The sequence below is a fragment of the Ruegeria sp. B32 genome, assembly GCF_025141855.1.
Classification (GTDB): Bacteria; Pseudomonadota; Alphaproteobacteria; order Rhodobacterales; family Rhodobacteraceae; genus Ruegeria; species Ruegeria arenilitoris.
This window is the reverse complement of the sequence record NZ_CP081106.1, coordinates 1,634,650-2,085,214: the sequence shown is the minus strand read 5'-3', so window position 1 is coordinate 2,085,214 and position 450,565 is coordinate 1,634,650. Positions and strand designations below refer to the sequence as shown.

Sequence of the window (450,565 nt, the reverse complement as noted above, 5' to 3'; positions counted from 1 at the left end):
TCGCCGCGCGGTTCGGTCTGACCGCGACCCTGTACGCGGGGCTGACGATACAGGTGCTGGCATTGCTGGCGCTAGCGCAGTTGGATCCGGGCTGGACCATCGGTATGTCCGTCGCCTTCGTGATGGTCGTGCAGGGTGCCAGCGGCGTGGCCAAGGACCTGACCAAGATGTCGTCGAAATCGGCGGTCAAGCTGTTGGCCCCCACCGAAGGTGGCGGGTTGTTCCGCTGGGTCGCGGTGCTGACCGGGTCGAAGAACGCGGTCAAAGGGGTGGGCTTCCTGCTGGGAGCGGCCTTGTTGGCAGGGTTCGGCTTCACGGGTGCCGTGGTGGGCATGGCGGGGGTGTTGTTCCTGATCCTGGTGGCGGTGCTGCTGGCGATGCCGCCGGGGCTGCCCAAGGGCCGCAAGGGCGCTAAATTTTCCGAGGTCTTTTCGAAATCGGCCAATGTGAACTGGCTGTCCGCGGCGCGGGTCTTCCTGTTCGGGGCGCGCGACGTCTGGTTCGTCGTCGGCATCCCGATCTATTTCTACGCCGTGCTGTCGGATGGCAGCGAAGCCGGCAACCGCTCGGCCTTTTTTCTGATCGGCGAGTTCATGGCCTTGTGGATCATTCTGTACGGCATTGTTCAGGCTGCCGCCCCGCGTCTGCTGCGGGCAGGGGCGCGGGATGAGGCCGATCTGGTCGCAGCAGCGCGCAGCTGGGCCTGGGGGCTGGCCTGCGCGCCGGCCGTCCTGACGGTGGCTGCGCTGATGTCCTCTGGGCCCGCGCCGTGGCTGACGCTGACGCTGGTGGGTGGCCTGCTGGCCTTTGGCGCGGTCTTTGCGGTGAATTCCTCGCTGCATTCCTATCTGATCCTGGCCTTCACCCGGGCCGAGCGGGTGACGATGGATGTGGGTTTCTACTACATGGCCAATGCGGGCGGGCGGCTGTTGGGTACGCTGCTGTCCGGCCTGACTTATCAATGGGGCGGGTTGCCCTTGATGCTCGGGACGGCGGCCGCCATGGTCGCGCTTTCCGCCTTGGCTGCGGGGCGCTTGCAGCCCCACACAACTTCGGAGATCTCTGCATGAGCGTATTTGAACGGTATCTGTCCCTGTGGATCGCGCTGGCCATGGTCGCCGGGATCGCCATCGGCTCGTTCGCGCCGGGTTTGGTCCAGGCCATCGCCGCGGCCGAGGTGGCCAATGTCAACCTGGTGGTGGCGGTGCTGATCTGGGCCATGGTCTATCCGATGATGGTGGGGGTCGACCCAAGCAGCCTGCGCGACGTGGTGAAACAGCCCAAGGGGCTGGCGATCTCCCTGGTGGTCAACTGGCTGATCAAGCCCTTCACCATGGCCGCGCTGGGCGTGCTGTTCTTCGAATACGTCTTCGCCGACCTGATCGCGCCCGCCGATGCCCAGCAATATATCGCGGGGCTGATCCTGCTGGGTGCGGCGCCCTGCACGGCAATGGTGTTCGTCTGGTCGCATCTGACCAAGGGGGACGAGAACTATACCCTGCTGCAGGTGTCGGTGAATGACATCGTGATGGTCTTTGCTTTCGCCCCGATCGTGGCCTTCCTGCTGGGTGTGACCGACATTTCGGTTCCGTGGCAGACGCTGGTCCTGTCGGTTGTTCTGTTCGTGGCGCTGCCCCTGGCGGTAGGTGTCTGGACGCGCAACCGGCTGGGCTCGGCCGAGCGGATCGAGGCGTTCCGCGACCGGGTCAAACCATGGGGCGTTGTCGGCCTGATCGCGACCGTCGTCATCCTGTTCGGCCTGCAGGGGCAAGTGATCTTGGACCGCCCGATGGTTATCGCGCTGATCGCCGTGCCCATCCTGATCCAGTCCTACGGGATCTTTGCGGTGGCTTATGCGGCGGCTTTTGCCCTGCGCGTGCCGCACCGGATTGCGGCGCCCTGCGCACTGATCGGCACGTCCAACTTCTTTGAACTGGCGGTGGCCGTCGCCATCAGCCTGTTCGGCCTGAATTCGGGTGCGGCTCTGGCCACGGTGGTGGGTGTTTTGGTCGAGGTGCCGGTGATGCTGTCGCTGGTGGCTTTCGCCAACCGGACGCGCGGCAGTTTTGCCGAGCGCTCCGAACAATCTCCAACGGACGTCCGGGCCTAGCAATCCGACGGTGGAAATCTGGCGTCAAACAGTGGTAGACGCCTAGCGCGGACCCGGCTTGGCCGGGCGCCGCACTTTTGTCTGGGCCACAAAAAGGAACGTGCACTGATGGCTGGGTTTCAATCTCGGGCACATGCTGATCGCAGCGAAGTCAGTCGCGCTGCGCGCTTGTCGGTTGCGCCGATGATGGATTGGACCGATCGGCACTGTCGGTATCTGCACCGTTTGCTCAGTGCTGAAACGCTTTTGTACACGGAAATGGTGACGGCCCCTGCTCTGGTACGGGGTGGAGCGCTGCATCTTCTGGACCATAGCCCCGAGGAACATTCCGTCGCTCTGCAATTGGGCGGATCTGACCCGCAGGAGCTGGCTCAGGCGGCCGCATTGGGGGCTGAGGCCGGATATGACGAGATCAACCTGAACTGCGGCTGCCCGTCGGATCGGGTTCAATCAGGAACGTTTGGAGCCGTCTTGATGAAAGAGGCGGGCCGGGTCGCCGATTGCGTGGCCTCCATGCGGGAAGTTGTTGATGTCGATGTCACGGTCAAATGTCGGATCGGCGTGGATGACCAAAACCCCGAGGACGTATTGCCCGACTTTCTGGATCGGATTCGCGCTGCCGGCTGTCGGCGCGTGACGATCCACGCCCGCAAGGCTTGGCTTCAGGGGCTTAGCCCGAAAGAAAATAGGGACATACCGCCGCTGGACTACGATCTGGTTCACCGGATGAAAGCCGGTTTTCCGGATCTCCACATCTCGATCAACGGAGGCATCACGACACTGGCCGAAGCCCAGGTGCATCTGGACGCCGGACTGGACGGAGTGATGATCGGCCGGGCTGCTTATCATCAGCCGACCGATATTCTGGCCGATGCCGACCCGCTGATCTACGGGTCGGGGCAAAAGGCGGATCCGGTTGAAGTCGTGATGAAAATGCTGCCCTATATCGATCGGCATCTTGCCGGCGGGGGGCGGTTGCACCAGATCACCCGACATATGCTGGGATTGTTCGCAGGACGCCCGGGCGCTCGTGGTTGGAGGCGTGCTTTGTCCGAAGGCGCGGTCAAAGACCATGCCGGACCCGACGTGGTTCTGGGCGCGCTGTCCCGCGTGGCACCGGATGCCGAGGCGGCGCAAGTATTTTAAGACGGCCCACGGGCCGGGGACCAAGGGGGACGGATGCCCGATACGATGTTGCTGGCCCAGATGCTGGGCCTTTTGCTTGTGATCGGCGCGCTCGCCGGTGTTTTGGCTGGCCTTTTGGGAGTAGGTGGCGGGATCGTTCTGGTGCCGGCCTTCTTCTACGCGTTTCAAACGCTGGGATATGGTGGCCCGCAGCTGATGCAGCTGTGTCTTGCGACGTCACTTGCCACGATCATCGTGACTTCGGTTCGTTCGGTGCTGAGTCACAACAAGAAAGGCGCCGTCGATTGGGATATTCTGCGCGGTTGGGGTCCGGGTATCGCTGTCGGTGCGATTGTTGGCGTACTGGTCGCCTCGGCCCTGCGCACGGAAGCGTTGCAGGCGCTGTTCGGTATCCTTGGAATGGTGATTGGCGCCTATCTGGGACTTGGCAAGTCCGAATGGCGATTGGGTGATGCCATGCCCGGCGGGCTGAAGCGGTTGGTGATTTCGCCTTTGGTCGGGTTTCTGTCGGTGCTGATGGGAATTGGCGGCGGCAGCTTTGGGGTGCCCCTGATGAGCCTCTACAACACACCGATCCATCGGGCCGTTGCGACGGCCGCGGGCTTTGGCGTGATCATCGCCGTACCCTCGGTACTGGGCTTTCTGTTTCTGCCGATCGCAGCTGAACACCGTCCGCCGCTGACCATCGGCGCCGTCAATCTTGTGGCCTTTGGTGTGGTTGTTGCGATGACGATGATCACCGCGCCCTGGGGGGTGAAACTGGCCCATGCGATGGACCCCAAGCCGCTCAAACGGGTGTTTGCCGTTTTCCTCACGCTGGTGGCCCTGAATATGCTGCGCAAGGCAGTGGGGTGGTAAGGCCTTTTTGGTCACGGGGGTGGGAAGTATTCCCCTACGACCAGCCCATAGCAGACTGGGTGGCCCACGCCCTACCACTGGCGCAGCAGGCCGCCAGTGACCCAGCCCACCGGCAGTGGTTGGATTGCGAAGGCACCTGGTTCATCGGCGTCGATGCTCTGCCCAATGACGGGGCAGGGCGTGTCGGGGCCTCAGCCCCGTTGAGCGGGCAGGCTGTCGCGTTTCTGGTTGAACACTATGAATCGATCAAATTGCACAAGGGGCAGGTCTCGGTCGTCTATCCCGGCTATCCGCGCCCGCGCAGGGGCGAGAACGAGGCGGCGGCCCGATACCGGGCCAAGCGCGACGCGGCGCATGTGGATGGTCTGAAACCCGGCGGCCCGGACCGTCGGCGCAAGATCGACGAAACTCACGCATGGGTCCTGGGTATTCCTCTGACACAGGCGAGCGCAGATGCCGCGCCTCTGGTCGTTTGGGATGGCAGCCACAAGATCATGGGCGCGGCTTTCAAGGCTGCGTTGGCCGGTGTTCCGCGCACCCGGTGGGCGCAGACCGATATCACCGAGGCCTATCAGGCCGCTCGTCGCGAAGTGTTCGAAACCTGCCCGCGTATCGAAGTTTCGGCTTCGCCCGGCGAAACCTACGTGTTGCATCGCCATTGTCTGCATGGGGTCGCGCCTTGGGGGGCGGGGGCAACGGCGGGGCCGGACGGACGGATGATTGCCTATTTCCGGCCCGAGCTGCCGGGCGGTGTGGCCGAATGGATCGAATCCCCGTAACCTTCTGCCATTCTTTGGCTTTGGAGGCTTAAAATGATTACGGTCCACAAGAATTCCGACGGTGCATTGATCGAAATCGAATTGTCCGGCGAAGTAACAAGCGCCGATTACACAAACACTCTGGTTCCCGCAATCGAGGCTGCGCTGGCGGAACATGACGCCGTCCGCCTGCTGGTTATCGTCGGCCCCGAGTTCAAAGGCTACGATTTGGGCGCTGCTTGGGAAGATACCAAGCTGGGCCTAAGTCATTGGCGCGGGTTCGATCGCGCCGCGGTCGTCGCAGACAAGGGCTGGGTCCAGACCAGCGTGCGTCTGGCTGCGCCGCTGATGCCCTGTCCGGTGCAGGTGTTCGAGCTGGCCGAGCTGGAAGAAGCGCGCCGCTGGATCCGTGAATCTCTGGGCGCGATCCACATTGTGGATTTGGGCGGGCCATGCGTGCAGGTCAGCCTGATGGGTAAGCTGGACCCCGAGGAATACGAAAAGGCCGAAGCCGATTTGGATGCCAACCTCGGCGACCGGGATGCGTTCCGGTTGCTGATCGATCTGAGGGAATTCGATGGCTGGCAAGGGCTGACCGCTCTGGCCGCGCATTTCCGTCTGGCCCGCGGTCACGTGGGAATGCTGGATCGGGCAGCCATCGTCGGCGACAAGGCATGGCAGAACATCGCGCAGCGCGTGGGTGGTCACATTCTGGGTACACGGACCCAGTTTTTCCCGTCCGAAGAGATTGAAAACGCCAAGGCGTGGCTGGCTGCCGGATGACGATGGCGCGCGGCCCGAAGGAATGGGCCGCGCTGCGCGCCCAGGGCCAAATTCTGGATTGACACCTGACGCTGTCGCGGGCCGGTCCAACTTGTTACGTTACGTCCTTTTCGCCCAACCGCGGGGCGCGAAGGCATTGTAACTGTTGAGTCTCTCCGGATGATTTGTCTAATTGGTAAAAAAATTGAAGCGCGACGGCAGGTTTTCCCCCTTTCTCAAAAGCCTGACTCCGGTATGCGCAAATCGTCGCTGCGGGCCGCCACTCACTCACGCATAGTCATACGGCTCGATCCCCCTTTCCCGAGCTCTCGACCGGCCCGCAGCGACGCAGATTTATTCAGGAAGGCTCGTATGCGGCTGATCAAGTTTTTGAAAAGAAAATCCATGACCAGCGCGGCTGTCGAAGTTGATTTCCAGGAATCCACTCTTCGGCGCGCGCAGACCAGCAAGTCGGAAATCACACGTTTGTTCCGCAGTGAATTGAAGGCCGGGCAACGATCCGGTGTGAAGACATGCGCAGACACAGCGAAAGATGAAGAAGACGGTCGGAAGACCGACAAAGCCCTTTGATTGTCAGGATTTGTCCAGACGGGCCGCGCGACCACCCCGTCTCTTGGCCAAGCGAGGCTTGCGGGCAGGCAGGTCATTCATGATTTCGGCGCGTTCCGAGCTGTCCATTTTCGACCAGCGCGTGATTTCGTCGATGGTGCGATAGCAGCCGGTGCAGATACGCTCGGTCGGATGCACGACGCAGATCTGGACACAGGGGCTTTCGACCTCGTTCCTTTTCCAAATCATGTTCGTCATCGCCGGTCTCCGGGCTCGTTAAAGAAAGCGCAGCCTGTCCAGCGCTCCTTGCAGGATATAACCCGCCGCGACGTGGTCGATAACCTGTCCGCGACGTTTTCGTGTCGTATCCGCCTCTAAAAGTGCCTTTTCTGCCGCAACTGTGCTCAGACGCTCGTCCCAGAACCCGATCGGGATGTCGGTCAGTTGGGACAGGTTGCGGGCAAACGCGCGGGTTGATTGGCACCTTGGACCCTCGGATCCGTCCATATTCATGGGCAGGCCTAGAACGATCCCTCCGATCTCGCGGTCGGCAGCGATTTCCAGAAGGCGGGCAGAGTCCAGCTTGAATTTCTTGCGGCGCACGGTCTCAAGTGGGCTGGCCACACCGCGCATGCGGTCGGAAACAGCCACGCCGATCGTCTTTTCGCCCAGATCCAGTCCCATCAACGCCTGCATCGGGGGCAGTGCGGCTGCGAAATCCTCGAACACGTCCTGGATCATTGCGACAGGCCGGCCTGCTGCGCGGCCGAGTTGATCAGTTCAAGCGCGGCAGGGTCTTCGGCAAACTTGGTCGCGGCTTCATCGCGGATCGCAGCGGCCTGCTCGGTTTCTCCCAGCACCCCCAACGCCGAGATCAATCGGGCCCATTCCTGCGGAGAACCACCTTCGGTCGCCAGCCGGTCCGACAATCCGTCAACCATGCCGCGGATCATCTCTTGACGCTCCTCGGGCGTCATTTCCGCCGCGGCTTCCATATCCGACTGGCTGGGCCCCGGACCTGACGGAGCAGCTGCCATTTCGGGCGCGTTGAAGACGCCGGCGCGCCAGGCAAGTTCGTCGATCTGGGCGCGAATGGCGTTGGCCCAAGGCGCCCCCGGCGGCGAAGTGCGCAGCGTGTCCATCCAGACGCGATAGGCCTGGTCCGGCCGTCCGATCTGCAGCAGCATCTGTCCCCAGTAATAGCGCGCCGGTCCCGATTGCGGGTCGCGTTCCAGTGCCTGGCGCAAGGCCGCTTCGGCTTCGGGCGAGACATAGCCCCCTGCCGCCAGGATCAGCATTTCTGCAAAGTTCGAATAGGCGTCCGCCGGGGCCTCATCCCCCATCAACTCGATTGCACGGCGTTGGGCTGCATAACCGGCCTGAAAATTGCCCGCGTTGGTTTCGTGCTGCGCCAATAGAATGTGACCCTGAAGATCGTCCGGTCGGTCGGCCACGGTCGTGCGCAGCTGGTTCAGAAGGTTGGCATAGCTGTCTTCAAGCTGAGGCGCTTCGACGGGCGGGGCCATCTGCTCGGCCTCTTCCTGGCCGGGTCTGTTCTCACGCAGTTCGGCGGCCATCTCCATGCGCGCTGAAAGCGGCTGATCAGGGTATCCGGCAGCGCCCAGTTGGCGGTACAAAGCAAACGCTCCGCCGATCAGAACCAGGGCAACGAACCCGATGGCGGCCAACCGAACAGTGGTCGACGGCCCGGTCGTCGCGTCACCGGTACGGATTTGCGCGTCGGCGGCCAGGATACGGCGCGAAATCTCGGTTCGAACCCGCTCGGCGTCGGCTTTGGCGATCACTCCGCGGGCCAGATCGCGATCAACGCTGGCCAGCTGTTCCTTGTAGACCCGCAAATCGTAGGCCGCCGGATGTTCCTGTCGCCGGCGGGTTCGGGTCAGGCCAAAGGCCAGGAATGCGGTGATCGACAGCGCAAAGAGCAGAAGCAGAACCCAGAATGTCATGATCTCTCCGGAATTGTTGCCCTCACTTAGACCTGCGCGCGCCCGGAAAAAAGGGACAAATGGCCGCGAATGGCCTACATGTCGCAATAGTGCGATATTGCGGCGCTGTACGGCAGGGGTAATCTGTCGCCGCACGGCATATCTTCGGCCAATCACGAACCGGACGGATTCGCTCATGAAACACTATTCAGCCTTTGCCGTAGCGCGAGAGGCGCTGCGCTATCACACCGGATGGGAGCGCGCCTGGCGTTCGCCAGAACCCAAGAAACGGTATGACGTGATCATCGTCGGTGCCGGCGGGCACGGTTTGGCGACGGCGTATTATCTGGGCAAGAACTACGGTATCCAGAACGTCGCAGTGATCGAAAAGGGCTGGCTGGGCGGCGGCAATACCGGGCGGAACACGACCATCATCCGCTCGAACTATCTCCAGGACCCGTCGGCGGCGATCTACGAAAAATCGCGCAGCTTGTACGAGGATCTGAGCCAAGATCTGAACTACAACGTGATGTTCAGCCCGCGCGGCGTGATGATGCTGGCGCAAACCCAGCACGAGGTCCGCGGCTATCAGCGTACGGCGCATGCCAACGCGCTGCAGGGGGTCAAGACCGAATGGATCGAGCCCGAGCGCGTAAAGCAGCTGGTCCCGATCATCAACATCGACGGCCCGCGCTATCCGGTCCTTGGCGCGCTGTGGCAAGAGCGCGGCGGCACCGCACGCCACGATGCGGTTGCTTGGGGCTATGCGCGCGCCTGTTCGAATATGGGTATGGACATCATCCAGCAGTGTGAGGTTACGGGCGTCCGGTCTGAAAACGGTCGCGTCACAGGGGTCGAGACGACCAAGGGCGCCATCGAGTGCGACAAGCTGGGCATCGTGGTCGCGGGCCATTCGGGCCAACTGGCCGAGATGGCGGGCTTCCGCCTTCCGGTCGAGGCGCTGGCCCTGCAGGCGCTGGTGTCCGAGCCGATCAAACCCTGCATGGATGTGGTGGTGATGGCCAACACCGTGCATGGTTACATGTCGCAATCCGACAAGGGCGAGATGGTGATCGGCGGCGGCACCGACGGGTTCAACAACTACACCCAGCGCGGCAGTTTCCACCATATCGAGGAAACCGTCCGGGCCCTGGTCGAGACCTTTCCGATGATCTCGCGGCTCAAGATGCTGCGGCAGTGGGGCGGGATCGTCGACATGACCGGCGACCGGTCGCCCATCCTGTCCAAGACGCCGCTGGGCGGTTGCTTCATCAACTGCGGTTGGGGCACCGGCGGGTTCAAGGCCATCCCCGGTTCGGGCTGGGGCATGGCGCAGCTGATGGCCACCGGGCATTCCCCGCTGACCGAGGCGTTCTCGCTGGACCGGTTCAAAGAGGGCCGCTTCATCGACGAAAGCGTCGCCGCCGGGGTCGCGCATTGATGGACATCCAATCCCTTCCCACGGCGATACCCGACCGACCGCGCCGCAGCCGGCTTGCGCTGCTGGACTTTCTGCTGGCGTGTTTCGACGCGCAGTCCGACAGCGTTCAGGTGGTGCAGGTCGGGGCCAATGACGGCAAGCTGGATGATCCCATATTGCCGTACTGGTCGAAACCGCATTGGAAAGGTGTCCTGATCGAGCCGCATCCGCTGTATTTTTCGGCGCTTGCGTCGCTGCATGCGGCCAACCCGAACGTGACGCTGGTCAATGCCGCCGTCTCGCAGGTTGCGGGCAGCATGACGCTTTATCACCTCGACGACACCTATTCCGGCGCCTATCCGGGCTGGCTGCGCGGCTGCGCGTCGCTGGACCGTGGCCGGATGGTGGCCGCAATCGACCGCGCCAACCGCAAGACGGGGGCGAACGTACCCCATTCGGCCGTGGCCGAGACAACCGTCGCCGCGCGGCGGCTGGACGAGATTTTGACCGAAACGGGTGTTTCCGCCGCCGATATCCTGGTGATCGACGTCGAAGGGCACGAACGCTCTGTCCTCGACAGCTTTGATCCCGCACGCCTGGAGCTGTCGTTGGCCATCGTTGAATGCAACGCAGGCGACCCGGCCGAACAGGATGGGATCGTCTCGGACCTGAGCGCGGCCGGTCTGGTCCCCTATCGGCTGGCCAACGACATCGTCGCTCTGCGCCCGGGCCGCGTGACCATCCCGATCGAGGCGATGTTCCACTTCAACAACCTTGTTCCGCTGACCGTCCAAGAAACGGTCGAGCCGAATCCATGACCAAAGGTGTTTTGACCCGATGCTGATCCTGAGTTGCCCCTATTGCGGCGTCGACGCCGAAGAGACCGAACTGACTGCCGGCGGCGAAGCGCATATGAAACGCTTCGGTCCCGGCTCGTCGGACGAAGAGTTCCATGACTATCTGTTCATGCGCGAAAACCCCAAGGGCGTGCACTTCGAACGCTGGCGGCACAGCAACGGCTGCGGCAAGTGGTTTCATGCCGCGCGGTGCACCGCGACGCTTGAGGTGTTCGGCACCTATTCGGCCCAGGTCACCGAGCCGCCAAAGGAAATCCGCGATGCGATTTCGGCCAAACGGCCGGGTTGGACGTGGAGAGAGTTCTCCTGATGCTTCGTCTTTTTAAGAACACATCTGCCGGAGGCCCTGACGCCTCCACTTGCGAAAGGTCCGCAAAATGAGCACCCGTCTCGCAAATCAAGGTCGCCTGATCGACAGGTCGAAACCGGTCACGTTTTCATTCAACGGTACCTCTATGCAGGGCTATCAGGGCGACACGCTGGCCTCAGCCCTGCTGGCTAACGACCAGATGATGGTCGGCCGGTCCTTCAAATACCACCGTCCGCGCGGCGTCGTCGCCAGCGGTTCCGAGGAGCCCAACGCGCTGGTCGGTCTAGGGCAGGGCAACCGGTTCGAGCCGAACCAGCGCGCCACCACGACCGAGCTGTTCAACGGCCTGACCGCGATCTCGCAAAACCACTGGCCCAGCCTGGAGTATGACATCGGCGCGGTGAACACGGCGCTGGCACGGTTCCTGCCGGCGGGGTTCTACTACAAGACGTTCATCCACCCCAAACCGTTCTGGAAACATGTGTACGAGCCGTTCATCCGCCAGTCCGCCGGTCTGGGCAAGGCGCCCGATAAGGACAGCCGCGACGCGGATACCTATGAACACTTCTATGCCTTCACCGACATATTGGTGATCGGCGGCGGTGTTGCGGGCCTGCAGGCGGCCAAAGCCGCCGCGCAATCGGGCGCCAAGGTCATGCTGATCGAGCAGACCGCCTATTGGGGGGGGCGCGCGCCTGTCGACGGCGGCACCGTCAACGACGAGCCTGTGGATAAGTTCGTGGAACAATTGGTTTCCGAACTCGAAACAATGGACAACGTCACCATGCGGTCGCGCTGCATGGGGGCTGGGGTCTATGATCACGGTTACGTGCTGGGATACGAGCGTCTGAACGACCACAAACCGGGCACCCAGGGCCCGCGCCACCGCCTTTGGCGCATACGCGCCAAACAGGTCGTTACGGCGACCGGCGCGATCGAGCGCCCGCTGTCCTTTGCCGGCAATGACGTGCCGGGGGTGATGCTGGCCTCGGCCATGCGCGACTATGTCGTGAACTGGGGCGTGACCCCGGGCGAGCGCGTGATCGTCGCTACCAACAATGACGACGCCTATCGCACTGCGATCATCCTGAAGCAGGCGGGCGTGGATGTGTTGCGCGTCGTCGATGCCCGTCCCTCGGCCGGGCCGCTGGCGGACGAGGCGCGCAGCCTCGGCATCCGGGTCGATCCCGGCAAGGCCATCGCCAAGGTCAAGGGCGGCAAACGGGTCAAGAAGGTCGCGATCTGCAACCAGGAAGGCATCGGTGGCGCTCGGGAAGAGGTCGAATGCGATGCGGTTGCCATGTCGGGCGGCTGGTCTCCGGTGGTGCACCTGTGGTCCCATTGCGGTGGCAGGCTGATCTGGAACGAAGCCAACGCCCATTTCCGCCCCGATCCTGACCGTCCGCCGCTGGGCGCGAATGGCGCAGGCTTTGTTGTGGCCGCGGGCTCGGCAAGCGGGCCGCTGGCGCTGGGCGAGGTGCTGGCCGATGCCCACGCCGCGGGTAAGGCCGCGGCCAAGGCAGCCGGCTTCAAGCCGAAGAACACCAAGGCACCGCAGGGCGAGGCCGAGACCGAAGCGCCCATGCAGGCCGTTTGGCTGATGCCCGCCAAGGCCGAGGTGCAGCTGCGCATGAAGTCGTGGCTGGACTTCCAGAACGACGTGAAGGTCTCGGATGTGCAATTGGCCGCGCGCGAAGGCTATGAAAGCGTCGAGCACACCAAGCGTTATACCACGCTGGGCATGGCGACGGATCAAGGTAAGCTGAGCAATATCAACGGTCTGGCGATCCTTGCTGATGCGCTGGAGTCGGAGATTCCCAAGGTCGGCACCACCACTTTCCGCCCGCCTTATACGCCCATCTCGATGGGAGCCATTGCGGGCGAGGCGCGCGGCGAGGTGTTCCAGCCGATCCGCCGCACGCCCATGCATGACTGGCATGACCGGAATGGTGCCGATTGGGAGCCGGTGGGCCACTGGCGTCGCCCTTACGCCTATGTCCGAGCCGGGGAATCCGTGCATGACGCGGTGAACCGCGAGGTCAAGAATACCCGTGAAAACCTCGGGCTGTTGGATGCCTCGACGCTGGGCAAGCTGATCGTCAAGGGCCCGGACGCCGGCAAGTTTCTGGACATGATGTACACCAACATGATGTCCACGCTGAAGGTCGGCAAATGCCGCTATGGCCTGATGTGCTCGGAAAACGGCTTCCTGATCGACGACGGCGTCGTGGCCCGCATCGACGAGGACACCTGGCTGTGCCACACCACCACCGGCGGGGCTGAGCGCATCCATGCCCACATGGAGGAATGGCTGCAGACCGAGTGGTGGGACTGGAAGGTCTATGTCGCCAACGTGACCGAGCAATACGCCCAGGTCGCCGTGGTGGGCCCCAACGCCCGAAAGGTGCTGGAGAAGCTGGGCGGCATGGATGTCAGCCGCGAGGCGCTGCCGTTCATGGAGTGGCGCGACGGCCAGATCGGCGGCTTTGATTGCCGGGCCTACCGCATCTCGTTCTCGGGCGAGCTGTCCTATGAAATCGCGGTGCCCGCCAGCCAGGGTCAGGCTTTCTGGGATGCCCTGATGGAGGCCGGGGAAGAGTTCGGCGTGATGCCTTATGGCACGGAATGTCTGCACATTCTGCGGGCGGAAAAGGGTTTCATCATGATCGGGGACGAGACCGACGGCACCGTGATCCCGCAGGATCTGGGGCTGCACTGGGCGATCTCGAAGAAGAAAGAGGATTTCCTGGGCAAGCGGGCGCAGGAACGCTCTCACATGACCGACCCGGACCGCTGGAAACTGGTGGGTCTGGAAACTGTGGATGGATCGGTTCTGCCCGACGGCGCATATGCGGTGGGCGAGGGCGTGAATGCCAACGGCCAGCGCAACGTGATCGGGCGCGTGACCTCGACCTATTACTCGGCCAATTTGGGCCGGGGCATCGCCATGGGGCTGGTCAAGAACGGGCCGAACCGCATGGGAGAGGTGATCGAATTCCCGGGCACCGACGACAAAATCTACAAGGCCAAGATCGTGGACCCGGTGTTCTACGACAAGGACGGGGAGAAGCAGAATGTCTGAACCCATCAGCGCACTGAACCACGCAAGCTTTGACGGCATCGCCTGGATCGAGGAATGCGGCCTGCAGGGGATGATCACCCTGCGCGGCGATCTGTCCGACAAGCTGGTGATCAAGGCGGTCAAGGACGCCACCGGCCAGAAGATGCCCGGCCAGCGCGAGGCTTTCGTCGATGGCGAGACCGGCGTCTGCTGGATGTCGCCGGACGAGCTGCTGGTGCTGGTTCCTTACGCCGAGGTCGAGGCCAAACTGGCCGCCATGCAGGGCGCGCTGAGCGGCGTTCACGCGCTGGCGGTCAACGTCTCGGACGCGCGGGCGGTGTTCCGGGTCTCGGGATCGACCGCGCGTGAGGTGCTGGGCAAGGTTGCGCCCGTCGATTTCTCGTCCGATGCGTTCCAGCCCGGCCAGATCCGGCGCACGCGCCTGGCGCAGGTTGCGGGGGCGTTCTGGATGGACGACGCGGAATCCTTTCGCGTGGTGTGCTTCCGATCGGTAGCGGATTACGTGTTCAAGCTGTTGAAGGTTGCGGCGCAGCCCGGCAGCGAGGTCGGATTCTACTGAACCCGACCCCACCTTGGCAGAAAGAACAAGCCCCGGACATCACCGGGGCTTTTCATTTTTTGACGGCCTCGCATCTGCCGGTTCCGTAGGGTTTGTTCGATGCCCCTACATTCACGAAACTGCCGCTCACCTTCAGCCCACCGTCTGTTGCAAGATTCGCCTGATAGCGCATGCGAATGGCCTGACCTTCGGTGCTTTTGAGCGTCACGTTCCAGATCATCCGATAGCCCTTGGCCCCACGATCCCGAAGCTGCGCGTTGGTCCAGTCATGGTAGTTGCTGGCGGCTTGGGCCGTGCCGGCCTCGGGGTCGATTTGAAAGGCATATTCGGGTGCAACCCAGCCGTGGCTATCCTTTTTCGTGATCGTGCACTTGTAAGCCATGGGGGATGCGGCAGCCGCCTGTGCTGTCAGGACCGCAGCGAGAAACGGAATAAGTCGCAAGTCAATTTTCCTGTAATTTCAATGATCAATACAGGAAAATGAACACCGCGTCGTCGGGTGTTCAAGGGCAAACTCTCGTTTGGATAGAGTTTCCTTTACGGAACTCTATTCCGTGAACAGGACGCTGCGGTACTGGGTCAAAGCGCACGGGCTCAGCAAGCCCTCGGCCGAGATTGGGCGCCCGGCTTCATCGTACATGTTCGAGTAGAAAGACAACGTCGCAAGCAGGGCTTCGACCCGTTCGGCGCGGTTGTTTTCGTCCAGTAGGGGCGCGTGCAGCGACAGATACAGGGCTGGCTTCTGCTCCTGCAGCCAGTCGGCGAGCGTCGGCAGAACCGCAAACTCCGCCCCTTCGATGTCCATTTTGACCAGCGAAATGCCTGTCAGGTCCGTCGCTTTAGCGAACTGGTGCCACCCGATGGTCAGGGCATCGGTGCCATGCGCGCCGTCATGCAGCAGCGAACTGGTCGAGTCGCCGCGCTCGCCCCTGACTGAAGCCATGCGGGCCACGCCGAACCGGTCGGACAAAGCCACGCCAAAGGCCGAGACGTTGCAGATGTCGTTCAGGTCGAGGTTCCAAGCCAGATGGCGAAAGGCGGTGGGGTCGGGTTCGAAACACCAGACATGCCGGGCCTTGCGCGCGCCATAGAGAACCGTCGGCCCGATCCAGGCGCCGATGTCCAGATAGTCGCGGTCGGGCGACAGGTGCTGGTCCAGCACCGCGAAAGTCTCGGGCTCCCACGCGCCGCTTGAGGCCTTGCGCCAGAATTTCGAATGGTAGGGGTCCAGCCGGAACACCTCGCCATTCAGATTGCCTGCATAATGACCGCGGGCACGGTAGAACATCTTGCGCGCCTGCGTCAGCATCGCGGACCTCCGGGTTTTCTGCGCTCGGGCCTTGACCTGCGGCGGTTGCCAAAGCATTTAACCTTGGGAACGCAACACAAATTTACAGGGGGCCGAGATGGCTTTTGAACTTCCTGATCTTCCTTATGCACATGACGCGCTGGCAGCCAAGGGCATGTCGGCGGAAACGCTGGAATATCACCATGATCTGCACCACAAGGCCTATGTCGACAACGGCAACAAGCTGATCGCCGGGACCGAGTGGGACGGCAAGTCGCTGGAAGAGATCATCGTCGGCACCTACGACAAGTCGGCCGTCGCACAGAACGGGATCTTTAACAACATCAGCCAGCTTTGGAACCACAACCAGTTTTGGGAAATGATGGGTCCGGGCGAGTCGAAGATGCCGGGCGAGCTGGAAAAGGCGTTGGTTGAAAGTTTCGGTTCGGTCGAGGAATTCAAATCGCAGTTCAGCGCGGCGGGAGCCGGTCAGTTCGGTTCGGGCTGGGCGTGGCTGGTCAAGAATGCCGACGGCTCGCTGGCGGTTACCAAAACCGAAAACGGTGTGAACCCGCTGTGCTTCGGCCAGACGGCGCTTCTGGGTTGCGACGTGTGGGAGCACTCCTACTACATCGACTTCCGCAACAAGCGTCCGGCTTACCTCTCGAACTTCCTCGACAACCTGGTGAACTGGGAAAACGTTGCATCGCGGATGTAACTCTTGACCCGACGAGGGTTCATCAAGGGCCTGCTGGCGGTGACGCTGGCAGGCCTTGTTGTTTCGCTGTACGGGTTCTTTATCGAACCGGCTATGCGGCTGCGGGTTCGCAAATGGAAGCTCAAGCGCGCGGACTGGACGGCGCCTCCGCTGCGGATCGCGGTCATCGCCGACCTTCATGCCTGCGAGCCATTCGTTACCGTAAAGCGTATCAAGCAGGTCGTAAGGCGCACAAATGCGCTGGATGCCGATCTGGTCTTGCTGCTGGGGGATTTCACCGCCAGCCACAGGATGGTTTCGAAACCTGTCGCGATGGCGGACATCACCCCGGTTCTTTCCGGACTGACCGCGCGCCATGGGGTTTTCGCGGTGCTGGGAAACCATGACTGGTGGGATGATACGGCCGCTCAACGCCGGGGCGGTGGGCCCAACTTATATGCCGATGCGTTGGCCGCGAGTGGCATCCCGGTCCTATCCAATTCTGCGCAGAAACTGGATGGTCCGGGAATCTGGCTGGCGGGCCTCGAAGACCAACTGGCCATCGTGGAGGGCAATGGGCGATACCGCGGCCTGGACGATCTGTCCGGCACGTTGCGGCAGATTACCGATGACGCGCCCGTCATCCTGATGGCGCATGAACCGGACATATTTCCCCAAGTGCCAGATCGCGTTGCCTTGACACTGTCCGGTCACACGCATGGTGGTCAAATCAGACTGTTTGGGTGGTCGCCCGTGGTGCCCTCGCTGTTTGGCAATCGCTATGCCTACGGCCCGGTGCGCGAAGGTGGAAAGGATCTGGTAGTTTCCGGCGGCATTGGGTGCTCGATCCTTCCGGTCCGGTTTGGTGTTACACCCGAGATTACGCTTGTCGAAATTTCGGTCTGATCTGCGCTTCGGGTGGAAACTTGCCGATACGTCAACTTTTGCACGCATGCGCCGTTGCAAGACGCCAAAGAGTGATTAGCTGTTAGTTGCGGGAGGAGAGAACCGCCAAAACCAAAACAATGAGGGAATAGCTGCCAAATTGTGCCGTGGGTGCAAGATGTTGGCTGTTCTTGTTCGGGCGGGGGACGGCCACGAAAACCACAACGGGAGATCGCAATGGTCGCACTTGCACAGGGTACTTGGGTCATCATCGCCGACGGGGAAAAAGCACTGTTCACTGAAAACGTGACGGATGCCGAGAACCCCAATCTGGTGGTCGTATCGGTTGAGGAACATGATCATCTCGCCGCGCGGGGCAAGCCCTCGGATCGGGCGGGACGGCGAAATGATACCGGGCCGAACCAGAAATCTGCGGTGGAAGAAGACACCTGGCGCACTCACGCCAAATCCCTGTTCGTCCAGGATGTGGCCAACCTGCTCAACAAAAAAGGGCTGAAGGGCGCGTACAAGCGGCTTGTTCTGGTTGCCAGCCCACAGGTCCTGGGCCTGCTGCGCCGGCGCCTTCACAGCGAAGTTCTGGCCAAAGTCGTCGCCGAAGTCGACAAGACCCTGACCAATCATCCACTGCACAAGGTCGAAAAGGTGCTGCAACGCCAGCTGCGCACCTCGACCGCCTGATCTTGCTGGTTCGGGACTCGCGGGCGGGGAAACCGCCTGTGACGTCTATCATTTCAATAACTTGCGCAATTCGTTCATCGCGGACTCGGCGTCGTCGACCCATGTGATGAAACGGGCCAAGGAGGCATCCGCAAAACCTGCGTCGATCACCTGATCCAAAAGCGTGTGAAGCGCGTCCCAGTATCCGTCCACATTCATCACCAGAATGGGTTTGTCATGCAGGCCCAACTGGCGCCAGGTCAGCGCCTCGAACAACTCGTCTAATGACCCGGGGCCGCCGGGCAGCACGACCACGGCATCCGCATTCATGATCATGACTTTCTTGCGCTCGTGCATCGTTTCGGTGACCACGAAACGCGTCAGATCTGTTTTTCCCACTTCCCGCCGGAGCAGATGAACCGGTATCACGCCGAAGGTTTCGCCTCCGGCCGCTTGCGTGGCCCGGGCGACTTCGCCCATCAGGCCCACGTCACCCGCACCGTAGACCAGCCGCCAGCCTTCGGCGGCCAGCAGCCGTCCAAAGGTGCCTGCGGCCTTTGTGTAGGCCGAATTCGCGCCATTGCGTGACCCGCAATACACACAGATCGATTTCTGGGACATCAAACAGCGACTCCGGGGTTGTGTCAGAGGTTTTGACCCGTGATAGCGGGATTGGTAAATTGGCTCAACCGTTCGGCGGAAAGCTTTTGAGTCAAGGCATTTGCGCTGCGGAGTGAAGGAAAAAACATGGACGCCAAATCGGGAAGCGGTAGGTCGGGTGCATTCGTCTGGGGTATCCTTGCGGGTATCTTGGCTGTGATTGGCGCCGGGGGCTTGTATCTTTCGGGTGTCTTCGGTCCTGCGCCGCAGTCTGAACAGTCCACTACGGAAGAGGCCGTCGCCGAAAGCGCCAGCGAAGAGACGACTGAGCCAGCCGCTGCACCGGCACCAAGCCCGGATGCAGAGGACTCGCAGGTCGTTGCGGAACCTGACAACGCGGACGAGGTTCAGACCTCGACCGAGACCGAAGAAGCAACCGCGCCGGAAGCCGAAGAGAAAACTGCGACCGACGAGCAGACTGCGCAGGACGCGACGGTTGAAGAACAGCCGGCAGAGGCTGCTCCCACACCCGAGGCTAACGCGGCCGCAACTGCTCCGACGCTCGACCAGATATTCGTGGAGCCTGACGGCAATGCGCTGCTGTCCGGCAAAGGCGACCCGGGCAGTCAAATTCGTATCCTGCTGGATGGCGAGCCGATCCACAGCTTCACGGTCGATGGCAGCGGCCAGTTCGCCGAGTTCGTCACCATCCCCTTCAGCGAGGCCGCGCGAGGTCTGGTTCTTGAAGCCGGTGACGGTACCCGGTCTGCGCAATCGGATGACTATCTGATTGCCGCGTTGCCCAAGCCGCCTGCGCCACCCGCTAAGGACGAGCAAGTCGCCAGCACGGACACCGAAGCGCAGGATGAAACGGCGGAACAGCCGTCTGCGGCCGCAGTCGCAGAGGACACCGAGGTCGCGCAAGCGGACGAGACCGTTTCCGGGGCGCAGGACGAAGAAGCAACCTCACCCGAGGCCACGACCGAGACTCAATCCAGCGAAAGCCAGCAGGTGGCCGTTTTGCGGTCCGGTGAGGAAGGGGTTGAGCTTGTCCAGTCGCCGTCGTCCGAAGACGCGTCGCCCGAGCAGGTTGCGCTTGATACGATCGGCTATTCCGACGCTGGCGATGTCCAATTGTCCGGCCGTGTGTCCGAGGGTGCTGCGGTTCGGCTCTATCTGAACAACAAGCTGGTGGCCGATATCACGCCAGGGCAGGACGGTGATTGGCGCGGGGAGATCCAGGAAGTCGATCCCGGTGTCTATACCCTGCGTGTTGACGAAGTCGACACGGACGGAACGGTGCTGAGTCGTCTTGAAACGCCATTCAAGCGCGAGCCGGTTGAAGTTCTGCAGGCGGCCGAGGCGCAGGATGCGTTGCCGGGCGCCGACCAAAGCACGCCGATCCGGTCCGTTACCGTGCAGAAGGGCGACACCCTGTGGGCGATCTCGCGAGAGCGTTTTGGCGACGGTGTTCTGTATGTCCGCCTGTTCGATGCGAACCGCGACCTGATCCGCGACCCCGACCTGATTTATCCGGGCCAGGTCTTCACCATCCCGGAATAAAGGCTTAGGTCTTGCGAGGCCGGGTTTTCGCCCGGCCTCGAAGCTTTCCGGGTCAGACATGAGAAGACTTGCGCCTATGCATTCCGCAGACATGCCACAGATGGACGAACGCAAGTCGGGTTGGCTGACCATCCGAAAAGTGGCTCCGTACCTGTGGCCCGAAGATGAGCCGTGGGTCAAACGGCGGGTGGTCTTCGCGATGGCCATGCTGATTCTCGCGAAGTTGATCGCGGTCTATACGCCGATCCTGTACAAGGGCGCGGTCGATGCTTTGGCGGGCGAGGGCGTGCCGCCTTTGGCGCTGGGCGCCGTAGGTCTGACGGTGGCCTATGGCGTGGCGCGGATGATGACGGTGGGGTTCCAGCAGTTGCGCGATGCGCTGTTCGCGCCGGTGGGGCAACGCGCGCTGCGGGCGCTGGCGCTGGAAACCTTCCAGCACATCCACCAGCTGTCGATGCGCTATCATGTGACCCGCCGGACGGGCGGCCTCAGCCGGATCATCGAGCGTGGGGTCAAGGGCGTGGAGTTCCTGCTGCGCTTCCTTTTGTTTTCGATCGGACCGTTGATCCTTGAACTGCTGCTGGTGGCGGTGGTTCTGATGTGGCTGTTCGACGTCTGGTACCTGGTCGTGGTGGCCGTCACCATCGCGCTGTACATCTGGTTCACCTTCACGGTCACCGAATGGCGCGTGAAGCTGCGGCGCGAGATGAATGACCAGGATACCGAGGCCAACCAGCGCGCCATCGACAGCCTGCTGAATTTCGAAACCGTCAAGTATTTCAACGCCGAACGGCGCGAAGCTGAACGATATGACGTGTCGATGAAGGCCTATGCGCAGGCCGCGTTGAAAACGGCATACTCGCTGGCCTTCCTGAATTTTGGTCAGTCCTTCCTGATCACTTGTGGCCTGATCGGAGTGATGGTTCTGGCCGCGATCGGCGTTCAGAACGGGCAGTTGACGGTGGGCGATTTCGTGATGGTCAACGCCTACATGATCCAGATCACCGTGCCGCTGAACTTTCTGGGCACCGTCTATCGCGAGATCCGGCAGGCCTTGGTTGATATGGGCCAGATGTTCCAGCTGCTGGAGCAGCCGGCCGAGGTAGTGGACAAGCCAGACGCCAAACCGCTGCAGATTACCGAAGGCCGGGTCGAACTGGACGATGTGCATTTCGGCTATGACCCGGACCGCGAGATCCTGCGCGGCGTCTCTCTGGTGGTGCCGGGGGGGCAGACCGTTGCCATCGTGGGCGCGACCGGCTCGGGCAAATCCACCATCGGGCGGTTGCTGTTCCGGTTCTACGACGTGACCAAGGGCGCGTTGCGGATCGACGGGCAGGATGTGCGCGACGTGACGCAGGAAAGCCTGCACGCCGCCATCGGCGTGGTGCCGCAGGATACAGTGCTGTTCAACGATACGATCCGATACAACATCGCCTATGGCCGCGAGGGGGCCTCGCAGGCCGAGATCGAAGCCGCCGCAAAAGCCGCCCAAATCCACGACTTCATCATCTCTCTGCCCGAGGGGTACGAGACCAAGGTGGGAGAGCGTGGCCTGAAGCTCTCTGGCGGCGAGAAGCAGCGCGTGGGCATTGCGCGGACGCTGTTGAAGAACCCGCCGATCCTTCTGTTGGACGAGGCCACCAGCGCGCTGGATACCGACACCGAGCAGGACATCAAGGATGCCCTGGCCCGCGCCGGCGAGGGGCGTACGGTGATCACCATCGCCCACCGCCTGAGCACGATTGCCGAGTCCGATCAGATCGTCGTTCTGGAAAAGGGCGAAATCATCGAGCAGGGCACCCACGACGAATTGCTGCGCCGTGAAGGGCGTTATGCCCAGCTGTGGAACCGCCAGCAATCGGATACGCAGGCGGCCTGAATCCGCTTCAGCTAGGGTTTCAAATGAAAACGGGCCGGCTGTACCGGCCCGTTTTTTTGTTACTCCGCCGCTTTGAGCGGATGCCCCGGTGTGTCGCCCGGGCTTTCCTCGGCATCTGCAGCCTCATCCTCGGTCCAGACGATTTCCGTCGCCTGCATCCGGCGGGCCGAGTCTCCGATCGCCATATCCTGCGCGATCTGGCTGGAACGGCCGGCGGTCACGCGGGCCAACAGTTTGCCCAGCCATATGGCATAGGTGGTCACCCACACCCGCAACGCCAGGAACGAGGGCGTCACGATCAGCGTCAGAACCGTGGCGATCCCCAGGCCAAACACCACTGCCGTCGCCAGCTGCTTCCACCACAGAGCGGTGGGGCTGTCGATGGAATAGCCGCCATTGATGAAGTCCAGCGACAGGCCGAACATCATCGGTGTCAGGCCGGCCATCGTGGTCAGGGTGGTCAGCAGAACCGGACGGATCCGCGCCTCGGCCGTGCGCACGATGGCGTCGATCCGGGGCATGTAGCGGCTGTATTCCTGATAGGTGTCGATCAGAACGATGTTGTTGTTCACCACGATCCCCGCCAGCGCCACGATGCCGGTGCCGGTCATGATGATCGAGAAGGGCTGTTGCATCACCATCATCCCGATCAGCACCCCGGTGGTGGACAGAACCACCGCCAGCAGCACCAGCACCGAGTTGTAGAACGAGTTGAACTGCGCCAACAGGATCACGAACATCAGACCCAGCGCGGCCAGAAAGGCGCTGGAGAGGAAGGCCTGGCTTTCGGCCTGGTCTTCCTGGTCTCCGGTCCATTCCCAGGTGATCGTGTTGGCAAAGGGCTGAGTGTCCAGCCACTCGGTCAGTACCGCGATCCGCTCGTTCGGGTTGATCAGCGTCAGGCGGGCGTCGCCGTCATCAATAGCGGCCTGCACCTCCTGCAAGCTGTCCTCACCGGTCAGCTGAACCAGAGTATAGGCCGTACCATCGGCACCGTTGATCGTCGCACCTTCGGGTTCCGAGCCTTCGGTCACTTCGCGCACCACGGCCAGCCGCTGTTCTCCATCCGGGGTGTCGATCACCACTTTGCTCAGACCGGACTCCACGTCGGCCTTGACGTCGTAATAGCGCTCTTGATCCACGCGGTTGATTTCGGCCAGCTTTGCCACCGGTTTGCGGGTGATGAAGTTCGACAAGGGCACCAGCCCGTCCGGAGTACGCACCTTGAGCGTATCCAACGTGGACAGGACCCGATCCTGATCGGGCAGGCGGACGCGGATCTCGATCTCTTCATCCACGCTTTCGGGGCGCATTTCGCCCAGCAGGATGCCACGGGTCACCAACTGCACCATCGCGCCCACGGTTGCCACGTCGGCCCCGAACCGTCCTGCCTTGGCCACGTCGACGTCGATCTGCCAGTCGATACCAGGCAAGGGCAGGGTGTCCTCGATCTTGATCAGGCCCGGGGTGTTTTCAAACACCTCGCGCGCGGTCAGCGTGGCGCGGGTCAGGTCATCCCAGTTGTCGCCCTTGATCCGCAGGTGCACGGGCTTGGCCGAGGCCGGACCTTGTTCCAGCGGCAGGATCTCGACAACGAAACCCGGCAGCTTGGCAAGCTCGGCGTTCAACTGCTCGATCACGAAATCGCCGTCATACTCGGGCGCGACGGTTTGCTTATCGAACAATCCGCCTGCGACCGGTTCTGACAAGTTCGGGCGATCCTCCCACGGGATGATCTCGAACTGTACGCGGCCCACCGTATCGGCCGGAGCCTGCGCCCCGCCGTTGTTCTGGTTCAGGCCGCCTTCACCGGCAAACGAGAACACGTTGATCACCGCCGGATGCTGGCTGATCACCTGTTCTGCCTCAAAGACCAGCGCGTCTTTTTCGGCCAGCGACAGGTTGCCCCGTGCGCGGACATAGGCGGTGGCCTGTTCCGGCTCGCTTTCGACGAAGAATTCAACACCGCGGTTGTTCTGACCGTACATGGTCATCACCGTCATCACCGCAAAGCCTACTGCCACGATCGAGACGATCGGCATGATCGGATTGCCGACGAGGAACTTGATGACATACCCGAAGGGCGTATGTTCCTTGGCCGTGTGGACACGTTCGTCCGGCTTGCGTTCGATCCGGGCTGCGCTCAGCGTGACCGATCCGGCGAAGGCGCCGAAAAGGAACAGAACCGCGCCCAGCAAGAATCCACCGCCTGCGCCTTCCGGCAGCAGATACGTGGGGTTCAGCAGCTGCATTGCGCCTAGGAAAATCATGTAGACCGACGGCGGAACCAAGACGGCACGCACCCACCACGGCGTCCGCGCGCGCAACCAATCCGAGCTGCGGTCGAACATGCGGCTCAACCGACCCGAGACACCGCCCATCACCGGCAGGTAGATCAGCGCCACGATCAGCGAGGCCGACAGAACGAAGATCAGCGTGACCGGCAGCATCCCCATGAATTCACCCGGAATGCCCGGCCAGAACAGCATGGGCAGAAAGGCGCACAGCGTCGTGGCGGTTGACGAGACGATCGGCCAGAACATCCGCTGGGCTGCCTCGACATAGGCATGCATCGGGCCGACGCCTTCCTTGATGCGTTTGTCGGCATACTCCACGACCACGATCGCGCCATCGACCAGCATCCCCACCGCAAGGATCAGGCCGAACATGACGATGTTCGAGATACTGACGCCCATGATGGCCAGGAACGCGAAACACAACAGGAACGAGGTCGGAATCGCGAAGCCCACCAGCAGTGCCGCACGTGTACCCAGCGAAGCCAGTACCACGATCATCACAAGCGCGATGGCTGTCAGGACCGAACCTTCCAGCTGGCTGACCATCGAACCGACGATGCGGCTCTGGTCATTCGACGTACCGACATTCACGGCAGCCTGCAGCTCGGCCGGCCACTTGGTCTCGGCCTTGGCGACAGTCTCTTTCACCTGGGCCACGGTGTCGATCAGGTTGAAACCCTTGCGTTTGACGACCTGCAGCGCCACGGTCGGTTCGCCGTTGAAGCGGGCGGTCCCTTCGCGGTCTTCGAAGGTGTAGTTGATCTCGGCCAGTTCGCCCAAAGTCACGACCCGGTCGCCATTGACCTTGATCGGCAGTCCGTAGACATCCTGTGCGGTCTTGAAGGACGAAGGAATCTTGACCGAAAACGCACCCTGTTCGGTCTCGACCTCACCAGCGGCGATCAGCTGGTTGTTGTTCTGAACGACGCTGATCAGTTCGGCCGCGGTGACGTTGTACGCCTCAAGCCGCAGCGGATCGATGACCACTTCCAGCATTTCATCGCGATTGCCGGCGATCCCGGCCTCAAGGACCGAATCCAGCGCCTCGAGCTCATCCTGGAGGTCCTTGGCGACCCGCGCCATCGTGCGCTCAGGCACGGCACCCGACAGGTTCACGATGACGATCGGGAATTCCGAGAAGTTGATCTCGGTCAGCGTGTATTGCTCGGCGCCTTCGGGAAAGTCGGCCTGTGCACTGTTCATCGCGTCGCGCACGTCAGCGGTAATGGCTGTCTTGTCCCAGCCAAAGTCGAACTCAAGCGCGATCCCCGCATAGCCCTCGGCGGCGGTGGCGGTCATCTCCTTCAGGCCGTCCAGATCCGCAAGCTCGGTTTCCATCGGCTTGATCAGCAGGTTTTCACTGTCTTCGGCCGAAATGCCCGGAAACTGAACCGACACGAACAGGGCTGGAATCTCGATGTCCGGCTCGCCTTCTTTGGGCAGGCTGACATAGGCAAACCCACCGATGATCAGCGAGATGGCAATGAATGCCAGAACCATTCGGGCCCTGTCGGCGGCCCAGCTGACTATGCCAGTCATTGGGAAACGTCCTTGTAGGTGGGCGCTACGACCACACCGGCGGTCACGAACTCTTGTCCGACCACGATGATGTCTACGGTTTCCGCAAGACCGCCGACCCAAACACCGTCGGCCGTATCGCGCAACAGGCGGATGGGTACGAAATCGACGATATTACCGGCTCCGACCGTCCGAACGCCTAGCTGGCCTTCGTTGTTCAGCGTCAACGCCGATTGCGGCAGCAGGTGAGCCTTGGCGCCTTCGGCCGCGATGCGGATGCTTGCGGTCTGCCCGTCCCGGATCAGAAGCTCGGGGTTCGGGACGGTGACTTCCACCTCGAACGTGCGGGTGGTGTCGTCCGCCGAACGGCTGAGGAAGGTCACGCGGCCCTCGACCTGCAATCCGGTCACCAATTGTGCCTGCGCCGGAGCGCCGACGGTGACACGGTTCACTTCGGTTTCGGGAACAAAGCCGACCAGCTTGATCGGATCAAGCTGGATCACGGTTGCGCACAGCGATCCGGGCTGCATCAGGCTGCCCAATTCGGCGGCATCGCTTTCCAGAAGGCCCTGAAACGGGGCCTCGATGGTGATGCGATCCAATTCCAGTTCGGCAGCCGAAACCGCCGCTTCCGCAGCCTCGATGCCCGCCTCCGTAGCCTTCAACTCGGCCTCGGCCGCCTTGATACCGGCCTTTGCGGTACTCATCTCGGCCTCGGCCGCGATCCGCCGGGTTTCGGAGCCGAAGCCAGTTTCCGACAGTTTGCGGGCTGCAATCAGGTTTATTTCGGCCTCGGCAACGCGCGCATGCGCTTCCTCCAGTCGTGCTTCGGCTTCGGGCACACGGCTTTCCGCCTCCAGCTTGGCGGCCTTGGCCTGGGCCAGCTGTGCCGGGCGTGAGCCGGGATCCAATTCACACAGCAGATCGCCGGCCTCGACGAAGGTGCCTTTGCGCTTGGGTTCCGAAATGACGGTCGATGTGGTTTCGGCCAGAACTTCGACCTGACGGATTGCTTTGGTTTCACCGCGCAGCAAAACGGCGCTGTCGATTTCGCGCGCAGTGGACCGCAACGCAACAACCCCAACGGCCTGCACCGCCGAGGCATCGCTTGCCTCAGAGCCAGCGTCAGACTGGCTCGCAGCATCTTCGCGACCGGCAAATGCAAACAGGGCATCGCGCTCGAAAACCACGAAATACAATGCAACGATGACCAATACGGCGTTGACGAGGGATATCAATCGCATGCCGTCATTCTCCTTAAAATATTATGTCCCCACAAATGCCGGTGGGCACGCAATGACATGGGGGCGTGCGTGCGCGAAGTCCATACTGAACTGAATAGTTTGGTTTGATTTTTTTCGCAAGAGCGCCCTGACGCTGAGCAATTGTGCATTTCGGGTACTTGGCTTGCTGATGGCGCCGGGGTATGACATGGCGCCAGAAAGCTGAATGCAACGCCCGGGGGCAGGAATGAGCGACGTCGACAGTTTCATTGATGAGGTCACCGAAGAGGTGCGCCGCGACCGGCTCTACCTGCAGCTGCGTCGATGGGGTTGGGTCGGTGTTTTGGCCGTTGTTCTGATCGTGGGCGGTGCGGCTTTCAATGAATACCGCAAGGCGCGCGACGCCAGTCAGGCGCAGAAGCTGGGCGACGATATTCTGGCCGCGATGCAGCTGAACGACGCTTCCGCACGTGCGGATGCGTTGGCGCAGGTCACGGCCAATTCGGCCGGCGAGCAGGCTGTTTTGGGCTTTCTCCTCTCGGGCGCATTGTCCGAGTCGGGATCGGCCGAAGAGGCGGTTGAACAGCTGAATGCGATTGCAGTTCAGGGTGACCTGCCGGAAATCTACCGCTCGATCGCTGCCTTCAAGGCCCTGTTGTTGCAGTCCGAAACCATGCCCGCCGCCGAGCGCCGGCAACAGTTCGAGGCGCTGGCCGCTCCGGGCGCGCCGCTGCGTCTGCTGGCCGAAGAACAACTGGCCCTGATCGACCTCACCGATGGTGACACTCAGGCCGCGCTGGAACGTCTGCAGGCCATCCGTCAGGATGCAGAGGTCAGTGCCGACATCCAGCAGCGTGCAACCCAATTGATCGTCGCGCTGGGCGGAACGCCCGAACCGATCACCGCACAGCAGGGTTGATACGCGGCCCATTTCAGTGAACCAAGACAGGCGAGTTCGGAGTTTCATGGCAAAAAGACTATTTTCCCGATTTGGTTTGCCGGTCGCAGCCCTGGCGCTGACGGCGCTGAGCGCCTGCGAGGAACCCGAAGTGATCCTGCCGGGCGAGCGTGAAGACATTCGCCCGGCCCAGGATCTGGAAACCGTTCAGACAACCGGTGCCAAACCGATCAGCCTGCCGGCCGCAAAGCGCAACGCGGAATGGGCACAGAGCCCGGGAACCGCGGCTTTCCGTACCACCAACGCGGCGCTCAGCCCCGCGCCGCAGCGTATCTGGTCAACCTCGATCGGGGCCGGCGACGGGCGCAAACAAAGGATCACCGCTGATCCGGTCGTCGCAGGTGGCCTGATCTACACCCTGGACGCGGCGGCTACCGTTTCCGCGGTCTCTCCCCAGGGGCAACTGGTCTGGAGCACAAACCTGGTCCCCGCCACGGATGGCGAAGAGCAGGCGACCGGGGGTGGCATCGCCTATGCAGACAACACGTTGTACGTTTCGTCCGGTTTCGGCCGTCTGACCGCTCTGGATGCGCGCACCGGCGGTATTCGCTGGCAAAAGAAGCTGAACGCGACCGGTAGCGGAGCACCACTGGTTTCTGGCGGCCTGCTGTACCTTGTGGCCGGGGATCAGACTGGCTGGGCGGTTGATGCAAAGGACGGGCGCATTGCTTGGCAGATCGAGGGCACGCCCAGCGTCGGCAATGTCCTGGGAGCTCCGGCGCCGGTATTGGCGAACGAGTTCGCAGTCTTTGCGTTTGGGTCCGGTGATGTGGCGGCTGCTTTCCGCAAAGGCGGTATCCGTCGCTGGAACGCGTCGGTCGCCGGCGGCCGCAGGGGGCGGGCCGCAGCGCAGATCGTGGATGTGACAGGCGGCCCGATCGTATCCGGAAGCTCGATCTACATCGGCAACCACTCGGGACGCACGGTCGCCTTCGACGCCAGCTCGGGCGAACGGATCTGGACCGCTTTCGAAGGCGCGGTCGATACCGTCTGGCCGGTCGGCAACAGCGTATTCCTGATCAGCGACCGCAGCCAGTTGGTGCGGTTGGACGTGTCAGACGGGTCTGTGGTCTGGGCCATCGACCTGCCGGGCTTCGTCAAGGACAAGCCCAACCGTCGCGGACCGATCTTTGCGCATTACGGCCCCATCATGGCGGGTGGACGCATCGTCATCGGCTCGAACGACGGTTATCTGCGGTTCTATAACCCTGTCGACGGCACGCTGGTGCATCAGGTCGAGGTTCCGGGCGGGGCGACAACGGCACCGGTGGTTGCGAACCAGACCCTCTACGTGGTTTCGACCAAAGGGCAACTGCACGCTTTCCGTTGACGACAAGATGCGTTAAAGGGCGCGTCTGAGTCTTGAAAGTTGAGTATCATGTCTTTGACCCTCGCCATCGTGGGGCGCCCCAATGTGGGCAAATCCACCCTGTTCAATCGCCTTGTGGGCAAGCGCCTTGCGCTGGTGGACGACCAGCCCGGCGTTACCCGCGATCTGCGTGAGGGCGAAGGGCGGCTGGGTGACTTGCGCTTTACCGTGATCGACACGGCCGGGCTGGAGGATGCCACCGACGACAGCCTGCAGGGCCGGATGCGGCGCCTGACCGAGCGTGCCGTGGACATGGCCGATGTCTGCCTGTTCATGATCGACGCCCGTGTGGGCCTGACCCCGACCGACGAGATGTTTGCCGAGATTCTTCGCAAGCGGTCCAAGCATGTGATCCTGGCGGCCAACAAGGCCGAGGGGGCGGCGGCGGATGCCGGTGTGCTCGAGGCGTACAACCTGGGTCTGGGCGAGCCGATCCGCCTGTCGGGCGAGCATGGCGAAGGCATGACTGACCTTTATGCGGCGTTGATGCCTTTGGCTGACGCCATGGAAGAAAAGCAGCCAGAGGACGTTCCGCAAACGGATATCGATCTGGACGAGGATGGGGAAACCGAGGGCGAAACCCCTGCGATTACTGCGGAAAAGCCGTTGCAGGTGGCCGTTGTCGGGCGTCCGAATGCGGGCAAGTCCACACTGATCAACAAGATCCTGGGTGAAGATCGTCTTCTGACCGGTCCCGAGGCCGGCATTACCCGTGACGCCATCAGTCTGAAGTTGGACTGGGGTGGCACCCCCATGCGCATCTTTGACACCGCCGGTATGCGCAAGAAGGCCAAGGTACAGGAAAAGCTCGAGAAACTCTCGGTGTCGGACGGCCTGCGCGCCGTCAAGTTCGCCGAAGTCGTGGTTGTCCTGCTGGATGCGGCGATCCCGTTCGAGCAGCAGGACCTGCGCATTGCCGATCTGGCCGAGCGTGAGGGCCGTGCCGTAGTGATCGCGGTGAACAAGTGGGATGTCGAGGATAACAAGCAGGAGAAGTTGCGCGAGCTCAAAACCTCGTTCGAACGTCTGCTTCCCCAACTGCGCGGCGCACCTCTGGTGACCGTGTCGGCAAAGACGGGCAGGGGATTGGAGCGGCTGCGGGATGCGATCCTGCGCGCCCACGATGTCTGGAACCGTCGGGTTCCCACCGCGGCCCTGAACCGCTGGCTGACGGCCATGTTGGAGCAGCACCCACCGCCAGCCCCCCAGGGGCGCAGGATCAAGCTGCGCTATATGACCCAGGCAAAGACGCGCCCGCCGGGCTTTGTCGTCATGTGCTCGCACCCGGACAAGATGCCGGAAAGCTACTCGCGGTATCTGGTCAACGGTCTGCGCGAGGATTTCGACATGCCCGGAACACCGATCCGGCTGACGCTGCGCGGCCAGGGGGACAAGAACCCCTACAAGGGGCGCCGAAAGAAAAACGCGGGTGCGCTGGCCAAACATCTCAAGGGCAAGGCGTAACTGCGCCAATTTTCAGCATTTTCGGGCTTGGGGCGTGACAGCCCCCAAGCATCGCGCTAGCATTCGCATGCGTGCATTCATTTCGCGCGCGATTTGCGCGTACCTGTGACGTGCAAAATTTCGCAAGGACTATTGAACCGGACCATCGTGGGGAGCTGGCTGGATGGACCTGAGAGAATATACGAGACAGTACGCGGTGCAGGACAATCGGCTGGCCGCGCTCAGCTATTTCGGGACGTTCGTGATGTATTTCGCATCGCTGACGCTGGCGATCGTCTATGTGGATCAGTGGTTCATCATGATCCCGGCCGGGATCGTGTTCGCCTTTTCGGCAGTGCGTCTCTATGTTCTGCAGCATGATTGCGGTCATCATTCTCTGTTCGAAACCCGACGGCAGAATGAATGGGCTGGCCACGTGCTGTCGCCGTTCACCTTCGCTCCGTTCGAAGTGATGAAACAGAACCACAACCTGCATCACGCGGGCATTGGCAATCTCGAGCATCGGGAGACCGGGGAAATCAACACGATGACCTTGCGGGAATGGAATGAAGCGGATTGGAAAACCCGTCTGTTCTACAGGCTTTACCGCAATCCCTTCATCCTGGTGCCGGTCGGGGCCCTGTTCACGTACTTCATCCGCTATCGCTGGCCCAAAAACACGGTGCGGTTCGGCGTCCGTGGGGTCTTGCTGCACAACTTGTCCATCGTGGTTTTCCTCGGGCTGTTGTATTGGATTGCTGGCATGACAGGCATACTCGTCTGGCTGGCCTTCTCGTTTCTCGGCGGAATGCTGGGTGTGTTTCTGGTGTATCTTCAGCACAATTTCGAGGACACCTACTGGGATCGCCGCCCGGATCTGGACCCGCAACTGGCGGCGCTTCAGGGTTCGTCAGCGCTGGATTTCGGATGGTGGTTTGACAATGCGGTCGCCTGCATCACGCTGCATGACATCCACCATTTCAATGCGCGCATCCCGTCCTACCGGCTGCGCGCCTGTCACTACAACCTGCCACCCGAATACACACCCCGCCGGATCAAGTTTCCCGAGGCGGTGGCCGCGCTGAACCTGAAGCTGTGGGATGAAGATGCCAAGCGGCTGGTTCCCTTTCCGCGGCAGGGTGAAACCGGTGAGCTGGCCCGGGGCAGTTAAGGACGGTTTTCCAAAGGTTGTGCGGACCAAAGCCTTGTCTTGCGGCCTGTCGGACGTAGTTTTTAAGTTGGATCGTTTAGGAGTTTTGGAATGACAGCGGTGACCAAGGTTCGCGGCATCGGAGAAGCACTTGGCCGCGCTCTCAACGACAATGGCTTCAAGACGGCCGAGGACCTGGCCAAGGCCAAGCCGGCTGCGCTGGTCGCCGTTCCCGGTATCGGAGCGCGCCGGGGGCCCGGATTGATCGCCGCCGCCAAACAGGCCACCTCCGGCGCTGCACTCGTGGCCAAGACCCGCCCACCGAAGGCCCCAACGCGCAAGACGGCGCAATCTCGGACCTCAGCTGCTGCGCGCAAGGCCGAGGCAGAAGCCAAGGTGGCAGCCGAGAAAGCCGAAGCAGAGGCCAAGGCCCGGAAGAAGGCCAAGGCCAAAGCCAAGGCCGAAAAGGCAGCAAAGAAAAAGAAAGAGATGGAAGCGGCGATCTCGAAGGCGAAGGAAAAGATAAAATCCAAGGCCAAGTCGAAAAAAGACAAGAAGTCCAAGAAGGCAAAAGAGAAGGCCGACGGTAAGTCCAAGAAAGACAAAAAGGACAAGAAGGCCAAGAAAAAGGCAAAGAATTAGTCACTTCCTTGCCTTGATCTGAAGCAATGCGGTCGCGGCTGGGGTGACCGCCAAAGGTTACGCCAGCGTGCCGTCAGCCTGCAGGGTCAGCTTGCCGCCAAGATACGGCGAAAGAACCTCGGGCAAGGTCACGGTGCCATCGGCGTTCTGGCCGTTTTCCAGAACCGCAATCAAACAGCGACCCACAGCCAGGCCCGATCCGTTCAGCGTGTGCACGAATTCAGGTTTGCCCCCACCTTCAGGCCGGAAGCGCGCATTCATGCGACGGGCCTGGAAATCTCCGCAGGTCGAAACCGAGCTGATCTCGCGATAGGTGTTCTGGCCGGGCAGCCAGGCCTCGATGTCGAAAGTCCGGCGCGCGCCAAACCCCATGTCGCCGGTGCACAAGACGACGGTACGATAAGGAATGCCCAGCTTTTCCAGGATGCCTTCGGCACAGCGCAGCATGCGCTGCTGTTCGTCGTCCGATTTGTCGGGATGCGTGACCGAAACCATTTCGACCTTTTCGAACTGGTGCTGGCGCAGCATGCCGCGCGTGTCCTTGCCGGCCGAGCCCGCCTCGGAGCGGAAGCACAGCGAATGTGCCGTGTAGCGGCGCGGCAGATAGCTTTCCTCGATGACGCAATTGTTGACGATGTTGGTCAGCGACACCTCGGAGGTCGGGATCAGCCACCACCCCTCGCGGGTTTGGTAGCTGTCTTCGCCGAACTTCGGCAGCTGGCCGGTGCCCTGCATCATCTCGGAGAGCACCAGAACCGGGCCGTTCACTTCGGTCAGACCGTTCTCGTTGGTATGCGTATCCAGCATGAACTGCGCGAGCGCCCGGTGAATGCGCGCCACACCGCCCGACAGCAGCACGAAACGAGATCCTGCCAGTTTGGCCGCGGTTTCGAAATCCATGCCGTTCTGGACCGAGGCGATCTCGAAGTGTTCTTTCGGTTCAAAGTCATAGTCCCGCGGCGTGCCCCAGCGTTTGACTTCGACATTGTCATTCTCGTCTTTGCCGTCGGGTACGTCCTCGGCCGGCAAGTTGGGGATGCGAACCAACTGGTCAGTCAGAAGGGCGTCGATATCCTTGGCCTCGGTCTGCATACGGGCGATTTCGGCCTTTTTCTCGGCCACAAGTGCCCGAAGACGCTCGAACTCGGCTTCGTCGCCGCGCGCCTTGGCTGCGCCGACTTCCTTGCTGGCCTTGTTCTGTTCGGCCTGCGCCGTTTCGGCTGCCAGGATCTTGGCCCGACGGCTTTCATCCAGGCGCAGCAGGTCTGACGATACCGGAGCTTCACCCCGGCGCGCGAGCGCGGCGTCGAAAGCTGCTGGGTTTTCGCGAATTGCGCGGATGTCGTGCATAGGTCAGATCCTTGGCAAGTGAATCACTAGGGCCGCTTATGCACCATCTGACGGGCAGGGTGTAGCACTGGGTTGGAAAATCGGCCTAGTTGTCCGTGTCTTCAACCGCTTCATGTGCCAGTCGACCGTCCCATGGATGGGTTGGAATCTTCGGCTCGGGCGGGTCGGCAACGTAAGATGGCGTCATGATCTGAACGCCGTTCTCGTTGAACACTTCAACGATGTTGCGGTGCAGGTCGGACTTGATCCGCGGGATCGAGTTGCCACGGGTCGTGTAGGCGTTGATCTGGTAGTTGATCGCGTAATCGGCCAGCGCGGTCCACAGGACAAAGGGCTCGGGACGGGCGCGAAGGCCATCGGTGCGACGGGCTGCCTCGATCAGCATCGCTTCGACCTTTTCGGGGGGCACTTCATAGCCGATCCCAACGGTCGTGTGCAAAAGCAGGCCCTTGCCGTCGGTCTGCTTGGAAAAATTGACCACGTCCGAGTTCATCAATTGGGCGTTGGGGATCGAGATCAGCTCGTTCTTGATGGACTTCAGGTGGGTTTCCATAAGTTTGATCTGCACCACATCACCGATGTGTTCACCGATTTGGATGCGGTCACCGATCGAGGTCGACCGGCGATAGATTACGAACAGTCCAGCCAGCATGTTGCTGACAACCGAGTTCGCGCCAAGAGAGAGCATTGCGCCAACCAGGATGGTCAGACCCTGAAAGGCCGCCGAATCCGAGCCCGGAATGTAGGGAACCGCAAAGACAAGGGCGATCAGGATCACCACGACACGCGCGATATTGAACGTGGGATTGACCCAGTGTTTCTCGAAATCGCCCATGTCGAAAGTGCCGGCCTCGACCGCGTCGAAGAACACCCGCATGCCTTTGATGATGTACATCGTCACCCAGGCGATCAACGCCAGCATGATCATGTTCGGGATGTAGCTGAGGATACCCCGGAAGATCAGCAGAACCGGTTCGGTCAGGTAGGTCAGTAGCAGCTGCGCAAAGTACCGCGACTCGGCAAATGCCAGCAGAACGAACGACAGATAGTAATAGAAACCCAGAAAGAAGATGATCAGCAGGCCAAAATTCAGCCCGTATCGGATCAGTGCGGCAATCGCCTCGGCCTGTACACTTTTCGCGGTGGCTTCCTCCACGTCCCTAAGGTATCGCCGGACAAAGATCAGCGTGCGTCGCCGAATGCGCCTGTGCAGCCACAGGATCACCAGGACGAAGACGATGAACCCCAACGTCCACGCCGCCGCTTCGATCGCACCGGACACACGCGCCTCGTCCGTGCGGTTTGCCCGGTAAGCCATGATCGAGTCCCGGATGGCGTCGCCATGCAAGACCGTCAGGACGCTCAGTTCCATTTGCTCCAGCTCGGCATCGGCCTCGGTGACGATGGTGACCATCTGACCGTCCGCCAGAATGCGGGTGCCTATCTCGGTGTCCTGATAGGTGATGTCGACATCCGTGGCATCCGAGGATTCGGCGACCTTGATGATCGCGTCCTGAATGTTCTCGGCCCTTTCCGGCGCGGGCAGGGCGCTGGAGCCTCGAATGTGGAACAAGGTGTCGCCGTCAACGATGACCGGAGCCATGAAGGTCTCGGCGGCGGCGCTGTCGGCTTCGGGTCCGTCCTGCGGGGCATCCTGCGCCATGACAGGCACCGAAAAGGCCCAAGCCGCAAACAGCATGGACAGCAAAACACCCAATGGAAATGGGGCCTTGACGATACTCCGCATGGGTCCTCCCTGACTTTGACTATACCCAAAGCCCCGCACCATCCTAGTGGATATCTGCGGTGTAATTCATCATCTTCGGGGATCGTGACACTGTTGCACGGCATGCCAAGTCGGCCATCGCTTGCAAAGGTTGATTTCAAGGCATAGTTTCCCGGCAAATTCGCGGTGCTCACTCCGCGACCTCAAGAAAAAAGGAATGTCCCATGGAAGGTGGCGCAATCGCCCAGTTTCTCCCGCTCATCCTGATCTTCGCGATCATGTACTTCCTGCTGATCCGTCCGCAGCAGAAGAAGATGAAGGAACATCAGGCCATGGTCGAGGCAGTGCGCCGCGGCGATCAGGTCGTCACTCAGGGTGGCCTCATCGGCAAAGTGTCGAAGGTCAAGGAAGGCGAAAACGAGATCGAGGTCGAGATCGCGGACGGCGTCCGGGTTCGTGTGGTCAAGTCGACCATCGCTCAGGTGCTGAACAAGACCGAACCGGCGAAGTAAATTCGCGTCGCAACTTCCTGAAAAGGCAGGGTAATGCTGCAAATTGATACCTGGAAACGGGTCCTGATCTGGCTGGTCTGCGTGGTTGGCCTGCTGATGGCCCTGCCGAACGCGTTTTACACGCGGGTCGAACAATCGAACGACGCCAAGGCCGCCATCGAACTGGGCATCGACACGCCCGAGATGCAGGCGCAAGCGGGGCAATGGCCCGATTGGCTGCCGTCGTCATTGGTCAACCTGGGGCTTGATCTTCGCGGTGGGGCGCATCTGTTGGCCGAAGTTCAGGTTGGCGATGTCTACGAGACGCGGATGGAGGCCATGTGGCCCGAAGTTCGTGATGCCCTGCGGGACGAACGGGCGACGGTCGGAACGATCCGACGTCAACCCTCGGCCCCGGATGAGATTCGCGTTCGTATCAGCCAGCCGGACGGAATGCCAAGCGCTCTGGAAGCGGTGCGCGGGCTGGCCCGTCAGGTGCAGACGCTGACCGGGGTCGGCGCCACGGATATCGAAGTCAGCGCCGACGGCGACACCCTGATCGTAAAACTGTCCGAGGCGGAGAAACTGGCCTCGGATGATCGAACGGTGCGTCAGGCACTGGAAATCGTGCGCCGCCGGATCGACGAGGTTGGCACTCGTGAGCCGACCATCCAGCGTCAGGGCACCGACCGGATCCTGATTCAGGTGCCCGGGATCGGCAGCGCAAGCGAGTTGAAGGACATCATCGGCACCACGGCGCAACTGACCTTCAATCCGGTCGTGGCCCGCGGCACCGATCCGGACGTCGTGCCCGGCGTCGGTGAAGAGGTCGTGCCGTCGATCGACGAAAACGGCGTGTACTATACCATCGAATCCGCACCCGTCGTGACGGGCGAGGAATTGGTCGACGCGCAGCCTTCCTTCGATCAGAACGGACGCCCGGCGGTCAGCTTCCGGTTCAACACATCCGGCGCCCGTAAATTCGGCGATTACACCCGCGACAATATCGGTGCTCCGTTTGCGATCGTGCTGGATGACGAGGTGATCTCGGCCCCGGTGATCCAAAGCCATATCCCCGGCGGATCCGGCATCATCACCGGCAACTTCACCGTCGAAGAAAGCACGAACCTTGCTGTTCTGCTGCGTGCAGGTGCGCTGCCGGCGGGTCTTGAGTTCCTCGAAGAACGTACGATCGGCCCCGAGCTGGGCCAGGACAGCATCGACGCGGGTAAGGTCGCCACCACCGTCGCTTTTGCAGCAGTCTTGATCTTCATGGCGCTCAGCTATGGTCTTTTTGGCATCTTCGCCAACATCGCTTTGCTGATTAACGTCGGGCTGATCTTTGGGCTGTTGTCACTGATTGGCGCGACATTGACGTTGCCGGGCATTGCCGGGATCGTGTTGACGGTCGGTATGGCGGTGGATGCCAATGTGCTGATCTTCGAACGTATTCGAGAAGAGCTGAAATCGGCCAAAGGCCCCGCTCGGGCAATCGACCTGGGCTATGAAAAGGCCCTGTCGGCCATTCTGGATGCCAACATCACGACCTTCATCACCGCCGTTATCCTGTTCGCCATCGGCAGTGGCCCGGTTCGCGGCTTTGCCATCACGCTTGGCCTGGGCATTTTGACGTCGGTCTTCACCGCGATCTTCGTGACGCGACTGATGATCATCATGTGGTTCGAACGGCGCCGCCCGAAAACGATCGAGGTTTGACATGAGACTGAAACTCGTACCCGAAAACACCTCGTTCGATTTCTTCAGCCGCTGGAAGGTCTGGCTGGGCATTTCGGGCCTGATGATGGTCATCGCATTCGCTTCGTTCATGCTCCAAGGTTTGAACTTCGGGATCGACTTCCGGGGCGGTACCACGATCCGGACCCAGAGCACGCAGGAATTGGATGTCGGTGTTTACCGCGACGCCATTGCGCCGCTGGGCCTCGGGGATGTCACCATCACCGAAATCTTCGACCCGACATTCGGGCCTGATGAGAACGTGGCCATGATCCGCATTCAAGCGCAGGACGGTGCCGAATCTGTCACGGCCGAAACCATCGCGGCAGTCGAAGGCGCCTTGCAGGCGGTAGTCCCAGATATCCAGTTCGTTTCGGTGGAATCCGTGGGCCCGAAAGTATCGGGCGAGCTGATCCAAACAGCCGTGATTGCTGTGGTTCTGGCGATCGGAGCGGTGCTGGTCTACATCTGGCTGCGGTTCGAATGGCAGTTCGCGCTGGGGGCGGTCGCCGCGCTGGTGCATGACGTGTTGCTGACGATCGGTATTTTTTCCGAGCTGCAGATCCGCTTCGACCTCGCGATTATCGCCGCGCTTCTGACAATCGTCGGTTACTCGCTGAACGATACCGTGGTCGTATTCGACCGGGTGCGTGAGAACCTGCGTAAATACAAGAAGAAGGACCTGAAAGAGGTGCTGAACCTCTCGATCAATGAAACGCTCAGCCGAACCGTCATGACCTCGGTCACCACGTTGCTGGCGCTTGTCTCGCTGTATGTGCTCGGCGGTGACGTGATCCGCGGGTTCGTCTTCGCGATGATCTGGGGCGTGATCGTAGGGACCTATTCGTCGGTTTTCGTGGCCTCGACCATCCTGCTGTGGCTGGGGGTCAAACGCGATTGGTCCAAGCCATCGAACACGGCCGGCAACCAGTTTGCCAATATTGATGCCTGATGTGTTCGGCCAATCCCCAACGGGATTGGCCGTCATCATTTTTGCAGCCCTCGCGGGTGGAATCGTTCGAGGGTTTTCCGGGTTCGGCACCGCGCTGATCTTTCTGCCGCTGTCGACGCCTTACCTTGGTCCGTTCGGGGCTTTGATCGCGTTGACCTGCATGGATGTCTTCGGGCCACTTCCCAATCTGCGCCGCGCCTGGGTTGATGTCGACAAACGCGATCTCGTGCGACTTGTCGTCGGGTGTGCACTTTTGCTGCCGGTCGGACTGTCGATATTGACCCGAGTCCAGCCTGAGGTTTTTCGCTACGCCGTCAGCCTCGTGACCCTGTTCATGCTGGTCGTGCTGATTTCGGGGCTGCGGTACAACGGCGAAGTCCGGCGCAACATGGTAACTGCCATCGGCGCTGCGGCCGGCTTTTTGGGGGGCGTTGCAGGCATCCCGGGTCCGGCGGTAATCCTGTTCTACATGTCTCGCCCGTTGCCTGTGGCAGTTGTTCGGGCCACGATCCTGCTGTTCCTTCTGGCCTTTGATTTTCTGATCTTCGGATATCTCGCTGCGTTCGGGCAATTGACCTGGTCAACGGTTGGGTTGGGGCTGGCGCTTGCCGTTCCGAATCTGGCAGGAAATTGGCTGGGCGGCTGGATGTTTCAGCCTGCCAGGGAACGGGTCTACCGCGTGATCGCGTATGCAGTCATCGCTGCTGCGGCCTTGTCGGGCTTGCCGCTTTGGGGATAGAAGATCACATGCGTCTGAACGAGATCACATATACCAACGCAGTTCCGATTGATGGCTATGGGCCGGGATTTTTTCGGATAGGCGGCGAGGTTCACGAAGGCAGTGTTCTGACAGGCCCCGGAGGGACCGGACCTTGGGGCGGTTTTGCGGACAGCGAGAGCCTTCTAGGGCTGGCCAATCAGGTTGACGTTCTGTTCATCGGCACCGGCGCTGATCTTTCTCACATACCATCTGATTTGCGGTCGACCCTCGAAGAGGCCGGCATCGGGGTCGAGATCATGAACTCGCCCGCCGCCTGCCGTACCTACAACGTGCTCTTGTCCGAGGGGCGCCGCATCGCTCTGGCCCTGTTGCCGGTTTGACCGATTCATCTGGCCCCTCACATCCCGCCCCGCCAAAAGGCCCTGCGGCAAATCCGTCCTTTTTCCCCCGCAACCAATCGGATAAGCGGGTCTCATGACACTGACCGTGACCGATCTTGCCATTGCCCGAGGGGGCGTGCCCGTGCTCGAAGGCCTCAGTTTCGCGCTGCCCCCGGGCAAGGCGCTGATCCTGCGCGGCCCGAACGGGATCGGCAAGACCACCCTTCTGCGCACGCTGGCCGGGCTGCAACCGCCGCTCTCGGGCCGGATCGAGGGGGCCGAGGACCGGATCGCCTATGCCGCCCATTCCGACGGGCTGAAACCCACCCTGACCGTGACCGAGAACCTGACCTTCTGGGCCTCGGTCTTTGGCACGCGCGACATCCAGCCCGCGCTGGAGGCCTTTGCCCTGAACGAACTGGCCGATCGTCACGCAGGCAACCTATCGGCGGGTCAGAAACGCCGGCTGGGCCTTGCGCGGATGCTGGTGACCGGCCGCCCGATCTGGATGCTGGACGAACCCACCGTGTCACTGGACAAGACCGCTGTGGCAATGTTCGCCGATGCAGTGCGGGCGCATCTGGGACAGGGCGGCTCGGCCCTGATTGCCACCCATATCGATCTGGGTCTCGATGGTGAGGTCCTGGATGTCGGCCCCAACAAGGCGCGCCCCAAAGCGCTGGACGACTTCGACGGAGGCTTCCTGTGATCGCCCTGCTGTTGCGCGACCTGAAACTGTCCTTCCGCGCGGGGGGCGGGTTCGGCCTCGGGCTGGCTTTCTTCCTGATCGTCACCGTTCTGGTGCCGTTTTCGGTGGGTCCGCAATCCTCGCTGTTGGCGACCATCGCGCCGGGGGTGCTGTGGCTGGGCGCGTTGCTGGCCTGCCTGCTGTCTCTGGATCGCCTGCTGGCGCTGGATTGGGAGGACGGGTCGCTCGATCTGCTGGCCACCGCGCCGCTGCCGCTGGAATCGGTGGTCACGATCAAGGCGCTGGCGCATTGGATCACCACCGGCCTGCCGCTGGTGCTGGCCGCGCCGGTGCTGGGTGTGCTGCTGAACCTGCCCGGCCCCGGTTTTGGCTGGCTGGTCGTCTCGCTGCTGATCGGCACGCCCGCGCTCAGCGTGATCGGCACCTTTGGCGCAGCCCTGACCGTGGGGCTCAAGCGCGGCGGCCTGCTGCTGTCGCTGCTGGTGCTGCCGCTATATATGCCCACGCTGATCTTCGGGGCCGAGGTCGCGCGCCGTGGTGCCACCGGGATGGAGGTCCAGACCCCGCTGCTGATGCTGGCCGGGATCACCGCCGCCACGGTCGCCCTTCTGCCTTTTGCCAGCGCGGCGGTGCTGCGCATCAACCTCAGATGATTGGGGCACGTTGACCGATGTCAATTGAGAACGCCCCCGACTCGGACTAGATAAGGCCCATGTCGATAGCAGCCAAAGCCAACGCCCTGTGGGAATACGCCAACCCGCGCAAGTTCCTCGCCACCAGCGAGCGGGTCCTGCCGTTCTTCTGGATCAGCTCGGCCCTGTTTCTGGTCGTCGGGCTGGTGTGGGGGTTCTTCTTCACGCCGGATGACTACAAGCAGGGGTCTACCGTCAAGATCATCTACCTGCATGTGCCATCGGCGCTGATGGCCATCAATTGCTGGCTGATGATGCTGGTCACCTCGCTGGTCTGGCTGGTGCGCAGGCACCATGTCAGTGCCCTTGCCGCACGCGCCGCAGCGCCGATCGGCATCGTGATGACCCTGATCGCGCTGGCCACCGGCGCCATCTGGGGGCAGCCCATGTGGGGCACCTGGTGGGCCTGGGATCCGCGCCTGACCTCGTTCCTGATCCTGTTCCTGTTCTATCTGGGCTACATCGCCCTGTGGGAGGCGATCGAAGACCCCGACACGGCGGCGGACCTGACCTCGGTCCTGTGCATCGTGGGCTCGGTCTTTGCCATCCTCAGCCGCTATGCGGTGAATTTCTGGAACCAGGGCCTGCATCAGGGCGCATCGGTGATGCGCGCAGGGGCGATAACCGGCACGGACACCACCGAGAAGGTCAGCAACGTGTACTTCTACCCGCTGCTGACCTGCATCATCGGCTTCGCGCTGCTGTTCATCGCACTGGTCCTGTACCGGACCGGCACCGAAATCCGCGCGCGGCGCATCAAGGCGCTGCTGGCACGGGAAAGGGTAAACGGATGATGCCTGATCTGGGAAAATACGCGGAAACGGTTCTGTCTTCCTACGCGGCCTCGATCGTTTTGCTGGTGGCACTGGTGGTTTTCAGCATCCTGCGTGGTCGCAAGGTCCGGGCCGAGATGGAAAAGATCGAACAGAGGATGTCGCGCAATGGCTAAGATCTCGCCGTTGATGATTGCTCCGCCGCTGATCTTCGGTGCCTTCGCCGTGCTGGCGGCCATCGGCATGTTCCGCGAAGACCCCAACGCGCTGCCCTCGGCCCGCGAAGGCCAGCCCGCGCCGCCCGTTGTCCTGGCCGAGTTTCCAGGCAAACAGGGGTTCGACGACGCAACCCTGCGCGACGGCCAGGTCAAGCTGGTGAACTATTGGGCCAGCTGGTGTGCTCCCTGCCGCGCCGAGCATCCGAACCTCGAGAAACTGGCGCAGGAAGGTATTCCGGTCTACGGCATCAACTACAAAGACAAACTGGCCAACGCCGACGCTTTCCTTAGCGAACTGGGTGATCCTTATGCCGCCATCGGGCGCGATGAAAATGGCCGCATGGGATTGGATTGGGGTGTCTACGGCGTGCCCGAGACCTATGTGATCGATGGTGACGGCACGATCATCCTGCGGTTTGCCGGTCCGATCACCCAGCGCGTGATCGAGAGCACTATCCGACCCGCATTGGAAAAAGCCGCCGCGCAGTAACGCCGGGGTTAAAGGCGATACCCGCCAGAGACGGTCAGCACCTCTCCGGTGATGAAGGACGCGTCTTCGGATGCGAGAAAGCGAACTGCGCGCGCTATGTCCTCGGGTATCCCAACACGCCCCAGCGCCGTGTTCTGAACGAATAGGTCGGTCAGATCGTCGGGTCTTGGGGCTTCGGGGATGTTGATCGCTCCGGGTGCCACCGCGTTGACGCGAATGCCGTCTGGGCCAAGTTCTTTCGCCATGGCGCGGGTCCACAGGTTCAGCGCGGCCTTGCTGGCCCCATAGGTAGCGGCGTCGCGTGGCGGGAGTTCGGCGTTGACTGACGAGATACTGACGATCGACGCTCCCCGCTGCAGGTGAGGCAACGCGGCGGCCAGCAGCGCGGCCGGTACCAGCAGGTTGAGATCAAGAATAGCCCTGTGGTCCTTTTGGCTGAAGCTGTCCTTCGGCGTGGCCTGAACCAACCCGGCATTGTTGATGATCACATCCAGCCGGCCGAACCTGTCGATGACGCGGCGCACCACGTCTTCGGGCTGACCTTCTTGCGTGAGATCGCTTTGCAGGGTCAGGGCCGGTCGGTCATCGGGCAAGGGCTGCGGTTCGGTCTTGTGCCACGTCAGGGCGAGGCGATGATCCACGGCCAGATCAACCGCGATGGCCCGGCCAATTCCGCGAGCACCACCAGTTATCAAGGCAACTTTTTCCATGCCCCCAGCAGACCGCTTATCTGCACGTAACACAACGCGATAGTGGCCAGACCTGAAACGAAAAAGGGCGCCCGTTCGGGGCGCCCTTGCGTTCTTGGCTTTGTGCCGGCTTAGCTGGCCTTGGCCAGGTTCCGCAGCACATAGTGCAGCACGCCGCCGTTTTCGATGTATTCGATCTCGGGCGCGGTATCGATGCGGCACTTGAGCGTGATGGTCTTCTCGGTCCCGTCCGCATAGGTGATCGTGCAGGGCACCTCCTGCAGCGGTTGGATCGTGTCCAGACCGTGGATCGAGAAGGTCTCGTCGCCTTTCAAGCCCAGCGTCTTGCGGTTGTCGCCGGCGGTAAACTCGAACGGGATGACGCCCATGCCCACCAGGTTCGAGCGGTGGATACGCTCGAAGCTTTCTGCGATCACGGCTTTGACACCCAGCAGCGCAGTGCCCTTGGCCGCCCAGTCCCGCGAGGAACCGGCGCCATACTGCTCGCCACCGATCACGACCAGCGGAGTGCCTTCAGCCTGATAGGCCATCGATGCGTCATAGATCGAGGTCTGCTGACCATCGGGACCTTTGGTGTAACCACCCTCGACGCCGTCCAGCATCTCGTTCTTGATGCGGATGTTGGCGAAGGTGCCGCGCATCATGACCTCGTGGTTGCCACGGCGCGATCCGTACGAGTTGAACTCGCGCGGTTGCACCTGACGCTCCAGCAGGTATTTGCCCGCGGGGCTGGTGGTTGCAAACGAACCAGCCGGCGAGATGTGGTCGGTGGTGACCATGTCGCCCAGAATGGCCAGAACCTTGGCGCCTTCAATGTTCGAGATGGTGCCCGGCTGTGCCCCCATACCCTGGAAGTAGGGCGGGTTCTGGATGTAGGTCGACGTCGGCGGCCAGTCATAGGTCTCGGCATCGGTGGTTTCGACCGATTGCCATTTCTCGTCGCCCTTAAAGACATCGGCGTATTTCGACTGGAATGCCTCGCGGGTTACGGTTGCCTCGACCAGTTCGGCGATCTCTTTCTGGGTCGGCCAGATGTCTTTCATGTAGACGTCGTTGCCGTCCTTGTCCTGACCGATCGGTTCCGAGGTCAGGTCGATGTCCAGCGTGCCGGCCAGCGCATAGACAACCACCAGCGGCGGCGAAGCCAGGTAGTTGGCGCGCACGTCGGGCGAGATCCGGCCTTCGAAGTTGCGGTTGCCCGACAGGACCGAGGTCGCCACAAGGTCGCCCTCGGCGATGGCTTCCGAGATCTCTTTCTGGATCGGGCCCGAGTTGCCGATGCAGGTGGTGCAGCCATAACCAACGAGGTTGAAGCCGATCTTGTCCAGATCTTCCTGCAGGCCAGCGGCCTCAAGATATGCGGATACGACCTGCGATCCCGGGGCCAGAGAGGTTTTGACCCACGGTTGGCGGTTCAGGCCCAAAGCCGCCGCCTTGCGTGCGACAAGGCCCGCACCGATCATCACATAGGGGTTCGAAGTGTTGGTGCACGACGTGATCGAAGCGATCACGACCTTGCCCGATTCCATGGTGTAGTCTTCGCCTTTGACCGGCACTTCCTTGCCCATCGGGCGCTTGAAAGTGTTTTCCATTTCCTGGCGGAAGGCAGCCTTGGCGTTGGTCAGGGGCACATAGTCCTGCGGACGCTTGGGACCCGAGATCGCCGGAACGATGGTGCTCATGTCCAGCGTCAGGGTGTCGGTGTAGACCGGGGCATAGTTCTCGTCGCGCCAGAAACCGTTTTCCTTGGCGTAGGCTTCGACCAGCGCGATGCGGTCCTCGTCACGGCCAGTGTTGCGCAGGTAGCGCAGGGTTTCGTTGTCGATCGGGAAGAAGCCGCAGGTCGCGCCGTATTCGGGCGCCATGTTGGCGATGGTTGCACGGTCGGCCAGCGGCAGACGGTCCAGGCCTTCGCCGTAGAATTCAACGAACTTGCCCACCACGCCCTTGGCGCGCAGCATCTCCACGACCTTCAGAACCAGGTCGGTGCCGGTGGTGCCTTCGACCATCTCGCCGGTCAGTTCGAACCCGATCACTTCGGGGATCAGCATCGAGATCGGCTGACCCAGCATCGCGGCTTCGGCCTCGATCCCGCCGACGCCCCAGCCCAGAACGGCCATGCCGTTGACCATTGTGGTGTGGCTGTCGGTGCCGACCAGCGTGTCGGGATATGCGACTTCTTCACCGTTCTGGTCGGTGTCGGTCCAGACGGTCTGGGCCAGGTATTCCAGGTTCACCTGGTGGCAGATGCCGGTGCCCGGCGGCACGACGCGGAAGTTGTTGAACGCGCTCTGGCCCCATTTTAGAAACTGGTAGCGCTCCATGTTGCGCTCATATTCGCGGTCCACGTTCATCTGGAAGGCGCGCGGGTTGCCGAATTCATCGATCATGACCGAGTGGTCGATGACCAGATCGACGGGGTTCAGCGGGTTGATCTTCTGGGCGTCGCCACCCAGCGCCTTGATGCCGTCGCGCATCGCGGCCAGGTCGACAACGGCCGGAACGCCGGTGAAGTCCTGCATCAGCACGCGGGCTGGGCGGTAAGCGATCTCGCGCGGGTTCTTCCCGTTGTTGGCACCCCATTCGGCAAAGGCCTTGATGTCATCGACCGAGACCGAAAAACCGCCGTCCTCGAACCGCAGCATGTTTTCCAGCACCACTTTCAGCGCGGCGGGAAGCTTGGAGAAATCGCCCAGGCCGGCCTCTTGCGCGGCGGGGATCGAGTAATATGAGATGGACTTGCCATTCACGCTCAGGCTGCGGCGTGTCTTGGCGGTATCCTGTCCGACTTTGATGGGCATCTGTGGCCTCCCTCTCAAATGACGTGGAATTGGGATTCGCTGAGCGGTATCTGCATCACCATGGCCTGCGGTTCAAGGTCCAACAGGGCGGGTGCGGCAATTTTTGTATACCATTGCACACATTTTTGCGGATTGCCGCCGAAACCTGTCTCAAGAAACCTTGATTGGCGCTTGATCCGGTGGCGGAGTACACCGGTGCTTGCAGGCTCCTCAAACAGAGAGTGAAATGAAAAGATCAGCCCTGACCACAGTTCTTGCGACCGTATTCCTGTCGGCGTCTTCGGCCTGGGCGGACAGCCCGGTGGTGGTCGAATTGTTTACCTCGCAGGGGTGTTCGTCCTGCCCGCCGGCAGATGCGATCATGCACGATCTCGCCAAGCGCGACGACGTGATCGGCTTGGCGCTGCACGTGGACTATTGGGACTACATCGGTTGGAAGGACGAGTATGCCGATCCGGCGCATACGGACCGTCAACGAGCGTATGCGCGGCGCGGCGGACGTTCGATGATCTATACCCCTCAGATGGTGATCAATGGACAGCAGGATGTCGTCGGTGCCAAAACCCGCGATTTGAACCGATTGATCGACGCGCATTTGACCGCTGCGCCCACCGCGTCGGTTTCGGCGCAGAGGTCCGGGAACACGGTTACGGTCCGCGTTGCCCCGGTCGACCTCGTCGACGCGAAAAACTATGACGTCGTGGTCGTGCAATACACGCCCCTGCGCCACGCGTCGATTCGACGGGGCGAGCTGGCCGGACACGATCTGGACTACGCGAATGTCGTTGAGGAATGGCACGAAGCGGGCCGATGGAACGGGTCGGCTGAACAGGATTTTCAGATCGAACTGTCTTCGGACCTGCCCGCGGTGGTTCTGATTCAGGGCACCGGCAGTGGCCCGATCATCGCCTCAACAAGGGTGAAGTAGAGGGCGGCTCAGGGCATGTCCTGAGGCTGCACACCCAGCCCATTCCAGGCTTTCCACCGCCGGTGAATCCAGAACCATTGGCCCATGTGTTTCCGCACCATGCCTTCGAGGTCATCGTTGATGAATTGGGTCATGGTCTTGGGGTCCGTATGCGGCACCGGATCATGCAGAACGATCTCGAAATCGATACCGTTGGCTTGGCGCACCGCGTAACAAGGAATGAGAACGGCATCGTATTTCATCGCCAATTCCGCGTTCAAAACCGACGTGACTGCGGGTTTGCCAAAAAACGTCAATTCTTCACCGCCATGGGCGTGCAGGTCCGATACGATGGCGATGATGCCGCCCTTTTTGAGGGACCGAACCATTTCCACCATGCCGCGCCGACCTTGTTCGAACATCGGCTCGCCGGTTTTGTGGAAGGCGTCGACATACATCTCGTTGAAATACGGATTGGCCATGCGGCGGTACAGGCAACCAATCGGCTTGCCGCTGCGCGCCTGCAATGCGATCCGCGCAGCAAGGTAGTGGCCGAAATGTGCGGTGATCATCATCACCGGCCGCCCGTTGGCCACCGCTTGTTCAAAGGCGTCGATTCCTGAACCTGATACTTTTGCGTTCTTCTGCCGTTCGGTGAAATCCTCGGGCGAGAAGTGTTCCATGATCGCGCGGCCCGCGTTGTCGGGCACTGCACGGCAAATGCGTTTGACTTCGGTTTCAGGCAGGTCAGGGCAGGTCAGTTTCAGGTTGCTTCGCACACGTTTGGTGAACCCGACCGCCGGGGCCAACCCGCGCACGATCGCCCCCATCGTCGAAACGCGCCGTTCATAGGACAAAAGACGCATTGCGCCGATCATGCCTTTCAGGAACAGGTTGGCGACATAGTATTGACCAAGCTCAAAGCGGCTCAGTTCCGACTTTTCGACGGGCATCGGGGGATCTCACCGGGTGTTGTGAATTGCGGATTCAGACATACAGCCGGCGCGCAACAACCACAAGCATTGTCCCGATCCCTGGTTCTACGGCATCCGAGCCAGCGGCAGGCAGCCCTTAGTCGTCGTTGCCGTCGGCATCGGCTTCGACAAGGGCAATTGTGCCGGCGTCCACGAGTGTGCGGATCGCACCGACAATCTGGGTCATGGCCTCCTCTGCTTCGGCCTGCTTGACCTTGCCGCGTTCAGCAATTTCTTCGCGCAGGTTGTCGGCCATCCGTGCGGATATGTTGGACAGAAGATAGTCAACCGAGGCCCTGTCATCCTCGGTTCTTGCGCCAGCCAGAGCAGTTATCAAAACCGGCTGATCGACTTCGCGCAGGATGGCAGGCACATCCCGTGCAGCGATACGCGTGGCGATGTGCGCAAAGGTGAAAATGGACTTGCGAACAGCGCTGGCGAACTCAGAGTCCTCCTCATCGAGCGCGTCCAGCAGCCCGTCACGCGTGGATGGGGGGGATTGGTTCAAGATCGCCCCGACGCGCGTGTCGGGTGAATCGGTGAAGGCCGGAACCGGGCGTTGATCGAGTTGCGCGGCCAGGGACCAGCCGATCCGCTCCACCGCCTCGGGCGTCACGTTGGCGGTTTTTGACACGGCATAGGTTATCCGTCTGGCCACCGGCCCGGGCAATTGCGCCAACAACTGTGCTGCCTTCGCCGTATCAAGCTTGGATAGCATGACGGCTGCAACTTCGGTGCTTTCGGCCTGAGCCATACGCGCGAGGTCTTCTGCAGGGGTGTCACGCAGTCGCAGCCATGGATCGCCGACCTGGCGCACACCCGCGACTTTGCGCAGCCGGGCAGCGGTCGCCGGGGCAATCTTGCCATTTACCGCGTCCAGCGCCCCGGCCAAGCCGTGCGGAAAGGCAAGTCCGACGCTGTCCAGCGCATCTGTGAATTCTTGCGCAACCGCAGCGAGGGTTACACGGTCAACCAGCCCCATCCGGCCCAGATGGAGGGTCAGCCGTTCCTGCAGTTCGTCGGGCAACTCCTCCAACGGAAGATCGGCCCCCTCGTTCAACAGCAGGCGTACGATGATGGCGGCCTTCTGGCCGGGCGTGAGTTGGCGAGGTACGACGCGAGGGGCGTCATCCGTCTGTTTCTCGGCCGGAGCAGAATTGCCCGGCGCGGTCTGTACCAAAGCATGTGAATCTTGCATCTGCCTGCGGTGTCAATTTTTGTTCCGCAGGCAGATTAGCGAGAGTCGAGTAAAGAAAGACTGAACCTAGTAGCTGTAAGTCAGCCCCGTGCGGATCGCTTCGCGCAGAGACGCTTCGGCCCAGGTGCCTTCTCCTCCGCGTGACTTGATCTCGCGCCATTGCGCGATGGCCAGTTCGGTTTTCCCTTCGGTGACATATCCTTGGCCCATATAGCTGCGGGCCAGGATGTTGTCAGGATTGGATTCGATTGCGCGTTGGTAATAGGTTTCGGCCAGCTCGGCTTCGCCCATTTTGCGGTAGGTGAAACCCCAATACGTCAAAACGCGATCATCGTCTTGATCCATGACCCGCAACACGTTCTGCGCATTTTCGAACTGGCCGTCATAAGCAAGCTCGCGCACGGCCTGATACAATTGCTCTTCGCTGAAATTGGTCTTGTTCGGCTTGACGCAACGGCCGGCTGCTTCGTCATAGACGCGGCCGAACAGGCATTTCTTGGTGGTATTCGTCGGTTTTGGGGGGCTGCTGTCACCGCCGGCGGCACTGACCGCGGGGGCAAAGGCAAAGGTCTGAAGGGCTAGTGCCGTGGCCATCAAAAGGCGCATTGTCCTACTCCGTTCCAAGGGCTGCTCGCAAGAAGCATAGTGCGTTCTTCAAAAAAGCTAACAGCCAATGGCTCGCTTTTATTCACAAGTAGGACAAGAATTCAGCTGCTGGCGTTTTTCACGCAGCGTTCCGAGGCCGAATCCCAAGTCGTACCAGGCGCACAGGATTGCGATTGCTTGCTGTGGCCTTGGCAGGCGAATGCGGACGAGGCGGACAGGGCAAGGGCCAGTGCGCAGAGTGTCGTGCGGATCATGATGGGCTCTCCTTGAACGAAAATTGCCCATTCAGCATAGCCGATTTCGGACGTTTCCGCAAAAGACAGGGGCCCGGATCGCGCAGCGCGACCCGGGCCCCGGCAAAAGCCGTTCCTGCGTCGAGGGTTACTCGCCGAACACCCGCTCGAAGATCGTGTCGACATGTTTGGTGTGATAACCAAGGTCGAATTTTTCTTCGATCTCTTCCTTGCTCAGCGCTGCGGTCACATCCGGGTCGGCCAGCAGTTCGGTTTTGAAGTCCTTGCCTTCTTCCCAGACCTTCATCGCGTTGCGCTGCACCAGGCGATAGGCGTCCTCGCGGCTGACGCCGGCCTGAGTCAGGGCCAGCAGCACGCGTTGGCTCATGACCAGACCGCGGAACTTGTTCATGTTGGCCAGCATGTTGTCCGGATAAACCACCAGCTTGTCGATCACCCCGGTCAGGCGCGACAGGGCGAAATCCAGGGTCACGGTGGCGTCGGGGCCGATGTTGCGCTCGACCGAGCTGTGGCTGATGTCGCGCTCGTGCCACAGGGCCACGTTCTCCATCGCCGGGATCACGGTCATGCGCACCAACCGGGCCAGGCCGGTCAGGTTCTCGGTCAGCACCGGGTTGCGTTTGTGCGGCATCGCCGACGAGCCCTTTTGGCCTTTGGAAAAGAACTCCTCGGCCTCCAGAACCTCGGTGCGCTGCATGTGGCGGATTTCGATGGCGATGTTCTCGATGCTGCTGGCGATCACGCCCAGCGTGGCAAAGAAGGCTGCGTGGCGGTCGCGCGGGATGACCTGCGTGCTGATCGGCTCGGGCACCAGGCCCAGTTTTTCGCAGACATGCTCTTCGACGCGCGGGTCGATATTCGCGAAGGTGCCGACCGCGCCGCTGATGGCGCCGGTGGCGATCTCGGCGCGGGCGTCGCGCATCCGCGACAGGTTGCGGTCCATCTCGGCGTAGAAGCGCGCGAAGGTCAGGCCCATGGTGGTGGGTTCGGCATGAATGCCGTGACTGCGGCCGATGCGGACAGTGTCCTTGTGCTCGTAAGCGCGGCGCTTGAGCGCGGCCAGCAGGCCTTCGAGATCGGCGATCAGGATGTCGGCGGCGCGGGTCAGTTGCACGTTGAAGCAGGTATCCAGCACGTCCGAGCTGGTCATGCCCTGGTGGACGAAACGGGCCTCATCGCTGCCGACATGCTCGGCCAGATGGGTCAGGAAGGCGATGACGTCATGCTTGGTGACGGCCTCGATCTCGTCGATGCGGGCCACGTCGAATTCCACGTCCTTGGCTTTCCAAACGGCCTCGGCGTTTTCGCGCGGGATGACGCCCAGATCGGCCATCGCGTCGCAGGCATGGGCCTCGATCTCGTACCAGATGCGGAACTTGGTCTCGGGCGACCAGACGGCGACCATTTCGGGGCGGGAATAGCGAGGAATCATGGGCGGCGGCACCTTTTTCGGTTGGCAATGGGTGTTGGCGCGGGTGATAGACTCGCCAGACCGTTGGGACAAGGCAGGAGACGCGGGATGAGACGGTTTGCCCTGATTTTGTTGGTTTGGCCCGGAATTCTGGCGGCCGACACGTTCCGACCGCTGACGGGCGCGCAGATTCTTGACGCTCTGTCAGGCCGGACGCTGGCTTATGACAACGGGGCCACACAGGTCTTCGAGCCGTCTATGGCTACGCAGTATTTCTCGGGTCGACCTAGCTCGGGGCGCTGGGCCGTGCGGGATGACAGATATTGTTCGATCTGGCCACCGTCTGACTTTTGGACCTGTTACGATGTCCAGTCGGACGGTACGCGGATCCGATTTGTGGGAGAGGCCGGCGATGCGACAGTCGGCGTATATGCAGACTAGGCGGCAATACAGGTCAGGCGGGCCCCTGAGCAAAACTCTTTAAAAACTGGACAAGCGCGGGTTGCATCGCTCATCCTCGGGACGATGACACCAACAAATAGAGATATCAGCTTGTTTAAGAGAAACCTTTTTGCCATCGGCGCGGCTTTTTGGGTCGGGATGGCGGGTGCGGGGCTGAGCGACACGCCGGTCACCTACACCGAAGGGGGGCGTGCGCTGTTTCAGTTCGATGTCCCGGATTTCTGGATGCTGCGCACGGGCGGCCCACGCGATCTTGAGGATACACAACTGGGCGATACCCGGTCCGTAAGCCGGGTGATGGCTGCGCGCCCGGTCACAGATGACTCGGTCTGGATCGGATTCGTTTCGCCGTTCGGCGTTGCCAGCATCGAGGACGGGGTCCGTTACTTGCAGGATGTCGACAAGTTTCTGGTCAAAAACCCAGAGGTGACAAGTGATGCGAACATGCGCATCGGCGGTCTGCCGGCCCGGGTCATTCGCGGCACCGGCACCCGTGAAGGGCGCGGGATCAACTTCACCGCGACGGTGATCGACCTGCCGCGCAACCGTGTTGCGGTTGTGGTGACCATCCTGCGCGACGGTGCAGATCCTGGCTATGTCGAGGATCTGAATGCCATCTTCGCGTCATTCCGGTCAGTGCAGTGAGGGCGTGAAAATGGCAGGAACCTTTTTGAAGCGATCCGTCATCGTTCTGGGGCTTGGGGCCGGGGGATTCACCCTCTCGGGCTGTGAAGGCGTCACGGTCGGTGTAGGATACGGATATGACCCGTTCTATGACTCGATGCTGTGGAACGACTATTACCGCAACGTGAATGTCGACATTGACGTGGACCGCCCACCGCCGCCGGGTAAACCGCCGGGTGGAAAACCGCCGCCCAAACCCAAGCCGCCAATTGCGAAACCGCCTGCGCGGCCCAAACCTCCGATCGCCAAGCCGCCGGCGCGTCCTCGACCGCCCGTGGCCCGCCCACCAGCGGCACGGCCCCCGATCCACAGGCCTGCGCCTCGGCGATAGGCCATCCGGACCGGATATCGGTTCACGCCGGAGCCGCAACAGGTTCCGGCGGCAGCAGTTCGGTGGTGATATGCGCCGAATTTTCAAGCGTGCGGTGCACCGGGCATTTGTCGGCAATCTCAAGAAGCTTGGTCCGCTGGTCATTGTCCAGCGGTCCGTCCAGTCGGATCTTGCGGCGGAACTGGTCGACCTTTCCATCCCCCGCCAACCCCGCGTCCTGCGCGTGCACCTTGTTGTGACAGACATCCACGCTGATCCCGGTCAGGGGCCATTGCTTGCGTCGCGCATACATACGGATGGTCATCGAAGTGCACGCCCCAAGCCCGGCAGAAACGAAGCCATAAGGCGACATGCCGCGATCGGTCCCGCCGTAAGAGGCCGGCTCATCCGCCACGGCATGATGGCTTGGACCTGATTGAATGTCCTGAAGAAAACCGCCCGGGTCCACTTCGGTCACGCGCACCACGCCTTCGGGCGCGCCCGGCGGCGGGGCGGGCGGCGACAGCGGGACATAGCGCGATACCCAGGCCGCGATGACGTCGGCGGCGTATTCTGCATCCTTCGGACGGGTGATCAGGTGGTCTGCGTCGTCCAGCGTGACAAAGCTTTTGGGGTGCTTGGCGGTCAGAAAGATCGTGCTGGCATTGTCGATGCTGACTGTTTCGTCGCGCGGCGCATGCAGAATCAGCAGCGCGGCCTTCAACTCGGCAATCGAGGGCGTCAGTTCGGATTCAGAGATGTCGCGCACAAACTCTCGGCCGATACGGATGGGGCGCCCACCCAGCAGAACTTCGGCGCTGCCATCCTGTTCGATCTGGCCCCGTGCGTCTTCAAAGTGATGAGCCACATGGCCGGGATCGGCCGGGGCGCCGATCGTGACCACCGCCTTTACCGAGGGTATACCGGCCCGCGCCCGTAAGACCGCGGCCCCGCCCAAAGAATGCCCGACAAGCAGGTCAGGCGCCATGTTCCGACCCGCAAGAAACTGCGCAGCGGCGATCAGATCCTCAACGTTCGAAGTGAAAGTCGTGTTGGCGAACTCGCCTTCGGAATGGCCCAGCCCGGTGAAGTCGAACCGTAGAACGGCAAATCCCATCGCTGCAAGCCGCGCGCTGATGCGCCGGGCCGCGGGAATGTCCTTGGAGCAGGTAAAGCAATGCGCAAACAACGCAGTTGCCAGCACCGGCCCATCGGGGAGATCCAGCCGAGCAGCCAGCTTGCCACCATCGTGACCGGAAAATGTGACGCGTTCTGTGGGCATGTAGGGTCCTCAGGCTGTGATGCTAAGCGCAATACTGTGAATAAGGCAGTGCAGTCTCAACCCTTGTGACAGGACCGTCACGGGAAGGTGAGGGCGCAGGCGGTGATCGTGAGGCGCCCTTTGTCAGGGCGTTGATCACAATCTGTGAAGTCTAAGCGAACAACAATTCGTTTTAATAATGACTCAGAAGCTCCCATGTTCGGCCTAACCGAAACAAAGGATCAAGGAGCGCGGAGATGACACATTCGACAAACGTGGCGCATTTCGAAGTTGCACAGGTCGGTACGGCGGTTGCCGTCTTTCTGGCCACGGCCATCGGATTTGCCGCCGGACTGCACTGGCCCCAAGACACGTTTTCGCCGGGCGCATCGGCAGAGCCGGTGCTTGAGGACTGGCAAGGAAATGTACGTCGCTCTCACTGGAGGGATTGAGACCTAGTCGAGCCCCATAAGAGCGGAATCGAACGGGTAGCGGGTCAGGTTTTCATAGCCGTCTTCGGTGATCAGAACCTGATCTTCAAGCTTGATCGAGAAGTCGGCGCCCACTTCGCCCACGGCGGCCTCGACGCACAGCACCATACCGGGTTCCAGCGGATAATCATATGAGCCTGGCACTGCCTTGTCGGGATAGGCCACCAACGGCCATTCATCACACAGGCCCACGCCATGCATCAGGCAGCCGTACTTCTGTGTTTGGAACTTGTCGTCCAGCCTGTGGCAGTTGGCGGTCAGGTCGGGGATCATCACGCCGGGCTTCAGCATCTCCATGTTGGTCATGATGTGCTCGTGCGCGTGCTGCATGGCATAGATCATGTCGGGGCGGGGTTTTTCATCCCCGATCCACCAGGTGCGCGAGATGTCGACGCAAATGCCGTAGCTGCCGATCAGATCGGTATCAAAGGCGATGATCTCGTTCTTCTGAGTAATCCGCGGCCCGCATTCCTGAAACCACGGGTTGGTACGCTGGCCTGAGGCCAGCAGGCGGGTTTCGATCCACTCGCCGCCGCGCTTGATGTTCTCGGCGTGCAAAACGGCCCAGATGTCATCTTCGGAGGTCTTGCCGTCACCAACATTGGCCCGGGCGAACTTCTCCATCTCAGCCACGGCGGTTTCGCAGGCGTGGCTGGCGCAGCGCATGGCCAGGATCTCGTCAGGGCCCTTGATGGCGCGGGTCTTTTCGGTGACCTCTTCGCCTTCCATGATCTCGAAACCCTGCGCCTCGAGCGCGCGGAGGCCGTGCAGCATGATCTTGTCCACCGCCAAACGGGTGTGGCCGGGGGCGTGATCCTGCATCAGCACGCGCACCTCGTTGGCGAACACGTCCGCCTGCACGTCCACCTTGTCGCCCCGGTCGAAATAGAACAGGTCCGCGCCCGAGCGCTGCTCGCGTACCAGAGGGTTGAATTTGGACAGGAAGGGCGAGTTCTTGTAGTCCCAGATCACCATGTAGCCATCGGCGCACAGCAGCACCGCACGGAACGGGTTGTGGGTGTTCCAAAGCTGCATGTTTGTGCTGTCGGTCGCATAGCGGATGTTGAGCGGGTCGAACATCAGCAGCCCGCCATAGCCCCGGTCGACGATCGCCTGGGTCAGCCGCTTCCAGCGATAGTCGCGCATGCGGTTCAGGTTGGGCAGTTGCAACCCGGCGGCGGCCCATTCGCTGAATGCAAGTTGGGTGGGGCCGATCTCGATCCGGTCATTGTCGTTCGGCGTGCCGTCGCCCAGCGTCGCGCCGCGGCTTGGGTCGATCTTGCGGGTATCTCGATAGTGGTGGTTCACGGCGCGCCTCCCTGCATGCCGGTTCAGCCTGACGGGGCAGGGCGGCCCCGTCTGGGTGAATTGCGACGATTTGCCAGTCGCTTTTTGACCGACAAGGCCTGTTTCGAGTGCTAACCCAAAGCCATGACAGTCATTGTGCAACAGACTCTACCCTACGATCCGACCCAACAGCGACCGCCGCCGGGGATCGCGCCGACCACGATGGAGGACTGGCTGCATCGCGATGATGCCTTCGCCGCGCAGATGGGACACCGTCAACATCTGCTGGAAACCCGCCGGGACGACGTGCTGGCGCTGGACGCGCAGGCCCACCCGGCGGCTGTCGAACTGCTGGATCTGGTCTTGGCGCAGGCCTATCCCGAGGCGGCCGACACCGCGCAGCGCCCGGATGGGGCCGCCGTGCCGATTGACCGGGACAATCCTTTGGATACGCTTTGCCTGCTGGCGCAGGAGGATTTCTGCATCCTGCAGAAACAGGGCGACGAGCATGTGCTGACCGGGGCCATCCTGTGCTTTCCCGCCAGCTGGCGTCTGTCCGAGAAATTCATGCGACCACTGATCGACATTCACGAGCCGGTCGACAGCTACGATCTCAACATCGCGCGCCGGGTACAGCGCCTGTTCGACGGGATTCAGGTCGGCCGGCCTTTGTGGCGGTTCAACGCGCTGTGGTATGACGACCCCGAGTTGCACCAGCCCCGCAGCGCCAGCGCCCCGCGCGAGATCCGTGACCGTGGTACCACCCGGTATCTGCGCAGCGAGCGGCAAACGCTTTTGCGGTTGCCCGAGACACGGGCCGTGGTGTTCTCGATCCACACCTATGTCGTGCCGGTCGAGCACCTGCCAGAAATGGAAAACCCCGCCTGATGGCGGGGCCTCCAAGGAGGGTCTTCTGGTAATTCAGTTACAGTCCGATCGCATTGGCGACATCGGCAAAGGCACCACTTGAGTTCAGCGACACGATGGCGACCGTATAGGCCAGGACCTGAGTGTTCAGGCGAAAGTCTTCGCCCCGGATGAGGTTCACAGCGGCCATCGACAGAGCGATCGGCGCCGACAGGCTGGCCACGGCACCGGTCAGGGCCCAGCTGGTCAATCGCAACGCGTCACTGGGCCGGTCTTCATCGCCATCCGTCGCGGCCGTTGCATCGGAAGCGGGTGCGTCGGCCTCGTCGGAACGGAAGGCGATGCTGAGCAATTGCTCATCGGTCAGTTGAATCGGGCGCGGCGGCTTTGCCGGTGATTTGACGGCTTCATGGTCATCAGTTGCAGCGGGCTCAAGGCCCGCGAAGGGTCCGCTGACCGCCTCGAACGCTTCGCGGCGGTTCCGCTGCTTGCGTGGCATCAACGAGTCAAACGCGCCCATGAACTGTTCGATCGTCAAAACGGTTTTCGGCGACAGCCATTCCACACGTTGCGTCGAGCAGATGTCGACCATCCGATACAGCATGACGACAAGCATCAACTCGGAAATCTCGGTGTCATCCACCAGGCCGGAAACAGGCGAGACCGAAATCACCAATCGGTTGCGCGGTCGTGCCGCCGATGGGCGCACCATGGTCTTCAGACCAACCGTACGGTCCAGACGCCCATAGCGGTCGCTGGTCTCCCGGGGTTCGGACTCGAGGGTCAAACGGACCAGGTACTGGCTGGACACGATGGTTGCCTCGGTCTGGCTCAGCAGGGTCTTGCGTTCCACAAGATGCCCGTAGTCCTCAAGAGTTGCCACCACAATATGGCCGAACCGCTCCAACGCGCCGTTCGTGTCGCCGTTGAATTGCAGGCCACCGTGGTATCTGTGCTTCGTGGTCACAGTCTTGCCCTCTGCCGTACGAATACTGAACCAACACTCTAGTTGGTGATGAGGGTCAAATTTTGACCATATTGCAAAAAAATGAATTTTTGCGACGATTGATTACGCTTTGGAAACCAAGAAATTAGAGCTTTCCGCCCGACACTGTGGCAGCAATGTGGCGGAATTGAGTGCGGCGGTCAGGTTGCTGACAAAGCCTCAGTTGTCGATTCGAGCGGCCATGATCGCAATTGATTTTTGGTAAACCGATGCGGCGTTCCATTGCTGGATCACCGCAAAATTCGGTTCGCCGGGTTGATAGCCGCGGCCGGGTTTCCACCCTTTCTGCCGAAGAAAATTTGCGGTTGAGGCCAACGCATCCGTCATGTTGTAGAAGTCCACGCGCCCGTCACCCGTGGCGTCCACGCCATAGGTCAGAGCATTGCCGGGCAGAAACTGGGTGTGGCCCAACTCGCCATGTTTTGCCCCTTTTGTTGCCACCGTGATCGCCCCCTGATCGACCAGTTTCAGCGCTCCGATGGCATGGGGAACAAAGAAGTCGGACCGGCGACAATCGTAGGCCAGTGTTGTGATTGCGGAAACAACCTGGCTGTCGCCCATGAAGTTTCCGAACCCGGTTTCCATGCCGTGAATGGCAATCAGAACGCCGGCCGGTACACCGTACTGACGCTCCAGCGCCGCGTAGAATTCCGGGTTTCGGGCCTTTCGCTTGCGCCCCTGGGCCACGATCGTATCCGCCCCTCGGACCTTCATGAACTTGTCGAGGGAATATTTGAAGCTTTTCTGCCCCCGATCCGCGGCGATGGTTCGCGTGGCGTATTGGGTTTGCGCCAGAGCCTGAAGTCCTTTTTTCTTTACTCCGGCTTTGCGCGCCTGCTTGGCAAAATCGGCCTTCCAGGCTTCAAAACCAGCGCCTGTGTTCCCGCAGGGAGCGGACTGCGCCGCCATGGGTGCACTCAGTGCAATGAAAACGGACAGGACCGTAAGGCGCATGGGGACCTCCTGAAAATCAGGGCAGGGTGGGTGCGATAACGTACAGGGCTTTCAGGGCTTCGCTGGGTTCAATCCCGGGCAGTGCAGCGCGAAAGATCTCTTCCATCGTGCCTTGGGCATACATCTGCGACAGGATCTCGTCGACCATCAGGCGAAAGTCATCATCGCCGCGCGCAAGGGCCAGGCCTTGCTTTTCAATCGTCAGAATCTCTTGCGAGATTTTGAAGTCGTCCTTCAATCCGGCTGCCAGATAATTCACCAAAAGGATGGATTGGTCGGCGAAATAGGCGTCGATCTCTCCGTCCCTCAAAGCCTTGATCCCGTCGGGATGTGAGGCGAACCGAACGAGCTTTGCCTCGATCCCCGCTGATCCGAACGAGTTGAACACGGCTTCTTCGGTGGTCGTGCTGCTGCGCATGCCGACTTTCTTGCCGGAAAGCGATGCCATCGTGGTTTCCGCATCTATCGGCAGCAAAACGGATGTTCCGTCCACGAAGATCGGGATCGAAAAATCGACGGTTTCCCGCCGCGACAGTGTGATTGTCGCCGCGCCGCACAACAGGTCGATCTGGCCAGAGGCGACCATGTCAAAGCGTGTATCCGACTGCACCGGAATTAACTGTGCGGTGAGGTCATCCGCACCCAGTCGGCTGGCGATGGCTCGGGCAACCTGATCGCAGACCATCACGGACAACCCGTCGGGTCGCTCCTGGTCGTTGATGTAAGAAAGCGGGGCGGCATCTGTCCGAAACCCAAATCGGATTTCGCGGGTTTCTTTGATCCGGTCGATCGTCTGCGCCGCAGCGCCTGAAACAAGAAGTGCAGCAGAGAGGGTCAGGGCGAGAAGGCGCATGAATAATCCTGATAATTGAATTGATCTTCAGCCTAGCGGCAAAGGCGCCTGTCACAAAGGGAAATATGGGGACCCTGCAGCACTGAAAAGGGGCGCCCAACAGGACGCCCCCAAGGTCTTTTCATTGGACTTCCGACCGGGGTCAGCAGCTGTAGTACATGCCGTATTCGACCGGGTGCGGCGTGTGCTCGTAGGTTTCGACCTCTTCCATCTTCAGTGCGATGTAGCCGTCGATCTGGTCTTTGGTGAACACGTCGCCCTGCAGCAGGAAGTCGTGATCGGCCGCCAGGCATTCCAGCGCCTCGCGCAGGCTGCCGCAGACGGTCGGGATACCGGCCAGTTCTTCGGCGGGCAGATCGTACAGGTTCTTGTCCATGGCTTCGCCCGGATCGATCTTGTTCTTGATGCCGTCCAGGCCGGCCATCAGCAGTGCCGCAAACGCCAGGTAGGGGTTTGCCGACGGATCGGGGAAACGGGCCTCGACGCGCTTGGCTTTCGGCGATTCAGTCCACGGGATACGGACGCAACCCGAACGGTTACGAGCCGAGTAGGCGCGCAGAACGGGCGCTTCAAAGCCCGGGATCAGGCGCTTGTAGCTGTTGGTCGACGGGTTGGTGAAGGCGTTCAGGGTCTTGGCGTGCTTGAGGATGCCGCCGATGAACCACAGGGCTTCGTCTGAAAGGTCGGCATATTTGTCGCCTGCAAACAGCGGCTTGCCGTCCTTCCAGATCGACATGTTGACGTGCATGCCGGTGCCGTTGTCACCCGCGATCGGTTTCGGCATGAAAGTGGCCGATTTGCCGTAGGCGTGTGCGACGTTGTGGATGACGTACTTGTATTTCTGCAGCTCGTCCGCCTGCTTGGTCAGGCTGTCGAAGATCAGGCCCAGTTCGTGCTGGCACGAGGCCACTTCGTGGTGGTGCTTGTCGACCTTCATGCCCAGACGCTTCATGGTCGACAGCATTTCCGAACGCAGATCCTGGGCTTCGTCGATCGGGTTGACCGGGAAGTAGCCACCCTTGACGCCCGGACGATGGCCCATGTTGCCCATCTCGTATTCGGTGTCGGTGTTCCAGGATGCATCGGTTGCATCAACTTCGTAGGACACCTTGTTGATGCTGTTCGAGAAACGCACGTCGTCGAACAGGAAGAACTCGGCCTCGGGGCCCATGTAAGCCACGTCGCCAACGCCCGACGACTTCAGGTAGGCTTCGGCCTTCTGCGCGGTGCCGCGCGGGTCACGCTCATAGGCTTCGCCGGTATCGGGTTCCACGACCGAGCAGTGCAGGCAGATTGTCTTTTCCGCATAGAAGGGATCGACATACGCGCTTTGGGTATCGGGCATCAGTTTCATGTCCGATGCTTCGATCGACTTCCAGCCGGCGATGGACGAACCGTCGAACATGAAGCCTTCCTCAAGGAAGTCTTCGTCGACCTGGTCGGCCATGACGGTCACGTGCTGAAGCTTGCCACGCGGATCGGTGAAGCGGATGTCGACATATTCGGCACCCTCGTCTTTGATCAGCTGAAGAACTGCGTCCTTGCTCATTACTATGTTCCTCTAGATTGCAGAATTGGTTTTACAGCGCGTCCGAGCCGGTCTCACCGGTCCGGATGCGAATGGCTTGTTCAACGGAAGAGACAAAGATCTTGCCGTCCCCGATCTTGTCGGTCTTGGCGGCCGACACGATGGCTTCGATAGCCGCATCGACCTGATCGGCATCCAAAACGACCTCGACTTTGACCTTGGGCAGAAAGTCCACCACATATTCCGCGCCGCGGTACAGTTCGGTGTGTCCTTTCTGGCGTCCGAAGCCCTTGACTTCGATCACGCTGAGGCCTTGGACGCCAACGTCCTGCAGGGCCTCTTTCACTTCGTCCAATTTGAACGGCTTGATGATCGCTTCGATCTTTTTCATCCGGGCTCACCTCGCATGGTTGTCAGAATGGCAGTGATCACGTCTAAGATCGGGCGGCAATGCGATTGCCGAATTGACCGTCTGCTGGTGAAGGGATTCTGGGCGGTGGGCCAATTATTAGGCAAGTTGCACAAAAAGTAATCAGATTTGAATCGCGCGAGGGTTTCGGATGCCAAAACTGTTGAGTTCGTCCCAGATGAGGGCGGCTGAACGCGCCGCAATCGAATCCGGCCTTGTCACCGGCCTGGAACTGATGGAGCGCGCAGGTCGCGGTGTGGTCGAGGCCGTCTTTGAAACCTGGCCTGACCTCGCGGCCGGGTCCGGCCGGGCCGTTGTGTTCTGCGGGCCGGGCAACAATGGCGGCGACGGTTTTGTAGTTGCGCGCATTCTGAAAGAGTGGGGGTGGGTCGTGGACCTCTTCCTGTTGGGCGACCCCGAGAAGTTGCCTGCAGACCCGCGGGCGAATTATGAGCGCTGGTGCGCGATGGGTTCGTGCCATGGGCTGTCCGATGACGCGCTCGATGCCTACGCAGCGGCCTGTTCGGATACTGTTCTGGCGGTTGATGCCTTGTTCGGAACCGGGCTGACGAGACCGGTAGCCGGGCTGTCCCGGACCATGCGTAAATTGGGCCAGTGGAAAGCGTCACAGTCTGAAGGTGGTTGCCCACGTGTCGTCTGTGTGGACATTCCCAGCGGCCTATGTGCGGACAGTGGTCGGCGTCTGGTGTCAGAGGGATTTGCCCCCGAAGACTGCGCCGTTTCGGCCAACCTGACGGTGACGTTTCATACCGCAAAGCCGGGCCATTATCTGGCCGAGGGACCAGAGTGCTGTGGCAGGATGTCCGTTGTCGATATCGGTCTGCCGGCTCTGTCAGTTGAAGAAACGCCAGATCAACGGCCGAGCGTGTTGTTGGGCCCCGAAAATCTGCCTGATCTGCGGAAATCGGCTCTCGATCACAAATACGGCCACGGTCATGCGCTGATCCTGACAGGCGACACAGGTAGAACAGGTGCCCCGCGATTGGCTGCCCGCGGAGCGTTGCGCGTGGGCGCTGGTCTTGTCACGCTGGGTGTACCTCCCGCCGCATTGCAGGAAGTCGCCAGCCAAGTCACCGCGGTCATGATTGAGCAGATCGCAGGCGCGGATGGGTTGGCCATTGCATTGCGGGACCAACGCCTGAACGCGCTGTGCCTGGGGCCCGGATTGGGCCTGGACAAGGCACGATCGCTGGTCCCTGTGGCGCTGGAGTCCGGAAGACCAACAGCGCTGGATGCCGATGCTCTTTCGGCATTTGCCGAGGATCCGGCGTCACTGATGAAGATCCTGCATGAAAACTGCGTCCTGACACCGCACGGCGGCGAATTCGCCCGTCTGTTCCCCGATATCTCGGCCAAGCTTTCCTTGCACCCCAAGGATGGCCCAGCTTTCTCAAAGGTTGATGCCGTGCGCGAGGCGGCCGGCAGGGCAGGTTGCGTGGTACTTTTGAAGGGACCGGACACTGTGATTGCGGGTCCGGACGGTCGGTGCTCGATCCATTCAGCCCACTATGATCGGGCCGCGCCGTGGCTGGCGACCGCAGGAGCGGGCGACGTGTTGGCGGGTTTTTTGACCGGGCTGCTGGCACGTGGATTGCACCCGCTGAATGCCGCCGAAACCGCCGTCTGGCTTCACGTGGAGTGCGCGCGCGCTTTTGGCCCGGGATTGATCGCGGAAGACCTTCCCGAGCAACTGCCCGGTGTGCTCAAACGTCTTCAGATATGAAGTTCTTGCGTGTTCCCAAGGCGCAAGGCTAGAATATCGGCAGGATTTTGCTGTCAAGACTGCGCAAATGCATAGCGAGTGTTTGCCAAACGCATGGCCGGATGGCAGAATTCTCTTGCGGGCCGTCTGAAGCCTGCATGCGTTTGTTGTTAAAATATTGATAACACGGACATTTTGCTTTGCTGCCACTTTGTCTTTGTGGCGGATTTGCAATGATCGAGCTGAATGGCGTAGGGGCCTCTGGAACCGGACAGTTCCACTGAACATCTGGGCAGTACCTGAAACCCGAACCTTTCATGGTGAGTGCTATGACATTGAATATCAAACTCTCCTCAGTCGCCGCTGTTCTTGCGGCCACCACGGCCATCCCCGCCGCGGCAGAGCTGAAATACGAGAACAACAGCGGTGGCTATGTTCTGCTGTATGGGCAGTTCAACCCGGCAATCATCTCGGTTGACGACGGCCAAGAGACCGATACCCGGCTGCTGGACAACGACCTGTCCAACAGCCGCGTCGGCCTGAGCCTGATGCAGCCGTTTGGCCAGAACGAATTCACCTTCCGCTTTGAAACCGCGCTGGGTCTTCCGAACTCCAGTGAGTGGAACCAGTTGGGCACCGATTTCAGCGGCTGGACCCGGGAAGACATTCGTCACGTGGATTTTGCGCTGAAAGGTGGCTGGGGTAAATTCTGGGCCGGTCAGGGCAGCATGGCGTCTGACGGTGCAGCGGAAACTGACCTGTCTTATGTCGGCACCGCGCTGTATTCGTTCACCAACGATGAAAACTCGGGCTTCTTCTACCGCGGAACCGACGGAACCCTCAGCGACATCACCGTCGGCGACTCCAGCAGCAACTTTGACGGCGCGCGCCGTGGCCGCGTGCGATATGACACGCCGGATTTCAGCGGCTTTTCGGCCAGCTTCGCCTATGGTCAAAACATCCTGTCCAGCAGTGATGACGACGACTATTACGACGTTGCTCTGAACTACAACAACACCTTTGCCGGTGGTGTCGAGTTCGCGGCAAGCGTGGCCTATGCGGTGCGTGATTTCGACGACGGTTCGGGCGACCGTGAAGACACGATCGGCTCGGCATCGGTACTGCTGCCCAGCGGCTTCAGCTTCACCGCTGCTGCCGGTACCAGAAACAACGTGTCGGGCGAAAGCGATCCCAACTTCTGGTACACTAAGATCGCCTATGAAGATAATTGGGTGTCCTGGGGCAAGACCGGTATTGGCATCGACTACTATGATGGTTCCGATTTCAACACGGACGGCTCCAGCACCGAGTCCTGGGGTATCGCAGTGGTGCAGCGCATCGACAGCATCAACACCGACGCCTACCTGAAATATCGCAACCACGACTTCAACGACGGGACGTCGTTTGACAAGAACGAAGCTTGGGTCCTGGGGGCCCGCTGGAAGTTCTGATCCCGACGTTGTTTTGAATTCATGGCGCCCCGGCTTTGTCCGGGGCGTTTTTTGTGGGGCAGGGTGGCAAAACAAGGCCAATCTGGCACCTTGCCCCTTGCCCTTCGGCGGCTAGGCAAATAGAAGGCGTCAAATTTGCCCGGCGCGCCCGTTTTGCGCGCCCCGAATCCTATGGGGACTACCAGAATGCAGGTTACCGAGACGCTGAACGAGGGTCTGAAACGCGGCTACAACATCGTTGTCACCGCCGCCGAGCTGGACGAGAAGGTCAATGAGAAACTGATCGAAGCTCAGCCGGAAATCGAGATGAAAGGCTTCCGCAAGGGCAAGGTTCCCATGGCACTGCTGAAGAAGCAGTTTGGCCAGCGCCTGTTGGGCGAAGCAATGCAGGAAACCATCGACGGTGCTATGAACAAGCACTTCGAAGACAGTGGTGATCGTCCGGCGCTGCAGCCTCAGGTCAAGATGACCAACGAAGACTGGAAAGAAGGCGACGACGTTCACGTCGAAATGTCCTATGAAGCCCTGCCGGAAATCCCCGAAGTTGACCTGAAATCGGTCGAGCTGGAGAAGCTGGTCGTCAAGGCGGACGACGCGGCCGTGGAAGAAGCCCTGCAGAACCTGGCTGAAACCGCTCAGGATTTCAAAGCCCGCCGCAAGGGATCAAAGGCGAAGGAAGGCGATCAGGTCGTCATCGATTTCGTCGGCAAGGTTGACGGCGAAGCCTTCGAAGGCGGTTCGGCCGAGGATTACCCGTTGGTGCTGGGCTCGAACAGTTTCATCCCCGGTTTCGAGGACCAGCTGGCTGGCGTGAAGGCTGAGGAAGTCAAAGACGTCACCGTTACCTTCCCCGAGGAATACGGTGCCGAGCACCTGGCCGGCAAAGAGGCCGTGTTTACCTGCACCGTCAAAGAGGTGAAAGAACCTGTTGCCGCCGAGATCAACGACGAACTGGCACAGAAGTTTGGCGCTGAGGATCTGGCTGCGTTGAAGGCACAGATTGCCGAGCGTCTGGAAGCCGAATACGCGGGTGCGTCGCGCGCGGTGATGAAGCGCGCGCTGCTTGATGCGCTGGACGAGAAAGTGTCGTTCGACCTGCCGCCGACCCTAGTCGAAGCCGAAGCCAAGCAGATCGCGCATCAGCTGTGGCATGAAGAAAACCCCGAGGTGACCGATCACAACCACGATGAGATCGAGCCGACCGAAGAGCACAACAAACTGGCTGAGCGCCGCGTGCGTCTAGGCCTGTTGTTGGCCGAGCTGGGCCAGAAGGCTGAAGTCGAAGTCACCGACGCTGAGATGACTCAGGCGATCATGAATCAGGCTCGCCAGTACCCGGGTCAGGAGCGTCAGTTCTTCGAGTTCGTTCAGCAGAACGCTCAGATGCAGCAGCAACTGCGCGCGCCGATCTTTGAGGACAAGGTTGTGGACTACGTGGTCGAGCTGGCCAAAGTGACCGAAAAGGAAGTCAGCAAGGAAGAGCTGCAGAAGGCAATCGAAGCCCTCGAAGAGGAATAAGCCGCGTTTTCAGGTCGGTCCGGGTGCCGCCGCACCCGGCCGGTCAAACGGCGATTGTCCGGACAGAAAGAAATGAAATCAGGCCCTCTTCGGAGGGCCTTTTTTGTTGCTGCCGAGAACCGGAACGTATGCGTCAGCGGCGGATCGGTTGCAAAAATTAGAGCGGAGCCGCCTGGAATGAGACGGCTCCGCATGGGTGGCTTTTGGACTTATGAGGTGAGGGGGTCAGGCCTCATGAGCAAAAGCACGGGGGGTTTGCAACAGAGCGGTTTTCTGCTCTGGGGTAAATCGGTCCGACAGGCTCTCGATCAATTTGAGTACGGCCTGGACCTCTTCTTTCGTCGTCGCAGCATGCATCTGCTCGACGAAGTATTTCTCAAGATCGGTCAGTGGCTGGTGGTCAAGATTGGCGGCACCGGCCTGTGCCGTCTTGGCTTGATGACCCGAATTGAACAGTTCGAGCGCCTTATCGTCGGTCAGGAACACGTCGTAGTCGATACTCGAATACTCGCGGATCGATTGGATACGCTCGTCCGAGCAATCCATCAGAGCGGCCATTGCGACCACTTTGCCCATCGGCTTGGCCGTTCCGACATAGTCGTACGGAGCATTTCCGGACCGTTGCAGCACCCGGTTCATAACCGGATCAATGACCGCGACCGAGTCGAGCACTCCAGCTTCCTGGGCGTATTCGAATGACCCAATCATGACCTCGCTGGTCACGTAGGATACGGAATTTTTGCCACGTCCCCGGCCGAGCCGTTTCGTGTCGACGCAGAACCGCGTGGCCTCCCAGACCTGGGCGCTGCGGATTGGCGGCTCGCCATCAAGGATCGAGCTGAACACATCGGCCAGCATGTGCGGGCCGGTCGTCTGCAAGAGGCGCATGCACCCAACGACGTCCCCCTCGTCGTTGATGCTGACCACGTGTGCAGGATTGAGCGAGTCGAACTGATCGAATTCGCGCCCGTCCTGGATGTTCACTTCCCAGCCCAAGCGATCCCCGAACACGCGTGCGCGCAGCTTGAACATCTCATCCAAGACGTCTTTGAACTTATGCTGGTTGATGCCATCAATAACGATGATCATTCCATCCCCCTACAGTTTGGTTACCGTAAGGAGCAGATTAACCAAGTTTCGAAACAAGACTATTGGGGATATCCCGTATTTTTCTGCCTTAATTGTTAACCGGGGTAAATTAACCCCAGACCAATGGCACGGCCGATCGCCTGGGCGGTCGTAAGTGCGCCCAGTTTCTCTCGCCCGGAACGCATATGCACCTCGACCGTCCGGTGCGAAATGCACAGAATATCTCCGATATCCTGCTGGGATTTGCCCTCGGCGACCCATTGCAGGATTTCTTTTTCGCGCGAGGATAGGGTCGGAAGGTATAGAGCCTTGGCCAGAAGGCCAGATTGCATGACGGTGTCATGCGCGTGAACCGCGGCCATCTGCAGGTCACCCATCACGTGCTTTTTAAGCTTTTTCCATTCCTCGTCCGTGCAATCCTTGGTTACGCTGAGCAAGCCAGTTTCGCCATAAGGCCCCCGAACCGGAACTGTCAGGCCGCGGTCGGTGATCCCGAAATCATGAGCGTCGCGGAACACCGCGTTGAACTTGTCGTCGTGATTAAAACGGCCCCAGTCCACCGGCGCGATGCTGAGCGCCGACTGATACAGGGTGGGATCAAGGTGATGGTAGCCTTGCGTGGCGTAGTGGATCTTCCACTCATCCGGGTAGTTTGCGTAACCTTGGACGTCACCATTCACGGGATGGGTCGTCGCATAGGACGCATAGTCGAATCCAAGTTCGTTGCAGACAGAATTAATTATGTCGTAAGCCGACCGTTCATCATGATCAATTGTGGCCAAGTCAATAAGTTTCACTCGTCCAACCTTTGTCCCATCGGCATTTTCCCCGAAAAATGCCGTATCTGTCCGTATCACAGCCTACGTTGCGTCAATCTGAACAGATTGCGCAACCCATTTGTACATATCACATGGAGTTATTGGGTGCTAATGGCAACAGACAACCTCCGGATTACTTCATCCTGTGAGGTATTCGCGGTCAAATTGAACGCTGTATAGACCGATGTCGATTGCCCCATTTACGCTATTCGGACCGCAAGCCGGTTTCAACCAGCATTCCGCGAGCCTTGGCTTCGGGGTAGTACCCCTTTGCATAGAGGAAGATCGCGCGCTGCTGGTCGCCGTCGGCCAGCATCCAGGCCCCGCGAAGATACTTGCCCGCATATTCCAGATTGGTGTCCGCATCCAGAAGCCCCTTGGCGTCGCCCTTGTAGCCCATCGAACGAGCGGTGGCGGGAAGGATCTGCAGCAGGCCGTAATATGGCCGGTTCGTCGCCCAAGGGCGATGCGTGCTTTCGCGGATCGCCAGCTTATGGACCAGTTCCCGCGGCAGTTCATAGTGATCAGCCCATTTGTTGATCGACTCGCGCAATTCAGGCGTTTCGTTAGGGTAGAGCGGCGGCTCGAATGCCTGTTCCTTCGTCGCTTTGCCAGACGGGTCGCTGCAGGCGGCAATCGGGGCAGCCAGAAGCACTGAAAGCAATATTCGACGCAGGACCTTTGCCATGCAACTTCTCCGGGTTGTTACGCGGCTGGATGATACGAAAGTGGCCCCGGGTCGCAAGTCCGGCGCGCTGCGGCGGCCAAATATTGCCAGTAGAAAGAAAAAGGCCGCGCAATGCAGCGCGGCCTTTAAGATCAACAGACCTGATCGGATCAGGCTTTGGGTTCGTCTTCTTCGGTCGAAGCATCGGCGGCAACCAATTCTTCGTCTTCCGAAGCGGCCGAGCCGATGTCGTCGAACAGTTCCGCGATTTCAAAATCTGCGGCGGCCTCTTCTTCAGCGGCCAGTTCCTGGATCGACTTGCCCGATGCCTGAAGTTCGGCTTCTTCTTCCGAGCGGGCAACGTTCAGTTTGATTTCGACCTCGACCTCGGGGTGCAGTTTGACGGAAACCGTGTGCAGACCCAGCTCTTTGATAGGCGAGACCAGAACGATCTGCTTCTTGTCAACGGTGAAGCCGGCAGCGGTTGCGGCATCGGCTGCGTCACGCGGGGTGACCGAGCCGTACAGCGCGCCGGCGTCCGATGCCGAGCGAATCACGATGAACTGCTGACCGTCCAGCTTTTCAGCCAGAGCTTCAGCTTCTTTCTTGGTTTCCAGGTTGCGGGCTTCCAGCTGTGCTTTCTGGGCTTCGAACGAGGCGATGTTGGCCTCGGACGCGCTCAGCGCTTTGCCTTGCGGCAGCAGGAAGTTGCGGGCGTATCCGGGCTTGACGTCGACGACATCGCCCATCTGACCCAGTTTCGCAACGCGTTCCAGAAGGATAACTTGCATATCAGTCTCTCCTTACTTCACGGCGTAGGGCAGCAGGGCGAGGAAGCGGGCGCGCTTGATGGCGCGGGCCAGTTCACGCTGCTTCTTTGCCGAAACGGCGGTGATGCGCGAAGGCACGATCTTGCCGCGCTCGGAAATGTAGCGCTGCAGCAGACGGGTGTCTTTGTAGTCGATCTTCGGCGCGTTCTCGCCCGAGAACGGGCAGACCTTGCGGCGGCGGAAAAACGGTTTTGCGGCCATGGTTTGGTGTCCTTTCCTCAGGCGTTGATCAACGGCGCTCGCGGCGGCCATCGCGCTCATCGCGCTTCTGCATCTGGACCGAGGGGCCCTCGGGATGTTCGTCGACCTTGATGGTCAGAACGCGCATCACGTCTTCATGCAGGCGCATCAGGCGCTCCATTTCCTGAACGGCGCCCGACGGAGCGTCGGTCTTCAGGAAGGCATAGTGGCCCTTGCGGTTTTTGTTGATCTTGTAGGCCATCGTTTTGACGCCCCAGTACTCGCTGTCGACGATCTTGCCGCCGTTGTCAGCCAATACGGTGCCAAAGTGTTCGATCAGGCCCTCGGCCTGCGCGTTGGACAGATCCTGACGCGCGATCATTACATGCTCATACAGTGGCATGTTCACTCCTGTTTATATCAAGGCGCATTTCATAGGCGGGGCCAGCAACCCTTCGCGACCCTGCCACGAGAGGCTGCGCGGTTCATGCGTATTGCGAAGGATGGCCCCGTATACACGTTTCTGGATGGGGGGCAAGCCCTGCCATGAATGCCTTTCTCACGCCGCCCAATTACCTTTGGGCCGCCCAAATCCTGACGCTTTTCGGCTTGAGGTTGTTTGCAAGCCCGGCGTTACCCGGGGGGTCTCAAGAAACTTGGACAGGGCAAAAGCGATGGCCGTCATGAACACGAACACATTTCAACAGTCCGCAGCCGGCGCAGCATACGACAAATCCGTGCCCGTGCTTATTTCCTTTGCACCGAATTGGAAGGCCCGGTTGGTCCTGTTCCGTGTGCTGGGTGCATTTCTGATCGTATCGGCCTTTTCGATGTGGCTGATGCCGGGTTCGGTCATCGGGGCCGACGTCTGGACCATCAAGCTGGTCGCGTCGCTGATGTTCCTGATCCTCGGGGTGAGCCTGCTGACCATCGAGGTTCTGGATCCGCGTCCCGACGCATATTTCGACCCGATCCGCCGCGAAGTTCGGGTGCTGCAGAAGAACGAAAACGGGCGTCCGCAGACCGTGCTGCGCCGCAGCTACGATACGTTGGGCGGAGCGCGGTTCGTGGACGACCAGGTTGAACTCTTTGAAGTCGATGGCAGCCTTCTGATGAAGCTGCCACTGGAATCGGCGGATGTCAGCCGAGCGCTGAAAGGGCAACTCAGCGGAAGCGTAACAATTTTCGCCTGAATTTTATTCTGTTCATTGAGGAACAGAATTTGTGAGAGAATGAAGGTTGTGTGCCGCCCATGGGCGGCACATCTTTGTTTTGGAGCAACCCAACCGGTTTGCGCTTTGAAAACTTTCGGAGATTGTCATGAAATCCACCCTTATTGCAGCAGCACTTGCCACGGCGGCGACCTCGGCCATCGCGGCCCCGGAAAAGTACGTTCTGGACCCGAGCCACAGCCAGGTTGTTTTCAGCTACAACCATCTTGGCTTTTCGACCACCACCGGCATGTTCTCGGGTTTCGAGGGCGAAATCATGTTTGATCAGGAAGATCCTGCAGCGTCGAGCGTGACGGTTTCGATGCCCGTGGTCGAGATGATCACCGGCTGGAAGCCCCGTGAAGATCATTTCATGTCCGAAGATTTCTTCGCGGCGACCGCCGAGGAAATGGTGACATTTACCTCGACCTCGATCGAGGTGACGGGTGAGAACACCGCAAAGATCACCGGGGATCTGACCTTGAATGGAGTGACCAAGCCAGTGGTGCTGGACGCCAAGCTGAACCAGGTCGGCGAGCATCCGATGGCGGGCAAGCCTTGGGCCGGGTTCGATGCCACCACCACCCTGGTGCGCAGCGATTTCGAACTGGGCAAGTTCGCGCCTTTCGTCGGAGATGAAGTTGCCATCGCGATTTCGATCGAGGCGCAGAAGGCCGACTGATCCGGGCTTCAGAACTAAAGAAACCGCCGGTGGCCGATGCCCCGGCGGTTTTTTTGTTATCGGCTTACTGAGCGTTGCGTGTTGCCGTCAACTCGACCGAAACGGTGACGGCGAAGGCCAGCGAATCCTCTTTTGGCATTGACTGGCCAACCCCGAAGTCGAGGCGGTTGAGATCCATCGCGCCGGACATTTTGGCAGTCTCGCGTTGGATGTCCAAAGAGAAGGGCAATACAACGTCCAGTGTTTGATCGCGGATGGTCAGCGGACCCCTTGCTTCATACCCCGTCTCGGTTTTGTAGATCTCCGCATCGAATTGGGCCGTCGGGAATTGCGCCTTGTCGAAGAAATCAGCCCCCATGGCCTGATCCGTCACGGTACCCAGGCTCAAAGATCCGATGGAGACCGTTACCTCTACCGACCCGGCCGGACCGGGTTCGACGGGGTCGTCAAAGGTGATTGCGGCGGTCCAGTCTGAAAACTGACCGGTAACCGGGTTGCCCAGTTGTGTGATCGTGATGGCAAGCGTGCCTTCTTCCACCTGCCAATCCGATTGAACGGCCGCCAACTCGGCCGTTGCAACCTCGGCATCAGGCTTGTCTGAAAAACTGCCGGTCAGCAGGCCGGCTGACAGAACGCCAACCCAGACAAGCCCAGCAGCTGCGGCGGGAACCATCGAGTGCTTCTGTTCCGGCGGAACCGGCGCAGAGGACGCCCCGGGCAACATTCGCCGCAAAGTACTGTCCTTGTCGATGACGTGGTGTTTCAGTGCTCCGGCGATGTGCAGGGTCAAAGCTGCGACGAGAACCAGCATGAAAAGCCAGTGCAGCGTTGCCATCACCTCGGCCAGATGCTCGGACTTCGGCACCAGTGGCAGGTTCTGCCCAAATGGCCAAAGGATGGGCGCGAAGCCTTCGGTGGCAGCGTGGTCGATCCAACCAGACAGCGGAACCAGAACCAAGGACCCGTACAGCAGCCAATGGACCGTCTCGGCCGCAAAGGCCTCGGGCTTGTTGTCGGCGTTCAGCAGTCCGGGCTTGGTTTGGGTGAGCGACCAGAGAATGCGTGCCAGCGCAACGAAGAAGACGGTGATCCCAACGGTTTTGTGCAGGGAAAACAGCCGTGCGGCTTGGGCAAGATCGGCCTCGGTGGTGGGGATGGTCGGGTCATAGATTGCATGGGCCAGGTTGTTGGCGAACCACCCCAACGGCAAGGCGGTGAAGATCAACAATGCGGTCAGCCAGTGGAATGTCTTGGTCACGCTGCCATAGCTGACATTGGTGTTGGTTAGGGACATCGATCTTGCGCTCCGGGTTTTCTGCTGAGGCCAAGGTAACCGTGTGACGCACATAGACAATAGCGTGTGGCGCACAGACCCGGTGCCGTCACGCAGAGTGCAGGCAGTGCTTGTGCCGGACCCTCACTCGGTTTACACCCCGGCGCAACCTAACGTCATCCAAGAGGTTGCAATGACACTTGCGTTCGTTTTTCCGGGGCAGGGCGCCCAGACCATCGGCATGGGCAAGGCGCTGGCCGACGCTTATCCGGCCGCCAAGGCCGTGTTTGACGAGGTGGACGAAGCGCTGGGCGAAAGCCTTAGCAGCCTGATCTGGGATGGCGATATCGAGACCCTGACTCTGACGCAGAACGCGCAGCCGGCGTTAATGGCCACATCGATGGCGGCGATGCGCGCGCTTGAGGCCGATGGGGTCGATGTGACACGGGCTGCCTTCGTGGCCGGTCATTCGCTGGGCGAATACTCGGCTCTCGCCGCGGCCGGCGCGCTGAGTGTCGCGGACACTGCTCGCCTGCTGCGCACCCGCGGTCAAGCCATGCAGAGCGCCGTTCCAGTGGGCGAGGGCGCGATGGCCGCGATCCTGGGACTGGACCTCGACGCCGTTCGTGCCGTGGCCGAAGAGGCCGCACAGGGCGAGGTGTGCCAGGCTGCCAATGACAATGACCCCACGCAGGTCGTGGTTTCGGGTGCCAAAGCCGCCGTTGAACGCGCCGCTGAAATCGCCAAGGAAAAGGGCGCGAAGCGCGCTGTGATGCTGCCGGTCAGCGCTCCGTTCCATTGTGCCCTGATGCAGCCTGCCGCGGACGTGATGGCCGAAGCTTTGGCGGGTGTCGAAATCAAGGCGCCGGCGGTTCCTCTGGTTGCCAATGTCCGCGCCGAGGCGGTCACCGATCCCGACCTGATCCGGCAATTGCTGGTCGAACAGGTTACCGGTTCGGTTCGGTGGCGCGAATCCGTTCAGTACATGGTGGCGCAGGGTGTGACCGAAGCGTGGGAGATCGGTGCGGGCAAGGCTCTGTCGGGCATGATCCGCAAGATCGACCGGTCCGTGGCCTGCTCCGCCGTTGGCACGCCGGAAGACGTTAAAAAAGCGCTGCAGGCAGGCGATTAACTCTAAGCTGGTCCGACAGGACACTCGAAAAGGATACCGGTATGTTTGATTTGACTAGAAAATGCGCCCTAATCACCGGGGCTTCAGGCGGGATCGGGGGCGAGATTGCACGCACCTTGCACGCCGCAGGGGCTACTGTTGGTCTGTCCGGCACGCGCGTCGAACCGCTGCAGAAGCTGGCGGATGAACTGGGCGAGCGCGCTCATGTCCTGCCGTGCAATCTGGGTGATCCCGAGGCCGTGGCCGCGTTGCCGAAACAGGCCGCCGATGCCATGGGGTCCGTTGATATTCTGGTCAACAATGCAGGCATCACCCGCGACAACATCTTCATGCGCATGTCCGACGAGGAATGGCAGAGCGTGATCGACGTGAACCTGACCGCCACCGCCAAGCTGTGCAAGGGCGTTCTGCGGGGCATGATGAAGGCGCGCTGGGGCCGCATCATCAACATCTCGTCCGTTGTTGGTGCAACCGGCAACCCGGGTCAGGTGAACTATGCCGCGTCCAAGGCGGGCATGGTCGGCATGACCAAGTCGCTGGCCTACGAGGTCGCGAGCCGTGGCATCACCGCCAATGCCGTCGCGCCGGGTTTCATCACGACCGCGATGACCGACAAGCTGACCGATGAGCAGAAATCCGGCATCCTGACGCAAGTTCCCGCCGGTCGGATGGGCGAGCCATCTGAAATTGCGGCGGCCGTTCTGTACCTTGCAAGCCCCGAAGCGGGCTATGTTACCGGAACCACCTTGCATGTGAACGGCGGCATGGCCATGTTGTAGGCGCAGCCAGGGGCAGATGCGAAAGCGTTTGCCTCTTGCGTCGTCTGTGCTATAGGCGGCGCATGTAATCAGGGGCCGGTCGTTCAGGTCGGCCTTCTACTTTCCCGGAGACCCGGGACCCAAACCGCCCGGATCGGGCAAACCAAGGCCACCCCGAGCGGGCAAGGGCAGAACCGGGCAGACCGCCCTGAAATGGAATGAGGAATAGACATGAGCGACGTCGCAGATCGCGTTAAAAAGATCGTTGTTGAGCACCTGGGTGTTGAAGAGGACAAAGTCACCGAGAACGCGTCCTTCATCGACGATCTGGGCGCGGACAGCCTGGACACCGTTGAGCTGGTCATGGCTTTCGAAGAAGAGTTCGGCATCGAGATCCCCGATGATGCAGCCGAGACCATCCAAACCTTCGGCGACGCCGTGAAGTTCATCAGCGAAGCTTCCTGATCGCTTTGAATTTGACCGAAAACGGCGCTTCCGGGCAACGGAAGCGCCGTTTTTTTTTGCCCGCTCGAATTCCCGCTTGCCTCGTGGAAAATCGGTTTGCACTGTTTGCGATGAGGCAACAAAACACCGGGTAAGGGCATGAAAAGATCCGCCCCGATGATCAACACCGCGCGCCTGATGATGTGCGCAATGCGTCCCGAGGACTTTGAAAGGTTCGCGGAGATTTGGCGCGACCCCTGCGTGGTGCGCCATATCGGCGGCAAACCCCGTACCCGTGGCGAGGCGTGGGACGCGTTCCTGCGCAATGCGGGACACTGGCAGATGGCTGGGTTCGGGCAATGGGCCGTGTTCTTGCAGGCGAATCGCAAATTGATAGGTCAGGCCGGGTTCTTTTACGGCAACCGCTGTCTGGGAGAGGATTTCGACACCTTCCCCGAGGCCGGTTGGGTGTTGGCGCCCGAGGCGCATGGCCTGGGATACGGGCACGAGGCCGTTCAGGCCGCGCATGACTGGTTCGACCGGATCATGCCCGGGCCCTTGGTGTCGATGATTGACACGGATCATAAGGCCTCGCAAAAGCTGGCGGCCAAGCTTGGATATAAATTGCTGCGCGAGACAGAGTATCGGGACAGCCCGGTGAAACTGTTTCGACGCGACGGCCCTCCGGCCCGGAACTGAAACGCTTCTTTTTTTGCGGTGCCGCAAACGGATCGTCGTTTGCCGAAACTGAGAAACGCGAACCTGCGCGCGACCAGTATGCTATCATGGATATCCGGAACGATTGAGCGGAGGAGTGTGCTCATGAGGGTTTATCCTACAATGGAATTGCAGAGCGGCCGCTGTGTCACGCTGGACAAGGGCCGTCTGGACGAACCGATGATCTGGCATGTCGATCCGGTGGAAACGGCCCAAGGCTGGGCCGCCGCAGGTGCCGAGTGGATGCACCTGACCGATTTCGATGCGATCGAGGGGCGGGACACGAACTCTGCGCTGGTCGAACAGATCATCCGCAGCGCCGAGCTGCCTGTTCAACTGGCGGGCGGGTTCCGCTCGCGCGAGCAGGTCGAGCGTTGGATCGACAAAGGGGCAGGCCGCATCGTGATCGGCACCCTGGCGGCGCGTGATCCTCATCTGTTCAAAGAGTTGGCCAAGCTATACCCAGACCAGATCGTGTTGGCCGTGGACGTGTGGCAGGGCTACGTGATGACCGACGGCTGGCGGACCCAAAGCGCGTTCACCCCGGAGGCTTTCATCGAAGCGTTTGCCGATGCTCCGCTGGCTGCCATTCTGGTCACCGATATCGACAGCGACATGGTGGATGTCGAGGCGCAGCTGGGCCTGATTTCGGGGCTGGCCGCGCATTCGCGCACACCGGTGATCGCCAGCGGCGTCGTGCGCAGCAGCGACGACATCTCGCGTCTGGCCTACATTCCCAATATCTCGGGTGCGTTGGTCGGACGGGCGCTGTTCCGCAAGACGGTCGACCTGTCCGAGGCATTGGCGGTAGCCAAAACCGCCCATGAACCAGTGGCACAGTTCCAGTAACGCGGCCTAATCCGTCCGAGCCGCCCCCGACAGGTCGTCGGGGGCGGCTCGTGTGGTTCTGCTTTGGCCGCGCGCCGTGTGCAGCGCGGAGGCAGGCGGCAAGCTGCCGGTGCGGAATACGCTGTTGCTCTTGCCCCCGGACCCCGGGCCGGGGTATGAGCGTTTCTCAAACAGGAAGCAGGCAAGAGGCATTTCATGCGCAGAGTCGTTGTAACCGGTCTGGGATTGGTCACTCCACTGGCCAGTGGGGTCGAGGAAACCTGGTCGCGGCTGCTGGCCGGAGAGTCAGGTGCCGGCCCGATCACCTTGTTCGATGCCGAAGCCGCAGGGGTCACCACGACCTATGCCTGCGAGGTGCCCCGCGGTGACGGGACCAACGGGACCTTCAACCCCGATGACTGGATGCCGCCCAAGGAACAACGCAAGATCGAGGATTTCATTCTGTATTCGATCGCTGCGGCAGAGATGGCCTGCAAGGACGCCAACTGGCTGCCCGAGGACGAGGAAGAACGTCTGCGCACCGGCGTTCTGATCGGGTCGGGCATCGGTGGTCTGGGCTCGATCGCGGAAACCGCCAACCTGATCCGTGACAAGGGCCCGCGCCGCGTGTCGCCGTTCTTCATCCCGGGCGCGCTGATCAACCTGGCCTCGGGTCAGGTCTCGATCCGCTTTGGCTTCAAGGGTCCGAACCATTCGGTGGTGACCGCCTGTTCAACCGGTGCCCACGCGATCGGCGATGCCAGCCGCATTATCCGATCGGGCGATGCCGACGTGATGATCGCCGGCGGCGGAGAGGGCTGCATCTGCGAGATCGGGATTGCCGGTTTCAACGCCTGCAAGGCGCTGTCGACCAAATATGCCGACAACCCAAAGGCCGCCAGCCGCCCCTATGACGTCGACCGCGACGGTTTCGTGATGGGCGAGGGCGCCGGTATCGTGGTTCTGGAGGAATACGAGCACGCCGTGGCCCGCGGCGCCAAAATCTATGCCGAGGTTCTGGGCTATGGCATGTCGGGCGATGCCTATCACATCACGGCTCCGGCCGAGGATGGCGACGGGGCGGAACGTTCGATGAAGGCAGCGCTACGCAGCGCAGGGCTCGAACCGAAGGATCTGGACTATATCAACGCGCATGGCACCTCGACCATGGCCGACACGATCGAACTGGGGGCCGTTGAACGGCTGCTCGGCGAACATGCCAGCAAGGCGACGATGAGCTCGACCAAATCGGCCACCGGCCACCTGCTGGGGGCTGCAGGTGCGATCGAGGCGATCTTCTCGATCCTTGCGATCCGCGATCAGGTCGCCCCGCCGACGATCAACCTAGACAACCCAGCCGTGGAAACGCCGATCGACCTTGCTCCGAATGCCAAACGCGAGCGGGAAATCAACGTGGCGCTGTCGAATTCATTCGGCTTCGGTGGCACCAATGCCAGCGTGATTTTCGGGAAAGCATCGTAAATGTGGCGGGCTCTGGCATCCAATGCGCTGACCTTTCTTGTGGTCGCCATGTTTCTTCTTGGCGGTCTGATCCTTTGGGGGCAGTCGCAGTACAAGGCCGAGGGCCCGCTCGATACCGCCATTTGCCTTCGGGTGAAGGGTGGTTCGAACATGAACAAGGTCAGCCGTGACTTGGAGGATCAGGGCGCGATCAGCAGCGCAACGATCTTTCGTATGGCGGCAGACTACACCGACAAGTCACAGCAGCTGAAAGCGGGTAGTTTCCTGATCCCCGAAGGCGCTTCGATGGCGGAAATCATCGACGAAGTCACCCGCAGCGGCGCCAGCACATGCGGAACCGAGGTCGAGTACCGCATCGGTGTGACCCGCACTCAGACACGGGTTCGCGAGCTGGACCCTGCAACACTGAATTTCGTCGAGGTCGCATCTTTTGTCGTTGGTGAGGACGAAGCCCCTGAAGTCTATCAGGAAAAGCGGAACCAAGCCGATACGCGATACCGCGTGTCCTTGGCCGAAGGTGTCACCAGTTGGCAGGTCGTTGAGGGGCTGAAGGCGGTGGATGCCTTGACCGGAGAGGTCTCGGAAATTCCGCCTGAAGGCATGTTGGCCCCGGACAGCTACGAAATCTCACCCGGAGATGAGCGAACGGCTTTGCTGCAAAAGATGCAGGACCGGCAGCAAGAGCGGATTGCGCGGGTTTGGGAGACGCGTCAAGACGGGTTGCCCCTGTCCAGCCCCGAAGAAATGCTGATCCTCGCCTCGATCATCGAGAAGGAGACAGGCATTCCGGAAGAGCGCGGTCAGGTTGCCAGTGTCTTTGTGAACCGCCTGAAGCAAGGCATGAAGCTGCAGACAGATCCCACGGTGATCTACGGCGTGACCAAGGGTCAGGGTACGCTGGGCCGAGGCCTTCGCCGCAGCGAGCTTCGGCGGAACACGCCCTGGAACACCTATTTGATCGACGGTTTGCCGCCCACGCCGATTGCCAACCCGGGTCTGGCCAGCTTGCAAGCTGCCGTTGCTCCCGACGAGACCGACTTCGTGTTCTTCGTCGCAGATGGAACCGGCGGCCATGCCTTCGCCAAGACGCTGCAGGAACACAACCGAAACGTTGCCAAATGGCGTGAGATCGAAGCCGAGCGGAACAATTCGGGTAACTGATCCGCTCGTTGGTCGAGAGCAGAGCCAGCATGAATCAGGCGGACAACTCGCCTGAGAAATGAAAAGTCAAAATCCTGGAAAAAGACTGCGCGCATGGAGACATGCGCGCAGTTTTTTTATGCGGCCGATTTTCGGCGCGGACGGCGCCGACGGTTGGCGGGGCCATTTGTGCCCTGCGGTTTCGGGCCACGGCGTCGATTGCGCTGGCGATTGCCGGGCTTGGCGGCCTCTGCGGCTTCGGGTGCCGCTCCGCTGGCGACCGGGATCTCGATCTTCATCAATTTCTGAATTTGACGCAGCAGATCAAATTCATCCGGTGCGCAGAAGGCGATGGCCTCACCTTCGCGACCGGCCCGAGCGGTGCGGCCAATGCGGTGCACATAGTTGTCAGGAACGTCCGGCAGGTCATAGTTGATGACATAGGCCACCCCTGGAATGTCGATGCCACGGGCTGCCACGTCGGTGGCAACCAGAACTGTGATCTCGCCGGCGCGGAAGGCCTTGATGGCGCGATCCCGCTGGCCCTGGCTCTTGTTGCCATGGATCGATGCTGCGTTGTAGCCGTCGGCCACCAACCCTTTCATCAGCTTTTCCGCACCATGCTTGGTCCGGGAGAACACAAGCGTCAGGGCGTCGGTATCACGCGAAAGGATCTCGCGCAGCTTGGCGGGTTTTCCCGGCTTTTCAACGAAATGCACCGACTGGGTGATCTTGTCGGCCGCCTTGCCCGGAGGCGAGACCTGCACCCGTTGCGGGTTGGTCAGGTAGGCGCGGCTGAGTTCCTCCATCTGCTTCGGCATGGTGGCCGAGAACAGCATGGTCTGGCGCGGAGTGCCCAGTTGCGGCGCGATTTTGCGCAGAGCGTGGATGAAGCCGAGGTCCAGCATCTGGTCGGCCTCATCCAGAACTAGGTGCCGAACCGAGCCGAGATCGACCGCGCCACGTTCCATCAGGTCGATCAAACGACCGGGGGTCGCGACAAGAATATCGGTCCCACGCGAAAGAAACATGATCTGTTTGTTGATCGACTGTCCGCCGACAACTGTGGCCACACGCAGTTTCGTCTTTTTGGTAAGCGTGCGGAGGCTTTCAGCGATCTGGTTCACCAGTTCGCGGGTTGGGGCGAGGATCAGCGCCTTGGCGGTTTTGGGTGCCGGTTTGCCGGGCTGCGCCAGAAGGTGGTCGATCAGCGGCAGGCCAAAGGCCAGCGTCTTGCCGGTGCCGGTCTGTGCAAGGCCCAGAATGTCATGTCCTTCCAAGGCCAACGGGATGGCCTGGTTCTGGATCGGTGTGGGTTGAGTGAAATTTGCGCGCTCGAGCGCGTCGTTCAGTGCCGGCGCGAGGCCGAGCATGTCGAAATCGAACAAGTCGTCTTCCTTTGTAATCCGCGCCGGCATTGGCCGTGCGCGAACAAGAGTAGCTGGCCGTGCGGATTGCACGACCGGCAGGGAGTGTGCGCAGCCTCAGGATTTGCGGGCGAGTCCCGCAACATCCGGCTTTTGCGTCAAGAACCCTGCGTGAATGGGAACTGGGAAAATTGGGCGCTATCTCGGACCTCGGTTCAGTCCGCGTGCTCACGCGGCAGCGCTGTGGCGTAGATGAGCGCTGCTGAGGCGAATGTCAAGCCGACACCGGCAGGCAAAGCTGCCGGTGTCCTGTTCGTTGCAAATGGATGGTCAACGACGAGGCGTCGGTGCGGCGGCAGCCAGCGCCTTTTCGACTGCCTGTGTGGTGGAGGGGTGCCCGGCCTTGGACAGGCACGAAGCAATTATACCCGCGTCAGGGCGCTCGGGGCGCTTGCCGGGCTTGGGACGATCGCCCAGGCAGCTTTGGAGCGCAGATTGCGGAATGCCAATCTCGCTGGCGATCTTGCCAAGATCAGGTCCGCGGTGCCCTGTCTGAGCCTGCGCCACTGTGCCGAAGAGCATCAGGCCTCCCAGACAGATTACCGAGACATAGCTGAGGGGATGGTACATTTTTTGTCCTTCAGAAATTTTTCGTATGCTTGCGGTTCTTGGTGTTTATGCAGATTGCGTGTGCAATCCGTATTTGAAACGCACGACGGAAATTACTCCGTCGCGGAAATCTTGCCGATCACAGAATTGGTTGCGGTCACTGATCTGGATTAGGATTTTGTTAACACTGGCAGTGCGTTACTTGTTGCGCGTTGTTGCGTCGGAGCTTGACTGAGCGCCCGATTTCGCGTATAAGTTGTGTCATGCTAGAAGAAGTGGGCAACGGCCCCGGGGCGACCCGGCGGCCGTTTTTCATTTCTCTCGTGCGGAGATCACTCACGCATGAGGTCACAGGCAAATATGACTTTGATTACCCCGGAAGAGCGGATGTCCCGGACGGCCGAGCTGTTGCAGTCGTTGGAGGTGTCCATTCGCGGTTTGCGGCAAGCGGCGGAAGACCTGCGCAAGCGGATCGAGACCGGGGAGGATGCAGACCTGGCGAGTTCAGCCAGACAACTCGGGCAGCTAGAGGGGCTGATCCGAAGTTGCCAGAAAGTGGAGACAAGCTTTGTCGAACAATGTCACAGACAAGCGGGAATTGCCCAAGGGGGCTATGCGCTCGACCTGGAGCGGGCCCGATCTGAGATCGGGTGCCGATTGGCTCGCCTCCGCGCCTGCTGCGGTGCGGGACAGGTTTCTGAGTGAGATCGGGGAGGGAGGGCTATGTGCCCTCCCTTTCCTGTTCGAGTTCTGGGCGCTGCCGCATCAACTGCCGCCCGAGGGCGACTGGCGGTCTTGGGTTATCATGGGCGGGCGTGGCGCGGGCAAGACGCGGGCCGGGGCAGAGTGGGTGCGATCCGTGGTCGAGGGGGCCAAGCCGTTTGATGAGGGTGAGGCCCGGCGCGTGGCGCTGGTGGGTGAGACCTTTGACCAGGTGCGGGACGTGATGATCTTTGGCGACAGCGGAATCATGCAGTGCTCTCCGCCTGACCGGCGACCGCAGTGGAAGGCGTCGGAACGCAAGCTGGTCTGGCCCAACGGTGCCGAGGCACAGGCCTTTTCGGCTCATGACCCCGAGGGGCTGCGGGGGCCGCAGTTCGATGCGGCTTGGGTGGATGAGCTGGCCAAGTGGAAAAAGGCAGGCGAGACCTGGGACATGCTGCAATTCGCGCTGCGACTGGGCGAGCGGCCGCGGGTCTGCGTGACCACGACGCCGCGCAACGTGAAGGTGCTGAAGGACCTGTTGGCGGCACCGTCGACGGTGATGACCCATGCGCCGACCGAGGCGAACCGGGCCAACCTGGCGGAGTCCTTTTTGCAGGAGGTGCGCGCGCGTTATGCGGGCACCCGGCTGGGGCGGCAGGAGTTGGACGGGGTGCTGCTGGCCGATGCCGAGGGGGCGTTGTGGACTGGCTCGATGCTGGATGCGGCGCGGGTCAAGGCGGTGCCCGAGCTGGACCGCGTGGTGGTGGCGCTGGACCCGGCGGTGACGAGCGGATCGGGCGCGGATGCCTGCGGGATCGTGGTGGTCGGCGCGCAGGTGCAGGGGCCGCCCGAGGACTGGCGCGCCTATGTGCTGGCCGACCGGACGGTGCAGGGCGCTGGCCCGGCGGGCTGGGCGCGCGCGGCGATCGACGCGATGGACGAGTTCGGGGCCGAACGGTTGGTGGCCGAGGTCAACCAGGGCGGGCAGTTGGTGGAAGAGGTGGTGCGGCAGGTGGACCCTCTGGTTCCGTTCCGGGCCGTGCGGGCCTCGCGCGGGAAGGTGGCGCGGGCCGAGCCGGTGGCGGCGCTCTATGAGCAGGGGCGGGTGGTCCATGTGGCCGGGTTGGACGCGTTGGAGGAACAGATGTGCCAGATGACCGCGCGGGGGTTCGAGGGGCAGGGCTCGCCCGACCGGGTCGATGCGCTGGTCTGGGGACTGCATGAGCTGGTGGTGGGGCCGGCGGCGGTCTACCGGCGGCCGCGGGTGCGGGTTTTGTGATCAGCCCTTGGGTTTTTCGAACTTTGCGAAGGCCTCGGCGTAGTCGGGATGCCAGCGTGAAAGGGCGGGGCGGTTGTGGATGATGTCCTCGGCGGCCCATTGAACGCGACGGCGGTCGCGTTCGGCATCGACGTCGTTGTCAGGGCAGAGGATGTAGAAATCGCCTTGGGCCATGCGGTCGAGGAAATAGTCGACGGTCTGCTCGCTGGTCCAGGCGGCGGCCGGTTTTTCGGGCAGGAATGACGCGACCATGCCGGTATAGGTAAAGCCCGGAACGAAGAGATGCGCGGTGATCGGTGCGCCGGCCTCGCGCAGCTCGTGCGCGAGCTGTTCGGTCAGCGTTTTGACGGCGGCCTTGGACACGTTGTAGCCGGGGTTGCCCGGCGGGGAGGTGATCCCCTGCTTTGACCCGGTGTTGATGACCACGGCCGGGCGATCGGCCCCGATCATGCGGGGCAGGAAGGCGTGGATGCCGCGCAGGACCCCCAGAAAGTTCACGTCGAGAATTTTCTGCCAGTTGTCGAATGACTCCCATGTTTTCGTCGGCAGGCTGATCCCTGCATTGTTCATCAAGACGGCAACCTGCCCTGCGGCGAAAGCTGTGTCGGCCAGGTTTTCCATGTCGGCTGGCGAGGTGACATCCGTCGGCACCGCGCTGATGTTTACCGCGTCAAGGCCTGCCTTCAGGTCTTCCGTTGTTTCGTCGAGCGCCTGTCCCGGAAGGTCGGCGAGTATGACGTTCAGCCCGGCTTGGGCAAAACGCTGTGCCGCGACGCGCCCGACTCCGCTGGCGGCGCCGGTCACGACGGCGATCCCGCCGGTTTTCACTGCGCTTGCATACATGACTGGCCCCTCGTGATGCTCAAATGCATAAGGTAGCGCATTTCCGTCGGAAGCCGAGATTTATCCTTCGGTCACACGTTCCAAAGCCGTTGCACAACCGCCGTACGCCCCATTCCCGAGGCCTAAAGATCTTTCCGTCATAACTCCTTTCAACAAGCCGGGCAGAGCGGCGGCAGAAAGGAGCATCTGGACATGGTATTCGATTTCTTGCGTCGTGGATCGGCTGAGAAAGCCCCCGAGGCAAAAGCAAGCGCAGCCGGGCCGGTGGTGGCCTGGCAGACCGGTGGGCGCGTGGCCTGGAGCCCGCGGGACACAGCCTCGCTGACGCGCACGGGGTTTTCGGGCAACCCGGTGGGGTTCCGGTCGGTCAAGCTGATTGCCGAGGCCGCGGCGGCGCTGCCTTTGGTCCTGCAGGACGATGCGCAGCGGTACGAGACGCACCCGGTTCTGCGCCTGATGCGCCGTCCGAACGCGGCGCAGGGCAAGGCCGAGCTGCTGGAGGCGCTGTTCGGGCAGCTGCTGTTGTCGGGCAACGCCTACGTCGAGGCGGTGCAGGCCGAGGGCGGGTTGCCGGTCGAGCTGCATGTGCTGCGCTCGGACCGGATGAGCGTGGTGCCGGGGGCGGATGGCTGGCCCAGGGCCTATGACTACACCGCCGGGGGCAAGACGCACCGGTTCCCGGCCGAAGCCATCTGCCACATCAAGTCGTTCCACCCGCAGGATGACCATTACGGCTTTTCGCCCATGCAGGCGGCGGCGATGGCGATCGACGTGCACAACAGCGCCTCACGGTGGTCGAAATCGCTGTTGGACAATGCCGCGCGGCCCTCGGGGGCGCTGGTGTGGAAGGGCGGCGACGGGCAGGGCGTGATGGCCGAAGAGCAGTTCCGCCGCCTGAGCGACGAGATCGAGGCAAATTATCGAGGGGCGCGCAATGCAGGCCGCCCGATGGTTCTGGAAGGGGGGCTGGATTGGAAGCCGATGGGCTTTTCCCCCGCGGACATGGAGTTTCAGAAGACCAAGGAAGCCGCCGCCCGCGAGATCGCGCTGGCCTTCGGTGTCCCGCCGATGCTGCTGGGGATCCAGGGTGACGCGACCTATTCGAACTATCAGGAGGCCAACCGGGCGTTCTATCGCCTGACCGTTCTGCCCCTGGTGACGCGGGTGGCGGCGGCGTTGTCGGGCTGGCTGTCGGGCTTTACCGGCGAAGATCTGGTGCTGAAGCCCGATCTGGACCAGGTGCCGGCGCTGGCGGCGGAGCGCGATGCGCAATGGGCGCGGGTGGCCAATGCCGATTTCCTGACCGATGCCGAAAAGCGTGCTCTGCTGGGCCTGCCGGCGCTGGCGGAGACGGCGGATGGCTGACACGCCGGGATACCCGCCCTTTGACTGCGCGCCGGGCCTGCGTCTGGCCGCGCACGAGAGGGTGGCCGAGATCCAGCATGCGCATCTGTGCAGGCGGCTGGATCAGATTGAGGAAATGATGGAACGGCTGGAGCGGCGGTTGTGGCTGACGGTCTATGGCGTGGCGGCGGTGATCCTGGCGCAGGCGTTCCAGTCTTTCCTGACGGTGGCGCCATGAATTCAGTGGCTTACGAGGAGTTGTTCATGGATTTGGAACGCAAGTTCGCGCGGTTCGGCGATGGGCTGTCGGTGACCGAAGACGCGGTGATCGAGGGCTATGCCAGCCTGTTCGGCCAAGTCGATCAGGGCCGCGACGTGGTGCAGAAAGGTGCCTATGCCGCGTCGCTGGCCGGGCTTAAGGCGGCCGGTCAGCGGGTCAAGATGTTGTGGCAGCACGACCCGGCCCAGCCCATCGGCGTGTGGGACGAGGTGCGCGAGGATGAGCGCGGCCTGTGGGTCAAGGGGCGGTTGCTGGAGAGCACCCAGAAGGGGCGCGAAGCGGCCGAGCTGATCCGCGCGGGTGCACTGGACGGGCTGTCGATCGGCTATCGCACCAAGCGGGCCGTGAAGGATGACAAGGGCCGGCGGCTCTTGACGGAACTGGAGCTGTGGGAGGTGTCGCTGGTGACCTTCCCGATGCTGCCCAGTGCGCGGGTGGCGGCAAAGGGGACGGACCCCGATGCCGAGGACACCTGGCGCAGTATTGCCGAGGTGTTCGAGAACGCCCGGCAGGAGCTGGCGCGACCCTAGCGCGCCTCAACCCCCACCCAGAAAGGAAGTGCTGATGAGCAAGACCGAGACCGCGGCCTTGACCGGAGAGGGTGTGCCCCTGGTTCAGGAGGTGAAGCAGGCGATGGCTGGCTTCGTGAGCGAATTCAAGGGCCTGAAGGCTGAAGTTCAACACAAACTGCAACAAACAGAAGAGCGACTGACCATGCTGGATCGTAAATCAACCATCGCGGCGCGCCCGCATCTTGCGGCCTCGACCCTGGAGGAAGCGCCGCACCAGAAGGCCTTTGACGCCTATGTGCGCTCGGGCGACGATGATGCCCTGCGCGGGCTGGAGATCGAGGCCAAGTCGCTGTCGACGGCCGTCAACAGCGATGGCGGCTACCTGGTCGATCCGCAGACCGCCGAGATGATCAAGTCGGTGCTGAAATCCACCGCGTCGATCCGCTCGATCGCGTCGGTCGTGAATGTCGAGGCGAATTCGTTCGACGTGCTGATCGACCACACCGATGTGGGCGCGGGCTGGGCTGCCGAGAACGCCACCGCCGCCGAGACCGGCACCCCGTCGATCGACCGCATCTCGATCCCGCTGCACGAGCTGAGCGCACTGCCCAAGGCGTCGCAGCGGCTGCTGGATGACAGCGCATTCGACGTCGAGGGCTGGCTGGCGGGCCGCATCGCCGACAAGTTCGCCCGTGCCGAGGCGGCGGCTTTCATCAACGGCGACGGCATCGACAAGCCCAAGGGCATCCTGAGCCATCCGGCGGTGGACAACGACGTCTGGACCTGGGGCAACCTGGGCTATGTGCCCACCGGTGTCGCGGGCGGCATCGATGCGGATGCGATCGTGGACGTGGTCTATGCGCTGGGCGCGCAGTACCGCGTGAACGGTACCTTCGTGATGAACTCGAAAACCGCGGGCGTGATCCGCAAGCTGAAGGATGCCGACGGCCGCTTCCTGTGGTCGGATGGCCTGGCAGCAGGTGAGCCTGCGCGCCTGATGGGTTATCCGGTGCTGATCGCCGAGGATATGCCCGATCCGGGCACCGACAGCTTCTCGATCGCCTTCGGTGACTTCTCGGCCGGCTATACCATCGCCGAGCGCCCCGACCTGCGCGTGCTGCGCGATCCGTTCAGCGCCAAGCCGCATGTCCTGTTCTATGCCACCAAGCGCGTGGGCGGCGACATCAGCGACTTTGCCGCGATCAAGCTGGTGAAATTCGGCACCGCCTAAGCGGTGACGGATCCGGGGGCCGGCGGGCCGGTCCCTCGGGCGGCGGGCGCGGGCCGGGGTGAGATCCCCCGCGTTGTCTAGCTGCTCCCCTCCGTCCGAGCAACGTGGGGCGGCACGTGCCCGCCATTTTCCAAGGATGCGGCCCCCGGAGGGGTCCGAGATTGCGGAGTGAATGGATGATGTTGATCGAAGAAACCGCCATCGCGGATGCGGCGCTGCCGGTGGATCAGTTCAAGGCGCATCTGCGGCTGGGCACGGGATTTGCCGAGATCAGCCTGCAGGACGACGTGTTGAAGGGGTTCCTGAGGGCGGCGATGGCCGCGATCGAGGCGCGCACGGGCAAGGTGCTGATATCGCGCAGTTTCACCTGGACCCTGAGCCGGTGGCGCAACGACGCGGGCGAGGTTCTGCCGGTCGCGCCGGTGACGAGCATCGACGCGGTGACGCTGACCGACGCGCAGGGCGCCCAGCATGTGGTGGCGCCCGGGACCTACCGCCTGGAGCGCGACAGCCAGCGCCCTTGCCTGCGGCCGATGGGGGCCTGTCTGCCCTCAATTCCCACCGGTGGAGAGGTGACCATCGCGCTTACGGCCGGGATGGCGGCGGACTGGGGTGGGCTGCCGGCGGATCTGGGGCAGGCGGTGCTGCTGCTGGCGGCGCACTACTATGAGTATCGCGACGAGACCAGCCTGAGTGACGGCTGCATGCCTTTCGGCGTGACCAGCCTGATCCAGCGCTATCGCATGGTGCGTTTCGGCGCGGGGGTGATGCAATGAGCGCGCCCCGCCTGAACCGGCAGCTGGTGCTGGAGGCCCCGGTGCGGGTGGCCGACGGCGCGGGCGGCTACGTCGAGACATGGACGCCGCTGGGCACGCTGTGGGCCGAGGTGACCGCCCGGACCGGCACCGAGCGCGCGGTCGCGAATGTGCCGGTGTCGCGCATGAGTTACCGCATCGTGGTGCGTGGCGCGCCCGAGGGGTCGTCGATGCGCCCGGCACCCGATCAGAGGTTTCGCGAGGGCAATCGTCGCTTCGTGATCCGCGCCGTGGCCGAATACGACGCGGCCGGGCGCTATCTGACCTGTTTCGCGGATGAGGAGGTGGCGGCATGAGCTATGGCGTTTCGGCGGCGCTGCAGGCCGCTGTGTTTCAGCAACTTGTCAATGACAGGGGCATTTCTTCCCAGGTCGGCGACGCGGTCTTTGACGCGGTGCCTTCGGGGACATTGCCGCAGACCTACATCACCCTGGGTCCGGAAGAGGTGCGCGACGCCTCGGACAAGACGGGGCAGGGCACTTTGCATCGGTTCACCGTATCGGTGGTCTCGGAGGCCGCCGGTTTCGGCGCGGCCAAGACCCTGGCCGGGGCCGTGTGCGACGCGCTGGACGGCGCCGCGCTGACGCTGGATCGGGGGCGGCTGGTGGGGCTTTGGTTCGAGCGGGCCTCGGCCCGGCGCACCGGGACCGGCGGCGCGATCCGGCAGATCGACCTGAGATTCCGCGCCCGCGTGGAAGACAACTAAGCAATCAATGGAGAGAGCATATGGGTGCCCAGAACGGTAAGGACCTGCTGGTCAAGGTGGACATGAACGGCACGGGTCTGTTCGAAACAATCGCGGGGCTGCGGGCCACGCGGATCAGTTTCAACGCGGAAAGCGTGGATGTCACCTCGTTGGAGAGCCAAGGCGGCTGGCGCGAGCTGCTGTCGGGGGCGGGGGTCAAGTCGGCCTCGATTTCCGGATCGGGCGTGTTCAAGGACGCCGGCACGGATGAACGCGCGCGGCAGTTGTTCTTTGATGGTGAAACGCCCGCCTTTCAGGTGATCATCCCCGATTTCGGCATCGTCGAAGGACCGTTCCAGGTGACCGGGATCGAGTATGCGGGCTCGCACAATGGCGAGGCGACCTATGAGATGAACCTGGCCAGCGCCGGCGCTCTGACCTTCGTGGCGCTGTGATGGTCAATCGGTGGGCGGGAGAAGTGGCGCTGGTGGTCGATGGCCAGCGCCGGGTGCTCAAGCTGACGTTGGGCGCGTTGGCCGAGCTGGAGCAGGAGCTGGGCGCAGGGTCGCTGGTAGAGCTGGTGCAGCGGTTCGAGGGCGGCGCCTATTCCAGCGGCGACGTGCTGGCGCTGATCCTGGCGGGGCTGCGCGGTGGCGGGATGGATGTGACCTGTGCCGACATGTTGCGGGCCGAGATCGAGGGCGGCCCGATGGCCGCGGCGCGGGCGGCGGCCGAGCTGCTGGCGCGGACCTTCATGGTGCCGGGTGAGTCATGAGCGGCTTTGACTGGCCCGGCCTTATGCGGGCCGGGCTGCACGGGCTGCGGCTGACGCCGGATCAGTTCTGGCGTCTGACCCCGGCCGAACTGCGGCTGATGCTGGGGCAGGGCCGTGGGATGCCGGCGATGAACCGGGCGCGGCTGGACAAGCTGCTGGCCGCCTGGCCCGACAAGATACAAGGAGAGCGTGATGACGGATCGGGACGGGTTTGACGACCTGCAAGAGCGCGGCGAGGCGCTGGGCGATGCCTTGGGCGATGCCGCCACGATGGCGGCGGCTTTCGATGCCCAGATGAAACGGATCAGCGCCGCTTTTGAAGAGACCGGGAAGGATGTCGCCACCTTGGAACGCGGCATGTCGAGCGGCCTGCGCAAGGCCTTCGACGGCGTGGTTCTGGACGGTATGAACCTGTCGGACGCGCTGGACGTGCTGAAGAACTCGATGATCCGCACGGCCTATTCGGCGGCGATCAAGCCGGTGACGGATCACTTCGGCGGCATGCTGGCCAATACGGTCGGCGGCCTGGTGCAGGGGCTGCTGCCGTTTGCGGATGGCGGCAGTTTCGCTCAAGGACGCGTCATGCCTTTTGCCAATGGCGGAGTGGTCACCGGGCCGACCACCTTTCCGATGCGCGGTGCGACCGGGTTGATGGGCGAGGCCGGCCCCGAGGCGATCATGCCGCTGGCGCGCGGACCCGACGGCAAACTGGGGGTGCGCAACTCGGGCGGCGGACGGGCGGTGAACGTGGTGATGAACATCACCACACCCGACGTTCAGGGCTTTCGCCGCAGCCAGGGCCAGATCGCAGCCCAGATGAGCCGTGCCCTGGGGCGCGGAAATCGCAACCGGTAGTTTAGGGAGCAGGACATGAATTTCCACGAAGTCAGATTTCCCGCCAGCCTGAGTTTCGGCTCGGTCGGCGGCCCCGAGCGGCGCACGGATATCGTGACGCTGGCCAACGGGTTCGAAGAACGCAACACGCCCTGGGCGCATTCGCGGCGGCGTTATGACGCCGGTTTGGGGATGCGGTCGCTGGACGACATCCAGACGCTGATCGCCTTTTTCGAAGCGCGTCAGGGTCAGATGTCCGGGTTCCGCTGGAAGGACTGGTCGGACTACAAGTCCTGCGCCGCCACTGCCGAGTTCGACAAGGGCGACCAGGTGATCGGGCAAGGCGACGGGGTCACGACCGAGTTCCAGTTGGTCAAGATCTATGCCTCGGGCGGGGTCAGCTATGTCAGGCCCATCGTCAAGCCGGTACTGGGTACGGTCAAGATTGGGCTGGATCAGGATGAGGCCCGAGAAGGCGTCGATTTCGAGGTGGACCTGAATAGCGGTCTGATCCAATTCGTCGTCCCGCCATCCGAGGGGGTCGACGTGACCGCCGGGTTTGAATTCGATGTGCCGGTGCGGTTTGACACCGACAGGATCCAAGTCAGCGTGGCCAGCTTTCAGGCAGGCGACGTACCCAATGTTCCGGTGGTGGAGGTGCGGGTCTGATGAGCGGCGACAAGCAGGCATTGCTGACCCATCTTCAGTCCGGCATGACTACGGTCTGCCGCTGTTGGGCGATCACCCGAACCGATGGCATGTCCTTCGGGTTCACCGACCATGACCGCGAACTGGCCTTTGACGGGCTGGTTTTCAAGGCAAGCACCGGTCTCACAGCCTCGGCCATCGAACAGGCGACGGGCCTGTCGATCGACAATTCCGAGGCCATGGGGGCGCTGTCTGATGCGGCCGTGCGCGACGAGGATATCGAAGACGGCCGCTTTGACGGTGCCGATGTCCGAGCATGGCTGGTCAACTGGGCCGCGCCGGAACAGCGCATGTTGCAGTTCCGTGGCTCAATCGGCGAGCTGCGCCGCGCAGGGGGCGCGTTTCACGCCGAATTGCGCGGGCTGACCGATCTGCTGAACCGACCCTTGGGGCGGATCTACCAAAAACCCTGTACGGCCGTTTTGGGTGACAAAGCCTGCGGCTTCGACAGGTTGACGCCCGGCTACTGGGCCGAGGCCGAGATTGCCGAGATCGACGAGGGTCCGATCCTCAGACTGCAGGGGGCGGAGGCGTTTGAGGACGGCTGGTTCGAACGTGGCCGCGTCGATGTGCTGACCGGCCGCTCTCAGGGTCTTTGGGCTTCGGTGAAGACGGACCGAAGCATCAAGATCGGGCGGGAATTGCACCTTTGGACCGCTCTGGGCTCGGGTCTGGCCGCCGGTGACCGTGTGCGGGTGCTGGCGGGCTGCGACAAGCGGATGGAGACCTGTCGGTTGAAATTCAACAACATCATAAATTTCCAGGGTTTTCCGGATCTGCCGAGCGAAGTCTGGGTGATGGCCGTGCCGAAACAGGGCAACGCGAACAATGGAGGCAGCAGGCGGTGATGGTGACGGCGCAGGATATCGTGGACGAAGCGCGAGGCTGGCTGGGAACGCCCTATGTGCATCAGGCCTCGGTCAAGGGAGCGGGAACCGATTGCTTGGGATTGCTGCGCGGCGTCTGGCGATCCGTCATCGGCCACGAGCCTGAGGCGGTGCCTACGTACAGCATGGACTGGTCCGAACCGCAGGGCGAAGAGCGCATGTGGGCGGCTGCGCGGCGCAATCTGGTCGAACGTCCGCGTAACTTTCTGGCCCCTGGATGCGTGCTGCTGTTCCGGATGCGCGATGCCGGTGTGGCCAAACACCTTGGTATCGTGAGTGAAGCGGGCGCCGTGCCACGCTTCATCCATGCCTATTCCGGACATGGCGTTGTCGAAAACGCACTGAGCGACCCCTGGCGCCGCCGGGTGGTCGCCTGCTTTGAATTTCCTTTGGAGGGCAACTGATGGCGACGATAGTTTTATCTGCGGCGGGGGCTGCGCTGGGCGGGTCCATCGGTGGAACCGTTGCTGGGCTGTCAACGGCCATCGTGGGCCGGGCAGTCGGCGCGACGCTCGGGCGGGTTATCGACCAGCGATTGATGAGCCAGTCGGTCATGGGTGCCGGAAGCGAGGTGGTCGAGTCTGGCCGGCTGGACCGGTTCAGACTTACGGAAACAGGCGAGGGCGCGCCGTTGTCCACCGTGTTCGGCCGAATGCGGGTCGGTGGGCAGGTGATCTGGGCGTCGGATTTCCTTGAGACCCGCAAAACCACGACGTCTACGCAGTCTGCTGGCGGCAAAGGAACGCCAAAACCAGCCGAAGTCACCACGACCACCCATAGCTACAGCTACTCGATATCACTGGCGATTGCTGTCGGCGTCGGAGAGATCGCGGACATCGCGCGGATATGGGCCGATGGGGAAGAGCTTGAGCGCAACAGTCTTAACATGCGGGTTTATACCGGTAGCCAGGATCAGCTGCCGGATCCACTGATCGAAACGATCGAAGGTGCCGGAACGGTTCCGGCCTATCGCGGCACTGCGTATGTTGTGATTGAAGACCTGCCGCTGGCGCAATTTGGCAATCGCGTTCCCCAGTTCTCTTTCGAGGTTGTTCGGCCTGATCAGAAATCCGCACCAGACTACGAATCCGAATTGCAACAGATTGTCCGGGCCGTGGCCCTGATGCCTGGCACCGGGGAATACACGCTGGCCAGCACGCAGGTAAACTATTCCAAAGGGTCGGGCCAAAGCTGGGCCGCCAACGTCAATTCGCCCTCGGGCGAGCCCGATCTGGTGGCTTCGGTGCGTGCCCTGAACAAAGAACTTCCGGGCTGCAAGGCTGCGTCACTGGTGGTCTCTTGGTTCGGAGATGACTTGCGTTGCGGTGCTTGCAGCGTTCGACCCAAGGTGATCCGCGACGACGTGGACGGCGCCAACATGCCGTGGAAAGTCTCTGGGCTAAAGCGCAAATCGGCCCAGGTCGTGCAACATGTGGACGGGCGACCCGTCTATGGCGGTACCCCGGCCGATGCGTCGGTGGTTCAGGCCATTCAACACCTCAAGGGCTCCGGCAGCCGGGTAATGTTCTATCCTTTCATCCTGATGGATCAGATGCAGGGTAATGGTCTTCCAGACCCATGGTCGGATGCCGGCGATCAGCCGCATCTGCCGTGGCGCGGCCGGATCACGCTGGACGTGGCTCCGGGGCGCCCCGGGTCCTTGGACGGAACCGCAGGTGCGGACGCTCAGGTGGCAAGCTTTTTTGGTGCAGCCCAAGCCTCGGATTTCATCATCGGTAATGGCACTGTCACCTATACCGGACCGGAAGAATGGAGCATGCGCCGTTTCATTCTTCACTACGCGGCGTTGTGCAAGGCAGCAGGCGGGGTCGAGGCGTTCTGCATCGGCTCGGAAATGCGTGGCCTTACCCAGATACGCGGCGCGTCCGGGTTCGCGGCCGTTGCTCAGCTGAAGGCATTGGCGGCGGAAGCGCGGCAGATACTGGGGCCAGACACCAAGATAGGCTACGCCGCGGATTGGACGGAATATTTCGGGTACCAGCCTGCCGATGGCAGCGGTGACCGATACTTCCATCTGGACCCTCTGTGGGCAGACGAAAACATCGATTTCGTCGGGATCGACAACTACATGCCGGTCTCGGACTGGCGGGATGGCAACGAGCATCTGGATGCGCTGGATGGTGCTAGGTCAATCTACGACCTGGATTATTTGCGCGGCAACATCGAAGGCGGTGAAGGATACGACTGGTACTATCCAACACCCGAAGAACAGGACGCGCAGATAAGGTATCCGATCGAGGACGGCGAACATGCAGAGCCATGGGTGTGGCGATACAAAGACATCCGCAACTGGTGGTCGAACTTGCACCACGAACGGATCGGAGGAGTGCGCAAAGCTGACCCGACCGATTGGGTTCCGGGATCAAAGCCGATCTGGTTCACGGAATTGGGCTGTGCGGCCATAGACAAGGGAACGAACCAGCCCAACAAGTTTTTGGATCCGAAATCCTCGGAATCCGATCTGCCTAAATACTCGAACGGTCAACGCGACGATTTCATTCAGGTTCAGTATTTGAAGGCAGTTCTTGGATATTGGACCGATCCGCAGATCAACCCAGTTTCGGACATCTACGATGGTCCGATGGTGGACGTTTCGAACGCCTATGTATGGGCGTGGGACGCGAGACCTTTCCCGACATTCCCGAACCTGCGTTCACAGTGGAGCGACGGCGAAAACTACGCCCGTGGTCATTGGTTGAACGGACGTTCTGGTGCCAGGACACTGGCCTCGGTGGTGGCCGAGATTTGTCAGGCTGCCGGCGTCTCCGATTTTGATGTGTCTGCGCTGGACGGAGTTGTCCGTGGATACGTGATCGAAGATGTTTCGGACGCGCGGGCGGCCCTTCAGCCACTGATGCTGCGCTACGGATTTGATGCGATCGAGCGAGACGGTGTTCTGACATTCCGCATGAGGGCCGGGCGCCGGGCATTCGATCTGTCGCTGGATCAGGTCGCGGAAAGCCCCGAGGTCGATGGTAGGGTCCAGTACCAGCGCGAAGCCGAGGCCGAAATGGCCGGCCGCGTGCGTCTGCGTTTTGTTCAGTCGGATGCGGACCATGATGTGGTAGCGGAGGAGGCCGTGCTGCCCGATGATCGGACCCATTCTGTAGCCGTGAACGAAATGCCTCTGTCGATGACCCGCTCCGAAGGACGGCAGACGGTCGAACGCTGGCTGGCCGAGGCCCGCGTCGCGCGCAATACCGCTCGCTTTGCGCTGCCGCCGTCGCAGATGAATCTGGGCGCCGGCGACATTGTTCGGCTTCCATCCTGGAATGGGGGAGCCGGTGCGCTGTATCGCATAGACAGGTTGGAACAGGCTGACATCCAGCTGGCAGATGCCGTGCGGATCGAGCCCGGGGTCTATTCGCCGTCCGATATGGCGGATGATGGGTTTGTGTCACAACCCTTTGTGGCCCCAGTCCCGGTTCTTCCGATTTTTCTTGATCTGCCACTCATTACAGGCGCCGAAGAGCCGCACGCCCCTTATCTGGCCGTCACAGCCGATCCCTGGCAAGGCAGCGTCGCCGTCTATTCCTCGGACAGCGACGAGGGCTACGCGCTGCGCGATCTGGTGACTGGTCAGGCTGTGATCGGGTTTACCGAATCCGCCTTGCCGTCCGCGAGCGCAGGGGTTTGGGATGAAGGTGAGCCGCTGCGCGTGCGCCTTGTCGATGGCGTCTTGCAGTCGCGGTCGCGTGACTCACTTCTGACCGGCGCCAACTTGGCCGCGATCGGAGACGGCACGCCCGGAAATTGGGAAGTGTTTCAATTCGCGGATGCCGTCTTGCAGGAACCCGGGGTCTATGCCCTGTCTGGCCGCCTGCGTGGCCAATTGGGTACGGACGCAGTCATGCCCGAAATCTGGCCGGAGGGTTCCGTGTTCGTGTTGCTTGACGAGAGGGTTCTTCAGACCAGTCTGCTGCGGACCGAACGCCGAATTGCCCGGCACTACCGGATCGGGCCCGCAACCCGCGGATACGACGACGATTCCTATGTCCATAAGGTCGAGGCGTTTGATGGAAACGGTCTGCGCCCCTACGCGCCAGTTCATCTGAAGGTCAAAAGACACGGGGGCGATGACCTGTTCACCTGGGTACGCCGAACCCGGATCGACGGCGACGATTGGGACGTGCTGGACGTGCCGCTGGGCGAGGAGTCCGAGACCTATCTGATCCGGATTCGGTCAGGTGGCGCCCTTGTTCGGGAAGAGATCGCCACGACGCCAATTTGGACCTATTCCGCGGCGGCACAGTCTTCGGACGGCGTCGCGGGCCTCTACGAGGTCGAGGTGGCGCAGGTTTCGGCCAGCTACGGGCCGGGTGCGGTCGCGAGTCTGAGTGTGGGGTAGAGGGATCATGCGCCCTGTTTTGCACGGCGATGTCAGTTCCGCGGCGCGGGTTTTGCTGACCGTGCCGCAAGCCCAGCGTGAGCGGCTGTGCGCGCGCATGATCGCCGAGGCCGAGTTGGCTGACCGTCACGTGGCCGCGACGGGTCGTTTGCATCCTGTTTACGGGAACGGAGCATTGATGGCAGCTGCACGCAGCCGCCCGTTGGCAGATGAGCCAAGCTTCAGCGACACCGAGTATTGCCGGTGTTTCGAGACGGTACTGCGCCAACTTATCCGGTTTCAACTCAACCGGCCGCGCAGCTGACGCACTTGCTGGCGGCCGGGTCCAGGTCCAGGCGTCTGCGCGGAATGTCGTCACCGCAGTCCTCGCAATACCCGAATTCGCCCTCGGCCATTCGGTCGAGGGCGGCTCTCAGCCGTCGGGCTTCGAGATCTCGTCGCGTTTGTTGCGCCTTGGCCATGGCTTGATTCTGCAGCGCATCCATTCGGCTGAGCCGCCCGACCGCCTGCTGGTCAAGCTCGACCACGGATTGAGCATCCTGACCGGCCAGGGAATTGCGTTCCAATTCCTCTAGCCGGGACAGGATAAGTGTTTCAAATTCCCTGAGTTCGGACCGGTTCATTTTCTGTTGTGTTGCACATCAAGGGTTTGCGTTTGGCCTTTTTGGGCCTAGATGGCTATTCTAGGCGCAGCAGAGGATCAAAAGCCATGTTTGAAACGCGCACCCAAGTAACGTCAGTTGACCCCGTCTGGGACCGGATCACGGCCGAAGCACAGGCCGCCGTCGAAAAAGAGCCTTTGATGGGCGGACTGGTGCATGCCTGTATCCTGCACCACAAATCTCTGGAACGTGCGTTGTCCTATCGGATCTCGGCCAAGCTGTGCTCGAACGAGATGTCGATGATGGTTCTGCGTGAAATCGTCGAAGAGGCATATGCCGATGACAAGGCGCTGATGAATGCAGCCCGCGCGGATCTGATGGCCGTGTACGAGCGCGACCCGGCCTGCCATCGTCTGCTGCAGCCGATTCTGTATTTCAAAGGCTACCAAGCCATGCAGGCCTATCGCGTGGCACACTGGCTGTGGCAGAAGGGCCGGCACGATCTGGCCTATTTCTTCCAGATGCGCAGTTCGGAAATCTTCGGGATCGACATTCACCCCGCCGCGAAGATCGGCAAGGGGATCATGATCGACCACGCGCACTCCATCGTGATCGGTGAAACTGCGGTCGTGGGCGACAACGTCTCGATGCTGCATTCGGTGACTCTTGGCGGGACCGGCAAGGAAGAAGAGGATCGTCATCCCAAAATCGAGGATGGCGTTCTAATCGGGGCCGGGGCCAAGGTTCTGGGCAACATCCGCGTGGGTCATTGCAGCCGCATTGCCGCCGGTTCGGTGGTGCTGCAGGATGTGCCGCCCTGCAAGACCGTAGCGGGTATCCCCGCCAAGATCGTGGGTGAGGCGGGGTGCGACCAGCCCTCGATCTCGATGGATCACATGCTGGGCAAGGATCAGTAAGCCTGTTCTCAGGTACGAAAAAAGCCGCCTCGGGGTCCGAGGCGGCTTTTTTGATTTTTGTGACTTGGATCAGGCCAGCATGACCATGGGGTTTTCGAGGTTGTCCACGATGGCTTGCAGGAGCTGTGCCCCCAGCGCGCCGTCGATCACCCGGTGATCGACCGACATGGTAACCGACATCACGGTCGCCACGGTCAGCTCCCCATCCTCGCCCACGACTGGCTTCTTGGCGCCGGTGCCGACGGCCAGGATGCCCGCATGCGGCGGGTTCACGATGGCGTCGAAATTGTCGATGCCATACATGCCCAGGTTCGAAACCGCGAAGGTGCCGCCCTGATACTCATGCGGGGCCAGCTTGCGCTCGCGCGCGCGCGCGGCCAGGTCCTTCATCTCGGTCGAGAGGGCCGACAGAGACTTGGTGTCGGCGTCCTGCAGGACCGGGGTGAACAGCCCGCCTTCGATCGCGACGGCCACGGCCACGTCCGAGGGTTTCAGCTGCAGCACCCGGTCGCCCGCCCAGACGGCGTTGCACTCGGGCACCTGCTGCAGCGCGTTGGCGACGGCCTTGATGATGAAGTCGTTGACGCTCAGCTTCACGCCACGGGCTTCCAGCTGCTTGTTCAGCTGGCTGCGGAATTTCAGTAGCGCGTCCAGCTTGATATCGCGGCGCAGGTAGAAATGCGGGATGGTCTGCTTGGCCTCGGCCAGACGGGCGGCGATGGTCTTGCGCATGCCGTCCAACTTGACCTCCTCGTACTCGCGGCCCTCGTACATGCGGGCCACCATGTCGGCCGAGGGGCCTGCAGGAGCAGCGGCAGGGGCCGGCGCCCCGCTTGCCGAAGCAGCCGGCGCCGGTGCCGCTGCCGGAGCGGTTGCGCCTTCGACATCTGCTTTGACGATGCGGCCATGCGGGCCCGAGCCCTTGATCTGTGCTAGATCCAGACCCTTTTGGGCGGCAATGCGACGGGCCAGCGGAGAAGCAAAGATGCGACCGCCATCTGCCTTAACCGGAGCCGCCGGAGCCGGGGCAGGGGCGGGCGCCTCGGATGCCGCAGGCGCGGCAGCCTCGTTGCCCGCGTCGGCTGCGGGCGCAGCCTCGGGTGCCTTGGTCGGGGCTTCGGCGATGTCATCGGCGCTTTCGCCTTCTTCCAGCAGCACGGCGATGGGGGTGTTCACCTTGACCCCCTCGGTGCCTTCAGGAACCAGGATCTTGCCGACGACGCCTTCGTCAACGGCTTCGAACTCCATCGTGGCCTTGTCGGTTTCGATCTCGGCCAAAAGGTCGCCGGAGGAGACGGTGTCGCCTTCCTTGACCAGCCATTTGGCAAGCGTGCCTTCCTCCATGGTCGGTGAAAGGGCGGGCATCAGAATTTCGGTGGGCATCTGTCAGTCGCTCCTTACCGATAGGTCACTTGTTTGACGGCGGCGATCACCTCGTCGGTGGTAATCAGCGCCAGCTTTTCCAGGTTCGCCGCATAGGGCATGGGCACGTCCTTGCCGGTCAGCGTGATGACGGGCGCGTCCAGATAGTCGAACGCTTCCTGCATGACCACGGAGCTGATGTAGCTGCCGATCGAGCCTTGCGGCCAGCCTTCTTCCACTGTGACCAGACGGTTGGTCTTCATCACCGAGTTGATGATCGCACCGGTGTCCATCGGGCGGATGGTGCGCAGGTCGATCACCTCGGCGCTGATGCCATCCTCAGCCAGCTTGTCGGCGGCTTCCAATGCGTATTGCATACCGATCCCAAAGCTGACGATGGTCACATCGGTGCCTTCGCGCCAGATGCGGGCCTTGCCCAGCGGCACGGTCAGATCATCGACCTGCGGCACATCGAACGACCGACCATAAAGGATTTCGTTTTCCAGGAACACGACCGGGTTGGGATCGCGGATCGCCGATTTCAGCAGACCTTTGGCATCGGCTGCCGAATAGGGCATCACCACCTTAAGGCCCGGGATCTGCATGTACCACGCGGCATAGTCCTGAGAGTGCTGGGCCGCCACGCGCGCGGCGGCGCCGTTGGGGCCGCGGAACACGATCGGACAGCCCATCTGACCGCCGGACATATAAAGCGTTTTGGCAGCCGAGTTGATGATCTGGTCGATCGCCTGCATGGCGAAGTTAAAAGTCATGAACTCGACGATCGGCTTCAGGCCTCCAAAGGCGGAACCCACGGCAATGCCGGTAAAACCATGCTCGGTGATCGGCGTGTCGATCACACGTTTTGCGCCGAATTCGTCCAGCAGGCCCTGGCTCACCTTGTAGGCGCCTTGGTATTCACCGACTTCTTCGCCCATCAGGTAGACGTCTTCGTCCGAGCGCATTTCCTCGGCCATCGCGTCGCGCAGAGCCTCGCGGACCGTCATCGATTTCATCTCGGCATCTGCTGGCCAGTCCGGCGACAGGTCCACGGTTGGCGCGGCCGGTGCAGCAGGGGCAGGAGCGGGGGCCTCAACCGCCGCAGGGGCGGCTTCGGCCTCCGCTGCGGCTGCGGGGGCAGCCGCGGTCACGGCCGAGGCGTCTTCGCCCTCTTCGACCAGGATCGCGATCGGCGTGTTGACCTTCACGCCTTCGGTGCCCTCGGCAATCAGGATTTTGCCGACGATGCCTTCATCGACGGCTTCGAACTCCATCGTGGCCTTGTCGGTTTCGATCTCGGCCAGAATGTCGCCAGAGCTTACGGTGTCGCCTTCCTTGACCAGCCACTTGGCCAGTGTGCCTTCCTCCATGGTCGGCGAAAGGGCGGGCATGAGAATTTCGGTTGCCATGTCTTATTCGTCCTCTCAGGCGTAAATGTCGGTCCAGAGCTCGTCCAGCGACGGCTCGGGGCTTTCCTTGGCGAACTCGGCGGCCTGGTTGACGACCTCCTTGATTTCCTTGTCGATCGCCTTCAGGTCATCCTCGGTGGCGTGCTTGCCGGTCAGCAGCAGCTCGCGCACGTGTTCGATCGGGTCGCTCTGCTCGCGCACCTTCTGCACCTCTTCGCGGGTGCGGTACTTGGCGGGATCCGACATCGAGTGTCCGCGGTAACGGTAGGTCTTGACCTCGAGGATGTAAGGGCCCTTCCCAGCCCGGCAGTGCGCCACGGCCTTTTCGCCGGCCTCTTTCACTGCCAGCACGTCCATTCCGTTGACGATTTCGCCCGGGATGCCGAACGCCTCACCGCGGTGATAGATGTCCTTGGTCGAGGTTGAGCGCGATTGCGCCGTGCCCATCGCGTACTGGTTGTTCTCGATCACGAAGACCACCGGCAATTGCCAGATGGCCGCCATGTTGAAGGTTTCATAGACTTGACCCTGGTTCGCTGCGCCGTCACCGAAATAGGTAAAGGTCACGCGGCCGTTGTCTTTGTACTTGTCTGCAAAGGCAAGGCCCGCACCCAGCGGAACCTGTGCGCCGACGATTCCATGGCCACCATAGAAATGCTTTTCTTTTGAGAACATGTGCATCGAGCCGCCCTTGCCCTTGGACAAGCCGCCTTCGCGTCCGGTCAATTCAGCCATGACGCCGCCCGGATCCATGCCGCAGGCCAGCATATGGCCGTGGTCGCGGTAGGAGGTGATGCGCTTGTCGCCATCCTCGGCCGCAGCTTCGAGCCCCACGACGACAGCTTCCTGACCGATGTAGAGGTGGCAGAAACCGCCGATCAGACCCATGCCGTATAGTTGACCTGCCTTTTCCTCGAATCGGCGGATCAACAGCATCTCGCGGTAGTAGGTTTTGAGTTCTTCCGCAGAAACATTTGGTTTCTTTGTGGTTTTTCGCGCAGCCATCGTGGCGACCTCTCCCTTCCGGCAAGATAGTTTAGCGTTAAACTATCTCATAAAGCATTTCGCGCTTTCTGGCGAGCGGAAATGTGACGCAGCGTCCTGGACGGGGTGGGGTATCTGTTTCTACCCGAAATCCGGCAGGTTTTCGCCTTTTGGTTCGCCCTATGCACGGTTAGTATGCTTCCATTGGCAGGCAATTTTGAACGGGCGTCGGAGACAGATTAGCATGATGATCCTCAGAGAGCCGAAGCTGGTTTTCATCAAAACGAAGAAAACCGCCGGATCATCCATCGAAATTGCACTGAGCAAGCATCTGAAGAATGGCGACTTCGCGTCCCCGCTTTCACCGGAGGAAGAGGCTCAAAGGCCCGGAAAAGACCCATTGTGCGTCAATCGGTCCGACTGTTGCGAGAGCGATCAAACGGCCAGGTTCGGGCCCGTCAACCCCACAACCCCCACTCAGTGGTCGCGACCTATTTGTCAGATATTGCGGAGGGATGTTTCAGCTTTTGCGTGGAACGCAATCCGTGGGACAAGGCCGTTTCGGCTTTCTACTTTTGGATGTACAGACGTGGAATTGAAGTCGTCGATCCCCATGCGATGTTCACGCGATTTTGCCAAGAGCAGTTACAATTCTTTTCTGACTTCGACCTATACTCGACGGATGGAGAAATAGTTGTTGATCGTGTAATTAGGTACGAAAGACTTGCAGCAGAATTCGGTGAGCTTATGCAAGAAGTCGGAATTGGTGATGTGTCGCTAAATGAGGTTCAAGCAAAAGCAGGTATCCGGAAAACAAGGCGATTGGACCTGTTCTATGGAAGAAACTGGCGTAGCAGAAACGTAGACTTGGTTGCTGATGTTTTCTCCGCTGAAATAGCGGCACTAGATTATAACGTGCCTTACAGCCATGGGCATTTTATTAACGGATGACGATTTCATCAGCCCGGATCATTCCCAAAACGGTTCGGGCCTGTTGATCCAGCAGGTCGAGATCCAGGTAGGTGTCCGAAAGGCGTCGGGTCAGGTTTTCCATCCGAGCGATGTCGGCGTTCAGCGCCGCAAGGTCGCGTGACAGAGCGTCCCGTTCCGCTGAAATCTCGATCCGTCGGAACAGGCCGTAGTCGCCCTGAACGGCAGCAAAGGTGAAATAGACACCCAGCATGAAAGCCACCGAAAAGAATGCGACTGCGCCCAGACCGGGCCGATTGGAACGGGACACTCTGTTGACCGCCGTATGAATACTGCCTCAAAAACGTGCCCTTTGCGGGCATCTGTCAGCACTATGTCACAGGTGATTCGGGTTGTGAATCCCCCGATTCGCACTTTTTGTAATTCGACGAAAAAAGTGATGCTCGAAGAGCCATGACCGCGTAGGTATCCGCTCAACGCAAAGCGGACAGTTCCTGATTTCGATTCAGGGTCTGTTCTTCCATGCAAGACCAATAGAACATTTGCGCGGCACTGCCATCGCTTTTGAGTTCGGGGTCACAAGTTGCGTCCCTGCGTTTCAACCAAGCGCGCTGTTCGTTCAACAAAGCCTCACCGTTTCCGCGCCTGTCCGCCGCTGATTTGACCTCTTTCCAGAGGCGGTTCAGTTCTTTATTAGCGATTTCCCATTTCTCTTTGGCACAGAAAGTGGCGTCGATCTGAGTTTGACCGGCGCAATGGGACTGCGCGCCAGAAACACTGGGCAGGAGGATAACAGCAAACGTGGCAACGGCTTTCATGGCCCATCTCCCGGTCTGTGAGAGAATGCCACGAATGCAGATCACCAACTAGAATGGGGTTATTGGGCCAGCGCTGCCACACCGGGCAGGGTTTTGCCCTCCATCCATTCCAGGAACGCACCGCCGGCGGTCGAGATGTAGGTGAAGTCCTGCGCGGCACCCGAGGCGTTGAGGGCTGCAACCGTATCGCCGCCACCGGCGACCGACACAAGTTTGCCCGCCCGCGTCAGTTCTGCGGCTTTCAATGCAGCGGCATTTGTCGCCGCGTCGAAGGGTTCCAGTTCGAATGCCCCCAATGGGCCGTTCCAGATCAGAGTCTTGCTCTGTTCGAAGATGGTGCAGATTGCGGCGACGCTGTCCGGCCCGGCGTCCAGGATCATCGAATCTGCGGGGCACTTGTTCGCGGGGACGACCTTGTGTGGGGCGTGTGCTTCGAATTTCTCTGCAACGACAACATCGCTGGGCAGGACGATCCGGCAGCCTGCCTTGTCTGCTTTTGCCATGATTTCGGCTGCAGTATCGGTCATCGCGTGCTCGGCCAACGATTTGCCAACGTCCAGCCCTTTGGCCAGCAGAAAGGTGTTGGCCATGCCGCCGCCGATGATCAGGTTGTCGACCTTCTCGATCAGGTTGCCCAGCAGATCCAGCTTGGTTGATACCTTGGCCCCACCGACCACGGCGGTCACCGGACGCTGAGGGTTGCCCAGAGCGGCTTCGAGTGCGCTGAGCTCTGCCTGCATCAGGCGCCCGGCGCAGGAGGGCAGAAGGCGCGCCAGTGCCTCGGTCGAACTATGCGCCCGATGAGCCGCCGAGAAAGCGTCATTGCAGTAGATGTCTCCCATCTTGGCCATACCTTCGGCCAAGGTCATGCTGTTCTGTGTCTCTTCGGCGTGAAAGCGGGTGTTCTCCAGCAGCAAGACCTCGCCGTCACCCTGGTTTGCGGCAGCGATTTCAGCCTCGTATCCGACGCAATCCTCTCCGAAGCGGACCTTGGTTCCAAAGGCGGCTTCCAGCGCGGGCACCAGCTGTTTCAGTGACAGGTTCTGTCGGCGTTCACCGCCGGGCCGGCCGAAATGGGCCAGCAGGATGGGTTTGCCGCCAGCGGCCAGAATGTCGCGCACCGTGGGCACGATCCGCTGGATCCGGGTGTCGTCGGTCACGGCGCCATCCAGAACCGGGACGTTGATGTCCACGCGCACAAGAACGCGTTTGCCCTGCAAATCCATGTCGTCCAGAGTTTTCCAGCCCATCGTGTCATCCTTGCCGTTGTCACCACGCGTAAGCGGTTCTTTTCCTGCATTTTGCCCTCAGGTCAATGCGTCACTTGGCTTTCTCGCGTCCGGCGCATAGGTATTTGCGCAAATCAATTCCACAGGAGGGCCCCATGGCCGAGATCAAGGATCCCGAAAACACCATCATCATCGAGCTGAAGGACGGCAACGTCGTCATCGAACTGCTTCCCGACGTCGCGCCTCAACACAGCGAGCGCATGAAGGAACTGGCGCGCGCGGGCGAGTATGACAACGTGGCCTTTCACCGGGTGATCGACGGCTTCATGGCGCAGACCGGCGACGTACAGCACGGCGACTTGGAAGACGGCTTCAATATCCGTATGGCTGGCACTGGCGGGTCGTCCTTGCCGAACCTTCCAGCCGAGTTTTCCAAGCTGCCGCATGACCGGGGCACCCTGGGCGCCGCTCGTTCGGCCAACCCGAACTCGGCCAACTCGCAGTTCTTCATCAACTTCAAGGACAACCATTTCCTGAACGGCCAATACACCGTCTATGGCCGCGTGATCGAGGGGATGGAGCATGTCGACGCCATCACCCGCGGCGAGCCGCCTGCGAACCCCGACCGCATGATCAGCGTCAAGGTGGCCGCCGATGTATAAGCTGGCCGCCGTTTTTACCTTTTTGGCCAGCCCCGCGCTGGCCGCAGGCCTGCAGATCGAAGTCGAGGGTGAGGCCAACGGCACGATCACCATCGACCTGTTCGAAGACGTCGCGCCCAAGCATGTCGAGCAGATCACCGCTCTGGCCGCCGAAGGCAAGTATGACGGGGTGGTGTTCCACCGCGTGATCGAGGGGTTCATGGCACAGACCGGGGACGTGGAATACGGTAAACTGGGCAGCGACATGCGTCGCGCCGGCACCGGCGGTTCAAGCCGTCCGGACCTGCCTGCCGAGTTTTCCGAAGTTCCGTACGAGCGCGGCATTGTCGGAATGGCTCGCGCCAGCAATCCGAACAGCGCAAATTCGCAGTTCTTCATCATGTTCGAACCGGCCCCGACCCTGAATGGTCAGTACACGGTGGTGGGCAAGGTGACCGACGGCATGGACGTTGTTGATGCGATCAAACGCGGCACAGGCCCGAACGGCGCGGTGGTCGGCCAACCGGACGTCATGACCAAGGTTACCGTCACCGAATGATCCCTAGACCCGGCGCGGATTGCGCGCCGGGTTGTCCGCGCACGGCGCTTCACGTCCCTGTGTAAGGGGCTTGGCTCGGCCGCACGGCCTGACGCACGATGGCAGGTAGCCAAAGGTGCCTCATGCGATGCCGTCTGTTTGCCCTTCTGCTGTTCTGCGCAACCGCGGTGTCCGCGGACCCGAACCTGTGGCGCGACGAATGGCCCAAAACCGATTTTTCGGTCACCTCGATCGGTGACTGGTCTGAGGTCCGGTCCGGCGGACCGCCGAAAGACGGCATCCCTGCCATCGACAAACCCGAGTTCGTCCCGGCTTCGGCGGAAACCGGGCTGGGGCTGACCGAGGCCGTGATCACGGTGGAACTGCCCGGTAAGCGCCCGCGCGCCTATCCCCTGCGTTACCTGATCTGGCATGAGATCGTGAATGATCGCATCGGCAACCGCCCAGTCGCGGTTACATATTGCCCATTGTGCAATTCGGGGCTGGTTTTTGATCGGCGTATCCCGGGACGGGTTCTCAGTTTCGGCGTGTCCGGCAAGCTGCGAAATTCGGACATGATCATGTATGACCGTGAAACCGAAAGCTGGTGGCAGCAAGCCACCGGCGAAGCGATCGTGGGCCAGTTGACCGGTGCTCAGTTGACAGCGCTGCCAGCGTGGATGGAAGGGTGGGATCAGTTCCGCAAGCGCAATCCCGACGGTCTGGTGATGGCCGAGCCGAATTTTGCGCGGGATTACGGGCGCAACCCTTATCGAGGGTATGACAGCGCGCGCAGACCGTTCCTGTATGACGGCGCGCTGCCTCCGCATGGTATTCAACCGCTCGAACGGGTGGTGCGGGTTGGTGAGCGGGCCTGGCCTCTGACGCGATTGCGTGCGGCTGGGCGATTGTCAGAAGCAGGCGTTGTCATCGTTTGGTCGGCGGGGCAGGCCTCGGCTCTGGACGCCGGGCGCGTCGACAAGGGACGCGACATAGGATCGATCCGCGTCACGGATGGTGCCGGACGGGATGTCGTGCATGATGTGATGTTCGCGTTTGCCTTCCACGCCTTCTGGCCCGACGGCATCTGGATGACAGGGCGTTGACCCGCACGCCGCGCGATCAATTCACCTGTCTGGCAACGCTCCGGGTCCAGCCGCTCAGGCCGCGCCGGATGCGGACCAGAAGACCGTATTCGTTCACGTGCTTTTTGTAGGCTCGGTAGGACGGCGCGCGTGACAGGCAGCGCTCTTCGTGCCAGGCCCGTGCGAAATAGATCAGGTTCACACCCAGCAGGGCCAGACAGTTGGCCAGGCCTGCCCAGAAGTCGACCGCGATGAACGGGATCGAAATCATCCACCAGGTGATGTTCTTGCTGATGTAGGACGGGTGTTTGCTGATGTTGTAGGGAAAGTCGCAGGCCAGCCCGCGATAGGTCAGGTTCGAGAACCGCAGACCCATGCGCGCGGCGGTCAGGCAATAGACCGCCAGGAAGAACAGGATGGTGCCGCCCCACAATCCGTAGAGGACAGGGTAGTCCCACAGCCAGACACCCCAGGCGAAGCCATCCTCGACATAGTTGAAATAGCTGCGCGACAGCAGTTGCCAGAACGGGGCATAGCAGATCACGCAGACCAGCCATCCGCTCACCGTCGTTTCGGTCCAGCGGATATGAGAGGTCAGAAGCCGGGTGGCGGTGGCATAGCCGATGGTGACGATTGTCAGGTCCAGAAAGAAGGCAAAGCGGTAGAGATATGCATAGACCTGCTGAAAGTCCTGCGCATCCCACAGCGAACGGGTCTGCAGAAAGCTCCAGTCATAGACCAGATAGCAGAACATCAGTGGCAGAAAGAACCCTTTGACGCCCAGCCCAAGAAGAAAGGATTTCAACTCGCGGGCCCCGGTGGATTGGCGACCAAAAGACAAAACCACACGTCCCAGATGCCACATGCCGTCGCGAGGATGCCGCATCGAGAAATGAACCGCCGTGACAACGGAAAGGACAATCGCAAGGATCAGCGGCCAGTAGTCGCCGAACAGCGAAAAGAACGGCTGATACCATTCATCCCGGTAGAGGTCGGCGGTGGAGTAGAACAGCGCAAGCAGCACAAGACTGGCCGCCAGACCAATAAGTTTGATCCAGAAATCAGCCAGATACGCCGGGTCTTTGAAGTTTTCCGGGTTGTAGACCAAGCCGCTGCCCGGCTTGCGATGAATTCGTGCTATGAAAATCTCGGATAGGGCCAGAATGGCAAAGATCGTCAGAGCGAACAGAACAGTCTGATCCCGATCAGAGACCGCGCCGAGGTCTGGCCAGAAATAATGAACCAGCGGAATACTAGCCATCGCAATCCAGGCGGTGGATGCGGGAATTGCGGAAGCGGGGCGCCGGAACTTTGGCCAGGAAATCATGATCAGGTCTTTCACAGAGTTCTGCGAATTCTGGCGGTTCGTTCCGGAAATTCAACCACCCTGATCCGACCGGTCGAATTCTTGCCGCGGGTGTGGCCCACGCAACCGTATAACAGAGTCACCTCCCGGCGTAGGCCGGGAGGGGGTTTGCATTAGTAGGGCGGGTTTCTATTCGTCCGAGGCCATCATTTTCCAGATCGCGGCTCCCAAAGCGCCACCGATCAGCGGGGCGACCCAGAACAGCCACAGCTGCGCCAAGGCGGGGCCATCGGCAAACAGCGCCACCCCGGTCGAGCGGGCCGGGTTCACCGACGTATTGGTGACCGGGATCGAAATCAGGTGGATCAGCGTCAGCCCAAGACCGATGGCAATGGGCGCGAACCCGGCCGGAGCCTTTTCGGATGTCGCGCCCAGAATGATGATAAGGAAGAAGGCGGTCAAAACGATCTCGATCACCAGCGCCGACATCATCGAATATCCTTCGGGCGAGGCCTCACCATACCCGTTCGAAGCAAAACTGCCAACGCCTTCGAAGCCGGGTGCGCCGCTGACGATCACGTACAGAACGGCTGCGGCCAGTATCGCTCCAAGCACCTGCGCAGCCCAGTAGGGCAGCAGATCCTTGGACGGGAAACGCCCACCGATCATCAGCCCGAGGCTGACGGCGGGGTTGAAGTGACCACCCGATATGTGGCCGACCGCAAAGGCCATGGTCAGGACCGTCAGGCCGAAGGCGAACGACACGCCCAGCCATCCGATGCCCACATCGGCGACCCCGGCAGCCAGCACCGCGCTGCCACAACCGCCGAGAACCAGCCAGAACGTGCCGAAGAATTCGGCCATCAGTTTTGCTCGCATGATAAAACCTCCCAATTTCAACGAGGTGAAGTTTAATTCAAAAAACACCTTTTGTGAAAATGTATCGCGCGTGCAGGGCTTTGCGGTCTTGATAGGGGGACGGATTGTTGCCTGATGGGCATAGAAAAACGCCGCGGACAGTGGCCGCGGCGTTCTTGGAACTCGGTACTCGGAGCGGTTTACTGGCTGACTTCAGCCGCCGGATTGGCTCCGGTTTTGCCGCTGCGTCCTGGGTTCAGCGGATCGTCCTGACGCTGAACCGAGCCTTCGAAATGCGCGCCGCTTTCGATGGCGATGGTCTTGTGGATGATGTCGCCCTCAACCCGAGCGGTCGAGGTCAGACGTACTTTCAGACCCCGCACGCGACCCACGATGCGGCCGTTCACGACCACGTCGTCCGCGGTGACTTCGCCTTTGATGGTCGCGGTTTCGCCGATGGTCAGCAGATGCGCGCGGATATCGCCTTCGATGGTGCCTTCGACCTGGATGTCACCGGTGGTCTTGATGTTGCCGGTGATGTGCAGGTCCGACGACAGAACCGATGCCGGAGGCTTGGGCTTGGGCGCGGTGCTTGCGGCCTTCTGTTCGGTCGGGGCAGGGGTCGCCTGAGGCGCCGGGGCTGCCGGCTTGGCCGTTTCGGATGCCTTGGGTGCGGGCTCGTTGATTTTGCTTTTAGAAAACATTGTTCGCAGCCTTGATGAAGTCCATTGGGTTTACAGGTTTTCCGTTCACGCGCACCTCGTAGTGCAGATGCGTTCCGGTCGACCGTCCGGAATTACCCATATCAGCAATGTGATCCCCGCGCGAGACCCTTTGGCCGACCTTCACGCGGATCTTCGAGTTATGGGCATAAAGTGTCTCAACCCCGAAGGCGTGCTTGATCTTGACCAGACGGCCATAGCCGGATTGCCAGCCCGCATGGGCCACGACACCGTCGGCGGTGGCGAAGATATCCGTGCCCGTCGGGGCCGCAAAGTCTGTGCCCTTGTGCATCCGGCGCCCGCCGGTTTTGGGGTCGCGGCGATAACCATAGCCGCTGGTGAACCGGAAGGCCGATTTGACCGGCGTGGCAAACGGGGCCTTTTCGGCCGCTATGCGATACAGGTTCAGCTGGTCCATCTGCTGCAGAAGCTGATTTGCGCGCACCTCGTCTGCTGAAAGCTCTTCGCCGCGGGTACTGAACGAAATCGGCGTCAGCGGGCCGCCCATGCCGCTGTAACCGCGCCGCACTTCGTCAAGCATCCGGTCGGTGGGCATTCCGGCCTCGCGGAACATCTTGTCCAGCGGTTCGACCGAGATCACCATGGCTTCTTCCAGCTGGCGGAATATCTCGTCATTGCGTTCTTGCATCAGCAGGATTTCCAGCTCAAGCTCATCGCGCTGGTCCAGTGCCGCCTGTGCATCCGTGGCGATCTGGTCCCGCTGCTGTGCTGTCCGGGTCAGGGCGTCAGCCATGAATTCGATCTGTGCCGGAGCGGCAGAGGCGAACATCGCAACCGATGCGCCATCGGATTTCTCCTGAAGCTCGGCGAGTTGGGCCCGGGCTTCCTCACGCTGCTTCATGGTCGACCGCAGGGTGGTCTGAATGACCTCGATGCCGGTTTCCAGCTCGCGTCGACGGTTTTCGGATTCCAGCAGTTCCGACTGCATCGCCGAGATCTGCCGAAGCGCCGAGTTGAACCGGGCATGTGCGGCCAGTGCTTCCTGGGCCCGCGCGTCGCGTTCCTGCGACAGGATGTTCAGCCGCTCCTGATATGTTGCCTGATCGCGTTTGGCCTGTTCACGGAAATTGCCCGACCCGATGCTGTCCATCAGCAGGATCGCCGTGGCAACCGCCGTCCAGCCGACCATGATCGAAACGCCAAGCGCCGCCACGATCTGCGTCTCCGAGCTGAGCCGGATGAAGCGTGTGTCATTGTCGGATTTCAGGAAGACCCGGCGTTCCGGGAAGTGCCGTTCGAGCAGTGAGTGTAGTTTGATTGCCAGACGTGTTCTCACGCGCCTTACCTCTCATCCCCAATGTCGGGAACGGTCGTGAGTGGATCGCCGCCCCTTGGGCCGATTGCTTAAAGGGCCGGTCCCGGTTGGGCAAGTTTGTTAACCGATTGGTCGACAATTACGGTGTTTTCCCGCACGTCATCGGCAGAAAATTGCCGAAAGCGGCGCGTTTCCGTCAGCGCTTCCCGTCTCCCGGGGGCGGCAGATCCTCGGTCAAAGGCCAGTAGAAATCGGGCGGCAGGCCGGCTTCGGCCCGCTTTTCCTCGTTGAAGGGCGGCTTGAGCGCGCCATGGAAATAGCGCCGCACCAGTTGGTGGAACACGTCCTTGGGGTCGGCATTCTCGCGGCCGCACAGAAAGTGGAACCATTTCGAGCCATAGGCCACATGCCCGACTTCTTCGGCGTAGATCACCTCAAGGGCGGCCACGGCCTGATCGGCCTTTGCCTTGCGGAAGATGTCGATCATGCCCGGTGTCACGTCGAGGCCGCGCGCCTCGAGCACCATGGGCACCACCGCCAGCCGGCCCATCAGGTCTTCGGCGGTGTCCTCGGCCGCACGCCACATCCCGGCATGGGCGGGGAGGGCGCCGTAATAACTGCCCATCGCCTCCAAGCAATCGCAGACCATTTCGAAATGGCGCGATTCCTCCTCGGCGCATTTGACCCAGTCGTCGTAGAAGCCGACCGGCATCGGCACATGTCCAAACCGTGCGATGATGTCCCAGTGCAGGTCCACGGCATTCAACTCGATATGGGCCACAGCGTGCAGCAGCGCGATGCGTCCAGCCTCCGAGCCGGGGCGACGGCGCGGCACGTCGCGCGGCGACAGCAGCTCGGGCTTGTCAGGACGCGACGGATGCAACGGTGGCGTGGCTGTCCCGACTTCGATCGCGGGGGTGTCGCCGTTGCGCGCTGCAAACCATTCGGCGGCATAGCGTTTGGAAAGGGCGGTCTTGGACCGCCCATCCGCAGTGGTCAGAACCTCGGTTGCCATCTGGGTCAGGGTTTTGGCCACGGTAATCCTCGGGTTGGATGAAAACTGCCGCCTCTTAGACCGGATGGCCCGCAGCGTCAAAGCGCGCGTACGGCCTCCAGCACCTCATCCACATGGCCGGGAACTTTGACCTTGCGCCAGACGCGGGCGATCTTTCCGTCGGCGTCGATCAGGAAGGTCGAGCGCTCGATCCCCATCGACTTTTTGCCATACATGTTTTTTTCGACCCAGACGCCGTAATCCTCGCACACGGTCGAACCTTCGTCGGACAGCAGCGGAGTGGTCAGCCCGTGCTTGGCGACGAACTTGTCGTGCTTGGCGACGCTGTCGCGAGAGATGCCGAAAACCTGTGCGCCGGCGTCGGCAAAGGATTGAAGCTGCTCCGAGAAACCGATGGATTCCTTGGTGCAGCCCGGCGTATCATCGCGGGGATAAAAGAACAGAACAACGGGACGACCGCGCAGGTCCGACAGGGTAACCGTGCCGCCGCCATCGCGGGGCAAGGTGAAATCGGGGGCGATGTCTGCAACGTCAGGCATTTTGAACTCCGGTCAGGATTTGTAGGTGATGCCGCGTATCATAGGGCGGCTCGGGCAGGTTGAAAGACGTGGACGGCAAATTGGCGCAAGACGAACAGGACCAGGCCGAGAAGGGCGGGAAACCGCCGCGCCGCCGATCCCGTCGGCGGACAGCCGGGCTGTGGGCCTTGCGCGGGGTGTTCCTGCTGGTGTTTCTGGCCGTCCTGTCCGGGGTCATGGTGTTCGGCCATCGGATCCACGCGCCGGAATGGCTGAGCGACCGGGTCGAAACGCGGCTGGAAAATGCATTGGGCGGTTTGCAGATCCGGTTCGGCGATGTCAGCTTTATCATCAATCAGGAATGGCGCCCGCGTCTGCGGCTCAGCGATGTTTCGATCAGCGACGCCGAGGGGCGCCAGATCGCTCAGGTCTCGAGCATGCAGGCCAGCCTGGCGATGCGCCCGCTGCTGCGCGGCCATGTCCGGCCCAAGCGGATTACTCTCAACGGCGCGCAGATCGCACTGACCCGAGCCGAGGACGGATCACTCTCGCTGACCGTCGGTTCCGGCAGCGCGCCCGTGCAGAATGCGCCAACCTTGGCCGAATTGATCGAACAGTCCGATCAGGTGTTCCTGTCACCGGTCCTGTCGTCCCTGACCTCGGTCGAGCTTGACGCCATCACGCTGGATTACCGCGACTTGCGCCTTGGGCGGTCCTGGGTTCTGGACGGCGGGCATATTCTGGCGACGCGGAGCGAAGGCGCCCTGCGCCTGGCGACCGGGTTTTCGGTGCTGGCGGGCCGTGACTATGTCAGCATGATCGAAGCGAACTACACCAGCACGCTCGGCTCACCCGAGGCGCAGTTCGGGATTTCGATCACCGATCTTCCAGCGACCGACGTCGCGGCGCAATCCCCGGCACTGGCCTGGTTGCAGGTGTTGGACACGCCGATCTCGGGCGCATTGCGCGGCAGTATCGACGGGGCCGGCGCGCTCGGGCCGGTATTTGCAACCTTGAACCTTGGGGCCGGGGCCGTTCAGCCCAACCCCGAGACCCGACCGGTTCCGTTCGACTCGGCCCGCACGTATTTCACCTATGACCCGGCGCAGCAGGTACTGGATTTCAACGAGGTTTCCGTGGTGTCGGGCTGGGGCAGCGTACAGGGCGAGGGCAAAGCCTATCTGAAGGGTGTAGAGGCCGGCGCGCTGGAAAGCATGGCGGTGCAGTTTCGTCTGAACGGTATCCGAGTGAACCCGGCCGACCTGTTCGTTGATGCGCTAGAGGTCAAGCAGGCCGATCTGGACTTCCAAGTGCGCCTGAACCCGTTCCGGCTGCAGCTGGGGCAGGTCGTGGTCGAGGATGGCGAAGACCTGTTGCGCGCTTCGGGCGAGCTTGTGGGCCTGCCGGAGGGGTGGAGCGTGGATCTGAACGCGCGGCTGGGGCACATGGCATCGGATAAGCTGCTGCATTACTGGCCGCCCCGATTGGCTCCGAAGCCGCGCAAATGGGTGACCGAGAACGTGTACGAAGGCAATCTGTCGGACATGGACTTCGTTCTGAGGCTGCGGCCCGGAGACACCAAGCCCGAACTGTATCTTGATTTCGACTTCGATGATGCGCTGGTTCGGTTTGCCAAGACCTTGCCGCCGATCCAAGGCGGGCGTGGGCAGGCAACGCTGATTGGCCGTCGGTTCACGGTGACCGCCCGCAAGGGCGTCGTGATCGCCGATGACGGTGGCGCGGTTGATGCCTCCGGGACGTCGTTCATCATCCCCGATACCGACATCAAAAAGAGTACACCAGGCATCGTGCGTGTTCAGGCCAGTGGCAGTGTGACCTCGGCCTTGTCGTTGCTTGACCGGGCGCCGCTGCAATTGCTGACCAACGCAAACCTTCCGGTTGATCTGGCTTCGGGCAGCGTGCGATTGGGCGGCACTCTCTCTCTGCCCTTGATCAAGGGGCTGAAATTCGAGGACACACAGTTCCACTTTCTGGGCGAATTGATTGATCTGGATACGGAAAAACTTGTACCGGGCTTTCGCGTCAGCGCCGCCAAACTGCGCCTGAGCGGGGATCAGACCCAAGTGGCCATAGACGGAGATGGTCTGTTCGGTGAGGTGCCGATACAGGCGACTTGGCGACAGCCGATCGGCGGCAAGACAGCACAACGCAGTACGCTCAGCGGGCAGATCGAACTGTCCCCGCGGCTGATGGATGAACTGAAGGCGGGATTGCCGTCCGGTATGCTGACCGGGCAAGGCGTGGCGGAGATCAGTCTTGGAATTGGAGGGGGAGAGCCGACAAAGCTGACCGCGACCTCTGATCTGGTCGGCGTCGGAATGGCAATTCCCGAACTGGGTTGGCAAAAATCCGCAGCCACTGCCGGCACGTTGGCCACCGAGGCGACGCTGGGCGATCAACTGCGAGTGGACAGCCTGCGGATTGATGCCGCCGGATTGCGCGCGGTGGCTTCGATCTCGATCGCAAATGGCGCTTTGGATCGGGTTCAGTTCAGTTCTTTTGAACTGGGCGATTGGTTGGCTGTTCCGGCCGAGTTGATCGGCCGTGGCGCCGCGGCGCCGGATATCCGCGTTCTGGGGGGCGTTCTCAACCTGGCCAAAGCGACGTTCGGCAGCGGCAGCGGCGGCGGCGCGTCATCCGGTCGAGGTCCGAACCTTGATGTGGCGCTGGACCGGCTGCAGGTGACCGAGGAAGTGGCCCTGACCGGTTTGAAGGGCAATTTCGAAACGACCGGAGGGTTGAAGGGTGGATTTTCCGCTCAGGTCAACGGAGGCGCCCCGGTCCAGGGGCAGGTTGTGCCCAGCGGATCGCGCAGTGCGGTCAGCCTGCAATCCGTGGACGCCGGTGCGGTACTGCGGTCTGCCGGTTTGTTGACCCAGGCCAGAGGGGGAAAGCTGCAACTCCGGTTGAATCCGGTGGCTGGCCCGGGCAACTACGATCTGACCCTGAAAATCACGGACACTCGGATCCAGGATGCTCCGGCCATGGCGGCATTGCTGAATGCCATTAGCCTTGTCGGTCTACTGACCGAGATGGCCGGGCAGGGGATCTACTTCTCATCAATCGACAGCGAGATGCGGATCACGCCGACCGAGGTCAAGATTCTCAGCGGCAGTGCGGTCGGACCGTCGATGGGGCTGTCCTTCGACGGGACGGTGGATACCGAACGAAAGTTCCTGAACCTGCGCGGCGCGATCTCTCCGATCTATATGGTGAACGCGATTGGCAGCGTCCTGACCAAGAAGGGCGAGGGCGTATTCGCGTTCAACTATACGCTGGTGGGCCCGATCTCGGCCCCGCAAGTGTCCGTGAACCCGCTGTCCGGTCTGGCGCCACTGTTTCTGCGCAACTTGCTACGAGAACCTGCCCCAACCGTTTCCGACGGCCCCAACGCAACGCCTGTCGCACCGGACGGACCCAGCCCGTCGGTGGGAAGCCGGGGCGAGGACCGCTGACGCAGAGTGTGGCCGAATCTGTTCGGGCGATGTATGGCGCGGCCATGAAGCTGAGTGATTTCGATTTCGACCTGCCGGATGACCTGATTGCCACGCGGCCCGCCAGCCCGCGGTCTTCGGCGCGCCTGCTGGTGGCACAGGGTGACGCGATCTCGGATGATAGGGTGTTCAACCTGCCCGACTGGCTTCGCCCAGGTGATCGGCTGGTGCTGAACGACACGCGCGTCATCCCGGCCCGGCTGAGCGGCCGGCGTCACCGTGACAGCGCCCAGGGTCCGGTCTCGGCTGCGATCGAGGCCACCTTGCTGGAGCCCCGCGCCGACGGCACCTGGGGCGCATTGCTGAAACCGCTCAAGAAGATCCGGTTGGGCGAAGAGATCGTGTTCTCCGACGACCTCAGCGCGGTTCTGGAAGGGGTCGCCGACGGCCAGGCCCATCTGCGCTTCAATCTGAAGGGCGATGATTTCGACCGGGCGCTCGAGCAGGCCGGAGCAATGCCTTTACCCCCCTACATCGCGGCCAAACGGCCCGCGGACGAGCGTGACAAGACTGATTATCAGACCGTTTGGGCGCGGCAGGCCGGGGCTGTGGCGGCACCGACCGCCTCTCTGCACTTTGACGAGCCATTGTTGCAGGCCCTTGCGGATCGAGGTGTCGAGTTCACCCATGTTACCCTGCACGTCGGGGCCGGAACGTTCCTGCCGGTCAAGGTCGAGGATGTGACGACCCATAAGATGCACGCCGAATGGGGGCAGGTCAGTCCGCAGGCCGCAGCCGAGATTCAGGCGACCAAAGCCTCGGGTGGCCGCGTCATCCCGGTTGGCACCACCGCCTTGCGACTGATCGAAAGTGCCGCGCGCGATGGATCGATCCAGCCTTGGGAAGGGGAGACCGACATCTTCATCTACCCCGGCTTCCAGTTTCAGGTCACCGACGCGCTGATGACCAATTTCCATCTGCCGAAATCGACGCTTCTGATGCTGGTTTCGGCGCTGATGGGCCGGGACAGGATGCTGCGGGTCTATGATCATGCGATCAAAAGTGGCTATCGCTTCTTTTCCTATGGTGACGCGTCGCTTTTGATCCCTTAGAGGGCGGGATCGCGGGATCGAATCTGGTGAATGTCGTAGACAAGCGCGACCGGGACATCGTTTGATCCTTTAACGAAAGCCATTGTTCAGCGGATTTGGAGTGCAAACATGCTTCAGGTACTTGCCAGCGCGTGGGCGCTTCTACTTGGAATGGGTCTGCTGATGATCGGCAACGGCCTGCAGGGCACCCTGTTGGGTGTCCGGGGCGAGATCGAAGGGTTTTCGACCCTGCAGATGTCGTTTGTCATGTCCGCGTATTTCCTGGGCTTTCTGGGCGGATCCCGACTTGCACCCGAGATGATACGGCGGGTCGGGCACGTGCGGGTCTTCGCTGCGCTGGCGTCGTTCATCTCTGCCGTGATGATCAGCTATCCGATGCTGACCGATCCGATCGCGTGGTCGCTGGGCCGTGTGGTCATCGGGTTCTGCTTTTCCGGCGTGTACGTGACCGCCGAAAGCTGGCTGAACAACGCCGCGAGCAACGAAAACCGTGGCCAGGCATTGTCGCTATATATGATCGTCCAGATGATCGGCATTGTCAGCGCGCAGGCACTGATGCTTGCAGGGGACCCGGCCGGGTACGAAACCTTTGTGATTGCCTCGATTCTGGTTTCCGTTTCCTTTGCTCCGATCCTGTTGTCGATTTCTCCGACCCCGGCTTTTGATACGACCAAGCCGATGACGCTCAGGCAGCTGATGGACACGTCGCCCTTGGGCTGTGTCGGCATGTTCCTGTTGGGCGGCATCTTTTCGGCTCAGTTCGGCATGGCCGCGGTTTACGGAGCGCGGGCCGGGCTGACACTGGTCGAGATTTCGACCTTCGTGGCGTCATTCTATATTGGCGCATTGGTCCTGCAGTATCCGTTGGGCTGGTTTTCGGATCGCATGGACCGGCGCCTGTTGATCCTGCTGGTGTCGGTCGTTGGCGGCATCAGTGCGGCGGTAGGCATGGTTTTCGGGGTCGACTTCCCGGTTTTGCTGGCTGCGGCCTTTGTCATCGGTGGCATGTCCAATCCGCTGTATTCCCTGCTCATCGCCTACACCAACGACTACCTCGAACACGAAGATATGGCGGCCGCGTCCGGCGGGCTGATTTTCATCAACGGGCTCGGCGCAATTGCCGGCCCGCTGATCACCGGCTGGTTGATGGGGGATGCCGTGTTCGGGCCGTCCGGCTTCTTCCTGTTCATTGCCGCACTACTGTTTGCCATGGCGGTCTATGCGGTCTACCGGATGACCCAGCGGGCCTCGGTGCCCGTGGACGAGACCGGCACCATGTCGCCGCTGTACCCGACGGCATCGCCGGTCGCACTGGAAGTTGCACAAGAAGTCGCGATCGAAGCGGCGCAGGACGAAGAGGAAGAACACCAACCTGCCTGACCGCCGGATTTATGTCGTCAATGTTGCAATATGTTACTGTAACAAGTCTGTAAAACCGACTTATATGACGTTACGTCCCTCGGGGGGGAACAGACGGAGTCAAGGGCAATGGTTGGTCCTGAAGAAGTACTGAGTTTCTGGTTGGATGAAGTAGGCCCCGAGGGGTGGTACCGCGAAGATGAAGCGCTGGATGCGCAGATACGGGACCGCTTCCTTGAGACATGGCAAGCCGCGTGCGAGGGTAAGTTCTCTCTGTGGTTGACATATCCCAGCGGATCGCTGGCCTACATCATCCTCATGGACCAGTTTCCGCGCAACATGTTCCGAGGCAGCGGCAAAGCCTTCTCATCCGACAAGGCGGCACTGGCAGCAGCGAAATGTGCCGTCGACAAGGAATGGGATCTGAAGATCGACGAGCCAGCCCGACAGTTCTTCTACCTGCCGATGATGCACTCAGAGAACCTGTGCGATCAGGAGCGCTGTGTGCGCCTGATGTGCCAGCGCATGCCGGAACATGGTGCAAGCAATCTGCTGCATGCCCGCGCCCATCGTGAGGTGATCCGCAAGTTTGGGCGTTTCCCATACCGCAACGCGGCGCTTGCCCGTGAGACCACGGCACCCGAAGCCGCATATGTCAGCGGCGGTGGATACGGCACAACGGTGCGTGAGTTGCAGGCGGCGGGCTAGGCCGCCTCTCCACATCCGCGCAATTCGATCAGCCTGGCCGTTGTGGCATCGACGGCCGTGGTGATTGCGTAATCAATCAGTAGCTGAGGATTTTCGACCAGTTCGTTGAGGCGAGCCTGCGTGGTTTCCAGCTTGGCCTGAACCTCGTCCAATCGCACCAGCGCCTGCTGAAGCTTCTGCTTCAACTCAGGCTCATCATCTCCCAGGATGCGAATACCGGACAGATCAGCGCGCAGACTTGCAAGATCCTCTCGGACGCCCTGCGCCTGTTCACGCAGCGGCTGAACGATTTGCAGGCTTTCTCTGAAGTTGTCCTGAATATTCTCGACGCTTCGCGCCAGCTTCCAACCAAGGAACAGACACAGAGCCACAAGGATCAGTGTGGCGTTCAAAAGGGCAAGCAACAAATCTTTGAGAGTCTTGGCCATGATTGTTCCCTAAAATCTGTAGATCCGAAATTCGAACATGGTTGCAGGTCTTTTCTAGCCTTCGACGGACGCGGGGTATAGGCTGAATAGCGCGCGCTCTTGTTTTGATGACCTTGCGTCACATATGTCGCGGGGCAGCATATTGATGCGTTCAAAAAAATAGTTTAACGGTAAACTAGTTTTCAATCGACCTGCGCCGAGAGGTAAACATGGCTGCACAATCCTTTGATCTGATCGTAATCGGTGCGGGCCCCGGCGGCTATGTGGCTGCCATTCGTGCGGCCCAACTGGGCCTCAAGACCGCCGTGGTCGAGCGCGAGCATCTGGGCGGCATCTGCCTAAACTGGGGCTGCATCCCGACCAAGGCCTTGCTGCGGTCGGCCGAAGTGTTCCACCTGATGGAGCGCGCCAAGGATTTCGGTCTGAGTGCCGACAAGATCGGTTACGATCTGGACGCGGTCGTCAAACGCTCGCGCGGGGTTGCCAAGCAGCTGACCAGCGGCGTCGGTCATCTGCTGAAGAAGAACAAAGTCACCGTCGTGATGGGCGAGGCGACAATCCCGTCGAAAGGCAAGGTGACGGTCAAGACCGACAAGGGCACCGAGGAGCTGACGGCGAAGAACATCATCTTGGCCACCGGTGCCCGGGCGCGCGAGTTGCCGGGCCTGGAGGCAGACGGCGATCTGGTCTGGACCTACAAACATGCGCTGCAACCGGCGCGGATGCCGAAAAAGCTGCTTGTTATCGGGTCCGGAGCGATCGGGATCGAGTTTGCCAGCTTCTACAATACGTTGGGCGTAGACACGACCGTGGTCGAAGTGATGGACCGGGTCTTGCCGGTCGAAGACGCCGAGATCAGCGCGTTCGCCAAGAAATCCTTTGTCAAACAGGGCATGAAGATCATGGAGAAGTCCATAGTCAAGCAGCTGGATCGCGGCAAAGGCAAGGTGACGGCTCATATCGAAACCGGTGGCAAGGTCGAAAAGCACGACTTCGATACCGTCATCTCCGCCGTTGGGATCGTCGGAAATGTCGAGAACCTCGGGCTTGAGGCGCTGGGCGTCAAAATTGACCGCACCCATGTGGTGACGGATGCGTATTGCCGGACCGGGGTCGATGGCCTCTATGCCATCGGCGACATCGCCGGAGCGCCTTGGCTTGCGCACAAGGCCAGCCACGAAGGCGTGATGGTCGCAGAGCTCATCGCTGGCAAGCATGCCCATCCCGTGAAACCGGAAAGCATCGCGGGATGTACCTATTGTCATCCCCAGGTCGCGTCGGTTGGCTATACCGAGGCCAAGGCCAAGGAGCTTGGCTTTGATGTGAAAGTTGGCCGCTTCCCGTTCATCGGCAATGGCAAGGCAATTGCATTGGGCGAGCCGGAAGGCATGATCAAAACCGTATTCGACGCGAAAACCGGCGAGTTGCTGGGCGCTCATATGGTTGGCGCGGAAGTGACCGAACTGATTCAGGGCTATGTCGTCGGTCGCCAGTTGGAGACCACCGAAGAAGACCTGATGAATACAGTCTTCCCGCACCCGACCTTGTCGGAAATGATGCATGAATCGGTTTTGGACGCCTACGGGCGCGTGATCCACATGTAAGACGGTCTGTCCGCGGGCCGCGGCTTAAGGGGGCGCTGCCCCCGGCCGCGTTGCCCGCGACACACCGGGATACCGCCGGCCGGATGAAGTTCGCATCCGCGCTTCACCCGGCTCGGAATATCCCGGAGCGCAAGGCTGCGCCTTGCGATAAAACGCGGCTATCGGCTCAGAGCGTCCAGAATTCGGGCCCACGAGCGGATCCCTTTATGAAAGCTTTTCACGTCGTATTTTTCATTGGGCGAATGGATTGCGTCATCGTCGTTGGCATAGCCGACCAACATTGAATCCAAGCCCAGGACCGTATTGAAGTATCCCACCACCGGGATCGATCCTCCCATGCCGGTGAAAACGGCTTCGCGCCCCCATTCGTCGGACAGTGCGGCGCGTGCCGCTTCGAATTCCGGGCGATCCAGGTTCATGACCGACGCAGGGGAGCCCTCGAGATCATTGTCCCAGACGACTTTGGCGTCAGGAGAGAGCCGGTATTCAACATGCTTACGGATCTTGTCGCGCAGTTTGTCCGGGTCCATTTCACCGACCAGGCGACATGTGATCTTGCAATGGGCCTGGCTGGGGATCACCGTTTTCGAACCGGCGCCGTTGTAGCCGCCCCACAACCCGTTGATCTCCAGCGTCGGTCGCGCCCACTGCTGTTCCAGGGTCGAGTACCCTTTCTCACCATGCGGTCGCGTGTAACCCACCGAGTTGAGGTATTCGGCCTCGTCGAAACCACAGTTCTCCCACTGGCGCAGCTGCTCGGCGGAGACTTCGTGGACCCCTTCGTAGAAACCTTCCACAGCGACCCGTCCGGTTTCCTCATCGTAGAACGAGGCAACGATCCGCGAGATTTCCCGCAGCGGGTTCAAACCGGGGCCGCCGTAATGGCCGGAATGCAGGTCGATGCGCGGACCGATGATGGTGAATTCGTCCTTGAGCATGCCGCGCAGTTGCGATGCGATCGAGGGCACACCGCGCGAGACCATCGAGGTGTCGCAGACCAGCGCCAGATCGGCCTTCAACTCTTCCTTGTTGGCCTCGAGAAATGGGACCAGCGAAGGTGAACCGGATTCCTCTTCGCCTTCGAAGAAAAACGTGATGCGGCAAGGCAGCTTGCCGTTGACCGCCTTCCAGGCGCGGCAGGCTTCGACAAATGTCATCAACTGGCCCTTGTCATCCGACGAGCCCCGTCCGCGGATGACCTGACCGTGTTCTGTCTCTTCCAGCGCCGGGTCGAACGGGTCACGGTTCCACAGGTCCAAGGGATCAACGGGCTGCACATCGTAATGGCCGTAGAACAACACATGCGGGGCGTCCGCATCGTCGCCGACATGGCCCACGACCATCGGGTGGCCCGGGGTCGGGTGCTTTTTCGCATCAATCCCTATGCTTTTAAGGTCGTCGACCAACCAGTCGGCCGCCTTGTCCACGTCTTTCTTGAAGGCCGGATCGGTGGAAATCGACGGGATTCGCAGAAACTCCATCAGCCGCTCGATGGAGGCTGAGAGGTCAGAGTCGATTTTGCTCAGAGTGGCGTCAAGCGACATGGGTGTGCTCCTGAATGGATGAGATATTGCGGCGGACCCTAACAGCGCTGGCAGCGCCGTCCAGCCCGTAGCGGCGGAAAAACGCGCGTCTGATCGGAAACATTCTGCGCGAAACGGCACGTAACCTGCGTCGTTTCCTCGCGCCTTATGGTCTCAACTTTACTTGTCGCTGCGGGTTCAAGGCGATAATTGATGCAAATCAAAGTTGCGACCCCTGTCTGGGCGTTAGGCAGGAAACCTGAAAATAGGCGCGGATGCGGCCGAAAATTCGGTTATGATACGCATCGGAACACAGCCTTGCCGTGCAATCACCCTGCGGCGGGGTCACGAAGGAGGGTCCTTTGGACTACACTGCTCAGCTCGACTCAGCGATTGCCAGGCTGCACGACGAAGGCCGTTACCGGACCTTCATCGACATCGAACGCCGCAACGGACATTTTCCCCATGCCGTGCGTACGCGTCCGGACGGGTCACAGCAGAACATCACCGTCTGGTGCGGCAACGACTACCTTGGCATGGGGCAGCACCCCGTCGTGCTGGAGGCGATGCACGAGGCGATCGACGCAGCCGGAGCGGGCTCTGGCGGGACGCGCAACATCTCGGGGACGACCGTCTACCACAAGCGGCTCGAGGCCGAGCTGGCCGACCTGCACGGCAAGGAAGCGGCCCTGCTGTTCACCAGCGCTTATATTGCAAATGACGCCACGCTCAGCACGCTGCCCAAGCTGTTTCCCGGGCTGATCATCTATTCCGACGAGCTGAACCACGCGTCGATGATCGAAGGTGTCCGCCGAAATGGCGGGGCCAAGCGGATCTTCCGTCACAATGACGTTGAGCACCTGCGCGAGCTGCTGCAAGCCGACGACCCGGCGGCGCCGAAGCTGATCGCGTTCGAGTCGGTCTACTCGATGGATGGCGACTTCGGTCCGATCGAACAGATCTGCGACCTGGCTGACGAATTCGGCGCGCTGACCTATATCGACGAAGTGCACGCGGTTGGGATGTACGGCCCGCGCGGCGGCGGTGTGACCGAGAGAGACCGCCTAGCGCACCGGATCGACATCATCAATGGCACTTTGGCCAAAGCCTACGGCGTGATGGGTGGGTATATCGCAGCAAGCGCGAAGATGTGCGATGCGGTCCGTTCTTATGCGCCGGGTTTCATCTTCACCACCTCGCTGCCGCCATCGGTCGCGGCCGGTGCTGCAGCCTCGGTGGCGTATCTCAAGACAGCGCCCGAACTGCGTGAGCAGCATCAGACCCAAGCCAAGATCCTCAAGCTGCGACTGAAGGGTCTGGGCTTGCCGCTGATCGATCACGGCAGCCACATCGTTCCGGTGATCGTGGGCAACCCGGTGCACACCAAAAAGCTCAGCGACATGCTGCTGGATGACTACGGGATCTACGTGCAGCCGATCAATTTCCCGACCGTTCCTCGGGGAACCGAGCGTCTGCGCTTTACGCCTTCGCCGGTCCATGGACCCAACGAAATGAACCGTCTGGTCCAGGCCATGGACGAACTTTGGTCACATTGTGCGCTAAATCGCGCCGAACTTGCTGGTTAACCTAACGCCGACATGTGCAACTTGTTTGCCGCGTGTTAAGCTTACGCTAACAAAAGTAGCGGACGAATCGTTATGGGGATGATTCGCCGTTAGCGTGAAACACGCGATGGGCAGAATGGGGCAGCAGGAATGATTGGGCGCAGGACACAGCGCAATTCCGAAGAAGACGTGGACGTCAGGCCCAAGGGGTTCGACGACTACGAAGTACGGCTTGGCGACGTGATGCGCGGTGAGCGCGCAACGATGGGCAAGTCTCTTCTCGACGTACAGCGCGAACTGCGGATCAAGGCCAACTACATCGCTGCCATCGAGAATGCCGATCCCGACGCATTCGACACACCCGGATTCATCGCCGGGTATGTGCGTTCTTACGCCCGTTATCTGGGGATGAACCCTGACGACACTTTTGCCGCGTTCTGCAAGGAAAGCGGGTTCGAAGTGGCACATGGAATGTCCGCACAGGCATCGGTCGTCAAAAAATCGGTCGGGGACCTTCCGAACCGTGGCCCGATGGGGCGCGATCCGTTCATTTCGCCGAACACGCCCTACATTCCCGGCCGCGAGTCCGTGTTCAGCCAGATCGAGCCGCGTGCCGTAGGCTCGTCGCTTGTCCTCCTCGCGCTGATTGCCGGGATCGGATATGGCGGCTGGTCGGTTCTGAACAAGATCCAGCAGGTTCAGGTCTCGCCCGTCGAACAGGCCCCGGTCGTGCTGTCCGATCTTGACCCGCTGTCGGCCATCCGGACCGAGTCCGGAACGACCGAGGTTGCGGCCGCTGAAATTCCCAGCCCCGAAGCGCTGGACCGTCTCTACCGCCCCCAAGCACTGGATGTACCGGTGATGGTTGCACGGGATGCCCCGATTTCCACACTCGATCCTCGGACCGTAGGCACGTTCCGTCCGCCGGAAGTCCCGGAAATCGCGCTGGCTGAAATTCATACCGTCGAAAGAACTGCCGCGACCCTTCCACAGGTGGTTGAAAAGGTCGACACGTCGCTGAAAATCGTCGCGGTCGAACCGGCCTGGATGCGGGTCACCGCAGCGGATGGCAGCGTGATCTTCGAAGGCACGTTGGGAACCGTCGAAAACGGCAAGAGCTTTGAGGTTCCCCTGACGGAAGAGCCGCCGCAACTGCGGGCCGGTGCGTCGGGCAACGTGTATTTCTCGATGAACGGCGAGCTCTATGGGCCGGCTGGTGCACCGGGAACCGTCGCCAAGGGTGTGGTTCTGTCCAAGGACGCTGTGGCCGAGACTTATGCCGTGGCGGATCTTGAGGCTGAGCAAAACATTGCGCTCAAACAGCTGGTGGCTGAGCTTCAGACACAATCCGCCGAGGCGCCGGCAGAGTGATCTTGCCATTGCGGCGGGCTTGCCCCCGGACTATCTAAAGGCCAGACCCCAGGCTGACGCGGATCCGTTTTCATGTCTCTGAACCATGTGCGCCCTTGGCGCGACATCTATCGCCGCAAATCCCGCCAGATCATGGTTGGCAATGTCCCGGTAGGTGGCGACGCGCCGATTGCCGTTCAGACCATGACCAACACGCTGACGACCGATGTCGCCGCGACCGTGGCGCAGGTACAAGCTGCGGCAGAGGCAGGGGCCGATATCGTGCGCGTTTCGGTCCCGGACGAGGCGTCGTCGAAAGCGTTGAAGGAGATCGTGCGCGAAAGCCCGGTGCCGATCGTGGCGGATATCCATTTCCACTATCGCCGCGGGATCGAGGCCGCCGAGGCCGGTGCCGCCTGCCTGCGCATCAATCCGGGCAATATCGGTGACGAGGCGCGGGTGAAAGAGGTCATCAAGGCCGCACGCGACCACAATTGCTCGATCCGCATCGGCGTGAACGCGGGCAGCCTGGAAAAGCACCTGCTGGAGAAATATGGCGAGCCGTGCCCTGAAGCGATGGTGGAAAGCGGGTTGGAGCATATCCGTATTCTGCAGGATAACGATTTCCACGAATTCAAGATCAGCGTGAAGGCCAGCGACGTGTTCCTGTCGGCCGCGGCCTATCAGGGCATCGCCGAGGCCACCGACGCCCCGATCCATCTGGGCATCACCGAGGCCGGTGGGCTGGTCAGCGGCACGATCAAGTCGGCCATCGGGCTGGGCAACCTGCTGTGGATGGGCATCGGCGACACGATCCGCGTCAGCCTGTCCGCCGATCCGGTCGAAGAGGTGAAGGTCGGGTTCGAGATCCTCAAGTCTCTTGGCCTGCGCCATCGGGGCGTGAACATCATCTCGTGCCCGTCCTGCGCGCGGCAGGGGTTCGACGTGATCAAAACCGTCGAGACGCTGGAACATCGGCTGGAGCATATCAAGACGCCGATGAGCTTGTCGATCATCGGCTGCGTCGTCAACGGCCCGGGCGAGGCGTTGATGACCGATGTCGGTTTTACCGGCGGCGGCGCAGGCTCGGGCATGGTGTATCTGGCGGGCAAGGCCAGCCACAAGATGTCGAACGAACAGATGATCGACCACATCGTCGAGCAGGTGGAAAAGAAGGCGGCCGAACTGGAAGCCGCGGCCGAGGCGGCGGAGTAGTACTTTAACTTCGATCCGGAACTAATTCATCATAAGCCATTTTTAGGCCCATTTGTGCGGTGTCAATCGCGATATCGACTGTCTGGACCGGAGTTCGATTCTTTGAAACCAATGCCTTTCGTGACGGCGTTTGCCGTCGTCTTTCTTTCTGCTTGCAGCAGCCCCTCTACCGGGTCGGACAAACGCCCCGGTTTCTTCAGTGTTCCAGTTCCGCAGTCTGCACCGGGGACGCAACTTGGGTATATGTCGGTGCATGTGTCCGGTTTCGGAAATGACGTAGTGACAACGCGCGCAGACGTCCGGCTCAGCCCGGGCGGAACCGGCAAACCGCGGGGCCGTTTGACCCCGATCATGAATGTCGACCCGCAGCTGGCGTCTCGGGTCGCGGTATCGTTCAAAACCGGTCAGGATGCCCAGGCGGCCTATGCTTTGGCGAAACAGATCGCCAGGGCGACCTACTGCCCAACCGGCCCAATTTCTGAAAACACCGGTATTCGCAAGTACGACAATCCCCAGGACCTGCAGGCAATTCTGGCTGAAAGCAAACGGCAGGGGCGTAACGTCATTCCATCGGGAATTCGGGGCAAATCCGTGCCCGCGACCCAATTTAGAAAAACTGGAACTCCGACATGGGTCGTGTCGATGAAATGCGACGCCCCGTATCCAAACGACTAGGGCGTCGTTTCAACGGGGCGGCGATCAAGCCGCCCCAGCTGCTTCAGCCGCGTTCAGCCCGCACACCGTCGGCGATCTGTTTCATCTGATCTGCTGGCAGGAAGCCCCGCAGCATCTCGGTGCCCAGAACAAAGGATGGGGTGCCCGAAATCCGCATGCGCTGCGCCAGTGCCCGCGTCTTGGCAATTTCTTCGGTCACTTCGTCGCTGTCCATCGCCGCAAGGATGGCGTCACTGTCCAGTCCCAGCCCGTCCGAGATCCGGCGCAGCGTCACTTCCGAAGGCTCGCCCGTGAATTCCAGCAGGGCGTCATGGACTTGCTTGTACGCGTCATCCCCGGCGACCTGCTTGGTGGCGATGGCAAAGCGCGACGAAAGAACCGACGCATCGCCCAGAATTGGGAACTCCTTGATGATCAGGCGGATGTTGCCATCCTCGGCCAGCAGCGCGTCCACTTCGGGGACCGCGCGGCGACAGTATCCGCAACGGTAATCCATGAACTCGACGAGGGTGATGTCGCCGTCCGGGTTGCCACCGACCCAGCTATAGCCGTCATTGAACAGCTCGTCGGCGTTTTCAGCGATCAATTGCTGGTCGGCCTGTGCTTCGGCTGCGGCGTTGCGTTGCTCAAGGATGTTGATCGCCTCGAGAATGACTTCGGGATTTTCCAGGAGGTATTCCCGCACTTGCGCGCCGAACTCTGCTCTTTCGGATTCGGTCATCGAGGACAGATCCAGCGCATTGGCCGGACCGGCAATCAGGGAAAGCCCCAGAAGGGCAGGTGCTGCGTGTCTGAGGATCATTTCCGGTTCCTTTTCGATTTCTCAGCTTGTTCTGCGGCAATCAGCACATCCTGTGCCCGTTGCCAACCCGTCGAGCCTTCGGGCAACTGACCGATGGCTCGTCTTGCGTGAATGCCGGCATCCAGCAGACGCCCCTCCAAGGCGAACCGCTCGGCAGTGACGGCGGATGCCATACCGTTGTTGCCGACCTTTGAATAGGCCATTCCCAGATCCTGCATCAGGCGGCCGTTCCGGTAGTCGCGGGCGCGTGCGCTTTCCAACACCTGCAGAGCCTTTTTCGTCTGTCCGTCAGCAAGCAGGGCGCGCCCGTAGCCTGCCATGATCAATGCATCGGTCGGAGCCAGTTCGGACGCCCTGGCATAGGCCGTGACCGCCTCCGAGACCCGAAGGTTCTCCAAAAGGATCTGCCCCTTCAGTTCGTGATAGAACGGATCGTCAGTGCGGATTGCCAGCGCACCATCGATGGCTGCCCGCGCAGCCGAAAGGTTTCGGTTCTGATGATGGGCGGCGGCCTCGCGCATCAGGCGAATATCCTGCGCCGTTTCTTCCTTGGCCCGCCGCAGGGTCCAGCCGGGAGAGCGCAGAAACGCGGACAGCTTGCCCTTGACCCGCGCAAACCAGTAGTCGGCATTGGGGTTAGATTTCGCCCGATCCCCGAATTGGTACAGAAATTCCTCGGCGGCGCGCAGACGTTCACGGCTGGTCGGGTGCGAGCGCATATAGGGATCCTGATTGATCTCGCTCAGCAATTCCTGGCCGGCGAACTTGCGGTGCAGTTCGACCATGCCGATGGGAGAAATCTCGGCCCAACGCAGGTAGCTGGCGGCGCTGCGATCCGCCGAGGATTCTTCGGCCCGCGTGTGGCCCAGAAAACTGCGGATTGCGGCCCCTTGGGTGCCGGCGGCAATGCCCGCGGCGGCCTCTCCGCCGCCCGCAGCGGCGGCAATCAGAGCCAGCGCGGTACCGAAACCGGCCGCGCGTTGAGCCGCCCGAAGGTTCTCGGCCCGGCGGGCGAGGTGCCCGTTGGCGATATGGGCCGCCTCATGCGCGATTACGGCCTGCAGCATCTCGGGGCTGTCGACCGTCTGGATCAGTCCGTGGTTCAGGTAGATCGTGTTGTAGTCGATGACGAACGCGTTGAACGTGCCGTCCTTGACGACCATCACCCGCACGCGGTTGGTGTTCAAGCCGGCGGCGCGCAAGATCGGAAAGGCCAGTTCGCGCAGCCCGTGTTCTATATCGGGGTCGCGGATCAGGCTTTGCGCGTGGCTTTGCGCGGTCGACGACATCCACAGCGCCACCGCCAGCAGAATTGCCGGGATTGACGCCAGCCGGGATCCGCGTTCAAAAGCCATGGTCGCAACATGGGAGATGGGCATGCGAAACTCAACCCGGTCGGGCGTTGATCCCTTCATCGTGATGGACGTGATGGAGGCCGCGCGCCGCGCCGAAGAGGCAGGGCGCCACATCATCCACATGGAGGTCGGCCAACCCGGAACCGGCGCCCCGCAAGGCGCGCTGGAGGCGCTGGCCGACGCGATGCGGCAAGGCCCGCTGGGCTATACCGTCGCGCTGGGTCTGCCGGCGCTGCGGCAACGCATCGCACGGATGTACGGCGAATGGTACGACGTCGACCTGAACCCCGATCGGGTGGTGATCACTCCCGGATCCTCGGGCGGATTCCTGCTGGCCTTCACCGCGCTGTTCGACAGCGGTGACCGGGTGGGGATCGGCGCGCCGGGATATCCGTCCTATCGGCAGATTCTGCGGGCGCTGGGTCTGGTGCCGGTCGATCTGCCGACTGCGCCGGAAAACCGCCTGCAACCCGTGCCTCAGGACTTTGCCGGGCTCGACCTGCAGGGGCTGATGGTGGCCTCGCCCGCAAATCCGACCGGAACCATGCTGGACCACGTCGCCATGGGCGCGCTGATCGAGGCCGCGCGGGGGCAGGGGGCCTCGTTCATCAGCGACGAAATCTATCACGGGTTGGAATACGAGGCCAAGGCGGTCACTGCGCTGGAACTGACCGACGAGTGCTATGTCATCAACTCGTTTTCCAAGTATTTCTCGATGACCGGCTGGCGGGTCGGCTGGATGGTGGTGCCCGAAGATCAGGTGCGCGTTGTCGAGCGCATCGCCCAGAACATGTTCATCTGCGCGCCCCATGCCAGCCAGGTCGCCGCGCTGGCCGCGATGGATTGCGAAGACGAACTGCAGGGCAACCTGGCCGTCTATCGCCGCAACCGCGACCTGATGCTGAAGGGCCTGCCCGAGGCCGGGTTCACGAACATCGCGCCACCCGACGGGGCGTTCTATGTCTATGCCGATGTCTCGGACCTGACCGATGACAGCCGCGCCTTTGCCGCCGAGATCCTGGACAAAGCCGGCGTCGCCGTGACGCCGGGGCTGGATTTCGACCCGGTGCGCGGCCACACGACCCTGCGCTTTTCCTACGCCCGCTCGACCGAGGACATCGAGCAAGGCCTTGCGCGGCTGCGCAGCTTCATGGCGGATCGCCGGACGGCGCAGAAGTCGGCCTGAGGCGTTCACAAACCGGCCACGCTGCGATAGGCTCCTGCCAAACGATCTCGGAAAAACTTGAGGCCATGAGCAGGATCTTCTTCGTATGTGCGCTGATTTGGGCGTTGGCCGGAGCCGTTTTGGCGCAGGAATTCAACGCCTTGGCGCGGGTATTGCCCGAGCAGAGCCGGATCACAGACGGCAAGGGTGCCGGGGTAACGCTTGAGCTGGGGCTCAGTCAGGGCGTCCCGTATCGCGTTTTCACGCTTCAAGACCCGTACCGTATGGTCATCGATTTCCAGGAGGTCGACTGGAGCGGCCTTGACCGGGCCAAGCTGTTGCAGACCCGTCGGATCAGCGGGGTCCAGTTCGGCGCCTATGTGCCCGGTTGGTCTCGAATGGTGCTGGATTTGGGGGCGCCCTTGGCCGTCGATACGGCGGCTATGCGCGTGGACCCCGACAGCGGGGCCGCGGTTCTGACGCTGAACCTGAAAGGTACGGATTTCGACAGTTTTGCCGCCAGCGCGGGTGCTCCGCGCAATCCGGGCTGGGATTTGCCTGCGCCTGCCGTCACGCCCCCGGTTGTGCCGCGAGATGGCGAAAGACCGCTGCGCGTGATGCTGGACCCGGGGCATGGTGGCATCGACCCCGGCGCGGAATCGGGTGGCGTTAACGAGAAAACTCTGATGCTCACGTTTGCGCGCGAACTGCGGGAACACTTGCTGCGCGCTGGCGGATACGAGGTCGTGATGACCCGGGTGGACGATCACTTCGTGTCGCTCGAACGCCGAATATCTCTGGCCCATCGGGCCAGCGCCGATGTGTTCATTTCGTTGCACGCGGATGCATTGTCCGAAGGGCAGGCTCATGGGGCCACTGTCTATTTCCTCTCCGATGAGGCCTCGGACGTGGCCAGCCAGAAACTGGCAGAACGGCACGACCGCAGCGACCTGATCGCGGGTATCGACCTGAGCGGCTCGGACGACCAGATTGCTGACGTTTTGCTGGACATGGCACGGCAGGAGACCCAGCCGCGCTCGGAAGCTTTGGCCCATGCGCTTGCGCACGGCATGGGGCAGCAGGGCGGCCCCATGAATCGGCGCCCGATCCGCAGTGCGTCGTTTTCCGTCCTCAAGGCTGCCGACATTCCCTCGGTTCTGGTCGAGATCGGATTCATCTCCAGCCCCAGAGACTTGAAAAACCTCGTAAATCCCGAGTGGCGCATCGGAATGGCGCAAGGAATTCACCAAGGTCTTGAAGCCTGGCGCCAGCAGGATCTGATCCGCCGCGGCTTGATTGGGCAGTGACCCTGCGGCGCAAAGTGGCTAGAATGCGCCCGTGTGTTTTGACCCTTGGGTGCAGCGACACTATATAGGCGTCACCGCGAACAAAAGGCAGCAACGTGATCCGGTTCATTCTTTCGATTTTCGGGGCGGTTTTCAGCCTCGTCACCTTGGGTATTTTCATGGTCGCGCTGGTGATTGGCGCGGTCTTCTGGATGTATGGCCGTGACCTGCCCAGCCACGAGTCGCTGGCCCAGTACAAGCCGCCCACCATCAGCCGTATCTATTCGGGCAAGGGCCAACTGATCGACGAATTCGCGCAGGAGCGCCGCCTGTTCACCCCGTCCGAGGAAATCCCGGACCTCGTGAAGCACGCGTTTATCTCGGCGGAAGACAAGAACTTCTATTCGCATCAGGGGTACGACCCGCGCGGGATCATCGCAGCCGGAATCGAGGCGGTCCAATCCAAGGGTGAGACGCTGCGCGGCGCGTCGACCATCACCCAGCAGGTGATGAAGAATTTCCTGCTGTCCGGCGACCGGCGGGTCGAACGCAAGATTCAGGAAATCATCCTCGCGACCAGATTGGAAAAAACGCTGAACAAGGAACAGATCCTTGAGCTGTATCTCAACGAGATCTTCCTTGGCCAAAACTCCTACGGCGTGACCGCCGCTGCGCAGACGTATTTCAACAAGACTTTGCAGGAACTGGCCCCGCATGAGGCCGCGACGCTGGCTGCGATGCCCAAGGCGCCTTCGGACTATCACCCGGTGCGCCAGAAACAGCGTCTGTTGGATCGCCGCAACTACGTGCTGCGCGAGATGTATCAGAACGGATATATCGATCAGGCAACCTATGAGACTGAAGTGGCGCAACCGCTGCGTTCGGTTCAGAACGGTGATTTCGAAAGCTTCCGCACCGCACTGCCACCGCGCGACTATTTCACCGACGAAATCCGCCGCCAGCTGAGCGAGGACTTCGGCGAGGGTGAGTTCTTTACCGGTGGTTTCACCGTCCGGGCCTCGGTTGACGAGGAGATGCAGGTTGAAGCCGCACGCGCCCTGCGCGAGGCGCTTCAGAAATATGACCAGTCGCGCGGCAAGTGGCGCGGCACGGGTGAAACCATCCCCGAGGAAAAACTGGCAGACGAAGCGCAGTGGCGCGAAGCTCTGGCGATCATGGAAATTCCGCGGGACGTGGTGCTGCCCACGCAATGGTACCCCGCGGTGGTGCTGGATGTGGCCGATCAGCAGTTGACGGTAGGGATCGAGAACGGTCCGGCTGACGGCATCATCCCGCGCAGCGACATCAAATGGATGCAGGGTGACTTCAAGGCAAACTTCAAACGCGGCGACGTGATCCTGGTCGTTGCCGGGGAAGAGGGCCAGTGGTCCGCCCGTCAAGTTCCCGAGGTCCAAGGCGGCTTCGTGGCGATGGATGTGAACTCGGGCCGCGTTCTGGCGATGCAGGGCGGGTTCTCGTACCAGGACTCGGTGTTCAACCGGGCAACCCAGGCGCAGCGCCAACCGGGATCGGCCTTCAAGCCTTTCGTCTATGCGGCAGCACTGGACAGTGGCTACAGCCCAGCGACCATCGTCGTAGACGCCCCGATCGAGGTGAACACACCGCAGGGCTTGTGGACCCCGAAGAACTCGACCAACAAATTCTACGGGCCGACGCCCCTGCGCACCGGGATCGAGCAGTCGCGAAACCTGATGACCATCCGACTGGCGCAAGAGGTTTCGATGCCGGTGGTTGCGGGATACGCGGAGCGGTTCGGTGTGTATGACAACATGGGTCCCTACCTGGCCAATGCGCTGGGGGCCGAGGAAACGACGCTCTACAAGATGGTGGCGGCCTATGCGATGTTCGCCAACGGCGGCGAGCGGGTCGAACCGACTCTGGTCGACCGGATCCAGGACCGGTTCGGCAAAACGATCTATCGGCATGATGACCGGCAGTGCCTGGATTGCAACTCCAGCTGGCTGGAGCCCGACGCCTCACCCACGATCGTGACCGACCGAGAGCAGGTGATGGATGCAATCACGGCCTATCAGCTGACGTCGATGATGAAGGGCGTGGTTGATCGCGGCACCGCGTCACGTGTGGTCAATCTGCCGGTTCCGACGGCTGGCAAGACCGGTACGACCAACGAATCCAAGGACGCCTGGTTCATCGGCTTCACCTCGAACATCGTTGCCGGGTGCTACATCGGGTATGATCGCCCGCGCCCGATGGGGCGGGGTGCTTACGGCGGCACGCTGTGCGGTCCGGTCTTCCAGAGCTTTATGGAAAAGGCCGTCGAGAAATACGGCGGCGGTCCGTTCGAAGTGCCGCCGGGTGGGCACTTCATCAAGATCGACCGTTTCAGCGGTGCCCGTCTGCCGGATGACGCATCGGGTGACTATGTGGTGGCCGAGTATTTCCGTGATGGCGTCGACGGGTTCATCGACCGTGTCTATGACGGTGGTTTTGCGATGGGGTCCGATCTGCCGTTGTTCGAAGAAGTGACCAATGGCGGGCGCCAGGTCCAGACCTCGACCGGGCAGACCATCATCGTGGGGCCCAAGGCCAGCCAGGGTGACCTTCAGGGCGGCGGACTTTACTGATCTGCAGCGCTTAGAAACAGGCGCAGCAGATCGGCCTCCGGGTCACTCTCGACCGATCCGCCGGACCGCCAGCATATGGACAGGGCGCATTTGGCCGCCGCCCATCGGGCCAGGCGCGCCCGCGAAACATTCATCGCCGCGGCGTATAGATCCAGGCACGCGGAAATCTGCCCGACTTCGCGCACAAGGTCCGGCATGCCTTTTGGGTGCCGCAGCGCATTTGCCAGTTCGAACGCCGGATCCCCGACATAACCCTTGGCATCGATCACGCGCGGGCCGGACGCGGTCAGGATGACATTGTCGGGGTGCAGGTCTCCATGCAGGGGGAGATGCACGGGTTGCGTCTGCAGCAGATCCTGAGCCAAACCTATGGCGCGCCGCATATCGGTTTGCAGGGGCCGCGTACATTGATCGGTAAATCCGACGTCGAAAAGCGGGGCGAACACTTGCTCCAAAGGCCTCAGCCCGCTCACTTCGACAATTGGATCAGTCTGCAGGTTCCGCGCCGTTTCAGCCAGTAGTGTCAGGGCGTCGGCCACGTTGCCCGCCCGTGCATGATCGCCGAGGGTCGGACCCTCGAGCCACTCCATCATGACCGCCCGGCGGTCTTCGGCCAGGATCGCGACGGCGCCCCGGTCGCGCCAGGCAGCCAGCAGGCGGCATCCCGGCGCCTCGTTGCCGCGATCGGCGCGGCGATAGAGTTTGAGCGCGACTTCAGACCCGTCCTCACGTTTGGCCCGCCAGACACGCGCCGCGCCGGTATCCGCCGCCAGCCGCGGGTCGGCCAGATGCCATTTCTTCAGGAACTGCTCCGGTCCGTGCTGCATTTGCCTTTCGGGTCATCTTGTGGTGGCCTGAACCTCTTGCTATCACGCAGGCCTGATTGAGCAAGTTGGGACCTGACCATGCGCGCCGAAATCCAGAACATCGTGGCCGAGATCCAAAAATCGCTGGAGCTGCTGGCCCAGCGTATGGACTATGAAACCGCGCCGCACCGGCTGGAGGAATTCAACGCCCGCGTCGAGGACCCCAACCTGTGGGACAACCCCGAAAACGCGCAGAAGCTGATGCGCGAACGGCAGGTTCTGGTCGATGCGATCGAGACCTACGAGTCGATCAAGACTGATCTGAACGACAACATCGAACTGATCGAACTGGGCGAGATGGAGGGCGACGAAGAGGTCGTCAAGGATGCCGAAGAGGCCCTAAAGAAACTGCGCGACAAGGCGGCCGAAAAAGAGCTTGAGGCGCTGCTGGACGGCGAGGCCGATGCCAACGACACCTTTTTGGAGATCAACGCGGGCGCCGGGGGCACCGAAAGCTGCGACTGGGCTTCGATGCTGGCGCGGATGTATGTCCGCTGGGCCGAGAAGAAGGGCTACAAGGTCGAACTGCAGTCGGAAACCCCGGGCGAAGAGGCGGGGATCAAGTCGGCGGCCTACAAGATCTCGGGCCATAACGCCTATGGCTGGCTGAAGTCCGAAAGCGGCGTGCACCGGCTGGTGCGCATCTCGCCCTATGACTCGGCGGCCAAGCGGCACACGTCGTTCAGCTCGGTCTGGGTCTATCCGGTGGTGGACGACAATATCGAGATCGAAGTGAACCCGGCCGATATCCGCGTCGATACCTACCGGTCCTCGGGGGCGGGCGGTCAGCACGTAAACACCACAGACTCGGCGGTGCGGATCACCCACATCCCGACCGGCATAGTGGTGACCAGCTCGGAAAAATCGCAGCACCAGAACCGCGACATCGCCATGAAGGCGCTGAAATCGCGCCTGTACCAGATGGAACTGGACCGCCGCAACGCCGAGATCAACGCCGCGCACGAAGCCAAGGGCGATGCCGGCTGGGGCAACCAGATCCGGTCCTATGTTCTGCAGCCCTATCAGATGGTCAAAGACCTGCGCACCAGCTACGAGACGTCGGACACCAAAGGGGTCCTGGACGGTGATCTGGATGCATTCATGGCGGCCACTCTGGCTCTCAAGGTCTCGGGCAAAAGCCGGGCCGAGGCGCAGTCGGACGACTGATGCTGCGCGGTTGATCTGCGTGGAAAAGATATATCCAAAACACCGGGTTTAAATGCACACATGGGGTCGCTAGGCTGAGCGCAAGCAAAGCTCGGACGTAACCCCATGAACCTAAGCGATACTTCAGCCGCTGATCTTCTCGAGAAACTCGCGACTGGGCATTTGTCGGCCACCGAGTTGATGCGCGCGACGCTCGACCGGATTGCCCAGGTGAACGGGCATGTCAATGCGATCGTCGCGCTGCAGGACGAGGATGTGCTTATGGCACAAGCCCGGGCCGCCGACGACAAGTCGGGCCGCGGGCCGCTGCATGGGCTTCCGATTGCCGTCAAAGACCTGGTTAATGTGGCTGGCATCGCGTCGACCCAGGGGTCGCCGGTTTTTCGCGATCACGTCCCAGCCGTCGACGACCTGATCGCAGCACGGTTGCGGGCCGCCGGAGCTATTCTGATCGGCAAGACGAACACACCGGAGTTCGGGTTGGGCTCGCACACCTTCAATCCGGTGTATGGCGCAACCCGGAACCCCTATGATCCGGCCCGGTCCTGCGGTGGGTCGTCTGGTGGCGCAGCGGTGGCTTTGGCCACCGGGATGGTCGCGCTGGCGGATGGGTCGGACATGATGGGCAGCCTGCGCAATCCGGCCGCGTGGAACAACGTGTACGGTTTCCGGCCCAGCTGGGGCCGGGTTCCCTCGGAACCACAGGGTGATTTGTTCCTGCACCAGCTCTCGACCTTGGGACCGATGGCCCGCAGCCCGCAGGATATCGGACTATTGCTGGATGTGATCTCAGGCCCCGATCCGAGGCAGCCTTTGAGCGTTTCCTGCGACCCCGTCACCCCATTGTCTGTCGAAAGCCTGGACGGGATGCGGATCGGATGGCTGGGAGATTGGGGAGGCGCATTCCCGACTGAGGAAGGGATTTTGACCCAATGCAGCAACGAGTTGGCGATTTTTGAAGGCCTCGGCGCAACCGTCGAGGACGTACCGCCGCCCTTCGATGCCGAACGCCTGTGGAACAGCTGGATCACCCTGCGGTCGTGGAGCGTAGCAGCAAGTCTGCTGCCCTTGGCCGACCGGAAAGACGCCCTGAAGGACACCGCGCAATGGGAGCTGGAGCGAGGTCTGGCCCTGACAGCGATGGAGGTCCATGCAGCCAGCGTCACCCGTTCGGATTGGTACCGTCGGGCGGTTGAACTGTTCGCCGAGTATGATGCGCTGGTGTTGCCGGCAGCTCAGGTGTGGCCGTTCCCTGTGAATCAGCCGTATCCGCGCAGCATTGGTGGGGTCGCGATGGACACCTATCATCGCTGGATGCAGGTGGTCACACCGGTCAGCCTGATTGGTCTGCCCTGCCTTTCGATACCGGCGGGGTTTGGCCCCGGAGGACTGCCGATGGGAATGCAACTGTTCGGGCCGCGCGGCAGCGACGCGCAACTGCTGGCTTTGGGGGCCGCCTATCACGCCGTGACGCATTGGCCGCAAAAACGCCCGGCCATGGCCTGAGGGCAAGGGGAGGAGAAACGTAACATGGAAAAGCCATTCGGAGTGCCAACGCTGAAACCGGCGGATATCGGCATGTTGCGCACGGCGCTGCATCGCGCCTGGCAGGATTATCGCCGCGCACCGGTCTTTGGCCTGCTGTTCGGCGGCTTCTACGTTCTGGTCGGGTGGTTGATGGCCTGGGTAACCGTGCAAACGGGCACCTCGTTCTGGCTGGTGCTGGCTGCCATCGGCTTTCCGCTGATCGGGCCGTTCGCCGCCGTGGGTTTGTACGAGGTATCGCACCGGCTCGAGAGGAATGAGCCGTTGGACTATGGCGCCATCTTCGGTGTCGTGATCCAGCAGAGCCGCCGTCAGTTGCCGTCGATCTGCGCGATCATCGTCGTGATGTTTCTGTTCTGGTTCTTTCTCGGCCACATGATCTTTGCGCTGTTCATGGGGCTGTCGACAATGACAAACGTGTCGTCATCGCTTGAGGTATTTCTGACACCCAACGGTCTGGCCATGCTGGCTGTCGGCACTGCTGTAGGCGCGATCTTTGCCATCCTGCTTTACATGATCACCGTGTTGTCGATCCCGATGCTGCTGGACCGGGAACTCGACTTCGTCACTGCCATGATCTCAAGCTATGCCTATGTCAGCGTGAACAAGCGGGTCATGTTGGGCTGGGGTGCCTTCATTGCGGTCACGACCTTTGTCGCCATGGTGCCCTGGTTTTTGGGATTGCTGATCGTGTTGCCTCTGTTCGGTCATGCCAGCTGGCACCTGTATCGGCAGATCACCGAAGACGATGCAGCGGCGGGGCCGGTTATCGAAGCGGCCCAAGCCTAGGTTCTCGGGGTCAGGAATCGGGCACTTCGCGGCCCATGTCGACCAGCATCTGACGCAGACGTCCCGCGCCGGGCAGGTTGGCTTCAAGCGCATGGACATAGGCGTGGGTCAGAAAAAAGCTCCGGGCGTCGTCGTCCTGCTGGCTGGCGGCGGCCAATTCGTACAATTCAGCCAAAGCCGTGATGTCACCCGCCGCATGCGCCTGCAGAAGGCGGGTGTGCAGGTCGGTCATTCAGCGGCCAGTTCGTTGCGATGTGCCATCAGACGCTGCGCCACCCAGTCGTGGAACAGATGGGTCGGCCCGTCCATCGCCGGCGAGAAATGTCCGCCGTCAAACCCCGGCGCCGCGCGGCCACGCTGCATCCCTTCTACAACGAACACATCCTCTTCAAAGACCACTTTCCACTGCTCGGCATTGCGGGCGCGCAGATCCGCATCGGTATCCGGCGCCGAATAGAACAGGTGGATGTGCTCCGAGGTCCGGTTCTGGGCCTCGGGCCGCAGAATGATGGCGAAGGCGTGGTCCCGGTGCACGCCCAGCAGCACGTTGGGGAAGGCGGCAATGTATTCGGCTGCGGTGTCCCATTTCTCGCTGAGACCTTCGAAATCGGGAAAAACCCGACCGTCCTCAGTTTTCAGTTGCCGATAGACCAAGGTTCCCTGACCGGAATAAAGGCCGGGCTCCTGGATGTGATAGTGATCCTCAAGCCGCGAGTAGCTGTTCAACCCGGGATGCACCCACGGCAGGTGATAGCTTTCACAGTAGTTCTCGACCGCCAGTTTCCAGTTGCAATTGACGTCCAACCGAAAGGAACTTTCCGGGCCGCCGTGGTACAGCGGCTTGTCGAACTCGGCCCAACGCTCGATCAGCCTGGCGTTGGCATCCTCGAACGTCGGCGCGTCGCCCGAGACGTTGATCCAAACCACGTCGCGCCAGATATGGCTGCGCACCTCGATCAGGCCGAGTTCCGATTTGCTGACCGCGTCATGTGCGTTCTGGCCCGGGCCGCCCACATGCGGCGTGGCGACCAGCCGGCCTTCGGTGGAATAGCACCAGCTGTGATAGGGGCAGCGAATGGCGCCTTCGATCTTGCGGGGCTCTTCGACCAGGATCATGCCGCGGTGACGGCAGATATTCTGAAACACACGGACCGTACCGGAACGGTCACGCAGCAACAGTAGCGGAATACCCATGAACTCCAGCGGAACCGCGTCACCGGGCTCGGGGACATCGGCGGTTACCGCGAAGCCGGCCCAGCCATCCAGCAGCAGGGCCCGAGTTTCTTCGGCGTGCAGGGCAGGGTCCGTATAATGTGCATTGGGCAGGCCCAGAGCGGTTTCAATGCTCTGACGAACAGCCGACAGATCGGTTGGGGTGCTGGCCATCTGGTTCTCCTCGCTTCACCACCAGCCTAGGCATCCGGGACCAGCCCTCGCTTACACTTCTGCGACTCCGGCTTTTCTCACAACGACATGCACGGGATTTTAGGCGGTTTCCTATGTCCGGCGCGCCAGCCGCGCTGCCCCCAGCGTTGCCCGGAAGTCGTGGCCCAGATGGCGGATTTCCAATCTGTAGATGTGCGGAGTAGCCGCAGAGTGCTCCATGCACGAACCGATCCATACGCCGTTGCCATCGGTCATGTCTTTGCGGATCACGATCGTCTTGCTGTCACGACCAGCCTCGCGCGACAACACTGCGTAGATATTGGGCCCGGCGCAGGCGGCGAAGCCACGAAGCTCACGGCCCGTGGCGGAACGCGTGCCTGCCATGGCCGGCGGCAATAAGCCGCGCAGGACAGCACACTGATGCAGGTGCCGGGTTTGAACCAGCCAATGATGGGCGCGTGGATCGTCTTCGCCGACATGTTGCGTCACAAGATAGACGCCGCTTGGAAACGCGTCCTCAGTCAAGGCTGCCAGTCCGGGCCGAAGGAACTGAACCACGCTTTCGGGCAGGTCACAGCGCCGGGGCGCGGGGATTTCCTCAAGCGGTTTCAGCAGAATGCGGGCGTCCACGTCAAAGAACCGGCAGATCCGGTCCAGAACGTCCGGGCGTGGAAAACTCTCGCCAGAAAGATACCGGTTGAACTGCGTGCGGTTGACGCCCAGCTGTCTGCACAGTTCGGCGACCGAAGGATAGCGGTCGGCAAGTTGCCTGAGATTCGCCCCCAGCATGCTGCGCAGCTCGGCGGGCGTGCGAGTGTCTACGGCCATGTCTCACTCTGGTTTGCAACGGTTCGGGAAACACGACCGGAGCGGCCAGAAAGGCCGGTGGCCAGTCAAGAAATCGTAAAATTGACCCCATGGAACACGCAATTTGCGTATTCTGGTCCAAGCGTAACGCGCTCAGGCGCGAACGCAATAGGCATTAAGCCCATTTGTATGGTCTTTTTCCTGTCAGTGCTCAGTTGTGCACCTGCAGGAAACGATCCGACAACGCAAAACGCCCCGTCAACGAGGGCGACGGGGCGTTTCGATGGGTTCGCAAAAAATCAGTTGCCGCGCAGCAGGGCCGCGACGCCTGTCCGTGCAACCTCGACAGAGCCCAGCGGGCGCATCAGATCGGCAAATGCATCGATCTTGTCCGGCGCGCCGGTGATTTCGAAGATGAACGAATTCAACGTGCTGTCCACGACATTGGCCCGGAAAATGTCGGCAAGACGCAACGCCTCGACCCGCTTGTCGCCTTCGCCAACGACCTTGATGATCGCCAATTCCCGCTCGACCGAAGGGCCTTCGACTGTCAGGTCATGCACGTCATGCACTGGGACGATACGGCCCAGCTGAGCCTTGATCTGTTCGATCACCTGCGGTGTACCGGTGGTGACGATCGTGATGCGGCTGAGGTGTCCGGTATGGTCGACCTCGGCCACGGTCAGGCTTTCGATGTTGTAGCCGCGCCCCGAGAACAGCCCGATGACCCGGGCTAGAACCCCCGGTTCGTTTTCGACCAGAACAGCGATCGTGTGGCGTTCCTGCACGTCCGAGAAGGTCGGGCGCAGGTTGTAGGCCGAGTGGCGGGTGGAACCTTTTTTGATATGTAGGGCAGACATTTATGTCCCTTTCTTCAACTTTCGTGCGCCGGAAGCCGGCAAGGGGCGATGGATCGATCAGACCAAGACCGAGCCTTTGGAATCGATGACACCCTTCGTTTCGGCCTCGCCCAGCAGCATCTCGTTATGGGCCTTGCCCGACGGGATCATGGGGAAGCAGTTCTCGTGCTTTTCCACCAGACAGTCAAAGATCACCGGACCGTCGTAATTGATCATCTCCATGATCGCGTCATCCAGATCGGTGGGGTCTTTGCAGATGATCCCCTTGGCCCCGAAGGCCTCGGCCAGCTTGACGAAATCGGGCAGGGCCTCGGACCACGAATGCGAGTAGCGTTCGCCGTGCAGCAGTTCCTGCCACTGGCGCACCATGCCCAGGCGTTCGTTGTTCAGGATAAACTGTTTCACCGGCAGGCGGTATTGGACGGCGGTGCCCATCTCCTGCATGTTCATCAGCCAACTGGCCTCGCCCGCGACGTTGATCACCAGCGCGTCCGGGTGTGCCATCTGCACCCCGATCGAAGCCGGGAAGCCATAGCCCATGGTGCCCAGCCCGCCCGAGGTCATCCAGCGGTTGGGGTCTTCGAACCCAAGGAATTGCGCGGCCCACATCTGGTGCTGGCCCACCTCGGTACAGACATAGCGATCGTGGTCCTTGGTCAGCGCCTCGAGCCGTTCCAGCGCGTATTGGGGTTTTATCGCCTTTTCGCTGTTGGTGTAGGCAAGGCAGTTGACCTTGCGCCAGTCCGAGATCTGGGCCTGCCACTTGGCGATCGCTTCGGTGTTGGTTTTGCGACCACGCGCCTTCCAGACCTTCAGCACGTCTTCCAGAACATGCGCCACGTCCCCCACGATGGGGATGTCCACCCGGATCACCTTGTTGATCGAGGACGGGTCGATGTCGATATGCGCCTTTTTCGACTTGGGCGAGAAGGCGTCGATACGCCCCGTGATCCGATCGTCGAACCTGGCGCCGACATTGATCATCAGATCACAGTCATGCATGGCCATGTTCGCCTCGTACAGACCGTGCATGCCCAGCATCCCGACCCAGTTCTTGCCCGATGCCGGATAGGCGCCCAGGCCCATCAGGGTCGAGGTGATGGGGAACCCGGTCGCGTCGACCAGCTCGCGCAGCAGTTGGCTGGCAGCGGGGCCTGAGTTGATCACGCCGCCGCCGGTGTAGAACACGGGCCGCTTGGCGGTTTCGATGGCGGCGACCAGTTCGGTGATCTCTTCGATGTCGCCCTTGAGCGCCGGTTGATAATGCGAGGTCGATGGTTTCGGCGCGTTGTATTTGCCGGTGGCAAACTGAACGTCTTTGGGGATGTCGATCAACACAGGACCGGGACGGCCCGCGGTGGCGACATGAAACGCCTCGTGCATGGTTTCCGCCAACGAGTTGGTGTCTTTGACCAGCCAATTGTGCTTGGTGCAGGGCCGGGTGATGCCCACCGTGTCTGCCTCTTGGAACGCATCCGAGCCGATCATGAACGTCGGCACCTGACCGGTCAGAACCACGATCGGGATCGAATCCAGAAGCGCGTCGGTCAGGCCGGTCACCGCGTTGGTCGCGCCGGGCCCCGAGGTCACCAGTGCGACACCGGGTTTGCCGGTTGAACGGGCATAGCCCTCGGCGGCATGTATGGCGCCCTGTTCATGCCGCACCAGGATATGACGGATGTCATTTTGCAGAAAGATCTCGTCATAGATCGGTAGCACGGCGCCGCCGGGGTATCCGAATACCGTGTCCACGCCCTGATCCTTGAGGGCCTGGACCACCATCTTTGCGCCGGTCATCTCACGTGTCATCTGCTTTGCTCCGTTCGCGACATGTGTCTTGCGTTTGACAAAAAAAAGCCCCCGAAGTTTCGGAGGCGCATGGGTTCGATTATGGTTTACCGTTACCGGCCCATGCGCGTGGTTCCTACGATTACGACTAGCGTTCTCATCGCCAGAGGCTCCTTTTTGCGTGGGGCAGACATTATGGGCGGCGCGAAGGGGCGTCAACAGGCAATCTGGCCAATTTCCTGACTCTGATGTCGAATTTTGCGACATTTTGTTGCGCAGATTGCCGCATGTGGAGAAATTTCCGGAAATACTGGCCGAGTTTTGCCGAGTTCCGAGCGGTGGTCGAGGTCAGAATGCGTCAGAGCGATGTCTGAAACGGGCATGATGCGGGGTCCGGGCTGGGTCAGGCTGGGGCTGCGAACAAGTCAGGGAGGACGGCATGCTGGTGGATCTGGTGGACCTAGGGCGCTATCCGATCGATCGTCCGAATTCGGCGGCCTATGATCGGTTGATCGATGACATTCGTCGTGACCTCGACAAAGATGGTTGCGCAGTTTTACCCGGATTTGTCCACGAAGACGGGTTGAGTCAGTTGCTGACCGAAGCCGAAGCCGTCGCGCCGAGTGCGCATCGCAGTTTCAACCGGACCAACGCCTATTTCACCAAGGACGATCCCCGCTTTGGTATCGCCCACCCGATCCGTCGGTTCTATGACCGGTCGAACGCCTTTGTTCCGGCCGACAATTTCCCGTCTACCGGCCCCCTGCGCAGAATCTACGAGTTCGAAGGATTTCTGCCCTTCATCCGCGACGCGTTGAATGAACCCGCGGATCGGTTCTTTCGCTACGATGATCCATTGGCGGATGTGATCATCAACGTGGTCGAAGAGGGGCAGGGCTTTCCGTGGCATTTCGACACGAACAACTACACGGTTACTCTGGCGATCCAGAATGGCGAGCAAGGCGGCGCCTTTGAATACGCGCCGAACCTGCGCACCGCTGAGGAGGAGAACTTTGACAAGGTGGCCTCGGTTCTAGACGGCAATATGGGAATGGTACGCCAGTTGGAGCTCAATCCCGGTGATCTGCAGATCTTTCGGGGGCGCTATTCCTTGCATCGCGTGGCGCCAGTGTCGGGTGCACGGCCGCGCTACGTGGGGATATTCTCCTTTGTCGAGGCCGAAGGCATGTGTGGCGGGGTCGAGCGTACACGGCAGCTCTACGGCCGTGTGCTGCCGTGTCATCGCGACAGGGAGGGGGTGCGAAACGATGAGCTTCTGGACTGACCCGTGATAGGGTGGAGCAGTCAGATCCTGCCAGGGAGTGCAAGGTGCCACGTATTGTTCAGCTGACCCCCTTTGTCCTGTGTTCCTCGCTGAGCCGGCAAATTGCATTCTACTGCGATCGTCTGGGTTTCGCGTGTGGGTTCACGCAAGACAACTATGCTTTTCTCAGGCTTGGCCCGGTTGCAATTCGCCTGCTGGAATGCCCGCCGCGCGCGGATGGCCTGCCGCTGGGCCACGAGCAATCCTTCTATGTTGATGTCGAGGATATAGACGACTTGTACGAAAGCCTGCGTCCCAAACTCGAGGACCTCCCCGAAGGGCGGGTTCGTGCGCCATTTGATCAGCCATATCAACAGCGAGAGTTTCACGTTCTGGATGAGGACGGCACGCTGATCTTTTTCGGCGAAGGAATCCGTTGAAGCGCGGAAGCTGCGCTGATGGCGCGGCCGTCAGAAGGCCACGCCGGTTCCTTGCAGAACGCCATGTTCCAGCGCGTATCGGGTCAGGCCGGCAGTCGATGAGATGCCCAGCTTGCGCTTGATGTTTTTGCGATGGGTTTCGACCGTGCGAACCGAAATATCCAGCGCCAGCGCGACTTCCTTGTTCGACTTGCCCTGCGCCAATTCCAGAAGGATCGTCTGCTCGCGTCCGGTGAGTGCTTCGCGCGCCGCATCCTCTTTCGGTTCCAGCGATCCGATCGCCCCGGTGCACAGATAGCGCTCTCCACGCATGACCGCGTCTATGGCCTGCTTGATTTCGTCCGTCGGCACATCCTTGAGAACATAGCCCTTGGCCCCGTGGCTCAATGCGGTCGAGATGTATTCCGGGCTGTCATGCATCGACAGAATGAGGATGCGGGTGTCGGGCAGCCGTTCGAGGATCAGCTCCGTGGCGCTGAGCCCCCCGAGCCCCGGCATGTTCAGATCCATCAGGATGACATCGGGCTGCAGGCGCGCGGCCTGATCCACCGCGTCACGGCCATTGCCCAACGTGCCGACGACCTTGATGTCGTCAAAACTCTCGAGGATCGACTGGATGCCCTCGGCGACCATGGGATGATCGTCGACGATAAGGACTCGGATCGTTTCGGTCATCAGGAACCGGCCTTTCCTTTGGGTGTCGCGTCTTCCTGCGGCGGCAACAGGTGGCTCAGCGGCAGGCTGACTTCGATCACTGTACCACTTTGTGCGCCGCGTGATGACAGGATACGCAGGGATCCGTCAAGCTGTTCTATGCGCTCTTGCATGTTGCGCAGCCCGATCCCGGTGCTGACCCGGCCCGGTCGTGACCGAAGGCCACGGCCGTTGTCGGTGATGCGCATGGTCGCGCCCTTCTTGTGGCCGCGCAGGTCGATCGTGACGCGGGTTGCGCCAGAATGGCGTTCGATATTCGTCAGCGCCTCTTGCGCGATACGGTAGAGGGCGATCTTGCTGTCCTGGTCCAGGCGATTGCGGAACACGACGGTCGAGAACTCGGTCTCGATCCCGGTCCGTTCGCGGAAATCATCGGTCAGCGCCTTCAGGGCCGGGCCAAGGCCCAAGTCATCCAATACGCCGGGCCGCAGGTCGCGACTGATGCGGCGCACTTCGGTAATCGCGGTGCCCAGGTTGTCGATGCCCTTGTCCAGCGGCGCACGTGCGCCGTCATGATCGCCCTTGGACAGGCGCCGCCGGGCATTGTCCAGCGCATAGCGTACCCCGACCAGGATCTGGCTGATCCCGTCATGCAGCTCACGCGCCACCCGGCCGCGCTCTTCCTCCTGCGCGTCGATGACCCGCTTGGTCAGTTCCTTCAGCTTGGCATCCGCAAGCCGGCGTTCGCGGATGTTCAACAGCATCCCCGAGGCGAAGACGATCAGAACCGCCGCCAGAACGATACCGCCGATATACAGGAACGTGCGTTGCACCCGCGCTTCGACCTCGGCGCGGGCATTGGCTACGGTGGCCACGATGTCGTCGATGAATACACCGGTTCCCACGGCCCAACGCCAATCCTGCAGGCCGACGACATAGGCGATCATCATCGCCTCTTCCCCGGTCGAGGGCTTCTGCCACATGAAACTGTGCCATCCGGCACCCTGCCGGGCCAGGCGGATGAACTCGTCGACGACCGGAACACCCTCGCTGTCCGTCAGGCCTTCCCAGTTCTGATTGATGAACTCGGTCTGGCGCGGGCTGACAAGGTTGTTGCCGTCATAATCATATACGAAGAAGAACCCGTCCTTTCCGTAAATCATCGCCGACAGGATCTGGGTCACCAGATTCTGGGCGACCTTGTCATCCGGAGACGCGCGTCCGTAGATGTATGCGAACCCGTTCCGGGCCTGTGTCACGTAATTGCGCAGCTCTTCCTTCTTGGCCTCGATCAGCCGACGCTCCAACGCCTTGATCTCGCGTTCAGCAGTCGCGCGGGATTCGTAGGCCACCATGACCGCGATTGCGGCCACGGCTACGACCAGCGGAATGGCCGCCACCAGCGACAGCTTCTGAGCGTAGGTCAGTGAAAGCAGAGCGCGGAGTTTCCCCATGGTCGAATCGATACGCAAGCGGGGGTGAAATTGCAAAGAGATTGGGCATTCCGGTGCTCGAAACGCCCAGGACTCGCGGTTTGCGGGTCGAAATGAGCTCCTCAATTGCGCGTTCTGCAGAAAAAACCATCTGATCTACGTAGTAATAGGTATTCCTTTTCAAACGGCCTTCATTAGGGTGACGCTACCGTAAACGACTGGCTCGGGCGCTGCCCGAGTCGTGACTATGAAGGGGAGGATTACTCTTATGGATCGTCGTAAGTTTCTAAAGACGTCGGCACTGGGCGGCTCGGCCGCAGCGGCAACCACATTGGCGGCACCCGCCTATGCGCAGGGCAAGCGCACGCTGACCATGGTTACCTCGTGGGGCCGCGGTCTGGCTGGCGTGTTCGACAGCGCGCAGCGTTGCGCCGACAGCATCACCGCAATGTCCGACGGCAACCTGACCGTTGACATCAAGGCCGCGGGCGAGCTGGTGGGTGCGTTCGAAGTGTTCGACGCCGTCTCGTCGGGTCAGGCTGACATGTATCACGCCGCTGACTATTACTTTGTCGGTCAGCACCCGGGCTATGCGTTCTTCACCGCCGTTCCGTTCGGAATGACCGCGCAGGAACTGGTGAACTGGTACTATTTCGATGGCGGCATGGAGCTGCATGACGAACTGGGCCAGATCTTCGGCCTGAAATCGTTCCTGGCAGGCAACACCGGTGCGCAGGCCGGCGGCTGGTACTCGAAAGAGATCAACAGCCCCGAAGACTTCAACGGCCTGAAGTTCCGTATGCCGGGTCTGGGCGGCAAGGCTCTGGGCAAACTGGGCGCATCGGTTCAGAACATTCCGGGTTCGGAAGTGTACCAGGCACTGTCCTCGGGTGCCATCGACGGCACCGAGTGGATCGGTCCCTGGGCCGACGAAAAGGCCGGTTTCCAGGAGATCACCAAGATCTACTACACCGCCGGTTTCCACGAGCCGGGCGCAGGCCTGTCGCTGGCCACCAACCGCGACGTGTTCGAAAGCCTCTCGCCGGCGCACCAGAAGATCATCGAGATCGCTGCCGGCGAAGCGCACCAGTGGAACCTGGCACAGTTCCTGGCCAACAACGGCGCGGCGCTGCAGCGTCTGCAGGCCGGTGGCGTAAAGGTCATGGAATTCCCCGACAGTGTTTGGGATGCCTTCGGACAAGCCAGCCAGGAAGTTCTGGCCGAGAACATGAGCGACGAGCTGTTCAAGAAGATCCACGACAGCGCGATGGCATCGATGAAAGCCTCGTCGTCGTGGCTGAACATGTCGTCGGGCGTCTACACCGCTCAGCGCGACCGCGTTCTGGGCTAACTGGCCGTCTGGCAATCAAACGGTTTCCCCGCCACGTGCGGGGAAACCTTTCCTGTTGCAGATGCGCGGATCGCACGGTTTTCCGCTATAATCAGCGTCGCAACCAACGGGACCTGGGGACATTATGCAGGACGAAAACGGTATCTCGTTCTTCGGCGCCCTGTGGAACGGACTGGTCTGGTTCGTTCAGAGCATCGCCGAAGCCTTCTATAATTTCGGATACGCCATCACGCATCCGCAGCTGTGGCTGAACTGGTCGGACAAAGAAGCAATCATGCGCTTTGTCTACTACGGCGGGTCGGTCGAGTTCTTTTTCGTGGTCTTCACGATCTTCCTCGTGCTGACCGCGATCGGGCTTTACTTCCGTGGCTTCATGTGGGGCATGGTGCGCGTTTTGGAAGGGTTCGCCAACACGACCGGGCGTTTCTTTGCCTGGGCGGGCCTGCTGATGGTGATCCAGCAAATCGTCATCGTATTCATGCAGCGCGTATTCGCGCGGCCTGACATGGCGTTTGGTCTGGGTATCCCGTTTCAGATGGATATCAGCTGGTACGCCGAAGAGCTGAAGCTGTACAACGCGCTCGTCGTTTGCCTGTGCTGCACCTACACCTTCGTGCAGGGCGGCCACGTCCGCGTGGACCTCGTTTATGCCGGCATCTCGCACCGGGCCAAGCGCGTGGTCGACATGCTGGGCTCGATCCTGTTCATGATGCCCATCGCCGTGCTGACCTGGATGTATGGCTGGTACTTCATGTGGCGTCACCTGATCGTGCCGAAGCCCTCGGCCAGCGACACGCTGGACCGGCTGGTGATGAAATCCCGCGCGCTGCGCTGGAACGTCGAAACCATCGGCTTCAGCCCCAACGGCTTCAATGCCTACTTCCTGTTCAAGATCCTGCTTGTGGCCTTTGCCGCGATGGTGTTCCTGCACGCGATCGCGTTCTTCTACCGGTCCTATCTCGAATATGTCGAAGGCCCGGAAAGCGCTGGAAAATACCTCGACAAGGACAGCCTTGGCGAGGGTGAAGAAGCCTACGAAGGCACACATTAAGGACGGAGACCAAGACAATGCTATTCGGACTTGATGGCGTCGAGATAGGCCTCATTATCGTATTCCTCTGCCTGTTTGGCGGAATTCTCAGCGGCTTTCCGGTGGCGTTTGCCATCGGCGGTGCCGGTATCATCTCCTTCGGGATCATCGCCGCGCTGGACAGCGCCGGATTGTTGATCCACCAGGCGATCGACACAAGCTCGCAAGCCTATCGGGACATCGTGAATTCGGGTGTGAAACCCGACGTGATATCCGTGTTCCGATACCCGGACCTGCCAAGGATCGCCGAGCCGGTCTTTGTTCAGGGCTGGGAAACCGCGTTGGACCGCAACGTGTCCTTCATCGTGAACCGCATCAACGAACGGGTTCTGGCCGGTCAGTCGATCGAGACTCTGCTGGCGGTGCTGATGTTCGTGCTGATGGGCATCACGCTGGAACGCTCGAAAATCGCCAACGATCTGCTGACCACGATGGCGCGCGTCTTTGGCCCGCTGCCGGGTGGTCTGGCGGTGTCGATCGTGGTTGTGGGGGCATTCCTTGCGGCCTCGACCGGGATTGTCGGCGCGACCGTGGTGACGATGGGCCTGCTGGCCCTGCCGACCATGCTGCGCAACAACTACTCGCCAGAGCTGGCGACGGGTGTGATCGCGGCCTCGGGCACGCTGGGGCAGATCATTCCGCCCTCGATCGTGATCGTTCTGCTGGGCACGCTGGCGGGTGACCTGTATTCGACGGCGCAGGAGACCCGCGCAGTCGAAGCGGGCTGTACCGACGCGCTGACCTATCTGGGCGAGCCGGCCGTGGTTTCGGTGGGGACGCTGTTTCAGGCGGCGTTGCTGCCGGGGATCATGCTGGCGCTGCTCTATGCGCTTTATGCCTTTGGCTACGCGCTGCTCAACCCGCACAAGGCACCTGCGGTCGAACTGTCAGGCGGCAGCGGCGAGACCATCACCCGCTCGGAAGGCCTGACTTGGCTGCTGGGTGCCCCGGTCGCACTGATCGTGGGCGCGGTTCTGCTGGGCAGCGCCGGTGTCATTGGCAGCCAGAACATCACCGTTTCCGGCTTCTCGGACATCGGTGAGGCGGCCTCGTTGCGCACCAATGTGTCCGAGGAGTGCAAGGCCTCGATGATCGACCTGCATGGTCAGGCGGCCTGGGACAAGGCCGTGGCCGAGCAGGAAGCCATCGATGCTGCCGGCGGCGCAACCGAGGCGCAACGGCTGAGCGAGGAAGAACTGGCCTCGGCCCGTGAAGCCAAGATTGCGGCTGCCGCCCCGATCGGCACCGGTGTTGCGGTCATGGTCGTACTGCTGGGTCTGACGCTGGTTCTGGGCCGCGGCATTGCGCCTTCGCAATCGCCGCAGCCGCTGATCGTGGGTGCTATCGGACTGATCCTGATGCTGCTGGTCGATGTTCTGCTGATTGCGCCGACCACCTCGTCGGGGGCCACCTTCCTGCTGTTGGCGCTGCCTTTCGGGCTTGCCATGTATGGCTGCAAGGAAGCGGCGGCGCGCTGTGCGACCAATGATCTGATCCGCGTGGTATTCCCGCCGCTGGTTCTGATCATCGCGGTTCTGGGATCGATCCTGGGTGGTGTGACCAACCCGACTCCGGCCGCAGCGCTGGGGGCAGGCGGGGCCATCATGCTGGCGGCCTATCGCAAACTGCAGGATCAGGGGCGGTCGGGCAAAGTGATCATCTGGTCCACCTTCGCCGTCATCATTTGCCTTCTGCTGGGTGTCAACTTTGACCTCCGCGTGAACCAAGGCGATGTAAGCGTCGAGACCTGGATTGCGTTCATCCTGGCCTATGCCACCTACCTCTATGCGCTGTTCGGCCTGCTGTTCGCCTGCTGGGTGCTGTATGCCAGCGGTGTTCTGACACCGGTGGTGCGGGAAACCGCCAAGGTGACTTCGATGGTCTTCACCATCCTGATCGGCTCGCAGCTGCTGAACCTGGTGGTGATCTCGTTCGGCGGGGAACACTACATCCAGCAGTTCCTGAAGAGCTTTGACAACGAGTTCACGGTCTTCCTGATCGTGATGCTGGTGCTGTTCATCCTTGGCTTCGTGCTGGACTTCCTCGAGATCATCTACATCGTGATCCCGATCGTGGGTCCGGTGATCTATGGCGGGTCGTTCGACCCGAAATGGGTGACGATCATGGTGGCGGTGAACCTGCAGACCTCGTTCCTGACGCCGCCATTTGGCTTTGCGCTGTTCTATCTGCGCGGCGTGGCGCCGAAAGAGGTAACGACGGGCCATATCTACCGCGGGATCATCCCCTTCGTGCTGATCCAGGTGGTGGGCATCGGAATTCTGTGGTTCTTCCCGTCGATCGTGACGATCGTGCCGGACCTGATCCCGAACTGATCGGTGATGGCGTTATCCAACTGAAAAGGGGGCCGCGAGGCCCCCTTTGCTTTGGTCCCGGCTGACGCCGGTTGTCAGGTGAACTGGATCAGGTCCCAACGGTTCCCGAACGGATCCTGCCAGACGGCAACGATGCCATAGGGTTCATGGCGGGGCTCTTCCTCGAACCGGACCCCGTTGGCCAGCATGTCTGCGTGATCGCGGGCGAAATCATCGGTTCTGAGGAAAAACCCGACACGACCTCCGGTCTGATTACCGATTGCGGCCCGTTGGCTGTCTCCGTCAGCCTTGGCCAACAGCAGAGCAGCCCCATCGCTGCCAGGGGGCGTAACCAAAACCCATCGTTTGCCTTCGCCAAGATCGATGTCCTGGGTCAGCCGGAACCGAAGCGTCTTGGTGTAGAACGCGATCGCGTCATCATAGTCCGGCACCACCAGGGTGACGGCGTGCAAACCTTGCTGCATCAGAATTCAACCTTTGGTAGGGTGGCGATCGGGAAGTTGGATATTCGCGACCTGCTCGGCAATCGGAGCAGTCGAAAGTGGGTGATGCGTTGAGTCGGTGAATGCCTCCGGGTCGTCCACACGCTGCCACCCGCCTTTCACATAGACCTCGAGCCCGGCGAATTTCACCTTGTAGCCCATCTTGGGGCTGCCGGGGACCCAATAGCCCAGATATACATATGGCAGCCCGGCCTCGCGCGCGATGTCGATATGATCGAGGATCATATAGGTTCCCAGCGAGCTTTGCGGCTGGTTCGGGTCATAGAACGAATAGACCATGCTCAACCCGTCATCCAGAACATCGGTAAGGCTGACGGCGATCAGGTTTCCGGTCTTGGGGTCGGCGTATTCAACGACGCGGCTGCGGATCGGGGTCTCTTCGATCATCGCGGCGAATTCGAACACGTCCATATCCGCCATGCCGCCATCAGCGTGCCGTGTGTCCAGGTACCGCCGAAACAGCTCGTACTGGTCGTCGGTGGCCCAAGGTGAGGTCGCGCGTCGCTGAAGGTGCGCATTGCGCCGCGCCGCGCGTTTCTGGCTTTTGGTCGGAGAAAAGGCCGAGACGTCGATCCGGGCCGACAGGCAGGCCGCACAATCGGTGCAAGAGGGCCGGTACAGAACGTTTTGAGACCGGCGAAAACCCTGCTGCGACAGAGAGTTGTTCAGCTGATCCGCGCCTTCGCCCTGCAGGGCGGTGAACAGCTTACGCTCGATCCTGCCCTCGAGATAAGGGCAGGGCTGTGGTGCAGTCACATAGAACTGCGGCGCAATCGGCAGCGTGTGTCGCATGAAGGCCCCGTGTTTCCTCGGGGCCGATGATAGCAACCGTTTCTGGGGTCGCCAAGTCCCAGAAACGGGCCGTGTCAGGCGCGCTGGTTCAGCATCACGGTGCCGAGGAAGGCATCGGTCAGGCCCTGGTTGCGGGCACTGGTCAGCATCATGATGACCGAGATGATCTGCAGGATCGGAAACGCCATGCTGACAAAGTAGCCGGCTGTATGCGCGACGGCCTTGCCGGTATCCATGCGTTCGCCAAATGCGTCGCGCAGCTCGATTCCCATAAAGCGCATACCCAGCGTGGCAGACCCGTTTGCGATGGTGACAACGCGGTAGATGAAACTGACGACCGCATAGATCAGCGCGATGACGAACAGGCCCATGCCGAAGGTCAGCAGAATGGCAACCGTGCACAGCAGCGAAATGAAGGCGATATCAAACAGCCACGCGAAGAAACGTTTGATCGCCACGGATTTGTAGAAGTCCGGCTGACGATCCGGGTCGGGCAGATGAGACATGAAGGAATTTCCGGTCGGTTGTTGAGGTTTGCCCTGTCCCACAGAGAGGGGGCAGGGCGGTAGGGTATCAGGCGGTTTCGTCCTTGTCGTCCGCCGTATTCTCCTGAGCGCGTTCGTTCATGAACTGGTCGAACTCGGCCTTGTCCTTGGCTTCGCGCAGGCGGTGCAGGAAGGCTTCGAAATCCTGTTGTTCCCGTTCCAGGCGGGCCAGCGTGTCGGCCTTGTAGGCGTCGAATGCGCTGTTGCCCGAGGGCTTCATCGCGCTCATGTGACTGTGCCAGGAATGGCGGCGGCTGCAGGATTTGCTAAACATGCGTTTGCTCCAGATCATATAGGCCAGAAGGGCCAGGCCAACGGGCCAGAAGAAGATGAAACCAAGGACCATGGCAGCGATCCAGGCGCCTTTGCCCTTGTCGTCTAGCCAGGCCTCTGCACGGTGCAACCATCCCGGGTTGCGGGGGACGGCGTGTTCGGACAATGCGGTCATTTGGGCTCTCCAGGTTGATGTAAATTGTGTTCACATTGATCTAGATGGGGTGGCCCGGCCCGGATGCAAGGGGTGATGTGAAAAAGATTTACATTAAGTGCCCCGGTTGACGGCAGTTCTGATCCTGCGCAACGTGCGGGCATGAACACGCACAACGACAAGCCCGCCCCGACGCTTGAAGAAATCCTGAACCTGGAGCAGCAGGTCTGGACCGCTTTGGTCGAGGGTGATGCGCAGGCGGACCGGGCGTTGCTGAGCGCCGATTTTCTGGGCGTATACCCATCCGGTTTCGCCAATCGTGACGATCATGTGGGTCAGTTCGCAGACAGCCCGACCATGGAGTCATATGAGTTGAGCGCGGCGCAACTGCGCGTTTTGACATCGGATATCGTCCTGTTGTCCTACCGGGCGGACTATCAGCGGCCGGGTGCGTCCGCGCGCGAGGCGATGCTGATCTCATCGTTGTGGGAACGCCGGGATGATGGCTGGATCAATACCTTCAGCCAGGACACTCCAGTCGACGTTAACTGACCGGAATTCGCCCATGACCGACAATCTTACCATCCAACGCGTCCCGCGTCCCTACGACCCCGAATTGGGGCGAGAAGCCTGCGCCGCAGTGCCGGATCTGACCGCTGATCAGTCCGAACTGGTGACTGGTGCCGCAGGCAGCAGCCCGTACCTCAAGAGCTTGATCGACCGTGAGCGCAATTGGCTGGCCCCGGCGCTGGATCGGCCGCAGCACGCTCTTGCGCAGATCATGGACGACGCGTGCGCGTTGGCTCCTGACCAGTTGAAACCGGGTCTGAGGCAGGCAAAGCATCGGCTTGCCTTGCTGACGGCCCTGGCCGACCTTTCCGGAGCTTGGAACCTCGAGCAGGTCACGACGGCACTGACCGACTTTGCGGCGCTTGCCGTGGACATCGCGGCCAAGGCCGAGATCGCGGCGCTGATCCGGCGCAAGAAGCTGCCCGGCATGACCGAAGACGACGTCGAAACCGCCGCGGGGATGGTGATCCTGGCGATGGGCAAGATGGGTGCGCACGAACTGAACTACAGCTCGGATATCGACCTGATCGTGCTGTTCGACGAAACCCGGTACGATCCCGACGATTTCTATGAGGCGCGGCAGGGCATGGTGCGGGCCACGCGCAATTTCTGCGCTACGCTCAGCGACAAGACGGCCGATGGGTACGTGTTCCGCACCGATCTGCGCCTGCGCCCCGATCCTGCGGTCACCCCCGTCTGCATGGCGACCGAGGCGGCCGAGCGCTATTACGAAAGCCTGGGCCGCACATGGGAGCGTGCAGCCTATATCAAGGCCCGCCCTTGCGCCGGTGACATCGCCGCCGGGCAGCGGTTTCTGGAGACCCTGCGGCCCTTTGTCTGGCGCCGCCATCTGGATTTCGCCGCCATCCAGGACGCTCACGACATGCGCCTGCGCATCCGCGAGAACAAGGGCACCGGGGGGGCTCTGACGATCCCCGGCCATGACATGAAGCTGGGGCAGGGCGGCATTCGCGAAATCGAGTTCTTTACCCAGACCCGGCAATTGATCGCCGGGGGCCGTGACCCCGAACTGCGGGTGCGCGGCACGGTGCCAGGGCTGGCGGCGCTGGCGGCCAAGGACTGGGTGCCGCAGGACGTGTCCGACAAGCTGACCGACCATTACCGCGCCCATCGCGAGGTCGAGCACCGCATCCAGATGGTGCATGACGCGCAGACCCACAAGGTGCCGCAGTCGCCCGACGGGATCGAGCGCATCGCCTGCTTGATGGGCACCACCAGCGCCGAGCTGACGGCCGATCTGACCCGCCGCCTGACCGAGGTGCACGAGCTGACCGAGGGCTTTTTCGCGCCTGGCGCCGGTCCCGCGCCGACCGCAGCGCCCCCGGTCGAGTTCGACGCCGGCGTTCTGGCCCGGTGGACAACCTATCCCGCGCTGCGTTCGCAACGGGGCGCGCGCATTTTCGAGCGGCTCAAACCCGAATTGCTGGCCCGGCTGGCCAAGACCGCCCGTCCCGACGAGGCGCTGCTGGCGCTGGATGGGTTTCTGGCCGGATTGCCCGCTGGTGTGCAGCTGTTTTCGCTGTTCGAAGCCAACCCGCATCTGATCGACCTGCTGGTCGACATCGTCGGAACCTCGCATGCACTGGCCGCGCACCTGTCGCGCAATGCCCAGGTGTTCGACGCGGTGATCGGTGGCAGCTTCTTTGCCGATTGGCCCGGTCAGTCCGCCTTGCAGGCTGAACTGTCCCACGCGCTGGCGGCTGAGTCGGACTATGAAACGCAGCTGGATCTGGCGCGGCGCTGGTGCAAGGAATGGCATTTCCGTATCGGTGTGCACCACCTGCGCGGTCTGATCGACGGGTTGCAGGCCGGGCGGCAATACGCGGACCTCGCGCAGGTTGTCATCGCCGCGATCTTACCCTGCGTAGAGCAGCAGTTTTCGCAGAAGCACGGCTCCCCCCCAGGGCGTGGCGCTGTGGTGCTGGGCATGGGGTCGTTGGGGGCCGCTCGGCTGAATTCGCAATCCGATCTGGACATGATCGTGATCTACGACCCGCAAGCGGTGGACATGTCCGACGGCCCCAAGCCACTGGCCACGCGCACCTACTATGCGCGCTTTACGCAGGCGCTGATTACCGCCCTGTCGGCACCGATGGCGCAAGGACGGTTGTACGAGGTCGACATGCGACTGCGGCCGTCCGGCAATCAGGGGCCAGTCGCCACAAGCTGGGCCAGCTTCACTCATTACCAACAAGAGGAAGCCTGGGTTTGGGAGCATCTGGCCTTGACCCGCGCGCGCGCAGTTGCAGGCAACACGGATCTGGCAGACGATTTCGAAGCTTTCCGAACGCAGTTCCTGTCTCGCCCGCGCGACAAGGATCAAGCCCTGCGCGAAGTGTCCGACATGCGCGCACGCCTCGCGGCCGCGAAATCTCCCGCCGGTGTCTGGGATGTCAAGAATGGCCCCGGCCGTCTGCTGGATATCGAACTGATGGCCGAAACCGGCGCACTGTTGTCCGGCGCGCCACAGCGCGACGTCGACTCGGGCCTGGACGGGGCGGTCGCTGCGGGTCTTTTGGATGTCGCTCAGGCGCAGGTGTTGAAGGACGCATATGACCTATGCTGGTCGGTGCAATGCGCGGCGCGGCTACTGTCGGGCAAGGTGATCGAGGCCGACAAGACTGGGCAGGGGGGCACGGCCTTTCTGTGTCGGGCGACCGGGTTCGAGCAGGTCGAGCAGTTACAGTCCGCCTTGCAGGACAGCTATGCTGCCGCAGCCGAAGTGATCGGCGCGGTGATCGAGGAGAGTGCGGATGGCGCGCAGTGACGACCCGAACGACCCCAAGGGCCTGATCCGCGAGGCCTATCGCATCGACGGAATCACGCTGCCCGAGTGCCGCAGCATCTTTTTGGACTGGGCGCTCAGCCTGCCGGACGGGCGCGACCAGAAGCAGGCGCTGAGCGTACTGCATGTCGCCTATGCCGCACAGGATGCCGACCATCCCATGACACAGGTTCTGCGCGAAGGGCTGGACACCGCGCAGGCCCCGCGCCGGCGCGGCGGCTGGCGGGCGCGCCAACGCTGACGGATCGCCGGAGGGGCTTTTCTGCCCGCGAAATCGCGACTATGAGGGCGCCATGACCCAAGCCGACATGCCCGACCGCCCCAGAATCCGTTTGAAACCCAAAGCCAACGCGCGCGGTCTGCGCCACGGCTTTCCTTGGGTTTATGCCAATGACATCGTTACCGACCGGCGCACCCGCAAGATCGCGCCCGGCGCTCTGGCCGTGCTCGAGGACGACAAGCGTACCCCCATCGCGCTGGTGGCAGTGAACCCGGATTCCAAGATCATGTGCCGGGTGTTGGATCGCGACCTGTCGGCGCAGCTGGATGCCGCGTGGTTCGAAACCCGCCTGCGCCGCGCGCTCGACTTGCGTGAACGGCTGTTCGATGCGCCTTTTTATCGGCTGGTCCATGCCGAGGCCGACGGTTTTCCCGGTGTCATCATTGACCGGTTCGGAGACGCCTGCGTGATCCAGCCCAACGCCGCCTGGGCCGAGGCGCATCTGGACCTTCTGACCGACGCGCTGGTCGCGGTGACGGGGGTGACGACCGTGCTCAAGAATGCCTCGGGCCGCACCCGCGGGCTGGAAGGTCTGGATGACGTGAGCCAGTCTCTGCGCGGCACCGCGCCCGATGCCCCGCTGCCCGTTCCGATGAATGGCGCAACTTACATGGCCGACCTGACCGGAGGCCAGAAAACCGGCCTGTTTTATGACCAGCGCCCCAACCACGCCTTTGCCGCCCGGCTGGCGGGGCCCGGCACGCATGTGCTGGATGTGTTCAGCCACGTGGGCGGGTTTGGCCTGGCCATGCTGGCCGGTGGGGCAGATCATGCGCTGTCGGTCGATGGCTCGGCCGCCGCGTTGACTCTGGCCGAGCAGGGCGCCGCCGCATCGGACTTCGGTGACCGCTTTGAAACCCGACAGGGCGATGCCTTCGACGTTCTGACCCAGCTGGGTGAGGACGGTGCGCAGTTCGACGTGGTCATCTGCGATCCGCCGGCCTTTGCGCCGTCGAAACAGGCGCTGGATGCCGGGCTGCGGGCCTATGAGCGGATCGCCCGTCTGGCCGCGCCGCTTGTCAAACCGGGGGGGTATCTGGGCCTGTGTTCCTGCTCGCATGCCGCCGACCTGACCCGTTTTCGCGAGGCCTGCGCCCGCGGCATCGGCCGGGCCGGGCGTCAGGCGCAGATGATCCACACCGGCTTTGCCGGACCCGACCATCCGCAACTGCCGCAGCTGGCCGAGAGCGGCTATCTGAAATCCGCGTTCTACCGGCTGTGAAGGCGGTTCTTGACACCTGCGTCATCTATCCGACGGTGATGCGCGAGATGCTGCTGGGCGTGGCCACGCGGGGCCATTTCACCCCGCTCTGGTCGGCTCGCATCCTCGAGGAATGGGCCCGCGCCGCCCGCAAACTCGGACCCGAGGGCGAGGCGCAGGCCCGGGCCGAAATCGCGCTGGTGCAGGCACATTGGCCGCAGGCCGAACGCCCCGAGGCACCCGGCCTCGAACAGCGACTCTGGCTGCCCGATCCGGCCGACACCCATGTGCTGGCCACCGCGGTCGCCGCTTCGGCCGACACGATCATCACCGTGAATGCCAAAGACTTTCCAAGGAATATTCTGGCGGAAGAGGGCCTTGCGCGTATCGACCCCGACAGCTTCCTTCACGGCATCTGGCAGAGTGACCCGAGCAGTGTCGAAGAGATGGCTCAATCGGTCCTGACCGAAGCCAACCGTCTGTCGGGCGACAGATGGACTCTGCGCGCATTGATGAAAAAAGCCCGCCTGCCGCGTCTCGGCAAGGCTTTGGCGGCCTGACCTCTTCCCCTGGCTCCAAATATCGCGAGAGTGTGGCCTCTCGCACTCTGACCCTCAGCCACGCTCCCAACGTTGTTCAAGGGCCTCCAGCGCGGCAATCCGCTCGTCCGTCTTGGGATGGCTCATCAGCCAGGCCGGAACCACGCCCGCCCGCTGCTGGGTCAGATCCTCAAGCTTGTGAAACAGGGATTTCTGCGGCCCGATCCCGATTCCGGCCTTGGTCAGCAGGGCGGCTGCGTATTCGTCCGCCTCGTATTCGTCCGCCCGCGACAGGCGCGAGGCCAGCAGCGCGGTCAGCGCATTTGCGATCCACGCGCCGATGAAGGGAATGAACCGGTTGAGCAGCATCATCAGCGCCGCCCGCATCGCGTTCTGACCGGAAAAATCGATCATCCGCCGCCGGGCGTGGCCCAGCGCAACATGTCCCAGCTCGTGCGCGATGACGCTGGCCATCTCCTCGGCTGAGACCTCGCCGTTGCGGAACTTGCGATAGAAGCCTCGGGTGATGAAAATGCGCCCGTCCGGTGCGGCCAGCCCGTTCACCGGGTCGATTTCATAGATATAGACCGGCACGCGCGCCACATCCAAGGCGGCGGCCAGGCGGTCGGTCATACGCTTCAACTCGGGATCAGCCAGTTCGGTCGACTTCGCATCCAGCTCGCGATGGGTGCGCCAGACGGAAATCCGATACATCACAATGGCATAGGCGATCGCCAGCAGAATTGGGGTCAGACGCAACATATCTCAGATATGGGCGGATCGGGATGCGGGGGCAAGTCGTTCCTCATCACTTTCGGGCAACATGGGCGACCTGGGGCAGTTCGTGAGACGGAAATCGCGCGGCGTCAGATCGCAGTTTCCATATTTCAAAGGTTGAAATGAAGGCAAAAGCCTTCTAGGGCACGGCGCACGCTGTGCGAGCGCGCGCTATGCAAGAGGGACAAATGGCCAACAATGATTTAGAAGCCCGGCACCTTGAAACACTGGATCGTGACCTGCGGCGGTTTTCCCGCCTCGAGGTTGCAACGGCGCAGGTCGGGCGGCCGTTCGTCGGATCGGGCATCGCCTTCGTGTTCATCGTGATCGCCGGGATCACGGCTGCTTTGTTGTTCGGACAGGCCAGCAACACGATGATCGTCGTGATTGCGGCCATGTTCGGAGCCTACATGGCGCTCAACATCGGGGCGAACGATGTGGCCAACAACATGGCCCCGGCGGTGGGCGCGAACACCCTGACCATGGGCGGCGCCATCGCGATTGCCGCAGTTTTCGAAAGCGCCGGCGCCCTGATCGCGGGTGGAGACGTGGTCTCGACCATCGCCAAGGGCATCATCAATACCGAAAGCATGGGAACGGCAACCGTCTTCATCTGGGCCATGATGGCCGCGCTGTTGTCTGCTGCGCTTTGGATCAACCTGGCCACCTGGGTTGGCGCTCCGGTCTCGACCACGCATTCGGTCGTGGGGGGCGTCATGGGGGCAGGGATCGCGGCGGCGGGGTTCGGCGCGGTCAGCTGGGTCAAGATGAGCCAGATCGCTGCAAGCTGGGTCATCTCGCCGCTTCTGGGCGGCATCATCGCCGCCGGATTCCTGTGGTTCATCAAGGCGCGGATCATCTACCAGGACGACAAGATCGCCGCTGCGCGCAAATGGGTTCCAGTTCTGGTCGGCATCATGGCCGGGGCGTTTGCCTCGTACCTTGCGCTGAAAGGCCTGAAACACCTGTTCAAGATCAACCTGCAGACGGCCCTGGTGATCGGTCTGGTCAGCGGAGTGCTGATCTGGATGGTGACGATTCCTGTCATTCGCCGTCAGGCCGAAGGGCTGGAGAACCGCAACAAGTCGCTGAAGATCCTGTTCGGCATCCCGCTGATCATTTCGGCGGCGCTGCTCAGCTTTGCGCATGGGGCCAATGACGTGGCAAATGCCGTCGGACCTCTGGCCGCCATCGTTCAGGCTTCGGCGGTGGGTGATTTCACCCATGCGGTGAACATTCCGCCCTGGGTCATGATCATCGGCGCCTTCGGCATTTCGTTCGGTCTGTTCTTGTTCGGGCCCAAGCTGATCCGGGTGGTCGGCAGCCAGATCACCAAGCTGAACCCGATGCGCGCCTATTGTGTGGCGCTGTCGGCGGCGATCACCGTGATCGTGGCCAGCTGGCTTGGCCTGCCGGTCAGTTCGACCCACATCGCCGTGGGCGCAGTGTTCGGTGTCGGGTTCTTCCGGGAATGGGACGCCGAGCGGCGCCTGATCAAGGCGCGCGGCGCTGTGCCGGAACGCCCGGTGTTGGCCCCCGAAGAGCGCCGCCGCCGCAAGCTGGTGCGCCGGTCGCATTTCCTGACGATCATCGCGGCCTGGGTGATCACCGTGCCCGCGGCGGCCCTGCTGTCAGGTCTGCTGTTCCTGGGAATTCAGGCAATCGCCGGATAAAAGCAAAGCCGGGCTGGCGCTATCGCGTCAGCTCGCGCATGCCGCGTTCCAGCCCGGCCAGCGTCATCGGCACCATCCGGTCTTCGAAGATCTCGCGGATCATGCCGATGGAATGGGTGTATTCCCAGTATTTCTCGGGCACCGGGTTGATCCACAGGTTCGACGTCCACTGTTCGCGCGCGCGCTGCAGCCAGACCTGACCGGCCTCGGCGTTCCAGTGCTCGTTGGCGCCGCCGGGATAGGCGATCTCGTAAGGCGACATCGACGCATCACCCACGAAGATGCACTTGTAGTCGGGGCCGTAGGTCCGCAGCACCTCATGCGTGGGGGTCTGCGCATCCCACCGGCGGCGATTGTCGCGCCAGACGCCTTCGTACAGGCAGTTGTGGAAATAGAAATATTCCAGGTGCTTGAACTCGGACCGCGCGGCCGAGAACAATTCCTCGACCACCTTGATATGCGGGTCCATCGAGCCGCCCACATCGAGAAACAGCAGCACCTTGACCGCATTGTGCCGTTCGGGCCGGGTCTTAACGTCCAGGTATCCGTGCTCGGCCGTGGCGCGGATGGTGCCGTCGAGGTCCAGTTCTTCGGCGGCGCCCTCACGGGCCCAGCGGCGCAGGCGTTTCAGCGCGACCTTGATGTTGCGGGTGCCAAGTTCGACCGTGTCGTCCAGATTGCGGAACTCGCGCTTATCCCAGACCTTGACCGCGCGCTGGTGGCGGCTTTCCTTCTGGCCGATGCGCACGCCCTCGGGATTGTAGCCGTAAGCGCCGAAGGGCGAGGTGCCCGCCGTTCCGATCCACTTGTTGCCGCCCTGGTGGCGGCCTTGCTGATCCTCCAGCCGCTCGCGCAGCGTCTCCATCAGCTTGTCGAAACCGCCAAGCGCTTCGATCTCGGCCTTTTCCTCGTCTGACAGGTGCTTCTCGGCCATCTTGGCCAGCCACTCGGCCGGGATGTCCACGGCCTCGAGCACCTGATCGAAGGTGATCTCGGACAGCCCTTCGAAGCTGGCGGCAAAGGCGCGATCGAACTTGTCGATGTTGCGCTCGTCCTTCACCATCGAGACACGGGCGAGGTAGTAGAACGCCTCGATGTCGTAGGTTGCCAGCCCCTTTTTCATCCCCTCCAGAAAAGTCAGGTATTCCCGCAACGAGACGGGGATGCCGGCTTTTCTGAGGTTTTCGAAAAAGGGGATGAACATCGGCTCAGCCTATCACCCGCACCAGAACAAGCGAAATGGCCAGTCCCGCCAATGCAAATGCAATGCCGTAGCCGGCTGCATATTGGGCGATGTCCGCGCCGCTGCCTTTGCGTTTTCGTGCCGTCAGCGCGCCCAGAGCCGCCCCCAGGACCGCCATTCCCACAACCACTAGCATGTGTTCGTCATCCGCCTTTTGCGATGTTACGGGGCCCCCAGCGCGACGTCCTGCATCAACGTGCTGACCACCAATTCCGAGCCAAACCCGTAGCGCGCCCACCCCAGACTGTCCAGTCTGACGGAGCGTGCCTGTTCGGGTTTGCCGGCCTGCTTCAGGGCCTCGGCCTTCAGCAGCAGCAGCGTCGCCAACATCGAGGCGTTTTCGGCCCGCGTCATCGTCGCGATGGCCCGGTCGAGGTCCGGCAGGGCTTCGGGGCCGCGCCCCTGGGTCAGCGCATAGGCCGCCGTCTGAACCGTGATATGCGCGCGTTGAAGCTCGGTTCCAGGGGTCGCGCGCAGGTATTGCAGAGCGATGGCATATTCGCGCTGCGCTTCCTCGGGGGCGTCGAATTCACCCAAACGGGCCTTCAGATAATGGGGGTACGCCCGGCGGTGATCGGTCCAACCTTGCTCTCGGCCGATCCGCATCGCGCGGTCGATGGCCCGCATTTGCCGCGGCGAGGCTCGGCCCTTGCCGACCGCCAGTTGCACGGCGTCGATCCATTCACGCGGGGTCTCCGAGATTGGCTGGACGGGCAGATTGGCGCCGCGCGGGTTCAGGCGGGCGATGACCCCGGGTATGACCTGCGCCACCTGTTCCCGGGTCATGCCGGTCTGAAGCTCCGGCACATAGGTCGCGCGCAGGATCAGCATGTCGAACCCGGTCAGGACAGTGTGGAAATTATCGTCGTTGAAGACCGAATCCGGCAGGCGGTACATGTCGTTCAGAGGCCCGATCGCCTGTGCAAGTTCTTCGTGAAGGCAATCCCGCATTTCCTGGGGACTGACATCGTTGGGAATGAAGATCGCCAATCGCTCGCGGCTGCGCAGTGCGCGCCAACTGCTTTTGGTCTTGCGCTTGTCGCGATTGTATTCCTCGAGGCTGGACGCGTTGGGCACGACGAAACACGCGGCCTGCGGCAGCAGCCGCTGGATCTGGCGCTGGGTCACTGCTTCGATCGTGATGTTGGCCTGCCCATCGTTGATCTGGCGGATGTCGATCCGGGCTTCGCGCTGCAGTCTGGTCAGCAGACGCGTCAGGTCGGATTGCATCGTGGGGGCAGGGGCGCCCGTCAGCCGAACTGTGATCGGACCCTCGAACCGCGTGAACACCGGCAGAGCAGTGCCACTTTCCAGCGAGAAATGCAGCTCCACGAAATCCGCCGCGATGTTCGTATTCGACCGGGCCGGCGGGAAAGGACGTGGCGTGCCGAAGGCCTGAGTCACCGGTGCCGCGGCCTCGGTCACCTTGATTTCATCGGGCAACTCAATCCGGTCGACCGAACTGCAGCCGGCAAGGACAAAGCCAAGAAATATGCCAGCAAGACGTTTCATGGACGCCGATACTTGAGGAAAGGCGTCAGTTGGCCGACGCGGTCATAAAGCTGGCGCGCCGTATGGTTGAACTCTTGCGTCAACCAATAGACATCGGGCGCGCCTTTTCGATCGGCTTCGGCATAGACGGCCTCGATCAACGCTCGACCGACACCGGTGCCGCGTACATGCGGGCTGGCATAGAGATCCTGCAGATAGCAGACGTTTTCGATCTTCCAAGCATGGCGGTGAAACAGGAAGTGGGTCAGCCCGATCAATTCGCCGTCCAACTCGGCCACAAGGCATGAAAAGTCCTGCGGATCATCCCCCAGCAGGCGCGCAAACGTGCTGTCGTAGACCTCGTCGGGCAAGACCGTTTCGTAGAATTCAAGATATGCCCGCCACAACAAGTCCCAGCTCGGCCGGTCTTCGGGCTTGAGGGGGCGAATGCGCGGCGCTTGGGTCAATTCGGGCGGTCCTGCTCTTCAGCGTGCTCGGTGTCGTGTTCTTTGATCTTTGTTGCAGCAATGCTGGCATCAGGCTTGCCGCAAGGCAAGCCGTGATCACCAAGTATTCATGAATGGGCGGGCTTCAGCGCTTGGCGCGCGCCATGAAGGCCAGCCGTTCGAACAGATGCACGTCCTGCTCGTTCTTAAGCAATGCCCCGTGCAGCTTGGGCAGGGCATTTACCCCGTCGCGTTTCAGGTCCTCGGCATCCAGATCCTCAGCCAGGAGCAGCTTGAGCCAGTCCAGCACCTCGGAGGTCGAGGGTTTTTTCTTCAGCCCCTGCGTCTCGCGAATTTCGTAGAACTGGGTCAGGGCGGTGGTCAGCAACGCCTCTTTGATGCCTGGGTGATGCACTTCGACGATGCGACGCATCGTAGCCTCGTCGGGGAAGCGGATGTAGTGGAAGAAACAGCGGCGCAGGAAAGCGTCTGGCAGTTCCTTTTCATTGTTCGAGGTGATGATCACGATGGGGCGGTGTTTGGCCCGGATCGTTTCGCCGGTCTCGTAGACATGGAACTCCATCTTGTCGAGCTCCTGCAGCAGGTCGTTGGGGAACTCGATATCGGCTTTGTCGATCTCGTCGATCAACAGCACGACCTTTTCATCGGCGTCGAAGGCCTGCCACAGCTTGCCTTTGCGGATATAGTTCGAAACGTCGTGCACACGTTCGTCGCCCAGCTGGCTGTCTCGCAGACGGCTGACGGCGTCATATTCGTAAAGACCCTGCTGCGCGCGGGTGGTCGACTTGACGTTCCACTCGATCATCCTGAGACCCAGCGCGCCGGCGACCTGTTTGGCCAGTTCGGTTTTGCCCGTTCCGGGTTCACCCTTGACCAGCAGTGGTCGTTCCAGCGTGACGGCTGCGTTTACGGCAATGGTCAGGTCGTCGGTGGCAACGTATTCGGCTGTGCCTTTGAAACGTGCGGTCATGGGGCCCTCGTATGATGGTCGCAGCAACAGGAGACGGGAACCGGGTTACCTAGGGCGGGGCCGAATGACAAGCCGGGCCGCAGCGTCGCGGGCTGCCAACGACGGGCGCGAGGGACGAATCGCACCGATTCCATCATCCGCTCAAGGGTGTTCTGCCGCAAAATGGTCCTTTCGCTTTCACAGAATGGCGACGATTTGGTGTCCAAAGTCTCATATTTATACCGGTTCTCATAACGGCGCGTCGGGGTTGCGTTTGGATAGTGACATTCCCCGTCCCGTCAGTTAAACGCTGCGCAGAAGGGGGTGCCAAATGTCAGGCGACACGACCGCAAAAGACGTTTCTGGCCATACCGAGGGAGCCAATATGAAGCAGGAAGTTTTTCTGCCGGAGGACTATCGTCCGGCCGAAGATGAACCTTTCATGAATGAACGCCAGCTTGAGTATTTCCGCCGCAAGCTGCTGAACTGGAAACACGAACTTTTGGCAGGCAGCCGGGACACGATCGAGGGGCTGCAGGACAGCACCCGTAACATTCCCGACGTTGCAGACCGCGCCAGCGAGGAAACCGACCGTGCGCTGGAACTGCGCACCCGGGACCGCCAGCGCAAACTGGTTGCCAAGATCGACGCCGCTCTGCGCCGGATCGACGAGGGCGAATACGGTTACTGCGAAAAAACCGGCGACCCGATCTCGCTCAAGCGTCTGGATGCGCGTCCGATCGCGACCATGACGCTGGAAGCGCAAGAGCGTCACGAGCGTCGCGAAAAAGTGCACCGCGACGATTGATCGCTGGGTTCTTTCAAAAAAGACATGCGCCGGGGCCTGTGGCTCCGGCCTTTTTGCGTTAGGCCCGTGTCATGAAGATCGACGGTTTGCAGATTTGTGTCATCGGCGGCGGGATCGGCGGAATGGCCGCTGCGCTGGCCTTGCAGCAACGCGGTGCACGGGTGACCGTGCTCGAGCAGGCCGAGGCCTTGACCGAGGTCGGGGCCGGTTTGCAAATCAGCGCCAACGGCATGGCAGTCCTGCGTGCGCTGGGTGTCGTGGATGATCCCGGTCGGGTCGCACAACTCTCTCACGGCACTCTTCTGCGCGATTATCGGCGGGGCCGCGTCGTTAGCCGCCTTCCGGCACCTTCGGCCGGACCCACGTGGTATTTCCATCGCGCTGACCTTCTGGATGTGTTGCAAAAGGCGGCCGAGCGCGCAGGGGTGTCGATCAGGCTGAATGCCCGCGTCACCAATGTTCGGAAGCATCCAGCCGAAGCCGAGATTGCGCTGCAGGATGGAACCCGGCTGCGCGCGGAGTTCGCCGTTGCAGCGGATGGAGGGCGCAGCGGTATCCGGCCCACCCTGAACGGAACCGAAGCGCCCGCATTCACGCATCAGGTGGCTTGGCGGGCAACGGTGCCCTGGACCGACCACGAAGCCGAGCCCATGGCATCGCTGACGATGGGCCCCGGGCGTCATGTCGTGACCTATTCGCTGCGAAAGCAGTCCATGTTTAACATCGTGGCCGTAGAAGGGCGGTCCGACTGGCGGGAGGAGGGCTGGCGCCTGCGCGGTGACCCCGAGGACCTGCGGGCGCGTTTTGCCGATTTCGGCGGTCCTGCAGGTGCCGCGCTTGCGCAGGTGCAAGATGTTCACCTTTGGGCTTTGTTTCTGCGCCCGGTGGCACAGAAATGGCAGAATGGTCGCGTTGCCCTTTTGGGGGACGCCGCGCATCCCACATTGCCGTTTATGGCTCAAGGGGCGTGCCTCGCCCTTGAGGATGCTTGGATCCTGGCCCGATCTTTTGACGAACAGTCGGGTGTCCGCCGCGCACTCGAAGCCTATGAAATCACGAGAAAAACCCGCGCGCGCAAGGTGGTCGCAGCTGCCGGTGCCAACGCGCGGAACTTTCATTTGCGCGGTCCCGCACGACTGGCCGCGCAGGCGGCCTTGGCCCTGATCGGTCCGCGCCTGACGCGTCGATACGACTGGATCTACGATTACGACCCGACGGCCTGACGAGTCAGATGTCGAGGTCCACCCAAACAGGGACGTGATCGGACGGTTTTTCATGTCCGCGCACTGCGGCGTCGATCTGGCAATCGCGCATCAGGTCCGCCGCTTGTGGTGTCAGAAGGAAGTGGTCAATGCGAATGCCGTCATTCCGGTTCCACGCGCCGGCCTGATAATCCCAGAACGAATAGTGGCCCGGGCCTTGCGTCCGCGCACGGAATGCTTCGGTGAAGCCAAGGTTCAGAACCTTGCGAAACGCCGCGCGGCTTTCCGGCCGAAACAGGGCGTCTTCGCGCCAGGCCTCCGGGCGTTTCGCGTCCTCGGCTTGCGGAATGATGTTGTAGTCCCCGGCCATGAGGGCCGGCTCTTCCGTGGCCAGAAGATCGCGGGCGCGCTCGTACAGCCGTTCCATCCAGGCAAGCTTGTAGTCGAATTTCGGCCCCGGAGCAGGGTTCCCGTTGGGAAGATAAAGCCCGCAAATCCGCAGCGCCCGCTTGCCGATGACGGTTGCTTCGATCCATCGCGCCTGCTCGTCCTCTTCATCCCCAGGCAGCCCGCGCGAGACGTCTTCGAGCGGATACTTCGAAAGTATCGCCACGCCGTTGAAGCTTTTCTGACCATGGGTTTCGACGTTGTACCCGCGTTCCTCAAAGATCTCGCGGGGAAAGTTTTCGTCGACGGATTTGATTTCCTGCAGCAGGACCACATCGGGCTGGGCTTCGTCCAACCAGCGGGGCAGAGCCTCGGCCCGCGCCTTGATGCCGTTGATGTTGAATGTTGCGATTTTCATCCCGGTCCCTCCGAAGCTCTGCCGAAACCTATCGCCCAGAACGGAGGCCATCACAAGGTGGCAGTCAGGTCTGCCGCGGGCACCGGGGGCGTTTGGGGACGGATGACGCGATGAGAACTGGCCCAGTTGGCGCGGGGCCAAACACGGTCAACCGCACGCTACGGCCGCGTCGAAGGACATCGGGCGCTCCTGCAGATCATGAAGATATCCAGAGGATGTGGGCGCAACGCCCCCACGATTGATCACATCGAAAAAGACGTGCCGCACCCACAGGAAGAGGTTGCGTTGGGGTTGTCGATCACGAACCGGGCGCCGATCAGTTCTTGCGTGAAATCAATCGTCGCATTTTCCAGGAACGGCAGAGATATTTCGTCGACGACAACCTTCTGGCCTTTGCCTTCCAGCACCAGATCATCGTCCTTGGGCTCGTCCAATGCGATTTCGTACTGAAAGCCTGAACACCCTCCGCCTTCTACGGCGATGCGCAGGGCCTTGCCGTTGTCGGCGGCGCCGATCTCGGCAAGCCTCTCGAAGGCGCGTTCTGTGACTCTCGGAGGCAGATTCATGCCATGCTCCAAAGGTTTATTTCCTCGTTGGTCTACAATATAGAAACCCTGGAGACAGGCGACAAGGACAAGACCATTGGAGCGAGCAGGATTTGCTGCCGATCCGGGCCGGGCGCGCGGGCGGCTGGTGCCAGAGGAAGAAAGCAGTTTCCGGTCGTGCTTTCAGCGGGACCGGGACAGGATCATACACGCCAGCGCGTTCCGACGTCTTAAGCACAAGACACAGGTTTTTGTCGAGCATGAGGGCGACAGCTATCGCACGCGCCTGACCCATTCGATCGAGGTGGCGCAGGTCGCGCGCACGATCTCGGGGGCATTGGGGCTGAACCCCGAGCTGACCGAGGCCGTGGCCCTGGCGCATGATCTGGGCCACACGCCGTTTGGCCATACCGGCGAGGACGCTCTGCATGCGCTGATGGCGCCCTACGGGGGCTTCGACCACAACGCTCAAGCGATCCGCATCGTCACCAAGCTGGAACAGCATTACGCGGATTTCGACGGGTGCAACCTGACATGGGAATGCCTTGAGGGCATCGCCAAGCACAACGGCCCGGTTACGGGCGAGCTGCCCTGGGCGCTGGCCGAGTGCAATGCCGATTTTGACCTTGAACTGCACACCCATGCCAGCGCAGAGGCGCAGGTTGCGGCACTGTCCGACGACATCGCCTACAACAATCATGACCTGTTCGACGGCCTGCGGGCCGGACTTTTTACCGACGACGAGATCGCCCAATTGCCGATTGTCCGGGAGTGTTATGCCGAGGTGGATCGCAAGTACCCCGGGTTGGATTTCTACCGGCGTCGTCACGAGGCGCTGAGGCGGGTGTTCGGCGTAATGGTTTCGGATGTAATCGACACCTCGCGCGAGGTTCTGGAGAGATCGGGCGCGCAAACAGTCGAAGATGTTCGTCACCTCGGGGCTTCTGTCATCCGCTTCTCGGATGATCTTTGGGCGCAGCTCAACGATATCCGGGCGTTTCTGTTCACCCGCATGTACCGGGCGCCCAGCGTCATGGAGGTGCGCGCCAAGGTCAGTCGCGTAGTCGAGGAGCTGTTCCCGATCTATCTGAGCGACCCGCGCCAGATGCCTCGGCATTGGCATTCGGATATCGAAGCGGCGCCGGACGAGACCGCGCTGGCCCGGATCGTATCAGACTATATTGCGGGCATGACCGATCGGTTTGCCTTGCAGGATCATGCCCGCCTGACCGGCACGCAGCCCCCGCAGGTTTAGGGCTGCATGCTGCGAATGCTGGTTTGGACCGCTTGCCCGCATTGACCTTGCCGCCTTGCGTGGTAAACCGCTGCGCAAGCAAAAGGACATCCGAAATGAACCTGTTCTCCGAGATCCGCGGCCTTGTTCTGGACGCGCTGACGCAGATGCAGTCCGAAGGCGCGCTGCCCGAGGGGCTGAGCTTTGACAACGTTGCGGTCGAACCCCCGCGCGACGCCGCCCATGGAGACATGGCGACCAATGCCGCGATGGTGTTGGCCAAGCCGGCCAAGATGAAGCCGCGTGACATTGCCGATGCGCTGGCCGCGAAACTGGCCGCCGATGAGCGGATCACGAGTGCCGAGGTTGCAGGTCCGGGCTTTCTCAACCTGCGGCTCGCTCCGTCGGTCTGGCAGGGCGTTCTGGGTGCGGTGTTGGAACAGGGCACGGACTATGGTCGCTCGAACATGGGGCAGGGGTTGAAGGTGAACGTGGAATACGTCTCGGCCAACCCCACGGGACCGCTGCATGTGGGCCACACGCGTGGCGCGGTGTTCGGCGACGCGCTGGCCAGCCTGTTGGCCTATTCCGGCCACGACGTGACCCGTGAATACTACATCAACGATGGCGGTGCGCAGGTGGATGTATTGGCCCGGTCCGCGTTCGAGCGGTACCGCGAGGCCAACGGCCTGAGCCCGGAGATCGCCGAAGGCCTTTACCCGGGCGACTACCTGATCCCGATCGGTGAGGCGCTGAAGGAAAAATACGGCGACAGCTTGCTGGACAAGCCTGAAAGCGAATGGCTCGCGGAGGTCCGCGTTTTCGCAACCGATGCGATGATGGATCTGATCCGCGCCGATCTGAAGGCGCTGGGCGTCGAGATGGACGTGTTCTTCTCGGAGAAGTCGCTGTACGGAACCGGCAAGATCGAGGCTGCACTGAAGTCGCTCAGCGACAAGGGTCTTATCTATGAAGGCGTTCTTGAGCCGCCCAAGGGTAAGACCCCCGAAGACTGGGAGCCGCGCGAGCAAACCCTGTTCAAGTCCACCGCACATGGCGACGATGTGGATCGCCCTGTCAAGAAATCCGACGGCAGCTGGACCTATTTTGCTCCGGACATCGCTTATCATTACGACAAGGTGAGCCGCGGATTCGACGCGCTGATCGACGTGTTCGGCGCAGATCACGGTGGTTACGTCAAGCGGATGAAGGCCGCCGTTTCGGCCCTGTCAGACGGCAAGGTGCCGCTGGACATCAAGCTGACCCAGTTGGTGAAACTGTGGAAAAACGGTGAGCCGTTCAAGATGTCCAAGCGGGCCGGCAATTTCGTCACTCTGCGTGATGTGGTCGACCAGGTCGGCCCGGACGTGACCCGGTTCGTGATGCTGACCCGCAAGAACGATGCGCCGCTGGACTTCGATTTCGACAAGGTGCTTGAGCAGAGCCGCGAGAACCCCGTGTTCTACGTGCAATACGCCCATGCCCGGGTCATGAGCGTGCTGCGCCGTGCCGCCGAAGCGGGCATTGCCGCGGACGACGCGACCCTCAAAGCTGCCGATCTGAGCAAGATCGACCACGCGGCCGAGTTGGTTGTTGCCAAAAAGCTGGCCGAATGGCCACGGCTGGTCGAGATCGCTGCGCGTACCAATGAACCACATCGGGTTGCCTTCTATCTATATGAACTTGCAGGGGATTTTCATGCGTTGTGGAACAAGGGCAACGAAGAAATGTCGCTGCGCTTCCTGCAAGATGGTGACGCGGCAACAAGCCAGGCAAAAATCGCGCTGGCCCGGGCCGTTTCTGTTGTGATTTCAGCAGGCTTGGGTATTCTTGGTGTCACGCCGGCGCAGGAGATGCGGTAACCAACACTGCCCGAACCGCCGGCCCGAGGTAGGCAAGAAATGACCCGCGCGCCCCAATTTCAGGCGCGAAACGGGCAGTGAGGCGGATATGACCAGTTACGATTTCTCGGGGCAGACCAGCCCCGAGCACGCGCATTACTCGAATCAGTTCCACCCCGAAGATGGGTATGAATATCCCGACGACATGATGGACCAGGCAGAGGGTGCGCCGGCAGGCGCGGGCCTCGGGCGGCTCGTCAACCTGCTGGGTGCTGCCGCGTCTCTGGCGCTTGTCGCTGGCGTCGCGATCTGGGGGTACAAGCTGGTCATGCGAGATGTGAGCGGCGTACCGGTCGTACGCGCGGCCGAGGGGCCGATGCGGGTGCAGCCGGAAACTCCCGGGGGCACACCCGCCGATCACCAGGGTCTTGCGGTCAATGCAGTTGCGGCGGTTGGGACCGCCGCGCCTCCGGCCGACCGGTTGATCCTTGCGCCGCGGCCCGTTTCCCTGACGGATGAAGACGTAGCGATGGGCGAGCTGAAGCCGACCCCCGCCGTGCATGTTGTCGAACAAGAAATCTCGAACCAGGAAGCGGCCGAACTGCGTCAAGGCGCAGTTGACACCGTGGTGGCGGAACTGTCCGGCGCGCCTGCCGTTGAGACACCGCAGACCGAAGCGGGGGTGCAGCTTGCATCCCTGAACTTGGCCGATGACGAGCCAGCCATTGATCCGGCCGATCTCGCCGCTCAGCTGCCGGATCCCGAAATCGCGGCCCTGCCGGGCGTGCGCCGGTCTCTGCGTCCGCTCCGCCGCCCCGCGCGCGCGGCTTCGGCTGTACGCCCTGCAGTCAACGAAGACGCGATCAACGCCGCGGTCAAGGCCGCAGTAGGGTTGGATGTCGACCCGAACACCTTGACCAAAGGTACCCGGCTGGCGCAGCTGGGTGCGTTTGAAAGCCCCGAGGTCGCGCAGGCCGAATGGGACAGGCTGTATCGGCGATTTGGCGAATATATGGATGGAAAGCAGAGGGTTATCCAGAAAACCTCAAGCGGAGGCCGCACGTTTTATCGTCTGCGGGTCCTGGGGTTCGATGACCTGAGCGACTCGCGCCAGTTCTGCGCCGCCCTGGTCGCACAGGATGCTGACTGTATCCCGGTCGCCGTGCGGTGAGGTTCGGCGCCACGATCACGGATGCGGCCGGGCTGCGATTGACACCCGAAGAAAAGGCGTTGTTTCGCCAAATGAACCCGTTCGGGTTCATTCTGTTTGCCCGCAATATCGAAACCGCGGATCAGGTCCGTGCCTTGTGTGACGACTTTCGCGAGGCTGTCGGCCGAAACTGTCCGATCACCATCGACCAAGAGGGCGGACGGGTCCAACGTTTGCGCGCGCCACTTGCGCGGCAATGGATGCCCCCTTTGGATCATGCGGAACGTGCCGGCGACCATGCCGAGCGGGCCATGTACCTGCGGTACCGCCTGATCGCGCACGAACTTTATTCCATGGGCATCGACAGCAACTGCGCACCAATGGTGGATCTGGCGCGTCCGGACACCCACGCGTTTTTGCGCAACCGGTGCTACGGTGGCGATGCTTCGACGGTCGCAAAAATCGGCCGGGCTGTTGCGCAGGGTCATTTGGACGGTGGCGTGTTGCCCATCGTCAAGCATATTCCCGGCCACGGGCGGGCGACCTTGGACAGCCATTTCGATCTGCCACACGTCAATGCGCCGTTGGTCGATCTGTTGCAGACCGATTTTGCCCCGTTTCGCGCCTTGAACGACCTGCCGATGGGCATGACAGCCCATTTGGTCTTTGAGCAGCTCGATGAACGACCGGCAACGATCTCTCCGCAGATGATGGCTGTGATCCGGGATCAGATCGGGTTTGATGGCCTGATCATGACCGACGACATCTCGATGAAGGCGCTCAGCGGGTCTTTGGCCGACCTGTCACGTCAGGCGCTGGCCGCAGGATGCGATGTTGTGCTGCACTGCAACGGCTCGCTTGCCGACAGGGCGGCGGTCATGGAAGCTGCGGGCGAGATGTCCGAGGTGGCACAAGCCCGCGCAGACAAGGCGCTGGCACAGCGGCAATCGCCCGAGGAACTTGACATCCGTGCCGCCGAGACGGAACTATCCCGTCTGATGGGCGGGCAGGTATATGACGGATAACCTTTTCAGCGAAGACCCGGTTTCGGTCGCCGATCGGCTGGCCGCAGAGGCGCTGATCGTGGACGTCGACGGGTTTGAAGGCCCGCTGGACGTTCTGCTGACCCTGTCGCGGACGCAAAAGGTCGATCTGCGCAAGATCTCGGTTCTGGCGCTGGCGCAGCAATATCTGGCCTTTGTCGAACGGGCCCGCGCCCTGCGGATCGAACTGGCCGCCGACTACCTGGTGATGGCCGCGTGGCTGGCCTTTCTGAAATCCCGGCTGTTGCTGCCGCCCGACCCCGACGAAGAGGGGCCGACGGGCGAGGAACTGGCCGCTCACCTGGCCTTTCAGCTGGAACGCCTGCAGGCGATGCGCGACGCGGCGGCGCGCCTGATGGCGCGCGACCAACTCGGGCGCGATTTCTTCAGGCGCGGGCAGGGCGAGGATGTCACCCGCATCCGCACGGTCACTTATTCCGCGACCTTGCTGGACCTGATGCAGGGCTATGCCCGCATCCGCACCCGCGACGAGTTCCGGCCCTTCGTGATGGACCGCGACGCCGTTTTCACGATGGAGCAGGCGCTGGAACGGATGCGCCCGCTGATCGGATTTGCCGGAACCTGGACCGACATGGAAACCTACCTCCCCGACGGATGGGACGTTGACCCGGTGCGGCGGCGCTCGGCCACGGCGGCGACGTTTGCGGCCTCGCTGGAACTGGTCAAGGAAGGACATATGGAGATCAAGCAAAGCGAGACCTTTGCTCCGATCCAACTGCGCAGAAGGACTGACAAACGTGACTGACGCCCCCGAAGACGACGGCACCGGCACCCTGTTCGAAGCGCCTCCGCTGGCTGAGCAGGAGCGTATGGTCGAGGCGGTAATGTTCGCCAGCGCTGAGCCGGTGACAGTGGCCGATCTTGAGGCGCGGATGCCGCATGGCTGCGACGCCGCGCAAGCGCTGGAACTGCTGCAGAAACGTTATGAAGGGCGCGGGGTCCGCGTGGTCAAAGTGGGTGAGGCGTGGGCCATCCGCACGGCCCCCGATCTGGGCTTCCTGATGCAGAAGGAAACGGTCGAGACCCGCAAGCTGAGCCGCGCCGCCATCGAGACCCTGGCGATCGTGGCCTATCATCAGCCCTGCACCCGCGCCGAGATCGAAGAAATCCGCGGCGTGTCCGTGTCGCGGGGAACCATCGACCAGCTGCTGGAGATGGAGTGGATCCGGCTGGGCCGTCGCCGCATGACGCCGGGCCGTCCGGTGACCTTTGTCGTAACGCCTCAATTCCTGGACCATTTCGGTCTGGAAAGCGCGCGTGACTTGCCGGGCCTTAAGGAACTGCGCGCTGCTGGCTTGCTGGAAAACCGGCCGCCGCCGGGGGCGATGCCGATCGGCGAGGCTAACGAAGATGACACGGGTGACGAAGATCAGTCCGAACTGTTCGAGGAAGATTGATTGCGCCGCCCTTTTGTCGGCGCTTATCGCCGCTAGGTTCTGCGCAGAGGAACGGAGACCGAAATGAACGCAAACCGCATCATCGACATGATCGTTCGGCAAGTCATGCGCAGGCTGGTCACGCGCGGTGTCGACAAAGGTTTTGACCTTGCCGATCGTGCGACCCGCAAGTCGGGCCAACAGAGCCAACCGCGCGGTCCTCAGACCGACCGGCGCATGGCGCAAAGTGCGGGCGGACAGAGTCCCAGCATGAAACAGGCCAAGCAGCTGACCCGCCAGATGCGGCGGTTCATGCGGTTCTGAGGTTTACTGTGCGGACTTGAAATGCTTCGACAATTTCAGGCCTTGGCCCTGATAGTTCGAAGCAATTCCTGCGCCGTACAGCTGTGTCGGCATCTCGGCCATACGCTCGTAGACCAGCCGCCCGACGACCTGTCCATGCTCCAGTACGAAGGGCGCTTCGTGACAGCGAACTTCCAGAACTCCACGTGAACCGGCGCCTCCGGCTTCGGCATGACCGAAGCCCGGATCGAAAAAGCCCGCGTAGTGCACCCGGAATTCGCCCACCATCGCCAGATAGGGCGCCATTTCGGCCGCGTACATCGGTGGGATGTGAACCGCCTCTCGGCTGACCAGGATATAGAATGCGCCCGGATCCAGAATGATCCGTCCGTCCTTGGTACGCACCTCTTCCCAGTATTCCTGTGGGTCGTATTCGCCGATCCGGTCAAGGTCGATCACGCCGGTATGCGGTTTCGCGCGATAGCCAACAAGGTCAGTGTTGGGCAGGCGCAGGTCGACCGAAAACCCCAGACCGTCCTGAATGACGGCCGGACCATCGACCAATGGTGATTCCGCATGCAGAGCGGTCAGGTCTGCATCGGACAAAACCGCCTGGCCTTGCCGGAAACGGATCTGGTTCAGCCGCATGCCCGGACGCACCAGAACAGAAAAGGACCGCGGGCAGATTTCGGCGTAGAGGGGCCCAGAATAGCCTGCGGGCACCCGGTCGAACTCGGTTCCGCCATCGGTGATGGTACGGGTCAGAAGGTCCAGACGCCCGGTCGAGCTTTTGGCGTTGGCGACAGCGGTCACGTCACCGGGCAGGGACAACGCTTCCATCAGGGGCACAAGGTAGACACAACCTTTTTCGAGAACCGCGCCGTCGGTGATGTCGATCCGGTGCATCTCGAACTCGGCCAGCCGTTCGGACACCGAACGCCCTTCGCCCGCCAGAAATGACGCACGGACGCGGTAAGCGACTGTTCCCAAACGAAGATCAAGGCTGGCGGGCTGGATCTGAGCGGGCAGAATGGCCGGCTCGGCGGAGATCTCATCGCGCGCGATCATCGCCTCAATTTGCTGGTTCGGGCATACACCTGTCATTCCGATCCCCCCTGATGCCAGAGCGGGATCTGGCCTGTCTGCCATAAACGTCGGTGTGATTTGGTCGGGCTAGCAGGACTCGAACCTGCGACCTTCCGTCCCCCAGACGGACGCGCTACCAGGCTGCGCCATAGCCCGACGTTGGGCTGTTCATAATGATTTTCCCGGCAGGGGCAAGAGGAAAACATTGCCTTTCTTCTTATCCCGCCTTTTGACCTTCGACCCGGCTGAGCCATGCCCTGAGGTCCCTCGCGATCGGGGCGATCTGGCGCAGCGCCTCAGCGTCAAAATCTGTCGTCTGCCAAGCTTTGGAAGCGATGCCGCCGAACAGCGGGGCAGGGCTGATGCCGTCGTCCCCGTTGACCGCAGCGGGCGCGGGCGTCGGCTCGGGGTCTGGGGAACTGGGTGTTTCCTGAGGCTCTGGCGACCCGGGACCATCAGTGTCGGACTGCAGATCGAGGTCGATTTGCTGACCGGTCGATTTGGGCGGAAAGGATACCACCACGTCCTGCGGCGTCTGTGGTGATTCTGCGCTGACATCGATGTCGGGGGACAGCGCCGCCACATGGGCCACGCCCTGTTCCCTCAGAATGCGTTGAACGCCTTTTATCGTGATGCCGTCCTCGTGCAGCAGCTTCTTGATGCCGCCCAGCAGGCGCATGTCGTTGGGGCGGTAGTAACGGCGACCGCCAGCCCGCTTGACTGGTTTGACCTGTGCAAACCGGCTTTCCCAGAATCGCAGGACATGGGCTTGAACACCGAGCCAATCCGCAACTTCACTGATGGTGCGAAACGCGTCGGGTGACTTGCTCATATCCTCCTGGCCCCGGGTTTACTTGCGATTCCCGGCGGCGACGCGATCCTTCATCAGATGCGACGGGCGGAAAGTCAGCACGCGGCGCGGCTGGATCGGAACCTCTTCACCGGTTTTTGGGTTGCGTCCAATACGGGCCGATTTGTCACGAACGCTGAAAGTGCCAAAGGACGAAATCTTGACCTGTTCGCCACGCACCAGCGCGTCCGACATGTGGTTCAGAATGCTTTCGACAAGCTGTGCACTTTCGTTGCGTGACAGCCCAACTTCGCGAAACACGGCTTCGCTCAGATCCATTCGCGTCAGTGTATTATCGCCCATGACATTTCCCCTATTGATTTTCGAGCATAGGGGTAGCGCAAATTCGCTGTCAATATCAATGAATTGCGGGCGGCTGTGTAAGCCGGAATGCGCCGGTTACCAGCGCAGGACCACCGAGCCCCATGCCAAACCGCCGCCAATCGCCTCGGTCACGATCAAATCACCTTGCTTGATCTGGCCCCGTTCCTTGCCCACCGACAGGGCTAGGGGAATCGAGGCGGCCGATGTGTTGCCGTGGTCCTGAACGGTCACCACGACGTGATCCATGGGCAGTTGCAGCTTTTTGGCAGTGCCTTGGATGATGCGGATATTGGCCTGATGCGGGACGATCCAATCGACGTCGCCGCTTGTCAGTCCCGCGCGGTCTAGCGCGGTGGTTGCCGTGGCGGTGAGCTTTTCGACCGCATGGCGGAACACCTGGTTGCCCTGCATCCGAAGATGGCCTGTCGATTGCGTCGACACCCCGCCGTCCACGTACAGAAGGTCCTTGTAACGTCCGTCCGAATGCAGATCCGTGGACAGGATACCCCGATCATCGCTTGTTCCGGCACCGTCCTGCGCCTCGAGCACGAGGGCACCGGCCCCATCCCCGAACAACACGCAGGTCGATCTGTCGGTCCAGTCCATGATCCGCGAAAAAGTTTCAGCGCCGATCACCAGCACCCGCTTGGCCTGACCCGAAAGGATCAGGGCGTTGGCGTTACTCAGCGCAAACACGAAACCGGCGCAGACGGCCTGAACATCAAAGGCAAACCCTTGGGTCATGCCCAGATTGGCTTGAACCATGGTGGCGGCCGACGGGAACGTCAGATCCGCGGTCGAGGTCGCCAGAACGATTGCGTCAATGTCATCGGCTGTAAGGCCGGCGTCCTGCAGAGCGGCTTTGGCCGCATAGGTTGCCAGGTCGGACGTGGTTTCATCTTCGGCCGCAAAGTGCCGACGCTCGATACCAGAACGGGTGCGAATCCATTCATCGGTCGTATCAAGCGTCTTTTCGAATTCGGAGTTCGGAACCACCCGCTTGGGCAGGTAATGTCCGACACCTACAACGACTGAACGGCCTGCCATCTGGGGTACTGCCTTCTTTGTTCTTATTTGGTCTGCAGCGCAGATTGCGCCGCATCTTGTTCAAGCTCAGCCGTGGATGCAACCCGTGCTGCCAATTTTTCCGCAAAGCCGGACTTGGCCAGGGTGAAAGCCAGCTTGATCGCGGCAGACACGCCGGTGGCGTCGGCGCCTCCGTGGGATTTGATGACAGTGCCGTTCAGGCCAAGAAAGACCCCGCCGTTCACGCGGCGCGGGTCGATGCGTTTTTTCAATCGCTGCAGCGAGGTGATGGCCAGAACCGAGGCCAGGCGCGATAGGGGTGAATACTTGAAGGCCTCGCGCAGCAGGTCGCCGATCAGGCTGGCCGTGCCTTCGCCGGTCTTGATGGCGACGTTTCCGGTAAACCCATCCGTAACAATGACATCCGCCTTGTCGCCTGGAATGTCGCTGCCTTCCACGAAGCCCACGAAATCAAAGTTTGCCTGATCCGCGAATTCGGTGATCAGGGCATGGGCTTCCTTGAGTTCGGCGCGGCCCTTGTGCTCTTCGGTGCCAACGTTCAGCAGCCCGATACGCGGGCGGGTCAGTTCCATGCCGTTGCGCGCATAAGAGGCGCCCATCAATGCGAACTGCAGCAGATCCTTGGCGTCGGCCCGCACATCCGCGCCCACGTCCAGCATGACGTTGAAGCCCTGAGGGTTGCGGGATGGCCACAGAATCGCGATGGCGGGGCGGTTCACCCCGGGCAGTTTGCGCAGCCGCATCATCGACAGCGCCATCAGCGCGCCGGTATTGCCGCAGGAGACGGCACCATGGGCCTCGCCCTGACGCACCGATTCCAGCGCCGACCACATCGAGGTGTTCTTGCCGCTGCGCACCACCTGGCTGGGCTTGTCCTGCATCGTGACCACGTCCGGGCAATCACGAAAAACGACGCGTCCGTCAAGGACACGCCGTTTCGATACAAGCTTGCTCAGCACATCTTTCGGGCCGTGCAGAAGAAATCCGACCTCGGGGTTCTTCTTTGCTGACTTCGCGATTCCAGCCACGACCACGCCGGGACCTGAATCCCCGCCCATTGCGTCAACCGAGATGATGATCTTTCCGGTCTGCGTGGGCTGCGCTGTCATGCCAGAACCTGCGTTCAATCAGGCTTAGGCCGCGTCTTCGTCCAGGTCGATGTCGTCGGCCTGAGCGACGACTTCACGATCGTCATAGTGGCCGCATGCTGCGCAAACGTGGTGCGGGCGCTTCAGCTCGCCGCAGTTCGCGCATTCGTTCGGGTTTGCAGCAACCAGAGCGTCGTGTGCGCGGCGGTTGTTGCGACGCGACTTGGAAACTTTGTTCTGTTGGACGGCCATGGTCTCAACCTTTGTCTACTAAGGGCCAGCAGATTCGCTGCAGGCCGGGTTTCATTCTTCGTTTTCTCGTGGTGTGACGTGCGTTTAGGGAACAAGCCCCGCGATGTCCAACCCAAATTCCGATGAGCGCGCGAAAATACTGCGATTCTCGACATGTTCAAGCGATTTTTCTGAGCGCCTGCTATGACAGGAAATCGATCCCCTGTCACTCGTCTTTTTTCAGTGCGTCACGCAGGGACGCCAGCCCGGCAAAGGGTTTGGCATCCTCGTCGGTCATCGCCTGTTTGCCCGGTTCGGTATAGTTCGCGTCGCCCAGATGTGCACCGTCTTTCCGGGGGTATTGGGGTAACGCAAGGGACAATGCCTCGCGCATCACCTGGTCCAGATCGATTTCCGGGCCCAAGGCTTCGGTCTCGTCATCTTCGGGCATTTCGAACTCGGGTTCGTCCGGTTCGGTCCAATTGGCCAGGAAAATGCGCCGCACCGGGGCCTCGATCCGGGTCGTGACCGGGTCCAGCGTCACCACGCAGGGCTGAATGACGGTCGCGCCCAGCTTGGCGGTCAACACCCAATCACGCTTGCCCTGCGCGCGCAGCTCGCCGACAAAACTCAGCTTGCGCAGCCCGAGCAGGCCCAACGCATCACGAATTTCCTCGAGTTGCCGAGAAGGGGGGCGCAATTCGAACGCGGTCGGGCTGTTTTGAGGCAGATCGGCGACGCGCAATGTTGAGAGGTCGGACATTGTGACCCTTTCCTGTGTTGAACCGGGGCATGGGTTTCTGTAATCGGATAGAAGCCGCAAGGGACCAAGGCAAGAGGGTGAACATGTTGAAAGTACTGAACAGGCTGAAACCGGCGTCCAGGGCGGTTGCCTGCACGCTTGTTCTGGCCACCGCTGTTGCCTGTACCCCGGTCTACAAGAAGCACGGCTATATCCCCACCCCGGAAGAGCTGGCCGAGATCAAGGTTGGCGTCGATACCCGCGACACGGTTCTGGAAAAGGCTGGCGCGCCCAGCTCGTCAGGTGTGTTGAAGGATTCGGGTTTCTACTATGTGGCGTCGCGCGTTCGCCACTATGGCCCCAAACGCCCCGAGGTCGTCTCGCGCGAATTGGTGGCGATCAGCTTTGACCAGCGTGGCGTCGTCCGCAATATCGAAAAATTCGGTCTCGAAGACGGCTATGTCATCGTGCTGGATCGCCGTGTGACGGACTCCAGTGTTCAGGACAAAGGCTTCCTGCGGCAGCTGCTGGGCAACATCGGCCAATTCAGCCCGTCGAACATCCCGGGGGCCAGCTAATTTCCGGCCGCCGGTTGAAAGCTTCACACGGCGGTCACACTATTGGTGCATGGGATCAGGCAGATCGCAATCGGTGAGAAACCGTGGAGGATGCGACCATGGCCGATGATATTTTGTTGGACAAAGGCCGCTTCCGCGCGCGCCTGGCGCGGTGTCCCGAGGACGTGCGGGTGGCCCAGAATCTTCGTACACTTGCATTCCGAACAGCCGAGACGGATCGGGACGACTTCGACGTTACCTGCGCCCATGTTCTGGTCGAGGATTCGCAGGCAGGTGGCCAGTTGGTCTGCTGTTTCCGGATGCTGGTCATGGACAGCGGCAGCGAAATCAGCCGGAGTTATTCGGCCCAGTTCTATGACCTTTCCGCTTTGCAGAGCTTTGATGGGCGCATGGTGGAAATGGGGCGGTTCTGCATCCATCCCGATTGGACGGACCCCGATATCCTGAGGGTGGCCTGGGGCGCGATGACGGCCTTTGTCGACCGCAATGGGGTCCAGTTGCTGTTTGGATGCTCGTCCTTCGCAGGAACTGAGACTGCGGAATACCTGGATGCCTTCGCGATGCTCAAACATCGCCACCTTGCGCCCAAACGCTGGTTGCCGCGGGTCAAGGCGCCGGACGTGTTCCGCTTTGCCGCGCGGCTGCGGCGGCGCCCGGATGCCAGAAAGGCCATGCTGCGAATGCCGCCGTTGCTGCGTACTTATCTTATGATGGGTGGCTGGGTCAGCGATCATGCGGTGGTGGACCGCCAGCTGAACACGCTGCATGTCTTCACCGGCGTCGAGATCGGCGCGATTCCCGCGGCACGGAAACGCCTCTTGCGGATGATCGCGGGCTGAAGCCGCGCTGCTGGCAAAAGGTGAGGTTGGGGCGTTGACGCCCAATGCCTGCCGGTTTAGCTGGCGCTTATGGCACGTATTCCTTTGTTGCAGATGTCCGGTATCTCGCTGACCTTCGGGGGCGAGCCGGTGTTTTCCGATCTGGACCTGGTGGTTCAGCCCGGCGACCGCGTTGCGCTGGTCGGGCGGAACGGCTCGGGCAAATCCACCCTGATGAAGGTCATGGCCGGTCTGTTCGAACCGGACCGGGGCGACATTGTCGTGCCGCCCGGCAAATCCGTGGGTTACATGGAGCAGGACCCGACGATGGAGGGATTTGCCACGCTGGGCGATTATGCGGCCAGCGGGCTGGAACCAGGTGAGCTGTACAAGGTGGAACGGGCCGGCGAGGGGCTGAAATTCGATCCCTCGCGCGCGGTTCAGACCGCCTCGGGCGGCGAACGGCGGCGCGCGGCGCTGGCCAAGCTGATGGCCGAGGCCCCCGACCTGATGCTGCTGGACGAGCCGACCAACCATCTGGACATCGAGGCCATCGGCTGGCTTGAACGTGAACTGGGCGCGACACGGGCGGGTTTTGTCCTGATCTCGCATGACCGCGCGTTCCTGCGGGCGCTGACCCGGGCAACACTGTGGATCGACCGCGGTGTGGTGCGCCGACAGGAGCAGGGGTTCGAGGCCTTCGAGGCCTGGCGCGACAAGATCTGGGAAGAGGAAGATCAGCAACGCCACAAGCTGGACCGGCTGATCAAATCCGAATCCCGCTGGGCGGTCGAAGGGATCAGTGCCCGCCGCAAGCGCAACCAGGGCCGGGTGCGCGCCTTGCAGGCTTTGCGGGCCGAACGCGCCGCGCAGATCAAGCGTCAGGGCTCGGCGGCCATGTCTTTGGAATCCGGTCCGAAATCCGGGCGCAAGGTGATCGAGGCGCGCGGTGTCAGCAAGGCGTTCGACGGCACGCCCATCGTGCGCAACCTGGACCTGCTGGTACAGCGCGGCGACCGGGTGGCCTTTGTCGGCCCGAACGGCGTGGGCAAGACAACGGTTCTGAAGATGCTGCTGGGCGAAGTGGAGCCGGACGAGGGGTCGGTGACACTGGGCACCAATTTGGAGATCGCGGTCTTCGACCAGACCCGCGCGCAGCTGGACCCCGAGATGACCCTGTGGGACAGCCTGACCGGCGACCCCGAGATGCGAGTCACGGGCAAGGCCGATCAGGTGATGGTGCGCGGCCAGCCCAAGCATGTGGTGGGGTACCTCAAGGAATTCCTGTTCGACGAGCGGCAGGCAAGAGCGGCCGTCAAGTCCTTGTCGGGCGGCGAAAAAGCGCGGTTGCTGCTGGCCAAGCTTATGGCGAAACCGTCGAACCTGCTGGTGCTGGACGAACCGACCAACGACCTGGATGTCGAGACACTGGACCTGTTGCAGGAACTGCTGGACGACTATGACGGCACCGTGCTGCTGGTCAGTCACGACCGGGATTTCCTGGATCGTGTGGCGACCACTACGATCGCCATGGAGGGCAACGGCCGCGCGACCGTCTATGCGGGCGGCTGGTCGGACTATGTCGCGCAGCGTGGCGAATTGGCCGAGAAAAAGCCTGAGAAATCAAAAGAGAACAAGCCGAAGGTCAAGCAAGAATCCAAGCCGAAAACCGGCCTGTCCTTTTCCGAAAAGCACCGGCTGGAGAAGCTGCCCGCCGAGATCGCGCGGCTGGAAGCCGAGATCGCCAAGCTGGAGGAGCTGATGTCGGACCCCGAGCTGTTCACCCGCGAGCCGGTGAAGTTCCAGAAGGCGACCGAGGCCCTTGTCGAGCGGCAGAAGAAGCTGGCCGCTGCCGAGGAGGAATGGCTGGAACTGGAAGAAAAGGCCGAGGCGGGCTGAGCCAATTCGTCTGTATTGTACCGGCCCGGAGCCGGGGATCTTCCGTTTTGTACAAAACCAAAATGGCCGGCCCTGACGCCGATCGACCGGGCCGGAAACCGTCAGTAAGGGTCAGCGCATTCGCAGGGCGCCGTCGATGCGGATGACTTCGCCGTTCAGATAGCCCATCTCGACGATGAACCCGGCCAGCCGGCCGTATTCGCGCGGGTCACCCAGGCGGGCGGGGTTCGGCACGTCGGCGGCAAGCTGCTGCTGCACCTCTTCGGGCAGGCCGGCCAGCATCGGAGTCATGAAGATGCCGGGCGCGATGGTCATAACCCGGATTCCGGTCGAGGCCAGATCGCGCGCCATCGGCAGGGTCATGCCCACGACACCGCCCTTGGACGCCGCATAGGCCGCCTGACCTTTCTGTCCGTCAAACGCGGCAATCGAGGCGGTGTTGATGATCACGCCACGCGCTCCATCCGACTCGGGCGCGTTCTTGGCCATTTCGACCGCGGCCAGACGCGACACGTTGAAGGTGCCCACCAGGTTGATGTCGATGGTGCGCTGGAAGGCGTCCAGCGGGTGCGGGCCGTCCTTGCCGACGGTCTTGATGCCATAGGCGATGCCGGCACAGTTCACGCAGGCGGTGATCTTGCCCATCTTGTCCATCGCCAGCGCAATGGCCGCGGCCACCGACGCCTCGTCCGTCACGTCAGTCTGGGCAAAATGTCCGCCGATCTCGGCCGCGACCTGGGTGCCGCGCTCGGCATCGCGGTCCAGGATGGTGACCTGCGCGCCGTTCTCGGCAAAGTAACGGGCGGTGGCCTCTCCGAGGCCCGAGGCGCCGCCGGTGATGACGGCGGCGGTGGTGGACAATTGCATGGCGGGCTCCTCCCCAGTGATCTGAACGTTTGTTCAAATAATCCGAGATGGCACGTCCTGTCCAGTCGGCAGTGACTCAGTCCAGCCGGCTGCGCTGCTGCATCGGGGTGACGCCGAAGGCGGCGCGGTACACGCGTGAGAAATGGCCCGGGCTTTCAAAGCCGCAGGCAAAGGCCACGTCGGTGACCGAAGATTCGGTCTGCAACAGCAGGTTTCGCGCGCGGTCCAGCCGAAGCTCCATGAAGTATTTCTTGGGCGAGGCGTTGAGGTATTTGCCGAACAGCCGTTCCAGCTGGCGGGTCGAGATGCCGATCTGTTCGGCGATCACCGCCGGCGAGATCGGGTCGTTGATGCGGTCGGCCATGATCTGGATCGCCTTGGCCAGATGCGCGTTGCGCATGCCGTTGCGCGATTGCAGCGACACACGCTGATCGGCGGTCGCGTTGCGCACGGCGTTGTAGACCATCTGGTCGGCCACCGCGATCGACAGGTCCTGCCCGTGGTCGCGCTCGATCAGGTGCAGCATCAGGTCGGCCGTCGCCGTGCCGCCCGAGGCGGTCATGTGCTTTTCATCGGCCACGAAGACGCTGCGCACGAGGTTCACGTCCGGGAAAGCCTCCATGAAGGCGTCGTGATATTCCCAGTGGATCGCCGCCTGCATCCCGTTCAGGAACCCGGCCTCGGCCAGCAGCCATGCGCCCGAACACAGCGCCCCGATGGCCGTGCCGCGCGCCCGTTCGCGGCGCAGCGCGGCCAGCAGGGGTCGGCTGACGTGATCGCGCATGTGAATGCCCGACAAAACAAAGATCTGGTCGCATTTCGGCAGGTCCGCCAACCCGCCATGCACCAGTGTCACGGACCCGTTCGAACACACCGCCTGCGCGCCGTCCTCCGAGGCGAAGGACCAGCGGTACAGTTCCTCGCCGCTGACCCAGTTGGCGATCCGCAGCGGCTCGACCGCGCAGGAGAAGGCCAGGTGCGAGAACTCGGGAACGAGGATGAAACAGAAATGTTGCGGGCGGGTCATGCGCTCAGTCTATCACGGGCGGTCAGACTGATTGTGTACAAGTTGCATTTTATCGGGCAAGAGCAGAGGCGACATCCTGGGTGTCGCGATTCGACCAAAGCGAAGGTTGGGGATGAAAGACGACACGAAAAGCCGCAAGGCGGCGCTGGCCGCGCATCTGAAGGCGGCGGTGATGACGCTGAAACTGCGCCCTGGCGATGATCTGGACGAGGCGCAGCTGTCCGAGGCGTTCGGCCTGTCGCGCACGCCACTGCGCGAAGTGTTCCGGCATCTGGCCGGGCTGGGCTATCTTGAACTGCGTGAAAACCGGGGCGCGCGGGTGTCGCAGATGTCCTATGCCACGCTGCGCGATTTCTTCCTGGTGGCGCCGATGATCTATGGCGCGGTGCTTCGGCTGGCGGCGCAGAACGCGACAGGTGACCAGATCGATCGGTTGAAGGCGGCGCAGGCGGCGTTTCGGGAAACGTTGCGGGCGAGCTCGGCCGAAGATCGCGCGCTGGCCAACAACCAGTTCCACGAGATCACTGGCGAGATGGCGGCGAATGTGTACCTGCTGCCGTCGTTTCAGCGGCTGCTGATCGACCATGCGCGTATTGGCATGACCTTCTACCGCCCGGGTCAGGCCGGGATGGGCGAAAGCCTGGCTCTGGCCTGCGACCAGCATGACGCCATCATTGCCGCGATCGAGGCGCGCGACGAGGCGGCGGCGGGGCAGCTGGCGGCCGATCACTGGGCGCTGTCGCGCGATCAGATCGAGCTGTTCGTGACGCCGGCCGGTCTGGACCTGCCGCTGGGCTCGGTCGAACGCGGATAGAAAAACGGCCGCCCGAAGGCGGCCGTCGTGTTCGGGGGCAGGCGGTTCAGCCCAGCTGCACCAGCGCGTGCCGCTTCTTGCCCGCGCTCAGCTTGATGGGCGAGGAAAGGGCCGCTGCGTCGATCATCAGCCCGGCATCGGTCAGCGGTGCGTCGTCCAGACGGGCGCCGTTTTCGGAAATCAAGCGCTTGGCCTCCTTGCCCGATTTCGCCAGGCCCGACTTCACGATCAGCTGCACGACCGAGATGCCGTCGCCCAGATCCTCGGCTGTCAGGGTCAGGGTGGGCAGGTCGCCGCCCACGCCGCCCTTTTCGAACACCTCGCGCGCGGTGGCCTCCGCCTTGGCCGCGGCCTCGGCCCCGTGCAGCAGGGTCGTGACTTCGTTGGCCAGACGGATCTTGGCCTCGTTGATCTCGGACCCCTGCAGCGCGCCCATGCGGTCGCATTCGTCCACGGGAAGCTCGGTGAAGATCTTCAGGAAGCGGCCCACGTCGGCATCGGTGGTGTTGCGCCAGAACTGCCAGAACTCGTAGGGCGACAGCATGTCGCCGTTCAGCCAGATGGCGCCGCCCTGGCTTTTGCCCATCTTGCGCCCGTCGCTGGTGGTCAGCAGGGGCGTGGTCAGGCCATAGATCTCATGATCCAGCACGCGTCGGGTCAGGTCGATGCCGTTGACGATGTTGCCCCACTGGTCCGATCCACCCATCTGCAGGATGCAGCTGTAACGACGGTTCAGCTCCAGAAAGTCATAGGCCTGCAGGATCATGTAGTTGAACTCGAGGAACGACAGGGATTGTTCCCGGTCCAGCCGCGATTTCACCGATTCAAAGGACAGCATCCGGTTGACCGAGAAATGCCGCCCGATGTCCCGCAGGAAATCGAGATAGTTCAGGTCGTCCAGCCATTCGGCATTGTTCAGCATCAGCGCGCCGGTGTCGCTGTCGTCATAGGACAGGTACTTGTCGAACACCTTCTGCATGCCGGCGATGTTGGCGTCGATCTGCTCGGGGCCCAGCAAGGGGCGTTCGTCCGAGCGGAAAGAGGGATCGCCCACCTTGGTGGTGCCGCCCCCCATCAGGGTGATCGGCTTGTGCCCCAGCTTCTGGAACCAGCGCAGAACCATGATGTTCATCAGGTGCCCGACATGCAGGGACTGGGCGGTGGCGTCATACCCGATATAGGCTGTCTGCACCCCGCTTGTCAGAGCATCGTCAAGGCCCTGATAATCGGTGCAGTCGGCCAGAAAGCCGCGCTCGATCATCGTGGCGATGAAATCCGATTTGGGGTGATACGTCATGTCTTGCCTCGGGGTTGAATTGCGGGGCACGTTATAGGCGGCGAACGAGGGAAGGAAAAGGCCATGAATAAGGCCCGAGGCAAAGTTGGGGCAGTGCGGGCACTGGGGGCCATGTCGGGCACCTCGCTCGATGGGGTCGACGCGGCGGTGGTGGAAACCGACGGGCGGCAGATCCTGCGGTTTGGCGACAGTGCGTACCGGCCCTATACTGAGGGCGAGCGCAAGCTGCTGCGCGCCGCGCTTGGCAAATGGAGCGGACCCGAGGTGCACGCCGCCGAAGATCTGGTGACCCGCGCCCATGCCGAGCTGCTGTCGGAATTCGAGGACGTGGAGCTGATCGGGTTTCACGGCCAGACCCTTGCGCATGAGCCGCGCGGCAAGGGCACTTTGCAGGTGGGCGATGGCGAGGGGCTGGCAGTCGCGCTGGGTGTGCCCGTGGTCTGGGATTTCCGCAGCGACGACGTGGCCATGGGCGGCGAGGGCGCGCCGCTGGCGCCGTTCTTCCATTTTGCCTGCGCAAAATATGTCGGGGCCACTGCGCCCTTGTGCTTTCTGAACTTGGGCGGTGTCGGCAACCTGACCTATGTGGACCCGTCCTTTGACGGACCCGAGGCGCCAGGTGCGCTGTTGGCCTTTGACACCGGCCCGGCCAATGCGCCGATCGACGACCTGGTGCAGGCGCGTCTGGGCCTGCCGATGGACCGCGACGGCGCGCTGGCCCGGCAGGGAACGGTCGAGACCGGAGCGCTGGAGCTGTTTCTGGCCGAGCCGTATTTCAACCGTCTGCCGCCCAAATCGCTGGACCGCAACGATTTCGCCGAAATGATCGGCCTGGTGAAGGAATTGAGTGACGCCGACGCCGTCGCCACCCTGACTGGCATGAGCGCCGCCGGGGTGGTGCAGGGGATGGAGCATTGCCCCAGATCGCCCGCGCGGGTGCTGGTCACCGGCGGCGGGCGCAAGAACCCGGTTTTGATGGAGATGCTGCGCGTGGCGATGGACTGCCCGGTCGATCCGGTCGAGGCCGTAGGTCTGGATGGCGACATGCTCGAGGCGCAGGCCTTTGCCTATCTGGCGGTGCGCGTGGCGCGGGGGATGCCGACCTCTTGCCCCGGCACCACCGGGGTAAAGGCGTTGGTTGGCGGGGGGACGGTCAGCCGGGTGTCGCAGGGCGCACCGCGCTGAAACGCAGCGAAAAATGATCCTGCCAATGCGCTCGGGCGTAATTGTAGCAGTAGCCACAACAACGCCGGAGATGAAGATGATCGGTTCCCTTGTCAAAAATGCGGCCGGTTGTGCCGCCGCGTTCATGCTCGCAGTGCCTGCCATGGCCGACGTGCAGGTTGAGTTCGTCGAGGGAGCGCCAAAGGACCGCTTCGTTCTTCGCAACGCCAGCGATTGCAGCCTGTCTGCTGCAACGGTGCGTCTGGATTTGTCTTCGTCGCAGGGCGGGCTGATCTTTGATGTCACCGGCTCGGGGGCAGGGGTTGAAGTGTTTCAGCCCTTTGAAATGGTTTCGGGGTCCGAGTTTCTGAACGGGTTGCCTCAGGTTCAGGACGGGCAGTCAATGGTCGATCTGGACATCCGGTCCATGCCTCCCGGAGCAGAAATCGCCTTTACGATCGACGTGGATGACACAGGCGGCGGACGCGAGATCACCGTTTCGGGGGCTGAGATTCAGGGCGCGACGGTCTCTCTGGAAGGCGCGCAGAACCCGCCGCGTGGTGTCTTTTCGTCGGCGGCCCGCGCGGCTATACCGGTCGGGACCTGCTGAGCGGCAGTGCACCTGCGGATGGAACCGGCATGACCAAGACCCTGACACGTATCGCATTTCTGGTTCTGGTACTGGGTGGCGGCATACTGATCGGCACTCTGACGGGGCCGGGTGAGTGGTATGCAAACCTGAACAAACCGGTCTTCAACCCCCCGGGCTGGGTATTCGGCCCGGTCTGGACGGTTCTGTACGTGTTGATTGCGATGGCGGGATGGCGGCAGTTCGAACGCGACCGGGGATCGCCCGCAATGCGCCTGTGGTGGGCGCAGCTGGGCCTGAACTTCCTGTGGTCGCCCGCATTCTTCGTGCTGCACCAGCCGTGGCTGGCATTGGTAGTGATACTGGCGCTTCTGGTGGTGATTGTTCTGTTCATCACACGTGTCCGCCCGGTGGATCGCGTTTCGGCATGGGCGTTCGTGCCCTATCTGGCATGGGTGGCATTTGCGACCGTTCTGAACCTGTCGATCGCGATCCTGAACTGACGCCGGCGGTGGTCAGAGCATCCACTCGACCGGCAGCCATCTGACGACGGCGGCAAGGCCGCGCTGGAACCGAGAGGTGTTCGGGTCGGTCTCAAAGGTCGTGGTCGTCCCGTCCTTGGTCTGCTGAACCCAGACCAACCCACCGTCATCATCCATCTCGACGCGATAGGCAAATTCCGGCTTGTCCAGTTGCCGGGCCAGATCTGTCGCGATCGTGGGGCTCTCGATCAGCAGGCCCATCTCGGTGTTCAACCGGGCCGAACGCGGGTCCAGATTGTATGAGCCGATAAAGATCCGTTTGCCATCCGAGCCAAAAACCTTTGCATGCAGGCCGGAGGCGGAGCCTGCAAGAATTTCGGGCAGGCTGCGTTCCTTGTGCTCGTCGCGCAACGCGCGCAGCTCCAGCAACTGAACCCCGCTTGCCAGCAGGTCGTCGCGATAGGCCATGTAGGCCGCATGAACCGGCATCACATCGGTCGCATCCAGTGAGTTGGTCAGGACCCGGACTTTGACCCCGGATGACGACAACCGCTCGAGCAGCTCGGCCCCGCGGGGACCGGGAATGAAATAGGCCGAGACCAGATCGAGCGAAGTCTCCGAGCTTTCGGCAAAGGTGATGAGACGCTCGACCATGAGGTTCTCGTCCTCGACCTCTCCAAGCCCCTTGGCCGGGTCATCGACAAAAAGTTCGACCGCGCTCCATTCGAACGGCAGATCGCGGGCGGCGATGCGGTCGGCCAGTTCATTGTCGCGGATTGCCTTTTGGTATCCGGCCCCGGCCGCGGTCTGACGCGCGGCCTCGGCCAGTACTTTCAGGCTTGGGTCGGTCGCAGCGGGCAGGAACAACGCGGCATCATAGGCTGATCCGCTGTTCCAGTAGGCATCGAACGACTCGGCCACCTCGTCCACGATCGGACCGATCGCGATGGTATCGACATCCAGATAATGCGTCCCGGCCCCGTAGTCGAAATAAATGTCGCCGATGTTTCGGCCCCCGACAATCGTGGCCACACCGTCCACCGTCATGGACTTGTTATGCATGCGGCGGTTCAACCGGCCGAAATCGAACACATAGGACAGCAGCTTGGGATTGCGCAGCGTGAACGGGTTGAAGATGCGGACATGGGCCGTTGGCATGGCATCCAGTTCAGCCAGAAGCGGGTCCAGCCCCGAGATGCCGTTGTCATCGACCAGAAGGCGCACGCGCACGCCGCGTTCCGCCGCCGCACGCAATTCGTCCAGCAACATCAGGCCGGTCACGTCATCCTGCCAGATGTAGTATTGGGCATCTATGGACGAGACCGCCTCACGCGCGAGAATGGCGCGGGCAGCAAATGCGGTATGCCCCTGACCAAGGGGGCGGACGCCGTCCAGTCCGGGGTTGCGCTGCATCGCCGGCTCGATGGCTTGGCCCAGCGGACCAGTCCAATCCGCGGGTTGGCGGTATGTCCGCTCCGAGAAATTGGTCTCGGGCAGCGGAAAAGCCAACCGCATCCCAAGCACGCCCAGGCCGAGGATCACAGCCACGGTCACCAAAGTCTTGATCAGCCGCATCGCGCCCTCGTCTTTGCCCAATCATACACACGCGAACCTTGCCGCATCGGGCAGGGCAAGTTCAAGCATGGTTCGGCAGGGGCTTGAGGTTTAACCCCGGGGAATGTCGAACTCCGCCGGCGCCAATTCGAACCCGTCGAACTGGAACCCGGGCGAGACGACGCAGCTGACCAGCGTGTAGTCCCCGGTGCTGCGGGCAGCCTGCCAATGCCCGGCGGGTACGATGACCTGCGGCGCGCCCGCGCTCAGGTCAGGGGACAGCATGTGATCGCTTGCCGGTCCAGTATCGGTTTCGCTGATCGACAGGATCAGCGGCGCGCCGGCGTGAAACAGCCAGATCTCGGTTGCATCGACCCGGTGCCAGTGGCTGGCCTCGTCCCGTTTCAGCAGGAAATAGATGCAAGTCGCGGTGGGGCGGCCTGTGTTGTCTGCGCGCCAGGTCTCGGCATACCAGCCGCCTTCGGGGTGGGGCTGCAGTTGCAGGTGGTCGATGATCTGGTCGGCGGTCATGGCGGGCCTTTCACGGCGATGGGATTTGGTGCTGGCAATACTGTGCACAGATCATATGTTTGCGCCATGACCCTGACGATCCCGTTCGACAATTCCTATGCCCGGCTGCCCGGTGCGTTTTATGCGCGCCAGTCGCCCGAGCCCGTACGCGCGCCGCGGCTGGTGGCTTTCAATGACGATCTGGCGCAGGTGCTGGGTATCTCGCCCGGTGACGCGCAGGACATGGCCCAGGTTTTTGCGGGCAACACCCTGCCGGACGGGGCCGAGCCGCTGGCGCAGCTGTATTCCGGTCACCAGTTCGGCAATTACAACCCGCAGCTGGGGGACGGGCGCGCGGTGCTTCTGGGCGAGGTGGTGGGCACGGACGGGATTCGCCGCGACATTCAGCTCAAGGGCTCGGGGCGCACGCCGTTTTCGCGGCAGGGCGACGGGCGGGCCTGGCTGGGGCCGGTTCTGCGCGAATATGTCGTGTCCGAGGCGATGCACGCGCTGGGTATTCCCACCACGCGGGCGCTGGCGGCGGTGGAAACCGGCGAGGTCGTGCTGCGCGAAGGCCCGATGCCCGGCGCGGTACTGACCCGCGTGGCGCAAAGCCATCTGCGGGTGGGTACGTTTCAGGTGTTCGCCGCACGCGGCCAGATCGCCGACCTGCAGCGGCTGACCGACTATGCCATCGCGCGCCACTACCCGGGCGCCGTCGGGCCGATGGGCCTGCTGCGCGCCGTGCGGGACGCGCAGGCCGCGCTGATCGCGCAGTGGATGGCGGTGGGCTTCATCCACGGGGTGATGAACACCGACAACTGCGCCATTTCGGGCGAAACCATCGACTATGGCCCCTGCGCCTTCATGGACAGCTATCATCCGAACACCGTCTACAGTTCGATCGACCGGATGGGGCGCTATGCCTATTCCAACCAGCCCGAGATCGCGGTGTGGAACCTGGCGCAGCTGGCGACGGCGCTGATCCAGCAGATCGAGGACAAGCAGGCCGCCGTGGAAGAGGCGACCGAGATCGTACATGCCATGCCCGATTTGATGCAGAAGCACTGGCTGCGCCGGTTCCGGGCCAAGATCGGCCTGACCACCGAGGAGGACGGCGACCTTGCACTGATCTCGGACCTGCTGACGCGGATGGCGCAGAAACAGGCCGATTTCACCAATACCTTCCGCGCGCTGGGCAGCGATGCGGCGCGGGACCAGTTCACCGATCCGGCGGCTTTCGACGGCTGGGCCGTGGGGTGGCGCGCGCGACTGACGCGCGAGGCGGACCCGGCCGCGGTGATGCACGCGGCCAACCCCGCCTTCATCCCGCGCAACCACCGCGTCGAACAGATGATCCAGGCCGCCGTTCAGGGCGACTATGCCCCGTTCCACCGGCTGAATGCAGTGCTGGCTCGGCCCTGTGGCGACCAGCCCGACGCCGCCGACCTGATACGCCCGCCCACGCAGGACGAGGTAGTGCATGCCACCTTTTGCGGGACCTGAGCGGGTTTCGGCATCTGTGCTGAACTATCGGCTTGCGTCCAGGCGCGATCCTGCGAATCCTGACGGGGTACAACCGTAGAAAACCGATGACCACTTTGCCCAAGCTGCGCCTTGCCAGCTACAACATCCAGAAATGCGTCGGACTGGACCTGCGACGCCAGCCGCAGCGCATCCTGCAGGTGCTGGACCGGCTGGGCGCCGATATCGTGGTGCTTCAAGAGGCCGACAAACGCCTGCCGCCGCGCCCGGCGGCGCTGCCGCATTTCATGCTGGACGAGGCCGGGTGGAAGATCGTCGATCTGGGCGGTGCGGGCAGTCTGGGCTGGCATGGCAACGCGGTGATCTGGCGGGGCGACCACATCCGGGTGCGCCGCGCCGCGCATCACGATCTGCCGGGGCTGGAGCCGCGCGGAGCGGTCCGGGTCGAATTCGACACCCATATCGGGCCTTTGCGGGTTATGGGGATGCATCTGGGGCTGTTCTCGGCGTGGCGCCGTCAGCAGATCATCCACCTGCGGCAGGACGGCCGCGCGCTGGACCGGATGCCCACCGTCTGGGCAGGGGATTTCAACGAATGGTCACGCCAACCGATTCTTGACCGTCTGGCTCCCGACATGCGGTTCCTGCCGCCTGTGCCCAGCTTTCCCGCCGCGCAGCCTCTGGGCGCGCTGGACCGGATCGCGCTGGGCGGTGGGCTCGAGGCGCTGGCCCACGGCGTGCACGGGGAACGGCCCGCGCATATCGCCTCGGACCACCTGCCGGTCTGGGCCGATCTGCGGCTGGCGGGCTAAGGCGCAGCGGGCGCAAATCACAGTGGCGAAATCTGCGCGGACGTACTAAGACAGAAACCCGAACGGATTCTGGGGGATGACATGGCGGACACGATCATCGCGCGTTGCGAAGCCAAAGGCCTGCGCATGACCGGCCAGCGTCGAACCATCGCGCAGGTACTGCAGGACAGTGATGATCATCCCGATGTCGAGGAATTGTACGCCCGCGCCTCGGCGCTGGATGCGGGCATTTCGATCGCAACCGTCTATCGCACCGTCAAACTGTTCGAAGAGGCCGGGATTCTCGAACGGCTGGAATTCGGAGACGGGCGTGCGCGCTATGAGGACGCCGAGCGCGACCACCACGATCACCTGATCGACATGAACTCGGGCGAGGTGATTGAATTCGTGGACCCCGAGATCGAAGCCCTGCAGGAAAAGATCGCCTCGAAGCTGGGCTATCGCCTGAAAGGTCATCGGTTGGAGTTGTACGGAGTTCCGCTGGACAAGGATTGATCCGGCCGGGACACATCACCAAAAGCGATTGGTCATCTAAAATCTATTCATGATTCCAAGCACTCTTCGCGCTTGCCACGGCGGCGCGATCCGGGTCTTCTGCGTTGCGACGCGGCAATTAGGCCGTACGAAATCAATAGGCAATGACATGAACAACGCGAACGGCATCCTGCTGGTCATCGGCGCTATGGCCGCCTTCACGCTTGAGGACATGTTCATCAAGCATCTGTCGGTCACCGTGCCGACCGGTCAGGTCATGATCGTGCTGGGGCTGTTCTGCGCGCTTGTCTTTGCCGCCATGGCCATCGTGACACGCAAACCGATCTTTGACTCGGCAGCCTGGCAACCGCTGTTCGTGATCCGCGCGTGCACCGAGGCGGTCGGGGCGCTGAGTTTTGTCACCGCCTTGTCCTTGGTCGACCTGTCGACCGTTGCGGCCGTGTTCCAGGCGATGCCGCTGGTGGTCACGATGGGGGCCGCTCTCTTCCTGCGCGAGCAGGTCGGCTGGCGCCGTTGGAGCGCAATCGGCGTTGGGTTCATCGGCGTTCTGATGATCATCCGCCCCGGTCTGGACGGGTTTCGGCCCGAGGCTCTGTTCGTGGTGGCCAGCGTCATCGCCATTGCCGCGCGGGACCTGATCACCCGCCGGCTGGACGCGCGCGTGGCCTCGGCCGTGGTGGCGTTGCAGGCCTATGCGGCGGTCGCCATTGCCGGCGGCGTGCTGATGCTGACCTCGGCGCAGCCTCTGGCGCCGCTGCAGATGGGGCAGATCGGACCCTATTTCGGTGCCGTTGGTTTTGGTGTTCTAGGCTATCTGGGGATCGTGACCGCAATGCGCGTGGGCGAGGCCTCGGCCCTGACGCCGTTCCGCTATACGCGGCTGCTGTTTTCGATCTTGGCAGGGATGTGGATGTTCGGCGAACGGCCGGACCTGATGACCATGATCGGCGCGTCGCTGATCATCGGGTCGGGCATGTACACGTTCATCCGCGAACGGCGCATCGCGCGGTCCATGGCCCCGGCGGTCTGCTGACCTGTTGGCGCAAACACGCCGCTGTTGGCGCTAAAGGCCAGAAAATATGCGTGTTAGCGATAACGGACCCGGTTTACTTTTCCCCGCGTGCTGGTATGAGGCATGCAACCGAACGCATTTTCAGGGACCGGTATCATGAGCACCATCATCGACATCCACGCACGCGAAATCCTGGACAGCCGGGGCAACCCCACCGTCGAGGTGGACGTGGTTCTGGAAGACGGCACCATGGGCCGGGCGGCCGTGCCTTCGGGCGCATCGACCGGCGCCTATGAGGCGGTTGAAAAGCGCGATGGCGACAAGTCCCGTTACATGGGCAAGGGCGTGCTTGAAGCCGTGGCCGCCGTGAATGGCGAGATCGCCGAAGAGCTGGTGGGCTTTGACGCGACCGAGCAGGTGGCGATCGACGCCGCCATGATCGAGCTGGACGGCACCCCGAACAAGGGCCGCCTGGGCGCCAACGCCATTCTGGGCGTGTCGCTGGCCGTGGCCAAGGCGGCGGCGGATTTCACCACCCAGCCGCTCTATCGCTACGTGGGTGGCACCTCGGCGCGGGTTCTGCCGGTGCCGATGATGAACATCATCAATGGCGGCGAACATGCCGACAACCCGATCGACATCCAGGAATTCATGATCATGCCCGTGGCCGCCAGCAACATCCGCGAGGCGGTGCGCATGGGTTCGGAAGTGTTCCACACTCTGAAAAAGGAACTGTCGGCCGCCGGGCTGGCCACCGGTGTCGGCGACGAGGGCGGGTTTGCCCCCAACATCGCCTCGACCCGCGAGGCACTGGATTTCATCCTCAAGTCGATCGAGAAGGCGGGCTACAAGCCGGGCGACGAGATCTACCTGGCGCTCGATTGCGCCGCCACCGAGTATTACAAGGACGGCAAATACGTCCTGTCGGGCGAGGGCAAGACCCTCAGCAGCGACGAGAACGTGGCCTATCTGGCAGCCCTGGTGAACGACTATCCGATCATCTCGATCGAGGATGGCATGTCCGAGGATGACTGGGACGGCTGGAAGGCGCTGACCGACGAGCTGGACGGCAAGGTGCAGCTGGTAGGTGACGACCTGTTCGTGACCAACCCCGCGCGTCTGGCCGAAGGGATCGAGAAGGGCTGCGCCAACTCGATGCTGGTCAAGGTGAACCAGATCGGTTCGCTGACCGAGACCCTGCGCGCCGTGGATATGGCGCACCGCGCCCGCTATACCAACGTGATGTCGCACCGCTCGGGCGAGACCGAAGACGCCACCATCGCCGATCTGGCCGTGGCCACCAACTGCGGTCAGATCAAAACCGGCTCGCTGGCGCGGTCGGACCGGCTGGCCAAGTACAACCAGCTGATCCGCATCGAGGAAACGCTGGGCGAGGTCGCCGAATACGCGGGGCGTTCGATCCTTCGCAAGTAAGGCACAAGCTGCTAGGCTGACCCCCGACATTGGCCGGGGGTCCGTCATGCTAAGTATCGTTGAACCTAAAACGCCGGACCAGTTCGATGCTGTCCGGCGTTTGTGTTGGGATTATCACGCCTACCTGCTGACGCTGGATGAACGGTCGCGACAGGTCGTGAACACGTTCTATCCACCCGAGAAATATGCAGCTGTTCTGTCCGCCATCGAAATCGAGCATATGCCGCCCAAGGGCGGGACCCGGCTGGCGATGCTGGATGGTCAGGCGGTGGGCTGCGGGATGTTCCAGACGATCGGTCCGGGTATCGCCGAGATCAAGCGCGTGTTCGTGACCGATGACGCTCGGGGCACGGGTGCGGGGTGTGCAATCATGCAGGCGCTGATTGCCCAGTGCCGCAAAGACGGGTTCGAGATGATCCGGATGGACACCGGAAAACCGCTGGAAGCGGCGACTCGGCTGTATCTGTCGCTGGGGTTTAAGCTGCGCGATGCCTATTCGGATATACCCGAGATCGCGCAGGGCCAGCTGTTGTTCTTCGAAATGTCACTGACGGGTGACTCTTCCGAACCTGATGGAATTGCAGGGTAATTTTCCATTACCCCAGGGTTTGATTCAGGCAGGGAGAAAAAATGCAAGCATAAATGTGATTATGTGTGAACTTGTTCCTACAAGTGCGAGGTTGTCGGGCGTAGCTTGACGGTACAGCAGAAAAGGAGAACGTGATGTCCGCTTCAAGAATCCTTCTCGTTATTTCCGTGCTTTCCGTCGGGGTTCTGGCGGCCTGCGCAGGGCCTGACACCTACCCGATCACCGGCGAGCCGGTGTCGCAGAACGATCCGGTGCAAGAGATGTACTACAATCCCGGGCTGATCTTCCGCGGTGAGTCACGCTAGAGCTTTTTGCTCATCAACATGTAACGGTCGCGCGGTTTGAAACCGGTCCGAAGGTAGAGTTTCTGCGCGGCCTCGTTGGTTCGGTCCACTTCCAGATGCAGGGCTGTCAGGCCGGCACCGGCCAGCGCTTTGGGCAAGTCCAATAGAACTTCGGTGGCAATGCCGCGGCCGCGAATGGCGGGCCGGATGTAGATTTCATCGACGAACCCGTCCATCCCCCCGAACTCGACCGACCAACCGAAGGTCAGGATGATGTAGCCCAACGGCGCGCGCGAAGGGCCGATCAGATAGATGCAGCCATGCGGGATTCCTTCCAGAATCGGCATCAGCGCATCGCGCCTTTGGTCGGGGTCCTGTTCGATCCCGGCCTCAGCGTGAAAGGCGGCGACCAGGCCCATCAGCCGATCAAGGTCCTCGGGGCGGGCAAGGCGCAGGGCGGCACTCATAGCCGCGCCAGCCGTTCGGTCAGCAGTGCAAAGAACCCGTCGGCATCCACGTCTCCGATGAACAGCGCGTTGGGCTTGCGGTCGGTGACGCCCCACCAGTCGGCAACGGTCATGCCAAGCGTGAGGTCCGACTGGGTTTCGATCTCGACGTTCACATGGCGGCCCGAGAACAATTCGGGGCGGATCAGATAGGCAGTCACGCAGGGATCGTGCAGGGGCGCGCCTTCGCTGCCGTATTTTTCCTTGTCGAAACGTTCAAAGAAGTCAGTCATTTCGGCCACGGCGATGCCGACCTTGGTGCCAAGAGCCCGGAAAGCGTCGTTGCGCTGTTTGGTGACCAGGGCCTTGTGCGTCACATCCAGCGGCATCACCACGATCGGAACGCCGGATTTGAACACGATATCAGCGGCCTCGGGGTCGACATGGATGTTGAATTCGGCGGTGGGTGTGATGTTTCCGACTTCGAAGTAAGCGCCACCCATCAGCACGATTTCCTGTACGCGCCCGATGATGTCGGGGGCCTTCTGGAAGGCCGTGGCGATGTTTGTCAGCGGCCCCAGCGGGCAGAGGGTGACGGTGCCGGGATCCTGCGCGCGCAGGGTGTCGATGATGAAATCGACGCCATGCCCCTCGGCCAACGACATCTGCGGACCAGGCAGGACGGGGCCGTCCAGCCCGGTCTTGCCATGCACGTGCTCGGCGGTGATCAGAGGACGTTTCAACGGGCGGTCGCACCCGGCAAAGACCGGAATGTCTGTGCGCCCGGCCAGTTCGCAGACGATGCGCGCATTCTTTGCGGTCAGCTCCAGCGGCACGTTGCCGGCGACGGCGGTGATGCCCAACACCTCGATTTCGTCGGGGCTGGCCAGCGCCAGCAGGATGGCGACGGCGTCGTCCTGTCCGGGGTCGGTGTCGATGATGATCTTGCGCGCGGTCATGGGGCCTCCGGGGTCTTGAAGGGCGGAGACTGTCAATCCGCGCGCCGCTTGTCCAGCGGTTTCAGGCCCCTGTTCCGGTGGCCACCGGCGGGAGTTTGCCATTTGCCCGGTGTTCTTCGGTTTTTACCGCGTCCCACAGGGCGTCCATCTCTTCCAGCGTGCTGTCTGACGGTGACTTGCCACGTGTGGCCAACCGGGATTCGACCTGTTCGAACCGGCGTGTGAACTTGGCGTTGGTGCGGCGCAGCGCGGCCTCGGGCTCGATGCCCAAATGGCGGCCGAGGTTGACGATCACGAACAGCAGGTCGCCAAATTCATCCTCAAGCGCGTCGGCGTCCATCTGGTCGCGCGCCTCTGCCAGTTCGGCGGCCTCTTCTGTGATTTTGGCCAGCACATGGCTGACATCGGGCCAGTCGAAACCCACCCGCGCGGCGCGTTTCTGCAGCTTGTAGGCGCGCAGCAAGGCGGGCAGGTTGGCGGCCACGCCGTCCAGCGCACCTTTCTGCTCTTTGCCGGCGCGCTCGGCGGCCTTAATCGCCTCCCAGTCACTGGTCTGCTGTTCGGCGGACTTGTCGCGGGATTCGTCGCCAAAGACATGCGGATGGCGGACCACCATCTTGTCGGACATGGTGCGTACCACGTCCTGAAAGGTGAAATGCCCCGCCTCTTCGGCCATCTGCGCGTGAAAGACCGACTGGAACAGCAGGTCGCCCAGCTCGCCCTTGAGCTCGTCCCAGGCCTGCCGTTCGATGGCGTCGGCGACCTCATAGGCCTCTTCGATCGTGTAGGGGGCGATGGTGGCGAAATCCTGTTCGATGTCCCACGGGCAGCCGGTGTCCGGGTCACGCAGGCGGCGCATGATTTCCAGCAGCCGCTCGATTCCGGCGTCAGTATCGTGGATCAGTGGATTTTCAGCCATTGCGAAGCCCCTTGTTCCGGTGTCAGATGCATCCATCCCGCAGCTTGGATCAGGAGTCCACCCCCGATGCCCGTCGTCAACCGAATTGCCGATTACGCCGCCGACATGGCCGAATGGCGCCAGCACCTGCACACGATCCCGGAACTGGAGTTCGACTGCCATCAGACCGCCGCCTTCCTGGCCGAACGGCTGCGCGAATTCGGCGTGGACGAGCTGCACGAAGGGATCGCCCAGACCGGGATCGTTGCGATCATCAACGGGCAGGGCGATGGCCCCACGATCGGGCTGCGCGCCGATATGGATGCGCTGCCGATCGTTGAAGAAACGGGTGTGGAATATGCCTCGAAGAATCCTGGCAAGATGCATGCCTGCGGGCATGACGGGCACACCACCATGCTGCTGGGCGCAGCGCGGTACCTGGCCGAGACGCGGAATTTCCGGGGCCGCGTGGCGTTGCTGTTCCAGCCCGCCGAGGAAGAGGGCGGCGGCGCCGATATCATGGTCAAAGAGGGTGTGATGGACCGGTTCGACATCGCTCAGGTCTATGCGCTGCACAATGCGCCGGGCTTTGCCGAGGGTGCTTTCTATACTACGCCCGGGCCGATCATGGCGGCGGTCGACACGTTCGACATCCACATTCAGGGCGTCGGTGGCCATGGCGCCATGCCGCACGAGACGCGCGACCCGGTCATGGCCGCCTGCGGAATCGCACAAGCGATCCAGACCATCGTCAGCCGCAACCATTATGCGCTGGACGACCTGGTGATCTCGGTCACCCAAATCCACACCGGGACCGTGAACAACGTGATCCCCGACACCGCCTATCTGAACGGCACCGTCCGCACCTTTGACCCGGCGGTGCAGCAGATGGTGATGACCCGCCTTGAGGAAATCGTGCAGGGGCAGGCGGCGTCCTACGGCGTTACGGCGACATTGGATTATGTCGTCGGCTATCCGGCCACGGTCAACGATGCGGACAAGACCGGTTTCGCCGCCGAGGTGGCGCGCGAAGTGGCAGGCGCCGATCGGGTGATCGCAAATTCGGGCCGCGAGATGGGGGCCGAGGATTTCTCGTACATGCTGCAGGAACGCCCGGGCGCCTATCTGTTCCTGGGGCAGGGCGACGGGCCGGGGCTGCATCACCCCAAGTACAATTTCAACGACGAGATCGCACCGGTGGGTGCCTCGTTCTTTGCGCGCATCGTCGAAAAGGCGCAGCCGTTGACCTGACGGTCCGGTCAATACAGGGAGGAAACGGGTCACAATGGCATTGGAAGACGCGAAAAATCAGGTCGATGAGGCCTTTACCAACCCCGACCTGAAGGGGTTGAGTTATGAAAACACCTTTGGCGGGGCCACATCCTTTCTACGGCGGCTCTACACCAAGAACCTGAAAGGCGTGGATATCGCCGTGACCGGCGTGCCGTTTGATCAGGCGGTGACCAATCGCCCCGGCACCCGTCTGGGCCCGCGCGCGATCCGCGAGGCCAGCGCCCTCCAATCGCCCGATGCGCCCTATGGTTGGCCCTTCGATGCGCTCAGCGAGCTGGCGATCATCGACTATGGCGACATGGCCTATGACTATGCCAACATCCCCGCCTTTCCCGACACGCTGACCGACCATATCCGCACCGTTCTGGCGGCGGATGTGGCCTCGGTCACGCTGGGGGGCGACCACTATATCAGCTTTCCGATCCTCAAGGCCTATGCCGAGAAATACGGGCCGATGTCGCTGTTGCAGTTCGACGCCCATACCGACACCTGGGCCGATGACGACATGAGCCGGGTGGACCACGGCACCATGTTCTACAAGGCGGTGAAGTCGGGAATCGTGGACCCGAAACGCTCGGTCCAGGTCGGGATCCGCACCACCAACGAGGACACGCTGGGCGTCAACATCATCGACGCGCGAGAGGTCTATGAATCCGGCCCCGCCGCCGTGGCGCAGAAGATCAAGGGCATTTTGGGCGACAGCCCGGTCTATCTGAGCTTTGACATCGACGGGCTGGACCCGGCCTTTGCCCCTGGCACCGGCACGCCAGTCTGGGGCGGGCTCAGCTCGATCCAAGCGCAGATCATCCTGCGCGACATTGCCGGGATCAACATCAAGGGCGGCGACGTGGTCGAGGTGTCTCCGCCGTTCGATACATCCGGCGCCACGGCGATCGCGGGGGCGCATGTGGCGACCCAGATCATCTGCCTGCTGGGATGGACCAAACTGGCGAAAGACGGGCGGCTTTAACCATTGGTTAGCCATGGTTTTGCTATGGCCGGTATCAGGTGAACCAACGGGACAGGGGGCGCGCACGCCATGAGCCAATTCAACCAACCCATTAGCGGCAATGATCTGGCGCGGTTTTCGGGGCCGAACACCTTCATGCGGTTGCCCGCGGCCGATACGCTGGCGGGGCTGGACGTGGCGGTGCTGGGCGTGCCGATGGATATCGGAACCTCGTGGCGGTCGGGCACCCGGTTCGGCCCCAAGCAGATCCGCGCCGAAAGCGCGATGATCCGGCCCTACAACATGGCCACCTTCGCTGCGCCTTTCGACAGCCTCCAGATCGCCGATATCGGAGATCTGGCGATCAACACCTTCTCGCTGGCCGACAGCCTTCGGATCATCAAGGAAAGCTATGACGCGATCCTTGCGCAGGGCGTGATCCCGGTGGCGATGGGGGGCGATCATTCGATCACACTGCCGATCCTGCGGGCGGTTGCCGCGAAACACGGGCCCGTTGCCCTGGTCCATGTGGACGCCCATGCCGACGTCAATGATGAGATGTTCGGTGAGCGCGAAACCCACGGAACCGTCTTCCGCCGCGCGTATGAAGAGGGGCTGATCGTACCCGACAAGACCTTTCAGGTCGGTATCCGCGGGTCGGGCTATGCGGCCAGCGATTTCACCGAGGCAAAGGGCTGGGGGTTCCGGCAGTTTCCTGCGTGGGAGTTGTGGCAACAGAACCTGACCCAGATCGGGGCGTTGATCCGCAAGGAAATCGGCAAGCATCCGGTTTATGTCACCTACGACATCGACAGCCTGGACCCGGCCTATGCCCCCGGCACCGGCACGCCCGAGATCGGCGGGCTGACCACGCCGCAGGCGCTGCAGCTGATCCACGCGCTCGGGGGCATGAACGTGGTCGGCTGCGACCTGGTCGAGGTCTCACCGCCCTATGATCCGTCGGGCAACACTGCGCTGACGGCGGCCAACCTGCTGTTCGAGCTGCTGTGCATCCTGCCCGGTGTGACGTCACGGTAAGCGGGGCCGGCAGGTCTTGCCAGGTACTGGCGGGCGGCTAGGGTTCTGCCGGAAGGTCTGATTGGAATGAAACGCATGGTTCTTTGGTTGATCGTCGCCGCGGTTGTCGGGCTTGGCCTCTATGTGCGGCTGGCACCGGCCGATCCCGCGCGCTGGCATGTGCCAGTCGTGGCCGAGGCAGATCGTGACCTGCCCGGAGGCGTGATCCGTGTGGTGCAGACCGGACCGGACGGCCTCGCGCGGTTGGACCAAGTGGCGCGGGCGACGCCGCGTACGACGGTGCTGGCCGGATCGGTGGATGAGGGCCTGATCACCTATGTCTCCCGCAGCCGGGTGTTCGGCTTTCCCGACTACACCACCGCCCAGCAGGACGGCGACACAGTGCGCATCTATGGAAGGTTACGATTTGGCCGACGGGATTTCGACGTCAACCGCACTCGGGTCGACGGTTGGCTGGCGGCTCTGCAGTCCTGAAGACAGGCACCCCTCTGACACCTCGCGCCACATCGGCACGTTCAGCGACATCTGGCACTGGGCCATGAACATGCGGCCATCGACCTGCAGGCAGACCATCTCGCCCAGTTCGACGCGGCTGCCGGACGTGTCGGTGCAATAGCAATCCTGCACCTTGCCACCGGGGCCGATGACATCGGCCAGACCGGGCGTTGCGCAGACAATCAGCAGGGCAATGATCCGTTTCATGGGCATAGCTTAGCACAAGCCGGGGCCTTGACCAAAGACGTCGGATGATAGACACCGCCCCAATGATCCCCGAAGAACGTCTTGAACAGATCACTCTGCGATTCCAGTACCTCGAAGCGGCGATGTCTGATGGCGCCTCGGGCGGGGATATCGCGGCTTTGGCCAAGGAATACTCCGACCTCAAGCCGGTGGTCGAACAGATCGCGGCCTGGCGCCAGCTGCGGTCCGATCTGGCCGAGGCCGAGGCGATGCTGGACGACCCCGACATGAAAGAGCTGGCTGAAGAGGAGATCCCGCAGCTCAAGGCGCGCATCCCCGAGGCCGAGCATGCGCTGCAACTGGCGCTGCTGCCCAAGGACGCGGCCGATGCGCGGCCGGCGATGCTGGAGATCCGCCCGGGCACCGGCGGCGACGAGGCGGCGCTGTTCGCGGGCGACCTGCTGCGGATGTATCAGCGCTATGCCGAGGCCCGCGGCTGGCAATTCGAGATCATCGAGGAACAGCAGACCGAACTGGGCGGCATCAAGGAAGTGGTGGCCCATATCAAGGGCGACAACGTCTTTGCCCGACTGAAATACGAATCCGGCGTGCATCGCGTACAGCGTGTACCCGAAACCGAGAGCGGCGGGCGCATCCACACCTCGGCGGCGACTGTGGCGGTTCTGCCCGAGGCCGAAGACGTAGACATCCAGATCGACCCGAATGACATTCGCATCGACACGATGCGCAGCTCGGGCGCGGGTGGGCAGCATGTGAACACCACCGACTCGGCGGTGCGGATCACCCACCTGCCGACAGGGATCGTGGTGACCAGTTCCGAGAAATCGCAGCACCGCAACCGCGAGATCGCGATGCAGGTGCTCAAGACGCGTCTCTATGACCTCGAACGTCAGCGGATCGACAGCGAACGTTCGGCCGACCGGGCCAGCCAGGTGGGGTCGGGCGACCGATCCGAGCGCATCCGTACCTATAATTTCCCGCAGGGCCGGATGACCGATCACCGGATCAACCTGACGCTCTACAAGCTCGACCAGATCATGCAGGGCGATCTGGACGAGGTGATCGACGCGCTGACCGCCGATGATCAGGCGCGCCTGTTGGCGGAGATGGCGCAATGATCGCGGCGCTGACAGCGGCACAGGCCATGGTGGCCGCCACCGCGCGCCTGCGGGCCGCAGGTGTGGACGACCCGGCGCGGGACGCCCGGGTTCTGCTGGCCCATGCCGCCCGGATCGAGGCCAGCCGCGTGACCCTGATTGCGCCCGAAGAGCTCTCGCCCGAGATCGCCGAACGGTATGAGCAACTGGTGTCGCTGCGCGCGATCCGGGTGCCGGTTTCCCATCTTCTGGGCGAGCGCGAATTCTACGGCCGACGCTTCGGCGTCAGCCGCGACGTTCTGGACCCGCGCCCCGAAACCGAAGCGCTGATCGAAGCGGCCCTCAGCCAGCCGTTCGACCGCGTGCTGGACCTGGGCGTCGGCTCGGGCTGCATCCTGATCACCTTGCTGGCGGAGCGCACCAGCGCAACCGGGCTGGGTGTCGATCTGAGCGAGGCAGCCTGTCTGCAGGCAAGTGCGAATGCAGTGGCCCATGGGGTGCAGGATCGGGCGGAAATCCAGCGCTCGGACTGGTTTGAGAACATTGGTGGCCATTTCGACCTGATCGTTTCCAATCCGCCCTATATCGCGCTCGACGAAATGGATGACTTGTCGCCCGAAGTGCGCGAGCACGAGCCGCGTCTGGCTTTGACGGATGAAGCGGACGGGCTGGACGCCTATCGCCGGATTGCGGCCGGCGCCCCCGATCACCTTGTGCCCGGCGGACGGCTTCTGGTGGAAATCGGCCCGACACAGGCGCAGGCGGTCGGCGCGTTGTTCGACGCGGCGGGGCTGGCGGATATCCGTGTGGTTCCTGATCTGGACGGGCGGGACCGGGTGGTGGGCGCCAGAATGCCGGGCTAGCCGCGGATTCTGAGGCCGATTTACGCCGGTCGGGGTAAAAAACCCGGCATTTGGTGTATTAACCCCTTGTCTGCGCCGTCAGGACATGCTTACTCAGAGTAGTCAGCGCGGTTGACGCCCCTTCGGCGCACCCCTGACGCCAAGCCCAAAAAAGTCGACATCCCGTGACGGCACAGGCCACAGAGCAGCGCAGAATACGGGTGGATCGACAGTGCAAGACAAGGCTGACGTACAGTAAGATGAGATCCTCCAAATCCCGCTCGCGGGCAAAGAACAACCGCAATCGTCCCTCTGGTGGAAACGTCGTTAACCGGGTTTTCGACAGCTCGGGGCCCGAGGGCAAGGTGCGCGGCACGCCGCAGCAGATCATTGACAAGTACAACCAGCTGGCGCGCGATGCACAGCTGGCCAATGACCGCGTCGCTGCCGAAAACTTTCAGCAACATGCCGAGCATTACCTGCGCCTGCTGAGCGAGGCGCAACGCGAAATGGAAGCGCGTCGGGAAGAGCAGGAACGCCAGAACCGCGAGCGTCAGGCCGAGCGCGATCGGGAGCGGGCGGAACGGCAGGAACGTGAAGCCGCACGCCAGGCGGACCCGGCCGAGGCTCCGCAGCCGGACATCGTTGATCTGAACGCCGATTCGGATACTCCTGAATCCGGGCTTGTCGAGACGCCCGAAAGCGCGGGCGCCAAGGCCGAAGCGGCCGAGCGCAAGGACAAACCTGCCCGGAGACCGCGCGCACGCAAGCCCAAGGCCGTAGAAGAGCAGGCCCCCCAAGGCGGCGGTGATGCACCAGAGGCTGCCGAATAAGCCATAGCGGTTGCGCACAGAGTTCAAAGGCCCCGGTCAGAGATGTCCGGGGCCGTTTTCGTTCGGGATCAGGTTTTTTGTATCTCACGCGCCAGCGCGCAGAACGCTTCGAGTGATATCTGCTCGGCACGGTCGGTGGGCTTGATGCCGGCGGCGTTCAGGCGGTCCTCGATATTGGGGGCCATCCCCTTGAGCGAGGCGCGCAGCATCTTGCGGCGTTGATTGAACGCAGCGGCCACGACACGTGACAGAATACCGGCATCGGCCGGAAAGCGCGGTTCGGGCAGGGCGGTCAGGTGGACCACGGCGCTGCTGACCTTGGGCGGCGGCGTGAACGCACCGGGGGGCAGGGACATGGCGATGCGCGCCTCGGCCCGCCACTGGGCCAGGATCGCCAGCCGCCCATAAGCCTTGGTGCCGGGCTGCGCCACGATGCGCTCGGCCACCTCGCGCTGGAACATCAGGGTCAGGCTCTGCCAGAAGGGTGGCCATTCCGGCGGGGTCAGCCAGCGCACCAGCAGTTCCGTGCCCACATTGTAGGGCAGATTGGCCGCCACGCGGATGGGCGGGTTCAGATGTTCAAGCGGATCGATCTCAAGAGCGTCGCCATTGATGACCTCGAGCCGCCCGGGATAGGCAGCGGCGATTTCCTGAAGCGCGGCGATGCAGCGGGTGTCTTTTTCCACCGCCACCACCTTGCGCGCACCTTCGGCCAGCAGCCCGCGGGTCAGGCCTCCGGGGCCAGGGCCGATCTCCAGCACGTCGCATTGGCTCAGGTCGCCGGCCTGCCGGGCGATCTTGGCCGTCAGGTTGAGATCGAGCAGGAAGTTCTGACCCAGCGACTTGCGCGCCGAGAGCTGGTGCTTGGCGATGACCTCGCGCAGCGGGGGGAGGGTGTCGATTGCGCTCATGATCCGGTTACCGTGGCGCGAGGGGCAGGCGGTGCGCCAGAGAATTTTTGCCTCCGGCGGGGATATTTGGCGCCAGATGAAGGATCAAGTGCTTTGTGCCATGCGTTGGGCGAGTTTCAGCGCCTCGATCAGGCTGGTGGGGTTTGCGATGCCCTGTCCGGCGATATCGAGCGCGGTGCCATGGTCGGGCGAGGTGCGGATGAAGGGCAGGCCCAGGGTCACGTTCACGCCACGGTCGAAATCGAGCGTCTTGATCGGGATCAGCGCCTGATCGTGATACATGGCGATGGCGGCGTCATAGCGGGCGCGTGCGGCGGCGTGGAACATCGTGTCGGCCGGATGCGGGCCGGTTACGGTGTAGCCCTCGGGGGTGAGATCGGCCAGCAGAGGGGCGATCCAGTCCAGTTCCTCGCGGCCCATCTTGCCACCCTCGCCGGCATGGGGGTTGAGCCCGGCCACCGCGATGCGAGGATGCGGGATGCCGAATTGGCGGCGCAGGCCGTCGGCGGTGATTGCGATCGTGTCGCGCAGCAGGTCGGGCGTGAGGCGCGAGGGCACCTGCGACAGCGGGATGTGGATCGTGGCGGGTACCACGCGGAGTTGCTCGCTGGCCAGCATCATCACCACGCGGGAGCGACCTGCCAGCGCCGCCAGAAGCTCGGTATGGCCCGGATAGGCGAAATCGGCGCCGTCGATCAGGGCCTTCTTGTGGATCGGTGCCGTGCAGAGGGCCGAGGCCGCGCCCGATTGCACCAGTGACACGCCGGTTTCGATGGCGTCTATCACCGAAGGCGCATTGGCTGGATCGGGGTGGCCGGGCAGGTTCGGGGCCGGAAAGGTCAGCGGCAACACCGGCAGCGCATCTGCGCAGATGTCGGCCACTTGGGCCGGGTCTACGATTTCGGTCTTGGGGATGTCGTCGGGCAGGTGGCCGGGATCGCCGATGTAAAAGAATGGGCAGCTGTCGTGCAATGCGGCCCAAGCCTTGGCGGCGATCTCCGGACCGATGCCCGAGGGTTCGCCGCAGCTGAGCGCGATGGGCGCGGTCATTGCTCGATGATCGTGGCGTCGGCGCGCAGCTGTTCGACGAGGCTGTTGGCGAATGCCTGCAGGCGTTGCTGTGTCAGCGCGTTGGCCACGTCCTCGCGCGACGTGTCCTCACCCAGATCGCGCGTCCGATTGCACAGCATGAGGAACACCAGCGTCTGGCCGTTGTTGCGGGTCAGAGTGGTCGACACCTCGTTGGGATCCAGCTTGGCGAGTTCCAGCGCGATGTCGCGCGGGATTTCGGACGGACTTGCCGAGACCCGGTCGAGTACCTCGGGCGGTTGCCCCTTGGCGATGCCGTACAGGTCGTCGCAGGTATCAACCGTTTCCTTCAGTTCGGCGGCTCTTTGCAACGTTTCGGGGCTGAGCCCACCAGGCAGGTAATAGGCCGCATAGTCGATCTTGGAGAACCGCGGCGTGCTGGCGGCGGCCACTTCTCGCAGGCCGCGCATCTGGAACAGGGCTACGGCGTTGGGAAGGCTCAGCGGGGCCGTGACCTCGCCATTCTTCAGGCCGAGGATAACCGGTTGCAGCGCCGGAGGCAGGTTGGTGACGTTCAACCAGTCCAGGCGTCCGCCATTTTCGCGTGTCGGCGCTGCCGAGTACTGCGTGGCGGCGGCCGAAAACGCATCGATGGTTTCGACACGGGCGATTTCGTCGGCCAAGGCCTCGGCCTGTGCCAAGGTCTGCGCATTCACGGGGATGATGATTTCAGACAGCAAAACCTGAAGACCGCCACCGCCGGTCTGACCCATTGCACGGTCAATTTCGTCGTCCGTCGGACGGGCCTGAGAGATAAAACGGGCGCTGACATAGTCGCGCCATGCCAGCTGACTGGATACGTAATCCCGTACGGTTTCGCGGTCGATGCCCGCATCAGCCAGTGCCTTCAGGAACTGATCCGGGGTCAGCTGACCACGCGAGGCGAATTCGTCGATCGCAACCTGAATGTCTTCGGGTGTGGGCTGGATGCCGGCTTCGCGCATGGCCTGCTTGCGCAGGCGCTCGTCGATCAGCGCCTTGCGGACTTCGGCCTCAGAGCTGCCGGGGATACCCAGAATTTCGAGAAACCGCTGGCGCTGATCCAGTTCGTACCAGGTGACGATATCCTGATTCACGCGGATAGCCGGTGAAAACAAGCTTTGCGCGGGGGCTTGCTGAGGCGCAACTGACAGCATGGCGACCGCGAGGCCGGGCGCAAATGCCGTCAGCCAACGGGAACGAAAGAACCTGGAAAAACCTGAAATCAGCTGCATTTTCTTTTATACTTCTTGCCCCCGCCTTCAACGGCGTATCCTGTCAGTGCAACGGTAAAGCCGAATTCCGTCGAAGGCTCAATACTTGATGTCGAAGTATATCGCCGGCTGACGGACATGTTAACCTGCACACATTCATTTTCATACGTCACACCCAAGCCCAGCCGCAGCGGTTCGGATTCTGCCAGATCATAGCGGGCCAGGGCGTTGGCTCTCCAGTTTTCATCCAGTCGTTGACGTGCGGTCAACCGTATCTCGGATGTTTCCATGTCAAGGTTTTCGGCCGGGTCCGGCTGCTGCCAGATATAGCTTCCGCCCAATTGGGTCCCCTCGTTGGCCCAAGTTCCGCGCAATTCAGCCTTTGTAAAGCTGAAATCGCCATCCATCAATCCGCGTGCGGCCAGCGTCAGGCCATTGTTCGTCTTGATCTGCCCCGCCAGCAGCAGGTCGGACGAAGTTCCCTGGAGGCCGGACGTAGCCGTGAAGTTCGGATCGGCGGTCGAGCGGAAGACCTGGCCGACCGTGGCCAATGCCCGCCAACCGCCCGGGGCATACCGAGCCCAGTTCACGCCCACGACCGCGGTCGTGCCGTCTTCGCGTCGATCCTCGGCCGGAAAGCGCGACAGGGACAACAGGTTGCCTTGGTCAAATTCCTGGAAGGTGCTTTCGTCATTGGGCACATCGGTGTCCGAAACATGGGTCCAGCCAAACTGCGCGATCGGCTCCAGAAACTGGGTCGCGCCAGAGGCTTCGCGCCGGGTCATCGGATAGCGCAGTGTCAAAGCCGCACGCGGGGTCGACCGGGTGATCTGGTCGGGGTAGGCGCTGTCGTTGCGAATGTCGAACGTGTCGACCGAAGCCCCCAGTTCAGCATCCGCGCGCAACCCAAAGGCAAAGGTCCAGCTGCGCAGCCACTGGGCGTCGAATGTGGCGCGCGCCACATCGCGCCCGATGATATCCTCGTCGCTGGTCCGGGTGTGAGTGTGGGTGACGAAGCCCAACCGCACCTCACCGCCGACAGCTGCCGCGGGGAAATAGCGTTTCTGGTAGAACAGATCGAAGACCTGCGACGGGATCTCATCCTGTTCCTCGCTGTCGCGCAGGGTCTTGTAGTGAATGAAGCTGGTCCGAAACGCCGTGTCGCGTTTGATGCGCTCAAGCGCGATCTCGCTGCGCAGGCGGTCATAGTCAGGCAGCCCGTAGTCCGCCAGGTACGAGTCGTCCGATGCGGTCTGGACGTCGAAGGTCAGCCGGAAGTCGTTCGGCAGATTGAACCAGCCATTTGCAAAGAAATAGCCCCGATCCTGCTCCTGCTGGACATCGTCGCGGGTATAGGCCCCTTCAAACTGGATGCGGCCGTTCTTGAAGGCCTGCCGGTAGCGATAGCCAAGCGTCGTGGTCTTGGACGACAGGTAGGGGGTCAGCGTCAGATCCCTGTGATCGCCCAGTTTGAAGAAATACGGCGTCTTGACGCCGGTACCCAACTGCGAGGTCGTGCGGATTGACGGCACCAGAAACCCGGTTGCCCGATCCAGTGTCGGGTCCGGCAGCCGCAGGGTTGGAAAGTAGAAAACCGGCACATCCAGAATGCGGAACTGGGCGCCCTCGAAATACAACTGCCGTTCGAGCTGGTCATGCGTGACCTTGCGTGCCCGGATCTGCCAGAGGGGCGGCCGACCGTCGGCGCAGACATGGCAGGACGTGGCCGAGACCTTGCTGAACTGCGTGTAGCGTCCTGCCGCGCGGGTCGCCTGAACCGACGCGATCTGCACCTGCTGGTCGAACACCAGCCGTGCGCCGGTCAGCAACCCGTTTTGGATGCCGTCATCCAGTTGCGCTGAGTCCGCAAGGACGGTCGAGCGTCCGCCCTGATCGATCCGGATCGGACCTTCCAGCGTCAGCTCGCCCGACTCGCGGTCGAACACCACGCGCTGTGCGGACAGTTTGACGTCGCCCTGAAAGGCTTCGACATTGCCCTCGGCCACCAGTTTGCGATCCGGGGTGATGAAGATCCTGTCAGCCACCAGCAAGGCAGGCTGATCCTGTTGTTGTGCCGTGTCAGACGCGGGCGTACTGGTCTCCGAGGTCTGGGCCAATGCCAGCCCCGGACCGGAAAAGAACACAGCACTGGACAAAAGAAGGGGCAGAAGGCGCCGCATCAGCCGTCCTCCGCGTGCAGCAGAAGGCCGAGCGACAGCAATATGGCCGCAAACGGCGGTGCCCAGGCCGCAATCACAATCGGCAATTGGCCGTTCTCTCCCAAAATCTGAGCGAAATTGCGCACGAAGTATACGCCGAACCCCAGAAGAACAGCCGTCAGCACGGCGACGCCGGTGCCGCCGAACCGCACGTGCCGCATGGTGAAAGCCGCGCCGATCAACACCATCGAAATCAGGAAGAATGGGCGCGCCAGCTGCACCTGCAGCCAAACCTCGTATTGCTTGGTTGAAAAGCCCGCCTCGCGCAGGTCGCGGATCAGTTGGGGCAGGTCATAGACCGAGACGCTGTCCTGTTGGCCCAAGGTTTCAAGGATGCGCTGACGGGTCAGCGAAGTGGGCAGCCGCAGGGTCTCATGCGTGACGGCGTGGGTCTCGGGGTTGGTGTCGCTGGACAGGGGCCATTCCTTGGTGTTGCGCAGGATCCAGGCCCCGTCGTCGAGGCGAGCGCCGTCGGCGATGATCTGACGGGTCGGAAGACCTTCGGGCGAAAACGTGATGATGGACACGTCGATCAATTCAAGCTCGGCGTCGTTGGTCGATGCGCGGGCATGGATCACCGATTGGCCCTGCGGCGAGCCCTGACGCAGCCAAAGCCCATCGCGGCTGATCGACAGGGCGGAACTGCCACCGTTTTTGTATAGATCCGAGAAATGCCGGTACTGCTCGGACGTGGCCGCCGCAATCGGGTTCAGCAGGGCCACCGCCAGAGTTCCGATTATCAGCGCCAGAAGGACCGGTGCCAACAGCGCGCGGATACCCGAGCGGCCGATCGCCCGGGTCACCACCAACTCCGAGCTGCGTGCGAGGCCGACAAACAGGGCAATGGTCGACAGGATCATCAACAGCGGCAGCATCTCGCTGATCGCAGCGGGTGTGTTCAACAGCGTCAGCTGCAGAACCTGGCCAAATGACAGGTCGGCGTCATTGAACCGACGGGCCTGTTCGATCAGGTCGATCAGGATCATCAGTGTCAGGAAGATGGCCCCAATCACCAGAAAGCTCTGCAAAAAGCGGCGGGCGAAGTACCGGTCCAGAATCACGGCCGCATCCCCGGCACGTGGCGTCCAGCAGGCCTGTTGCCAGAATCGCCAAGGCACAAAAACATGCGCGACGGCCTATGCCTGCCGAATGATGCCAAGTTTTCTCCCCCGAGCCTGCCGGTCATTTTGGCGCGACCTTAATGCAATTGGCGGGCGGGGAAAACTGCTATCTGGTCAATGGCGGCGGCGCGGGCTAGGTCTGTGGGCAGAGTTTTTCAGGAGCAAGAAATGAGCAGTCTGGTACCGATCCGTTTTCAAGCCTTCGAACTGGACCTGATGGCGCAGGCCCAAGGCCGGGTGGCCATTCTCATTCCCGCCGATGGCAAGATGAACCCCGCCGCGCGCCGCGCAAACCGACTGACCCGTGGTGCCGTAGCCCGGCTGGTGGAAAGCGACCGTTTCGCCAAGGTCAAGACTGGCGACGTGATCTCGTTGGCTTGGCCCGGCGGGATGGAGGCAGAGGCATTGGACATTCTCGTCCTGCCACGCCGCCCCGAACCGGACGAAGCCCGCAAGGGCGGTGCTGCACTGGCCAAGCTGGCAGGTGGCAAGGACCTGCTGGTCATGGCGGGCAACCAGGTACGGACCGAGGAACTGGCCTTGGGCATTGCTTTGCGCAGCTATGATTTTGACGCGCACAAAACCACGGACGATGACGCAAAAGGCGCGGTGTCCATCTGCCACGCCAAGCCCGACGACGCCAAGGCCGCCTTCGCACCGCTCTATGCGGTTGCTGATGGTGTGCGCATGACCCGCGACCTGACGAACGAACCCGCCAACATCCTGACAACGAGCGAATTTGCCAACCGTCTGAAAGAGATGGAGGAGTTGGGCCTGAAGGTCGAGGTGCTGGAGGAAGACAAGCTGGCCGAGTTGGGCATGCGGACCCTGCTGAGCGTCGGGCAAGGGTCGGACAGCCCCTCGAAAGTCGTCGTGATGCAGTGGAATGGCGGCGATGCTGATGACGCACCGCTGGCTCTGGTCGGCAAGGGGGTCGTTTTCGACACCGGCGGTATTTCGATCAAACCGGCCGCTGGTATGGAAGATATGACCATGGACATGGGCGGCGCAGGCGTCGTTGCGGGCACCATGCGCGCATTGGCCAAGCGTAAGGCCAAGGCCAATGTCGTGGGCCTGGTCGGGCTGGTCGAGAACATGCCCTCGGGCAGTGCCACGCGGCCGGGCGACGTCGTGAAGTCGATGAAGGGCGATACGGTCGAGATCATCAACACCGACGCCGAAGGCCGTTTGGTGCTGTGTGACGTCATGTGGTACGCGCAGGAGCGGTTCAATCCGGTCGGCATGATCGATCTGGCCACCTTGACCGGCGCGATCATCATCGGGCTGGGGCATGAAAACGCAGGCGTGTTTTCCAACAACGACACCTTCTGCGACGCGTTCCTGAAGGCGGCCCGGGCCGAGGATGAAGGCGCGTGGCGTATGCCCCTGGGGCAGGCTTATGACGATCTGCTGAAGTCGCGCATCGCGGACATGAAGAACGTGGGCGGCCGGCCGGCCGGTTCGATCACCGCAGCGCAGTTTCTGCAGCGTTTCGTCAAGGAAGAAACACCCTGGATCCATTTGGATATCGCGGGCGTGGCCTCGGTCGCGGCGGAAACGTCCTATGCGCCCAAGGGCGCCACGGGTTGGGGCGTCCGTGCGCTCAGCCGCTTCGTGCAGGACAATTTCGAGTAGGTCGATGGGCGCCGTCTACTTCTACCACCTGACCCGCCATCCACTTGAGCAGACCTTGCCGGTGTTGCTGGACAAGGCACGGCAGGCCGGGTGGCGGATTGCGGTGCGGGGCACTGACCCTGCGCGGATGGACTGGCTGGACGAAAGGCTTTGGCTGGGCCCCGAAGACGCGTTTCTGCCGCATGGGCAGGCAGGTGGGCCGCACGACGCGGTTCAGCCGATTCTGCTGACTACCGAGGCGGACGCTGCCAACAACCCGTCTTGCCTGATGGCGGTGGACGGAGCCGAGGTGACGCCGGATGAGGTGACCGCCTCGGAGCGGGTTTGCATCCTGTTCGATGGCAACGATCCAAGCGCGGTGGACCATGCGCGCGGTCAATGGAAGACGCTGACCGCGGCGGGTTGCGCGGCGCAGTATTGGTCGGAGGAATCCGGCCGTTGGGAAAAAAATGCCGAATCCGGCTGACTCGGGACCGAAATCAGATTGCAGGCGTGGCGATCCGCGCGACAGGAGATTGATTGATGAAAATGAAACCGTTGGGCCGCACGGGCATCCAGGTCTCGGACCTGTGCCTCGGAACCATGACATTCGGCACGCAGACCCCCGAGGCGGATGCGCATCGTCAGATCGACACGGCGCTGGCGGCCGGGATCAATTTCCTTGATGCCGCCGAGATGTATCCGGTCAACCCGATCACCAAGGAGACAGTGGGCAAGACCGAGCAGATCATCGGCAACTGGAATGCGGCCCATCCGGCCCGTCGCGGCGGTTATGTTCTGGCGACCAAGCATTCGGGCGCCGGCTTTACCCATGCGCGGGACGGAGCACCGATCTCGTCCATCACGATCCCTGGGGCCATCGAGGGATCGTTGCGGCGTCTGCAGACCGACTACATCGACCTGTACCAATTCCACTGGCCCAACCGCGGCAGTTACATGTTCCGGCAGAATTGGGACTATGACCCGTCGGGCGGTGATCGGCAGGCGGTTCTGGACAATATGCACGAATGCCTCGAGGCGCTGCAATCGCAGGTGGACAAGGGCAATATCCGCGCCTTCGGCCTGTCGAACGAAAGCGCCTGGGGCACCGCCCAGTGGCTGCGCCTGTCGGACGAGATGGGGGCTCCACGGGTGGCCTCGATCCAGAACGAGTATTCCCTGCTGTGCCGCCTGTATGACACCGACATGGCCGAGCTGAGCGCCTATGAGGATGTGGGTCTGCTGGCCTTCTCGCCGCTGGCCGCCGGGTTTCTGACCGGCAAGTATCAGGGCGGGGCGGTGCCCGAGGGATCGCGCATGTCGATCGTGCCGCAGATGGGCGGGCGCAAGGGCGACCGGGTGTTCGACGCGGTCGAAGCCTATCTGGCGATTGCCGCGAAACATCGGCTGGACCCGGTGCACATGGCGCTGGCCTGGTGCCAGGCGCGGCCGTTCATGACCTCGGTCATCTTCGGTGCGACCACCCAGGCGCAGCTGGAGCGGATCCTGGAGGGGCGGGATGTCGTACTGTCCGATGAGGTTATGGCCGAGATCAACGCGGCCCATCGCGCGCATCCGATGCCGTACTGAGGGATGGGGGCGCTGCCCCCGTCGCCGTAGCCAACTCCCCCCAAAAATCTATGACCAGATCAAGCTCGCCCGTCAGTGATGGGTGGGCTGGGTGCGGTCCTGCCTCAGGTCGCGGGCGGACAGTCCATGCGCCGTGCGGAAAGCGCGCGCAAAGCTGGATTGCGAGGTGAACCCTGTGGCCAGTGCCACATCCATCAGCGCCATGTCGCTGTCGGTGACCAGTCGGCGGGCCTCGGCCAGGCGCAGTTGCAAATAGTGGTCCTGTGGCGTGGTGTTCAGCCGCAGGCGGAATTGCTGCTGCAGGGTGCGTGGGCTGGTTCCCAAGGCTTTTGCGATTTCGGCCAGGGGAAGCGGGTCGTCCAGCGCGGCCTGCATGATCGCGTTGGCGCGGGCGGTCAGGGCGTTGTGGCGGTGTGGCGCGCCGGTACGGCTCTGTGGTCTGCCGGGTTCGGGGGCGCCTTCGTAGAGAAACAGGCCCGAGACACGGGCCGCGAAGCCTGCGCCGTGGCGTGCCGCGATGATGTGCAGCATCATCTCGACCGCGGGGATCGCGCCGCCCGAGGTCAGGCGGTTGCCGGATACGGTGTACCGGTCGGGGCGCACGTCCACTTCGGGGAAACGGGTGGCGAAGGTCTCGAGATCCTCCCAGTGGGTGGTGGCGGCGTGACCGTCAAGAAGCCCCGCTTCGGCCAGCAACCAGGGGCCTCCGTCGATGCCCGCCATCGTGGCGCCGGTATTGGCGATGCGGCGCAGTCCGGCCAGCAGGCTGGGCGTGGCGTGGCGCACCAGATTGAACCCCGCGATCACGATCATCAGGTCGCAGTGGTCGAGACGCGCCAGCGGGATGCCCGGCACTTGCAGCGCGCTGGTCAGCATCGCCGGCTCGGGCGTGGCGGTCACGTAGTCCCAGTCGAAGGCCGGGCGGTCGGCCAACCGGTTGGCGGCGCGCATCGGGTCCACCGCCGAGGCGAAGCTGAGCGTGTTGCACTCGTCCAGCACCAGTACTGCGGTTTTCAGCGCGCGGTGCTCCGGCTGGAGGATGTTTTTTGCGGATTTCATCAAGTCTGATTCGCATTCTGGCAAGTTGTCTGGTCAAGGCTGCGCCAGAGTCGGGGCCAGACGCAAATCGGAATCCGGGGACAAGCCTGGGGAAAACCCATGGCGAAGCCGGGTATAACTTGGGGATAACACCATGCCTTTGGAAATGAACCGCGAAGTCTTCATCACTTGTGCCGTGACCGGCTCGGGTGGAACGCAGGATCGCAGCCCACATGTGCCGCGTTCACCCAAGCAGATCGCCGAGAGCGCCATCGCGGCGGCCAAGGCCGGGGCGGCAGTGGTGCATTGCCATGTGCGCGACCCCGAAACCGGCGCGCCCAGCCGCCGTCTGGACCTGTATCGCGAGGTGACCGACCGCATCCGCGACGCCGAGGTGGACGTGGTTCTGAACCTGACCGCCGGCATGGGCGGTGACATCGTGTTCGGTGGGGTCGAAGCTCCGTTTCCCGTGGCCGAGGGGACCGACATGATCGGTGCGTCGGAACGCGTGGCCCATGTGGCCGAATGTCTGCCCGAGATCTGCACGCTGGATTGCGGCACCATGAACTTTGCCGAGGCCGACTATGTGATGACCAACACGCCGGGCGCGTTGCGGGCGATGGGGCAGATGATGACTGATCTGGGCGTGAAGCCCGAGATCGAGGCCTTTGACACCGGCCATCTGTGGTTTGCCAAGCAACTGGTGAAAGAGGGCGTTCTGGCCCCGAACGCGCTGGTGCAGCTGTGCATGGGCGTGCCGTGGGGCGCGCCGGATGACCTGAACACCTTCATGGCGATGGTGAACAATGTGCCCGACGACTGGACCTTCAGCGCGTTCTCGCTGGGGCGGCATCAGATGGCCTATGTGGCGGCCTCGGTTCTTGCGGGCGGCAACGTGCGCGTGGGGCTCGAGGACAACCTGTGGCTGGACAAGGGGGTGCTGGCCGAAAACTGGCAACTGGTCGAACGCGCCGGAACGATCATCGAGAACATGGGCGCGCGGGTGATCGGCCCGGCCGAGGTGCGCGAGAAGCTGGGATTGGTCAAACGGGCGCCTGTGGCGTCCTGACGGCGGGGCGACCCTCACAAAATCTGTCGAACAACGATGGCCCCCGGTGCGGCGTGAACGTTCGGGGCGAAGGAGAGAAGATGAAGACGGCAGCGATCATCGGTGGTGGCGTGATCGGCGGCGGATGGGCCGCGCGGTTTCTGCTGAATGGCTGGGACGTGCGGGTGTTCGACCCGGACCCCGAGGCCGAGCGCAAGATCGGCGAAGTCCTGAACAACGCGCGGCGGTCGTTGCCCGGGCTGAGCGATGTGCCGCTGCCGCGAGAAGGCGCGTTGAGCTTTCATGCCGACATCGCCGACGCGGTGAAGGGGGCAACGTGGATCCAGGAGAGCGTGCCCGAGCGGCTGGATCTGAAGTTGAAGGTTTACAAGGGGCTGCAGGAGGCCTGTGATCCTGGGGCGATCATCGGGTCCTCGACCAGCGGGTTCAAACCCTCCGAGCTGCAGGAAGGCGCGCTGCGGCCCGAACAGATCGTGGTGACGCACCCGTTCAACCCAGTCTATCTGCTGCCGCTGGTCGAACTGGTGCCTTCGGTCGCCAACCCGCCCGAACTGGTCGCGCAGGCCAAGGATGTGTTGCGCTCGGTCGGATTCTTCCCGCTGCAGGTCCGCAAGGAAATCGACGCGCATATCGCCGACCGGTTCCTCGAAGCCGTGTGGCGCGAGGCGCTGTGGCTGGTCAAGGACGGCGTGGCCACGACCGAGGAGGTGGACGAGGCGATCCGCATGGGCTTTGGCATCCGCTGGGCGCAGATGGGCCTGTTCGAGACCTATCGCGTGGCCGGGGGCGAGGCCGGGATGCGGCATTTCATGGCCCAGTTCGGCCCGGCGCTGAAATGGCCCTGGACCAAGCTGATGGACGTGCCCGAGTTCACCGACGATTTGGTCGATATGATCGCCGACCAGTCGGACACGCAATCGGGGATGCACTCGATCCGCGAGTTGGAGCGCATTCGCGACAACAATCTGGTGGGCATGATGCGGGCGTTGAAGGCGCGTGACTGGGGCGCGGGGGCGGTGCTGAACCAGCATGACGCGCTGCTAAAGCCAGGTGCCCTGCCGACGCTGGATCAGGCCGATCTGAGCCAGCCGATCCTGACGCTGGCCCGCGCGGTGCCGCTGGACTGGACCGACTACAACGGTCACATGAACGAGGCGCGGTATCTCGAGGCCTTCGCCGCAGCGACCGACCGTTTCATGGAGATCATCGGCTGCGATGCCGACTACATCGCCTCGGGCGGCAGCTATTTCACGGCTGAAAATCACATCCGGTATCTGGACGAGGCCCATGCCGGGGCGAAAATCGAGGTGCGCACGCAGATGCTGTTGGGGAAGGACAAGAAGCTGCACCTGTTCCACAGCATGTACGAGGGCGACAAACTGCTGGCCACGGGCGAGAGCTTTCTGCTGCATGTGAGCTTGGAAACCCGTCGGCCCTGTGCGCCGTCGTCGCAGATCGAAGCCGCGATGGCCCGCATCGCCGAAGCGCAGGCCGGGTTGCCCTATCCCGAGGGCGCAGGGGCGGCCATCCGCAAACCGGCATGACGGGGCGAGTTCTGATCACCGCCGGGGCCTCGGGCGTGGGGCGCGCGATGGCCGAAGCGTTCGACGCCGCCGGCGCGCAGGTCTGGGTGGCGGATGTGGACGCCGAGGCGTTACGGGCCTGCCCGGATCACTGGGGGTGGTCGCAGGTAGATGTATCGGATGAGGCTGCCGTCGCAGAGCTGTTCGGCGAGATCGCGGTGCAGTGGGGCGGTTTGGACGTTCTGTGCGCGAATGCGGGGGTCGCGGGGCCGACCGCATTGGTCGAAGATGTGGCGCTAAGCGATTGGCAAAAATGTATTTCCGTCAATCTGGACGGGGCGTTTCTGTGCGCGAAATACGCGGCGCCGATGCTCAAACGGCAGGGGCGCGGCGTGGTGCTGATCACATCCTCGACCGCCGGGCAGTACGGCTATCCCAACCGCGCGCCCTATGCGGCGGCGAAATGGGCGGTGATCGGGTTGGGCAAGACCCTGGCGATGGAGCTGGGGCCGCACGGCGTGCGCTGCAACGTCATCTGCCCCGGCGCGGTGGAAGGCCCTCGGATGGAGGGCGTGCTGCAGCGCGAAGCGGCCGCCAAGGGCATGACCCGCGATCAGGTCTATCGGGGCTATGCGGCGGGTACTTCGATGGGCCGCTTCGTCGAAGCGCATGACATTGCCGCCATGGCGGTGTTCCTGGCCTCGGATGCGGCACGGTTGGTGTCGGGGCAGGTCATCGCCGTCGATGGGCACACCGTGAACCCCGACCCAAAGCTTTAGCCCTGGTTGGGGCCGCGCATCTGGCGGATCGAGGCGCGAACGGCCTGCCAGTTCTGTGCCTCTTCCACGTTTCCGGCGGCTTCGAATTCGCGGGCTTTCTGGGCGGCTTCGGCCTCGGCCTTGTCGCCATGCGCCGAGTAGAGGGCGCGTGCGTATTGAGCGGTTTTGAGAGCGTCCATTCCTGATATCCTCCTTTGGGTCGGATCGTTCGGATTTTCGCGCACCTCAATATAGGGGATCGGGTGGGAAATTGCACCCGTGGACTGGTGTCACCCTACCGAAATGGCCGCGCGCAGTTGGCGCAGATGGGTCGGGAAATGCCGGGCGGTCAGATCAGCTTCGCGGACCAAGGTATCAAAATGGCGCGTAAAAACCTCGATCCGGTCCCGGTCGCGAAAGGCCATGTAATGGCTGCCGGCATAGAACACACATAGCAGTGGGCCAAAGATGGTGACCGGCGCGGAATAGAGCCGCTTGGCATCGAACAGGTAGATGCGCATGCGCGGATACAGCTGTTCGCACAGCTCCAGCATATGATCGATCTGGTCCAGCCGCACCTGCAGGGGCAGCCCGTCATAATAGCCGGTGCCACAAACAAAGCTGTGAATCTCATACAGCGGCATGGCTATTTCATAGTCGGACTGGGCCCCGCGCATCCAGGTCAGGCGGTCCTCGGAGGCGCCGATGGCCTGGTCGGCGGTTCGGCCCAGATGCGGCGCATATTCCCATTCCAGCACGGCGCGGGTTTTCAGCATGTCGGGCAGGGTGGCCGGAACATAGCGGATTTTGTAGCCGGCGGCCTCCTGATGCCATTCAAAGATGCGCTCGTCGACCAGGGCGCGGGGTGCCTCGGTCATGGTCAGAGAACTGGCCAGCAGCTCGGCCGCGCTCTCGGGTCGGTTCGAGAGGCTGAGCAGCCAATCCGCCGACACCCCCAGAGCCGAGGCGCAGCTGCCCACGACATGGGCGTTGGGCAGGCGTGCGCCCGTATCGGTCAGCAACTGGGAAACGGTTGAGCGATCGACCCCGATGGTGCGCGCCAGCGCGCTTTGGCTCATCTTCCGCTGGTCCATTGCGCGGGCCAGGCGCAGGCGGAACTGCGCGGCGCGGTCGCGTTTGTCGAAATTTTCCTGCATGTGGTGATAAATATCACGAACGCTGAGATTTGTTAATCATATTCGGAATTCTCGACAGGGCCACTGGCAGGTAACGCTTGTGTGAAAAGCAAAAAGACTGGGGACCGGAATGGAAACGCGGCGAAGATCTGTCGTGAAGGCAATCATTTGGAATGCGATGGGCCTCGCGGTCATGACCGTGGTGGGGCTGGTCGCCACCGGTTCGGCCGCTATTGGCGGCGCATTGGCGGTGGTGAACACGGCCGTCGGGCTGACGCTCTACGTGATTTACGAACGCATCTGGGCCGGAATCTCCTGGGGGCGGCATGGCTGAGGCGACCACCCCCAAATCCCCCGAATGGCCGACCTTTGCCCTGATCGTTGCCTGCTATGCCCTTTGGCTGGTCGCGATTTTCGGCGTGGCTGCGTGGTCGCTGTGGCTGGCGGTGCCGATGATGGGTGGTGTCGCGGCGCTGCATTCATCGCTGACGCATGAGGCGCTGCACGGCCATCCGTTCCGCGCAAAGTGGCTGAACGAGGCGCTGATGGCGCTGCCGCTGACCCTGTTCATCCCCTACAACCGCTTCCGCGATCTGCATCTGGCGCACCATCAGGATGCCAACCTGACCGACCCCTATGACGATCCGGAGTCCAACTATCTGGACCCGGCTGTCTGGGCCAGGCTGCCCCGGTGGCAGCGGTGGGTCTATCAGGCGAACAACACGCTGTTGGGGCGCATGGTGCTGGGTCCGATCATCGGGCAGTTGGCCTTTCTGCGCGACGACTGGCGCGGAGCGATGCGAGGGGATCGCGACATCTGGTTGGCCTGGGCCCTGCATCTGCCGGGCGTGGCGGTGGTTCTGTGGATCGTGGCGCGATCAGCGATGCCGGTCTGGGCCTTTGTCCTGGCGGCCTATCTGGGGCTGGCGCTGGTCAAGATCCGTACCTTTCTGGAACACCGCGCGCACGAAAAATCGCGCGCCCGCACGGTGATCGTCGAAGACCGCGGACCGCTTGCGTTTCTGTTTCTGAACAACAACCTGCACGTCGTTCATCACATGAACCCGGCGGCACCATGGTATCGGCTGCCTGCGCTCTATCGCCGAGGGAAAGAACGCTATCTTGCCTGCAATGAGGCCTATGTCTATCGCTCGTACGGGCAGGTTTTCCGGCAGTATTTCTGGCGTGCCAAGGATCCTGTGGAACATCCGCTCTGGCCAAAACCCTGATTTGACGACAGAAGGGAAGCCATGAGTTTGTGGATTCCCGTAACCTTGGCCGCCGCCACCTTTCAGACGGTGCGCTTCATGCTGCAGAAATCGCTGAGCAGCGTGAAGCTGTCGGCGACCGGCGCGACCTTTGCGCGCTTTGCCTATTCGATGCCTCTGGTGCTGCTGGGTCTGGTGGTGGCGATGCGTCTCAGCGGTCTGCCGCTGCCTGCGCTGCCGCCTCTGTTCTGGCTCTATGCCGCCATCGGTGGGGTGTCCCAAATCCTCGCCACGATCTGCGTCGTGGCGCTGTTCAAACAGCGCAACTTTGCCGTTGGCATCACCTTCAAGAAAACCGAGGTGATCCAGACCGCAATCGTCGGTTTCGTCGTGCTGGGCGACCGGGTTTCGGCCGGTGCCTTCGGGGCCATCCTGCTGGGGCTTCTGGCGGTTCTGCTGTTGTCGAAAACGCCGGGCGGCAGTGGGGCGTGGTGGCGTCACCTGACCAACCGCGCCTCGCAATTGGGGTTGGGATCGGGTGTCTTGTTCGCCTTTTCCGCGGTCAGTTATCGCGGCGCATCGCTGCAACTGGGCGATGGCGAGGCCTGGTTTCGGGCGCTGGTGACGCTGGCAGTCGTAGTCTCGATCCAGTTCCTGTCGATGGCGCTGTGGCTGGTTTGGCGCGACCGGGCCGAGCTGCGCGCGGTATGGGACACGCGGCGCACCGGCATCTTCGTCGGGCTGACCAGCCTGGGCGGGTCGTTCTGCTGGTTCTGGGCCTTCAGCCTGCAGAACGCGGCCTACGTCAAGGCGCTGGGGCAGGTGGAGCTGATTTTCAGCCTCATGGCCTCGGTCCTGGTCTTCCGCGAGACGGTGACGCGGCGCGAAACTATGGGGATGGTCCTGCTGGGTCTCTCGATCCTGATCCTGGTCGCCGCGATCTGAGATGCAAAAAGGCGCGCGGAGGTCCGTGCGCCTTCTGATCTTTTTGCCATGCAGGCGGGTCAGCCCGCGCGGCGTTCGTCAAAGCTGAGAGCGATAAAGCTGGGCAGGTGATCGCCCATGCCGACGACGGCTGGTCCGCCATCGTCGCGGCGTCCACGGCTTTTGCCGCGTTGGCCCTTTTCTCGTGCCGGCTTGTCCTTGGGGGCTGTTTCCCTGGGCGTAGCGTCCTTGGCGGGCTTGTCCTTCCCGGTGTCCTTGGCCTCGGATTTGCCCTCGCCCTTGCGGGTCGACGCGCGCGATCTCTTCTCGTGCTTTTTGTCCTCGTCCCCAGCCGGTTCGGCCTGAACCGGGTTGTCCAGACGTGGGATTTCCTTCTGGATCAGCTTCTGGATCGCGTCCAGCGCCTTTTCATCGCGGGCCGTGCACAGAGTGATGGCCTTGCCTTCGCGCCCGGCGCGGCCGGTACGGCCGATGCGGTGCACGTAATCCTCGGGGTGGCTGGGCACATCGAAGTTGAACACATGGCTGACCGACGGAACGTCCAGTCCCCGCGCGGCGACATCGGACGCCACCAGGAAACGCAGCGTTCCTTCGCGGAAGCCCTCAAGGGTCCTGGTGCGCACGGACTGGTCCAGATCGCCGTGGATCGCGGCCGCGTCATAGCCGTATTTCTTCAGCGATTTCGCGGTGATATCCACGTCGGTTTTGCGGTTGCAGAAGACAATGGCGTTGGTGCATTTGTCACCTTCGGCATCGATCAGTGCGCGCAGGACCTTGCGCTTGGTGCTGCCCTCACGGTCACGGCGGCCGCCTTTGACCATTACGACGCCCTGTTCGATGGTCTCGGACGCGGTGGCCTGACGGGCCACTTCGATCCGGTCCGGGGCCGACAGGAACGTGTCGGTGATCCGCTCGATTTCGGGCGCCATGGTGGCCGAGAAGAACAGCGTCTGCCGGGTAAAGGGCGTCAGCGAGAAGATGCGTTCGATATCGGGAATGAACCCCATGTCCAGCATCCGGTCAGCCTCGTCCACGACCATGATCTGCACGCCGGTCAGCAACAGCTTGCCACGTTCGAAATGGTCCAGCAGACGGCCGGGCGTGGCGATCAGCACGTCCACGCCGCGGTCTATCAGGGCATCCTGTTCCTTGAAGCTGACGCCGCCGATCAGCAGCGCCTTGGTCAGCTTCAGATGCTTGGTATAGGTGTCGAAGTTTTCGGCCACCTGCGCCGCCAGTTCCCGCGTCGGGCACAGCACCAGCGAACGCGGCATCCGCGCCCGCGCACGACCGCGCGCCAACAGGGTGATCATGGGCAAGACGAAACTGGCCGTCTTGCCGGTTCCGGTCTGGGCGATGCCCAGAACGTCACGTCCCTCCAAAGCTGGCGGGATGGCGCCTTCCTGGATCGGGGTCGGGGTTTCGTAGCCGGCTTCCTCAATAGCTTTGAGGACCTTGGGGTTCAGGTTCAGATCGGTGAATTTCGTCATGTATGTCCGGTTCATGCGGACACTGACCTGGCCCGCGCGTAACAAAAAATGCCGGGCCCGGATGGCCATGCGCACCATGCGCGTGTCGGCTTGGATGCGGACATAACAAAAAGGTGTGGCAGGGTCAAATGAAGACAGTTTCATCTGTATAGCTACATCGCGTCACTGGCGATTTCGTGCAACAATTCAGCAGCTTCCGGGAAAGTGTTTCTGCAGCTTTTCCTCAAGATCAAGCGGTCGGTGCTTGATCAGACCCCGTTCCTGCAGGCGCGCGCGAACCTGCGGGTCGGTGGCGCTGAGTTCGTCAAAGAACTTGCGCAGACCTTTCTCGCCTTCTTCGGCCTCGATCCAACTGAGCAGTTCGTTCATGTTCAGCCCACCCCGATCGCGATGTACGTTCGGAGCCATGCCAGGCTGGTACGAGCCGCGCTCCAGTCGAAACCGATAGTGTGACCACCAATGCTCCCAATCCGTGGCATGGCGGTGGCACAGGTCGATCTGCGGCATTTCGGTCTTGCAAGGCAAGATGACCTTGTTCTGAAACAGGTTGTGGATGCGATAATTGAGGTTCTCCATCCCCGTGCGCACGAACAGCTTGCCCTGTACGTGGCTCAGAAAGCCGCCCAGAACGAAGGCGCCGTAGTTTGGATAGATCGTCTCGACAAGCGCTTCTCGTTCGGGGCCCTGGGGGATGAACGCCTTGTAGAGATCGTCGCCGCAGGCCAGGGCCTCGATCGGACGAATCCGAACTGCGTGTACCGTTTCGGGCACTTCGCCCAGCAAGTCCGCGATGGGGGCCGTGGGCCACAGGAACTCGTCCACATCTATATGCGCCAGCCAATCGAGATCGGTGTGGCGATAGGTATAGGTCGCATGAACGGTCTGGCGGACCTGGTGGCGCTCGGGCTTGTCCCGTTTGCGCGCCGCCCAGAACGCATCGTCGCAGATGCGGACGGTCACCTTGGGGTGGCGGCGCAGGGGGCGAAAAGCCCGCCGGTTGGGCTCATCAAGGTAGAGGTAGAGGTGATCCGCGCCCAGATCCAGGTGGTAGGCCGCAAAACTCAGAATGTCGTGGGCCGATCCACGCACCGTCGAGACGATGCCCCAGCTCGGCCCCGCTGCGGTCATGCGATGACGGCCTCTGATGCTTTGACGGGGGGCAGGGTCAGCATCACGTCATCATTTCCTTGGTCGCGGTAAGCGTCAGTTTGGGATAGTCGCGCACCACGCGGTCGATGTCCCATTGCAGGCGGGTCAGATAGACGATGTCGCCGTCGTGATCGTGGGCAATGTGCTGCTTGTTCGCATTTACGAACTTCTCGACCTCGGCCTTGTCGCCCGACACCCAGCGCGCACTGGTGAATTGCGAGGCCTCGAACCGCACCGGCAGGCCGTATTCCAACTCGATCCGGCTGGCCAGCACCTCGAACTGCAGCGCGCCCACCACGCCGACGATAAAGCCCGAGCCGATTGAGGGTTTGAACACCTTGGCCGCACCTTCTTCGGCAAACTGCATCAGCGCCTTTTCCAGGTGTTTGGCCTTCATCGGATCGCCCGCGCGCACGCCCTGCAACAGCTCGGGCGCGAAGGATGGAATTCCGGTTACGCGGATCGCCTCGCCCTCGGTCAGAGTGTCGCCAATGCGCAGCTGGCCGTGGTTGGGGATGCCGATGATATCGCCAGCCCATGCCTCGTCGGCCAGTTCCCGGTCGGACGCTAGAAACAGAACCGGGTTCGTGATCGCCATGGGCTTCTTGCTGCGCACATGGGTCAGCTTCATGCCGCGCTTGAAATGGCCGCTGGCCATGCGGACAAAGGCCACCCGGTCGCGGTGCTTGGGGTCCATGTTGGCCTGTACCTTGAAGACAAAGCCCGCCACCTTTTTCTCATCCGGCGAAATCTGGCGCGGTTCGGCCGATTGCACCTGCGGCTGCGGTCCGTACTGGCCGATGCCCTCCATCAATTCCTTGACGCCGAACGAGTTGATGGCCGAGCCGAACCAGATCGGGGTCATGTGGCCTTCCAGAACCGCCTGCGGGTCCAGCGCGGGCAGCAATTCGCGCGCCATCTCGACCTCTTCCAGCAGCTTGTCCAGCAGTTCGGCGGGCACATGCTCGGCCAGTTTGGGGTCGTCCAGCCCGTTGATCTCGATGCTTTCAGCCACTTTGTTGCGGTCGGCGCGGTCCATCAATTCCAGCCGGTCACGCAGCATGTCGTAGCAGCCGATGAAATCGCGCCCCACGCCGATGGGCCAACTGGCCGGTGTCACGTCGATGGCCAGCATCTCCTGGATCTCGTCGATGATTTCGAACGTATCGCGGCTCTCACGGTCCATCTTGTTACAGAAGGTCAGGATCGGCAGGTCGCGCAAGCGGCAGACCTCGAACAGCTTTTGCGTCTGGCTTTCCACGCCCTTTGCCCCGTCGATCACCATAACCGCGGCGTCAACGGCGGTCAGCGTGCGATAGGTGTCTTCGGAAAAGTCCGAGTGGCCGGGCGTGTCCACCAGGTTGAACCGGTAGGGGCCATAGTCAAACGACATGGCCGAGGCCGAGACCGAGATCCCCCGGTCCTTTTCCATTTGCATGAAGTCCGAGCGCGTACGCCGTGCCTCGCCCTTGGCGCGCACCTGTCCGGCCATCTGGATAGCACCCCCATACAGAAGGAACTTTTCGGTCAGGGTCGTCTTGCCCGCATCCGGGTGCGAGATGATGGCAAAGGTCCGGCGCCGTGCGATCTCGGGCGGCAGGGTGGGTTGGTTCGAGGCGGTATCAAGCATGAAGGCGCGTATAGGCGGGGAATCCTGTCGAGGCAAGACAAAGGGGGTGGTTCGAATCGGGTGGATATGCCAATAAGAACATATAGTGAACAAATAGTGGAGTGGATCAATGAATTTGAAAGAAATCGCCCAGGAACTGGTGGCAGGTTGCCGCGAAAACCGCGCCAAGGAGAATCTGGAGAAGTTGTATGCAGCCGATGCCGTCTCGGTCGAGGCGATGGACATGCAGGGCATGGGCCGCGAGACCCACGGCATTGAAGGCATCCGCGGCAAGCATGATTGGTGGGAAAGCGCGCACGAGGTTTCGGGCGCGTCAGTCAGCGACCCGTTCCTGCATGGTGAAAACAGCTTTGCCGTGATTTTTGAAGTGCAGGGCAAGGTGAAGGAAAGCGGTGAAGCTTTCGACATGCGCGAGGTCGGAGTCTATCACGTGGTCAACGGCAAGATCGTGCGGGAAGAGTTCTTCTACTGATTTGCCGACGCCAATCTGGTCTTCCCTGTCTGGCCGGTGCTAGACATGCGGGTAACAACTGACAGGGGGGATCACATGGATCTGGGACTACAAGGAAAACGCGCGCTGGTCTGTGCCAGCAGTAAGGGCTTGGGGCTGGGCTGCGCCGAGGCGCTGGCCGCCGAGGGTGTCGATTTGGTGATGAACGCACGTGGGCCTGACGCGCTGGAGGCGCAGGCCGACCGGTTGCGCGCCGAACATGGCGTCGAGGTGCAGACCGTGGCTTGCGACGTGACCACGCCCGAAGGCCAGGCGCAGGTGATTGAGGCCGCGCAGGGCGTTGATATCCTTGTGACAAACGCCGGTGGTCCGCCGCCGGGCCTGTGGTCCGACTGGGATCGCGAGGATTTCATCAAGGCGCTGGATGCCAACATGCTGACGCCGATAGCCTTCATGAAGGCGCTGTTGCCGTCGATGATGGACAAGGGTTGGGGCCGGGTGGTCAACATCACCTCGCAATCCGTGCGGGCGCCGATCGCGGTGCTGGGCCTGTCGAACGCGGCGCGTACCGGGCTGACCGGCTATGTGGCCGGAACCGCGCGGCAGGTGGCGCCCTACGGCGTGACCATCAACAACCTATTGCCCGGCATTCATGCCACCGACAGGGCGGACTCGCTAGATGCCGGGGTTTCGGCGCAGAAGGGCATCTCGCTGGACGAGGCACGGGCCGAGCGCGCGGCGACCATTCCAGCGCGGCGCTATGGCACGCGGCTGGAATTCGGCGCGACCTGCGCGTTTCTGTGCTCGCAACATGCCGGGTTCATCGTGGGGCAGAACATCCTGCTGGATGGCGGCGCGACCAACCTGACGATGTGACCGTGGCGCAGGGGTTTTCGCTGAAGGATCAGCTGTTCAACGCGGAAAAGACCCGTTACATGGCCGGCCTGTTCGCGCAGGCCGACCCCGGGTTTGACGGAGAGGCGTTCCAAGCGCGGGTCATGTCGCGCCTGCCGGAGCTAGAGCTGAAGCAGCGGATCGCGTGGATTGCCGATTGTTTGCAGACGGCCTTTCCCGGCGCGCTGCCCGACGTGGCCCCGGTGATCCTGCGGGCCTTGCCGCCGCCTCTGGACCCGTCCCTGAGTGATGACGATTTCGGTGACTTCATCTTTGCCCCATTGGGCGAGTGGGTGGCGCAGGTCGGCGCGGACCATCCCGACGTGGCGCTGGATGTGCTTGCAGAGATCACTCAGCGATTTTCGATGGAATGGGCGATCCGGCCCTTTCTGAACAGCCATCCCGATCTGGTGCTGGACCGGATGCAGGACTGGTGCGGACATTCCAGCTATCACGTCCGGCGGCTGGTCTCCGAAGGCACGCGCCCACGGCTGCCTTGGGGGCAGGCGGTCGGGCTGGACCTGACGGACCCGTTGCCGCTGCTGGATCGGTTGCACTCGGATCCGACGCGCTATGTCACGCGGTCGGTGGCGAACCATCTCAACGACATCACAAAGAAAGACCCTGACCTGGCGCTGGACCGCCTGAAGGCGTGGCATGCCTCGGGTGCGCAGGAGGCCGGCGAGATGCGGTGGATCACCGCACATGCGCTGCGCGGGCTGGTCAAGTCCGGCCATGGCGGGGCGTTGGCGCTGCTGGGCTATGATCCGGACGCCCCGCTGGAGGTGGGCGTTGCGGTGATTGGTGAGGCCCGCATCGGCGGGGTTCTGGAGTTTGCCGTCTCGGTTTCAGGCCCCGATGATCATCCGGTCTTGATTGACTATATCGTTCATTTTCAGCGACCTGGCGGGAAAATCTCCCCCAAGGTTCACAAGCTCAAGCAAGCCAATCTTTCAGATGGCTGCCTGCGGCTGAACAAGCGGCACAAACTCAAGGGCGACGCGACCACGTTTCGGCTGGTTCCGGGGCCGCATCGGCTTGAGCTTCAGGTCAACGGCAAGGTCCGCGCGGGAGTGTCGTTCGAGCTGCTGGCCTAGGCCTCTCTTGCGCCCGATGGGCGGGGTTGTTATCCCGGCGCAAGCCCGATGAATTTGATCGGAAAAAGGCAATTGGGGTCCGTCGGTGGCAATCAACACAGCTCCTCCGCGATTGGAAATCCGCAATCTGGTCTGTCGGTTCGGCGGGCGCACGGTGGTGGATGATGTCTCGCTGACCGTTCAGGCGGGGCAGGTGACCTGTCTGCTGGGCCCGTCGGGCTGCGGCAAATCCACTACGTTGCGGATGATTGCCGGCGTCGAAATGCAGGACTCGGGCGAAATCTACGTCGATGGCAAGTTGGTCTGTGACACGGTGTTCAGGGTGCCGCCGGAACGTCGCGAGATCGGACTGATGTTCCAGGATTTCGCTTTGTTTCCGCACCTCAGCGTGGCCGACAACGTGGCTTTTGGCCTGAAGGGGGCCAAAGAGCAAAAACGGGAACGTGTCGAAGAGTTGCTGAGAAAGGTCGACCTGATCCGCCATATCGACGGGTTTCCGCATCAACTGTCAGGGGGCGAGCAGCAGCGGGTCGCGCTGGCCCGAGCGTTGGCGCCGCGTCCGCGGATCATGCTGATGGACGAGCCGTTTTCCGGCCTCGACAACCGTCTGCGCGACGGCATCCGCGACGAGACCCTCGCCATCCTGAAGGAAGAGGACGCCGCCGTGCTGCTGGTCACGCACGAGCCCGAAGAAGCGATGCGCATGGCCGACGAGATTGCACTGATGCGCCGCGGCAAGATCGTGCAGCAGGGCGCGCCCTACAATGTCTACACCCGACCCGTAGACAAGGCTGCCGTGGCATTTTTTAGTGATGTCAATGTGTTGCAGTCCCAGGTGAATGGAGCATTGGCGCAAACGCCATTTGGTCAATTCCTGGCGCCGGGCGTTCCCGATGGCACGGACGTCGAAATCGTTTTCCGCCCTCAGCATGTGCGGCTGGACTTTGATCGCAATGGCAAGGGACCGCTGCCGACGGCGACCGATGGTGTTGCGGCCCGCGGCGTGGTCGAGCGCGCTCGCTTTCTGGGCAACGAAAGCCTGATCGAGTTTCGGATGGACTATGACGGCTCGATCCTCAAGGCGACCGTTCCGAACGTGTTCGTGCCCAATCCGGGCCGGGTGATGTGGTTGACCATCCGGCGGGATCGCTGCTTCGTTTTTCCAGCCTAGACGCCGCAACCGGTCGATTTCCCGGCGAGTGGTGCGCGAATGCCGCAGAATGCGCCGGGGCATCGCTTGCCGCATCCTTTGGGGCCGTCTATCAAGGGCGAAACGCTGGGGCAAAGGCAGGCAATGCGCATACTTCTGACAAATGACGACGGGATCAACGCCCCAGGCCTGATCGCGCTCGAGGCGATTGCTGCGGATGTGGCCGGCCCGGATGGTGAGGTCTGGATCGTGGCTCCGGCTTTCGAACAGTCAGGGGTCGGGCATTGCATCAGCTATACCCATCCCATGATGGTGGCCAAACTGGGCGAGCGTCGTTACGCGGCCGAAGGGTCGCCGGCCGATTGCGTACTGGCCGGGCTTCATGACGTGATGAAGGACGCGCGACCTGATCTGGTTCTTTCAGGCGTGAACCGGGGCAACAATTCGGCCGAGAACACTTTGTACTCAGGCACGATCGGCGGCGCGATGGAGGCCGCACTTCAGGGCATTCCGGCGATCGCCTTGTCGCAGTACTTTGGCCCGCGCAATCTTGGGCTGGACGACCCGTTCGAGGCCGCCACACGGTTCGGAGCGGACCTGGTACGACGCATCCTTGAGGCCGATCCGCCCGCGCAGGAAGACTACCGCCTGTTTTACAACGTGAATTTCCCTCCGGTGCCTGCCGATGAAGTTCTTGGTACCCGCGTCGTGCGTCAGGGATTCCGACGCGACACGCATTTTGGGGTGGAACCGCACAGCTCGCCCTCGGGCCGCCGTTTCCTGTGGATCAAGGGGGGCTATCAGCACAACCCGACGACTCCGGGAACGGATGCTGCGGCGAACCTGGACGGCTATATCTCGGTCACGCCGATGCGGGCCGACCTGACCGCCGATGATGCGCTGGAGGCGTTGAAGACGATCGAATGACCGGACTGGACCCCGAAACCAAGATGCAGTTCCTGTTCGCCCTGCGGTCTCGCGGGGTGACGGATGCGCGTGTTCTGGACGCGATGGAGCAGATCGACCGCGGCAAGTTCGTGCGCGGCCTGTTCGCCGAGCGTGCCTACGAGGACACGCCGCTGCCGATTGCATGCGGCCAGACGATCAGCCAGCCCTCGGTCGTAGGTCTGATGACGCAGGCGCTGCAGGTCACGCCGCGCGACAAGGTGCTCGAGGTGGGGACGGGTTCGGGGTATCAGGCTGCGGTGCTGTCCAAGCTGGCGCGGCGGGTCTACACCGTGGAACGCCACAAGCGTCTGGTACGCGAAACCGGAGAGCTGTTTCGAGAGTTGGGGCTGACGAATATCACGGCGATGCTGTCGGATGGATCTTTCGGGTTGCCCGAACAGGCTCCTTTTGACCGCATCATCGTCACCGCCGCGGCCGAGGACCCGCCGGGCCCGCTCTTGGCGCAGCTCAAAATCGGCGGTATCATGGTCTTGCCCGTTGGGCAGTCGGATGCGGTTCAGACCCTGATACGGGTCACCAGAACCGAGACCGGGCTGGAATATGACGAACTGTTGCCTGTTCGGTTCGTGCCCTTGCTGGAAGGGCTTGGAAAGGACGAGGCGTAACGTAGGTTTAGGAATTGGGCGCCAGAACCCCGGCAAACAGGGGCAGGTGTTGAGGACAGTGATATGAGAGCAGTTTCCAAGTCAGTCTTGGGTCGTGGAACAACGGCGATGGTTGCCGCGCTGGTGCTTGCCGGTTGCGAAGGCCCGCTGGATTACGACCTGCGCGGTCAGGTCGGCGGTTTTTCGACCACTCCGGCCGCACAATCAGCCACCACGAACCGGCCGGCGCCGGACAGCCGTGGCGTGATCACCTATCCGACATATCAGGTTGCCGTCGCGCAACGGGGTGACAACGTCGCCGCCGTGGCTGCGCGGGTTGGTCTGCCCGAGGCCGAGCTGGCCCGGTTCAACGGTCTCAAGCCCACCGACCAGCTGCGCGAGGGCGAAGTACTGGCCTTGCCACGGTCCGTCGGCGCCGGAGCGGGGAATGTCGATATCGCCTCGATCGCCACGACCGCGATTGATCAGGCGCCGGATACGGGCGGCGTGCGGGTCACGAACCTTGAGCCGGCCAAACCGGCGCCCGTCACCTCGACGGACGAGCCGATCCGGCACAAGGTCAAGCGGGGTGAGACGGCCTATACCATTTCGCGCCTGTATCAGGTTCCGGTCGATGCGCTGGCTGAATGGAACGGTTTGGGTTCGGACTTCGCCGTGCGCGAAGGTCAGTTTCTGCTGATCCCCGTCAAGAATCAGGCTGCACCGCGCCAGGCTGCCGCCGCAGCGCCCACGGCGACCACTGAACCGGGGCAGGGATCGCCCACCCCGACGCCGCCCAGTGCAACGCAGCCGCTGCCGGACGAAAAAGTTGCGCCGTTGACGCCCGCTCCGGACGTGACGGCCGAGGCCCCGACGAATTCCAGCTCGTCAGCCTTGGCTCTGCCGGTAACTGGCAAGATCATTCGCCCGTATGCCAAGGGCAAGAACGAAGGGATCGACATCGCCGGTTCGCCCGGCGCATCGGTCAAGGCGGCCGAAGCCGGTACCGTGGCGGCCATTACGGCGGATGCGGATCAGATCCCGATCATCGTCGTCAAGCACACCAACGATTTGCTGACGGTCTACGCGAATGTTGAGAACATCTCGGTCAAGAAAGGCGACCGGGTCAGCCGCGGCCAAAGCATTGCCAAGCTGCGCGGGGGTGAGAACGCCTATGTGCATTTCGAAGTGCGCAAAGGGTTCGAGTCCGTCGACCCCGAAACCTATCTGCGCTGAGGGTCTGAGCGCCGTTCCAAGTGGCCTTGGGTGAAAAACGGGATCAGTCGGTCGGGTTGTAGTCAGCCAGCCGCTTTCCGGGCTCGTCGGCAAAGATCTCGGGCAGGGGCGTGACGCTTTCGATCAGGTCGATGCGGAACACGCGGAAGGCGTCGCGCAGCTCGCACCAGGCGGTCAGGGTCCAGACCCGGCCCCAGTATTCCATGTGCAGGGGGCGGATCGTGCGTTCGGTCAGGGTTCCGTCGATGCGCCGGTAGGTCAGTCGCAGTTTCTGGCGCGATTTGATGGCCGCCCGGATCGGCGCCATATGCGCCAGCCCGCGCGCTGCATCGGCAAAGGGGTAGACGGCGAATTTCCAGGCATCGGCCTCGGCCACCACCTGGGTGGGCAGTACCGCGTCGATCTTGGCGGCCAGCGCCTCGGCGGCGGCCTTCAGGTCGGGGTCGGCGGCCTCGGCCACGATCGCCATGCCGAGGTTCAGGGCCTCAAGCTCGGCCGGGGTGAGGTTCAGCGGGGGCAGGGTGATCTGCTCGCGCACCATGTACCCCACGCCGCGTTCGCCCTCGACCGGGACGCCCGACGCCACCAGCGTGTCCATGTCGCGATAGATGGTGCGGACCGAAACCTCGAGCCGGTCCGCGATGTCCTGCGCGCGGTGCAGTTTGCCGTCGCGCAGGATCTGGATGATGTCGAACAGGCGGTCAGTGCGGCGCATGACACGCCGTCCGGACCGCGATCAGGCGGTCATGTTCCATAGCACTTTCTCGTGACGCATCTGGATGCTGGCGGGGTCGATGGCCGCCATCAGACCGGCGGCAAAATCCTGCTGCGGGAACTGCGCGGCGGCGTCCTGAGCGGCCTTCATGTCGGTCCAGATGACATAATCGGTCCAGCTGCCATCCTCGCCCAGGCTCAGCTGTCGGTGGGCAAAGCCCGGGGCCGCGCGCACGAAGGCCTCGGTCGTCTGGCTGAGCCTGACGAACTCTTCCGGCGTGGTGCCATCAGCGAGGGTGAAGGTGACGATTTCAGCAACATGGGTCATGTGAGTCTCCGTTGACCAGGTTTCGATGCCCTGTTCCTAGTCGCCTACAACTGACATAAACCTGTCAGTTGGAAATTGCCAGCCTGCAAAAACCACGTGAGCAGCACGGAATTGAACGCGGATTTGACATGCGTCACTTTTTTCGACGGCCCGGTGGGCGTAGACAGGCTTCCAGATCACATTCCCGGCGCGGCGCGCCGACGTAGAAGGAGAAGAGACATGCTCAACAATATCGGCCTTCCCGGCCTGCTGCTGATCGCCGTCGTGGTGCTGGTGCTGTTCGGCCGCGGCAAGATCAGCTCGTTGATGGGTGAAGTGGGCAAGGGCATCACCGCATTCAAGAAAGGCGTCAAGGACGGTACCGAAGAGATCGAACAGGACGCGTCCGAGCTGGCCAAGGATGTCACGCCCGAGTCCGACAAAGACAAGGTCTAATCGCCCATGTTTGATCTGGGCTGGACCGAGCTTCTGGTCATCGGCATCGTTGCCCTGATCGTCGTGGGGCCCAAGGACCTGCCGGTTCTGTTCCGCAATGTCGGACGGTTCGTCGGCAAGGCCCGCGGCATGGCGCGCGAGTTCTCAAGCGCCATGAACGAGGCGGCCGACCAGGCGGGCGTGAATGACATAAAGAAAGGACTGGACGCGGCCACCAACCCGGTGGGCAGTGCGATGGACGGCGTCAAGCAGGCGGCCCAGGACATGGCCAAGAGCATGGACCCGACCAAGTTCGACCCCGACAGCGAAACCGGCAAACTGGCCGCTGAGCGCGCCGAGCAGGCCAAGAAGATCCAGGCCTCAACCGCCCGTGCGGCTGCCGAGCGCAAAGCGAAAGAAGCCGCCGAGGCCCTGGCCAAGGCCGAAGAGGCCGAAGCCGCGCTGAGAACCGAAGGCAAGACATGAGCAAGACCGACGAGATCGAAGATACCTCGGCCCCCCTGATCGAGCATCTGGCCGAGCTGCGCACGCGGCTGATCCACAGCGTCGTGGCATTTTTGATCGGTATGATCATCTGTTTCACGGTAGCCACGCCGATCTTCAACTTTCTGACCCAGCCCCTGTGCGATGTTCTGTCCGAGCGGGGACAGGACTGCGACCTGATCTTCATTTCGCCGCAGGAGGGCTTCTTCGTGGCGATCAAGGTCTCGCTCTTGGGTGGGTTCATTCTGGCCTTTCCGTATATCGGTATGCAGATGTGGCGGTTCGTGGCGCCGGGGCTCTATCGATCCGAGAAGAACGCCTTCCTGCCGTTCCTGCTGGCCTCGCCCTTCATGTTCCTGCTGGGCGCGAGCTTTGCCTTTTACGTGGTCACGCCGCTGGCCTATGACTTCTTCCTTGGGTTCCAGCAATTCGGGGCCGAGGGTGAGGCCTTAGCGGATGGTGCCACTGCGCCGCTGAGCGTGGTTTTCCAGGGTTCGGCACAGGAATACCTGAACCTGACGATCAAGTTCATCGTGGCCTTTGGCCTGTGTTTCCAGCTGCCGGTTCTGTTGACCCTGATGGGCAAGGCCGGGCTGGTCAGCGCCGAAGGTTTGGGCGCGGTGCGCAAATATGCCGTGGTGGGCATTCTGGTTCTGGCCGCCATCGTGACCCCGCCGGACGTGATCACCCAGATCATCCTGTTCGTCGTGGTCTATGGCCTGTACGAGATTTCGATCTTCCTAGTGGCCCGGGTCGAGAGAAAGCGCGAAGAACAGCTGCGGGCCGAAGGCTACTATGACGATGAAGAAGCCGCCGATGATGCGATGATGGACGAGTTTGACGCAGAAGACGGCAAATAAACCCGAGCAGTAAATGGGGAAGGGCGTGCCTTGGCGGGTGCGCCCTTTCTTCATGCGGGTCTTGTTGGCGGCCCGTGAACGTGGTTGAAATCGGCCGCAAGACTTCGGAGGACCCATGGACGACCAAGCCCTGAACCGCATCGCCGACGCCTTGGAGCGCATGGCCCCGGCGCCGTTGGCCGCGCCCGATTTCTCGGTCGCGCCCGCCTTTGTCTGGCACATCGGGCCCGACCGGCTTGAGCCGGTGCACAATGTCAACCGCGTCGATCTGGATCTGCTAGTGGGCATCAACCGGTCGCGCGATACGCTGCTGGACAACACGCGCCGCTTCGCTGCCGGGTACAAGTCCAACAACGCGCTGTTGTGGGGTGCCCGCGGCATGGGCAAGTCCAGCTTGGTCAAGGCGGTGCACGGCACCCTTCAGCCCGAGTTTCCCGACCTGAAGCTGGTTGAGCTGCAGCGCGAGGACATGGGCTCGGTCGCGCGGTTGCTGAACCACCTGCGCGCCGCACCTTACCGGTTCATCCTGTTCTGTGATGACCTGTCGTTCAGCCATGACGACCAGCACTACAAGTCGCTGAAGGCCGTGTTGGATGGCGGGATCGAGGGCCGGCCCGAAAACGTGGTGTTCTATGCCACGTCGAACCGCCGCCACCTGATGCCGCGCGACATGATCGAGAACGAACGCTCAAGCGCGATCAACCCGTCCGAGGCGGTCGAGGAAAAGGTTTCGCTGTCCGACCGGTTCGGCCTGTGGCTGGGGTTCCACCCCTGCGATCAGGACGAATACCTTGCGATGATCGACCGGTATTGCGCGGCTTATGGCGTCAGCGTCGATGCCGACGTTCTGCGGGCCGAGGCGATCGAATGGCAGGCCACGCGCGGCGCGCGTTCGGGCCGCGTGGCGTGGCAGTTCTTTGTCGATCTGGCGGGCCGAAAGGGCGTTCACATCGAATGAAAACGGCGCCCGCTTGGGGCGCCGCAACATCTTTCCCGTCGATCTGACCGAAAGGTCTCAGCCCAGCATGGACAGCAGGCGCGCTGCCTCGTCCGAGGGGCTGGCCAGCTTCGAGCGGTCCTCACCGGGGAAGAAACGCGCGCGCAGGGCTGTGGCCATCGGCCTGGGCTGCAACACATGAACCTTCGGCCCGGTGCGCACGGTTTCGGCGGCCCAGCTGCGCGCCATGGCGATCTGCGCGGCCTTGGTTGCGCCGTAGGTGGCGCAGAACTTCTCGCCGGCACGCGGGTCGTCAAAGAATACGGCCTGTCCAGCCTCACCCAGCAAGGGCGCGACATAGGGGATCAGCACCGAAGTTGCCGAGGCGTTCACGTCCACGGACTTTTGCCAATCCTTGGGGTCGATGAAATTTGCGGGCGTCAGCGGTGCGGTGTGGATGGCCGTATGCAGCCACAGGTCCAGCTTGCCCCAGCGGTCATGGATGCCCCGGCACAGCGTGGCCATGGCATTGGGGTCGGCGATGTCCATCGGCGCCAGGGTGGCCGCGCCCCCTTTGGCCTTGATGCGGTCATCCAGGTCTTCCAGCCCGCCGGTGGTGCGGGCAACGGCGACGATGTGATACTCGGGCGCCAGCGCCTCGGCCAGAGCGGCACCAAGGCCGCGCGACGCGCCGGTGACAAGTGCGATTTTGATCTGATCGGTCATGCGCGGGGTTTGAACCCAAGCGCGCAGCCCGTCAAGCCCGGATCAGCTTCCGGGGATGGCGATGCGCTGGGTCCGGCCGCTTTGTCGCAGCATGATGCCGTCTTTGTCGATGGCCACGATCGTGCCCGAACCAAAGCGGCTGCCTGTCTTGACCTCTTTCACCCGTCCAGACGATGAGCGCATCAGGGCGCGCATGTCGTTCTGCGGGCCAAAGACGCCCAAGACGGTCGTACCATTCTTGCTGAGCGCGCCCTTTTGGGTGGCCGCGCTGTCGACTCTGGGATTTGCCATGTGAACTGGCCGGCCCGGTGGCCCGGCCTCCGTGTGATTGCGTGAGTGAGCAGCCGGTTGGCTAGCAGAGCCAAAGGGGAAGGAAAAGCCGATGCAGCAGGTTTCGGCCATGTTTCGCCACGCCGATCCGGCCCATGAAAAAAGGGGCCCTGCGGCCCCTTTGAGAAGTCTCTGAATTCCGGCCTTATTCGGCCGCCGGTTGCATCTTGAACCCTTGTTCAACCATGTCCGCCGGAGTGACGGGATACTCGCCCGAGAAGCATGCATCGCAGTATTGCGGGCAGTCCTTGCTGCGGCCCTGCGATTCGCCGACCGCCCGGTACAGCCCGTCCAGCGAGATGAACTTGAGGCTGTCGACCGCCAGATGCTTGGTCATTTCTTCCTCGGTCATCGTGGCGGCCAGCAGCTTTTCGCGCTGTGGGGTGTCCACGCCGTAGAAACAGGGCCAGGCCGTGGGCGGCGAGGCGATGCGGAAATGCACCTCTTTCGCGCCGGCATCCAGGATCATTTCCTTGATCTTGCGGCTGGTCGTGCCGCGCACGACCGAGTCGTCGACCAGTATCACCCGCTTGCCCTCGATCAGGGCGCGGTTCACGTTCAGCTTGAGCCGCACGCCCATGTTGCGGATCTGTTCGGTGGGTTCGATGAAGGTGCGGCCCATGTATTGGTTGCGGATGATCCCCATCGCATAGGGGATGCCCGACTCCAGCGAGTAGCCAATGGCCGCGGGCGTGCCGCTGTCGGGCACGGGGCAGACCAGATCCGCCTCGACGGGGCTTTCCTTGGCCAGCTCGCGCCCGATGGCTTCGCGTGTCTCATAGACCGAGCGTCCACCCAGAATCGAGTCTGGGCGCGAGAAGTAGACATGCTCGAAGATACAGAACTTGCTGGGTTGCCGGCGGAACGGGAAGTGGCTCTCAACACCGTTCTGGGCATTGATCACAACCATTTCACCGGGCTCGATCTCGCGCAGGAATTCGGCACCGATGATGTCCAGGGCACAAGTCTCCGAGGCCAGGCACCAGCCATCGCCGATTTTGCCCAATACCAGCGGGCGCACACCCAGAGGATCGCGGACGCCGATCAGCTTCGTCCGGGTCATGGCGACCACCGAGAAGGCGCCCTCGACCCGGCGCAGTGCGTCTTCCATCCGTTCCGGGATGTTGCGCTGTAGCGAGCGCGCCATCAGGTGGATGATGCATTCGCTGTCGGACGAGCTTTGGAAGATCGAGCCGCGCTCGATCAGCTCGCGCCGCAGGGCGTTGGCGTTCGTGATGTTGCCATTGTGCGCAATCGCGGCGCCGCCCATCGAAAACTCGCCGAAGAATGGCTGTACGTCACGGATGGCGGTCTGGCCCTTGGACCCGGCCGTGGAATAGCGCACATGGCCGATCCCGATCGGCCCGGGCAGGCTTTCCATCACGTCGGACGAGGTGAAATTGTCGCGCACATAGCCAAATCGACGGGCCGAGTTGAAGCCGAGTTCAGGATCATGGGTGACGATCCCGCCGGCTTCCTGCCCGCGGTGCTGCAGGGCATGCAGACCAAGAGCAACGAAATTGGCGGCATCCTTGACGCCGACGACCCCGAAAATCCCGCATTCCTCGCGGAGCTTGTCATCATCGAACGGGTGGGCGGGGGGCATCTGCGGGCTATGCAAGACAGGCAGCTCCGATTCCATGGCGAGTTGGCCCTCACATAATGCCTAATGCCCCCCATGTCACCAAAGGATCATAATTCGTTTTGCCGCAGGCCGGGTTTCTGGTTTGATGGGGCCGCGAACATGAGTGTTTCCCGTGTTTTGAACGCGCTGCGTGGAATGATGCCGGCAGCATTTGACCGAGGGCAAAACAGGTATGTGGCAGGGACGACCGGGCCAGAAAAAGGACGAGCACGTCAAGCGCCGGTGCCATCGGTGCCGCGGAATGGGACGTGCACCTTGCCAGATATGCAATGGCAAAGGCGAAGTCCTGAAGGGTCGAGATCACTTGGGCAAGCCTCAGTTCAGCCGGTGTGACGGATGCTTTGGCCTGAAAACCAACCGCTGCTCGGTTTGTGGGGGCGAAGGGTTCGTCTGACCCTCTGGCAAAAAACAAGCCCGGCTGGCCGCCGGGCTGCTTCGTTTTGCTTGGCTGGTAGCTGTTACTGGCCCTGAGAATCCGCTGTGCAGGATGCAACGAGTTCTTCGTACTGGGTGGTCACCCAACCCAGGGCGGCCTCGGGGTTCTGCTCTTCGATCCTGTCGCTGAACTGCTCGAATACCTTGGCCGAGCGGCTTTCGTCGACGATCGTGTAGGACTGGCCGGTCATCACGGTGTCGTAGACAAAGAAGGCGATGGCAACCAGCAGAATGCCGCGCGCTATGCCGAAGAAGAAACCCAGCGCCTGATCCAGCCCGCCCAGCGCCGAGCGCTGTACCAGTGACGAGAACAACGGGGTGAAGATGCTGACCACGATCAGCGCAATGGCAAACACTGCGGCAAAGCCCGTAATCACCGACAATTCGCAGCTGTCACGCAAGAAGTCTCCGACCACCGGGATTTCCTTGACCAGCGGCACGGCTTGCGGTGCAAAGATGAAGGCCAGAACTGCGGCGGCAACCCAACCTGCAATGGCCATGACCTCGCGCATGAAGCCGCGCGAATAGGCCAGAATCCCCGACAGCACGATGATCAGGGCAACGAGCCCGTCAATTATTGTAAAACCTTCCATGGCCCTCGCCTGTTCTTTTTCTGCCCCTCGAGGCGCGACTTTAACCTGCTCCGAAGGTTTCGCCAACAAACCCGACCAAATCAGAGGGTCGGGTGAGTGTCAGACCTGCCACAGTACCGGTTTTGCCGCCTGCCGGAGCAATTGCTGCTGTGAAACCAAGTTTTTGCGCTTCTTTCAACCTGTTTTCGGTCTGCGGCGCTGGTCTAAGTGCCCCGGATAGCGAGATTTCTCCGAAAACCACGGTGTCGGCGGGCAGGGCGGTGTCCTCGCGCGCGCTCAGCAGGGCGGCGGCCACTGCGAGGTCGGCTGCGGGCTCGCTGATCTTCAGGCCCCCGGCCACGTTCAGGTAAACGTCGAGCCCGGCAAAGGGGATGCCGCAGCGCGCTTCGAGCACGGCGAGGATCATCGCAAGCCGTCCGCTGTCCCAGCCGACGACCGTGCGGCGGGGCTGTGAATGGGGCGAGGGCGCGACCAGCGCCTGCAGTTCGACCAGAACCGGCCGCGTGCCCTCGATGCCTGCGAAAACCGCCGAGCCGGGGCTGGGTGTGCCGCGTTCCGACAGGAACAGGGCCGAAGGGTTGGTGACCTGTACCAGACCCTTGCCCGTCATCTCGAACACGCCGATCTCGTCGGCGGGGCCAAAGCGGTTCTTGACCGCGCGCAGGATGCGGAATTGGTGGCCGCGCTCGCCCTCGAAATAGAGGACGGTATCGACCATGTGTTCGACCACGCGGGGGCCGGCGATCTGGCCTTCCTTGGTGACATGGCCGACCATGATGATGGACACGCCGTGGCGCTTGGCAAAGCTGGTCAGCTCGTGCGCGGCGGCGCGGACCTGACTGACTGATCCCGGTGCGCTATCGACATTGTCCGCCCACATGGTCTGGATCGAGTCGATGATGGCAAGGCCGGGTTTCTCGGCCTCGAGCGTGGTGAGAATGTCGCGAAGGTTGGTCTCGGCCGCCAGTTGCACCGGCGCGTCCTCGAGCCCCAGACGGCGCGCGCGCATGCGAACCTGGGCGCTGGCTTCCTCGCCCGAGACATAGATGGTTTTCAGGCCCGACCGGGCAAAGCGCGCGGCGGCCTGCAACAGCAGGGTGGATTTGCCGATGCCCGGATCGCCGCCCACCAGCAGGGCCGAGGCAGGGACCAGTCCGCCGCCCAGGACACGGTCCAGTTCTTCGACACCGCAGACTGTGCGGGGCGGCGGGGCCTCCTCGGTGGAGAGGTCTGTCAGGGTGACGGCCTGGCCGCGTTTGCCGCCCAGCGATTTCTTGGCCGGGCCTGCCGACAATGGGGCCTCTTGAACTATGGTGTTCCACTCGCCACAGCCGTCGCAGCGGCCGGACCAGCGGGAATGCGAGGCGCCACAGGCCGAGCAGGTGAAAGTCGTCGTCTTTGCCATGGCGCAATTCGTGCCCGAGCTTGCGCGGTTCTTCAAGCCCTTCCGGTGTTCAACCCGGACTGACGGGCCGCGGCGTCAGGCCCGGGAGGGCCATCCTTCGCGGCTGATGCTGCCGCATCTGGTGAGTGAGTGGCTATTCGGCGGCGCGGGGCGGGGGCATGGCGATGACGCTCGATGCGGTCGGGTCGCTGTCGTCCGGCGGTGTCTGCAACTGGGCTGACAGCTCGGGCAAAAGCTCGAACAATTCCTCGCGCAGGCGGGCCAGTTGCGCCTTGGCGATGGACTCCTCGATCTCGATGTCGCGGGTCCATTGGCGCAATTCATGCTGTATGGTCTGGGCGTCTTCGATCCGTTGCTGGAACAGTTCGATCTCTTCCTGCCGCTGTTGCAGGAACGCCCGCGCTCGGGCGACTTTGGCCGCGCCATAGGTTTCGGCCAGTTCGTGGCTGACCTGGCTCATCTGTGCAGCCAGTTCCAGGATCTCGGGCTCCAGCGATTGCAGGTCGGGGTGATCACGCAGGAAGGCCATGCGTTCCTTGACCGCGTCAAACTCCGAGGCCAGCGCGAACACACCGCTGCGGTCGGCCGCATGTGCGATCTGGTAGGCATCGACCACGTCCTGCATCTGCAGCGAGAACTTCCGATGCGCGTTTTCCAACGCCATCATGCGCGCGCTGGAGGGCAGATAGAAGGCAAGCATCAGAACCAGAGCGGTCAGGCCGATCTGGATGTAGACGCCGGCGTTCGGAATGTCCTGCCCGCCCAATCCAGCCTGCATCGTCAGCCAAGGCCAGACATTCACGGCGGCAAGCATGGTGGCGGACACGGCAAATAGGGCGGCGGCGCAGATCAGGAAAAAAGTCAGTCGCAGGAATACGTTCTGGAAATGAATTGAAATCGAATGGAGGGCGGCCATGGCAGTCCTACTCCTTTTGAAACCGGCAAAACCGGGCCCGGGCGGAGTATCCATCAAACGTGCAAGACGGTCCGCGTCGGACCCTGAAACAAAAATGACTTGGCTGCTCGAATACTGGCCATCATAGCCAGAAATGCGTTTTCAATCAATCAGGTCCGGAGGTTTCGTGAACCAAGTTTCACTTCGGTAACGTATCCCAGCGCGATCGACGCAAGGATGCAGCCGGTGAAAAGGTACAGGCCCCACGCTGTTTCGATCGTTGCGTATGAGATGCCCTTGGCCAAGGTGATGTAGAGCGCGATGAGGAAGATATCGGCCATGGCCAGCTTGCCCATGATGTTCAGCGCGGGTTGGACACGCGGGTCCAGCAGGTCCCATTGGACCAGCGCGGTTCCGATGGTTTTGATGTACGGCGCAAACAGGGCAAAGACGGTGACGACCAGCGCGAGGAAGATGTCGGATTTCCAGAGGGATTGGAGGCCGGTGATGACGCTGATCTCGCTGAGGCCGAAGATCGGCAGCAGGCCCGCGCGCATCAGTGGGGCGAACCACGCGATGGGGTAGAGGATCAGCAGCGAGAGGGTGGCGAGGCGGAGGGTCATTATGCTTATATCGTAGGGTTTATGGACGACGCTTTCTTCGACTGAATGATGTGATAACGTGTACAAGTGAAGTCATGTAAAGTCATTCGGCAAGGAGATAATTTCTATGCCCGCCTATTTGGCGTTCAAGTCGGTGGTTGATCCTTCCGATTGCGATTTCCTTGGGCACATGAATGTATCCAGGTATTTTGCAGCATGTTCAGATTCCGTTTTCGCCATGCAGGCCGAAATGGGCTTGACGGCAGACGATATGCGGAGCGGTAGGCGGCTTTCCTTCGCAGTGGTGAATATCAACAGCGACTTCCGGCAGGAACTTGGTTCAGGCGAAGCGATCCAAATGGAGAGCGAAATTCTGGAAATTGGAAAGAAATCCATGACTTTCCGCCACACGCTTAGAAAAGTAGCGGACGGTGAAACGGCTTTCATCGCTGTGTTTAAATGTGTTTTGCTGAACTTGGAAACACGCCGGGCTGAGGTGTTGCCCGGTGATGTTTCAGAAAAAGCGAAACTGTGGATGGATGTAGAATAGACCTACCGCACCGCCTCGATCGGTCCCTCGGCACTCCCACTGATGAACTGCTCGACGAAAGGATCACCCGAGGAATCCATCTGGCTGACCGGGCCGGTCCACTGGATCACCCCGTCATGCAGCATCGCCACGTTGTCAGCAATCGCGCGGACCGAGCTCATGTCGTGGGTGATGGTCATCGCGGTGGCGCCCATTTCGGTCACGATCTCGCGGATCAGGTCGTTGATGACGCCCGACATAATCGGGTCCAGGCCGGTGGTGGGTTCGTCGAAAAAGATGATCTCGGGCTCGGCGGCGATGGCGCGGGCCAGACCCACGCGTTTCTGCATGCCGCCCGACAGCTCGGAGGGATACAGATCTGCCACCTTGGCGCGCAGGCCCACGCGGCGCAGTTTCTCGATCGCGATTTCACGTGCCTCGTCCGTCGGTCGTTTCAGCGAGCCGCGCAGCAGGCGGAAGGCCACGTTCTGCCAGACGGGCAGCGAGTCAAACAGGGCCGCGCCTTGAAACAGCATACCGAACCTGGCCAGAAAGGCGTCTCGGTCGCCGGTCCGGGCGTCCTGCCCATCGACAAAAATCTTGCCGCTGTCGGGTTTGATCAGGCCAAGGATGCATTTCAGCGCCACGGATTTTCCGGTGCCCGAACCACCGATGATCACCATGGACGTGCCTTTGGCAATCTCGAGGTTCATGCCCCTGAGAACATGGTTGTCGCCGAAGGCCTTGTGTACGTTCTCCATTCGGATCATAGCGAGAAGAACACCCCCGTGAGAACGAAGTTGGCGGCAAGGATCAGGACTGCGGCGGCCTCGACCGAGCCCTTGGTTGCGCGGCCCACGCCTTGCGCGCCGCGTCCCGAATGCATGCCGAAATAGCAGCCCATGATGGCCGCGATCATGCCGAACGCCGCCCCTTTGACCAGCGAGGACAGGATGTCGAGCGGCTCGAGGAAATCGACCGTGTTTTTCAGATAGGCCGCCGGGTTGAAGCCGAGGTTCTGCGTCGCCACGGCATAGCCGCCTGCAATGCCGATGATGTCGCCCACGGCAACCAGAACAGGCACGGTGATCAATGCGGCCAGAACGCGTGGGGCCGCCAGGTATTTCATCGGGTGGGTCGACAGGGTGACCAGGGCGTCGATCTGCTCGGTCACCTTCATTGTGGCGATCTCGGCGGCGATCGACGAGGTGACGCGCGCCGCAATCATCAGGCCGACCATGACAGGGCCCAATTCGCGGACCATGCCGATCGCCACGATCTGGGGCACGACGGCCTCGGCGTTGAAACGCGCGCCGCCGGCGTAGATCTGAAGCGCCAGCGCGCCGCCGGTGAAAATGGTCGTCAGGCCTACGACCGGCAGCGAGAGCCAGCCGATGTTCAGCAGGGCCATGCCCAGCTCACGCGGGTAGAACGGCGGTCGAAAGATGTGTGACAGAGCATCCGACGCAAACAGCGCCACGCGGCCGAACGCCGCCAGCAGGTTCAGGACCGCGCGGCCCAGTTCGCCAAGCCATGCGAGTGGATTCATTCGACATAGCCCCGCGAATAGCGGTTGCCGAGTGAGGTCAGGATCTCGTACCCGATGGTGCCCGCGGCCTCGGCCAGGTCGTCCACCGTCTGATGGCCGTTCAGAATGCGCAGACGTTCGGGTGTGTGCGGCAGGTCTGTCACGTCGACGGTGATCAGATCCATCGAGATGCGTCCGACGACGGGGCACGGCAGGTCGCCGGCAAACGTGTCGATGCCGCCACCGATGGCGCGGTGCAGCCCGTCGGCATAGCCCGCTGCCACGGTTGCGATACGCGAGGGGCGTCGGGCCTTCCACGTGTTGCCGTAGCCGACGGTTTCTCCGACTGCCAGATCGCGCACCTGTATCACCGGCAGATCGACGGTGACCACAGGTTTGGCGCCCGCAAAAGGCAAGCCGCCATACAGGCCGATGCCGGGGCGACAGAAATCAAAGTGGAATTCGGGCCCCAGCAGCAGGCCACCGGTGGCCGCCAACGAACGCGGAGCCGATACGCCATCGGTCATCTCGCGGAAGGTTTTCAGCTGTTGCCGGTTCATGGGATGGTCCGGTTCGTCCGAACAGGCTAGGTGCGACATGACCACGACAGGGTTCAGCGCCTCGGTCCGGCTGCGCAGAGCGGCCCAGTCGGAAGGCTCCAGCCCGAGGCGGTTCATGCCACTGTCCAACTGAATCCCGAACGGATGGACCGGCAGCGCCTGCAGGTGGCGTTGGAATTGCTCGGGCGAGTTGATCAGCGGCACAAGGTCGTGATCGCGCAACAGGTCGGCGTCGCCCTCCATATGGCCTGAAAAGACGCAGATCAGCGGGCCGGGGCCAATCGCCTGACGGACGGCTGCACCTTCCTCGGCAACGGCGACAAAGAACTTGCGGACGCCTTCTTCGGCCAGCGTGTTGGCAACTGGTCCGGCGCCCAGACCATAGGCGTCGGCCTTGACCACGGCTCCGGTCTCGACATCGGTTTTTGCGTCCAGCGCCCGCCAGTTACTGGCCAGCGCATGAAGGTTGATCGTCAAACGTGCGGTACTCATGACCCGTTCATGACATTGCGCCGCACGAGGTCAAGGGGGAATGCGCTGCAAACGCGCGTAAAGTCCTTGCCATGGGCGGCTTGTAGCCGGGTTGCGCAGGTCCGTGCGGGCTTGAACGCGGGCAAGACAGCCTGCCAGCATTGTCCGCCTATCCGGGCCAAAACCGTTGGCTGATCCAGATCGTTCATCCGGCGCATTGGGCCGCGGCACATGGATTCGGGCCTGATGGGCTTAGTAGCCTTCGATCTGGCCACCCTGCTGCCAGGGTTTGACAAGGTTGCCAAATCGGGTGAACTGCGCCTCGAAGGACAGCTCGACCGTGCCGATGGGGCCGTGGCGCTGCTTGCCGACGATGACTTCGGCCTTGCCGTGCAGGCGCTCCATCGCCTGCTTCCACTCTTCCATCTTCTCCAGCTCGTGATCGCCGGGCTTTTCGCGCTCTTTGTAGTATTCCTCGCGGAACACGAACATCACCACGTCGGCGTCCTGCTCGATCGAGCCGGATTCGCGCAGGTCGGACAGCTGCGGGCGCTTGTCGTCGCGGTTTTCCACCTGACGCGACAACTGCGACAGGGCGATGACGGGAATATTAAGCTCTTTCGCGATGGCCTTCATGCCCATCGAGATCTCGGCGATCTCGTTCACGCGGTTGTCGGACATGCCGCGGCACAGCTGCAGATAGTCGATGACCAGCAGGTCCAGCCCATGCGTCCGCTTGAGCCGCCGCGCCCGGGCCGCCAATTGTGAGATCGGTAGAGCCGGTGTGTCGTCGATGTAAAGCGGACAGGCTTCCAGCGCTTTGGCCGCATCGACGAAACGGCGGAACTCGTCCTCGGTCATGTCGCCTTGACGGATCTTGTGGCTGGAAATTTCGGACGCCTCGGCCAGAACCCGTCCGGCCAGCTGCTCGGCGCTCATTTCCAGCGAGAAGAATCCGACGACGCCGCCGTCCACCGCACCCTCGGTGCCATCGGCGCGCTGACCCCGCTTATAGGCTTTGGCCACGTTGAACGCGATGTTGGTCGCCAGCGAGGTCTTACCCATCGACGGACGCCCGGCAAGGATGATCAGGTCCGACGGGTGCAACCCGCCCAGCTGTTTGTCCAGATCGACCAGCCCGGTCGCAATCCCGGCCATGCCGCCGCCGCGCTGATAGGCCTCGTTGGTGACATTCACCGCCTCGGTCACGGCCTTGAGGAAGGATTTGAACCCCTGTTCGGTCTGGCCCTGTTCGGACAGCTTGTAGAGCTTTTGCTCGGCCTCGACGATCTGTTCCTTGGGCTCACTGGCCACTTCGACCCGCGCGGCCTTGTCCGAGATGTCGCGACCAAGCCGGATCAGTTCGCGCCGGATCGCCAGATCATAGATCATCTGGGCATAGTCATGCACGGCGAAGGCGCTGATCGAGGCCCCGGCCAGCTTGACCAGATAGGCCGGGCCGCCGAGTTCCTTCAAACCCTCGTCCTCGGCCATGAAGGATTTCAGCGTCACCGGCGATGCCAGCGCGTTCTTGGCGATGCGCGCGGCGGCGACCTCATAGATGCGGGCATGGACCGGGTCATAGAAATGCTCGGGCCCGATGATCGAGGCGACCCGGTCATACAGGTCGTTGTTGGTCAGGATCGCGCCCAGAAGCTGCTGTTCGGCCTCGATGGAATGCGGCATGGTCTCGGCGTTCTGAATCTGCGCCGCTGCCTGCTCGATACTGCTGATCTCGTTCATTGCTGCTCTCGCTGTCCCCATGGGACAAAGGTCATATCGCGGCCCCGTGAGTCGGGGCAAATTGTATGTTTTCTGGGGATATGCTGTGCATATCTTCCGCTCCTGCATCTTGCCGCAGGGATCGGTCATTCGTCAACATCTTGTGGATAGGCAGCCAGGCTGACGGCCAGTGTTTCCTGGCCGGCAACAATGGCTCGACAGTCAGCTCTTGTTGGCGTCCTGCCAGCCGCGCGGGTCGTTCAGGAAGGCTTCGACCCCGTCCAACGTTTCCGCGTCGAACGTGCCTTGCGCCTTGGCCTCGGCCAGAACATCCCACCAGGTGCACAGGTGGTGCAACTGCACGCCATGATCGCCCAGCGTCTTTTCGGTTTCGGGGAAGATGCCATAGTAGAAGATCACCGCCGTATGCCCGCAGGTGGCGCCGGTTTCGCGGATCGCGTCCACGAAGGAAAGTTTCGAGCCGCCGTCGGTGGTCAGGTCCTCGACCAGCAGCACGCGCTGGCCTTCGGTCATGGCCCCTTCGATCCGGGCGTTGCGACCATAGCCCTTGGGTTTTTTGCGCACATAGGTCATCGGCAGGGCCATGCGCTCGGCCACCATCGCGGCGAAGGGAATGCCCGCGGTTTCACCGCCGGCGATGTTGTCGAAGGCTTCGAAGCCGGCATTCCGCATGACGGTGACCGTCAGGAAGTCCATCAGGGTCGACCGGATGCGCGGGTACGAGATCAACTTGCGGCAATCGATATAGGTGGGGCTGGGCAGGCCACTGGCCAGCGTGAAGGGCTCGCGCGCGTTGAAATGCACCGCCTTGATTTCCAGCAGCATCCGCGCGGTCAGGCGGGCGATTTCCGTGCTGTCGGGAAAGGAACTGGGGATCATGGCGGGACCTCGGTGCTGAAATGACGTTGCGGGCTGATAGCCTGCCGACCGGTCCGATGTCGAGAGGGGTTGGCGCAAAAGAAAAGCGGACCTCGCAAGAGGTCCGCTTGGTGCCCGGATGGGCAGTCGAGACAGCCAAGGTGGGCTTAGCTGCTCATGTCATAGGCCCGTTCGCCGTGGAACGACAGGTCGAGCCCGTTCGTCTCGGTCTCGGCGTCTACGCGAAGCGGGGTGACAAGCGCAACCACCTTGATCAGCACAAATGTGACAACTGACGTAAAGACACCCACGATCACCAGCCCGCCCAGCTGCGCGGTCCAGGCGCCCAGGCCGAAAACGGCGATCATGATGGTGCCGAAAATGCCGCCCACGCCATGCACGGCGAACACGTCCAGCGTATCGTCGATGTTCAGCACGTTGCGGACCACGTTCACCGCCTCTTGGCACAGGATGCCGGCGACCGCGCCGATGATCAGCGCCTGAACCGGATCGACATAGCCCGAGGCCGGCGTGATCGAGGCCAGACCCGCGATGGTTCCGGTGACCAGACCGACCAGCGAGGCCTTGCCGTACTTGATCCGCTCCCACAGCGCCCAGCTGAGCGATGCGGTGGCGGCCGAGATATGCGTGACCGTCAGCGCCATGGCCGCGCCGCCATCCGCGGCCAGTTGCGAGCCGCCGTTGAAGCCGAACCAGCCGACCCACAGCATCGCGGCCCCGATCATGACGTATCCGGGGTTGTGCGGCGGGGTGGTGCGGTTCCTGCGCGGCCCCAGGACCCACGCGATGATCAGAGCGGCCAGACCGGCGGTTTCGTGCACCACGATGCCACCGGCGAAATCGCGCACGCCAACCTCGCCCAGAATGCCGCCATCGGTCAGGATGCCGCCGCCCCAGATCCAATGAACCACCGGCGCATAGCACAGCAGCATCCAAAGGCCCGAGAAGACCAACACGAAGCCAAAGCCCACGCGCTCCACATAGGCGCCGACGATCAGAGCCGGAGTGATGATGGCAAAGGTCATCTGGAAGGCAAAGAACAGCACCTCGGGCAGGGTGCCTGACAGGCTGTCGGCATCGACGCCTTTCAGAAACGCCTTGCCCAGCCCGCCCCACAGGCCCGAGCCGCCGTCACCGAAGGCGATCGAATACCCGGCGACCAGCCACAGGATGCTCATCAAGCAGGCGATCGCGAAACAGTGCATGAAAACGCTCAGCACGTTGCGGGCGCGCACCAGCCCGCCATAAAACAGGGCGAGGCCCGGCAAGGTCATGAACAAGACCAGCGCCGTCGCGACGATGATCCAGGCGGTATCGGCTCCGTTCATTGGGCCGTTCTCCTCTTTCCTGTAGCTGCGCCAAGGGGCGCGGTGTGAGTGACGTGCCGAGGGTTCAACCGAACGGCGGCCGAGGAAAAAAGAGGCAGGGTGCGAAAAAGGTGCCTGTTTTGGCGTCCTTTTTCCAAGTGGTGACAAAAAGTGCGCCTTGTCCGGGCGGGTGCCAAAAATTTAGGCGACTTCGGAAAGGCCGTTTTCCAGCAGCTTAAGCGCATGATCCCGCGCCGCGTGTCGGACATTGGCGCGGCCCGCGGCGCCGAACTCGACGGTTTCGGTCAGGGTGGGGCGGCCTGTGACGGCGAGGCCGAAACAGACCCGGCCCTCGGGCTTGAACTCGGACCCGCCGGGCCCCGCGATGCCGGTGATCGAGACAGCAAGCTGCGCCTGAGAATGCGCCAGCGCACCCTCGGCCATCTCGCGGGCGACCTCTTCAGAAACGGCACCATGGGCCTCCAGCGTCTCGGCACGCACGCCCAGCATGTCCTGCTTGGCGGCGTTGGTATAGGTGACGAAGCCTCGGTCAACCACGGCCGAGCTGCCGGGAATGTCGGTCAGCGCGGCGGCGACCATGCCGCCCGTGCAACTTTCTGCTGTGGCGATCATGACGTTCAGCGCCTTGGCGCGGTCGAGCAGTTCGGCGACGGTCATAAGCCCAGTACTCCATGTGAGATCCCGGCCAGGATCAGAACGCCCACGGCCGCGAACAAGCCCGCGATCACGTCATCCAGCATCACGCCCAAGGGGTCGCCACGACGGTCGGCCCAGCCGACGGGGCCTGGCTTGGTGATGTCGAACAAGCGGAACAGCAAAAACCCGGCGATCCAGCCCGGCCACAGGGCGGTGACCGCGATGTCATGCGCCCAGGCCGGATAAGACACGGCCCAGATGGCGATGAATTGGCCCGCGACCTCGTCGATGACGATCTCTGAAGGGTCGTGATCGTCCTGCCCGGCAGTCATGACGCCCGTGGCCCACGTGCCGGCCGCAAAAACGGCGACGGTTGCGACGGCCAGCAGCGGGAAGCCGCCCAGCAGGTGCAGCGCGAAGGCCAAAGGCAGGGCGGCCAGCGAACCCCAGGTGCCGGGGGCAGGGCGAAGGTAACCGATCCCGCCGACGGTTCCGATCAGGCGCGCCAGGGTCATGGTTTCACCAGACAGGCGGTTGCGATAGCGGCGATGCCTTCCTTGCGGCCGGTAAAGCCCAGCCGCTCGGACGTGGTGGCCTTGATCGACACGCGGTCGGCCTCCAACCCCATGATTTCGCTCATTTTCTGCCGCATCGCCGCAGCGTGCGGGCCGATCTTGGGGTATTCGCAGACCAGCGTGCAGTCGATGTTCGAGATGCGAAAGCCCATGCGCGCGGCCAGATCCACCGCATGGCGCAGAAAGATCTCGCTGGCGGCGCCTTTCCACTGTGGGTCGGATGGGGGAAAGTGCTGACCGATATCGCCCTGCGCCAGCGCGCCATAGATCGCGTCGGTGACGGCGTGCATGCCCACATCCGCGTCGGAATGGCCCTGCAGCCCCCGATCATGCGGGACCTCAACGCCGCACAGGATCACGTGATCGCCCGGCCCGAACCGGTGCACATCATATCCGTTGCCCAGCCTTACATCCATGTCTGACCTCAATATCCTTTCGGCCCGGGCAAAATCCTCGGGCCGTGTGATTTTCAGATTGTCCGCGTCGCCCGGCACGATGGCCACGTTGATCCCGGCGGCGCGGGCAACCTCGACATCATCGGCGGCCCCACCGGGATGCACCGCATGCGCGGCGACGATGGCGTCATAGCGGAACCCCTGCGGCGTCTGCGCGGCATACAGGCCCGCGCGATCTCGGGTGCCGGTAACTTGGTCGTCGGCCCCGGTCCACAGCGCATCGGTGACCGGCATCCCCGGCGCCGCAGCGGCGTGGGTGTCGAGGGCCGCCAGCACGTCACCAATGACCCGCGCGCTGACACAGGGCCGGGCGACGTCATGGATCAGAACCTTGCTGACGCCGCGGTCGGCCAGCGCCTGCAACCCGTTGCGCACGGATTCGGCTCGGTCGGCGCCGCCGGGCGCAAGGATCAGGCCGCTGTCGGCGAATTCCGTCCAGGCCTCGGGGTCGTCGGGGGACAGGACCAGCACGACCAGCGGGACCTGCGCCTTGATCCGTTCGATCGTCCAGTCGGCCACACGCCGCCCGGCCAAGGGGCGCCACTGCTTGGGCTGGCCTCCTCCGGCGCGCAGGCCGCGCCCGGCGGCGACGATGATGGCGGCGGTTGTCATGTTTGAATTTCCGACCTTCGTTTGGCTTCCGTGTTTAGGCGGCGGTGAAAGCAGAGGCAATCACTCGCGGTAAGCTGATTAAAAAATAGGCATATGATGATTTTGCGGGCTTGTTGGTCGCGGATTTGTTGTTCATACGCCCCGTATTCGATATGAAAACCGCAATTGCTCAAGGATTAGGCACGTTGACGCTGCGCATTGCCGAGAAAACTTTGACCCCGCCGGTTCTGCTGGCGCCGATGGCCGGAATCACCGACCGGCCGTTTCGCGACCTCGTCATGCGGTTCGGCGCCGGGATGGTGGTCAGCGAGATGGTCGCCAGCCAAGAGATGGTGCAGGCCAAGCCCGGCGTGCGCGAACGAGCCGAGCTGTCGGCGGATGTGGAAAACACTGCCGTACAGCTGGCCGGGCGCGAAGCCTATTGGATGGCCGAGGCCGCGCGGCAGGTTGCCGACCGGGGCGCGCGGGTGATCGACATCAACATGGGCTGCCCGGCCAAGAAGGTGACGAACGGCTATTCCGGCTCGGCCCTGCTGAAGACGCCCGATCACGCCCTCACCCTGATCGAGGCGGTCGTGGACGCGGTGGAGGTGCCGGTGACGCTCAAGACCCGGCTGGGGTGGGACGACACGCTGCTGAACGCGCCGGACGTGGCGCGGCGGGCGCAGGAGGCCGGCATTCAGATGGTGACGATCCACGGGCGCACGCGCTGTCAGTTCTACAAGGGCGAGGCGGACTGGGCCGCGATCCGCGCCGTCAAGGATGCCGTCAGCATTCCGGTCGTGGCCAATGGCGACATCACCAGCCCCGGGCGTGCGCAGACAGCGCTGGAGCAGTCGGGCGCGGAAGGCGTCATGGTGGGCCGCGGCGCGCAGGGCAAACCGTGGCTGCTTGCGCAGATCGCGCACGAGCTGTGGGGGACGCCAGCACCGGAGGTTCCCGAGGGCGACGATCTGGCCGACATGGTGCGGGCGCATTACGAAGCGATGCTGGGGTTCTATGGCACCGATCTGGGGCTGCGTGTCGCACGCAAGCATCTGGGCTGGTACATGGACGAGGCCGGAACGCCTGCGTCGCTGCGCCGCGCTGTCCTGACCTCGCGCGATCCGGCCGAAGTTCTGCGGCTGATCGGCGACGCTTTGACGGAAAATGCCGAGGTGGCAGCATGATTTCGGATCAGGTCATCTGGGCATCGCTACCGGTTCCCGCCTTCATCATCGACCCCGAGGATCGCATCGCCGACGTCAATTCCTCGGGTGAGGGGTTCCTGAACGCCTCACGCAAATCGGTGGTCGGGCATCCGGTCTGGGACCAGATCGCCGTGGACGCGCCGCTGGAAGAGGCGTTCACGCGCGCCCGCGCGCAGGGCACGCCACTGTTCGTGAATGACGTGGATGTGGGTTCGGGCAATCGCGCGCCGCTGCAATGCGCGCTGCAGATCGCGCCTCTGCTGGGGCATCCGGGGTCGATGATCATAATCGTCTCGCCGCGCGAACTGGCCACCCGCATGACTCGCGGCAACACGGTCAAATCGGCGGCGCAGTCGGCGATCGGCATGGCCGAGATGCTAGCCCATGAAATCAAGAACCCGCTGGCCGGGATCACCGGTGCCGCACAGTTGCTGAGCATGAATATCGGCCCGCAAGACCTTGAGTTGACGGATCTTATCGTGGCAGAAAGTCGTCGGATCGTGAAGCTGCTCGAGCAGGTCGAGCAGTTTGGAAACCTCTCGCGGCCCGAGTTCAAGCCGGTCAATATCCACGACGTTCTGGACCGCGCGCGCCGCTCGGCGCTGCTGGGCTTTGGCGCGGACATGACCATCATCGAGGACTACGACCCGTCGCTGCCACTGGCCTATGGTGACCCGGATCAGCTGTTGCAGGTGGTTCTGAACCTGCTCAAGAACGCGTCCGAGGCCGCCGGCCCCGAGGGCGGGACGATCCGCCTGCACACCTATTTTGAACATTCCTTCCGTCTGCGGCGCAGTGATGGTTCGGGCCATTCGTTGCCGCTGCAGATCGAGATCATCGACGATGGCCCGGGCCTGCCCGAGGACATCCGCGGCGATATTTTCGACCCGTTCGTTTCCGGCAAGGAAAACGGCACCGGCCTTGGCTTGGCGCTGGTCAGCAAGATCGTGTCCGACCACGACGGTTGGATCACGGCCGAGTCGGTACCGGGGCGGACAGTCTTCCGGCTGTCGCTGCGCCGCGCGCCGCGCGAGGCAGGGCCGGACAAAGAATAATCAAGGAGAACACCAGATGGATGGCACGGTACTGGTTGCAGATGATGACAGAACGATCCGGACGGTTCTGACCCAGGCCCTAACGCGGGCGGGCTGCAAGGTGCATGCGACCTCGTCCCTGACGACGCTGATGCGCTGGGTCGGCGAGGGCAAGGGCGACGTGGTGATCTCGGACGTGGTCATGCCCGATGGCAACGGGCTGGAAATGCTGCCCAAGATCGCACAGGACCGGCCGGGCCTGCCGGTGATCGTGATCTCGGCCCAGAACACGATCATGACGGCGATCCAGGCGGCCGAGGCGGATGCCTATGACTATCTGCCCAAACCGTTCGACCTGCCGGATCTGATGAAGCGCACCGCCCGGGCGTTGGACCGCAAGCAGCGGGTTCAGATCGAACCCGCGGACACATCCGAAGACCGCCCCGACGAGTTGCCATTGGTCGGTCGAACTCCGGTGATGCAAGCCCTGTACAGGTTGGTCGCCCGGGTCATGAACACCGATCTTTCGGTCATGATTTCCGGTGAAAGTGGCACGGGCAAGTCGTTGATTGCGAGGGCAATTCACGATTTCTCAGACCGGCGGACACTGCCCTTTGTGACTGCTACTGCAGCAGACCTGCGCGACCTGGAGGGTCCGGCCCGGGTCATGGCCCGGGTGCGCGGCGGTACCTTGCTGATCGACGAAATTGCAGACCTGGACGATGAAATCCAGGCCCGGATCGTGCGGATGATGGACACGCCCGGCGACCACGTTCCGCGCTTCATGGCGACCAGCCAGTCGGACCTGACCGAGGCGATGGAAAGCGGGCGGGTGCGGCAGGACCTTTATTACCGCCTCTGCGGTGCCACCATCCATGTGCCAGCCTTGCGCGAGCGGGTCGACGACATCCTGTTGCTGGCCGAGCATTTTCTGGCCCGCGAAGAACGCGAAAACGGCACAAAGCGGCGGTTGGGCCCTGACGCGATCGAGCTTGTGCGCCGGTATTCCTGGCCCGGCAACGTGCGCCAACTGGAAAACGCTATCCGGCGGCTGAGCCTGACAAGCCGATCCGACGAAATCACCAAGTCCGAGGTCGAGGCCGTCTTGGGCAGTCAGCCCGAGGCCGAACCACTGCTGAGCGGGAGCGAACGAGAGAAGCTGTCTTCGTCGGTTGCGCGGCATCTGCGGCGCTACTTTGACCTTCATGGAAACATGCTGCCGCCACCGGGTCTGTACCAGCGCATTCTGCGCGAGGTCGAGGCTCCGCTGATCGAAATCGCGCTGGATGCGACCGGAGGAAATCAGGCAAAATGTGCCGATTTGCTGGGGATAAATCGGAATACGCTGCGCAAAAAAATCACTGATCTCGATATTCAGGTGACACGTCGGCGCAAACTGATGTAATCTCGCCACACAAACCGTGGCATCCGGGCACAGTCCCGGAAAAGACCACGACATATGGCGGTACGCCGCGAAAGCGGCACATCAGGATGAGGGCAGACGGTGGTATCCCGGGCACAGAAACGGCCGGCATTATCCCTGAATCGGTGGCGTAAGTCCCGGAAACTGCGCAATTTCGGCACCTTGGGGCTGGTTGTGTTGGGGCCGGTCCTGACCCTTGCGACCTACCTTGTAATCGGGCCGTTTGATCTGGGTGCGAATGCGCCCACGCTTCGGCTGATTCTGCTGGCAGACCTTGTTTACATTCTGGTCGTTGCGGCCCTGGTTCTGGGGCAGCTGGGCAATCTGATTGCGGCGCGCCGGGCTAAATCGGCGGGCTCTCGCCTACACCTGAGGCTGATCGGGGCGTTCACGCTGTTGGCGCTGGTGCCCACGGTGACGGTGGCAATTTTTGCCGGTCTGACCGTGAATATCGGGCTTGAGGGATGGTTCTCGGACCGGGTCAGGCAGGTGGTCGGATCTTCGCTGACGGCGGCCGAGGCCTATGAACAAGAGCACGAACAGGGTCTGACGCAGGATGCCTCGGTTCTTGCGCGGTTTCTGGACAATGCACGCAAGCTGGACTTCTACATCTCGGATGCCGAGCTGCGCGAGGTGCTGGCCCAGGGGCAGGCACAGATTCAGCGCGGACTGCGCGAAGCCTACGTGATTGACGGCAGTGGCGAAATCCGGGCCCGCGGAGACAGGTCTTATCTGTTCAACTACGAACCGCCGACACCCGAGCAGTTGGAGCAGGCCCGAGACGAGGGGCTGTTGATCATCGCGGACTGGCCCAACAACGAATTCCGGGCTCTGGTGCCGCTGCGCGCCTATCTGGACCGTTACCTGTATGTCAGCCGCGCCGTAGATGGCCAGTTGTTGACCCTTTTGGATGACACCAAGGAAACCGCGCAGTTCTATCAACAGTTGGAAAACGAACGGGGCAGGGTGCTGTTCGAGTTCGGGCTGCTGTATCTGGGGTTCGCGGTAATCCTCATCTTGGCGGCCGTTTCGCTGGGCATGTGGTTCGCCGAGCGGCTCTCGCGCCCGGTTGGTCGTCTGACCACGGCCGCGCAGCGGGTCGGGGCCGGTGATCTGGACGTGCAGGTCATCGAGGAGGCCAGCGACGACGAAATCGCCATGCTGGGGCGGTATTTCAACCAGATGACCCGGCAATTGAAGGCGCAGCGGGGTACGCTGCTGGAAAACACCCGCCAGATCGAAAGCCGCCGCCGGCTGTTCGACTCGGTGCTCAGTTCGGTGACTTCGGGCGTTGTCGGGGTGGATCCGGATGGTCAGGTGACATTCGTCAACCGCTCGGCCGAGCGCTTGCTTGACTGGAAAGGCCATGAGCAACAACTGGCTATCGGCATCGCCGTGCCCGAGTTCCTGCCTTTGTTCGAAGCGCTGAAAGAAGGCAACCAGGAAGCAATTCAGGACGAAATCAAGGTCACCCGCAAGGGACAGTTGGAAAACCTGCTGGTCCGGATGGCGACCCGACGCGGCGAGGACGGCAGGCTGGAAGGTTACGTGGTCGCCTTTGACGACGTTACCGATCTGGTCAGTGCCCAGCGTATGGCGGCCTGGGGGGACGTAGCCCGCCGCATCGCGCATGAGATCAAGAACCCGCTGACCCCCATTCAGCTGAGCGCCGAACGCATCCGGCGGAAGTTTGCGCGGAAGCTGGATGAAGAGGACAGCGCCAGCCTGGAATCCATGACCGACGTGATCGTTCGCCAGACCAACGACCTGCGCCGGATCGTCGACGAGTTCTCGAAGTTCGCCCGCATGCCCGAGCCCGACCGGCACGAGGAAGACATCGCGGGCTTGGTGCGTGAGGCGGTTCTGCTGCAGCAGGCCGGTCAGCCAGACGTTCAGATCGATGCGGAGATCCCGGACCAGCCAGTATTGGCTGATGTGGACGCGACGATGTTGAACCAAGCGCTCACGAATCTTATCAAGAACGCCGGCGAAGCGATCGAAACCCTGAAAAAGAAAGGTCCGCCCGACAACCTCAGCCCGCAGATCAAGGTGCGCCTGTCCACGGATGACGACGGAACACTGATCACCATCGCGGACAACGGCATCGGGCTGCCGGAAGACCGGGCACGGCTGTTCGAGCCCTATGTGACGACGCGCGACGAAGGGACTGGCCTGGGCCTGCCCATCGTCAAGAAAATTATTGAAGAGCACGGCGGTACGCTGACCCTTGAGGATGCGCCCGTGTTCGACGGACAGGACCATTTTGGCGCAATGGCCGTGATCCGGTTGCCGAAGGCCAATACGGCCCCGGTCGCAGCGCCTCAAAAGCAGGCAATTAAATCCAAGACACTGAAAGCAGGCCAAAGATGAGCGACATTCTGATCGTAGATGACGAGCGCGATATTCGCGAACTGGTGTCCGACATTCTGGAGGACGAAGGATATTCCACCCGGCTGGCCGGCAACTCGGACGAGTGCATGGCCGCGATCAACGCAGAACCACCCGGGCTGCTGATCTTGGACATCTGGCTCAAGGACAGCCGCATGGATGGGATCGACATTCTGAAGGCGGTCAAACGCGACAATCCGGATGTTCCGGTGGTGATCATATCGGGGCACGGGAATATCGAAATCGCCGTCGCGGCGATCAAGCAGGGGGCATATGATTTCATCGAAAAGCCCTTCAACATCGACCAGTTGATGGTGGTGATCCGCCGCGCGATGGAAACGTCGCGCCTTCGTCGCGAGAATGCCTCGCTCAAGCGCAAGGAAGTCAGCAATTCCGACATGATCGGCAAGTCGGCTGCGTTCCGCGCGATGCTGAGCCAGTTGGACAAGGTGACCAAATCCAACGGTCGGGTCATGCTGCGCGGTCCCGCCGGATCGGGCAAGGAAATCGCCGCGCGCTACATTCACGCCCACTCGAACCGGGCGAACGCGCCTTTTGTCACGGTCAACTGCGCCGGCGTCGAACCCGAGCGCATGGAAGAAGTTCTGTTCGGCCGTGAATCCGCCGAGCGTGGCGTTGAATCCGGTCTGCTCGAACAGGCCCATGGCGGTGTGGTCTATTTCGACGAGGTTGCCGACATGCCGTTGGGCACGCAGTCCAAGATCTTGCGTGTCCTCGTTGATCAGCAGTTTCAGCGGGTGGGTGGCTCGGACAACGTCCGTGTCGATCTGCGTGTGATCTCTTCCACCAACCGCGACCTTGAAACCGAGATTGCCGCGGACCGGTTCCGCGAAGAGCTGTATCACCGCCTCAACGTCGTCCCGATCGCGGTGCCGTCCTTGGAAGAACGGCGCGAGGATATTCCTGTCCTCGCCAAGCATTTCATCGAGATGTGCAACGAAACCCAGGGCCTCCCCGTGCGCGAGTTGTCGGAAGAGGCCGTGGCTCTGCTGCAGACCATGAGTTGGCCTGGCAACGTGCGCCAGTTGAAGAACCTGGTCGAGCGGGTCTTGATCCTTGGTGATGGCACCGGACCGATCGAAGCGCGGGAATTGCCGAATGAGGAGGAAAAGGCCGACGATTCCGGCCGGGTCGTGCTGTCGGGCGCTCTGGCAACGCTGCCACTGCGTGAGGCACGAGAGGCGTTCGAGCGTGAGTATCTGCTGACCCAGATCAATCGCTTTGGCGGCAATATCAGCCGCACGGCCAGTTTCGTTGGAATGGAACGCAGCGCCTTGCACCGCAAGCTGAAATCGCTGGGTGTGGTGACGTCGAACAAGTCGGGCGCGCGGGTGGCGCAACTGGACGAGCCTGAACCGGCGGAATAGGGGCCGGCCATACAGGCAGGACGACGGGAGGCGCCCGGCCATGACGCTACCGATGATCCAGCAGGGATTTCCCGCCTTTGGTCGTCGTCTCAAACGGCTTCGGCGGGCCACCGGGATGAAGCAGGCGGCGCTTGCACATGTGATGCGGGTCGATCAGGCCACGGTGTCGCGCTGGGAAAACGAAGTCCAGACCCCAAGCCCTGAACAACAAGCTGCGGTTTTCACGGCGCTTTCGGATCACCGCGCCGACGATGCAGCACTGAAGCGGCTTGTCGGCAGTTCGCAAGCCTGTCTCCATCTGGTGGACGAAGCGAGCCATGTTTGTCTGGCCTATTCACCCAGCCGCGCACGGGATTGGTCAGCGAGCCAGCACTCGTTGTTGGGGGTGTCGCTGTGGCAGTTTGCGACCGACGAGATCCGCCAGGCCGAAATGGAGCTGACGGACGAGGGTTGGTGGGACCTTCAGGTGCCAAATCCCAAAGCTTTCATCACTTCTCAGGCCGTGCACGACCAGATCACCATCAGCGCAGGCCAAATCGTATGGGAGCGACTGTATCTGGCCGATGGAACCCCAGTGCGCCTTGTCAGCGGCACGCGCGTACGCGCCGCATAATATATGCGTTCACCTCGCCGGGGGGCGAGGGTAGAACTCGGGTGTGACTCAATCATTTCGCATAATCCTGCAGGTGATCCTGTTATGGGTGGCCGGACTGGGCGCGGCCACGCAGTTCGCCAAGATCGCCGTTGCCTTCGACGCGGTCGGTGCATTGTATCCAGGCTATGGGGATTCGATCGGCTGGTTGTTGTCGATCATCAGTTTGATGGGCGCCGTGCTGGGGGCCATGTCAGGCGCCATTACCGCGCAGTTCGGACCGGTCCGCCTGCTGGTGTTCGGTTTGCTGCTGGGCGGCGTTGTATCGGTGTTCCAGTCCACCATGCCCGGTTTTCAAGTGATGCTGGCCAGCCGGATCATCGAGGGCGTTTCGCATCTGGCGATCGTGGTTGCCGCTCCGACGCTGATCGCACAGATCACACGCGGAGCCGCGCGCAATGCCGCCATGGTTTTGTGGAGTTCTTTCTTTGGAGTTGCTTTTGCGCTGAACGCTTGGTTCGGCCTGCCGATGATCCAGCGTTTTGGATTGGCGGATTACTTCATAGGCCACGGTTTCCTGATGGCGCTGATTGCAGGACTGGTCGCCCTGTTTCCGCCAAAGGGTCCGCCCATCGCGACGGGACGGCAGGGGTGGGGGCTGGGGTCCATCCTGCAGACGCATCTGGAAACCTACCGCTCGCCCCGCATGGCCGCCCCGGCGATCGGATGGTTCTTCTACACTCTGACCTTCGTGTCGTTGCTGGCTATCCTACCCGGCCGTATGCCCGAGGATCAGTCGGTTCTTGTAGCCAGTCTGATGCCGCTGGCAGGTATCGTGCTGTCGTGGGTCACGGTGCCCGTGCTCTTGACGTTCCTGACCGCGGTCACGGTTGTAAATCTTGGTTTTGCGGCCGGGATGGTTGCCCTTGCCCTGCTGTTTTTCGATGCGCCTCTGCCCGTTGTCGGCGTTGCGCTGTTCGCGGTGTTGGGCCTGGTGCAGGGCGGCAGTTTCGCGGCGGTTCCGCAACTGAATGGCTCGGCCCGAGATCAGGCGCTGAGCTATGGGGCGATGGCGCAGATGGGAAATGCGGGCAATCTGCTGGGCACACCTGTTCTGCTTGCAATCCTTTGGCGTGCCGGAGAAGGCTCGATGTTCGTGGCCGTACTTGTATTCTATGCAGCCGCCATCGCAGCACATCTGTTCCTGTCACTCCGCCGGCGACCTTCACCCGGCGATCCGGGCTGAGTTCAGCGGGTCAGCCCGGCAACCCCGGCGTGATGATCTGGAATGACCCGTCGTCGAATTTGACGAAACAAGACGCCGTGCCCAATGGCGGCAGGACGGTTGTTCGGGTCGGCGGAACGCCCGATTTGACCGATTGTTTGCAGGGCGGCAGGCTGATGGGGCGGTATCCCTTCTTGGCCATGCACTGCGCCTCGACCGTGTTTCGCAGTCCCTGATTTACATCTACGGTGTAGACGCGGCCCGGCTCCCACCAACCTCCGGTGCGATAGCATCGCCCGCGCCCGTCGCAATAGGTGCGGCCCGGCCAATAGGTGGGCGGGCTTTGGCGCACCTGGTTTGCAACCGGTGCATCCTTCAGCGCCTGCACTTGGCATTCGGTCGTTTCTGCCTGCATCCGCGAGACGCTTTCGCCTTCGCGATAATACATCGACAACGGACCGCAGCCGGCCAGCAGGGCAAGGGGAACAAGCAATCGAAGCACTGTTTTCATTCGCTTATCTTGCATCACACAGGCCGTCATGACAATTCGATTGACCGCTCTGTGGGCATCTGTCATTCAAAACGCTCAGGCAGAAAGGCCAAAGGCATGAAGGTCATCATTTGTGGCGCCGGCCAGGTGGGCTGGCAGATTGCTCGGCACCTTTCGGGCGAATTGAATGACGTCACCGTTGTGGACAACAACCCTGACCTGGTACGCCGGGCGACCGAGACGCTGGACGTTCAGGGCATCGCCGGCTTTGCCAGCTATCCCGACGTGCTCGAGCGGGCCGGAGCCCGTGACGCCGACATGATCATCGCCGCGACCCATTCGGACGAGGTGAACATGGTCACCTGCCAGATGGCGCACTCGGTGTTCTCGATCCAGCGCAAAATCGCGCGGTTGCGGTCGAAATCCTACCTCGAAGCGATCCATCGCGACCTGTACCGCCGCGACCATCTTCCGATCGACGTGGTGATCAGCCCCGAACGTGAAGTGGCCGCCGCAGCCATGCGCCGCCTGTCGGCGCCTGCGGCTTTTGACACGGAGCTGTTCATGGATGGCAAGGCGCAGCTTCTGGGCATTCGGATCGCCGAGGATTGCCCGATCGTCAACACGCCCTTGCGCCAGCTGACAGACCTGTTTTCAACGCTCAGCGCCATCGTGGTGGGGATTCGTCGCGACGGAACACTGTTCGCGCCGGAATCCGAGGACCAATTGTTCGTCGGTGACGAATGCTATGTCTTTACCAGCGTCCAAGACGTTGATCGTACGATGGAAGTATTCGGTAAATCACAGAAAAAACAGGATCGCGTGGTCATCGTGGGCGGCGGGAACGTCGGCCTCGAAGTCGCCCGGACGCTGGAAGAGCGCGAGGGACGCATCCGTGCAAAGGTTATCGAACGTGACCGGCGCTGTGCGGAACTGGCCGCCGAGTCGCTGGAGCGTACGATCGTTCTGAACGGCGACGGTCTGGATTCCGCGCTGTTGAGCGAAGCGGGGATCGAGCGCGCGGACGCGATGCTGGCCGTCACCGATGATGACCGGACCAACATGCTGGCTGCGGTACGGGCCAAGGCCGAAGGTTGTCCGCTGGCGATTGCGCTGATCAACGACCCCAGCATGGTGGCCTTGATGGGGCCATTGGGGATTGACGCCTATATCAACCCGCGGGCCACGACCGTCAGTTCGATCCTTCGCCATATCCGGCATGGCCGGGTGCGACAGGTCTATTCGATCGGCGATGCCGAGGCCGAAGTGATCGAGGCCGAAGTGCTGTCGACCTCGCCAATGGCCGGGCAGAAACTGCGCGACATCGACTTTCCCGAAGGCGTCCTGGTCGGCGCGGTGCGCAAGGGCGACGAGGTCCTGCGGCCCACTGGCAGTCTGCGGATTGACGAAAAGGACGTGGTTGCGATTTTTGCAATGGCCAATGATGTACCCGAGGTCGAACGCCTGATGCAGGTTTCGATCGACTTTTTCTGATGGCTGTCGCCCGCGCACCCAAAATCAGCGTTATTCGGCGGCTACCGCTGTTTCTGTTGATCTCGGCGGTTGTGTCCCTGGCGATGTGGATCCCGGCGATCTACGCCCTTGCCTTGGATGACCATCCAACGTCGCGGTCGTTCTTCTATTCGGGTTTGGTTGGGCTGTTCCTGGTCACGATCGTAGGCCTGGCGACGGCCAGCCGGCAGCCGCGGCGCGGAACCTTGGGGCAGTTGGCGGTCCTGCTGGGCTCGTTGACGGTATTGCCGTTGTTTCTGGCCGTTCCGGTCCATGACGCGTTGGGGAACACGACCTTTCTGAACGCCTATTTTGACATGGTCAGCGCCATCACCACCACCGGAGCGGACCTGTTTCCCGACCCCGAGCGCCTGTCGGCGCCGGTTCACCTGTGGCGGGCACTCGTCGGCTGGATGGGTGGGTTGCTGATGTGGATCTCGGCGGCTGCGATCCTGGCGCCTCTGTCCTTGGGCGGGTTCGAGATTACCGCGCGCGGACAGCCGGGCCGCCCGGTTTCCGGCGTTGCCCAGAGCGAAAAGGTCGACCCACGGGGGCGACTGCTCCGTGTGACGGCGACATTGACCCCGGTTTACGCCAGCCTCACAGCGGTAATCTGGGTCTTGCTGTTGATCGCCGGAGAAAAGGGCCTGACGGCCATCTGCCACGCAATGTCGGTGATGGCGACGTCCGGCATATCGCCAGTGGGCGGGTTGGAAGGGTCCACCGCCGGGATCACCGGCGAGGCCATCCTGTTTCTGTTCCTGTTCTTTGCCTTGTCCCGCCTGACCTTCTCAAAGGACACCGCAACAACCGGCTATTCCCGACTGGACCACGATCCGGAATTCCGGATCGGCCTGATGATCGTCGTTGGCGTGGCGGCATTGTTGGTCTTCCGGGTGCTGGCCGGGGTTGCCGAGATCGGCGGGCAGGTGACGGGCCTGCAAACGCTGAACGTCATCTGGGGCATGTTGTTCACGGTGATGTCGTTCCTGACGACGGCCGGGTTCGAAAGCGCTTATTGGAACGACGCGCAACAGTTGTCCGGCCTGGGAACACCGGGGCTTGTGTTGATGGGGCTTGCGCTTATCGGGGGCGGGGTCGCCACCACCGCCGGCGGGGTCAAGCTGTTGCGGGTCTATGCGCTTTACCTGAATGGCGCGCGTGAACTGGACAGGCTGATCCACCCGTCATCGGTCAGCGGGGCGGGCGGTGGCAATCGCCGCATCCAGAGCCAGGGCGCGTTCATCGCGTGGGTCTTTCTGATGATGTTCGCGCTGACGCTCGCGTTGCTTGATGTCGTTCTGGCCGCCGAGGGGGTTGGGTTTGAGCGCGCCATGGTGCTGAGCGTCGCGGTGCTGAGCACGACCGGTCCGTTGATCGAACTGGCCACTGATCTGCCGATCCGTCTGATCGATCTGTCGGCCGGGTCCAAGCTGACCATGTGCGCCGGGATGGTGATCGGCCGGCTGGAGACTCTGGCGATCATCGCGTTGATCACTCCGGCCCTGTGGCGGGATTGAACCGGCAATTCGGACCTTCACGTTACTGCCTGATTTTTCATCTGGAATATCTCTGCGCGTCACTCCATACTCGCGCGGAGGGAGCGCGTTGGTCCGCAGCGCGTAAGCAAGAACAACGGCGAGATAACAAAATATGGCTTCGGACAGACAGAATCTTCAGGATGCCTTCCTGAACAATGTACGGAAAGCAAAGGTTCCCGTTACAATTTTCCTGATCAACGGCGTGAAATTGCAGGGTGTCATCACCTGGTTCGACAATTTCTGCGTATTGTTGCGCCGCGACGGACAGTCGCAGCTTGTCTACAAGCACGCGATCTCGACCATCATGCCGTCGCAGCCGATCAACCTGTATGAGGGCGAAGACGCCTCTTGATGGAACATGACCGGAGGCGCACCCGGGCTTGGGTGCTGCATCCCGATATCAAGTCTGATGACCAGCGCCGCGACCCCGTTCCGGCGCTGGAAGAGGCGGTGGCACTGGCTGCCGCATTGCCTGATCTTGATGTGATCGGGTCCGAGATCGTGCGCCTGCCGCGGGCGCAGCCCGGCCTGCTGTTCGGCAGCGGCAAGATCGAGGAACTGGGCGCGCGTTTTGCGGAAAACGAGATCGAGCTGGTTCTGATCGACGGGCCGGTCACCCCGGTTCAGCAGCGCAATCTGGAGAAGGCGTGGAAGGTCAAGATCCTCGACCGGACGGGGCTGATTCTGGAAATCTTCTCGGACCGCGCCCGCACGCGCGAGGGTGTGTTGCAGGTCGAGATGGCCGCGCTGAGCTATCAGCGCACGCGCCTCGTGCGGGCCTGGACCCACTTGGAACGTCAGCGCGGTGGGCTGGGCTTCGTCGGCGGACCGGGGGAAACCCAGATCGAGGCCGACCGGCGTGCGATCGACGATCAACTGGTGCGCTTGCGCCGTCAGTTGCAGAAGGTCGTGAAGACACGGACGCTCCACCGGGCCGCGCGGGCCAAGGTGCCCTTTCCGATCGTGGCGCTGGTGGGCTATACCAACGCGGGCAAATCGACGCTGTTCAACCGCCTGACCGGGGCCGAAGTCATGGCCAAGGACATGCTGTTTGCCACGCTGGACCCGACCATGCGCCGGATCGAACTGCCCGACGGCCCCGAGGTGATCTTGTCGGACACCGTGGGTTTCATCTCGAACCTGCCGACCGAACTGGTCGCGGCCTTCCGCGCCACGCTCGAAGAGGTTCTGGCCGCCGACCTGATCGTGCATGTGCGCGACATCAGTCATGCCGAGACCGAAGAGCAGGCCGAGGATGTGCGCACGATCATGGCCTCGCTGGGTGTGGACGATACCCGCCCTCAGCTTGAAGTCTGGAACAAGATCGACCTGCTGTCCGACGAAGACCGGCAGGCCGTGCAGGCCCGGGCCGAGCGCGATCCGGCGGTGTTCCCGATCTCGGCCGTGACCGGTGAGGGCATCGATCTGCTGCTGACCGAGATCGCCACGACCCTGCAGGGCGTGCGCCGGGAAGAGGTTTTGAAGCTGGGCTTTGCCGATGGCGACAAACGCGCCTGGCTATTCCGGCAGGACGTGGTGCGCGGCGAAAAACAGACCGAGGACGGGTTCGAAATCACCGTTCTGTGGACCGACAAGCAGGCCAATCAGTTCGCGGGCCTCTGACGGTCAGGCCCCTTCGATCTGGCGCTGATGGTCGTCGGCATCGAACCAGCCCAACGACGACCGGATTTTGTACTCTGCATCCAGCTCCCATTCTTCCCAGCCGCGCGTGATCACCGCATTGCCGGTCCGGGCGTGGTGCCCTTCAAGGGTCCACACGAAAATGGCGTGGGGACCGGCCCATCGCAGCATGTCGCAGCGCACCTCAAGATCGGGAAAGTCGGTATGAAACCCGCGCGTCATGTCGGCGATGGCTGCCCGCCCGACAATGGGGTCGCCGCGATTGATCGTGATCTGCCCGTCCGACGTAAAGAATTCGGCCACGGCATCGGCGTCACCCGAGCTCCAGGCGATGGCATAGTCGCGGGCTAGATTGTTCAGGGTATCGCGCAAACTGGCCATGATTTTCCCCCTCGCGCTGCAGTCCGGGCGCATCGGAATGGTAGGCCAAGCCACGGGGCCGCGTCCACGGGGCGGCAAAAAAGGGGCGGGGGTCCGCCGAAAACCTGCCTATTGCGGCATCAGATGGGTGGTCCCGACGGCGGCGGCGCGGGCCAGATCCAGGTCCAGCGACATGGGAATGTACTCACCCCGGCGCCACAGTTGCGCCTGATCGTCATAATAGCGCGACAGGAAGTGGCCCGATTGCCCGGTGGCCGTGATGAAGACCGAACTGTCGGGGTCGGCAAAGTCATAGACCCCGCGATAGCCCGCGCCGTGCACGTTCTGGAACGGGTCCGGCCCTTCGCCCGAGGTGCGCCCGCGCAGCAGGGTGTTGTCGCCGCCGCTGGTCGATTGGCGGATGTTGACGAAATAGCGCAGCACCGGAACCTCGCCCAACACCGGGTGGTCATGGGTGGCCTGGTGGGCATCGCCCCAGCGCAGGGATTCCAGTTGGCTGCCATAACGTTCGGAGATCCAGACCAGCGCATCGTCCAGGGCCAGCCGGGCCATGGCGGTGCAGGTTTCCACCGGCGCGCTCTGCCGGACGTCGCACCAGGCCGAGGCCCCGTCGATGTCGCGGAAGACGCGTTCTATGAACAGGGGCTCGACATGCTTGAATTCCTTGGCCAGCGGCCCGAGGTCATCGGCGATCAGGCGTTTCTGCAGCGCGCGGACCCAGGCCGCATAGATCAGCGGTTCGGGCAGGTGCTCGTTCATCTCGCCGTTCCATTCGGCCAGCAGGGTCAAGGCGATCTGGCGCTGGCGTTCGGGGGTGCCCTCGGGCGCGGCCTCGCCGGTGAACCACAGGTCGGCCCCGATCAACGGTAGCAGTGACCGTGCGGTGAAGCTGACCGTGTCCAGTTGTGCCTCGATGAAGCTGTCGCGGGTGTGTACCTCGCGCGATTGCATCAGGAATTCCCAGCGGTGGACGCGCTGAGTATCGCCCCATTCATAGGACACATGCAGGGGGAAGGGCCGGTCTATGATCTTGTTGTTGGTGTTGCCCAGAACGCCACCGGCCGGAGCCACGAATTCGGGGTTGTCGGAATAGGGCAGACGGCCCTGCCAACGGTTGGCAGCGATCCAGCCCGGGGTCGGGATGCGCCCACGGCTCTGGTTGTTGAGGTCGCGGCTGGGCATTGCGCCGATGAGTTTCATGCCGACGGTCGTCTTGTCGACCACCGACAGGTTTTGCGACGGCGCGATGAACAGCTCGGCGGCTTCAATCGCTTCACGCACGGTATCCGCGTTCATCAGCGCCATCGACGCGCTGATCGAGGTGTCGCGCGGACTGAGCGCCGTCCAGGACAGCGAGGCGACATGCCCCGGCGGTGTGATGGTTTCCAAGTTGAAATGGGTGCCTGGCAGGACGGGGCCGTTCTCGGTCCAGCGCAGGGTCAGGGTGATTGGGGGGGCGTCCTTGATCTCGATGATTGAAGGGCGCGACTTGAAGGGTTCGAAGCCTTCGGGCGTCAGATATTCCTCGGGGTTGTCGGGATTCACTCGTTCGATATGCACGTCCTGATCGTCCAGATAGGACGAGGTCAGGCCCCATCCCAGCCGGTCACTACGGCCGGACATAACCGCCGGAATGCCGGGGATGGTGGCGCCGATCACGCCGCCCTTGGCCAGTTCAAGCCTTGCCAGATACCAGATCCCTGGCGCAGTCAGGCCCAGATGCGGATCGTTGGCCAACAGGGTTCCACCGGTGGCCGAGCGCGACGGAGCGGCAGACCATGCATTCGAGGCACCCGCCAACCCGTGCTGCGGGACCGGGTTCAGCCATGAGGCCGCGGGTTCAGAACTGGCGGCATAGCGGGGCAGGTTGGGAAACAGCGCCGCATATTCGGGCAGCGCTGCAATGCCCGCGCCAGGCACGTCCGGCAGAATATCTGACAGCCGCTGCGGATCGTTCAGCATCAAGGAGGTGCGCGCCCGCAGCACTTCGTCCTGCAAGTGCCCGGACAGCTGAACCGCCATCAGCTTGATCATGGCTATGCTGTCACCCGGTTGCCAAGGAGCAACCGGTGCGTTGAACAAAAACATTTCGGGCGCGCCGCGGCCCAAGGCGTTTTCGTTGATTTCGTCCAGCCGCGCATTGACACCCGCGGCATAGGCGCGAAGAGCGGCCTTGGTGTAATCGTCCTGAACCTCGAAGGACTGATGCGCCAGCCCGTAAAGATCCAGTCGACGCATGAGCTTGTCGATATGCACGGTTCGCTGGCCAAAAACCTCGGACAGGCGCCCCTGCACGGTCCGGCGCATGACTGTCATCTGCCACAACCGGTCCTGGGCATGCGCATAGCCCAGACCGAAGAACACGTCGGGGTCGGTCCGCCCCAGGATGTGAGGCACGTTGGCGGTGTCGCGCACGATCTCGACCGGGGCATTCAGGCCTTTGACCTGCAGCGTTTGATCGTAGTCAGGCAGCGACTGGCTGGCCAGGAAATACACCAGACCGATCGCCGCGAGGGTCAGCAGGACCAGACCCGAGGCGATACGCATCAACCAGCGAAAGACGACACCCATCAGCAGCGCACCATTTGAATTTGCAGATCAGGCGAAGGTTAATTCATGGCTCTGGCGACCGAAAGAGGCCGCGCCGCGGAATCTTCGTCTGAAACGAAAAACTCCGCCACGGCATTGGCCAGTGACGGAGTTTTCTTGAGGGGGGGCAGGGGGTCAGGGAATAATGCGCGTGTATTTGATGCCCTCGACCGTCGCGCCCAATTGCAGCCCAGCCTGACCGAAGACCGCCGCCAGCACAGGTTTGCGCAGGGTAGTCAGGTCGGTCGACAACTGGTCCGCCTGGTCGCTGACGACATATCCAATGTCCGCGCCGGCGGTCCATCCGCTTGAGCGGCGGAAATCGTTCAGGGCGTCCTCGGTCATGAAAAACAGGACATGGGCATATTGCTGGGCGCCAATCTGCAGCCCCGCGGTACCTTTGACGGCCGAGTAGTAGTCGACCGTGGCGCCATTGATGCGCAATGCGCCTTTTCCGTAGCCACCGCCAAAGACGAACCCCGCCTCGGTGATCAGCGGCATGACCAGCATCCCGTTGGCCTTGTTGGCGATTTCCAGGGTGTTCGGGTAGCGGGTATACATCTCGGTCAGCGTGGCATCGACGCGGGCATCGATCGTTGCCGCGTTCGAGTTTCCGACGCCGTTGCCGCAAGCGGCGGTCAGGGTCAGTCCGGCCATGCCAAAGGCAAAGCCGCGACGGCTCAGTCGTGGTGTGTTGGAACTGCTCATGTTTCTTTTTCTCTGTCGATGTGCCTGAAAAGCCGGGTGGTCCCGGTCTTGTGTGCAAGAATACGCCGAACGGCGTCGGGTGTCACGGGAAAACCGGCAGGCCAAGGCCGGCCGATCGGCGAAAAATCGCGGAGTCCCGCGGGATTAGCCGTGCAGAAGCCGGGCGACCTGCGGTGCGAAATAGGTCAGGATGCCGTCACAGCCCGCGCGTTTGAAGGCCAGCAGGCTTTCCAGCATCACCTTTTCGCCGTCGATCCAACCGTTCTGCGCCGCGGCCTGGATCATCGCGTATTCACCCGACACCTGATAGGCATAGGTGGGTGCGCCAAACGTGTCCTTGACCCTCCGGCAGATGTCCAGATAGAGCATGCCGGGCTTGATCATCACCATGTCGGCGCCCTCGGTCAGGTCGCGTTCGATCAAGCGCAGCGCCTCGTTCGAGTTGGCCGGGTCCATCTGATAGGTCTTCTTGTCGCCGGTCAACGCGCCCGAGGCGCCCACCGCATCACGGAAGGGTCCGTAGAAGGCGCTGGCATATTTCGCGGCATAGCTGAGGATCATGACGTCGCGATGGCCGGCGGCCTCGAGCGCCTGGCGCATCGCGCCGATCCGGCCGTCCATCATGTCGGACGGGCCGATGATGTCGGCTCCGGCCTCGGCCTGCGCCAGCGTCATCTTGACCAGCGCCTCGACCGTTTCATCATTCACGATCTTGCCGTCCACCACGTACCCGTCATGGCCGTTGATGTTGTAGGGGTCCAGTGCGACGTCGGTCATGACCGCAATTTCGGGCGCGGCTTGCTTGATCGCGCGGATGGCGCGGTTCGACAGGTTGTCGGGGTTCCACGCCTCGGCACAATCCTGCGTCTTGAGGCTGGGATCGGTGTAGGGAAACAGGCAGATCGCCGGGATGCCCATAGCCTGCGCCTCGGCTGCGGCCCTGGCGATCAGATCGACCGAGCGGCGCACCACGCCGGGCATCGAGGGCACGGGCTCTTCGATGCCCTCGCCGTCGCGTACGAAAACCGGCCAGATCAGGTCATCCACGGTCAGGGTGTTCTCGCGCACCAAGCCCCGGATCGCCTCGGACTGGCGGGCGCGACGAAAGCGGCCGTGGGGGTAGGGGGCGATTGTCGGTTTCATGGCGCGTTCTCCTTGAACATTCGCGCACTGGGTGGCATGAATTTGCGCAGGTCTCAAGGGTACCAATGGCCGCGCCGTTGCGATAGAACCGCCTGAGAATTTTGAACAATGAGGCAAGTTTGGACTGGTACTCCACGATCTTCGAGCTCATCGACATGCGCAGTTTCTCGAATCTGTGGTACTGGATCGCGCTTGCGGTGCTGTGGTCCACGGCCAGCCACTGGGTGATGGGCGTTCCCTATGATCTGGTCGTGCGCGCCCGCCGCGTCGGAGGCCAGGCCGAGACCGACCTGCTGGACATCGTGCGGATCAACACCAATCGCATCCTCTACATTGCCGACGTTTCGGGGGTCGTAATCTTGGCGCTGTGCTGTTTCCTGTTCGCAGGGCTGGCGACGCTTGGGTTTTACTATCAGGTCGAGTTCGCCCAGGCCGTGTTCCTGCTGTTGTTCCCGATGGTTCTTGTCGGCGCAAACAGCCTGCGGGTGGCCCGGAACCTGCGGCGGCAGGAGTTGACGATTGAAGCTGTGTCCAAGGCGCTGCATCGATGCCGGCTGGCGACGCAGGTCATCGGCATGTTTGCGATACTGGTCACTTCGATGTGGGGCATGTATCAGAACCTTTCGATAGGCGTTCTGGGATAGCAGATTCAGAAAGGCAGCGTGATGAAGGCTCCGAACCACGTGACAGTCGGCGGCGCCCCCGAGGGGTTTGACGCGCAGCTGGTGCTGAACGAGGTTGCCCGCTCGGGCGGGCCAGTTCTGCATGTGGCGCGCGACGACAAACGTGCCGAGGCGATGCGCGCCGCGCTGCGTTTCTTTGCGCCCGACATGCCGGTGATCCTGTTTCCCGGCTGGGATTGCCTGCCTTTTGACCGGGTGTCGCCCAACCCCGACATTGCGGCGGCGCGGGTGGCGACCCTGGCGGCGCTGGTGCATCAGATGCCCGAGCGCTTTGTTCTGCTGACCACGCTGAACGCCGCCACCCAACGCGTGCCGGCGCGCGACGTGCTGCGGCAGGCGGCGTTCACCGCACGGATCGGCCAGCGCATCGACGAGGCCGCGCTGCGCGATTTTCTGGTACGCATGGGGTTCAGCCAAAGCCCCACGGTGATGGAACCTGGCGACTATGCCGTGCGCGGCGGGATCATCGACATCTTCCCGCCGGGCGAGGCAGGGCCGGTGCGGCTGGACCTGTTCGGTGACGTGCTCGACGGCGCGCGCCGGTTCGATCCGGCCACCCAGCGCACTACCGAAAAACTTGATCTGGTCGAACTGGCCCCGGTCTCCGAGGTGATACTGGACGAGGCCGCCATCACCCGGTTCCGTCAGAACTATCGCATCGAATTCGGTGCGGCCGGCACGGATGATCCGCTGTACGAGGCGGTCAGCGCCGGGCGCAAGCATCAGGGCATGGAGCACTGGCTGCCCCTGTTCCATGAAAAGCTGGAAACGCTGTTCGACTATCTGCCGGAGGCGACGATCACGCTGGACGATCAGGTCACGCCCGCGCGTCTGGCCCGGTGGGACAGCATCGCCGATCAATACGAAACCCGGCGCCTCGCGCTCGAGAACCGTTCGCGGATGGATTCGGTCTATAAACCCACCCCGCCGGGCCTGCTGTATCTGGACGATGCCGCGTGGAGCCAGGCGGTGGAGCAGCGGCGGGTGCTGCAATTCAGCCCCCTGCCGCAGGCCAGCGGCCCCGGGGTGATCGACGCGGGCGGTCGGATCGGGCGCAACTTTGCCCCCGAGCGCCAGCAGGAAAGCATCAGTCTGTTCGGCGCGCTGGCCAGCCACATCAAGGACAAGCTGGAGAAGGGGCCGGTTCTGGTTGCGTCCTATTCTGAGGGCGCGCGCGAACGCCTGACCGGGTTGATCGAGGACGAGGGTCTGGCCGAGGCGATCCCCGTTTCGGATGGCTCACGCATCGGCAAACGCGGCCTGCGCTTGGCGGTCTGGGCGCTGGAGCATGGGTTCGAGACGCCCGACATGACGGTGATCTCGGAGCAGGACGTGCTGGGCGACCGGCTGATCCGCCAGCCCAAGAAACGCCGCAAGGCCGAGAATTTCCTGACCGAGACCCAGTCGCTCAGCCCCGGTGATCTTGTCGTGCATGTCGATCACGGCATCGGCCGCTATATGGGCATGGAGGTCGTGACCGCCCTTGGCGCCGCGCATGAATGCCTGCTGCTGGAATATGCCGAAGGTGCCAAGCTGTACCTGCCGGTCGAAAACATCGAGTTGCTATCGAAATACGGGCACGAGGAAGGCTTGCTCGACAAGCTGGGCGGTGGCGCGTGGCAGGCCAAGAAGGCCAAGCTCAAGGAACGCATCCGCGAGATGGCCGACCGGCTGATCCGCATTGCCGCCGAACGCGCCTTGCGCAAGGCCCCGATCATGGACCCGCCGCCCCACGCGTGGGAGGAGTTCAGCGCCCGATTTCCCTATCAGGAAACCGAAGACCAGTTGCGCGCCATCGCCGACGTGATGGAGGACCTGCACTCGGGCACGCCGATGGATCGCCTAATCTGCGGCGACGTGGGCTTTGGCAAGACCGAGGTCGCCATGCGCGCGGCCTTTGTTGCGGCCATGTCCGGCCTGCAGGTGGCGGTGATTGCGCCCACAACGCTGCTGGCCCGTCAGCACGCCGCCAGCTTCAAGGACCGGTTTCGGGGCTTCCCGCTGGAAGTCAGGCAATTGTCACGCTTCGTCTCGGCCAAAGAGGCGCAGCAGACCCGCGAAGGGCTGGCAAAGGGCACGGTCGATATCGTGATCGGGACCCATGCGCTGCTGGCCAAGGGCATCCGGTTCCAGAATCTGGGCCTGCTGATCATCGACGAAGAACAGCATTTCGGCGTGGCCCACAAGGAGCGGCTCAAGCAGCTGCGCTCGGACGTGCATGTGCTGACACTGACCGCAACGCCGATCCCGCGCACCCTGCAACTGAGCCTGACCGGCGTGCGCGACCTGTCGATCATCGGCACGCCGCCCGTCGATCGTCTGGCGATCCGCACCTATGTCAGCGAGTTCGATGCCGTCACCATCCGCGAGGCACTGCTGCGTGAGCACTATCGTGGCGGGCAGAGTTTCTATGTGGTGCCGCGCATCTCGGACCTCCCCGAGATCGAGGAATTCCTGAAGGAACAGCTGCCGGAACTGACCTATGTGGTGGCCCACGGCCAGATGGCCGCGGGCGAGTTGGACGACCGGATGAACGCCTTCTATGACGGCAAGTATGACATCCTGCTGGCCACCACGATCGTGGAAAGCGGTTTGGACATTCCCACCGCGAACACGATGGTCGTTCACCGGGCCGACATGTTCGGGCTGGCGCAGCTCTATCAGATCCGGGGCCGGGTGGGGCGGTCCAAGACCCGCGCCTATGCCTATCTGACCACCAAGCCGCGCGCGCGGCTCACCCCGGCGGCCGAAAAGCGGCTGCGGGTTCTGGGCTCGCTCGATACGCTGGGGGCGGGGTTCACGCTGGCCAGCCAGGATCTGGACATTCGCGGCGCGGGCAACCTGCTGGGCGAGGAACAGTCGGGCCAGATGCGCGACGTGGGCTATGAACTGTATCAGTCGATGCTGGAAGAGGCGATTGCCAAGATCAAGGCCGGCGAGATGGAGGGGCTGAGCGAAGCCGACGACCAGTGGGCGCCGCAGATCAACCTGGGCGTTCCGGTGCTGATCCCCGAAGACTATGTGCCCGATCTGGACGTGCGGCTGGGCCTCTACCGCCGCCTGTCGTCGCTGTCGACCAAGGTCGAACTGGAGGGCTTTGCCGCCGAGTTGATCGACAGGTTCGGCCCGCTGCCGAAAGAGGTGAACACGCTGCTGCTGGTGGTGCGGATCAAGGCCATGTGCAAACGCGCCGGCATCGCCAAGCTGGACGGCGGACCGAAGGGAGCAACGATCCAGTTCCACAATGACAAGTTCGCCTCGCCGCAAGGTCTGGTCGAGTTCATCCAGAACCAGCGCGGGCTGGCCAAGGTCAAGGACAACAAGATCGTGGTGCGGCGCGACTGGAAGAAGGACAGCGACAAGATCAAGGGCGCCTTTGCCATTGCCCGCGATCTGGCCGAGAAGGTGGCCGCCGAGAAAAAGAAGAAGGCCAGCGCCTGAGGGCGCGGCCTAGTCCCCGGCCACGAACGTACACAGCTGCCAGTCACCGCTGTCCGACTTCACGAAGGCCGCGCGATAGCCGACCATCGACCACAGGAAATCGGAATAGATATAGCCGCGCGTTCCGTCGGTCAGGATGACGCCCTGATACTCGGCCTCTTCCAGATAGTCCGGCACGATCACCACTTCATGGCTGATCAGGTCCAGAATGGGCGCGCCACGGTTGGGGGCCTGGCGCAGGGTGACATCCTGACCGGTCACGAAATAGGCGGCGAACGGGTTCAGCTTCGCTGGCAGGGTGATGCGCCACTGATACGGCATCCAGAATTCGCCATCCTCGTCGAAATAGCCGGGCTGGGCCAGCGTGGTCTCAAGGTCGCGCCAGTAGTCGTCGCGGATGGTGTCGGCGTGGCGGCGGTCGGATTCGGGCAGGGTCTCGGGATCGACCGTCAGGTTGGCGCGGAACGTCTCGGGGCCGTCCGCGTCGCCGTGGCTGGTGTAGATCTCGGGGCAGGTGGCGGCCATGACGCCCTCAAGGTCGCGGGCGGCGACCTTGGCGCGCAGGTCCGCACGAAAGGCTTCAAGCGCCAGGTCCTGGCTGGCCTCGTCTACAGGCGCAAAGGTCTGGCGGTCGGCCCATGCAGGCCCGCAGAACAGCGCGATCAGCGCAGCGTTCAACAGTTTCATTCAGCGGCTCTCATCGCGGCCTGGGCGCAGAAGCACGAGGCGCCGACGCTGTGGTCGGCCCGCGCCAGGGCCAGGTCAAGTCGTTGTCGGATCAGCTGCAATTCCTCTACCGCGCCACGCGCCTTGAGGCAATCGTGCAAGCCCTTGAGGCTCCAGACATTGTCGGGATGGATCGAGGCGCGGCTGAGGGTACCGCCCAGACCCAGATCCTCGCGATAGACGGCTTCGGCCTCGGCCACGTGGCCCTGCTCGAACAGCAGCGCCCCCAGCGCGTGGCGGGTGGGCTGCATCCAGCCCCAGGGCTCGTCATAGGGCAGGTTGTCGTCCAAATCGACCGAGCGGCGCAGATGGGCGAAGGCCGTGTCGAAATTGCCTTTGCGGTACTCGATCTCGCCCCGCAGCATCTCGCGCGCGATCTCCAGCAGGTCAATCACGCGGTTGTTGTGCAGCAGGCGGGTTTCGGGCACGCGGTCCTTGGCGGCGAGGAACAGCAGTTCCTCGGCCTCGGCCTCGGCCACGTCGCCGGTGGCGGCATGGGCGATGGCGCGGGCGTAATGCGTGGTGGCCGTCACCGTCAGATACAGGTCGGGATCGGGGGGCAGGGGCAGGGCCTTGGCTTCCTCCCACCGGCCGAAACGGATCAGAATATGTGGCTCCATGGCCATGTAGCTTTCAAAATAGTCCGCCATCGGCGGGCTTTCGATGCGCAGCATTTCCTCGGGCGTGGTGTCCCACAGGCCCTTGTTGGCACGCAGGGCGGGCTCCATCTGACCGAGGAACAACGCGCCATAGATGACAAAATGGTAATTGTGCTGGCGATAGCCGGTATAGATGTTGAACGCGCCTTCGCGCTGGTAATATTTCAGATCAGCGATGACGGCCTGTTCGTTCCAGTGGACGACGTTCTGGTAGTGGCCGCACAGCACGTCGATATGGGTGGGCATGTGCACCAGATGCCCGGCATCCGGCACCAACGTGCGCAGCACGTCACCGGCCTTCAGCGCCTTTTCCGGCGTGGGCGACATCTCCATCAGATGCACATAGAGGTGCAGCAGACCCGGATGCGACATCGCCGCCGGATCGTTGGCCATGGCCCATTCCAGCGCCTCCTGCGCTTCAAGCGTCGCGGCACCCTCGGCAGGCTGGCCTGTCCTGAGGTCCCACATCTGCCACGGGGTCAGGTTCAACAGCGACTCGACATAGATGGTGCGCAGGTCCAGATGGTCGGGTCGGGCCGCGAAGGCGGCGCGCATGGCGTCGGCGAAGTCGTGGTCCCAGCGGTGCATGTCGGGCGCCGGATCACGCTGGGGATAGCGGGCGGGCAGAGCGCGGATCAGTTCGCGTTCGACCGGTGTGCAGCGATCCAGCAGGGCCAGTGCACATTGGGTTGCGTCATAGGCGCAGTTCAGGGCCTTGGCCTTGCCGCGGTCGTCCAGCAGATCCCAGGGCAGGTTGTAGTTGGGCCCGGCGGCATAGGCCACGCCCCAATGGGCCATGGCGCAGTCGGGGTCATGCTCCAGCGCGCGCTGGAAACACACGACCGCCTCTTCATGGTTGTAGCCGTAGGTCCAGACAAGGCCCCGGTTGAACCAAAGCTGCGCCTGATCCGAGGACGTGGTGACGGGGCAGCCATGCGTGCCCAGATCGTAATAGTCGCTCATGCCGAACTCTCCCTGACTGCGGCGAGCCTAGCGCAGTTCGGGTGCGCTGCACAGGTCAGGCGGGGACGCGGTCTTCGATCCGGCCCATGTGGACCATCAGCCCGAAGGCCAGCACGCACATGATCAGAATGCCGATGCTCAGCGGCCCCAGTGTACCGTCGAACAGCAGCCCCACCGGTGCGGCGATCGCGGCGGCCAGCACGGTCGAGATCGACCCGATGACCGAGGCCGCCATGCCGGCGATATGGCCCATCGGCTCCATCGCGATGGCATTCAGGTTGCCCATGGTGACGCCGGCCATGAAAAAGACCGTGGTCTGCCAGAACACGAACAGCGCAAACGAGGCCTGCGACGACAGGTTCGACATGTTCAGGGCAATCACCAACGAGGTGATCAGGATCTGTCCGGCCAGCGCCCAAGTCACCATCCGGCGCATACCGACGCGCACCACGACGGCCGCGTTGAGCAGGCTGGCCGAGCCGGACATCAGCGCCACGAACCCGAACCAGAAGGGGAAGCTGTCGGCGCGGTCGTGGATCACGTCATAGACCGGCTGCACCATGGTCAGCATGGTGAACAACATGCCCATGCACAGGGTCTGGACAAAGATCGACAGGCGCACGGTGGGATGGGCGAACATCTCTTTCACCGCATCGACCATCAGCGGCAGGCGGAACGGGCGGCGGTTTTCCGGCGCGAGCGATTCCGGCAGTCGGAACCCCATCCAGACAATGATGACCAACGCAAACAGGATGAACGACATGAACACGCCGCGCCAACCGGCGAAGGCGATCACGGCGGCACCGGCCATGGGCGCGATGGCGGGCACCAGAGTGAAGATCATCATCGCGATGGACACGATCCGCGCCATTTCCCGGCCCGAGAACAGATCGCGGATGATGGCCATGGCCACGACACGCGGGCCTGCGGCCCCCAGCCCCTGAACCACCCGGGCGGCCAGAACCAGCTCCAGCGACGAACTGGCCCAGGCCACGGCCGATGCCAGAATATAGACTGCTGCTCCGGCGAAGATCACCGGCCTGCGTCCGACCGCATCCGAGATCGGGCCGGTGAAGAACGTGCCGATCCCCATTCCCAGAACAAAGCTGGTCAGGATCAACTGCGCCCGGTTCACGTCATCAGGGCTGAGCTGCGCGCCGATCTCGGGCAGGGCAGGCAGCATTGAATCAATCGAAAATGCGATGGTGGCAAACATCATCGCGATCAGCGCGATGAATTCGGCCTTGGAAATACGGTCAGCCATGCGGGGACTCCTTGCCCCAACGCGCTAACACGACAGGGCAAGGTGGACTAGGTGCAATCGCGCACAGAACTCTGTGCTATTCTGCAGAGGAAGGCTCAAGCTGAGACATGATTTCGCCGATCACTTGCGCCCACAATTCCGGTGGTTGCGCCCCAGGGACCGCGTGCTGGTTGGCGACGATGAAGGTGGGGACCGAGTTCACGCCCATTTCACGCGAGTGCGTATCCCGCTGGCGAATGTCGTCCCGGTCGGCGTCGGATTTCAGCAGCTTCAGAACAACTGCGGCGTCCATGCCCACGCTGTCGGCGATGTCGGCCAAAACCTCGTGGTCGCCGATGTCGCGGCCCTGCACGAAATACGCAGTGAACAGCGCATCCACCACCTGGTTCTGCTTGCCCTCGATCCCTGCCCAATGGATCAGGCGATGGGCGTCCAGCGTGTTCGGGGTGCGTTTCATGGCCTCGAAATCGATGTTCAGGCCGGCCTTTTCGGCATGCTCCACCACCGGCGCATAGGCGCGAACCGCACCCTCCTTGCCACCGAATTTGCGTTCCAGGTATTCGCGCCGGTCCATGCCGCCTTCGGGCATGTCGGGGTTCAGCTGGAACGGATGCCATTCGATCACGAAGGGATGGTCCGGGGCCGAGGCCAGGGCCTTGTCCAGGTTGGTCTTGCCGATATAGCACCACGGGCAGATCGGGTCGGACAGGATATCAAGCTTAACGGTCTGGGTCATTCTTCGGGTGCCTTGAAATAGGCCGGCAATGCGCGGCGCAGGAGTTTTCCGTTGCCCCCGGTGGGCAGTTCGGGAAGATGGATGAAGGCGCGGGGTTGCTTGTAGCGCGCCAGGTTGGCCTCGACATAAGCGCGCAGGGCGGTTTCGTCCAGTTTTTCCGGCCCGGAATAGAAGGCGGCGATCACGAAAGTGTCCGGTTTGACCTCGACCGCCGCCGCGCCGACCTGAGAGATTCCGGGAAAGCGCGACAGGACGGATTCGACCTCGACCGGGGACACCCGGTATCCGCCTGCGTTCATCATGTCGTCGTCTCGCCCCAGATAGGTGATCTGCCCATCCACGGCCATCGCGCCCTGATCGCCGGTCAGGAACCAGTCGCCCTGCATGCGCGCGCGGGCCTCGTCCGGGGCGTTGAGATAGGTCAGCATCAGCCCCGGGTCCGAGCGGTGAATGGCGATGGTGCCTTCCTGCCCCTGCGGAACCGGCCCGTCGGGCCCCAGGATCGCCACGCGGCGCCCCGGTTGCGGCCGTCCCAGCGCATCGCCGCGCGCGGGGTGGGACGGGCTGGATGAGATGAAGGTCGAGCATTCCGACATGCCGTAGGCCTCGTACAGCTCGGTCCCGGTGGCCTGTACCCAGCGTTCGTGCAGGGCGCGCGACAGTTTCTCGCCGGCGCTCAGGCCGTGGCGCAGATCGGGCAGAGGCAGCGTGTCCGCCGCGTTCAGCATCTTTCGGTACACACCGGGGGCGGCCGCAAAGATCGAGGCGCGGTGGCGGCGCAGCAACCCGGGCAGGGCGGCCGGGTCGGTTCCGGGTTCGGGGATCAGCGCTGTGGCGCCGATGGTCCACGGGTCCATCAGGCCGGTGCCCAGCGTGTAGGTCCAGTTGAACGCGCCCGCGTGGCACAGGCGGTCAGCCTCGCGCAGGCCGTACCAGCCATCGACCATCATCTGCCGTGCCCAGATCGCGCGATGCGCATGGGCCACGGCGCGCGGTTTGCCCGAGGTGCCCGAGGTATAGACGACATAGGCCATGCGTTCCGGATCGCCCATGTCGAACGACGCGGGCGGCAGGTCGCGCATGGCGGCAAGCTCGGCCAGGCCGATCTGGTTGGGGTGTGCGGCGCAGGTCACGGACGGATCGCGCAGAATGGCGGCTGGAGACAGTTCCCGGATCATCCGTTCCGTTTCCGGCTCGGTCAGTTGCGAGGATGTCGGAACCGGGATCAGCCCGACCGCGATCGCCCCCAGATAGGCGATGGGAAAATCGACCGTATTGCCCAGGCGCATCAGCACGATGTCGCCGGGCACCAGGCCCGCACGCAGCAGCCCGGTTCCGGTGCCCAGGACCGCGGATTTCAGCTGTGCATAGGTCCAGTCGTCCGAACCGTCAGGGTGCAGCACGGACAGAGCCACCTTGTCGGGCGTGGCATCGGCGCGGCGCAGCACATGGGCGGCCAGGTTGAACGGCGTAGGGCAGGGCGGCGGCGGCCCCTGATCGAAGATCGACAACATGCGCCTTGGCTATTGCCCTTTGTCACGCGTTGCAAGCGCGCGGCGCTGGCCCTATAGAATGACGCATGACGAGCAAAGACCACAAATCCATCGTACGCATCGCCCGCGACAACGGTTCCCGCACCGAGCTGGAACCGGTGGATCTGGGTGCCCGCGTGCGTGAACTGCGCAAGGCGCGGAAATGGACCCTCGAGCAGGCGGCGAACCAGGCCGGGTTGGCCCGGTCCACGCTCAGCAAGATCGAGAATGGCCAAATGTCGCCGACCTATGACGCGCTCAAGAAGCTGGCGATCGGTCTCGAAATCTCTGTACCGCAGTTGTTCACCCCGCCCGAGCGGGATCAAGTGATCGGTCGCATGGCGGTGACCAAGATGGGCGAAGGCACCGCGCACGCCACAACGACCTACGAGCACGAGTTGCTGGCCGAAACGCTGACCAAGAAGCAGATGCTGCCCTATCGGGCCCGCGTGCGCGCCCGGTCAATGGACGAGTTCGACGGCTGGGTGCGTCACGATGGCGAAGAATTCCTGTATGTGCTGACCGGCGTGATCCGCCTGTACACCGAGTTTTATGAACCGGTTGAGATGCGTCGGGGCGACAGCGCCTATTACGACGGCAGCATGGGGCACAACGTGATCTCGGTAAGCGATGAGGATGCAACCATCCTGTGGGTCACGTCGCTGGCCTAACGCCGGGCAAGCTCGCGGTTCAGGCCTTCGGTGTAAAGGAAATCCTCGACCTCTTCATGGGCCTCGTTCACCGTCAGGTGGTGCCGCTCGGCCAGATAGGCCTCAAAGCGTTTCCTGTCCGTCCTCACGCGCGCCATATCCTGATCGCGCAGGTTCGGAAAACGGCGCTTGGCACGTGCGTAGGACGCGCTCCAGTCTTGTGTCAAATCAGTCCAGTTCAACATCTGCGAGCCTTCCGTGGTTCGGGTTTCAGGACTGCTCTTCCCCAGACCAGCGTACGGAGCGCGCAGCCCGTGCGAAGACATGACAAAATGTCGCAGGTCGGGGTGCTGGAAAATCAAAGCGGTTTTTCACGCCGTGCTCGGCCCGTTTTCCCACTCACTGTCGGTTTTGGCGATCGTTCAAATGCTCGCACTCTGGACTGCGCCGAATACAGGGCTTTGTTCTATCTAAGAAATCTGTTTTCGGTGCAGGTGTCCGTTGCGTCGATCCTCACTTGGATTGCGAGATATCGTGGTAACAAGCGTTCCACCCGCAAAAAGTAGTCAAATGCTCTAGAAATAGCGGCCAGCGGATTTGTTCGATCGCCTTTTGGTGTTTGGTCACATGTGCCGAAAATTGCCGACGCTCGCGCGGCGTCCGATCCGCGCCAAGCGCATCACTTGAAATGGGCCGGGGCTCAAGCCCCTGCCGGTTGCCTGCTACTCCTCGTACCACCAGACATCGGGCATGAACTGCGGTCCGTCGCCGTAGATTGGCAAGATCTGAGGATGCTTCATTTCCTTCACATGGGCAATGCGGCCAACGTCAAAGCTCCAGATCGGAATGACATACCGCCCGGCGGTCAGAACCCTGTCCAACGCGCGGGTGGCGGCCACGAAATCCTCACGGCTTTCCGAGGCCAGCATCGCATCGATCAGCCCATCCACCGCCGGAGAGGTGACCCCCATCAGGTTGCGTGTCCCCGAGGCATCCGCGCCTTCGCTGCCCCAGTAGAGGCGTTGTTCGTTGCCCGGCGACAGCGACAGTGCGCGGCGGAACGGGGTCATGTCGAAATCCAGCTCGGACACCCGCTGGGTGTATTGTGCGTCATCCACCTTGTCGACGGTCAGCTCGATCCCCAGTCGTTCCAGCGCGCGGGCATACATCTCGGCGATCGCATCCACGTTCTGAACCACATTCAAGCTTCCCTGACTGATGACCAGGGTTATCTTGAGCGGCTCTCCCGCTGCGTTCTTCAGCACGCCGTCCTGGATTGTCCATCCGGCTTGCTCCAGCAGATCAGCGGCCTTGCGGATGTCCTTTCGGTTGCGAACCGAGTCGTCGCCCTCGGGCAGAACATATCCTTCCAGAGTTCCCGGCGGCAAATCAGCCGCGTAGGGTTGCAACATCTCAGCCACCCGGCCGGTTGCCGGGCCAGGCTGCATCGCCAGTTCAGACCCCGAGAAATACGAGGTGATCCGAGGCTGAGCACCGCCAGTGATCGTGCCGTTGATGAATTCAAAATTGAACGCAAGCGTCAGCGCCTCGCGCACGCGCCAATCGTCAAAAGGCGCTTTGCGCGTGTTCATGACCAAACCTGTCATGCCCGAGGGCTTTTTATGTGGGATCTCGGTTTTGATGACGTCGCCGCGCTGAACTGCCGGGAAATCGTATTGCGTGGCCCATTTGTCGGCGTTGAACTCGCGGACGGCCGACAGAGCGCCAGCCTTGAAGGCCTCGAACAGAACCGTCTGGTCGCCGTAGAACTCCAACCGCATCTCGTCGAAATTCATGGTACCCCGGCGGAACGGGACATCGTTGCCCCAATAATCCGGATTGCGTTTGAGGTTCACGAAACGTCCGGCCTCGTAGTCATCGATGACATAGGGGCCGGTGCCAATCGGGACATCTTGCAGGGATGCCTCGGCGAAATCCTTGCCCTCCCATTGGGCTTTCTTGAGGATCGGCCGCAGCCCTGCGATCAGGGCCAGCTCGCGGTCTGGCTCGTTGAAGATGATCCGGACCGAGCGTGGTCCGGTCTGCTGAATACTGTCGATCTTGGCCCACAGACCGCGATAGCGCAGATGCCCCTGCGTTCCGAGGGTCTCGTAAGACCAGATCACATCGTCAACCGTGACCGGCGATCCGTCAGAGAATCGGGCAGTCTCACGCAGGGTGAATTCGACCCAGGATCGGTCCGGCGCGGTGTCGATTGATTCGGCCAAAAGCCCGTAAAGAGTGAAAGGTTCGTCCCACGAACGGCCCATCAACCCCTCGTGGGTCCAAAATCTCAGCTGCCAAGGGGCGGTGCCTTTTTGCACAAACGGGTTGAGACTGTTATAGCCGCCGGTATTGCCGAACACGACATTGCCGCCCTTGGGCGCGTCGGGGTTGGCATAAGGCAGCGACACAAAATCCGGTGGTAGGGCCGGGTCTCCATACATAGCTATGCCATGGGTCGATTCTGCTTGCGCTAACGTGGCGACAACCGAGGCAGCGATTCCCGCGATAAACGGGCGGATGGGACGGAGAATATCGGGGCTCATTTTGGAAACAATCCTGCTCTGGCCTTATTTTGTTGGGATTCACCGTACCGATGATTTTTCTTATTATCAAACTTTTAGCTTGGATGACGGCGCGGAATTGCTTATAAAGGTTCCACTGCTCGATAGGTTTCTTGCCTGTATGAAACCTGCCTCAATAACTTAACGCCCGCTTCGTGCGGGCGTTTTTTTCTGCCTTGAGGCCCGAGTTTCCCGCCCCGAAATCGACGGGTTCCGACCCAGGGTCATTCCCCGTTTATTTTGCAGGTGCAGCATGGCACTGTGTCTCCAAATCATGAGTCTGTGGGAGACCCAAAATGAACCTGTCGGGAAAAACAGCAATCATCACCGGATCGAACTCGGGCATCGGGTTGGGCATCGCGCGCGAATTGGCCAAGGCGGGGGCCGACGTGGTTCTGAACTCGTTCACCGACCGCGATGAAGATCACGCGCTGGCGGCCGAGATCAGCAAGGAGACCGGAACCAAGGCGCGCTACATCAAGGCCGACATGTCCAAGGGTGAGGAATGCCGGGCGCTGATCGAACAGGCCGGAGCCTGCGATATCATGGTCAACAATGCAGGCATTCAGCACGTCGCCCCGATCGACCAGTTCCCGGTCGAGAAATGGGACGCGATCATCGCCATCAACATGAACTCGGCCTTTCACACGATGGCGGCGGCGCTTCCGATGATGCGCAAGGCCGGGTGGGGGCGGATCGTCAACATTGCCTCGGCGCATGGGCTGACTGCATCACCCTACAAGGCGGCTTATGTGGCGGCCAAGCACGGGGTTGTCGGCATGACCAAGACCGTTGCGCTGGAAACCGCGCAGGAGCCGATCACCTGCAACGCCATCTGTCCGGGCTATGTGCTGACGCCGCTGGTCGAGGCGCAGATCCCCGACACGATGAAGGAATACAACATGAGCCGCGAGGACGTGATCAAGAACGTCATGCTCGAACGGCAGCCCTCGAAAGAGTTCGCGACCGTCGAACAGCTGGGTGGAACCACCGTGTTCCTGTGCTCGGACGCCGCGGCCCAGATCACCGGCACCACGATCTCGGTCGACGGCGGCTGGACCGCCTTGTGATCCGCGGCGCGCGCCGGGGCCGGCGGACATGGTAAAGCGCATCAATCTTGCCCTGCAGGGCGGCGGCGCGCATGGCGCATTTACCTGGGGCGTGCTGGACCGTCTGCTGGACGACGAAGACATTGAGGTTGCGGCGATCACCGGAACCTCGGCCGGGGCGCTGAACGGGGCCGCGTTCAAGGCCGGGATGGTCCATGCCGGTCGCGATGGCGCGCGTGAAACCCTGAACGCCCTGTGGGAGAGGATGGGCGCGGTGGGCGACATGCGCATCGCCAACTGGCTGGCCGGGATGGAACCCGCCCAGATCGCGCAGGCGATGGAGTATTCCTTACCGTTCTCGGTGGCTGATACCTGGTCGCGTATGGTGTCGCCCTATGCCTATGGGCCGTTCTACCGCAATCCGCTGGCCCCGGTGGTCGAGGCGTTTGATTTTGGCGAGGTCTGCGCCGATCAGGGGCCACGCCTGTTCGTCTGCGCCACCTGTGTGCGCAGCGGCAAGATCCGTGTTTTCACGGGCGATGAGGTGACGACTGACGCGATTCTCGCCTCGGCCTGCCTGCCGAACCTGTTCCAGGCGGTTGAAATCCACGACCCCGAAACCGACCGGACCGAAGCCTATTGGGATGGCGGCTATACCGGCAACCCGGCGCTGTTTCCGCTGTTCAACGCGGGCCTGCCCGAAGATGTTGTGATCGTGAACATCAACCCGCTGGAGCGCGACGAGGTTCCCAAGACCCCGCAGCAGATTCAGAACCGGATCAACGAGATCAGCTTCAATTCTTCCCTTCTGCGCGAGCTGCGGGCGATCAACTTCGTGCAGCGCCTGTTGGCCAAGGGCAAGCTGAAGGCGGGTGAAATGAGCCGGGTCTTCGTGCACATGATCGCCGATGACGCGCTGATGAACAGCCTGTCGGTGGCGACCAAGACAGTGCCCAACCCGGTGGTTCTGCACAGCCTGAAACAGGCGGGACGGGCCGCGGCCGACCGGTTTCTGGCCGATCACAAACCCGATCTGGGTGCGCGAAGCTCCGTTGATCTGCCCGCGATGTTCGGCTGATCACTCGGGCGGCTGCGTGGGGTCTTTCTGGTTCGGATAGACCAGCCCGGCCGAGATCACCAGTTTGGCGGCATCCTCGATCGTCATGTCCAGCAGGATCACGTCTTCCTCGGGGAAGAACAGCAGAAAACCCGAGGTTGGGTTCGGCGTGGTTGGGATGAACACGCTCAGCAGGCCGCCGCCGGTTTCGGCGCGTTTGTTGATCTCGCCCTTTGCCTCGGTCGAGACGAAGCCGATGGCCCAGATGCCCCGGCGAGGATACTGGACCAGGCAGGCCTTCTCGAACGACCGCTCGGTCTGGGCAAAGACGGTTTCCGAGATCTGCTTGATCCCGGAATAGATCGACCGGACGACGGGCATCCGGTTGACCAGGCTTTCGGCAAAATGGATCAGTGACCGGCCTAGGATACCTTTGGCGATCCAGCCGACCAGAACCGTGAAGATCAGGAAGAACAGGACGCCCACGCCGCGCAGGTTGATGCCCACATATTGTTCGGGCCGGAACTGGTGCGGGATCAGGGGCAGGACCGCGCTGTCGATCCAGCCGACTACCGACAGGATCAGCCACAGCGTCAGCCAGACCGGTGCGATGACGACGATACCCGTCAGAAACGACGCGCGTAGCCGCGACAGCAGGCCGGGGCGGCGGTGGGGTTCTTCATCAAACGGTGTGTTCATCGCGGTTCCGAGCGGTTTGCCGGACTAGTTAATCAGTCCGGCGCCTTGGTACAATAGGTCCGTTTGACGCTTAGTCAGCCTGAGCCTTCAATGCCTTGGCTATGCCAGCCGCAAGGCGCGCATTGTTGCGCACCAGGGCGATGTTGGCGATCAGGGATCGGCCCTCGGTCCGCTCGTAGATGCGTTGCAGAAGATAGGGCGTGACGGCCTTGCCGGTGATGCGATGCGCTTCGGCGTCCTGCTGGGCCGAGGCGATGATCGGGTCCAGTTCCTGGGACGGGATCTGATCGGCCAGCGGGATCGGGTTGGCGACCAGTTGCCCCCCGGGCAGACCCAGAGCGCGGCGCGTCGCATGGGCCTTGGCGATCTGCTCGGCCGTGTCCATCCGCAAGGGCGCGGCAAAAGGCGACTTGGCCGACCAGAAGGCCGGGAATTCATCCTGCCCATGGGCGATGACCGGCACGCCCAGTGTCTCAAGCACTTCGAGCGTTTTGGCCAGATCGAGGATGGCCTTGGCCCCGGCGGCCACGACCGTGACCGGGGTCTGCGCCAGCTCGTGCAGGTCGGCCGAGATGTCAAAGCTGGTTTCCGCGCCGCGATGCACCCCGCCGATGCCGCCGGTGGCAAAGACCTCGATCCCCGCGAAATGGGCGGCGATCATCGTGGCGGCAACGGTGGTGGCCCCGGTCCCGCCCGAAGCGATGCAGGCCGCCATATCCGCGCGCGAGATCTTGGCCACGCCCTGCGCCTGTCCCAGATCCTTCAGCTGATCGGGTTCCAGACCTACATGCAGCCGACCGTCGATCACCGCGATCGTGGCCGGAACGGCGCCCGCATCGCGGATGTCCTGCTCGACCTGGGCCGCCACCTCGATGTTCTGCGGGTAGGGCATGCCGTGGGTGATGATGGTGCTTTCCAGGGCAACGATGGGGGTTCCGTCGTCCTTGGCCGCGCGCACTTCGGCGGAATACTGGATGTCGATCACAGGGGGGTCTCTCCGGATACATAGGTTGCGGCGGCATGCAGAGCGCGGGTCAGCGCCTCGTCGATGCTGGCGCCATTGGCTTCGGCGGCGATATGGGCCGCCATGAACGTGTCGCCCGCCCCGGTCACGCGCGTGACCAGAACCGACGGGGGTTTCTGGGTGATCACCGCCTGGGCACTGGCCACGGTGGCCGAGTTGCCCCCGTCGGTCACCAGCGCACGCAACGCGCCCCGGTCCAGCAGCGCTCGGGCAGCGGATTCGGAGTCGGCGAACTCGCGCTGGCACAACAGCCCGGCTTCTTCGAGGTTCACATACAGCGTGGCCCGGCCGTGCTTGAGGAAGGGCGACAGCCGTTCGGCCTTGCCGGGCGAGGCCGGGGCCACGCGCAGGTCGGCGCGGGCGAAGGCCGGGCTGACGGCGATTTCTTCCAGAAGGTCCAGCGTCAGGTTGCCGTCCAGCGCGATCTGCCCTTCGAACGGGGTGTTTTCATAGCCCAGCGGGCCATGGATCAACGGGCGCAGGATCTTGGCACCGGCGGCCTCCAGCGAATGGGCGTCGGCGATGGCGGCGATCAGGCCGTTTGCGCCTTCGACCGCCATGTACCGGTCGGTGGGCAGGTCCTGCGAGCGATAGATATGGGTCGTGTCCATGCCCAGCCGCTTGCAGGCGTGAACCAGCTCGTCGCCCTCGGGGTCGCTGCCGATGGCGGTCAGCAGGGTTGGGGTCATGCCAAAGCGCACAAGGGTCATGGCGATGTTCATCGCCACGCCACCGGGCAGGCGCGTGATGCGGCCGGGCACGTCCGACCCTTGCCGCATGTGGCTGGCGGATCGTCCGATCACGTCCCACAGGACGGATCCGATGCACAGGATGTCGCTGTTCTGAGTCATTTCCTCGTCATGCCGCAGGCGCAGGGCGCGCGCAAGCCGGAAGCTGCGCGGGCTGGGTCCACGTCGGCGATTTGGCTTGCCAATTGTTTGGAAGGACGAAACACTCGGACACAGTGTTTTTTGGTTCTTTTGGATTTTTTCGGATGGGTCTCAATATCCGTTTGCTGACCTTCCTGAGGTTTCGCGCCTGGATCATTGCGCCATTGCTGGCATTTATTTTTTTGGCAATGCCTGCATGGGCGCAACAAAGCGGACGGATAATCGTTGACTTTCAGGTCCGGGACGGTCGGCTTCTGGTCGAAATCGCCATGAACGCCGAGGCCGTTCTGGCCGGGTTCGATCCGCAAGAAGTCGCGCAGGGCGGCGACGGCGGGAGCGCGCGTTACGCACAGCTGCGCCGGCTTGTCTCGTCCGAGCTTGAGGAACACGTCCACGATTTTGTAACGGATTGGAAGCAATCCTTGCAGATCGACGTGAACGGGCCGGTTGCATTGTCCTATGAAGGCGCAAGTATTCCAGTGGTCGGCAACCCGGACGTGCCGCGGATTTCCCGAGTGCTGTTGGCCGGTCCTCTGCCGCCCGATGCAAGCAGTCTGCGCCTGACCTGGCCTGAAGGAATCGGCCCCGTGGTCTTGCGCCAGCAAGGGGTCGAGGCGCCTTATACCGGGTTTCTGAGCGGCGGCGAGGTCAGTCCTCGCATTCCCTTGGCAGGCGGGGCCGGGCTGGGGGCGCAGCAAGCGGCCGAGGCTTTTTTTCGGGCCGGGCTGCTGCATGTCGCGGGCGCGGGGGCACAGCTTCTGGCGCTGGCCTCGGTGCTGGTTTTCTTGTCACTGAAGTTGCGCTCGGTCCTTGTTCAACTTGCCGCGCTGGGGCTGGGCGTTCTGGTGACGCTGCCGCTTGTGATGTTCGACGTGTTGAATGCGAGCCCGTTCCTGCCGTGGCCGGTCGTGCCGGCGGCCATCGCCTTGTTGGCGCTTTGGAACCTCGTCACCGCCCGGTTGGGGGTCTGGCGCGTGCTGTTCCTTTTGGCGACCGGTGCAGTTCTTGGCCTGACCCTGTCAGAAGCATCGTCGCGCCTGGGTGTGCCGCCGCATCATGTCGCGCCGGCGGTGCTGGGTTTTGCAGCTGGCATCCTGTTGGCGCTGAGCGGAGTCGCGATCCTGATCCTCGCCACCCTGACCGTGCTCTTGCCGGATTCGCCCAGGCTGCGCGGCCGTATCTCCACAGTCGCCTCGCTGTTGTTGGCGGGCTTGGGGCTGTACTGGGCGGTTATGTCCTAACCGCCGGTTTTCATCGGCGCGATCAGCGTGTTCAGGGTGCTTACCGGGTCCTCTGCGGCCCAGATCTCGTCTCCGATACCGAAGAAGTCGGTACATTCAGCCAGTTCGGCAATCAAATCCGGCGTCAGGCCGCCTTCGGCGACAACCGGAACCTCGATCATCTCGGACCACCATTGGAACAGATCACGCTCGGCGCGGGTTCCTTTGCCCAAGGACACGTCCCCCACGGGCCCAAAGGCCACATAGTCAGCGCCGGCTTCGCCCGCGGTCATCCCATCATGGCGCGAGGTTCCGCAGAAACTGCCGACGATGGCATCCGCCCCCAGCTCTTTGCGCGCGGCCCGGACCGAGCGGGCTGCATCGTCCAGATGCACCCCGTCCAGCCCCAGCCGTTGCGCCAGCAGGACATGGTTCGATATCACCAGCGCCACGTCACGCGCATGGGCCACCTCGCGGCAGGCGTCGGCCGCGCGGGCGATGGCGTCCTCGTCGCTGCCGGCCAGCGCCAGCCGGATGCAGGCGATCTCGGTCCCGTCCAGAACGCGGGCCAGCCGGTCGGGAAAGGTGGCCGGGTCGATGGTCGGCGGGGTGATCAGATAGATCTGAGGCTGCTCGGGGGTGTCCATTGGCGGATCCTTCGCGGTTGGTCTTTGGCGCGGTTTAGCCGATTGCGACGGCGAAGCAAACTTTATTGCCCGCAGACCGCGTGATTTGCAATCGGGCAGGGCGGCCGGGCTTGCCCTGTGCCAACGGCGGCAGTATGGCAGGCGCAACTTTCGGAGATCAGAATGCCCAGCGACAGACCCCAGCCCTCATTCGTGCTTGTCCGCCCGCAGATGGGCGAAAACATCGGTGCCGCGGCCCGGGCGATGTGGAATTTCGGCCTGGACCGGATGCGCATCGTCGCCCCGCGCGACGGCTGGCCCAACCCCAAGGCCGTGGCCATGTCGAGCGGCGCCGGGCGTCTGCTGGACGAGGCGCAACTGTTCGACGATCTGGCCGGCGCGTTGGGCGACCGCACATACGTTTTCGCCACCACCGCCCGTCAGCGTGGCCTGACCAAACCCGTCTACAGCCCCGAGCGTGCCATGCAGATCGCGGCCCAAAAGGTGGCGGCGGGCGAAAAGGTGGCCGTGTTGTTCGGGCCTGAGCGGGCCGGTTTGGAGAATGAAGACATCGCCAAGGCCAATGCGATCATCTCGGTGCCGGTGAACCCCGAATACGCCTCGCTGAACCTGGGGCAGTGCGTGTTGCTGACCGCCTATGAGTGGATGCGCCAGACCGGCGACGTGGTGCACGAGGCCACCGATCTGGGCAAAGGCGACTGGGCCACCGGCATCGAGGTCGAGAAACTGGTCGAGCATTATGAGCAGCGGCTGGACGAGGCCGGGTTCTTCTACCCGCCGGAAAAGGCCGAAGGGATGAAGGTAAACCTGCGCAACCTGTGGTCGCGCATGCAGATGACGCGGGCCGATGTGCAGATGCTGCACGGGATCATGCGTCAGATGGTCCGCTGGAAGGACAAGGGCTGAGGCTGGACCTTCGCGGGCACTGGCCCTAGCTTGCGGGAAAATCAAGGACATGAGGACGGCATGAGCGGCAAGCGCAGCATCTTCGAAGAAGTCTCGGGTGAACAAAAGCAGGAAACGGTCCAGCCCGGCATGATCGACCGCGGCCGGGGCGGTGCACGCAAGGCCATCCGTATCTGGCTGATGATCTTGTTCGCGCTTGTCGTCGTGATGATCGCGGTGGGTGGGCTGACCCGCCTGACCGACAGCGGCCTGTCCATCACCGAATGGCGACCGGTCACCGGAGCGATCCCGCCGATGTCCGAGGCGGACTGGCAGGCCGAGTTCGACAAGTACAAACAGATCGACCAGTGGCGCATCATGAACCAGTGGATGGAGTTGGATGACTTCAAGACCATCTACTGGTGGGAATGGGGTCATCGGCAGCTGGGCCGTGTGATCGGCCTGGTCTGGGCGCTTGGGTTCTTTGGCTTTCTGGTGTTGCGCAAGATCCCCGCAGGCTGGACCGGGCGCCTTGCGATCCCCGGACTGTTGGGCGGCGTTCAAGGCGCCGTCGGTTGGTGGATGGTGGCCTCGGGCGTGACGCAGGGCGAGGGGATGACCGCAGTTGCCAGTTATCGCCTAGCCACCCATCTTGGCCTTGCGTTCGTGATCCTGGGCTTTCTGGCCTGGTACATCTTCATGCTGGGGCGCGAGGAACGCGACCTGATGCAGGCCCGTCGCGCCAAAGAGGCGCGGCTGTTTTCGCTGTCGACCGGGCTGCTGCACTTTGCCTTTCTGCAGATCCTGATCGGCGCATTGGTGGCGGGCATCGACGCCGGCCGGTCCTATACCGACTGGCCGCTGATCGGCGGGCAACTGCTGCCGCCGGACGCTACCGCGCTTGACCCGATGTGGCGCAATTTCTTCGAAAGTCCGGGACTGGTGCAGTTCATCCACCGCTGCGTAGGCTATGCACTGTTCGCCTTCGCCATTTTCGTCTGGCGGCGCGGCAGCAGCAGCGCCCACCCGCAGACTCGGTTCGCCTTCAACGCCATGTTCGCGGCGCTTTCGCTGCAGGTGATCGTGGGCATCCTCACCGTGGTCTATGGCGCGCCCTGGCAGATCGCCATCTTCCACCAGTTCATGGCCGTGGTCGTCTGGACCCTGATCCTGCGCGCCCGGTTCCTGACCGCTTATCCCATTGCAACCTCGCTGCGCGGAGCTTGACCCAATGACTGCATTCAACGACCTGATGGCCTTTCAGCGGGAAACCTCGGCACTGGCACAGATCGCCGGGCGTCTGGGCTGGGACCAGGAGACTGTCATGCCGCGCGGGGCCGCCAACCAGCGCGCCGAGGAGATGGCCGCGATCGAAGCCGTCCTACATGCGCGCCGTTCGGATCCGCGCGTGGCCGAGTGGTTGGAAAACGCCCATGCCGACACTGAGGTCGGTCAGGCGCAGTTGCGCGAAATCCGTCGCACATACGAGCGCACGGTCAAGGTGCCCGCTGATCTGGCCACGGCCATCGCCCGCGTGACATCGGCCGCGCAGGGTAAGTGGGCACAGGCCCGCGCCGACGAGGATGTTGCCGCGTTTCTTCCGGTTTTGGAGGAAGTCGTGGCTCTGCGGCGCGAGGAAGGGGCGGCTCTGGCGCAGGGCGGCGATGTCTATGACGCTCTGGTCGAGGATTACGAGCCCTACACGACCGCTGCCCAGATCGCCGACATCTTCGACGCCCTGCGTCCGCGTCTGGTTGCGCTGCGCTCCGCGGTTCTTGACCGGCCGTCCCCCGCGGGAGTGACCGGAACGTTTGACGAAACGGCCCAGATGAAGCTGACGCAAAAGCTGGCGGAGACTTTCGGGTACGACTTGAACCGGGGGCGGGTGGACAAGGCCGTACACCCGTTCTGTTCGGGCAGCGGCGACGACGTGCGCGTCACCACCCGGACCAGCGAAACCGACCCGTTCAACTGTTTCTATTCGACCATCCATGAGGTCGGGCACGCCTGCTATGAGCAGGGCATCGACCCGGCCTACGCGCTGACACCGCTGGGCCAGGGCGTGTCAATGGGCGTTCATGAAAGCCAGAGCCGCATCTATGAAAATCAGCTGGGCCGCTCGCGCGCCTTCACGGGCTGGCTGTTCCGGCAGATGACGGACACCTTCGGTGATTTCGGCATAGCAGATGAAGATGCCTTCTATGCCGCCGTAAACCGGGTGCACAACGGATACATCCGAACCGAAGCGGACGAGGTTCAGTACAATCTGCACGTAATGCTGCGGTTCGATCTGGAGCGCGCACTTATGTCGGGCGAACTGCAGGTGAAGGACCTCGAGGCCGCGTGGAACGACCGCTTCCATGCCGATTTCGGCTATGCGGTCGACAAGCCGTCGAACGGGTGTTTGCAGGACGTGCACTGGTCGGTTGGCCTGTTTGGCTACTTCCCGACCTATTCGCTGGGCAATGTGTACGCAGGCTGTCTGTATCAGGCTCTACGGGCGGCAGTTCCAAGTCTGGATGATCAATTGGCGCAAGGCGATACCTCCGCGGCAACCGGATGGCTGCGCGAGCATGTTCAGCAGCATGGCGGTCTGTATGCCCCACGCGACGTCATCCGCCGCGCCAGCGGCATTGAGCCCGGACCCGAGCCGTTGTTGGCTTATCTCGAAGACAAATTCGGCACGCTCTACGGCCTTTGATCTGGAAAGATGACCGCTATGGGTATGATGGGGGTCATCTAGCTGCGGTGTGCATCAGGCACCCAGTCTTCCGGAGGCCGGTTCCAGAACCGGTTCGGGTTGTCTTCATCCTGCCCGCGGATGTGCAGCGTTCGAAAACACGGGTGCAGAAAGATCACCGGTTCTTCATAGGGATGGGCCGCGTAGATTGCGCGCAGCACGGTCGAACGCACGCCGTCCGACCTATCCAGAAAGAACGAGACTTCGACGCAGGGAACATCCACCGTGTCGCAGGTGACGGCATTGCGTCCGGTCCCGAGTGACCGAAAGCTCTGCGTTCCGGGCGTCGACAGGAAGGTGACGTGATCATAATCCCCGTAAACCAGGTTGGCTTCGGCCAGAACAGCATCAATCACCGCCTGCGCGCGGTCCTCGGGGACCTGAACGATCACGCGCCAACCTTCGTCTGTCAGATATCGTTCGGTGTCCTGTGGTTTTTGGGTCATTCCAGTCTCCTAACCAAGCAACGTCAGAATGACCGGGTTTGCACCTCAAGTGTGATTTATCGCTTCGCCATCGACCGAACTGACGGCCCGAGGCAATCGAGCAAGGAGTCCGACAAGCCGAAATGGCGAGTCAGTGCGATCTTGCCGTCCGGCGTGATGGTCAGGGCGCGACTGGACCTTTGGCGCGTCAACCATTTGTCTTTCAGAGCTTTTTCCAGAATCGCGATTCCCAAGGGTCCTGAGATGTGATGGCGGCGTTCCGTCCAGTCCAGACAGAATTTGGCGATCGGCCTGTGGGCGTTGACCCGCGGTGGGGCAAGGTCGAGATCGGTCAGAAACGCGTGATATCGCGGACCCGGCGCCAGAGCCCCATGTGCCAGTTGCAGAACACCCGTATCCAGCAGGTTGTCCGTGATCCACACACCGAGACGCCCGGCAAGATGGTTATAGCAGCAACGGGCCAACAGGACGCCCGAGTCCGGTTTCGCGGCTCGCCGGACATGATCGCTGGGGGTTAGCGTGGACAGCGTTTCCAAAACCGATGCGACCTGTGCGTTTGCGATCCGGTGATAGACATGCCGGCCGCTGCGTATCGAGGTGGTCAGGCCGGCCCGCTCCAACTGCTTGAGATGGGAGGTCGCAGTTGGCGGCGTTATATTGGCAGCGCAGGACAACTCTTTGTTGGTGAACGCCCGCCCGTCCATCAGTTCGCACAGGATGCGCGCGCGGGTTGGGTCGGCGAGGGCGGCGCCGATGATGTCCAGTCTGGGTTCGGGTCTCATTGGATGAGCCTACCGCAAAACCCGGCTTGCCCCCAGAAAGAACGCTTCGACATCCGCCGAAACGAAAAGGAGCGGCTGCTGTTGCAGAGCCGCCCCTCGTCGTTGAAATGAGAGCCGCCGATCAGAGGCGGCCATCCTTACGTTTCGCTATCGTCTTCCTCGTCACCCTGGTCTGCGATCCAGGCGACGCTGACGACTTCCTCGCCTTTGCCGGTGTTGAACACCTTGACCCCGCCCGCGCTGCGGGACCGGAACGAGATACCGTCGACCGGAACCCGGATCGACTGCCCCTTGGACGTAGCCAGCATGATCTGGTCGTCGATTTCGACGGGGAACGAGGCCACCAGCGGGCCGCCCCGCATCGCCTTGTCCATCGCCATCACGCCCATTCCACCGCGGCCGCGCACCGGGTAGTCATGCGACGAGCTGAGCTTGCCCGACCCGCCGGCCGTGATGGTCAGGATCAGGTTTTCGGCCGCCGACATCTCGGCATAGCGTTCCTGCGGCAGGATGCTGTCTGCGTTGCCTTCGTCTTCGTCGGTTTCGGTCTCTTCGGTGACGCCTGCCATCAGGCGGCGCATCTTCAGGTAGGCGGCGCGTTCGTCTGCCGTGGCCTCGAAGTGGCGAATGACGGACATCGAGACGACCCGATCGCCATTCGTCAGCTTGATGCCGCGCACACCGGTCGACTTGCGGCCCTTGAACACGCGCACGGCAGTGGTCGGGAAGCGGATTGCCCGGCCGGAGTTGGTGACCAGCATCACGTCGTCATCCTCGGAACAGATGCGCGCGTTGACCAGTTCCACACCCTCGGGCAGATCCATCGCGATCTTGCCGTTGCGCTTGACGTTGGTGAAATCGCTCAGCGCGTTTCGGCGCACATCGCCGGCACTGGTGGCGAAGACGATCTGCAGGTTTTCCCATTCTTCATCCGGCACATCGACCGGCATGATCGCCGCAATCGAAACACCCGTGGGAATCGGCAGGATGTTGACGATGGCCTTGCCCTTGCCGGTGCGCCCAGATTGAGGCAAGCGCCATGTCTTGAGCTTGTAGACCATCCCATCGGTGGTGAAGAACAGCAGTTGCGTATGCGTGTTCGCCACGAACAGATTGGTTACGACGTCCTCTTCCTTGGTCTGCATCCCCGACAGACCCTTGCCGCCGCGCTTCTGCGCGCGGAAGTCGGCCAGCGGCGTACGCTTGATGTAGCCGCCCGAGGTCACGGTGACGACCATGTCCTCGCGTTCGATCAGGTCCTCGTCTTCCATATCGCCGGACCAGTCGACGATTTCAGTGCGGCGCGGCACTGCGAACTGCTCTCGAACCTCGCGCAGCTCGTCGGCGATGATGCTCATGATGCGCTCGCGCGAGGACAGAATGTCCAGGTATTCCTTGATCTTGGCGGCCAGGTCTTCCAGCTCGTCCGTGACCTCTTTGACACCAATCTGGGTCAGGCGTTGCAGGCGCAGATCAAGGATCGCGCGGGCCTGAACCTCGGTCAGGTTGTAGGTGCCGTCGTCGTTCATCTTTGACAGCGGATCGTCGATCAGCCGCAGATAGCTTTCGATCTCGGCTGCGGGCCAGCGGCGGGTCATCAGCTTTTCGCGCGCCTCTGCCGCGTCGGCCGAGGACCGGATCGTGGCAACGACCTCGTCCACGTTCGAGACCGCTACGGCCAGACCGCACAGGATATGGCTGCGTTCCCGTGCCTTGCGCAGGTCGTATGCAGTGCGGCGGGCAACGACATCTTCGCGGAAGTCGATGAAGCTGGTCAGGAACCGGCGCAGGGTCAGCTGCTCGGGGCGACCGCCATTCAGCGCCAGCATGTTGCAGCCGAATGAGGTCTGCATCGGCGTGAACCGGTAAAGTTGGTTCAGCACCACCTCGGGCGTTGCGTCGCGCTTCAGCTCGACCACCACCCGCACGCCGTTGCGGTCAGATTCGTCCTGAACGTGGCTGACGCCTTCGATGCGCTTTTCACGCACGGCTTCGGCGATCTTCTCGATCATCGAGGCCTTGTTCACCTGATAGGGGATCTCGTCCACGATGATGGCATAGCGGTCCTTGCGCAGCTCCTCGACGCGGGTTTTGGCGCGGATGATGACGCTGCCACGGCCCTCCAGATAGGCCTTGCGCGCACCGGACCGGCCCAGCATCACGCCGCCAGTGGGGAAATCGGGGCCGGGGATGTATTCGATCAGCTGTTCGCTGGTCAGGTCCGGATCGTCGATCAGCGCCAGCGTCGCGTCGACCACTTCGCCGAGGTTGTGCGGCGGGATGTTGGTGGCCATACCCACCGCGATGCCGCCGGCGCCGTTGACCAGCATGTTGGGGAACCGCGCGGGCAGGACGGTGGGTTCCTTGTCCTTGCCGTCGTAGTTGTCCTGGAAATCTACCGTCTCTTTCTCGATATCCGCCAGCAGAGCGGCGGCGGGCTTGTCCATGCGGACCTCGGTGTAGCGCATGGCCGCCGGGTTGTCGCCGTCCATCGAGCCGAAGTTGCCCTGACCGTCCAGCAGCGGCAGCGACATCGAGAAATCCTGCGCCATCCGCACCAGCGCGTCATAGATCGCGCTGTCACCGTGCGGGTGGTATTTACCCATCACATCGCCCACGGGACGGGCCGATTTGCGGTAAGCTTTGTCGTGGGTGTTCCCGGTCTCGTGCATCGCATAGAGGATGCGCCGATGCACCGGTTTCAAGCCGTCGCGCAGATCGGGGATCGCACGGGACACGATGACCGACATCGCATAGTCCAGATAGGACGTCCGCATCTCGGATTCGATGGATACCGTCGGGCCGTCGTAAACCGGGCGCTCGGGCGGGGTTTCATCCATGTTTTCGGGGATTTCTGGCGTATCGCTCACGTAAACTGCCCGTTTTTTGTGCTGGGTCTATATCTTGTGGATGCATCTTATCAGACCCGGCACATAGGGTGCAAGCAAGCAACCCGGAAGTGGCCTGAAACCGCGGTGTTTTTCGGGTAACACATTGTTTTAATACGGATTGAAAAGGAATCATGTTACCCTGATGGGACCTTTGAGGAAATCTGGAGGTCTGAATGGAGAAAAACGAAACTGAATTGATGCTGAAGGGGTATGGCCTGACAACGGCTGAAATCTTCTATCGCATGCCGGATTACATCCATGTTCTGAACACGTTCATCTGGCAGGATTACGACTTGGCGCCGGATCATCCCAAGCTGTTCAATTTCATCGAGTTCTGGCAGCGCGAAATCGAAGGTCCGCTGCATTCGGTGCGCTTTACCCACCGCAAGATGATCGCGCCCGGAGAATGGCGAAATGTCGTCGGAGAATACCGGCTGAACTAGTGTTTCGGCCCGGTTGCGCTCAAGGCCAATGCGCCTTGATCCGGCCGATGGATCATCGAAGGAATGCCGACCTGCGTTTCGGCGCAGGTTACTCACTCTCATAATTTCAAAACACAACCAGATCTTGGCAATCCGTTGACGGTGGACGCGCTGAGCGGTTGAATATTCTTATGCGTTTCGGTGGCGGTCCGGTGAGGCGCACACGATTGGTACAGATTGGAAAACCAGAGAAAGTCCACGATATGATTGCGCTAACATTGGACATGCCGGCGCTGGCGCGTTAAGGACGGCTCATGGTTTCTCGCGTTATACCCGTCGACCCATTTGATCTGGTCATTTTTGGTGGCACCGGGGATCTGGCGCAGCGCAAGATTTTGCCTGCCTTGTTTCGCCGTTATTGCGCGGGACAGTGGAATGACGATGTTCGGATAATCGCCGCAGCAAGGTCCGCACATGATCAGGCGGGCTATCGTGCGATCGTGGCCGAGTCGCTGGCCCAGCACGCACCTCGTCAAGCGTCGGATCCCGGCAACCTTGATGGGTTCCTGAACCGGCTGCAGTATCTGCGGTTGGATGCCAGCTCTGATGATGGGTGGAAAAACCTTTCAGGTCAGTTGACGGATTCGCGGATCCGCGCCTTCTATTTCTCGGTCGGACCCGGATTGTTCGCCCCGTTGGCGGAGAAAATCCGCCAGCACGGTCTGGCTAACGAGCAGACGAGGATCGTCGTCGAAAAGCCGTTCGGTCACGACCTGGACAGCGCGCGGGCATTGAATGCCACGCTGGCCTCGTATTTCAGCGAAAACCAAGTCTACCGGATCGATCATTATCTGGGCAAGGAAACCGTCCAGAACCTGATGGCCGTCCGGTTTGGCAACATGCTGTTCGAGCCGCTGTGGAACAGCCAGTATGTCGACCATATCCAGATCACCGTCGCCGAGACAGTCGGCGTGGATGGGCGCGAAGAATATTACGAGCGCGCCGGGGCCATGCGCGACATGGTGCAGAACCACCTGATGCAGCTGTTGTGCCTGATCGCGATGGAACCGCCCGCCAAGTTCGATTCGGACGCCGTGCGCGATGAAAAGCTCAAGGTAATCCGCGCGCTGGACCCGGTGCAGCCGCACCACATCGTGCGTGGGCAGTATTCGGGTGGTCCCGACGGGCCGGGCTACCGCGAAGCGGTGGGCAATCCGCGCTCGACCACCGAAAGCTATGTTGCGCTTCGGGCGCATGTCAGCAATTGGCGGTGGGCGGGTACACCATTCTACCTGCGCACCGGCAAGCGGTTGGTGGCGCGGTCCTCGGTGATCAACGTCATCTTCAAGGACGCCCCGCATTCGATCTTCGGGGCCGAGGCCGGGCGGCATGCCAACACGCTGTCGATCCGGCTGCAGCCGAACGAAGGCATAACGCTGAAAGTCACGATCAAAGAGCCGGGGCAGGGCGGAATGCGTTTGATCGACGTTCCGTTGGACATGAGCTTTGCCGAAGCGCTCGGGCCCGAAAACCAGGAAGCGCCGGATGCTTATGAGCGTTTGGTGATGGACGTGATCCGGGGCAACCAAACCCTGTTCATGCGCGGAGACGAGGTCGAGGCCGCCTGGGCCTGGACCGACCCTATCATTGCGGGGTGGCAGGCGCGCGGCGACGTGCCAAAACCCTATGACAGCGGCAGTACCGGTCCCGGCGACGCCGAACTGCTGATGAATCGCGACGGTCGCCATTGGCAAGGGATCAAGCCATGAAGATTCAGGAATATGCCGACAGGGACATGCTGGCCATTGATGTTGCCAACGTTCTGGCCGGAGAGTTGGAGGCCGCGCTGCTGCACAACGATGTCGTGGCTTTTGCGGTTCCCGGCGGCACCACGCCCGGACCGATCTTCGACAGCCTGTGCGCCGCGGATCTTGAGTGGGAGCGTGTCCGTGTGCTGCCCACCGACGAACGCTGCGTCCCGGCGGACAGTGACCGGTCGAACGAACGCTTGATCCGCGACCGTCTTCTGACCAACCGGGCGGCGGCGGCGGACTATGTCCCGCTCTATATTCCCGGCAAGGCGCCCGAAGAGGTTCTGCCCCAAATCGAAGCTCTGATCGAGCCGCTGCGCCCGTTGGCGGTGCTGGTTCTTGGAATGGGCGACGACATGCATACGGCCTCGTTGTTTCCGGGGATGGAGGGGCTGGCGCAGGCATTGGCCAGCAACGCACCGGCATTGGCCGTTGCTCGCCCGCAGACGCAGCCCGAGTCGCGCATCACTCTGACGGGTCCGGTTCTGGATGGTGCCCTGTCCAAACACCTGGTCATCTATGGTGAAAAAAAGCGCGCAGCGCTTGAGCGTGCCATGAGCCTGCCGCCCGAAGAGGCGCCAATTGCGGCAGTCTTGGATGGAATGACGGTACACTGGGCGGATTGATCTCATGCAACTGGACACTCTCAGAACCCTTGCCGCGCAGGCGGCGGATACCCGCATCCTCGACCTGTTCGCGCAGGATCCCGACCGGGCGCAGAGATTCTCGGCCTCGACCGGGGATTTGCTGTTCGACTATTCGAAGACCCTGATCGACGCGGACATACGCGCGGCGCTGATCGACCTGTGCGATCAAGCCGGTCTGGCCGAGCGGCGCGACGCGATGTTCCGGGGCGACAAGATCAACGAAACCGAGGGCCGCGCGGTGCTGCATACGGCGCTGCGCAATCTGGACGGCGGCCCGGTCGAGGTTGATGGCCAGGACGTGATGCCCGACGTTCTGGACACCCTGCAGCGCATGCGCGTGTTCGCCGAAGAGGTCCGGGGCGGAACGGCCCAGGGGGCAGGGGGCAGCTTTACCGACGTGGTGAATATCGGCATCGGCGGTTCGGACCTTGGGCCGGTGATGGCGACGCTGGCGCTGGCGCCCTATCACGACGGGCCGCGCCTGCACTATGTCTCGAACGTGGATGGCGCGCACATCGCCGACACGCTGCGCGAACTGGACCCGACGCGGACGCTGGTGATCGTGGCGTCCAAGACCTTTACCACCATCGAAACCATGACCAACGCGCGGACGGCGCGGGCCTGGATGCTGGATGGCGGCGGCGACCCGGGGCGGCAGTTCGCGGCCGTGTCCAGCGCCGTGGACAAGACGGAAGACTTCGGCATCCCGTCGGACCGCGTGTTTGGCTTTGCCGATTGGGTCGGCGGGCGCTATTCGGTCTGGGGTCCGGTCGGGCTGCCGGTGATGATCGCGGTGGGCTCGAACGCCTTTGACGCGTTCCTGCGCGGCGGGCAGGCGATGGACGTGCATTTCCGCGCCGCGGACTGGGCCGAGAACATGCCAGTGATTCTGGCTCTGGTGGGCATCTGGCACCGTCAGGTGCTGGGGCATGCCAGCCGCGCGGTGCTGCCCTATGACCAACGGCTGCTGCGGTTGCCGGCCTATTTCCAACAGCTCGAGATGGAATCGAACGGCAAATCTGTGGCCATGGACGGCTCGGCGCTGAGCGTGCCTTCGGGACCGGTGGTCTGGGGCGAGCCCGGCACCAACGGGCAGCACGCATTTTATCAGCTGATCCACCAGGGCACCGACGTGATCCCCTGCGAATTCATGGTGGCCGCCGAAGGCCACGAGCCCGAGCTGGCCCATCATCACCGCCTGCTGCTGGCCAACTGCCTGGCCCAGTCCGAGGCGTTGATGCGCGGCCGGTCGCTTGAGGAAGCGCGAGCGCGCATGGCCGAGAAGGGCCTTCAGGGCGACGAGTTGGAGCGTCAGGCCCGGCATCGCGTGTTCCCGGGCAACCGACCGTCGACCACGCTGATCTTTCCGCAGCTGACGCCCTTCGTTCTGGGCCAGATCATCGCGCTCTATGAACACCGGGTGTTCGTCGAAGGCGTGCTGTTGGGCATCAACTCGTTCGACCAATGGGGCGTGGAACTGGGCAAGGAACTGGCCACCTCGCTGGGGCCGATCGTCGATAGCGATGCGGGCACCGAGGGCAAGGACGGCTCGACCGCCGCACTTGTGTCCTATGCGCTGCGGCACCGGGGCTGAAGCCCTGCAAATCTGACGGCCTGCCGCCACGGCAGGCCGCATTCTTTTATTGTCAGACAATTAAATGATTGGCAGGATCGGCCCCGAGGAGAAGCCCCGGGGCCGGCCACGCCGCCGTGCCGCCCGGCCGCAACGGACGCCGCATCAGGCCGGCGCGATGAATGGGAGGATGTCCATGCTGGGACAGATGATGACGCAGCCGCTGTTGATTTCGTCACTGATCGATCATGCTGCGCGCTATCATGGTCAGACCGAGATCGTTTCGGTCGAAACCGACGGAACCGTCACCCGGACGAACTGGGGCGAGATCGCTGCCAATGCCCGGCGCATGGGGTCGGCGCTGACCAAGCTGGGCCTGCAGCCGCAGGACCGGATCGGCACCCTGGCCTGGAACAACCGCCGGCATCTGGAAATCTACTATGCCGCCTCGGGTGCCGGATTTGTGTGCCACACGATCAACCCGCGCCTGTTCCCTGAGCAACTGGTTTACATCATCAACCACGCGCAGGACCGGGTGCTGTTCTTCGACGCCACTTTCATCCCGCTGGTCGCGGCGATCCACGATCAACTGACCGAGGTAAAGCATTTCGTCCTGATGGGGCCGCGCAACGAGGACGCACTCCAGCAGATCCCCGGACTGGAATTCTATGACGAGTTGATCGAGACCGGTGCCCCCGATTTCGAATGGCCCGTCTTCGATGAAAACACCGCCTCGAGCTTGTGCTACACCTCGGGCACGACCGGCCACCCCAAGGGGGTTCTGTATTCGCACCGTTCGACCGTTCTGCACAGCTTTGCCTCGAACACCCGCGACGTCATCGGGTATTCGGCGATGGATGTGGTGATGCCGGTGGTGCCCATGTTCCATGTCAACGCCTGGGGGTCGCCCTATGGCTGCGCCATGTCCGGTTCGCAGATGGTGTTGCCCGGGCCGGACCTGCATGGCGAGGCGCTGGTGAACCTGATCGACACCTATGGCGTGACGCTGGCGATGGGGGTTCCCACGATCTGGCAGGGCCTGCTGGCCCATGCCGCCAAATGCGGCACCAAGCTGGAAAGCCTCGAACGTACGGTGATCGGCGGCGCGGCGTGCCCTCCCTCGATGATCGAAACTTTCCGGGAAAAATACGGCGTCGACACCGTGCATGCCTGGGGGATGAGCGAAATGAGCCCGCTGGGCACCGCCAACATTCCGCTGGCCAAGCATCGCAAGCTGCCGATCGAGGAACAGCACAAACTACGCGAGAATCAGGGTCGTCCGCCCTTTGGGGTCGAGCTGAAGATCGTCGATGACGACGGCAACGACTTGCCGCATGACGGGGTCACGCAGGGCGACCTGATGGTGCGCGGCCACTGGGTGCTGGACAGCTATTTCAAGTTGCAGGATCAAGAGCTTCTGCAGGACGGCTGGTTCGCCACCGGCGATGTGGCGACGTTGGACCCCGATGGCTACATGACCATCCGCGACCGCTCCAAGGACATCATCAAGTCGGGCGGTGAGTGGATCAGCTCAGTCGAATTGGAAAACATCGCCGTAGCGCACCCGAGATTGGCCACCGCGGCCGTGATCGGCGTGCCACATCCCAAATGGGACGAACGCCCGCTGCTGGTGGCGGTCAAGGCCGAGGGCGAAGATCCGTCCGAGGCCGAGCTTCTGGAGTTTTTCGACGGCAAGATTGCCAAGTGGCAGGTGCCGGACAAAGTGGTCTTCGTCGACGCGCTGCCACTGAATGCAACGGGCAAGGTGCTGAAACGCAAACTGCGGGATGAATTCAAGGACGCCTTGGCAGGTTAACGCTTGATTTCTAAGGATTTTTGGCTCCGGCGGTAGGGATCGAACCTACGACCAATTGATTAACAGTCAACTGCTCTACCGCTGAGCTACGCCGGAACTGAGGGGCGTGTACCAATCTGCAAAGACGAGGTCCAGACGAAAATTGCTTTCTTTGGACGAATTGCGCGCCCCAGGTTTCCGTTTCGGATTTCAATCGGGGTGAACAGGTTTGTTGTTTCGTGCGGCAGTGAAACGTTGCGTTGATCTACGCACCGGCCGCGACGTGATCGTTTCATCCGGATCAGAAAGAGACTAGCCTCTCGATAATGCACCATTCTTCGGTGAACCTGTTGAAATCGGAAAGGAACCCAAGATGCGGACAGCTTGCAGGATTGCAGCGAAGCTTTTCTTCTTTGTTCTCGCCGCGCCGGGGATCGCCCAAGAGGCCGGAACCCTGATCACCGGCGCTCGGATTTTCGACGGTGTCCGTTCCGACCTGATCGAGGGTCAGGACGTTTTGATCCAAGACGGCGTGATCACGGCCATTGGCCCTGATCTGGATGCGCCGGAGGGGGCGACGGTGATCGATGCGCAGGGTCGGTTCCTGATGCCCGGATTTGCCGACATGCATGCGCATCTGATGTTTCAGATGCCGTTCGGTATCGCATTCAATGCCGATCGCGAATACTGGGCCTATGTTGCCGCAACCGTCGCCGAACAATACCTGATGCAGGGGTTCACGACGGTCCGCGATGTCGGCGGGAACTCGTTTTCACTGAAACGCGCCATAGACGAGGGCATCCTGACGGGGCCTCGGGTCTATCCTTCGGGTCCCATGATCTCGCAGAGCTCGGGCCACTCGGATCATCGGACGGACGCAAACGAGCCCGGTTCATTGGTGTTCGAGCCCAGCATTCCGATGAAATACTTCCATGTCGCAGTTGCCGATGGGCGTGACGAGGTTCTGAAAACCGTACGCGAGGTGTTGCGCCGCAGGGCCTCGCAGATCAAGATTTCGGTCGGTGGCGGCACCGGGTCATTTGCTGATCCATTGGACACCACGCAGTACACGGAAGACGAAATCCGTGCAGCCGTCGAGGCGGCCGAAGACTGGAACACCTACGTTACCGCCCATGTCTACAACTCGGATGGCATCATCCGCGCCGTCGAGAATGGGGTGAAGTCCATCGAGCATGGCAATCTGATGAGCGAAGAGGCCATGCGCGTGATGATGGAGCATGATGCCTGGCTGTCGCCGCAGGTCATCGTCTACACATTCCATCCGGCAGGCTACAACGACGAACAAAAAGCCAAGCATGACGAAGCCTATGACGGCATCAACCAGATGTTCACCATGGCCAAGGAGCTTGGATTCGAGAATATCGTCTTCGGCACGGACGTGATCACTTCTCCTGAGATGATCAAGCGCGCAAACGAGGAGTTCGTTCTGAGAACGGAATGGTTCGACAATGCCGAAATACTCCGTCAGGCAACCTCGAAATCAGCCGAGTTGCTTGCCTTGTCGGGGCCGCGCAATCCTTATCCCGGGGCGCTGGGTGTCATTGCGGAAGGTGCTCATGCGGATATCCTTTTGATCGACGGCAACCCCCTTGAGGACATGTCTGTCATGACCGAATACGAAGAGCGCTTCGATCTGATCATGAAGGGCGGGGTGATCTACAAAAACGAACTGTAGCGGACGATCTGCTGTGCAAATGCATGGCGGACCAAACTTGCGTCACAGGCGCTGAAAAATTCTCTGATGTTTCGCGGGTGTGATTGACAGGATTGGGCTGATCGAAAGACCAACTCCAAACTAATGGCGCAGGTCCTTGGGGGCAGGCTGATTGTATGCCTGGAACTAGCTGAAAACCCGGCCTGTCGGATCGGCAACCGACCATACACGGGACGCGAGCGGTTGGGTGCGCCACAAACTTCTGAAATCAGAGGATTTTGGCTCCGGCGGTAGGGATCGAACCTACGACCAATTGATTAACAGTCAACTGCTCTACCGCTGAGCTACGCCGGAACTGAGGCGCATATAGCAATCCGGTTTTTCGGCGTCCAGAGGGGAAAAGCACCGAGGGCGAATTTTTTGTGCGTTCAGGAGATGCGATGAAAACTGGTCTGCACCGACAGCGCGCCCCGGGGGGCGACGCGGTCTTTTCCGGTCAGGTCCACCAGATGGGCAAACACGTTGCGCTCGGCCGCTGGAAGCAGGGCAGGCGGGGTTTCTACATAGATCCGCTGGGCCAGATCCCGGGCTGTGCCCGGGCGCTCGGCCAGCGCGTCGAGGATTTGTGCCTCACGTTCGAGCCGGTGGCGGATCAACCAGTCAAGCCGACCCGAAGGGTCTGTGATCGGCGCGCCGTGTCCGGCATGGAAGACGGACCAGTCGCGTGCGCGTAGCCGGTGGCAGGCTTTCATGAAGTCTGTCAGATCGCCATCCGGAGGCGAAACCAGCGAACTGGCCCAGCCCATCACGTGATCGGCGGTGAAACAAACGTCTCCCCAGGCCAGCGCGATGTGGTTGCCCAGATGACCCGGCGTGTGAATGACCTCAAAGCCCCATCCGTCCCCCTCGATCCTGTCGCCGTCCGCCAACTCGATGTCCAGGCGGAATTCCGAGTCGATTCCCTCGCCGCCGCCGGCGAGGCCTTGCTCGGCCAGTTGGGACATGATCGCGCTGCGCCCTGCCTGTGGCCCGCCAAAGGCGTAGATCGGGGCACCTGTCCGCTCTGACAGCGGAGCAGCCAGCGGCGAATGGTCCAGGTGGCTGTGGGTGACCACGATATGGCTGATCTTTTGCCCGGGCTGCAGCGCATCCAGAATGGCTTGCATGTGACTGTCGCTCAACGGTCCGGGGTCGATTACGGCAAGGTCGCTGGTGCCCAGGAGGTATGTATTTGTCCCCAGATAGGTCATCGGCGACGGGTTCGGGGCCAGCAAGAGCCTGAGGCCCGGCTGCAGGGCGACAGGGATCCCCGGTTTCGGGTTGAAATCGTCTGCTGGCAGCATCTTGGCCTCTTTCTCTTGGCGGGGCAGCCCGCTAGGTTTAGCGCATGTCCTCGCGCTGGCTCAAACCCTATTTGCCCCGCAGCTTGTATGCCCGGGCGGCCCTGATTCTGGTGCTGCCGGTGATCGTGGTTCTGTTGGTGGTGTCGGTGGCATTCGTGCGTGAACACCTCGAGGATGTGACCGGTCAGATGACCCGGGCGGCGTCGCGCGAAGTGCGGCTGGTTCTAGAAGATATTCAGGGTGCCGAAACCCAACAGCAGGCGTTGGCCGCGGTGCGCCCGGATCTGAGGGTGCTGGACATGCAGGCCCGCTTTCTGGGGATCAACGAAACGCCGACGATTGAACCGCGACGCTGGTATGATTTCATCGCACCGCAGATCGACGCTGATCTTCGAGAGCTGCTGCCGAACCTCGTGGCGGTATCGTTGCCGGACAGTCAGGTCGCGACTTTGTTCTTGAACACCCATCTGGGTGTTTTGGAGCTTCGCTTTGATCGCCGGCGTCTGTCGACGGTCGCTCCGCACCAGTTGATCGTCACGATGCTGTTCTTTGCGGTGATCATGACCTCGATTTCGTTCTTGTACATGCGCAATCAGTTGCGGCCGATCACTCGGCTGGCCGACGCGGCGCAGGCTTTTGGTCGCGGTCGGGTCGTGCCGTTCACCCCCGGAGGGGCCGTCGAGGTGCGGGCCGCTGGCAGCGCGTTTCTTGACATGCGCGCCCGGATCGAGCGGCAGATCGAGCAGCGGACCCTGATGCTGTCGGGTGTCAGCCATGACCTGCGAACGCCTCTGACCCGGCTCAAGCTTGGCCTGTCGATGCTGCCCGAGGAAGATGCAAAGCCGCTGCTTCAGGACGTGAATGAAATGCAGTCACTCTTGGATGCCTTTCTTGATTTCTCGCGCGGCGCGTCCGAGGGCGAGCAGGTCGAGGTTCGTCCGGATGAGCTTTTGCGCTCGATCGTGGATGATGCGCAACGGGCCGGACAAAGTGTCGAGTTGCTGCCGCCCGAAGGGCAGGGTGCAGTGATGCTGCGTCCGACTGCAATCCGCCGCGCCGTGGAAAACCTGATCGGCAACGCGGTGCGCTACGGGTCGCACGCGATGGTCAGCATGACCCTGACTGACAAATCGCTGCGCATTCGAGTTGAGGATGATGGCCCCGGCATCCCGCCCGAACAGCGGACCGAGGCGGTTAAGCCGTTCAGCCGGTTGGACCCGTCGCGGAACCAGAATCAGGGCAGCGGGGTGGGCCTCGGGCTGGCCATCGTTGCAGATATCGCTCGTGTCCACGGCGGTGTTTTGCGCTTGGGCCAAAGCGAACGCTTGGGCGGTTTGTGCGCGGACATCATCATCGGGCGGTGATTTCGGCCGTATTTGGTAGGCCCGGAGGGACTCGAACCCCCAACCAAAGCGTTATGAGCGCTCTGCTCTAACCAATTGAGCTACAGGCCCGCCTGAGCGCTTGGGTACCACGCAGAACGGCCGCGTCAAGCCTGACCGTTGCAACGCGGCGCACAATCGACTAACCCGCGCTGAAAGCATTCATGAGGGAACGGCCATGACAGCGGGCAAGAACGGCATCACCTATGCAGATGCGGGCGTGGATATCGATGCGGGCAACGCGCTGGTCGACCGGATCAAGCCCGCCGCCAAGCGGACGAACCGCCCCGGCGTCATGAGCGGCCTTGGCGGGTTCGGCGCGCTGTTCGACCTGAAAGGGGCAGGGTATTCCGACCCGATCCTGGTGGGGGCAACCGATGGCGTGGGCACCAAGCTGCGGATTGCGATCGACACGGGCGTGGTCGATGGTGTGGGGATCGACCTGGTGGCCATGTGCGTCAACGACCTGATCTGCCAGGGGGCCGAGCCGTTGTTCTTCCTGGATTACTTCGCCACGGGCAAGCTGGACACCGAGACCGCCGCGCGGATCATCGAGGGCATCGCCGAGGGCTGCGTCCGATCGGGCTGTGCCTTGATCGGGGGTGAAACCGCCGAGATGCCGGGGATGTACCCCGATGGCGATTTCGACCTGGCAGGCTTTGCTGTCGGCGCGATGGAGCGCGGCAGCGATCTGCCCGCCGGTGTGCAGGCCGGGGATGTTCTGCTGGGGCTGGCCTCGGACGGGGTGCATTCCAACGGCTACTCGCTGGTGCGTAAACTGGTTCAGATCTCGGGCCTGGGATGGGATGCGGATTCGCCCTTCTGCGACGGGCCTTTGGGAGAGGCGCTGCTGACGCCCACGCGGCTCTACGTCAAACCCGCCCTGGCCGCGATCCGGGCCGGTGGCGTCCATGCGCTGGCGCATATCACCGGCGGTGGGCTGACCGAGAACCTGCCGCGCGTGTTGCCCGACGATCTGGGTGCGCAAATCGACCTGAACGCCTGGGATCTGCCGCCGGTGTTCCGTTGGATGGCGGAAACCGGGGGCATCGCCGAGGCGGAAATGCTCAAGACCTTCAACTGCGGGATCGGCATGATCGTCGTCTGTGCCGCCGACCGCGCCGATGACTTGGCCGCCCTGCTGTCGGATGCCGGCGAGAGCGTCGCGCGCGTCGGGTCGGTCACCGAAGGGGCGGGCGTCAGCTACGCAGGCAAGCTGCTGTGAGCCAAAAGCGCGTCGCCATTCTGATTTCAGGGGGCGGGTCGAACATGGTGTCGCTGGTCGACAGCATGACAGGCGACCACCCGGCGCGGCCCTGTCTGGTTCTGTCGAACAATGCGGATGCTGGCGGCTTGGCCAAGGCGGCTGATCGCGGGATTGCCACAGCCGTGGTCGATCACCGACCGTTCGGCGGTGACCGCGCCGCGTTTGAGGCCGAGCTGTGCAAGCCGCTGCTCGAGGCGCAGCCAGACATCGTCTGCCTGGCGGGGTTCATGCGCGTGCTGACTGGCGATTTCGTGTCCTGGTTTCATGGGCGGATGCTGAATATCCACCCCTCGCTGCTGCCCAAGTACAAAGGGCTCAACACCCACGCCCGCGCCATCGCCGCCGGGGATGCCGAACACGGCTGCACCGTCCACGAGGTCACCGCGGCGCTGGATGATGGTCCGATCTTGGGGCAGGCCCGGGTTCCGGTCGAACCCGGCGACACCCCGGATTCGCTTGCTCGGAAGGTGCTGGCCTGGGAACACAAGCTGTATCCGGCGGTTCTGGAGCGCTTTGCCCGTGGCGATCGCGCACCGGTGTTACTCCCCTGATCTTGCGCCAGAGATTTACATGAGCGGCCAATTCGGCCTATGGTCTGGCCAAGCGCTCGGGGCAGAAGAAACCAACGGGCAATGACCAGAGCAAGAGCAAGAATAGCAAGCGCATGAAGACCCTCAAAACCACGCGAGAGTTGGCTGACTTCTGCAAGGCTGCCGCCCAATACCCCTATGTGACCGTCGACACCGAATTCCTGCGCGAGCGGACCTACTACTCCAAGTTATGTCTGGTCCAGTTGGCCGTGCCCTCTGAAGACGAGGACAGCGCGGTATTGGTCGATCCGCTGGCAGACGGCTTGTCGCTTGAGCCGCTTTACGAATTGTTCCAGAACGAAAACGTCGTCAAAGTGTTCCATGCCGCCCGCCAGGACCTTGAGATTTTCTGGGTGGAGGCCGGTATTTTCCCCAAACCGCTTTTCGATACGCAGGTCGCTGCAATGGTTTGTGGTTTCGGGGAACAGGTTGGCTATGAAACGCTGGTTCGCAAGATCTGCAAACAGGGTCTGGACAAGACCTCGCGGTTTACCGATTGGTCGCGGCGCCCGCTGAGCGAGGCCCAGCAGACCTATGCGCTGGCGGACGTGACGCATCTGCGCAAAATCTATGAACATCTGGCCGCCGAGCTGGAGAAATCCAAGCGCAGCCATTGGGTGGCGGAGGAGTTGCGCGTTCTGACCGATCCCGCAACCTATGACATCCGCCCCGAAGAGGCATGGCGGCGGGTCAAGACCCGGACCAACTCGGCCAAGTTCCTTGCGGTGGTGCGGGAGCTTGCCCGGTTCCGTGAGGAATATGCCCAACAAAACAACGTGCCGCGAAGCCGTGTATTCAAGGATGATGCGCTGGTCGAACTGGCGTCGACCAAACCACGCACGCATGCTGATCTGGGCGGCTCGCGTTTGCTGCTGCGCGAAGCGCGCAAAGGTGCCATCGCCGACGGGATTCTGGCCGCCGTGCAGGCAGGTGTGAATTGCCCGCCAGAGGATCTTCCCAAAGTGGACAACAGCCGGGACAAGATCAAGGTGAACCCTGCGCTGGCTGACCTGCTGCGAGTTTTGCTGAAGTCAAAGACGGAAACCGCAGGGGTCGCGGCCAAGCTCATCGCGACCAGCTCGGAGCTGGATCAGATCGCGGCAGGGGACCGTGACGTTGCTGCGATGTCCGGCTGGCGGTTCGAGGTTTTTGGAGAGGACGCGCTCAAACTCTGCAGAGGCGAGATTGCCTTGGCAGCGAAGGGACAAACTGTTCAGGTCGTCCCCCTGTAAGATCGATTTCAGCGCCGACGCGATTCCAGGGCGTTCTGCTGACCGACCACGCGGATCAGACGAATGCCTTCAAGGTCCTGACGGCTGACATTGACTGCATCGGTCACTTCACGCGTACGTTCGGGCCCCTGCGCAGTGGCATAGGTCGGGTAGTTCACGCGGAAAACGAACTCCATAACGCCGTTCTTCCGGTTTTCCTCGGATTCGACGAAGGTGAGCTTTGCGTCATAGGCGCCCTGGCGGAAGGCGGTGCCTTGCGCGACAACGATGGCACCCGAGGCGTTCGGCTCGATCCGCAGCTCAGTGATGGTGGTGATCGGTACGCTGGTATCTTCGGGTTCAGGGCGCGCGAACAGTCCCCGGCCCGAGCTTTGCTTCGGCACCAGCGCATCTGCGTCGCTGGCCGATGTCTCGACCGGGGCAGGGGTGCTGTTCCCGAACCAGTTCGACGGGTTTGCCCGGGAATCGCGCCAGCTGCTGCAGGCGGACAGGGTCAACAGGGTGACGAGAAGGACGGAAACAGTTTTTTGCATGGACCCAAAGCTTTGCAAGGTATTACTCGCACTGGGTAGCCTACTTTGGGTCGTTTGAAAAGCCGCCCATAGGGGTGGACACCGGACATCGGGCGACTTAGGTCAGAACCAGAACCGCAACCAGAGGACCCACGTTCATGGCCACGCCTGCCTTTGAGGAGATTGTCGAGGATTTCGAGTTCCTTGAGGACTGGGAAGACCGGTACCGCCACGTGATCGAGCAGGGCAAGGCGATGGCTCCGCTGGATGACGCCTTGAAGGTGCCGGCAACCAAAGTCCATGGCTGCGCCAGTCAGGTCTGGCTTCATCCGGTGATCGAAAATGGTGTTTTTCGGTTTGACGGCGACAGCGATGCGCTGATCGTGCGTGGTCTGATTGCTGTATTGCGCTCGCTTTACAACGGTTTGCCCGTTGCCGAAGTGGAGAAGGTCGACGCCGCGGCCGAGCTTGCCCGATTGGGGTTGAATGAACATCTGTCGGCCCAGCGGTCAAACGGTGTGCGTGCGATGATCGACCGAATCCGAGACGTAGCGCGCGAAAACGCCTGAGCCGGGTTCGCCACTCGGGGGCCAATCAGGAAGATTTGGGGCGTGCGCCGGCCCAGTCTGTCAGCGTGGTCTGGAGATCGCCATATCCGGTGAAACGGCGTTCGAACTCCAGCCCCATCCGCTCCGCGCATTCCTGTGCCCGACGGGTCAGTTCGGGGTCATCTGTCTGCGCCTGGTAGATCAGCTTGGTGTAATTTCCGAAATACATGTCGCGCAGTTCCGGGTGCCGATCCAGCCCCAGCGGCTTCCAGACGAACGCATCGAATTGTCTGGCCAGAAAGTCGGTCAGGTAGAAGGCCGTAGTCTCATCGTCGCCGCGTTCGGCGAATTTTTCGTTTCCTTCGAAGAAGGAATAGCAGTGCGGCCCCCGCACCATTTCGACACCCAGTCGTTTACAGGCCTGCTCCAACAGTCCGCCGGTCCCGCAATCGGCATAGACGACAAAAATCCGGTCATACTGGTCGCGATGCTTGGCGACGGCATCCTCGACGGCCTGAGTGATCCGTTCGGGATAGACATGCAGGATGGCAGGCAAGCACGTCAGAGCAAGGTGGTCCCAGCCGTTGCGTGTTTTCAGGTCCAGAATCTCGCGCGCCAACGCGCCGCAGGCGATCAACAGGATGCTTTGCTGTGCATCCATCTCGTCAAAGCCCTTTTCCGTCAGGCGTTTGTCGTCAGGCATGTCGTGCTGCGGCATGTTTCGCCTCCGCAAGGTTCCAATGTCAAATGACTGCGAAAAAGCCCCGGATGCAAGTTCGCGGCCTTTGGGATCACACACTCGGCACCTGAGTTTCGATCTCGTTGTGATGCCACGGCCCGGAAATGAAAAAGCCGCCCGGACAGGCGGCTTTGACAAAACAAGGCGTGCAGGATCAACCCGCCAGTTGGTTGTGCTTGCGCGAGACGAACTCCTTGGCGGTTTCGACCGCAACCGCCGCGTCCCGGCAATAGGCGTCAGCGCCGATCGCCTTGCCGAACTCTTCGTTCAGCGGGGCGCCGCCTACCAGCACGATGTAATCGTCACGCTTGCCCTGTTCGACCAACGTGTCGATGACCACTTTCATGTACGGCATGGTCGTCGTCAGCAGGGCCGACATGCCCAGAATATCAGGCTGCTCGGTTTCAAGCGCTTCCAGGTAGTTTTCGACCGGATTGTTGATGCCGATATCGACAACCTCGAAACCGGCGCCTTCCATCATCATCGAGACGAGGTTCTTGCCGATGTCGTGGATGTCGCCCTTGACGGTGCCGATCACCATCTTGCCAACGCGCGGAGCGCCGGTTTCCGCCAGCAGAGGCTTGAGGATGGCCATGCCGCCCTTCATCGCGTTGGCGGCCAGCAGAACTTCGGGCACGAACAGGATGCCGTCGCGGAAATCCTGGCCGACGATAGTCATGCCGCCGACAAGCGCCTTGGTCAGGATGTCATAAGGTGCCCATCCACGTTCCAGCAGGATGTTCACGCCTTCTTCGATCTCTTCCTTCAGACCATCGTAGAGGTCATCAAACATCTGTTCGACGAGTTCGTCGTCGTTGAGTTCCGACAGGACGATGTCTTCTTCATCGGACATGGGTCATTTCCCTGAGCTGGCGGGCCTTGCGCCCTTGGTGGCTGTTTTTCCCGTTTTGGCCATTTCGCCGCAGTTAGACTGTGACGATTGCGACCTCGGCGGTTCCGAGACCGACCTATAGGTGAAAATCTTGCCGCGCTCGACGCCAAATTTCACATGATCTTTCTGAGCGGTATTCATGGGTTCTGTGCATGAGACAAAGCCGGCAACTGTGATGGCGGACTTGCCGCGGAAACCCGCAGATGCTAGGAATAACGTGAACAAAGAGGGAACAAATATGCCGTTGCGCCACACTATTTCCGGGCGAGGTGCCGTATCGAACGACGCTGGTCGGTACGAGGCGTATGCGCACGAGGCGGTCGATGACGGCTGGGAGGATCCAGAACCACCGCCTCCCTTGCGAACCACGGTTCGGGACGAGGTCGCGAAGTCTCTGATCACCTACAACAAGTCACCGGATCTGCCATTTGACCGGTCGATCAACCCGTATCGCGGGTGTGAACACGGTTGCGTATACTGCTTTGCCCGACCCACACATGCATATCTCGGTCTATCTGCCGGGTTGGATTTCGAAACGCGTCTGATCGCACGTCCGAACGCGCCTGATGTGCTTGCGCGCGAGCTTTCGTCCGCGCGGTACAAGGTGGCGCCGATTGCGCTGGGTACAAATACGGACCCGTATCAGCCGATCGAAAAAACACGTTCGATCACAAGGGCCTGCCTGGAGGTTCTGAGAGATTTCAACCACCCGGTTGCGATCGTGACCAAGGGCGCTTTGATCGAACGGGATATAGACATTCTCGCGCCCATGGCCGCCCTCGGGCTGGTCAGGGTCGGCATCTCGCTGACCACGTTGGATGATGGCCTGTCGCGGCGGATGGAACCGCGTGCCCCTGCACCAAAACGTCGACTGCGCACGATCCGAAAGTTGACCGAGGCCGGGATTCCCGTGCGCGTCATGACGTCCCCGATCATACCGGGACTGACCGATCACGAGCTTGAAGCGCTGTTGGAGGCCGGCCGCGAAGCAGGCGCGGATGCGGCCAGTTGGATCATGCTACGGTTGCCCCGCGAAGTCTCGCAACTGTGGCAGGAGTGGTTGTCCGAGCACGAGCCTGGTCGCGCCGAAAAGGTCATGGCGCGGTTGCGCGAAATGCACGGGGGCAGGGACTACGACCCGCGGTGGGGGCATCGGATGCGCGGCGAGGGGGTCTACGCCGAAATGGTCGCCAAGCGGTTCAAGTCTGCGATTGCGCGACTTGGATTGGCGACCACAACTCCCAAACTGCGTTGCGACCTATTTGCCCGGCCTGCTCGGGCCGGGGATCAATTGTCACTGTTCCAATAAGAAAAGACCCCGCTCGATGGCGGGGCCTTTTGTCTGTCTCAGCGGTTTTCGATGTCGACGTAGTCGCGCAGAGTTTCGCCCAGGTACAGCTGGCGCGGGCGGCCAATCTTGTTCTGAGGGTCGGCGATCATTTCTTTCCACTGGCTGACCCAGCCAACGGTGCGCGACAGCGCGAAGATCGGGGTGAACATCGAGGTCGGGAAACCCATCGCCTCGAGAATGATGCCCGAGTAGAAATCGACGTTCGGGAACAGCTTCTTGTCGACGAAATACGGATCTTCCAGTGCTTGTTTCTCAAGCGCCTTGGCGACCTGCAGTTTCGGGTTGTTCTCGATGCCCAGCAAGTCCAGAACCTCATCGGCCGACTGCTTCATCACTTTGGCGCGCGGGTCAAAGTTCTTGTACACGCGGTGACCAAAGCCCATCAGGCGGAACGGATCGTTCTTGTCCTTGGCGCGTTCGATGAACTCGGGGATGCGGTCGACGCTGCCGATTTCTTCCAGCATCTCCAGGCAGGCCTGGTTGGCGCCGCCGTGCGCCGGGCCCCAGAGGCAGGCGATACCGGCCGCGATGCAGGCGAACGGGTTCGCGCCCGACGACGAGGCCAGACGCACGGTCGAGGTCGAGGCGTTCTGCTCGTGATCGGCGTGCAGGGTGAAAATCCGGTCCATGGCGCGGCTGAGGATCGGGTTGACGACGTAGTCCTCGGCCGGAACGGCGAAGCACATGTACAGGAAGTTCGACGCGTAATCCAGGTCGTTGCGCGGGTAGATGAACGGCTGACCGATCGAGTATTTGTATGCCATCGCCGCAATTGTCGGCATTTTGGCGATCAGGCGGTGCGTCGCGATTTCGCGCTGGCGCTCGTCGCCCACGTCAGTCGAGTCGTGATAGAAAGCCGACATGGCTCCGACCACGCCCACCATCGTAGCCATCGGATGCGCGTCGCGGCGGAAGCCACGGAAGAAATAGTGCATCTGCTCGTGGATCATGGTGTGGCGGGTGATGGTCGTTTCGAACTCTTCCAGTTCGTCGGCCTTGGGCAGGTATCCGTACAGCAGCAGGAAGCACACTTCGAGGAAGTGCGATTTCTCGGCCAGTTGGTCGATCGGATAGCCACGGTGCAGCAATTCGCCCTTTTCACCGTCGATATAGGTGATGGTGCTGTCGCAGCTTGCGGTCGAAGTGAAGCCCGGGTCGTAGGTGAACACGCCGGCCTGACCGTAGAGCTTGCGGATGTCGACTACGTCGGGTCCGGCCGTTGGCGAATGAACCGGCAACTCATAGGTTTTTCCGTGGACGGTCAGAGTCGCTGTCTTGTTGCTCTCGGTCATGTTTTCCCTTCCTCAATCATACGAATGCCGGCTCGCTGACCGACAAAACGGGCGGTGATCGCGCAAGTCTGCGCGAGTCAGGTCGTAGCGGAGCAGCGTTACCCGAATGTGAAGTCAGGACTGTGCCGCTGCATCAGAAATCCGTGCAATGGTCTCATCCCGACCTAGCACGAGCATCATGTCAAAAACCGAAGGTGTGACGGCCCGACCCGCCAACGCAGCCCTGAGGGGGCCAGCCAGCTTGCCGAACTTCAACCCGTTTGCCTCGGCAAACGAATTGAGGGTCTCCTCCAGTTCGTTCCGGGTCCAGCTAGCATTTTGCAGCTGCGGCGTCAATTGATCCAGTATACCGTCGGATACAGAACTCAGCGCCTTTTCTGCCTTCTCATCGCGCTCGATCGGTCGCGAAGTCAGTGCAAAATGCGCCTTTTCAAGGAGTTCCGGAAATGTACGCGCCCGATCCTTGAGGCAATACATCGCACGTTCCAAATCACCCGATTGTGTTTCTGTCAGCGCAGGCAGGCCAGCGGCGTCCAGATATTCTTCGATTTCTTGCCGCAATGCAGCATCATCGGATATGGCGATGTGCTGTCCGCACAAGTTCTCGAGCTTTTTCAGATCGAACCGCGCCGGGCTTTTCCCGATTCCGTCCAGGTCGAACCATTCCTTGGCCTGTTCATCGGTAAAGAACTCGTCGTCCCCGTGGCTCCAGCCCAGGCGCGCCAGATAGTTTCGCATACCGGCGGCAGGATAGCCCATGGCCTGATACTCCTGCGCGCCCAATGCGCCGTGCCGCTTGCTGAGTTTCTTTCCGTCAGGGCCGTGGATCAGCGGGATGTGCGCCCAGACCGGAACTTTCCAGCCCATGGCTTCATAGATCATCATCTGCCGCGCCGCGTTGTTCAGGTGGTCGTCGCCACGAATGACATGCGTCACACCCATGTCGTGGTCATCAACGACCACCGCCAGCATATAGACCGGTGTGCCGTCCGAACGCAGGAGGACCATGTCGTCCAGCTGATCGTTTCGGATGGTTACGTCACCTTGGACCTTGTCGCGGATGACGGTTGTGCCATCCTGCGGAGCCTTGATCCGCACAACGAAGGGGCGGTCGGGGTGTGTGCTGGGGTCGGCGTCGCGCCACGGGCTGCGGAACAGGGTCGACTTGCCCTCGGCCCGGGCCTGTTCACGAAAGGCCGCGATTTCTTCCTGGGTCGCAAAGCACTTGTATGCTTTGCCTTCTGCCAGCAGCTGATGCGCGACTTCGGTGTGACGAGCTGCGCCCTCGAACTGGCTGATGACATCTCCGTCGTGGTCGAGCCCGAGCCAGCTCATGCCCTTGAGGATGGCCTCGGTCGCTTCGGGCGTTGACCGTTCGCGGTCCGTGTCTTCGATCCGCAGCAGGAACTTTCCGCCTCGACCACGGGCGTAAAGCCAATTGAACAGCGCAGTACGGGCTCCGCCAATGTGCAGATAGCCGGTGGGCGAGGGTGCAAATCGGGTGACGACCTGATCGGACATTATAGTGATTAACCTTTTGGTAACCGCGTTGAGCGTAGAGTCGAGCCTGTCTAACGAGCCTCAAGGACGGGGGCAACCATGCGTGTTGTGGCGTGGGTCGAAGGTGCGTTGCTAAACCAGCGAGGGCACCTTTTGCCTTGGTCTCCGGTTTGTCTGGCCATCGGCATAGGCCTGTATTTCGCAATCCGGTTCGAGCCGGATGCGCGGATTTATTCGGGCCTGTCCGGGTTGGCCCTGCTTGCCATTTGGGCCAGCCGCCGGATGTCGTCTGCATGGGCTCCGTTGGCAATAGGGGGGGCGCTGGTCGCCGTTGGGTTCATCCTGGCGGGTGCTCGCGCTCACATGGTTGCAGAGCCGGTTTTGAAATGGCGCTATTACGGCCCGGTTGAGGGGAGGGTCGTGGCGTTGGATCGCTCTGCTTCGGATGCGCTGCGGGTTACGCTGGACCAGGTACGGATCGGGGACGTGCCGTCGGACCAAGCCCCGCGGCGCATCCGACTTTCGTTGCATGGCGACCATGTACCGATTGTGCCAGGGCAACGCGTTATGACGACGGCCCATCTGTCACCGCCGCAAGGTCCCGTCGAACCCGGCGGCTTTGATTTTCGCAGACATGCCTGGTTTCAGCGCTTGGGCGCGGTCGGATACGCGCGCACGCCAGTGGTCACCGCCGCTCCGTCCCGCTTTGAGGCCGGGGTGCGTGTCGCTGCCGTGCGCATGGCCATTTCCGACAGAGTGAGAGAAGTGCTGCCAGGTGATGTCGGCGGCTTTGCCGCAGCTGTTTCGACCGGGGATCGCAGCGGCATCAGCGCCGCCGCTTTGGACAATTTGCGCGCGTCGAACCTTGCCCATCTGCTTGCAATCTCCGGCCTGCATATGGGGTTGTTGACGGGGTTCGTCTTTGTGACTTGCCGGGTACTGCTTGCGGCCTTGCCCGCCTTGGCGTTGCGGTGGCCGGTTCGCAAGGTTGCCGCGGTCTGCGCGCTGATCGCTGCAACGCTCTATCTGTTGCTTTCTGGGGGCAATGTCGCGACCGAGCGCGCCTTCGTGATGGTATCGGTTCTGTTTGGGGCGGTTTTGATCGATCGGCGTGCCATATCTTTGCGGGCCGTCGCGGTTGCGGCGCTGTTGGTGCTGTTTCTTCGCCCCGAATCATTGCTCAGCCCCGGATTTCAGATGTCCTTTGCCGCCACGACAGCACTGGTCGCGGTTTTCGGTGCCCTTCGCGACGTTGAGGTTCCAAGAGTGCCCAAGTGGTTGCGCCCGGTGGGTGGGCTTCTGTGCTCCTCGGCGGTCGCTGGTTTGGCGACGGCCCCAATTGGTGCGGCACATTTCAACATGGTGTCGCACTACGGCTTGCTGGCCAACACCCTGTCCGTGCCGGTTATGGGATCCGTCGTGGTTCCCTCGGCAGTTCTGGCAGCGATCCTCGCGCCTTTCGGGCTCGAGGCCGTTGCGATCCATGTGGTGGGTATCGGACTGGCGTGGATCCTGGCCGTCTCGGACTGGGTGTCCGGCCTGGATGGTGCACGGGGCTTCGTTGCCAGCTCGCCCGGTTTTGTCCTGCCGCTGTTTTCCTTGGGTGCGCTGTGGGTCATTTTGTGGCAGGGACGCAGCCGCTGGGTTGGAGTTTTTCCGATGGCGTTCGCCGCAGTATTCTGGGGACAAGGCCAGCGGCCCGAGGTGCTGATCGCCGATTCAGGTGGTTTGGTCGGGGTGATGACCGAGAAGGGCCGCGCGTTGAGCAAGGAAAAAGGCGCTGGGTTCGTCGCTTCGGTCTGGCTTGAAAACGATGGAGACGGAGCAACCCAGCCGGAGGCTGCGGGCCGGTGGCCATCGGCCCCAGATCTTGTTCAGCGATATCCTTTAAAGGATTTCCAGCTGGTCCACATCACGGGCAAGCGCGCGGCGCAGCAGGTCACCGTTTGCCGACCGGGCGAACTCGTGGTCTCTGCCGTGCCGATAAAACTGACCGGTGACTGCGCCGTTTTTGATCCTGACCGACTGCGAAAGACCGGCAGCCTTGCGATCCGCCAAGGAAAGATGTTCAGCAGCGCTGATGCGACGGGGCCACGCCTTTGGTCACCGGCTCGGCCCGACGGCTTCAGTAAGTCCGAATAAGTCCGACGAGACGCCCTTGAACCTTGACCTTGTCCTCGGGCAATACCCGCGTTTCGTAAGCGGGGTTGGCGGCCTCGAGCGCGATCGCCTGGCCGCGCCGGAAAAACCTTTTCAGGGTTGCCTCCTGATCTTCGACCAAAGCCACGACGATGTCGCCATTGTCTGCCGAAGACGTTTCGCGGATCACGACCACGTCCCCGTCATTGATACCGGCGTCGATCATGGAGTCTCCCCGCACCTCAAGGGCATAGTGTTCGCCACGGCCCGATACCATCGTGCCCGGTACCGCAACATGATGGGAAATGTGGCTGATCGCCTCGATAGGAACACCGGCGGCAATTCTGCCCATCACCGGAAGTTCGAGAGCGTCCACCGACACAGGATCGACATTGGCGGGGCGGGGCACGCTGGGCTTGTCACCTTCGATCACGCGAGGCGTGAAGCCGGCGGTCGGCTCGCCTCCAAGACTCTCGGGCAGTTTCACGATCTCGATCGCGCGCGCCCTGTGGGCGAGACGCCGGATGAACCCACGCTCTTCCAGTGCAGTAATCAACCGATGGATGCCGGATTTGGATCTCAGGTCCAACGCCGTTTTCATTTCGTCAAAGCTGGGTGGAACACCGTCCGCCTGAACGCGTTTGTGGATGAATTCCAGCAAATCCAATTGCTTCTTGGTCAGCATCGCTCACACCTCGTTGCCCATGCGTTTTCTTTTGTTCTACGCATGTTCACGTTTTGTGTCAATGGATTTGCCGGCTGAACCTAAATCGGCAGGTAGGACACCGTTTCCCCCGCAGCACGCGCGGGATCGTTTGGAGGGCGCATCAGCAAGGCGTTCGACCACGCCAGAACGCTGAGCAGCGAACTGTCCTGATCCTCGAACGCGCGTATTCCATCGCTTTCCAATCGAGCGCGCATGTAATGCTCGCGCGGGCCGTTTGGTGGAAGGGCATCCGACAAGATGGCCTGATGGAGAATCGGGTCAACAGTCTGGATGCCCAGCATCTTTTTGACCAAGGGGACCAGGAAGAGATATCCGCAAACCATCGCGCTGACTGGGTTGCCGGGCAACCCGATCATCGCCGCATCACCCAGCCGCCCGGCCATCAGCGGCTTGCCGGGGCGCATCAGGACCTTGTAGAAGGATTGCTCGAGCCCCAGCCGATGCGATGCTTCGGCCACAAGGTCGTAGTCACCCACCGACGCTCCGCCAATTGTCACGACCAGATCGGAGCCTTCGGCCAAGCCAAACGCGGTTTCCAGCGATGACAGGGTGTCCTGTGCCACTGGCAACATGCGAACATGTGCGCCGGCTTTCTCGAGCAACGCTTTGATGCCAAACGAGTTCGAGGCAATGATCTGGTCAGGTCCCGGAGTTTCGCCCGGCATGACCAGCTCGTTTCCCGTGGCGATCAGCGCGATCTGAGGTTTGGTGGCCACGGAGACGGTTGGAACATTCATCGCCGCCAGCAATGCAAGATCTTCGGGCGAGAGGACTCGCGGCGCACTAACTACATCGCCGATGGTGAAGTCCACGCCTGCCGGTCGGGTGTTGGTTTTTTGGCCGGGATCTTCCGTGATCGTCAACAGATCGCCGCGCAGGTCGGTATCTTCCTGGATGACGACGAAATCTGCCCCGTCGGGGACCGGAGCCCCGGTGAAGATTCGAACCGCCTGGCCCGGGCCAACCTTGCCGGTGAAACGCTGGCCAGCGGCGGCCTCACCGATGACCTTGAACATCGCGTGACGTTCCACTTCGGCTGACTTCAGCGCATATCCATCCATTGAAGAGGCGGCAAACGGGGGTTGGTCACGCTCGGCTTTTACATCCCGCATCAGCACTCGACCGGCCGCGTCAGCAAGCGCAATCTGCTCTTCGGGCATGGTGGCTACCAGGCCGAACAGCAGCTGTCGGGCTTCTTCAACCGTTATCATTTCGCCTCGTAACGACCTGATTTGCCGCCATCTTTCAGCAGAACGCGGATGCCGCCGATTTCCATTGCCTTGTCAACGGCTTTGGCCATGTCATAGACGGTCAGTGCTGCGGTAGACACGGCTGTCAGGGCCTCCATCTCGACGCCAGTCTGTCCAGTGGTCTTGACCGTCGCTTCGATCTGCACGCCCGGCAGGTCCGGGTCCAATGTCAGGTCAACCGACACCTTGGTGACAGGCAAGGGATGGCACAGCGGAATCAGGTCCGGTGTCTTCTTTGCCCCCATGATCCCGGCCAACCGGGCAACCCCCAGAACATCGCCCTTCTTCGCGCGGCCTTCGGAAATAATTTCAAAGGTTTGTTGCGCCATTTTCACGTAACCCGCGGCAACGGCGACGCGGTTTGTCGTGTCCTTGTCCGATACATCGACCATATGGGCCTGGCCGTCGCTGTCAAAATGCGTCAGGGGCATCACATGACCCCCGGCACCAGCGGGTTCGACAGGATGTGACGGGTCGCGGCGGCGACGTCCTGCTGCCGCATGAGGCTTTCTCCGATCAGGAAACACCGGGCACCATAGCGGGCGATATCCGCAAGGTCTTCCGGGGTGTTCAGCCCGCTTTCGCACACGATCATGCGGTCAGCGGGAACCAGCTTGGACAAGCGACGAGTGGTATCAAGTGAGGTCTCGAATGTCTTGAGATTGCGGTTGTTTATCCCGATGAGAGGGCTTTTGAGATCGGCCGCGCGCTCAAGTTCGGCCTCGTCATGTACCTCGATCAGGACATCCATGTCCCAGTCAAACGCAGTCTGTTCCAGTTCGGCGGCTTGCTGATCGTCGACCGATGCCATGATGATCAGGATACAGTCGGCACCCAGTGCCCGCGCTTCGACCACTTGATAGGGATCATACATGAAGTCCTTGCGCAGTGCCGGAAGCGAGCATGCAGCCCGGGCGGCGGTCAGGAACTCCTTGGCGCCCTGAAAGCTGGGTGTGTCGGTCAAAACCGAAAGGCAGGCGGCGCCACCTTCTTCATAGGCTTTTGCCAGCGCGGGCGGATCGAAATCCTCACGGATCAAACCCTTGGACGGGCTTGCCTTCTTGACTTCGGCGATCAGGCCATAACCGCGGCGACTTGCCGTGCGCAGAGCATCCACAAAGCCGCGCGTTTCAGACGCTTCGCGGGCTTGTTGCTCGACCTCGTCCAGGGGAACTTGGGCTTTGTCGGCGGCGACTTCTTCCAGCTTGTAGGCCTTGATCTTGTCCAGAACGGTTTCGGTCATGCGGCTTCCTGTGTGAGTTGTGCCAGAGCAGCAATCTTGTCTTTCGCCTTGCCGCTGTCGATGCTTTCGGCGGCCATTTCGACGCCTTGCTTCAGGTCCGGTGCAGCTTCGGCGACCACAAGGGCCGCAGCCGCGTTCAGCAGGACCGCATCCCGATAGGCCGACGGCGCGCCATCCAGCAATGCGCGGAACGCGACGGCGTTTTCCTCGGGTGTCCCGCCCAGAATATCTTCAAACGGATGAACCGGCAGGCCCGCATCTTCGGGATGCAGTTCGACCTCTTTCACGCGCCCGTCCTCAAGCGACGCGACCCAACTGATGCCAGTAATCGTCAACTCGTCGGTCCCGTCCGAGCCATGTACCAGCCAGGCGTGCTCGGCCCCAAGCAAGCCAAGAGTCTCGACCATCGGTCGGATCAGGTCACGGCTGAAGGCTCCGGTCAGCTGTCTCTTGACTCCGGCGGGGTTGGTCAGGGGGCCAAGGATGTTGAAGATGGTTCGGGTGCCAAGCTCTTGCCGGGTGGGCATGACATGGGCGATGGCCGGGTGATGCATAGGCGCCATCATGAACCCGATGCCGACGGTCTGCAAAGCCTTTTCAACGACTTGCGACCCGACCATCACGTTGATTCCCATCTGTCCCAATGCATCGGCGGCCCCGGATTTCGAGCTGAGATTCCGGTTGCCGTGCTTGGCCACGGTAACACCCGCGCCAGCCACGACAAAGGCCGTCGCGGTCGAGATATTGAGCGTGCCTTTCCCGTCACCGCCGGTCCCCACGATGTCGATCGCGCCCGCTGGTGCTTTGACCGCGTTGCATTTCGCGCGCATCACGGCGGCTGCGGCGGCATATTCCTCGACCGTTTCGCCGCGCGTCCGCATGGCCATCAACAGACCGCCGATCTGGCTGGGCGTGGCGCGACCCTCAAACAGGATCTCAAAGGCCTGTTCGGCTTCGGCACGGGTCAGGGCGCGATCGGCCGCAGCTCCGATCAGCGGTTTCAGCGCGTCACTCATGCGGGGACTTTCATTTCGTTCAGGAAATTCTTCAGCAGAGCGTGGCCGTGTTCCGAGGCGATCGATTCCGGGTGGAATTGAACACCGTGGATCGGCAGCTCTTTGTGTTGCAGGCCCATGATGGTGCCGTCTTCCAACTCTGCCGTGATTTCGAGGCAATCGGGCAGGGTATCCCGATCGACGACCAGTGAGTGGTAGCGGGTCGCTTCAAACGGTGACGGCAGGCCGGCGAACAGGCCTTTGCCAGTGTGATGCATGGTTCCCACTTTGCCGTGCACGATTTCGTGGCACCGCACGACCTTGCCGCCAAAGGCCTGACCAATGGTCTGGTGACCCAGACATACACCCATCAAAGGCGTGCGCGTTTCCGCAGCTGCCTCGGTCAGCGCGAGGCAGATCCCGGCCTGGTCCGGATCACAAGGGCCGGGGCTCAGCAAGATGCCGGCGGGGTTCATGGCCATCGCTTCCTGCACATCCAGCGCATCATTGCGGCGCACGACCATTTCCGCGCCCAATTCGCCCAAATAGTGGACAAGGTTGTAGGTAAACGAGTCGTAGTTGTCGATCAGCAGCAGCATTTGGCACTTGTCTTGTGTTTGGGCAATTCGGACTGGCGATACAGCCCCGCGCCACGGTATAGTGTTGGGACATACATGCTCAGGCTTGTGCGGCAGCGTCAAGGGGACAACCCCAACAAGGCGACCGGACGGGTGAGTGCCGCAAAGACGGTGCACGGGCTGCCGAGGCAGGATGAAAGACGAGAGGCAAGAACAGATGGGCGGATTTATCGGTGGACTGATCGCCGGCGCGGTCGTTGTGTTGGTTCTGGGCGCAGTGCTTTCCCTGAACACGCCACTTGGCAGCAAACCGGATATTCAGACAGCGGCGCCAGCGGCGGCGGAAGCCGATCTGCCCAAGGCGGATACGGAAGTGCAGGGCGCTGGTCCGGATTCCGATCTTGTCGAAATCGCACCACGAGCGCTTGAGGCACTGGACGATACGGCGGATGGGTCCACTGGACTGGATGGCATTCAGGCCGAGCCGGATGATCGTCCGCAGGTCGGTGACACCGTGGCAGGCTTGAACGACCCGGGTGCGGGAGACGCCGCTTCGGTCGATGTGACGACCGACGCGCCAGCCGCACCCCCGGCGCCTGGACCGGTTCCGTCCAGTCCGGACGAGGAGGTCCAGCCCGTTACCGTGGACGCGACACCGCCGGCCGCACCACAGCCCCCGGTGCAAGAGGTCACGGCCGGCGAGCCAGAGACCGCCGAACCAGAGACCACGGCAAATGCGGAACCTGAAGCGACCCCCGAGCCGGAAACAGCCGCGCTGCCGTCGACACCTGAGCCGGATCAACCGACTGGAACCGGCGACAGCCCGATCGCGGTCGAGGGGGACGAAGACACGCAGCCCCGCAAACGGGCCCGGATCGCGGCCTTGCCCCAGATCGGCGGCGAACAGGCAACGGCCTCATCTTCGATTGCCGGCAAACGCGTGATCCCGCTGACCGAACGCGATGATGCCCCAGCCGATCAGCCGGCAGAGGGTGAGGGCATGCCCGGTAAGCCGATCGATGCTTATTCCGCCGCCTTTGACAACCCGGATGCCAAACCTCTGATGTCGATCATCCTGATCGATGACGAAGGTGCGTTCGGGGCTGAGGCGCTGAAGGATTTTCCGTATCCCCTAAGCTTTGCGGTCAGCCCTTCGGATCCGCAAGCGGCGGAGAAGATGAAGCGCTATCGCGAGGCTGGGTTCGAAGTTCTGGCCTTGACCGACCTGCCAAAGGCGGCCAGCGCGCAGGATGCCGAAGTTTCGCTGGCGGTCTGGCTCGAAACCTTGCCTGAAACCGTTGGCCTGCTTGAGGGCGTGAACACCGGGATACAGGGCAACCGCAAGTTGGCCGATCAAGTGGCTGCCATCGCGGCAGGAACTGGCCGTGGGCTGGTCGTGCAGGACAACGGGTTGAACACCGTCCAAAAGCTGGCCGCGCGGAACGGCATTCCATCCAGTGTGGTGTTCCGCGACATCGACGGTGCGCGTCAGGATCCAACGGTCATGCGCCGGTTCCTGGACCAGGCCGCATTTCGTGCCGGGCAGGAAGGCGCAGTTGTGATGTTGGGCCGATTGCGGCCCGAGACAATTTCGGCGTTGTTGCTCTGGGGGCTTGAGGATCGCGGCAACCGAGTTGCCCTGGCCCCGATCTCGGCGGTGATGAAAAGCCAGATCCAGTAATCAGTGAAGAAAAAGAAGAAAAGGCGGCCAGATTGGCCGCCTTTTTTTATGAATTCCCGGATCCGGTGAACCGCGCCGCATCCGCCGCAGCTCGCCTGATGGCATTCGATTTGTGCACGGTTTCCATGTATTCGGCCTCGGGGTCGCTGTCATAGACGACACCACCACCGGCCTGGATATACAGTTTCTGGTCCTTCACGATGGCCGTACGCAGCGCGATGCACATGTCCATGTCGCCACCGGCGCTGAAATAGCCGACACCGCCGCCGTAGACACCGCGCTTTTCGGGTTCCAACTCGTCGATGATCTGCATCGCCCGGACCTTCGGTGCGCCTGACACCGTGCCCGCAGGCATCCCGGCAAAGAAGGCGTCCAGGGCATCCTTGTCGTCGGCCAACTCGCCCACAACGTTCGACACGATGTGCATCACGTGGCTGTAGCGCTCAATGATGAATTCCTCGGTCGGGCGGACGGTGCCGATTTTGGACACGCGTCCTGTGTCGTTGCGGCCCAGGTCCAGCAGCATGAGGTGCTCGGCCAGTTCCTTTTTGTCGGCCAGCAAATCCAGCTCGTTCGCCTTGTCCTCTTCGGGGGTGGCACCGCGAGGACGTGTTCCGGCGATCGGCCGGATGGTCACTTCGTTGCCGAACACGCGCACGAGTATCTCGGGGCTGGCGCCGATCACCTGGAAGCCACCGAAGTTGAAATAGAACATGAACGGCGACGGATTCGTGCGGCGCAAGGAACGATACAGCGCAAAGGGCGGCAGCGGAAAATCTTGTGTCCAGCGTTGTGCCGGAACCACCTGGAAGATGTCACCAGCCCGGATGTACTCCTTGGCCTTTTCCACGGCTTCCATGTAGCCCGACTTGGTGAAGTTGGATACCGGCGGCGCGATCTCGTGTGCTTCGCCCAGATCTCGAGACTCCGAGGGCATTGCGCGTTCCAGGTCGCGCACCGCGTCCATCACACGCTCGGCCGCCTGTGCGTAGGCGGCCTTGGCTGACTGCCCGTCGCTGGCCCAGGCCGGAGACACAATGGTGACTTCGCCTTTCACGCCGTCCAGGACCGCAACCACCGACGGACGCAGCAGTATCGCATCCGGCAGCCCCAAAGGATCGGGGTTCACATCCGGCAGGTGTTCGACAAGGCGCACCATGTCGTATCCCAGATAACCGAACAGGCCGGCGGCTGCCTGGGGCAGGTCATCGGGCAAGTCGATGCGGCTTTCGGCGAGCAGCGCACGCAGGTTGTCCATCGGGTTGCCATCTTGCGCGTCGAACGCATCCGCATCAAACCGCGCCGAACGGTTCAATTCCGAAGTTTCGCCCCGACAGCGCCAGATCAGATCCGGCTTCATCCCGATGATCGAATACCGCCCGCGAACTTCGCCTCCGGTCACCGATTCAAGGACGAAGGCGTCCTTCTGAGCGCCCGTCAGCTTGAGCATCAGCGAAACCGGCGTGTCCAGATCCGCGGCCAGACGGGTATAAACGACTTGGTTCTGTCCGGCCTCATAGGCGCGGGCAAAGCTGTCGAAATCGGGTGTCAGAGCCATTTTCGTTCCGGTCAGAAGTTGGCCTGAACCGCGTTCAGCGCGCGTTGGTCCAGGGTCGGCCGCGCGCGTGTCTGAGCGTCGCGCACATAGATGTCGAAGATGTTTTGGGCCAGTGCCTGGTTCAGCTGAGCGGCAGCGGCCTCTTGCATCAGGCGCTGTTCGTCGGATTCCGCAGGCGGAAGAACCTCGTCCAGCCGCACGATGAATGCCGCATCCGGTCCGGCGATCACGCGCAGTTCATTGGGCTCCATCTCAAAGATCTGGGTCATGAAATCGGCCGGAACGTTATCCAGAAACGCGGTGCGGGTCAGCGCGTTTTCGACACGGAATGGCAGCCCGGTCGCCGTGAAATCACCGTCGACGGCCAATTGAGTCACGATGCCGTTGGCCTGTTCCTCAAGCGCCTTGGCTGTCTGTTCCTGTACCCATGCGGCGGCGACGCGGTCGCGTGCGGACTCCAGCGGCTCGGGGCGCGGCGGCAGAACCTCATCCAGTCGCAGGGCAAAGATCGAACCATCCTCGAGGAATCCGATTTCAGGGAAGTCATCTTCGCGGACGGCCTGTGCAGCCTGGCGGAAGCCGTCATACGCGGCGATGCCGTCGTCGCTTTGACGGGTCCAGTCAATCTTGCCAAGCTCCATTTCGGTTTCGTTGGCCAATTCTTCCAGCGTGGCGCCGCCGGCCAGCATGTCGTTGATGTCTTCGGCCTGGCTTTCGATCAGGCGCCGGGCGCGTTCACCAGCCAGCTCTGCACGCAGTTCCGGTTCGGCGTCCTCAAAGCTCACGTTCTGTTCGGCCAGCGATCCGTTGACCCGGAACAGGGCCGGACCAAAGACCGAGGGCAGGGGACCCACGACCTGATCAATCTCTGCGGCAAAAACGGCATCCGCGGCCTCGCCCAAATCTTCGCGGGTCACATCACCCAGATCGACACTGCTCAGTTCAAGTTCGCGCTCGCGTACCAGCTGCTCAAAATCCGCCCCGCCGACTTCCAGCTGCGCCATCGCCGCAGTCGCCTCATCTTCTGAGGGGTAGACCAGCCGCTCAACCAGACGACGTTCGGGTTGCTGATACTGGTCCTTGCGCTGCTCATACAGTCGCTTGAGCGCGTCTTCGTCAATCTCGACCGTATCCTGCAGCATCTCCGGCGACAGAACGGCGTAGGTGATCTTTTTGGTGCGCGGCAGGGTGAACCGATCATTATTCGCGTCGTAATACGCTTGGATCTCGGCGTCCGTCGGCTCGGGAATCGGGGTCGTCAGAGCGTCCGGCGATAGAGTTGCGACGGTAAAGCTGCGGCGAGCGAGAACATAGTCGGCTAGGGCTTTGGTCATGATCACGGGCATTTCAACTCCGCCCATCATCGCGCCTTGGACAATTGTCCGTGCTGTTTCCTTTCGCAGGTCTTCCTCGAACTCGGTTTCGGTCATGCCGATCTGTTCCAGCTGGAAGCGGTAGGCTTCGCGGTCAAAAGATCCGTCAGGGCCCTGAAAGGCCTGAATGCCGACGATTTCCTTCTGCAGGTTGGCATCACCGATCGAAACACCCAGCTGTGCGACCTCGTTGTTCAGGGCTGCCAGCGAAACCAGGCGCGCCAAGGCCCGCTGATCCAGCCCCAACTCGCGGGCCTGTGACATCTGCATCGGTTGACCGGTCTGCGCCTCGACTGCGCGGATTTCGCGCTGCAGCTCGCGGACATAGGCATCGACCGAAACGTCCTCATCCCCGACCTGGGCGACTGTGCGAACCGTTCCGCTGAGGTTGACGGCGCCAAAACCGGCAAGACCCAGCATCAGCATGCCCATGAGAATCCAGACGAAGGTTTTGGAGAGTTTGTTAATGCCTGCGGCCATAGTGCCCTCTTGGATCTTGCGGCAGGGTTCTGCCGTGACTGTTGCGGCCCTGAATACGACGCGGGATGCCGGGGGGCAAGCTCAGAAGGACAGGGCCTTCAAGCGGTCGAACAATAACCCGATTCCAGCACGGTCCAGATTGGCGAAAGCAATGCGCACCTGACGTTTCCCGGCGGGGTCGTGGTCGGGCATGAACATGGTGCCCGGCAACAGCAGAATACCGGCCTCGGAGACCAATCTGCGCGCCAGTTCGTCCGACGGCATGTCGAACGGATGTTCGAGATAGGCGAAATAAGCCCCCAGACCCAGCAGCCGCCAACCCTTGTCGGTCAGGCGGGGCATGTTCTCGGTGATTGCGGCGCGGCGATCCAGAATCTCGGCGCGTTCCCCGGCCAGCCATTGAGACAGGTTCTGCATCCCCCACAGCGCCGCGAACTGGCCCATCTGGCCGGGGCAGATGGCGACGGTGTCGAGGAATTTCTCGACCTCGGACAGCAGCGGCGCACCTGTGGCGATCGCGCCCACGCGGTGGCCGGTCAGGCGGTAGGCCTTCGAGAAGGAATAGAGATGCACCAGCGTCCGGTCCCAGTCGGGCTGCTGGAACAGCGCGTGTGGCGGGCCGCTGCGGCTGTCGAAATCACGATAGGTTTCATCGACCAGCAGGCGCAGGCCATGCTGTTGCGCCAGGTCATAGAAGGCACGGACCAGATCCGCCGGGTATTCGACGCCACCCGGGTTGTTGGGTGTGACCAACGCGATCGCGCGCGTGCGCTTGGTGATCAGCGCGCGCGCCTGTTCCGGATCGGGCAGCAGGTCCGACCCGGTCGGCAGATCAACCGTTTTGACACCGGCCATGTCCAACCACATTTTATGGTTGAAATACCAAGGCGTTGGCAGGATGACCTCATCCTCTTGATCCGTGATCGCCGAGATGACCGAGGCAAAGGCCTGATTGCAGCCCGAGGTGATGGCTGTCTGCTCCGGCCGAACCTCGGCAGCGTAGTGATCGCCGATCTCACGCGCGAGCTCCGCGCGCAGATCGGGGTTGCCCAATACCGGGCCGTAGAGATGTGCGGCGTCCTGATTGATCGCGAAATCGGCCATCGCCTGCCGCAGCGCCAGCGGCGGCGGATCGACCGGCGCCGCCTGGCTGACGTTGATCAGCGGGCGGTCATCCGAGAACGTGACCCCTTCGAGCCAACGCCGCGCCTCCATCACCGGAGGGGCGAAGGTGGCGGCGGTGCGGGTCAATGTCATCGGGTGTCCGGTCTTACTGATTTGTGGTGGATAAGTGGGATCAGTCGGTGCCGCGATAGGGCTCGACATATTGCAGGGCCATATCCCAAGGGAAGAAGATCCAGGTGTCTTGGCTGACCTCGGTGATGAAGGTATCGACCATCGGGCGGCCCTTGGGCTTGGCATAGACCGTGGCGAAATGGGCCTTGGGGTACATCTTGCGCACCAGTTCCAGCGTCTTGCCGCTGTCGACCAGATCATCGATGATCAGCACGCCCTCACCATCCCCCATCAGATCGGCATCGGGGGCCTTGAGCACCTCTGCCTCGCCACGTTCCTGATGGTGATAGGATTTGACGCTGATCGTATCTACGGTGCGGATGTCCAGCTCTCGGCTGACGATCATCGCCGGTGCCATGCCGCCGCGTGTGATCGCGACGACGGCGCGCCAAGCACCGTCATCGGGGCCCTGACCGTCCAGCCGCCAAGCCAGCGCGCGGGAGTCACGGTGAATCTGGTCCCAGCTGATATGAAAGCCTTTTTCGTGGGGCAGGCGGTCCTTTGCGCTCATGGTCTTATCCCTTTTCCACATCCGGCGCGTCGACGGCTTTCATGCCGACGATGTGATAACCCGAGTCAACGTGCAGGTTTTCACCGGTCACGCCGCTGCTGAGATCCGACAGAAGATAAAGGGCCGATTTACCCACGTCATCGATGGTCACGTTGCGGCGCAGGGGCGAGTTGTACTCGTTCCACTTCATGATGTAGCGGAAGTCGCCGATGCCGCTGGCGGCGAGGGTCTTGATCGGCCCGGCCGAGATCGCGTTGATGCGGATATTGTCCTTGCCCAGGTCCTCGGCCAGGTATTTCACCGACGCCTCGAGCGCGGCCTTGGCAACACCCATGACATTGTAATGCGGCATGACCTGCTCAGCACCATAATAGGTTAGGGTGATGGCGCTGCCGCCGTCGGTCATCAGCTTCTCGGCGCGTTGCATCACGGCGGTGAAGGAGTAGACCGACACATCCATCGTCAGCTTGAAATTCGCGCGCGACGTATCGACATAGCGGCCGCGAAGTTCGTTCTTGTCGGAGAAACCAATGGCGTGGACGACGAAATCCAGCTTGCCCCACTTCTCTTTCAGTGCCGCGAACAGCTCGTCGATCGACTCTTCGTCGCTGACGTCACAGGGCAGGACGATCTCGCTCCCCAGTTGGGCCGCCAACGGGTCGACCCGTTTTTTCAGTGCATCCCCCTGATAAGAGAAAGCCAGTTCGGCTCCGGCTTCGGACAAGGCGCGGGCGATTCCCCATGCGATTGATTTGTCATTGGCCAGTCCCATGATGAGGCCGCGCTTGCCGGCCATCAACTGATTTGACATGTTCGGTTCTCCGCCTGTCGTCGCGATGTGTTGCGTTGGTTTATGCCATTGATTGCGCTGCATCAAGGCCATGCACTCTTGCCCGGGGCGGGTTCTCGCCGTAGGGTCATGTTCAATTCGTTCCAGGGGATGGACATGAGTGAGCGAAACGGCATCTTTGCCGGTGACGATCCGTTCGTGATCGCGGCCCGTTGGTTGGCCGAGGCCGAAAAGACGGAACCGAACGATCCGAACGCGATTGCCCTGGCGACCGTGGACCCCGATGGTATGCCGAACGCACGAATGGTGTTGCTGAAAGATATCGAGGCGGACTCCTTCGTTTTCTATACCAACTATCACAGTGCCAAGGCCCAAGAGCTGGATGCGGCCGGCAAAGCCGCCTTTGTGATGCACTGGAAATCACTGCGGCGTCAGATCCGGGTTCGTGGTACAATCACCAAAGAAGACGGTCCCTTGGCCGACGAATATTATGCGTCACGCTCGCTGAAAAGCCGGCTGGGTGCCTGGGCATCGCGACAGTCGGAACCTCTGAGCAGCCGGGCTGCTTTGATGGCCGAAGTTGCAAAGGTGACGGCAAAGCTGGGATCCAACCCGCCGAGGCCCGAATTCTGGGGTGGCTACAGGCTGACGCCGGTTGAAATCGAGTTTTGGGCGGATGGTGCCTTTCGGCTGCACGACAGGTTCCGCTGGCGGCGCGACCCGTCCGAGCAAAAGTGGAACGTACAGAGGTTGAATCCATGACGTTCGCGTATCGTGAAATGCAACACCCGGAAATGTCTGAATTTTTTCAGCTTGAATTTGCCCGACGTTTCCATACACATCAGACCCCTAACGACCCTTTGAATCTCGTGATGGGAACACCGTGCCAGAAGACCTGAACAGCATGTACCGCGTTCGTGGACACGTAAAATGGTTTGACCCTGCAAAGGGGTATGGCTTTGTCGTGTCCGACGATGGCGGTCCTGATATCCTGCTGCACGTGAACGTTCTGAGGAACTTCGGGCAAAGCTCGGTCGCGGATGGCGCGGGCATTGAGATCATGACTCACCGCACCGATCGTGGCGTTCAAGCGGTTGAGGTCGTGAGCATTGATCCGCCCGAGCGGGCCGACTCGGTGATGCTGGCGGATTTCGCCGAAATGGATCCCAATGAGATCGCACATGCGCCGCTCGAGGCCGCGCGGGTCAAGTGGTTCGACAAGAGCAAGGGTTTCGGCTTTGCCAATGTCTTTGGTCGCAGCGAGGACGTGTTTCTGCATATCGAAGTTCTGCGCCGGTCCGGGTTGGCGGATCTCCAACCGGGCGAGGCGCTGGCGATGCGGGTCATCGACGGCAAGCGGGGCCGCATGGCCGCACAAGTGCTTGCGTGGGAATCCGCGCTCAATGACTGAGCGCTGCGCGTGATGCGGATTCTGGCCGGTCTTCTTCTGAGTATTTTTCTGTCACAAGGCGCCTTTGCTGAATGCCGGTCTGACCGGGTGGACCTTCGCAATGACAAGGCACAGGTCCGGTTTCTGGTCGAATTGGCAGTTTCCCCGCAGGAGCGGGCAAAGGGTTTGATGTTCCGCGAAAGCATGCCTCAGGGCGAAGGGATGCTGTTCGTGTTCGATCCGCCCCAGCCGGTCGCATTCTGGATGAAGAACACCTTGATCCCGTTGGACATGATCTTTCTGGATCGCACAGGTTTGGTGACCCGTGTTCATTCCGATGCCGTACCGGGGGATCTGACCCCAATCGAGGGCGGCGATTCGGTCTTTGCGGTTCTTGAGGTGAATGCGGGGCTTGCCGCCCGTTACTCGATCGCACCAGGTACGGTCATGCGGCACGAAATTTTTTCGCAAGGCCCTGCAATCTGGCCCTGTTAGGGCTTTTCAAATCCGAATGACGCCGTTAGGAAGGCGCACGGTCCGGGGCGTGGCGCAGTCTGGTAGCGCACCTGTTTTGGGTACAGGGGGTCGTGAGTTCGAATCTCGCCGCCCCGACCACTTTCCTTACAACGGAGTTCCACCGAAATACCGGTAGAGCCGTGTCAATTCATCATCCAGAACCGAGCTTTCGACGGGAACCTTGATCGTCGCTCCGTCCTTCTGGGGGACCAGGAAAAACAACTCGGCATCGACCCGGTAACCGGCCTGATTGCGGGTCGAAGACATGCGGCGCACCCCTTTGGGCAAGTCCTGCGGGTAACCGTCATAGTTGAGGATCAAGAACGCGGTGGTTTCCGGAGGCAGAGAGGAACGGCACTCGAAACTGCTGCGCTCGGGGCGTGTGAACCGTTCCTCCGGACCTTCGCAGCTGATCTCGAACGTGCTGAATAACTGATCGGGGTATTCGGCGAACTGAGCGCTGCGTGAAGATTGTTCCGGCTCGGGCGTCGCACAAGCGGCCAGCAAGGTAAGGACCGGAAACAAACGGATAATCGAGGTTTTCACGGCGCACTCCGTCATTTGTGTGTCGTGATGCGTCGCGTTGCGCTGCCACGAAGATTGGTGATTCTCCTCACAGTATGGGGCACGGGCGGGCAGGTGACCATTTTCTCGTAACCGGGCCGGGAAAAAAGAAAATCCGATTTGACCGATCTGCACGGTTTTGTGGACAGCGTTGTGGAGGAATCGGCGCGTTGTGCCTTGGCCCATCCTGCGGTTTTGCGGTCAACAGAAAAGTTTTGGTTAGAAGCCAAAAAATGCCGTTGACCAACTATGGGTAGATACGCCAGATTGTATGGGCCGAGTGAGTTGCCACTAAATCTGGTAGGAATAGCCGGAATTGGCATAGGGCGAGGGTCGGAAAGCACTCCAAACTGACGTGCAACCGTGCAAACGGGTTTGCGCTGCCAAAGGCAGCGCCCGGTCCTCTGCGTCCCTGATCGGCGGTCAAGGCGGGCGGCACCCCGCCAGAAAACGGAATTGGTGCCGGACAACCGAATTTGGGCTGATTGATCTAGGGCGGCGGACATGAAGATTGAAAGAACATTTACCAAGGCAGGGCAGGACGCATACGCAGAATTGGACTTCGTGTCCGTCACGTCCGAGATCCGCAATCCGGATGGAACGATCGTGTTCCGCCTTGATAACATCGAGGTCCCCTCTCGGTGGAGCCAGGTCGCCAGCGACGTGATCGCTCAGAAGTATTTCCGCAAGGCCGGCGTTCCCAGCAAACTGAAAAAAGTCCGTGAGAAGGACGTGCCCGAGTTTCTGTGGCGCTCGGTTCCGGCCGACGATGCCGAATTTGGCGGCGAAACGTCTTCGAAGCAGGTGTTTGACCGCCTCGCGGGTGCCTGGGCCTATTGGGGCTGGAAGGGCGGTTACTTCTCGACCGAGGAGGACGCGCGCGCCTATTTCGACGAGATGCGCTATATGCTGGCGACACAGCGTGCCGCGCCGAACAGCCCGCAATGGTTCAACACCGGTCTGCACTGGGCCTATGGGATCGACGGCCCGGCCCAAGGTCACCACTATGTGGACTACAAGACCGGCAAACTGACCAAGTCGAAATCGGCCTATGAACATCCGCAGCCGCATGCGTGCTTCATCCAGTCGGTCGACGATGACCTGGTGAACGAAGGCGGCATCATGGATCTGTGGGTGCGCGAGGCGCGCCTGTTCAAATACGGCTCGGGTACCGGGACCAACTTCAGCCATCTGCGCGCGGAAGGCGAAGCGCTGTCGGGTGGCGGCAAGTCCTCGGGCCTCATGGGCTTTCTCAAGATCGGCGACCGCGCCGCTGGCGCGATCAAATCAGGCGGGACAACCCGTCGAGCAGCAAAGATGGTGATCGTCGATGCAGATCACCCTGACATCGAGCAATTCATCGAATGGAAGGTGATCGAAGAGCAGAAGGTGGCCTCGATCGTTGCCGGATCGAAGATGCACGAGAAGATGCTGAACGGCATTTTCGAGGCCATCCGCGCCTGGGACGGCGCGCAAGCGGATGCCTATGATCCCAAGAAGAATGACGCCTTGAAGACGGCGATCCGCGAGGCGAAAAAGGTCGCGATCCCCGAGACTTACATCAAGCGCGTGCTGGACTACGCCAAGCAGGGCCACGACAGCATCGAGTTCCCGACCTATGACACCGACTGGGACTCCGAGGCCTACAGCTCGGTCTCGGGGCAGAACTCGAACAACTCGATCCGTGTGACCAATGCCTTCCTGAAGGCGGTCGAGAAAGATGCCGATTGGGAGCTGATCAACCGTACCGACGGCAAGGTTGCCCGCACGGTCAAAGCACGCGATCTGTGGGAAAAAGTCGGCCACGCGGCCTGGGCCTGCGCCGATCCGGGCATTCAATTCCACGACACGGTCAATGAATGGCACACTTGCCCTGAAGACGGCGAGATTCGTGGCTCGAACCCGTGCTCAGAGTACATGTTCCTGGATGACACGGCCTGCAACCTGGCTTCGATGAACCTGTTGACTTTCCTGAAGGATGGCGAGTTCCAGGCGGCCGACTACATGCACGCGGCCCGTCTGTGGACGCTGACGCTGGAAATCTCGGTAACAATGGCGCAGTTCCCGTCGAAAGAGATCGCGCAGCTGTCTTATGACTTCCGTACGCTGGGTCTGGGTTATGCCAATATCGGCGGACTGCTGATGAACATGGGCTACGGCTACGACTCGGACGAGGGTCGTGCGATCTGTGGCGCACTGACCGCGATCATGACCGGCGTTGCCTATGCCACCTCGGCCGAGATCGCCGGAGAGCTGGGGCCGTTCGCCGGCTACAAGCGCAACGCCGAGCATATGCTGCGGGTCATCCGTAACCACCGTCGCGCTGCGCAGGGTGTGACCGAGGGCTATGAGAAGCTGTCGGTCAAGCCGGTGCCGCTGGATCACGCCAACTGTCCGGACAAACGCCTTGTCGATCTGGCCATGAGTGCCTGGGACGAAGCGTTGAGCTTGGGCGAGAAGAACGGCTATCGCAACGCGCAGGCCACGGTGATTGCGCCGACCGGCACGATCGGTCTGGTGATGGACTGCGACACCACCGGGATCGAGCCCGACTTTGCGCTGGTGAAGTTCAAGAAACTGGCCGGGGGCGGCTACTTCAAGATCATCAACCGCTCGGTGCCGTCGGCGCTGGAAAAGCTGGGCTATTCCTCGGCCCAGATCGAAGAGATCGTGTCCTACGCGGTGGGTCACGGCACCTTGGGCAACGCGCCGGGGATCAACCACACCTCGCTGACCGGTCACGGGTTCGGCCCGAATGAACTGGCCAAGATCGATGCCGCGCTGGAAAGCGCGTTCGACATCCGGTTTGTCTTCAACCAGTGGACGCTGGGCGAGGATTTCTGTACCGGTGTTCTGGGCATCCCGGCTAGCAAGCTGAACGATCCGACCTTTGACATGCTGCGCCATCTGGGCTTCAGCAAGGCGGATATCGATGCAGCCAACGACCATGTCTGCGGCACCATGACCCTGGAAGGGGCCCCGCATCTGAAGCCCGAGCACTACTCGATCTTCGACTGCGCCAACCCCTGCGGCAAGAAGGGCAAGCGGTTCCTGGGTGTTGACAGCCACATCACCATGATGGCTGCGGCGCAAAGCTTCATCTCGGGCGCGATCAGCAAGACGATCAACATGCCCAATGACGCCACGATCGAAGATTGCCAGAAGGCCTACGAGCTGTCCTGGAGCCTGGGCGTCAAGGCCAACGCGCTGTATCGCGACGGGTCCAAGCTCAGCCAGCCGCTGGCGGCGGCGTTGGTCGAGGATGACGACGAAGCGGCTGAAATCCTCGAAAGCGGCTCGATCCAGGAAAAGGCAGTGACTCTGGCCGAGAAGGTCGTCGAAAAGGTGGTGGTCAAAGAGATCATCCGCAGTCACCGCGAAAAACTGCCGCATCGTCGCAAGGGGTATACCCAAAAGGCGATCGTGGGCGGGCACAAGGTCTATCTGCGCACCGGCGAATTCGAAGATGGGCAACTGGGCGAGATCTTCATCGACATGCACAAGGAAGGCGCTGGCTTCCGTGCGATGATGAACAACTTCGCCATCGCCGTCTCGGTCGGTCTGCAATATGGCGTGCCGCTGGAAGAGTTTGTCGACGCCTTCACCTTCACCAAGTTCGAACCCGCCGGGATGGTTCAAGGCAACGACTCGATCAAAAACGCGACGTCGATCCTCGACTACATCTTCCGCGAACTGGCCGTGTCGTACCTGGATCGCACCGACCTGGCGCATGTGAAGCCCGAGGGCGCAACATTCGACGACCTGGGTCGTGGCGAGGAAGAGGGTGTATCGAACGTCTCGGAGATCAGCGACAGCGCGGCTTCGAAATCCTTGGAGGTGCTGAAACAGATCAGTTCGACCGGTTATTTGCGCAAGCGTTTGCCGCAGGACCTGATGATGTTCAACGGCGCCGCCGGCGAAGCGACCGGACTGTCCGAAGCGGCTGTGACCTTTGAAACCAAGAGCGAAACCACCGTTGTCACCGAAACGGCGACGGGGATGGATGCCCGGACAAAGGCCAAGATGCAGGGATACGAGGGTGATCCTTGTGGCGAATGCGGAAACTACACGCTGGTGCGCAACGGCACCTGCATGAAATGCAACACCTGCGGGGCAACCAGCGGGTGTAGCTAAGGCAAACGCCCCGCCAGGCGGGGTGTAGGGACCTGGATTTCCCCCCGGACTTCCGGTCCCGACGAATTCGGAGCAGGGCAAAACCTGAGACTTACCCTAGGTTGCCCTGGTCCACTCGGCCGGCATGCCCGTGCTGGCCGGGAACAGGGTGGGGCGGAATATCGGTCCTTCCCACTCTCTCACGGGGCGGGTGCGCTCGTCCCATGTGCAGTCCAGGCCGCAGGCAAAAAAACACCGGGCGGTCAACGAATTGAGCCTGGACAGCAAAACTGACAGGGGGCTTCGGCCCCCTTTCTTTTTTCGACTCGGTCGGGCTGAGCGACAGATTGCCGGGAATAGGGGTACGGATGAGGGAAGATGTGCCGATGCGCCAGCAGGCGGCTTGGCACAGCGAAAGCTTGCGACTCCAAATGGCCCAAACGGGCAGGGATTGGCGCGAATTGCGGGAAAATCTTTGCGGCCGATGACAGTGCGGCTGAGCAGGTGTTTTGTGTGCCTGTCCGGACAGACTACCACAAACCCCCTATCAGGAGACTGACAATGAACTCTCAGAAACTGGCCGTTCTGGCCGCAGTTGCCCTCGGGTTCCCTGCGCTTGCATTCGCGCAGAGCTCGGCTGACGCAAATGGCGACGGCGTTCTGACCATCGAAGAGGTTCAGGCCGTTGTGCCCGACATGGATGCCGATGCGTTCTCGCTTTTGGACGCGAATGGTGACGGCGCTCTGGATGAGGCCGAAATCGCAGCCGCGCAAGAAGCCGGTCTGCTGCCGCCCAGCAACGGTTAACAGCTTGAAGTACGAGGCAGCCCAGAGCGATCTGGGCTGCTTTTCAATTGGTTATGCAGGCAAGTGAATGTTGAACCTGCTTCTGAGTCCCGCATCCAGCGCCGGATCGAAACGCGCCGGAGACGGAGCGCCAAGGATCTCTTCTTTGCGTGCGGTGGCCTTTTCGACCAGGTCCGGCTTGCCCAGCTCGGCCCATTCCTTGGGCGAGGTCCGGTCGCCAAGCGCCGGATAGACATAGTCAGCCTGCATACGGCTGAGTGTTGCGTCGGTACCCAGGTAGTGACCCGGGCCACCGAGACAGACCGACACGATCTGGTCCAGCGCCAGCGTGTCGTCCGTGACCTCGATCCCACGAACGCATCGCAGGGCTTGACCGATCAGATCGTCACCAAGGATCAGGCTTTCAAAGCAGAAACCCAGCAGCGAAGCGTGCATGCCCGCTGCTTCGTAGACCATGTTCAGGCCGGACAGCCCGGCCATGACGTTGGAACACATCTGCTCCCATCCGGCTTGCATGTCGGGCAGTTTGGAGTCCGAAGCACCTGCTGCAGCGCCGCCGGGCAGGTCATAGAATTTGTGCATCTGGGCGCAGCCTGCCGTCAACAGGGCCTGCTCGCCAGACCCGACGCTCATCGCACCGGTCCTGAGATCAAGGCCAAAGGGCCAAGTGCCAAAAACCGCCGGAGCGCCTGGGCTTACGGCGTTTACATAAACCAGACCGGCCAAGCATTCCGCCGTAGCCTGGACAATCGCACCAGCCACCGTTGACGGGGCCGTGGCGCCCGCCATCCCAGCGGATAGCAACAGGACGGGCATCCCCGCCTTGATACATTCTTCCATCACCTGGCAGCTCTCGGTCGCGAATTTCATCGGTGGCACGACAAAGCAGTTCGAGTTCGAGACGAAGGGCCGCTCACGCCATTTGTCCTCGCCGCCAGCGATCATATGCAGCATTTCCATGGCCGGAGCTACATAGCTGGGGTCTGTGAAGGATGTTCCGATATGCTTGTAAGTTCCAGAACAACAAGCATAAATCGTATTCAGATCCATTTCGCGGTTGTCGGTGATGTCGCGGCAGACCATGGGGCGCTGCACGAAATGGATATTGTCCAGTTGTTCGCAAATCCGCGCGGCATCGTGCAAGTCCTGCACTGTCGAGTCGCGGTAATTGCGTCCCTGGGCGTCGACCATGCTGACGGCTGCTCCGGCGGTTCCATAATGAACACGTCCCCCGGACAGTTCGAGATCGGTTTTGCCGTCGCGGCTGTACAACGTGACCGAGCGGTTGGCGCGGGCGATCGTGTCCTCGACCAGCGCACGGGGAAAACGGATGCGTCCGTCATCGCCCAGCGTACAGCCGGCATTGACCAGGTAATCGATCCCGCTGGGTGGTGCGTCGGCCAGACCGATGGTTTCGAGCGCATCGAGCGCGGCTGAGTGAATACGCTCCATGTCCTGCTGGCTGAGCGGTTTGTAGGTGCCGCCCTCAAGCCCCGGGCGGACGGGGCGCAGATGTTCGGGCAGGGCCGCGGCACGGGCGGCCCGACGGGCGGCACGGCCGCCACTGCGGGACGTTGAGCGGGATTGGTTGTTCATGGTGAGGATTCCAAATTGAAAGTCAGGTCAAAGGGGGGAAGCTTCAACCCGTCACGGCCGCCCTCGAGCCGCACGCCCCCGATCGGCACCGATGGTGCGGCTGATCAGGCAAATCTTCCAAATATCGTTTGGCATGTGGTCCTCAACTCCTGCGACGAATGGTGTCAGGGTCCGAGCAAGCAATCTGTCCTGTTTGCGACCGATGTCGCTTTTGGCCTCGAAAATTTGGAACGTCGATGAACGCCGCAGGAAATCCTCACGCAAAGGGCGAAATATGTTATGCTTCCATTACTTATTGTTAAGATTTGCGTGACTTGAATTGATCTGACGGCACCAAAGCACATGTTTAATTGAGGTGCACATCACCGCATCTGTTGCAATCGCAAAGGGTGCTGAACGAAAACCGGAGGTCTGCATGAAACTGATCCGCGCCTTGCTGTCGGTCCTGCTGATTCCAGCGGCGCAGGTGGCGTTGGCCGAGGATTGGACCGGGCCTTATGCCGGGTTCACCTTCGGATATACCGACGCGGACGGCCCCGGCGGCAGTGGGGGCAACTCGGGCAGCATCGGCGCGAATATCGGATACGATCTGGATCTGGGCAGCTTCGTCGTCGGGGGTGAGTTGGAATATGACCGGCTGAACCTCGACCTGGGCGCTTCGGAGGGCAGTTTGGACAGCGTATCCCGCGTGAAACTGCGCGGCGGGTACGAGTTCGGGCGCGCTTTGGGCTACGTCGTGGTGGGTGCCGCGCGGGCGAGTACTTCGGGCGACAGCGACACGGCGGCCGTCTACGGGATCGGCGTAGCCTATCCTCTGGGCGACCGGCTGATCATCAGTGGCGAAGCCTTGCGGCAAAATTTCAACGATGTCACGCGGTCGCGCGGCGATCTGGATACCAACACCTTCAATCTGCGCACGACCTTCCGGTTCTGAACAAAACCCGTCTCGGTCACTCGGCCGCCGTCTGGCTCGCCAACCGGGCGGCGAAATCGCATAGGGTCTGAAGGGCGGCGGCGAACCGGTCATCGTCAATGGTCATGGCCACGCGCACATGTCCAGCGGCGGCTTGGCCGAAGCTTTCTCCGGGCATGACCGCGATGGCGTGGGTGTCCAGCAGCGCATTGGCGAAGTCTTCGCCGCTTTGCCCCGTCGCGCGGATGTCCAGCATCAGATACATCGCGCCTTGAGCCGGGATCAGGCCCACCGTGTTCTGTCGGGCCAGAACCTGCATCGCCAGGGCGCGGCGGCGGCGGAAGGGGGCCGCGACCTCTTCCTCCAGTTCGTCCCCGGCGGTCAGCGCAAAGCTGGCAGCGTCCTGAATGAATCCCGGAACCCCGTAGGTGGTGTGCGTGGCGAGGTTGATCAAATGGTCGATGGCCTCTTCGGGGCCAACGATCCAGCCACAGCGCGACCCGGTCATGGCGTGGGATTTCGACATCGAGCCCACGACCAGGGTGCGGTCGGCCATACCGGGCAGGGCGCGGGGCGACAGGTGAGCGCCGTCCCAGACCTGCGTGTCATAGACCTCGTCCGAAATCAGCCAGATGTCGCGTTCGCGGCACAGATCGGCGATCTCGGTCAGGGTCTCGCGGGAATAGACGACCCCGGTCGGGTTGTTTGGCGTGTTGATCAGCAGCGAAGCAGCACCCTCGGCCTGTTCCGTGATCAAGGCTGCGTCGGGCTGAAAGGCATCCTCGGCCCGGGTCTGAACCGCGCGCGCGATCGCGCCCGCCCCTCGGATCGTGCCGGGATAGGTCGCGTAGAATGGATCGAGATAGAGACCCACATCGCCCGGGTCGCACGCTGCCATATGCGCGGCGAACAGTGCGGCTTGTCCGCCCGGGGTGATCAGCACGTTGTGGCGCGTGGTGGGAACGCCCGTGCGGGTCTGCACCCGCGCGGCTACTGTATCGCGCAGCAGATCCGTGCCCGGCACCATGGCGTATCCGGTATGGCCCGCGCGCGCCGACCGGTCCATCGCGGCCAGGATCGAGGGGTGGGTGCGGATGTCATGCTCGCCGATGGTCAGTTCGGTCACGGCTTGGCCTTCGGCAATCATGCGGCGCGCGCGATAGAACACGTCCCACCCGTCCGAACCGCCTCCGGTCAGATGCGTGATGCGGTGCGAAAGTTTCATGGCGCGCCTCCATTGCAGCAAGCCCGCCGAATGGGTCAGAGCCGCGGCGATTTGTCAATCAGCTTCCCCGGTCGGCAACAGAAGTCTTGGCGCGCGGGGCCGGGCGTGCTATGCGGTGGGCCATGAACCGGAAGACCTGCATCATTATCTGCTGCATTCCCTGCTGAACTTTCACGCGGGCCGGTTTCTTTCGTTTTCTTCCCTGAGACAAGTTGCTAAGCCCGCGTCAACGCGCACGCTATTGCTGTATCCAGGAGCCAGACGCATGACGACGATCAAACTGCACAACACGCGGACCCGGACGAAGGAAGATTTCGTTCCGATCGATCCCGACAACGTGCGGATGTATGTCTGTGGTCCCACCGTGTATGACCGGGCGCATCTGGGCAATGCACGGCCCGTGGTGGTATTTGACGTGCTGTACCGCCTGCTGCGCCATGTCTACGGGCCCGAGCATGTGACCTATGTGCGCAACTTCACCGACGTCGATGACAAGATCAACGCGACGGCCCTGGCGCGCAAGCAGGCGGGGGCTGAAGGTACGCTTGAGCAGTTGGTGCAGGAGCGGTCGGACGAGACGATCGGCTGGTACCTGCATGACATGGGCGCGCTAGGGGCGCTGGAGCCCGACCAGATGCCGCGGGCCACGCGGTACATCGACCAGATGATCGCCATGATCGAGGACCTGATCGCCAAGGGGCACGCCTATGAGGCCGAGGGGCATGTTCTGTTCGCGGTGGACAGCTGGCGCGACGAGTATGGCAAGCTGTCGGGCCGGTCGGTCGATGACATGATCGCAGGCGCGCGGGTCGAGGTGGCGCCCTACAAGAAGAACCCGATGGATTTTGTGCTGTGGAAGCCCTCGGACGATGAACTGCCCGGTTGGGAGTCGCCCTGGGGTCGGGGGCGTCCGGGCTGGCATATCGAATGCTCGGCCATGAGCTATGAGTTGCTGGGCGAGAGTTTCGACATCCATGGCGGCGGCAACGACCTGATGTTCCCGCACCATGAAAACGAAATTGCCCAGAGCAAATGCGCCCATCCGCACGGCGAATTTGCGCGCTATTGGTTGCATAACGAGATGCTGCAGGTCGAAGGCAAGAAGATGTCCAAATCGCTGGGCAATTTCTTCACCGTGCATGACCTGCTGGATCAGGGCGTGCCGGGCGAGGTGATCCGGTTCGTCTTCCTGCAGACCCACTATCGCAAGCCGATGGACTGGACCGAGAAAAAGGCGCGCGAGGCTGAGGCCACGTTGCGCAAGTGGCGGGCGCTGACTGCGGGCATCGAACCCGCAGCCAGCGCGGCGCCCGCGGTGATCGAGGCGCTTGCCGATGACCTGAACGCGGCGGGCGCCCTGGCCGAGCTGCATCGTCTGGCCTCGGACGGCGACGCCGCGACCTTGCTGGCCAGTGCGCGGATCCTGGGTCTGTTGGAGCCTGACATGGGGGCCTGGGCCGAAACCGACGGCGTGGATCTGTCGGCCCATGCCGACCGGCTGGCCCGTGTTCGGGCCGAGGCGATGCAGACCAAGGATTTCGCGGAAGTGGATCGGTTGAAGGCCGCCTATCTGGCGGCCGGTCTGGAAGTTCGGATGAGCAAGGACGGGGTCGAACTGGTGCCCGGCGCTGGCTTTGATGCCAGCAGGCTGGAGGGCGTGGAATGACCAAAGAGCGCCTGTACCTCTATGACACCACGCTGCGCGACGGGCAGCAGACGCAGGGCGTTCAGTTCTCGACCGCCGAAAAGGTCCAGATCGCGCAGGCGCTGGATGCTTTGGGGGTGGACTATATCGAAGGCGGCTGGCCCGGCGCGAACCCCACCGACAGCGCGTTTTTTGACGCCGCGCCCAAGACGCGCGCCTGCCTGACCGCCTTTGGCATGACCAAGCGGGCCGGGCGCTCGGCCGAGAATGACGACGTGCTGGCCGCCGTCATGAACGCCGGCACGCGGGCGGTCTGTCTGGTCGGAAAGTCGCATGACTATCACGTGACCGACGCGCTGGGGATCTCGCTGGAGGAAAATGTCGAGAACGTCCGCGCCTCGGTCGCGCATATCGTGGCGCAGGGGCGCGAGGCGTTGTTCGACGCCGAGCATTTCTTTGACGGCTACAAGGACAACCCCGCCTATGCCATGCGGGTCTGCCAGGCTGCGCTGGAGGCCGGTGCCCGTTGGGTGGTGTTGTGCGACACCAATGGCGGCGCGCTGCCGGCCGAAGTGGGGCGGATCGTGTCCGAGCTGATCGCGGCGGGTTTTCCCGGCGACCGGCTGGGCATCCACACCCACAACGACACCGAAAATGCCGTGGCCTGTTCTCTGGCGGCCGTGGATGCCGGCGCACGCCAGATCCAAGGCACATTGAACGGGCTGGGTGAGCGGTGCGGCAACGCCAACCTGACCGCCCTGATCCCGACGCTTCTGTTGAAGGAACCCTATGCCTCGGCCTTCGAGATCGGGGTCAGCCGCGATGCGCTGACCGGTCTGACCCGCATCAGCCGCATGCTGGACGACATCCTGAACCGGGTGCCCAGCAAACAGGCGGCCTATGTCGGGGCCTCGGCCTTTGCGCACAAGGCCGGGCTGCATGCCAGCGCGATCCTCAAGGATCCGTCGACCTATGAACATGTCGATCCGGCCACCGTGGGCAATGCGCGGATCATTCCGATGTCGAACCAGGCGGGGCAGTCGAACCTGCGCAAACGCCTGACCGAGGCCGGGTTGCAGGTGGAGCCGGGCGACCCGGCGTTGGGGCGCATCCTTGAACGGATCAAGGCGCGCGAGGCCGAGGGGTATTCCTATGACACAGCGCAGGCCAGTTTCGAGCTGTTGGCCCGCGATGAACTGGGCCAGCTGCCGCAATTCTTCGAGGTCAAGCGCTACAAGGTCACGGTCGAGCGGCGCAAGAACAAGTACAACCAGATGGTCAGCTTGTCCGAGGCGGTCGTCGTGGTGAAGGTGGACGGTGAGAAGAAGTTGTCGGTCAGTGAGTCGATGGACGAGAGCGGCAGCGACCGTGGCCCGGTGAACGCGCTGGCCAAGGCGCTGGCCAAGGATCTGGGGCAGTACTCGCCCATCCTGGACGATATGCACCTGGTGGACTTCAAGGTGCGCATCACCCAGGGCGGAACCGAAGCCGTGACCCGCGTCATCATCGACAGCGAAGACGGGCAGGGGCGGCGCTGGTCCACGGTTGGGGTCAGCGCGAACATCGTCGATGCCTCGTTCGAGGCTCTGCTGGAGGCCATCCAGTGGAAGCTGGTGCGTGATTGCAGCCCGCAATCGGTGGTGGCCGAGTGAGCGTGCCCTTCGACGACGACGTCAAGGCCTGCGCGGCGCTGGTCCACCGGGCCGACCCGGACCGGTTCATGGCCGCGATGGCGGCGCCGGTGCAGGCACGGGCCGTGCTGTTTCCGATCTATGCGATGAATATCGAGGTCGCCCGCGCGCCTTGGGTCACCCAAGAGCCGATGATCGCGGAAATGCGCCTGCAATGGTGGCGCGACGCGCTGCAGGAGATCGCCGAAGGGCCCACGGTGCGGCGGCACGAGGTGGTCACGCCCCTGTCGCGCGTCCTGTCCCCGCATCTGGCGGCGATGCTGGATGAATTCGTGGCCGTAAGGCGTTGGGATATATACCGGGATCCGTTCGAGGATGAGGAACACTTCGAGGCCTACCTGACCCACAGCGCCGGGTCGCTGATGGTCGCCTCGGCGCAAGCCCTGGGTGCCGCCGACGAAACGGTCCTGCGCGATTTTGGCTACGCGGTCGGTGTGGCGAACTGGTTCCGTGCCATCCCCGAGCTTGAAGCCCGCGGGCGCGTCCCCCTGTTGGATGGGACACCGGACGGGGTGCGCCAATTGGCCGAGCGCGCGCTGGACCGGATGGCCGCGGCCCGGGCGCGTCGCGCCGATGTTTCGGATCAGGCGCGCCCTGCGCTTTATGGCGGCTGGCAGGCAGACCGCGTCCTGCGTCATGTGCTGGCTGAGCCCGGTCGGGTCGCTGCTGGTGCGCTGAACGTGGGCGAGATCCGACGGCGCGTGTCACTGATCTGGACCGCGACCACCGGTCGGTGGTGATCAGGAGAGTTTGGCCTCGCGGGGTCTGAGCACCAGCCACAGCAGCGCGCCGCCCGCCAAAGTCAGCAACGGCACCATCGCCAGGTTGACGGCGGTCCATCCCTCGACCGGGGACCCGCCAGAACAGTTCATCAATCCGCCCGAGGCCAGCGACGCAATCGTCACGCCTCCGAACACCAGCAGGTCGTTCAGGCCCTGCACGCGGCCGCGTTCATGCACATCGTGCTCGGCCGCCAGCATGCTGGTGGCACCGATGAAGCCGAAGTTCCAGCCGATGCCAAGCAGCACGAGGGCCAGAAAGAAGTTCCCGATCTCAACGCCCTGCAGCGCGACGACACCCGCGCCGCCCAAAATCGCCAACCCGATGGCAACCATCTTCTCGGCCCCGAACCGGGCGATCAGATGGCCGGTGAAGAAACTGGGAACGTACATCGCCAAAACGTGGCTGGTGACCACATCCGCCGCATCACCTTCGGAGAAGCCACAGCCGACAACGGCCAGCGGCGTCGAAGTCATCACAAGGTTCATCAGCGCGTATGAGACCATGGCACAGATGATGGCCACGGCGATGCGCGGGGTTTTAAGCAGTTCGAGCCGCGACCGGCCTTTGGGTGCATCCTGCGATGGGCGGTCGGGTGTCGGTATGTCCAGAAACAGGAACAGGACCGAACCGATGACGTTCACCGCGATCACCGCGAAATAGGTGCCCAGGAACGGAATGACATAGGCCTGCGAGGTCAGTTTGACGATCTGCGGCCCGATGATGGCCGCAGCCAGACCGCCAGCCATGACGTAAGAGATCGCCTTGGGCCGGAATGCGTCCGACGCGGTATCGGCGGCGGCAAAGCGATAGAAGCCATGTGCGCTCATGTAGATGCCGGTCAGCAGGCTGCCGACAAGAAAGACGGGGAACGACCCTAGGTACAGGCCATAGGCTCCTACGGCGCCGCCCACCGCTCCGGCGGTTGCGCCGACGAGGAACCCGGCGCGGCGGCCCCAGCGCTGCATGATGGCCGAGACAGGCGTGGCCGCCAGCATCGACCCCAGAACGATCAGCGAAATCGGCAGCGTGGCGAGGCAGGCGTTGCTGGCCAGCGACTGGCCCGCCAATCCGCCGACGATGAAGATCATCGGCATCTGTGCGCCCAGAATCGCCTGCGCCGCTACCAGAACGGCAACGTTGCGCTTGGCGCGGGTATCGTCGGGGGCGGTGCTGGTCATCGTCATGCGCAAATGGGTATCGGCGAACCGGCGGACATACAAGCGGGTTGCATATGCGACAAAGCAGCCTAACCTGCGCCCCGAACCGCCACCCGGAGCTGCCATGACCGTTGGTCGAATTATCGAGACACCAGAATGCGTTGCGGAAGGGGCCGCGTGGCTGTCTGAGGCCTGTCCGCGCATGGCGCACGCCATCGAGCTGACCGGCCCCTTGCCTCTGCGCCGCCGGCCCGACGGTTTTGCGCAACTGCTCAGCGCCATCATCAGCCAGCAGGTCAGCGTGGCCTCGGCCAACGCGATCTGGGGGCGGATGCAGCAGGCCGGCCTGACCGGGCCGCGCAAGATCAAATGGGCCACCGACGACGATTTGCGCGCCGTGGGGCTGAGCCGCCAGAAGATCCGCTATGCCCGTGCGTTGGCCGAGGCGCGGATCGACTACAAGGCCCTGCGCGACGCACCCGATGACGTGGTCATTGCGACCCTGACGCAGGTGCCGGGCATCGGGGTCTGGACGGCCGAGATCTATGCCATGTTCTCGCTGGGGCGGGCGGATGTGATCGCGCCGGGCGATCTGGCCCTGCAGGAGGCCGCACGGATGCTGTACGGCTTGCCGGATCGGCCGAACGACAAGGCGCTGCGGCAGATGGCCGAGGCGTGGTCGCCGTGGCGGTCGGTTGCAGCCCGGGTTCTGTGGGCCTATTACCGCGTGGCCAAGGATAGGGAAGGGATCAGATGACAAGGGTTTTGAACGCGCTCCGCAAAGAGCCGGTTTCGGGCGACACGCGCTCGGTCGTGGTGTTCGTGCATGGCTATGGCGCCAACGGGGCCGATCTGCTGGGGCTTGCGGATGTTCTGGGCGAACACCTGCCTGACACGCTGTTCGTGGCCCCTGACGCGCCCGAGCAGATCCCCGGCATGCCCAACGGGTATCAGTGGTTTCCGATCCCGTGGATCGACGGCTCGTCCGAGGAAGAGGCCCGGCGCGGCATGGAAATGGCGGTCGAGGATTTCAACGCCTTTCTCGATGCCCTGATGGTGGACGAGGACGTGCTGCCCGAGCAGGTGGTGCTGTTCGGCTTTTCCCAGGGCAGCATGATGAGCCTGCACGTGGCCCCGCGCCGCGAAGACCCGGTGGCCGGCGTGATCGCGTTTTCGGGCCGCCTGCTGGAGCCGGACCTGCTGGCCGACGAGGTGGTCAGCCGGATGCCTGTACTGCTGGTTCATGGAGATGCCGATGACGTGGTGCCGCCGCAATCGCTGCCCGAGGCCGCCGAGGCCCTGCAGCGCGCAGGCTTCAAGGAGGTCTTTGCTCATGTCATGAAGGGCACCGGCCACGGTATCGCACCCGACGGGCTGGGCGTCGCCTTGGCCTTCATGCGCGACAAGCTGAGCCTGTGACGCGGCAGGGTCACCCCCACAGGTGACCCTCGGCAAACTCCACCGAATTTCCGGCCGGGTCGCGCACATAGAGCGATCGTGCCCCGTTGGGCCAGTCAAACTCGGCCTCGACCGGGACGTTCCAGTTCAGCAGATGCTTGCGCATCGACGCGATCTGGTCGCGCGTCAGGATCAAGCACACATGCCCCGGACCGCGTGCGCCATGCGGCGGCACCGGCAGGTCAGGGTTGGTCGTGGGCTGTTCCGTCTGGTCCGGGTTGAACAACAGCAACACCGAGGCGCCGACCCGAAAGAACACATGCCGACCTTTGACGCGCTGAATGCGTTCCAAGCCCAGAACCTCGCCATAGAACCGTTCGGCGGCGTCCAGATCATCGACATACAGCGCGGCCTCGAGAATGCCCGAAGGCGACGGGATTCCGGCTGCTACTTTCATGGAGATATGATAGCGGAAATCGCCGAAAAAGTCACCGCCGCGGTCGCCGGTCCCGCTTGCGTTGGGGGGCGGTTTCCAGAACGGGCATCGGCAAGCTGTCCCAACTGCCGGGTGCGAGATCGTCCAGTGTCCAGTCTCCGATCTGGGCGCGGATCAGGCGCAGGGTGGGGTGGCCCACGGCGGCCGTCATGCGGCGCACCTGCCGGTTGCGCCCCTCGCGCAGGGTCAGTTCCAGCCAGCAATCCGACACCGTCTTGCGTTCGCGGATTGGGGGCGTGCGTGGCCACAGACCCTCGGGTTCGTCGATCAGCCGCGCCTTGGCTGGGCGGGTCATGCCGTCGTTCAACTCGACCCCGTCGCGCAGGGCCCGAATGGCAGCCGCATCCGGGATGCCCTCGACCTGGACCCAATAGGTTTTGGGCATTTTGTGCTTGGGATCCGAGATCTGGGATTGCAGCCGCCCATTGTCGGTCAACAGCATCAGCCCCTCACTGTCACGGTCCAGCCGCCCGGCCGGATAGACCCCCGGCAGGTCGATGAAATCCGACAGGGTGCTGCGGGGCGAGTCGGCATTTTGCCGGTCGGTGAACTGCGGCAGCACGTCAAAGGGTTTGTTGAAGCGGATGAACCATGACATGAGCTCCGCCATACTCTCAGTTCCGGACCTGCGCAAGCTGTGGATAACTGTCACGTGATTGTTACGGATTCAGAATAGTCCGTTACCGAGATGTTGTGGAAAAACAGGACTTGTCAGAGTTTTAACACGATATATAGTTAAGTTAAGACCGGGGCGGGTGCTCCCCGCTCTGGTGTCCCATACAGGCAGCCGAGAGCGAGGAGCGATTCAGCCATGGACGGAGATTTCAGGACCGAATTTGTCAGGGAGCCAGGTGCCCTCAAGCACCATCCGGCATTGGTTTTGAACGCCGATTATCGCCCGCTTTCCTACTATCCGCTGTCGCTTTGGCCCTGGCAGGAGGCGATAAAGGCCGCCTGGCTGGACCGGGTTGATATCGTCGCCGAGTATGACGAAGTGGTCCGCAGCCCGAGTACGGTGATCCGAATACCGTCGGTGGTTGTCCTGAAAGACTATGTGAAACCCAGAAAGCGCGTGGCCTTCACGCGCTTTAATTTATTTCTGAGGGATGAGTTCCGCTGCCAGTACTGCGGCAGCCGGGGCGAACTGACTTTCGACCACGTCGTGCCGCGTGCAGCAGGGGGTGTCACCAGTTGGCAGAACGTGGTGGCCGCCTGCAGTCCGTGCAATCTGCGCAAGGGGTCGAAATCGCTGCGTCAGGCCGGGATGAGCCTGCGCAAACCGCCTCGGCAGCCTGACGCCAGCATGCTGCAGAATATCGGACGGAAGTTTCCGCCGAACCACCTGCACGAAAGCTGGATCGACTTTCTGTATTGGGACGCAGAACTGGACGCCCAGTAGGTTCAACGCGCGCGCCAGGCGGCCAGCCACACCAGAGCCAAACCTGCGGACAGCAGGGCGTTCCACCCAGCCATGGACAGCCCGAACATTTCCCACGGGATGTCATCGCACCGTACCAACGGGGCGGCCATGATCTGCTCCATCAGCTCCTCGGCAGACAGGCCGCTGATACTGCCCGATGTGCAACTGGACGGACCTTCCCAAAGACCACGCTCGACCCCGGCGTGATAGACGCCGATACCGGACGTGGCGGCGGCAGCGGCTGCGCCGAGGAGAGGCAGCAGGCGCACGCCCGGAAGTGCAAAGGCCAGCGCGCCGAGCAATACAGCCGCACCATGCGGGTAGCGTTGCCAGATGCACAATTTACACGGGGCCATGCCGCCCAGATACTGGAACCCCCAAGCCGCAAGAAGCAATGCTGCAGACCCACCCGCGGCCAGCAAAATGAGTGTCCGTTTCCGCGTCATATGTATTTCACCACCAGAAATCCGCCGATCAGAAGAATGATGAACAAGGTGAACATCAGCCCAAGCCGCTTTTCGATGAAGTCCCGGATAGGCTCGCCAAAGCCCCAAAGCAACCCGGCGACGATGTAGAACCGCAAAGCGCGGGCGAGAAGCGAAGTGGCGATGAAAGTTCCCAGCGGCATTCCCGTCCAACCGGACATGATCGTGATGACCTTGTACGGGAAAGGCGTGACACCGGCGGTCAGAACGGCCCAGAACCCGAAATCGTTGAACCTCTGGTTGAATTCCTGCATCGCGTGACCCTTGCCCATCGCTTCGAGGATGGGTTGTCCGATGCTGTCGTAGAAAAACGCGCCGATTGCGTATCCCAAAAGCCCGCCCAGGACCGAAAAAACCAGCGCAACGGTGGCAATCAGCCATGCCCGCGATGGGCGCGCCAGAATCATTGGGATCATCAGCACGTCGGGTGGAATCGGAAAGACCGAGCTTTCGATGAATGCCACAAATGCCAACACCCACAGGGCGTGTGGGTGGTCGGCCAGTCGGATCGTCCGATCATAAAGCGATTGCAGCATCAGCGCGAGTTCCCAAGCTTTGTCATGACGAGGCAAACCACGCGCCCGACGGGGCGTCAACCGATCTGTCTCGGGCTGATCGTCGATTGACCGATTTTTGCCTCTGGACCTTCGGCCAGATGGGCGGTAATTCAATGCGCGTGGCCCAAGTGGCGGAATGGTAGACGCAGGGGATTCAAAATCCCCCGCCTTCACGGGCGTGAGAGTTCGAGTCTCTCCTTGGGCACCACATTGATTGCAAATGAATAACTTTCGTTGTGAGCGCACTTCTGTCCAGGAGTGCGGTGCAAAAAACCGGACCAGTATTTCGGTGAATTTCGGTGGATGGTGTCCAACTTAGTTATATATCCCTAAATCGACCACTGCCGGGGGGGTCAGTTGTTTCGATTGAGTAGAAGTCTTGCTTCAACGAAAGCACAGTCGATCTCGACCGAGTGGATAGACACCTTGCTGTCCGCACCCAGAGTCCATCACTGCCGTGTCGGATGTGGCAATGGGGAAATTTCCGGGTTCTACGTCATATGTGCGTCCCGGCGCCGGGGTCGGGCGCTTAACGCTTGACAACAGCGGTACGGGCAACAAACCATCGTGACCGTTGGGAGAATTCGGGAAAATTTGAGCTCATCCGTTGCCTGCTCATGCGGATTGTCATAATGGCTCGTCCCCCGGACAAGGGGCCTTTGGCCTGTCTTCCGTCCACAATAAGAATCTTGGGAGTTCCTAAATGATCAAGAAAAGCAAGCTCAGCCTCGGCGCGGTCGTGACCGCTGCCCTCATGGCTCCGGCGGCTTATGCCGAAGAATTCATCACCATCGGCACCGGCGGTGTGACCGGCGTGTACTATCCCACCGGTGGCGCGATCTGCCGTCTGGTGAACAAGGGCCGCAAAGAACATGGCGTGCGTTGCTCGGTCGAATCGACGGGTGGATCGGTCTACAACATCAACACCATTCGCGAAGGCGAGCTGGAATTCGGTGTGGCCCAGTCCGACTGGCAGTACCATGCTTACAACGGCACGTCGAAATTCGAGGAAAACGGCCCGTTCGAAGAGCTGCGCGCCGTATTCTCTGTTCACCCCGAGCCGTTTACGGTGGTGGCCCGTGCCGATTCCGGCATCAAGAACTTCGAAGACCTGAAGGGCAAGCGCGTCAACATCGGCAACCCCGGTTCGGGTCAGCGCGGCACTATGGAAGTTCTGATGGAAGCCCTGGGCTGGACCACGGATGACTTCGAACTGGCAACCGAGCTGAAGGCCGCCGAACAGTCGGCCGCGCTGTGTGACAACCAGATCGATGCGATGGTCTACACCGTCGGCCACCCGTCCGGTTCGATCCAGGAAGCCACCACTGCGTGCGACTCGGTTCTGGTGAACGTCAGCGGCGAAGCCGTTGACAAGCTGGTTGCCGACAACTCGTTCTACCGTACGGCCACCATCCCCGGCGGCATGTATCGCGGTTCGGACGCTGACACCCAGACCTTCGGTGTGGGCGCGACCTTCGTGACTTCGGCAAACGTGTCTGACGATGCGGTGTACGCGGTTGTCAGCTCGGTCTTCGAGAACTTCGACGACTTCAAAAAGCTGCACCCGGCCTTCGCCAACCTCAAGCCTGAGGAAATGATCAAGGACGGTCTGTCGGCTCCGCTGCATCCGGGCGCCGAGAAGTACTACAAAGAAAAAGGCTGGATCCAGTAATCCACCTTCAAGTCCAGAAACGAGGCGCTGTTCGCGCCTCGTTTTCACCGGTGAGAGGCCGGTAATACCAAAACTGCGCCGGAAACCGGCCGTTGGACGGGGAGACATTTGATGAGCGCTGATCAACAGGGCAATCGTCCGTTATCCGAAGAAGAACTACAGGAACTGGTCGCATCCTCTGATGCGGGGGCGCGGGACCCGGCTGGCAATGTCGGCTTGTTCCTGGCGATCGTGGCCGCGATCTGGTCGATCTTTCAAGTCGTTCTGGCGTCACCGATTGCCAACTACGTGCTGCCCGGCAGCGTTGTGAACAACGCGCGTCAGTTTCATTTGGCCTTCGCGATGTTCCTGGCCTTCGCGGCTTATCCAGCGCTTAAATCCAGTCCGCGAAACTACATTCCGATCCAGGATTGGATCATGGGTGTTCTGGGGGCCGGTGTCGCCCTTTACGGTTATTTCTTCTATGACAAGATCGTCAATGCGGGCGGTCTGGCGGACGATGTCGACAAATGGATCGCCCTCGGTGGCTTGATCCTGCTGTTCGAAGCCGCGCGGCGCGCGCTTGGCCCCGCCATGGCGATCATTGCGACGATCTTCCTGGCCTATGTGTTCTTCGGCTCGTCCGAGTGGGTGCCCGAGGTGATCCGCTGGAAAGGCGCCAGCCTGAAAAAGGCGATGAGCCACATGTGGATCACGTCCGAGGGTGTGTTCGGCATCGCCTTGGGTGTTTCGACGAAATTCGTGTTCCTCTTCGTTCTGTTCGGCGCTTTGCTGGATAAGGCCGGGGCAGGGAATTACTTCATCAAGATGGCCTTCGGCGCGCTGGGTCACCTGCGCGGCGGTCCGGCCAAGGCCGCCGTTGTCGGTTCGGCCGCAACCGGCCTGATTTCGGGCTCGTCCATCGCCAACGTCGTCACCACCGGCACCTTCACCATCCCGCTGATGAAGCGCGTAGGCTTTACCAGCGAGCAGGCCGGCTCGGTCGAGGTTGCAAGTTCGGTCAACGGCCAGATCATGCCGCCCGTGATGGGCGCCGCCGCCTTCCTGATGGTGGAGTACGTGGGCATCTCGTATGTCGAGGTCATCACCCACGCCTTCCTTCCGGCGGCGATATCCTACATTGCGCTGGTCTACATCGTCCATCTCGAGGCCGTGAAGCGGAACATGCCCACTCTGGGCGACCGCGACGTGCATCTGGCGCGGACGGTCGTGGGGATGCTGATGTTCTTCCTGGTGTTTGCGGGGCTCTGCTATGGTTCGCAGTTCCCGGTGGATGCTGTCACAAGCTGGGCGCCGTCCAGCGCTGGTCTGATCCTGAGCCTGGCGGTGTGCGCAGTCTATGTTGCTCTGCTGTACCTGGCGGCTCAGGTTCCCGACCTTGAGCCCGATGACCCGAACGCGACCGAAGTGAAGCTGCCGGTGATCTCCGAGATCTACAAGGCCGGCCTGCATTACCTGCTGCCGATCATCGTTCTGGTCTACTTCCTTATGATCGAACAGAAGTCGCCGGGTCTGTCGGCCTTCTGGGCGACCGCGCTGCTGTTCGTGATCCTGCTGACGCAGAAACCGCTCAAGGCGATCTTCCGGGGGCAGAGCAATCTGGCAAACTCCTTTGTCGATGGGGTTGCCGATCTGTGGCAGGGCCTGATCGACGGCGCGCGCAATATGATCGGCATTGCGCTGGCCACGGCCACGGCAGGCGTGATCGTCGGCACCGTGACCCTGACCGGTGTGGGGCAGGTGATGGCCGATCTGGTCGAGTTCCTGTCCGGCGGCAACCTGATCCTGATGCTGGTGATGGTCGGGCTGCTCAGCCTGATCCTGGGCATGGGGCTGCCGACCACGGCAAACTACATCGTCGTCAGTTCGCTGATGGCGGGCGTTGTGGTCGAACTGGGCGCGCAAAGCGGCCTGATCGTGCCGCTGATCGCGGTGCACCTGTTCGTGTTCTACTTCGGCATCATGGCCGACGTGACGCCTCCTGTGGGTCTTGCCAGTTTTGCTGCGGCGGCCGTATCGGGCGGTGATGCGATCAAGACCGGCTTCACTGCGTTCTTCTACAGTCTGCGTACCGTGGCGCTGCCTTTCGTGTTCATCTTCAACACCGACCTGCTGCTGATCGATGTCACCTGGGTTGAGGGGATCATAGTGGCCATATTCGCGACGATTGCGATCCTCGTGTTCACGGCCGGAACGATGGGCTACTTCCTCACCCACAGCCGAATCTACGAAAGCGTTGCGCTGATTGCGATCGCCTTCGCGCTGTTCCGGCCGGACTATTTCATGGATCGCATCTCGCCCTCGCACCTCGAGGTTGAGCCGGCCGGATTCGTGCAGGCCATTGGTGAGGCTGAACCCGGCACCGACGTGCGGGTGGTGGTCAGTGGTCCGGATTTCGACACCGGCAACATGACCGAGACTACGGTCGTCGTCACGGTGGGGTCCGAACCTGATGGTGCGGCGCGTGTTGATGCCATGGGCTTTTTGCTGATCGAGGAAGACGGCCTGGTGAAGATGGACGAACCTATGTTCGGCTCGCCCATCGCCGATGACCTGGCCAATTTCGACTATTACGCGGACGAGCCGGTTCGTATCGCATCCGCCGATCTTCCGGTCAGCCAGCCGCCAAAACAGTTGATCTATATCCCGGCCATGCTGCTGCTGGGGTTGATCGCCTTCCTGCAACGCGGCCGTGCCGCCAGACAAGAGGTGCCCGCATGACAAAGTCCGTCCTGTGCGCCGTTGATATCAGCAACGGCAATATCGATGCTCCTGTCCTGAAAATTGCTGCGAAACTGGCCGATCTCGACGGGGCGCAGCTGGACGTGGTGACCGTACTGCCGGATTTCGGTGAAAGCTGGGTGTCCGGCTTTTTCCGGCCCGACTTCCACGACAAGGCGCAGCACGAAGCGCATGACAAGCTGGTTGAGCTGTGCGTCGATGCGGTCGGGTCGGAGCGCAACGCCACGATCCGCCATGTCGTTGCAACCGGCACGGCCTATCAGGAGATCCTGAAGACCGCCGAAAGTGCCGGCAGCGATCTGGTCGTGATCGGTGCGCACAAGCCGGATTTCAAGGATTACCTGCTGGGGCCGAACGCGGCGCGAGTGGTGCGCCACTCGAACGTTTCGGTCTACGTGGTCCGCTAAACCCGCTAGTACCCTGTCATCTCAAGGTAGCCGCGCCCCTTGTGGCTGCCTGACACGGTGACCGGACCCTCCCAGTATTGAAAGCGCGTTCCCATCCAGGCTTGGGTGTTCTGAGCTTTGACGCGAATGTCCAGATCCTCGCCCGGGATGGTCACGCGCCAATCCGTCGGAACATCGCGCTCTGCCACCCGGCTGGTTTCCAGTGGTGTGAAGGTTACTGACCCGTTCGGCAGACTGCGGCTGGAACCGTCCGCGTTGATCCAGGTGGCCGAGGTATAGTCCCCACGTCCGCCGCGCAGTCGAAACGCCATCAACTTGTTGCCGTCCTCGAAACTGAGTGAGAACCAGTCCCACCCTGACTGATCGGCAGCCAAAGGCTGCGAAGACCACTCTCGGTCCAGCCATCCGTTCCCGGTGACCGCCACATCGCCGTCGGGCAGATGCAGCGTGCCCTGAACGGCGTAGCCCGGCTGCGAATAATAGTAGCTGGCCTGCCCATCAGTGGATTTTACGGAAAAGCCATTCTCACCATGAAAAACCAGCGGCCCCGAGGCAGACAGGTTCAGGTCGTACCCGAAATCGGCTCCGTTTGCGGTCAGGGTCAGGGTCTGGAGCGTTGGTCCTGCCATGCGCCATTCGTCGATCCATGCTTCGAACGGGTCGGCTGTAACACCGGCCTGACCAATTCCGCCCCGAGACAGGCGCTCGGCAAAAAAGTGGCGTTCCGGAGTTGTCAGCGCGGCATGGCCCATCCAGATTTGTGGGCTTTGCCAGCCAGCGGCTTCAAGTGGCTTCAAGGCAGAGCGAAACAGGGTCCACTGTATGCCGTAGTCCCGACCGTCCTCCCCGGTCAGGTTGGCCGTCAGGTACCACCATTCGATCCGATAGGACGGATGCGGGCCGTGGTCGGCGGGGAATTCGAACTGGTACTCTGGTTGTGGTACGTCAAAGCCGTCGGCGGAACCACCCAAACCGGCAAACCCCTGCGCCATTGCCGCAAGGGGCCAGAACAGCGCACATACGAGTAGTTTAGCGTTCATTGGCAAAGATCCTCAGCAAATCGGCCGGCGGCACCCGCCGAAGACGCAAGGCGGGCAGCGCCGCGGCAAGTGCGGCGGCCACAAGTGTCCACAGCATGAGCTGCACCCATGACGACGGGAAAAGGTGCATGGGTAGCCGCCATCCAAACGCCTCGACATTGATGACGGCCAGCAGAATCCAAGCAAGTGCCAGGCCCAGCGGCAAGGCGAGGCAGGCGGTAAGGAAAGCCAGAACCATGCTTCGCGCCAGTTCCAGTTTGGACAGATGCGACAGCGTCAGCCCCATTGCCCAGACCGGAGCGATCTGAGGCAGCCGCTGGGTCCAAAGGGTCAGCAAGCTGGTCAGAATGGCGAAGCCGGCCACGCCAAGCGTCAGGATGTTCAGAGCGGATGTCACGACAAATGTCTTTTCGAAGATCGCCATGGACTGCGCCTTCAGCGCGGCCTGCCGGATGATCGCGCCGGGGCCCAGATCAAACCTGTCCTGCAGATCCGCCGCCAGCTCATCTACACGCTCCGGAGCGATGCGAATACCAAACCGTCGGTTTTCGGCATTTGGTGCGATCCTTCCGAACAGGTCCATTGAGACGATCGCTTGCCCGGTCGGATTGCCGTAGTCGGAATAGACGCCAGCGATTGCCAGAGTGTGATCGGCGGTGAGCGCAATCGAATCCCCCGGCCACAGATCAGCACGGCGGGCCAGCTGTTCGTTAATCAGGATGGCGCCGTCGGACAGAACCTTGGTCCATACGTCCGGGGCAGCGGCGACAAGGGGCCAGTTGTCCCGGTAGGTCGCGTGATCGACCACTCCGTACAGAAACAGCGGGCCTGTGGAATGATCCAGCTCCACATTCCGTATCGGCAGGACTGCGTCAACGCTCGGGGTCAGCCATGTCTCGATCTCGTGACCTTGATCCGAGTCCTTCGCCGTGATGTACAGCTCGGCCATCAGGCGTTGGTCCAGCCAGCCAACGAAGGTAAGCCGGAAGCTGGACACCATGGTTCCGACACCGATATTGGCGGCCAGGGCCAGCAGCAGAGCCATCAGCGCAAGCGACAGGCCCGGCAGCTCGGCCTGCATGTCGGCCAGCACCCACTGCCGCACTGGTTCACGGACGCGCCCTGCGCACAGGTGCAATATGCTGGACAGCACCAGAGGCAGTAAAAGGGCGCTGCCGGTCAGAATGCCCGCCATCAGAGCGAAGCCAGCAACCAATCCGTCAAAGAGAAGAAAGATCACGACTCCGCCAAGAGCGAGCCCAACACCCACCAGTCCGGTCACGACGGCTCTTGTGCTGCGGCCACGCCATGCCTGCAGGCCTGGGCCGGACAATATCGGCATTCGGCTCAGACGCCACAGGGCGTATCCGCTGGCTGCCAGAGTTCCTGCGATGGACATACCCAGCCCGGCCAGCACCCAACCGCCCCTCAGTTGCAACTGACCATCCACCGGTGCCCCATAGAGCCCGCGCAGGGTTGCGGCGACATCGGGCAACAACGCTCCGGCCAGGAAAAAACCCAGCAGCAGGCCCATGGATCCACCGATCAAAGCCAGACCTACAAGTTCGGCCAGAATGATGCGGGAAAGCGTCCCCATCGGGACACCCATCGCACGCAGACTGCGGACCATTCCACGACGCTGCGCAAAGGCCAGTCCAACCGTTCCATGCACGATGAACAGCCCGACGGCGAAAGACAGCAGGCCGAACGCGGAAAGGTTCAGGTGAAAGCTGTCGGTCAGGCGGGCGGTGTCGACGCTGTTGGAAGGGGGCTGACGGTTCAGCTCCGGCGCAATCTGGGACAGGGGCGCAACTCCGCGAGGCTGATCGGGCAGGATGGCAAGTCGCGAAATCTCACCCGGTTTGTTCAGCAACGACTCAGCCACGCCGATATCGGTCAGAACCACATTGGGGGGAAGCGCAGTGCTGGCGATCGCCGCCGGAAGATCGGGCCGATCCTCCAGCATCGGCACCAGGTCTGGTGGCGCCAGCAGTCGGCCGGGCGCGGTCAGCATGGCCGCCGGGTCGGGTGCGGCCTCTTCCTGTTCCAGTTGCGTCACCGCCGGAAGCGGCGGGTAGGAGACAAGGTCCACTCCGGTCAAAAGAACCGATCGGTCCCCAACCCTGTACCGACCTTCCAGAACGGCCGCGACCTGCCATCCGGCGCGACGCAGATTTACGTATGTTTCCAAAGGAATGTGGCCGGATGGATGCCGCAGCATCTCCATCTGCCCAAGCGCCAATTGTTGGTTGGCACGCGCATAACTGGCCCGGGCTTCGGCGTTGATGGCCTGGACCGCTGACCAAAGGCCTGTCGCAAGCGCGATTCCGATCAGCAGCGTGGCCAGTTGGATACGGTGCCAACGCCAATGCGACCAGAGGGCCTGGATCACGGTGCGCGTCATGCGATCCGCCCGTTTGCCAGGTGTGCCGTTTGATCAAGCCGGGCTGCGATCACGGGCGAATGCGTGACCAACAGCAGGGCTGCCCCGGTATCTGCAACCAAGGACAGCATCAGCTCCAGAACCGCCGCGCTTGCAGTTTCGTCCAAGTTTCCCGTTGGCTCGTCCGCCAGCAGCAGCTTGGGACGGACGGCAAGGGCCCGGCCAATCGCGACCCGCTGTTGCTGGCCGCCCGACAGATGTTCGGGATAGCGTTGGGTCAATTCGGCGAGACCGAGCGTCGCGGTCAGATGCGCGACCCACTCGGGGTCAACGCGATTTGCCAGCCGGGCATGAAATGACAGGTTCTGCGCAACCGTCAGCGACGGGATCAGATTGAATTGCTGGAACACCAGGGACACGTCTTCGCGCCTTAGCAATGCGCGGCCGCGATCGTCCAGTCGCGACAACGCCGTGCCATCCAGAACGATCTCACCGCTGTCAAAACTGTCCAGCGCGCCGGCAAGGTTCAGCAACGTGCTTTTGCCGCTGCCACTTTCGCCGGTGATGGCAAGCGTCTGACCGCGTTCCAGCGACAACGATACGTCGTTCAGGACAGGCCGCCCGCGCGGGTAGGTTTTGTGGATATTCTGTATTTCCAACAACATGATCAGTCTCACCTGCTGCGCTCTACAATGTGCGGCGCGCCGATCCGCTGTCCAGCCTTCAAAAAGTTTCGGTTCTTTTCGTCGCACGACTGCCCGCTGTCCGGCCTTGTGCCTTGAGGGCAGAGCCGCCATTGTGCAGTTTCAGTTTCCGGGCCGATGCAGGGTATTACCATGACGTTGTCGCAGCAGATCCTTTGGGGCAGCTTCTATCTGGGGCTGTGTTTCCTGATCGAGATCGGGCTGCTCACATGGTGCACCATCGTGGTGCGCAAGGTGATCGACAGATGGGAAGGGCAGGGAACCTTTCTGCCCACGGCAGGCCCGATCGCCTTGGCGCTGGCCGTCATCGTGGCGACGCATACGATTCAGGTGTGGATCTGGGCGATCGTCTGGGTGATGGGAGATGTCCTGCCGGACTGGAACTCGGCCTTGTATTTTTCGCTCGTGACCTTCACGACGCTGGGCTATGGCGACATTGTATTGGGCGAGGGCTTGCGGATTTTCGGGGCCTTCGCCTCGGTCACCGGATTGTTGGCCTTCGGTCTTTCCACGGCATTCATGGTCGCGCTGATGACGCGCGTATTCCAGGAACGGTTCCTGACCTAGAGGATCGGCGAGAACAGCCGCGCCAAAGGCGCGCCATAGCGGATATGCGGCGGTTGCTGGGCGAGGCTTCTGGACATTTCGTAGCTGGCTTCGAAATCGGTCTTCAGCATGTCCTCGGCGGCAGCGGCTGCCCGGCTGTCGAAGAACAGCGCCATCGCTTCGAAATTCAGACGGAACGAGCGGTTGTCCAGGTTGGTGGTGCCAACTGCGGCCAACGTGTCGTCCACCAGAATTACCTTTTGGTGCATGAACCCGTCGGTGTAGCGGAATACACGCACGCCGGAATCCCGGATTTCATCGAAATAGGCAAAGGCGGCCAACCAGGGCAGGCGGTGGTCAATCATGTCCGGCACCAGAATGCGGACATCGACGCCGCGCAGCGCGGCATGTTCCAGTGCCGTCATCACGTCGATATCCGGCACGAAATAGGGTGATGCGATCCACAGCCGCTCCTGTGCCGCAGCGATCGTGGAAAAGAACATCAACGACCCCGTTTCAGTCGCGTCGCCCGGTCCGGTGGCGACCAGCAGCGCGTTCATGTCCTGATCGGATTCCGATCCGGCCCAGTCCAGCACGTCAATCAGGTCTTCTCCGCGGGCCCAGTGCCAGTCCTCGGTGAAAATCAGCTGCAACTGACGAACGATATGGCCGGTCATCTTGATGTGGGTGTCCCGCCAGCGGCCAAAATACGGATCCTGCCCCAGGTATTCGACGCCCACATTGTGCCCGCCGATGAACCCGGTTTCGCCGTCGATGATCACGGTCTTGCGGTGGTTGCGGTAGTTCAGCTGAAACCGGAACTTCGGCCCGCGCTGGTCCCGTGGATCAGCGACATCCACACCGGCCGAGCGCAGCTCCTCCAGGTATGAGGACGGCAGGCCATAGCTGCCCACCGCGTCAGTCATGAACCGGACGCTGACCCCGCGTTTGGCCGCATCGATCAGCCTGTCTTGCAGCTCCAGCCCCAGCCCGTCATCGCGCACGATATAGAACTGAATGAGGACATAGTTCTTGGCCGCATCGATCGCGCGGAAGATGGATTGGAACGTCGCCTCTCCGTCGATCAATAGTTCGGCCCCGTTGCCGCGGGATAGGGGCAGGTGAGCCAGCGCCTCAAACGGGCGCGGATTGACGGTCAGCGTCGCGGGATCGGGTTTTGAGTGATCGGCAAAGCTGCGGATCCCTTCGACCACACGCTCGCTTTCCTTGCGGGCGATCCGATACCCTTTGAACCGGTGATGTCCCAGGAACAGGTATAGCGGCACCGCCAGAAACGGTGCCGAAAGCAGAAACACCACCCATCCCACGGCGCCCTGCGGGGTGCGCGCCGTCTGAGCGGCCCGTACTGCAAAAAAAACCGCGACACAGTAGATGGCAAAGACGGACAGCGAGGCGATGAATGTCCACATGTGTGTGCCGACCTTTCCGCGCTTTAGTTCGAGCCGGTGAAAACCCGGGACCAGTCTTTGGCCATATCCACGATAACCCAGCCCATTTCTGGGCCTTTGTCCAGCCCGTCGACAAGCCGCCCGATGTGGCTGTCGCGATCATAGGCCCATTCCCGTTCGGCATCTGTGTGGTGGATCAGAACGCCCATCCGCGGCCCGTCGCCGGCGGTGGTCCATTCCAGCATGGCAAAATCACCGTCCGAGTTCCCGACCGCCAGGATCGGTCGTTTCCCGATCGTGCGCTCGATGTTGATCGGCTTGCCCTCCTTGTCGTCAATGAACGCCAGCGCGGGCGCCTTCATGATCGCGGGCGTGCCGTCGACAAGTTCGTAAGTGCTGTCCGCATAGGTCCCCAAGATCTGGTTGGGCGGTATCCCATAGGCGTCCTCGGCGAACACGCGCATGAAATGCAGGCCTCCGCCCGAAACGATATAGGTTGTGAACCCCTCGTCACGCAGATACCGGAGCAGTTCGACCATGGGCTGATACGTCATCTGGTCATAGGCCAGCCCCGTATCGGGATGGCGTTCCGTCTGAAGCCATTCTGCGACGGAAGCCTGGAAGGCATCGACGCTAAGCCCCGAATGCGTGGCGCTGACGACTTCGATCAAGGCATCTTCACCGCCCTTCAGCACGGTCTCGGCGTCGCCCTTGGCCGCTGCCTCCAAGGTCGGCGTAGTCAGGATCGAGGGATCGTCCTGCGCCATCTCGGCCAACTCATCCATGGCGTAGATGAACTGGAAATAGACCGGCTGCTCGGCCCAGAGCGTTCCGTCATTGTCAAACACCGCCACCCTGTCTGCGGGGGTGACATAGTCGTCCGAGTTCGGCGTCGTCACCGTATCGACAAAGGCGATGATCCGTTCCTTGGCCGGACTGTCGGTCCAACTGGGCAGAGGGTCCGCCGCAAGGCCCGCAGGCAACGCGAAAACGGCGGCTGAGAAGATCAGGCGGAACATGAAATATCCTTTCGCATCAAAGAAATGAGGGTCGCCGATCAAGCCGGCGACCCTCGAGAGTAGAACCGACCACTATCAGTTGTTGGTCGGCGTCAGCATCTTTTCCATCACCTGATCCAGGCTGAAGCTCGCCGCCTTCTGGCGCGGCGGGAACTCCTGGAAGGTTGCGAGGAAATTCGCCACGTATTGCTGCGCGGGCACCAAGAAATACACGCGGTCGATCATCCAGTCATAGTAGGTGTTGGACGTGCGATATCCGCGTTCATAGGGATCGCGGCGCAGGTTCACGATGATCGGAACGCGCAGTTCGGTCCATGGCTCCATCCAGGCGCGCAGGGTGGCCCAAGCCTTCTGCTCCAGGAAGATCAGCTTCCAGTCTCCGAAGCGCAGCGCCGTCATGTCGCCGTCATCCGAAAAATAGAAGATCTCCTTGCGCGGGCTTTCTGTGGTTTCACCCGTCAAGAGCGGCAGGATGTTGTAGCCGTCCAGATGCACCTTGTAGTCGCGACCCATCCCCGAGGACGAATAGCCTGCCTTCAGCTTGTCCTTGATCTCGGGATCTCCGGCCGCCGCCAGATAGGTCGGGAGCCAATCCATGTGATGCACGATCTCGTTGGTGACCGATCCGGGTTCGATCTTGCCGGGCCAACGCACCATCGAGGGCACGCGCCAGCCGCCTTCCCAGTTGGTGTTCTTTTCGCCCCAGAACGGCGTGGACGCAGCATCGGGCCACGTATTGTAGTGCGGTCCGTTGTCTGTCGAGTAATGGACGATCGTGTTGTCGGCGATGCCCAGCTCGTCCAGCAGATCGAGCAACTGGCCTACATGCATGTCATGTTCGATCATGCCGGCCGAGTATTCGTCCATCACACGACCGGTCATGTCATTGGCCTGCTGGCGCATCTCGTCTTTGACATGAGTGCGGAAGTGCATGCGCGTTCCGTTCCACCAGACATAAAAGGGCTGGCCTTGCTCGTGGGCCCGCTTGATGAAGTCGATCGCCGCAGCCACCGTTTCCTCATCCACGGTCTCCATCCGCTTCTTGGTCAGCGGTCCGGTATCTTCGATGGTTCCGTCGGCCTTGGACTTGATGACGCCACGGGGACCGAAGGCTTCGCGGAAAGTCCGACCATCGGGCAGAACGGTGTCACCCGGATAGTCTTCGTTTTCGGGTTCCTCTTCCGCGTTCAGGTGGTAGAGGTTTCCGAAAAACTCGTCAAATCCGTGGTTTGTCGGAAGATGTTCATCTTTGTCGCCTAGGTGGTTCTTGCCGAATTGACCGGTGGCATAGCCGTGATCCTTCAACAAACCAGCAATGGTCGGATCCTCGACCTGCATACCAAGATCGGCACCCGGCAGGCCGACCTTCGACAGCCCTGTGCGGAACACTGACTGACCCATGATGTAAGACGACCGCCCCGCGGTACAGGACTGCTCACCATAATAGTCGGTGAAGATCATGCCTTCATTCGCGACCCGGTCGATATTGGGCGTACGGTATCCCATCATGCCTTTGGTATAGGCCGAGATGTTCGACTGACCGATGTCGTCGCCCCAGATGACCAGAATGTTGGGTTTCTGATCTTGCGCCCAGGCCGGCGCGGCCAGCGCGACAGAAACCGTAGCAACTGCCAATCGTCGCAGTCCTCTGCGCCATAGATGCGTTAAATTTCCCTGTGATGACATCTTTTTCTCCTTATGTGGTCAGGCAAAAACGGCCTTGCAGGAAAGTCAAAAAGGGGAAAATGCGTCCCCCGATCCGTCAATCATTCAACACGCCCTTCGCAGGTCAGGCGGTTCGGCAAAAAGGGGGAATCAAGACAAGCCCCTCTAGGCAATTGATAACTATCACAAAGACCAATCTAAAAATACTTATGTTTGAAGATAGCGCCCTGGGATTTGGCTCAGATTGGGTTGACGTAAGGTAAGTAATTGGCAGCCGCGTCAGGGATTGAGCTGAGGCAAAGCGGATTGAGAGTGGCCTAGGGGGCGGGCGATACGGTCAAGGCAATCTCGGACCTTGCTCCAGTTTTCCGCTTGTTGATCGCCGCCGCCATATCTGGACGCGCCGATTTCGGCCAGAGAAGCCTCGAATTCAGCAGTGTCTGGCGGGTCGGCCAGTCGCCGTTTCCAGACTTCCAACTTTTGATAAACACGGGCCAAGTCTTGTTGGCGCACAGCCTGCTTGAGTTCCGAAAAGGCATGCGCTGCCGAGGCCAGCCTGCGTTGCCTGGCCGTTGCCCAGCGTGCCAAAAGAACCGGATGTAGTTTGCGAAAAACAAACCATAATATCACGACCCCAATGAAGAAATAGCCGACCAGCTGCAGAACGGTTTCCCGGTCCGGAGGCTGCCAAGGCGGCGGCGCAAGAACGAGGTCGACGGGATCGGCGCGCGCAGTTTCAACCTTGTTGGTCTTGAGGTTGAACCAATCGATCTCGACAGCCGGCAATTGGGTCTGTCCGCCGTCCTGAGCCACATAGGTCACGCGGTCGGTTCGTTGGCCGGACAGAACGCCCCGGTCTTCGGTTTCCGTCAATCGGGGCTCATTGGGATAGGCCCGCAACAACGGGTCCTCAATCTGGGGCAACAAAGGCGGGATCATGATCGGGGTCGTTCCGGTGATCTTTGCCGTCAGGGTGCGGGTCAGTGCGTCTCCGGTTTGAAGGCTGGTATCGCCCTCAATCTCCTGCGACAGTTCGAACCCGTCAGCGATTATCAGGGGATCCAATCCTCGGGCTGCGTCAGGAATCCCGACTGTCAGGCGAACGGCAGGCAGGGGAACCGAGACCTGAACGGGATCGTTGGTTTCGGGATCGGCAAATGTCACCTGCACCTCGGCCGCCGCAAATTCATACGTACCGGGGGCCAACGGATACAGCCGATAGCTGCGCTGAACCCCGGACCATGTTTGGCCTTCGACGCTCTCGCTGACCGGCCCCGAAGCGCGATCGGGCAGGCGTACCAGAAGGTTTTCCTGTTCAAGCGATGGAAAGACCGGCGGATTTGGCATGTAGGTCGGTACCAGCACCTTCAGGCGAACGATGGCGGGCTGGCCGACGATTGTCGGATCCGGCGGCACTTCGATCGTGACGCGGGGCTGGATGTCTGTTGCTTGCGCCAGAGCCTCAGCGGGGCACAGAAGCAGCATCAAGAGCGCGATATACCTCATTGGGAACGCTCCTGATTTTCAAGAACAAACCGGCTGCGCAGGAAATCCTGCATGTCTGTGTCGATGGCACTGATCCACTGGTCGGCCGACAGGCGCGCGGCGTCCCCGGTCTCGGCCTGTTGCGTGGTGTCCGCGCCCAGGCCGGCTTCGTTGTCGAACACCACATCATCAGCGCCGATGCCCGCTTCCTCGCCGGTATCGGATTGCTCGCGGGTGGATTCGACCTCGGCCAGAATGGCCTGGGCGACGGTCAGGTTGTACGCGGCCTCCGGCCAATCCGGGCGGCGCTCCAGCGCGGTTTCAAAGGCTGCGATGGCCGGATGATACTCTCGATTTCGGATGCGGGCCATGCCTTCGGCAAACGCCGCTTCGGGCGTGGAAAGCTGGGCAAAGGTCTCGGAGGCTTCGGCATATTGCCCGGCTTTCAACTGGGCATAACCACTGTGATACGGATCTTGAAACAGCGTGCTGGCGACGGCGTAGTCCTTGCGGTTCATGGCGATCTGGCCCTGCTGGTCCGGGGTCAGGAACCAGTCCCGCCAACCGTCTGCACGCGCGCCGGTCGGTGGCAGAAACAGCAATGCCACGAACCCCCAGCGGATGACCCAGCCGCGTCGGAACCACAGCAGCGCGATCAAGGCGACGGGCCGGGCCAGAATCCAGGCGCGGTCCTGCCAGTCGACGCGGTCATCCTCGCCCAGGGCTGCGGAAAAACTGCGGGTGATCCCGCGGTTCAGCCGGGTGATGTCACGGTCGCCGCCCGAGAAGGGAAAGATCGTGGCGCTGCGCAGGCCGTCCAGTTGCGGGATCTGGCGGCCATTCGGAAGCATGGTCAGAAAAAACAACGGTGTATCAGACTGTCCCAATGCGGAAACCTGTTGCGGATCGATATCGTCCAGCACGAAGAGAACCGCGCCTGTGCCCACCTGATCGCCCAGAATGTCCTGCGCGAGCGTCAGCGCGTCACCGGCGGCATCGCCCGCAACCGGCATGACCGCCGGGGTCAACCCTTCAAGCAAGGGACGCAGGATGTTGGCGTCTTCGGTCAGCGGCGCGACCCGGTGTGCGGATCCGGCATAGGCGATCAGGGCGGTGGGCGCACCTGCGCGGGTGTTGATCAGATCGGTGATCTTCAACTTGGCACGGTCCAGCCGTGACGGCGCCAGGTCTGCCTCCTCCATGCTGTCGGTGACCTTGAGCGCGATCACCAGCGGCGCGGTGTCCGCGATCAGAGGGTTCGGCGCCCGTGACCATGTCGGCCCTGCCACGGCAAGGGTCAGAAGACCGGCGGCGAGCGCGGCGAGGTCCAGCGGACCGACCCGCCGTTGGTCTTCGGCCCCCAGACGCAGTGCCTGCGCGAGGTGGGGCGCGATGCCCGCAGGCAGGTCCGAGCTGCCCGATCTGCGCGGCCGGGTCAGCCACCAGACAGCGGCAATAGGCAGCAACAGCAGCAACCAGTAGGGGCGCAGGAAATGGAACTGGGCCAGAGCGTCGATCATGCCGCGCGCCTCCGACCCTGTGAAAGGCGAAAGCCCAGGGTGCTGGCGAGGATGAGGAGCAGTGCCGCCGCCAGCGGATAATGCGCAAGGCTGACCCTCGGGCGGTAGCTTTGGGTTTCCACCACGCGGGGGTTCTGAGCGTCGATCTGTTGGTAGACCTCGGTCAGGGCGGCCTCATCATCGGCAAAGAAATACTGGCCTTGGGTTTTGCTGGCGATGTCCTTGAGCGCGTCCAGATCGACCCGGTCTTCGCCCGTGGCATTCGGGTCGCCGACGCCAATCGTGTAGATCACGACCCCCTTGTCCGCCGCAATCGACGCGGCATTGACCGGCGTCATGCGGCTTGAGGTGTCGGCACCGTCCGACAGCACGATCATCAGGCGTTGGTCCACCTCGCTCGACTCGAAGGTGCGGATGCCCAGCCCGATGGCATCGCCCAGCGCCGTGTTCGGACCGGCCATACCGACGGCGGTCTGGTCCAGAAAGCCGTTGAGGCTTTGCAAATCCTCGGTGAACGGGGCCTGAACGAAAGCGCGGGTGCCGAAGATGATCAACGCCATTCGGTCGCCGTCGCGCGCGGCGATGAAGGCGCGCAGAACGTCCTTGACGGCCTCCAGCCGCTGCTTGGGCGTGCCATCTGCGGCCTTGAAATCGCGCTGGTCCATCGAACCCGAGATGTCCACGGCCAGCACCACGTCGCGGGCGGATTTTTCGATGATGATCGGGTCGCCCAACCGTTCGGGCCGGGCCATGGCCAGAACCAGCAGCATCCAGATCAGGATCGCCAGACCGGTTTGCAGCCGCGTCCGTCTCAGGGTTACCGAGCCGGACTGCGGCTCGGCCCCTGCCGCCTGTGCGACGTGGCGAAAGAACGGGATGCGAATGGCATCGACCCGTTGCCGGTGTGGCGGAGCAAGGAAATGGACCAGTGCCGGCAGTGGCAGCAGAAGAAACACCCAAGGCGCGGCGAAACTGAACATCACGCCACCCCCTTGGACTGATGCGACTTGATCCAGTGCCGCGCCAGTTCGACTGCATCCGGGTCGGTGACCCCCTTGCGGTATGGGGCCGCCGCCAGAGTGCCGAGGGCCGAGGCGGAAAACCCTGACAGGTCAGCGGTTTGGCCCAGAAAATTCGTCCAGTCGTCACCGGTCAAACCGGCGACCTGAGATCGGGGAAAGGCGACAAGCGCCGCGCGGCGCACGATCTCGGCGGCTTTGGCCGGGTCATTCTGACACCGGTCCAATTCCTTCAGTGCAAGGCGCCGATAGGCATTTGCCTGCCGATGCCGCCAGATGGTCGCGAAGACCAGACCAAGCACGAGCAACAGCACCACCGCCAGAACAACCCAGCCCCAGGTCTGCGGTACCATGGAAATCGGAGCCGGCTCGGGCGCGGGTTTCAGCATGTCCAGCAGCTCGACCAGCGATTTGCCTTCGGTGTCCGGGGTCATGACCGCCCCCGTTGGTGGCCGAACAGTCTCAGGATCTGGGCCAAAGCGGGCTCGGCGGTGGTCAGCGGGACGACGGGAAACCCGTATCGGCGCGACCAGGATTGCAGCTGCGCCAGCCGTTGCTCCATCGCCTGTGTCACGCGGTCCGACATTTGGCGGTCTGACGCGTCCAGTTCGATTTGCTGGTCGCCGTCCGAGACCGTCAGCCGCAGCTCGGGCGGTATGTGGCGCGAGATCGGGTCGGAGATGTCGAACAGGATCAGGTCATTGGAATGGGCCAAGCGGCGCAGCAGCCGTTCGGACCCGTCGGTCAGGCCGTCAAAGTCCGAGAACACGCAGACCAAGGCATTGGTATGTGCGATGCGCGCAGCCTGTTGCAGCACCTGGTTCAGCGAGACCGTGGCTTGTGGGCGGAGCCCGGCATGCAGGTTGCAATTGAGCGCGCCGAGCGAGGACAGAAACCGCCGCAAGGCCGCCGGGCGGCGCTGTGGCCGATGTTCGGCCAGGTCGGTATCGCCGAACACGATACCGCCGACGCGGTCGCCCTGCGCCAGAACCCGATGGGCGGCGATGGCCGCAGCCTCGGCCGCTACCACCGATTTCATGTAGACTTGTGTGCCGAAGAACATCGAGACCCGCTGATCCACCAGCAGCAGCGCCGGGCGGTCGCGCTCTTCGGTATAGACGCGCACATGCGGCTCGCCGGTTCGGGCCGTCACTTTCCAGTCGATCGTGCGGATGTCGTCGCCGGGCAGATAGGTGCGCAGTTCCTCGAAATTCAGGCCGCGCCCGCGCAGGCGCGAGGCATGGCGGCCGTTCAGCACCGAACGGGCCGGCTGTCTGGGCAGAAGGCTGAGCGCGCCGGTGCGCCCGCCGAGGCTCAGCAGGTGGCGGGCATCGACATGGATGCGTGGGTCGCGGGATGTCGCTGCGGTCGGGGACACGCGGCTCTCCTTTGTTGCGATCAGGGCAGGGCGACGAGCTTCAGGATCTCGTCGATCACGTCATCGGCGGTCTTGGCGTCCCCCTGCGCTTCGAAACTCAGCGTGATGCGGTGGCGGAACACGTCATGGGCAATGGCACGGATGTCGGCCGGGTCCACATAGTCGCGCCCGTTCATCCAGGCATGTGCCCGGCCGCATTTGTCCAGCGCCAGCGATGCCCGTGGGCTGGCGCCGATCTCGATCCACGCGGCGAGCTCATCGCTAAGCGCGGACGGCGTCCGGGTGGCCTGAACCAGATCGGCCATGTACCGATCCATAGCATCCGAGACATGGATCTGCCCGATCTCCTGCCGGGCTGCAAAAACGGCATCCTGCGGGATCGGTGAGGGTTTCTCGGCGGTGGTCCCGGAATTGGCGGCGGTATCCTCGCCGCGGACCAGACGGATCACCAGCACCTCGTCCTCGACCGGGGGGTAGGTGATCTGCACATGCATCAGGAACCGGTCCATCTGCGCCTCGGGCAGCGGATATGTGCCTTCCTGCTCGATCGGGTTCTGGGTGGCCATCACGATGAACAGCGGCTCCATCTTATGGGTGGTGCCGGACACGGTCACTTGCCGTTCCTCCATCGCCTCAAGCAGCGCGGCCTGAACCTTGGCCGGCGCGCGGTTGATCTCATCCGCCAGGACGATGTTTGCAAAGATCGGGCCGGGCTCGAACCGAAAGGTGCCGCCCGCTTCGGTCTGGGTATAGACCTCGGTCCCTGTGACGTCGGACGGCAGTAGGTCGGGTGTGAACTGGATGCGGCTGAATTTTGCATCCAGATTGCGCGCCATCGCCTTGACAGCACGGGTTTTGGCCAGGCCCGGCAAACCTTCGATCAGCAGGTTCCCGTTGGCCAGCAGCCCGATCAGAAGGCGGTCGATGACCTGAGTCTGTCCGATGATCGATTGGGCCATCCGGGCTTTGAGATCGTTGATTTGGTCAAGCGGTGTCATGGCAGTCCAATCATCAGAAACGGTCAATAATGCGTTTGCGCCGGACCCGCTGGATCTTTTCGGTCAATCCATTGCAATATTTGAAAGTTAGCAGCGCACCCGGGACCGATCCACCCCCGATTTCAGGGTGTTCAACCCTGATCAGGGCCGTGCCGACTTGACGTCGTCGGCCAAACGTCCATCCAGCGACATCAGGACGGCGATCGGGCGCAGGGCCGGAATGTGGCTGAAGATGATCAGAATGCACACGGTCAACGGAACGCTGAGAAACGCGCCGATCAGGCCCCAGACCGTGGTCCAGAAGGTCAGTGCGAGGATGACCAGAAATGTCGACATGTTCAGCGAACGGCCCAGCAGGGCCGGGTCAAGGAAGTTGCCGATCAGGAACTGGATCGTGCCGCACCCGAAGACGATGATCAGGAACGGGCCGATCGTCTCGAACTGAACAAGGGCGATCATCGCGGGAAAGATCACCGCGATGATCGACCCGATTGATGGGATGAAGTTCAGGGCAAACGTCAGAACGGCCCAGGTTTCCGCGTATTCCAGACCCAACACGCGAAAAACCGAATAGCTGATTCCAGCGGTAACGAGGCTGATGAAGGTTTTGACCCCGACGTAGCGCTGCAAGCTGAAGGTAATCGCATCCAGAACCGAAGAAAGCTCGGCTCCGGTGACGGGGTTGCCCGCTGCAATCCGCAGCTTTTTGCGGAAGGCCAGCCGCTCGGCCATCAGGAAGGCCACATAGAGGCTGATCAGGAAGAACTGGTTTAGCATCGAGGTGGCGCTGCCCAGCAAAATCCGCGCGACCGAGGTCATGTCGATGCTGATCAGGTTGTCCCTGACAAAAGCGGTGACATCATTCCCGACCAGACCGGTGACGCGGTTGATCACGCCGTCGAACTGGCTTTCATAGGTACCCGCTGTTCGCGTGAACTGCGTGGCTTGACTGCCGAGGATGTAGGTGATCATGAACAGGCCTGCCAGAACCACTGTGACGGCGGCCAGGTTGGCAAGCCAGACCGGAGCGCGGGTCAGTGCGATCACCCGATCACTGAGTGCGATGATCAGTACGTTGATCAGCAAGGCCATGGTCAGTGGAACCAGAAAGCTGGCGCCTGCGTAAAGCCCAAGAACCACAAGCGTCAGCACGATGGTGACGTCGCGAACGACACTCAACCTCAGCGGTGTGCGGGTGGGGGGCTCTGATGGCGTCATGCGGGGCCTCGGCTATACCGGTGCAAGCCGGCAGCGATTGGAGTTTTGTGGGGCAATCCTGCACAGGCAGCGGGCTTTATGCAATCGGGCCAGACAGTTATTCGGTAGAATCTCGTGCAATTGGCACATTGGCCGGTTCTTCCAACGCGGATTGCAGGCTAGAGTTTCCCAATGACACGTCTTTCGATTCCCGTTTTTGGCCGGTTTGGCCGGGCGCTGTGGCTGGCGGTCCAACGCTTTGGCGACAAAAACGGTTTCGTCATGAGCAGCCATGTGGCGATGTCGCTGATGCTGGCGCTGTTTCCGTTTGTTCTTTTCACCGTCGCTTTGGCCGGGTCGTTGTCGCAGGGATATGTGACGGACGAACTGATCGAGTTGATATTCGGTGCGTGGCCACAAGACGTGGCCCAACCCATCGTGGCCGAACTGCGCGCGGTTCTGGACGGGTCGGGTTCGGGTGTGATCACGCTGGGCGGTCTGCTGGCCGTCTACTTTGCCTCGAACGGAGTGGCGGCCGTACGTGCCGCCATAAATCAGGCCTATCATGACAATGACAGTTGGCCATTCTGGAAGACGCGCCTGCTGTGCCTCGGGTTGGTCATTTTGGGCGGAGCCGCGATCCTGCTGATCGCGGCGGTTGAGCTGGTGCTGCCGGTCTACACACGTCTGGTGTCCGAGAATACGGCTGTGGACGTGGGCGAGTGGCTGTCGGTTGACCGTTTGCGCTGGACCTTCACGGTGGCGGTGCCGGCGGGAACGGTCCTGCTGGCCCATCTTATCCTGCCGACCAAGCGTCACCGCATCATGCAAATCCTGCCCGGAGTGGCACTGACCCTTCTGTTGTGGGCGGCCGGAGGGTGGGGGTTCTCGGTCTATATCGCGCAATTCGCGACCTACAGCGCCACCTATGCTGGCCTGGCGGGGGCCATGGCCGCGTTGATTTTCATGTATCTGTGCGCCGCCATCCTAATTTTCGGCGCAGAGTTTAACGGCGCGCTGATGGATATCGACAACCGGGGCGAGGTCGGAGCTTCATGAGAAATTGGCACCGCATCGCCCGGATCATCGCGTTTTCCGGATGCGCCCTTTTGCAAAACGGCGGTTGGGCTTGGGCGCAGGACTATGTCGGCTCGGACACTTGTCGCGATTGTCATGACGAACAGGTGCAAGCCTGGGCGGGATCCCACCACGCCTTGGCTTGGACACAGCCCACGCCTGACACCGTTGTGGCCGATTTCGGTGATACGACCTTTTCTCATGACGGCATGACCGTCACGTTTCGACGGGAGGGGTCGGACTATCTTGCCGACGTGACCGAGAAGGACGGCCAAAGCAAGCAATACAGGGTTCATTCCATAGCGGGGATCGAGCCGTTGCAGCAATACCTGTTTGAAACTGAACCCGGCCGATTGCAGAGCTTTGATGTGGTCTGGGACACGCAGGCCGGGCGCTGGTACCACCTGTATCCGGATCAGGACTTGCCACCAGACGATGGGCTGCACTGGACCGGCGCCTACAAGAATTGGAACGGCCGCTGCGCGGAGTGCCACGCGACAGGGTTCGAAAAGAACTTTCAGCCGCAGACCCAGTCCTTTGCTTCCGAGCAGGTCGAGATCGGCGTGGGTTGTGAGGCCTGCCATGGCCCCGGCTCGGCCCATCTGGATTGGACAAAAGGTCAGCCCGCGCCTGCCGGGCTGAACGAGTTTGGCTTTCCTGTCATCTGGGGTACGGGCGACACCGAGGTTGAGATTCAGCAATGCGCCGGCTGTCATTCCCGCCGTGAAGCGCTGGAGGACGGAAACCCGCTGCCTGGCACGCCATTCCACGATGCCTACAATCTGGCGCTTCTGCGTCCGGGTCTGTACCAGCCCGACGGCCAGATACTGGACGAGGTCTATGTGTATGGATCTTTTCTGCAGTCCAAAATGTATGCGCAAGGCGTCGGCTGCCTGAATTGCCATGAGGCGCACAGTGCAACCTTGAAGGCCGAGGGCAATGCGGTCTGTACTCAGTGCCATTCCCCGGCCGGCAATCCCGATTTTCCATCACTGCGAAAGGCGCAATACGACGATCCCTCACACCACCACCACCCGGAGGGAGGCAAGGGGGCGCAGTGCAAAAGCTGCCACATGATCGAACGCCTCTATATGGGCGTCGATGGCCGGCGCGATCACAGTTTCCGTGTTCCGCGCCCCGATCTGGGCTTGGGAGAGGATGCCTGCACTGATTGCCACACGGATCAGGATCAGCCCTGGGCCGCCGCCGCCATCAATGACTGGTTCCCGGACTCGGATCATCGTACGCCCCATTTCGGGACTGCTTTCGCCCCCGCATTTGCCGGAGAGGTCGAGGACCCGGCCGCGTTGCTGGCTGTTGCTCAGGACGGCGCGCAGCCCGGCATCGTGCGGGCGACGGCCGCCTATCTGCTGCAACCCTTCGCGACGCCCGAAATGGCCGAGCAAACAGCAGCGATGCTGACGGACGAAGACCCATTGGTTCGCGCCAACGCGGCGGTGTTGCAGCGGGCGGCGGGGCTGGACGACAGGGTGGCCCGTTTGTCGCCTCTGTTGTCCGACCCAGTGCGAAGTGTACGCCTTGCAGCTGCCAAGGAGTTCCTGCCCATTCCCGCCGCGGCTTTGACGCCCCTGCAGCGCAACAACGCGCGTGAGAACATGGCGGATTGGCAGCGCTCTTTGTCCAACCGTCTGGATTTCCCGGAAACCCATCTGGTCCTTGGGGGGATGGCGCTGACGCTGAGAAACCCTGTCGCCGCCGAACAGGCCTTTCGTCAGGTGGTATCCATGGATCCCCAGCGCGAGGATGCTTGGCCGATGTTGATCCAGCTGGCCCAAGTCAACCGCGGCACGGATGCAGCCCGTCAGGTATTGGACGAGGGTCTTCGGACTCTGCCCGACAGCCCAGCGCTTCAGGATCTTGCGCGGCAACTGGGCCGGTAAACCGGCATCGAAGCGACGCAGTTGCGCCATTTTGCAGTCCCATTTACCGGCCAACATCCATGGTCAAGGCATTGACCAGTTCAGGATGTGGTAATCCATGTTGTATTTGAAACGCCCGTCGACAAAGCTCGACCAACCTGTGGCCACGCACCGGGTCTCGCTGGATCAGCGGATCGACGAGTTGCGCAACAAGCCGGCCACGTATCTCAACCATGGCGAGGCGTTGCTGCTGCAGGGAATGGCGGCGGCGTCGTTGCGGCCGCAGCGGATTGTGGCCGACAAAATAGCCCTGGACGACGACTGATCAGCCCCGAAAACCGGTTGCCACCACGAATTTTTCCGAACTGTCCGACCGTGAAGCTGGCGGTTTGACATTTGCCACTTTCTCGAACTTCTGCTTCAGCAGTTTCTGCAGATCGCCTTCGGCGCCACCTGCCAGAACTTTTGCGACAAAGGTTCCTCCGACCTCCAGCACGTCAAAGGCGAAGTAGGCGGCGGTTTCGCACAGCGCCATGATCCGCAGGTGGTCGGTCTGCTTGTGCCCGGAGGACGCGGCGGCCATGTCCGACATGACAACGTCGGCCTTGCCGCCAAGCCACTGTTTTACCTTCTCGTCGGCATCGTCTTCCATGAAGTCCAGAACGTGGGTTTCGGCACCCGCCACGGGCTCGACCTCTTGCAGGTCGACGCCCAGAACCGTCCCGATCCGTTTGCCCGATTTCTCGCCCAGCGCATTCACGCGTTTGACCGCGACCTGGCACCAGCCACCGGGCGCGCAGCCAAGGTCGACCACGCGTGCGCCCGGAACCAGAAAGCGGAACTTGTCGTCCAACTCCAGAATCTTGTAGGCCGCGCGACCCCGATACCCCTCGGCCTGCGCACGCTTGACATACGGATCATTCAGCTGCCGCTCGAGCCAGCGGGTCGAACTGAGCTTGCGTCCGCGCGCGGTCTTGACCTTGACCTTCAGGTCACGCTGCCCGCGTCCCGAAGTGTTTTTGCCGCTGGGTTTCTTGGCCATTGAAAAGGTCTCCTGAAGACTGCGAGGCCTTTACCCGCTTGTTCATGTGGCATCAAGCCGATGATATCGACCGCTCCCTCAATAGCAGATCGGGCCAGGGCGTAGAAACACCAAATGCCACCCATCCCAGACCGTTCAAGACCTTCCCGCCGAGGGTGCCGGATGTCGGCGGTGACGCCGAAAAACTGTGCAGCAGTTCTAGTGCCTCTGCCGAGTCGACCGCTGGCACGGCGATCCCAATGCCGCCAATCGCCAAAGCATAATGCGGAACGGTGTTGGCGATATGAAAACCCGGGCTGAATACCTTGAACCCGGCAGCCTCAAGCGCACAGATTGTGGTTGCGGCCGTCGAAACCCGGTAGGCGATCGCTATGGTCGCAAGCGGCATGCAGCGCAGAGCTTTCTCAAAACGGCCCGTCTTCCAGGACGCCATCGGCGCTCATCTGTGCATAAAGCAAACCCTCGCGCAGCCCGCGGTCCGCCACCGAGAGGCGGTCGGTCGGCCAGCAGCGCAACAGCGCCTGCAAGATGGCAGATCCGGACATAATAAGGGCCTGCCTGTCCTCGCCGATGCGCGGATCGCGACGGCGGCCTTGAGGGCCAAGCTCCAGATAGCCGCGAATGACCTTGTCGATCTGATCGCTGGTCATGCGCAGGCCGTCCACCTTGGTCCGGTCATAGCGTTTCAGGCCCAGATGGGAGGCAGCGACCGTTGTGACGGTGCCGCTTGTGCCAACGATCTGAAACCCCTCGCGGGCCTGTTCGTCCTTATAGGGCGCAAAATCGGCGAGGTTTTCTTCAAAAAACCAACTCATCAGGGCAAAGCGGGCAGCATCGTCTTCGACATCGTGGAACTGATCGCGCAGTGTGGCGACGCCTAGTGGAACGCTGATCCAATCCACCACCTTGGCCGCCGGAAAGGGACTGTCGACCGTGTGAAACCCGTTGTGCAGCCGCATGATCGCCGTTGAACGGTCGCGTCGCGGCACCGAGGACAGGTCGATCCAGACCAGCTCGGTCGAGCCGCCGCCGATATCGACGACCAGCAACTGCTCGGTCTTGGTGCTGACCAGCGGAGCACAGGAAATGACCGCCAGACGGGCTTCTTCCTCGGGTTGGATGATTTCAAGGGTCAGGCCGGTCTCACGCTTCACCTGACGTATGAATTCGCGGGAGTTTCGGGCGCGGCGGCAGGCTTCGGTCGCCACAAGCCGCATACGCTTGACCTTGTTCCGTTTCAGCTTTTGCTGGCAAATCCGAAGGGCTTGGATGGTGCGCGCCATCGAGGACCGCGACAGCCGTCCGGTCCTTTCAAGCCCGGCACCAAGCTGCACGGACTTCGAGAAGCTGTCGACCACATGAAAGCCGCTGCCCTTGGGCTGGGCGATCAGCATGCGACAACTGTTAGTCCCCAAATCCAGCGCGGCATACAGGGCATCTGGATCGGGTCTTGCCGGCGCGGGGCTTTCGACCACCTTCGGGAACGCGCCCGCACCTTTGGGACGCTTGGGCGCCATCGTCACGCCCTCCGATTTTCGAGTTACCCCGACCTTAGGTCGCGGGCGCGCGTCGTGCAAGACGCTCATTAAAGTCATGAGGATTTTGATGGACCCCGACACTGGAGAAACCGGTGCAGGGCCTGTATCCCGAACTGCAAAACGTCGCTGTAAAAGCCCCGGGTGTCGAAATCCGACCGACCCGGCCCCACATAGCCGTTTAGAACCGGACCATCTGGTTAGGAGGAATCAAGATCAATGCCTGACGTCACCATCGTTTACTGGCGCGACATCCCCGCTCAGGTCATCGTGGGCAAGGGCCGCCGTGGCGCAAAGCGACAGTTGGATATGCGGTTCGAGCAAGCCATCGACCGCGCCGCCATGAAGGTGAACGCCAAGGACAGTGATGCCTATCTGGCCGAGTGGCGCAAAGCCGAGCCGTTCGAGGTTGAGGGTGACCCGACCGAGATCGCCGAGGCTGAAGCGCTACGCCTGGAAACGGAATACGATCAGGACCGCATCAAGGCCCTGATCGCAAATGACGGTTGGGCATGAGCCCCAGATCTTTATGGGAGGCCGCAATGGCTTTGCTGAACTTCAAGAAACGTGATGCGGCCGATAAGGCCCCGGTGAACCCGACCGTCGAAGCCTTTTTGCAGGGTTATTCGATCGAAGTCATGCCGCGCACAGCCGAGAAGGTCGAGGATTTCCGCGACCTGCTGCCCGAAGGCACGCGCGTGTACATCGCCCATATCGAGGGCACACCCATCGAGGACATGGTCAAGACCGCCAAGCGGATTGCGGCCGAGGGCTATCCTGTCATGCCGCATTTCCCGGCCCGCATCATCAAGGACGCGGCGACGTTGGAGAACTGGATCGCCATGTATCAGGGCGAGGCCGGCGTCGAGCAGGCGTTGCTGCTGGCAGGCGGCGTGGACAAGCCGCATGGCGACTTCGACAGCTCGATGCAGTTGCTGGAAACGGGGCTGTTCGACAAGGCGGGCTTCAAGCGCCTGCACGTCGCAGGCCACCCCGAGGGCAACAAGGACATCGACCCGGACGGTTCGACCAAAAACGTGGACGAGGCGTTGCGCTGGAAGCAGAAATTCAGCGAAACCACCGACGCCGAAATGGCGCTGGCCACCCAGTTTGCCTTTGACGCCAAGCCGATCATCGCATGGGCCGACGGCCTGAAGGCGGCCGGGATCGACCTGCCGATCCATATCGGCATCGCCGGTCCGGCCAAGCTGCAGACCCTGATCAAATTCGCGATCGCCTGCGGTGTGGGTCCGTCACTGAAGGTGCTGCAGAAGCGCGCCATGGACGTGTCCAAGCTGCTGCTGCCCTACGAGCCGACCGACGTGATTACCGAATTGGCCCAGCACAAGGCGGCCAACCCCGACTTCAACATCACCAACGTACACTTCTTCCCGCTTGGCGGCATCAAGACCAATGCCAACTGGGCCATCGAAAACGGCGGCGCTTCGGCGAAGCCTGTAAACGCTTAAGGACCGGACATGACCCGTACAGTCGTAGAATCAAAGACCAAAACCGCGATCATCGGCTTCGATCAGCCGTTCTGCGTGATCGGCGAGCGGATCAATCCGACCGGCCGCAAGAAGCTGGCCGCCGAGCTGGAAGCGGGCGATTTCTCGACCGTCGAGCAGGACGCGCTGGCGCAGGTCGCGGCCGGGGCGACCGTGCTCGATATCAACGCAGGCGTGGTCTACAACTCGAACCCCAACCCGAACGAGACCGAACCGCCGCTGATGAAACAGATCGTTGAGCTGGTGCAGGGTCTGGTCGACGTGCCGCTGTGCATCGACAGCTCGGTTCCGGGTGCGTTGGAGGCCGGGCTGGAGGCTGCCGAAGGCCGCCCGCTGCTGAACTCGGTCACTGGCGAGGAGGACCGCCTGGAACTGGTGCTGCCGCTGGTCAAGAAATACAACGTGCCGGTCGTAGCGATTTCGAACGACGATACGGGCATTTCCGAAGACCCCGACGTGCGCTTTGAGGTGGCCAAGAAGATCGTTCAGCGCGCGGCCGACTATGGCATTCCGGCTCACGACATCGTTGTGGACCCGCTGGTGATGCCGATTGGCGCGATGGCTACCGCCGGCCAGCAGGTCTTTGCCTTGGTACGCCGCCTGCGCGAGGAGCTGGGCGTGAACACCACCTGCGGTGCGTCGAACATCTCGTTCGGTCTGCCGAACCGTCACGGCATCAACAACGCCTTCCTGCCGATGGCGATGGGCGCGGGCATGACCTCGGCCATCATGAACCCGGTGGCGCTGCCGGTAACGCAGAAGAAGATCGCCGAGAAAAAGGCCGAGGTTGCGGCGGCGGGCATCATCCTGCCCGACGGCATGGACGACGAAACTTTCGTTCAGGTGTTCGGACTGGGCTCCACCAAGCCGCGGGCCGGCAAGGAAATGGAGGCCATCCGCGCCGCCAACCTGCTGACCAACAATGACCCGCATGGCGGCGAGTGGATCAAGTTCAACAAACCGGCCGATGCTGCAGGCGCCGAAGGCGAGAGCGCACGTGGCCGCCGGGGCGGTGCTCGACGTCGCCGGGCCTGAGCGGGCTGCTTTGTCAACGGGCCGGGCAATCTGCCCGGCCTTTTTGTTTGCCGCGCTGATCGAAGCATCTTGAACTCTGCGAAGGACGGGTGATATTCAGCACCCAGCGGCGGGTATGATGTAATGGTAGCCTGTCAGCTTCCCAAGCTGAACGCGCGGGTTCGATTCCCGCTACCCGCTCCAATAATTCCCCTCAACGCCCTGTAAAACAAAGATAAAAAAGAGAGGTCGCTTTCGCAGCCCCCCATTGCTCCCCCCGCCCTGCAGTATTAGGCCGCTCTTGCTTCGATCAGGTTTTCCAGATCCTTGGCCTTCACCAGACTGGCCCCGGAGTCCTTCAGAATTGGTCGCGGACTATTGGTCGGTCGCCGCGAGCCCCATGTCGCCAACGGGAGTCGAGAATAGAAGGGGTGTTTCCATGGTAGCAGCGAGTTTTGCCTTGGTCAGCAGGGGATCAGCGCGCGGCTTCCGGCCGCTAACCTTGACTTAGCGTCTTCCATGGATCCTATCGCTACCCGCTCCCACTCAAGCCAAGCTTTTCTTTATTCTGGGGACAGCGAGCGGAAGGCTTCAATAAGAAGGGCCTTGTCATCCTTGTCGGGAGCGCTGAAGTAGACAAGATCGGTTGGGTCTACGCCGAGAGCTTCCGCGATAGCGACCTGTTTTCGCGGTGTAAGCTGTCGAATTCCGCTTTCCAATTGCGCGAAATAAGAGCGAGACAAGCCGATCCTTTCCGCGACGTCCTCTTGCTTCAGGCCTTTTGAGAGGCGAGCCTCCTTGATGCGTAGTCTAATATTTTGCTCCGTACTTCCTTCGCCGTCTGAGCCTCCCCAACTGAACTGGTTCACCCCTATGTTTAGGAAACGGAGGACCAAGAATGGCAAACAAGAGACCGAAGCCTGAAGAGATTGTCTCGAAGTTACGGCAGGTTGAAGTTCTGATGGGCCAGGGCATGTCCCGTCTCGATGCGATCAGGCAGATCGGCGTTGTTGAGCAAACCTATTCCCGCTGGCGCAAGAAGTACGGCGGAATGGGTGTAGATCAATTGAAGGAACTGAAGCGGCTACAGAAAGAGAATGAGCGGCTGAGACGCGCAGTTTCAGATCTGACGCTGGACAAACCGATCCTGACGGAAGCCACAAAGGGAAACTACTGAGCCCGCTCGCCGTCGTGCCTGCATCGATCATGTCCGCAGCCAGCTCAAAGTATCTGAGCGACGCGCCTGCCGCGTGCTTGGACAACACCGGTCCACGCAACGGCGTGTCCCACAAGGTCGCGCAGACGAAGACCGATTGGTGGCCGACATGATCGAGCTGACCCGTCAATACGGCCGATATGGCTATCGCAGGATCGCTGCACTGCTGCGAGAGGCTGGATGGACTGTGAGCGATGGGCGAATTGAACGGCTTTGGCGACGAGAGGGGCTGAAAGTGCCAGTGAAACAACCGAAGAAAGGACGGCTCTGGCTGAACGATGGGTCTTGTGTTCGGCTGAGGCCGGAGTATCGCAACCACGTGTGGTCCTATGACTTCGTGCATTGCCGAACCGATGATGGCAAAGCTTTCCGGACGTTGAACATCCTTGATGAGTACAGTCGGGAATGTTTGGCTATCAGGGTCGAGCGGAAGCTGAACTCGACCGATGTAATCGATGTCCTGACAGACCTGTTCATACTTCGCGGCGCGCCGAGTTTCATACGTTCAGATAACGGGCCGGAATTTGTCGCCCAGGCTGTCCGAGACTGGATCGCCGCCGTTGGCGCCAAGACGGATACATCGAACCTGGCAGCCCGTGGGAGAACGGATACTGTGAAAGCTTCAACGGCAGGTTCAGAGACGAGCTGCTCAACGGCGAAATCTTCTACAGCCTTCGAGAAGCTCAAATTCTGATCGAACAATGGAGGAAACACTACAACACAAAACGCCCCCAAAGTGCTCTGGGCTATCGCCCGCCAGCGTCTGAAACCATCATCCCGATGGATCAGAGGCCGATGATGCACTAACAATCAACTTGGACAAGTCAGATGAGGCTGATCAGTAGAACGTCATCCAATTTCCGATCACCGGCCGGGCCGGGAATCCGTCGGCGATTTCTTCGAGATAGACCGCCTCCTGCTTGAGTGATCGCCACAGCCTCTAGATGAAGATGTTATCCATGCACCGGCCCCGGCCATCCATGGATATGCGCACGCCGGCTTCGCTCAGCGTGGTGACCCAGGCTGACCCGGTGAACTGCGACCCTTGATCGGTGTTCATGATCTCGGGCGACCGAACTTGCTGATGGCTTTCTTCAACGCCTCGACGCAGAAGTCGGCGTGCATCGTGTTGCTGAGCCGCCAACTCTGAACCTTGCGGGTTGCCCAGTCCATTATGGCAGCCAAGTACAGGAAGCCGCCCATTCACCGGAATGAAGGTGATGTCGGCGCACCAGACCTGGTTCGGCCGGTCGATCCGCATCTTCCTCAGCAGATAGGGATAGACCGGATGCTGCGGATGCGGCTGGCTGGTTCTGGGACGCTTGCAGATCGCCTCAAGGCCCATCTTCGCCACCAGACGGCGTATGCGGTGCCGCCCAGCCACCATGCCGCTCCAACGCAGATAAGCGGCGATCTGGCGGCTGCCAAAGAACGGGTATTTGGTGAACACCCGGTCGATCTGCTTCGTCAACGCCAGCGTCGCCGCATTGATGCCAATGGGCGTAAAATAGAAGGCCGACCGGCTCAGCTTCACCAACCGGCATTGCTGGTTGATGCTCAGATCGGGATGGTCGCGGCGGATCATGCTCTTCTTCCTGACCGGGCTCATCGCTTAAGCCCTTGCGACAAAAAATCGTTTTCGATGGCCAACTTCCCGATCTTGGCGTGCAGCTCTTTCACCTTCGCCTCGGTCGGCCCCTCCGGCTTGCCGCCACGTGCAAACACATCTGGCATGCCCTCGACCGCCTGACGCTTCCACGTGCTCACCTGGTTCGGGTGAACCTGATGCCGTGCCGCGATCTCCTGGATCGTCGTGTCACCACACAGCGCCTCAAGCGCGACCTTCGCCTTGAACTGATCTGTGAACGTCCGGCGTTTCGCCATCTCGTATCCCTCCAATACGTTTGGGATACACCTTAGCTTGCTGTTCGATTTTCTCGGACCACTTCAGTTCGGAGGTGAAGGTCTGTTCTTGTTTTCCAGTTATCACGCCGCAGTCACCGGAGGAATCTCTTCTCTCAAGATTTGAAGAACAGAGCATATTCGATCTTTCTGGTTTCCGCCACTAATTGAATCCGGTTACGAAACTCTTACCCAAACGTTTAAGTAGACAACTCACGTGGAGACGATCATCCGGTCGTAGCCAAATGCCTTAAAATCAGAGTTGAACAAATCATTCACTAAGAAAGTCTCCTTTTTTCCGTAGTATTTGTCTAGGGAACTGGTCGCATTTGTTGTCTGGTGGCCTGCGGCGTTGCTGCGGGAAAACTCAAATTTTGCGCCCATCATATTTAGCGCGACACTTGCATCATACGACAGGTTCTCAAAACGCCCAATAAAGTCCATTTTAAACCTGGGGTAATGGAGGATCTGACATTGCGGAGCCCAGTGTTCATTTTGTGCCAAATGTTGGGGAGTACGAGGGTCTTTCAGCCACATAAGAAAAGTAGAAAAGTTTACGTTTGAAGAATTCCTGCGTTTACGTGTAATTTTCAAGGCCCGCTGAAACACTCTTCCGATTGAGCGGTGATGATATTGATCATTGGCGAAAGCTAAGATGTTATTGTATACATCAGACCAATGATCACCTGCCGTGAGCGAGTCCCTGCTCTTATTGAATCTGTCAACCTTGTTCAGATAGGCTGAAAGGACCCGAGAATAAGGATTTCGCACGAAGGCAATTTTTTTGATCTCGGGAGATTCCAGTATTCTGGCGTCGTTTGTGTCAAGCGGGTCCAAAAACCGGAGACCAGATCGTTTTCTATCGTGCGCTATTTCGAAATCTTGATAGTTGGTGAAGCCTTGAATTCTTCGCAGGGCGAATTTCCAGTTGGTGCACGCAACTTTTGGTACATACCCGAAAACCACCGCTTGCCCCTCCAGGTAGATAAAGTTCTTGTGATTGATTGTTGTAGACATTCGATATCTTTCTTGGATACGGTTCCGACGCAGATTTAGCCTAGCAGGCATCGTCTACATCATGAATTCTTCATCCGCCGCGCCAGTCGCCTTTGTAATCTCCAAAGATCGGACCAATACGAGAATTTCCAGGGTGTAAGCAGTGCAACTACCCACCATTTTCTTTGCTCTCGGTGTAGTTTCGAAACATAACTTGGCTTTAGATACTTCTTTGGGAGCACCAAGTTAACGCCAAACCCAATATCGGTCTCCGAACTTGGGTTCGTCATAAACACCGATTGCAAGTTTTCGACTTTCAGTTGCGTTTCGTGGAGTACACTGGGGTGTATGTAGTCAATTATGTAAGGGGTAGACCCAGAGTGATAATTAATGTCAGAAACAATTGGTTTCCGATTTGAAAATACTACCATATTTTGGAGATTTTCCCAATCGAATTGTTCATCATGCCAGATTGTTGGGCGAACTAGGTCATATAGCATGAATTCTTGAACCAAAAATAGAATCGCCCAGAAACTCGGCCATGCAATAAGTAAATCTTGTCGCCGTTGATTTTTCGCCGAAACTGGTGTAAAGACTATAATTCCTCCGCGATCGGTAAGAGTTTTTACACTTTTCTCAGCTTCGTGCAGGCTGTCTGCTGGAACGCCATTTGTTACATGTATCAGCGTTATTAGTTCAGCTCTTGGGGACCTGCTGCGTACACGGTTTTCTAATTCTGAAAAGGGAAGGCACTTTACGTTTCCAATGCCCTCTCGTGAGTACGCTTCCTGCCACTCCGCATGCCGGTGCCCCTCGACAATTAGAACTTCTAGATGTGAGTTGCCAAATGTCGAGACGATGCGTTCAACAACCAGCTGCAAGCCTTTTTTTTTGTCCATTACATCCTGCTAATTCTGTGTTTGTTTTGGCGATTTAAGATACTTTAAGCACAACAAACTAGAAATGCTGACCGGATAGTTCCAGCTTCTGCCCTTGGGACATAGCGTGAGCTACTTCAGTAAACGAACTCCAGTTGCTGCCCAGCAAAACGGGAGCCTTGGATAGCAGGACAATATCGGCAACCGCATACTTCAATTGAGTTTCAGACCTACCGTACTCCGATCTGCGCAAGTATTGAACTCGACCGCCGTATTTCCTTGCAAAAGCTTCGTATGCCTCAGAATTGTCTGACGCTAAGAAAATGGAACAGTCTTGCGATTGGGACACTAACTGATCGAGCCTCTTGAAGAAGTATCCGTAGTGGGATCGGCTCCGGGCGGCTCGACAAAGGTCGTCTTCAGGCTTCGACCAGTCCCCATTTACATCATTGTGGGCATCTATGATGGCTCCACCATTCATTCGGACATGCACCGCTATGTCATTGGGGTATTTTATGGAATCAACCAAAGCTTGCACATCTTGGTTTGGCCTTAACGACAGGAGAAACTCTTTCTGTACTCTCAGATATTGCCTGTTGTCCACGAACCGATAGGCGGATTTAACGACAATATCTTTGTGTGTGTTTGTCAGCTGGGTTGGAGAGAACGTGTTCCGTACTGTGTGGTTCATCAGATCGAAAAGAACCGCTGTACCCGCTGTGTCTGGGCGTGAGTCCTCTACCTCACCCTGGTAGTTGAAAAGAGATGAAAAGCTGCAATCGCAGTGAGCATCTGGAACCCATCGAATAACAAGTTGGCGATCATGGATCTTCGCAAATGAATAACCTGCGGCAATTGCTCTAAGCCTGTTGCCAAGCCCGTGCTGTGCATCAACGATCAGTTTGGGTTTTTTCAAACTATACCCCAGTGGAACTGAAACGCTTTCATCTTCAGCAACGAGTTGCTCGGGTTTGCAACCAAGCGAAACGAGCGCCTCTTTCAACGGATGCGTCTTGAGTGCTTGATCAATCTTTTCGGGTGATGCGTCTACTATTACTTTTGGGAACACTGAATTTATGGCAAGGACTGCGGCCCGGGTTTTTTCTGCCATAGTTCCGATAAGGGCCGGGTCCAACCCAAATCCCATACTGCGGCGCAGCCTTAAATTTCCGTTTTGGGTGTCGAAGACATTAAACCGCGTCATCGAAAACGTGGTATCCCATGGCGAAGTATCTGACGCAATCTCTCTGTTCAAGTAGACCCAAAATTCCGGAAAGGTGCGTAGGTGATCCCAGCCTGAGGTAAACTCAATACAAGGCTTATCAACACGCCGATTATCGTCGTGATCCAAGTGGAGGACCGTTCCATGCGCGACATCACGACGTTCTATCCCGGATGTTTCAAGACGATTGTATAGGTCATCATCGTCCCAGCCATATGTCACAATTCGCTCGTCGAAACCATTTACCCCAAGGAGCTCCTTTCGGCCAACACTGAAAAACCCATTGACATGCGTTTGGCCCGGTTCTGCCGACCGCCAGTTCCCTGCGACCAATCGACCATCGGCAAGATTGTTCCGTTGGAAAAAAGACGGGTCCAGCAACACATCGGCGTCGACTTTGATGATGTGCATTTTGGTGGTTGCCCGAAAGCCGAGGTTATAGGCGTGCGACAGAACCCAAGTAGCTTCGTCTTCAACGCGAAGTATTCGAACCCGTGGGTCGGATATGGCCACCTCTTCAAGAGTAATTGCTACAGGCGTCGTGGAGCTCCAGTCCACTATGACGATCTCGTCGATTTCTCGATGCGACAACCAGGTCGGCAGTGTACGCGCCAAATGGTCATTTCGGTTCATGCAACAGGTAACCAGCGACAGTCCCTGTTGAATCTCGCATGCTGGTTTAAACTCCACACCTTGGACTTCAGGTTTGGGAAGCACTTCCATCAGTTCTTTGTGGGATGCGACCTCGCGATAAATAGCCCCGATAGACACCAGTGACCTAAAGTCCCGCGATCCGAGTTGAGTGCGAATATAACTACGGGCTATTTCTTTCTGCCGACTAGCTTTCAGCGTGTGTTTCGTCTGGTCAGCCTGCGTGTGTTCAGTCCCTTCAGTATGCACATTGTTTTCTATGAAGCACTTTAATACGTTCATTTTTCTTGGTTTTTCTGTGGTTGCGGTGCCTAGCGCTGACACTTGTTGCTGTTCATTCTGTCGGCCGCCTCAAAGCGAAATTGATAATGATATAGTGAATTTTAGGTGTCAAGTTTCAGAGTGACGTGGTGCAAGAACGCTATTGTGTAATCCTAGGCTAGTGCATGAACATGAGAAACCGGAAACGCTGAAAGTATAACCCCCTGGGTCACGGTTTACGTGGCGGTGTAAGCGGGCAGAGGCGATCGGGCAATCCAAAAGATCGATGCGGAGCACTATCAGTAATGCAGGCAGGCGAGCGAACTTCTGAAGTGTGCAGGCGCTAGCCGATTCATAGATCCCAATAGTGGTTTTGCATTGACCACTCTGTCGACGGATTCCAAGTAAAACCCCGACTTTTTTGTTTCCAGGACAAAAAATATTGCGCTTTGGCTCCAGTAGTATCGTCCAGCACTTGGCCGTGGAAATATTTTTTTGAGCAGCCGCACCACATTGCATTCCGCCTAGGTGGCCAAATCCGGCCACTTCTTTTTGAGGATGCGCCTCTTTTCGAGCAGATGCGACCGGGCATGGGCGCGGCTAACCTTGTTCCCGACGCTATGGGCGAGGGCTAAGGAACAGGAAGTCATTGTGGCGTAGGGACCAGCACAGATCCTCGCCGCACATAGTCTAGTCAGATAGGGAGATGCGAAAACCCTGAACCTTGCAGCGCTGTCCTGTCATGCTCTCTTTCGGCACCGCCCAAACGTCGCCGATGAATTCATCGAATCGTTCGCCACGAATGAGCATCCCGCGCGCCACGGTTGCGATAATGACGCGCAGGACGAGATATGTCGGGTGCAAATGTTCGGGCAGGCGCGCATAAAGATCCGGTATGCCCTGCCAAGGGGGCGAGCGAGCAGGTGCATTGCGACCCGCTCGACATATCCGAGGATTTGGTAGACCGCTTCGCAGATGAGTGGTTATGCCTCGAACCCTTCAGGTTCGCCAGTCGCAGTGCCATGCGGGTCGGGTACATTGCCTTTTCGGCAGTTTTGTACGTTGTGCGCTAGATCGGTTTTGGCGTATGTAGAATGTCCCACTGGGTGGTTGTGCTGAACCGCCGGTTCCCGATCTCGAGAATGATTTGGTTCTTGATGGGCGAGAACCATTGGCTGCGCGTTCCGTCGCGTCGCAGCTTTTCCTTTCGCTCCTCGAAAACGACATGCACGATTTCAGCGAGCGCCGTATCTTCCTGACCGGCCTTGGCTTCGCGCTGCAGGCGATCGCGATCAGATATCAAGTCGGTTCCCTGCTGTTTGACGCCTTCCCATTTCAAACGTTCTCCATGGATCTCGGCAATAGGAATCGCCGAAAGAGTGCCAAGCCCAATTTCCCTGCGATTGCCCTGGAACCTTTACCCGTGGATCCATTTCCTGCCTAAGTCTAATTTATTGATGAACAGCCCGTTGCTATCTAGGTGCTTGTCACCCGGTTCGGCGTTGTTGATTTTACTGCCGGTAGACTAGCAGCGTTTCAGCGCACTCTTGTGTTGCGATAGCGCTATGGCCGCGCTACCCGCTCCAAAACACTTTGATATTGGCTCGCGTGAAGCCTCAAGGCTGAGGTGGACTCGGACCATTTCGCGCCAAAATCCCGCCACAAAAAAGCCAAAATGATCGAATTCTCGCGTTAAACGGGAAATCCTTTTCGTTTGTGGGGAGGTTTGCCAGATGCGGGCTCGATACGATTTGAACTGACGGGGGAACCCTCGTTCCTGTGCGAAATTCGCACATTAATGAGTACAAACTGGAGTTCAAATCATGTCGAAGGCAATTCGTAGTCTTTTCATTCGTCTGCGCCGTGACGAGCGTGGCGCCACTCTTGTCGAATACGGTATCGCACTGTTCATTGCGATCGCTGTTGGCGGGACCCTGCTGACCGGTCTGGGCGGCACAACCAACACCAACTTCAATGACGCCAACACGGCTGCGACACGGCCGTAATCCTGCTGTTTTAGCCTGAAAAGCAACTGGTTTTCCGCCGCGAGGACGGCGGGAAGCCAGAAACAACCCAGTCTCGGCATTCGGCGTCCCGCGTGACTCAGTTTCGGCCGAGGCTTGGCCCCACGTTTTCAAAATGACCGCCCCGGCTATTTGGAGGGATCTATGCGATTGAAATCCTTGATGATGACTATTCTTGGCGTGGGTCTGGCGGGTGGCGCCGTGATGATTGCGCAGGAGCAGCTGAGACGCAGCCAGGCCGCCGCTGATCCGACAATCGTTCGCGTGGTCGCCGCAGCAGAAGAGATCCCGTTCGGATCTCCGATTGAAGGTCACAAGTTGACAGCCATCGACTGGCCGGCGGATTCTGTGCCGGCAGGTGTGTTTACAAGTTTCGAAGATGTTCTGCCCACAGCAGGTGTCGATCCGCGACGCGCCAAGCGCGCGTTGGCGCAGGGTGAAATCCTGTTGGCGTCAAAGGTTTCTGACTTCGGTGAGAAGGTCACCATCGTTCAGACCTTGGGCGAGAACAATCGTGCAATGGCCATCAATGTGGATGCGCAGACCGGTGTTGGCGGGTTCGTCACACCAGGTGACTTTGTTGATATCGTGCTGACGCAGGGCAAGAACGAGTCGCTGCGGGCGGTGACGATCCTGCAAAACATCCGTGTCATTGGGGTTGATCAGACGGCAGATGAAGATGTCGACCAGCCCGGGATTGCCCGAACGGTGACTGTCGAAGTCACGCCGGACCAGGGACAGCGGTTGGCATTGGCTCAGAAGGCCGGGCAACTCAGCCTGTCGCTTCGGTCGCTGCAAATCCAGGAGGACAAGCCGTTGGAGGCCATCCGCCTCAGCGACATTCTGCTTGAAAAGTCGCCGGTTGCAGAGGGCGCGCCCAAGCCGATCGTGAAGGTGCGTCGGGGCACCACGGACGTCCAGGAAGTTCCTGTTGCCGGCAACCCCTCGAATGCAACCGTGTCCAACTGATCGCTCGCGAGGTCTGTTCATGCCCACGTTGCGCAACATAAAGGACGACGAACAGGGGACCATTCTGGTTTTCGTCGGAATTTGCATGACCGTGATCGTTGGCATGGCGGCGCTGACCTTTGATCTTGGGCGACTGGCTTCCACGCAGACCGACCTGCAGGCTTATACCGATCACGTGGCTCTGGCCGCCGCCGGAGAACTGGATGGCGGTAGTGATGCGATCACACGCGCCACGGCCGCTGCAGCCGGAATGATCGAAGACTCCCAATTCTTTGCCGAGGGCAGCCAAGATCTGGGGACGGCCGCAGATTATTCGCTGCGGTTTCTGTCGGGACTGCCCGATCCTGCCGCTGATCCGGATGACAATGATCCAGTGGATGGGTTTGTGACGACCGATCCCGCTCTGGCCGTTCTGGTTGAGGTGACCGCGACCCCTAGAACCGTTTTCCTTCCGTTCGGTCGGGCGCTCGCCGACTTGTTGGGCGTGACTCGCCCGGATGAGGATGTCGAGGCCGTCGCGATTGCGGGTTACACCCAATATGCCTGTGATGTGACGCCGTTGATGTTCTGCATCCCTCCCGGCTGGACAGCGAATGCAAACAAAGGGTCAACCATCAAGTTGCGCACTGGAGGTAACGGTGCTGCTTGGGGGCCGGGGAATTTTGGTTTCCTCGACCCGACGGACATCGGCATCAACCCAAACGGTCCTTGCGCTGGGCAGACCGGATCAAAACTCTATATCTGCCTGATCGCGGCGCATGGAAACCTGACGCAATGCGTGTCTCAGCGCGGTGTAGATACCGAGCCCGGTCAGCGCAATGGCATTGGCAGCGCAATCTACAATTCACGGTTCGATATTTTCCACTCGACGATGAGCAAGCTCAAGAATGATGAAGACTATGCGCCGGGACCGCAGGTCATCGCGGGCTGGGAAAACTCTGGCGGAAGCTGTCTGAAGAACAATCCCGAGGTTTCGACCGACTCGATGCCGTTTCCGCCCGACGATTGCTTCGCCGCCGGCACCTGCGCGCATGGCGGCCGTTTTGGAAACGGTGTCTGGACCTCCGGCAAAGCGGCTTATTTGGACATGAACTATGGCGACGGTCCGGCCAATGATCTGACGCCGCACCCGCTGGGTAACCCGACGGGTAACACGCGATACGAAATGTATCTCGACGAGATCGCCAGGGCTGGTACGGGTGATGTGCTGTTTGGGCGCAGCGAGTCCGGCCGCCCGCAATGCGCGAGCACAACGCTGGACGACCCTGACCGCCGCACATTTATCGCAGCCGCCATAAACTGCGGTGCCAATCCGGTCGCGGGACGCGCGGAGAACGTTCCGGTGCAGGAGTTTGTAAAGGTTTTCCTGATCCAGCCGCTCGAAGAATCCTCGGGGACTGATTTTGACATCTATGTCGAGGTGGTCGAGCAGGTCGGCGGTGGAGTCGGTGGCAGCAGCGATGATGGAATCTTTCGCGATGTCGTGAGGTTGTATCGATGACTCGGCTCGTACGGCATATCCGACGGTTGCGGTCGTGCGAGGCCGGCGCCCCGATGGTCGAGTTCGGGATCGTACTTCCGTTGATCCTGCTGTTCTTTGCCGTGATCATCGAAGGTGGGCGTATCACCTGGATTCATCAGGCAACGTCGGCCGGGGTGCGCGATGCCTCGCGTATGATCGCGCGGATCGCACCGTTGGACTTGTGCGCAGCGGGCGGAGTCGGCAGCTATGACGCTCTGGCCACGGACATCGTCCAAAACCAGTTGGGCGGTTCGTCGATCATGCCGCATGGCACAACCGTTATCGACGTCACGCCGCGCTGTATCTCGCGGGCTGGCGTGTACCGGATCAATCCGACTTCGGTGGTCGAGGTCACGGCTCAGATCCGGATTGAGTACCTGTTTGGAAATGTTTTTAGCCTTTTCGGGGCAGCGCTGGGGCCTCTCGACACCGAGATCTCGGATCAGAGCCGGGTGTTTGGGGTATGACCGGAAACCTGCATATGGCGCGCGCTTTCTGGCGACGTGAAAACGGGTCGGCACTGGTCGAGCTGGGCATGGTCGTTCCGTTGTTCCTGGTGCTCGTGTTTGGAATTCTCGAGTACGGACGGCTCTACTGGTCCACGACGATGGCGCAGAAAGCGATGCAAAAAGCCTCTCGGCTTGCCACGGTCGGGCCGCCACTGTGTGGCGCGATGCCAAACACGCACACGCTGGCCGGTGGCGCCCCCGCAACAACCAAGTTCGGCGCGCTGTGCCGCAGCGGCAGCATCTGCGCCACTCCGAACCTGCCGGCGCCGTGTCAGCTTGACGCATCAAGCGCCTATGGCAGCCGGATCTGGGCCGAGATCGAAATGCTGCTGCCACCCGGAGCCACCGCGGCAAATGTTCAAATCACCTATTCGCACGATCCTCGTCTTGGTTTTCTTGGTGGACCCTATACGCCGGTGGTTACAGCCGAACTGGTAAACCTGGACTACGATTTCGCGCTGCCAATTGGGCCGCTGGTCGCCCTTGCTGCTGGCAACCCTGCCATATCCGCCAGCAGCCCCAACACCATTTCAATCCCAACGATGAGCACATCCGTCCCGGCCGAGGATCTTGCCATCGGTGCCGTTGAGTAAGGAGAAGAGTCATGAGTGCCAAGCAGATTTCAGTGCTGTTGATTTCACCGGACGAAGAGATTTTCGCGGCAATCGAAACCTCGTTGGAGGGGCTGAGCAATTGCCGCTTTACGGGCCGCAAGGACACTGTCGCGCGGGTCAACGGAACGGCCGTTGCCTTGTCAGCGCGTCATGACGTGGTTCTGTTCGATGTGGATGACAGTTCGCCAGAGCTGTTGCAGACCGCACAGCAAATATGTGACGCGCGCATGCCCAATGCGATCATTATCGCCTTGGCGTCCGAAGATCTGCCGCTTGAGAAAGCCCGACAGCTCAAAAAGCTTGGAGTTGATGACGTGCTGCCGCGCAATGCAATCCATGAGGAGATCATTCCGCAGGTGGATGCGATCCGTGCCCGGCGGCAGGCGCAGCTTCCCGCCGTTTGGGGTGGACAAGCCACACTTGGCAAGTTGATCGCGGTTGGCAAATCTCGTGGTGGCGTCGGATCGTCCTTGGTTGCGGCCAATATGGCGAACGAGCTTCAATCCAAGGCCGGGTTCCTGAAAAAGACAGCGTCCAACTCGGTTGCGCTGGTGGATCTGGACTTTCAGTTCGGTTCGATTGCGGCCTTGATGGATGTCGCCGAAAGCGACGCGATGTGGCGTATGGCCATGGAAGGCAGCATTCCCGACAGTGCCTTTTTGGAACAGGCAATGGTCAAGTCGCCCTGCGGGGTCGATATCCTGGCCGCTCCGTCGCGCTATGGTCCGTTGACTGCGATCAAAGAAGAGCAGATATCGGCCATTCTGGATTCCCTGAAACGCACCCATGACTACGTCGTGGTGGATCTGCCGCGGGCGCTGGTGGAATGGATTACGCCCGTCCTGACGCAAGCGGACCGTCTATATTTGGTGACGGACGTTGCCGTTCCGTCCGTTCGCTCGGCCCGCAAGCTGATGGATTTCTACCAAGCGGAAAATCCAGCACTGGAAATTCAACTGGTCGCCAACCTTGAAAAGAAACCCATCATTCCGGCGGCGCACCACAGAGCGGCGGCAAAACTCCTTGAAAAGGACTTTTCATTTTGGGTGCCGCGCGACGAGCGCACAGTACGCGAGTCAGTCGATCGGGGCGTGCCGTTGGAAGATGTTTCATCCCGTGCACCCATGACACGCGCAATCCGAAAGCTGGCACACGAGACATGCCTGTCATTGCCGCCTCGGGTTGGCCAGCACTGAGGCAGAGTGTTTCGGAATAGTTAAATATTTGCAAAAGGTTAAGTAGATGTTTCGAGAATTCGACCGACCAGGCCAGGAAAAACCGGACGCTTCGAAAGTTGTGCCGTTGGACACCAAGCAGTTTGCTCAGATCGGCAAGCCGGTTCATGGCTCCGGCGATGACCTCGTATTGATGCATGACATCCAGAACGATCGGATAGATCTCAAGGCACGACTGCATAACTCGTTGCTGGACAAGCTGAACCTCGCGGTTATCGAAAAGGTCGAGGAAGAAACACTGCGGGGCGAAATTGGGCGACATGTCACCGAACTGCTGCGCGCCGAAGGCCGTGCGATGCGCAGCGAGGAGGTCAAGCAGCTTGTCGAAGAGCTGATGCACGAGGTGCTTGGCTTGGGCCCGCTGGAACCGTTGTTGGCCGACCCCACGATCAACGATATCCTCGTGAACGGCCACACGCAGATTTTTGTCGAGCGCTCGGGCATCCTCGAAAAGACATCGGCACGTTTCCGTGACGAACGTCATCTGCTGCGGATCATCGACAAGATCGTCAGCCGGATCGGTCGCCGTATTGATGAACGGCAACCGTGGGTGGATGCGCGGTTGGAAGATGGCAGCCGCGTCAACGCGATCATTCGGCCCTGTGCACTGGACGGGCCGGCGCTTTCCATTCGAAAATTCTCGCGGGTTCCGCTGACGATGGAACGCCTGATCAAAAACGAGGCCTTGAACGAAAGCGCGGCCAAACTGCTGCGGGGATTGGTTGAAGCCAAGATGAACGTGCTGATCTCGGGCGGAACCGGATCGGGCAAGACCACGATGCTGAATGCATTGTCGTCGTATATCAGCCCTCGGGAGCGGATCGTCACGATTGAAGACGCGGCCGAACTTCAGCTTCAGCAGGAACATGTCTTGCGCATGGAAACGCGGCCTGCTGGCCTCGACGGTACTGGCGCCGTTGCCCAACGAGACCTTGTGCGAAACGCGCTGCGGATGCGTCCGGATCGGATCATCATCGGCGAGGTGCGCGGCTCCGAAGCATTCGATATGTTGCAGGCGATGAATACCGGCCATGACGGGTCGATGACGACGGTACACGCCAACAGCCCACGCGATGCACTTTCCCGGGTCGAGCAGATGGTGCAAATGGGCGGGCTGGAGCTGCCGCATGCAGCAATCCGCGCGACTATCGCTTCGGCAATTCACTTTGTTCTGCAATTGAACCGCCTGTCTGATGGTACCCGCCGTGTCACCTCGATTGCCGAGATCACCGGCATGGAGGGCGATATCGTGACCATGCAGGACATCTTCGTCTTCAAACGTGAAGGCAAGGACGAGGCCGGCAACATCCTCGGGCGCTTCATGCCGACCGGTATCCGACCGAAATCCAGCGATGCGCTGGCGGCGGCGGGTGTCGACCTTTCATCGATCAAGTTCAACTGAGGGACCCGGCCATGTTGGAAGATCTCAGATCCTTCTTTTCGACGCACAGCATAGACTCGTTGATCGGACCAGAGATGGAAGTGGGCGGTTACGATGTCCGCTTTGTTCTGTCACTCTTGATATTTCTCGGCGCCCTGATTGCTTTCGAAGGGGTCCGTCAGCTTTTGAAGCGCGGAGAAAACCGGGAAGAGGCGATAAACCGGCGCATCCAGATGCTGAACCAGGGAAAGACTGGCGAGGACGTTCTGGAATTGCTCAAACCGCGGGAGAGCAAACCACTCATGAAGTCGTTTCCGCTGGTCGGCGACTTGCCGGGTGCCCTTGCGGCATCGGGCCTGCACATGGTGCCGGAAATGTTCCTGTTGGGATGTGGGGGTGCTTTTCTGGTTTCGGCGATCGGAGGCTCACTGGTGGCCAACCCACTGACGGTCATACCTGTAAGCGCTGTGTGCTTCCTGTTGGCCCCGTTGGTCTACCTTGGCGCCAACCTCAGACGGCGCAAGGCCGCGCTGATCAAGCAATTGCCGGATGCGTTGGACCTGATGTCGCGTGGGTTGAAGGTCGGACATCCGTTGAACACGACCTTGCAGAGCGTGGCAAACGAAATGCCCGATCCGATCGGAACTGAATTCGGTCTGGTCGTGGACCAAGTCGCTTATGGGGAAGAGTTGACGACCGCCATTCGCAACATGGCAGACCGGGTAGATGAAGAGGATATCCAGTACCTCTCGGTCGCGCTGACGATGCAGCATGGCACTGGTGGCGATCTGGCCGGCATTCTGCGAACATTGGCGCGCGTCATCCGTGCCCGCATGTCTCTGCGGCGCAAGATCAAGGCCATTTCTGCCGAGGGTCGGATGACCGCCTATATCCTGTCGTTCATTCCTGTCGGGATTGCCCTCGTGATGACGGTCATGACGCCGGACTATTACGGAAGCGTTGTGCAATACCCGATTTTCTGGCCCGTCATGAGCGTCATTTCAGCGGCCATCGTTCTGAACGCCATCGTTTTGTTCAAGCTTGTCAATTTCCGGATCTGAGGGAGGGTTGTCGAAATGGAAATCGTGAACTCGCTACTCGACACTGGTCTTTTTTCCCAACTCATGATCCTGGGCGTTGTTGCCGCCGGCGCGATCGTTGCATTCTTTGGGATATCATCGTCGCTCGGCGATCGGTCTACAGCAGCCGAACGGATGCTGCCCAAACGAACAAGGGGCCAGAGCCTTGCACGTCTTGTGCCGGAAAAGGTGGAGGGCGATACACCGACCGGGCTGAGCGCCGCACTTATCCCCAGCGATGCAAGTGTCAGGTTCGAAGTTGGCCAAGTGCTTGCGCGCTCAGGGTTTCGCGGCCGGAATGCAATCGCCAATTTCTATCTGATCCGTTTGGGCTTGGCGACGTTTCTGCCGCTTGTCTTTCTTGTCCTCATGTCTTGGCAGCCTGCGTCCAGTATCGGCGCCACGATCAACGATTATGTGTCTGGTCTGAATTCATTTCAGATCTTGCGGAACCTTGGCATCCTCTGCGGCATCGGGTTCTTCATCCCCCAGCTTTGGATGAGCGCTCGGATCAAGGAGCGTAAACGTCGGATGGAGAATGCGTTCCCGAACATGCTGGACTTGCTCCAGATTGGGATCGAGGCGGGAATGGGCTTTGACCAGGCGCTTCTCAAAGTTGCAGTGGAAATGCAGACTGTATCGCCCGAAATGTCCGAGGAAATTCTAATTGCCCTGAGCGAGATTCAGGCCGGGCGCGACCGTGAAGTCGCGTTGATGAGAATGGCGCGCCGGACGGGCATCGACGAAATGAGTTCGTTCGTGAGCGTCGTCCTCCAGTCGTCCCGGTTCGGTGTCCCGTTGTCGGCTGCCTTGACTACGTATTCCGAAGAAATGCGCGAACTGAGAGAGCTTCGCGCGCAGGAAAAAGCCAACAAGTTGCCGGTGCAGATGTCCGCCGTCATGGCGAGCCTGATGTTGCCCTCGATCGCTGGGCTGATCCTTGCACCGATCATCATTCGATACGTCGAAACCTTCGTGAAATGACGCTGTTTTTGTAGGTGCGGCGCTCCCGGGTCTGCACGAGGTCAACTGTGCGTCCCCGACTTGGGTTGCGCTCTTTCAGGCGCCGTAAAGCAGCATCGACCAGCCGGCCAGGATCAGGCCTGAAAGGCCTATGGCAATCCCAAGGGGAAACTCGCGTCCGCTGAGCGTTGCTGCAAGCTTTCCTGTCGGTTGTCGGACGAACAGGCGCAGCAGGGTCAAGCTGGTCAGTCCAAACGCCATCGCGGCAGATAGCAGCAGCATGTATGTCGAAAGGGCTTGGGTCGGTATCGCCAGAAAGACCACCGGTAGCATTTTGGCGTCTCCGCCCCCCAGCCAACCGGCGGCGAAAAGGGCAAAACAGATCCCAAAGCAAAGCCCGGCGGCGATCAATCGCAATCCAACTTCATGCAAACCGAGGGCAGGGGACCCGACCAGAAACAAGGCAACCCCTATCAGGCAGTACAGGTTCGGTATCCGATATTCGGTTAGGTCCGTCCACGCCACCGCCACAAACAGCGGCACCATCAACCACAGTGGTACCCAGATATGCCAAGGCAGATCAATCATCATGCGCGTGCCTGATTGTGTCTGCCGTGCAAGGCTTCGCGTTCTTCGATCGAAACCAGCCGTCTGGCCAACATGTGGAAGTTCTCCATTCCTGTCTTGCCGTAGATATGCTTGAGATGCGTTCTCACAGTCGCGGGACCAATCTCGAGCTCGGATCCAATGGACTGTTGCGACAGTCCCCGGGAAATCAGAACGCAGACCCGCCATTCGGCCCGTGTCAGGCCCGCTGGGTTTTCGAGGCTCATCAGCGGCGCGTCATTTACCGCCCTTTGGATGGTTGTTACGGATTGGCGGGACAGTGCTTCGGTAATCAGACCGGCGCGTCTGTTGCGGTAGATCTCGGAGATTTCGGGTGCGATTGTCTCTATCGCTTCGCGCCAGCCGGGTTCGAGGCCTTTGGCGAAATGCAGCTCCAGAAAATCGATTTCGCAGCCTTGGTTGTCGAGACAGACGAACAGGATATCGTGCAGCTTGCGGTGCGAGATCCAGTCCAGAACAACGGCAGAAAACTCGTTTACGGGTTTCCCGTGATCCTTGAGACTGAAGACGACGCCTTTCTTTGGCTTGCTCGCAAACGGACCAATCACGTCGTTCGTGAAGGAAAGGAAAAGCGGCCGACTTATTGTCTGGTCACGGGTATCTGCGCGCGCAGCTACTCGGCTGCCACCTTTATTGAGCCAGACACGGCTGAGGGTACCACAATCGGCTCCAAACGCGTTGACAACTTCGGTCAACGCAGCGTCCAGAACCACTCCGCCCTGGCTCCATTGAATGAAACTGATCAATGCACGTGTGTGTTGCGTGTTCGGTAGCCACGCACCTGCACGGCCCATCCCCCTGTCCATATAGCACCAACTGGTAAACGTCTTACTCACTAAAGCGAGCCGGTTCAGCGGCTTCTGTAGATTTGAATTACTCTGCCCAATACATTCATATTTTACGATTTTTACGCAAAAATCACCAAGAATCTTATTAAGTTTCCGGATGGTGAGAAAAACACTGGCAAAAACGCAGACAATTAGGCTCAAAAGGCTGAAAAGAGTTGACGATCAGAAACAATAACAGTCAGCGGGTGTGATTGGCCAAGGGCGACACGCTCTGGTATTTCAGGAGGGCTTACGGGCCTGAAAGACGTTGATGACTGCCGGGATGCCAAACCCATCTGCCGTTTGAAAACTCGAAAACTCCTGGGCCACGGCGCTCTGGATTTTTCGTTCGTCGGCCTCATCGCCTTTAAAATGCGCTATCACGCGCGCGGCCGGCCCGACCCGGGTGCAAAGCTCAGCGGTGGCCTCCACCGATCCAAGCCCCGGTAGTCGGAGGCTTACGGGGTTGGCGAAGATGTCATCCAAACCCGCCGTTGCCATCATGCCGGTCACATGGTCGATGTCATGAAAGGCCAGTGGTCCCGGTGCGTACCGACCATATTTTGGTGGGTGGCCCAGATGCGATGTGGCGGCCATGTGGGGAATCCTGAACCAGGGATTGTCAGCCAGAGGTCCCCATGCGGCAAAAGTCATTTGTCCGCCGGGGGCCAGAGCCTTGGCGATGTTGGCGAACGCCGCAACCGAATCCTGAAAGAACATGACACCGAACCGCGATATCGCAGCGTCGAACGCGCCCTCGGGGAACCGGGCGACCTGAGCGTCGACGCATTGGAAATCGACGTTTTCAACACCCGCGGAAAAGGCCCTTTCCCGCGCTCGGCTTAGGAACGGCTCAGAAATGTCGCCGCCAAGAACATGGCCCTGCGGTCCGACACGCTGGGCGGCCGCGATGGTGCTGGCGCCGGTCCCGCAGCCGATGTCCAGCACGCGCATTCCGGGTTCCAGTTCGGCCTGTTCCAGAACGAGGTCCAGAACCGGTGCCAGCATGTGATCCAGTTTGTCCTCAAAAGTCAGCCACTTGGTGCCGGATTCGGAGTTGCCCCAGTATTCAGCCTGATCTTCGTTTGCTGTTTGCATGGGGTCCTCCGCAGTTTTTCGGACTATGCCTTTCTGCGGCGACGACGGCCAGTTTTTTCCGTGTCGCCTCCGGTGTTAAAAGACGGGGTGGGCAGGGTGACGATCTTGGCCAGTTCCGGGAACGGGTCGGTCTTGTGCGGGATCGCGTTGGCGGCCACGAAATGCTCCTGAAATTTCGGCTCGATCGCGGTTTCGACCTTGGTGATCTCGCGCACCACGCGTTCGATCTCGGCCCGGGCAGCGATGTTGCACAACGCGATGCGCGCGCCGGTACCGGCGGCGTTGCCGGCGCTTTGGACCTTGTCCAGCGGCGCGTCGGGGATCATGCCCAGAACCATCGCGTGTTTGGTCGAGATATGGGCACCGAACGCTCCGGCCAGCACCACGCGATCGACCTTGTCCACGCCCATCTCGTCCATCAGCAGCCGCGCCCCGGCATAGAGCGCGGATTTCGCCAGCTGGATCGCCCGGATGTCGCCTTGGGTCACGGTGATGCGCGAGCCGCCCTCGGCGCTGGCGTCATGGATCAGGTAGGAATGAGTGCGTCCCTCGGGGATGCAGCGGCTGCTGCCGGTCTGTTCGGCCGAGCCGATCAGGCCGCTCTCGTCCAGCAGGCCGGCCATGCGCATTTCGGCCACCGCCTCGATGATGCCCGACCCGCAGATGCCGGTGATGCCGGTGGTGGCGATGTCGGCCTCGAACCCGTCTTCGTCCGACCACTTGTCCGAGCCGATCACCCGGAACCGGGGTTCCTTGGTCACGGGGTCGATTTGAATGCGCTCGATCGCGCCGGGCGCGGCACGCTGGCCCGAGCTGATCTGCGCACCTTCGAAAGCCGGTCCGGTGGGCGAGGAACAAGCCAGCACGCGGGTCGTGTTGCCCAGCAGGATCTCGGCATTGGTTCCGACGTCCACGATCAAAACCAGATCCTGCGACTTGCCCGGTTCTTCGCTCAGCGCCACGGCGGCGCAGTCGGCTCCCACATGGCCCGCGATGCAGGGCAGGATGTAGACCTGCGCACGGGGGTTCATCGTGGTCAGATCCATCTCGCGTGCGGGCAGCGTGACGCTTTCCGACGTGGCCAGCGCAAACGGCGCCTGGCCCAGTTCAACCGGGTCCAGACCCAGCAGAAGATGGTGCATGACCGGGTTGCAGACGAACACGGTTTCCACGATCAGGGCCGGGTCGATCCCTGCCTCGTCGGCGATCGAGGTGACCAGATCGTTGATCGCCTCGCGCACGGCCCGGGTCATCTCCTGATCACCGCCGGGGTTCATCATCGCGTACGACACACGGCTCATGAGGTCTTCGCCGAACCGGATCTGCGGGTTCATCAGTCCCGACGAGGCCTTGACCTCACCGGTGTCCAGATCGGTCAGATGCGCGGCGATGGTGGTCGAGCCCAAATCGATGGCCAGCCCGTACAGCCCGTTTTCGTGCAGTCCGGGCCAGATTTCGACGATGCGCGCCACGCTGTCCTTGTGGCCCTTGTGCAGGGCGACCGTGACCTCCCACTTGCCTTTGCGCAGGGTCGGCTGCAGTTTGGACAGAAGCGACAGGTCGGCGGTGATGGCGTCGATCTGCCACTGCTCGCGCAGGGCGCGCTCCAGACGTTCCAGATCGCCGGTGGGCGAGTGCATATCGGGTTCTTCGACCACCACGAAATAAAGGCGCGTGGCCGGGTCCATCGTGATGGCGCGCGCGGCGGCGGCCTTGCGCACCACCTGGCGGTGAACCTGGCTTTCGGGTGGAACGTCGATCACCACGTCGCCTTGAACGGTGGCCTGACAGCCCAGCCGCCGGCCCGGTTTCAGACCGCGCTTGTCGTCATAGCGCTGCTCGACCGCGTTCCATTCGCTCAACGCGTCTTCGCGGACCGTGACGCCGTGTTTGGGAAACTCGCCATAGCTGGGCGTGATCTGGCATTTCGAGCAGATCCCGCGCCCACCGCAGACCGAATCCAGATCGACCCCCAGTTGCCGGGCCGCCGTCAGGATCGGAGTGCCAACGGGGAAATGTCCGCGTTTGCCCGAAGGGGTAAAGACGACAAGGGGATCGGTGGTCATGACGGATGCCTTTTTGGTGTTCGCGCGTATGGCGGCAAGATATGGGTTTCGCGGCAAAGGGAAAGGCCAATCCGCGGCAGGTTTTGCGCGGCTTGCGTCGTTTTCCGCGCCATCGCGGCGGTTTGTGGGCGAACAAGTTGGGGCAGGGGCTTTTCCTTTGGTCGAAACCATGCAATAGGGTCACCGCCAAACGGGGTTTTGCATGGGGTTAGCAGATGCAGATTCGTGAGGCACTCACCTTTGATGACGTTCTTTTGGTTCCGGCGGCCTCGTCGGTGCTGCCGGCAACGGCGGACACGTCGACGCGCGTGACGCGCGCGATCACCATGAACATACCGCTGCTCAGCTCGGCCATGGACACGGTGACCGAGGCGCGGATGGCCATCGCAATGGCCCAGGCCGGGGGCATTGGGGTGATCCACAAGAACCTGACCGTCGAGGAGCAATCGCGTGAGGTGCGCCGGGTCAAACGCTTCGAATCCGGCATCGTCTACAACCCAGTCACCCTGCGCGCCGATCAAACGCTGGCCGATGCCAAGGCCTTGGTCGAGCGCTACAACTTCACCGGCTTCCCGGTGGTGGATGACGACGGCCGCGTCGTGGGCATCGTGACCAACCGCGACATGCGTTTTGCCACGTCGGACGACCAGCCGATCCGCGCGATGATGACCACGGATAATCTGGCGATGCTGCAGGAGCCGGCCGACCTGGAAGAGGCAAAGAGCCTGATGAAGGCTCGCCGGATTGAAAAGCTGCTGGTCGTCGACGGATCGGGCAAACTGACCGGTCTGCTGACCTTGAAGGATACGGAGCAAGCGGTGCTGAACCCCACGGCCTGCAAAGACCATCTGGGTCGGCTGCGGGTTGCGGCGGCCACGTCGGTTGGCGATGCCGGCTTTGAACGGTCCGAGCAACTTGTCGACTCTGGCGTCGACATCATCGTGGTCGACACGGCGCACGGCCATTCCCAAGGGGTGCTGGACGCAGTGAAGCGGATCAAGGCCCTGTCGAACGAAGTGCAGATCATCGCGGGCAACGTCGCAACGGGCGACGCGACCAAGGCCCTGATCGACGCCGGTGCCGATGCGGTGAAGGTCGGGATCGGGCCGGGCTCGATCTGCACCACGCGCATGGTGGCCGGTGTCGGCGTGCCCCAGTTGACGGCAATCATGGATTGCTCGGCTGCGGCCGGTGACGTACCGGTCATCGCCGATGGCGGCATCAAGTTCTCGGGCGATTTCGCCAAGGCCATCGCGGCGGGCGCGTCCTGCGCCATGGTTGGCTCGATGATCGCCGGCACCGATGAAAGCCCGGGCGAGGTGATCCTGTATCAGGGCCGCTCTTTCAAATCCTACCGCGGCATGGGCAGCCTGGGCGCGATGGCGCGCGGCTCGGCCGATCGCTATTTCCAGAAGGATGCCGCCAATGACAAGCTGGTGCCCGAAGGGATCGAGGGGCAGGTGCCTTACAAGGGCTCGGCCAGCGCTGTCGTTCATCAACTGGTCGGCGGTCTGCGTGCGGCCATGGGCTATACCGGCTGCGCGACCGTCGATGAAATGCGCCGCAATTGTCAGTTCGTGAAGATCACCGGAGCGGGTCTGAAGGAAAGCCACGTGCATGACGTACAGATCACCCGCGAAAGCCCAAACTACCGCGTGATGTGACGGTTTCCGTCGGACTCAGGACCTCGACATGACCCCAGGCGCGCGCGTTCAGGCCGCTATCGAAATCCTAGACGATTTTCTGGGCGGAACTCCCGCCGAGAAAGCGTTGACGGGATGGGCGCGGCGCAGCCGTTTTGCGGGATCGAAGGACAGGGCGGCGATCCGCGACCATGTCTTTGACGCGCTTCGGCATCTTCGGTCTTACGCTGCGATCGGCGGTGCAAGGACGGGGCGAGGCCTGATGTTGGGCGCTCTGCGGTCCCGGGGCCAAGACCCGGTCGATCTGTTCAGCGGAGTTGGTCACGCCCCAGACCCCGTCACGGCGGACGAGGTCGGACGTCCATTCGAAACGGAAGCCGAACAGCTTGATATTCCCGAGTGGCTTTGGCCGGTCTTCGAGCGGTCGCTTGGTGAAAATGCCAGAGAGGCCGCCACCGCGCTGCAATCACGCGCTCCGGTTCACCTGCGGGTCAATTTGGCCCGCACGAGCATGCAAGAGGCGGTGGATGCGCTGGCGCGGGAAGGGATTTCCACTGCGCCGCACCCGGCCTGCGAGACGGCGCTTGAAGTCGTCGATGGTGCCCGGAAGGTTTCGCAATCCCAAAGCTATCGTGACGGCTTGGTCGAGTTGCAGGATGCGGCGAGCCAGGCTGTCGTTGCTGCATTGAACCTAAGACCCGGCATGAGGGTTCTGGACTATTGTGCCGGGGGTGGCGGCAAGGCGTTGGCCATGGCCGCCTCTGGCGGTGTCGAAGTCTTCGCCCATGACGCCAATCCCGGGCGCATGCGTGACCTTCCTGACCGAGCACGACGGGCGGGAGCGCGCATTTCCATCCTGTCTACGGATGACCTGGAAGAACACGGCCCGTTTGACCTGGTGCTGACTGACGCCCCCTGTTCCGGGAGCGGCTCGTGGCGGCGCGCACCTGCGGGCAAATGGGCATTGACGCCCGAGCAATTGACCCAGTTGCCTCAGACACAATTGTCCATTCTGGACGCAGCCGCACCCCTCGTCTGTGATGACGGTGTATTGGCCTACGCCACCTGTTCGATTCTGGATGTCGAAAACAGAGGCGTCATAGACACGTTCCTGTCGTCGCATCCGGAATGGCAATGCACGTTCAGCCGATTGTGGCAGGTTGTACACGGCACCGACGGCTTCTATTCCGCCCACTTGACGCGACGCTAATACGCTGAAAACAACTTAAAGGAGAATACCCGCTGGATTCCTTGAGCGGATATTAACTCTTTGTGCCACGAAATGCCCTGGATTGATTTTGAATCGAGTTGTTGATGACCGAAGTCGCTCAATTTACGTCAAGCTTGACCGGGCGACACTTTCCCAGCTGGTCGCGGGCCATTTCTCTGGTCGGTGTCGCGCTTTTGTTGGTCATTCTCGCACAGCTCTTTCCGATCTCACCTCAGTTGGTTTCTGGCCTGCTGGCAGTTGGAGGGTCTTTTCTGGCCGTTGGCGCGTTTGTTCTGTTGCGCGGATGGTTCTCGTACCGCGTTGACAAACAGGCGCAAACCATTCTCGCATCGTTTCTGGAAAAAGAGCCCGCTCCGGGTTTCATCACGGATGCCAACGGGCGGGTGCTGATCGTGAACTCCGCAGCGCGGGACAGGTTCAACGCCTCGACAGGCGCAAGGCTGGACATGTGTTTGCGGTCCGTTTTCGCCAATCCTGCGGCGATACTGGTTCGGATGCAGTCATTGGCGCAAGTCGAAGGGCGCGCGGCAGAAGACATCGTGACAAAGGGTACGACAATTCCAGTTCTGGCGATCGACCTTGGCGATGATCTGTACCTGTGGCGGATCAAGGCCTCGGGTCGGCAACCTTGGGCGTATGCTTCGCTTCCAATCGTGACGCTCGGGCGAAATGACGTGGTCCTGAACATGAATGCCGCCGCCGAGGCGATGCTCCGAGGCAGCGAAGTGGGCGCGGCCGAGGCTCTGACGCCGGAGGTCATATCCGGTGAAACGGCTCTGCGCCTACCTGCTCAAGAAGGTTCGCGGCGGGTACTCGTCTGCGAGGTTCAAAAAACCAGCGCGGGCCGGGATATAGCGCTGGTTTTGCTTGACGACGCGCCTGCAGATCAGTGGACCACGACTTTCGCCGACGTCCCGGTGCCCATGATGCACCTCGCTCCGGGCGGTGAGATTCTGGATGCCAATCGGTTGGCGCGCAAACTGATCGGTGATGTTGAACTTGGTCAGACCAATATCGACACGATTCTGAGCGGATTGGGGCAACCCTTGCGGGACTGGCTGCTTCAGGTCGCCGCGTGCGATGGGCCACCACGTTCCGAATTCCTGCGGCTGGGTGGAAAGGACCGAGAGGTCTTCGTGCAACTGACCCTGACCCGCATCGTCAAGAACGGTGAGGTGCGCCTTGTTGCCGTTCTGAACGACGCGACCGAACTCAAGACGCTGGAGGCGCAGTTCGTCCAGGGGCAAAAGATGCAGGCGGTCGGGCAGTTGGCGGGCGGCGTGGCGCATGATTTCAACAACCTGCTGACCGCCATTTCCGGACATTGCGACCTGCTTCTGTTGCGCCATGATCAAAGTGATCCGAACTACGGCGATCTCGTCCAGATAAACCAGAATGCCAACCGGGCCGCTGCGTTGGTCAGCCAGTTGCTGGCCTTTTCCCGAAAACAGACTCTGCGACCCGAAGTACTGGATCTGCGCGATACCATTTCCGACCTGATCCACTTGTTGAACCGCCTGGTGGGCGAGAAGGTCAAGTTGATCCTCAGTCATGATCCGGTTCTCAAGCCCGTTCGCGCAGACAAGAGGCAGTTGGAACAGGTCATCATGAACCTTGTGGTGAACGCGCGCGATGCGATGCCCGACGGCGGAGAAATCCGTATCGAAACCGAGGTGTTTTCTTTGACCGAGCCGCTGATGCGGGACAGAGCGACGGTTCCGGTGGGTGAATATGTTTCGGTCAAGGTCATCGACAGTGGCGTCGGTATTCCGTCAGACAAGCTGCAGAAGATATTCGAACCCTTCTACACGACCAAACGGACAGGCGAGGGGACCGGTCTGGGTTTGTCGACGGTCTATGGCATCGTCAAGCAAACCGGCGGCTTCATCTTCGTGGACAGCACCGAAGGGCGTGGGACCGAATTCAACGTCATGCTGCCGGTCTGCTTGGCACGGGACACCGAGGTTGCGATCGAACCGCCGGCACAACCGGAACCGAACGCGCATCAAGGCGAAGGTGTCGTTTTGCTGGTCGAGGATGAGGCGCCGGTACGCGCCTTTGCCACCCGTGCCTTGCGCCTCAAGGGCTATACCGTCTTTGAGGCGGGCTCGGCCGAGGACGCGTTGCGCATTCTTGCGGATCAGAACCTGCACGTCGACGTCTTCGTCACGGACGTGGTCATGCCCGGAATGGATGGTCCAACCTGGGTTGCCAAGGCGCTGGAAAGCCGGCCAGATGTGCGGGTGGTCTTCATGTCGGGCTATACCGAAGGCGCGTTTGGGGACGCTGGGCCGGAAATCAGAAACTCGACCTTCCTGCCCAAGCCTTTTTCACTGACACAATTGACCGAGGCGGTGTTCCAACACCTCAACTAACGCGCCTGCTGATGCAGACGAAACTCGGCGGCATGAGCCTTGCGGAATGTATCCATGGTCTGGTCCGAAAGTATCAGTTCCCGCTTGGGCGATACATTTTCGCGGGTCAGATCGATCCGGGCGTTCAGTCGATCTTGAAGGAAGTCCAGAATCTCGTCCTGGTGTTCGTAGCGAAAGATATGCGAAGCACCAGCGCCGTTGCTGCGGGTCCGGAAGAATTCAGTTTGGCTGCCGACATCGGCAAACGCGGGACGGGGCGACTGCATATAAGCTTGGACAAACTTGTCGAAAGACATGCCGTCGGTCGAATGCGGGTGGCCCGTCAATTCGGTGCGCGTCCTGTACCGATACCAGCTGCCCAGCCAATCGACGGGTTCGCGCACGACGGCCATGATTTCCATTTCCGTGTCGTACATCTTGCGGAAAATGTTCTGGAAGAAACGGTCGTAGCGACGCACCGGCGCATGTTTCAGATCCGGTGGACCCGACACCACGATATCCGCCCGGTCCCGCAACGCGACTTGGTAGGCGGTGCTTCCGGTTTTGGGCAGGGACAGAAGCGCAAGGCGTTCCTTGAAGAAGATCAGCATTTCATGTCTTTCCTGCGCCGAAGGCTGTCGTGCCACATGATTGTCCGCCCCGGCGGCCGAGGTCAATTGCTTCCGCACAAAATCGCCAGCCTGTGCAAGCAAAGTTTCATTGCAAAGACAGAGCCTTGGGCATGATTGAGCAGTTTCGAGATCAGAATAAACGACTCTTTAACCTCTTCATCCAAAGGTAAGGAATGAAAGTTTTTGTTGAAATGTTCTTCTTTTGATCTCATAAGGAACAAGAGGCGAACAAAGCAGCGATTGCCGCCCGGTGATGGGTGTGACAAAAGGGAAGGCGACAGGACAATGGCGGATCTTCTGACAATGAACGACAAGAAAAACCCCGACAAGCAAAAGGCGCTGGACAGCGCGTTGGCGCAGATCGAGCGGCAGTTCGGCAAGGGCTCGATCATGAAGCTGGGCGATGGCGCCCGGCAGGAGATCGAAGCCAGTTCGACCGGGTCGCTTGGGCTGGATATAGCCCTTGGTATCGGCGGACTTCCGATGGGTCGGATTGTCGAAATCTACGGCCCGGAAAGCTCGGGCAAGACGACCCTGACCCTGCATTGTATCGCAGAGCAGCAGAAACGCGGCGGCGTCTGTGCATTTGTCGATGCGGAACATGCGCTGGACCCGCAATACGCCCGCAAGCTGGGGGTGGATCTGGATGAACTGCTGATCTCGCAGCCCGACACGGGTGAGCAGGCGCTGGAAATCACCGATACGCTGGTGCGTTCCGGGGCGGTCAACATGGTCGTTGTGGACTCGGTGGCGGCGCTGACGCCGAAATCCGAGCTGGAAGGCGACATGGGCGACAGCAATGTGGGTGTGCAGGCCCGGCTGATGAGCCAGGCGATGCGCAAACTGACCGGCTCGATCGCCCGCAGCAACTGCATGGTGATTTTCATCAACCAGATCCGCATGAAGATCGGCGTCATGTTCGGCAGCCCGGAAACTACGACCGGGGGCAACGCCCTGAAATTCTACAGCTCGGTCCGTCTGGACATCCGCCGCATCGGCGCGATCAAGGACCGCGATGAGGTGGTCGGTAACCAGACCCGCGTGAAGGTGGTCAAGAACAAGGTGGCCCCGCCGTTCAAGCAGGTGGAATTCGACATCATGTATGGTGAGGGCATCAGCAAGATGGGCGAACTGCTGGATCTTGGCGTCAAAGCCGGTGTGGTCGAAAAGTCCGGCTCGTGGTTCAGCTATGGGGATGAGCGGATCGGGCAGGGGCGTGAAAACGCCAAGCAATACCTGCGGGACAACAGTCGGGTTGCGCTGGAAATCGAGGATAAGATCCGTGCCGCGCACGGACTTGATTTCGACATGCCGCCTGCGGCGGATGAGGATGATATCCTCGAAGCCTGATCGGAAGATCCGAGAGAACACTGGCAAGGTGAGCCTTCGGGTTCACCTTGTTTCGTTTGCGGTGCAGCAATCCTGTGGACTATCGGCGGACAGGGGGCTAAACCGTCGCGATAGATCATGAATGCGCGCTGAGAGAGCCCAATGCCCACGCTGAACGATATCCGCTCAACCTTTCTGAACTACTTTGCCAAACAAGGGCACGAAGTGGTCGCGTCGAGCCCGCTTGTGCCGCGCAACGACCCGACGCTGATGTTCGTTAACTCGGGCATGGTGCAGTTCAAGAACCTGTTCACCGGCCTTGAGACCCGCGACTACACACGTGCTACCACGGCGCAGAAATGCGTGCGCGCCGGCGGCAAGCACAACGACCTGGACAATGTCGGTTACACGGCCCGCCACCACACGTTCTTCGAGATGCTGGGCAACTTCTCGTTCGGCGATTATTTCAAATCGGAAGCGATTCCGTTCGCTTGGGAGTTGATCACCAAGGAGTTCGGGATCGACAAGAACCGTCTGCTGACGACGGTCTATCATACCGATGACGAGGCGTTTGAAATCTGGAAGAAAGTCGGCGTCCCCGAAGACCGGATCATCCGCATCGCCACCAGCGACAATTTCTGGCAAATGGGCCCGACCGGTCCCTGCGGCCCCTGTACCGAGATCTTCTATGATCACGGCGACCACATCTGGGGCGGACCTCCGGGATCGGCCGAGGAAGACGGTGACCGGTTCATCGAGATCTGGAACATCGTTTTCATGCAGAACGAGCAGTTCGAAGACGGCTCGATGCGTGAACTGGACATGCAGTCGATCGATACCGGCATGGGTCTGGAACGGATCGGCGCGTTGCTGCAGGGCAGCCATGACAACTATGACACCGACCTTTTCAAGACACTGATCGAGGCCTCGGCCGAAGTCACGCATGTGGACCCCTATGGCAATCAGAATGTGCACCATCGGGTGATTGCCGACCACTTGCGGTCGACCTCGTTCCTGATTGCAGACGGGGTCATGCCCTCGAATGATGGTCGCGGTTATGTCCTGCGCCGGATCATGCGCCGGGCCATGCGCCACGCGCATCTTCTGGGCGCCAAGGATCCGGTCATGCACAAACTTGTTCCGACACTGGTTCAATTGATGGGCGCGCAGTATTCCGAGCTGGGTCGTGCTCAGGCTCTGATCGAAGAGACGTTGTTGTTGGAGGAAACCCGGTTCAAGCAGACGTTGGACCGGGGGCTCAAGCTGCTGGATGACGAAGTGGCGGGCCTGCCGGATGGGGCGCCACTGCCCGGGGATGCCGCCTTCAAGCTGTATGACACCTATGGCTTCCCGCTTGACCTGACCCAGGATGCCCTGCGCGAGAAAGGTCGGACGGTTGATACCGCCGGGTTCGACACCGCCATGGCCGAGCAGAAGGCGAAGGCGCGCGCCGCCTGGGCTGGTTCGGGCGAGGCAGCAGATCAGGCGGTCTGGTTCGACATACTGGACGCAAGCGGTGCGACCGATTTCCTGGGCTACGAAACCGAAATGGCCGAGGGTCAGGTTGTGGCTCTGGTGGTCGACGGTGACCTTGTGGACCGTATCGAGCAGGGCGGATCCGGCTGGGTGGTCGTAAACCAGACACCCTTCTACGGCGAGGCCGGTGGCCAAGTTGGCGATTCCGGCAGCATCCGGCGTCTTGAAGACCGCACCCAGAGCGCGACGGTCGAAGACACCAGGAAGTTCGCGGATGGCAAGGTCTATGCACACAAGATCGTCGTGGACAGCGGTGCGATCGCCAAAGGTGATGCCGTCGAGCTCGAAGTCGATCACGCCCGGCGCTCGGCCATCCGAGCGAACCACTCGGCGACCCACCTACTGCACGAAGCGCTGCGAGAAACGCTTGGCGATCATGTTGCACAGCGCGGATCGTTGAATGCTGCCGACCGTCTGCGGTTTGATTTCAGCCACGCCAAAGCGCTGACACAGGCTGAGTTGCAGACCGTGGAACGCGAGGTGAATGAGTTCATTCGTCAGAACTCGACGGTCGAAACCCGTATCATGACCCCGGACGATGCCCGCGCCTTGGGGGCACAGGCGTTGTTCGGTGAGAAATACGGCGACGAAGTCCGGGTCGTCTCGATGGGCAAGGCCCAGACCGGCAAGGGCCATGACGGCCAAACCTGGTCGATCGAATTGTGTGGCGGTACGCATGTGCGCCAGACAGGAGATATCGGGACCTTTGTCATTCTGGGTGACAGTGCAAGCAGCGCGGGCGTGCGGCGGATCGAGGCTCTGACCGGGGACTCTGCATTGCGGTACTTGACCGAGCAGGATCGGTGGCTTGGCCAGATTGCTGCCGAGTTGAAGGCGCAGCCGGATGATGTCGTCGATCGCATCAAAGCTCTGCTGGACGAGCGCAAGTCGTTGCAGAACGAAGTGGCGCAGCTGCGCCGCGATCTGGCGATGGCCGGTGGAGCCGGTCAAGGCGGCGGCGCGGAAGCCAAAGAGATCAACGGCGTCAAGTTCCTGGCACAGGCTCTGAATGGTGTGTCGGGCAAGGATCTGCCGGCCCTCATTGATGAGCACAAAGCGCGGCTGGGATCGGGCGCCGTTCTTCTGATCGCCGACACGGGCGGCAAGGCTGCAGTTGCTGCCGGTGTCACAAGCGACCTGACGCAGTCGATATCGGCCGTCGATCTGGTCAAGGCCGCCGTGCAGGAACTGGGCGGCAAGGGCGGCGGCGGGCGTCCCGACATGGCGCAGGGCGGTGGTCGCGATGCCGCCAACGCCGCGGCGGCCATCAAGGCCGCGGAAGAGGTTTTGGGAGGATAAGATGCCAGCACTCTGGATTGCACATGTCACGGTTACTGATGCCGAAGCTTATGGCAAATACGCCGAGCTTGCCGGCCCGGCCATTTCCAAACATGGGGGCACGTTCATTGCCCGTGCAGGACGCTATGTCCAACTGGAAGGCAAAGAGCGGCCCCGCAATGTCGTGGCGAAGTTCCCGTCGGTTGAAGCCGCCGTCGCCTGTTACAACTCGGCTGAATACCAAGAAGCCCTGAGCCACGCCCGGGGCGCAAGTGAGCGCGAATTGCTGGTCGTCGAAACGACCGAGTGAGAATCAACCGGAGCCGGTCTTGGATTGGCTCCGGAACCCGCTTTGGGTGACGCAACGTCAGCCAAAGTTGCGACGCCGATCCTGTAATTGGGCCGATAGTGTTCCAGTGATCACGTCCCGCAACAAAATTTCCCTCATACTTTCAATGAGTTGAGCTTTTTTGTGGCGGCGAAACTATGACGTTCTACCTCTAATTGTGTCAGGCTTCGCCATTTTCTTGCGCGGAAAAGGTCATATTGAGTTACGAATTTCCGCCGTTTTTTGCCGACAACCTGACCGAGGATTGCCAGAGCCAGTCTGTTAACGGATAGTTTCCAAAAGCAGAATATGGTCCTCAGAAGCGGCAGTCAGTCGAACGTATGGGATCGAGGGACAGGCATGAAACGGGTTTTGGACAGGCTCAACACAGTGGCAAGTCGCGCGGCCAGCAAGGCCACACTGGCTCTGGGTGTGTTGGGAGTGATCGGCGGTGCCGTTCTTGCGACAGGACAAGCCAGCGCTTCAGAGACAGCTTTCATTTCGGGGTTTTCGGCTTCGCCACCGCCGTCGGGCGCACGGACCTTGTGCCGCCAGTATGCCTGGGCTTGTGCGAACAAGAAGTCGGTTTCGCTGCCCAGCCATCAGGAACTGCGACTGGTCAAGCAAATCAATGCCCAGGTCAATGCGACAACGCGTGAGGTCACGGACCAAGTGCAGTACAAGACGCGGGAGCGTTGGGCCCTGCCAACATCGCGCGGCGGTGATTGCGAGGATTTTGCGCTGCTGAAAAAGCGTGACCTGATCAAGGCTGGAATTGATCCCAACAAGCTTTTGCTGGCGACCGTTCTGGATACCCGCCGCGGCCCCCACGCGGTTCTGGTTTACCGCTCCAATCAAGGTGATCTCGTGCTGGACAACCTGACCAATCGGATCAAACCCTGGTCGGCCACACGCTATTTGTTCCTGCGGATGCAGGATCCGAAACAGCCCCAGCGTTGGGTTGGGATTTACGGGCGAAGCTAAGAAGCCACAGCGATTTGAGTTTCTTGAAGGCTCCAGCAAAAAAAGGGCGATGAATTCATCGCCCTTTTTCATTTGTATGCCAGATTGCCACTGAAACGTGGCATCACGACCACAGGCGGTTAGTCCTCGTCATTGTTGGCGTTGTTGCCCTGACCAGGGCTTGCGCCTTCGGGTCCATTTCCACCGCCATTATTACCGTTAACGCCGCCGCCGTTACCGTTGCCGCCGCTTGAGCCGCCGCTATCGCCGCCTCCGGATCCACCGTCGCCGGAGCCGCCACCGTCGCCGGAGCCGCCACCGTCGCCGGAGCCGCCACCGTCGCCGGAGCCGCCACCGTCACCGGAGCCGCCACCGTCGCCGGAGCCGCCACCGTCGCCGGAGCCGCCACCGTCACCGGAGCCGCCACCATCACCGGAGCCGCCACCATCACCGGAGCCGCCGCCGTCACCGGAGCCGCCGCCGTCACCGGAGCCGCCGCCGTCACCGGAGCCGCCGCCGTCACCGGAGCCGCCGCCGTCACCGGAGCCGCCGCCGTCACCGGAGCCGCCGCCGTCACCGGAGCCGCCACCGTCACCGGAGCCGCCACCGTCGCCGGAGCCGCCGCCGTCGCCAGAGCCACCGCTGGAGCTGCCGCCGCTCGAGCTGCCTCCACCGTCGCCGGACCCACCGCTGGAGCTGCCGCCGCTCGAGCTGCCACCGCCGTCGCCGGAGCCACCGCTTGAGCTGCCGCCGCTCGAGCTGCCACCTCCGTCACCGGAACCACCGCTTGAGCTGCCACCAGACCCCCCTGGAGGCGCTGGCGGTGCAGGATTGCCACCGCTGGAGCCGCCGCTGGAGCTACCACCGCTGGAGCTGCCGCCACCGGTTGGGGTAACGCCGCTTCCGCCAGAGGAACTCCCACCGCTCGAGCTGCCGCCCGAAGAACTACCACCCGGGTTCGAAGGGCCGTCGCCGGATCTTTGTTCGACTGTACCAATCGAAGCGGTCGGGAAATCCGTCAACACGGCCGCAAAGGCCGGGCAGGTCTGCAAAGTGCGTGCAAGAATGTCTTCAAAATCGGCGCGACGCTGGATGTAACGCAGCATCCGTGCATCCACGACCGTACAGGCACACAGGGTTTCTGTGGAAACCGACTGCCGGGCGGTCTGGATCGTACATTTGTCAGCGGCGACAACAGGCCCGCCGGACATCAGCGGCAATGAAGCTGAAGCAAATACTATTGTCAGTAGACGGGATTTGATGCGCATATTGCGCCTCCTTACACTCGTTAAACTCATCACCGAACAACCTGGCGATGACATACTTTGAACACAAATACACCCCTATCACGTCGCATTTTCAAGGGCAACACCGCGATAGCAATGCGGAATTAATTCATCTTATGGGTGAAATTGCAGGCAAAACAAAAGGGAAGCCATGATCCATTCATGGCTTCCCTGAGAAAACACTGTTTCAGATGGACGCAAAAATGTCACATTCGCGCCATTGTTTCCGACCCGTCCAAAATCGAACGGACCGGGGGTCAGGCTGACTTGGCCATACGCTTGCGTTCGTGCGGGTCAAGGAACCGCTTTCTCAATCGGATCGCGTTCGGGGTTACTTCGACCAGCTCATCGTCGTCGATGTAGGCGATGGCCTCCTCCAGCGAGAACTGGACATGCGGTGTCAGGCGAACGGCATCGTCCGAACCGCTGGCGCGCACGTTGGTCAGCTTCTTGCCCTTCAGCGGGTTCACCTCAAGGTCATTGTCCCGCGAATGTTCGCCGATGATCATGCCCTGATACACATCGGTCTGGGGGCCGACGAACATCCGCCCACGCTCTTCCAGGTTCCACAGCGCGTATGCGACGGCCTGTCCGTTCTCCATCGAGATCAGAACGCCGGCGCGCCGTCCGGGGATCGGGCCCTTGTGCGGTGCCCAGCCGTGGAACACGCGGTTCAGAACGCCGGTGCCGCGGGTGTCGGTCAGGAATTCACCGTGATAGCCGATCAGGCCACGCGACGGGACATGCGCGATGATGCGGGTTTTGCCAACTCCGGCGGGGCGCATCTCAACCAACTCGCCCTTGCGCGCGCCTGTCACCTTTTCGATGACTGCGCCCGAGAATTCGTCATCCACGTCGATGGTGACTTCCTCGATGGGCTCCAGGCGTTGGCCGTCTTCCTCGCGGAACAGAACCTGCGGGCGCGAGATGCTGAGCTCGAACCCTTCGCGACGCATGTTCTCGATCAGAACGCCCATCTGCAATTCACCGCGGCCCGCAACCTCGAAGGCTTCGCCGCCGGGGGTGTCCGTGATCTGGATGGCCACGTTCGATTCGGCCTCTTTCATCAGGCGGTCGCGGATGACGCGCGACTGGACCTTCTTGCCGTCACGCCCCGCCAGCGGCGAGTCGTTGATGCCGAAGGTGACGGTGATGGTCGGAGGGTCAATCGGCTGGGCGGGCAGGGCCTCGTCCACCTGGGGCGCCACCAGCGAATCCGCAACGGTGGCCTTGCTCATGCCTGCGATGGTTACGATGTCGCCCGCTTCGGCAACGTCGATCGGTTGCTGGCTGAGACCACGGAAGGCCAGGATCTTGGTGGCCCGGAAATTCTCGATCAGCTTTCCGTCACGGCTGAGCGCTTTGAGGCTGTCACCCGCTTTGAGCGTGCCGCTTTCGACGCGGCCGGTCAGGATGCGACCGATGAACGGGTCGCTGCCCAGAGTGGTCGCCAACATGCGGAAGGGTTCATCCTTGCGCTCAGCTTGTTTGGGGGCGGGAACGTGGTCGACTACCAAGTCGAACAGGGCGGATAGGTCCTTGCGCGGGCCGTCCAGTTCCATGTCAGCCCAGCCCGACCGCCCCGAGGCGTACATGGCCGGGAAATCCAGCTGGTCATCGTCGGCGCCGAGGTTGGCGAACAGGTCAAAGCATTCGTCCAGGGCGCGGTCGGGCTCGGCATCGGGCTTGTCGACCTTGTTCAGCACCACGATCGGACGCAGACCCAGCGCCAGCGCCTTCGAGGTCACGAACTTGGTCTGAGGCATCGGGCCTTCGGCGGCATCAACCAGCAGCACAACACCGTCGACCATGCTGAGGATACGCTCGACCTCGCCGCCGAAATCGGCGTGGCCGGGGGTGTCAACGATGTTGATGCGCGTGCCTTTCCACTCGACACTGGTGGCCTTGGCCAGAATGGTGATGCCGCGTTCACGTTCCAGGTCGTTGCTGTCCATGGCGCGCTCGGCCACGGCCTGGTTTTCCCGGAATGCACCGGATTGTTTGAGTAGCTCGTCAACCAGGGTCGTTTTACCGTGGTCCACGTGAGCGATGATTGCGATGTTGCGCAGGTCCATGAGGTCAGCCTTTGAACGGGAAGTTGCCGCGCGCATAACGCGGCGCGGCACAAGTTACCAGCCCTAACGCGCGATCAGTGGCCCGCAGTTTGCGAAAAGAGGTGGATGACCAGAATGCCGCCCAGAATCATCGCAAGGCCCAGAACCGCGGGCCAGTCCAGCCGTTGGCCGAAAACCACAAAGCCGATCAGCGCAATCAGAGCGATGCCAAGCCCGGACCAGATCGCATAAACGATGCCGACGGGCATTACCTTTAGCGTCAGCGCCATCAGGTAGAAGGCAAAGCCATAGCCCACCACCACCAGCACCGAGGGCCAGAACCGGGTGAATTGCTGGCTGGCCTGCAACGCAGTCGTTCCGATTGTCTCGGCAATAACGGCGAGAAGGAGGATGAGGTAGGCTTGGGGCATGGTTCTTGAACCCTTGATGCATCTGCTGGGACGTTGAGCACAGAATTCAGAAACGGCGCAAGGAAATTCAGGCAGCCGCCCCTTTCGTTGGTTCACCTAGGGTCAGGTAAACCCGACTATGGCAAGGCCGGAAAGCGTGTAAACTACTCCACGTTTTCGATTACTTTTTTAACGAGTGTGTTTCATGACGACATTTGCAAAAACGGTCGTGTTTGCTTCGGCAATAATCGTGGCGATTGGGTGGCTTGCTGACGGGGGGTCCGTCGATACTGACGCAGCCAAATTGGTTGATAGGTCAAGCGCAACAACAGTTTGAACGCTACGAATGCAACGAAAAAGGAGCCCGCGGGCTCCTTTTTTGTGCGCCTATTGCTTTTCGATCGCCTTCACCTTGGACCGGTGATCCGACAGCCTCTTGATCAGGAATTGCCGCGCCTTGCGCTCGGCCAACCGGACGCGGATTTCGGTAAGGAAAGCCTCCTCAAGCGATTGGGAGGCCGCGCCCAGCACGTCACCGACTTCGACGTAGAACCGATCCTGGCCAGTTTCGTCCATGACCTTCATCGTATCCTCGGCCAGTTTCGCCGCGAGAATGGTGATGGTGTCGGACATCAGCGTGTGTTCTCGGTCAGGCGGCGTTTGACGTAGTCGGTCACGTTGGTCATCAGCGTATCCATGTGCTCACCCTGGAAGAAGTGGTCGGCTCCTTCAACCTCGGTGTGGGTGATGGTGATACCCTTCTGTTCGTGCAGCTTTCCGACCAGTGCGGTGGTGTCCGCCGGCGGTGCCACCCGGTCAGCCGTTCCGTTGATGATCAGCCCGGACGAGGGGCAGGGGGCAAGGAACGAAAAATCATACATGTTCGCGGGCGGCGACACGCTGATGAAGCCGGTGATCTCGGGGCGACGCATCAGCAACTGCATGCCGATCCAGGCTCCGAACGAAAAGCCTGCAACCCAGCAATGTTTCGAGTTGTTGTTCATCGACTGCAGATAGTCCAACGCCGATGCCGCGTCGCTGAGTTCTCCGACTCCCTGGTCATACTCGCCCTGGCTGCGGCCGACGCCCCGGAAATTGAAGCGCAGGACCGTAAAGCCCATGTTGTAGAACGCGTAGTGCAGGTTGTAGACGACCTTGTTGTTCATGGTCCCGCCGAACTGGGGGTGCGGGTGCAGCACGATGGCGATCGGTGCGTCTTTTTCCTTTTGGGGGTGGTAACGGCCTTCCAGTCGGCCTTCAGGTCCGGGAAAAATCACCTCGGGCATGTGTGCGGTTGTCCTGTCTTTTTCTCGCGGGCGCCGGGATATACTTGACGGTTATCGTCAGGCACCTTAGAACGGTTCTAATTGAGTATCGCAGCGTGAACACGCTGTCAGTCGGAGATACGCACTGACCGCGGCGACGTCAATGTTTTCACGCGGTTCAAGCCACGAGGATCGAAGAATGAAGCTGTCAACCAAGGGCCGTTACGCGATGGTTGCGTTGGCGGACATCGCGCTTCAGCCCGCCGACACGCTGGTGACCCTGGGAGAGATTTCCGAGCGTCAGGACATTTCGCTGCCCTATCTGGAGCAGCTGTTCGTCAAGCTGCGCCGTGCCGATCTGGTTGCATCCGTGCGCGGGCCGGGCGGCGGCTATCGTTTGGCGCGGCCGGCGTCGGAGATCCGCGTGGTCGAGATTCTGTCAGCCGTGGATGAAACAGTTGATGCCATGCACAAGGGGGCCGGGGCTTCGGGGGGATCCTCGGGCAGCCGGGCGCAGTCGCTGACCAACCGCCTGTGGGAAAGTCTCAGCGCGCATGTCTACGTGTTCCTGCACCAGACACGCCTCTCCGATGTGATCCAGAACGACCTTGCGCCGTGTCCAGCGGTGCCTGGGCTGTTCTCGGTCGTGGATGATTGACCGGTGAGTGGATTGGGAATCTCGAAGGGTGTGGCCGTGGATGAAAAGGTGAGTCCATGAGACGTGTTTACCTGGATCACAACGCCACGACCCCGCTGCGCCCCGAGGCGCGCGACGCAATGATCGCGGCGATGGAGATCTGCGGGAACCCGTCCTCGGTGCATGCCGAGGGGCGAGCGGCCAAGGCCGTCATCGAAAAGGCGCGCGCGCAGGTTGCGGCGGCCTTTGGGGCGGACGGGGCCGATATCGTGTTCACATCCGGGTCGACCGAAGGCGCGGCGCTGGCCTTGGAAGGGCGCAACCTGCATGGCGCGGCGATCGAACATGATGCCGTAAGGGCCTGGACTGTCGAGGATTTGCCGGTTTCGAGCCAAGGCGTTGTTACCGTTGCCGACCCGGCCCGGTCCACGTTGCAACTTGCCAATTCGGAAACCGGAATCATTCAGGCCTTGCCCAAGGGTCTGGCCGTCACCGATGCAACGCAGGCGTTCGGGAAACTGCCGATCGCGTTCAACTGGCTGGATGTGCAGATCGCGTTGGTCTCGGCGCACAAGCTGGGCGGGCCAAAGGGTGTGGGCGCCGTGGTTATGAAACGCGGTACGGATCTGGAGGCCCGGATCAAGGGCGGCGGGCAGGAAATGGGTCGCCGGTCGGGGACGGAAAATGTCATTGGAATCGCGGGGTTCGGCGCTGCGGCTGAAGCGGCGGTGCGGGATCTGGCAAACGGGGTTTGGGAAAAGGTTGCAGAACTTAGAAATATTCTAGAAAAGGCCCTTGAGGCTGGTTCTAAATCTACTATTTTTGTCGGGAAAGATCAGGATCGGTTGCCCAACACCCTGTGCTTTGCGACGCCCGGCTGGAAGGGCGAAACGCAGGTGATGCAGATGGATCTGTCGGGCTTTGCGATCAGCGCCGGTTCGGCCTGCTCCAGCGGCAAGGTGAAGGCAAGCGCGGTACTGACCGCGATGGGATATGACGAGGCCACGGCAGCCAGCGCAGTACGCGTTTCGCTGGGCCCCGAGACGAGCGAAGAAGACGTGCTACGTTTCGCCGAAACGTGGCTGGAAAAAGAGAAAAAGCATCGCGCGCGGGCCGCGTGATCTGACGGAGGGTGGAACATGGCCGCTTTGGACCAGACCCAGGTAAAAGAAGGTGTCGATCAGGAAACCGTTGACGCGGTGCGCGAGGTCGGAACCTACAAATACGGGTGGGATACGGATATCGAGATGGAATACGCGCCCAAGGGCGTGAACCCCGATATCGTCAAACTGATCTCGGAAAAGAACGAAGAGCCCGAGTGGATGACCGAATGGCGTCTGAAGGCCTTCGAGCGCTGGACCCAGATGGAAGAGCCCAAATGGGCCATGGTCCACTATCCCGAAATCGACTTTCAGGACCAGTATTACTATGCCCGGCCCAAGTCGATGGAGACCAAGCCCAAGTCTCTGGACGAAGTCGATCCCAAGCTGCTGGCCACTTACGAAAAGCTGGGTATCCCGCTGAAAGAGCAGATGATTCTGGCAGGCGTCGAAGGCGCCGAGGATGCCCCGGCCGAGGGCCGCAAGGTCGCCGTGGATGCGGTGTTCGACTCGGTTTCGGTGGGCACGACCTTCCAAGCCGAGCTGAAGAAGGCCGGCGTCATCTTCTGCTCGATCTCCGAGGCGATCAAGGAGCACCCCGAACTGGTGAAGAAGTATTTGGGCTCGGTGGTTCCGGTGTCGGACAATTTTTACGCCACGCTGAACTCGGCCGTATTCTCGGACGGCTCGTTCGTCTATGTGCCGCCCGGCGTGCGCTGCCCGATGGAGTTGAGCACCTATTTCCGCATCAACGCGGAAAACACGGGCCAATTCGAGCGGACGCTGATCATCGCCGACAAGGGCTCGTACGTGTCCTACCTGGAAGGCTGCACTGCGCCGCAGCGTGATACCGCGCAGCTGCACGCCGCGGTGGTCGAGATCATCGTCGAAGAAGACGCCGAGGTGAAATACTCGACCGTCCAGAACTGGTTCCCGGGCGATGAGAACGGCAAGGGCGGCATCTACAACTTCGTGACCAAGCGCGCCGATTGTCGGGGCGACCGGTCCAAAGTGATGTGGACGCAGGTCGAGACCGGCAGTGCCGTGACCTGGAAATACCCATCCTGCATCCTGCGGGGCGATGACAGCCAAGGTGAGTTCTACTCGATCGCTATCACCAACAATATGCAGCAGGCCGATACCGGCACCAAGATGATCCATTTGGGCAAGAACACCAAGTCGCGCATCGTGTCCAAGGGCATCAGCGCGGGCAAGGCCCAGAACACCTATCGCGGGCTGGTGTCGATGCACCCCAAGGCCAAGAACAGCCGGAACTACACCCAATGCGACAGCCTGCTGATCGGCGACAAATGCGGCGCGCATACGGTTCCGTATATCGAGGTCAAGAACAACAGCAGCCGGGTCGAGCACGAGGCCACCACCTCGAAGGTCGATGACGATCAGCTGTTCTATTGCCGCCAGCGCGGCATGGACGAGGAAGAAGCCGTGGCGCTGGTGGTCAACGGTTTCTGCAAGGACGTGCTGCAGGCGCTGCCGATGGAGTTCGCCATGGAAGCCCAACAGCTGGTCGCGATCTCGCTGGAAGGCTCGGTCGGCTGATGGCCCGCTCGCCGCGCACCCGCAGGGATGATGTCCTGACCGCAGCGTCTTATGCGCTACCGGTGCTGGGCGGCCTGCTGGGCGTGGCCTATGTCAACGTCAACTACACCGATTTCATCAACCCGGTCTGGGCAATCGGCGGCGGGGCGGTCCTGGGATGGATCGCGGCGCGGCTGCTGCGCAGGGTGCTGGGATAGGAACAGACCGGGGCCGGCGCGTCCCGACGATACGCAAAAGGACAAAACATGCTGGAAATCAAGAACCTGCACGTCAAACTTGAGGAAGAGGAAAAGCAGATCCTCAAGGGCGTGGACCTGACGGTCGAGGCCGGCAAGGTACACGCGATCATGGGGCCGAACGGCTCGGGCAAGTCGACGCTCAGCTATGTGCTGTCGGGCCGTGACGGATACGAGGTCACCGAGGGTTCGGCCACGCTGGATGGCGCCGACCTGCTGGAGATGGAGCCGGAAGAGCGTGCCGCCGCCGGCGTGTTCCTGGCGTTCCAGTACCCGGTCGAGATCCCGGGCGTGGGCAACATGACCTTCCTGCGCACCGCCGTGAACGCCCAGCGCAAGGCGCGTGGCGAGGAAGAACTCTCGGCCGCGGATTTCCTGAAACTGGTGCGCGAAAAGGCCAAGTCGCTGAAAATCGACGCCGACATGCTGAAACGCCCGGTGAACGTGGGCTTCTCGGGCGGTGAGAAGAAGCGCAACGAAATCCTGCAGATGGCGATGCTCGAGCCCAAGATGTGCATCCTGGACGAGACCGACTCGGGCCTTGACGTGGATGCGATGAAGCTGGTGGCTGAGGGCGTGAACGCACTGCGCGACGAAGGCCGCGGTTTCCTGGTGATCACCCACTATCAGCGTCTGCTGGACCACATCAAACCCGACGTGGTGCACATCATGGCCGATGGCCGGATCGTCAAGACCGGCGGGCCCGAGCTGGCGCTGGAAGTCGAAAACAACGGTTACGCCGACATTCTTGCCGAGGTGAACTGATGGCCTTGCCCGACGTGAAACAATCCGCGACCGAGGCGCGGCTGGCCACGCTGCGCATGCCCGAAGCCGGCTGCACCCGCGACGCGCGCGAGGCGGCCCTGGCCCGGCTGCGCGCCATGGGTCTGCCCGGGCGGCGCGACGAGTATTGGAAATACACGCGTCCCGATACGCTGATTTCGCCCGAGGCCCCGGCGGCCGAGGTGTTCCACACCGACGAGCCGATGGTCTTTGACGGGTTCGACCGCCTGAAGATCGTCTTCGTCGATGGCGTGTTCAGCCCCGAGGACAGCGATGACCTGACGCTGGAAGGCGTGAGCATCGACCGGCTTGAGGATATCTGCTGCAAGGACATCCACTGGGCCAAGCAGCTGTATGGCGTGCTCGAGGAGCGCGGTCAGACCCCGGTTCAACGCCCGTTGGCGGCCCTGAACACCGCCTTTGCGCAGGATGGCGTGGCGATCCATGTGACCGGCAACCCGTCCAAGCCGATCAGTCTGATCTATCGCCACGACTCCGAGACCTCGGACGCGATCCTGCACCACGTGATCCGCGTGGAAAGCGGCGCCGAGGTGACGATTCTCGAGAACGGTCCGGCGGCCTCGCGGTTCAACAAGTGCATCGAGATCGACATCGCCGATGGCGGCAGGCTGCACCATGTCCGGGCGCAGGGCAGGGACCATCAGCGCCGTGCCGCGACGCATATGTTCACTCGGCTGGGCAAGGACTCCGTCTACAAGTCTTTCACCCTGACCGTGAATGGTGTGCTGACGCGCAATGAACAGGTGGTCGAGCTGACCGGCGACGATGCGGTGGCGCATGTGGCCGGCGCCTGCGTGGGCGATGGCGACTTCCACCATGACGACACGGTGTTCATCACCCATGACGCGGTGAACTGCGAAAGCCGTCAGGTGTTCAAGAAGGTTCTGCGCAACGGCGCGACCGGCGTGTTCCAAGGCAAGATCCTGGTCAAGGAAGGCGCTCAGAAGACCGATGGCTACCAGATCAGCCAGTCTTTGCTGCTGGATGACGACAGTCAGTTCCTGGCCAAGCCCGAGCTTGAGATCTATGCCGACGACGTGGCCTGTTCGCATGGGTCGACCTCGGGTGCGATCGACGAGACCGCGCTGTTCTACCTGCGCTCGCGCGGGGTTCCGGCAAAGGAGGCGACCAACATGCTGACGCTGGCCTTTTTGGCCGAAGCCGTGGAAGAGATCGAAGACGAAGCGCTGGCCGAGGACATCGTCTCGCGGCTGGAAGGCTGGTTGGCGCGGCACAGCTGATGCCGGTGACCACCGATATCGTCGCCTCGTATCGCGGGCCCGGTCGGGTGGTGCGTCGACTGCTGGACATGGGCCCGCGCGAAGACCGCGCGCTGGCCTTTGTCATGGCGTTCTGTGTGATTGGCTTTATCGCACAGTTGCCGGACCTCGCGCGCCGTGCCCATCTTGAGGGGTTGGACCTGAACATGCTGATGGGTGGGGCCTTGCTGGGGTCGGTCTTCATTCTGCCGTTACTGCTTTACGTCCTTGCCTGGGGGACTTATCTGATTTCTCGCATGTTCGGCGGTGCAACCACGTCCTATCAGGCGCGGCTTGCGCTGTTCTGGGCTCTGCTCGCCTCATCGCCGCTGGTGTTGTTGAACGGGCTGGTGGCGGGTTTCATCGGTCCGGGCCCTGTCCAGACGCTGACCGGGGCCCTGTGGGTTGCGGTATTCGTCTGGTTCTGGTTTTCCGGGTTTTCTCAAACACGAAGGGCGCCGGCATGAACGCCGCATTTCTGGGACATCTGGCCGTTCTGACACTGGCAAATCCGGCCGAGGCGGCAAGGCGTCTGTTGACCAGTGTACCCGGTCGGGATGTGCTTTGGACAGCGCTGGCATTGGTCGTTGTCCTGAACGCTTTGTCTCAATCACTGTCGACCCTTGTGTTTCCGGCGCTTGATCCATCGCTGGATATGGCGTTTGAACCGGTTGTGCAGTCGTTGGCGACTTCGGCCGGGGCCGTTCTCTTGGGCATCTTCGCGTTCCATTTTGTCGGCAGGATGCTTGGCGGCACCGGTAGCCTGGAAGGCATGATGCTGCTAATGGTCTGGCTGCAATTTCTGCAGATTCTGGGCCAATTGATCATCTTCGTCATGGTGATGGTTGCGCCGACGATGTTCCTGATCCTCGTATTGGGGATGAGCCTGTACAGCCTCTATATCAGCCTGCATTTCATCAATCAGGCGCACCACTTCGACTCGCTGGGCAAATCCTTCGTGGTCATCCTCATCTCGGGATTGCTGGCGATACCTTTCGTCCTGTTGATGACCCCAAGCGGGCCTGTTTAGGGAATTCGTTCATGTATGACGTCCAGAAAATCCGCGCCGATTTCCCGATCCTCTCGCGTGAGGTGAACGGGAAGCCGTTGACGTATCTCGACAATGGGGCCTCGGCGCAGAAACCTCAGGTGGTGATTGATGCAGTCACCAATGCCTATGCGCACGAGTATTCGAACGTGCATCGCGGATTGCACTACCTGTCGAACCTGGCGACCGAAAAGTACGAATCCGTGCGCGGGACCGTCGCCCGGTTTTTGAATGTTGAGAATGAGGATGAGATCGTCCTGAATTCCGGGACGACCGAGGGGATCAACCTTGTCGCCTATGGGTGGGCCATGCCGCGGATGCAGGCCGGCGACGAAATTGTTCTGAGCGTCATGGAGCATCATGCCAACATCGTACCCTGGCATTTCCTGCGCGAACGCCAGGGCGTCGTTCTGAAATGGGTGGACGTGGATGCAAGTGGTGCGCTGGATCCGCAGGCCGTGATCGACGCCATCGGGCCCAAGACCAAACTGGTGGCGGTGACCCAGTGTTCCAACGTTCTGGGCACCGTGGTCGACGTAAAGGCGATCACCGAAGGCGCCCATGCCAAAGGCGTGCCTGTGCTGGTCGACGGAAGCCAGGGCGCGGTTCACATGCCGGTGGATCTGCAGGATATCGGGTGTGATTTCTACGCTATTACCGGACACAAGCTGTACGGCCCGTCGGGATCCGGCGCGATCTTCATCAAATCGGAACGCATGGCCGAGATGCGCCCCTTCATCGGAGGAGGCGATATGATCAAGGAGGTGTCGAAAGACACGGTGATCTACAACGATCCGCCGATGAAATTCGAGGCCGGAACTCCGGGTATTGTCCAGACGATCGGCATGGGCGTTGCGCTGGACTATATGATGGGTTTGGGGATGGACAACATCGCGGCCCATGAGGCGGGCTTGCGCGACTATGCAATGCAGCGCCTGACCGGGCTGAACTGGCTGCAGGTTCAAGGGACGACGCCCAACAAGGCCGCTATCTTCAGCTTTACGCTGGATGGTGCGGGCCACGCGCACGATGTATCCACCATTCTCGACAAGAAGGGCGTCGCCGTTCGGGCGGGGCACCATTGCGCCGGACCGTTGATGGATCATCTCGGGCTTACGGCCACTTGCCGCGCCAGTTTTGGTCTGTACAACACAACCGATGAGGTCGACACGCTGATCGATGCGCTGGAACTGGCGCACGAATTGTTTGCCTGATTGTTCGTCGCTAAACCGCGTTCCGACATGCAAAATCCAGTTGCACCCGGATCGGAACAAGGTTAGCTAACGGCCAACGCACCTGTAGCTCAGCTGGATAGAGCGCTGCCCTCCGAAGGCAGAGGCCAGAGGTTCGAATCCTCTCAGGTGCGCCACTTTCTTCCAGAGTTTCAAGGCGTAACGCTTCTGCGTCTGTGTATGTCACTGCCGGATGGGCGCTGCGCAGCAAAAAGCCCCGGGCAGTGATGCGCCGGGGCTTTTTGCGGGGTTGGTGAGTGGTAGTGTATTAGCCGCGCCAAGAGCGAACGTCGCCGCAGTCCATGTGCACGAAGTTTGATCCATAGTATTGGCCAACACCGCCGGCACGGCATGAAATTGCTGCTTTGGCCATCTGTGAGACCGAGCGGGAGGCAAGCCGCAGATCCGCAGCCTGACCTTTGACATGGAGAGAGTTCTTGGCGACACCGCGCGACCGACGGCGCAGCATGGCGTTGGTCTGCGGAGAGCGGTAGCCCGACAATAGCATGTAGGGCTCGTTCACATCCAGAAGGTTGTGGGCCGCGGCCATGATGTCGATCGTGCGCAGATCCATGTCCTTTGACTGATCGGTGCGCCAGTCACGCATGAAGTGGTTGATTTCCTTGACCGCGTCTTTGACGTATTTGCCATCGACCCAGTAGATCATATCCAAACGCTCGCCGGTACGGCCCGAATACATACGGATCCTGCGGATGTCTCCGCCCCCGCGAAGGAAGCCTGCTGCGTTTGAGTAGGTTGGTGCTGCAACAACTGCCGTTGCCGCGAATGCGCCCAATAGGGCACGCCGGGTCATCCCCGAGGTACTGCTCTTGGTCATAGCGTGTTTCGTCCCGTACAGTTCCTGCCTGCACACGATGTTACGTGCGCTTTCTTAATTCTTTCCCATCCCAGATGCGGATTTTATGCCACAGAGGGATTCTTGCGCCAAGTGATCTTTTGGTCTTGTGCTTTCTTACGGGGAATTTTCGGCGAAAATCTGCGCAAGTGACAAAAAATGTGGCGAACAGGCCTGAATCCCTTTCGTTTTTTTCCAGACGATGCAAACACGCATCAGGGGGCCGGCGGTGTGATGTGCTGTTGGAAATGTGAGTGGACAATCCCCCGAGGCGTGAAACATAATTGTTGAGCGCAAAAACTAGTGTTCCAAGTTATTGAAAACCAAGGCTATCCCATGAATTCTGTCCGTCGGACCTGTACGATTTTTCTGTTTGCCGCAAGCATCGCCGTGTCGGCCACATCCGTTCAGGCGGCTCCGACCCAGGCTGAGAGTTTCGCGTTTCGGATGGCTGTCGCGGAAAGCGCAGGGACAACCCCGGATATCGCGTCCTTTTATCGAGAACAGGAATTCGCGCCGATTTGGGTCGGTCCTACCTCTGATCATGCGGCGCGTCGGTCGGCACTTATCAAAGCATTGTCCCATGCTCAGATGCACGGGCTTCCGGCCGAACGATATGACGTCGACGGCCTGATGGCGAAGATGGAAAGCGCTCGGTCAAACCGCGATCTTGGAGCGCTTGAGGCAGCGCTGAGCGAGGCCTTTGTCCGCTATGCGCAGGATATTCAGTCCGGGCTGCTGCGCCCGGCTCAGATCGATGCCGGCCTCGTGCGTGCGGTCGAACGGAAGCCGGCGTCGGAACATCTTGCGGCGATGATGAGATCCACCGACGGCTCTTATCTGGCGCAGCTTCCGCCGCAGTCCAGCCAGTACCGGGCGCTGCTCAAGCAGAAGATGGCGCTGCAGTCACTGAACGAACATGGGGAATGGGGGCCGACTGTACCAACCGGAAAATACGAACGCGGCGATACGGGGCCGAGCGTCATAAAACTGCGTAATCGTCTGGTTGCGATGGGGTTCCTCAAGCCCACGGCCAGCCCGGAATATGACGACTCCGTGGTGGCAGCGGTGCAAGCCTTCCAACGCGCCCATGGTCTTGAACCAGATGGTGTCGCTGGCCAGGGAACGATTGCCGAAATCAACAGTTCACCTTCTGACCGGCTCAAGGCGGTGATGGTTGCGATGGAACGTGAACGCTGGCTCCCTCGCGAGAGGGGTGCACGGCACGTTCTGGTCAATCAGGCCGACTTTTCCGCGAAAATCGTCGACGATGGTCGGGTGACATTTGAAACACGTGCGGTGATCGGCAAAAACACCAGCGATCGTCAAAGCCCCGAGTTTTCGGATGTGATGGAGCACATGGTGATCAATCCCAGCTGGCATGTGCCGCGCTCGATCATCACCAAGGAATACCTGCCGAAGTTGCGGGCCAACCCCAATGCCGTCCGGCATCTTGAGATCACCGATCGGCGTGGACGGCAGGTGAACCGCAATGCGGTGGACTTCAACCAGTTCACGGCTCGCAGCTTCCCGTTTGCGATGCGCCAGCCTCCGGGGCAGAGCAACGCTCTGGGGCTGGTCAAGTTCATGTTTCCCAACAAGTACAACATCTATCTGCACGACACCCCCCAGAAGAGCCTGTTCGCACGCGAAGTGCGCGCCTTCTCTCACGGGTGCATTCGTTTGGCGCAACCTTTTGATTTCGCATATGCTTTGCTGGCAAAACAGGAAGAGGACCCCAAGGCCTTTTTCCACAGGGTGCTGGGTACCGGACGTGAAACCAAGGTTGACCTCAAACAGCCGGTTCCGGTTCATCTGATTTACCGCACCGCGTTCGTCGGGCCGAAGGGCGACGTGCAGTATCGGCGCGATGTCTACGGGCGGGATCAGAAGATTTGGGATGCCCTGCAAAAAGCAGGGGTGGCCCTGCCGAACGTTCAGGGGTAAGCACAGGGCGCAAAATCCTGCGACAAGGAAGCCCGCGATGCAGTTCACCTTACAGCAAATCGCCGATGCTCTGGGGGCGCCGGCCGAGGGAAACACCACCCTGACGATTCTGAGGGCGGCCGAGCCCAAGGATGCCGGTCCGACCGATTTGGCTATGGCGATGGCTCCGAAATACGCCGAAGCCCTGGCTGAGGGTCAGGCGCGTTGTGCCGTTCTGTGGGAGGGTGCCGACTGGCGCGCACTGGGTCTGGAGGGCGCCGTGTTCGTTGGCCGCCCCCGTATGGCAATGGCCGGAATTACCACGATGCTGGACCGGGGGCAGGGTGTCGCGCCCGGGATCCATCCTTTGGCGGTCGTGGACCCGACGGCCGAGATCGCCGGAGATGTGTCCATCGGGCCTCTGGCCGTTGTCGGCCCCCGGGCCCGCATCGGATCCGGAACGGTGATCGGCGCCCAGTGCCACGTTGGTATGGATGTCGTGTTGGGCCAGAACTGCCTGTTGCGCGAGATGGTCAGCATCGGCGCGCGTGCCATTATCGGCGATCGCTTTATTGCGCAACCCGGAGCCAGGATCGGCGGGGATGGGTTCAGCTTTGTCACGCCCGAGGTTTCTGGTGTGGAAAACGTGCGCAAGACCATGGGCGACGCCGGAGACGCCAAAGCGCAGAGTTGGTTGCGCATCCATTCTCTGGGTGCGGTCCAGATCGGCAATGATGTCGAGGTTGGCGCGAACTGCACCATCGACAATGGTACGATCCGCAACACCGTAATCGGAGACGGCTCCAAGTTGGACAATCTTGTTCACGTCGGGCACAACACCCAGGTCGGCAGGGACTGTCTGCTGTGCGGTCAAACCGGAGTGTCCGGTTCGGTCGAGATCGGCAACAACGTGGTTTTGGGTGGCCAGACCGGAGTCGTCGACAATATCTTCATCGGTGACGGCGTGATCGCGGGCGGCGGAACCAAGATACTTTCGAATGTCCCGGCAGGTCGTGTGATCATGGGCTATCCGGGCGTGAAAATGGAAACGCACACCGAAATCTACAAGGCGCAGCGTCGGCTTCCACGCATAGCCCGTGACGTAGAGGCGCTTAAAAAGACGGTTTTCAAACCCTCGTCGAGCGATTAAATCAACCGCAACGCGACAATCAGGGGAACGACATGAGCATCAGCGACCGCGTCATCGCAATCATTGCAGAGCAGGCCGTGCTGGAGCCGTCCGACGTGACGCCCGAAAGCTCTCTGGAAGATCTCGGGATCGATAGCATGGGCCTGGTTGAAAGCATCTTTGCCATCGAGGAAGAATTCGACATCTCGATCCCCTTCAACGCCAACGAACCGACGGCAAGCGATTTCGACATCTCGAATGTTGCAGCGATCATTGCCGGGATCGAAAAACTGGTCGCGGAAAAGGTCTGATCCGGGGCCATGAAACGGGTTGTCATCACCGGCGCTGGCACGATCAATTCGCTGGGCCATTCCGTGCCCGACACCCTGGAAGCGATGCGCGAAGGCCGTTGCGGCATTTCCGAGCTTGAATTTCGTGATGTCGACCGACTGAGCATCAAAATTGGCGGCCAGGTCCGCGGGTTCGAGGCCGAGGGTCGGTTCAATCGCCAGCAGATGGCGCTGTATGACCGTTTCACGCAATTCACTCTGACTGCGGCCAAAGAGGCGATCGACCAGTCGGGGCTGGAGTTTCATGGCGAATTGGCCGTTCGGTCGGGGGTCGTTCTGGGAACGGCCGGCGGTGGTGTTTCGACCTGGGATGACAACTACCGCTCGGTCTACGAAGACGGGAAGAACCGGGTCCATCCATTCGTCGTGCCGAAGCTGATGAACAACGCGGCGGCAAGCCACATTTCGATGGAGCACAACCTCAAAGGCCCCAGCTTCACCGTTTCGACGGCCTGTGCATCGTCCAACCACGCGATGGCGCTGGCGTTCCAGATGGTGCGCAGTGGCGCCGCCCCGGCGATGATTACCGGCGGGTCGGAATCCATGTTGTGTTTTGGCGGGGTCAAGGCCTGGGAAGGCCTTCGGGTTATGTCGAAGGACGCCTGCCGGCCGTTCAGCGCAAATCGCAATGGCATGGTTCAGGGCGAGGGCGCCGGTGTGTTCGTATTCGAGGAATACGAACATGCGCGTGCTCGAGGCGCTGAAATTCTGTGTGAGGTTGCGGGCTATGCGATGTCTTCGGACGCGACGGATATCGTGATGCCCAGCAAGCAGGGCGCGGCCCGTGCCATGGCCGGGGCCTTGAAGGACGCCGGGCTGAACGCAAGTGACGTGGGCTATATCAACGCCCACGGCACCGGAACCGCCGCCAATGACAAGACCGAATGCGCAGCAGTAGCGGATGTGTTCGGACGCCATGCCGACGATCTGATGATCTCGTCGACCAAATCCATGCACGGCCACCTTATCGGCGGAACCGGCGCGGTTGAACTGCTGGCCTGTATCATGGCTGTCCGTGACGGCGTGATAGCGCCGACCATAGGGTATGAAGAACCCGACCCGGAATGCGCTTTGGACGTCGTACCAAACGAGGCGCGCGAGGCCGAGGTGAATGTGGCATTGAGCAACGCCTTTGCGTTTGGCGGTCTGAACGCGGTGTTGGCCCTCAAGAAGGTATGAAAAAAGCCGCCATCGGGGGATGGCGGCTTTGGTCATTCATCTTGGCGTGATCAGTTGGTGTTGACCTCCAGGCCGTCAAAGGCAGCGGTAAATCCGCTCAGCGACAGATCCATGTTGATAACCTGATCGGGCGCGCGTGCGGGCACCAGTGAAATGGTAGCCTTCGTTCCCGCTTTCATCGCGTCAATGTCGCCCTGCGTCAGACCCAGCTGTGCAACACAACCGACCGGAACACAGTGATGATAGTTGTACAGCTTGCGCGGTGCGCCATCGATCGAGATGGCCAGTTGTGCTTGCAGCAGAGTTTCCAGAGGAACAATGACGTTCGCCCAGGCCGCGGCGGCACCACCGGCGGGCAGCTTGCCAACGGTGATCTCGGCCAGAGGTTCATTCTGCGCACCGTTGAGAATCTGAACCATCGCACAGGGGTCATCGCCGGATTGCGCCTTGATGCAGGAGATCTCCCAGTCGCCCGACTTCTCGCGGACATATTGCTCGCCGACACGCGGGCCGCTTTGACCCAGATCCAGGTCGGAGCCGGTATTCGTGGTCTGACCGGCTTGGGTCTGCTCTTGAGTTTCAGTCGTGGCTTCCTGGGCGAACGCGCCTGAGCCCAGCAATGCAGCCGTTACCAGGGTGGCTGGAACAAGTTTGGTGATCATCAGTGCCTCATTGTGCTGATACAGCTTTTTCAAACGTCTCTAGCATTCCTGCTCGGCCATGTCAGTTGCAAAGCGCGCGCTGCACGCGGGATTGGACGGATTTTCGCCGACCCATCGGAGGCCACCTGAAGTGACGCCGAGAAGCCTTTGAGTACAAACGACAAAGGGAGCCGTACGTGCGGCTCCCTTCAATAAATGTATCTCCCCGTCGGACTGGCCGACTTAGTTATGCCCGAACGTTACGAGAGGCGAACCCAGTGGTCAACTGCTAACAGCGAAATTTAATGTTTCCACAAGCAGAAACTTGGCAATTTCAAAAAAAGGGCTGTGCCCGAAAGCACAGCCAGTCGACAGGGAGGAAGTTTGCCCACCACACGAGGGAATTGCGAGGCGGGCAAAATCACTATCGCAGTCAAAGGTTAAGTTTGTATGGTGGTGCCGGGACGCTAAGTTTTGGGACGTATCAATATGACGGAAAACGTTTTTGTCGGCGGTGGCGGTGTTGATTACAAGCAGCCGCAGGGTTTGACGCTGAAATATTCAAACAGGCACGGCTTGATTGCCGGTGCAACGGGGACGGGCAAGACCGTGACCCTGCAAATCCTGGCCGAAGGGTTCTCGCAGCAGGGTGTTCCTGTTTTCCTGTCTGACGTCAAAGGTGACCTGTCCGGACTGGCGCGTCCCGGCAGCCCCGATCACAAGTTGCATCAGGCCTTCATGGACCGTGCCCAGCGTATCGGGTTTGCCGATTACTCCTATGCCGCGTGCCCGGTCACGTTCTGGGATCTGTTTGGTGAGCAGGGCCACCCTGTCCGGACAACGGTTACCGAGATGGGGCCGCTGCTGTTTTCCCGGCTTCTGGACCTGAGCGAAGCGCAGGAAGGTGTGCTGAACATCGCCTTCCGGGTTGCGGATGAAGAGGGAATGCCGCTGCTGGATCTCAAGGACTTGCAGGCTCTTCTGGTCTGGATTGGTGAAAACCGGTCGCAGTTGTCCCTGCGCTATGGAAATGTCTCGACCGCTTCGATTGGCGCCATACAGCGACGATTGCTTGTGCTGGAGAACCAAGGCGGCGCACGGCTGTTTGGTGAGCCTGCGCTCGAACTGTCGGATTTGATGCGCCTGGATGAAAACGGCCACGGGATGGTCAACATCCTGGCTTCTGACAAGCTGATGGGCGCGCCCGGGCTGTATGCCACGTTCCTGTTGTGGCTGCTGAGCGAACTGTTCGAAGAACTGCCCGAAGTCGGCGATCCCGACAAGCCCAAGCTGGTCTTTTTCTTCGACGAAGCCCATCTGTTGTTCGATGATGCGCCCAAGGTTCTGGTGGACAAGGTCGAGCAGGTCGCGCGATTGATCCGATCCAAGGGCGTTGGGGTTTACTTCATTACTCAGAACCCGGCCGATATTCCCGAAGATATCCTCGGGCAGTTGGGCAATCGCGTCCAACATGCCTTGCGCGCCTTCACCGCGCGGGATCGCAAGAATTTGCGGCTGGCCGCGGAAACCTATCGGGAAAACCCGGCCTTCGACACGGAAACCGCGATCCGGGAGGTCGGAGTGGGTGAGGCGTTGACCTCGATGCTCGAACGGAAGGGCGCGCCCGGTATGGTCGAGCGGACATTGATACGTCCGCCGGGTTCACAACTGGGCCCGATTACCGACGCCGAGCGCAAGGCTGTGATGGCGGCGTCTCCGATGGCTGGGAAATACGAAACGCTTTTGGATCGCAAATCGGCATTCGAAATCCTGCAGGCGCGCGCGGCCAAGGCCGCGGCCGAGGCCGAGGAAGCCGAACCCGAGGAGCAAGACGACACCCGGTCGGTGTCCGAGCGGGAGTATTCGGCGGCGCGCAGATACAGCGGCAGCAGAGTAGGGCGATCGTCTGCACGATCGGTCCGAAAGCAAGACAGCTTTGCCTCTGCCATGAGCGAGGCAGTCATCAAAGAGCTGAAAGGAACCACAGGACGCCGCATCGTTCGCGGCATCCTGGGCGGGCTGTTTCGCAACCGCTGAGCATCATCGCCCTGCCAGCCGAACTGGCGGGGCGTGCGGCGTCAGCGCTTGAGGCGCCGCTGTCCTTCCTGCTGACAATAGGCGTCAGCTTCGGGAACCGACATCTTGGTGGCCGGGAAATCAATCGCGCGATCCCAGTCAACCCGATCCTGGCGATACAGTTGGCAGGTCACGACGCCCTTGGGCGTCTGGACCTGGACGGGTGTGGTTTCCAGTTCACGGGGGCTCGGGATACATCCGGCCACAACAGCCAGGACCGGAATCATAAGGGCAATTTTCTTTGTGGAAGTCTTCATGGTGCAAAAAGCTTTTCTTCTGGGTCAGAGTTTACTCGTTACGAATGGCGCATCAGGTGAGTGGTCTTTCGAACAATATGCGCCGGTATGGTTCATAGAGTGTGAATGCGTCTATTGATTTTTCAAGCCGCAATCAAGAAACCGCGCCATTCGCATGGCGCGGCCTGACGGTTTCGTGATGAAAGATGTCTACTTCTCGGGGATCAGGCCCCTTGGGCTGAATCTGAGAACAATCAGCAGGATAAGCCCCATCGTGAACAGGCGCATATGTGCCGTGCTTTCGATCAGGTGGGCCTTAAGCGCGCTGCCATCTGGCATGCTGGAAGTGATCAGGTTCATAAGCCACAGACCGATCGGTTCGACCTCGACCCACAGGAACCAGATCAGAAAGGCCCCCAGGACCGAGCCGAAGTTGTTACCGGAACCGCCGACGATCACCATCACCCAGACAAGGAAGGTGAACCGGAGCGGTTGGTAGGCGCTGGGTGTCAGCTGGCCGTCCAGCGTCGTCATCATCGCCCCGGCAATGCCACAGATGGCCGAGCCCAGAACGAAGATCTGCAGATGACGGCGGGTGACGTCCTTACCCATGGCTTCGGCGGCGACCTCGTTGTCGCGGATCGCGCGCATCATGCGGCCCCACGGGCTTTTGAGCGCCATCTGAGCCATCCAGAGCAGGATGAGAAGCACGATCAGGAACAGGAATGCATAACCCAGTTTCACCCACAGGGTCGAAGCGGTCACCGGGTCCAGCCCGAATGAGGCTGCACGTTCGACGAAGGACGGGTCGCTCTGCAGGTCAATCTCATAGCCCACGATAGGTGAGGGGCGGGGGATGCCGTAGACGTTCTTGACCCCTCGGGCCAGCCAGTCCTCGTTTTTCATGATCGCAATGATGATCTCGGCGATGCCCAGCGTGGCAATCGCAAGGTAGTCCGAGCGCAGACCCAACGCCGTCTTGCCAATCAGCCAGGCAGCGCCCGCGGCCAACAGCCCTCCCGCCGGCCATGCAAGCAGCACTGGAAGATTCAGTCCGCCGATATTTCCGGCAATGGCTGGGTCGATGGCTTCGACGGCTGCGATGCTCGGGTCGAACACCGCGCGATAGACGAAGAACCCGACGATGAGGATTGCGATGATCGCCAGCGTTCGTGCCCGGCCCTTGGGCATTTTTTGCGCGGCCATCACGGCTGCGACAACGGTCGCCGCCCCCAGCAGAAGCGCCAGCACGATCCCGTATCCGCCCGCGGACCAGGCTCCGGGTGTCGGAGGGGTAGAGACCAGCACAACCGCAAGTCCGCCCAGCGCAACAAAACCCATGACGCCGACATTGAACAGTCCGGCAAAGCCCCATTGCAGGTTCACACCGATCGCCATGATCGCGGAAATCAGACCCATGTTCAGAATCAAGATCGCCGTGTTCCAGCTTTGAACGAAACCGGTCAGCAGGATCAGCCCGCCGACAATCACGAAAAGCAGGGTGTTTTTGACTGCTTCGTTCATACCGCTTTCCCCTTGAACAGACCTGTTGGCTTGAACAGAAGCACGATCAGCAGAATGACGAAGCTGACGGCGAACTTGTAATCGGTGGACAGGAACTGCACCAGGCCCGAAGGTTCGAGGCTTTCCGGGGCAAGGTAGGTCAGCACCTTCTTCCAGGCATAAGTGATCGTGACTTCGGAAAAGGCGATGATGAATCCGCCTGCGATCGCCCCAATCGGGTTGCCCAATCCGCCCACGATGGCAGAGGCAAAGATCGGCAGAAGCAGCTGGAAATAGACGAATGGCTTGAAGCTCTTGTCCAGCCCGTAGAGAACCCCGGCCGTCGTGGCCAGTGCCGCAACGATGATCCAGGTGATCATCACCACACGTTCCGGGTTGATGCCGGACAACAAGGCCAGATCCTCGTTGTCGGAATAAGCGCGCATCGACTTACCGGTGCGGGTTTTGTTGAGGAACCAGAACAGCAAAGCGACGGCAACGACGGCGACGATCACGGTGATACCCTGCGAGGTCTTGATCGCAAGCCCCTCATCCAGCCCGGTCATCTTTTTGAAATCTCGCGCAGAAATCAGGAACCGTGCCCCATCCGAGAACCTTTGGTCATCGGGACCGATGATGAAGCGCACCAGCCCATTCATGATGAACATCACACCCATGGACACGATCACAAGGATCACAGGTTTGGCCTTTTGCTCGCGGTAGAACCGATAGACCAGCCTGTCGGTGATCAGCACCAGAAGGATGCACCCGAGGATCGCAAACGGAAGCGCCAGAAGCGCCGTCGGCAGGGGCCCGAACCCGATCCCTGCGGCCTGAAGACCCCAGGTGACCAGCACGGCAATCATTGCGCCGAAGGCCATCGTATCCCCGTGGGCAAAGTTGGAAAACCGCAGGATGCCGTAGATCAGGGTGACCCCCAGCGCCCCAAGTGCCAACTGGCTGCCATAGGCAACCGCAGGCACGATCACAAAGTTCGCAAGCGCAACAAGCGCATTCAGTAGGTCCATTATGTTCTTCTCACTGTCCGGGTGCGGCTTTATGGCATGACGCCGACGAAAGACACAACAATTTGGAGCATGATTTTTGCGGCTTTGTGCATGTTTTTATGCGGTTTGGCGGACATTCATCACACGCGCTCCAACCGTCTGCCGATCCCCGAAAGAAAAAGACCGCGCCACCATGTGGGACGCGGCCTGAAATCGCAGATGATTGCTGGACTAGGCTCCGGTTTCCATGCATTGGCCGCGGTCATTCTGAAGGACCGGACGGCGAATGGACAGGTTGTAGGACAGATCAGGGCTTTTGACGAAGAAGGTCATGACATGCTGTTCGGTCGCCAGGATGAACGTCATGTTGTTCAGTCCAGGAAACACCTGAGCATCCCCGGTCGTGTCACCGAATTTGACCGATCCCTTTTGCTCGCCTTCAAGCCGTGTCAGCCGGTACTCGGTTCCATCAATATCCGATATGCACACAAACTCGCGTTGCTGAGCCACAGCGCCAGTTGCCAAGTGTGCGACCAGTGAGGCGATCATCCATTTCTTCATTTTGACTTCCAATTTTTGTGCCCCCCAATTGGGGCGCGTTTCGGGGATTGGTGTAGTGGTTCGGGCGCAGCGATATTTTTGAAATTTGACCTGATTAAAGCAGCAGATTGGCATTCCGAGAAATCCCACAGGCTTTTTGAACCGGTGCGGTGCCAGGAAATAATTTATATTTTTCAGATGCCTAATAAGGGTTCTCAGGAAGAAGGGTGTGGCCGGCAACGCCGATTGCCATCTTCTGGCCTTCAATTTTGCGCAAAGCGATTAAGCAAAAGGGCCAGCCGAGAATCCCGACCGGCCCCATGAAAAAACCGAATTCTGAAAAGCGTCGGTTAACCGCCCAAAAACGACTTGCGCACTTCCTCGTCCGCCAGCAGTTCCTTGCCGGTTCCCGTGTATGCATTGCGGCCTTGGACCAGCACATAGCCCTTGTCGGCGATCTCAAGTGCCTGGCGGGCATTCTGCTCGACCATCAGGATCGGAAGGCCAGTGCGCGACACTTCGATGATGCGGTCGAACAGTTCGTCCATCACAATCGGCGAAACGCCCGCAGTCGGTTCGTCCAGCATCAGCACTTTGGGCTTGGTCATAAGCGCGCGGCCGACGGCCACTTGTTGGCGCTGACCGCCCGAGAGCTCGCCCGCCGCCTGGTTGCGTTTGTCTCTCAGGATCGGGAACAGCTCAAACACCTGTTCCATCGTGTCCGAGAAATCATCCGTGCGGATGAACGCGCCCATTTCCAGATTTTCCTGAACAGTCATCGAGGTGAAAATGTTCTGCGTTTGGGGCACAAAGCCCATGCCTTTGATCACCCGGTCCTGTGGGCTGAGGTTGGTGATGTCCTCTCCATCCAGCCGCACCGATCCGGCGCGCACGTCCAGCATGCCGAAAACGGCCTTCATCGCGGTGGATTTGCCAGCGCCGTTGGGGCCGACGATCACGGCGATTTCGCCCTTGTCCACGGCGATCGTACAATCGTGCAGAATGTCGGGGCCTTTGCCGTACCCGCCGGTCATGGTGTCACCGATCAGGAATGGACCGCCTTCTACCCGGTGGGTCTTGCCGCTGACCCGATGGGCCGGCGTCATTGTGCCGATGCCATGCGTGTTGGTAATCGAGGCGTCCTTGTTGCCCTTGTCGTCCTGATAGGGATTGTCGCTCATGCCCCGGCCTCCAACTGGTCTTTGTTCTTGAGCCCAGTGCCCAGATAGGCCTCGATGACGTGCTCGTTGGCCTTGATCTCGTCCAGCGTGCCTTGCGCCAGAACCTTGCCCTCGGCCATGCAGATCACCGGATCGCAGATCTTGCCGATGAAATCCATGTCGTGTTCGATCACGACGAAGGTATAGCCGCGTTCCTTGTTCAGACGCAGGATCGTATCGGCGATGGTCATCAGCAGGGTGCGGTTCACGCCTGCGCCGACCTCGTCCAGGAACACGATCTTGGCGTCCACCATCATCGTGCGGCCCAGTTCCAGCAGCTTTTTCTGGCCGCCCGAGACCTGACCCGCCTTGTGGTCGGCCAAGTGTTCGATAGTCAGGAACTCCAGCACCTCGTCGGCCTTGGCGCGCAGGGCGCGTTCCTCATCCGCAATCCGCTTGCGGCCGAACCATGTGTTCCACAGCGATTCACCGGATTGGCCACCGGGGACCATCATCAGGTTTTCGCGGCATGTCATCGACGAGAACTCATGCGCGATCTGGAAGGTGCGCAACAGCCCCTTGTGAAACAGATCATGGGGCGGCAGGCCGGTGATGTCTTCGCCATCCATCCAGACCTTGCCGCTGGTCGGAGGCAGAACACCCGCGATCACGTTGAAAAGAGTAGTTTTTCCGGCCCCGTTTGGACCGATCAGGCCAGTAATCGAGCCCTTTTCGATTTCCAGCGATGCCCCGTCCACCGCATGGAAACCGCCGAAATGCTTGTGCACGTCCTCGACGACGATCATGTGTTCCCCTGTCCGCGGCTTTCGCGGTTCTTCGTGTTGCCCCATCCTCAAGGTAAGGTGGCGCCTTTTGTCATTGAAACAGCCCGGGCACAAGGCCCGGGCTGCTTGGTATCATGCGGTCAGCTGACGGATCAACGGAACTTGACGGTCTCGTTCTTGCCGTCTTTCACTTCGATCTCGCGGTAGGACCCAGCGCTTTCGCCCGGACCGATCAGTTCGACACCCGAAGCGCCGACATAGTCGATGTCCTGACCAGCGGCCAGCAGTTCCAGACCCTTGGCCAGTTCACCCGGATAGATCTTCTCGCCGGGGGCGTTGGCCACATCCAGGATCTTGCCACCGTACTGGGCTGGATCGGCCGACCCTGCGGCCTGCATGGCCAGCATGAACAGCGCGGCTGCGTCATAGCTTTCAGGCGAGTAGGGCGACGAGCCGTCAAAGCCCGCGGCTTCGGCCATCGCGAAATATTTCTCGGCGCCTTCACCGCCGGAACCGGCGATCTGACCAAACGAACCGTCCAGATCGGGGCCGACATTCGCAGGCAGCGAGTCACCGATCATGCCGCCCGGCAGACCGAACGTGTCGAACGCGCCGCTGTCCAGAGCGGACTGGATGATGCCCAGACCACCTTGGTCGAGATACCCGGCAACCACGAGGATGTCACCGCCGGCCGAGGCCAGCGCGCCGACTTCGGCCGAATAGTCCGCCTTGCCGTCTTCATGTGCTGCAACGATGGTCACTTCACCGCCCACAGCCTCGAACGACGACTGGATCGCGTCGGCCAGACCTTTGCCGTAGTCGTTGTTGGTATAGGTCAGAGCGATCGAATTGATGCCGCGGTCTTTCAGAATGTCAGCCATAACCTGACCTTCACGCGCATCCGACGGGGCGGTGCGGAAGAACAGACCGTTGTCTTCCATCGTCGACAGACCGGGCGAGGTCGCCGACGGCGAGATCATGACCATGCCATTCGGAATAGCGACGTTCTGCAGGATTGCGCCAGTCACACCCGAGCAGTCGCCGCCGATGATGCCGGCAACGCCATCGGCGATCATGCGTTCGCCGTTCGAGGTGGCCAGACCGTTGTCGATGCAGCCGGTATCGGCACGCGACGGGGTGACGGTGGCGCCGCCCAGCAGCTTGCCGGATTCGGTCACTTCGGCCATCGCCAGTTCAGCGCCCGAACCCATTGCCGGGGCCAGTGATTCAATCGGCCCGGTAAATCCGAACAGAACGCCCAGTTTGACGTCTTCGGCCATTGCGGCACCGGCCAGCAATGCGGTTGCTGCAGTCGCA

The 450,565-nt window shown here is 61.6% G+C and carries 437 protein-coding genes, 8 tRNA genes and 2 pseudogenes (2 of these 447 running past the window's edge); 241 read left to right on the top strand and 206 right to left on the bottom strand.

Annotation, left to right across the window (positions count from 1 at the left end):
* From arsJ to K3752_RS10540, 7 genes are all read left to right on the top strand, one after another.
* Nucleotides 1-1,070, top strand: partial view of an organoarsenical effux MFS transporter ArsJ gene (arsJ, locus tag K3752_RS10570; RefSeq protein ID WP_409233617.1) — the 3' portion only. 166 nt of this gene lie to the left of the window's left edge; only the last 1,070 of its 1,236 coding nucleotides appear in the window; its start codon lies beyond the left edge, outside the window; it ends in the stop codon at nt 1,068-1,070.
* Complete coding sequence (arsB, locus tag K3752_RS10565) at nt 1,067-2,110, top strand: ACR3 family arsenite efflux transporter (protein WP_260063205.1); 1,044 nt, start codon at nt 1,067-1,069, stop codon at nt 2,108-2,110. The genes arsJ and arsB overlap by 4 nt, the downstream gene beginning before the upstream one ends.
* A 183-nt stretch (nt 2,111-2,293) precedes the next feature.
* Nucleotides 2,294-3,256: a tRNA dihydrouridine(20/20a) synthase DusA gene (gene dusA, locus K3752_RS10560; RefSeq protein WP_260066296.1), complete on the top strand. Its 963-nt coding sequence runs from the start codon at nt 2,294-2,296 to the stop codon at nt 3,254-3,256.
* A 33-nt stretch (nt 3,257-3,289) separates the two neighbouring features.
* Nucleotides 3,290-4,114 carry a sulfite exporter TauE/SafE family protein gene (locus K3752_RS10555; protein ID WP_170337959.1) on the top strand — a complete coding sequence of 275 codons (825 nt, stop codon included), beginning with the start codon at nt 3,290-3,292 and terminating at the stop codon, nt 4,112-4,114.
* 59 nt (nt 4,115-4,173) lie between these two features.
* Entirely contained in the window at nt 4,174-4,893 is a 720-nt protein-coding gene (locus K3752_RS10550; RefSeq protein WP_260063204.1) for a hypothetical protein, read from the top strand.
* 33 nt (nt 4,894-4,926) lie between these two features.
* Nucleotides 4,927-5,655: an STAS/SEC14 domain-containing protein gene (locus tag K3752_RS10545; protein ID WP_260063203.1), complete on the top strand. Its 729-nt coding sequence runs from the start codon at nt 4,927-4,929 to the stop codon at nt 5,653-5,655.
* Between the two features lie 351 nt (nt 5,656-6,006).
* Nucleotides 6,007-6,225, top strand: coding sequence for a hypothetical protein (locus tag K3752_RS10540; RefSeq protein ID WP_170390454.1), 219 nt, complete (start codon nt 6,007-6,009; stop codon nt 6,223-6,225).
* 3 nt (nt 6,226-6,228) lie between these two features.
* On the opposite strand, the gene K3752_RS10535 is transcribed toward K3752_RS10540, so the two are convergent.
* From K3752_RS10535 to ccmI, 3 genes are read right to left on the bottom strand one after another with little or no spacing between them, the layout of a single operon-like run.
* The gene (locus K3752_RS10535; RefSeq protein WP_170337967.1) at nt 6,229-6,462 is read right to left on the bottom strand and encodes a DUF1289 domain-containing protein; all 234 of its coding nucleotides are present in this window, start codon (nt 6,460-6,462) and stop codon (nt 6,229-6,231) included.
* Nucleotides 6,463-6,480: 18 nt separating this feature from the next.
* Nucleotides 6,481-6,945, bottom strand: coding sequence for a Holliday junction resolvase RuvX (gene ruvX, locus K3752_RS10530; RefSeq protein ID WP_093962467.1), 465 nt, complete (start codon nt 6,943-6,945; stop codon nt 6,481-6,483).
* Complete coding sequence (gene ccmI, locus K3752_RS10525) at nt 6,942-8,171, bottom strand: c-type cytochrome biogenesis protein CcmI (RefSeq protein WP_260063202.1); 1,230 nt, start codon at nt 8,169-8,171, stop codon at nt 6,942-6,944. Before ccmI ends, ruvX begins: the two co-directional genes overlap by 4 nt.
* A 175-nt stretch (nt 8,172-8,346) precedes the next feature.
* Between ccmI and K3752_RS10520 the strand changes: the two genes are divergently transcribed.
* From K3752_RS10520 to K3752_RS10500, 5 genes are all read left to right on the top strand, one after another.
* Nucleotides 8,347-9,591: a sarcosine oxidase subunit beta family protein gene (locus tag K3752_RS10520; protein WP_093962465.1), complete on the top strand. Its 1,245-nt coding sequence runs from the start codon at nt 8,347-8,349 to the stop codon at nt 9,589-9,591.
* Nucleotides 9,591-10,388 carry an FkbM family methyltransferase gene (locus tag K3752_RS10515; RefSeq protein ID WP_093962464.1) on the top strand — a complete coding sequence of 266 codons (798 nt, stop codon included), beginning with the start codon at nt 9,591-9,593 and terminating at the stop codon, nt 10,386-10,388. Before K3752_RS10520 ends, K3752_RS10515 begins: the two co-directional genes overlap by 1 nt.
* A gap of 19 nt (nt 10,389-10,407) precedes the next feature.
* A complete protein-coding gene (locus K3752_RS10510) occupies nt 10,408-10,737 on the top strand; it encodes a sarcosine oxidase subunit delta (protein ID WP_093962463.1) in 330 nt (109 codons plus the stop codon).
* Nucleotides 10,738-10,804: 67 nt separating this feature from the next.
* Complete coding sequence (locus K3752_RS10505; protein WP_260063201.1) at nt 10,805-13,819, top strand: sarcosine oxidase subunit alpha family protein; 3,015 nt, start codon at nt 10,805-10,807, stop codon at nt 13,817-13,819.
* Complete coding sequence (locus tag K3752_RS10500) at nt 13,812-14,378, top strand: sarcosine oxidase subunit gamma (protein ID WP_260063200.1); 567 nt, start codon at nt 13,812-13,814, stop codon at nt 14,376-14,378. The genes K3752_RS10505 and K3752_RS10500 overlap by 8 nt, the downstream gene beginning before the upstream one ends.
* Nucleotides 14,379-14,430: 52 nt before the next feature.
* Here K3752_RS10500 and K3752_RS10495 read toward each other — a convergent pair whose 3' ends face one another.
* Together K3752_RS10495 and K3752_RS10490 are read right to left on the bottom strand one after the other, a co-directional pair.
* On the bottom strand, nt 14,431-14,760 hold the full coding sequence (locus tag K3752_RS10495) for a hypothetical protein (RefSeq protein WP_260063199.1): 330 nt from the start codon (nt 14,758-14,760) through the stop codon (nt 14,431-14,433).
* Nucleotides 14,761-14,925: 165 nt separating this feature from the next.
* Nucleotides 14,926-15,687: an FkbM family methyltransferase gene (locus tag K3752_RS10490; RefSeq protein ID WP_260063198.1), complete on the bottom strand. Its 762-nt coding sequence runs from the start codon at nt 15,685-15,687 to the stop codon at nt 14,926-14,928.
* A 97-nt stretch (nt 15,688-15,784) separates the two neighbouring features.
* Between K3752_RS10490 and K3752_RS10485 the strand changes: the two genes are divergently transcribed.
* From K3752_RS10485 to K3752_RS10475, 3 genes are all read left to right on the top strand, one after another.
* Nucleotides 15,785-16,384, top strand: a complete 600-nt coding sequence (locus K3752_RS10485; RefSeq protein ID WP_093962459.1) for a superoxide dismutase — start codon at nt 15,785-15,787, stop codon at nt 16,382-16,384.
* A 3-nt stretch (nt 16,385-16,387) separates the two neighbouring features.
* On the top strand, nt 16,388-17,269 hold the full coding sequence (locus tag K3752_RS10480) for a metallophosphoesterase (RefSeq protein WP_260063197.1): 882 nt from the start codon (nt 16,388-16,390) through the stop codon (nt 17,267-17,269).
* Nucleotides 17,270-17,485: 216 nt separating this feature from the next.
* Nucleotides 17,486-17,947: a host attachment family protein gene (locus tag K3752_RS10475; protein ID WP_170418176.1), complete on the top strand. Its 462-nt coding sequence runs from the start codon at nt 17,486-17,488 to the stop codon at nt 17,945-17,947.
* Between the two features lie 48 nt (nt 17,948-17,995).
* On the opposite strand, the gene K3752_RS10470 is transcribed toward K3752_RS10475, so the two are convergent.
* A complete protein-coding gene (locus K3752_RS10470) occupies nt 17,996-18,547 on the bottom strand; it encodes a TIGR00730 family Rossman fold protein (RefSeq protein WP_260063196.1) in 552 nt (183 codons plus the stop codon).
* Between the two features lie 126 nt (nt 18,548-18,673).
* Between K3752_RS10470 and K3752_RS10465 the strand changes: the two genes are divergently transcribed.
* Together K3752_RS10465 and K3752_RS10460 are read left to right on the top strand one after the other, a co-directional pair.
* Nucleotides 18,674-20,089 carry a LysM peptidoglycan-binding domain-containing protein gene (locus K3752_RS10465; RefSeq protein ID WP_260063195.1) on the top strand — a complete coding sequence of 472 codons (1,416 nt, stop codon included), beginning with the start codon at nt 18,674-18,676 and terminating at the stop codon, nt 20,087-20,089.
* 91 nt (nt 20,090-20,180) lie between these two features.
* Entirely contained in the window at nt 20,181-21,971 is a 1,791-nt protein-coding gene (locus K3752_RS10460; RefSeq protein ID WP_311201675.1) for an ABC transporter ATP-binding protein/permease, read from the top strand.
* Nucleotides 21,972-22,030: 59 nt separating this feature from the next.
* On the opposite strand, the gene K3752_RS10455 is transcribed toward K3752_RS10460, so the two are convergent.
* Together K3752_RS10455 and K3752_RS10450 are read right to left on the bottom strand one after the other, a co-directional pair.
* The gene (locus K3752_RS10455) at nt 22,031-25,807 is read right to left on the bottom strand and encodes an efflux RND transporter permease subunit (protein ID WP_260063193.1); all 3,777 of its coding nucleotides are present in this window, start codon (nt 25,805-25,807) and stop codon (nt 22,031-22,033) included.
* Complete coding sequence (locus K3752_RS10450) at nt 25,804-27,030, bottom strand: efflux RND transporter periplasmic adaptor subunit (protein ID WP_260063192.1); 1,227 nt, start codon at nt 27,028-27,030, stop codon at nt 25,804-25,806. The genes K3752_RS10455 and K3752_RS10450 overlap by 4 nt, the downstream gene beginning before the upstream one ends.
* Before the next feature lie 226 nt (nt 27,031-27,256).
* Between K3752_RS10450 and K3752_RS10445 the strand changes: the two genes are divergently transcribed.
* From K3752_RS10445 to K3752_RS10425, 5 genes are all read left to right on the top strand, one after another.
* A complete protein-coding gene (locus K3752_RS10445) occupies nt 27,257-27,928 on the top strand; it encodes a hypothetical protein (RefSeq protein ID WP_170372297.1) in 672 nt (223 codons plus the stop codon).
* A 46-nt stretch (nt 27,929-27,974) separates the two neighbouring features.
* Entirely contained in the window at nt 27,975-29,297 is a 1,323-nt protein-coding gene (locus K3752_RS10440; RefSeq protein ID WP_170438846.1) for a PQQ-like beta-propeller repeat protein, read from the top strand.
* Nucleotides 29,298-29,345: 48 nt separating this feature from the next.
* Nucleotides 29,346-30,800, top strand: a complete 1,455-nt coding sequence (gene der, locus K3752_RS10435; RefSeq protein ID WP_170358691.1) for a ribosome biogenesis GTPase Der — start codon at nt 29,346-29,348, stop codon at nt 30,798-30,800.
* Between the two features lie 163 nt (nt 30,801-30,963).
* A complete protein-coding gene (locus K3752_RS10430) occupies nt 30,964-31,950 on the top strand; it encodes a fatty acid desaturase (RefSeq protein ID WP_260063191.1) in 987 nt (328 codons plus the stop codon).
* A 90-nt stretch (nt 31,951-32,040) separates the two neighbouring features.
* Nucleotides 32,041-32,571 carry a helix-hairpin-helix domain-containing protein gene (locus K3752_RS10425; RefSeq protein ID WP_170366359.1) on the top strand — a complete coding sequence of 177 codons (531 nt, stop codon included), beginning with the start codon at nt 32,041-32,043 and terminating at the stop codon, nt 32,569-32,571.
* A 57-nt stretch (nt 32,572-32,628) separates the two neighbouring features.
* Here K3752_RS10425 and serS read toward each other — a convergent pair whose 3' ends face one another.
* A complete protein-coding gene (serS, locus tag K3752_RS10420) occupies nt 32,629-33,921 on the bottom strand; it encodes a serine--tRNA ligase (RefSeq protein ID WP_170358697.1) in 1,293 nt (430 codons plus the stop codon).
* An 85-nt stretch (nt 33,922-34,006) separates the two neighbouring features.
* The gene (locus K3752_RS10415; protein ID WP_260063190.1) at nt 34,007-35,668 is read right to left on the bottom strand and encodes a mechanosensitive ion channel family protein; all 1,662 of its coding nucleotides are present in this window, start codon (nt 35,666-35,668) and stop codon (nt 34,007-34,009) included.
* Nucleotides 35,669-35,871: 203 nt separating this feature from the next.
* On the opposite strand from K3752_RS10415, the gene yajC reads away from it, so the two are divergent.
* The 10 genes from yajC to K3752_RS10365 all read left to right on the top strand — a co-directional run bounded on the left by yajC (nt 35,872) and on the right by K3752_RS10365 (nt 42,807).
* Nucleotides 35,872-36,159 carry a preprotein translocase subunit YajC gene (yajC, locus tag K3752_RS10410; protein ID WP_093962445.1) on the top strand — a complete coding sequence of 96 codons (288 nt, stop codon included), beginning with the start codon at nt 35,872-35,874 and terminating at the stop codon, nt 36,157-36,159.
* Nucleotides 36,160-36,192: 33 nt separating this feature from the next.
* Nucleotides 36,193-37,854 carry a protein translocase subunit SecD gene (secD, locus tag K3752_RS10405; protein ID WP_170338516.1) on the top strand — a complete coding sequence of 554 codons (1,662 nt, stop codon included), beginning with the start codon at nt 36,193-36,195 and terminating at the stop codon, nt 37,852-37,854.
* Between the two features lies 1 nt (nt 37,855).
* Nucleotides 37,856-38,824, top strand: a complete 969-nt coding sequence (gene secF, locus K3752_RS10400) for a protein translocase subunit SecF (protein ID WP_170366356.1) — start codon at nt 37,856-37,858, stop codon at nt 38,822-38,824.
* Complete coding sequence (locus K3752_RS10395; RefSeq protein ID WP_170338013.1) at nt 38,817-39,563, top strand: sulfite exporter TauE/SafE family protein; 747 nt, start codon at nt 38,817-38,819, stop codon at nt 39,561-39,563. Before secF ends, K3752_RS10395 begins: the two co-directional genes overlap by 8 nt.
* Nucleotides 39,564-39,571: 8 nt before the next feature.
* Nucleotides 39,572-39,925, top strand: coding sequence for an Mth938-like domain-containing protein (locus K3752_RS10390; RefSeq protein ID WP_170338015.1), 354 nt, complete (start codon nt 39,572-39,574; stop codon nt 39,923-39,925).
* A gap of 94 nt (nt 39,926-40,019) precedes the next feature.
* A complete protein-coding gene (gene ccmA, locus K3752_RS10385) occupies nt 40,020-40,634 on the top strand; it encodes a heme ABC exporter ATP-binding protein CcmA (protein WP_170358704.1) in 615 nt (204 codons plus the stop codon).
* Entirely contained in the window at nt 40,631-41,287 is a 657-nt protein-coding gene (ccmB, locus tag K3752_RS10380) for a heme exporter protein CcmB (RefSeq protein WP_260063188.1), read from the top strand. Before ccmA ends, ccmB begins: the two co-directional genes overlap by 4 nt.
* A 59-nt stretch (nt 41,288-41,346) precedes the next feature.
* A complete protein-coding gene (locus tag K3752_RS10375; RefSeq protein ID WP_170358707.1) occupies nt 41,347-42,120 on the top strand; it encodes a heme ABC transporter permease in 774 nt (257 codons plus the stop codon).
* Nucleotides 42,117-42,275, top strand: coding sequence for a heme exporter protein CcmD (gene ccmD / locus K3752_RS10370; protein ID WP_005982370.1), 159 nt, complete (start codon nt 42,117-42,119; stop codon nt 42,273-42,275). The genes K3752_RS10375 and ccmD overlap by 4 nt, the downstream gene beginning before the upstream one ends.
* Nucleotides 42,268-42,807: a DsbE family thiol:disulfide interchange protein gene (locus tag K3752_RS10365; RefSeq protein WP_170338525.1), complete on the top strand. Its 540-nt coding sequence runs from the start codon at nt 42,268-42,270 to the stop codon at nt 42,805-42,807. The genes ccmD and K3752_RS10365 overlap by 8 nt, the downstream gene beginning before the upstream one ends.
* Before the next feature lie 8 nt (nt 42,808-42,815).
* Here the strand turns inward: K3752_RS10365 and K3752_RS10360 are convergent, their stop codons facing one another.
* Both K3752_RS10360 and acnA read right to left on the bottom strand, forming a co-directional pair.
* Nucleotides 42,816-43,517, bottom strand: coding sequence for an SDR family NAD(P)-dependent oxidoreductase (locus K3752_RS10360; protein ID WP_170338527.1), 702 nt, complete (start codon nt 43,515-43,517; stop codon nt 42,816-42,818).
* 110 nt (nt 43,518-43,627) lie between these two features.
* Nucleotides 43,628-46,318: an aconitate hydratase AcnA gene (gene acnA, locus K3752_RS10355; protein WP_260063187.1), complete on the bottom strand. Its 2,691-nt coding sequence runs from the start codon at nt 46,316-46,318 to the stop codon at nt 43,628-43,630.
* A gap of 226 nt (nt 46,319-46,544) precedes the next feature.
* Here acnA and K3752_RS10350 point away from each other — a divergent pair, with 226 nt between their 5' ends.
* Nucleotides 46,545-47,246, top strand: coding sequence for a thioredoxin family protein (locus K3752_RS10350; RefSeq protein ID WP_260063186.1), 702 nt, complete (start codon nt 46,545-46,547; stop codon nt 47,244-47,246).
* Nucleotides 47,247-47,254: 8 nt separating this feature from the next.
* On the opposite strand, the gene K3752_RS10345 is transcribed toward K3752_RS10350, so the two are convergent.
* From K3752_RS10345 to purB, 5 genes are all read right to left on the bottom strand, one after another.
* A complete protein-coding gene (locus K3752_RS10345; protein ID WP_260063185.1) occupies nt 47,255-48,178 on the bottom strand; it encodes a lysophospholipid acyltransferase family protein in 924 nt (307 codons plus the stop codon).
* Nucleotides 48,179-48,296: 118 nt separating this feature from the next.
* Nucleotides 48,297-49,397 carry a flagellar motor switch protein FliG gene (locus tag K3752_RS10340; RefSeq protein ID WP_260063184.1) on the bottom strand — a complete coding sequence of 367 codons (1,101 nt, stop codon included), beginning with the start codon at nt 49,395-49,397 and terminating at the stop codon, nt 48,297-48,299.
* Nucleotides 49,398-49,463: 66 nt separating this feature from the next.
* A complete protein-coding gene (locus tag K3752_RS10335; protein WP_170432035.1) occupies nt 49,464-50,003 on the bottom strand; it encodes a tetratricopeptide repeat protein in 540 nt (179 codons plus the stop codon).
* 101 nt (nt 50,004-50,104) lie between these two features.
* Nucleotides 50,105-50,257 (bottom strand): adenylosuccinate lyase, encoded by a 153-nt coding sequence (locus K3752_RS10330; RefSeq protein WP_170523228.1) that lies wholly within the window; start codon nt 50,255-50,257, stop codon nt 50,105-50,107.
* 127 nt (nt 50,258-50,384) lie between these two features.
* Nucleotides 50,385-51,689, bottom strand: coding sequence for an adenylosuccinate lyase (gene purB, locus K3752_RS10325; protein ID WP_170338031.1), 1,305 nt, complete (start codon nt 51,687-51,689; stop codon nt 50,385-50,387).
* 87 nt (nt 51,690-51,776) lie between these two features.
* Between purB and K3752_RS10320 the strand changes: the two genes are divergently transcribed.
* From K3752_RS10320 to K3752_RS10310, 3 genes are all read left to right on the top strand, one after another.
* Nucleotides 51,777-52,109 (top strand): hypothetical protein, encoded by a 333-nt coding sequence (locus K3752_RS10320; protein WP_260063183.1) that lies wholly within the window; start codon nt 51,777-51,779, stop codon nt 52,107-52,109.
* Between the two features lie 111 nt (nt 52,110-52,220).
* A complete protein-coding gene (locus K3752_RS10315; protein ID WP_260063182.1) occupies nt 52,221-52,775 on the top strand; it encodes a hypothetical protein in 555 nt (184 codons plus the stop codon).
* Between the two features lie 10 nt (nt 52,776-52,785).
* Complete coding sequence (locus tag K3752_RS10310; protein WP_170338034.1) at nt 52,786-53,145, top strand: hypothetical protein; 360 nt, start codon at nt 52,786-52,788, stop codon at nt 53,143-53,145.
* Nucleotides 53,146-53,167: 22 nt separating this feature from the next.
* Here the strand turns inward: K3752_RS10310 and K3752_RS10305 are convergent, their stop codons facing one another.
* Nucleotides 53,168-54,406: a bifunctional alpha/beta hydrolase/OsmC family protein gene (locus K3752_RS10305; protein WP_260063181.1), complete on the bottom strand. Its 1,239-nt coding sequence runs from the start codon at nt 54,404-54,406 to the stop codon at nt 53,168-53,170.
* 236 nt (nt 54,407-54,642) lie between these two features.
* On the opposite strand from K3752_RS10305, the gene K3752_RS10300 reads away from it, so the two are divergent.
* The gene (locus tag K3752_RS10300) at nt 54,643-54,837 is read left to right on the top strand and encodes a hypothetical protein (protein WP_260063180.1); all 195 of its coding nucleotides are present in this window, start codon (nt 54,643-54,645) and stop codon (nt 54,835-54,837) included.
* A 3-nt stretch (nt 54,838-54,840) separates the two neighbouring features.
* On the opposite strand, the gene dddP is transcribed toward K3752_RS10300, so the two are convergent.
* A complete protein-coding gene (gene dddP / locus K3752_RS10295) occupies nt 54,841-56,184 on the bottom strand; it encodes a dimethylsulfonioproprionate lyase DddP (protein WP_260063179.1) in 1,344 nt (447 codons plus the stop codon).
* Between the two features lie 123 nt (nt 56,185-56,307).
* Here dddP and K3752_RS10290 point away from each other — a divergent pair, with 123 nt between their 5' ends.
* Nucleotides 56,308-57,051, top strand: a complete 744-nt coding sequence (locus K3752_RS10290; RefSeq protein ID WP_260063178.1) for a DUF3445 domain-containing protein — start codon at nt 56,308-56,310, stop codon at nt 57,049-57,051.
* Between the two features lie 37 nt (nt 57,052-57,088).
* Here the strand turns inward: K3752_RS10290 and K3752_RS10285 are convergent, their stop codons facing one another.
* The 5 genes from K3752_RS10285 to K3752_RS10265 form a co-directional block, all read right to left on the bottom strand.
* Nucleotides 57,089-57,997 (bottom strand): hypothetical protein, encoded by a 909-nt coding sequence (locus K3752_RS10285; RefSeq protein ID WP_260063177.1) that lies wholly within the window; start codon nt 57,995-57,997, stop codon nt 57,089-57,091.
* A gap of 198 nt (nt 57,998-58,195) precedes the next feature.
* The gene (locus tag K3752_RS10280) at nt 58,196-58,990 is read right to left on the bottom strand and encodes a lytic transglycosylase domain-containing protein (RefSeq protein WP_170458696.1); all 795 of its coding nucleotides are present in this window, start codon (nt 58,988-58,990) and stop codon (nt 58,196-58,198) included.
* Between the two features lie 16 nt (nt 58,991-59,006).
* Nucleotides 59,007-59,843: an amino acid ABC transporter substrate-binding protein gene (locus K3752_RS10275; RefSeq protein ID WP_260063176.1), complete on the bottom strand. Its 837-nt coding sequence runs from the start codon at nt 59,841-59,843 to the stop codon at nt 59,007-59,009.
* 142 nt (nt 59,844-59,985) lie between these two features.
* Nucleotides 59,986-61,392: a type I glutamate--ammonia ligase gene (gene glnA, locus K3752_RS10270; protein ID WP_260063175.1), complete on the bottom strand. Its 1,407-nt coding sequence runs from the start codon at nt 61,390-61,392 to the stop codon at nt 59,986-59,988.
* A 31-nt stretch (nt 61,393-61,423) separates the two neighbouring features.
* A complete protein-coding gene (locus tag K3752_RS10265; RefSeq protein WP_093962420.1) occupies nt 61,424-61,762 on the bottom strand; it encodes a P-II family nitrogen regulator in 339 nt (112 codons plus the stop codon).
* Nucleotides 61,763-61,931: 169 nt separating this feature from the next.
* Between K3752_RS10265 and K3752_RS10260 the strand changes: the two genes are divergently transcribed.
* The 3 genes from K3752_RS10260 (at nt 61,932) to tig (ending at nt 66,472) form a co-directional block, all read left to right on the top strand.
* Nucleotides 61,932-63,524 (top strand): NAD(P)H-hydrate dehydratase, encoded by a 1,593-nt coding sequence (locus K3752_RS10260; protein WP_260063174.1) that lies wholly within the window; start codon nt 61,932-61,934, stop codon nt 63,522-63,524.
* 308 nt (nt 63,525-63,832) lie between these two features.
* Nucleotides 63,833-64,954 carry a porin gene (locus K3752_RS10255; protein WP_260063173.1) on the top strand — a complete coding sequence of 374 codons (1,122 nt, stop codon included), beginning with the start codon at nt 63,833-63,835 and terminating at the stop codon, nt 64,952-64,954.
* 186 nt (nt 64,955-65,140) lie between these two features.
* On the top strand, nt 65,141-66,472 hold the full coding sequence (tig, locus tag K3752_RS10250) for a trigger factor (protein WP_170338051.1): 1,332 nt from the start codon (nt 65,141-65,143) through the stop codon (nt 66,470-66,472).
* Nucleotides 66,473-66,697: 225 nt separating this feature from the next.
* Here tig and K3752_RS10245 read toward each other — a convergent pair whose 3' ends face one another.
* The 6 genes from K3752_RS10245 to rpsF all read right to left on the bottom strand — a co-directional run bounded on the left by K3752_RS10245 (nt 66,698) and on the right by rpsF (nt 70,459).
* Nucleotides 66,698-67,561, bottom strand: coding sequence for an acyl-homoserine-lactone synthase (locus tag K3752_RS10245; RefSeq protein ID WP_260063172.1), 864 nt, complete (start codon nt 67,559-67,561; stop codon nt 66,698-66,700).
* A 95-nt stretch (nt 67,562-67,656) separates the two neighbouring features.
* A complete protein-coding gene (locus K3752_RS10240) occupies nt 67,657-68,358 on the bottom strand; it encodes a LuxR family transcriptional regulator (RefSeq protein ID WP_170338055.1) in 702 nt (233 codons plus the stop codon).
* A gap of 226 nt (nt 68,359-68,584) precedes the next feature.
* Nucleotides 68,585-69,067 (bottom strand): lytic transglycosylase domain-containing protein, encoded by a 483-nt coding sequence (locus K3752_RS10235; protein WP_170372326.1) that lies wholly within the window; start codon nt 69,065-69,067, stop codon nt 68,585-68,587.
* A 149-nt stretch (nt 69,068-69,216) separates the two neighbouring features.
* Entirely contained in the window at nt 69,217-69,837 is a 621-nt protein-coding gene (gene rplI, locus K3752_RS10230) for a 50S ribosomal protein L9 (RefSeq protein WP_170358738.1), read from the bottom strand.
* Between the two features lie 12 nt (nt 69,838-69,849).
* Nucleotides 69,850-70,077: a 30S ribosomal protein S18 gene (rpsR, locus tag K3752_RS10225; protein ID WP_005608650.1), complete on the bottom strand. Its 228-nt coding sequence runs from the start codon at nt 70,075-70,077 to the stop codon at nt 69,850-69,852.
* A gap of 28 nt (nt 70,078-70,105) precedes the next feature.
* Nucleotides 70,106-70,459, bottom strand: coding sequence for a 30S ribosomal protein S6 (gene rpsF, locus K3752_RS10220; protein WP_093962413.1), 354 nt, complete (start codon nt 70,457-70,459; stop codon nt 70,106-70,108).
* A gap of 280 nt (nt 70,460-70,739) precedes the next feature.
* Between rpsF and K3752_RS10215 the strand changes: the two genes are divergently transcribed.
* The gene (locus K3752_RS10215; RefSeq protein ID WP_244952357.1) at nt 70,740-71,249 is read left to right on the top strand and encodes a hypothetical protein; all 510 of its coding nucleotides are present in this window, start codon (nt 70,740-70,742) and stop codon (nt 71,247-71,249) included.
* A 127-nt stretch (nt 71,250-71,376) separates the two neighbouring features.
* Nucleotides 71,377-71,949 (top strand): YceI family protein, encoded by a 573-nt coding sequence (locus K3752_RS10210; protein ID WP_093962996.1) that lies wholly within the window; start codon nt 71,377-71,379, stop codon nt 71,947-71,949.
* Nucleotides 71,950-72,013: 64 nt separating this feature from the next.
* Here the strand turns inward: K3752_RS10210 and K3752_RS10205 are convergent, their stop codons facing one another.
* The gene (locus K3752_RS10205) at nt 72,014-73,243 is read right to left on the bottom strand and encodes a cytochrome b/b6 domain-containing protein (RefSeq protein ID WP_260063171.1); all 1,230 of its coding nucleotides are present in this window, start codon (nt 73,241-73,243) and stop codon (nt 72,014-72,016) included.
* Between the two features lie 172 nt (nt 73,244-73,415).
* Between K3752_RS10205 and fabD the strand changes: the two genes are divergently transcribed.
* From fabD to mltG, 7 genes are all read left to right on the top strand, one after another.
* The gene (gene fabD, locus K3752_RS10200; RefSeq protein WP_260063170.1) at nt 73,416-74,354 is read left to right on the top strand and encodes an ACP S-malonyltransferase; all 939 of its coding nucleotides are present in this window, start codon (nt 73,416-73,418) and stop codon (nt 74,352-74,354) included.
* A gap of 41 nt (nt 74,355-74,395) precedes the next feature.
* A complete protein-coding gene (fabG, locus tag K3752_RS10195; protein ID WP_260063169.1) occupies nt 74,396-75,133 on the top strand; it encodes a 3-oxoacyl-[acyl-carrier-protein] reductase in 738 nt (245 codons plus the stop codon).
* A 210-nt stretch (nt 75,134-75,343) separates the two neighbouring features.
* Entirely contained in the window at nt 75,344-75,577 is a 234-nt protein-coding gene (locus tag K3752_RS10190) for an acyl carrier protein (RefSeq protein ID WP_005982462.1), read from the top strand.
* 138 nt (nt 75,578-75,715) lie between these two features.
* Complete coding sequence (locus tag K3752_RS10185; protein WP_170366317.1) at nt 75,716-76,255, top strand: GNAT family N-acetyltransferase; 540 nt, start codon at nt 75,716-75,718, stop codon at nt 76,253-76,255.
* A gap of 123 nt (nt 76,256-76,378) precedes the next feature.
* Nucleotides 76,379-77,122 (top strand): HisA/HisF-related TIM barrel protein, encoded by a 744-nt coding sequence (locus K3752_RS10180; RefSeq protein WP_170358746.1) that lies wholly within the window; start codon nt 76,379-76,381, stop codon nt 77,120-77,122.
* Between the two features lie 195 nt (nt 77,123-77,317).
* Complete coding sequence (fabF, locus tag K3752_RS10175; protein ID WP_170338075.1) at nt 77,318-78,583, top strand: beta-ketoacyl-ACP synthase II; 1,266 nt, start codon at nt 77,318-77,320, stop codon at nt 78,581-78,583.
* Nucleotides 78,584-79,744 (top strand): endolytic transglycosylase MltG, encoded by a 1,161-nt coding sequence (gene mltG / locus K3752_RS10170; protein ID WP_260063168.1) that lies wholly within the window; start codon nt 78,584-78,586, stop codon nt 79,742-79,744.
* A gap of 116 nt (nt 79,745-79,860) precedes the next feature.
* Here the strand turns inward: mltG and K3752_RS10165 are convergent, their stop codons facing one another.
* Nucleotides 79,861-81,111, bottom strand: a complete 1,251-nt coding sequence (locus tag K3752_RS10165; protein WP_170340027.1) for a DEAD/DEAH box helicase — start codon at nt 81,109-81,111, stop codon at nt 79,861-79,863.
* A gap of 309 nt (nt 81,112-81,420) precedes the next feature.
* The gene (locus tag K3752_RS10160; protein ID WP_260063167.1) at nt 81,421-81,720 is read right to left on the bottom strand and encodes a hypothetical protein; all 300 of its coding nucleotides are present in this window, start codon (nt 81,718-81,720) and stop codon (nt 81,421-81,423) included.
* Nucleotides 81,721-82,456: 736 nt separating this feature from the next.
* Between K3752_RS10160 and K3752_RS10155 the strand changes: the two genes are divergently transcribed.
* Entirely contained in the window at nt 82,457-83,683 is a 1,227-nt protein-coding gene (locus K3752_RS10155; RefSeq protein WP_170366767.1) for a DNA-packaging protein, read from the top strand.
* On the opposite strand, the gene K3752_RS10150 is transcribed toward K3752_RS10155, so the two are convergent.
* Nucleotides 83,684-84,526 (bottom strand): SDR family oxidoreductase, encoded by an 843-nt coding sequence (locus K3752_RS10150; protein ID WP_260063166.1) that lies wholly within the window; start codon nt 84,524-84,526, stop codon nt 83,684-83,686.
* Between the two features lie 192 nt (nt 84,527-84,718).
* On the opposite strand from K3752_RS10150, the gene K3752_RS10145 reads away from it, so the two are divergent.
* The 16 genes from K3752_RS10145 to K3752_RS10070 all read left to right on the top strand — a co-directional run bounded on the left by K3752_RS10145 (nt 84,719) and on the right by K3752_RS10070 (nt 97,270).
* Entirely contained in the window at nt 84,719-85,891 is a 1,173-nt protein-coding gene (locus K3752_RS10145) for a phage portal protein (RefSeq protein WP_260063165.1), read from the top strand.
* On the top strand, nt 85,884-86,108 hold the full coding sequence (locus K3752_RS10140; RefSeq protein WP_093962401.1) for a hypothetical protein: 225 nt from the start codon (nt 85,884-85,886) through the stop codon (nt 86,106-86,108). Before K3752_RS10145 ends, K3752_RS10140 begins: the two co-directional genes overlap by 8 nt.
* Before the next feature lie 26 nt (nt 86,109-86,134).
* Nucleotides 86,135-86,680, top strand: coding sequence for an HK97 family phage prohead protease (locus K3752_RS10135; protein WP_170338585.1), 546 nt, complete (start codon nt 86,135-86,137; stop codon nt 86,678-86,680).
* A 34-nt stretch (nt 86,681-86,714) separates the two neighbouring features.
* On the top strand, nt 86,715-87,893 hold the full coding sequence (locus tag K3752_RS10130) for a phage major capsid protein (RefSeq protein WP_260063164.1): 1,179 nt from the start codon (nt 86,715-86,717) through the stop codon (nt 87,891-87,893).
* Between the two features lie 176 nt (nt 87,894-88,069).
* On the top strand, nt 88,070-88,669 hold the full coding sequence (locus K3752_RS10125) for a head-tail connector protein (protein ID WP_260063163.1): 600 nt from the start codon (nt 88,070-88,072) through the stop codon (nt 88,667-88,669).
* Nucleotides 88,666-89,004 (top strand): phage head closure protein, encoded by a 339-nt coding sequence (locus K3752_RS10120; RefSeq protein WP_260063162.1) that lies wholly within the window; start codon nt 88,666-88,668, stop codon nt 89,002-89,004. Before K3752_RS10125 ends, K3752_RS10120 begins: the two co-directional genes overlap by 4 nt.
* Nucleotides 89,001-89,414 carry a DUF3168 domain-containing protein gene (locus K3752_RS10115; protein WP_260063161.1) on the top strand — a complete coding sequence of 138 codons (414 nt, stop codon included), beginning with the start codon at nt 89,001-89,003 and terminating at the stop codon, nt 89,412-89,414. Before K3752_RS10120 ends, K3752_RS10115 begins: the two co-directional genes overlap by 4 nt.
* 20 nt (nt 89,415-89,434) lie before the next feature.
* Complete coding sequence (locus K3752_RS10110) at nt 89,435-89,848, top strand: phage major tail protein, TP901-1 family (RefSeq protein WP_260063160.1); 414 nt, start codon at nt 89,435-89,437, stop codon at nt 89,846-89,848.
* Nucleotides 89,848-90,168: a gene transfer agent family protein gene (locus tag K3752_RS10105; RefSeq protein WP_260063159.1), complete on the top strand. Its 321-nt coding sequence runs from the start codon at nt 89,848-89,850 to the stop codon at nt 90,166-90,168. Before K3752_RS10110 ends, K3752_RS10105 begins: the two co-directional genes overlap by 1 nt.
* Nucleotides 90,165-90,383, top strand: a complete 219-nt coding sequence (locus tag K3752_RS10100; RefSeq protein ID WP_005982488.1) for a rcc01693 family protein — start codon at nt 90,165-90,167, stop codon at nt 90,381-90,383. The genes K3752_RS10105 and K3752_RS10100 overlap by 4 nt, the downstream gene beginning before the upstream one ends.
* Nucleotides 90,361-91,023: a phage tail tape measure protein gene (locus K3752_RS10095; protein ID WP_005982489.1), complete on the top strand. Its 663-nt coding sequence runs from the start codon at nt 90,361-90,363 to the stop codon at nt 91,021-91,023. The genes K3752_RS10100 and K3752_RS10095 overlap by 23 nt, the downstream gene beginning before the upstream one ends.
* Nucleotides 91,024-91,038: 15 nt before the next feature.
* Nucleotides 91,039-91,671 (top strand): DUF2460 domain-containing protein, encoded by a 633-nt coding sequence (locus tag K3752_RS10090; protein ID WP_260063158.1) that lies wholly within the window; start codon nt 91,039-91,041, stop codon nt 91,669-91,671.
* The gene (locus K3752_RS10085; RefSeq protein ID WP_260063157.1) at nt 91,671-92,558 is read left to right on the top strand and encodes a DUF2163 domain-containing protein; all 888 of its coding nucleotides are present in this window, start codon (nt 91,671-91,673) and stop codon (nt 92,556-92,558) included. Before K3752_RS10090 ends, K3752_RS10085 begins: the two co-directional genes overlap by 1 nt.
* On the top strand, nt 92,558-93,001 hold the full coding sequence (locus tag K3752_RS10080; protein ID WP_170363241.1) for a peptidase: 444 nt from the start codon (nt 92,558-92,560) through the stop codon (nt 92,999-93,001). Before K3752_RS10085 ends, K3752_RS10080 begins: the two co-directional genes overlap by 1 nt.
* On the top strand, nt 93,001-96,966 hold the full coding sequence (locus K3752_RS10075) for a glycoside hydrolase/phage tail family protein (RefSeq protein ID WP_260063156.1): 3,966 nt from the start codon (nt 93,001-93,003) through the stop codon (nt 96,964-96,966). Before K3752_RS10080 ends, K3752_RS10075 begins: the two co-directional genes overlap by 1 nt.
* Before the next feature lie 7 nt (nt 96,967-96,973).
* A complete protein-coding gene (locus K3752_RS10070; protein ID WP_170446495.1) occupies nt 96,974-97,270 on the top strand; it encodes a hypothetical protein in 297 nt (98 codons plus the stop codon).
* On the opposite strand, the gene K3752_RS10065 is transcribed toward K3752_RS10070, so the two are convergent.
* Nucleotides 97,251-97,589 carry a TraR/DksA C4-type zinc finger protein gene (locus tag K3752_RS10065; protein ID WP_170338608.1) on the bottom strand — a complete coding sequence of 113 codons (339 nt, stop codon included), beginning with the start codon at nt 97,587-97,589 and terminating at the stop codon, nt 97,251-97,253. The genes K3752_RS10070 and K3752_RS10065 overlap by 20 nt on opposite strands.
* An 86-nt stretch (nt 97,590-97,675) precedes the next feature.
* Here K3752_RS10065 and cysE point away from each other — a divergent pair, with 86 nt between their 5' ends.
* The gene (gene cysE, locus K3752_RS10060; protein ID WP_093962389.1) at nt 97,676-98,485 is read left to right on the top strand and encodes a serine O-acetyltransferase; all 810 of its coding nucleotides are present in this window, start codon (nt 97,676-97,678) and stop codon (nt 98,483-98,485) included.
* A 69-nt stretch (nt 98,486-98,554) separates the two neighbouring features.
* On the opposite strand, the gene K3752_RS10055 is transcribed toward cysE, so the two are convergent.
* The 3 genes from K3752_RS10055 to pdhA are packed head-to-tail and all read right to left on the bottom strand — an operon-like array spanning nt 98,555 to nt 102,261.
* On the bottom strand, nt 98,555-99,868 hold the full coding sequence (locus tag K3752_RS10055) for a pyruvate dehydrogenase complex dihydrolipoamide acetyltransferase (RefSeq protein ID WP_260063155.1): 1,314 nt from the start codon (nt 99,866-99,868) through the stop codon (nt 98,555-98,557).
* A gap of 14 nt (nt 99,869-99,882) precedes the next feature.
* Nucleotides 99,883-101,256, bottom strand: coding sequence for a pyruvate dehydrogenase complex E1 component subunit beta (locus tag K3752_RS10050; RefSeq protein ID WP_260063154.1), 1,374 nt, complete (start codon nt 101,254-101,256; stop codon nt 99,883-99,885).
* Between the two features lie 15 nt (nt 101,257-101,271).
* Nucleotides 101,272-102,261 carry a pyruvate dehydrogenase (acetyl-transferring) E1 component subunit alpha gene (gene pdhA / locus K3752_RS10045; protein WP_093962386.1) on the bottom strand — a complete coding sequence of 330 codons (990 nt, stop codon included), beginning with the start codon at nt 102,259-102,261 and terminating at the stop codon, nt 101,272-101,274.
* A gap of 510 nt (nt 102,262-102,771) precedes the next feature.
* Here pdhA and K3752_RS10040 point away from each other — a divergent pair.
* Nucleotides 102,772-103,191 carry a hypothetical protein gene (locus K3752_RS10040; protein WP_260063153.1) on the top strand — a complete coding sequence of 140 codons (420 nt, stop codon included), beginning with the start codon at nt 102,772-102,774 and terminating at the stop codon, nt 103,189-103,191.
* Here K3752_RS10040 and K3752_RS10035 read toward each other — a convergent pair.
* From K3752_RS10035 to K3752_RS10025, 3 genes are all read right to left on the bottom strand, one after another.
* Complete coding sequence (locus K3752_RS10035) at nt 103,181-103,480, bottom strand: septum formation initiator family protein (RefSeq protein WP_170338112.1); 300 nt, start codon at nt 103,478-103,480, stop codon at nt 103,181-103,183. The two genes, K3752_RS10040 and K3752_RS10035, sit on opposite strands and share 11 nt — an antisense overlap.
* A 163-nt stretch (nt 103,481-103,643) precedes the next feature.
* Complete coding sequence (locus tag K3752_RS10030; protein WP_260063152.1) at nt 103,644-103,988, bottom strand: lysozyme inhibitor LprI family protein; 345 nt, start codon at nt 103,986-103,988, stop codon at nt 103,644-103,646.
* Nucleotides 103,989-104,047: 59 nt separating this feature from the next.
* Complete coding sequence (locus K3752_RS10025; protein WP_170370654.1) at nt 104,048-105,238, bottom strand: phosphoglycerate kinase; 1,191 nt, start codon at nt 105,236-105,238, stop codon at nt 104,048-104,050.
* A gap of 134 nt (nt 105,239-105,372) precedes the next feature.
* On the opposite strand from K3752_RS10025, the gene K3752_RS10020 reads away from it, so the two are divergent.
* From K3752_RS10020 to K3752_RS10010, 3 genes are all read left to right on the top strand, one after another.
* Entirely contained in the window at nt 105,373-105,879 is a 507-nt protein-coding gene (locus K3752_RS10020; RefSeq protein WP_260063151.1) for a peptidylprolyl isomerase, read from the top strand.
* On the top strand, nt 105,872-106,417 hold the full coding sequence (locus K3752_RS10015) for a peptidylprolyl isomerase (protein WP_260063150.1): 546 nt from the start codon (nt 105,872-105,874) through the stop codon (nt 106,415-106,417). The genes K3752_RS10020 and K3752_RS10015 overlap by 8 nt, the downstream gene beginning before the upstream one ends.
* A 122-nt stretch (nt 106,418-106,539) precedes the next feature.
* A complete protein-coding gene (locus K3752_RS10010; RefSeq protein WP_260063149.1) occupies nt 106,540-107,502 on the top strand; it encodes a DUF3179 domain-containing protein in 963 nt (320 codons plus the stop codon).
* Nucleotides 107,503-107,518: 16 nt separating this feature from the next.
* Here K3752_RS10010 and K3752_RS10005 read toward each other — a convergent pair whose 3' ends face one another.
* The 6 genes from K3752_RS10005 to K3752_RS09980 form a co-directional block, all read right to left on the bottom strand.
* Nucleotides 107,519-108,742 (bottom strand): isoprenylcysteine carboxyl methyltransferase, encoded by a 1,224-nt coding sequence (locus K3752_RS10005; RefSeq protein ID WP_170366273.1) that lies wholly within the window; start codon nt 108,740-108,742, stop codon nt 107,519-107,521.
* 234 nt (nt 108,743-108,976) lie between these two features.
* Nucleotides 108,977-109,666 (bottom strand): aquaporin Z, encoded by a 690-nt coding sequence (aqpZ, locus tag K3752_RS10000; protein WP_170338120.1) that lies wholly within the window; start codon nt 109,664-109,666, stop codon nt 108,977-108,979.
* A 179-nt stretch (nt 109,667-109,845) separates the two neighbouring features.
* Complete coding sequence (locus K3752_RS09995; RefSeq protein ID WP_093962377.1) at nt 109,846-110,349, bottom strand: polymer-forming cytoskeletal protein; 504 nt, start codon at nt 110,347-110,349, stop codon at nt 109,846-109,848.
* Nucleotides 110,339-111,664: a M23 family metallopeptidase gene (locus tag K3752_RS09990; RefSeq protein WP_222456820.1), complete on the bottom strand. Its 1,326-nt coding sequence runs from the start codon at nt 111,662-111,664 to the stop codon at nt 110,339-110,341. Before K3752_RS09990 ends, K3752_RS09995 begins: the two co-directional genes overlap by 11 nt.
* Nucleotides 111,665-111,839: 175 nt before the next feature.
* The gene (locus K3752_RS09985) at nt 111,840-112,658 is read right to left on the bottom strand and encodes a ferritin-like domain-containing protein (protein WP_170339424.1); all 819 of its coding nucleotides are present in this window, start codon (nt 112,656-112,658) and stop codon (nt 111,840-111,842) included.
* A gap of 77 nt (nt 112,659-112,735) precedes the next feature.
* Complete coding sequence (locus tag K3752_RS09980; RefSeq protein WP_170338632.1) at nt 112,736-113,197, bottom strand: peroxiredoxin; 462 nt, start codon at nt 113,195-113,197, stop codon at nt 112,736-112,738.
* 68 nt (nt 113,198-113,265) lie between these two features.
* Between K3752_RS09980 and K3752_RS09975 the strand changes: the two genes are divergently transcribed.
* The 4 genes from K3752_RS09975 to K3752_RS09960 all read left to right on the top strand — a co-directional run bounded on the left by K3752_RS09975 (nt 113,266) and on the right by K3752_RS09960 (nt 119,810).
* Complete coding sequence (locus tag K3752_RS09975; RefSeq protein ID WP_260063148.1) at nt 113,266-116,652, top strand: DUF3971 domain-containing protein; 3,387 nt, start codon at nt 113,266-113,268, stop codon at nt 116,650-116,652.
* A 44-nt stretch (nt 116,653-116,696) separates the two neighbouring features.
* On the top strand, nt 116,697-117,743 hold the full coding sequence (queA, locus tag K3752_RS09970; protein ID WP_260066292.1) for a tRNA preQ1(34) S-adenosylmethionine ribosyltransferase-isomerase QueA: 1,047 nt from the start codon (nt 116,697-116,699) through the stop codon (nt 117,741-117,743).
* Between the two features lie 108 nt (nt 117,744-117,851).
* Complete coding sequence (locus K3752_RS09965) at nt 117,852-119,123, top strand: MFS transporter (protein ID WP_170338130.1); 1,272 nt, start codon at nt 117,852-117,854, stop codon at nt 119,121-119,123.
* A gap of 108 nt (nt 119,124-119,231) precedes the next feature.
* The gene (locus K3752_RS09960; protein WP_170338132.1) at nt 119,232-119,810 is read left to right on the top strand and encodes a DUF924 family protein; all 579 of its coding nucleotides are present in this window, start codon (nt 119,232-119,234) and stop codon (nt 119,808-119,810) included.
* Here the strand turns inward: K3752_RS09960 and K3752_RS09955 are convergent.
* A complete protein-coding gene (locus K3752_RS09955) occupies nt 119,807-120,238 on the bottom strand; it encodes a hypothetical protein (protein ID WP_170338134.1) in 432 nt (143 codons plus the stop codon). The genes K3752_RS09960 and K3752_RS09955 overlap by 4 nt on opposite strands.
* A 209-nt stretch (nt 120,239-120,447) precedes the next feature.
* On the opposite strand from K3752_RS09955, the gene lpdA reads away from it, so the two are divergent.
* Nucleotides 120,448-121,842, top strand: a complete 1,395-nt coding sequence (lpdA, locus tag K3752_RS09950; RefSeq protein ID WP_260063147.1) for a dihydrolipoyl dehydrogenase — start codon at nt 120,448-120,450, stop codon at nt 121,840-121,842.
* Nucleotides 121,843-122,000: 158 nt separating this feature from the next.
* Here the strand turns inward: lpdA and K3752_RS09945 are convergent, their stop codons facing one another.
* Nucleotides 122,001-123,386 (bottom strand): dipeptidase, encoded by a 1,386-nt coding sequence (locus tag K3752_RS09945; RefSeq protein WP_260063146.1) that lies wholly within the window; start codon nt 123,384-123,386, stop codon nt 122,001-122,003.
* A 341-nt stretch (nt 123,387-123,727) separates the two neighbouring features.
* Here K3752_RS09945 and hemA point away from each other — a divergent pair, with 341 nt between their 5' ends.
* The 4 genes from hemA to K3752_RS09925 all read left to right on the top strand — a co-directional run bounded on the left by hemA (nt 123,728) and on the right by K3752_RS09925 (nt 128,170).
* The gene (hemA, locus tag K3752_RS09940; protein WP_170338140.1) at nt 123,728-124,951 is read left to right on the top strand and encodes a 5-aminolevulinate synthase; all 1,224 of its coding nucleotides are present in this window, start codon (nt 123,728-123,730) and stop codon (nt 124,949-124,951) included.
* A gap of 129 nt (nt 124,952-125,080) precedes the next feature.
* Nucleotides 125,081-126,301: a helix-turn-helix domain-containing protein gene (locus tag K3752_RS09935; RefSeq protein WP_170338648.1), complete on the top strand. Its 1,221-nt coding sequence runs from the start codon at nt 125,081-125,083 to the stop codon at nt 126,299-126,301.
* Between the two features lie 72 nt (nt 126,302-126,373).
* Complete coding sequence (gene ispG / locus K3752_RS09930; protein ID WP_170358814.1) at nt 126,374-127,495, top strand: flavodoxin-dependent (E)-4-hydroxy-3-methylbut-2-enyl-diphosphate synthase; 1,122 nt, start codon at nt 126,374-126,376, stop codon at nt 127,493-127,495.
* A 279-nt stretch (nt 127,496-127,774) separates the two neighbouring features.
* Entirely contained in the window at nt 127,775-128,170 is a 396-nt protein-coding gene (locus K3752_RS09925) for a hypothetical protein (RefSeq protein ID WP_260063144.1), read from the top strand.
* Between the two features lie 43 nt (nt 128,171-128,213).
* Here the strand turns inward: K3752_RS09925 and K3752_RS09920 are convergent, their stop codons facing one another.
* A complete protein-coding gene (locus K3752_RS09920; RefSeq protein WP_170338145.1) occupies nt 128,214-128,972 on the bottom strand; it encodes a DsbA family protein in 759 nt (252 codons plus the stop codon).
* Nucleotides 128,969-130,351 carry a M48 family metalloprotease gene (locus K3752_RS09915; protein WP_260063143.1) on the bottom strand — a complete coding sequence of 461 codons (1,383 nt, stop codon included), beginning with the start codon at nt 130,349-130,351 and terminating at the stop codon, nt 128,969-128,971. Before K3752_RS09915 ends, K3752_RS09920 begins: the two co-directional genes overlap by 4 nt.
* On the opposite strand from K3752_RS09915, the gene K3752_RS09910 reads away from it, so the two are divergent.
* The 3 genes from K3752_RS09910 (at nt 130,350) to K3752_RS09900 (ending at nt 135,384) form a co-directional block, all read left to right on the top strand.
* Nucleotides 130,350-131,513, top strand: coding sequence for a pyridoxal phosphate-dependent aminotransferase (locus K3752_RS09910; protein WP_260063142.1), 1,164 nt, complete (start codon nt 130,350-130,352; stop codon nt 131,511-131,513). The genes K3752_RS09915 and K3752_RS09910 overlap by 2 nt on opposite strands.
* 65 nt (nt 131,514-131,578) lie before the next feature.
* A complete protein-coding gene (locus tag K3752_RS09905) occupies nt 131,579-132,799 on the top strand; it encodes an N-acetylmuramoyl-L-alanine amidase (protein WP_260063141.1) in 1,221 nt (406 codons plus the stop codon).
* Between the two features lie 95 nt (nt 132,800-132,894).
* Complete coding sequence (locus K3752_RS09900; RefSeq protein ID WP_170338660.1) at nt 132,895-135,384, top strand: penicillin-binding protein 1A; 2,490 nt, start codon at nt 132,895-132,897, stop codon at nt 135,382-135,384.
* On the opposite strand, the gene K3752_RS09895 is transcribed toward K3752_RS09900, so the two are convergent.
* Complete coding sequence (locus tag K3752_RS09895; protein ID WP_260063139.1) at nt 135,378-136,211, bottom strand: aminoglycoside phosphotransferase family protein; 834 nt, start codon at nt 136,209-136,211, stop codon at nt 135,378-135,380. The two genes, K3752_RS09900 and K3752_RS09895, sit on opposite strands and share 7 nt — an antisense overlap.
* A 78-nt stretch (nt 136,212-136,289) precedes the next feature.
* Between K3752_RS09895 and prfB the strand changes: the two genes are divergently transcribed.
* The 3 genes from prfB (at nt 136,290) to K3752_RS09880 (ending at nt 139,751) form a co-directional block, all read left to right on the top strand.
* Nucleotides 136,290-137,417: a peptide chain release factor 2 gene (gene prfB, locus K3752_RS09890; RefSeq protein WP_170338666.1), complete on the top strand. Its 1,128-nt coding sequence runs from the start codon at nt 136,290-136,292 to the stop codon at nt 137,415-137,417.
* Between the two features lie 105 nt (nt 137,418-137,522).
* Entirely contained in the window at nt 137,523-138,923 is a 1,401-nt protein-coding gene (locus tag K3752_RS09885) for an amidase (protein WP_260063138.1), read from the top strand.
* A gap of 24 nt (nt 138,924-138,947) precedes the next feature.
* Nucleotides 138,948-139,751: a DUF2189 domain-containing protein gene (locus K3752_RS09880; protein WP_260063137.1), complete on the top strand. Its 804-nt coding sequence runs from the start codon at nt 138,948-138,950 to the stop codon at nt 139,749-139,751.
* Between the two features lie 10 nt (nt 139,752-139,761).
* Here K3752_RS09880 and K3752_RS09875 read toward each other — a convergent pair whose 3' ends face one another.
* The 5 genes from K3752_RS09875 to K3752_RS09855 all read right to left on the bottom strand — a co-directional run bounded on the left by K3752_RS09875 (nt 139,762) and on the right by K3752_RS09855 (nt 144,613).
* Nucleotides 139,762-139,983, bottom strand: coding sequence for a hypothetical protein (locus K3752_RS09875; protein ID WP_170338672.1), 222 nt, complete (start codon nt 139,981-139,983; stop codon nt 139,762-139,764).
* Complete coding sequence (locus tag K3752_RS09870; RefSeq protein WP_260063136.1) at nt 139,980-141,137, bottom strand: aromatic ring-hydroxylating dioxygenase subunit alpha; 1,158 nt, start codon at nt 141,135-141,137, stop codon at nt 139,980-139,982. The genes K3752_RS09875 and K3752_RS09870 overlap by 4 nt, the downstream gene beginning before the upstream one ends.
* 111 nt (nt 141,138-141,248) lie before the next feature.
* Nucleotides 141,249-141,965: a helix-turn-helix domain-containing protein gene (locus K3752_RS09865; protein ID WP_260063135.1), complete on the bottom strand. Its 717-nt coding sequence runs from the start codon at nt 141,963-141,965 to the stop codon at nt 141,249-141,251.
* 278 nt (nt 141,966-142,243) lie between these two features.
* Nucleotides 142,244-142,804, bottom strand: a complete 561-nt coding sequence (gene ilvN / locus K3752_RS09860; RefSeq protein ID WP_170363268.1) for an acetolactate synthase small subunit — start codon at nt 142,802-142,804, stop codon at nt 142,244-142,246.
* A gap of 57 nt (nt 142,805-142,861) precedes the next feature.
* Nucleotides 142,862-144,613 carry an acetolactate synthase 3 large subunit gene (locus K3752_RS09855; protein WP_260063134.1) on the bottom strand — a complete coding sequence of 584 codons (1,752 nt, stop codon included), beginning with the start codon at nt 144,611-144,613 and terminating at the stop codon, nt 142,862-142,864.
* Between the two features lie 418 nt (nt 144,614-145,031).
* Between K3752_RS09855 and K3752_RS09850 the strand changes: the two genes are divergently transcribed.
* Together K3752_RS09850 and K3752_RS09845 are read left to right on the top strand one after the other, a co-directional pair.
* On the top strand, nt 145,032-145,877 hold the full coding sequence (locus K3752_RS09850; protein WP_170366237.1) for a hypothetical protein: 846 nt from the start codon (nt 145,032-145,034) through the stop codon (nt 145,875-145,877).
* 44 nt (nt 145,878-145,921) lie between these two features.
* Entirely contained in the window at nt 145,922-146,296 is a 375-nt protein-coding gene (locus tag K3752_RS09845; protein WP_170338682.1) for a VOC family protein, read from the top strand.
* Nucleotides 146,297-146,326: 30 nt separating this feature from the next.
* Here the strand turns inward: K3752_RS09845 and K3752_RS09840 are convergent, their stop codons facing one another.
* Both K3752_RS09840 and K3752_RS09835 read right to left on the bottom strand, forming a co-directional pair.
* Nucleotides 146,327-146,971, bottom strand: coding sequence for a response regulator transcription factor (locus K3752_RS09840; protein WP_170338171.1), 645 nt, complete (start codon nt 146,969-146,971; stop codon nt 146,327-146,329).
* A complete protein-coding gene (locus tag K3752_RS09835) occupies nt 146,971-148,404 on the bottom strand; it encodes a cache domain-containing protein (protein WP_170368605.1) in 1,434 nt (477 codons plus the stop codon). Before K3752_RS09835 ends, K3752_RS09840 begins: the two co-directional genes overlap by 1 nt.
* A 247-nt stretch (nt 148,405-148,651) precedes the next feature.
* Here K3752_RS09835 and K3752_RS09830 point away from each other — a divergent pair, with 247 nt between their 5' ends.
* The 3 genes from K3752_RS09830 (at nt 148,652) to K3752_RS09820 (ending at nt 153,157) form a co-directional block, all read left to right on the top strand.
* Nucleotides 148,652-149,734, top strand: a complete 1,083-nt coding sequence (locus tag K3752_RS09830; RefSeq protein WP_260063133.1) for a TRAP transporter substrate-binding protein — start codon at nt 148,652-148,654, stop codon at nt 149,732-149,734.
* A 124-nt stretch (nt 149,735-149,858) separates the two neighbouring features.
* Nucleotides 149,859-150,785, top strand: coding sequence for a TRAP transporter small permease subunit (locus K3752_RS09825; protein ID WP_170338177.1), 927 nt, complete (start codon nt 149,859-149,861; stop codon nt 150,783-150,785).
* 17 nt (nt 150,786-150,802) lie between these two features.
* Nucleotides 150,803-153,157, top strand: a complete 2,355-nt coding sequence (locus tag K3752_RS09820) for a TRAP transporter large permease subunit (protein WP_170366234.1) — start codon at nt 150,803-150,805, stop codon at nt 153,155-153,157.
* Between the two features lie 74 nt (nt 153,158-153,231).
* On the opposite strand, the gene K3752_RS09815 is transcribed toward K3752_RS09820, so the two are convergent.
* The 4 genes from K3752_RS09815 to K3752_RS09800 all read right to left on the bottom strand — a co-directional run bounded on the left by K3752_RS09815 (nt 153,232) and on the right by K3752_RS09800 (nt 155,445).
* Complete coding sequence (locus tag K3752_RS09815) at nt 153,232-153,621, bottom strand: VOC family protein (protein ID WP_170338689.1); 390 nt, start codon at nt 153,619-153,621, stop codon at nt 153,232-153,234.
* Nucleotides 153,622-153,627: 6 nt separating this feature from the next.
* The gene (locus K3752_RS09810; protein WP_093962342.1) at nt 153,628-154,452 is read right to left on the bottom strand and encodes an arginyltransferase; all 825 of its coding nucleotides are present in this window, start codon (nt 154,450-154,452) and stop codon (nt 153,628-153,630) included.
* A 74-nt stretch (nt 154,453-154,526) separates the two neighbouring features.
* Complete coding sequence (locus K3752_RS09805) at nt 154,527-154,958, bottom strand: RDD family protein (protein WP_093962341.1); 432 nt, start codon at nt 154,956-154,958, stop codon at nt 154,527-154,529.
* A gap of 67 nt (nt 154,959-155,025) precedes the next feature.
* Nucleotides 155,026-155,445: a DUF2852 domain-containing protein gene (locus tag K3752_RS09800; RefSeq protein ID WP_170338185.1), complete on the bottom strand. Its 420-nt coding sequence runs from the start codon at nt 155,443-155,445 to the stop codon at nt 155,026-155,028.
* Nucleotides 155,446-155,586: 141 nt separating this feature from the next.
* On the opposite strand from K3752_RS09800, the gene K3752_RS09795 reads away from it, so the two are divergent.
* The 5 genes from K3752_RS09795 to K3752_RS09775 are packed head-to-tail and all read left to right on the top strand — an operon-like array spanning nt 155,587 to nt 160,841.
* The gene (locus tag K3752_RS09795; protein WP_170363276.1) at nt 155,587-155,976 is read left to right on the top strand and encodes a nuclear transport factor 2 family protein; all 390 of its coding nucleotides are present in this window, start codon (nt 155,587-155,589) and stop codon (nt 155,974-155,976) included.
* A 13-nt stretch (nt 155,977-155,989) separates the two neighbouring features.
* Complete coding sequence (locus tag K3752_RS09790) at nt 155,990-158,782, top strand: glutamine-synthetase adenylyltransferase (protein ID WP_260063132.1); 2,793 nt, start codon at nt 155,990-155,992, stop codon at nt 158,780-158,782.
* A complete protein-coding gene (locus tag K3752_RS09785; protein ID WP_222456802.1) occupies nt 158,769-159,041 on the top strand; it encodes a hypothetical protein in 273 nt (90 codons plus the stop codon). The genes K3752_RS09790 and K3752_RS09785 overlap by 14 nt, the downstream gene beginning before the upstream one ends.
* Nucleotides 159,042-159,093: 52 nt before the next feature.
* Complete coding sequence (locus K3752_RS09780) at nt 159,094-160,302, top strand: RSP_2647 family RNA methyltransferase (RefSeq protein WP_260063130.1); 1,209 nt, start codon at nt 159,094-159,096, stop codon at nt 160,300-160,302.
* Nucleotides 160,299-160,841 carry an RSP_2648 family PIN domain-containing protein gene (locus K3752_RS09775; protein WP_170338194.1) on the top strand — a complete coding sequence of 181 codons (543 nt, stop codon included), beginning with the start codon at nt 160,299-160,301 and terminating at the stop codon, nt 160,839-160,841. Before K3752_RS09780 ends, K3752_RS09775 begins: the two co-directional genes overlap by 4 nt.
* Before the next feature lie 54 nt (nt 160,842-160,895).
* On the opposite strand, the gene K3752_RS09770 is transcribed toward K3752_RS09775, so the two are convergent.
* Nucleotides 160,896-161,582: a M48 family metallopeptidase gene (locus K3752_RS09770; RefSeq protein ID WP_093962334.1), complete on the bottom strand. Its 687-nt coding sequence runs from the start codon at nt 161,580-161,582 to the stop codon at nt 160,896-160,898.
* Nucleotides 161,583-161,785: 203 nt separating this feature from the next.
* Between K3752_RS09770 and K3752_RS09765 the strand changes: the two genes are divergently transcribed.
* On the top strand, nt 161,786-163,270 hold the full coding sequence (locus K3752_RS09765) for an inorganic phosphate transporter (RefSeq protein WP_170358865.1): 1,485 nt from the start codon (nt 161,786-161,788) through the stop codon (nt 163,268-163,270).
* A gap of 19 nt (nt 163,271-163,289) precedes the next feature.
* On the opposite strand, the gene K3752_RS09760 is transcribed toward K3752_RS09765, so the two are convergent.
* The 5 genes from K3752_RS09760 to K3752_RS09740 all read right to left on the bottom strand — a co-directional run bounded on the left by K3752_RS09760 (nt 163,290) and on the right by K3752_RS09740 (nt 167,441).
* Entirely contained in the window at nt 163,290-164,474 is a 1,185-nt protein-coding gene (locus K3752_RS09760) for a VWA domain-containing protein (protein ID WP_260063129.1), read from the bottom strand.
* A 4-nt stretch (nt 164,475-164,478) separates the two neighbouring features.
* Entirely contained in the window at nt 164,479-164,649 is a 171-nt protein-coding gene (locus K3752_RS09755) for a hypothetical protein (protein ID WP_170338198.1), read from the bottom strand.
* A 26-nt stretch (nt 164,650-164,675) separates the two neighbouring features.
* Nucleotides 164,676-166,025: a DUF2927 domain-containing protein gene (locus K3752_RS09750; RefSeq protein WP_260063128.1), complete on the bottom strand. Its 1,350-nt coding sequence runs from the start codon at nt 166,023-166,025 to the stop codon at nt 164,676-164,678.
* A complete protein-coding gene (locus tag K3752_RS09745) occupies nt 166,022-166,471 on the bottom strand; it encodes a GNAT family N-acetyltransferase (RefSeq protein ID WP_170338202.1) in 450 nt (149 codons plus the stop codon). Before K3752_RS09745 ends, K3752_RS09750 begins: the two co-directional genes overlap by 4 nt.
* Before the next feature lie 124 nt (nt 166,472-166,595).
* Complete coding sequence (locus tag K3752_RS09740; protein WP_093962329.1) at nt 166,596-167,441, bottom strand: MoxR family ATPase; 846 nt, start codon at nt 167,439-167,441, stop codon at nt 166,596-166,598.
* A 364-nt stretch (nt 167,442-167,805) separates the two neighbouring features.
* Between K3752_RS09740 and dksA the strand changes: the two genes are divergently transcribed.
* Together dksA and K3752_RS09730 are read left to right on the top strand one after the other, a co-directional pair.
* Entirely contained in the window at nt 167,806-168,228 is a 423-nt protein-coding gene (gene dksA, locus K3752_RS09735; protein WP_170358872.1) for an RNA polymerase-binding protein DksA, read from the top strand.
* Between the two features lie 71 nt (nt 168,229-168,299).
* Nucleotides 168,300-169,451 (top strand): FAD-dependent oxidoreductase, encoded by a 1,152-nt coding sequence (locus K3752_RS09730; RefSeq protein ID WP_260063127.1) that lies wholly within the window; start codon nt 168,300-168,302, stop codon nt 169,449-169,451.
* Between the two features lie 4 nt (nt 169,452-169,455).
* On the opposite strand, the gene xth is transcribed toward K3752_RS09730, so the two are convergent.
* Together xth and K3752_RS09720 are read right to left on the bottom strand one after the other, a co-directional pair.
* Nucleotides 169,456-170,235, bottom strand: coding sequence for an exodeoxyribonuclease III (gene xth, locus K3752_RS09725; RefSeq protein ID WP_170338208.1), 780 nt, complete (start codon nt 170,233-170,235; stop codon nt 169,456-169,458).
* A 242-nt stretch (nt 170,236-170,477) separates the two neighbouring features.
* The gene (locus tag K3752_RS09720) at nt 170,478-170,801 is read right to left on the bottom strand and encodes an iron-sulfur cluster assembly accessory protein (RefSeq protein ID WP_093962326.1); all 324 of its coding nucleotides are present in this window, start codon (nt 170,799-170,801) and stop codon (nt 170,478-170,480) included.
* A gap of 76 nt (nt 170,802-170,877) precedes the next feature.
* Here K3752_RS09720 and K3752_RS09715 point away from each other — a divergent pair, with 76 nt between their 5' ends.
* From K3752_RS09715 to K3752_RS09685, 7 genes are all read left to right on the top strand, one after another.
* The gene (locus K3752_RS09715) at nt 170,878-172,035 is read left to right on the top strand and encodes a deoxyguanosinetriphosphate triphosphohydrolase (RefSeq protein ID WP_260063126.1); all 1,158 of its coding nucleotides are present in this window, start codon (nt 170,878-170,880) and stop codon (nt 172,033-172,035) included.
* A 95-nt stretch (nt 172,036-172,130) separates the two neighbouring features.
* Nucleotides 172,131-173,876, top strand: coding sequence for an arginine--tRNA ligase (gene argS / locus K3752_RS09710; RefSeq protein ID WP_260063125.1), 1,746 nt, complete (start codon nt 172,131-172,133; stop codon nt 173,874-173,876).
* 88 nt (nt 173,877-173,964) lie between these two features.
* Nucleotides 173,965-175,026 carry an SPOR domain-containing protein gene (locus tag K3752_RS09705; protein WP_260063124.1) on the top strand — a complete coding sequence of 354 codons (1,062 nt, stop codon included), beginning with the start codon at nt 173,965-173,967 and terminating at the stop codon, nt 175,024-175,026.
* On the top strand, nt 175,023-176,030 hold the full coding sequence (nagZ, locus tag K3752_RS09700; RefSeq protein ID WP_260063123.1) for a beta-N-acetylhexosaminidase: 1,008 nt from the start codon (nt 175,023-175,025) through the stop codon (nt 176,028-176,030). Before K3752_RS09705 ends, nagZ begins: the two co-directional genes overlap by 4 nt.
* Nucleotides 176,020-176,814 (top strand): ScpA family protein, encoded by a 795-nt coding sequence (locus tag K3752_RS09695; RefSeq protein WP_093962321.1) that lies wholly within the window; start codon nt 176,020-176,022, stop codon nt 176,812-176,814. Before nagZ ends, K3752_RS09695 begins: the two co-directional genes overlap by 11 nt.
* Nucleotides 176,807-177,466, top strand: coding sequence for an SMC-Scp complex subunit ScpB (gene scpB, locus K3752_RS09690; RefSeq protein ID WP_170587066.1), 660 nt, complete (start codon nt 176,807-176,809; stop codon nt 177,464-177,466). The genes K3752_RS09695 and scpB overlap by 8 nt, the downstream gene beginning before the upstream one ends.
* Before the next feature lie 63 nt (nt 177,467-177,529).
* Complete coding sequence (locus K3752_RS09685) at nt 177,530-177,769, top strand: hypothetical protein (RefSeq protein ID WP_170587063.1); 240 nt, start codon at nt 177,530-177,532, stop codon at nt 177,767-177,769.
* Nucleotides 177,770-177,772: 3 nt separating this feature from the next.
* Here the strand turns inward: K3752_RS09685 and K3752_RS09680 are convergent, their stop codons facing one another.
* The 8 genes from K3752_RS09680 to K3752_RS09645 form a co-directional block, all read right to left on the bottom strand.
* The gene (locus K3752_RS09680; RefSeq protein WP_260063122.1) at nt 177,773-178,852 is read right to left on the bottom strand and encodes a 2'-deoxycytidine 5'-triphosphate deaminase; all 1,080 of its coding nucleotides are present in this window, start codon (nt 178,850-178,852) and stop codon (nt 177,773-177,775) included.
* Between the two features lie 61 nt (nt 178,853-178,913).
* Nucleotides 178,914-178,990 (bottom strand) — tRNA-Pro (locus tag K3752_RS09675).
* A 61-nt stretch (nt 178,991-179,051) separates the two neighbouring features.
* A complete protein-coding gene (locus K3752_RS09670) occupies nt 179,052-179,666 on the bottom strand; it encodes a MerR family transcriptional regulator (RefSeq protein ID WP_260063121.1) in 615 nt (204 codons plus the stop codon).
* Nucleotides 179,667-179,684: 18 nt separating this feature from the next.
* Entirely contained in the window at nt 179,685-179,987 is a 303-nt protein-coding gene (ihfA, locus tag K3752_RS09665; protein ID WP_093962316.1) for an integration host factor subunit alpha, read from the bottom strand.
* 96 nt (nt 179,988-180,083) lie between these two features.
* Nucleotides 180,084-181,055, bottom strand: coding sequence for a beta-ketoacyl-ACP synthase III (locus K3752_RS09660; protein WP_260063120.1), 972 nt, complete (start codon nt 181,053-181,055; stop codon nt 180,084-180,086).
* 23 nt (nt 181,056-181,078) lie between these two features.
* Complete coding sequence (gene plsX / locus K3752_RS09655) at nt 181,079-182,164, bottom strand: phosphate acyltransferase PlsX (protein WP_170366205.1); 1,086 nt, start codon at nt 182,162-182,164, stop codon at nt 181,079-181,081.
* A gap of 24 nt (nt 182,165-182,188) precedes the next feature.
* Nucleotides 182,189-182,395: a 50S ribosomal protein L32 gene (gene rpmF, locus K3752_RS09650; RefSeq protein ID WP_093962313.1), complete on the bottom strand. Its 207-nt coding sequence runs from the start codon at nt 182,393-182,395 to the stop codon at nt 182,189-182,191.
* Between the two features lie 205 nt (nt 182,396-182,600).
* On the bottom strand, nt 182,601-183,137 hold the full coding sequence (locus K3752_RS09645; protein ID WP_260063119.1) for a DUF177 domain-containing protein: 537 nt from the start codon (nt 183,135-183,137) through the stop codon (nt 182,601-182,603).
* 83 nt (nt 183,138-183,220) lie between these two features.
* Between K3752_RS09645 and K3752_RS09640 the strand changes: the two genes are divergently transcribed.
* The 3 genes from K3752_RS09640 (at nt 183,221) to K3752_RS09630 (ending at nt 186,411) form a co-directional block, all read left to right on the top strand.
* Nucleotides 183,221-183,694 carry an outer membrane protein assembly factor BamE gene (locus K3752_RS09640; RefSeq protein ID WP_093962985.1) on the top strand — a complete coding sequence of 158 codons (474 nt, stop codon included), beginning with the start codon at nt 183,221-183,223 and terminating at the stop codon, nt 183,692-183,694.
* 98 nt (nt 183,695-183,792) lie between these two features.
* The gene (locus K3752_RS09635; RefSeq protein WP_260063118.1) at nt 183,793-184,533 is read left to right on the top strand and encodes a GNAT family N-acetyltransferase; all 741 of its coding nucleotides are present in this window, start codon (nt 183,793-183,795) and stop codon (nt 184,531-184,533) included.
* Nucleotides 184,534-184,602: 69 nt separating this feature from the next.
* Nucleotides 184,603-186,411, top strand: a complete 1,809-nt coding sequence (locus K3752_RS09630; RefSeq protein ID WP_260063117.1) for an ABC-F family ATP-binding cassette domain-containing protein — start codon at nt 184,603-184,605, stop codon at nt 186,409-186,411.
* Nucleotides 186,412-186,522: 111 nt separating this feature from the next.
* On the opposite strand, the gene K3752_RS09625 is transcribed toward K3752_RS09630, so the two are convergent.
* The gene (locus K3752_RS09625; RefSeq protein ID WP_170580774.1) at nt 186,523-187,278 is read right to left on the bottom strand and encodes a 3-hydroxyacyl-CoA dehydrogenase; all 756 of its coding nucleotides are present in this window, start codon (nt 187,276-187,278) and stop codon (nt 186,523-186,525) included.
* 76 nt (nt 187,279-187,354) lie between these two features.
* Complete coding sequence (locus K3752_RS09620) at nt 187,355-188,305, bottom strand: GlxA family transcriptional regulator (RefSeq protein WP_170338740.1); 951 nt, start codon at nt 188,303-188,305, stop codon at nt 187,355-187,357.
* Between the two features lie 112 nt (nt 188,306-188,417).
* Here K3752_RS09620 and K3752_RS09615 point away from each other — a divergent pair, with 112 nt between their 5' ends.
* Nucleotides 188,418-189,119 carry a GntR family transcriptional regulator gene (locus tag K3752_RS09615; protein WP_170338742.1) on the top strand — a complete coding sequence of 234 codons (702 nt, stop codon included), beginning with the start codon at nt 188,418-188,420 and terminating at the stop codon, nt 189,117-189,119.
* Between the two features lie 46 nt (nt 189,120-189,165).
* Here the strand turns inward: K3752_RS09615 and tyrS are convergent, their stop codons facing one another.
* Complete coding sequence (gene tyrS, locus K3752_RS09610) at nt 189,166-190,416, bottom strand: tyrosine--tRNA ligase (RefSeq protein WP_170366196.1); 1,251 nt, start codon at nt 190,414-190,416, stop codon at nt 189,166-189,168.
* Between the two features lie 63 nt (nt 190,417-190,479).
* On the opposite strand from tyrS, the gene K3752_RS09605 reads away from it, so the two are divergent.
* The 3 genes from K3752_RS09605 to K3752_RS09595 all read left to right on the top strand — a co-directional run bounded on the left by K3752_RS09605 (nt 190,480) and on the right by K3752_RS09595 (nt 192,672).
* Complete coding sequence (locus K3752_RS09605; protein ID WP_260063116.1) at nt 190,480-191,601, top strand: anhydro-N-acetylmuramic acid kinase; 1,122 nt, start codon at nt 190,480-190,482, stop codon at nt 191,599-191,601.
* Nucleotides 191,602-191,677: 76 nt separating this feature from the next.
* Nucleotides 191,678-192,190, top strand: coding sequence for an aggregation factor core (locus K3752_RS09600; protein ID WP_260063115.1), 513 nt, complete (start codon nt 191,678-191,680; stop codon nt 192,188-192,190).
* A gap of 29 nt (nt 192,191-192,219) precedes the next feature.
* Complete coding sequence (locus tag K3752_RS09595) at nt 192,220-192,672, top strand: TspO/MBR family protein (RefSeq protein ID WP_170363300.1); 453 nt, start codon at nt 192,220-192,222, stop codon at nt 192,670-192,672.
* 12 nt (nt 192,673-192,684) lie between these two features.
* On the opposite strand, the gene K3752_RS09590 is transcribed toward K3752_RS09595, so the two are convergent.
* Together K3752_RS09590 and K3752_RS09585 are read right to left on the bottom strand one after the other, a co-directional pair.
* Nucleotides 192,685-194,226 carry a phospholipase D family protein gene (locus K3752_RS09590; RefSeq protein WP_260063114.1) on the bottom strand — a complete coding sequence of 514 codons (1,542 nt, stop codon included), beginning with the start codon at nt 194,224-194,226 and terminating at the stop codon, nt 192,685-192,687.
* A gap of 90 nt (nt 194,227-194,316) precedes the next feature.
* Nucleotides 194,317-194,736 carry a cupin domain-containing protein gene (locus tag K3752_RS09585; RefSeq protein WP_260063113.1) on the bottom strand — a complete coding sequence of 140 codons (420 nt, stop codon included), beginning with the start codon at nt 194,734-194,736 and terminating at the stop codon, nt 194,317-194,319.
* Between the two features lie 66 nt (nt 194,737-194,802).
* Between K3752_RS09585 and K3752_RS09580 the strand changes: the two genes are divergently transcribed.
* The 7 genes from K3752_RS09580 to K3752_RS09550 all read left to right on the top strand — a co-directional run bounded on the left by K3752_RS09580 (nt 194,803) and on the right by K3752_RS09550 (nt 200,847).
* Nucleotides 194,803-196,221: a YdiU family protein gene (locus K3752_RS09580; RefSeq protein ID WP_260063112.1), complete on the top strand. Its 1,419-nt coding sequence runs from the start codon at nt 194,803-194,805 to the stop codon at nt 196,219-196,221.
* Nucleotides 196,222-196,307: 86 nt separating this feature from the next.
* The gene (locus K3752_RS09575) at nt 196,308-197,012 is read left to right on the top strand and encodes an endonuclease/exonuclease/phosphatase family protein (protein ID WP_170338252.1); all 705 of its coding nucleotides are present in this window, start codon (nt 196,308-196,310) and stop codon (nt 197,010-197,012) included.
* Between the two features lie 81 nt (nt 197,013-197,093).
* The gene (locus K3752_RS09570) at nt 197,094-197,507 is read left to right on the top strand and encodes a Fur family transcriptional regulator (protein WP_093962302.1); all 414 of its coding nucleotides are present in this window, start codon (nt 197,094-197,096) and stop codon (nt 197,505-197,507) included.
* 148 nt (nt 197,508-197,655) lie between these two features.
* Nucleotides 197,656-198,540: a DMT family transporter gene (locus K3752_RS09565; RefSeq protein WP_170338254.1), complete on the top strand. Its 885-nt coding sequence runs from the start codon at nt 197,656-197,658 to the stop codon at nt 198,538-198,540.
* A 135-nt stretch (nt 198,541-198,675) separates the two neighbouring features.
* Nucleotides 198,676-199,953: a phosphopyruvate hydratase gene (gene eno / locus K3752_RS09560; RefSeq protein ID WP_170366178.1), complete on the top strand. Its 1,278-nt coding sequence runs from the start codon at nt 198,676-198,678 to the stop codon at nt 199,951-199,953.
* Nucleotides 199,954-199,999: 46 nt separating this feature from the next.
* On the top strand, nt 200,000-200,542 hold the full coding sequence (locus K3752_RS09555; protein WP_170523409.1) for a GNAT family N-acetyltransferase: 543 nt from the start codon (nt 200,000-200,002) through the stop codon (nt 200,540-200,542).
* A gap of 134 nt (nt 200,543-200,676) precedes the next feature.
* A complete protein-coding gene (locus K3752_RS09550; protein WP_170338259.1) occupies nt 200,677-200,847 on the top strand; it encodes a hypothetical protein in 171 nt (56 codons plus the stop codon).
* On the opposite strand, the gene K3752_RS09545 is transcribed toward K3752_RS09550, so the two are convergent.
* The 3 genes from K3752_RS09545 to mazG all read right to left on the bottom strand — a co-directional run bounded on the left by K3752_RS09545 (nt 200,844) and on the right by mazG (nt 203,150).
* Complete coding sequence (locus tag K3752_RS09545; RefSeq protein WP_260063111.1) at nt 200,844-201,293, bottom strand: N-acetyltransferase; 450 nt, start codon at nt 201,291-201,293, stop codon at nt 200,844-200,846. The two genes, K3752_RS09550 and K3752_RS09545, sit on opposite strands and share 4 nt — an antisense overlap.
* On the bottom strand, nt 201,290-202,231 hold the full coding sequence (locus tag K3752_RS09540) for a nucleoside hydrolase (RefSeq protein WP_260063110.1): 942 nt from the start codon (nt 202,229-202,231) through the stop codon (nt 201,290-201,292). Before K3752_RS09540 ends, K3752_RS09545 begins: the two co-directional genes overlap by 4 nt.
* A gap of 61 nt (nt 202,232-202,292) precedes the next feature.
* Complete coding sequence (gene mazG / locus K3752_RS09535) at nt 202,293-203,150, bottom strand: nucleoside triphosphate pyrophosphohydrolase (RefSeq protein ID WP_260063109.1); 858 nt, start codon at nt 203,148-203,150, stop codon at nt 202,293-202,295.
* Between the two features lie 66 nt (nt 203,151-203,216).
* On the opposite strand from mazG, the gene K3752_RS09530 reads away from it, so the two are divergent.
* From K3752_RS09530 to K3752_RS09515, 4 genes are all read left to right on the top strand, one after another.
* On the top strand, nt 203,217-204,380 hold the full coding sequence (locus K3752_RS09530; RefSeq protein ID WP_260063108.1) for a M20 aminoacylase family protein: 1,164 nt from the start codon (nt 203,217-203,219) through the stop codon (nt 204,378-204,380).
* Nucleotides 204,381-204,414: 34 nt separating this feature from the next.
* Nucleotides 204,415-205,392, top strand: coding sequence for an agmatinase (gene speB / locus K3752_RS09525; protein WP_260063107.1), 978 nt, complete (start codon nt 204,415-204,417; stop codon nt 205,390-205,392).
* A 69-nt stretch (nt 205,393-205,461) separates the two neighbouring features.
* Nucleotides 205,462-206,409 carry an agmatinase gene (speB, locus tag K3752_RS09520; protein ID WP_260063106.1) on the top strand — a complete coding sequence of 316 codons (948 nt, stop codon included), beginning with the start codon at nt 205,462-205,464 and terminating at the stop codon, nt 206,407-206,409.
* A gap of 66 nt (nt 206,410-206,475) precedes the next feature.
* Nucleotides 206,476-206,883 carry a DUF1499 domain-containing protein gene (locus tag K3752_RS09515; RefSeq protein ID WP_260063105.1) on the top strand — a complete coding sequence of 136 codons (408 nt, stop codon included), beginning with the start codon at nt 206,476-206,478 and terminating at the stop codon, nt 206,881-206,883.
* Here K3752_RS09515 and K3752_RS09510 read toward each other — a convergent pair.
* On the bottom strand, nt 206,809-207,111 hold the full coding sequence (locus tag K3752_RS09510; protein WP_260063104.1) for a hypothetical protein: 303 nt from the start codon (nt 207,109-207,111) through the stop codon (nt 206,809-206,811). The two genes, K3752_RS09515 and K3752_RS09510, sit on opposite strands and share 75 nt — an antisense overlap.
* A 62-nt stretch (nt 207,112-207,173) precedes the next feature.
* On the opposite strand from K3752_RS09510, the gene prfA reads away from it, so the two are divergent.
* The 3 genes from prfA (at nt 207,174) to K3752_RS09495 (ending at nt 209,883) form a co-directional block, all read left to right on the top strand.
* Entirely contained in the window at nt 207,174-208,229 is a 1,056-nt protein-coding gene (gene prfA, locus K3752_RS09505) for a peptide chain release factor 1 (RefSeq protein WP_260066290.1), read from the top strand.
* Nucleotides 208,226-209,071, top strand: coding sequence for a peptide chain release factor N(5)-glutamine methyltransferase (gene prmC, locus K3752_RS09500; protein WP_260063103.1), 846 nt, complete (start codon nt 208,226-208,228; stop codon nt 209,069-209,071). The genes prfA and prmC overlap by 4 nt, the downstream gene beginning before the upstream one ends.
* Before the next feature lie 239 nt (nt 209,072-209,310).
* Nucleotides 209,311-209,883 (top strand): DUF4167 domain-containing protein, encoded by a 573-nt coding sequence (locus tag K3752_RS09495; protein WP_170338278.1) that lies wholly within the window; start codon nt 209,311-209,313, stop codon nt 209,881-209,883.
* 68 nt (nt 209,884-209,951) lie between these two features.
* Here K3752_RS09495 and rsmA read toward each other — a convergent pair whose 3' ends face one another.
* The 5 genes from rsmA to lptG all read right to left on the bottom strand — a co-directional run bounded on the left by rsmA (nt 209,952) and on the right by lptG (nt 216,356).
* Nucleotides 209,952-210,794 (bottom strand): 16S rRNA (adenine(1518)-N(6)/adenine(1519)-N(6))-dimethyltransferase RsmA, encoded by an 843-nt coding sequence (rsmA, locus tag K3752_RS09490; protein WP_260063101.1) that lies wholly within the window; start codon nt 210,792-210,794, stop codon nt 209,952-209,954.
* An 84-nt stretch (nt 210,795-210,878) separates the two neighbouring features.
* The gene (gene pdxA, locus K3752_RS09485; RefSeq protein WP_260063100.1) at nt 210,879-211,844 is read right to left on the bottom strand and encodes a 4-hydroxythreonine-4-phosphate dehydrogenase PdxA; all 966 of its coding nucleotides are present in this window, start codon (nt 211,842-211,844) and stop codon (nt 210,879-210,881) included.
* Complete coding sequence (locus tag K3752_RS09480) at nt 211,841-213,097, bottom strand: peptidylprolyl isomerase (RefSeq protein ID WP_260063099.1); 1,257 nt, start codon at nt 213,095-213,097, stop codon at nt 211,841-211,843. The genes pdxA and K3752_RS09480 overlap by 4 nt, the downstream gene beginning before the upstream one ends.
* Nucleotides 213,088-215,256 carry an LPS-assembly protein LptD gene (locus K3752_RS09475; protein ID WP_260063098.1) on the bottom strand — a complete coding sequence of 723 codons (2,169 nt, stop codon included), beginning with the start codon at nt 215,254-215,256 and terminating at the stop codon, nt 213,088-213,090. Before K3752_RS09475 ends, K3752_RS09480 begins: the two co-directional genes overlap by 10 nt.
* Nucleotides 215,256-216,356: an LPS export ABC transporter permease LptG gene (lptG, locus tag K3752_RS09470; RefSeq protein WP_170372421.1), complete on the bottom strand. Its 1,101-nt coding sequence runs from the start codon at nt 216,354-216,356 to the stop codon at nt 215,256-215,258. The genes K3752_RS09475 and lptG overlap by 1 nt, the downstream gene beginning before the upstream one ends.
* 228 nt (nt 216,357-216,584) lie before the next feature.
* Between lptG and K3752_RS09465 the strand changes: the two genes are divergently transcribed.
* Genes K3752_RS09465 through K3752_RS09455 form a run of 3 tightly spaced genes read left to right on the top strand, consistent with a single transcriptional unit; the run spans nt 216,585 to nt 219,620 of the window.
* Nucleotides 216,585-218,051 carry a leucyl aminopeptidase gene (locus tag K3752_RS09465; RefSeq protein WP_170390349.1) on the top strand — a complete coding sequence of 489 codons (1,467 nt, stop codon included), beginning with the start codon at nt 216,585-216,587 and terminating at the stop codon, nt 218,049-218,051.
* Nucleotides 218,052-218,055: 4 nt separating this feature from the next.
* Entirely contained in the window at nt 218,056-218,517 is a 462-nt protein-coding gene (locus tag K3752_RS09460) for a DNA polymerase III subunit chi (RefSeq protein ID WP_260063097.1), read from the top strand.
* Nucleotides 218,518-218,573: 56 nt separating this feature from the next.
* Nucleotides 218,574-219,620, top strand: a complete 1,047-nt coding sequence (locus K3752_RS09455; protein ID WP_260063096.1) for an aldo/keto reductase — start codon at nt 218,574-218,576, stop codon at nt 219,618-219,620.
* A 72-nt stretch (nt 219,621-219,692) separates the two neighbouring features.
* Here K3752_RS09455 and K3752_RS09450 read toward each other — a convergent pair whose 3' ends face one another.
* A complete protein-coding gene (locus tag K3752_RS09450) occupies nt 219,693-220,679 on the bottom strand; it encodes a GlxA family transcriptional regulator (protein WP_260063095.1) in 987 nt (328 codons plus the stop codon).
* A 133-nt stretch (nt 220,680-220,812) separates the two neighbouring features.
* Here K3752_RS09450 and K3752_RS09445 point away from each other — a divergent pair, with 133 nt between their 5' ends.
* From K3752_RS09445 to K3752_RS09435, 3 genes are all read left to right on the top strand, one after another.
* The gene (locus K3752_RS09445; RefSeq protein ID WP_170366145.1) at nt 220,813-221,727 is read left to right on the top strand and encodes a 3-keto-5-aminohexanoate cleavage protein; all 915 of its coding nucleotides are present in this window, start codon (nt 220,813-220,815) and stop codon (nt 221,725-221,727) included.
* An 80-nt stretch (nt 221,728-221,807) separates the two neighbouring features.
* Nucleotides 221,808-223,271: a carnitine 3-dehydrogenase gene (locus tag K3752_RS09440; RefSeq protein WP_260063094.1), complete on the top strand. Its 1,464-nt coding sequence runs from the start codon at nt 221,808-221,810 to the stop codon at nt 223,269-223,271.
* The gene (locus K3752_RS09435; RefSeq protein ID WP_260063093.1) at nt 223,268-224,029 is read left to right on the top strand and encodes an SDR family oxidoreductase; all 762 of its coding nucleotides are present in this window, start codon (nt 223,268-223,270) and stop codon (nt 224,027-224,029) included. The genes K3752_RS09440 and K3752_RS09435 overlap by 4 nt, the downstream gene beginning before the upstream one ends.
* On the opposite strand, the gene K3752_RS09430 is transcribed toward K3752_RS09435, so the two are convergent.
* Entirely contained in the window at nt 224,026-224,208 is a 183-nt protein-coding gene (locus K3752_RS09430; protein WP_093962276.1) for a hypothetical protein, read from the bottom strand. The two genes, K3752_RS09435 and K3752_RS09430, sit on opposite strands and share 4 nt — an antisense overlap.
* Before the next feature lie 90 nt (nt 224,209-224,298).
* Nucleotides 224,299-225,165, bottom strand: a complete 867-nt coding sequence (locus K3752_RS09425) for a helix-turn-helix domain-containing protein (RefSeq protein WP_260063092.1) — start codon at nt 225,163-225,165, stop codon at nt 224,299-224,301.
* Between the two features lie 109 nt (nt 225,166-225,274).
* Here K3752_RS09425 and K3752_RS09420 point away from each other — a divergent pair, with 109 nt between their 5' ends.
* Genes K3752_RS09420 through K3752_RS09410 form a run of 3 tightly spaced genes read left to right on the top strand, consistent with a single transcriptional unit; the run spans nt 225,275 to nt 227,297 of the window.
* Nucleotides 225,275-225,478, top strand: a complete 204-nt coding sequence (locus tag K3752_RS09420) for a DUF2061 domain-containing protein (protein ID WP_260063091.1) — start codon at nt 225,275-225,277, stop codon at nt 225,476-225,478.
* Nucleotides 225,471-226,373, top strand: a complete 903-nt coding sequence (locus K3752_RS09415; protein ID WP_260063090.1) for a fatty acid desaturase — start codon at nt 225,471-225,473, stop codon at nt 226,371-226,373. Before K3752_RS09420 ends, K3752_RS09415 begins: the two co-directional genes overlap by 8 nt.
* Before the next feature lie 21 nt (nt 226,374-226,394).
* Nucleotides 226,395-227,297 (top strand): EamA family transporter, encoded by a 903-nt coding sequence (locus tag K3752_RS09410; protein ID WP_170338309.1) that lies wholly within the window; start codon nt 226,395-226,397, stop codon nt 227,295-227,297.
* 59 nt (nt 227,298-227,356) lie between these two features.
* Here K3752_RS09410 and K3752_RS09405 read toward each other — a convergent pair whose 3' ends face one another.
* From K3752_RS09405 to K3752_RS09395, 3 genes are all read right to left on the bottom strand, one after another.
* Nucleotides 227,357-228,787, bottom strand: a complete 1,431-nt coding sequence (locus K3752_RS09405; RefSeq protein ID WP_260063089.1) for a DEAD/DEAH box helicase — start codon at nt 228,785-228,787, stop codon at nt 227,357-227,359.
* Nucleotides 228,788-228,973: 186 nt separating this feature from the next.
* Nucleotides 228,974-229,915, bottom strand: coding sequence for a glycosyltransferase family 2 protein (locus tag K3752_RS09400; RefSeq protein ID WP_260063087.1), 942 nt, complete (start codon nt 229,913-229,915; stop codon nt 228,974-228,976).
* Nucleotides 229,916-229,958: 43 nt separating this feature from the next.
* The gene (locus K3752_RS09395; protein WP_170363329.1) at nt 229,959-231,566 is read right to left on the bottom strand and encodes a peptide chain release factor 3; all 1,608 of its coding nucleotides are present in this window, start codon (nt 231,564-231,566) and stop codon (nt 229,959-229,961) included.
* A 109-nt stretch (nt 231,567-231,675) separates the two neighbouring features.
* Here K3752_RS09395 and K3752_RS09390 point away from each other — a divergent pair, with 109 nt between their 5' ends.
* The 7 genes from K3752_RS09390 (at nt 231,676) to K3752_RS09360 (ending at nt 237,947) form a co-directional block, all read left to right on the top strand.
* On the top strand, nt 231,676-232,038 hold the full coding sequence (locus K3752_RS09390) for a nuclear transport factor 2 family protein (RefSeq protein WP_170338820.1): 363 nt from the start codon (nt 231,676-231,678) through the stop codon (nt 232,036-232,038).
* Nucleotides 232,039-232,113: 75 nt separating this feature from the next.
* Entirely contained in the window at nt 232,114-232,893 is a 780-nt protein-coding gene (locus tag K3752_RS09385) for an SDR family oxidoreductase (RefSeq protein ID WP_170599621.1), read from the top strand.
* A 2-nt stretch (nt 232,894-232,895) separates the two neighbouring features.
* Nucleotides 232,896-234,008, top strand: coding sequence for a hypothetical protein (locus K3752_RS09380; RefSeq protein ID WP_260066288.1), 1,113 nt, complete (start codon nt 232,896-232,898; stop codon nt 234,006-234,008).
* Between the two features lie 85 nt (nt 234,009-234,093).
* Entirely contained in the window at nt 234,094-235,179 is a 1,086-nt protein-coding gene (locus tag K3752_RS09375; protein ID WP_170338320.1) for an ABC transporter ATP-binding protein, read from the top strand.
* 123 nt (nt 235,180-235,302) lie between these two features.
* Nucleotides 235,303-236,085: a 5'/3'-nucleotidase SurE gene (gene surE / locus K3752_RS09370; protein WP_260063086.1), complete on the top strand. Its 783-nt coding sequence runs from the start codon at nt 235,303-235,305 to the stop codon at nt 236,083-236,085.
* Nucleotides 236,082-236,732: a protein-L-isoaspartate(D-aspartate) O-methyltransferase gene (locus K3752_RS09365; protein WP_170338827.1), complete on the top strand. Its 651-nt coding sequence runs from the start codon at nt 236,082-236,084 to the stop codon at nt 236,730-236,732. The genes surE and K3752_RS09365 overlap by 4 nt, the downstream gene beginning before the upstream one ends.
* A 63-nt stretch (nt 236,733-236,795) precedes the next feature.
* On the top strand, nt 236,796-237,947 hold the full coding sequence (locus tag K3752_RS09360) for a M23 family metallopeptidase (RefSeq protein WP_170338325.1): 1,152 nt from the start codon (nt 236,796-236,798) through the stop codon (nt 237,945-237,947).
* A 43-nt stretch (nt 237,948-237,990) separates the two neighbouring features.
* Here K3752_RS09360 and K3752_RS09355 read toward each other — a convergent pair whose 3' ends face one another.
* Nucleotides 237,991-238,662, bottom strand: a complete 672-nt coding sequence (locus tag K3752_RS09355) for a YafY family protein (protein WP_260063085.1) — start codon at nt 238,660-238,662, stop codon at nt 237,991-237,993.
* 21 nt (nt 238,663-238,683) lie between these two features.
* A complete protein-coding gene (locus K3752_RS09350; RefSeq protein ID WP_260063084.1) occupies nt 238,684-238,989 on the bottom strand; it encodes a hypothetical protein in 306 nt (101 codons plus the stop codon).
* A gap of 219 nt (nt 238,990-239,208) precedes the next feature.
* Here K3752_RS09350 and K3752_RS09345 point away from each other — a divergent pair, with 219 nt between their 5' ends.
* The 4 genes from K3752_RS09345 (at nt 239,209) to K3752_RS09330 (ending at nt 241,725) form a co-directional block, all read left to right on the top strand.
* On the top strand, nt 239,209-239,424 hold the full coding sequence (locus K3752_RS09345; protein ID WP_170338833.1) for a twin-arginine translocase TatA/TatE family subunit: 216 nt from the start codon (nt 239,209-239,211) through the stop codon (nt 239,422-239,424).
* A gap of 6 nt (nt 239,425-239,430) precedes the next feature.
* Nucleotides 239,431-239,889 (top strand): Sec-independent protein translocase protein TatB, encoded by a 459-nt coding sequence (gene tatB / locus K3752_RS09340; RefSeq protein ID WP_170358981.1) that lies wholly within the window; start codon nt 239,431-239,433, stop codon nt 239,887-239,889.
* Nucleotides 239,886-240,767, top strand: coding sequence for a twin-arginine translocase subunit TatC (gene tatC / locus K3752_RS09335; protein WP_170390335.1), 882 nt, complete (start codon nt 239,886-239,888; stop codon nt 240,765-240,767). Before tatB ends, tatC begins: the two co-directional genes overlap by 4 nt.
* A 115-nt stretch (nt 240,768-240,882) precedes the next feature.
* On the top strand, nt 240,883-241,725 hold the full coding sequence (locus K3752_RS09330) for an ATP-binding protein (protein ID WP_260063083.1): 843 nt from the start codon (nt 240,883-240,885) through the stop codon (nt 241,723-241,725).
* A 57-nt stretch (nt 241,726-241,782) separates the two neighbouring features.
* Here K3752_RS09330 and K3752_RS09325 read toward each other — a convergent pair whose 3' ends face one another.
* The 7 genes from K3752_RS09325 to K3752_RS09295 all read right to left on the bottom strand — a co-directional run bounded on the left by K3752_RS09325 (nt 241,783) and on the right by K3752_RS09295 (nt 248,356).
* Nucleotides 241,783-242,430 (bottom strand): SDR family oxidoreductase, encoded by a 648-nt coding sequence (locus K3752_RS09325; RefSeq protein ID WP_170390334.1) that lies wholly within the window; start codon nt 242,428-242,430, stop codon nt 241,783-241,785.
* Between the two features lie 42 nt (nt 242,431-242,472).
* Nucleotides 242,473-242,721, bottom strand: a complete 249-nt coding sequence (locus tag K3752_RS09320; protein WP_093962257.1) for a hypothetical protein — start codon at nt 242,719-242,721, stop codon at nt 242,473-242,475.
* A 184-nt stretch (nt 242,722-242,905) separates the two neighbouring features.
* The gene (purF, locus tag K3752_RS09315) at nt 242,906-244,366 is read right to left on the bottom strand and encodes an amidophosphoribosyltransferase (RefSeq protein WP_093962976.1); all 1,461 of its coding nucleotides are present in this window, start codon (nt 244,364-244,366) and stop codon (nt 242,906-242,908) included.
* Nucleotides 244,367-244,863: 497 nt separating this feature from the next.
* Nucleotides 244,864-245,433 (bottom strand): CvpA family protein, encoded by a 570-nt coding sequence (locus K3752_RS09310; RefSeq protein ID WP_093962256.1) that lies wholly within the window; start codon nt 245,431-245,433, stop codon nt 244,864-244,866.
* 40 nt (nt 245,434-245,473) lie between these two features.
* Nucleotides 245,474-246,838, bottom strand: coding sequence for a DNA repair protein RadA (gene radA / locus K3752_RS09305; protein WP_260063082.1), 1,365 nt, complete (start codon nt 246,836-246,838; stop codon nt 245,474-245,476).
* Nucleotides 246,839-246,971: 133 nt separating this feature from the next.
* On the bottom strand, nt 246,972-247,754 hold the full coding sequence (locus tag K3752_RS09300) for a DNA repair protein (RefSeq protein ID WP_260063081.1): 783 nt from the start codon (nt 247,752-247,754) through the stop codon (nt 246,972-246,974).
* A 149-nt stretch (nt 247,755-247,903) separates the two neighbouring features.
* A complete protein-coding gene (locus K3752_RS09295; RefSeq protein ID WP_170338849.1) occupies nt 247,904-248,356 on the bottom strand; it encodes a paraquat-inducible protein A in 453 nt (150 codons plus the stop codon).
* Between the two features lie 106 nt (nt 248,357-248,462).
* Between K3752_RS09295 and K3752_RS09290 the strand changes: the two genes are divergently transcribed.
* A complete protein-coding gene (locus K3752_RS09290; protein WP_170338348.1) occupies nt 248,463-248,885 on the top strand; it encodes a thioesterase family protein in 423 nt (140 codons plus the stop codon).
* A gap of 2 nt (nt 248,886-248,887) precedes the next feature.
* Here the strand turns inward: K3752_RS09290 and K3752_RS09285 are convergent, their stop codons facing one another.
* From K3752_RS09285 to K3752_RS09245, 9 genes are all read right to left on the bottom strand, one after another.
* Nucleotides 248,888-249,634, bottom strand: a complete 747-nt coding sequence (locus K3752_RS09285) for an ABC transporter ATP-binding protein (RefSeq protein ID WP_170338350.1) — start codon at nt 249,632-249,634, stop codon at nt 248,888-248,890.
* On the bottom strand, nt 249,631-250,413 hold the full coding sequence (locus tag K3752_RS09280; protein ID WP_260063080.1) for an ABC transporter permease: 783 nt from the start codon (nt 250,411-250,413) through the stop codon (nt 249,631-249,633). Before K3752_RS09280 ends, K3752_RS09285 begins: the two co-directional genes overlap by 4 nt.
* Nucleotides 250,410-251,444 (bottom strand): alanine racemase, encoded by a 1,035-nt coding sequence (gene alr, locus K3752_RS09275; protein ID WP_260063079.1) that lies wholly within the window; start codon nt 251,442-251,444, stop codon nt 250,410-250,412. Before alr ends, K3752_RS09280 begins: the two co-directional genes overlap by 4 nt.
* Before the next feature lie 231 nt (nt 251,445-251,675).
* Nucleotides 251,676-253,166 carry a replicative DNA helicase gene (locus tag K3752_RS09270; protein ID WP_260063078.1) on the bottom strand — a complete coding sequence of 497 codons (1,491 nt, stop codon included), beginning with the start codon at nt 253,164-253,166 and terminating at the stop codon, nt 251,676-251,678.
* A 201-nt stretch (nt 253,167-253,367) separates the two neighbouring features.
* Nucleotides 253,368-254,045 (bottom strand): orotate phosphoribosyltransferase, encoded by a 678-nt coding sequence (locus K3752_RS09265; protein ID WP_170390327.1) that lies wholly within the window; start codon nt 254,043-254,045, stop codon nt 253,368-253,370.
* Between the two features lie 146 nt (nt 254,046-254,191).
* Nucleotides 254,192-255,373, bottom strand: a complete 1,182-nt coding sequence (locus K3752_RS09260; protein WP_260063077.1) for an ammonium transporter — start codon at nt 255,371-255,373, stop codon at nt 254,192-254,194.
* Nucleotides 255,374-255,553: 180 nt separating this feature from the next.
* Nucleotides 255,554-256,030 carry a CinA family protein gene (locus K3752_RS09255; RefSeq protein ID WP_260063076.1) on the bottom strand — a complete coding sequence of 159 codons (477 nt, stop codon included), beginning with the start codon at nt 256,028-256,030 and terminating at the stop codon, nt 255,554-255,556.
* Complete coding sequence (locus K3752_RS09250; RefSeq protein WP_260063075.1) at nt 256,027-256,524, bottom strand: phosphatidylglycerophosphatase A; 498 nt, start codon at nt 256,522-256,524, stop codon at nt 256,027-256,029. The genes K3752_RS09255 and K3752_RS09250 overlap by 4 nt, the downstream gene beginning before the upstream one ends.
* A complete protein-coding gene (locus tag K3752_RS09245; RefSeq protein WP_260063074.1) occupies nt 256,521-257,651 on the bottom strand; it encodes a bifunctional 2-C-methyl-D-erythritol 4-phosphate cytidylyltransferase/2-C-methyl-D-erythritol 2,4-cyclodiphosphate synthase in 1,131 nt (376 codons plus the stop codon). Before K3752_RS09245 ends, K3752_RS09250 begins: the two co-directional genes overlap by 4 nt.
* 152 nt (nt 257,652-257,803) lie before the next feature.
* On the opposite strand from K3752_RS09245, the gene dusB reads away from it, so the two are divergent.
* The 7 genes from dusB to K3752_RS09210 all read left to right on the top strand — a co-directional run bounded on the left by dusB (nt 257,804) and on the right by K3752_RS09210 (nt 266,912).
* Entirely contained in the window at nt 257,804-258,820 is a 1,017-nt protein-coding gene (gene dusB, locus K3752_RS09240) for a tRNA dihydrouridine synthase DusB (RefSeq protein ID WP_409233598.1), read from the top strand.
* Nucleotides 258,817-259,896, top strand: coding sequence for a nitrogen regulation protein NR(II) (locus tag K3752_RS09235; RefSeq protein ID WP_260063073.1), 1,080 nt, complete (start codon nt 258,817-258,819; stop codon nt 259,894-259,896). Before dusB ends, K3752_RS09235 begins: the two co-directional genes overlap by 4 nt.
* A 16-nt stretch (nt 259,897-259,912) precedes the next feature.
* Nucleotides 259,913-261,280, top strand: a complete 1,368-nt coding sequence (locus K3752_RS09230; protein WP_170338872.1) for a response regulator — start codon at nt 259,913-259,915, stop codon at nt 261,278-261,280.
* 99 nt (nt 261,281-261,379) lie between these two features.
* Entirely contained in the window at nt 261,380-263,668 is a 2,289-nt protein-coding gene (locus K3752_RS09225) for a PAS domain-containing sensor histidine kinase (RefSeq protein ID WP_260063072.1), read from the top strand.
* The gene (locus tag K3752_RS09220; RefSeq protein ID WP_170338876.1) at nt 263,665-265,074 is read left to right on the top strand and encodes a sigma-54 dependent transcriptional regulator; all 1,410 of its coding nucleotides are present in this window, start codon (nt 263,665-263,667) and stop codon (nt 265,072-265,074) included. Before K3752_RS09225 ends, K3752_RS09220 begins: the two co-directional genes overlap by 4 nt.
* 40 nt (nt 265,075-265,114) lie before the next feature.
* Nucleotides 265,115-265,687 carry a helix-turn-helix domain-containing protein gene (locus tag K3752_RS09215; protein ID WP_260063071.1) on the top strand — a complete coding sequence of 191 codons (573 nt, stop codon included), beginning with the start codon at nt 265,115-265,117 and terminating at the stop codon, nt 265,685-265,687.
* A gap of 73 nt (nt 265,688-265,760) precedes the next feature.
* The gene (locus tag K3752_RS09210; RefSeq protein ID WP_260063069.1) at nt 265,761-266,912 is read left to right on the top strand and encodes an MFS transporter; all 1,152 of its coding nucleotides are present in this window, start codon (nt 265,761-265,763) and stop codon (nt 266,910-266,912) included.
* Nucleotides 266,913-266,922: 10 nt separating this feature from the next.
* On the opposite strand, the gene K3752_RS09205 is transcribed toward K3752_RS09210, so the two are convergent.
* Nucleotides 266,923-267,402, bottom strand: coding sequence for a hypothetical protein (locus K3752_RS09205; RefSeq protein WP_093962235.1), 480 nt, complete (start codon nt 267,400-267,402; stop codon nt 266,923-266,925).
* 96 nt (nt 267,403-267,498) lie between these two features.
* Between K3752_RS09205 and trkA the strand changes: the two genes are divergently transcribed.
* From trkA to hflX, 4 genes are all read left to right on the top strand, one after another.
* A complete protein-coding gene (gene trkA / locus K3752_RS09200; RefSeq protein WP_093962234.1) occupies nt 267,499-268,875 on the top strand; it encodes a Trk system potassium transporter TrkA in 1,377 nt (458 codons plus the stop codon).
* Entirely contained in the window at nt 268,875-270,413 is a 1,539-nt protein-coding gene (locus K3752_RS09195) for a TrkH family potassium uptake protein (RefSeq protein WP_170402749.1), read from the top strand. The genes trkA and K3752_RS09195 overlap by 1 nt, the downstream gene beginning before the upstream one ends.
* Nucleotides 270,414-270,546: 133 nt before the next feature.
* Entirely contained in the window at nt 270,547-270,786 is a 240-nt protein-coding gene (gene hfq / locus K3752_RS09190; RefSeq protein WP_005982826.1) for an RNA chaperone Hfq, read from the top strand.
* Entirely contained in the window at nt 270,786-272,057 is a 1,272-nt protein-coding gene (gene hflX / locus K3752_RS09185) for a GTPase HflX (RefSeq protein ID WP_260063068.1), read from the top strand. The genes hfq and hflX overlap by 1 nt, the downstream gene beginning before the upstream one ends.
* 3 nt (nt 272,058-272,060) lie before the next feature.
* On the opposite strand, the gene K3752_RS09180 is transcribed toward hflX, so the two are convergent.
* From K3752_RS09180 to hemB, 4 genes are all read right to left on the bottom strand, one after another.
* Nucleotides 272,061-272,456, bottom strand: a complete 396-nt coding sequence (locus K3752_RS09180) for a nuclear transport factor 2 family protein (RefSeq protein WP_260063067.1) — start codon at nt 272,454-272,456, stop codon at nt 272,061-272,063.
* Between the two features lie 108 nt (nt 272,457-272,564).
* Nucleotides 272,565-275,027 carry a penicillin acylase family protein gene (locus K3752_RS09175; RefSeq protein WP_260063066.1) on the bottom strand — a complete coding sequence of 821 codons (2,463 nt, stop codon included), beginning with the start codon at nt 275,025-275,027 and terminating at the stop codon, nt 272,565-272,567.
* Between the two features lie 153 nt (nt 275,028-275,180).
* The gene (locus K3752_RS09170) at nt 275,181-275,753 is read right to left on the bottom strand and encodes a YSC84-related protein (RefSeq protein WP_260063065.1); all 573 of its coding nucleotides are present in this window, start codon (nt 275,751-275,753) and stop codon (nt 275,181-275,183) included.
* A gap of 144 nt (nt 275,754-275,897) precedes the next feature.
* A complete protein-coding gene (gene hemB, locus K3752_RS09165; RefSeq protein WP_260063064.1) occupies nt 275,898-276,896 on the bottom strand; it encodes a porphobilinogen synthase in 999 nt (332 codons plus the stop codon).
* A gap of 119 nt (nt 276,897-277,015) precedes the next feature.
* Here hemB and K3752_RS09160 point away from each other — a divergent pair, with 119 nt between their 5' ends.
* Complete coding sequence (locus tag K3752_RS09160) at nt 277,016-277,540, top strand: component of SufBCD complex (protein ID WP_170338382.1); 525 nt, start codon at nt 277,016-277,018, stop codon at nt 277,538-277,540.
* Between the two features lie 21 nt (nt 277,541-277,561).
* Nucleotides 277,562-281,020, top strand: coding sequence for a transcription-repair coupling factor (gene mfd, locus K3752_RS09155; RefSeq protein WP_260063063.1), 3,459 nt, complete (start codon nt 277,562-277,564; stop codon nt 281,018-281,020).
* A gap of 9 nt (nt 281,021-281,029) precedes the next feature.
* On the opposite strand, the gene K3752_RS09150 is transcribed toward mfd, so the two are convergent.
* The 5 genes from K3752_RS09150 to K3752_RS09130 all read right to left on the bottom strand — a co-directional run bounded on the left by K3752_RS09150 (nt 281,030) and on the right by K3752_RS09130 (nt 286,882).
* Nucleotides 281,030-281,707: an SH3 domain-containing protein gene (locus tag K3752_RS09150; RefSeq protein ID WP_260063062.1), complete on the bottom strand. Its 678-nt coding sequence runs from the start codon at nt 281,705-281,707 to the stop codon at nt 281,030-281,032.
* A complete protein-coding gene (locus K3752_RS09145; protein WP_260063060.1) occupies nt 281,704-283,368 on the bottom strand; it encodes a tetratricopeptide repeat protein in 1,665 nt (554 codons plus the stop codon). Before K3752_RS09145 ends, K3752_RS09150 begins: the two co-directional genes overlap by 4 nt.
* A gap of 55 nt (nt 283,369-283,423) precedes the next feature.
* Nucleotides 283,424-284,632 carry a multidrug effflux MFS transporter gene (locus K3752_RS09140; RefSeq protein ID WP_260063059.1) on the bottom strand — a complete coding sequence of 403 codons (1,209 nt, stop codon included), beginning with the start codon at nt 284,630-284,632 and terminating at the stop codon, nt 283,424-283,426.
* A gap of 76 nt (nt 284,633-284,708) precedes the next feature.
* Nucleotides 284,709-285,368, bottom strand: coding sequence for a DsbA family oxidoreductase (locus tag K3752_RS09135; protein ID WP_170455442.1), 660 nt, complete (start codon nt 285,366-285,368; stop codon nt 284,709-284,711).
* Nucleotides 285,365-286,882, bottom strand: a complete 1,518-nt coding sequence (locus tag K3752_RS09130; protein ID WP_260063058.1) for a class I adenylate-forming enzyme family protein — start codon at nt 286,880-286,882, stop codon at nt 285,365-285,367. The genes K3752_RS09135 and K3752_RS09130 overlap by 4 nt, the downstream gene beginning before the upstream one ends.
* Before the next feature lie 65 nt (nt 286,883-286,947).
* Between K3752_RS09130 and K3752_RS09125 the strand changes: the two genes are divergently transcribed.
* Entirely contained in the window at nt 286,948-287,571 is a 624-nt protein-coding gene (locus tag K3752_RS09125) for a helix-turn-helix domain-containing protein (protein ID WP_093962221.1), read from the top strand.
* Here the strand turns inward: K3752_RS09125 and K3752_RS09120 are convergent.
* On the bottom strand, nt 287,568-287,795 hold the full coding sequence (locus K3752_RS09120) for a hypothetical protein (protein WP_093962974.1): 228 nt from the start codon (nt 287,793-287,795) through the stop codon (nt 287,568-287,570). The two genes, K3752_RS09125 and K3752_RS09120, sit on opposite strands and share 4 nt — an antisense overlap.
* A gap of 477 nt (nt 287,796-288,272) precedes the next feature.
* Nucleotides 288,273-290,099 (bottom strand): extracellular solute-binding protein, encoded by a 1,827-nt coding sequence (locus K3752_RS09115; RefSeq protein ID WP_409233597.1) that lies wholly within the window; start codon nt 290,097-290,099, stop codon nt 288,273-288,275.
* A gap of 314 nt (nt 290,100-290,413) precedes the next feature.
* Between K3752_RS09115 and K3752_RS09110 the strand changes: the two genes are divergently transcribed.
* Nucleotides 290,414-291,187: a 3-hydroxybutyrate dehydrogenase gene (locus K3752_RS09110; RefSeq protein ID WP_260063054.1), complete on the top strand. Its 774-nt coding sequence runs from the start codon at nt 290,414-290,416 to the stop codon at nt 291,185-291,187.
* Nucleotides 291,188-291,215: 28 nt separating this feature from the next.
* Nucleotides 291,216-292,244 (top strand): patatin-like phospholipase family protein, encoded by a 1,029-nt coding sequence (locus tag K3752_RS09105; protein ID WP_260063053.1) that lies wholly within the window; start codon nt 291,216-291,218, stop codon nt 292,242-292,244.
* Here the strand turns inward: K3752_RS09105 and K3752_RS09100 are convergent, their stop codons facing one another.
* The 3 genes from K3752_RS09100 to K3752_RS09090 form a co-directional block, all read right to left on the bottom strand.
* Nucleotides 292,245-292,922 carry a DUF502 domain-containing protein gene (locus K3752_RS09100; RefSeq protein ID WP_149774457.1) on the bottom strand — a complete coding sequence of 226 codons (678 nt, stop codon included), beginning with the start codon at nt 292,920-292,922 and terminating at the stop codon, nt 292,245-292,247.
* 70 nt (nt 292,923-292,992) lie between these two features.
* Complete coding sequence (locus K3752_RS09095) at nt 292,993-293,907, bottom strand: pseudouridine-5'-phosphate glycosidase (RefSeq protein ID WP_260063052.1); 915 nt, start codon at nt 293,905-293,907, stop codon at nt 292,993-292,995.
* Nucleotides 293,904-294,797 (bottom strand): PfkB family carbohydrate kinase, encoded by an 894-nt coding sequence (locus K3752_RS09090; RefSeq protein WP_260063051.1) that lies wholly within the window; start codon nt 294,795-294,797, stop codon nt 293,904-293,906. The genes K3752_RS09095 and K3752_RS09090 overlap by 4 nt, the downstream gene beginning before the upstream one ends.
* Nucleotides 294,798-294,940: 143 nt before the next feature.
* On the opposite strand from K3752_RS09090, the gene K3752_RS09085 reads away from it, so the two are divergent.
* The gene (locus tag K3752_RS09085) at nt 294,941-296,077 is read left to right on the top strand and encodes a HupE/UreJ family protein (RefSeq protein WP_260063050.1); all 1,137 of its coding nucleotides are present in this window, start codon (nt 294,941-294,943) and stop codon (nt 296,075-296,077) included.
* Here K3752_RS09085 and K3752_RS09080 read toward each other — a convergent pair.
* Nucleotides 296,074-296,703, bottom strand: coding sequence for a thiamine phosphate synthase (locus K3752_RS09080; RefSeq protein ID WP_260063049.1), 630 nt, complete (start codon nt 296,701-296,703; stop codon nt 296,074-296,076). The genes K3752_RS09085 and K3752_RS09080 overlap by 4 nt on opposite strands.
* Before the next feature lie 162 nt (nt 296,704-296,865).
* Between K3752_RS09080 and K3752_RS09075 the strand changes: the two genes are divergently transcribed.
* From K3752_RS09075 to K3752_RS09065, 3 genes are read left to right on the top strand one after another with little or no spacing between them, the layout of a single operon-like run.
* On the top strand, nt 296,866-297,609 hold the full coding sequence (locus K3752_RS09075) for an RNA methyltransferase (protein ID WP_170580593.1): 744 nt from the start codon (nt 296,866-296,868) through the stop codon (nt 297,607-297,609).
* A 60-nt stretch (nt 297,610-297,669) separates the two neighbouring features.
* Nucleotides 297,670-298,815: a heme A synthase gene (gene ctaA / locus K3752_RS09070; protein ID WP_260063048.1), complete on the top strand. Its 1,146-nt coding sequence runs from the start codon at nt 297,670-297,672 to the stop codon at nt 298,813-298,815.
* A gap of 4 nt (nt 298,816-298,819) precedes the next feature.
* Nucleotides 298,820-300,289 carry a carboxypeptidase M32 gene (locus K3752_RS09065; RefSeq protein WP_260063047.1) on the top strand — a complete coding sequence of 490 codons (1,470 nt, stop codon included), beginning with the start codon at nt 298,820-298,822 and terminating at the stop codon, nt 300,287-300,289.
* 38 nt (nt 300,290-300,327) lie between these two features.
* Here the strand turns inward: K3752_RS09065 and K3752_RS09060 are convergent, their stop codons facing one another.
* From K3752_RS09060 to gyrA, 3 genes are all read right to left on the bottom strand, one after another.
* Nucleotides 300,328-300,774, bottom strand: a complete 447-nt coding sequence (locus K3752_RS09060) for a hypothetical protein (RefSeq protein WP_260063046.1) — start codon at nt 300,772-300,774, stop codon at nt 300,328-300,330.
* A gap of 56 nt (nt 300,775-300,830) precedes the next feature.
* Entirely contained in the window at nt 300,831-301,556 is a 726-nt protein-coding gene (locus K3752_RS09055; RefSeq protein ID WP_260063045.1) for a helix-turn-helix transcriptional regulator, read from the bottom strand.
* Between the two features lie 137 nt (nt 301,557-301,693).
* Nucleotides 301,694-304,396, bottom strand: a complete 2,703-nt coding sequence (gene gyrA, locus K3752_RS09050) for a DNA gyrase subunit A (RefSeq protein WP_170366759.1) — start codon at nt 304,394-304,396, stop codon at nt 301,694-301,696.
* A 224-nt stretch (nt 304,397-304,620) separates the two neighbouring features.
* On the opposite strand from gyrA, the gene K3752_RS09045 reads away from it, so the two are divergent.
* The 5 genes from K3752_RS09045 (at nt 304,621) to K3752_RS09025 (ending at nt 310,716) form a co-directional block, all read left to right on the top strand.
* Entirely contained in the window at nt 304,621-304,890 is a 270-nt protein-coding gene (locus K3752_RS09045; RefSeq protein ID WP_093962206.1) for an usg protein, read from the top strand.
* 293 nt (nt 304,891-305,183) lie between these two features.
* Complete coding sequence (gene zwf, locus K3752_RS09040; RefSeq protein ID WP_260063044.1) at nt 305,184-306,638, top strand: glucose-6-phosphate dehydrogenase; 1,455 nt, start codon at nt 305,184-305,186, stop codon at nt 306,636-306,638.
* Nucleotides 306,635-307,306 (top strand): 6-phosphogluconolactonase, encoded by a 672-nt coding sequence (pgl, locus tag K3752_RS09035; RefSeq protein WP_170592573.1) that lies wholly within the window; start codon nt 306,635-306,637, stop codon nt 307,304-307,306. Before zwf ends, pgl begins: the two co-directional genes overlap by 4 nt.
* A 4-nt stretch (nt 307,307-307,310) precedes the next feature.
* On the top strand, nt 307,311-308,921 hold the full coding sequence (gene pgi / locus K3752_RS09030; RefSeq protein WP_260063043.1) for a glucose-6-phosphate isomerase: 1,611 nt from the start codon (nt 307,311-307,313) through the stop codon (nt 308,919-308,921).
* Nucleotides 308,922-309,096: 175 nt separating this feature from the next.
* Complete coding sequence (locus K3752_RS09025) at nt 309,097-310,716, top strand: long-chain-fatty-acid--CoA ligase (RefSeq protein WP_260063042.1); 1,620 nt, start codon at nt 309,097-309,099, stop codon at nt 310,714-310,716.
* Nucleotides 310,717-310,737: 21 nt separating this feature from the next.
* On the opposite strand, the gene K3752_RS09020 is transcribed toward K3752_RS09025, so the two are convergent.
* A tRNA-Asn gene (locus K3752_RS09020) sits at nt 310,738-310,812 on the bottom strand.
* 256 nt (nt 310,813-311,068) lie between these two features.
* Here K3752_RS09020 and K3752_RS09015 point away from each other — a divergent pair.
* The gene (locus K3752_RS09015) at nt 311,069-312,391 is read left to right on the top strand and encodes an amidohydrolase family protein (protein WP_260063041.1); all 1,323 of its coding nucleotides are present in this window, start codon (nt 311,069-311,071) and stop codon (nt 312,389-312,391) included.
* Between the two features lie 258 nt (nt 312,392-312,649).
* On the opposite strand, the gene K3752_RS09010 is transcribed toward K3752_RS09015, so the two are convergent.
* A tRNA-Asn gene (locus K3752_RS09010) sits at nt 312,650-312,724 on the bottom strand.
* 74 nt (nt 312,725-312,798) lie between these two features.
* The gene (locus tag K3752_RS09005) at nt 312,799-313,713 is read right to left on the bottom strand and encodes an MBL fold metallo-hydrolase (protein ID WP_260063040.1); all 915 of its coding nucleotides are present in this window, start codon (nt 313,711-313,713) and stop codon (nt 312,799-312,801) included.
* Nucleotides 313,714-313,757: 44 nt separating this feature from the next.
* On the opposite strand from K3752_RS09005, the gene K3752_RS09000 reads away from it, so the two are divergent.
* Nucleotides 313,758-315,077, top strand: a complete 1,320-nt coding sequence (locus tag K3752_RS09000) for an ATP-binding protein (protein ID WP_260063039.1) — start codon at nt 313,758-313,760, stop codon at nt 315,075-315,077.
* Between the two features lie 13 nt (nt 315,078-315,090).
* Here K3752_RS09000 and K3752_RS08995 read toward each other — a convergent pair.
* A tRNA-Ile gene (locus K3752_RS08995) sits at nt 315,091-315,167 on the bottom strand.
* Between the two features lie 106 nt (nt 315,168-315,273).
* Here K3752_RS08995 and purM point away from each other — a divergent pair.
* The 3 genes from purM (at nt 315,274) to rnd (ending at nt 318,184) form a co-directional block, all read left to right on the top strand.
* Nucleotides 315,274-316,320 carry a phosphoribosylformylglycinamidine cyclo-ligase gene (gene purM / locus K3752_RS08990; RefSeq protein WP_170373317.1) on the top strand — a complete coding sequence of 349 codons (1,047 nt, stop codon included), beginning with the start codon at nt 315,274-315,276 and terminating at the stop codon, nt 316,318-316,320.
* Nucleotides 316,317-316,913, top strand: a complete 597-nt coding sequence (gene purN / locus K3752_RS08985; protein ID WP_170373318.1) for a phosphoribosylglycinamide formyltransferase — start codon at nt 316,317-316,319, stop codon at nt 316,911-316,913. The genes purM and purN overlap by 4 nt, the downstream gene beginning before the upstream one ends.
* A 113-nt stretch (nt 316,914-317,026) precedes the next feature.
* Nucleotides 317,027-318,184, top strand: a complete 1,158-nt coding sequence (gene rnd / locus K3752_RS08980) for a ribonuclease D (RefSeq protein WP_260063038.1) — start codon at nt 317,027-317,029, stop codon at nt 318,182-318,184.
* 8 nt (nt 318,185-318,192) lie between these two features.
* On the opposite strand, the gene K3752_RS08975 is transcribed toward rnd, so the two are convergent.
* A complete protein-coding gene (locus K3752_RS08975; protein ID WP_170338433.1) occupies nt 318,193-318,717 on the bottom strand; it encodes a hypothetical protein in 525 nt (174 codons plus the stop codon).
* A 137-nt stretch (nt 318,718-318,854) separates the two neighbouring features.
* On the opposite strand from K3752_RS08975, the gene K3752_RS08970 reads away from it, so the two are divergent.
* Nucleotides 318,855-319,265 (top strand): SufE family protein, encoded by a 411-nt coding sequence (locus tag K3752_RS08970; protein ID WP_170368495.1) that lies wholly within the window; start codon nt 318,855-318,857, stop codon nt 319,263-319,265.
* Between the two features lie 25 nt (nt 319,266-319,290).
* Here the strand turns inward: K3752_RS08970 and K3752_RS08965 are convergent, their stop codons facing one another.
* Together K3752_RS08965 and K3752_RS08960 are read right to left on the bottom strand one after the other, a co-directional pair.
* The gene (locus K3752_RS08965) at nt 319,291-319,962 is read right to left on the bottom strand and encodes a DUF1638 domain-containing protein (RefSeq protein ID WP_260063037.1); all 672 of its coding nucleotides are present in this window, start codon (nt 319,960-319,962) and stop codon (nt 319,291-319,293) included.
* Nucleotides 319,963-320,137: 175 nt separating this feature from the next.
* Entirely contained in the window at nt 320,138-320,836 is a 699-nt protein-coding gene (locus K3752_RS08960) for a B12-binding domain-containing protein (RefSeq protein ID WP_093962188.1), read from the bottom strand.
* A 277-nt stretch (nt 320,837-321,113) separates the two neighbouring features.
* On the opposite strand from K3752_RS08960, the gene K3752_RS08955 reads away from it, so the two are divergent.
* A complete protein-coding gene (locus tag K3752_RS08955) occupies nt 321,114-322,184 on the top strand; it encodes a PA0069 family radical SAM protein (protein WP_260063036.1) in 1,071 nt (356 codons plus the stop codon).
* A 38-nt stretch (nt 322,185-322,222) separates the two neighbouring features.
* On the opposite strand, the gene gltA is transcribed toward K3752_RS08955, so the two are convergent.
* Together gltA and gltX are read right to left on the bottom strand one after the other, a co-directional pair.
* Nucleotides 322,223-323,518, bottom strand: a complete 1,296-nt coding sequence (gltA, locus tag K3752_RS08950; RefSeq protein WP_170338439.1) for a citrate synthase — start codon at nt 323,516-323,518, stop codon at nt 322,223-322,225.
* A gap of 114 nt (nt 323,519-323,632) precedes the next feature.
* Nucleotides 323,633-325,039, bottom strand: a complete 1,407-nt coding sequence (gene gltX, locus K3752_RS08945) for a glutamate--tRNA ligase (RefSeq protein ID WP_260063035.1) — start codon at nt 325,037-325,039, stop codon at nt 323,633-323,635.
* Between the two features lie 78 nt (nt 325,040-325,117).
* On the opposite strand from gltX, the gene K3752_RS08940 reads away from it, so the two are divergent.
* Nucleotides 325,118-327,160, top strand: coding sequence for a ComEC/Rec2 family competence protein (locus K3752_RS08940; protein ID WP_260063034.1), 2,043 nt, complete (start codon nt 325,118-325,120; stop codon nt 327,158-327,160).
* Here the strand turns inward: K3752_RS08940 and lexA are convergent.
* The 6 genes from lexA to K3752_RS08910 all read right to left on the bottom strand — a co-directional run bounded on the left by lexA (nt 327,144) and on the right by K3752_RS08910 (nt 331,971).
* The gene (gene lexA, locus K3752_RS08935; protein WP_170363386.1) at nt 327,144-327,842 is read right to left on the bottom strand and encodes a transcriptional repressor LexA; all 699 of its coding nucleotides are present in this window, start codon (nt 327,840-327,842) and stop codon (nt 327,144-327,146) included. The two genes, K3752_RS08940 and lexA, sit on opposite strands and share 17 nt — an antisense overlap.
* Before the next feature lie 80 nt (nt 327,843-327,922).
* Nucleotides 327,923-329,095: a gephyrin-like molybdotransferase Glp gene (glp, locus tag K3752_RS08930; protein ID WP_260063033.1), complete on the bottom strand. Its 1,173-nt coding sequence runs from the start codon at nt 329,093-329,095 to the stop codon at nt 327,923-327,925.
* Entirely contained in the window at nt 329,092-329,565 is a 474-nt protein-coding gene (gene moaC, locus K3752_RS08925) for a cyclic pyranopterin monophosphate synthase MoaC (RefSeq protein WP_170338969.1), read from the bottom strand. The genes glp and moaC overlap by 4 nt, the downstream gene beginning before the upstream one ends.
* Complete coding sequence (trpC, locus tag K3752_RS08920) at nt 329,565-330,377, bottom strand: indole-3-glycerol phosphate synthase TrpC (RefSeq protein ID WP_260063032.1); 813 nt, start codon at nt 330,375-330,377, stop codon at nt 329,565-329,567. Before trpC ends, moaC begins: the two co-directional genes overlap by 1 nt.
* Nucleotides 330,374-331,393 carry an anthranilate phosphoribosyltransferase gene (trpD, locus tag K3752_RS08915; protein WP_260063031.1) on the bottom strand — a complete coding sequence of 340 codons (1,020 nt, stop codon included), beginning with the start codon at nt 331,391-331,393 and terminating at the stop codon, nt 330,374-330,376. Before trpD ends, trpC begins: the two co-directional genes overlap by 4 nt.
* Entirely contained in the window at nt 331,390-331,971 is a 582-nt protein-coding gene (locus tag K3752_RS08910) for an aminodeoxychorismate/anthranilate synthase component II (RefSeq protein WP_260063030.1), read from the bottom strand. Before K3752_RS08910 ends, trpD begins: the two co-directional genes overlap by 4 nt.
* A 196-nt stretch (nt 331,972-332,167) precedes the next feature.
* On the opposite strand from K3752_RS08910, the gene K3752_RS08905 reads away from it, so the two are divergent.
* The gene (locus K3752_RS08905; protein WP_260063028.1) at nt 332,168-333,631 is read left to right on the top strand and encodes a divergent polysaccharide deacetylase family protein; all 1,464 of its coding nucleotides are present in this window, start codon (nt 332,168-332,170) and stop codon (nt 333,629-333,631) included.
* 46 nt (nt 333,632-333,677) lie between these two features.
* Here the strand turns inward: K3752_RS08905 and trpE are convergent, their stop codons facing one another.
* The 5 genes from trpE to fabI form a co-directional block, all read right to left on the bottom strand.
* Complete coding sequence (trpE, locus tag K3752_RS08900; protein ID WP_170338978.1) at nt 333,678-335,189, bottom strand: anthranilate synthase component I; 1,512 nt, start codon at nt 335,187-335,189, stop codon at nt 333,678-333,680.
* A gap of 11 nt (nt 335,190-335,200) precedes the next feature.
* Nucleotides 335,201-337,042, bottom strand: a complete 1,842-nt coding sequence (locus K3752_RS08895) for a peptidyl-prolyl cis-trans isomerase (protein ID WP_260063026.1) — start codon at nt 337,040-337,042, stop codon at nt 335,201-335,203.
* Nucleotides 337,043-337,123: 81 nt separating this feature from the next.
* Nucleotides 337,124-338,299: an aminotransferase gene (locus K3752_RS08890; protein ID WP_260063025.1), complete on the bottom strand. Its 1,176-nt coding sequence runs from the start codon at nt 338,297-338,299 to the stop codon at nt 337,124-337,126.
* A gap of 40 nt (nt 338,300-338,339) precedes the next feature.
* Nucleotides 338,340-338,849, bottom strand: coding sequence for a xanthine phosphoribosyltransferase (gene gpt, locus K3752_RS08885; RefSeq protein ID WP_170338452.1), 510 nt, complete (start codon nt 338,847-338,849; stop codon nt 338,340-338,342).
* Between the two features lie 4 nt (nt 338,850-338,853).
* A complete protein-coding gene (fabI, locus tag K3752_RS08880; protein ID WP_170370522.1) occupies nt 338,854-339,660 on the bottom strand; it encodes an enoyl-ACP reductase FabI in 807 nt (268 codons plus the stop codon).
* Nucleotides 339,661-339,795: 135 nt separating this feature from the next.
* Between fabI and pdxH the strand changes: the two genes are divergently transcribed.
* From pdxH to K3752_RS08860, 4 genes are all read left to right on the top strand, one after another.
* Nucleotides 339,796-340,401, top strand: coding sequence for a pyridoxamine 5'-phosphate oxidase (gene pdxH, locus K3752_RS08875; protein ID WP_170338455.1), 606 nt, complete (start codon nt 339,796-339,798; stop codon nt 340,399-340,401).
* A 121-nt stretch (nt 340,402-340,522) separates the two neighbouring features.
* The gene (locus K3752_RS08870; RefSeq protein WP_093962172.1) at nt 340,523-341,050 is read left to right on the top strand and encodes a cold-shock protein; all 528 of its coding nucleotides are present in this window, start codon (nt 340,523-340,525) and stop codon (nt 341,048-341,050) included.
* 12 nt (nt 341,051-341,062) lie between these two features.
* The gene (locus tag K3752_RS08865; RefSeq protein WP_170363393.1) at nt 341,063-341,524 is read left to right on the top strand and encodes a DUF192 domain-containing protein; all 462 of its coding nucleotides are present in this window, start codon (nt 341,063-341,065) and stop codon (nt 341,522-341,524) included.
* Nucleotides 341,525-341,567: 43 nt separating this feature from the next.
* Nucleotides 341,568-341,644: transfer RNA gene (locus tag K3752_RS08860), tRNA-Pro, on the top strand.
* 6 nt (nt 341,645-341,650) lie between these two features.
* Here K3752_RS08860 and K3752_RS08855 read toward each other — a convergent pair.
* Nucleotides 341,651-342,091: a hypothetical protein gene (locus tag K3752_RS08855; RefSeq protein ID WP_093962170.1), complete on the bottom strand. Its 441-nt coding sequence runs from the start codon at nt 342,089-342,091 to the stop codon at nt 341,651-341,653.
* Nucleotides 342,092-342,613: 522 nt separating this feature from the next.
* Between K3752_RS08855 and K3752_RS08850 the strand changes: the two genes are divergently transcribed.
* Nucleotides 342,614-346,243: a vitamin B12-dependent ribonucleotide reductase gene (locus tag K3752_RS08850; RefSeq protein ID WP_170528652.1), complete on the top strand. Its 3,630-nt coding sequence runs from the start codon at nt 342,614-342,616 to the stop codon at nt 346,241-346,243.
* A 540-nt stretch (nt 346,244-346,783) separates the two neighbouring features.
* Nucleotides 346,784-347,029: a hypothetical protein gene (locus K3752_RS08845; RefSeq protein WP_093962168.1), complete on the top strand. Its 246-nt coding sequence runs from the start codon at nt 346,784-346,786 to the stop codon at nt 347,027-347,029.
* A gap of 51 nt (nt 347,030-347,080) precedes the next feature.
* Here K3752_RS08845 and K3752_RS08840 read toward each other — a convergent pair whose 3' ends face one another.
* A complete protein-coding gene (locus K3752_RS08840) occupies nt 347,081-348,625 on the bottom strand; it encodes a trimethylamine methyltransferase family protein (protein WP_260063023.1) in 1,545 nt (514 codons plus the stop codon).
* Between the two features lie 415 nt (nt 348,626-349,040).
* On the opposite strand from K3752_RS08840, the gene K3752_RS08835 reads away from it, so the two are divergent.
* Nucleotides 349,041-349,559: an outer membrane protein gene (locus tag K3752_RS08835; RefSeq protein WP_260063022.1), complete on the top strand. Its 519-nt coding sequence runs from the start codon at nt 349,041-349,043 to the stop codon at nt 349,557-349,559.
* 16 nt (nt 349,560-349,575) lie between these two features.
* Here the strand turns inward: K3752_RS08835 and K3752_RS08830 are convergent, their stop codons facing one another.
* Complete coding sequence (locus K3752_RS08830) at nt 349,576-350,763, bottom strand: pyridoxal phosphate-dependent aminotransferase (protein WP_260063021.1); 1,188 nt, start codon at nt 350,761-350,763, stop codon at nt 349,576-349,578.
* A gap of 265 nt (nt 350,764-351,028) precedes the next feature.
* Here K3752_RS08830 and cysS point away from each other — a divergent pair, with 265 nt between their 5' ends.
* From cysS to K3752_RS08815, 3 genes are read left to right on the top strand one after another with little or no spacing between them, the layout of a single operon-like run.
* Nucleotides 351,029-352,429, top strand: coding sequence for a cysteine--tRNA ligase (gene cysS / locus K3752_RS08825; protein WP_260066233.1), 1,401 nt, complete (start codon nt 351,029-351,031; stop codon nt 352,427-352,429).
* The gene (gene cimA / locus K3752_RS08820; protein WP_260066232.1) at nt 352,426-354,060 is read left to right on the top strand and encodes a citramalate synthase; all 1,635 of its coding nucleotides are present in this window, start codon (nt 352,426-352,428) and stop codon (nt 354,058-354,060) included. Before cysS ends, cimA begins: the two co-directional genes overlap by 4 nt.
* 2 nt (nt 354,061-354,062) lie before the next feature.
* Nucleotides 354,063-354,839, top strand: coding sequence for a squalene/phytoene synthase family protein (locus K3752_RS08815; RefSeq protein WP_260066283.1), 777 nt, complete (start codon nt 354,063-354,065; stop codon nt 354,837-354,839).
* Here the strand turns inward: K3752_RS08815 and K3752_RS08810 are convergent, their stop codons facing one another.
* The gene (locus K3752_RS08810) at nt 354,840-356,066 is read right to left on the bottom strand and encodes an MFS transporter (RefSeq protein WP_170390708.1); all 1,227 of its coding nucleotides are present in this window, start codon (nt 356,064-356,066) and stop codon (nt 354,840-354,842) included.
* Nucleotides 356,067-356,163: 97 nt separating this feature from the next.
* On the opposite strand from K3752_RS08810, the gene K3752_RS08805 reads away from it, so the two are divergent.
* Both K3752_RS08805 and K3752_RS08800 read left to right on the top strand, forming a co-directional pair.
* Nucleotides 356,164-356,796: a DNA-3-methyladenine glycosylase gene (locus tag K3752_RS08805; protein ID WP_260066230.1), complete on the top strand. Its 633-nt coding sequence runs from the start codon at nt 356,164-356,166 to the stop codon at nt 356,794-356,796.
* A complete protein-coding gene (locus K3752_RS08800) occupies nt 356,793-357,458 on the top strand; it encodes an alpha/beta hydrolase (protein ID WP_170338468.1) in 666 nt (221 codons plus the stop codon). The genes K3752_RS08805 and K3752_RS08800 overlap by 4 nt, the downstream gene beginning before the upstream one ends.
* Before the next feature lie 10 nt (nt 357,459-357,468).
* On the opposite strand, the gene K3752_RS08795 is transcribed toward K3752_RS08800, so the two are convergent.
* Together K3752_RS08795 and K3752_RS08790 are read right to left on the bottom strand one after the other, a co-directional pair.
* On the bottom strand, nt 357,469-357,894 hold the full coding sequence (locus K3752_RS08795) for a VOC family protein (protein WP_170459026.1): 426 nt from the start codon (nt 357,892-357,894) through the stop codon (nt 357,469-357,471).
* 31 nt (nt 357,895-357,925) lie between these two features.
* On the bottom strand, nt 357,926-358,531 hold the full coding sequence (locus K3752_RS08790; RefSeq protein WP_170359275.1) for a pseudouridine synthase: 606 nt from the start codon (nt 358,529-358,531) through the stop codon (nt 357,926-357,928).
* A 213-nt stretch (nt 358,532-358,744) separates the two neighbouring features.
* On the opposite strand from K3752_RS08790, the gene K3752_RS08785 reads away from it, so the two are divergent.
* The gene (locus tag K3752_RS08785; protein ID WP_093962158.1) at nt 358,745-359,332 is read left to right on the top strand and encodes an HNH endonuclease; all 588 of its coding nucleotides are present in this window, start codon (nt 358,745-358,747) and stop codon (nt 359,330-359,332) included.
* 2 nt (nt 359,333-359,334) lie between these two features.
* Here the strand turns inward: K3752_RS08785 and K3752_RS08780 are convergent, their stop codons facing one another.
* The gene (locus K3752_RS08780; RefSeq protein WP_260066226.1) at nt 359,335-359,799 is read right to left on the bottom strand and encodes a disulfide bond formation protein B; all 465 of its coding nucleotides are present in this window, start codon (nt 359,797-359,799) and stop codon (nt 359,335-359,337) included.
* Nucleotides 359,796-360,374, bottom strand: a complete 579-nt coding sequence (locus tag K3752_RS08775; RefSeq protein WP_260066224.1) for a YqaA family protein — start codon at nt 360,372-360,374, stop codon at nt 359,796-359,798. The genes K3752_RS08780 and K3752_RS08775 overlap by 4 nt, the downstream gene beginning before the upstream one ends.
* A 143-nt stretch (nt 360,375-360,517) precedes the next feature.
* Between K3752_RS08775 and K3752_RS08770 the strand changes: the two genes are divergently transcribed.
* The 4 genes from K3752_RS08770 to K3752_RS08755 all read left to right on the top strand — a co-directional run bounded on the left by K3752_RS08770 (nt 360,518) and on the right by K3752_RS08755 (nt 365,216).
* Nucleotides 360,518-360,603 (top strand) — tRNA-Leu (locus K3752_RS08770).
* Between the two features lie 495 nt (nt 360,604-361,098).
* Nucleotides 361,099-362,067: a TAXI family TRAP transporter solute-binding subunit gene (locus K3752_RS08765; RefSeq protein WP_170338481.1), complete on the top strand. Its 969-nt coding sequence runs from the start codon at nt 361,099-361,101 to the stop codon at nt 362,065-362,067.
* 111 nt (nt 362,068-362,178) lie between these two features.
* Nucleotides 362,179-364,788: a TRAP transporter permease gene (locus tag K3752_RS08760; RefSeq protein WP_260066222.1), complete on the top strand. Its 2,610-nt coding sequence runs from the start codon at nt 362,179-362,181 to the stop codon at nt 364,786-364,788.
* Entirely contained in the window at nt 364,785-365,216 is a 432-nt protein-coding gene (locus tag K3752_RS08755; RefSeq protein WP_260066220.1) for a universal stress protein, read from the top strand. Before K3752_RS08760 ends, K3752_RS08755 begins: the two co-directional genes overlap by 4 nt.
* Nucleotides 365,217-365,221: 5 nt before the next feature.
* Here the strand turns inward: K3752_RS08755 and K3752_RS08750 are convergent, their stop codons facing one another.
* Genes K3752_RS08750 through K3752_RS08740 form a run of 3 tightly spaced genes read right to left on the bottom strand, consistent with a single transcriptional unit; the run spans nt 365,222 to nt 369,304 of the window.
* Nucleotides 365,222-366,256, bottom strand: coding sequence for a lipocalin-like domain-containing protein (locus K3752_RS08750; RefSeq protein ID WP_260066219.1), 1,035 nt, complete (start codon nt 366,254-366,256; stop codon nt 365,222-365,224).
* Complete coding sequence (locus tag K3752_RS08745) at nt 366,246-368,660, bottom strand: ABC transporter permease (protein ID WP_260066217.1); 2,415 nt, start codon at nt 368,658-368,660, stop codon at nt 366,246-366,248. The genes K3752_RS08750 and K3752_RS08745 overlap by 11 nt, the downstream gene beginning before the upstream one ends.
* Entirely contained in the window at nt 368,657-369,304 is a 648-nt protein-coding gene (locus K3752_RS08740; protein WP_170442781.1) for an ABC transporter ATP-binding protein, read from the bottom strand. The genes K3752_RS08745 and K3752_RS08740 overlap by 4 nt, the downstream gene beginning before the upstream one ends.
* 171 nt (nt 369,305-369,475) lie before the next feature.
* On the opposite strand from K3752_RS08740, the gene K3752_RS08735 reads away from it, so the two are divergent.
* Entirely contained in the window at nt 369,476-369,910 is a 435-nt protein-coding gene (locus K3752_RS08735) for a potassium channel family protein (RefSeq protein ID WP_260066215.1), read from the top strand.
* Here K3752_RS08735 and cls read toward each other — a convergent pair.
* The 10 genes from cls to K3752_RS08685 all read right to left on the bottom strand — a co-directional run bounded on the left by cls (nt 369,907) and on the right by K3752_RS08685 (nt 381,600).
* Complete coding sequence (gene cls / locus K3752_RS08730; protein WP_260066213.1) at nt 369,907-371,319, bottom strand: cardiolipin synthase; 1,413 nt, start codon at nt 371,317-371,319, stop codon at nt 369,907-369,909. The two genes, K3752_RS08735 and cls, sit on opposite strands and share 4 nt — an antisense overlap.
* 23 nt (nt 371,320-371,342) lie before the next feature.
* Nucleotides 371,343-372,317: an HAD family phosphatase gene (locus tag K3752_RS08725; protein WP_260066212.1), complete on the bottom strand. Its 975-nt coding sequence runs from the start codon at nt 372,315-372,317 to the stop codon at nt 371,343-371,345.
* 75 nt (nt 372,318-372,392) lie between these two features.
* Nucleotides 372,393-374,003 (bottom strand): arylsulfatase, encoded by a 1,611-nt coding sequence (locus K3752_RS08720; RefSeq protein WP_093962145.1) that lies wholly within the window; start codon nt 374,001-374,003, stop codon nt 372,393-372,395.
* Between the two features lie 258 nt (nt 374,004-374,261).
* Nucleotides 374,262-375,488 (bottom strand): hypothetical protein, encoded by a 1,227-nt coding sequence (locus K3752_RS08715; protein WP_260066211.1) that lies wholly within the window; start codon nt 375,486-375,488, stop codon nt 374,262-374,264.
* A complete protein-coding gene (locus K3752_RS08710) occupies nt 375,485-376,987 on the bottom strand; it encodes a VWA domain-containing protein (RefSeq protein WP_260066210.1) in 1,503 nt (500 codons plus the stop codon). The genes K3752_RS08715 and K3752_RS08710 overlap by 4 nt, the downstream gene beginning before the upstream one ends.
* Nucleotides 376,984-377,967 carry a VWA domain-containing protein gene (locus tag K3752_RS08705; protein ID WP_260066208.1) on the bottom strand — a complete coding sequence of 328 codons (984 nt, stop codon included), beginning with the start codon at nt 377,965-377,967 and terminating at the stop codon, nt 376,984-376,986. Before K3752_RS08705 ends, K3752_RS08710 begins: the two co-directional genes overlap by 4 nt.
* A complete protein-coding gene (locus K3752_RS08700; RefSeq protein WP_260066207.1) occupies nt 377,967-378,440 on the bottom strand; it encodes a DUF4381 domain-containing protein in 474 nt (157 codons plus the stop codon). The genes K3752_RS08705 and K3752_RS08700 overlap by 1 nt, the downstream gene beginning before the upstream one ends.
* Nucleotides 378,437-379,384 (bottom strand): DUF58 domain-containing protein, encoded by a 948-nt coding sequence (locus K3752_RS08695; protein ID WP_260066206.1) that lies wholly within the window; start codon nt 379,382-379,384, stop codon nt 378,437-378,439. Before K3752_RS08695 ends, K3752_RS08700 begins: the two co-directional genes overlap by 4 nt.
* A 20-nt stretch (nt 379,385-379,404) precedes the next feature.
* A complete protein-coding gene (locus tag K3752_RS08690; RefSeq protein WP_260066205.1) occupies nt 379,405-380,382 on the bottom strand; it encodes a MoxR family ATPase in 978 nt (325 codons plus the stop codon).
* A 141-nt stretch (nt 380,383-380,523) separates the two neighbouring features.
* Nucleotides 380,524-381,600 carry an AI-2E family transporter gene (locus tag K3752_RS08685; RefSeq protein ID WP_260066204.1) on the bottom strand — a complete coding sequence of 359 codons (1,077 nt, stop codon included), beginning with the start codon at nt 381,598-381,600 and terminating at the stop codon, nt 380,524-380,526.
* Nucleotides 381,601-381,771: 171 nt separating this feature from the next.
* On the opposite strand from K3752_RS08685, the gene K3752_RS08680 reads away from it, so the two are divergent.
* The 3 genes from K3752_RS08680 to K3752_RS08670 all read left to right on the top strand — a co-directional run bounded on the left by K3752_RS08680 (nt 381,772) and on the right by K3752_RS08670 (nt 384,861).
* Entirely contained in the window at nt 381,772-382,638 is an 867-nt protein-coding gene (locus K3752_RS08680) for a YihY/virulence factor BrkB family protein (RefSeq protein WP_260066202.1), read from the top strand.
* Complete coding sequence (locus K3752_RS08675; RefSeq protein WP_260066200.1) at nt 382,635-384,557, top strand: cytochrome c3 family protein; 1,923 nt, start codon at nt 382,635-382,637, stop codon at nt 384,555-384,557. The genes K3752_RS08680 and K3752_RS08675 overlap by 4 nt, the downstream gene beginning before the upstream one ends.
* 97 nt (nt 384,558-384,654) lie before the next feature.
* Entirely contained in the window at nt 384,655-384,861 is a 207-nt protein-coding gene (locus tag K3752_RS08670) for a hypothetical protein (RefSeq protein ID WP_170538530.1), read from the top strand.
* Here K3752_RS08670 and K3752_RS08665 read toward each other — a convergent pair whose 3' ends face one another.
* Genes K3752_RS08665 through K3752_RS08655 form a run of 3 tightly spaced genes read right to left on the bottom strand, consistent with a single transcriptional unit; the run spans nt 384,862 to nt 387,095 of the window.
* Complete coding sequence (locus K3752_RS08665; RefSeq protein WP_170339056.1) at nt 384,862-385,578, bottom strand: RlmE family RNA methyltransferase; 717 nt, start codon at nt 385,576-385,578, stop codon at nt 384,862-384,864.
* Between the two features lie 52 nt (nt 385,579-385,630).
* Entirely contained in the window at nt 385,631-385,966 is a 336-nt protein-coding gene (locus K3752_RS08660; RefSeq protein ID WP_260066197.1) for a hypothetical protein, read from the bottom strand.
* A gap of 16 nt (nt 385,967-385,982) precedes the next feature.
* Nucleotides 385,983-387,095, bottom strand: coding sequence for a Ppx/GppA phosphatase family protein (locus tag K3752_RS08655; RefSeq protein ID WP_170600494.1), 1,113 nt, complete (start codon nt 387,093-387,095; stop codon nt 385,983-385,985).
* A gap of 237 nt (nt 387,096-387,332) precedes the next feature.
* On the opposite strand from K3752_RS08655, the gene K3752_RS08650 reads away from it, so the two are divergent.
* The 4 genes from K3752_RS08650 to K3752_RS08635 all read left to right on the top strand — a co-directional run bounded on the left by K3752_RS08650 (nt 387,333) and on the right by K3752_RS08635 (nt 389,839).
* Nucleotides 387,333-387,629, top strand: coding sequence for a virulence factor (locus K3752_RS08650; RefSeq protein ID WP_170359170.1), 297 nt, complete (start codon nt 387,333-387,335; stop codon nt 387,627-387,629).
* Between the two features lie 26 nt (nt 387,630-387,655).
* Nucleotides 387,656-388,582: a methylenetetrahydrofolate reductase gene (locus tag K3752_RS08645; protein WP_260066195.1), complete on the top strand. Its 927-nt coding sequence runs from the start codon at nt 387,656-387,658 to the stop codon at nt 388,580-388,582.
* Nucleotides 388,583-388,591: 9 nt separating this feature from the next.
* A complete protein-coding gene (locus K3752_RS08640; protein WP_260066193.1) occupies nt 388,592-389,656 on the top strand; it encodes a methyltetrahydrofolate cobalamin methyltransferase in 1,065 nt (354 codons plus the stop codon).
* Nucleotides 389,657-389,765: 109 nt separating this feature from the next.
* Nucleotides 389,766-389,839: transfer RNA gene (locus K3752_RS08635), tRNA-Gly, on the top strand.
* Between the two features lie 359 nt (nt 389,840-390,198).
* Here the strand turns inward: K3752_RS08635 and K3752_RS19560 are convergent.
* Complete coding sequence (locus tag K3752_RS19560) at nt 390,199-390,504, bottom strand: helix-turn-helix domain-containing protein (protein WP_409233614.1); 306 nt, start codon at nt 390,502-390,504, stop codon at nt 390,199-390,201.
* A gap of 29 nt (nt 390,505-390,533) precedes the next feature.
* Here K3752_RS19560 and K3752_RS08630 point away from each other — a divergent pair.
* Nucleotides 390,534-391,658: pseudogene (locus K3752_RS08630) on the top strand (IS3 family transposase).
* A gap of 249 nt (nt 391,659-391,907) precedes the next feature.
* On the opposite strand, the gene K3752_RS19555 reads toward K3752_RS08630, so the two are convergent.
* From K3752_RS19555 to K3752_RS08605, 6 genes and pseudogenes are all read right to left on the bottom strand, one after another.
* Nucleotides 391,908-392,024, bottom strand: a complete 117-nt coding sequence (locus K3752_RS19555; RefSeq protein ID WP_409233616.1) for a hypothetical protein — start codon at nt 392,022-392,024, stop codon at nt 391,908-391,910.
* A 199-nt stretch (nt 392,025-392,223) separates the two neighbouring features.
* Nucleotides 392,224-392,436, bottom strand: a pseudogene (locus K3752_RS19550) (IS3 family transposase); the annotation flags it as partial.
* Nucleotides 392,437-392,456: 20 nt separating this feature from the next.
* Entirely contained in the window at nt 392,457-392,735 is a 279-nt protein-coding gene (locus tag K3752_RS08620) for a transposase (RefSeq protein WP_260066190.1), read from the bottom strand.
* A 231-nt stretch (nt 392,736-392,966) separates the two neighbouring features.
* Nucleotides 392,967-393,770 (bottom strand): sulfotransferase family protein, encoded by an 804-nt coding sequence (locus K3752_RS08615; RefSeq protein ID WP_260066188.1) that lies wholly within the window; start codon nt 393,768-393,770, stop codon nt 392,967-392,969.
* 59 nt (nt 393,771-393,829) lie between these two features.
* Nucleotides 393,830-394,648: a hypothetical protein gene (locus tag K3752_RS08610; RefSeq protein WP_260066187.1), complete on the bottom strand. Its 819-nt coding sequence runs from the start codon at nt 394,646-394,648 to the stop codon at nt 393,830-393,832.
* 58 nt (nt 394,649-394,706) lie between these two features.
* Nucleotides 394,707-396,782 carry a glycosyltransferase gene (locus K3752_RS08605; protein WP_260066185.1) on the bottom strand — a complete coding sequence of 692 codons (2,076 nt, stop codon included), beginning with the start codon at nt 396,780-396,782 and terminating at the stop codon, nt 394,707-394,709.
* A gap of 1,204 nt (nt 396,783-397,986) precedes the next feature.
* On the opposite strand from K3752_RS08605, the gene K3752_RS08600 reads away from it, so the two are divergent.
* The 10 genes from K3752_RS08600 (at nt 397,987) to K3752_RS08555 (ending at nt 407,078) form a co-directional block, all read left to right on the top strand.
* The gene (locus K3752_RS08600; protein ID WP_260066182.1) at nt 397,987-398,205 is read left to right on the top strand and encodes a hypothetical protein; all 219 of its coding nucleotides are present in this window, start codon (nt 397,987-397,989) and stop codon (nt 398,203-398,205) included.
* A gap of 379 nt (nt 398,206-398,584) precedes the next feature.
* A complete protein-coding gene (locus K3752_RS08595; protein WP_093962121.1) occupies nt 398,585-398,767 on the top strand; it encodes a Flp family type IVb pilin in 183 nt (60 codons plus the stop codon).
* A gap of 180 nt (nt 398,768-398,947) precedes the next feature.
* Entirely contained in the window at nt 398,948-399,754 is an 807-nt protein-coding gene (cpaB, locus tag K3752_RS08590) for a Flp pilus assembly protein CpaB (RefSeq protein ID WP_260066179.1), read from the top strand.
* Between the two features lie 19 nt (nt 399,755-399,773).
* On the top strand, nt 399,774-401,255 hold the full coding sequence (locus tag K3752_RS08585) for a pilus assembly protein TadG-related protein (protein ID WP_170538525.1): 1,482 nt from the start codon (nt 399,774-399,776) through the stop codon (nt 401,253-401,255).
* A complete protein-coding gene (locus K3752_RS08580) occupies nt 401,252-401,743 on the top strand; it encodes a TadE/TadG family type IV pilus assembly protein (RefSeq protein ID WP_170338526.1) in 492 nt (163 codons plus the stop codon). The genes K3752_RS08585 and K3752_RS08580 overlap by 4 nt, the downstream gene beginning before the upstream one ends.
* A 14-nt stretch (nt 401,744-401,757) precedes the next feature.
* Nucleotides 401,758-402,378, top strand: coding sequence for a TadE/TadG family type IV pilus assembly protein (locus K3752_RS08575; RefSeq protein ID WP_260066175.1), 621 nt, complete (start codon nt 401,758-401,760; stop codon nt 402,376-402,378).
* A gap of 11 nt (nt 402,379-402,389) precedes the next feature.
* On the top strand, nt 402,390-403,595 hold the full coding sequence (locus K3752_RS08570; RefSeq protein ID WP_260066173.1) for an AAA family ATPase: 1,206 nt from the start codon (nt 402,390-402,392) through the stop codon (nt 403,593-403,595).
* A 46-nt stretch (nt 403,596-403,641) separates the two neighbouring features.
* Nucleotides 403,642-405,036: a CpaF family protein gene (locus K3752_RS08565; RefSeq protein ID WP_170338532.1), complete on the top strand. Its 1,395-nt coding sequence runs from the start codon at nt 403,642-403,644 to the stop codon at nt 405,034-405,036.
* Nucleotides 405,037-405,047: 11 nt separating this feature from the next.
* Nucleotides 405,048-406,076 (top strand): type II secretion system F family protein, encoded by a 1,029-nt coding sequence (locus tag K3752_RS08560; RefSeq protein ID WP_170359187.1) that lies wholly within the window; start codon nt 405,048-405,050, stop codon nt 406,074-406,076.
* A gap of 15 nt (nt 406,077-406,091) precedes the next feature.
* On the top strand, nt 406,092-407,078 hold the full coding sequence (locus K3752_RS08555; RefSeq protein WP_170359189.1) for a type II secretion system F family protein: 987 nt from the start codon (nt 406,092-406,094) through the stop codon (nt 407,076-407,078).
* 75 nt (nt 407,079-407,153) lie between these two features.
* Here the strand turns inward: K3752_RS08555 and K3752_RS08550 are convergent, their stop codons facing one another.
* The 4 genes from K3752_RS08550 to K3752_RS08535 all read right to left on the bottom strand — a co-directional run bounded on the left by K3752_RS08550 (nt 407,154) and on the right by K3752_RS08535 (nt 411,675).
* On the bottom strand, nt 407,154-407,648 hold the full coding sequence (locus tag K3752_RS08550) for a prepilin peptidase (protein WP_260066169.1): 495 nt from the start codon (nt 407,646-407,648) through the stop codon (nt 407,154-407,156).
* The gene (locus tag K3752_RS08545; protein WP_260066167.1) at nt 407,645-408,430 is read right to left on the bottom strand and encodes a helix-turn-helix transcriptional regulator; all 786 of its coding nucleotides are present in this window, start codon (nt 408,428-408,430) and stop codon (nt 407,645-407,647) included. The genes K3752_RS08550 and K3752_RS08545 overlap by 4 nt, the downstream gene beginning before the upstream one ends.
* 321 nt (nt 408,431-408,751) lie before the next feature.
* A complete protein-coding gene (locus K3752_RS08540; protein WP_260066165.1) occupies nt 408,752-409,609 on the bottom strand; it encodes a class I SAM-dependent methyltransferase in 858 nt (285 codons plus the stop codon).
* A gap of 23 nt (nt 409,610-409,632) precedes the next feature.
* On the bottom strand, nt 409,633-411,675 hold the full coding sequence (locus K3752_RS08535; RefSeq protein ID WP_260066163.1) for an ASKHA domain-containing protein: 2,043 nt from the start codon (nt 411,673-411,675) through the stop codon (nt 409,633-409,635).
* Between the two features lie 215 nt (nt 411,676-411,890).
* On the opposite strand from K3752_RS08535, the gene guaB reads away from it, so the two are divergent.
* The 3 genes from guaB (at nt 411,891) to K3752_RS08520 (ending at nt 416,924) form a co-directional block, all read left to right on the top strand.
* Complete coding sequence (gene guaB / locus K3752_RS08530) at nt 411,891-413,339, top strand: IMP dehydrogenase (RefSeq protein ID WP_170339091.1); 1,449 nt, start codon at nt 411,891-411,893, stop codon at nt 413,337-413,339.
* A 28-nt stretch (nt 413,340-413,367) separates the two neighbouring features.
* Nucleotides 413,368-414,528 (top strand): RsmB/NOP family class I SAM-dependent RNA methyltransferase, encoded by a 1,161-nt coding sequence (locus K3752_RS08525; protein WP_260066161.1) that lies wholly within the window; start codon nt 413,368-413,370, stop codon nt 414,526-414,528.
* 104 nt (nt 414,529-414,632) lie between these two features.
* Nucleotides 414,633-416,924 (top strand): ATP-binding protein, encoded by a 2,292-nt coding sequence (locus K3752_RS08520; protein WP_260066159.1) that lies wholly within the window; start codon nt 414,633-414,635, stop codon nt 416,922-416,924.
* On the opposite strand, the gene K3752_RS08515 is transcribed toward K3752_RS08520, so the two are convergent.
* Complete coding sequence (locus tag K3752_RS08515; protein WP_170403035.1) at nt 416,921-417,514, bottom strand: sulfotransferase family 2 domain-containing protein; 594 nt, start codon at nt 417,512-417,514, stop codon at nt 416,921-416,923. The two genes, K3752_RS08520 and K3752_RS08515, sit on opposite strands and share 4 nt — an antisense overlap.
* Before the next feature lie 306 nt (nt 417,515-417,820).
* Between K3752_RS08515 and recA the strand changes: the two genes are divergently transcribed.
* The 4 genes from recA (at nt 417,821) to K3752_RS08495 (ending at nt 422,990) form a co-directional block, all read left to right on the top strand.
* Entirely contained in the window at nt 417,821-418,885 is a 1,065-nt protein-coding gene (recA, locus tag K3752_RS08510) for a recombinase RecA (protein WP_170339099.1), read from the top strand.
* 141 nt (nt 418,886-419,026) lie between these two features.
* The gene (alaS, locus tag K3752_RS08505) at nt 419,027-421,699 is read left to right on the top strand and encodes an alanine--tRNA ligase (protein WP_260066157.1); all 2,673 of its coding nucleotides are present in this window, start codon (nt 419,027-419,029) and stop codon (nt 421,697-421,699) included.
* A gap of 1 nt (nt 421,700) precedes the next feature.
* Nucleotides 421,701-421,988 (top strand): DUF1330 domain-containing protein, encoded by a 288-nt coding sequence (locus tag K3752_RS08500; protein WP_093962104.1) that lies wholly within the window; start codon nt 421,701-421,703, stop codon nt 421,986-421,988.
* Nucleotides 421,989-422,366: 378 nt separating this feature from the next.
* Nucleotides 422,367-422,990 carry a transglutaminase-like cysteine peptidase gene (locus tag K3752_RS08495; RefSeq protein WP_170339104.1) on the top strand — a complete coding sequence of 208 codons (624 nt, stop codon included), beginning with the start codon at nt 422,367-422,369 and terminating at the stop codon, nt 422,988-422,990.
* 119 nt (nt 422,991-423,109) lie between these two features.
* On the opposite strand, the gene K3752_RS08490 is transcribed toward K3752_RS08495, so the two are convergent.
* From K3752_RS08490 to K3752_RS08470, 5 genes are all read right to left on the bottom strand, one after another.
* Nucleotides 423,110-424,237, bottom strand: a complete 1,128-nt coding sequence (locus tag K3752_RS08490; protein ID WP_260066154.1) for a hypothetical protein — start codon at nt 424,235-424,237, stop codon at nt 423,110-423,112.
* A 275-nt stretch (nt 424,238-424,512) separates the two neighbouring features.
* Nucleotides 424,513-426,330: a translational GTPase TypA gene (typA, locus tag K3752_RS08485; protein ID WP_170338557.1), complete on the bottom strand. Its 1,818-nt coding sequence runs from the start codon at nt 426,328-426,330 to the stop codon at nt 424,513-424,515.
* Between the two features lie 74 nt (nt 426,331-426,404).
* On the bottom strand, nt 426,405-426,740 hold the full coding sequence (locus K3752_RS08480; protein WP_093962101.1) for a multidrug efflux SMR transporter: 336 nt from the start codon (nt 426,738-426,740) through the stop codon (nt 426,405-426,407).
* A gap of 366 nt (nt 426,741-427,106) precedes the next feature.
* Complete coding sequence (locus tag K3752_RS08475; protein WP_093962100.1) at nt 427,107-427,352, bottom strand: hypothetical protein; 246 nt, start codon at nt 427,350-427,352, stop codon at nt 427,107-427,109.
* Nucleotides 427,352-428,005 carry an alpha/beta hydrolase gene (locus K3752_RS08470; protein ID WP_093962099.1) on the bottom strand — a complete coding sequence of 218 codons (654 nt, stop codon included), beginning with the start codon at nt 428,003-428,005 and terminating at the stop codon, nt 427,352-427,354. The genes K3752_RS08475 and K3752_RS08470 overlap by 1 nt, the downstream gene beginning before the upstream one ends.
* 178 nt (nt 428,006-428,183) lie before the next feature.
* Here K3752_RS08470 and K3752_RS08465 point away from each other — a divergent pair, with 178 nt between their 5' ends.
* From K3752_RS08465 to K3752_RS08420, 10 genes are all read left to right on the top strand, one after another.
* Nucleotides 428,184-428,642: an Rrf2 family transcriptional regulator gene (locus tag K3752_RS08465; RefSeq protein ID WP_093962098.1), complete on the top strand. Its 459-nt coding sequence runs from the start codon at nt 428,184-428,186 to the stop codon at nt 428,640-428,642.
* A gap of 56 nt (nt 428,643-428,698) precedes the next feature.
* Nucleotides 428,699-429,742, top strand: coding sequence for a cysteine desulfurase family protein (locus tag K3752_RS08460; RefSeq protein WP_260066149.1), 1,044 nt, complete (start codon nt 428,699-428,701; stop codon nt 429,740-429,742).
* A gap of 18 nt (nt 429,743-429,760) precedes the next feature.
* Nucleotides 429,761-431,281 (top strand): Fe-S cluster assembly protein SufB, encoded by a 1,521-nt coding sequence (gene sufB, locus K3752_RS08455; RefSeq protein ID WP_170339113.1) that lies wholly within the window; start codon nt 429,761-429,763, stop codon nt 431,279-431,281.
* Complete coding sequence (locus K3752_RS08450; protein WP_170357889.1) at nt 431,281-431,478, top strand: hypothetical protein; 198 nt, start codon at nt 431,281-431,283, stop codon at nt 431,476-431,478. Before sufB ends, K3752_RS08450 begins: the two co-directional genes overlap by 1 nt.
* 48 nt (nt 431,479-431,526) lie before the next feature.
* Nucleotides 431,527-432,282, top strand: coding sequence for a Fe-S cluster assembly ATPase SufC (sufC, locus tag K3752_RS08445; RefSeq protein WP_170357887.1), 756 nt, complete (start codon nt 431,527-431,529; stop codon nt 432,280-432,282).
* Nucleotides 432,282-433,562, top strand: a complete 1,281-nt coding sequence (gene sufD / locus K3752_RS08440) for a Fe-S cluster assembly protein SufD (RefSeq protein WP_260066145.1) — start codon at nt 432,282-432,284, stop codon at nt 433,560-433,562. The genes sufC and sufD overlap by 1 nt, the downstream gene beginning before the upstream one ends.
* Entirely contained in the window at nt 433,562-434,047 is a 486-nt protein-coding gene (locus tag K3752_RS08435; protein WP_260066144.1) for a YIP1 family protein, read from the top strand. Before sufD ends, K3752_RS08435 begins: the two co-directional genes overlap by 1 nt.
* Nucleotides 434,044-434,610 (top strand): Yip1 family protein, encoded by a 567-nt coding sequence (locus tag K3752_RS08430; protein WP_260066142.1) that lies wholly within the window; start codon nt 434,044-434,046, stop codon nt 434,608-434,610. Before K3752_RS08435 ends, K3752_RS08430 begins: the two co-directional genes overlap by 4 nt.
* 11 nt (nt 434,611-434,621) lie before the next feature.
* Nucleotides 434,622-435,842, top strand: a complete 1,221-nt coding sequence (locus K3752_RS08425) for a cysteine desulfurase (protein ID WP_222456670.1) — start codon at nt 434,622-434,624, stop codon at nt 435,840-435,842.
* 78 nt (nt 435,843-435,920) lie between these two features.
* A tRNA-Arg gene (locus K3752_RS08420) sits at nt 435,921-435,997 on the top strand.
* Between the two features lie 131 nt (nt 435,998-436,128).
* Here the strand turns inward: K3752_RS08420 and K3752_RS08415 are convergent.
* Nucleotides 436,129-436,698, bottom strand: a complete 570-nt coding sequence (locus tag K3752_RS08415) for a DUF882 domain-containing protein (RefSeq protein WP_170338571.1) — start codon at nt 436,696-436,698, stop codon at nt 436,129-436,131.
* Nucleotides 436,699-437,052: 354 nt separating this feature from the next.
* On the opposite strand from K3752_RS08415, the gene K3752_RS08410 reads away from it, so the two are divergent.
* Genes K3752_RS08410 through K3752_RS08395 form a run of 4 tightly spaced genes read left to right on the top strand, consistent with a single transcriptional unit; the run spans nt 437,053 to nt 441,300 of the window.
* Nucleotides 437,053-438,663 carry a murein L,D-transpeptidase gene (locus K3752_RS08410; protein ID WP_260066139.1) on the top strand — a complete coding sequence of 537 codons (1,611 nt, stop codon included), beginning with the start codon at nt 437,053-437,055 and terminating at the stop codon, nt 438,661-438,663.
* A 37-nt stretch (nt 438,664-438,700) separates the two neighbouring features.
* Nucleotides 438,701-439,792, top strand: coding sequence for a UDP-3-O-(3-hydroxymyristoyl)glucosamine N-acyltransferase (gene lpxD / locus K3752_RS08405; RefSeq protein WP_260066137.1), 1,092 nt, complete (start codon nt 438,701-438,703; stop codon nt 439,790-439,792).
* 32 nt (nt 439,793-439,824) lie between these two features.
* On the top strand, nt 439,825-440,082 hold the full coding sequence (locus K3752_RS08400) for an acyl carrier protein (RefSeq protein ID WP_093962086.1): 258 nt from the start codon (nt 439,825-439,827) through the stop codon (nt 440,080-440,082).
* Between the two features lie 9 nt (nt 440,083-440,091).
* Nucleotides 440,092-441,300 (top strand): beta-ketoacyl synthase, encoded by a 1,209-nt coding sequence (locus K3752_RS08395; RefSeq protein WP_093962085.1) that lies wholly within the window; start codon nt 440,092-440,094, stop codon nt 441,298-441,300.
* Between the two features lie 50 nt (nt 441,301-441,350).
* Here the strand turns inward: K3752_RS08395 and K3752_RS08390 are convergent, their stop codons facing one another.
* Nucleotides 441,351-441,962, bottom strand: a complete 612-nt coding sequence (locus tag K3752_RS08390; RefSeq protein WP_260066134.1) for an invasion associated locus B family protein — start codon at nt 441,960-441,962, stop codon at nt 441,351-441,353.
* 468 nt (nt 441,963-442,430) lie between these two features.
* Between K3752_RS08390 and K3752_RS08385 the strand changes: the two genes are divergently transcribed.
* On the top strand, nt 442,431-443,978 hold the full coding sequence (locus tag K3752_RS08385; RefSeq protein WP_260066132.1) for a DUF853 domain-containing protein: 1,548 nt from the start codon (nt 442,431-442,433) through the stop codon (nt 443,976-443,978).
* Nucleotides 443,979-444,019: 41 nt separating this feature from the next.
* Here K3752_RS08385 and K3752_RS08380 read toward each other — a convergent pair whose 3' ends face one another.
* The 7 genes from K3752_RS08380 to K3752_RS08350 form a co-directional block, all read right to left on the bottom strand.
* Nucleotides 444,020-444,274, bottom strand: coding sequence for a hypothetical protein (locus K3752_RS08380; protein ID WP_170371019.1), 255 nt, complete (start codon nt 444,272-444,274; stop codon nt 444,020-444,022).
* Between the two features lie 189 nt (nt 444,275-444,463).
* A complete protein-coding gene (locus K3752_RS08375; RefSeq protein ID WP_170403078.1) occupies nt 444,464-445,777 on the bottom strand; it encodes a branched-chain amino acid ABC transporter permease in 1,314 nt (437 codons plus the stop codon).
* Entirely contained in the window at nt 445,774-446,784 is a 1,011-nt protein-coding gene (locus K3752_RS08370) for a branched-chain amino acid ABC transporter permease (protein ID WP_093962081.1), read from the bottom strand. Before K3752_RS08370 ends, K3752_RS08375 begins: the two co-directional genes overlap by 4 nt.
* Nucleotides 446,785-446,994: 210 nt before the next feature.
* On the bottom strand, nt 446,995-447,324 hold the full coding sequence (locus tag K3752_RS08365) for a hypothetical protein (protein WP_170528590.1): 330 nt from the start codon (nt 447,322-447,324) through the stop codon (nt 446,995-446,997).
* A 329-nt stretch (nt 447,325-447,653) separates the two neighbouring features.
* Nucleotides 447,654-448,484, bottom strand: a complete 831-nt coding sequence (locus K3752_RS08360; RefSeq protein ID WP_170338588.1) for an ABC transporter ATP-binding protein — start codon at nt 448,482-448,484, stop codon at nt 447,654-447,656.
* Nucleotides 448,481-449,269 carry an ABC transporter ATP-binding protein gene (locus K3752_RS08355; protein WP_093962961.1) on the bottom strand — a complete coding sequence of 263 codons (789 nt, stop codon included), beginning with the start codon at nt 449,267-449,269 and terminating at the stop codon, nt 448,481-448,483. Before K3752_RS08355 ends, K3752_RS08360 begins: the two co-directional genes overlap by 4 nt.
* A 131-nt stretch (nt 449,270-449,400) precedes the next feature.
* Nucleotides 449,401-450,565: the 3' portion of an ABC transporter substrate-binding protein gene (locus tag K3752_RS08350; protein ID WP_170338589.1), read on the bottom strand. Its footprint extends 17 nt past the window's final position; only the last 1,165 of its 1,182 coding nucleotides appear in the window; its start codon lies beyond the right edge, outside the window — the gene reads right to left on this strand; it ends in the stop codon at nt 449,401-449,403.

What these genes read in the sequence shown, in the direction of transcription:
- arsB (WP_260063205.1), top strand. Translation starts at nt 1,067, where the DNA reads ATGAGCGTATTTGAACGGTATCTGTCCCTGTGGATCGCGCTGGCCATG.
- dusA (WP_260066296.1), top strand. Translation starts at nt 2,294, where the DNA reads ATGATGGATTGGACCGATCGGCACTGTCGGTATCTGCACCGTTTGCTC.
- K3752_RS10555 (WP_170337959.1), top strand. Translation starts at nt 3,290, where the DNA reads ATGCCCGATACGATGTTGCTGGCCCAGATGCTGGGCCTTTTGCTTGTG.
- K3752_RS10545 (WP_260063203.1), top strand. Translation starts at nt 4,927, where the DNA reads ATGATTACGGTCCACAAGAATTCCGACGGTGCATTGATCGAAATCGAA.
- K3752_RS10540 (WP_170390454.1), top strand. Translation starts at nt 6,007, where the DNA reads ATGCGGCTGATCAAGTTTTTGAAAAGAAAATCCATGACCAGCGCGGCT.
- K3752_RS10535 (WP_170337967.1), bottom strand. Translation starts at nt 6,462, where the DNA reads ATGACGAACATGATTTGGAAAAGGAACGAGGTCGAAAGCCCCTGTGTC.
- ruvX (WP_093962467.1), bottom strand. Translation starts at nt 6,945, where the DNA reads ATGATCCAGGACGTGTTCGAGGATTTCGCAGCCGCACTGCCCCCGATG.
- ccmI (WP_260063202.1), bottom strand. Translation starts at nt 8,171, where the DNA reads ATGACATTCTGGGTTCTGCTTCTGCTCTTTGCGCTGTCGATCACCGCA.
- K3752_RS10520 (WP_093962465.1), top strand. Translation starts at nt 8,347, where the DNA reads ATGAAACACTATTCAGCCTTTGCCGTAGCGCGAGAGGCGCTGCGCTAT.
- K3752_RS10515 (WP_093962464.1), top strand. Translation starts at nt 9,591, where the DNA reads ATGGACATCCAATCCCTTCCCACGGCGATACCCGACCGACCGCGCCGC.
- K3752_RS10510 (WP_093962463.1), top strand. Translation starts at nt 10,408, where the DNA reads ATGCTGATCCTGAGTTGCCCCTATTGCGGCGTCGACGCCGAAGAGACC.
- K3752_RS10505 (WP_260063201.1), top strand. Translation starts at nt 10,805, where the DNA reads ATGAGCACCCGTCTCGCAAATCAAGGTCGCCTGATCGACAGGTCGAAA.
- K3752_RS10500 (WP_260063200.1), top strand. Translation starts at nt 13,812, where the DNA reads ATGTCTGAACCCATCAGCGCACTGAACCACGCAAGCTTTGACGGCATC.
- K3752_RS10495 (WP_260063199.1), bottom strand. Translation starts at nt 14,760, where the DNA reads ATGGCTTACAAGTGCACGATCACGAAAAAGGATAGCCACGGCTGGGTT.
- K3752_RS10490 (WP_260063198.1), bottom strand. Translation starts at nt 15,687, where the DNA reads ATGCTGACGCAGGCGCGCAAGATGTTCTACCGTGCCCGCGGTCATTAT.
- K3752_RS10485 (WP_093962459.1), top strand. Translation starts at nt 15,785, where the DNA reads ATGGCTTTTGAACTTCCTGATCTTCCTTATGCACATGACGCGCTGGCA.
- K3752_RS10475 (WP_170418176.1), top strand. Translation starts at nt 17,486, where the DNA reads ATGGTCGCACTTGCACAGGGTACTTGGGTCATCATCGCCGACGGGGAA.
- K3752_RS10470 (WP_260063196.1), bottom strand. Translation starts at nt 18,547, where the DNA reads ATGTCCCAGAAATCGATCTGTGTGTATTGCGGGTCACGCAATGGCGCG.
- K3752_RS10465 (WP_260063195.1), top strand. Translation starts at nt 18,674, where the DNA reads ATGGACGCCAAATCGGGAAGCGGTAGGTCGGGTGCATTCGTCTGGGGT.
- K3752_RS10460 (WP_311201675.1), top strand. Translation starts at nt 20,181, where the DNA reads ATGCCACAGATGGACGAACGCAAGTCGGGTTGGCTGACCATCCGAAAA.
- K3752_RS10455 (WP_260063193.1), bottom strand. Translation starts at nt 25,807, where the DNA reads ATGACTGGCATAGTCAGCTGGGCCGCCGACAGGGCCCGAATGGTTCTG.
- K3752_RS10450 (WP_260063192.1), bottom strand. Translation starts at nt 27,030, where the DNA reads ATGCGATTGATATCCCTCGTCAACGCCGTATTGGTCATCGTTGCATTG.
- K3752_RS10445 (WP_170372297.1), top strand. Translation starts at nt 27,257, where the DNA reads ATGAGCGACGTCGACAGTTTCATTGATGAGGTCACCGAAGAGGTGCGC.
- K3752_RS10440 (WP_170438846.1), top strand. Translation starts at nt 27,975, where the DNA reads ATGGCAAAAAGACTATTTTCCCGATTTGGTTTGCCGGTCGCAGCCCTG.
- der (WP_170358691.1), top strand. Translation starts at nt 29,346, where the DNA reads ATGTCTTTGACCCTCGCCATCGTGGGGCGCCCCAATGTGGGCAAATCC.
- K3752_RS10430 (WP_260063191.1), top strand. Translation starts at nt 30,964, where the DNA reads ATGGACCTGAGAGAATATACGAGACAGTACGCGGTGCAGGACAATCGG.
- K3752_RS10425 (WP_170366359.1), top strand. Translation starts at nt 32,041, where the DNA reads ATGACAGCGGTGACCAAGGTTCGCGGCATCGGAGAAGCACTTGGCCGC.
- serS (WP_170358697.1), bottom strand. Translation starts at nt 33,921, where the DNA reads ATGCACGACATCCGCGCAATTCGCGAAAACCCAGCAGCTTTCGACGCC.
- K3752_RS10415 (WP_260063190.1), bottom strand. Translation starts at nt 35,668, where the DNA reads ATGCGGAGTATCGTCAAGGCCCCATTTCCATTGGGTGTTTTGCTGTCC.
- yajC (WP_093962445.1), top strand. Translation starts at nt 35,872, where the DNA reads ATGGAAGGTGGCGCAATCGCCCAGTTTCTCCCGCTCATCCTGATCTTC.
- secD (WP_170338516.1), top strand. Translation starts at nt 36,193, where the DNA reads ATGCTGCAAATTGATACCTGGAAACGGGTCCTGATCTGGCTGGTCTGC.
- secF (WP_170366356.1), top strand. Translation starts at nt 37,856, where the DNA reads ATGAGACTGAAACTCGTACCCGAAAACACCTCGTTCGATTTCTTCAGC.
- K3752_RS10395 (WP_170338013.1), top strand. Translation starts at nt 38,817, where the DNA reads ATGCCTGATGTGTTCGGCCAATCCCCAACGGGATTGGCCGTCATCATT.
- K3752_RS10390 (WP_170338015.1), top strand. Translation starts at nt 39,572, where the DNA reads ATGCGTCTGAACGAGATCACATATACCAACGCAGTTCCGATTGATGGC.
- ccmA (WP_170358704.1), top strand. Translation starts at nt 40,020, where the DNA reads ATGACACTGACCGTGACCGATCTTGCCATTGCCCGAGGGGGCGTGCCC.
- K3752_RS10375 (WP_170358707.1), top strand. Translation starts at nt 41,347, where the DNA reads ATGTCGATAGCAGCCAAAGCCAACGCCCTGTGGGAATACGCCAACCCG.
- ccmD (WP_005982370.1), top strand. Translation starts at nt 42,117, where the DNA reads ATGATGCCTGATCTGGGAAAATACGCGGAAACGGTTCTGTCTTCCTAC.
- K3752_RS10365 (WP_170338525.1), top strand. Translation starts at nt 42,268, where the DNA reads ATGGCTAAGATCTCGCCGTTGATGATTGCTCCGCCGCTGATCTTCGGT.
- K3752_RS10360 (WP_170338527.1), bottom strand. Translation starts at nt 43,517, where the DNA reads ATGGAAAAAGTTGCCTTGATAACTGGTGGTGCTCGCGGAATTGGCCGG.
- acnA (WP_260063187.1), bottom strand. Translation starts at nt 46,318, where the DNA reads ATGCCCATCAAAGTCGGACAGGATACCGCCAAGACACGCCGCAGCCTG.
- K3752_RS10350 (WP_260063186.1), top strand. Translation starts at nt 46,545, where the DNA reads ATGAAAAGATCAGCCCTGACCACAGTTCTTGCGACCGTATTCCTGTCG.
- K3752_RS10345 (WP_260063185.1), bottom strand. Translation starts at nt 48,178, where the DNA reads ATGCCCGTCGAAAAGTCGGAACTGAGCCGCTTTGAGCTTGGTCAATAC.
- K3752_RS10340 (WP_260063184.1), bottom strand. Translation starts at nt 49,397, where the DNA reads ATGCAAGATTCACATGCTTTGGTACAGACCGCGCCGGGCAATTCTGCT.
- K3752_RS10335 (WP_170432035.1), bottom strand. Translation starts at nt 50,003, where the DNA reads ATGCGCCTTTTGATGGCCACGGCACTAGCCCTTCAGACCTTTGCCTTT.
- K3752_RS10330 (WP_170523228.1), bottom strand. Translation starts at nt 50,257, where the DNA reads ATGATCCGCACGACACTCTGCGCACTGGCCCTTGCCCTGTCCGCCTCG.
- purB (WP_170338031.1), bottom strand. Translation starts at nt 51,689, where the DNA reads ATGATTCCTCGCTATTCCCGCCCCGAAATGGTCGCCGTCTGGTCGCCC.
- K3752_RS10320 (WP_260063183.1), top strand. Translation starts at nt 51,777, where the DNA reads ATGAGACGGTTTGCCCTGATTTTGTTGGTTTGGCCCGGAATTCTGGCG.
- K3752_RS10310 (WP_170338034.1), top strand. Translation starts at nt 52,786, where the DNA reads ATGGCAGGAACCTTTTTGAAGCGATCCGTCATCGTTCTGGGGCTTGGG.
- K3752_RS10305 (WP_260063181.1), bottom strand. Translation starts at nt 54,406, where the DNA reads ATGCCCACAGAACGCGTCACATTTTCCGGTCACGATGGTGGCAAGCTG.
- K3752_RS10300 (WP_260063180.1), top strand. Translation starts at nt 54,643, where the DNA reads ATGACACATTCGACAAACGTGGCGCATTTCGAAGTTGCACAGGTCGGT.
- K3752_RS10290 (WP_260063178.1), top strand. Translation starts at nt 56,308, where the DNA reads ATGACAGTCATTGTGCAACAGACTCTACCCTACGATCCGACCCAACAG.
- K3752_RS10280 (WP_170458696.1), bottom strand. Translation starts at nt 58,990, where the DNA reads ATGCGCCTTACGGTCCTGTCCGTTTTCATTGCACTGAGTGCACCCATG.
- K3752_RS10275 (WP_260063176.1), bottom strand. Translation starts at nt 59,843, where the DNA reads ATGCGCCTTCTCGCCCTGACCCTCTCTGCTGCACTTCTTGTTTCAGGC.
- glnA (WP_260063175.1), bottom strand. Translation starts at nt 61,392, where the DNA reads ATGAGCAAGGACGCAGTTCTTCAGCTGATCAAAGACGAGGGTGCCGAA.
- K3752_RS10265 (WP_093962420.1), bottom strand. Translation starts at nt 61,762, where the DNA reads ATGAAAAAGATCGAAGCGATCATCAAGCCGTTCAAATTGGACGAAGTG.
- K3752_RS10260 (WP_260063174.1), top strand. Translation starts at nt 61,932, where the DNA reads ATGCCAAAACTGTTGAGTTCGTCCCAGATGAGGGCGGCTGAACGCGCC.
- K3752_RS10255 (WP_260063173.1), top strand. Translation starts at nt 63,833, where the DNA reads ATGACATTGAATATCAAACTCTCCTCAGTCGCCGCTGTTCTTGCGGCC.
- tig (WP_170338051.1), top strand. Translation starts at nt 65,141, where the DNA reads ATGCAGGTTACCGAGACGCTGAACGAGGGTCTGAAACGCGGCTACAAC.
- K3752_RS10245 (WP_260063172.1), bottom strand. Translation starts at nt 67,561, where the DNA reads ATGATCATCGTTATTGATGGCATCAACCAGCATAAGTTCAAAGACGTC.
- K3752_RS10235 (WP_170372326.1), bottom strand. Translation starts at nt 69,067, where the DNA reads ATGGCAAAGGTCCTGCGTCGAATATTGCTTTCAGTGCTTCTGGCTGCC.
- rplI (WP_170358738.1), bottom strand. Translation starts at nt 69,837, where the DNA reads ATGCAAGTTATCCTTCTGGAACGCGTTGCGAAACTGGGTCAGATGGGC.
- rpsR (WP_005608650.1), bottom strand. Translation starts at nt 70,077, where the DNA reads ATGGCCGCAAAACCGTTTTTCCGCCGCCGCAAGGTCTGCCCGTTCTCG.
- rpsF (WP_093962413.1), bottom strand. Translation starts at nt 70,459, where the DNA reads ATGCCACTGTATGAGCATGTAATGATCGCGCGTCAGGATCTGTCCAAC.
- K3752_RS10215 (WP_244952357.1), top strand. Translation starts at nt 70,740, where the DNA reads ATGAACACGAACACATTTCAACAGTCCGCAGCCGGCGCAGCATACGAC.
- K3752_RS10210 (WP_093962996.1), top strand. Translation starts at nt 71,377, where the DNA reads ATGAAATCCACCCTTATTGCAGCAGCACTTGCCACGGCGGCGACCTCG.
- K3752_RS10205 (WP_260063171.1), bottom strand. Translation starts at nt 73,243, where the DNA reads ATGTCCCTAACCAACACCAATGTCAGCTATGGCAGCGTGACCAAGACA.
- fabD (WP_260063170.1), top strand. Translation starts at nt 73,416, where the DNA reads ATGACACTTGCGTTCGTTTTTCCGGGGCAGGGCGCCCAGACCATCGGC.
- fabG (WP_260063169.1), top strand. Translation starts at nt 74,396, where the DNA reads ATGTTTGATTTGACTAGAAAATGCGCCCTAATCACCGGGGCTTCAGGC.
- K3752_RS10190 (WP_005982462.1), top strand. Translation starts at nt 75,344, where the DNA reads ATGAGCGACGTCGCAGATCGCGTTAAAAAGATCGTTGTTGAGCACCTG.
- K3752_RS10185 (WP_170366317.1), top strand. Translation starts at nt 75,716, where the DNA reads ATGAAAAGATCCGCCCCGATGATCAACACCGCGCGCCTGATGATGTGC.
- K3752_RS10180 (WP_170358746.1), top strand. Translation starts at nt 76,379, where the DNA reads ATGAGGGTTTATCCTACAATGGAATTGCAGAGCGGCCGCTGTGTCACG.
- fabF (WP_170338075.1), top strand. Translation starts at nt 77,318, where the DNA reads ATGCGCAGAGTCGTTGTAACCGGTCTGGGATTGGTCACTCCACTGGCC.
- mltG (WP_260063168.1), top strand. Translation starts at nt 78,584, where the DNA reads ATGTGGCGGGCTCTGGCATCCAATGCGCTGACCTTTCTTGTGGTCGCC.
- K3752_RS10160 (WP_260063167.1), bottom strand. Translation starts at nt 81,720, where the DNA reads ATGTACCATCCCCTCAGCTATGTCTCGGTAATCTGTCTGGGAGGCCTG.
- K3752_RS10150 (WP_260063166.1), bottom strand. Translation starts at nt 84,526, where the DNA reads ATGTATGCAAGCGCAGTGAAAACCGGCGGGATCGCCGTCGTGACCGGC.
- K3752_RS10145 (WP_260063165.1), top strand. Translation starts at nt 84,719, where the DNA reads ATGGTATTCGATTTCTTGCGTCGTGGATCGGCTGAGAAAGCCCCCGAG.
- K3752_RS10140 (WP_093962401.1), top strand. Translation starts at nt 85,884, where the DNA reads ATGGCTGACACGCCGGGATACCCGCCCTTTGACTGCGCGCCGGGCCTG.
- K3752_RS10135 (WP_170338585.1), top strand. Translation starts at nt 86,135, where the DNA reads ATGGATTTGGAACGCAAGTTCGCGCGGTTCGGCGATGGGCTGTCGGTG.
- K3752_RS10130 (WP_260063164.1), top strand. Translation starts at nt 86,715, where the DNA reads ATGAGCAAGACCGAGACCGCGGCCTTGACCGGAGAGGGTGTGCCCCTG.
- K3752_RS10125 (WP_260063163.1), top strand. Translation starts at nt 88,070, where the DNA reads ATGATGTTGATCGAAGAAACCGCCATCGCGGATGCGGCGCTGCCGGTG.
- K3752_RS10120 (WP_260063162.1), top strand. Translation starts at nt 88,666, where the DNA reads ATGAGCGCGCCCCGCCTGAACCGGCAGCTGGTGCTGGAGGCCCCGGTG.
- K3752_RS10115 (WP_260063161.1), top strand. Translation starts at nt 89,001, where the DNA reads ATGAGCTATGGCGTTTCGGCGGCGCTGCAGGCCGCTGTGTTTCAGCAA.
- K3752_RS10110 (WP_260063160.1), top strand. Translation starts at nt 89,435, where the DNA reads ATGGGTGCCCAGAACGGTAAGGACCTGCTGGTCAAGGTGGACATGAAC.
- K3752_RS10105 (WP_260063159.1), top strand. Translation starts at nt 89,848, where the DNA reads ATGGTCAATCGGTGGGCGGGAGAAGTGGCGCTGGTGGTCGATGGCCAG.
- K3752_RS10100 (WP_005982488.1), top strand. Translation starts at nt 90,165, where the DNA reads ATGAGCGGCTTTGACTGGCCCGGCCTTATGCGGGCCGGGCTGCACGGG.
- K3752_RS10095 (WP_005982489.1), top strand. Translation starts at nt 90,361, where the DNA reads ATGACGGATCGGGACGGGTTTGACGACCTGCAAGAGCGCGGCGAGGCG.
- K3752_RS10090 (WP_260063158.1), top strand. Translation starts at nt 91,039, where the DNA reads ATGAATTTCCACGAAGTCAGATTTCCCGCCAGCCTGAGTTTCGGCTCG.
- K3752_RS10085 (WP_260063157.1), top strand. Translation starts at nt 91,671, where the DNA reads ATGAGCGGCGACAAGCAGGCATTGCTGACCCATCTTCAGTCCGGCATG.
- K3752_RS10080 (WP_170363241.1), top strand. Translation starts at nt 92,558, where the DNA reads ATGGTGACGGCGCAGGATATCGTGGACGAAGCGCGAGGCTGGCTGGGA.
- K3752_RS10075 (WP_260063156.1), top strand. Translation starts at nt 93,001, where the DNA reads ATGGCGACGATAGTTTTATCTGCGGCGGGGGCTGCGCTGGGCGGGTCC.
- K3752_RS10070 (WP_170446495.1), top strand. Translation starts at nt 96,974, where the DNA reads ATGCGCCCTGTTTTGCACGGCGATGTCAGTTCCGCGGCGCGGGTTTTG.
- K3752_RS10065 (WP_170338608.1), bottom strand. Translation starts at nt 97,589, where the DNA reads ATGAACCGGTCCGAACTCAGGGAATTTGAAACACTTATCCTGTCCCGG.
- cysE (WP_093962389.1), top strand. Translation starts at nt 97,676, where the DNA reads ATGTTTGAAACGCGCACCCAAGTAACGTCAGTTGACCCCGTCTGGGAC.
- K3752_RS10055 (WP_260063155.1), bottom strand. Translation starts at nt 99,868, where the DNA reads ATGCCCACCGAAATTCTGATGCCCGCCCTTTCACCGACCATGGAGGAA.
- K3752_RS10050 (WP_260063154.1), bottom strand. Translation starts at nt 101,256, where the DNA reads ATGGCAACCGAAATTCTCATGCCCGCCCTTTCGCCGACCATGGAGGAA.
- pdhA (WP_093962386.1), bottom strand. Translation starts at nt 102,261, where the DNA reads ATGGCTGCGCGAAAAACCACAAAGAAACCAAATGTTTCTGCGGAAGAA.
- K3752_RS10030 (WP_260063152.1), bottom strand. Translation starts at nt 103,988, where the DNA reads ATGAAAGCCGTTGCCACGTTTGCTGTTATCCTCCTGCCCAGTGTTTCT.
- K3752_RS10025 (WP_170370654.1), bottom strand. Translation starts at nt 105,238, where the DNA reads ATGGGCTGGAAAACTCTGGACGACATGGATTTGCAGGGCAAACGCGTT.
- K3752_RS10020 (WP_260063151.1), top strand. Translation starts at nt 105,373, where the DNA reads ATGGCCGAGATCAAGGATCCCGAAAACACCATCATCATCGAGCTGAAG.
- K3752_RS10015 (WP_260063150.1), top strand. Translation starts at nt 105,872, where the DNA reads ATGTATAAGCTGGCCGCCGTTTTTACCTTTTTGGCCAGCCCCGCGCTG.
- K3752_RS10010 (WP_260063149.1), top strand. Translation starts at nt 106,540, where the DNA reads ATGCGATGCCGTCTGTTTGCCCTTCTGCTGTTCTGCGCAACCGCGGTG.
- K3752_RS10005 (WP_170366273.1), bottom strand. Translation starts at nt 108,742, where the DNA reads ATGGCTAGTATTCCGCTGGTTCATTATTTCTGGCCAGACCTCGGCGCG.
- aqpZ (WP_170338120.1), bottom strand. Translation starts at nt 109,666, where the DNA reads ATGCGAGCAAAACTGATGGCCGAATTCTTCGGCACGTTCTGGCTGGTT.
- K3752_RS09995 (WP_093962377.1), bottom strand. Translation starts at nt 110,349, where the DNA reads ATGTTTTCTAAAAGCAAAATCAACGAGCCCGCACCCAAGGCATCCGAA.
- K3752_RS09985 (WP_170339424.1), bottom strand. Translation starts at nt 112,658, where the DNA reads ATGGCAACCGAGGTTCTGACCACTGCGGATGGGCGGTCCAAGACCGCC.
- K3752_RS09980 (WP_170338632.1), bottom strand. Translation starts at nt 113,197, where the DNA reads ATGCCTGACGTTGCAGACATCGCCCCCGATTTCACCTTGCCCCGCGAT.
- queA (WP_260066292.1), top strand. Translation starts at nt 116,697, where the DNA reads ATGAAGCTGAGTGATTTCGATTTCGACCTGCCGGATGACCTGATTGCC.
- K3752_RS09965 (WP_170338130.1), top strand. Translation starts at nt 117,852, where the DNA reads ATGCTTCAGGTACTTGCCAGCGCGTGGGCGCTTCTACTTGGAATGGGT.
- K3752_RS09960 (WP_170338132.1), top strand. Translation starts at nt 119,232, where the DNA reads ATGGTTGGTCCTGAAGAAGTACTGAGTTTCTGGTTGGATGAAGTAGGC.
- K3752_RS09955 (WP_170338134.1), bottom strand. Translation starts at nt 120,238, where the DNA reads ATGGCCAAGACTCTCAAAGATTTGTTGCTTGCCCTTTTGAACGCCACA.
- lpdA (WP_260063147.1), top strand. Translation starts at nt 120,448, where the DNA reads ATGGCTGCACAATCCTTTGATCTGATCGTAATCGGTGCGGGCCCCGGC.
- K3752_RS09945 (WP_260063146.1), bottom strand. Translation starts at nt 123,386, where the DNA reads ATGTCGCTTGACGCCACTCTGAGCAAAATCGACTCTGACCTCTCAGCC.
- K3752_RS09935 (WP_170338648.1), top strand. Translation starts at nt 125,081, where the DNA reads ATGATTGGGCGCAGGACACAGCGCAATTCCGAAGAAGACGTGGACGTC.
- ispG (WP_170358814.1), top strand. Translation starts at nt 126,374, where the DNA reads ATGTCTCTGAACCATGTGCGCCCTTGGCGCGACATCTATCGCCGCAAA.
- K3752_RS09920 (WP_170338145.1), bottom strand. Translation starts at nt 128,972, where the DNA reads ATGATCCTCAGACACGCAGCACCTGCCCTTCTGGGGCTTTCCCTGATT.
- K3752_RS09910 (WP_260063142.1), top strand. Translation starts at nt 130,350, where the DNA reads ATGCGAAACTCAACCCGGTCGGGCGTTGATCCCTTCATCGTGATGGAC.
- K3752_RS09915 (WP_260063143.1), bottom strand. Translation starts at nt 130,351, where the DNA reads ATGCCCATCTCCCATGTTGCGACCATGGCTTTTGAACGCGGATCCCGG.
- K3752_RS09905 (WP_260063141.1), top strand. Translation starts at nt 131,579, where the DNA reads ATGAGCAGGATCTTCTTCGTATGTGCGCTGATTTGGGCGTTGGCCGGA.
- K3752_RS09895 (WP_260063139.1), bottom strand. Translation starts at nt 136,211, where the DNA reads ATGCAGCACGGACCGGAGCAGTTCCTGAAGAAATGGCATCTGGCCGAC.
- prfB (WP_170338666.1), top strand. Translation starts at nt 136,290, where the DNA reads ATGCGCGCCGAAATCCAGAACATCGTGGCCGAGATCCAAAAATCGCTG.
- K3752_RS09885 (WP_260063138.1), top strand. Translation starts at nt 137,523, where the DNA reads ATGAACCTAAGCGATACTTCAGCCGCTGATCTTCTCGAGAAACTCGCG.
- K3752_RS09880 (WP_260063137.1), top strand. Translation starts at nt 138,948, where the DNA reads ATGGAAAAGCCATTCGGAGTGCCAACGCTGAAACCGGCGGATATCGGC.
- K3752_RS09875 (WP_170338672.1), bottom strand. Translation starts at nt 139,983, where the DNA reads ATGACCGACCTGCACACCCGCCTTCTGCAGGCGCATGCGGCGGGTGAC.
- K3752_RS09870 (WP_260063136.1), bottom strand. Translation starts at nt 141,137, where the DNA reads ATGGCCAGCACCCCAACCGATCTGTCGGCTGTTCGTCAGAGCATTGAA.
- K3752_RS09865 (WP_260063135.1), bottom strand. Translation starts at nt 141,965, where the DNA reads ATGGCCGTAGACACTCGCACGCCCGCCGAGCTGCGCAGCATGCTGGGG.
- ilvN (WP_170363268.1), bottom strand. Translation starts at nt 142,804, where the DNA reads ATGTCTGCCCTACATATCAAAAAAGGTTCCACCCGCCACTCGGCCTAC.
- K3752_RS09855 (WP_260063134.1), bottom strand. Translation starts at nt 144,613, where the DNA reads ATGACACGTGAGATGACCGGCGCAAAGATGGTGGTCCAGGCCCTCAAG.
- K3752_RS09850 (WP_170366237.1), top strand. Translation starts at nt 145,032, where the DNA reads ATGCTGGTGGATCTGGTGGACCTAGGGCGCTATCCGATCGATCGTCCG.
- K3752_RS09840 (WP_170338171.1), bottom strand. Translation starts at nt 146,971, where the DNA reads ATGACCGAAACGATCCGAGTCCTTATCGTCGACGATCATCCCATGGTC.
- K3752_RS09835 (WP_170368605.1), bottom strand. Translation starts at nt 148,404, where the DNA reads ATGGGGAAACTCCGCGCTCTGCTTTCACTGACCTACGCTCAGAAGCTG.
- K3752_RS09830 (WP_260063133.1), top strand. Translation starts at nt 148,652, where the DNA reads ATGGATCGTCGTAAGTTTCTAAAGACGTCGGCACTGGGCGGCTCGGCC.
- K3752_RS09825 (WP_170338177.1), top strand. Translation starts at nt 149,859, where the DNA reads ATGCAGGACGAAAACGGTATCTCGTTCTTCGGCGCCCTGTGGAACGGA.
- K3752_RS09820 (WP_170366234.1), top strand. Translation starts at nt 150,803, where the DNA reads ATGCTATTCGGACTTGATGGCGTCGAGATAGGCCTCATTATCGTATTC.
- K3752_RS09815 (WP_170338689.1), bottom strand. Translation starts at nt 153,621, where the DNA reads ATGCAGCAAGGTTTGCACGCCGTCACCCTGGTGGTGCCGGACTATGAT.
- K3752_RS09810 (WP_093962342.1), bottom strand. Translation starts at nt 154,452, where the DNA reads ATGCGACACACGCTGCCGATTGCGCCGCAGTTCTATGTGACTGCACCA.
- K3752_RS09805 (WP_093962341.1), bottom strand. Translation starts at nt 154,958, where the DNA reads ATGTCTCATCTGCCCGACCCGGATCGTCAGCCGGACTTCTACAAATCC.
- K3752_RS09800 (WP_170338185.1), bottom strand. Translation starts at nt 155,445, where the DNA reads ATGACCGCATTGTCCGAACACGCCGTCCCCCGCAACCCGGGATGGTTG.
- K3752_RS09795 (WP_170363276.1), top strand. Translation starts at nt 155,587, where the DNA reads ATGAACACGCACAACGACAAGCCCGCCCCGACGCTTGAAGAAATCCTG.
- K3752_RS09790 (WP_260063132.1), top strand. Translation starts at nt 155,990, where the DNA reads ATGACCGACAATCTTACCATCCAACGCGTCCCGCGTCCCTACGACCCC.
- K3752_RS09785 (WP_222456802.1), top strand. Translation starts at nt 158,769, where the DNA reads ATGGCGCGCAGTGACGACCCGAACGACCCCAAGGGCCTGATCCGCGAG.
- K3752_RS09780 (WP_260063130.1), top strand. Translation starts at nt 159,094, where the DNA reads ATGACCCAAGCCGACATGCCCGACCGCCCCAGAATCCGTTTGAAACCC.
- K3752_RS09770 (WP_093962334.1), bottom strand. Translation starts at nt 161,582, where the DNA reads ATGTTGCGTCTGACCCCAATTCTGCTGGCGATCGCCTATGCCATTGTG.
- K3752_RS09765 (WP_170358865.1), top strand. Translation starts at nt 161,786, where the DNA reads ATGGCCAACAATGATTTAGAAGCCCGGCACCTTGAAACACTGGATCGT.
- K3752_RS09760 (WP_260063129.1), bottom strand. Translation starts at nt 164,474, where the DNA reads ATGTTCATCCCCTTTTTCGAAAACCTCAGAAAAGCCGGCATCCCCGTC.
- K3752_RS09755 (WP_170338198.1), bottom strand. Translation starts at nt 164,649, where the DNA reads ATGCTAGTGGTTGTGGGAATGGCGGTCCTGGGGGCGGCTCTGGGCGCG.
- K3752_RS09750 (WP_260063128.1), bottom strand. Translation starts at nt 166,025, where the DNA reads ATGAAACGTCTTGCTGGCATATTTCTTGGCTTTGTCCTTGCCGGCTGC.
- K3752_RS09740 (WP_093962329.1), bottom strand. Translation starts at nt 167,441, where the DNA reads ATGACCGCACGTTTCAAAGGCACAGCCGAATACGTTGCCACCGACGAC.
- dksA (WP_170358872.1), top strand. Translation starts at nt 167,806, where the DNA reads ATGAAGCAGGAAGTTTTTCTGCCGGAGGACTATCGTCCGGCCGAAGAT.
- K3752_RS09730 (WP_260063127.1), top strand. Translation starts at nt 168,300, where the DNA reads ATGAAGATCGACGGTTTGCAGATTTGTGTCATCGGCGGCGGGATCGGC.
- xth (WP_170338208.1), bottom strand. Translation starts at nt 170,235, where the DNA reads ATGAAAATCGCAACATTCAACATCAACGGCATCAAGGCGCGGGCCGAG.
- K3752_RS09720 (WP_093962326.1), bottom strand. Translation starts at nt 170,801, where the DNA reads ATGAATCTGCCTCCGAGAGTCACAGAACGCGCCTTCGAGAGGCTTGCC.
- argS (WP_260063125.1), top strand. Translation starts at nt 172,131, where the DNA reads ATGAACCTGTTCTCCGAGATCCGCGGCCTTGTTCTGGACGCGCTGACG.
- K3752_RS09705 (WP_260063124.1), top strand. Translation starts at nt 173,965, where the DNA reads ATGACCAGTTACGATTTCTCGGGGCAGACCAGCCCCGAGCACGCGCAT.
- K3752_RS09695 (WP_093962321.1), top strand. Translation starts at nt 176,020, where the DNA reads ATGACGGATAACCTTTTCAGCGAAGACCCGGTTTCGGTCGCCGATCGG.
- K3752_RS09685 (WP_170587063.1), top strand. Translation starts at nt 177,530, where the DNA reads ATGAACGCAAACCGCATCATCGACATGATCGTTCGGCAAGTCATGCGC.
- K3752_RS09680 (WP_260063122.1), bottom strand. Translation starts at nt 178,852, where the DNA reads ATGACAGGTGTATGCCCGAACCAGCAAATTGAGGCGATGATCGCGCGC.
- K3752_RS09670 (WP_260063121.1), bottom strand. Translation starts at nt 179,666, where the DNA reads ATGAGCAAGTCACCCGACGCGTTTCGCACCATCAGTGAAGTTGCGGAT.
- ihfA (WP_093962316.1), bottom strand. Translation starts at nt 179,987, where the DNA reads ATGGGCGATAATACACTGACGCGAATGGATCTGAGCGAAGCCGTGTTT.
- K3752_RS09660 (WP_260063120.1), bottom strand. Translation starts at nt 181,055, where the DNA reads ATGGCAGGCCGTTCAGTCGTTGTAGGTGTCGGACATTACCTGCCCAAG.
- plsX (WP_170366205.1), bottom strand. Translation starts at nt 182,164, where the DNA reads ATGACAGCGCAGCCCACGCAGACCGGAAAGATCATCATCTCGGTTGAC.
- rpmF (WP_093962313.1), bottom strand. Translation starts at nt 182,395, where the DNA reads ATGGCCGTCCAACAGAACAAAGTTTCCAAGTCGCGTCGCAACAACCGC.
- K3752_RS09645 (WP_260063119.1), bottom strand. Translation starts at nt 183,137, where the DNA reads ATGTCCGACCTCTCAACATTGCGCGTCGCCGATCTGCCTCAAAACAGC.
- K3752_RS09640 (WP_093962985.1), top strand. Translation starts at nt 183,221, where the DNA reads ATGTTGAAAGTACTGAACAGGCTGAAACCGGCGTCCAGGGCGGTTGCC.
- K3752_RS09635 (WP_260063118.1), top strand. Translation starts at nt 183,793, where the DNA reads ATGGCCGATGATATTTTGTTGGACAAAGGCCGCTTCCGCGCGCGCCTG.
- K3752_RS09630 (WP_260063117.1), top strand. Translation starts at nt 184,603, where the DNA reads ATGGCACGTATTCCTTTGTTGCAGATGTCCGGTATCTCGCTGACCTTC.
- K3752_RS09625 (WP_170580774.1), bottom strand. Translation starts at nt 187,278, where the DNA reads ATGCAATTGTCCACCACCGCCGCCGTCATCACCGGCGGCGCCTCGGGC.
- K3752_RS09620 (WP_170338740.1), bottom strand. Translation starts at nt 188,305, where the DNA reads ATGACCCGCCCGCAACATTTCTGTTTCATCCTCGTTCCCGAGTTCTCG.
- K3752_RS09615 (WP_170338742.1), top strand. Translation starts at nt 188,418, where the DNA reads ATGAAAGACGACACGAAAAGCCGCAAGGCGGCGCTGGCCGCGCATCTG.
- tyrS (WP_170366196.1), bottom strand. Translation starts at nt 190,416, where the DNA reads ATGACGTATCACCCCAAATCGGATTTCATCGCCACGATGATCGAGCGC.
- K3752_RS09605 (WP_260063116.1), top strand. Translation starts at nt 190,480, where the DNA reads ATGAATAAGGCCCGAGGCAAAGTTGGGGCAGTGCGGGCACTGGGGGCC.
- K3752_RS09600 (WP_260063115.1), top strand. Translation starts at nt 191,678, where the DNA reads ATGATCGGTTCCCTTGTCAAAAATGCGGCCGGTTGTGCCGCCGCGTTC.
- K3752_RS09595 (WP_170363300.1), top strand. Translation starts at nt 192,220, where the DNA reads ATGACCAAGACCCTGACACGTATCGCATTTCTGGTTCTGGTACTGGGT.
- K3752_RS09590 (WP_260063114.1), bottom strand. Translation starts at nt 194,226, where the DNA reads ATGCGGCTGATCAAGACTTTGGTGACCGTGGCTGTGATCCTCGGCCTG.
- K3752_RS09585 (WP_260063113.1), bottom strand. Translation starts at nt 194,736, where the DNA reads ATGACCGCCGACCAGATCATCGACCACCTGCAACTGCAGCCCCACCCC.
- K3752_RS09580 (WP_260063112.1), top strand. Translation starts at nt 194,803, where the DNA reads ATGACCCTGACGATCCCGTTCGACAATTCCTATGCCCGGCTGCCCGGT.
- K3752_RS09575 (WP_170338252.1), top strand. Translation starts at nt 196,308, where the DNA reads ATGACCACTTTGCCCAAGCTGCGCCTTGCCAGCTACAACATCCAGAAA.
- K3752_RS09570 (WP_093962302.1), top strand. Translation starts at nt 197,094, where the DNA reads ATGGCGGACACGATCATCGCGCGTTGCGAAGCCAAAGGCCTGCGCATG.
- K3752_RS09565 (WP_170338254.1), top strand. Translation starts at nt 197,656, where the DNA reads ATGAACAACGCGAACGGCATCCTGCTGGTCATCGGCGCTATGGCCGCC.
- eno (WP_170366178.1), top strand. Translation starts at nt 198,676, where the DNA reads ATGAGCACCATCATCGACATCCACGCACGCGAAATCCTGGACAGCCGG.
- K3752_RS09555 (WP_170523409.1), top strand. Translation starts at nt 200,000, where the DNA reads ATGCTAAGTATCGTTGAACCTAAAACGCCGGACCAGTTCGATGCTGTC.
- K3752_RS09550 (WP_170338259.1), top strand. Translation starts at nt 200,677, where the DNA reads ATGTCCGCTTCAAGAATCCTTCTCGTTATTTCCGTGCTTTCCGTCGGG.
- K3752_RS09545 (WP_260063111.1), bottom strand. Translation starts at nt 201,293, where the DNA reads ATGAGTGCCGCCCTGCGCCTTGCCCGCCCCGAGGACCTTGATCGGCTG.
- K3752_RS09540 (WP_260063110.1), bottom strand. Translation starts at nt 202,231, where the DNA reads ATGACCGCGCGCAAGATCATCATCGACACCGACCCCGGACAGGACGAC.
- mazG (WP_260063109.1), bottom strand. Translation starts at nt 203,150, where the DNA reads ATGGCTGAAAATCCACTGATCCACGATACTGACGCCGGAATCGAGCGG.
- K3752_RS09530 (WP_260063108.1), top strand. Translation starts at nt 203,217, where the DNA reads ATGCCCGTCGTCAACCGAATTGCCGATTACGCCGCCGACATGGCCGAA.
- speB (WP_260063107.1), top strand. Translation starts at nt 204,415, where the DNA reads ATGGCATTGGAAGACGCGAAAAATCAGGTCGATGAGGCCTTTACCAAC.
- speB (WP_260063106.1), top strand. Translation starts at nt 205,462, where the DNA reads ATGAGCCAATTCAACCAACCCATTAGCGGCAATGATCTGGCGCGGTTT.
- K3752_RS09515 (WP_260063105.1), top strand. Translation starts at nt 206,476, where the DNA reads ATGAAACGCATGGTTCTTTGGTTGATCGTCGCCGCGGTTGTCGGGCTT.
- K3752_RS09510 (WP_260063104.1), bottom strand. Translation starts at nt 207,111, where the DNA reads ATGAAACGGATCATTGCCCTGCTGATTGTCTGCGCAACGCCCGGTCTG.
- prfA (WP_260066290.1), top strand. Translation starts at nt 207,174, where the DNA reads ATGATCCCCGAAGAACGTCTTGAACAGATCACTCTGCGATTCCAGTAC.
- prmC (WP_260063103.1), top strand. Translation starts at nt 208,226, where the DNA reads ATGATCGCGGCGCTGACAGCGGCACAGGCCATGGTGGCCGCCACCGCG.
- K3752_RS09495 (WP_170338278.1), top strand. Translation starts at nt 209,311, where the DNA reads ATGAGATCCTCCAAATCCCGCTCGCGGGCAAAGAACAACCGCAATCGT.
- rsmA (WP_260063101.1), bottom strand. Translation starts at nt 210,794, where the DNA reads ATGAGCGCAATCGACACCCTCCCCCCGCTGCGCGAGGTCATCGCCAAG.
- pdxA (WP_260063100.1), bottom strand. Translation starts at nt 211,844, where the DNA reads ATGACCGCGCCCATCGCGCTCAGCTGCGGCGAACCCTCGGGCATCGGT.
- K3752_RS09480 (WP_260063099.1), bottom strand. Translation starts at nt 213,097, where the DNA reads ATGCAGCTGATTTCAGGTTTTTCCAGGTTCTTTCGTTCCCGTTGGCTG.
- K3752_RS09475 (WP_260063098.1), bottom strand. Translation starts at nt 215,256, where the DNA reads ATGCGGCGCCTTCTGCCCCTTCTTTTGTCCAGTGCTGTGTTCTTTTCC.
- K3752_RS09465 (WP_170390349.1), top strand. Translation starts at nt 216,585, where the DNA reads ATGAGCAGTCTGGTACCGATCCGTTTTCAAGCCTTCGAACTGGACCTG.
- K3752_RS09460 (WP_260063097.1), top strand. Translation starts at nt 218,056, where the DNA reads ATGGGCGCCGTCTACTTCTACCACCTGACCCGCCATCCACTTGAGCAG.
- K3752_RS09455 (WP_260063096.1), top strand. Translation starts at nt 218,574, where the DNA reads ATGAAAATGAAACCGTTGGGCCGCACGGGCATCCAGGTCTCGGACCTG.
- K3752_RS09450 (WP_260063095.1), bottom strand. Translation starts at nt 220,679, where the DNA reads ATGAAATCCGCAAAAAACATCCTCCAGCCGGAGCACCGCGCGCTGAAA.
- K3752_RS09445 (WP_170366145.1), top strand. Translation starts at nt 220,813, where the DNA reads ATGCCTTTGGAAATGAACCGCGAAGTCTTCATCACTTGTGCCGTGACC.
- K3752_RS09440 (WP_260063094.1), top strand. Translation starts at nt 221,808, where the DNA reads ATGAAGACGGCAGCGATCATCGGTGGTGGCGTGATCGGCGGCGGATGG.
- K3752_RS09435 (WP_260063093.1), top strand. Translation starts at nt 223,268, where the DNA reads ATGACGGGGCGAGTTCTGATCACCGCCGGGGCCTCGGGCGTGGGGCGC.
- K3752_RS09430 (WP_093962276.1), bottom strand. Translation starts at nt 224,208, where the DNA reads ATGGACGCTCTCAAAACCGCTCAATACGCACGCGCCCTCTACTCGGCG.
- K3752_RS09425 (WP_260063092.1), bottom strand. Translation starts at nt 225,165, where the DNA reads ATGCAGGAAAATTTCGACAAACGCGACCGCGCCGCGCAGTTCCGCCTG.
- K3752_RS09420 (WP_260063091.1), top strand. Translation starts at nt 225,275, where the DNA reads ATGGAAACGCGGCGAAGATCTGTCGTGAAGGCAATCATTTGGAATGCG.
- K3752_RS09415 (WP_260063090.1), top strand. Translation starts at nt 225,471, where the DNA reads ATGGCTGAGGCGACCACCCCCAAATCCCCCGAATGGCCGACCTTTGCC.
- K3752_RS09410 (WP_170338309.1), top strand. Translation starts at nt 226,395, where the DNA reads ATGAGTTTGTGGATTCCCGTAACCTTGGCCGCCGCCACCTTTCAGACG.
- K3752_RS09405 (WP_260063089.1), bottom strand. Translation starts at nt 228,787, where the DNA reads ATGACGAAATTCACCGATCTGAACCTGAACCCCAAGGTCCTCAAAGCT.
- K3752_RS09400 (WP_260063087.1), bottom strand. Translation starts at nt 229,915, where the DNA reads ATGACCGCAGCGGGGCCGAGCTGGGGCATCGTCTCGACGGTGCGTGGA.
- K3752_RS09395 (WP_170363329.1), bottom strand. Translation starts at nt 231,566, where the DNA reads ATGCTTGATACCGCCTCGAACCAACCCACCCTGCCGCCCGAGATCGCA.
- K3752_RS09390 (WP_170338820.1), top strand. Translation starts at nt 231,676, where the DNA reads ATGAATTTGAAAGAAATCGCCCAGGAACTGGTGGCAGGTTGCCGCGAA.
- K3752_RS09385 (WP_170599621.1), top strand. Translation starts at nt 232,114, where the DNA reads ATGGATCTGGGACTACAAGGAAAACGCGCGCTGGTCTGTGCCAGCAGT.
- surE (WP_260063086.1), top strand. Translation starts at nt 235,303, where the DNA reads ATGCGCATACTTCTGACAAATGACGACGGGATCAACGCCCCAGGCCTG.
- K3752_RS09365 (WP_170338827.1), top strand. Translation starts at nt 236,082, where the DNA reads ATGACCGGACTGGACCCCGAAACCAAGATGCAGTTCCTGTTCGCCCTG.
- K3752_RS09360 (WP_170338325.1), top strand. Translation starts at nt 236,796, where the DNA reads ATGAGAGCAGTTTCCAAGTCAGTCTTGGGTCGTGGAACAACGGCGATG.
- K3752_RS09355 (WP_260063085.1), bottom strand. Translation starts at nt 238,662, where the DNA reads ATGCGCCGCACTGACCGCCTGTTCGACATCATCCAGATCCTGCGCGAC.
- K3752_RS09350 (WP_260063084.1), bottom strand. Translation starts at nt 238,989, where the DNA reads ATGACCCATGTTGCTGAAATCGTCACCTTCACCCTCGCTGATGGCACC.
- K3752_RS09345 (WP_170338833.1), top strand. Translation starts at nt 239,209, where the DNA reads ATGCTCAACAATATCGGCCTTCCCGGCCTGCTGCTGATCGCCGTCGTG.
- tatB (WP_170358981.1), top strand. Translation starts at nt 239,431, where the DNA reads ATGTTTGATCTGGGCTGGACCGAGCTTCTGGTCATCGGCATCGTTGCC.
- tatC (WP_170390335.1), top strand. Translation starts at nt 239,886, where the DNA reads ATGAGCAAGACCGACGAGATCGAAGATACCTCGGCCCCCCTGATCGAG.
- K3752_RS09330 (WP_260063083.1), top strand. Translation starts at nt 240,883, where the DNA reads ATGGACGACCAAGCCCTGAACCGCATCGCCGACGCCTTGGAGCGCATG.
- K3752_RS09325 (WP_170390334.1), bottom strand. Translation starts at nt 242,430, where the DNA reads ATGACCGATCAGATCAAAATCGCACTTGTCACCGGCGCGTCGCGCGGC.
- K3752_RS09320 (WP_093962257.1), bottom strand. Translation starts at nt 242,721, where the DNA reads ATGGCAAATCCCAGAGTCGACAGCGCGGCCACCCAAAAGGGCGCGCTC.
- purF (WP_093962976.1), bottom strand. Translation starts at nt 244,366, where the DNA reads ATGCCCCCCGCCCACCCGTTCGATGATGACAAGCTCCGCGAGGAATGC.
- K3752_RS09310 (WP_093962256.1), bottom strand. Translation starts at nt 245,433, where the DNA reads ATGGAAGGTTTTACAATAATTGACGGGCTCGTTGCCCTGATCATCGTG.
- radA (WP_260063082.1), bottom strand. Translation starts at nt 246,838, where the DNA reads ATGGCAAAGACGACGACTTTCACCTGCTCGGCCTGTGGCGCCTCGCAT.
- K3752_RS09300 (WP_260063081.1), bottom strand. Translation starts at nt 247,754, where the DNA reads ATGGCCGCCCTCCATTCGATTTCAATTCATTTCCAGAACGTATTCCTG.
- K3752_RS09295 (WP_170338849.1), bottom strand. Translation starts at nt 248,356, where the DNA reads ATGACCCTCCGCCTCGCCACCCTCTCGCTGCTGATCCTCTACCCCATC.
- K3752_RS09290 (WP_170338348.1), top strand. Translation starts at nt 248,463, where the DNA reads ATGCCCGCCTATTTGGCGTTCAAGTCGGTGGTTGATCCTTCCGATTGC.
- K3752_RS09285 (WP_170338350.1), bottom strand. Translation starts at nt 249,634, where the DNA reads ATGATCCGAATGGAGAACGTACACAAGGCCTTCGGCGACAACCATGTT.
- K3752_RS09280 (WP_260063080.1), bottom strand. Translation starts at nt 250,413, where the DNA reads ATGAATCCACTCGCATGGCTTGGCGAACTGGGCCGCGCGGTCCTGAAC.
- alr (WP_260063079.1), bottom strand. Translation starts at nt 251,444, where the DNA reads ATGAGTACCGCACGTTTGACGATCAACCTTCATGCGCTGGCCAGTAAC.
- K3752_RS09270 (WP_260063078.1), bottom strand. Translation starts at nt 253,166, where the DNA reads ATGAACGAGATCAGCAGTATCGAGCAGGCAGCGGCGCAGATTCAGAAC.
- K3752_RS09265 (WP_170390327.1), bottom strand. Translation starts at nt 254,045, where the DNA reads ATGATCCCCAGTTCCTTTCCCGACAGCACGGAAATCGCCCGCCTGACC.
- K3752_RS09260 (WP_260063077.1), bottom strand. Translation starts at nt 255,373, where the DNA reads ATGAACGGAGCCGATACCGCCTGGATCATCGTCGCGACGGCGCTGGTC.
- K3752_RS09255 (WP_260063076.1), bottom strand. Translation starts at nt 256,030, where the DNA reads ATGACCGTCGCCGAACTGCTCGACCGCGCCAAGGCGCTGAACGTCATG.
- K3752_RS09250 (WP_260063075.1), bottom strand. Translation starts at nt 256,524, where the DNA reads ATGACCCTGGCGCGCCTGATCGGAACCGTCGGCGGGATCGGTTACCTT.
- K3752_RS09245 (WP_260063074.1), bottom strand. Translation starts at nt 257,651, where the DNA reads ATGACAACCGCCGCCATCATCGTCGCCGCCGGGCGCGGCCTGCGCGCC.
- dusB (WP_409233598.1), top strand. Translation starts at nt 257,804, where the DNA reads ATGAAAACCGCAATTGCTCAAGGATTAGGCACGTTGACGCTGCGCATT.
- K3752_RS09235 (WP_260063073.1), top strand. Translation starts at nt 258,817, where the DNA reads ATGATTTCGGATCAGGTCATCTGGGCATCGCTACCGGTTCCCGCCTTC.
- K3752_RS09230 (WP_170338872.1), top strand. Translation starts at nt 259,913, where the DNA reads ATGGATGGCACGGTACTGGTTGCAGATGATGACAGAACGATCCGGACG.
- K3752_RS09220 (WP_170338876.1), top strand. Translation starts at nt 263,665, where the DNA reads ATGAGCGACATTCTGATCGTAGATGACGAGCGCGATATTCGCGAACTG.
- K3752_RS09215 (WP_260063071.1), top strand. Translation starts at nt 265,115, where the DNA reads ATGACGCTACCGATGATCCAGCAGGGATTTCCCGCCTTTGGTCGTCGT.
- K3752_RS09205 (WP_093962235.1), bottom strand. Translation starts at nt 267,402, where the DNA reads ATGAAAACAGTGCTTCGATTGCTTGTTCCCCTTGCCCTGCTGGCCGGC.
- trkA (WP_093962234.1), top strand. Translation starts at nt 267,499, where the DNA reads ATGAAGGTCATCATTTGTGGCGCCGGCCAGGTGGGCTGGCAGATTGCT.
- K3752_RS09195 (WP_170402749.1), top strand. Translation starts at nt 268,875, where the DNA reads ATGGCTGTCGCCCGCGCACCCAAAATCAGCGTTATTCGGCGGCTACCG.
- hfq (WP_005982826.1), top strand. Translation starts at nt 270,547, where the DNA reads ATGGCTTCGGACAGACAGAATCTTCAGGATGCCTTCCTGAACAATGTA.
- hflX (WP_260063068.1), top strand. Translation starts at nt 270,786, where the DNA reads ATGGAACATGACCGGAGGCGCACCCGGGCTTGGGTGCTGCATCCCGAT.
- K3752_RS09180 (WP_260063067.1), bottom strand. Translation starts at nt 272,456, where the DNA reads ATGGCCAGTTTGCGCGATACCCTGAACAATCTAGCCCGCGACTATGCC.
- K3752_RS09175 (WP_260063066.1), bottom strand. Translation starts at nt 275,027, where the DNA reads ATGGGTGTCGTCTTTCGCTGGTTGATGCGTATCGCCTCGGGTCTGGTC.
- K3752_RS09170 (WP_260063065.1), bottom strand. Translation starts at nt 275,753, where the DNA reads ATGAGCAGTTCCAACACACCACGACTGAGCCGTCGCGGCTTTGCCTTT.
- hemB (WP_260063064.1), bottom strand. Translation starts at nt 276,896, where the DNA reads ATGAAACCGACAATCGCCCCCTACCCCCACGGCCGCTTTCGTCGCGCC.
- mfd (WP_260063063.1), top strand. Translation starts at nt 277,562, where the DNA reads ATGAAGGCTCCGAACCACGTGACAGTCGGCGGCGCCCCCGAGGGGTTT.
- K3752_RS09150 (WP_260063062.1), bottom strand. Translation starts at nt 281,707, where the DNA reads ATGAAACTGTTGAACGCTGCGCTGATCGCGCTGTTCTGCGGGCCTGCA.
- K3752_RS09145 (WP_260063060.1), bottom strand. Translation starts at nt 283,368, where the DNA reads ATGAGCGACTATTACGATCTGGGCACGCATGGCTGCCCCGTCACCACG.
- K3752_RS09140 (WP_260063059.1), bottom strand. Translation starts at nt 284,632, where the DNA reads ATGGCTGACCGTATTTCCAAGGCCGAATTCATCGCGCTGATCGCGATG.
- K3752_RS09135 (WP_170455442.1), bottom strand. Translation starts at nt 285,368, where the DNA reads ATGACCCAGACCGTTAAGCTTGATATCCTGTCCGACCCGATCTGCCCG.
- K3752_RS09130 (WP_260063058.1), bottom strand. Translation starts at nt 286,882, where the DNA reads ATGTTGTCGATCTTCGATCAGGGGCCGCCGCCGCCCTGCCCTACGCCG.
- K3752_RS09125 (WP_093962221.1), top strand. Translation starts at nt 286,948, where the DNA reads ATGACGAGCAAAGACCACAAATCCATCGTACGCATCGCCCGCGACAAC.
- K3752_RS09120 (WP_093962974.1), bottom strand. Translation starts at nt 287,795, where the DNA reads ATGTTGAACTGGACTGATTTGACACAAGACTGGAGCGCGTCCTACGCA.
- K3752_RS09115 (WP_409233597.1), bottom strand. Translation starts at nt 290,099, where the DNA reads ATGAGCCCCGATATTCTCCGTCCCATCCGCCCGTTTATCGCGGGAATC.
- K3752_RS09110 (WP_260063054.1), top strand. Translation starts at nt 290,414, where the DNA reads ATGAACCTGTCGGGAAAAACAGCAATCATCACCGGATCGAACTCGGGC.
- K3752_RS09105 (WP_260063053.1), top strand. Translation starts at nt 291,216, where the DNA reads ATGGTAAAGCGCATCAATCTTGCCCTGCAGGGCGGCGGCGCGCATGGC.
- K3752_RS09100 (WP_149774457.1), bottom strand. Translation starts at nt 292,922, where the DNA reads ATGAACACACCGTTTGATGAAGAACCCCACCGCCGCCCCGGCCTGCTG.
- K3752_RS09090 (WP_260063051.1), bottom strand. Translation starts at nt 294,797, where the DNA reads ATGACTCAGAACAGCGACATCCTGTGCATCGGATCCGTCCTGTGGGAC.
- K3752_RS09085 (WP_260063050.1), top strand. Translation starts at nt 294,941, where the DNA reads ATGGGTCTCAATATCCGTTTGCTGACCTTCCTGAGGTTTCGCGCCTGG.
- K3752_RS09080 (WP_260063049.1), bottom strand. Translation starts at nt 296,703, where the DNA reads ATGGACACCCCCGAGCAGCCTCAGATCTATCTGATCACCCCGCCGACC.
- K3752_RS09075 (WP_170580593.1), top strand. Translation starts at nt 296,866, where the DNA reads ATGCCCAGCGACAGACCCCAGCCCTCATTCGTGCTTGTCCGCCCGCAG.
- ctaA (WP_260063048.1), top strand. Translation starts at nt 297,670, where the DNA reads ATGAGCGGCAAGCGCAGCATCTTCGAAGAAGTCTCGGGTGAACAAAAG.
- K3752_RS09065 (WP_260063047.1), top strand. Translation starts at nt 298,820, where the DNA reads ATGACTGCATTCAACGACCTGATGGCCTTTCAGCGGGAAACCTCGGCA.
- K3752_RS09060 (WP_260063046.1), bottom strand. Translation starts at nt 300,774, where the DNA reads ATGACCCAAAAACCACAGGACACCGAACGATATCTGACAGACGAAGGT.
- K3752_RS09055 (WP_260063045.1), bottom strand. Translation starts at nt 301,556, where the DNA reads ATGAGACCCGAACCCAGACTGGACATCATCGGCGCCGCCCTCGCCGAC.
- gyrA (WP_170366759.1), bottom strand. Translation starts at nt 304,396, where the DNA reads ATGGATGAAACCCCGCCCGAGCGCCCGGTTTACGACGGCCCGACGGTA.
- K3752_RS09045 (WP_093962206.1), top strand. Translation starts at nt 304,621, where the DNA reads ATGGAGAAAAACGAAACTGAATTGATGCTGAAGGGGTATGGCCTGACA.
- zwf (WP_260063044.1), top strand. Translation starts at nt 305,184, where the DNA reads ATGGTTTCTCGCGTTATACCCGTCGACCCATTTGATCTGGTCATTTTT.
- pgl (WP_170592573.1), top strand. Translation starts at nt 306,635, where the DNA reads ATGAAGATTCAGGAATATGCCGACAGGGACATGCTGGCCATTGATGTT.
- pgi (WP_260063043.1), top strand. Translation starts at nt 307,311, where the DNA reads ATGCAACTGGACACTCTCAGAACCCTTGCCGCGCAGGCGGCGGATACC.
- K3752_RS09025 (WP_260063042.1), top strand. Translation starts at nt 309,097, where the DNA reads ATGCTGGGACAGATGATGACGCAGCCGCTGTTGATTTCGTCACTGATC.
- K3752_RS09015 (WP_260063041.1), top strand. Translation starts at nt 311,069, where the DNA reads ATGCGGACAGCTTGCAGGATTGCAGCGAAGCTTTTCTTCTTTGTTCTC.
- K3752_RS09005 (WP_260063040.1), bottom strand. Translation starts at nt 313,713, where the DNA reads ATGCTGCCAGCAGACGATTTCAACCCGAAACCGGGGATCCCTGTCGCC.
- K3752_RS09000 (WP_260063039.1), top strand. Translation starts at nt 313,758, where the DNA reads ATGTCCTCGCGCTGGCTCAAACCCTATTTGCCCCGCAGCTTGTATGCC.
- purM (WP_170373317.1), top strand. Translation starts at nt 315,274, where the DNA reads ATGACAGCGGGCAAGAACGGCATCACCTATGCAGATGCGGGCGTGGAT.
- rnd (WP_260063038.1), top strand. Translation starts at nt 317,027, where the DNA reads ATGAAGACCCTCAAAACCACGCGAGAGTTGGCTGACTTCTGCAAGGCT.
- K3752_RS08975 (WP_170338433.1), bottom strand. Translation starts at nt 318,717, where the DNA reads ATGCAAAAAACTGTTTCCGTCCTTCTCGTCACCCTGTTGACCCTGTCC.
- K3752_RS08970 (WP_170368495.1), top strand. Translation starts at nt 318,855, where the DNA reads ATGGCCACGCCTGCCTTTGAGGAGATTGTCGAGGATTTCGAGTTCCTT.
- K3752_RS08965 (WP_260063037.1), bottom strand. Translation starts at nt 319,962, where the DNA reads ATGCCGCAGCACGACATGCCTGACGACAAACGCCTGACGGAAAAGGGC.
- K3752_RS08960 (WP_093962188.1), bottom strand. Translation starts at nt 320,836, where the DNA reads ATGTCCGATGAAGAAGACATCGTCCTGTCGGAACTCAACGACGACGAA.
- K3752_RS08955 (WP_260063036.1), top strand. Translation starts at nt 321,114, where the DNA reads ATGCCGTTGCGCCACACTATTTCCGGGCGAGGTGCCGTATCGAACGAC.
- gltA (WP_170338439.1), bottom strand. Translation starts at nt 323,518, where the DNA reads ATGACCGAGAGCAACAAGACAGCGACTCTGACCGTCCACGGAAAAACC.
- gltX (WP_260063035.1), bottom strand. Translation starts at nt 325,039, where the DNA reads ATGTCCGATCAGGTCGTCACCCGATTTGCACCCTCGCCCACCGGCTAT.
- K3752_RS08940 (WP_260063034.1), top strand. Translation starts at nt 325,118, where the DNA reads ATGCGTGTTGTGGCGTGGGTCGAAGGTGCGTTGCTAAACCAGCGAGGG.
- lexA (WP_170363386.1), bottom strand. Translation starts at nt 327,842, where the DNA reads ATGCTGACCAAGAAGCAATTGGATTTGCTGGAATTCATCCACAAACGC.
- glp (WP_260063033.1), bottom strand. Translation starts at nt 329,095, where the DNA reads ATGATAACGGTTGAAGAAGCCCGACAGCTGCTGTTCGGCCTGGTAGCC.
- moaC (WP_170338969.1), bottom strand. Translation starts at nt 329,565, where the DNA reads ATGCCCCTGACGCATTTTGACAGCGACGGCCAGGCCCATATGGTCGAT.
- trpC (WP_260063032.1), bottom strand. Translation starts at nt 330,377, where the DNA reads ATGACCGAAACCGTTCTGGACAAGATCAAGGCCTACAAGCTGGAAGAA.
- trpD (WP_260063031.1), bottom strand. Translation starts at nt 331,393, where the DNA reads ATGAGTGACGCGCTGAAACCGCTGATCGGAGCTGCGGCCGATCGCGCC.
- K3752_RS08910 (WP_260063030.1), bottom strand. Translation starts at nt 331,971, where the DNA reads ATGCTGCTGCTGATCGACAACTACGACTCGTTTACCTACAACCTTGTC.
- K3752_RS08905 (WP_260063028.1), top strand. Translation starts at nt 332,168, where the DNA reads ATGGGCGGATTTATCGGTGGACTGATCGCCGGCGCGGTCGTTGTGTTG.
- trpE (WP_170338978.1), bottom strand. Translation starts at nt 335,189, where the DNA reads ATGGCTCTGACACCCGATTTCGACAGCTTTGCCCGCGCCTATGAGGCC.
- K3752_RS08895 (WP_260063026.1), bottom strand. Translation starts at nt 337,042, where the DNA reads ATGGCCGCAGGCATTAACAAACTCTCCAAAACCTTCGTCTGGATTCTC.
- K3752_RS08890 (WP_260063025.1), bottom strand. Translation starts at nt 338,299, where the DNA reads ATGACATTGACCCGCACCGCCGCCACCTTCGCCCCTCCGGTGATGGAG.
- gpt (WP_170338452.1), bottom strand. Translation starts at nt 338,849, where the DNA reads ATGAGCGCAAAGGACCGCCTGCCCCACGAAAAAGGCTTTCATATCAGC.
- fabI (WP_170370522.1), bottom strand. Translation starts at nt 339,660, where the DNA reads ATGTCAAATCAGTTGATGGCCGGCAAGCGCGGCCTCATCATGGGACTG.
- pdxH (WP_170338455.1), top strand. Translation starts at nt 339,796, where the DNA reads ATGAGTGAGCGAAACGGCATCTTTGCCGGTGACGATCCGTTCGTGATC.
- K3752_RS08865 (WP_170363393.1), top strand. Translation starts at nt 341,063, where the DNA reads ATGCGGATTCTGGCCGGTCTTCTTCTGAGTATTTTTCTGTCACAAGGC.
- K3752_RS08850 (WP_170528652.1), top strand. Translation starts at nt 342,614, where the DNA reads ATGAAGATTGAAAGAACATTTACCAAGGCAGGGCAGGACGCATACGCA.
- K3752_RS08845 (WP_093962168.1), top strand. Translation starts at nt 346,784, where the DNA reads ATGAACTCTCAGAAACTGGCCGTTCTGGCCGCAGTTGCCCTCGGGTTC.
- K3752_RS08840 (WP_260063023.1), bottom strand. Translation starts at nt 348,625, where the DNA reads ATGAACAACCAATCCCGCTCAACGTCCCGCAGTGGCGGCCGTGCCGCC.
- K3752_RS08835 (WP_260063022.1), top strand. Translation starts at nt 349,041, where the DNA reads ATGAAACTGATCCGCGCCTTGCTGTCGGTCCTGCTGATTCCAGCGGCG.
- K3752_RS08830 (WP_260063021.1), bottom strand. Translation starts at nt 350,763, where the DNA reads ATGAAACTTTCGCACCGCATCACGCATCTGACCGGAGGCGGTTCGGAC.
- cysS (WP_260066233.1), top strand. Translation starts at nt 351,029, where the DNA reads ATGACGACGATCAAACTGCACAACACGCGGACCCGGACGAAGGAAGAT.
- cimA (WP_260066232.1), top strand. Translation starts at nt 352,426, where the DNA reads ATGACCAAAGAGCGCCTGTACCTCTATGACACCACGCTGCGCGACGGG.
- K3752_RS08810 (WP_170390708.1), bottom strand. Translation starts at nt 356,066, where the DNA reads ATGACGATGACCAGCACCGCCCCCGACGATACCCGCGCCAAGCGCAAC.
- K3752_RS08805 (WP_260066230.1), top strand. Translation starts at nt 356,164, where the DNA reads ATGACCGTTGGTCGAATTATCGAGACACCAGAATGCGTTGCGGAAGGG.
- K3752_RS08800 (WP_170338468.1), top strand. Translation starts at nt 356,793, where the DNA reads ATGACAAGGGTTTTGAACGCGCTCCGCAAAGAGCCGGTTTCGGGCGAC.
- K3752_RS08795 (WP_170459026.1), bottom strand. Translation starts at nt 357,894, where the DNA reads ATGAAAGTAGCAGCCGGAATCCCGTCGCCTTCGGGCATTCTCGAGGCC.
- K3752_RS08790 (WP_170359275.1), bottom strand. Translation starts at nt 358,531, where the DNA reads ATGTCATGGTTCATCCGCTTCAACAAACCCTTTGACGTGCTGCCGCAG.
- K3752_RS08785 (WP_093962158.1), top strand. Translation starts at nt 358,745, where the DNA reads ATGGACGGAGATTTCAGGACCGAATTTGTCAGGGAGCCAGGTGCCCTC.
- K3752_RS08780 (WP_260066226.1), bottom strand. Translation starts at nt 359,799, where the DNA reads ATGACGCGGAAACGGACACTCATTTTGCTGGCCGCGGGTGGGTCTGCA.
- K3752_RS08775 (WP_260066224.1), bottom strand. Translation starts at nt 360,374, where the DNA reads ATGCTGCAATCGCTTTATGATCGGACGATCCGACTGGCCGACCACCCA.
- K3752_RS08765 (WP_170338481.1), top strand. Translation starts at nt 361,099, where the DNA reads ATGATCAAGAAAAGCAAGCTCAGCCTCGGCGCGGTCGTGACCGCTGCC.
- K3752_RS08760 (WP_260066222.1), top strand. Translation starts at nt 362,179, where the DNA reads ATGAGCGCTGATCAACAGGGCAATCGTCCGTTATCCGAAGAAGAACTA.
- K3752_RS08755 (WP_260066220.1), top strand. Translation starts at nt 364,785, where the DNA reads ATGACAAAGTCCGTCCTGTGCGCCGTTGATATCAGCAACGGCAATATC.
- K3752_RS08750 (WP_260066219.1), bottom strand. Translation starts at nt 366,256, where the DNA reads ATGAACGCTAAACTACTCGTATGTGCGCTGTTCTGGCCCCTTGCGGCA.
- K3752_RS08745 (WP_260066217.1), bottom strand. Translation starts at nt 368,660, where the DNA reads ATGACGCGCACCGTGATCCAGGCCCTCTGGTCGCATTGGCGTTGGCAC.
- K3752_RS08740 (WP_170442781.1), bottom strand. Translation starts at nt 369,304, where the DNA reads ATGTTGTTGGAAATACAGAATATCCACAAAACCTACCCGCGCGGGCGG.
- K3752_RS08735 (WP_260066215.1), top strand. Translation starts at nt 369,476, where the DNA reads ATGACGTTGTCGCAGCAGATCCTTTGGGGCAGCTTCTATCTGGGGCTG.
- cls (WP_260066213.1), bottom strand. Translation starts at nt 371,319, where the DNA reads ATGTGGACATTCATCGCCTCGCTGTCCGTCTTTGCCATCTACTGTGTC.
- K3752_RS08725 (WP_260066212.1), bottom strand. Translation starts at nt 372,317, where the DNA reads ATGTTCCGCCTGATCTTCTCAGCCGCCGTTTTCGCGTTGCCTGCGGGC.
- K3752_RS08720 (WP_093962145.1), bottom strand. Translation starts at nt 374,003, where the DNA reads ATGTCATCACAGGGAAATTTAACGCATCTATGGCGCAGAGGACTGCGA.
- K3752_RS08715 (WP_260066211.1), bottom strand. Translation starts at nt 375,488, where the DNA reads ATGAGGTATATCGCGCTCTTGATGCTGCTTCTGTGCCCCGCTGAGGCT.
- K3752_RS08710 (WP_260066210.1), bottom strand. Translation starts at nt 376,987, where the DNA reads ATGATCGACGCTCTGGCCCAGTTCCATTTCCTGCGCCCCTACTGGTTG.
- K3752_RS08705 (WP_260066208.1), bottom strand. Translation starts at nt 377,967, where the DNA reads ATGTTCAGTTTCGCCGCGCCTTGGGTGTTTCTTCTGCTGCCACTGCCG.
- K3752_RS08700 (WP_260066207.1), bottom strand. Translation starts at nt 378,440, where the DNA reads ATGACCCCGGACACCGAAGGCAAATCGCTGGTCGAGCTGCTGGACATG.
- K3752_RS08690 (WP_260066205.1), bottom strand. Translation starts at nt 380,382, where the DNA reads ATGACACCGCTTGACCAAATCAACGATCTCAAAGCCCGGATGGCCCAA.
- K3752_RS08685 (WP_260066204.1), bottom strand. Translation starts at nt 381,600, where the DNA reads ATGACGCCATCAGAGCCCCCCACCCGCACACCGCTGAGGTTGAGTGTC.
- K3752_RS08680 (WP_260066202.1), top strand. Translation starts at nt 381,772, where the DNA reads ATGACACGTCTTTCGATTCCCGTTTTTGGCCGGTTTGGCCGGGCGCTG.
- K3752_RS08675 (WP_260066200.1), top strand. Translation starts at nt 382,635, where the DNA reads ATGAGAAATTGGCACCGCATCGCCCGGATCATCGCGTTTTCCGGATGC.
- K3752_RS08670 (WP_170538530.1), top strand. Translation starts at nt 384,655, where the DNA reads ATGTTGTATTTGAAACGCCCGTCGACAAAGCTCGACCAACCTGTGGCC.
- K3752_RS08665 (WP_170339056.1), bottom strand. Translation starts at nt 385,578, where the DNA reads ATGGCCAAGAAACCCAGCGGCAAAAACACTTCGGGACGCGGGCAGCGT.
- K3752_RS08660 (WP_260066197.1), bottom strand. Translation starts at nt 385,966, where the DNA reads ATGCCGCTTGCGACCATAGCGATCGCCTACCGGGTTTCGACGGCCGCA.
- K3752_RS08655 (WP_170600494.1), bottom strand. Translation starts at nt 387,095, where the DNA reads ATGGCGCCCAAGCGTCCCAAAGGTGCGGGCGCGTTCCCGAAGGTGGTC.
- K3752_RS08650 (WP_170359170.1), top strand. Translation starts at nt 387,333, where the DNA reads ATGCCTGACGTCACCATCGTTTACTGGCGCGACATCCCCGCTCAGGTC.
- K3752_RS08645 (WP_260066195.1), top strand. Translation starts at nt 387,656, where the DNA reads ATGGCTTTGCTGAACTTCAAGAAACGTGATGCGGCCGATAAGGCCCCG.
- K3752_RS08640 (WP_260066193.1), top strand. Translation starts at nt 388,592, where the DNA reads ATGACCCGTACAGTCGTAGAATCAAAGACCAAAACCGCGATCATCGGC.
- K3752_RS19555 (WP_409233616.1), bottom strand. Translation starts at nt 392,024, where the DNA reads ATGGACTGGGCAACCCGCAAGGTTCAGAGTTGGCGGCTCAGCAACACG.
- K3752_RS08620 (WP_260066190.1), bottom strand. Translation starts at nt 392,735, where the DNA reads ATGGCGAAACGCCGGACGTTCACAGATCAGTTCAAGGCGAAGGTCGCG.
- K3752_RS08615 (WP_260066188.1), bottom strand. Translation starts at nt 393,770, where the DNA reads ATGTCTACAACAATCAATCACAAGAACTTTATCTACCTGGAGGGGCAA.
- K3752_RS08610 (WP_260066187.1), bottom strand. Translation starts at nt 394,648, where the DNA reads ATGGACAAAAAAAAAGGCTTGCAGCTGGTTGTTGAACGCATCGTCTCG.
- K3752_RS08605 (WP_260066185.1), bottom strand. Translation starts at nt 396,782, where the DNA reads ATGAACGTATTAAAGTGCTTCATAGAAAACAATGTGCATACTGAAGGG.
- K3752_RS08600 (WP_260066182.1), top strand. Translation starts at nt 397,987, where the DNA reads ATGCACGATTTCAGCGAGCGCCGTATCTTCCTGACCGGCCTTGGCTTC.
- K3752_RS08595 (WP_093962121.1), top strand. Translation starts at nt 398,585, where the DNA reads ATGTCGAAGGCAATTCGTAGTCTTTTCATTCGTCTGCGCCGTGACGAG.
- cpaB (WP_260066179.1), top strand. Translation starts at nt 398,948, where the DNA reads ATGATGACTATTCTTGGCGTGGGTCTGGCGGGTGGCGCCGTGATGATT.
- K3752_RS08585 (WP_170538525.1), top strand. Translation starts at nt 399,774, where the DNA reads ATGCCCACGTTGCGCAACATAAAGGACGACGAACAGGGGACCATTCTG.
- K3752_RS08580 (WP_170338526.1), top strand. Translation starts at nt 401,252, where the DNA reads ATGACTCGGCTCGTACGGCATATCCGACGGTTGCGGTCGTGCGAGGCC.
- K3752_RS08575 (WP_260066175.1), top strand. Translation starts at nt 401,758, where the DNA reads ATGGCGCGCGCTTTCTGGCGACGTGAAAACGGGTCGGCACTGGTCGAG.
- K3752_RS08570 (WP_260066173.1), top strand. Translation starts at nt 402,390, where the DNA reads ATGAGTGCCAAGCAGATTTCAGTGCTGTTGATTTCACCGGACGAAGAG.
- K3752_RS08565 (WP_170338532.1), top strand. Translation starts at nt 403,642, where the DNA reads ATGTTTCGAGAATTCGACCGACCAGGCCAGGAAAAACCGGACGCTTCG.
- K3752_RS08560 (WP_170359187.1), top strand. Translation starts at nt 405,048, where the DNA reads ATGTTGGAAGATCTCAGATCCTTCTTTTCGACGCACAGCATAGACTCG.
- K3752_RS08555 (WP_170359189.1), top strand. Translation starts at nt 406,092, where the DNA reads ATGGAAATCGTGAACTCGCTACTCGACACTGGTCTTTTTTCCCAACTC.
- K3752_RS08550 (WP_260066169.1), bottom strand. Translation starts at nt 407,648, where the DNA reads ATGATGATTGATCTGCCTTGGCATATCTGGGTACCACTGTGGTTGATG.
- K3752_RS08540 (WP_260066165.1), bottom strand. Translation starts at nt 409,609, where the DNA reads ATGCAAACAGCAAACGAAGATCAGGCTGAATACTGGGGCAACTCCGAA.
- K3752_RS08535 (WP_260066163.1), bottom strand. Translation starts at nt 411,675, where the DNA reads ATGACCACCGATCCCCTTGTCGTCTTTACCCCTTCGGGCAAACGCGGA.
- guaB (WP_170339091.1), top strand. Translation starts at nt 411,891, where the DNA reads ATGCAGATTCGTGAGGCACTCACCTTTGATGACGTTCTTTTGGTTCCG.
- K3752_RS08525 (WP_260066161.1), top strand. Translation starts at nt 413,368, where the DNA reads ATGACCCCAGGCGCGCGCGTTCAGGCCGCTATCGAAATCCTAGACGAT.
- K3752_RS08520 (WP_260066159.1), top strand. Translation starts at nt 414,633, where the DNA reads ATGACCGAAGTCGCTCAATTTACGTCAAGCTTGACCGGGCGACACTTT.
- K3752_RS08515 (WP_170403035.1), bottom strand. Translation starts at nt 417,514, where the DNA reads ATGCTGATCTTCTTCAAGGAACGCCTTGCGCTTCTGTCCCTGCCCAAA.
- recA (WP_170339099.1), top strand. Translation starts at nt 417,821, where the DNA reads ATGGCGGATCTTCTGACAATGAACGACAAGAAAAACCCCGACAAGCAA.
- alaS (WP_260066157.1), top strand. Translation starts at nt 419,027, where the DNA reads ATGCCCACGCTGAACGATATCCGCTCAACCTTTCTGAACTACTTTGCC.
- K3752_RS08500 (WP_093962104.1), top strand. Translation starts at nt 421,701, where the DNA reads ATGCCAGCACTCTGGATTGCACATGTCACGGTTACTGATGCCGAAGCT.
- K3752_RS08495 (WP_170339104.1), top strand. Translation starts at nt 422,367, where the DNA reads ATGAAACGGGTTTTGGACAGGCTCAACACAGTGGCAAGTCGCGCGGCC.
- K3752_RS08490 (WP_260066154.1), bottom strand. Translation starts at nt 424,237, where the DNA reads ATGCGCATCAAATCCCGTCTACTGACAATAGTATTTGCTTCAGCTTCA.
- typA (WP_170338557.1), bottom strand. Translation starts at nt 426,330, where the DNA reads ATGGACCTGCGCAACATCGCAATCATCGCTCACGTGGACCACGGTAAA.
- K3752_RS08480 (WP_093962101.1), bottom strand. Translation starts at nt 426,740, where the DNA reads ATGCCCCAAGCCTACCTCATCCTCCTTCTCGCCGTTATTGCCGAGACA.
- K3752_RS08475 (WP_093962100.1), bottom strand. Translation starts at nt 427,352, where the DNA reads ATGTCCGACACCATCACCATTCTCGCGGCGAAACTGGCCGAGGATACG.
- K3752_RS08470 (WP_093962099.1), bottom strand. Translation starts at nt 428,005, where the DNA reads ATGCCCGAGGTGATTTTTCCCGGACCTGAAGGCCGACTGGAAGGCCGT.
- K3752_RS08465 (WP_093962098.1), top strand. Translation starts at nt 428,184, where the DNA reads ATGAAGCTGTCAACCAAGGGCCGTTACGCGATGGTTGCGTTGGCGGAC.
- K3752_RS08460 (WP_260066149.1), top strand. Translation starts at nt 428,699, where the DNA reads ATGAGACGTGTTTACCTGGATCACAACGCCACGACCCCGCTGCGCCCC.
- sufB (WP_170339113.1), top strand. Translation starts at nt 429,761, where the DNA reads ATGGCCGCTTTGGACCAGACCCAGGTAAAAGAAGGTGTCGATCAGGAA.
- K3752_RS08450 (WP_170357889.1), top strand. Translation starts at nt 431,281, where the DNA reads ATGGCCCGCTCGCCGCGCACCCGCAGGGATGATGTCCTGACCGCAGCG.
- sufC (WP_170357887.1), top strand. Translation starts at nt 431,527, where the DNA reads ATGCTGGAAATCAAGAACCTGCACGTCAAACTTGAGGAAGAGGAAAAG.
- sufD (WP_260066145.1), top strand. Translation starts at nt 432,282, where the DNA reads ATGGCCTTGCCCGACGTGAAACAATCCGCGACCGAGGCGCGGCTGGCC.
- K3752_RS08435 (WP_260066144.1), top strand. Translation starts at nt 433,562, where the DNA reads ATGCCGGTGACCACCGATATCGTCGCCTCGTATCGCGGGCCCGGTCGG.
- K3752_RS08430 (WP_260066142.1), top strand. Translation starts at nt 434,044, where the DNA reads ATGAACGCCGCATTTCTGGGACATCTGGCCGTTCTGACACTGGCAAAT.
- K3752_RS08425 (WP_222456670.1), top strand. Translation starts at nt 434,622, where the DNA reads ATGTATGACGTCCAGAAAATCCGCGCCGATTTCCCGATCCTCTCGCGT.
- K3752_RS08415 (WP_170338571.1), bottom strand. Translation starts at nt 436,698, where the DNA reads ATGACCAAGAGCAGTACCTCGGGGATGACCCGGCGTGCCCTATTGGGC.
- K3752_RS08410 (WP_260066139.1), top strand. Translation starts at nt 437,053, where the DNA reads ATGAATTCTGTCCGTCGGACCTGTACGATTTTTCTGTTTGCCGCAAGC.
- lpxD (WP_260066137.1), top strand. Translation starts at nt 438,701, where the DNA reads ATGCAGTTCACCTTACAGCAAATCGCCGATGCTCTGGGGGCGCCGGCC.
- K3752_RS08400 (WP_093962086.1), top strand. Translation starts at nt 439,825, where the DNA reads ATGAGCATCAGCGACCGCGTCATCGCAATCATTGCAGAGCAGGCCGTG.
- K3752_RS08395 (WP_093962085.1), top strand. Translation starts at nt 440,092, where the DNA reads ATGAAACGGGTTGTCATCACCGGCGCTGGCACGATCAATTCGCTGGGC.
- K3752_RS08390 (WP_260066134.1), bottom strand. Translation starts at nt 441,962, where the DNA reads ATGATCACCAAACTTGTTCCAGCCACCCTGGTAACGGCTGCATTGCTG.
- K3752_RS08385 (WP_260066132.1), top strand. Translation starts at nt 442,431, where the DNA reads ATGACGGAAAACGTTTTTGTCGGCGGTGGCGGTGTTGATTACAAGCAG.
- K3752_RS08380 (WP_170371019.1), bottom strand. Translation starts at nt 444,274, where the DNA reads ATGAAGACTTCCACAAAGAAAATTGCCCTTATGATTCCGGTCCTGGCT.
- K3752_RS08375 (WP_170403078.1), bottom strand. Translation starts at nt 445,777, where the DNA reads ATGAACGAAGCAGTCAAAAACACCCTGCTTTTCGTGATTGTCGGCGGG.
- K3752_RS08370 (WP_093962081.1), bottom strand. Translation starts at nt 446,784, where the DNA reads ATGGACCTACTGAATGCGCTTGTTGCGCTTGCGAACTTTGTGATCGTG.
- K3752_RS08365 (WP_170528590.1), bottom strand. Translation starts at nt 447,324, where the DNA reads ATGAAGAAATGGATGATCGCCTCACTGGTCGCACACTTGGCAACTGGC.
- K3752_RS08360 (WP_170338588.1), bottom strand. Translation starts at nt 448,484, where the DNA reads ATGAGCGACAATCCCTATCAGGACGACAAGGGCAACAAGGACGCCTCG.
- K3752_RS08355 (WP_093962961.1), bottom strand. Translation starts at nt 449,269, where the DNA reads ATGATCGTCGTCGAGGACGTGCACAAGCATTTCGGCGGTTTCCATGCG.